Source organism: Nocardioides sp. Z21_20 (genome assembly GCF_059766585.1).
Genome location: NZ_JCBAJX010000001.1, coordinates 218,778 through 671,756 on the forward strand (window position 1 = coordinate 218,778; position 452,979 = coordinate 671,756).

Consider the following 452,979-nt stretch of genomic DNA (forward strand, 5'->3'; position numbering starts at 1 on the left):
GGGTCCGCTACCGGGTGGTCACCTGGCCGACCGAGGACGGGCAGGCGCTGGTGCTGGCCCAGTCCCTGGAGCCGCAGGACAGCACGCTGCGCAAGATGGGCACGGTGATGCTGGTGATCGGCGGCATCGGCGTCGTCGTCGCCGCCCTCGCCGGCTGGGCGGTGGCCCGCAACGGCCTGCGCCCGGTGCGTCGGCTGACCGCCGAGGTGGAGGAGATCGCGCGCACCGAGGACCTGACGCCGCTGACCGTGGAGGGCGACGACGAGATCGCCCGGCTGGCCACCTCCTTCAACACCATGCTGACCGCGCTGGCCGCCTCCCGCGACCGGCAGCGCCAGCTGATCGCCGACGCCGGCCACGAGCTGCGGACCCCGCTCACCTCGCTGCGCACCAACCTCGACCTGCTCGCCCAGGCCGACGGACGCGGCGGCCTGCCGCCCGAGGCGCGCGCCGAGCTGCTGGCCGACGTGCGCGCCCAGATCCAGGAGTTCACCACGCTGATCGGCGACCTGGTCGAGCTGGCCCGCGACGAGCCGATGGAGCACGTCGTCGAGGGCGTCGACCTCGCCGAGACCGTCGAGCGCGCGGTCGCGCGGGTCCGCCGCCGCGCGCCCGACCTGGCCTTCGAGGTCTCGCTGACGCCGTGGTGGGTCACCGGTGAGCCGCCCGCCCTGGAGCGCAGCGTGCTCAACCTGCTCGACAACGCCGCCAAGTGGAGCCCCGAGGGCGGCACCGTCCGGGTGCACCTCGAGGACGGCTGGCTGAGCATCGACGACGAGGGCCCCGGCATCGCCGAGGAGGACCTGCCCCACGTCTTCGACCGGTTCTGGCGCTCCTCGGAGTCGCGCTCGCTGCCCGGGTCGGGGCTGGGGCTCTCGATCGTGCGGCAGGTCGCGCTGCGCCACTCCGGCACCGTGGAGGCCACCCGCTCGCCGTACGGCGGTGCGCGGATGCGGCTGTGGCTGCCGGGACGCGCGGATGCTGAGTGATATCGGGTTCACGGCGGGGTCCGGTGGGGCAGGCTGGTGCCCATGAGCCAGCCGCCCACCCCACCCCAGCAGCCCTACCAGGGCCCGCAGCAGCCGCAGCAGGGTCCCCAGCAGCCCTATCGGGGTCCCCAGCAGCCACAGCAGCAGCCACAGCCCGGCCAGTACCCGCCGGGCCAGCAGTGGGGTGCCTACCCGCCACCGCCCGACCAGCGCGGCGGACGCGGGCGTGAGCGCGTCGACCGCCGCCGCGGCGGCGGCGGCGGCGGCAAGGGCCTGTTGGCCGGTGTCCTCGCCGGGAGCCTGGTGCTCGGCCTGCTGGCCGGCCTGGGCGGCGCCTGGGCCTTCGACGCCTTCGACGACGAGGACTCCAGCGTCGAGGTCGGCTCCGGCGACGTCGACACCAGCGAGCTCGACCCCCTCGACCTGGTCTCGGTCAACGTGGTGGCCCGCGAGGTGCTGCCGGTCGTGGTGAAGATCGACGCGCGCGACGCCAGCGGAGGGGGCGGCAGCGGGTCGGGGATCGTGGTCAGCGAGGACGGCGAGATCGTCACCAACAACCACGTGGTGGAGTCCGCCCTCGACGGCGGCAGCGTCACCATCTCCTTCGACGACGGCTCCGTCGCCGAGGCCGAGATCGTCGGGACCGACCCGGCCACCGACACCGCGCTGCTCCAGGCCCAGGACGTCTCGGACCTCGAGGTCGCCGTGCTCGGCTCCTCCGACGCCGCCGAGGTCGGGCAGGCGGTCGTCGCGGTCGGCTCCCCCTACGGGCTGCAGGCCACGGTCACCGCCGGCATCATCAGCGCCCTGCGCCGCCCGATCGTGATGCCCCAGGCCGGCGACCAGGCCAAGCGCGTCGTCTACGGCGCGATCCAGACCGACGCCGCGATCAACCCGGGCAACTCCGGTGGCGCCCTGGTGAACATGGCCGGCGAGGTGATCGGGATCAACGCCTCCATCGAGCTGGCCCGCAACTCCGCGGGCACGGGCGGCGACCTGGGCTCCATCGGCATCGGCTACGCCATCCCGATCAGCGACGTGCTGCCGATCATCGAGCAGATGCGCGCCGGCGACACGCCCACCCACCCGCGGCTCGGGGTGGCCACCGAGGACGCCGAGATCACCGAGGGCGTCCCCAGCGGCGCGCTGATCACCGAGGTGGAGCCCGGCGGGCCCGCCGACGAGGCCGGCATCGAGGTGGGCGACGTGATCACCGACATCGGGGACCTGCACACCGCCAGCTCCGATGCGCTGATCGCTAATCTGTACGCGCACCGGCCCGGGGACCAGGCCGAGATCAAGCTGACGCGCGACGGCAAGGAGCAGACGGTGGACGTCACCTTCGGGAGTGATGAGGAGTGACCCCAGCCCTTCGGGGGCGGCTTGCGGTGGCGGTGGCGATCCTGGCCACCGCGCTCACCGCGTGTGGTGACGATCAGGAGGGGGGCGCCGACCCGGCCGCGGTGGAGAACCCGCACGCGGCCGGGTCGCCGTCGGGGCCGAGCGTGGCCAGCCCGTGCGAGGCGCTGCCCGCCGCCGAGGCCGGGCGACTGCTGGGGACGGCCGTCACCGCGGCCCCCGACGAGCGCGACGTGGGGGTGCAGAAGTCGTGCAGCTACGCCCCCGAGGACAAGGACGCCGGGGTCTCCCTGGACGTGACGTCGCTGTACTTCGACGGCGACTTCGAGGAGGCCTGGGCGAAGATGGCCGACCGGGTGCAGGGCAAGGCCGTCCGCGTCGACGTGCCCGGCGCCGACGCCGCGCGCCTCGTCGTACAGCCGCAGCGCAAGGCGCTGCTGGTCACCGGGTTCGTCCAGCACGGCGACCAGGTGGACACCGCCAACCTCGTCGACCTGTCCCCCGAGAGCCCGGCCGCGGTGCGGGCGACGATGCGCGCCGTGCTGACCCGGCTGGTCGAGGCCTCCGGCTGAGCCGTCAGGGGCCCGCGGTGAGCCGGCGGCAGCCGGGCGAGACGGCCTCGTCGCGCGTCGCGGAGGCGCAGGCGTCGAAGCGCTCGAGGCGGCGGGTCAGGGCCGCGATCGTGGCGCGGTGCTCGGGGGCGCCGTAGCTGTTGGTCTGCTCCCAGCCGACGTCGGTGTAGTCGTAGAACTCCCAGGCGTAGGAGGTCTCCTCCCAGTCCGGGTCGAGGTCGAGGCGGACCAGCAGCGCCTCGCGCGAGCGCACCGCGACGTAGGAGGGGATCAGGTCCAGGGTGCCGCCGGCGTAGGACCGGTCCGGGTCGTCGCCGAGCGAGGGCGCCCAGGTGTGCTCGAAGAAGACGAAGTCGCGCGCGTCCCGGCCGGTGGGCGCCGTCAGCTGCTCGCCACCGCGCAGCGTCGCGGCCAGGGAGCGTCCGGCGCGGTAGCGCTCGGGCCTGAGCCCGGCCAGCTCCTCGAACGTCGGCGCCAGGTCCAGCGAGCTCACCACCGCGTCGCGCTCGCCCTGCTCGACGCCGGGGCCGGTGACCAGCAGCGGCACCTGCGCGTCGGAGACGTACGGCGTGCCCTTGCCGCGCCCGAGCCCGTGCTGGCCGATGTGGAAGCCGTTGTCGGAGGTCAGCACGACGTAGGTGTTCTCCGGGACCGCCTCGAGGATCCTGCCCAGCATCCGGTCGACGGACTGCGCCATCCGGGCCCGGTCGCGCAGCGTCCGGACGGCCACCTGCGGGGTGATCTCGGGCGCGACGCCCTTCCAGGACTCCGCCACGGTGCCGTCGGTGAGCCGGGGCGCGTTGTCCTGCTGGTCGTCGCCGTAGCCCGGCAGGTCGGCCAGCGTCAGGTCGCGGCAGCGGACGGCGCCGCAGTCGCCCTGCGGCCGACCCGGCCGGGCCCGGTCACGGAAGGCGGGCGGGAAGAGCGGGTCGCCGGGGTAGGCCCCGGTCGGCTGGACCCGGGAGTGGGTCGCGTACGGCGAGACCTGCAGGAAGTACGGCGCGTCGTCGTCGCGGCGCGCCCGGATGAAGTCCAGGGCGCCGCGCCCGATCACCGAGCCGGCGTACTCCCGGTCCTTCTCGGCCGCCGACGCGTCCGCGGGCGGCGCCGGGTGCTCGCGCAGGTGCACCCGGCCGTCCTCGACGTAGGTGCTCTCGAAGCCCCAGCCGTCGTAGGCCGAGCCGAACACCACCCGCCAGTCGTCCCAGCCCGGCGGCGGTGGGGGGATCTCGCCGCCGGGTCTCCACTCGTACTGGTTGAGGTACTTGCCGACGAATCCGGTCGTGTAGCCGGCCTGCTGCAGGCGCACGTTGAAGGCCCGCTCGTCGTTGCCGTAGGTCTCGAACGCCTCCCAGCCTCCGACCGGTCCGTAGTCGTTGGGCGTGTTCGCGGTGTTGGTCAGGACGCCGGTCTGGTGGGGGTACTGCCCGGTGGCGATGCTGGCGCGCGAGACGCAGCACAGCGAGTCGACGACGTAGGCGTGCGGGTAGGACGCGCCGGCCGCGCGCATCGCGGCGGCGTTCGGCATGGTCCGCAGCAGGTCCATGGAGAAGTCGTCCATCAGCACCAGCACGATGTTGGGGTCGCCGGCGTCGGCGGAGGCCACCGGCGTCGCCGGCGCGACCCTCTTCGGCAGGGGCGTGGACTCGGGCTCGTCGCCGGGTCCCCCGCTGCACGCGGCGAGCGCGAGCATCATCGAGACCAGTACGGCGACCCACCGCAGCATCCGAGTCATCAGTCCCCCGACTCTCGCGTGACCAGTCTCCAGGGTGACAGACGCAACAATCGGACGGGCGGTTTGTCGGCGGCCGCGACGCCGACCGGCGGGCGTTGGGCCGGCGCTGGGCCGGTTTTGGGCGGGCGCTAGGCCGGTGCGTCGCGCAGCAGCGCGCCCACCGTCTCGTGGATCAGCTCGAAGCCGCGCTGGGTCAGGATGGACTCGGCGTGGAACTGGATGCCGCGGTAGTGCGGGCCGCGCACCAGGTGGATGTCGCCGGTGGCCTCGTCGGCCTCGACCTCGACCCCGGCGGGCAGCGGACCGTCCGCGCGGGCGACGAAGGTGTTGTAGAACCCGACCCGCTCGGTGCGACCGCCGATGGTGACCGAGGACTGCGTGCCCTGGAAGACGATGTCCTTGTAGGCCAGCGACAGCCCGAGCTGGTGGCACAGCGCCTGGTGGCCCAGGCAGACCGCCAGGAACGGACGCCGCTGCTCGAGCAGCTCGGCGACGGCAGCGCGCAGCCGGCCCATCTTCGGGTCGTCGCCGTCGCGGGGGTCGCCGGGGCCGGGGCCGACGATGACCAGGTCGTAGCCGTCCAGCGCGCCCGCGGCGTACTCCTCGTGGCGCAGCACCTCGCTGGTCATGCCGAGCACGCTCAGCGCGTGGCGCAGCATGTTCACGAAGTCGTCCTCGCCGTCCAGGATCACCACGGACTTGCCGGCCAGCGCCGGGTCCGGCTCGGAGCCACCCTGGTCGGTGAGCCAGAAGCCGGAGAGCCGGCGGTTGCGCGCGTTGAGGGCGATCAGCACGTCCTCGTCGCGGGTCAGCTCGGCGATGCCCTCGGCCGCGGTGCCGGCGGCGGGGACAAGACCGAAGGCGCTCAGGATGCCGCCGGCCTTGGCGTGGGTCTCGGCGACCTCGTAGGCCGGGTCGGAGTCGCGGACCAGGGTGGCGCCGGCGGTCACCGTGAGGTTGCCGGCCGGGTCGACGTCGGCGGTGCGGATCACGATCGGGCTGTCCGCGGTGGGCTGACCCTGGGCGTCGCGCCCGATCAGCGCCAGCGCCGCGCCGTAGTAGCCGCGCCCCTCGGCCTCGTAGGCCTTGATCAGCCGGCACGCGTTCTCCACCGGGCTGCCGGTGACGGTGGCGGCGTACATGGTGTCGCGCAGCACCTCGCGCACGTCGCGGCTGGTGCGCCCGGCCAGCAGGTACTCGGTGTGCACCAGGTGGGTCATCGGCTTGAGGAACGGGCCGAGCACCTGACCGCCCTCGTTGCAGATCTCGCACATCATCTTGAGCTCTTCGTCGACGACCATGAAGAGCTCGTAGATCTCCTTCTCGTCGTCGAGGAAGTCGAGCAGGCGCGCCTTGACGTCGTCGGGTGCCGAGGAGCCGGAGTCGACCCGGAAGGTGCCGCTGATCGGGTTCATCCGGACGTCGCCGCCGTGCACGCTGACGTGCCGCTCGGGGCTGGCACCGACCAGGAAGCGGTCGCCGGTGAAGAAGCAGAACGTCCAGTAGGCGCCGCGCTCGCGGGCCAGCAGGCGCCGGAAGACGGTGAGCGCCTTGTCGGGGCCCCAGTCGGCCACCACCGCGCGGTAGTGGCGCCCCACGACCAGGTTGGCGCCCTCGCCCTGACCGATCTCGTCGCGGATGATCGTCTCGACGACCTTCGCGTAGTCCTCGTCGGAGGTCTCGAAGCCGCCGCGGTCGGTGAAGTCGACCTCGGCGTCGGGCAGCGCGGCCAGCACGTCGGCGACCCGGAGCTCGCGCTCGGTCTCGATGTCGACGACCACCAGCGGGGTGCCGTCGTCATGGGCCTCGAAGCCGCGCTCGGCGACCTGGCGGAACGGGATCGCGAGCAGCCGGTCGAAGTGGCGCCCCGGCGGCGGCGGGCCCTGCTCGAGCGGTACGTCGAGGAGGCTGTCGACCTCCGTGCGGGTGCCGCCCACCAGCGTCACCGTCGCCCCGTCCACCCCCGGCGTCGGGCTGCGCCGGATGATCGCCCAGGCCTCGTGCCCCTGAAGCTCGTCGAGCGCGGCTCGTGCTTCCTCGGCGGCGGCGGTCTCAAGCATGGCCAAACCCTACGTGGCCCCCACCCGACCCCACCCCCGGTCTCACCCCGCCCCACCCTCCCCACCGGCCCCGCCCCCGCCGCGGCTCCGCCCCGACTCACGGGTAACTGGAGATTCCCACGCACCTGGTGCACGGGATCCTCCAGTTACCTGGCGGTAGGGGGGCCGTCAGGTGGTGCGGACCATGCCGACGGTGTGCGGCGAGGGGTCGGCGAAGCCGTACGACGCGTACAGGCGCCGCCCGGGCTCGTCGCCCATCAGCGTGACGTAGGGGTCGCCGGGCGCGTCCGCGTCGATCCGGGCGAGCAGCGCCTCGAGCACCTGGGCGCCGAGGCCGCGGCGCTGGTGGGCGGGGAGCACGGCCATGTCGACGATGTGGAAGTACCACCCGCCGTCGCCGAGCACGCGTCCCATCGCCACCGGCTCCCCCGTCGACTCGACGAGGACCGTGACCGCCGCCCAGTGCCCCGCCAGGGCGCGCTCGGCCTGCTCGCGCGTCTTGGGCGACAGCCCCGACTCGGCGCGCAGACGGAGGTAGTCGTCGACGCTGGGCGCCTCCTCGACCAGGCGGTAGCCCGGCGGCAGGGCGGCGCTCACGAGATCGTGGTGAGCAGCTGCGTGGCGCGGGTGAGCACGACGTACAGCGTGGCGCGTCCGGTGGCGGACTCGTCCTCGATCTCCTGGGGGCGCACCACCACGATGCCGTCGAACTCCAGGCCCTTGGTGTCCAGACCGGTCAGCACGACGACGCGGTCCTCCCCCGAGGGCGTCGCGGCGGAGTCGACCGCGGCGGCGGCGCTGGGTGCGTCCGCGGCGAGCTCGGGCCAGGAGGCCAGCCAGGCGTTGACCTGCGAGCGCCGGGCCGCGGGTACGACGATGCCGACGGTGCCGGCGACCTCGCCGGCGATCTCGAGGACCGCCGCGCGGGTGGCCTCCTCCAGGTCGGGCACGCCCTCGAGCACCTTCGGGTCGACGCCGGTCGAGCGCACGGCCGTCGGCAGGTCGGCGTCCAGGCCGACCCGGCGGGCGTAGGCCTCGGCGTGGGCGTAGATCTCCGAGGAGTTGCGGTAGTTCGTGGAGAGGTGGAAGGCGTGGATCACCTTGCCCTCGAGGGCGGCGGCCCGCGCGGCGGCGGACTCCTCGGGCACCGGCCACGACGACTGCGCCGGGTCGCCGACGATCGTCCAGGAGGCGGTGCGACCGCGGCGCGCGACCATCCGCCACTGCATCGGGGTGAGGTCCTGGGCCTCGTCGATCAGCACGTGGGCGAACGGGTCGTCCTCGATGCGGTGGGTCGGCGGAGACCAGGGCCGGCTGTTGGGGGCGTACTCGCGGTCGGAGGCGGTGGTCAGCTCCTTGAGGTCGACCCCGCCCTCCTCGGCGGTCAGCACGTCGTCGAGCTGCTGGTCGGCGTCGGTCTGCTGGGGGACGTCGCCGAGGGCGTAGCGCAGCTCGTCGACCAGCGCGATGTCCTCGATGGTCAGGCCAGCGGCGGGGGTGTCGCCGGCGTGGTCGGCCCACGCCTTGACGAGCAGGATCTGCTCCTCGGGGCTGAGGATGCCGTCGGACACCCGGGCGAGCAGGTCCGGCTCGCGCAGCCAGCCCAGCACCGTCACCGCGTCGAGCGGCGGCCACCAGGCCACCGCGAACTCCACGAACGAGCGCGTGGTGAGCATGTCCTCGTTGAACTCCTCGCGGCCACGCTCCCGGCCGCGCTCGCTGCGCACCTGGCGCCACATCGCGTCCAGCAGCGTGTGCGCCACCCGCGGCAGCTGCCGGTTGCGGCGGCCCTGGCTCATCAGCTGCTTGCGCAGCCTGCTCAGCGTCTGCCGGTCGAGCACGAGGGAGTTGTCGCGCCAGAAGATCCGGTACTCCTGCGGGCTGCCCGGGGCCTGCTGGCGCGCCGTACGCCGCAGCACCTCGGCCATCCGCGCCGAGCCCTTGACGTCGGCGACCGCCGGCTCGTCGTGGCGGGTCGCGCGCATCCCGTCCACGACCTCGCCGAGCGAGCGCAGCGCCACCGCGGTCTCGCCGAGGCTCGGCAGCACCCGCTCGATGTAGCGCATGAACACGCCGCTGGGGCCGACGATGAGCACGCCGCCGCCCTCGAAGCGGCGCCGGTCGTTGTAGAGCAGGTACGCCGCGCGGTGCAGCGCGACGACGGTCTTGCCGGTGCCGGGGCCGCCGGAGATGGTCACGACGCCCTTCGAGGGGGCGCGGATCGCCTTGTCCTGCTCGGCCTGGATGGTGGCGACGATCGAGTGCATGGACCGGTCGCGGGCGCGGGAGAGCTGCGCCATCAGCGCCCCCTCGCCGACGATCGGCAGGTCGGTGTCCATCCGCTCCAGCGCCTCGGCGTCGAGCAGCTCGTCCTCGACGCCGACGACCTTCGGGCCGTCGTTGCGCAGCACCCGCCGGCGGACCACGCCGCTCGGCTCGGCGGCGGTGGCCTGGTAGAACACGGCGGCCGCGGGGGCGCGCCAGTCGACGAGCAGCGAGTCGCGCTGGTCGTCGCGCAGGCCGATCCGGCCGATGTAGCGCGGCTCCGGGTCCAGCTCGGGCTGCAGGTCCAGGCGCCCGAAGACCAGGCCCTCGTGGGCGGCGTCGAGCTGGGCGATGCGGCGCGCGGCCTGGAAGACCATCGCGTCGCGCTCGACCAGGCCACCCTCGTGGCCCAGCTTCCCGCGCTCGTGCCCCTCACGGGCCAGCTCGCGCGCCGCCTTCGCGGACCTCTCCATCTGGAGGTAGACGCGATCGACGAACTGCTGCTCGCGCGCGACCTCGCGCGCTGCGACGTCCTCGGTCAAGGGATCCCCACCACACCAGTCGAACACGTCGCCTGCGGCGACTCGGAAGGAAACAAGATTACTCGCCCGTGCTCCGCAGCGACGGATCGGCACCTGTCTAGCCCTGTCGCGCTCCCTGAGCCCGTCCCGAAGGGCGCGCAGAGCGTGTTGGGCCGATCTCCTCCGGCGTGAGTTCTTGCAGACGATGATTGGCCTCGCCACAATTCCTTCCGCCCCTCGGGGCCGCGTCCGATCGGACCTGCTCATGTCACACCGCCTGGCGGCGAGTCTCCTGGCCGTCGCCCTCACCGCCACCGTCGCCCTCGGGGTGCCGTCGGCCGCCCACGCCGACCGGGTGGAGACCCGCGACGCCGCCGGGGACGTCATGATGGCCGAGAACTTCGACACCGAAGACCTCTTGCCCGCACCGGACTTCACCTCGGTCGACATCGTCCGCACCGTCGTCGACCACCGCCGGAACCGGTTGAACCTGACGGTGCGCTTCCGCGACCTGCGCAGCACGCCCATGCACTTCACCGAGTTCCGGGTGCGCACGCCGAAGCGTGCGTTCGGGGTCTCGGTCACCCGGGGGATGGGCGGCGGCGCCAAGGGTCTGGCCGAGGTGAGCCGCCCGAACGGACGCACGGTGAAGTGCACGGGCCTGCGCTGGTCGATCGACCGCGACGCCGACCGGGTGACGGCCTCGGTGCCGACCACGTGCCTCGGTTCGCCGCGCTGGGTGAAGGTCGGCGTCGGCGCCTTCAGTTCGGAGTCGGGCGTGCTGGAGGACCCCGACGACCGCTACCGCATGTATCTCGACGACGGCCACCGCGCCGGCCGCGTCGGCGAGTACCTCACGATGGGCCCGAAGGTGACCCGTGGCTGAGCGCGCGCGCCTGGCCGGAGCCCTGGCGTCGCTGGCGCTGCTCGCCCCCCTCACCGTGCTGGCCACCTCCGCCCCGGCCTCGGCCGAGCGGGTGACCTTGCAGGATCCGGCCGGCGACGTGGTGCGGACCACCGCCACCGAGGACGGGGACGACGACTCGGTCTACGACACCACCGACACCGGCACCGACGTACGGCGCCTGGTCGTGCGGCACGCTGCGCGCAAGCTCACCCTGACGCTGCACGTGCGCGACCTGGTCCGCGGCGAGCGGGGGCGCAGCGCGCACTTCGGGATCGACACCTCCGGGCCGAGCATGCTGATGGCGCTGGTCGACGTGGGGCGCACCCCGAAGCGCGACCGCGCGAGGACCATCGACCTGACCGAGGGCGGCAACATGCGCAAGTGCCGCGGGGTCAAGCACGCGGTCTCCGCGCAGGACGACACCATCGCCGTCACCATCCCGCGGCGCTGCCTGGGCAACCCGCGGTGGGTCCAGGTCTCGGCGGGCGTCTCCAGGTCCACCGGGACTGGGTTTGTCGTGACGAACCCCCGCCGCAGCGACCCAGGGTTCAGCTACAGCGAGGACGAAGCGGGCACCGACGGCCGCCGGGCCTTCGCGATGCCCCGGACCACCCGCCGGGTCCACGTCGGCTGACGCCCGCACCGGTACGCCGCCGCGCGCGGCGGCGTACCGGTTGACGCGCTATCGCTTGCGCGACAGGAACGCCATCATGGCCTCGTGAGCGCCCTCCGAGCCGAAGAGCCGGGCGCTCAGCGCCGCCACGTCGTCGCGCTGGGCGTCGATGCGGGCGAGCAGGTCACGCGCCAGCAGGGCCTTGGTCTCGCGCAGTCCCTGCGGGTGACCGGTGGCCAGCGAGGCGCAGACGGCCGCGACCGTCTCGTCGACGTCCGCCGCCGGCACCGCCTTGGTCGCCAGGCCCATCTCGACGGCCTCGCGACCGGAGAACACCTCGCCGCCCAGGCAGGCCAGCGCCGCGGCGCGGCTGGTCATCCGCGGCAGCACGGTCAGCGAGATGACCGCAGGCGTCAGCCCGAGCTTGACCTCGGTGAGCGCGAACGTCGCCTCCTCGGCGGCGACCACGATGTCGCTGGCGGCGATGATGCCGATGCCCCCGGCGCGCACCGGGCCGTGCAGCGCGGCCACCACCGGCTTCTCGAGCGCCACGATCAGCCGCTGCAGGTCGACCAGGGCGCGGGTGCCCTCCTCCATGCTGCCGTCCGCGGCCTCCGACAGGTCCGCGCCCGAGCAGAACACGCGGCCCGAGGAGCGGAGCACCACCACCTTCGCCTGCGGGTCCGCCTCGGCGGCGCGCAGCTGCGCGAAGAGCTCGGTGACGAGCTGGCGCGAGAGCGCGTTGCGGTTGGCGGGCGAGTCGAGGGTCACGGTGGCGACGGAGTCGGCCACGTCGAGGTGCACGAGTTCGGTCATGCGCGCCATCCTGCCGGAAACCACGCCCGGCCATCCGCTGCGACGCCCGGCTCCGAACACCTCGCATGAAACGCCCCTCGCCAGCGGCCCTGGCCCATGCCGGCGCAGGTGTACTGGCCACGCTCACCGCGATGGCGGCCGGCCACCTCGTCGCTGCCCTGGTCGCGCCCGAGGCCTCGCCGGTCCTCGCGGTCGGCTCCACCGTCATCGACGCCACACCGACCCCGGTCAAGGAGTGGGCGGTACGCGAGATGGGCAACGCCGACAAGCCGGTGCTCATCGGCAGCGTGATCGTGGTGACCCTGCTGCTCGCCGCCCTGGCCGGGGTGCTCGCCCGGCGGCGGCTGCTCCTGGGCGTCGGGCTGCTGCTGGTCCTGGTCCTCGCCGCCGGCACCGCCGCCCTGCTTCGGCCCGCGGCGGGCGCCGGCGCCGTACTGCCCTCGCTGACAGCAGCCGTGGTCGGCGTCGGCGCCCTGGTCTGGCTGGTCCGCGCGCTCGCCGGCTCCCGTCCGGCGGCTCCCGCGGCGTCAGCCGACGGGGAGGCGGGCGGGGAGGTCGCCGGGGAGGCGTCCGCCGGGGAGGTCGCCGGAAGCGGGGCGTCGCGGCGCGGGGTGCTGGTGGCCGGTGGCGTGCTGGCCAGCGCCGCGGTGCTGGTGGGCGGCGCCGGGCAGTGGCTGATCGACCTCAGCCGGCGGATCGGCGACATCACGCTGCCCCGGCCCCGGCGCCCGATCGCCGCGCTGCCGAGCGGGCTGGAGGAGTCCTACCCCGAGATCACCGCGTTCAGGACACCGAGCTCCGACTTCTACCGCGTCGACACCAACCTGATCGTCCCGGTGGTCGACCACGACGGGTGGAGCCTGCGCATCGACGGCGACGTCGCGCGCGAGGTCACCATCGACTACCAGGACCTGCTCGCGATGCCGATGATCGAGCGCGACATCACGATGACCTGCGTCTCCAACGAGGTCGGCGGCGAATACGTCGGCGCGGCGCGCTGGCTGGGCGTGCCGCTCGTCGACGTGCTCGCCCTGGCGGGGGTGGGATCGGCGGCCGACCAGATCCTGTCCACCGCCGTCGACGGCTTCACGATCAGCACCCCGCTGGCCGTCGCCACCGACGGGCGCGACGCGATGGTCGCGGTCGGCATGAACGGCGAGCCGCTGCCCCGCGAGCACGGCTTCCCGGCCCGGCTGATCACCCCCGGCCTCTACGGCTACGTCGGCGCCACCAAGTGGCTCGAGCGGCTCACCCTCACCACCTACGACGACGAGCAGGCCTACTGGACCGAGCGGGGCTGGGCGATCGACGGCCCGATCAAGGTCGCCAGCCGGATCGACACACCCCGCCCGCTGGCCACCCTCGACGCCGGCCGGCAGGTCATCGGAGGCGTCGCCTGGGCGCAGGGTCGCGGGATCGGCACGGTCGAGGTCCGCATCGACGGCGGCGACTGGCAGCCGGCCCGGCTCGGCCCGGACGCGGGCGTCGACTACTGGCGCCAGTGGTTCCTGCCCTGGGAGGCGACCAGTGGACGCCACGACCTCTCGGTGCGCGCCACCACGACCGACGGCGAGGTGCAGACCGCCGCGCGCGCGGCGCCGTACCCGAACGGGTCCAGCGGGATCCAGGAGGTGGTGGTCACCGTCTCCTGAGCCGGGCTTCGTCTGGGCCCGGCTCCCTGTCGGTTTCCCCGGCCGACCGGGGAACCCTGAACTGGACGGCCGAAATTTCGCCGGACAACATCAGCGATACCCGGCCGACGGGGTAAACCGACACCCCCCGGGACCCGCGCCGCGCCGTACCGCTCCCGGCTCACTCGTCCCCGGTGAGGTTGAAGCCGCGCAGCCGGTGGCCGGTGAGCCACGCGCCGCCGACGATCACGACCACCGACGCCACCACCGCGTAGCCGAGGCCGACCTCCACCACCCCGGGCTCGCCGGCGATCGCCGCCGCCCAGCGTCGGATGCTCAGCCAGCGCACCCCGTCGAGCAGCCCGCCGAGCAGGCCCTCCCAGATCAGCAGGTAGAGCAGGCCGACCACCACCGCGTGCCGCGTCATCGCCGAGGCCCAGGCGAACAGCGAGGAGTAGGCCAGGCCGCCCACCAGCGAGCCGAGCGCGAACTTCACGGCCAGGTCCGGCTCCCCCAGCACCAGGCCCGCGAGCAGCATCGGCACCGCGCCGAACACCAGCACGCAGGCACCGGCGACCAGCAGCTTGCTGGCCACGATCGTGTGCCGCGAGAGCGGCTTGGCCAGCAGGTAGGTGATCGAGCCGTCGTCGATCTCCGGCGCCAGCACGCCGGTCGCGGCGATCAGCGCGACCAGCGGCACGATCACCGCGAGGCCCAGGGCGTTCAGGGTGTTCCCGGCGACCTCGGCGTCCTCGCCGACGAGCGCCCGGATCAGCACCGCGATCGCGACGAGCACCACCGGCAGCACGAACATCAGCACCCCGCGACGGCGCCCGAAGAGGCTGCGCAGCCCGAGGCGCACGATCGTCGGCGAGATCGGGCCGCGCGGGCCCGCGCCGGTGCGCGGGGAGGAGCCGGCCGCGCTCATGCCGACACCAGGTAGGCGAAGACGCTCTCCAGCGATTCGTCGGTGGGCGTCACCTCCAGCAGGCGCAGGCCGTGCTCGCGGGCCAGCTGCGGCAGCACCTCGCTGAACCGGCCGAAGTCCGAGGCCTCCACCTCCAGCCCGCCCTCCGCCCGCACCCGGACCCCGCGCACCGAGGTGTCGGCGAGCAGCACCGAGGCCATCAGCCGGTCGGAGGAGGTGCGCAGCACGAAGCGGTTGGGTCGGTCGGTCATCAGCCGGCGGATCGCGCCGAAGTCGCCCGATGCGGCGTGCCGGCCCGCCACCACGACCTCGACCTGACGTGCCACCTGCTCGACCTCCTCGAGGATGTGGGAGCTGAACAGCACCGTGCGCCCCTCGGCGCCCATCGAGCGCAGCAGCTCCATCAGGTGCATCCGCTGGCGCGGGTCCATGCCGTTGAAGGGCTCGTCGAGCAGCAGCACGCCGGGGTCGTGGACCAGCGCCGAGGCCATCTTGACGCGCTGGCGCATGCCCTTGGAGTACGTCGCGATGGTGCGGTCCTGCGCATCGCTCATCTCCACCAGCGCCAGGGCCCGCTGGGCGGCGGCGCCCGGGTCCGCCAGCCCGTGCAGCTCGGCGTTGGCGACCACGAACTGCCGGCCGGTGAGGTAGTCGAAGAGCGCCTCGCTCTCCGGCACCAGCCCGAGCTTGCGGTAGGCCTCCTTGTTGCGCCACAGCGGGTCGCCGTCGAGCGTGACGGAGCCCGTCGAGGGCGCCAGGAACCCCGCCATCAGCGCGATCAGCGTCGACTTCCCGGCGCCGTTGGGCCCCAGCAGCCCGGTCACCCCGGGGCCGATGGTCATCGACACGTCGTTGACGGCGACCACGTTGCGGTACCACCGCGAGACGTGCTCGAGGCGCAGCGTGCTCATCCGCTCACCTTCCGATAGCGCCACAGCAGGGCGGCGACCGAGCCCAGCACGGTCACCAGCGCCGCGGCGAGGTAGAGGGCGCCCATCGCGCCACCCTCGGGCGGGGTCGGCGTGGCGCTGGCCGAGTCGAAGAGGAAGACCTGCACCCCGTCCACGAGCGTGTACGGCGAGAGGATGCCGGCCACCTGCCCGACCCGCTCGTCGCCGGTCTCCCAGGCGATCGCCTGGATCGTGGTCACCACGGTGTAGCTGACCAGCAGCACCACGATCACCGAGGCCACTGCCAGCCCGCGCCGCAGGGTCAGCGCCGAGACCAGAGCGGCGAGCCCGGACAGGCACGCGGCGAGCAGCAGCGCGCCCACCAGCGAGGCCCCGAACAGCTCGGTCTCGCGGCCCAGCGGCAGGTCGGCGAGCAGCCCCCCGACGTACATCAGCAGCAGCGGCGCCGCGATCAACGCGAAGGTGGCGGCGATCAGCGAGGCCAGCCGGACCAGGACGTAGGTGGAGCGCCGGCCGGGCCGGGCCAGGTACAGGGTGATCGTGCGGAAGCGCAGGTCGCGGGAGAACAGCGTCGGCGCCTGCGCGGCGACGAAGACCGAGATCAGCAGCTGGGTGGTGGTCGGGTAGATCGAGTAGGCCACCAGGTGCTCGTCGAGCTGGAGGACGTCGCCGACCTGGACCAGCACCCCCACCAGGATCAGCGCCGGCAGCAGCATCAGGGCGAACAGGCCCAGCGGCAGGATCTTGGAGCGCCCGGACCGGCCCAGGCCGAAGCAGTTGCGCAGCCCGGTGACGAAGAACCCCCACGCGATCGCGCCCTCACCGAGCCGCGGCCCGCCGTACGGGCGGTAGCCGATGTCGTGGATGACCGCCCCGGAGCGGGCGCCGGGGCGGTCCAGGGTCGGCTGCGCCTCGGCGGACTTCGATTCGGCCGGGTGTGACTCAGACGGGCTGGACACTGCCGGCACCTCCTTCGCGGAAGACGTCCTCGATGCGGTGGTGGCGCTCCTGCATCCGGACCAGGCCGAGCCCGAGGTCGACGGTGAGGTCGCGGACCACGTCGCGGGTGGTCTCGTCGCGCACCTCGACCTCGATCATCCGGCCCTCGGCGGGCCAGGCCCGCAGGCCCGCCTCCACCAGCGCCTCGCCGAGCAGCCGGTCGGCGTCGGGGCGGCCCTGCACCTCGACGAGCAGGTTGCCGGTGGCGTCGAGGAAGTCGGTGGTGGCCGAGGAGCGCAGCAGCCGGCCCGCGTCGAGCACCACCACGTGGTCACTGATCCGCTCGAGCTCGCCGAGCAGGTGCGAGGTGACCAGCACCGCGATGCCGAACTCGGTGCCGATCCGGCGCACCAGGGCGAGCATGTCGTCGCGCGAGGAGGGGTCCAGCCCGTTGGTGGGCTCGTCGAGCAGCACCAGGCGCGGGTCGTGGACCAGGGCCTGCGCCAGCTTCACCCGCTGCTTCATGCCGGTGGAGTAGCCGCCGATGGCGCGGTAGCGCTCCTCGGCCAGCCCCACGTGGCGCAGCACGTCCGAGGCCCGCTCGCGAGCCGCGGGGTAGGGCAGCCCGGACATCTGGCCCATGTGCACCACCAGGTCGCTGGCCGAGACGTCGGCGGGCAGGCAGTCGTGCTCGGGCATGTAGCCGACCAGGGAGCGGATCTGGGCGCCCTGCGTGGCCACGTCGTGGCCGAGGACCCGCGCACTCCCCTCGCTGGCGTCGACCAGCCCCAGCAGGATCTTGATCAGCGTCGACTTGCCGGCGCCGTTGGCCCCGACCAGCCCGGTCACGCCCACCCCGACCCGTACGTCGAGGTGGTCGAGCGCGACCACGCCCGGATAGCGCTTGGTCAGCCCCACGGCATCGATGACGGCCTCGTCCACACCCACGGCGACCAACCTAGCGGCAGTCCGGGCCTGGGCCGGGTGGCGCTCGGACCAATCCGCCTTCCGACCTGCGGCGAACTCCTCCCATCAGGCAAGCCCGGCAGGGGCCCCACCGATGGAAGGCACTGACATGAAGCTGACGACGATCACCCGAACCGGCGGACTCGCCACCCTCGCGCTCACCGTCTCGCTGGGCCTCGCGGCCTGCGGCGGGGACGACTCCGACGACAGCGCCTCGAGCGAGGAGTCCTCGCAGAGCGAGTCGCCCTCGGAGTCCATGGAGTCGGAGAGCGCGATGACCGGCGACGCCGCGTCGCAGACCTTCGGCGAGGCCTGCAGCGCGGTCCCGACGAGCGGGCCCGGCTCCCTCGAGGTGATGGCCACCGAGCCGGTGGCCACCGCGGCCTCGGGCAACCCGCTGCTGGAGACCCTGGTCACCGCGGTGGACAAGGCCGGCCTGGTCGACACCCTGAACTCGGCCGAGGCGATCACCGTCTTCGCGCCCACCAACGAGGCGTTCGCCAAGATCCCGGCCAAGGACCTCGAGGCCGTGCTCAACGACAAGAAGACGCTGACCCAGATCCTCACCCACCACGTGGTGGAGGGCGAGCTCGCCCCGGAGGACATCGCCGGCGAGCACACGACCCTGAACGGCGACATGGTCACCGTCGAGGGCTCGGGCGAGAGCTTCACCGTCGGCGACGAGATGGCGGCCGTGCTGTGCGGCAACGTGCCGACGGCCAACGCGACCGTCTACGTCGTCGACACCGTGCTGATGCCGTGACCTCGACGCACCCTTGTTGATCCCCGGACCACACGGAAAGATCCCCTCGTGGACCCCTCCCGCCCTGCCACCCCCGGATCCGGTCCCCTCGGACCGGTTCCGGGGGGCACCGCTCCCCCCGACCTCACCGCCCTGCTCAAGCTGGCCGGGCGAGGCGACGAGGGAGCCTTCGCCGAGCTGTACGACGCGACGGCTCCGCGCGCCTTCGGCCTCGCGGTCCGCGTCGTACGCGACCCCGCCCAGGCCGAGGAGGTGACCCAGGAGGCGTTCCTGGAGGCCTGGCGTCACGCCGGCCGCTTCGACCCGGAGAAGGGCAGCGCCTCGGCGTGGCTGATGACGCTGGTGCACCGCAAGGCGGTGGACCGGGTCCGCTCGGCCGAGGCGTCCACCCGCCGCGACACGACGTACCACCAGCACAACCGGCCGGTCCCCCACGACACCACGGCGGAGGCCGCCCAGGCCTCCCTGGAGGCGAAGCGGGTCCGCCACGCGCTGGCCGCCCTGACGGCGGTCCAGCGGCAGGCGGTGGAGCTGGCCTATCTGGGGGGGTATACACACACCGAGGTGGCCTCGATGCTCGACCTGCCGGTCGGGACGGCCAAGACCCGCATCCGGGACGGACTGATCCGGCTGCGCGACACGATGGGAGTGGGGCAGTGACCGAGTCCATCCACTTCCTGGCCGGGGCCTACGTGGTCGACGCCCTGGACGGTGCCGAGCGCGCCGACTTCGAGCAGCACCTGGCCGGCTGCGCGGACTGCCGCGCCGAGGTCGCCAGCCTCTCCGAGGGCGCGGCGGTGCTCGCCGACGCGGTCTCCGTCGCACCGCCTCCCGCGCTGCGCGAGCGGGTGCTCGCCGACATCGCCACGGTGCGCCCGCTGCCGCCGCACCAGGAGGCAGGCGTGACCACGCTCGCCTCGCGGCGCCGCCGCGGCGTTGCGCTGCTGGCCGCCGCGGCCGCGGTGGTGGCGACGGTGGGCGTCGGCGGCGTCTGGCAGCCCTGGGAGGACGACTCCTCGACCACCCTGACCGCCGCCGAGAAGGTGATGACGGCCCCCGACGCGGAGAAGGTCTCGCTGGAGTTCGACGGCGGCGCCCGGGCGACGGTGGTGTACTCCGACGAACTCGGCAAGTCGGTGCTGCTGACCGAGAAGATGCCGCCGCCGCCGGAGGGGAAGGTCTACCAGGTCTGGTACGACGTGCCCGACGAGGGCATGGTGTCCGCGGCCGTGATGCCGGTCAAGGAGGACCAGACGGTGATGCTCGAGGGCGACGCCAGCGAGGCCACCGGAGCCGGGATCACCGTCGAGCCGGAGGGCGGCTCGCCGGAGCCCACCTCGGAGCCGATCGCGCTGTTCGCCTTCGACGAGGCCTGAGCGGGTTGACGCCCGGCGCGGCGCCGGTCTTCAGTGGAGCGATGAGCTCCGCGCCCCACCGTGGGGGGACCGACGCCGTGCGGGCCGCGTTCCAGGCCACGCCGCGGGCCGGCTTCCTGCCCCGCCGCGAGCGCCGGCGCGCGTCGTACGACGGGCCGCTGGAGATCGGGCACGGTCAGACCAACTCCCAGCCGCGCACCGTCGAGCAGATGCTGAAGCTGCTGGACGTGCGCCCGGGCCAGCGGGTGCTCGACGTCGGCGCCGGCTCGGGCTGGACCACCGTCCTGCTGGCGCACCTGGTCGGGCCCGGCGGCGAGGTGCTCGGCGTGGAGCTCGTCGACGAGCTGGTGGCCTTCGGCGCCGAGAACGTGCGGCGGGCCGCGGTCCCCTGGGCCAGCGTCCGCCGCGCCCGGCCCGGCGTGCTCGGCCTGCCCGACCACGCGCCGTACGAACGGATCCTGGTCTCCGCCGAACCGCCCACGCTGCCCACCGCCCTCGTCGACCAGCTGGGCGAGCAGGGCCGGATGGTGATCCCGGTGGCGGGCACGATGCTGCGCGTGCAGCGTCACCACGACGAGGTGAGCGTCACCGAGCACGGCTCCTACCGCTTCGTCCCCCTCCGCTGACCCCTCCCGCGCCGCGGCCGCGCCGCGCCCGCACCACCCCCGCGGGCTTGTAACGCGGGGTTATGCCCACTAGGACAGCGTTATTTCGCTGTGGCAGTGGGCATAACCCCGCGTTACAGCTGGGGGGTACGGCGGGGCGCGGAGCGGGGGCGCGGCGCGTGCGCGGGGCGGGGGCGGGGGCGGGGCGGGTTAGTAGGACTTGGGGAGGCCCAGGGAGTGCATGGCGACGAAGTTCAGCACCATCTCGCGGGACACCGGGGCGATCCTTGTGACGCGGGAGGCCACCAGCAGGCCGGCGACGCCGTACTCCTGGGTGATGCCGTTGCCGCCGTGGGCCTGTACGGCGCGGTCGGTCGCGTTGCAGGCGGCCTCGCCGGCGGCGTACTTGGCCATGTTCGCGGCCTCGCCGGCGGCCAGGTCCTCCCCGGCGTCGAGCAGCGCGGCCGCCTTCTGCGTCATCAGCCGAGCCAGCTCGATCTCGATGTGGGACTCCGCCAGCGGGTGCGCGATCGCCTGGTGGGCGCCGATCGGGGTCTTGAAGACCGTGCGCTCCTTGACGTACGACGTGGCGGCGTCGAGCGCGAACCGCGCCATCCCGGTCGCGAACGCCGCCGCCATGATCCGCTCGGGGTTCAGCCCCGCGAAGAGCTGGATCAGGCCCGCGTCCTCGTCGCCGACCAGCGCGTCGCCCGGCAGCCGGACGTCGTCGATGTAGACGGTGAACTGCTGCTCGGGAGAGACGATCTCCATCGCGATCGGCTGGTACTCGAAGCCCGCGGCGTCGGTCGGCACCACGAACAGGCAGGGCTTGAGCTTGCCGGTCTTGGCGTCCTCGGTACGGGCCACGACGAGCACGTTCTTGGCCTCGTCGACACCGGAGATGTAGATCTTGCGGCCCTTGAGCACCCAGCCGTCGCCGTCGCGGCGGGCGACGGTGGTGATGTTGTGGGAGTTGGAGCCGGCGTCGGGCTCGGTGATCGCGAACGCCATCGTGGAGGTGCCGTCGGCGATGCCCGGCAGCCAGCGGCGCTTCTGGTCCTCGGTGCCGAACCGGGAGATGACCGAGCCGCAGATCGCCGGCGAGACCACCATCATCAGCAGCGGGCAGCCGGCCGCTGCGAGCTCCTCGCAGACCGCGGCGATGTCGCCGATGCCGCCGCCACCGCCGCCGTACTCCTCGGGGATGTTGATGCCGAGGTAGCCGGTCTTGCCGATCTCCAGCCACAGCTCGGTGGTCTTGCCGCCGCTGCGCGCCTTCGCCGCGAAGTAGTCGCGGCCGTAGTTCTTGGCCAGCCGCGCCACCTCCTTGCGCAGGGTCTGGCGCTCCTCGGTCTCGTTGAAGGCGGTCGTGGTCATGCCTGCTCCTCGTTGGTCGTCTCGGCGATCGGGTCGCCCTCGTCGACGACGGCGAGCACGTCGCCCGCCGCCACCTGCTGCCCCGCCCCGACCGGGACGTCGGTGACGGTGCCGTCGTGCGGCGCCGCCACGGTGTGCTGCATCTTCATCGCCTCGAGCACCAGCACCGGCTGCCCGGCGGTGACGGCCTGACCGACCTGCGCCAGCACCGAGATCACGGTGCCGGGCATCGGCGCCAGCAGCGAACCGCTGGCGACCTGGTCGGCCGGGTCGGTGAAGCGGGGCACGGCGCGCAGCGTGGTGTGCCCGCGCGGGGAGTCCACGTGCACGACCCCGGCCCCGCTGGGCGCCACCTCGACCAGCACGTCGTACGACGTGACCACGCCGGCCACCTCCAGGCGGACCCCGGTGGGGCTCGCCGCCAGGACCCGGACGTCGTCGCGCTCGGCGTGGGCGTAACCGTCGCGCCCGCCGTACCAGCGGACCTCGACCTGCTCGCCGTCCTGCCCCCCGACCGTCTCGAAGACGTTCAGCTGGGGCTGGCTGACCACGTTGCGCCACGCCACCGGGATCCCACGGTGCAGGGTGCGCCCGGCGTTGCGGGTCTCGGCCAGCGCCAGCGCCGCGGCGTACGGCGCGAGCTCGTCGGCCGCGCCCGCGGTGCGCACCTCGGGGCGCTCGTCGAAGAAGGCGGTGCTGACGTCGCCGGACAGGAACGTCGGGTGGCGCAGCGCCGCGACCAGCAGGTCGCGGTTGGTGGTGAGCCCGTGGATCCGGGCCCGCGACAGCGCACCGGCCAGGCGGCGTACCGCCTGCTCGCGGGTGGGCGCCCAGGAGATGACCTTGGCCAGCATCGCGTCGTAGTGGGTGCCGACCTCGTCGCCGCTGCCGAAGCCGGTGTCGAGGCGCAGCCCGCTGGTGGAGCCGGTGGACGGGTTCGCGAAGTGGGTCTCCACCTCGGGGATCTCGAAGCTGCTCAGCAGCCCCGACTGCGGCTGCCAGTCGTGGGTCGGGTCCTCGGCGTAGAGGCGCACCTCGACCGCGTGCCCGTGTGGCCGCAGCGCACCCCCAGCCTCGGGTCGTGTGCCCGACGGCGCGCCCTCGCGCGTCCCCAGGCACACGACCGGGGAGCGGCCCTCGGCGACCGCGAGCTGCATCTCGACCAGGTCGACGCCGAAGACGGCCTCGGTGACCGGGTGCTCGACCTGCAGGCGGGTGTTCATCTCCAGGAACCAGAACCGCGAGGTGTCGGTAGCGTCGACGAGGAACTCCACGGTGCCGGCGCCGGTGTAGTCGATCGCGGCGGCGGCCCGACGCGCGGCCTCGTGCAGCTCGGCGCGGGTGGCCTCGGACAGACCGGGCGCGGGCGACTCCTCGATCACCTTCTGGTGGCGGCGCTGCAGCGAGCAGTCGCGCTCGCCGAGCACCAGCACGCCGTCGGCGTGGCCGACGACCTGGACCTCGACGTGGCGGCCCTGCTCGACGTACGGCTCCACGAAGACCGTCGGGTCCCCGAAGGCCGAGGCCGCCTCGTTGGAGGCCAGCTCGACCTGGGCCGGCAGCTCGGCCAGCGTGCGGACCACGCGCATCCCCCGCCCGCCGCCGCCGGCGGAGGCCTTGACCAGCAGCGGCAGGTCCGCCTCGGTGGCCGCGGCCGGGTCGAGCGAGCCCAGGATCGGCACGCCGGCGTCGGCCATCAGCTTCTTGGCCGCCACCTTGGAGCCCATCGAGTCGATCGCCTCCGGCGCGGGGCCGACCCAGACCAGGCCGGCGTCGAGCACCGCCCGGGCGAACTCGGCGTTCTCGGAGAGGAAGCCGTAGCCGGGGTGGACGGCGTCGGCACCGGTACGCCGCGCCGCCTCGAGGATCAGGTCGGTGCGCAGGTAGGTCTCGGCCGGGGTGTTGCCCGGGAGCCGGACCGCGGCGTCGGCCTCGCCCACGAAGGGCAGACCGGCGTCGGCGTCGGAGTGGACCGCGACGGTCTCGATCCCGAGCCGGCGGCAGCTGGCGAAGACGCGGCGGGCGATCTCGCCGCGGTTGGCGACGAGCAGGCGGGTGATCATGCGGTGCTCCTTGGCCGGAGTGGTCTCCGGGACGGTCTGGGGAGTGCTCTCGACGATGTCCACGCCACTCACATCCGGAAGACGCCGAAGCGGTCGGTGCCCGCGAAGTCGGCGTTGTCGATCACGGACAGGCACAGGCCCAGGACGGTGCGGGTGTCGCGGGGGTCGATGACGCCGTCGTCGTAGAGCATCCCGGACAGGAAGTAGGGCAGGGACTGCTCCTCGACGGAGGCCTCGATGAACTCGCGCATCGCGGCGTCGCCGGCCTCGTCGTACTCCTTGCCCTTGGCCTCGGTCGCGGCGCGCGCCACGATCGACAGCACGCCGGCCAGCTGCGCCGGACCCATCACCGCGGACTTCGCGCTGGGCCAGGTGAACAGGAAGCGCGGGTCGTAGGCGCGCCCGTTCATGCCGTAGTTGCCGGCGCCGTAGGAGGCGCCCATGATCACCGACAGGTGCGGCACCGTGGAGTTGGAGACGGCGTTGATCATCATCGCGCCGTGCTTGATGATGCCGCCCTGCTCGTACTCCTTGCCGACCATGTAGCCGGTGGTGTTGTGCAGGAACAGCAGCGGCACGTCGATCTGGTTGGCGAGCTGGATGAACTGGGTCGCCTTCTGCGCCTCCTCCGAGAACAGCACGCCCTGGGCGTTGGCGAGGATGCCGACCTGGCGGCCGTGGATCCGCGCCCAGCCGGTGACCAGCGAGGGCCCGTAGAGCGGCTTGAACTCGTCGAAGGGCTGCGCGTTGCCGGGCCCGGTGCCGTCGACCATCCGGACGATCACCTCGCGCGGGTCGAACGGCTCCTTGAGGTCGGTGGGGATCAGGTCGAGCAGACCGTCGGCGTCCTCGTCGGGCTCGGCGAAGTCGAACGCGGTGCGGGCGCTCTCGGGGCGCGCCTTGCGCCAGTTGAGCCGGGCCACGATGCGGCGTCCGATCCGGATCGCGTCACGCTCGTCCTCGGCGAGGTAGTCGGCCAGGCCGGAGACCCGGGCGTGCATCTCGGCGCCGCCCAGCGACTCGTCGTCGGACTCCTCACCGGTGGCCATCTTCACCAGCGGCGGGCCGCCGAGGAAGACCTTGGCCTGCTCCTTGACCATCACCGTGTAGTCGCTCATCCCCGGCACGTAGGCGCCGCCGGCGGTCGAGTTGCCGAAGACCAGCGCGACCGTGGGCTGCTTGCGGGCGCTGGCCCGGGTCAGGTCCCGGAAGAGCTTGCCGCCCGGGATGAAGATCTCCTTCTGGGTCGGCAGGTCGGCGCCGCCGGACTCCACCAGCGAGATCGTCGGGAGGTTGTTCTCCTCGGCGATCTGCGAGGCCCGGAAGACCTTCTTGACCGTCCACGGGTTCGAGGCGCCGCCCTTCACCGAGGGGTCGTTGGCGGTGATCATGCACTCCACCCCCTCGATCACGCCGATGCCGGTGACCACCGACGCGCCGACGTGGAAGTCCGAGCCCCAGCCGGCCAGCGGCGAGAGCTCCAGGAACGCGGTGCCCTCGTCGAGCAGCAGCTCGATCCGCTCGCGCGGGAGCAGCTTGCCGCGGGCGTGATGACGGGTGACGCTCTTCTCCCCGCCGCCGGCGACCGCCTTGGCCTGCTCGGCCTCGAGGTCGGCGACCTTGGCCAGCATCGCCTCGCGGCGGCTCGTCGTACCCGCGCTCATGAGGCGTACCCCAGCAGCTTGGCGGCCAGATCTGTGAGCACTTCGCTCGCTCCTCCTCCGATGGGCAGGATCCGGGCGTCGCGGTAGTGCCGCTCCACCTCGGTCCCGTGCATGTATCCGGTGCCGCCGTGCAGCTGCACCGCCTGATCACAGACGTACGTCGAGGCGTCCACCGCGGTCTGCTTGGCCAGGCACGCCTCGGCGATCACGCCCTCCCCGGCCACGTGGCGCGCGGCCACGTCGCGGGTGAAGGCGCGCGCCGTCTCGACCTGGCGGTGCATCTCGACGAGCTTGTGGCGTACCACCTGGCGGCTGATCAGCGGCTTGCCGAACGTCTCGCGCTGGCGGCAGTACGCCGCGGTCAGGGCCAGCGAGCGGGCCGCGATGCCGTAGGCCTGCACGGCCAGCCCGATCCGCTCGACCACGAACTGGTCGGCGATCTGGTAGAAGCCGGTGTTCTCGGCGCCGACCAGGTGGGCGGCCGGGACCCGCACGTCGACGAAGGAGAGCTCCGCGGTGTCCGAGCAGTGCCAGCCCATCTTGGCCAGCTGCCGGTCGACGGTGAAGCCGGGGGTGTCCTTGTCGATGACCAGCAGCGAGACACCGGCGTGGCCGGGGCCGCCGGTGCGCACCGCGGTGGTCACGAAGTCGGCGCGCACGCCGCTGGTGATGAACGTCTTCTGCCCGTTCACCACGTACTCGTCGCCGTCGCGGCGCGCGGTGGTGCGGATGTTGGCGACGTCGGAGCCACCGTCGGGCTCGGTGATCGCCAGCGCGCCGATCGCGTCGCCGGCCAGCGCCGGGCGCACGTAGCGCTCGATCAGGTCCGGCGAGCCGTTCTCGGCCAGGTGCGGCAGCGCGATCCCGCCGGTGAACAAGCTGGCGATCAGGCCGCCGGACCCGCCGGCCTCCAGGATCGCCTCGGCGACCGCGACGGAGTCGAGCAGGTCGCCGCCCTCGCCGCCGACGGACTCGGCGAAGGAGACGCCGAGCAGGCCCTGCGCGGCGGCCGCCTTGTGCAGCGCCCGCGGCAGCTCCCCGGCGTCCTCCCACTCCTGCAGGTGGGGGACCACCTCGCGGCGGGTGAACTCCGCCGCGCTCTGCTTGAGCGCCAGGCGCTCGGGGGTGTCGAAACCGATCACAGCAATGACTCCTGGATGTTGACGACGCGTGAGCGGACCCACTCGCCGAGGCCCTTGGCCTGCGGGTCGAACCGGGTCGACGAGGCGACCCCCTCGCCGAGCAGACCGTGGATGAGCACGTTGACGCCGCCGAGGTTGGGCAGCACGAAGACCTCGATGTCGAGGCCCTCCGCCTCGCCGACCAGCTCGCGGATCCGGCGCGGCGTGATGAGCTTGGTGAGCCAGCGGACCCGGTCGGCGTACTTCTCCGAGCCGTCGTGGGCAACCCACAGGCCGAGGTTGGCGTCGCCGCCCTTGTCGCCCGAGCGGGCGTGGACGAAGGTCCCCAGCGGCGCCCGGCGGGTCACCGAGTCGACCGGGGCGGGGAACGGCGAGGGGCGCAGCCCGAAGTGCTCGGGCGAGAGCGTCTCCTCGCCGACCGGCCCACCGGCCACCGGCGGGTCCGCGACGACCTCGCGACGCCCGTCCGCGTGCACCACCGTGTGGGTGAGCACCGCGCGGTCGACGTAGGCCGCCTTGTACACGCCGTACGGCGTGGGGGCCGAGGGCGGCGCGGTCATCGTGAAGCCGGGGTAGGAGGCCAGGGCCAGCTCCACCACGGCGGAGGTGAACGGCTTGCCGACGGGCTTGGCGTCGGCGTCCTTGACCACGCAGCGCAGCAGCACCGAGGCGGACTCCTCGGTCGGCGCGTCGGCCAGCGCCGGGCCCACCTCGCCCCAGTGCACGGACGCGGGCGGCCCTCCCGGCGCGGCGGCGAGGGCGCAATCGACCTGGGCGCGGACCCACTCGGCCTTGGCCTCGAGGTCGAGCCCGGTCAGCACGAACTCGGCGGTGTTGCGGAAGCCCCCGAGCTCGTTGACGCAGACCTTGAGCTGGGCGGGCGGGGCGCCGCCGGTGACGCCGCTGACCCGGACCCGGTCCTCGCCGACCTGGGCCAGCGAGATCGAGTCGAGGTGGGTGGTCACGTCGGGGCCGAGGTAGCGCGTGGACTGGATCTCGTACATCAGCTGCGCGGTGACGGTGTCGACGGTGACCATGCCGCCGGTGTCGTCGTGCTTGGTCACCACGAACGAGCCGTCGGCCTCGATCTCGGCGAGCGGGAAGCCGAGCGGGCGCCCGTCGCGCGGCAGCTGCAGGAACCCGGAGAAGTTGCCCCCGCATGCCTGCGTGCCGCACTCCAGCACGTGCCCGGCCACGACCGCCCCGGCCAGCTCGTCGTACGACGTGGGGTCCCAGCCGAAGTGGGCGACGGCAGGGCCGACGACCAGGGAGGCGTCGGTGACCCGGCCGGTGACGACGATGTCGGCGCCCGCGCGCAGCGCCGAGGCGATGCCGAGCCCGCCCAGGTAGGCGTTGGCGGTGAGCGCGTGCGGCAGGCCGAGCTCGGCCAGCGCCTGCGAGCCGCGCACGTCGTCGCCCTCGACGTGGGCGACCGCGACGTCGAGGCCCAGCCCGGCGGCAACCTCGCGCACCTTGTCGGCCAGCCCGGCGGGGTTGAGCCCGCCGGCGTTGGCCACGATCTTGGTCCCGCGCTCCAGGGCCAGGCCGAGGGCGTCCTCGAGCTGGCGCACGAAGGTGCGGGCATAGCCCAGCGAGGCGTCCCGCATGGTGTCCTTGCCGAGGATCAGCATGGTCAGCTCGGCGAGGTAGTCGCCGGTCAGGACGTCGAGGCCGTGCCCGTCCACCGAGCCCTCGAGCATCTCGCGCATCGCCGAGAGCCGGTCGCCGTAGAAGCCCGAGCAGTTGCCCACCCGCAGGACGCTCATGCCTGGACCCCCGCGGCCGCGCGGCCGGCGCCGGGCGGCCCGGCGAAGCACTGCGCGATCTCCAGCCAGCGCTCGGCGTCCGCGCCGGTGGCGACCAGGTCGGTGTCGTCGCGGTGACGGCGCTGGGTGACCAGCAGGCAGAAGTCCTGCGCCGACCCGGTGACCCGCTGCGCGGCGTCCTCGGGTCCCCAGGTCCAGGCCTCGCCGGAGGGAGCGGTCAGATCGATGCGGAACTCCTCGGCCGGCGCGGCGAGCTCGTGCACCGAGAACGAGTAGTTGCGGGTCCGCACGCCCAGGTGCGCGACGTGCCGGATCCGGTCGCTGACCTCGGCGGTGGCGCCCAGCGCCTCGTGCACGTCGAGGGAGTGCGCCCAGGTCTCCATGAACCGCGCGGTGGCCATCGAGGTGGCCGACATCGGCGGGCCGAACCACGGCATCTTCTGTCCCTCGGGGAGGTCGCGCAGCGCCTCGACCAGCGCCGGTCGGGCCGCCCGCCAGCGCGCCAGCAGCGCCTCGGGGGCGACCCGGCCCCCGTCGAGGGCGGCGTTGTCGACGACGCCGGTGGGGTCGGCGATCGCGGCGAGGACCAGCTCGTCCCAGGCCTGCTTGTCAGTGGCCGCGGCCAGCGCGGCCTCGTCGGTCCAGGCCAGGTGCGCGACCTGGGTGGCGACGTCCCAGCCCTCGGCCGGGGTCGGGGTGCGCCAGCCGGCCTCGTCGAGATCGACGACCAGCCGCTCGAGCCGGTCGCCTTCCGCGGCGAGGTCGGCGAGCACTGCGTGGAGCACGTCGTTCATCTAGTTCTCCTTCAGGACGGCATCGAGGGTCGTCGCCCACTGGTCGAGGATCCGGCGGCGGCGGCCGGCGTCGTCGGAGATGGTGTTGGCCAGGCCCAGGCCGCGGACCAGGTCGAGGGTCGCCTGGACCAGCTCGCGGGTGCCCGGCCGCGACTCGTCGACGCCCAGCAGCTCGACGGTCAGCCGGTGGATCTCGCGGCCGACCCGCTGCTCGAGGGGGCCGACGGCGGCGAGCAGCTGCGCGTCGGTGCGGGCCGCGACCCACAGCTCGAGGGCCGCGGTGAAGACCGGGCTGGTGAAGTGCTCGGCGAGCATCTCCAGGACCGCGCGGGTACGCCGCGGTCCGGTCGGCAGCCCCTCGGCCGCGGCCTCGATCTCGGCGGCCCGGACCTGGCTGAGGTGCTCGACCGCGGCGATGACGAGGTCGGTCTTGCTCGGGAAGTGGTGCAGCTGGGCGCCCCGGCTGACGCCGGCCCGCTTGGAGACGAGCGTGGTGGACGTGCCGCTCCACCCGTACTCGACGATGCACTCCACCGTCGCCTCGAGCAGGCGGGCCCGCATGGCGCGGGTGCGCTCCTCCTGGCTGACCCGGGGGCCGGGTCCTGTGGTCTGGCTCACGCCCACATCCTGAGCCCTCCACCAACAAACAGTCAAGCCTGACTTTTTCTACCCCCGAGTCGGCGTGAACTCACGACGTACGACCCGCGAGTCGGCGTGAACTCACGTCATATGACCCGCGAGTCGGCGTGAACTCACCACGTACGACGCCCGAGTCGGCGCAAGTTCGCACTGAGTCACAGCCAGGTGGCCCGAGTTCACGACGACTCGGTGCCCGTGGGCTGCGAGGTCACGCCGAGTCAGCACCCTGGGGAGGCGAGTTCACGCCGACTCGGCGGCCTGAGCGCGCGACTTCACGCCGACTCGGCGGCCTGAGCGCGCGAGGTCACGCCGACTCGGGGGGCTGAGCGTGCGAGTTCACGCCGAGTCGGCGCAAGAGGACGTCGCGGGGTGAGCGCAGCCACTAACCTGTGCCACGTCGGCCGACCGGGCCGATGCAGGCCGCATACGCAGGAGACACCCTTGTCGCAGTACGGAAACCCGCCCCAGGACCCCTACGGCCAGAACCCGTCACCGTACGGCCAGCCGCCGCAGCAGGCTCAGTCGCCGTACGGCCAGCCGCCGCAGCAGGCTCAGTCGCCGTACGGCCAGCAGTCGCCGTACGGCCAGGCGCCCGGCTACGGCCAGCAGCCCGGTCAGCCCTACGGCCAGGCCCCCGCCTACGGCTCGCCCTACGGCCAGCAGCCGTACGGCGCCGGCCAGGGCGCCTACGCCACGTGGGGGCAGCGGGCCATCGCGACGCTGTGGGACCTGCTGATCATGTGGCCCGCGTGGGTCCTGACGAGCATCGGCTATGTGCTGTTCATCGCCGCGATGACCACCGCGGAGACGAACTCGTACGGCGAGGTCACCGAGCCCAACCTCCCGCTGCTGATCGTCGGCCTCCTGCTGCTGGCGGCCGGGATGATCGTGGGAGTCGTGATCTGGGTCCGCAACTACATGATGCGCCAGGGCCGCACCGGCGCCAGCTACGGCAAGGCCAAGGTCGGGATCAAGCTGATCCGCGAGCAGGACGGCCAGCCGGTCGGCGCCGGCATGGCGTTCGCGCGCTACCTGCTGCACGGGGTCATCAACCAGGCCTGCTACATCGACTACCTGTGGCCGCTGTGGGACGCGAAGAAGCAGACCCTCACCGACAAGATCCTCAACACCGTGGTGGTCCAGGCGCCCGAGCAGCGCTGACCCCACCGAGAGCAGCACCGACACACCACCACGCCGGGCGGCGGCGTCGAGCCGGAACAGGCCGACGCCGCCGCCCGCCGCGTCCGAGAGCACTGGGAGACCCCGCCACATGGCCCGCAGCATCCTGATCACCGGCGCCAGCTCCGGACTCGGCGCCGAGATGGCCCGCCAGTTCGCCGACCTGGGCTACGACCTGGCGCTCTGTGCGCGCCGTACCGATCGGCTCGAGGAGCTCCGCGCGGAGATCCTCGCCGCGCATCCGCAGCGCCGGGTCCTGATCCGCGCCGTCGACGTCACCGACGACGAGTCGGTGTTCGCGGGCTTCCGTGACTTCCACGCCGAGCTCGGCCGGATCGACCGCATCGTGATCAACGCCGGCCTCGGCAAGGGCGCGCCCCTGGGCACCGGTCGCCAGGGCGCGAACCGGGAGACCGCGATGACGAACTTCGTCGGCGCCCTGACCCAGGCCGAGGCGGCGATGGAGGTCTTCCGCGCTCAGCAGGCCGGGCACCTGGTGATGGTGTCCTCGCTCTCGGCGGTGCGCGGGATGCCCAAGTCGATGACGACGTACGCCGCGACGAAGGCCGGGGTGGCGCACCTCGCCGAGGGCCTGCGCACCGAGCTGCACGGCACCGCCATCAAGGTCTCGGTGATCTACCCGGGTTACATCGCCTCGGAGATGAACGAGCACGTCGCCCAGCGCCAGCCGCTGATGGTGTCGACCGAGAAGGGCGTGCGGGCGATGGTCGCCGCGATCGAGAAGGAGAGGCCCTCCGCCCACGTGCCGCCGTGGCCGTGGGCGCCGCTCTCGGTGGTGATGCGGCATGCGCCGCTCACCGTGTTCAAGAGACTGATCTGAGCCTCCGGACTCCGGTGCGTCGACATTGGGGCCGACAGTGCCCTGAAAGTGCCACACTCTCCAGATGAGGACCAGCGGCGTCTCCGGCACATGGACCAGGTGTCCAGTAGTCGGACGACGCCCGGCGAGGGTGACGTGAGCGCCGCGGACGACGCGACCGGACCGTTCGCAGGCGACGGCGCACTGGAGGCCGCCCGTGCCCACTATGCGCGGCGCCTCTCCCGGCCCGAGGGCCTGGAATCGCTGAACCGGCTCACCGAGCGGGCGGCGCGGCTGCTGCGGGCCGGCTCCGCGCAGGTGTCGCTGATCTCCGACGTGCAGAGCGTGATGGCCGGCGTCGGCGCCGGCGTGGACGCCGTCGGCGAGCAGTCTGCGACCATCGACTCGCTGTGCCGGCTGATCGTCACCGACTCCGCGGCCCTGCAGGTGAGCGACGCAGGCACCGACGAGCGGGTGCGTCACCTGCCGCCGGTGGTCTCCGGCCTGGTTGGCTCCTACCTGGGCGTCCCGCTGGTCGCGGACGGTCACCCGGTCGGCGCGCTCTGCGTCTACGACGCCTCGCCCCGCGACTGGAGCGACGCGGACGTGGCGCTGCTGGAGCTGCTCGCCGGACCGGTGGTGGCCGAGCTCGAGCTCGCGGCCCTGGTCGCGACGTACGACGAGGAGCGGCTGGTCTGGCAGCTCGCCGTCGACGCGGCCGGCGTGGGCGCCTTCGACTGGGACCTGGGCTCCGGCGAGCTGCGCTGGGACGAGCGCCTGATCGAGCTCTTCGGCGTGCAGCGCTCGGCCTTCGCGGGCACCATGGAGGCCTTCGACGAGCTGGTGCACCCCGAGGATCGGCCGCGCCTGCACCGGGCGCTGCTGGAGGCGATCTCGAGCTGCGGCGTCTTCAGCGTCGACTACCGCGTCGTGCTCCCCGACGCAGGCGTGCGCTGGATCAGCGCCCGCGGACGCGCCCTGGCCGGCCCCGAGGGGACCGCGGTCCGCGTGCTGGGCGCGGGGATCGACACCACCGCCGCCCAGGAGGGCGAGGCGCTGGTCACCCGCGTGCTGGACGCCATGCCCACGGCCTTCTTCCACCTCGACCGTGCCTGGCGCTTCACCTACCTCAACGCCGAGGCCCAGCGCCTGCTCGGCGTCAGCCGGGCCGAGGCCATCGGCAGCGTGCTGTGGGAGCTCTTCCCCCGGATCGAGGGCAGCGACTTCGAAGAGCACTACCGCAAGGCGATGGAGACCCGGGAGGCGGTGTCGTTCGAGGTCTACTACGCACAGCCGCTGGAGAGCTGGTTCGAGGCGCGTGCCTGGCCGACCTCCGACGGGCTCTCGGTCTACCTCCTGGAGACCACCGACCGGCGGCTCGCCCAGGACACGGTCGCCCGCGGCACCCGGCGCGCCGAGCTGCTCGGAGACGTGACGGCCGCCCTGACCGGGACCTTCGACCCGGTGGAGGCCGTCGGGCGCCTGGCCCAGCTGATCGTCCCGCCGGTGGCCGATTGGTGCCTGGTCACCCTGGTCGAGGACTCCGCGGCCGGGCACGGGGACTGGCGCCGCGGGCTGCGCGACGTCGGCTGGTGGCACGCCGCCCCGGAGCTCCGCGACCTGGTCGAGCGCTACACCCAGGTGCGCATCCCCGCCCTCACCGACGCCTCCTTCGTCGCCCGCGCGCTGGACCAGCAGGGCACGGTGCTGGTCGCCGAGCACGCGGCCGCCCAGATCGCGCAGGTGCTCACCGCGGGAGAGGCGCGCGACCTGTGCCTGCGCCTGGACCCGAGCTCGGCCGTGGTGATCCCGCTGCGCGCACGCGGGCGGACCCTCGGTCTGCTCTCCGCGTTCCGCGGCCACGCCCGCGCGCAGTTCGCACCCGACGATCTGGCCACCCTCGAGGAGGTGGCCGGCCGGGCCGGCCTGGCCCTGGACAACGCCCGCCTCTACGTCCAGCAGCGCGAGCTCGCCGAGACGCTCCAGCGCAGCATGATGACCGCGCCGCCGCAGTCGGAGGACCTCCAGGTCGTGGTGCGCTACGTGCCCGCGGCGGAGGCGGCCCAGGTGGGCGGCGACTGGTACGACGCGTTCCTGCAGGACGACGGCTCGATGGCGATCGTGATCGGCGACGTCGTCGGTCACGACACCGCGGCCGCGGCGGCGATGGGTCAGCTGCGCAGCCTGCTGCGCGGCATCGCGGTCACCACCGGCGCCCAGCCCGCCGAGGTCCTGCGCCGGGTCGACGAGGCGATGTCGTCCCTGCAGATCGACACCACCGCGACGGTGCTCCTCGCGCGCCTCGAGCAGACCCCCGCCGAGCGCGCGGCCGGGACCGCCCGGCTGCGCTGGGCCAACGCGGGCCACCCGCCGCCGCTGGTGGTCCAGCCGGGGAGCGGGCCGGCCGCGGTGCTGTGGACCGACTCCCCCGACCTGCTGCTCGGGCTCAACCCGCACGTCGCGCGCGCGGAGGCGGTCCGCACCCTGGCGCGCGGAGCCACCGTGCTGCTCTACACCGACGGGCTCGTCGAGCGGCGCGGTCAGAACCTCGACGACGGCATCGACCAGCTCGCCAGCGTGCTCACCGAGCTGATCGACGAGGACCTGCCCCTGGACCAGATCTGCGACGAGCTGCTGCGCAGGCTGCTGCCCGAGCGCCCCGAGGACGACGTCGCCCTGGTCGCCGTACGGCTCCCCCTCGACGACTGACCGCCCACGCGGCCGCGCCGCTCAGGAGCGGCGACGCCGCCACGCGGCGAGCGCGCCGGTGCACCACAGCGCCCACAGCACCAGCACCGGCTGGAAGACCAGCCGCACCGCGCGCTTGGCGTCGGTGTCGAGCCCGAAGGCGTCCTCGCCGGTGAGGTACTGGCTGATGTTGCCGGGGAAGATCACCACGAAGAACGCCGCAAGCAGGAACCCCAGCTGCACCCGGCGCCGGCCGCGGGCCGCCACCAGGGCCGCCCCGATGGCGAGCTCCACCACCCCGGAGGCGTAGACGATCGCGTCGCGGGCGGGGAAGAACGGCGGCACCTGCGCCCGGAACTCCTCGGTGCGGGCCAGGTGGCCCACCCCGGCGATCAGCATCACCGCCGCCAGCGCGAATCGGCCGACGGTGCGCGGCGCACCATCGGCCGACGACGGGGCCAGGTCGGCACGCGAAGAGGTCATGGCGCCGACGCTAGCCGGTCAGCGGTAGGTGAGCGTGCCGCCCTCGAGGTGGCTGTGCTCGTTGAAGGTCACCAGCGTGGTGCCGCGGCGCCCGACCACCACCTTGCTGACCCCGGAGTTCACCGCCACCGTGTTCAGCCGCGCCCAGGCCGCCGCGTAGGGGGCCGGCCCCTCCCCACTCTCCCAGTCGTTGACCAGCGCGATCGTGCTCCACGCGATCGGCCCACCCGAGGTCACCACCAGCACGGTGCCGCTCGCGGAGACCCGCTCGACCACCCGCTCCAGGGCGCGCACCACCCGGTCGGTGAAGGCGGCGAACGGCTCGTGGTACTCCGCGTCGTGGTCCCCGGAGGACCAGCGCCGCATGGCGGCCTCGAACCACGCCTGGAACTGCCGGCGGTCGAGCTCGTCCTCGAGCGTCTCGTCGTGGCGGGCGAGCACCGCCAGGTGGTCGTACTCGTCCCACGCGCCGTCGACCTCGACCGGGACGTCCCAGCCTGCACCCTGCGCGATCGCCTCGACCGTCTCCCGGTGGCGGCGCATGTCGCCGCGGACCACCAGATCGGGGCGGACCCCGCGCGCCGCGAGCGACTTCCCCAGCAGCCTGCCCTGCTCCCAGCCCAGCGGCGAGAGCACGTCGTAGTCGTCGGTGCCCCACGAGGCCTGGCCGTGGCGCACCAGCAGCAGCGAGCCCATCAGAGCCCCAGCAGGGCGCGGCAGCGGGTCTCGAGGTAGCCCACCGCGGGGCCGAACGTCGCGAAGGCCTCGTTGGTGGTCTGGCCGTGGAAGTAGCGGTAGTGGATCTGCTGGGCGATCACCGCGACCCGGAACAGCCCGAAGACCTCGTAGAAGAGCCACTGCTCGGGCGTCACCGTGCGCCCGGTGCGCTCGCCGTACGCCGCGACGACCTCGGCGCGCGTCCACATCCCTGGCGCCGTGGTCGGCTGGCGCCGGAAGGCCTGGAAGAAGTCGTCGTCCCCGGGCTCCACCCAGTAGGCCAGCGCGCCACCGAGGTCCATCAGCGGGTCGCCCACGGTGGCCAGCTCCCAGTCCAGCACCGCGACCACCTGCAGCGGGTCGTCGGCGTCGAGCACCAGGTTGTCGAAGCGGAAGTCGTTGTGGATCAGGCAGCTGGCGACGTCGTCGGGCCGGTGGCCCTCCAGCCAGGCGATCACGTCCTCGAAGTCGCCGACATCCTCGGTGCGCGCCCGCCGGAAGCGGCCCGACCAGCCGCCGACCTGACGCTCGACGTACCCCGGGCCGCGGCCCAGCGACTCCAGTCCGGCGGCCTGCACGTCGACGGCGTGCAGCTCGACCAGCACGTCCAGGGCGTTCGAGCACAGCGTGGAGGCGTCCGCGGGTGACAGCGCGGCGGGCGGGTCCTTGCGCAGGATCGTGCCGGCCACCCGGTCCATCACGTAGAACGGCGCGCCGAGCACGCTCTCGTCCTCGCACAGCGCCACCATCCGCGGCACCCGGGGGAAGACCGGGTGCAGCGCGGCCTGGAGCCGGAACTCGCGGGCCATGTCGTGCGCCCCGGCGGCCTTGGTGCCGACCGGCGGGCGGCGCAGCACCAGGTCGCGCTCGGGGTAGCGCAGCAGGTAGGTGAGGTTGGAGGCTCCGCCGCCGTACTGGCGCACCTCGGGGGTGCCGGCCAGCTCGGTGCGGTCCCCCGCTGCGTGCTCGCGCAGCCAGCCGGCGGCGGCGGCCACGTCGAAGGCGTCCTCCTCGCGGAGGCCGCGGGTGGGGTTTCCCTCGTCATGGCGCACGGTCACGCGCTCATTGTGCGGCACCTCACCCGGCTGCGGAGCGGATGGTCCACAAATCGCACGACGCGGCGCCGGACCCCCACAGGGATCCGGCGCCGCGTCGGGTGAGAGGCGATCAGGCGGGGAAGGACTCGCCCTTCGCCACCAGGTCGCGCAGGTACGCCGTGGGGCGGAACCGCTCGCCGTAGGCGTCGGCGAGCTCGTCGGCACGCTTGACGAACGCGGCCAGCCCGATCTCGCCGTCGGCGGCCACGTAGCCGGTCATGAACTGCGCGGCGCCACCGGTGTTGGCCGGGAAGCCGATGCCCATGATCGAGCCGATGTTGGCGGCCGCCGCGGAGGTGATGACCCCCTCCTCGAAGCACTTGGCGGTCTCGATCGCCTCGACGAACAGCAGCCGGTCCTTCATGTCCTGGAAGGGGATCTGCTGCTCGGCGACGGGGAACCGCTCGGCCAGCCCGGGCCACAGGCCCAGCCGCTTGCCGGACTCGTCGTACTCGTAGAAGCCGGCGCCCTCGAGGCGGCTGGAGCGGCCCAGCTCGATCATCGTGGCGACCACGTCACCGGCCGGGTCCTCCGGCAGCGTGATGCCGTCGCGCTCGGCGGCGTCGGCGGTGGCCTTGCGGATCTTGGCCATCAGCTCCATGTTGAGCTCGTCGGAGAGCTGCAGGGTGCCGACCGGGTAGCCGTCCTGCGTCGCGGCCCGCTCGATGCTGACCGGGTGCATGCCCTCGTTGAGCATCGCCAGGCCCTCGTTGACCATCGTCCCGATCACCCGCGAGGTGTAGAACCCCCGGCTGTCGTTGACCACGATCGGCGTCTTGCGGATCTGCTGGACCACGTCGTAGGCCTTGGCCAGCGCCACGTCGGAGGTCTCCTTGCCGCGGATGATCTCCACCAGCGGCATCTTGTCGACGGGCGAGAAGAAGTGCAGCCCGATGAAGTCCGCGGGACGCTCGACGCCCTCGGCCAGCTCGGTGATCGGCAGCGTCGAGGTGTTGGAGCACAGCAGCGCGTCCGCGTTGACGTACGGCATCACCTCGGCGAACACCTTGCTCTTCAGCGCCGGGTCCTCGAAGACCGCCTCGATCACCAAGTCGCAGCCGGCCAGGTCGGCGGGGTCGGCGGTGGCGGTGATCCGGCCCAGCAGCTCGGCCTTCTTCTCCTCGGTGCTCTTGCCGCGCGAGACGGCCTTGGTGAGCAGCTTCTCCGAGTAGGCCTTGCCCTTCTCGGCGTTCTCGGCCGAGACATCCTTGAGCACGACCTCCATCCCGGCGCGGGCGCAGGAGTAGGCGATGCCGGCTCCCATCATCCCGGCGCCGAGGACGCCGACCTTGGTGGCCTGGAACGGCTCGATGCCGTCGGGGCGCAGCGAGCCGGAGTTGATCGCCTGCAGGTCGAAGAAGAACGCCTGGATCATGTTCTTCGCCTGCTGGTTGACGATCAGGCTGGTCAGGTAGCGCGACTCGATGCGCGAGGCGGTGTCGAAGTCGACCTGCGCGCCCTCGACCGCGGCGCTCATGATCGCGCGCGGGGCGGGGTAGAGCGCGCCCTTGGTCTGCTGGCGCAGCAGGGCCGGGAACGCCGGCAGGAAGCCGGCGAGCTTGGGGCTGGCCGGCGTGCCGCCGGGCATCTTGTAGCCGGCGCGGTCCCACGGGTTCTGGGCGGCCTCGGGCTCGTCCTTGTGGGCGAGGACCCACGCCTTGGCGGCCGGGAGCAGCTCGTCCTGGCTGGCGACGAGCTCGTCGATCAGCCCCTTCTCCTTGGCCTGGGCGGGCTTGAACTGGGTGCCGGGCAGCAGCACGTCCATCAGCGCGCTCTGGATGCCGAGCATCCGCACCACGCGGGTCACCCCGCCGCCGCCGGGCAGCAGGCCCAGCGTCGACTCGGGCAGGCCGATCGGCGTCTTGTTGTCGTCGACGGCGATGCGGTGGTTGGTGGCCAGGCAGATCTCCAGGCCACCGCCGAGCGCGGCGCCGTTGATGGCGGCGACGACCGGACGCGGGTAGAGCTCGAGGCGGCGCAGGCCGGCCTTGATGGTCTCCGCGGACTCGAGCACCGACTGGGCGTCGTCGGGGCCGGCCTGGACCATGTTCTTGAGGTTGCCGCCGGCGAAGAAGGTCTTCTTGGCGCTGGCGATCACGACGCCGACGACGTCGTCGACCTCGGCGTAGAGCCGATCGACCGCCTCGTCCATCGACCTCTGGTAGAGCTCGTTCATCGTGTTGGCGCGCGCGGTGGGGTCGTCGAGGGTCAGCGTGACGATGCCGTCGGCGTCCCGGTCGTAGCGGACCGCGGTCTGGGTCTCAGTGCTCATGGATGCGTGTTCCTTCTCAGTCCGGGCCGGGTCAGACAAGTTCGACGATGGTGGCGATGCCCATGCCGCCGCCGACACAGAGCGTGGCGAGGCCGCGCTTCTGCTCGCGACGCTCGAGCTCGTCGATGAGGGTGCCGAGGATCATCGCGCCGGTGGCGCCCAGCGGGTGGCCCATCGCGATGGCGCCGCCGTTGACGTTGGTGATGTCGGCGGTGATCCCCATGTCGCGCATGAAGCGCATGGCGACCGCGGCGAACGCCTCGTTGATCTCGAACAGATCGATGTCGGAGACCTTCAGCCCCGCCTTGGCCAGCGCCTTGCGCGCGGCCGGTGCCGGACCGGTGAGCATGATCGTCGGGTCGGCGCCGGAGACCGCCGTGGCGATGATCCGGGCGCGCGGGGTGAGGCCGAGGTCGGTGCCGACCTGCTCGCTGCCGATCGCCATCAGCGCGGAGCCGTCGACGATGCCCGAGGAGTTGCCGGCGTGGTGGACGTGGTCGATCCGCTCGACCCAGTGGTACTTCTCCAGCGCGACGTCGTCGAAGCCGGCCTGCTGGCCGATGTCGGCGAACGACGCCTTGAGCCCGGCCAGGCTCTCCACCGAGGTGCCGGGGCGGATGAACTCGTCGTGACCGAGGACGGTGAGGCCGTTGAGGTCCTTGACCGGGACCACCGAGCGGGCGAAGTAGCCGTTGGCCCACGCCTTGGCGGCGCGCGCGTTGGACTCCGCGGCGAACGCGTCGACGTCCTCGCGCGACCAGCCCTCGATGGTGGCGATCAGGTCCGCGCCGATGCCCTGCGGCACGAACGAGGTCTTGAAGGCGGTGGCCGGGTCGGCGGCCCAGGCGCCGCCGTCGGAGCCCATCGGGACCCGGCTCATCGACTCGACGCCGCCGGCGAGGATCAGGTCCTCGAAGCCGCCACGCACGCGCGAGGCGGCCTGGTTGACCGCCTCCAGCCCCGAGGCGCAGAAGCGGTTCAGCTGGACGCCGGCGACGGTGTCGGGCAGGCCGGCGGCCAGCGCCGCGGTCTTGGCGATGTCGCCACCCTGGTCACCGATCGGGGAGACCACGCCGAGCACGACGTCGTCGATGCGGTGCGGGTCGAGGCTGGGGTTGCGGGTCTGGAGCTCGTCGAGGAGGCCGACGACGAGGTCGACCGGCTTCACCTCGTGCAGCGAGCCGTTCTTCTTGCCCTTGCCGCGCGGCGTACGAATGTGGTCGTACACGAATGCTTCTGCCATGAGGGGTCCCTTGCGTGCTGGAAGACTGTGCCTGCCGATTGTGACACTATTACTGTCACCGTCAAGGCGCCGTCCGTCCAGTGTGGCGTGCGCCACAACCGCGCCACTGCCCTAGCGAAGAGCTTCAGGAGACCCATGGGCGACTCTGTCCCCACCAGCCCCGCCCCTACCGACCTGTACAGCCTCGACGAGCTGACCCAGCGCGTGGGGATGAGCGTGCGCAACGTCCGCTTCTACACCACCCGCGGCCTGGTGCCCCCGCCGATCCGCCGCGGCCGCTCGGGCTACTACACCGCCGACCACGTCTCCCGCCTGGAGCTGGTCCAGGAGCTGCAGAGCCACGGCTTCACGCTGGCCGCGATCGAGCGCTACCTCGCCGCGATCCCCGACTCCGCCGGTCCCGACGACATCGCGCTGCACCGCACGATGCTCGCCCCCTGGCAGAGCGAGCCGCCCCTGGAGATGCCCCGCGCGGAGCTGGACCGGCGCGCCGGGCGCACCCTGTCCGAGGAGGACCTCTCCACCCTGGAGGCGCTGCAAATCGTGACTCCCGGGGAGCCGGGGTGCTTCCGGGTCGCGGTCTCGCAGCTCTCGGTCGGGCTGGGCCTGCTCGACCTCGGCTTCCCCACCGCGGCGGCCCTGGCCGCGGCCGAGGTGTACGCCGCGCACGGGCGCGCGGTCGCCGAGGAGCTCGACGACCTGTTCCGCACGATGGTGTGGCCGCTCTACAAGGAGTCCGGCGTCAGTCCCGAGCGGCTGCGCGAGATCGTCGAGCGGCTCAAGCCGCTGTCGGTCTCCAGCCTGGTCGCGGCCTACGAGGCGGCGGTGGACGAGAAGAAGCGCCAGGCGATCGACCGCCGCGCGCGCTGAGGGCGGGCCTCGGTCAGCTCTTGGCTGAGCTCTTGGCTGAGCTCTTGGCTGCGCTCTCGGTTCCGCCCTGGGTCAGGGTGGCGAAGTAGTCGGGCACGTACGTCGCCTGCTCGCGCGGCGGCCGCTCGTAGCCGGTGGGCGCGGGGCGCTCGGGCAGCTCGAGCTGCGGCAGCGTGATCTCGGTGTAGGGGATCGTGGAGAGCAGGTGGGCCATCATGTTCAGCCGGGCGCGCTTCTTCACGTCGCCCTCCACGACGAACCACGGCGCCTCGGGGATGTCGGTGTGCACCATCATCTGGTCCTTGGCGCGCGAGTAGTCCTCCCAGCGGGTGATCGACTCCAGGTCCATCGTGGAGAGCTTCCAGCGCCGCAGCGGGTCGTCGAGGCGCGAGCGGAACCGGCGCTGTTGCTCCTGGTCGCTGACCGAGAACCAGTACTTGCGCAGCAGGATGCCGTCCTCGACCAGCATCCGCTCGAGGATCGGGCACTGGTGCAGGAAGCGGTGGTACTCGGTCGGTGTGCAGAAGCCCATCACCTTCTCGACGCCGGCGCGGTTGTACCAGGACCGGTCGAAGAAGACCATCTCCCCCGCGCGGGGCAGCTGGTTGAGGTAGCGCTGGAAGTACCACTGCCCGCGCTCGCGCTCGGTCGGCGCCGGCAGCGCGACGATCCGCGCGACCCGGGGGCTGAGGTACTGGGTGATCCGCTTGATCGCGCCGCCCTTGCCGGCGGCGTCGCGGCCCTCGAAGATCACCACGATCCGCTTGCCCTCGGCCCGGGTCCACTCCTGGACCTTGACGAACTCGGCCTGCAGCCGCGCCAGCTCGGCCTCGTAGACCGAGTTGGGGAGCTTCGCGCCGCTGTCGACATCCATGAACCGAGGCTAGCGACCCGAGCCGGATCGCGCGCCCCCTCGCGGGCCTAGGCTCGCCGTGTGGAGAGGCAACGACTGGTACTGATGGCCGACACCCACCTGCCCAAGCGGGCCCGCGACCTGCCGGGTGAGCTGTGGGAGGCGGTGGCGGCGGCCGACGTCGTGGTGCATGCCGGGGACTGGGTGGAGCCGGCGCTGCTCGACGAGCTCGAGGCCCGCTCGCGGCGGCTGGTGGGGGTCTACGGCAACAACGACGGCGCCGAGCTGCGCCGGCGACTCCCGGAGGTGGCGCGCGCGACGCTGGGCGGGGTGCGGTTCGCCGTGGTCCACGAGACCGGCGACGCCCAGGGCCGCGAGCGACGCTGCGCCGCGGCGTACGACGACGTGGACGTGCTGGTCTTCGGCCACAGCCACATCCCCTGGGACACCACGACCACCACGGCGTCGGGGACGCCGCTGCGTCTGCTGAATCCGGGATCGCCCACCGACCGGCGCCGCCAGCCGCACTGCACCTACCTCACCGCGACCGCGGTGGAGGCTCGCCTCGAGGACGTCGAGCTGCACCGGCTGCCGCCGCGCTGAGCCGGCGCCGGGCTCTGCGGGGGGTCCGCGGGTATCACCGCCGGTTCACATTTTCAACACAGCGGCTAGCGTCCAGTTATGACAGCGGACGGGGTCTTTCTCATCGGTGGGCTCTGCCTGCTACTCGCCGTGGTGCTGCCCTCGGTGCTCCAGCGCTTCGCGCTGTCTTCGCCGATCGTGTTGGCCGGCGTCGGGTTGCTGCTCGGGCTGACCCCGCTGCTCGAGGGCTTCACCTTCAACCCCGGTGACGAGGCCGACCGGGTGGTGATCGAGCACGTCTCCGAGGTGGCCGTGCTCGTCGCGCTGATGGGGGTGGGGCTCGCGCTCGACCGGCCGCTGAACCTGCGGTCCTGGCGGTCGTGGGGACGGTGGTCGGCCGCCTGGCGCCTGCTGGGGGTGACCATGCCGTTGACGATCCTCGCGGTGGCGGCCCTCGGCTGGTGGGCCGGCGGGCTGTCCCTGGCCGGCGCCGTGCTGCTCGGCGCCGTACTCGCCCCCACCGACCCGGTGCTCGCCTCCGACGTCCAGGTCGGCGGGCCGGCGGTGACCCAGGACGCCGACGAGATGGAGATCCTGCCCGACCACCAGGACGAGGAGGGCCACGAGCACGACGAGGTCCGGTTCGCCCTGACCGCCGAGGCCGGGCTGAACGACGGTCTGGCCTTCCCCTTCGTCTACCTCGCCATCCTGCTGGCCGCCGGCGGGTTCGCGTTCTCCGACGCGGTGCACTGGTTCGAGTGGTACCTGGTCGCCAAGGTGGTCCTCGGCGTCGCAGCCGGCCTGGTCGTCGGCTGGCTCCTGGGCAAGGCGACCTTCCGGCTGCCCAACAAGGACCTCCGCCTGGCCGAGCAGGGCGAGCCGCTGGTGGTGCTCGCCGCGCTGCTCACGGCGTACGGCGCCTCGGAGCTGCTCGGTGGCTACGGCTTCCTCGCGGTGTTCACCTGCGCGATGACGCTGCGCGCCCAGGAGCGTGGCCACGAGTACCACCGCGCCATGCACGAGGTGGTCGACCGCCTGGAGCGGCTGCTCACGCTGGTGATCCTGCTCTTCCTCGGCATCGAGATGACCAACGGCCTGCTCGCCTACCTCGACGTGTGGGGCGTGCTGGTCGGGGTGGTGACGATCTTCGTGATCCGGCCGCTGGCCGGGCTGATCGCCCTGAGCGCGACCTCGGGAGGCCGCGACCGGGTGGGCGAGCTGACCGTCCCGGAGCGCCGCGCGGTGGCGTTCTTCGGGGTGCGCGGGATCGGCTCGATCTACTACCTGGCCTACGCCACCGGCGAGGCGAACTTCCCCGAGGCCCCGTGGCTGTGGTCCACCGTGGCCTTCACGATCGTGCTCTCGGTGCTGGTCCACGGCGTCACCGCCAAGCCCTGGATGGCCCGCCTCGACCGCGCCCGCGAGCGCGCCACCCCCTGACCCCCCACCCCCTCCCAGCCCCACCCCAGCCCACCCCCACCCCCACCCCCGCCGACCCGTCACTCCCTCGACCAGACACGCCGGTTGTGACCGCGCCAGTGACGGCTCGGCGAGGGGAGCGAGCGGTCGGCGGGGCGGCGGTCCGGGAGTTCCTGGGCGGTTTGCCCGGGCGCGGACCGGGCACCTGAGGCCCAGACCTAGCGAGCGAAGGAGGACTCGTGCCCAGCAAGAAGGGTGAGGGCAAGCCCGGGTCCAGCGTCAAGGACGAAGGGCTCTACGGGAAGCTGCGCGACGAGGGCAACAGCAAGGAGAAGTCGGCGCGGATCGCCAACGCCGCCGCCAACAGCTCCCGCTCGAAGGTCGGGCAGAAGGGGGGCAGCTCAGGCTCCTATGAGGACTGGAGCGTGAAGGACCTGCGCAAGCGCGCCGGCGAGCTGGGCATCGAGGGCCGCTCCAGCATGAAGAAGAGCGATCTCGTCGACGCCCTGCGCCACCACTAACGGACCGCGACCCGTCACTCGCTCATCCAGAGACGGCGTGTCTGGTCGAGCAAGTGACGGGTCGCGGGGGGGTGCTGGTGGTGCTGGGGGCCTAGTGGTGCTGGGGGCCTAGTGGTGCTGGGGCCTGGTGGTGCTGGGCCTGGTGGTGCTGGGGCCTGGTGGTGCTGGTGCTGGTGGGCCCTTGGTGCTGGTGTGGGGCTGGGTCAGCGGACGCCGCGGCTGAACGACGCGGCGCTGTGGCCGCCGGTCTTGCCGGCCGGGCGGGACGTCGAGCGCTGTCCGCCGCCCGCGCGAGCGCCACCGGCGGGCTTCGCGCCCGACTTGGCGGCCGGCTTGCCGGCCGAGGCACCGCTGCGGGCACCCGAGGCGCCACGACCGCCGCCGGCAGCGGCGGTGCCGGAGCCACCGCGTCGGCTGCGGTTGCGGCCACCGCTGCTCTTCGCGCCGGTGTCCGAACCGCCACCGCGCCCGGCAGGCTGCACGGGAACGTCGAGGACGAGACCGCCGGGGACGACCTGACGCTCGCCCGGGGCCAGCTTCACCAGGATCGGGTGAGCCGGTCCGTCGAGCCGGGTCGTGGTCGGCTTGATGCCGGCCGCCCGGGTCAGGTCACGGACGTCGCGGACCTGGTCGCTGGTCATCAGCGTCACCACGGTGCCCGCGGCGCCGGCGCGCGCCGTACGACCGGAGCGGTGCAGGTAGGCCTTGTGCTCGACCGGCGGGTCGGCGTGGATGACCAGGGCGACGTCGTCGACGTGGATACCGCGCGCGGCGATGTCGGTCGCGACCAGCGTCGTGGCCTTGCCCTCGTGGAAGGCGGCCATGTTGCGGGTACGGGCGTTCTGGCTGAGGTTGCCGTGCAGCTCGACGGTGGGTACGCCGTTCTTGTTGAGCTGGCGGGTCAGGGCCTTGGCGCCGTGCTTGGTCCGGGTGAAGACGACCGTGCGACCGGGCGCGCTGGTCAGGTCGACCAGCACCGGGACGCGGTGGTCGCGCTCCACGTGCAGCACGTGGTGGTCCATCGTCGAGATCGGCGACTGGGCCGAGTCGGCCTCGTGGGTGACCGGGGAGTGCAGGTACTTCTTGACCAGCACGTTGATGGCACCGTCGAGCGTCGCGGAGAACAGCAGCCGCTGACCGTTGGTCGGCGTCTTGTCCATCAGCCGGCGCACGGCGGGCAGGAACCCCAGGTCGGCCATGTGGTCGGCCTCGTCGAGGATCGTCACCTCGATGTCGGCCAGCGAGCAGTGGCCCTGGTTGATCAGGTCCTCGAGGCGGCCGGGGCAGGCCAGCACGATGTCGATGCCGCGACGCAGGCCCTGGACCTGCGGGTTCTGACCCACCCCGCCGAAGACGGTCTGGGTGGACAGGCCGTTGGCCTTGGCCAGCGGCTCGAGGGACTCCTGGATCTGGCCGACCAGCTCACGGGTGGGGGCCAGGATCAGCGCACGCGGGGCGCCGGCGCGGGGCTTGCGGCCCGACGTCACCAGGCGCGCGACCAGCGGCAGCAGGAACGCGTAGGTCTTGCCGGAGCCGGTACGGCCGCGGCCCAGGACGTCGCGACCCGCGAGGGAGTCCGGCAGCGTCGCGGCCTGGATGGGAGTGGGGGAGGTGATGCCCAGATCCGCCAGGATCCGGGTCAGGTCCGCGGGGACGCCGAGCTCGGAGAATCCGGCAGCGTTCGCGGTGCGGGCAGAGGCGGGTGCAGCAGAAGACAAGAGAATGTCGCTATCCGTTGGTGTGTCTCACCAAGCCGTCCCGTCGGCGACGGGAACAACGAAAGCGTGCGCTCACGGGCCGGAGCCCGGAAGGCGGCGTCACATCACCTGGAAGGCGGTACGCCGACAGCCCGAGGCAAGACTGGACGGGCTGCTGGATCCAACCTAGCGCAGCCGACAGGGCCGAACCGCATCACCGGACCCTCCCGCGCGGCGGGAGTGGCGCGGATCACGACCGGCGCACCGGTGCGGAGGGGGCGGATCAGGCGTTGGGGCGCAGGTGCAGCCAGGGACGGTCGAGCTGGAAGGCGCGACCGGTGATCGTGGTGGGGGTGATCTCCACGACGTTGTACTTGTGGGTGCCGATCCACGGGCGCAGCGGCACGTTCTCCGCGCGGTGCTCCTCGTCCTCCTCCAGGCGCCGGGCGCGGCCGCGGACGACGACGCTGGTCGCCTCCTTCTCGCCGTACCGGTCGATCTCGAAGGCGACCTCCCCGTGCATGATCACGCTCAGCAGCTTCTCGCCGCCGGAGGTGCGGAACAGGATGGTCTTGCCGTCGACCGCGTAGTTGATCGGGACGATGTGCATCTCGTCGGTCAGCCGGAAGGCCAAGCGCCCGAACTCGTCACCGCGCAGCAGCTCCCAACAGCGCTCTTCGGTCAGGTGCGTGGTGACGTCCTCGTCGATGCCCATGGTGCCCTCCAGGAGGTTCGGGTCGAGCGATGTTCCGTGTACGACGGTAACCGGGTACGCAACCACTCACACGGGCCGATGGTCCCGTCGCCCGGCGGACGACCCGGCGGACGACCCGGCGGACGACCGGGCGGACGACCCGGCGGGCGGGTCAGAGCGTGAAGAGGACCAGCATCAGGATCGCGGTGATCACGAGCGAGACGAGGACCGAGCCGGCGCAGCCGAGCCGATTGCTGAAGAACAGGAACACCAGGGACCTCCGGGTACGGGCGGGGCGGCATCGGCCCCACCGAGGACACCCGTGGTGCCCCGTGCCGCACCTCGCAAACCGCGACGTCGCGCAGGACACATCCGCCGGCACCCCAGGGGCAGGGCGCTCAGCCGGTACGGCGCTCGGGCCGGGCTGGTCAGCGGGCGAAGAGCTCCACGAACCGGGCCAGCAGCCGCGGCGGCTCGGTGACCGTCGCGGCGCGGGCCCGGCGCTGCAGCTCGTCGGCCTCGGGCGGGTCGAAGTAGCCGTGGTGGCGGTAGACCTCGATGCGGGTGCACAGCCCCTCGTCGTCCAGCTCCGGGTGGAACTGGGTGGCGTAGACGTTGCGCCCCAGCCGGAAGGCCTGCACCGGGCAGCTCGGCGAGGTGGTCAGCAGCACCGCGCCGTCGGGCAGGCGGCGCACGGCCTCCTTGTGCCCGAGGAACGCGTCGAACGAGGCGGGCAGGATCCCGAAGAGCGCGTCGGCGCGGCCGGCCTCGGTCAACTCCATGCGCACCGCCCCGATCGGCTCGCCGTACGTCCGGTCGACCACGCCGCCGTGCAGGCTGCCGAGCGTGCCGATGCCGTAGCAGGCGCCGAGGAAGGGGAAGTCGTCGGCGACCGCGCGCAGGCTCAGCGCGCGCAGCTCGGCCTCCACCCGGACCTGTGCGGCCGACTTGGACTCGACGGGGTCGCTGACGTTGAACGGACCGCCGCCGAGGACGACCCCCGAGAAGCGGTCGAGGTCGACGTCGCCGAGCTCGTCGCGCTCCACGCGCACCCGGTGTACGTCGCGCTCGGCCAGGCCGGCGCAGCGCAGGATCGCGGCGTACTCGTCGTCGGCGGCGCTGTCCTCGGCACGGATGCCGAGGAAGAGGAACGGTTTCACGCCGCCATGCTGACAGTTCACGCCGACTCGGCCGCAGGCGGGCGCGAATTCACGCCGACTCGGCGCCGGACGGGCGCGAGTTCACGCCGACTCGGCGCTCAGGGCTGGACGGCGGCGCCGGACTCGATGAGGGCGTCGACGTCGGCCACGCCCCAGGCGCTGAGGGCCTCGCGGGTGTGCTCGCCGGGGCGGGCCGCGGGCGGGGCGCCCAGCGTGGCGCGGGTGCGCGAGAAGCGGGGCGCGGGCGCCGGCTGCAGCACGCCCTGGTGCTCGACGAAGACCTCGCGGGCGGCCATGTGCGGGTGCGTGGCGGCCTCACTGAGCGGGATGATCGGCGCCACGCAGGCGTCGGTGCCCTCGAACACCTCGGCCCACTCGGCCTGGGTGCGGGTGAGGAAGGCGTCGGTGATCATCTTGCGCAGGTCGTCGCCGCGCTCGGCGTCGAAGCGGTCCGGCGCGGACTCCTCGATGCCGAGCAGCCGCACGAACTCGGCGTAGAACTGCGGCTCCAGCGCACCCACCGACATGTGGCGGGCGTCGGAGGTCTCGTAGATGTCGTAGTAGGGCTGGCCGCCGTCGAGCAGGTTGGCGGCCCGCTCCTCCCGGAAGGACCCCGAGGCCAGCATCGCCGAGCCCATCGCGTTGAGGTGGGCGGTGCCGTCCACGATCGCGGCGTCGATGACCTGGCCCTGGCCACTGGTCCGGGCCTCCAGCAGCGCCGCGAGGATGCCGATCACCAGGTACGTCGAGCCGCCACCGAAGTCGCCGATGAGGTTGGCCGGGAAGTGCGGGCGGGCCTTGTCCTGACCCATCCCGTGCAGGGCGCCGGTGATCGAGATGTAGTTCATGTCGTGCCCGGCGGCCTTGGCCAGCGGGCCGTCCTGGCCCCACCCGGTCATCCGCCCGTAGACCAGTCGCGGGTTGCGCTCCAGGCACACGTCGGGACCCAGGCCGAGCCGCTCGGTGGTGCCGGGGCGCATCCCCTCGATCACCACGTCGGCGCCCTCGATCAGGTCGAGCACGACCGCGATCGCGGCGGGGTCCTTGAGGTTCAGCGCGACGCTGGGGCGCCCGCGGTTGAGCAGGTCGGTCGAGCCCCCGGTCAGCGCCTGGCCGCCGGGACGCTCGACGCGGATCACGTCCGCACCGAGGTCGGCGAGGATCATGCAGGCGTGCGGGCTGGGCCCGATGCCGGCGATCTCGACGACCTTGACGCCCTGCAGCGGGCCGGTTCCCTGACCGAGTTCATAGCTCATGGCGCGATCATGACAGGTGAACTGTCACGGTGGCAGGCCTCGGTCCGACGTGCGGGACGTCACAGCCCCGGCCGGCGACGGAGCGCTCAGCGCGACCGCGTCCCGGGGTCCGGCCCGCGTGTCATGCTGGCGCCTCACGGTCCACGGCGACACGATCAGCCCGGGAGCTCGCGATGGCATCCTGCACGCGTCGTACGGCGGCCGGCTGCGCACTGGTCCTCGCGGTGCTGGCCGGCGGCCTCGGCTGCAGCGGGCAGGACGCCCCTTCCCCGGTCGCCTCCGACTCCGCGTCGCGGCGCGCCGCTCCCCCGCCCGGCACCGCCTCGCCCACCGCTCCCGCCCCGGAGACCTCGCCCCGCCCCGCGGTCCGCTTCGGCGCGGGACGCGCCCTGGGCCACGTCCGCGTGCTGGCGGGCCGGATCGGGCCGCGCCTGGCCACCGGGCCGGCGTACCGCGAGGCCGCGGCGTACGTCGCCGCGCACTTCGCCGTCTACGGCTACGACGTGACCCGGCAACGCTTCGCCGTGCCCGCCGGCGACTCCTGGGGGGTGCCGGTGGCGGCCGGCCGCTCGTCCAACGTGGTGGCGACGCCGCCGGGCTTCGACCCGGGCGCGCCGTACCTGCTCATCGGCGCGCACCTGGACACCGTCGCGGTGGCCCCCGGCGCCGAGGACAACGCCTCGGGCGTCGCGGTGCTGCTGGAGCTGGCCCGGCTGGCCGCGGCCCAGGACCCCCGGCTGCCCACGGTGCTGGTCGCGTTCGGCGCCGAGGAGCCGCGCGGGCCCGGCGACGACGAGCACCACTTCGGCTCCCAGCACTACGTGCGCGAGATGAGCCCGGCCGCGCGCGCGAACCTGCGGGCGATGGTGTCGCTGGACCGGGTCGGGGTGGGCGCGCGGGTGCCGGTCGGGCTGGGCGGCCTCTCGCCGACCGGGGTCCGCGACCGGCTGCTCGCGCTGGCCGACGAGCTCGGCATCCCCAGCACCCGGACCGAGCTGCGGACCAGCGACCACTGGTCGTTCGAGAAGGCCGGCTTCACCGTGGCCCGGATCGGCAGCACGCCCTACCCGGGCTACCACTCCAGCGGCGACGTCGCGGCGGTCGTGGAGCGGGCCCAGCTGGACCGGGTCGGGCGGCTCACCTGGGCGTGGCTGGCAGGTCGCTGAACTCCCAGAAGAGCCCGAGGTTGGCGGCCGCGTCGGCCCAGGACACCAGCCGCGGGGCGTAGTCCGCGCCGATCCGGTAGGGCACCGGCTCGGCGGCCTTGAGTTCGTCGCCCCAGAACACCAGCTCGAGGACGAGGCCCTCCTGGGTGGGCTCCATGAAGTCCATGTCGAAGACGAAGTTGCCCAGCGAGTGCACGACCAGGGCGTCGCTGCCGCCGGGCCGGGCCAGCACGGAGGTGCCCTGGACCCAGTGCGGGTGCCCGCCGACCACGACGTCCGCGCCGGCGGCGACCAGGTCGCGGGCCACCCGGCGCTGGATCGGCTCGGGACGCTGGGTGTACTGGGTGCCCCAGTGCGGCAGCACCAGCGTCACGTCCACGGTCCGGTCCAGGCGGCGTACGGCGCGCAGGAACTGGGCCAGCTCCGCGCGGTCGAGCGGGCCGGTGCGCGGCGGCATGCTCACCGACACCGCGCCCGGGCTGTCGGGGCCCACCTCGGGGGTCTCGCCGATGGCGTTGAACCCGATCAGGCCGAAGCGCACGCCGTTGCGCTCGACCACCACCGGCTGCCAGGCCTGGGCCGCGTCCCGGCCGGCGCCGAAGGTCTTCAGCCCGGCGCCGCGCAGGCGCCGTACGGTCTCGGCGAGCGCGTCCGGCCCGAAGTCGCCGAGGTGGTTGTTGGCCAGCCCGAGCACGTCGAACCCGGCACTGCGCAGAGCACCGGCGACCGCCGGCGGCGCGGCGAAGGAGTCGCCGCCCTGGGTGGGGGCGCCGGCGCGGGACAGCGTGTTCTCCAGGTTGCCGACGGTGAGGTCGGCGGACGCGAGGCGGCGCGCCATCGGCCGCAGCGCGTGACCCGGGTCGCCCAGCTGCGCGCCCCGCTCGGCCACCGCCCGCCCGAGCATCACGTCACCGGTCACCGTCACCGTGGTGACGACGGGGGCCTCGCCGGTGGGCGTGGCGCGGCCGGGGGTCCTCAACCGGTAGCGCCCCGGGTGGCGCAGTGGGTGCACGCCGCCCACCCGGACCACCCGCCGCTCGGGCCCCACCTTGCTGGCCGGCGCCACCTCGACCGCCGGGAGACCGGCCACCTCGTCGCCGCGCACCAGCCGTCGCGCGGTGCGCAGAGGGAGGTCCAGCGGGCCCACCCGCGGGTCGACGCTCAGCACCAGCGGCTGGGTGGGCGATCCCTGCGGTGTCCGCCGCGATTCGGGGGACGCCGGATCGGCGCTGCGGGACGGGGCCTCGCCACGGCCCGCGGGGTCGGAGGCCGAGCTGCAGGCGACGCCGGCCAGCAGCACCAGGGCGAGGAGCCCCGGTGCGCGGGCGGCTCGGCGCACCTGCTGCATGGGCCGAGGCTACGCACCCGGTCCCTGTCGGGGGGCGCGGTTAGGTTCGATCCCGTGATCCGTGACCTGAGCGATGACGAGGCCCGCGCCGCCCTGCCGCTGAAGTGGGGGGTCTACGGCCCGGACGTGATCCCGGCCTGGGTGGCCGAGATGGACTACGCCCTCGCCCCGCCGGTGAGCGCGGCGCTGACCCGGGCCGTGCAGGCGCAGATGGCCGGCTACCCACCGCCGGGCGACGGCGGCGTCGGCGCCGCGCTGTCCGGCTTCGCGGGCCGCCACTGGGACTGGGACCTGCCCGCGAGCGCCTGCGTGCTGGCCGGCGACGTGATCGCCGGCATCCGGCTGGCCCTGGAGGTGCTCTGCCCGCCGGGCCCGGTGGCGGTGCCGCTGCCGTGCTACCCGCCGTTCCGCGAGCTGGTCGCGGTGACCGGGCGCGAGCTGGTCGGCGTGGAGACCGACCCGGACGCCCCGCTCGACCACGCCGGCGCGGCCCTCGACCTCGTCGCCGTGGAGCGGGCCTTCGCCGCCGGCGCCCGCACCCTGTTGCTGTGCAACCCGCACAACCCGCTGGGGGGCGTGGCGACGCGGACCGAGCTGGAGGCCCTGCGCGACCTCGCCGCCGGGTACGGCGCGCGGGTGATCGCCGACGAGATCCACGCGCCGCTCACCCTGCCCGGCGCCCGGTTCACGCCGTACCTGTCGGTGGACCCGCGCGGGATCCTGGTCACCAGCGCCTCGAAGTCCTTCAACACCGCCGGGCTGCACTGCGCGCAGGTCCTCACCCTGGACGCCGACGAGCAGCGCGCCCTGCGCAACGTCCCGCTCCCGCAGAACCACGGCTACTCACCGCTGGGCATGGTCGCCGCCCGGGCCGCCTACGGCGAGGGCGACGACTGGCTGGCCGCGCTGGTGGCCCGCCTCGACGCCCAGCGCGCGCTGCTCGCCGACCTGGTCGCCACCCACCTGCCCGCCGCCCGGATGCGGCCGCTCGATGCGACGTACCTGGCCTGGCTGGACCTGCGCGGGTACGGCGTGGCGGACCCGGCCGCCGCCGGCCGCGCGCACGGCGTCGCGCTGGCCCCCGGCTCGGACTACCAGCCCGGCCTGGAGGGCCACGTGCGGGTCAACATCGCCACCTCGCCCGAGCGGCTCACCGAGGCGGTGCGGCGCCTGGCCGCGGCGCTGGCGGCCGGTGGGCACGAGAACGGCGGCAATGGGGGGCGGGCGGTGTGAGTCACCGCCCCCGCATCAGGCAGCGGGCTCCTGAGCGGGAGGCCTGCGGACGAACAGGGCGAGTCCCACGGCCAGGGTCGAGATCACCGCGCCGACCAGGAACGCCGCCTGCACGCCGTCCGCGGTCGCGGCAGCCGGGCTCGCGGACGCACCGGCGTCGGCGACGCCGCGGGCCAGCAGCGTCACGAACAGCGCGGTGCCGGCGGCACCGGCCAGCTGCTGCATGGTGCTGACGATGGCGCTGCCGTGGGAGTACAGCTGCGGGTCGAGCGAGCCCAGGCCGGAGGTGAACAGCGGCGTGAACGTCAGCGCCAGGCCGATGCTCAGCACGACGTGGCAGCCCATCACGTAGGAGCCCTCGGTGCTGACGTCGACCTGGGCCAGGCCCCACAGCGCGACGGCGACGATCGAGGCGCCGGTGATGACCAGCGCCCGCGGGCCGCTGCGGTCGTAGAGGCGGCCGACGAAGGGCGCCATCAGGCCCATCACCAGCCCGCCGGGAAGCAGCAGCAGGCCGGTGTCGAGGGTGTCCAGGCCGAGCACGCCCTGGGTGTAGATCGGGATCAGGATGATCGTGCCGAACAGCGACATCATGCTGACCACGACCAGCAGCACCGCGATGGTGAAGTGGCTGCTGCGGAAGGTGCGCAGGTCGAGCAGGGCCCGGGCGGTGCGCTGGAGCACCAGCTGACGCCAGGCGAAGAGCGCGAGCGCGACGACGCCGATGCTGACGGTGATCCACGGGGAGACCGGGACCTCGCCCTCGGCGGCCTGGCCGATGCTGCTCAGTCCGTAGATCAGCCCACCGAAGGCCAGCGCGGAGAGGACCACGGAGAGAACGTCGATCGGGACCGCGCGCGGCACGGTCACGTTGCGCAGCTTGACCGCGCCCAGCGTCAGGGCGCCCAGGGCGATGGGGAGGACCAGCCAGAACATCCAGCGCCAGTCGAGCACGTCGAGGATCAGCCCGGAGATGGTCGGGCCGATGGCCGGGGCCACCGAGATCGCGATCGAGATGTTGCCCATGGTGCGGCCACGCCGCTCGGCGGGCACCAGGTTGAGCACCGTGGTGAACAGCAGCGGGACCATGATCGCGGTGCCGGAGGCCTGGATCACCCGCCCACCCAGCAGGGTCGCGAAGCCCGGCGCGCTGGCCGCGACCACGGTGCCCACGCTGAACAGCGTCATCGCGGCCAGGAACAGCGGGCGCACGTGGAAGCGCTGCAGCAGGAAGCCCGTCACCGGGATCACCACGGCCATGGTCAGCAGGAACCCGGTGGTCAGCCACTGCGCGGTCGAGGTGGAGACCGCCAGGTCCCGGGTGAGCTGCGGCAGCGCGACGCCCATGATCGTCTCGTTGAGGATCACCACGAAGGTCGAGGCGAGCAGCAGCCCGATGACCAGGGTGTTGCCGTCGCTCGGGCCACCGTCTCGGGGCTCCGGTGTCCCGGGGGCGCTGGGGACGGAGGGGGCCGTGTCGGCTCCTCCGGTGGCGGTGTGACTCACTGACTTCTCCTGCGGGTGCGACGTCTGTGTCAGGTTCCTGACATGAGCCCAACCGTGGCCGCTCCCGATCTGTTCCCGGGCACTACGGTGGCTCCATGACCGAGCGACGCTGGCGCGGGGAGAGCCCCGCCCTGACCCGGCTGCTCGCCCACCCCGACCCGCACGGGGTGCAGTGGCTGCCGCTGCGGCTGCGGCTGATCGTCCAGCTCTACGGCCGCACCGCCGACTCCGCGCTGCGCCGGGTCGGCCTCACCCTGTCGCAGTACCTGGTCCTCGACGCCGTGGAGCGCAACCCCGGCGCCTCCGGGGCCGAGCTCGCGGAGTTCACCACCCAGACCCCGCAGTCGCTGAGCGGCGCCACCGCCGGGCTGGTCCGCGACGGCCTGCTCGAGCGCTCCCCCGGGCGCGGCCGGCGGATCCAGCACGGCCTCACCCCCGCCGGTGAGACGCTGGTCGTGCGGAGCCGGAGCGCCCTGGAGCGCCTCGACCGGTCCTTCGCCGAGCTCGGCGAGGACCGGCTCGCCGAGGCGGTGAGCCTCACCGACGACCTGCTCGCCCGGCTGCTCAGCCTCGCTGACGACGCTGACGACGGGGACGGCGGCGCCGACGCCGACGGGGACGGCGGCGCCGCAGTCGCCGACGGGGAGCTGAGCGCCCGGTGAGCGTGCAGGTGCGGCGCGCCGGGACCCGGCAGCGCACGAGCGCCGAGGGGCGCGCCACCGACCACTCGTTCTCCTGGGGGCCCCACTACGACCCGGCCAACCTCGGCTTCGGCCCGATGGTGTGCCACAACGACGATCGGCTGGCGCCCGGCGCCGGGTACCCCGACCACCCGCACACCGACCTCGAGATCGTCACCTGGGTGCTCGAGGGCGCGCTGGTCCACACCGACTCCACCGGCGGGCGCGGCACGACCTCCCCGGGCCGCGTCCAGGTGACCTCGGCCGGCGCGGGCATCGTGCACAGCGAGGTCGGCGACCCGGCCTCCGGACCCACCCGGTTCGTCCAGGTATGGGTGCGGCCCGACGAGGCGGGGATGCCGCCGGTGCTGCGCGACGCCGAACTGGGCGATGCGCTCGCCGCCGGGGGCCTGGTGCCGGTCGTCTCGGGCCACGACCCGGCCGCGTTGCTGCCGATCGGCGCGCGCTCAGCGACCCTGCACGCGGCGCGGCTGGCCCCCGGCGCGGTCGTCGCGCTACCCGAGGACCCACTCGCTCACGTGTTCGTCGCCCGGGGCGGCGCGCTCCTCGAGGGGGGCGACGCCCCGGCGACGACGGTGCTGGGCGAGGCCGACGCCGTACGGCTGAGCGGCGAGCCGGGGCGGCGCGTGCGCGCCACCGCCGCGACCGAGCTGCTGGTGTGGTCGTTCCGCGACGCCGTCGGCTAGTGCGCGGAGCGGGCGACCGTTCAGAAGGAAAACGCGGGCCGATCGAGTCCGGCCCGAGCGTGGGCGCCGACGAGTTTTCCTTCCGAACGGTCGCTGCCGGCCGACGTCAACCGAGCGGAAGCCCCCAGCGGCGGGCCAGCGGCACCTCGAGCGCGAACTCCACGCAGGCCAGGACGGCCAGGCAGGCTCCGGCGGCACCGAGCACCGACACCGCCGACGCGGAGCCGTTGGCGACCCAGAACCCGACGATGATCGCCAGCGGAAGCAGGAAGCGGAACAGGATCCCGACCACGACGAACAGCGGCACCACGATCACCGCGAGCAGGAGGGACCCGAGGGTCCATCCGCCTTCCCCGTCGTCCTCCTCGTCCTGGATCTCGGCGGGATCCGGCTCCAGAGACGGCGGGTGGCGGCGGCGATGCACCAGCCAGGGCACGGCCGCCAGCAGCGCGGCCGCGAGTCCCCCGGAGACGGCCAGCGTGACGCCGGCGTCCGCGACGAGCAGGCAGCCGAAGAAGAACGCGGTCCCGCACGAGGCGCCCAGGCTCAACGACTCCAGGCCGGCCATACGGCGCTCCTGAACCCCACGGGCCACCGGATCCATCGCGAGCTCCCCCTCTCGACCCGAGCAGTGGACCACGGATCCCCGGGTCGTGTGCCCCACGACGCACCGGAGCGCGCGCTCAGGCACACGACCCCCAGGGGGCCGGGGGGGCGGCGGGGGGATCAGCGCACGGAGGCGAGCACGTCCAGGGCGTCGGCGCGGACCTCGATCACCGCGGGCGGGGCGCCGAGGCGGGGCAGGTCACCCAACGGCTCGCCGTCGCCGCCCATCGGCACCGCGACCGCGCTGTCGGCGGTGAGCTCGATCCGGGTGCCGCGCAGGACCGTCACCTGGGGCAGGTCGACGTGGGTGCCGTCGTAGAGGCGGGGCAGCGCCCGGATCAGCGCCCGCTTGTGCGCGGCCTCCACCACGATCAGGTCCAGCAGACCGTCGTCGATCGCGGCGGCGGGAGCGATGGCCATCCCCTTGCCGTAGAAGCGCGAGTTGGCCACCACCACGGTCGCCGCCTCGTACTCGGCCTCGTGGCGCCCGTCGGGTCCGTCCACGACGACGCGGAACGAGGCCGGCCGGTACGTCGCGAGTGCGGCGACCGCGCCCAGCGGGTACTGCATGCGGCTCGGCACGCGGCGCATCCGGGCCACGTACGCCGCGGCGCGGGCGTCGACGCCGGCGTAGACCGAGCCGGCGACCGCGCGCGGGGCGCTGCCTGGCAGCCGCAGCTCGAGCAGGTCGACGCGGCGCGGCACCGCCCCGAGCAGCACCTCGACCTGTCCGGCGGCGTCCTCGGGGACGCCCAGCATCCGCGCGAAGTCGTTGCCGCGTCCCACCGGGAGCAGACCGAGCAAGCCGCCGTTCGCGGCGACCCGGCCGGCCAGCGAGGACAGCATCCCGTCGCCGCCGACCGAGACCACCACGTCACCGCGGGCCACCGCGGCGTCGACCAGCTCCATGCAGGCCAGCGGGCCCGGCGAGTAGGTCACCTCCACCCGGGCGCCGGCGTCGCGCAGCAGCCGCGCGGCCGGGACGACCGCGCCCGGCGCGGCGCCGCCGCCGGAGGTCGGGTTGACCAGCAGCGTGAACGCCCTCACGGGATCAGCACACCGGGATTGAGGATGCCGGCCGGGTCGAGCTCGGCCTTGACCGCGCGCAGGATGCCGACGCCGACCGGGCCGATCTCGCGGGCCAGCCACGGCTTGTGATCGGTGCCGACGGCGTGGTGGTGGGTGATCGTCGCGCCGGCGGCGAGCATCGCGTCGCTGGCGGCCGCCTTCGCCGCCTCCCAGCGGGCGAGCGGGTCGGGCCCCTGCCGGGCGGCCACCGTGAAGTACAGCGAGGCGCCGGTCTCGTAGACGTGCGAGACGTGGCACAGCACCAGCACGCTCTCCCCGTCGCCGCCGAGCGACTCCTCCAGCGCGGTGCGCACCGCGGCGTAGACAGCCGGGATGCGCGACCAGAACGTCGCCGTCTCCAGCGTCTCGACCAGCACCCCGACGTCGAGCATCGCGTCGCGCAGGTACGGCGCGGCGAAGCGGCCGTGCGCCCAGGACTCGCCGGGCCCGGTCCCGAGCGGCGTGCCGCCCAGGTCCTCCAGGGCGATGGTCACCGCGGCCCGGCGGGCGGCGACGGTGGCGGCCTCCCCCTCGTGGCCCACCAGCATCAGGCAGCCGGTGGCGGACTCGGCGCCCACCGCCTCGGGGTCGGCGAGGTTGAGCGCGGTCTCCGCCTCGTCCGAGAGTCGCAGGACCGTCGGCTGCAGGCCGTCCTGGACGAGCCGGCGCACCGCGTTGGTGCCGGACTCGAAGTCGGGCCAGCGCCACCCCTCGTAGCGCGTCACCTGCGGCACCCGCCGTACCCGCACGGTGACGGCGGTGATCACGCCCAGGGTGCCCTCGGAGCCCAGGATCAGCTGGCGCAGGTCCGGGCCGGCGGCGCTGGCGGGCGCGGTGCCGAGATCGAGCCGACCGCTGGGGGTGGCCACGGCCAGGCCGACGACCATGGAGTCGAAGCGGCCGTACCCGGCGCTCGACTGCCCACTGGAGCGGGTCGCCGCGAAGCCGCCGATGCTGGCGTGCTCGAAGGACTGCGGGAAGTGACCGAGGGTGAGGCCGTGCTCGCCCAGCAGCGCCTCGGCCTCGGGGCCACGCAGGCCGGGCTCGAGGGTGGCGGTCATCGAGACCGGGTCGACGGCGAGCAGCCGGTTCATCCGGACCAGGTCGAGGCTGAGCACGCCGGCGAAGCCCTCGCGGCGCGCGACCAGCCCACCGGTGACGCAGGTGCCGCCCCCGAACGGGACGACCGCCAGCCGGTGCCGGACCGCGAGGTCGAGGATCGCCGCCACCTCGTCGTGGCTCGCGGGGCGGACCACGACGTCGGGGGCGTCGGCGAGGTCGCCGGCGCGGGCGCGCAGCAGGTCCGGGGTGGACTTGCCGCGGGTGCGCAGCCGCCGGGTCGCGTCGTCGACGAGCACGTGCTCCTCCCCGACGATGTCCGCCAGCGCGCTGCGCACCTCGCCGCCGAGGACGGACGCAGCCAGCTCGGGGTCCGTGACGGCTGGGCGCTCGTCGAGGCCGAAGGCCAGCTCGACGAGGCCGCGCGCGGAGTCGGGCAGCGCGGTGGCCCGGTCGGCGGCGCCCCAGCGGTTCGGATGCATCTCGCGTGTCATGGGTTACACTGTGACACATGACGTCACTTCGTCACAACGACTTGGAGACACCGGGTGAGCCGGCGGAGGACTCCTCCGGGGCGGGTCTCCCCGCCCCCGGCAGCGCGCAGGACGCCTACCTCGACGCGGCCCGGGCCTGCCTCCTCGACGTCGGGTGGCGGCGTACGACGCTGACCGAGGTGGCGCGTCGGGCCGGCGTCTCACGGATGACCATCTACCGCACCTGGGGCGAGATGCCCCGGCTGCTGGGCGACCTGATGACCCGCGAGTGGCGCGCCGTGGTGACCCGGGCGACCGCCGAGTCGGCCCCCGCGCCGCAGATCGGCCGCCGCACCGGCCTCGACAGCCTGGTCGACGACGCCGTCGCCACGATCGTCCAGCTGCGCCGCAACGAGCTCTTCGTCCGGATCGTCGAGCTGGACCCCGAGCTGCTGCTGCCCTACCTGCTGGTGCGCCGGGGCCGCTCGCAGGACTCGGTGCTCGCCCTCGCCGAGCGGGCGATCCGCGCGGGGCAGGCGGACGGGACCATCCGGGCCGGCGACCCGACCGCGATCGCCCGCGGCGTCGCGCTGGCCGCGCACGGCTTCGTGCTGTCGCTGCACACGATGGTCGACGCGGCGGTGAGCGAGGAGGCGCTCCTGGCCGAACTCCGCGAGGTCCTCGTCCGGGCGCTCCGGCCATGACCGGCCGGCGGATCGCCGCGGGGCTGGCGAGAGTCCCCGAGGCCGTCGACCTGGTGGTCGTCGGGCTGGGCATCACCGGCGCCGGCGTCGCCCTCGACGCCGCCACGCGCGGCCTGAGCGTGCTCGCGGTCGACGCCCACGACCTCGCCTTCGGCACCTCGCGGTGGTCCTCGAAGCTGGTCCACGGCGGGCTGCGCTACCTCGCCCGCGGCCAGGTGGGCGTGGCCCACGAGAGCGCCGTCGAGCGCGGGATCCTGATGGACGTCACCGCCCCGCACCTGACCCATCCGGTGCCGATGCTGATGCCGCTCACCACGAGCGTCTCCGGGTCGGCGGCCGCGCTCGCCCAGGCCGGCTTCCGGGCCGGCGACCTGCTGCGCCGCTCGGCGCACACCTCCAGCGACACGCTGCCCCGACCCCGCCGGATCACCACGACCGAGGCACTCCAGCTCGCGCCCGGGCTGCGCCAGCCCGGGCTGCGCGGCGCCCTGCTGTCCTGGGACGGCCAGCTCGAGGACGACGCCCGCCTGGTGATCACCGTGGCCCGCACCGCCGCGGCGTACGGCGCGCACGTGCGCACCCGGGCCCGCGTCACCGCGGCCAGCGGCACCGGCGTCGACCTGCGCGACGAGCGCACCGGCCTGACCCATCACGTCGCGGCGGGCGCCGTCGTCAACGCGACCGGGGTCTGGGCCGGCCAGCTCGCGGACGAGATCACGCTGCGCCCCAGCCGCGGCACCCACCTGGTGCTGCGCGAGGGCACCCTGCCCGGCCTGCGCTCGGTGGTCACCGTGCCGGTCCCCGGCACACTGAACCGGTTCGTGATGGTGCTGCCGCAGGCCGACGGCACGCTCTACGTCGGGCTGACCGACGAGCCCGCCGACGGGCCGGTCCCCGACGTGCCGGAGCCCACCGAGACCGAGATCGGCTTCCTGCTCGACGTGGTCGCCGCCGCCTTCACCCGGCCGCTGCGGCGCGCCGACGTGGTCGGAGCGTTCGCGGGGCTGCGCCCGCTGCTGCAGGCCGGGGACGGCACCGGCTCCACCGCGGACCTCTCCCGCCGGCACGCGGTGCTGACCTCGGCCACCGGCCTGGTCACCGTCGTCGGGGGCAAGCTGACCACGTACCGGCAGATGGCCGAGGAGGCCGTCGACGTGGCCCTGGCCTCGGCCCCCCGGCTCAGCGCCGGGCCCTGCCGGACCAGCACGCTCCCGCTGCTCGGGGCCGCCCCGCGCGCCGAGCTGGCGGCGCTCGAGGCGCCGCAGCGACTGGTGCGCCGCTACGGCACCGACGCCGCGCTCGTCCTGGAGCAGGCCCGCCTTGCCAGCGGGCTGGACGACGAGGAGCTGCTGGCCCCGATCGCGCCGGGAGTGGCGGTGACGCTGGCCGAGCTGCTCTTCGGGATCACCCACGAGGGGGCCTGCGACGTCGACGACCTGCTCGAACGGCGTACCCGGGTGGGGCTGGTGGCCGCCGACCGCGCGCTGGCCGAGCCGGCCGCGCGGTCTGCCCTTCAGCTGGCGTCGAGCCAGAGCACCTCCCAGATGTGACCGTCGGGGTCGCGGAACGACCAGCCGTGCATGGGGCCGTCGTCCTGGACCTCGCCGGCAGCGGTGGCCCCGGCCGCGAAGGCCCGCTCGCACAGCTGCTCGACCTCCTCGCGTGAGCGCGCCGAGATGCACAGGACCACCTGGTCGCCGGTGTGGTGGGCGGTGCTGTGGAAGCCGTGGAAGAACCCCTGCTCCAGGAGCATCACGCAGGTCTGGTCGTTGAGCAGCAGACAACAGGCCTTGCCGTCGCAGTAGTCCTCGTCGAAGTCGAAGTCGAGGCCCTCCCAGAAGGCGCGGCTCGCCGAGACGTCCCGCACCGGCAGGTTGACGAAGAGCATGCGGCTCATGGGGTCCTCCTCAGGGATCGGTTGGCTCTGCAGACCGGCGCCCCGGAGCCAACTCATCGCGGGCACCCCTCGCCGCGGCGATGAGTTATTCCCTCGCCACGGGTCCTAGTGGACGGCACACTGGAGAGATCGCACGCGAGGAGCCACCGATGACAGCGCACCCGACGGCGTCGGCTACCACGGCACCGCCCTCCACCGCCCCACCGGCGGCGGGGCCGGTCGCGCCCGGGCCGCAAGAGGACCTCACCGGCGACATCGACACCGACTTCCCCGAGCTGACCCGGCGCTACCAGCGCGAGCTGCTGGCCCACTGCTACCGGATGAGCGGCTCGGTCCACGAGGCCGAGGACCTGGTCCAGGAGACCTTCCTGCGCGCCTGGAAGGCCTACCACCGCTTCGAGGGCCGTTCCTCGGTGCGCACCTGGCTGTACCGGATCGCCACCAACGTCTGCCTGACCAGCCTGGAGGGCCGGCCCCGCCGTCCGCTGCCCACCGGGCTGGGCACCGCCGACTCGCTGGCCGGGGACGCCCTGGAGCGCGACACCGAGGTGCCCTGGCTCGAGCCGGTGCCGGACACGGCCGTGACGGTGGCCGAGCGCGACTCGATCCGGCTCGCGTTCGTGGCGGCGCTGCAGCACCTGCCCGCCCGCCAGCGCGCGGTGCTGATCCTGCGCGACGTACTGCGCTGGTCCGCCGCGGAGGTGGCTGCCGCGCTGGCGACCACGCCCGCCGCGGTCAACTCCGCACTGCAGCGGGCCCACGCCCAGATGGCCGAGCGCGGGCTCACCGCCGAGACGGTCGAGCCGGAGCTCAGCCCCGCGCAGGCCCAGCTGCTGGAACGGTACGTCGAGGCGTTCTGGCGCAAGGACATCGCCACCATCGTGAGCCTGCTGACCGCGGAGGCCGTCTGGGAGATGCCCCCTTTCACGGGTTGGTACCGCGGCGCCGAGAACATCGGCCGGCTCATCGACACCCAGTGCCCGGGCGGCGTGCACGACATGGTGATGGTGCGGACCTCGGCAAACGCGCAGCCGGCCTTCGGCCTCTACATGCGGGCGGCGGAGGGTGGGTTCGTGCCGTTCCACCTCCAGGTGCTGGACCTCGAGGATGACCGGGTGCGCCACGTCAGCGCGTTCTTCGACCCCGCGCTGTTCGCCCGGTTCGGGCTGCCCGACCGGCTTCCGGATCCCGCGGGCGTCGCCTCGCACTGATCCGGGACCAGGAGCGGGCTGGTCGTCATGGACCACCACCAGGGGCTCGAGCTCCTCGAACGATCCCTCGGCTGGACCCGGGTCCGGCTGGTGGAGATGACCGAGGCCGACCTCCACCGGCCCACTCCCTGCTCGCGCTGGGACCTCGCCGCGCTGCTGACCCACATGGCCGACTCCCTCGACGCCTTTTTGGAGGCGGCACACGGGCGCGTCGAGGTCACCGTGCCCTCGGCCGCGGCCGCCCCCGAGGCCCGCGCCCGGGAGGAGCTGACCACCAAGGCCTGCGCGCTGCTCGGGGCCTGGACGCGCCGCGGCCCGGGTGAGATCGAGATCGGACGCCGGCGGATGGGATCGGGGCTGCTCGCGGCCACCGCTGCGCTGGAGGTCGCGGTGCACGGCTGGGACGTCGCAGGCGCGACGGGCTCCGGGGCCCGCCTGCCGGGACAGCTGGCCCAGGCGCTGCTGCCGGTGGCCACGACGACGATCTCGTCCGCGGACCGCGGTCTCCGCTTCGGCTCCCCGCTCCCCACCGCCCCGGACGCGCCGTACGACGTGGTCCTGCTGGGGCTGTTGGGGCGAGAGGGCTCGCCGATGGTCCCCAACCCCCCACGAACCGGCACCAAATAGCTCAAAACGGCACGGCCGCGGCGTCGGGTTCCTAGCCTGTGCCCATGCTCCCGTCGCTTCTGCTGGAGCGGGACGCGGAGCTCGCCGCCCTCACCAAGGTGATGGGGCGGGCTATGGCCGGCCACGGATCGCTCCTGGCGGTCACCGGCCCCTCGGGGATCGGGAAGTCCCGCCTGCTCGCCCACGCCCGCAACCGCGCGGTCGTCAGCGGATGGCGCATCCTGGACTGCCGGCTGACGCCGCTGTCCGGGGACGTGGCGCACGGCGTCCTGTGGTCCTGGTTCGGCGACCTGGCCCGCCGCGGCGCCGCCGGGGTGCACCCCTTCGACGGCCCCGGCGCCGCGCTCACCGACTTCTGCGCGGGGCGGACCCGTACCGTCGCCGACCTCGTCTACGCGACGCGCTGGCTGCTCGAGGAGATCTCCAGCGACCAGGCGGTCCTGCTGCTCGTCGACGACCTGGAGCACGCGGACGCCGCCTCGCGCGAGGTGCTCGAACTGCTTGCGCCGGCGCTGGCGACCCTCCCCTGCGTGCTGGCCTATGCCGTCGAGGACGTCGACGGGGCCCCGCCGCGACTCCTCGACGCCTCGCAGCAGCTGGCGCTGCGCCCTCTGCGGGCCGGCGGCACCGCCTCCCTGGTGCGCTCGGCGCGCCCCGACCTCGGCGACGCGGACGCCGTCCGGCTGCACCACGACAGCGGTGGGGTGCCGCTCCTCCTGCACGAGCTGCTCGCCGAGGACGAACCGGGAGCCACGCGCGGCGACGGCGTCCTCGCACACCGGGTCCGCGCGCTGCCCCGGACCCTGCTCGAGACGGCGCGCGTCGTGGCGCTGCTCGGCGACGACGTGGCCGTGAGCCTGGTCGCCGCCGTGGTACGGCGCACGCCGGACGCGGTCGCCGACGAGTTCGAGGAGCTCGCCGACCGCCGGGTGCTGTGGGTCGACGGCGGCCTGGTCCGGGTGCGCCATCCGCGGGTGGCCGACGCGCTCACCCAGGAGCTCGAGCCGGGACAGCGGGCGGCCTGGCACTCGCGCATCGCCGCCGCACTCCAGGAGGCCGACGCCCCCGCCGACCTGGTCGCGGCGCACCTGCTGCGCTCCGCGGTGAGTCGCGACCCACGCGCCCGCGAACTGCTCGCCCAGCAGGGCCGACGCACCCTGCACGCGGGCAACCCGGCGCTGGCCGGGCGACTGCTCGACCGGGCCCTGGCCGAGGGCGCCGAGGGCGCGACCCGGGTCGAGCTGCTCGCGACCTCCGCCCGGGCCCGCGCCGAGGCGGGGCTCGTGGACGAGGCCGTCGCGGTGTGGGAGCAGGCGGCCGCGGCCAGCGACGGCGGCACCGCGGACACGCTGCGCATCGAAGCGGCCAGCGCCCTCACCTTCGCGGGCCGGGCCGAGGACGCCCGCGGGGTCTACGACGTGCTGCTCGGCGCGCGCCCGCACGATCGCGCCTGGCGCCGGCTCGCCGCTCGCGCCGCCCTGACCTGCCTGGTGCAGGGCACCGAGCCCCCCGCCGACGCGATCGGACTGCCGACCCCCGCTGACCTGTCGCAGGCCGCAGGCGATCCCGCGGACGGATTCGCGCTGACCACCGTCGCCGCCGTGCACGCCCTCCGGGGCGGCGACGCGGCCGAGTCCCGCTCGGCGGCGCTGCGGGGGCTGGCCACCGGCTTCGTGCTCTCCGAGGACGCCGGCCCGGGCCCGCTGTGGCTCGCGGCCGGGGTGCTGGCCTGGACCGGCGCCTTCCAGGAGGGCGAGACCATCTTCAGCGAGGCCATCGCGGTCGCGCAGGACCGCGGCTCCACGCTGTGGTTCGCCCAGCAGTCCTCGTGCCGGGGCTACCTGCGCACCCGGATGGGTCTGGTGAGCGAGGCGATGTTCGACCTCGAGGTGGCGGTACGGTCCTCGGCGCGGACGGCTCAGGGGGGCGCGGGGAGCCCGCGCGCCGACTACGCGGCCGCCCTGGCGAGCCTGGTGGAGTGCCACATCGCGCGCGGCGAGCTGGAGCAGGCCGCGGCGTGCTCCGGGCCGCTGGCCCTCCTGGCGCGCAGCCCGGGCCTGGTCGGAGCCGTGGCGCTGCACGCGTTGGGCGACCTGGCCGCGACCGCCGGGGACGACGAGGGCGCACTGCGCCACTACACCGAGGTCGGCGAGCGGATGCGCGCCGGCATCGACAACCCCGCCGTGCTCGCCTGGCGGATCGGAGCGGCGCTGTCGCTGGTGCGCCTGGGGCGCGTCCCCGAGGCCGTCGCGCTGGGCCGCGAGGACCTGCGCCTCGCCGAGGACTTCGGCGCCCCGTTCGCGATCGCCCAGGCACTGCGCACGGTCGCGGCCGTCGACCCCACCGTCGATCGGGTGCAGCTGCTGCGCCGGGCGCTCGCCGTACTGGCCGACACGCCCGCCCCCCGGCTGGCTGCCCAGATCGCCACGGACCTCGCCGGGATGCTCGTCCTCGCCGGCGCGGCCGACGAGGAGGAGGTGGTGGGCCTGCTCCGCTCGGCCGAGCAGTACGCCGGCGAGCAGGAGCTGAGCCCGTTGCAGGACCGGGCCCGGCGGCTGCTCGCCCGGCTCGGCCAGTCCGCGCGACGCAGCCGCGTCGAGGCGGTCGCCGCGCTCACCAGCTCCGAGCGCCGGGTGGCCCAGCTCGCCGCCGAGGGGCTGACCAACCGGCAGATCGCACAGCAGCTGTTCGTCACGATCAAGGCCGTCGAGTGGCACCTGTCGAACACCTACCGCAAGCTCGGCATCCGCACCCGCAACCGGCTGCCCGCCCTCTTCGGCGAGCTCTGACGGCGCCCCGCGCCGCCCCGCCGCCCCCTTGTAACGCGGGGTTATGCGCTCTACCTCAGCGAAATAACGCTGCGGTGGTGGGCATAACCCCGCGTTACAGCGGCCACCGGGGCCGGCGCGGGCGTACGGCGGGCGGGGGCGGGCGTCAGTCGCGCAGCGGGTGCGCGATCTCGTCGTGGGGCAGCCGCGCCCAGAGGATCGCCACCACCGCCGCGATCCCGGGCACGACTCCGGCGACGGTGAAGGTGGCGCGCAGCCCGATCGCGTCGGAGACCGGGCCGGCGAGGGCCATCGAGACCGGCATCAGGCTGACCGAGACGAAGAAGTCCAGCGATGACACCCGGCCGAGCAGCTCGGGCGGGACCCGGCGCTGGAGCAACGTCCCCCAGATCACCATCGGCGCCGAGAACAGCGCGCCCAGCACGAACGCCGCGAGGACCACGACCCAGATCCGGCTGGTCGCGCCCATCACCACGAGTGGCAGGCAGCCGAAACCCCACATCAGGTTCATCCAGGTCAGGTAGCGCCGCGGCATCCGCAACGCCGCCATCGTCATCGAGCCGACCGCACCCCCGACGCCGAAGCTGGCCAGCACCAGCGCGTGGTCGCCCGGCCCGCCGCCGAGACGGTCCTTGATCAGGAAGGGCACCAGCACCTCGAACGGACCCATCAACGCCAGGACCATCAGCGCCGCGAACAGCAGCGACGCCAGGAACCACGGCGTGCGGGCCATGTAGGCGAAGGCCTCGCGCATGTCGCTCAGCGCCGAGGCCACCGGATGCGCACCGGCACCGGCGGCCAGGTCGCGCCGTACCGGGGTGAGCGGCACGGCGGTGAGCGCGACCAGCCCACCGAACGACGCCAGCGCGGCCACCGCCAGCGCCGCACCCGGCGACAGCGATCCGACGACGACGCCCGCGACGCCCGGGCCGATCGCCTGCCCGATCGTGGGGCGGACCATGCCCTCGAACCCGTTGACCGCCATCAGCTCCGACTCCGGGACGAGCGCCGGCAGCCAGGCGGAGTACGCCGGGTAGTAGAACGCCATCGCCGCGCCGGTCACGAACGCCACCCCGGTCAGCAGGGCGATGCCGCTGACGTCGGCGAGGGAGGCCAGCGCGACCAGCCCCATCCCGGTCAGCTCGACGCCGGCCACGACGAGGAGGATCGACTTCTGCGGGACCCGGTCGGCGACGACCCCGCCCAGCAGCGCCGGCAGCAGCACGCCCACCGCGGCGGCGGTGGACACCACGGAGAGCTGGGAGGGGCCGCCCCCGAGCCGGATCACCTCCCAGACCAGCCCCACCATCCAGACCCCGGAGGCGAAGGTGCTGAACACCAGCGCCACCGCGAGCCGTCGGTAGGCGGGTGTGCGGAACGGCCGGAGCGGACGCGGCAGCGGACGCTCGTGGCGCGGGTCGCTCACCGCATCGGTGCTGCTCTCGGTCACCGGGTCGTCCACGTCGCACCTCCTCCCTGGCGGGGCGAGCATGCAGGTGCGGACCGATCCCGCCGACCGAACTCATCGCCGCCGCGACCGGCCGAGGGCGCGTCGGCTCAGCCGAGCCAGCGCATCGATCGCCCGTGCGGATGCGTCCAGGCGACCGCGCGCCCGTCCAGGCCGAGCACGAACGTGGGGACGTCCTCGGGGATCGCGGGGCCGGTGGCGCTCACCTGCGCCAGCACCGACTTGCCCTCGTTGCTGACCCAGCGACACGCGCCCTCGGCGACCAGCCGGGACATGGTGCGCTGGAAGTCCTCCCGGTCGTCGGGCTCGAGGTAGGGGGCTACCGCGCTGTGGAACACCACCACCTGCCCGTGCCGCGCGGCCACGTCGACCAGGGCCGGCAGCTCCAGCATCAGGTCGCCGCGCACCAGCGTCGGCGGCTCGTCGCGGGCGATCGCGATCGCCCGGGTGAGCCGCTCGCGGCGCTCCTCGGACTCGGGGTAGACCAGCGTGGTCAGCCAGGCCATCGCGTCGGCGTCGGCGACGTCGAGCGGGTTCAGGTCGATCCCGCCGCGCCAGGCGACCTCCGGGGGCGCCGTCGGCACGGGCAGGTCCCCGGTCGTCGAGCAGGTCAGCAGCGGGCCGTCGTGGCCCAGCAGCCGCGGCCCCTGCTCGGTGTCCCAGCGGTAGGAGTAGCGGTCGGGGTAGAGGCACAGCCCGGCGCTCGCCCCCACCTCGATCAGGGCGAGCGGGCGCGCGCTCTCCTCGGCGATCCGGGCCAGCGCCGGGAGCAGCGTCGCCAGCCGGCCGACCTCGTTGGTCTGGGTGGAGCGTCGCCGGATCGTCTCGCGGATCTCGCCGCCGTCGTCGAGCAGCGCCGAGCGCAGTGCGTCGTACTCGCCGGGCGCCGGAACGCCGTGCCAGCGGGCCGCGGCGAAGACCAGGTTCGGCTGGCGCTTGGCGCGGGGCAGCTCCTGGATCCACTCCAGCAGCCGCTCGTCCTCGGCGGTCCGCCGGGCCCAGTCGGCCAGGCAGGGCGAGTCGTCCACGGCGTACGCGGCGAACTCGCGGTACTGCGCGGCGACGTCGGCGAAGAGGTCCACGCGCGCATTGTGACCCATCGCCGGTATCTCGCGCGGGCTGTCGGCGAACCCCGCTAGCGTCGGAGCCGACAGCGACGACCGCGAGGAGCGACCATGGCCGAGTATCCGCAGCTGCTGCACACCGTCCTCGACACCACCCGTCCCCGCGAGCTCGCCGAGTTCTACCGCCGGCTGCTGGGCCTGCGCTACCGCGCCGGCGACGAGCCGCCCACCGGCGGCGAGCCCGACGACGCGGACTGGCTGGTGCTGGTCGAGGAGGACCAGACGCGTCGTCTCGCCTTCCAGCTGGTCGAGGAGCTGACCCCGACCACGTGGCCGGCCCCCGACGTCCCCATGCAGCTGCACCTGGACTTCACCGTCTCCGGCGTCGACGAGCTGCACCGGCAGAAGGAGCGGGCGCTGGCCCTGGGCGCGAAGGTGCTCCACGACCGCAGCGACGACCCCGAGGAGGAGCTCTACGTCTTCGCCGACCCCTCGGGCCACCCGTTCTGCATCTTCGTGGGCTGAGCCGACCCGTCACTGCCTCGACCCATCCGTCGGCGTGTCGCGGCGCGACTGACGGGTCGAGGCCGACCTGGCTCAGCCGGGCAGCGCGACGTAGGTCGTGTCGAGGTACTCCCCGATGCCCTCGAAGCCGCCCTCGCGCCCGAAGCCGCTGGCCTTGACGCCGCCGAACGGGGCCGCGGGGTTGGAGATCAGCCCGGTGTTGATGCCGATCATCCCGAACTGCAGCGCCTCACTGACGCGAATGGTCCGGGCCAGGTCGCGGGTGTACACGTAGGAGGCCAGTCCGTACTCGGAGTCGTTGGCGAGCCGGATCGCCTCCTCCTCGCTGGTGAAGGCGGTGACCGGGGCGACGGGGCCGAAGATCTCCTCGGCCGCGATCCGGGCCCCGGACGGTACGTCGACCAGCACGGTCGGCGTGTAGAAGAAGCCGGCGCCCTCCCCCGGCCCGCCACCGGTCAGCACCCGCGCCCCACGGTCGACGGCGTCGCGGACCAGCTCGTCGACCGAGTCCACCGCGCGCTCGTCGATGAGCGGGCCCACGTCGACGCCGTCGTCCTGGCCGCGTCCGACCTTCAGCGCGCCCATCCGCTCGGCGAGACGGCTCGCGAACTCCTCGGCGACCGAGGCATGCACCAGGAACCTGTTGGCCGCGGTGCAGGCCTCGCCCATGTTGCGCATCTTGGCGAGCATCGCGCCCTCGACCGCGGCGTCGAGGTCGGCGTCCTCGAAGACCACGAAGGGCGCGTTGCCGCCGAGCTCCATGCTCATCCGCTGCAGCTGGCCCGCCGACTGCTGGACGAGGGTGCGCCCCACCACGGTCGAGCCGGTGAAGCTGACCTTGCGCAGCCGCGGGTCGGCCATCAGCGTCTCGCTGAGCTCGCGGGCCCCGGTGGTGGGCACGATGTTGAGCACGCCGGCAGGCAGCCCGGCCTCCTCCATCACCGCGGCCAGCGCCAGCATCGACAGCGGCGTCTGCTGGGCCGGCTTGATCACCATCGTGCACCCGGCCGCCACCGCGGGCCCGATCTTGCGGGTGCCCATCGCGAGCGGGAAGTTCCAGGGGGTGATCATCAGGCACGGCCCGACCGGCTTCTTCATCGTCAGCAGCCGGCTGCCGCCGGCGGGGGCGCTCATCCATCGTCCGTGGATGCGCACCGCCTCCTCGGCGAACCAGCGCAGGAACTCGTTGCCGTAGCTGACCTCGCCCTTGGCCTCGGCGACGGGCTTGCCCATCTCCAGGCTCATCAGGTGCGCGAAGTCGTCCGCGCGCGCGGCGACCAGCTCGAAGGCGCGGCGCAGGATCTCGCCACGCTCGCGCGGCGCGGTCGCGGCCCAGTCGGCCTGCGCCCCCGCGGCCGCGTCGAGGGCGGCACGCGCATCGTCCAGCGTCGCGTCGGCCACCGTGGTGAGCACCGAGCCGTCAGCGGGATCGAGGACCTCGAACCTCGCGCCGCCCTGCGCCTCGCGCCAGGTGCCTGCGATGAACACGCCCCGATGCTGCGGGCCGAGCATGTCAAGACCAGTCATGGGCCAACCTTGTCATTACCCCAGGATCGAGGGAAATGGCTGACATGCCAGATCCGGCGTGTCATGGTCGTAGCGAAGGCCCAACCGCACCTCGAGCGCGTCCTTCTCCCTGGCGCCGGACCCCTTGTCGACCCCATGCGACAAGGGGTTCGGTCTGCCGGGTCTCAGCCGTCGCTGTTGCGCCAGCGCGGCTTCTTCTCGCCGCCGCCCTGACCGCGGTGCGGCTTGCGGTCGCCGCCCTGGTAGCCACCCGACGAGCGCCCCTGGTAGCCACCGCTGCTGCCACCGCGAGCGGGCCCGTTGTCGCGGGTCAGCTCGATGAGCTTGCCGGAGATCCGGGTGCTCTGCAGCTTCTCCAGGCTGCCCTCGGGCAGCTCGGCGGGGAGCTCGACGAGCGAGAAGTCGCCCTTGATCTCGATGTGGCCGAAGTCGTTGCGCCCGAGGTTGCCCTCGTTGGCGATCGCGCCGACGATCTGGCGCGGCTCGACCTTGTGCCGCTTGCCGACCGCGATCCGGTACGTCGCCATCGGCACGTCGGTGCGTCCGCGCGGCTTGCGCGGAGCCCGCTCGGGACGACCCCGGTCGCCGCCGCGGTCACCCCGGTCGTCGTTGTAGGAATCGGTGCGGACCGGGCGGACCTTGTCGGGGTCGAGCAGCAGCGGCTCGTCGCCCTGCGCCACAACGGCGAGCGCGGCGGCCACGTCGACCTCGGGCACGTCGTACTCACGCACGTAGTGGGCGATCACGTCGCGGAACTTGTCGATCTGGGCGGTGTCGGCCAGGGCCGCGGTGATGCCCTCGTCGAAGCGGGTCAGCCGGGTCTGGTTGACGTCCTCGACGCTCGGCAGCTGCATCTGGGTGAGCGGCTGGCGGGTCGCCTTCTCGATGTGCTTGAGCAGGTGGCGCTCACGCGGGGTGATGAACGAGATCGCGTCGCCCTTGCGCCCCGCGCGGCCGGTGCGGCCGATGCGGTGGACGTAGGACTCGGTGTCGGTGGGGATGTCGTAGTTGACGACGTGGCTGATCCGCTCGACGTCGAGGCCGCGGGCCGCGACGTCGGTGGCGACCAGGATGTCGAGCTTGCCGGCCTTGAGCTGGTTGACCGTGCGCTCGCGCACGGCCTGGGCTACGTCGCCGTTGATCGCGGTGGCTGAGAAGCCGCGCGCACGCAGCCGCTCGGCCAGCGACTCGGTCTCGTGCTTGGTGCGCACGAAGATGATCATCCCCTCGAAGTTCTCGACCTCGAGGATGCGGGTCAGCGCGTCGACCTTCTGGGGGTAGGACACCATCAGGTAGCGCTGGGTGATGTTCGCGGCGGTCGCGGTCTTGTTCTTGACCGTGATCTCGGCGGGGTCGTTGAGGTACTTCTTGGAGATGCGGCGGATCTGCGCCGGCATCGTCGCGGAGAAGAGCGCGACCTGCTTGGTGTCGGGGGTGTCGGCGAGGATCGTCTCGACGTCCTCGGCGAAGCCCATGTTGAGCATCTCGTCGGCCTCGTCGAGGACCAGGAAGCGCAGCTCGGTCAGGTCGAGCGTGCCCTTGTCGAGGTGGTCCATGATCCGACCGGGGGTGCCCACGACGATGTGCACGCCGCGGCGCAGCGCGCTGAGCTGCACGCCGTACCCCTGGCCGCCGTAGACGGGGAGCACGTGCACGCCCTTGGTGTGCGCGGCGTACTTCTCGAACGCCTCGCAGACCTGCAGCGCCAGCTCGCGCGTCGGCGCGAGCACCAGCGCCTGGACGGACTTCTGCTTGACGTCGAGCTGGGACAGGATCGGCAGGGCGAACGCCGCCGTCTTCCCGGTGCCGGTCTGGGCCAGGCCGACCACGTCGCGGCCCGCGAGCAGCGGCGGGATCGTCGCCGCCTGGATCGGCGAGGGCGTCTCGTAGCCGACGTCGGCCAGCACCTTGAGGATCTTCTCGCCCAGACCGAGGTCGGCGAAGGTGGGACCCTGGTCCGCCACCGGCTCTGCGGCCACCGGCTCTGCGGCCACCGGCTGTGCGGCCGCCTCCTCGGTGGTGGTCGGTCCGAGGTCGTTCTGGTCGGGGTTCGCCTGCTGCTCCGCGTCGCTCATAGGACCCCAGGGTATCGCGGCCCCGCCACGCCACCGATTCGTGGGGACGCGACGCCGGTCACGCCGGGTCCGACGCCCGCCCGACCGTGCGACGTGGCCAGGACAGCCTCTTCGTTACCGGGCGGGTGCCGCGTTCACGCTGCCGAATCACGGGCGACACCGAAGTGCCGACGGCGTAGCTCATCTTGCGTACACGTGTCAGTCAGAGCGGCGCACATCGGGCGCGTGCAGGGGACTGGCTGCCCACAAGAGGAGAGTCTGTGAAGAAAGCACCAAGCCCGTCGGGCAAGCCCGGACGGATCCACCACCGTCTCCTGGCAACCGGAGCGGTCCTCAGCCTGGGGCTCGCCGTCCTGGCCGGGGTTCCGGCGACCCAGGCCGCGACCGTTCCTGCCGCTGCAACCGCCGCCGTCGACGTCTTCGACGTCAACGAGGCGACGATCGCCGAGATCACCGCGGCCCTGGACTCGGGCACGCTCACCAGCGTCGAGCTCACCGCGATGTACCTCAACCGCATCGCGGCCTACGACCATGGCGGCATCACCTTGAACTCGGTGGTGGTGAAGAACGAGGAGGTGCTCGCCGAGGCGGCCCGGATGGACAAGCTCCGGGCCGAGGGCACCATCCTGGGCCCGCTCCACGGCATCCCCTTCACGGTGAAGGACAGCTACAAGGTCAAGGGCCTGACCGTGGCATCGGGCTCCCCGGCGTTCAAGAACCTGGTCGCCAACGAGGACGCGTTCTCGGTCCAGGCGATCCGCGAGTCCGGTGGCCTGCTGATCGGCAAGACGAACATGCCGCCGATCGCCAACGGCGGCATGCAGCGCGGCGTGTACGGCCGGGCCGAGAGCCCGTACAACCCCCGCTTCCTCACGGCCGCCTGGGGCTCGGGCTCCTCGAACGGCTCCGGGACGTCGACGGCTGCCAACCTCGCCACCTTCGGGATGGGCGAGGAGACGGTCTCCTCGGGTCGATCGCCGGCCTCGAACAACGGCCTGATCGCCTACACGCCTTCGCGCGGGATGATCTCCATCCGGGGCAACTCGCCGCTGTGGCCGACCCGCGACGTCGTCGTGCCGCACACGCGCACCGTCGAGGACACGCTGACGGTGCTGGACGTGCTGGCCCAGGAGGACACCACGCCCGAGGGCGACTTCTGGCTCACCCAGCCGTTCGTCGACCTTCCCGACGTCGAGGACGTCCGTCCCGAGTCGTTCCTCGACCTCAAGGACACCGACGCGCTCGCGGGCAAGCGGATCGGCGTCCCCCGGATGTACCTCAACAAGGACACCGAGACCAAGACCCCGATCGCGACCCGCCAGTCGGTGATCGACCTGTGGGAGCGCACCGCCGACGACCTCCGCGCCCAGGGTGCCGAGGTCGTCGAGGTGGACTTCCCCCTCGTCGAGAACTACTTCGAGGACCGCGCGGGCGCCGAGAGCATGTACACGCGGGGCTACGTGCCCACGGCCTGGAAGAGCCTGGAGACCGGTGACTACGCCTCCTTCTGGATGGAGAAGTTCCTGAAGTCCAACCAGGACAGCGCCTACCCGTCGTGGGCGAACGTCGACCCGGCCACCGTGTTCCCCTACCCGAGCCGCCTCCCGGCCGACCCGGACGCCACGACGCGGTCGTACGCCAACCGCATCGAGGCGATCAAGACCCGGATGCCCGACGACCTCTTCGCCGTCGAGGGGCTGGCCGAGGCGGTCGCGGGCTGGGACCGCACGCGCGAGGAGGACTTCGACGCCTGGCTCGAGGCGAACGACCTGGACCTCCTGGCGTTCCCCGCAGCGGCCGACATCGGAAAGGCGAACGCCGACGTGAACGTCGCCTCGAACGCCGCCGCCCATGCCTACGGCGTCGGGCGATCCGCGACCGACCACGTCATGCGGATCTTCGGTCTGCCGAGCGTGTCGGTGCCGATGGGGCAACTGGCCGACATCGACATGCCGATGAACGTCACCTTCGCGGGCATGCCGTACACCGACAACGACCTGCTCTCCATCGCCTACGACTACGAGCAGGCGACGCAGTACCGGGAGCCGGCACCGCGCACGCCCGCGCTGAGCCAGGACGTGGTCACCCTCGTCGCGGACGCCGCACAGCGACCCGAGAACCGGACCGACGTCACGGCGCCCGAGCTCGACGTGGACGTGGCGAAGCTCGGCTGGACCGGGCCGAGCCCCCGTCTGGCGATCACCCTCACCACCGACGGCGACATCGCGGCCGAGAACCTCTGGCTCACCGTGAACGGCGACGAGCTGACTCTCGCCGAGACCGACCAGCCCGGGACCTACCGGGCGGTCGTGACGATGGACCGCTACCAGTACCGCGGAGACACCGGGCCGATGGAGACCGTGACCGTGCTGGCGCTGGCCAAGGACGCCGCCCGCAACGCCGCTGTGTTCACCGACTCCGTCGCGGTGTCCGCACTGGCGGAGGCCGCGCCCCCCACCGCGCCGCCGACCTCGCCGCCCGCCACCCCCCAGCCCGGGAAGGCGGCCTCCTCGATCTCGGTGGTGAAGCCCCAGGGCAAGGTCAAGGTCGGCAAGCGGGCCAGGCTCCGCCTCGTCGTCCGCTCGGCGTCGGGTCGGCCCACGGGCGTGGTGCGGGTGACCCTGCCCGGCAAGCCCCGCATCACCGCCAAGCTGGTCAACGGCCGCGTGAGCATCCTGCTCCCGAGGTTCCACAAGGCCGGCCTCAAGAAGGTGAAGCTGACCTACCGCGGCGACACGTCGACCCGCAGCTCGAGCAAGGTGCTCACGTTGCGGATCGTCCGCTGAGGCCCGTCCTCACCTGACGCTGCACCACCCACGAGGGCTGACTCCGGCACCGTCCGGGGTCAGCCCTCGTGGCGCGTGCCGGGGGTGCTCAGCGGCGATCGTCGCGGCCGGTCGGCCACCTACTCGACCGTGACCGACTTGGCCAGGTTGCGCGGCTTGTCGATGTCGTGGCCCAGGTGCAGCGCCGCGTGGTAAGCGAGCAGCTGCAGCGGGATGGTGAGCAGGATCGGGTCGAGCTCCGGCTCGCTGCGCGGTACGTCGATGCGCGCGACGTCGAGGTCGCCGAGGTCGACGCCGGGGTGGGTCACCACGACCAGCGGGCCGCCGCGCGCGGCGATCTCGTGGAGCGCCGCCACGTTGCGCTCGACGAGCTCGTCGGCGGGCACCACCGCGACCGTCGGGAGGGTGGGGGCGATCAGCGCCAGCGGGCCGTGCTTGAGCTCGGAGGTCGGGTAGGCCTCGGCGTGGCGGTAGGAGATCTCCTTGAACTTCTGCGCGCCCTCCCGGGCCACCGGGAAGCCCCGGACCCGGCCCACGAAGAACAGGCTCTCGGCCTCGGCCAGCCGCTGGGCGATCGGCACCAGCGCCTCCTCGCCGGCGAGGATCTCCTCGATCTGGGCGGGGATCCGCTCCAGGCCGGCGATCAGCCGCTGACCGTCGGCGATCGAGAGGTCGCGGACCCGCCCCAGCTGCAGGGCGAGCAGCGCGAAGCCGAGGAACATGTTGGTGAGCGCCTTGGTCGAGGCGACCGCGACCTCGGGCCCGGCGTGCAGGTAGATGCCGCCGTCGCACTGGCGCGCGATCGCGCTGCCGACCACGTTGACCAGGCCGATCACCCGCCCGCCCTTGCGCTGGATCTCCTGCACGGCGAGGAGGGTGTCCACGGTCTCGCCGGACTGGCTCACCGCGACGTAGAGGGTGTCGGGCTCGATCACCGGGTTGCGGTAGCGGAACTCGCTGGCGGCCTCGGCGTCGGCGGGGATCCGGGCCAGCTCCTCGAGCAGCGAGGCGCCCATCTGTCCGACGTAGTAGGCCGATCCGCAGCCCAGGATCTTGACCCGGCTGATCGCCCGGGTCTCGCGCACGTCCATGTTCAGCCCGCCCAGGTGTGCGGTGCCGAAGCGCTCGACGAGTCGCCCGCGCAGCATCCGCTCGGCCGTGCTGACCTGCTCCTGGATCTCCTTGCGCATGTACGACGCGTGCTCGCCGGCCTCGTAGGCGGCCGGGTCGATGTCGAGCGTGGTGGCCGTCTTGCCGGTGGAGCTCAGGTCGCTGCGGAAGGTCGTGAACCCGCTGGCGGTGACCGTGGCCATCTCGCCGTCGTCGAGGTGGGCCACGGTGGTGGTGTAGCGCACCAGCGCGGCCAGGTCGGAGGCGACGTACATCTCCTTGTCGCCGACGCCGATGATCAGCGGGCTGCCGTAGCGGGCCACCACGATCCGGTCGGGGAAGTCCGCGTGGACCACGGCGATGCCGTAGGTGCCGTCCACCACGGCCAGCGCGTCGCGCACCCGGCCCTCGAGGGTCTCGGCGCTCGAGCGCGCCACCAGGTGGGCCAGCACCTCGGTGTCGGTGTCGGAGACCAGGTCGACCCCGTCCTCGGCCAGCTGGCGGCGCAGGGCCCCGGCGTTGTCGATGATGCCGTTGTGCACGACCGCGACGTCGCCCTTGGCGTCGGTGTGCGGGTGGGCGTTGGCGTCGGTGGCCGGGCCGTGGGTGGCCCAGCGGGTGTGACCGATCCCGATCCCGCCGCTGAAGCGCTTGGGGAGGGCGTCGGCCAGGTCGCGGACCCGTCCGGCGCGCTTGGCGACGCGCACCCCGGACGCGGCGAGGACCGCGACTCCGGCGGAGTCGTAGCCCCTGTGCTCAAGACGGGCCAGGCCCTCGATGACCAGGGGGGCGGCCTGCTGGGTCCCGATGTAGCCGACGATTCCGCACATGCAGTGTCTCCTTGAGAGGTAGGTCAGCCGTACACGATGCGCCGCAGCTGGCGCTGGGTCAGCGGTGGCGGTGCCACCACTCGCCGGGACAGCTCTTCGGCGATCTGGGCGAAGATCTCGTCGTTCCGCGCCCCGAAGGTCTTCAGGTGGGCGTGCCTGCGCCGGACGAGCTCCTCGACGGGCTCGGCGTAGAACGCGACGACGTCCTCGACCACCCGGGCAGCCTCGGCGGCCTCGAGCCCGGTGGTCGCGACGACGTGCGCCACCAGAGCCGACGGGGCACGCGAGGCAGGCACATCGCCGACGATGCGCCCTCACCCGGCAAAGATCAAATTCCTGCCCGAAATCGGGCAGGAAACGGCGCTCCAGAGTTTGTCCCCTAGCCAGGAATGTTCTGCACGCCACCTGCGTTCAGACCAACACGCCAGTAGTTCAAACTTCAATCATCAGGAGAGAACGTGAGCATCTTCAGCCGCAAGTCCGACCAGGTCACCACCGAGGCCGCCTTCGAGCCCGGCACCACGGCGATCAGCGACCTCACCGGCGACTACGCCATCGACCCCACCCACACCCGCCTGGGCTTCTCGGCGCGCCACGCGATGGTCACCACGGTGCGCGGGTCGTTCAAGCAGTTCGAGGGAGCCGCCCACCTCGACGCCGCCGACCCGTCGGCCTCGTCGGTCACCCTCACCATCGACGTCTCCTCGGTGGACACCGGGGTCGCGGACCGCGACGGCCACCTCGTCTCCGCGGACTTCTTCGACGCCGAGACCTACCCCTCGATCACCTTCACCTCGACCTCGGTCGAGCGCGACGGTGACGACTGGGCCGTCACCGGCGACCTGAGCATCAAGGACGTGACCAAGCCCGTCACGATCGTCTTCGAGCAGACCGGCTCGGCGAAGGACCCCTTCGGCAACATCCGGGTGGGCTTCGAGGGCGGCCTGGCGGTCAACCGCAAGGACTGGGGCCTGACCTGGAACGCCGCGCTCGAGACCGGCGGCGTCCTCGTCTCCGAGAAGGTCAAGCTCGAGTTCGACGTCTCGGCGATCAAGAGCGCCTGACCCTCCGCCCGGCGCCGGCCCCCGGATCTCGCAGATCCGGAGGCCGGCGCCGCCGCATGTGCGCCCCGGCTCAGAGCAGGTCGTCGACGGTGGTGACGACCGTGGTGACGCTGGGTCGGCGCGGGGTGGAGGAGAAGCCGAAGCGACACGGCGGGTCGACCGGCGCCAGCTCGCCCAGGGCCACCCCGTCCAGGCTGCCGCGCAGCGCGGTGAGCGCGCGAGCGTCGGTCGCGCCGTACCACTCGCGGCGCCCGGCCAGGGCGGTGCCGCGGGTGCGCACGCCGCTGAGCACCACCCGGGCCACCGGGTCGGTGAGCGTGCAGAACAGCGGGCTCGCCGCGAGTCCACGCGGTACGGCGCGCAGCAGCCGGCCCAGGGCGGTTCGCCGGCCCACCTCCAGGTCCAGGGTCAGCGAGGGTGAGCGCACCTGCCAGCGGGCGTCGCCGACGGCGACCTGCACCGGCTCCACCCGGGTCTCGTCGAACGCGTAGGTTCCGGCGACGAAGTCGCGCACCTCGGTGCTCGGCGCGAGCAGCAGCCGGTGCCCGTGCGCGGTCTCCACCATCACGTCCGAGAACGGCCCGAACGGGGTGCTCGGCCAGTGCCCGACGACCAGGCGCACGCCGCTGCTGCTGCCGGCGCCGGCGATGAAGCCGTCGAAGCGGCTCCGGCCGCGCGCCGGGCCGGCGCTCACCGGATCGGGGCCCCCGAGATCGCGCGCGCGATGACCAGGCGCTGGATCTCGGAGGTGCCCTCGAAGATCGTGTAGATCCGGGCGTCGCGCGCCATCCGCTCGACCGGGTACTCGCGGGTGTAGCCGTTGCCGCCGAGGATCTGCATCGCCTGGCCGGTCACCTTCACCGCCGTCTCGCCGGCGTGCAGCTTGGACATCGACCCTTCCGCGGCGGTGAACTGCTTGCCGGTGCGCGCCATCCACGCCGCCCGCCAGACGAGCAGCCGGGAGGCCTCGATCGAGGTGGCCATGTCGGCCAGGGCGAAGGCGATCGCCTGGTTCTCGATGATCGCCTTGCCGAACTGCTCCCGGGTCTTGGCATAGTCCAGCGCCACCTCGTAGGCGGCGCGGGCGATGCCGATCGCCTGCGCGCCGACCGCCGGCCGGGTCCGCTCGAACGTCGCCATCGAGGCGTTGGCGCGCCCGGAGCCAGACGTCCCGGAGCGGGCCTTGGTCAGCCGGGCGTCCAGCTTGTCCTTGCCGCCGAGCAGGCAGCGGCCGGGCACCCGCACATTGTCGAGCACCACCTCGGCGGTGTGCGAGGCGCGGATGCCGTGCTTGTGGAACTTCTGCCCCTGGCTGAGCCCCTTGGTGCCCGGGGGCACGACGAAGCTGGCCTGGCCGCGGGTGCGCAGCTCGGGGTCGACCACGCAGGTCACCACGTGCACGTCGGCGAGCCCGCCGTTCGTCGCCCAGGTCTTGGTGCCGTTGAGGACCCACTCGTCGCTGGCCTCGTCGTAGGTCGCGCGGGTGCGCATCGCGCCCACGTCGGAGCCGGCGTCGGGCTCGGAGGAGCAGAACGCCGCGAGCTTGAGGTCGCCCGGCTCGCCGAACATCTGCGGCACCCACTCCCCGACCTGCTCGGGGGTGCCGTTGGCGCTGACCGCGGCGGCCGCGAGCGTCGTACCGACGATGGACAGGCCGATGCCGGCGTCGCCCCAGAACAGCTCCTCCATCGTGACCGGGATGCCGAGGCCGGTCTCGTCGAAGCTCTGGGTGGCGAAGAAGTCCAGGGAGTAGAGCCCGATCTTGGCGGCCTCCTCCAGCACCGGCCAGGGGAACTCCTCGCGCTCGTCCCACTCCGCGGCGGCCGGGCGCACCACGTCGCGGGCGAAGGCGTGCACCCACGCCCGCAGGTCGAGGTGGTCCTGGTCGAGGTCGAACGAGGGGGTGGTCACCGCGCCGATGCTACGGCGCGGTCCGGGCCGCCGGGCTGGGTCTCGCGCCTCGGGGCTCAGCCCTCCTCGGGCTCGACATCGTCCTCGGCCAGGATGCCGTAGAGCCGGCGCCGGGTCTCGACGAGCAGCTCGGCGGCGGCGCGTCGCTGCGCCGAGGATCCGGTGGTCACCACCTGCCACACCGCGCTCATCAGCTGTCCGATCTCGGGCTTGAGATCCAGGTCGTCGGCCACGTCCTCGCCTGCGCTGCCGGTGAACGGCGCCCAGACCGCGGCCAGCTCCTCGGCGTGCTCCTCGACATGGGCGACGCCCGCCTCGGTCAGCCGCAGCGCGCGACGCCCGCGGCTGGAGTCCTCGACCACGAGTCCCTCGTCCTGCAACTGCTGGATGGTCGGGTAGACCGATCCGGGGCTCGGCCGCCAGGCGTCGTGGGTCCGCTCGGCGATCTGCTGGATGACCTGGTAGCCGTTGACCGGCTCACCCTCCTGCGCGCCGCGCAGGATGTCCAGGATCGCGGAGCGGACGTCACCGCGCCGCACCCGCGGTCCGCGGCGGCGCTCCCCGCGATCGAAGCCGAGCAGCCCCGCCACCCACGGCGGCGCCTGGCGACCCGGCCCCCACTCGGGCCGGCCTCGTCCGCCGCCGTGGCCGCCGCCGTGCCCGCCGCCATGGCCGCCGCCGTGCCCGCCGCCATGGCCGCCGCCGGGACCCCGAGCGCCTGCCCGTCGACGGTCGCCTGGCCGGTTCTCGCCGTACGGCGCCGCCTGCTCCTCGGGGCCCTGGGCCCCGTGTGCGTCGAATCCGTGCGTCATCGGTTCTCCTCCTGTCGGATACGAACGATATATCGCGACAATACGCCGGAGTATCGACCGAGACAAGGCTCCCGGGGCGGGCGGCTACCGGGCCAGCCAGGCGGCGTAGGGCTCGAACGTGTAGGGCCGGCCCAGGAAGTCCTCGACCAGGTCCGCGGCGTCGCGACTGCCGCCCGGCACCAGCACCCGGTCGCGGTACCGGGCCGCCACCTCCGGGGCGAACAGGTCGTCGGGATCGAACGCGGCGAACAGGTCCTTGGCGATCACCTGCGACCACGCGTAGGTGTAGTAGCCCGAGGAGTAGCCGCCGAGGTGGCCGAAGCTGGCGAACATGTGCGTGCCCTCGATCCAGCCGAGCAGCGAGTAGCGCTCCTGCAGCGCACGCATCGCGGCGGTCAGGTCGTCGGGCCGGTCCTGGTGGAACCAGTAGGACATCGCCGCATAAAATGTCTGGGTCCGAGCGTGGTAGCCCTTGCCGAAGTCGTCGGCGCGCCGCATCCGCTCGACCAGGTCGGCGGGGATGGGCGCCCCCTGGGCGTCGGTGGCGAAGCTGCGCAGGATCTCGGCGTCCCAGGCCCACTCCTCGAGCATCTGGCTGGGCGCCTCGACGAAGTCCCACTCGGTGGCGACACCCGAGAACCGGGTCCAGGCGGCGCGCCCGGCGAGCACGTGATGGAGGAGATGGCCGAACTCGTGGAACAGCGTGACCACCTGGTCGTGCTCCATCAGGTCGCGCGAGAAGTTGCAGACGAGCACGCCCTCGGGGAGCTGGCGACCGGCCAGGCCGTCGGTCAGCGAGAACTGCGCGGCGTGCTTGTACTTGCCCGCCCGCGGGTGGAGGTCGAGGTGGATGCGGCCCAGCCGAACCTGCGGCTGAGCCAGCGCCGGATCGGTCGCGAAGACGTCGTACGTCGCGACGTCGGCGTGCCAGGTGAGCGCTCCGGGGACCGGCTCGTAACGCAGGCCGAAGAGCCGACCGGTCACGTCGAGGAGACCTTGGCGGACCTTGTCAAAGGCGAAGTGGGTGCGTACCAGCCGGGCGTCCACATCGAGCTGCTCCCGGCGTACCGCCTCCTCGTAGAAGGCCAGGTCGGCGGCGTCGATGCCGGTGGCGTCGGGACGGTCGCGGCGCAGCCGATCGAGCAGGATCTCCAGATCGCGCTCGGCGGGGGCCAGTGCGGCATCCGCGATCCGGTCGACGAAGGCGGGGATCGCGGCCCCGGAGCCGATCATCTTCACCGCCGCGTCGAAGTCGGCCCAGTCGGGGTAGCCGACGAGCTCGGCGCGCTCCTGGCGCAGCGCGAACATCTCGCGCAGCAGCGGCTCGGTCACCGGCCAGCCGCGGTTGAGGAACTGCGTGGTCAGCTCGCGACGCACCCCGGCATCGGTGCAGAAGGTGCGCACCGGGATCGCGTCGGGGTAGTCGGTGGTGACCGCGACCAGGCCGTCGGCGTCCACCGGGTGAGCCTGGAGCCAGTCGTGCGGCATCGCGGCGAGCAGCTCGGCGCGGACCCGGACCGTGCGCACGTCGTCGCGGATCGCCTTGCCGAACTGCTGGCCCAGCTCGGTGAGCCGCTGGTTGACCTCGGTGATCCGGGCCCGGGTCGCCGCGTCGCGGTCGACGCCGGCGCGCCGGAAGTCGTCGAGGGTCTTGGCCAGCAGGCGGGAGGCCTGTCCCGACGGGTCCTCGCGCTCCAGCTCGGCCGGGTCCAGCGCGGCGAAGACGTCGTGCAGCCTCCGGTCGAGACCCAGCTCGGTGTGCAGCCGGTCGACCTCCTGCTCGGCCTGCTCGGCGCGGTCGCGGACCGGCTCGAGCGGGTGCACGTTGCTGAACAGGGAGCCCATCGCCGCGACATTGCTGAGGTGGCGGGTCGCCTCGTCCCAGGTCCGCAGCACCTCGAGGGCGCCGGCCGGCGACTCGGCGCGCAGCCGGTCGACCAGCGCGCGCGCCGCATCCAGTCCGGCGCGGGTGCGCGCCTCGAGCCAGTCGTGGGTGGCGTCGGGCTCGGGCAGCTGCAGCGGGACGGGAGAGGAGGTCACCCGGTCAGCCTAGGACCGGGCGCGGACACCCCCGGGGGCTCGCGAAGTTGCGCCGACTCGACCGCCGTACGACGCGAGCTCACGCCGACTCGACCGCCGTACGACGCGAAGTTGCGCCGACTCGGCCGCTTTCAGGCGAGGGAGAGGAAGAGCTTCTCCATCTTCTTCACGTCGACGCCGTCGATCCCGTCACCGGTGGTCAGGCACTGCTGCAGGCCCTGGGCGACGATCGCGAAGCCGGCCCGGTCGAGCGCCTTGGAGACCGCAGCCAGTTGGGTGACCACGTTCTCGCAGTCGCGGCCCTCCTCCAGCATCCGCAGCACGCCGGCGAGCTGGCCCTGCGCGCGCTTGATCCGGTTGATGACCGGGCCCATCTCGTCGGGGTCGAGCTCCATCACTTCTCCTCGTGGTCGGGGGTCGGGTCCGCGGCGGTGTCGCACACCGCAGGAGGAAAAGGATACCCCCTGGGGTGTTTTGCCTTGCCGCCACCATACCCCCTAGGGTATTGGCTACACCCGGATCCCCTCCCGGAAGGAACCCCCCGACATGACCGACACGACACCCGAGATCACCGTCGAGCAGCTCGCCGCCCGCCTCCCCGACGGCATGGTCGTCGACGTGCGCGAGCCCGCCGAGTACGCCGCGGGACACGTCCGGGGCGCGCTGCCGATCCCGATGGGCCAACTGGCCGACCGGATGGCGCAACTGCCTCGCGAGAGGCCGATCTTCGTGGTCTGCGCGTCGGGCAACCGCTCCCGGCCGATGACCGACCTGCTGCGCGCCGCCGGCTACGACGCCTGGTCGGTCAGCGGCGGCACCCAGGGCTGGGCACGCGCCGGCCACCCGATCGACGAAGGCACGGCATGAGTCACCCCACCTCGACGCCGGCGCACCGCGACCTGACGGTCCTGACGATCGACACCCCGACGCTCGGTGACCGCAGCTACCTCGTCCACGACGGCGAGGTCGCCTTCGTGGTCGACCCGCAGCGCGACATCGACCGCGTCCTCGCGCTGCTCGAGGAGCACGGGGTGCGGTTGAGCGACGTCTTCGAGACCCACATCCACAACGACTACGTGACCGGAGGACTCGCCCTGGCCCGGCGCACCGGCGCGCGCTACCACGTCAACGCCGAGGACCCGGTCACCTTCGAGCGGACCCCGATCCGCGACCATGACGTCGTGCGGGTGGGCACGAGGATGCGAGTGACGGCCCTGGCCACGCCGGGCCACACCTTCACGCACCTCTCCTACGCGCTCAGCGACGCCGACGGGTCGCTGGAGCAGGCGGTGGGAGTCTTCTCGGGCGGGTCGCTGCTCTACGGCGCCACCGGCCGGCCCGACCTGCTCGGCCCCGACCACACCGACACCCTGGTCCGCCACCAGCACGCCTCGGCGCACCGGCTGGTCGACCTGCTGCCCGATCGCGCGGACCTCTTCCCGACCCACGGCTTCGGCTCGTTCTGCTCGGCCACCCAGTCCGCGGCCACCGAGTCCACGATCGGCCGGGAGAAGAGCGCCAACCCGGCGCTCACCCAGGACGAGGAGACCTACGTCCGCGAGCTGCTCGCCGGGCTCGGCGCCTGGCCGGCGTACTACGCCCAGATGGCGCCGGCGAACTCCGCCGGACCCGCCGAGCCGGACCTCAGCCCCCCGTCGCTGGCCGACGCCGACGAGCTGCGCCGGCGGATCGAGGCCGGCGAGTGGGTCGTCGACCTGCGCAACCGGACGGCGTTCGCCGCCGGGCACGTGCCGGGCACCCTGAACTTCGGCCTCGACGGCGCCCTGGCGACGTACCTCGGCTGGCTGATCACCTGGGGCACCCCGGTGACGCTGCTCGGCGAGACGCCCGAGGCGGTCGCCCAGGCGCAGCGCGAGCTGGTCCGCATCGGCATCGACCGGCCCGCCGCGCACGCCACCGGCCGGCCCGAGGACTGGACCCGCGCGCCGCTGGCCAGCTTCCCCACCGCCACCTTCGCCGACCTGGCTCAGGTGCTGCACCACCGCGCGATCGTGGTCCTGGACGTGCGGCGCACCGACGAGCACGCCGCGGCGCACCTCACGGGCGCGGTCAGCATCGCCCTCCACGAGCTCCCGCACCGTCTCGGCGAGGTGCCGGGCGGCGAGGTGTGGGTGCACTGCGCCGGGGGCTACCGCGCCTCCATCGCCGCCTCGCTGCTCGACGCGGCGGGCCGCGACGTGGTCGCCGTCGACGACTCCTTCGACGAGGCACGCCAGGCGGGCCTGCACCTGACCGGCCCCGAGGCGGACGGGTGACCCTGCTCGTCGTCGCCCTGCTCGCCGGGGCCCTGATCGGTCTCAGCCTCGGGGCCCTCGGCGGCGGCGGCTCGATCCTCGCCGTCCCGGTCCTGGTCTACGCGCTCGACCAGAGCGCGGCCCAGGCCACCACCGGCTCGCTGGTCGTCGTCGGGGTGACCTCGCTGATCGGCGCCGCCACCGCCCACCGCGCCGGCAACGTCTTGCTCGGCCGGGGAGTCGCCTTCGGCGTGCTCGCGATCGGCGGCGCCGTGATCGGCGCCCGCGCCTCAGCACTGGTCGCCGATGACGTGCTGCTCGCGGCGTTCGCGGTGCTGATGCTCTTCGTCGGCGCGCTGATGGCGATCCGCCAGCTGCGCAACACGGACCCCTCGGGCGACGGCCAGCGGCCCGGTGCCGACGAGCCGATCATCGGCCTGCGCCCCACGTTCGTGTGCCACTGCCGGCGCGCCGCCGCGGTGCTGCTCACCGCCACGGCCGTCGGCGTGCTGACCGGGTTCCTCGGGGTGGGCGGCGGCTTCCTCGTCGTACCCGCCCTGGTCCTGGTGCTCGCGCTGCCGATGCGCTACGCCGCGGGCACCTCGCTCGTGGTGATCACCCTGACCACCGCCGCCGCGCTCGCGGTCCGCACCGGCTCCGGGGTCTCCCCGGACTGGGACCTGGTGCTGGCGCTGACCGCGGCCTCCGCCGTCGGCGGCTTCCTCGGGGCCCGCCTCGCCGCGCGCACCGACACCCGGCGCCTGGCCGGCGCCTTCACCGTGATGGTGCTTCTCGTCGCGCTCTACACCGCGGCCCGGGCGCTGCCCGCGCTCCTCTGACGCGCGTCCCCCGCCCTCTTCCCACGCTCCCCCCCGCCCAGCAGAAAGAGATCCGCCATGTCCACGACGGACATCCACCCCACCCCACCCCGCGATCCCGCCGTCGGCTCCCCGACACCTCGCCCCGGTCCCCTCGGCCGGGTCGGGCTGTGGGTCACCGAGCACCGCAGGCTCACCGCCGTCGCCTGGCTGATCGTGATCGTCGGCCTGGGGGTCTTCGCCCCCCAGGTGGAGCGCAACCTGTCCGGTGCCGGCTGGCAGGCGGACGGATCGGAGTCGGTCGCGGCCCGCGAGCTGGCCCAGGAGCGCTTCGGCGGCAACGCCAGCTCGGCCATCCAGGTCGTCGTGCACGACCCGGACGGCTCGGTCACCGAGGGCGCGGGCGCCGAGGTCCTCACCGAGGCCACCGAGATGCTCGACGCGGACTCCCGGATCGCGGAGATCGTCCAGCCGATGGCCGGAGCCACCCTCAGCCCGGACGGCAGCACCGCGATCCTGCTGGCCGGCGCGGGGGCGGACCCGAACGAGATGGTCCGGGTCGCCAACGATCTCAAGGGCCCGCTCGAGGAGCTCTCGCGCAGCGACATCCAGGTCAACCCGACGGGAGCCTCGCTGCTCTGGTCGGACTTCAACGAGGCCAACCTCGAGGCGATGCTCAAGTCCGAGATGGTGTCCTGGCCGGTGACCCTGGCCATCCTGGTGCTGGCGTTCGGCGCCCTGGTCGCGGCCGGCCTGCCCCTGATCCTGACGCTGGCCGGCCTGGTCGCCTCGGCCGGGTCGCTGGTGCTGATCAACGAACTCGTGCCGGTGTCGATCTGGGCGATGAACTTCGCGATGATGTTCGCCCTCGCCCTGGGCATCGACTACGCCCTGTTCCTCGTCGTCCGCTTCCGGGCGGCCCGCAAGGCCCATCACGCGAACGCCCGACAGGCGATCGCGGAGACGATGGACACCGCCGGCAAGGCCGTCCTGCTCTCCGGTGCGACGGTGCTGATCTCCCTGTCCGCGGTGATGATCGTGCCCTCGCCGTCGTTCCGCTCGATGGCCGGCGGCATCATGCTCTCGGTGGTCTTCGTGCTGGCCGCCACGCTGACCCTGCTCCCGCTGGTGCTCTTCAGCCTCGATCACCGGATCAACAAGGGCGCGCTGCGGTGGGCGCGGCCCGAGCAGCACCGCTCGCCGAGGTTCGCCGCCTGGGGTGAGCGGCTGTGGAAGCACCCGGTCGCCTGGGGCCTGGGCTCGCTGATCGTGCTGCTCGCGCTGGCCGCGCCGGTGATCGGCCTGAAGACCGCGATGCCCTCCATCAAGGTGCTGCCCGAGGACGCGAGCGCCCGCGTCGGCTACGACCAGGTCCAGAAGGCGTTCGGCGACGGCGCCCCCGGCACCCTGACGATCGTGGCCGACGCCGCCGACGCCGACGCCGCCGCCGGCGTGCTGGAGCGCGACCAGGGGATCGCCGCGGCGATGCCGGCCGCTCCTGCGGCGGACGGCAGCGACTGGGTCCTGATCCAGGCCGTGCCCACGGTCGACCCCTCGGACCCCGAGCTCGCCGACACCGTCGACCGGCTCCGCGCCGAGCTCCCCGGCTCCGCCCTGGTGGGCGGCGCCCCGGTGGAGAACCTCGACCTCAAGAGCCAGCTCGACGAGTCCACCCCGGTGGTCATCGGGGTGGTCCTGGCGCTGGGCTTCGCGCTGCTGCTCTTCGCGCTGCAGGCCCCGCTGATCTCCCTGCTCGGCACGCTCGTCAGCCTGCTCTCCACGGCCGCCGCCTTCGGCGTGGCCCGGCTGGTCTTCCAGGACGGGCACGGATCGGGGCTCCTCGGATTCGAGAGCCAGGGCTTCCTGGACGCCTGGGCACCGGTGTTCTTCTTCGCGATGATCTTCGCGATCGCGATGGACTACACCGTGTTCCTGCTGGCCTCGGCCAAGGAGCACTGGGAGAAGTCCGGTGACGCGAAGGAGGCCATGGTCGGCTCGCTGGCCCACTCCGGCCGGGTGATCTTCGCCGCGGGAGCGGTGATGGTCGCGGTGTTCTTCACCTTCGCCCTGTCCGGCCCGCTGCCGCCCAAGGAGATGGGCATCGTGCTCGGCGTCGCGGTGCTGCTCGACGCCTTCCTGGTCCGCCTGGTGCTGCTTCCGGTGATGCTGCGGCTGACCGGTGCCGCCGCCTGGTGGTCGCCCGCCTGGCTGACCCGCCTGCTGCCCGCCGTCCGCTTCTCGCACGACTGACCGACCCTCACCCACCCCTCATCGAAGGAGAACCACCATGTGCCGAGCGATCACCTGCCGTACCTGCGGAAAGACCGGCTGGGCCGGCTGCGGGATGCACGTCGACCAGGTCCTGGCCGGCGTACCGAAGTCGCAGCGCTGCCCGGGCCACTCCAAGGCCGAGGTCAAGGCCCAGCGCGGCTCCGGCGGCCTGCTGAGCCGCCTGTTCGGCAAGAGCTGAGCCGACCGTCCCCGTCCTGTGGCAGGCTCCTCGGGTGCGCAACTCGTGGAACCGTGTCCGCCTCTCGACGACGGCCGTGGTGGCCCTGGGCCTGCTCGCCTCGGGCTGCTCGGGATCCTCGTCAGCCGACGAGGCCGCGGACCTCGCCGACACACTCGCGGCGTCGCTGACCAAGCGCAGCCTCCCGAACGTGCTGATCGCGGCTGAGGACTCCGACGCCGACGACCAGCTGAGCGCGATCCTCGAGGGCATGGGCGACCTTCCCGTCACCGTGGAGGCGGGCGAGCCCGAGGTGGAGGACGACTCCGCGAGCGCGCCGCTGACCTGGACCTGGCAGGTCGGCGGCGAGACCTGGACCTACGAGACCACCGCCGAGCTGACCCGAGCGGGCGAGGAGTGGGCCCTGTCGTGGGACCCCGCGCTGGTCGAGCCGTCGCTGGCCGAGGGCGAGGTGCTCGACGCCCAGGTGCTGCCCGCGCGACGCGGCGACATCCTGGGGGCCGGCGATCGCCCGCTGGTCACCAGCCGGGGGGTGCTGCGCTTCGGCGTCGACAAGACGAAGGTCCCACCTGCCCGGGCGGTGGCCTCCGCCCGACAGCTGGGCGGGCTGCTCGACCTCGACGTCGCGGCGTACGTCGAGCGGGTGCGCACCGCCGGGGCCAAGGCGTACGTCGAGGCGGTCGTGCTGCGCGAGGAGGACGCCGCCCCCGCGCTGCTCCAGGCGGCCGAGGGGCTGCCCGGCGTGCTGGTCGTCGGCGACCAGCTCTCGCTGCCTCCCACCCGTGGCTTCGCCGCCCCCCTGCTCGGGACGGTCGGCGAGGCCACCGCCGAGATGATCGAGGAGTCCGACGGCGAGCTCGAGGCCGGCGACGTGGTCGGGATCTCCGGCCTGCAGGCGCGTTACGACGAGCAGCTGGCCGGCACCCCCGGGATCGCGGTCCGCGCCGTTCCGCAGTCGGCCGACGCGGCGGGCGAGGCGCGCTCCCTCTTCGACGTCGAGGAGACCAGCGGCGAGCCGCTGCGCACCACCCTCGACCTTCGGGCCCAGAGCGCGGCGGAGGCCTCGCTGGCCGGGGTCCGTCCCCCCAGCGCGCTGGTCGCGCTCCGGCCCAGCACCGGCGAGATCGTCGCCGCGGCCAGCGGGCCCGGCTCCCAGGGCTACAACACCGCGACGTTCGGCCAGTACGCACCGGGCTCCACCTTCAAGGTGGTCAGCTCGCTGGCGCTGCTGCGGGGGGGCCTCACCGCGGCCACCCCGGTGACCTGCGCGCCGACGGTCAGCGTGGACGGCAAGGCGTTCAAGAACTACGACGACTACCCCGCCTCCGCCCTGGGCCGGGTCCCGCTGCGCACCGCGATCGCCCACTCCTGCAACACCGCGATCATCTCCTCGCGCGCCCGGGTCGCCGACGGTGCGCTGTCCGACGCGGCCGCCGCCCTGGGGCTCGGCGTCGACCACGACCTCGGCTTCCCGGCCTTCTTCGGCGAGGTTCCTCCCCCCGCGAGCGAGACGACGGCCGCGGCCGACCTGATCGGCCAGGGCCAGGTGCTGGCCTCGCCGATGGCGATGGCGACCGTGATGGCCTCGGTGAGCGCCGGCGAGGCCGTGCTGCCGGTGCTGCTGCCGGACGTCGAGGTGACCCGGACGCCGCCGAAGCAGCCGCTCACCCCGGCGGAGGCACGGGAGCTGCGCGCGCTGCTGCGCGCGGTGGTCACCGAGGGCAGCGGCGCGTTCCTGGCCGACCTGCCCGGGCAGGTGATCGCCAAGACCGGCACGGCGGAGTTCGGCACCGCCACGCCGCTGGCCACCCACACCTGGATGGTCGCGGCCCAGGGGGACCTGGCGGTGGCGGTGTTCGTGGAGAGGGGCCAGTCGGGGTCGCGGACCTCCGGCCCGATCCTCGAGCAGTTCCTGCGGGCCGTCGGCTGAGTCGCGGGCCGCTCAGGACTCGAGCATGCCCTCCATCATCTCGATCTCGGCCTGCTGACTGGTCTCGATGTCCTCGGCGTGCTCGAGGGCAGGCCCGTACTGCCCGGCCTCCTGCTGCTCCTCGGCCATCGTGACGGCGCCCTCGTGGTGCTCGATCATCATCTCCAGCCACAGGTCCTCGAACCCGGCGTCCGAGGCCTTCTCCAGCGCCGTCATCTCGGCCGCGGACATCATCCCGGGCATGTCGCCGCCCTCGGCGTCACCGTGCCCCCCGCCGTGACCCCCGCCGTGGGAGTTGGCGTGGTCACGCACCGTCTCGGGCACCGGCTCGTCCCAGGTGACCAGCCAGTCGCTCATCGTCTCGATCTCCGGGCTCTGCGCGTCCCGGATGTCCTCGACCAGCTGGGAGGTCCCGGGACTCAGCGGCCGGCCCACGGTGAGGTCCACCATCGACAGGGCCTGGGCGTGGTGCTGGATCATCTCGGTGGCGAAGGCGATGTCGGCGTCGTTGAACTCGCTCGTCGACGCGTCGGCCCTCTCGCTGGACTCGTCCTCGCCCCCGCACCCGGAGAGCAGGGCTCCCACAGCGACGGCACACACGGACAGGGCGCGCGGCAGAGTCCTCATTCCCTGGACGGTACTAGCCTCGCCGCCGCAGCGAGGCCGGGGAGAGCAGCGCCCACCAGCGGCGGGGCCGGGTGACGCCGCCGCGCACCGCGGCGCGGGCGGCGTCGGAGGCGACCCAGACCAGCGCGACGTCCTCCTCGCTCGGCTCCGCGGGGCCGAACACCCAGGCGTCCACCTCGTCGGCCAGCGGCACGAGCACCGCGGCGGGGTGCCGCGCGGCCAGGCTCTGCGCGGCCTCGTGCCGGGTCCGTGTCGCCGGCAGCGGGCTGCCCACGTCGGTGGCCGTGTCGAGGACCTCCTCCCAGGCCCCGCCGAGTCGTTGCAGCACGCCGCCGCGGCTGCGGCGCCGACGACGCCGCAGCGCCTTCGCCGCCGCGACGCTCGCGCCGGGGAGCAACGTCGCCACCAGCGCCAGCACCCACCACAGCACCCATCCCAGCGGCCGCCCGGAGCCGCGCTCGGCATCGGACTCCGCGTCCGCGGCGTCGTCGGCAGCCGCGTCCTGCTCGCGGCCCTGGCGCTGTCGGCCCGGCCGCTTCCCGCCCTTGGCCGAGGCCTCGGCCGGCAGCGTCTTGTCGCGGGGCGGGGTGGCCTCGACGGGCACCCAGCCCTGCCCCTCGAAGGCGACCTCCGCCCACACGCGCAGGTCTGCCCCGGTCAGCTCGACCTGTCGCTCGCCGTCTCCGGCGCCCTGCGGACGGGCGTCGCGGTGGAAGCCCAGCACCACCCGCGCGGGGATGCCCAGCGTGCGCGCCATCAGCGCGGTCACCACCGCGAACTGCTCGTCGTCCCCGACCAGCACGGGATCGGTGAGCAGTCGCTGCATCCGCGGTGCGCCGTGCCCGGGCTGCGAGCGCCCGTCGGAGCCGTCGGAGAAGAACCCCCAGTAGCGCAGCGTCTCCACGATCCGGGCGACCCGCAGGGCCGGGTCGCTCTCCTCCCCGGCGAACTCCACGGCCCGCTCGCGGACGACGGCGGGCACCCGAAGCACCGGCGGCAGCCGCAGGTCGGCGGCGCCCACCCCGCCGAGGTCCGCCAGGGACACGCTCCGGCGGGGCAGCACGAGCTGCACCCGGTAGCCGTCGCCCTCCTCCAGCCCGGCCGTGGCCAGCACGTTGCCGGTGGTGGCGTCGTAGTGGGCGCTCTCGGCGAGCAGCCCGGCGCGCGGCCCGTCGAAGGTGATCCGGCGCAGGTCTCCGCCCCCGGGCACCCAGACCCCGTCGTACTTCCCGACGGTGACCTGGACGGTGGTGGGCTCGGCGCCCGACCCGCCGCCGGTGCGGTCGGCGCCGTCTCCCTCGTCGGCCGGCTCGATGTCCTCGCCGTCGAGCTCGGCGTAGTCCGCTCCGCCTGCCTGCTCGTAGACGAAACCGTCGTAGCTCTCCAGGGTTGCCACCCGGAGCCTGCCGGCGCGCGGCAGACCACGCACCGTGAGCAGGGTCTCCTCGCGCAGACCCTGCGCGAAGTGGCGGTAGCGGATCAGCGGGCTGGGGTAGGCCCCGACGTCGAGCTGCGGCACCGCCGCGTCGCGCAGCACCTGGCGCTCGGCGACGCCGGAGAGGCCGACCCCGCCGGCCCCCGCGGCACCGGCCGCCAGGGCGAGCACCGCCACCCCCGCCCAGAGCGGCCGGGCCCCGGACGAGCGGAGGGCGGCAGCACCCGGCTGGGTGCGGCCTCGGCCGCTGCGCCACGACGCCCAGCCGAGCCCGACCACACCGAGCACCAGCCCCTGCCCGACCGCCCAGCTCGCCTCGTCGGTGCCCCACATGATGCCGCTGGCGACGAAGGCCAGCACCGGCACCATCGCCAGCAGCGGCCGACGCCCGCGCAACGCCAGCATGCCCGCCGCCAGGGCGCAGATCGTCCCGGCCAGGTAGGGCAGCACGGTGGCGCCCGACTCCTCGGGAGCCGGCACGCTCAGGGTGGGCAGGTCGGCCCACACGGACCCGGAGAGCGAGAGCAGCCGGCGCCCCGTCCCCGGCCCGGTGAACACCCCGGCCACGGCGTCGTGCGGCAGCGCGAAGAGCCCTCCGAGCAGCAGGAACGCCCCGGCCCCCACCGACACCGTCACCCACCGTGACCAGCCGCGCCACGCGGAGACGAGCGCGACCACCAGGCCGATCTGGACGCCTCCACCGGCCGCGCGGTAGCCGGACAGGCCCTCGAAGGCGGGCCCGTAGGCCATCGCAGCGACGCCGAGCAGCACGCTGAGCGCCAGCACGTCGACGACCGCGCCGGCGGAGAGCTCGTGCGTGCCGCGCGCGGCGGTCCGCGAGGCCTGGGCGCTCCGGTGCACGCGCGCTCTCATGGCAGGGTCCGCAGTCCGCGCGGCAGGTCGCCCAGGGTGGCCACGTCCAGCACGTCGACCTGCTGGACGCGGTGCCGGGCCGCCTGCTCGCCCGGCTGGCAGCGCACGGCGAACGCGGCGAGGTCGCGGGGCACGGCGGCCGCGCACGAGGCGATCTCGTCGGGGTCGGCACCGCCGCCCAGCACCAGCGCGCAGACCGAGGTGTGCGGAGAGCGTGCGAGCCCGCGCGCGACGACCTCGTGCAGCGCGGCCGCGCCGGGTCGCACCTCGAGACCCGCGAGCCTGTCCAGCAGCACGGTGGGGGTCCGGAAGACCAGTGGGCCGGCCTGCGTGACGACGGCGACCTCACGGCCCTCGCGCATCGCGTGCACGCCCAGCGACGCGGCGACGGCCACGGCCAGCTCGAGCTCGGCGGGCGCGGCGTAGTCCTCGGACCGCACGGAGAGGGCGATGAGCAGCTGGGTACGCCGGCTCTCCTCGAACTGGCGGATCACCAGCCGGCCCACCCGCGCCGTGGTCCGCCAGTGGATGGCGCGGCGGTCGTCGCCGGGCACGTAGTCGCGCAGGGAGTGGAAGGCCAGGTCCGAGGACGAGAGGTCGAGGGTGGCCGCGCCGTCGACGTCGCGCAGGAAGGCGCCGCCGGCGCCCTCGAGGCGCAAGGTGCGGGGGTGGACGTACTGCTCCACCACCTCCGGCCAGACCCGGCTGCGGCGGATCAGCCCGAGCGGGTCGCCGCGCACCGCCGTGACCGGGCCGAGCGGGAGGACCGCGCGGCGCCCGGTCGGCACCGTGAACTCCTCGGCGCGCTCCTCGCCTCCCGCCAGCCGCGGCAGGGCCAGCGTCCCGAGCCCCAGCTCCACTCGGACCCCGCTCAGCGGGCGCCGCGACCGGTTGCGGACCACGACGCGCCCGGTGGCGGGCTCGCCCACCACGACCCGCGGCGTGGTCAGCTCCAACCGCACGGCGTAGTCGGCCCGGCCGCGGGTGCGCAGCACCGCCAGCAGCAGGGCGCCCGCGAGGACCAGCGCCAGCGTGAGGAACTCCAGCCACCCCTGCCAGGCGCCCAGCCCCGCGGCCAGCAGGCAGCACGCCAGGGTGGCACGGCCCAGCGGGGTGGTACCGCTCACCCGACGGTCCGCAGCGCGGGAGGCTGCACGGTCTCCAGCACGCGCCCCACGACGTCCTCGGGCCGGGTGCCGCTGAACTCGGCGTCGGGGGCGAGCACCAGCCGGTGGGCCCATACCGGCACCGCGAGCTGCTTCACGTCGTCGGGCAGCACGTAGGGGCGACCGGCGGAGGCGGCCCAGACCCGGGTGGCCCGCACCATCGCGATGGCGCCACGCGTGGAGACCCCCAGCGTGGTGTCGGGGTCCTCGCGGGTCGCCTCGACCAGGCGCTGGACGTAGTCGAGGACCGCGTGGTCGACGTGGTTGAGGCGCACCACGTCGGCCATCTCCGCGACGGTGGAGGTCGCGATGACCGGGGAGAGGCCGGCGGCGCGGTCGGGGCTGGCCGATCCGGCGAGCACCTCGATGGCCGCCGCCCGATCCGGGTAGCCCACCGACGTCTTCATCAGGAACCGGTCCAGCTGTGCCTCGGGGAGCCGGTAGGTGCCGGCCTGCTCGACCGGGTTCTGGGTCGCGATGACCATGAACGGCCGACCCGCGTCGTAGCGGGTGCCGTCCACGGTGACGTGGGACTCCTCCATCACCTCCAGCAGGGCGGACTGGGTCTTGGGCGAGGCCCGGTTGATCTCGTCGGCCAGCACGATCGAGGCGAAGACCGGGCCTCGGTGGAACGTCCAGGTCCCGGCGCTCTGGTCGAACATCGTGACGCCGGTGATGTCGGAGGGCAGCAGGTCGGGCGTGAACTGGATCCGGCTGTGCGAGCCCTCGACGCTCGCCGCGATCGCGCGGGCCAGGGCCGTCTTGCCGGTTCCGGGCGCGTCCTCGAGCAGCAGGTGGCCCTCGGCGAGCATGCAGGTCAGCGCCAGCCGGATCGCCGGGGTCTTGCCCAGCAGCGCCTGCCCGACGTTGGCGGTCAGCCGGTCGAAGGTCTCGGCGAACCGCGTGGCGTTCTCGGGCGTGAGGGTCATGGACGCACACCCTAGGGGCCGGGCGGCGGCTCCGGAGCCGAATCCGGCCGCCTCCGGGGCGCGCGGACGGCTGGCTCTGGTGACGGTCCGTATTCTCGAAGAGGTGACCAGCACCTCCGCACCGACCCTCGTCCTCCAGGACCGCTTCGCCCGCGAGCTGCCCGAGCTGGCGCTGTCCTGGCAGGCCGAACCGGCGCCCGACCCCCGGCTGCTCGTCCTCAACGAGCCGCTCGCCGCCGACCTCGGCCTCGACCCGGCCGCCCTGCGCGGTGCGGACGGGGTGGGGCTCCTGGTCGGCACCCGGCTGCCCGAGGGAGCCACCCCGGTGGCGCAGGCCTATGCGGGCCACCAGTTCGGCGGCTTCTCCCCCCGGCTGGGCGACGGGCGCGCGCTGCTGCTGGGCGAGCTCCTCGGCCCGGACGGGCGCCTGCGCGACCTCCACCTGAAGGGCTCGGGGCGGACGCCGTTCGCCCGCGGCGGCGACGGTCTGGCGGCCGTCGGGCCGATGCTGCGCGAGTACGTCGTGAGCGAGGCGATGCACGCGCTCGGCATCCCCACCACCCGCTCGCTGGCGGTCGTGGCCACCGGCCGGCCGGTGCGCCGCGAGAGCGTGCTGCCCGGCGCGGTGCTGGCTCGGGTGGCCAGCAGCCACCTGCGGGTGGGGACCTTCCAGTACGCGCGCGCCACGGGCGACGCCGCCCTGCTGCGTCGCCTCGCCGAGCACGCGATCGCGCGCCACCACCCGCAGGCCGCCGAGGCCGAGAACCCCGCCCTCGCGCTGTACGACGCCGTGGTCGCGGCCCAGGCGTCGCTGGTCGCGCGGTGGATGCTGGTCGGCTTCATCCACGGCGTGATGAACACCGACAACATGACGATCTCCGGGGAGAGCATCGACTACGGCCCGTGCGCCTTCATGGACGCCTACGACCCGGGATGCGTCTACAGCTCGATCGACGAGGGCGGGCGCTACGCCTACGGCAACCAGCCGGGCATCGCGCAGTGGAACCTGGCCCGGCTCGCCGAGGCGATGCTGCCGCTGTTCCACGACGACCAGGAGCAGGCGATCGCGCTCGCGAGCGAGTCGCTGGGAGCCTTCGCGGGGCAGTACGAGGCCGCCTGGACAGCCGGGGTCCGGGCCAAGCTGGGACTTCCCGACGGTCTCGACGAGGCGGTCGTCGGCGCGCTCGTCGACGACCTGTTCGTGCTGCTGCGCGACAACCACGTCGACCTGACGTCCTTCTTCCGCCGCCTCGGCGCCGCCGCCGGCGGGGACGCCGAGCCCGTGCGGGGGATGGTCCTCGACCTGGCGGGCATCGACGCCTGGCTCGAGCGCTGGCGCGCACTCGGTCCGGACGGGACCGCGATGGACCGGGTGAACCCGGTCTACGTCCCCCGCAACCACCTGGTCGAGGAGGCCCTGGCCGCCGGCACCGCCGGTGACCTCGCGCCCCTGGAGCGGCTGCTCGAGGCGGTCACCGCGCCGTACGACGAGCGGCCCGGACTGGAGCGCTACTCAGAGCCCGCCCCGGGCGACTTCGCTGCCGGCTACCGGACCTTCTGCGGCACCTGAGTCGACGATCGGGCCGGTCACGATCTCGCGCAGCGCGCGCACGTGGGCGGCGTAGGCGGCCGCGCCCGGGCCGGTCAGGGACAGCCACAAGCGATTGCGGGAGTCGCGCAGCGTCCGCTCCTGGCTGACGTACCCGGCCTCGACCAGCTGGGAGAGGTGCTTGCTCAGCGCCGACTTGGACAGCCCGAGCTGTTCCTGCAGCACCGCGAACTCCACCTTGCGGGCGGCGCTGAGCATCGCGCAGATCCGCAGCCGCTGGGGGGCGTGGATGACTTCGTTGAAGTCGCCCTCAGCGGGCATCGCCGTACTCCTTGCGGTAGGAGCGGCCGGTGCCGAGCACGACGGCGGCGGCCACCGCCGCTCCCAGGGCCCAGACCCACTGGGCGCCGGTGGTGTCCGCGACCAGCGCGCACACCGCGAAGGTGCCGACGACGGCCACCAGGAAGCCGACCATGTCCCGCCACCTCATCGAGGCCCAGCACACGCCGTCGCGGCGCAGCCAGTACCGCGACGCGATCAGGCCGGCCGCGGCGCTCAGCGCGACGCTCAGCACCGCCGCGGCCTCCGCAGGCAGCAGCCGGACCAGGTAGAGGGCGGCGACGATCGCGCTCATCGCCAGGAAGAACCAGCGCGGCAGCGGGGGGTAGCGCACGGCGCTCTCGTCGCGGCCCAGCTGCTCCAGCAGCGCGCGGGCCTGCTCGGGGGTCGGCGATCCAGATCCTGTTTCCATGCAGGAAACAGTAGACGCCTGTTTCCAGGATGGCAACAGGGTCAGCGGCCCATCAGCTCCAGCATCTCCGGCAGCTCGAAGAAGGTGGCGATGGCGACCGCCGACTTCGCGCCGAGATCGGGATCCGCGCCGGCGGCGAGCAGGTCGGTGACGATCTCCTTCTCGCGGCGGAAGACGGCCGAGGCGAGGGCGGTCTGTCCGCGGTCGTTGACCCGGGCGTGGTCGGCGCCGCGCTCGAGCAGCGCACGCACCAGGTCGGCGTGGCAGTAGTAGGCGGCGAGGATCAGCAGCGTGTCGCCCGAGCTGTTGGTCAGGTTCACCGGCAGGCCCTGGTCGACGTAGGCGGCCAGCGTCTCGGTCTCGCCGTTGCGGGCCAGCTCGAAGGCCGACGCCAGGAACTCGAGCTCCTCGGGGGTGAGTTCGTTGGTCATCCTCCCAACCTACCGAGCCGGCGGGGCCGCGCTGCGGGGCCGCCCCACTCTCCGTCATCTGGTGTTAGCGCAGGAACACCGCGCCGGAAACCTGTCCGCCCTACCGTGAGGATGGAGGTCGACCCCGGCCTCCCCGCACGAAGCTCCCAGCACCCTGGGACTCACCACCGGAGCACCCCCATGAGCCTTCGCGTCGTCACCGACAGCGAGCATCAGGTCCTCGAGGTCGACGGTGACCTCGACTGCGTCACCTCCTACGACCTGCACCACGCGGTCGACGCCGCCCTGGCCGCGGGCCGGCGCCGCCTCGCGCTGGACCTGACCCGGGTCCGGGCCCTCGACCTCGACGGGGCCCAGGCGCTGCGCCAGTGCACCGACCAGGTCCTGGCTGCCGGTGGCGAGCTGCGCATCAGCGGCATCAGCCAGGTCGCGCTGGTCGCGCTCGCCGACTTCGAGCGGGCCTGGACACCGAGACCGAGGCCGGGCACAGTCTCCCCATGACCCCCGCTGACCTGCTCGCCGACGCCTTCGGCCGCGTCCTGGAGGACGGCCTCGCGGTCGTCGAGGGGCTCTCGGCCAAGGAGCTGTCCCACCGCCCGGGCACCGGCAGCAACTCCATCGCCTGGTTGGTCTGGCATCTCACCCGCGTCCAGGACGATCATGTCGCGGAGGTCGCCGGGCTCGAGCAGGTGTGGACCGCCCAGGGCTTCGCCGACCGGTTCGCCCTTCCTCTGGAGGTGGGCGACACCGGCTACGGCCACAGCCCCGAGCAGGTGGCGGTGGTGCGCGCCGACGCCGACCTGCTCGCGTCGTACCTGCGCGCGGTGCACGCCCAGACCGTGGCCTGGCTGCCCGGCGTCACCGCCGAGGACCTCGACCGGGTGGTCGACGAGGGCTGGGACCCGCCGGTGACGCTGGGCGTGCGACTGGTGAGCGTCGTCAACGACGACACCCAGCACGTCGGCCAGGCGGCGTACCTGCGCGGGCTGCTCGCGACCTGAGCCCGGGCCCGGCGCCGGCTCAGCCCTTGGCCAGCACCGCCTTGACCGCGTCGCGGGTGCGGTCGAGGACCGACACGAGCGGCCCGGCCATCAGGTTGGTGGTCATCGAGCTGCCCACGCTGGGGTGCGGGTGGGTCGGCGCGATCGCCTCGGCCGCCAGCACCGCCTGCGCCATCAGCCGCAGCCGGTCCGCGGCGACGTCTCGGCGCAGCAGCGGGAACTCCTCGCGCTCCTCGGCCTCGGCGTGCGCGAGGACCGCCTTCTTGAGGCTCGCCAGCCGCTCGGTGAACCCCTCGTCGTCGACCGACATGCCGTCGAGGTCGGCGAGCATCCTCTTGGCCTCGGTCTCCTCCTCGAGGCGGACGTCGACCACCTCGTTGCCCCCCTCGCAGGTGCGGGCCCGCGGATGGGTGATCAGCTCCTCGGCCGTCTCGTGCACGGCGAGGAAGCGCCGCAGCTCCTCGAAGCGCTCCTGCTTGGTCTCCGAGCGGCGCGCGCGCCCGACCTCGGTGAAGAGCTCGCGGATGTGCTGGTGCTGACGCTCGAGCAGGGCGACGACGTCGTCGCTGGCTCCGGTCGTGCTGGTCGCGTTCGCGGTCATGGGGCTCCTTCGGTGGGAGGTCACGGACCCGGGCGAGGTACCCAGTCAGCCCCGGCGTACGCCGACCGCTCCGAGCTCGGGGACCGGCCACGACAGCGCCGCGTGCTCGGCCAGCAGCTCGTCGAAGGCGAGCGCGACCGGCTCCGGGAACTCGGCGATCCGACGCTGGCCGCGGTCGACGTTGCCCAGCAGGAACTCCAGCGTGCAGGAGACCTCGCGGGTGGAGTGGTTGACCAGCAGCGCGATCCCGTGCACCACCTTGTCGGTGCGCTCGACGAGGCGCAGGTGCGCGGAGAGCTGGTCGCCGACGTGGCACTCGCGGTGGTAGCGCAGGTGCTGCTCCATGGTGAACGGCCCCATCGCCCGGCCGTCGAAGTCGCCGAACCAGTCCACCCGCTCGAAGAGGCTGGCCACCGCGTCGGACTGCACGTCGAAGTAGTGGCGGATGTTCATGTGCCCGTTGCGGTCCTCGAACTCCGGCGGCACGCTCACCTTGAGCGCCACCGGCAGCTCGAGGACCTCGTCGTAGGACGGGAGCCCGGGCCCCATGCTCATGCGCCGGCTCCCCGCGTCGGGTCGTCCCCGATCCGGACCAGCTGCTTGCCGACGTTGCGTCCGGCCAGCAGGCCCCGGAACGCCTCGGGCACGGACTCCAGGCCGACGGCGACGTCCTCGAGGTAGCGCACCTTCCCCTCGCGCACCCAGCCGCTCATCTCGCGCTGGAAGTCGGTGTAGTGCGTCGGCACGAACTCGGTCTGGATGAAGCCGCGCACGGTCAGGCTCAGCGTCAGCACCTTGCTGAGGAAGCCGGGCAGCTTGTCGGGCCCCTCGGGCGCGGAGGTGGCGTTGTAGCCCGAGACCAGGCCGCACACCGGCATCCGCGCGTAGAGGTTGAGCCGGCGCAGCACCTGCTCGGTGACCGCGCCGCCGACGTTCTCGAAGTAGACGTCGATCCCGTCCGGGACGGCCGCCTTGAGCCGCTCGGCGAAGTCGGGCGCCTTGTAGTCGACGGCCGCGTCGAAGCCGTACTCCTCGAGGAGCAGCTCACACTTGCGCGGCCCCCCGGCGATGCCGACGGCGCGCGCGCCCTTGAGCTTCGCGATCTGACCGACCGCGGAGCCGACCGGCCCGGTGGCCGCCGCGGTGACCACCGTCTCGCCCTCCTGGGGGCGCCCGATCTCCAGCAGCCCGGCGTAGGCGGTGAAGCCGGGCATGCCGAGCACGCCCACGCCGGTCGAGATCGGCGCCTGCGCCGGGTCGAGCTTGCGGGTCCACTTCGCCGGGACCACCGCATGGGTCTGCCACCCGGCGTACGCCGTGACGAAGTCGCCCGGGGCGCGGTCGGGGGAGCGCGACTCGAGCACCTCGCACACCGCCTCGCCGACCATCACCTCACCGATCTGCACCGGCGCGGCGTAGGAGCGGGCGTCGCTCATCCGCCCGCGCATGTAGGGGTCCAGGGAGAGGTAGACGACCCGGACCAGCAGCTGGCCCTCCTCCAGGGCGGGCAGCTCGACCTCGGCGAACTCAAGGTCGCTGTCCTGGGGCTCGCCGACGGGCCGGGCAGCAAGCCGGATCTGGGTGGACAACATGTGCCGCTCCTTCGCGTGGGGGTGGGGGTCAGGCGGGCAGCGCGACGAGTCCGGACAGGTGGGCCCGGTGCGCGCCGGCGGTGCCGGCAGCGATCGAGTCTGCCTTCGCCCGCTTCAGGTAGAGGTGGGCAGGGTGCTCCCAGGTCATCCCGATGCCGCCGTGCAGCTGGATCATCTCCTCGGCCGCGCGGACCGCGACGTCGCTGCAGTAGGCCTGCGCGACGGCCGTGGCCACCGCGGTGTCCGGGTCGCCCTCGGCCAGGGTCGCCGCGGCGTAGCGCGCGGCGGCGCCGGCGGACTCGACGAGCACGTACAGGTCGGCGAGGCGGTGCTTGAGCGCCTGGAAGCCGCCGAGGACGCGGCCGAACTGACGGCGCTCCTTGAGGTAGGCGACGGTCGAGGCGAGGCACCACTGGGCCACGCCGAGCTGCTCGGAGGCCAGCAGCGCGGCCCCCGCGCCCAGCCCGCGCCGTACGGCGTCCTCGGCGCCGGGCCCGATCAGCGGCTCGCCGATCGCGACGCCGTCGAGGGTCACGTCGGCCAGCGGCCGGCTCATGTCCAGGGAGACCACCGCGGTGATCGTGGCCTGGGCCGCCTCGACGGCGACGAGCGCGAGCCCGTCGGCGCTCGCGACCGGGACCAGCAGCACGTCGGCGGTGAGCGCGCCGGCGACGCTGGTGACCGTGCCGCGGACGCGGCCGTCCTCGACGGCGAGACCGCTCAGCGGGTCGTGCGCGGCGGTGGGCAGCGGCACCAGCAGCGCCGCCGTCCGCTGTCCCGCCGCGAGCGCGGCGAGCAGGTCGCGCTGGGCCGGGGACCCCTCCCCCGCCAGCAGCACCGAGGTGGCCACCACGGCGCTCTCCCAGAACGGCACCGGCGCGACCGTGCGGCCCAGCTCCTCGAGGACCACCGCGGCCTCGCGGGCCGAGGCGCCGGCGCCCCCCAGCTCCTCGGGGACCAGCAGCGCGGCCAGCCCGAGCTCACCGGCGAGCGCCTTCCACAGCGGCCCGGTGAGCGAGGCGTCGCCGTCGTAGGCCGCCGTCACCGCCTCGGGCGAGCAGCGCGCGGCCAGCAACTGGCGCACCGAGGCGCGCAGGTCGTCCTCGACATCGGTGTAGAGCAGGGACAGCTCGGTTCGCGCGCTCATCGGGGGAGCTCCTTCCATGCCACGTCCTTGTCGACGCGGGCCTCGGCCGGCAGGCCCAGGACCCGCTCGGCGACGATGTTGCGCAGGATCTCCGAGGTGCCGCCCTCGATGGAGTTGCCCTTGGCGCGCAGGTAGCGGAAGCCCGCGTCGCGCGCGGTGAAGTCGGTGATCGTCGGGCGGACCATGGTCCACTCGGAGTAGCGCAGGCCGTCCTCGCCGCGCAGCTCCACCTCCAGGGCGCTGAGCTCCTGGGCGAGGCGGGCGAAGGTCAGCTTCATCGCCGAGCCCTCCGGTCCGGGCTGCCCGACGGCGAGCTTCTGGCCCAGCCGCCGGCCGGCGAGCCGGGCCACCTCGGACTCCACCCACAGCTGCATCAGCCGGGCGTGCAGCTCGGGGGTGCGCCGCTCGGGCAGCTCGCGCCACGCGTCGGCGACCTTGCCGAGCATCCCCGCCTCCCGCGGGGTCGCGCCGCCGCCGATCGCGACGCGCTCGTTGCTGAGCGTGGCGTTGGCGACCCGCCAGCCCTCGCCCACCGCGCCGAGGCGCTGGGAGTCGGGGATGCGCACGTCGGTGAGGAAGACCTCGTTGAACTCCGCCTCGCCGGTGATCTGGCGCAGCGGGCGGACCTCGACGCCCGGGTCGGACATGTCGCACAGGAAGTAGCTCAGCCCGGCGTGCTTGGGCACGTCCGGGTCGGTGCGCGCCAGCAGGATCGCGAACCGGGCGGTGTGGGCGCTGGAGGTCCACACCTTCTGGCCGTTGACCACCCACTCGTCACCGCTGCGTACGGCGCGGGTCGCCGCCGCGGCGAGGTCGGAGCCGGCCCCGGGCTCGCTGAAGAGCTGGCACCACACCTCCTCGCCGGTCCACAGCGGGCGCAGGAAGCGCTGCTTCTGCTCGTCGGTGCCGAAGGCCAGGATCGTCGGGGCGGCCATGCCCAGGCCGATGCCGATCCGGCGCGGGTCGTTGTCCGGGGCGCCCACCGCGGCGAGCAGCTCCTCGACGTACCCCTGGAAGGCCCGCGGCAGACCGAGCCCGCCGAGGCCCTCGGGGAAGCCGACCCAGGCCAGGCCGGCGTCGAAGCGGGCGCGCAGGTAGTCCAGCTTCTCCTGCGGGGTCCCGATCCCGGCCGGATCGCGCGCGGCGAGCAGCTCCTCGACGCGCCGGCGCAGGTCGGCGCGGACCTCGGCGTCGTTGCTCATCAGACCCCCCGTGCGGCCCGCTGGCGGCGCAGCTCGGCCTTGGCCAGCGCGCTCTTGTGGACCTCGTCGGGGCCGTCGGCGAAGCGCAGGGTGCGGTTGCCGGCGAAGGCCGCGGCGAGCGGGAAGTCCTGCGAGACCCCGCCACCGCCGTGCACCTGGATCGCCTTGTCGAGAATCCACTCCACGGTCTTGGGGGTGGCGATCTTGATCGCCTGGATCTCGGTGTGGGCGCCCTTGTTGCCGACGGTGTCCATCAGCCAGGCGGTCTTGAGCACCAGCAGCCGCAGCTGCTCCACGCGCACCCGCGACTCCGCGATCCAGTCCCGGACCACCCCCTGGTCGGCCAGCGGCTTGCCGAACGCGACCCGCTCGTCGGCGCGTGCGCACATCAGCTCGATGGCCCGCTCGGCGGAGCCGATGGCGCGCATGCAGTGGTGGATCCGGCCGGGGCCGAGGCGGGCCTGGGCGATCGCGAAGCCCGCGCCCTCCTCGCCGATCAGGTTCGAGACCGGGACCCGGACGTCCTCGAAGCGCACCTCGGCGTGCCCGCCGTGCTCGTGGTCGTCGTAGCCGAAGACGTCCAGCCCGCGCACCACGGTGACGCCGGGGGTGTCGCGGGGCACCAGGACCTGGCTCTGCTGGCGGTGCCGGTCCGCGCCGGGGTCGGTCTTGCCCATCACGATCATGATCTCGGCGTGCGGGTTCATCGCCCCGGTGGTCCACCACTTGCGACCGTTGATCACGTACTCGTCGCCGTCGCGCTCGATGCGCGTGGAGATGTTGGTGGCGTCGGAGGAGGCCACGTCGGGCTCGGTCATCGCGAAGGCGGAGCGGATCTGGGCGTCGAGCAGCGGCTTGAGCCAGCGCTCCTTCTGCTCGGGGGTGCCGAACATCGTCAGCACCTCCATGTTCCCGGTGTCGGGGGCGGCGCAGTTGAGCGCGGCCGGCGCGAGGTGCGGGCTGCGGCCGGTGATCTCGGCGAGCGGGGCGTACTGCAGGTTGGTCAACCCGCCCCCGTGCTCGCCGGGCAGGAACAGGTTCCACAGCCCACGTCGGCGTGCCTCGTCCTGCAGCTCGGCGAGGATCGCGACCTCCGACCAGGCCCAGCGGTTCTCCAGCGCCGCGAGCTGCTCGTGGAAGACCGGCTCGGCGGGGTGGACGTGGGTGTCCATGAAGTCGAGCAGATCGGCGCGCATCTGCTCGGTGTGGGCGTCGAAGGTGAAGTCCATCAGCTGTGCTCCTTCATCGATTCCAGGCCTGCGGCGACGATCGGCTCGACCAGCTCGCCGACCCCGTCGAAACCCTCGCCCACGGTCTGTCCATGGACGTAGCGGTAGTGGATGCCCTCGAGGATCACGGCGAGCTTGAACGACGCCAGCCCGAGGTAGAACCCGAGCGCCGAGAGGTCGCGGTCGCTGCCCTGGGCGTAGCGCTGAAGCATCTCCTCCTCACTGAGGAAGCCGGGGGCGGAGGCCGCGTCGGCGATGGCGTGGCCGCCGATGTCGCCCAGGCGCTTGTAGACGACCAGCAGACCGATGTCGGTGAGCGGGTCGCCGAGCGTGGCCATCTCCCAGTCGATCACCGCCGCCGGCCGGTCGCGCTCGTCGGTGAGGACGTTGTCGAGGCGGTAGTCGCCATGCACGACACCGGTCGGCGACTGGGTCGGCTGGTGAGCCGCCAGCCGCTCGTGCAGCTCCGCGATCCCGGCCAGCTCGCGGGTGTGGGAGGCGTCGAGCTGCTTCTTCCAGCGCCGCACCTGGCGCTCCAGGAACCCCTCGGGGCGACCGAAGTCGGCGAGCCCGACCTCGCCGGGATCGACCTCGTGCAGCACCGCCAGGGCGTCGACCATGCCTTGGGAGACGGCACGGGTGCGCTCGGGGCCGAGCGGCTCCAGCTCGGCGGCGGTGCGGTACGGCGTGCCGTGCACGCGCTGCATCACGTAGAACGGCGAGCCGATCACGCTGTCGTCGCGGCACAGCGCGAACGTCTCGGGCACCGGGACGTCGGTGTCGCGCAGCGCGGTCATCACCCGGTGCTCGCGGGCCATGTCGTGGGCGGTGGCGAGCACGTGGCCCAGCGGCGGGCGGCGCACCACCCACTCACCGATGCCGTCGCCGACGATGTAGGTCAGGTTGGACTTGCCGCCGGCGACCAGGCTGCCGCTCAGCGGTCCGCCGACGAGACCGGGCACCTCCTCGTCCAGCCAGCGCCGCAGCGCGTCCAGGTCCAGGCCGCGCAGTGGCTCGCTCATCGGCTCCCGCTCTGCTGCTCGTGGGGCTGCTGCTCGTGGGGCTGCTGCTCCAGCTGCTCGAGACCCTGCTGCAGCCGGTTCATCCCGCGCAGCCAGCGGTCGGTGTCGCCGGCCCGGTGGCGGTAGTAGTCGCCGACCTCGGGGTGCGGCAGCACCAGGAACCGGTCGTCGGCCAGCGCCTCGAAGGCCCGCTCGGCCACGTCGGCGGGCTCCAGCGCGGTGTCCGCGCTGAGCAGCTCCTGCAGCGGCCCCGACTCCTCGAGCATCCGGGTCCGCACCCCCTGGGGGCAGATCGCCTGCACCACGACGCCGCGGTGTCGGTAGGTGGCGGAGAGCCACTCGGCGAAGCCCACCGCGGCGTGCTTGGAGACCGAGTACGTCGGGGAGCCGAGCATGGTGAGCAGCCCGGCCGCCGAGGCGGTGACCACGAAGCGGCCCGCGCCGCGCTCGATCCAGCCGGGCACCAGCAGGCGAGCGGCCCGGACGTGGGCCATCACGTTCACCTCGAGCGAGGCGGCCCAGTCGTCCTCCGGCGCCTGGAGCCCTTTGCCGCGGTCGATCCCGGCGTTGGCGAACCAGACGTCGATCGCACCCAGGTGCTCGGTCGCGGCGCCGACCAGGGCCTCGACCCCCGCCTGGCTCGCGGCGTCGCCGGGCACGGCGTACCCGCCGAGCTCGTCGGCGACCGCCCGCGCGGCGTCGGCGTCGAGGTCGTTGACGACCACCCGGGCGCCGGCGGCTGCCATCCGGGCGGCGAGCGCCCGGCCGATGCCGTGACCGGCGCCGGTGACCACGACGCCGCTTCCGCTCAGCTCCTGGCCGCTCATCAGGCCCCGCCCGTCAGCGTGACGCCGCCGTCGAGGACCATCAGCTGGCCGGTCAGCCACCCGGCGTCGGCGGAGAGCAGGAACGCCACCGCCCCGGCGATGTCCTCGGGGACCCCGAGCCGCTTGAGCGGGTACGCCGCGGCGACCTCCTCCTCCCGGCCCTGGTAGAGAGCGGTGGCGAACCGGGTCTTGACCACCGCCGGCGCGACGGCGTTGACCCGCACGTTCGGGCCGAGCTCGACGGCGAGCTCCTCGGTGAGATGGATCAGCATCGCCTTGGACGCGCCGTAGAAGCCGATCCCCGGGGCCGGTCTGACGCCGGCCACCGAGGCGACGTTGACGATCGCCCCGCCGTTGGCCGCCATCCAGGCCCGGTGCACCTGCTGCACCCACGACAGCGCGGCCAGGCAGTTCACCTCGAAGATCTTGCGCGCGGCGTCGTGGTCGAGGTCCAGCAGAGCGCCGTAGACGGGGTTGATGCCGGTGTTGTTGACCAGCAGGTCGGCCGAGCCGAACGTCTCGATGGCCCGGGCCACGGTCTCGGCCTGGTGCTCGACGTCGTCGGCGCGCCCGGCGACCGCCAGCGCGTGCTCGGGTCCGCCCAGCACGGCCACCGCCTCGGCCAGCGCCTCGGGCTTGCGCGCGGTGATCACCACCTTGGCGCCCTCGGCGACGAGTCGCTCGGCGATGCCGAGGCCGATGCCCCGACTGGCACCGGTGATGATCGCGGTCCTGCCTTCGAACCTGCGCGCGGGGGTGCTGGGGGGCATCGACGTCCTCTCGAGACGGTTACTAAGCGCTTGCTTATTCGCTAGGCTCAGGGTGCCGCACCACCGAGTGCCCGTCAACCATCCCCGTCGCACCCCGAAGGGCCGCTCCCGATGACCGAGCCAGGCGCAGATCCGGCCCCCCGGCGGGCCGAGTCCACGCGCGCCCGACTGCTGGCGGCGGCCGTCGAGGCGTTCGCCGCGAAGGGATTCCACGCCACGACCACGCGCGACATCGCCGCGGCGGCGGGGATGAGCCCGGCCGCGCTCTACGTGCACCACAGCTCCAAGGAGGAGCTGCTCCACCTGATCTCGCGCCAGGGCCACGAGGCCACGCTGGCCCTGGTCCGCGAGGCGGTGGGCTCCTGCGAGGACCCCGTCGAGCAGCTGCAGCGGGTGGTGCGCTCGTTCGCCGTGCACCACGCGACGGGCCACACCGGTGCGCGGATCGTGAACTACGAGCTCGCGGCGCTCAGCCCCGAGCACCTCGCCGAGATCCGGGAGATCCGCCACCAGATCCAGGCGGAGATGCGCGCGCTGGTCGAGCGCGGGGTGCGCGCCGGGGTCTTCACGACCCCCTCGCCGCAGATGGCGGCGGTGGCCCTGCTCTCGCTGGGCATCGACATCGCGCGCTGGTACCGCGACGACGGGTCATGGTCGCCGCAGGACGTGGCCGACTTCTACGCCGACCTGGCGCTGCGCATCGTCGGCGTCAGCCGCTGAACCTGCGCCGGCAGACGCAGGGCACGGGCGGGGACGTCGTCGCCCTCCGCACTGCCCTCCGACGGCGTGCCTGCCGCACCGTCGTGCTCGACAGACTCCGGCTGCTGCCCGGTCGCCCGGCCGCGCTCGATCAGCGCGCGCAGACGTCGCGGGTCATCTCGGGGACCGCCGGGGATCATCCTGCATCCCCGACGGTCCTCGACCCTGTCGGCCCCCCGGCCTTGATGCGTAGACGCATCGGTCCCTCCATATGCGTTTATCTCGCGCTCTCGGGCCCCCACGACCCATAGCCCCCACGGCTGCGCGATGGACTGACTGTAGCCAAGACTTTGCCCAGCAGAAGTTAAATAACACCCCCGTCCAGTCCGCGCCTTCGCAACAAATACCGAGCTGGTCCCGGCGGGCGGCAGGGCGGTCCCCGACGGCATGGTTCGGCCCCCCGGCGGGCACCTGCCTGGCACACCCGAGCCGGAGGAGGGGGACGTGGCGACACCCGGGAGCCCGTCACTGGAGTTCGTCGGTACGGCGACCACGGTGCTGCGGCTGGGCCCGTTCACACTGCTGACCGACCCCAACTTCCTGCACCGCGGTCAGCGCGCCTACCTGGGCAAGGGGCTCTTCTCGAAGCGGGTGAGCGAGCCGTCGCTGCAGCCCGACGCGCTGCCCCACCTGGACGGCGTCGTCCTGTCCCACCTGCACGGGGACCACTTCGACCGCATCGCCCGCGAGCGGCTCGACCGCGACCTGCCGATCTGGACCACGCCGAAGGCCTCCGGGCGGCTGCGCGACTGGGGCTTCGTCTCCGCCGAGGCGATGGGCACCTGGGAGTCCACCACGCTGACCGCGGGGCAGGCCCGGCTCACGCTCACCGCCGTGCCCGGACAGCACGCGCCGGGCCCGCTGGACCGGATCTTCCCGCCGGTGATGGGGACGGTGCTCGAGCTCGAGGAGCGCGGGCGGACGTTCCGGCTCTACCTCAGCGGCGACACCCTGTACCGGCCGTGGCTGCGCGAGATCGTGGACCGCGCCGGGCCCCTGGACGCCGCCGTGGTGCACCTGGGCGGCACCCGGGCCCTCGGCGTGCTGGTGACCATGGACGGCGAGCAGGGCGCCGACCTGGTCCAGCTGCTCGCGCCCACGGTCACCGTGCCGGTCCACTTCGACGACTACACGGTCTTCCGCTCCCCGCTGGCCGACTTCCTGCGCGCCTGCACCGCGCGCGGCGTACCGTCCCAGGTCCGGCCGGTGGAGCGCGGACAGAGAATCTCGCTGACCTGACCCCCGGGTCGCGGGAGGCGGGCGCTGACCGGCTCAGCCGGCGATCAGCTGGGAGCGTCCCTGCTCGGCGAACTCGGCGCGCAGGGCCTCCACGCGCTCCCGGTCCAGGCGCACGTAGCCGTCCCGGGTCCGCTCGTAGACCGGCTCGTCGCCCTCCCAGAGCATCCGGCGCAGCCGGGGCTTGTCGACCTTGCGGGTCGCGGTGACCGGCAGGTCCTGGGTGATCCGGACCAGCTTGGGCGCCCACTTGGTGCCCAGGTCGGGCTGCTCGGCCAGGAAGGCCGCGAACCCGGCGGGGTCGAAGTCCTCGGCGGGCATCTGCAGGGTGGCCATCACCTGGTCGCCGGTGTGCGGGTCGGGCACCGGGTAGACCGCGGCGACCGCCACCCCCGGGTAGCGGCTCACGATGCGCTCGATCGGCGCGGCGGCGAAGTTCTCGGAGTCGACGCGCAGCCAGTCCGCCGTACGTCCGGCGAACCAGAAGAACCCGCGCTCGTCCTTGTAGGCCAGGTCGCCGGTGTAGAAGTCGCCGTCGCGAAGCTTCTCCGCGCTCGCCTGGGGGTTGTTGTAGTAGCCCTCGAACTTGGCGGCCGCGCCACGGGAGACGATCTCGCCGATCGCCTCCTCGGGGTTGACCATCACGCCGTTGTCGTCGAAGCGGGCCGGCGGGCAGATCTCGCCGGCGCCGTTGACGATCTCGGGGAAGTGCCCCTGCTGGGGAAGGCCGAGCGCCCCGTCGGGGGTCTCCGGGGTGGCGATGATGTAGCAGGTGCCCTCCGAGGAGCCGTAGGACTCGAACAGGTCGCAGCCGAAGCGGCGCTTGAACTCCGAGCGGTCGCGCGAGGAGGCCTCGGTGCCGAAGCCGAACCGGAGCCGGTTCTCGGACTCGCCGGGCACCTCGGGCTGGGCGAGCACGTAGGCCAGCGAGCGGCCGACGTAGTTGAAGAACGTCGCGCCGAAGCGCTGGAGGTCGGGCAGGAAGCCGGAGGCGGAGAACTTGCGGCGCATCGCGTACGCCGCGCCGGAGTTGAGGCAGGGGCCGAACGCGCCCATCAGCGCGTTGCCGTGGAACAGCGGCATCGCGTTGTAGGCGACGTCGTCGGGGCCGAACTCGATCGGGTTGACCTGGCAGATGAAGGCCCACCGGCCGGTGGAGCAGATCACCGCCTTCGGGGCGCCGGTGGAGCCGGAGGTGAACAGCAGCAGCAGCGTGGTGCGCGGGTCGAGACCCTGCGGGGTCGCCGCGACCGGGGCGTCGCCGTGCGCGGCGAGCAGGGCGGCGTACTCCTCGCCGTCGGCGGCGATCACCTGCTCGGCGCCGTGCTCGAGGCCCGCGATCAGGTCGCCGTACGCCGGGTCGGTGATGATCACCTGACAGTCCGTGGCGCGGATGTCGGCAGCCAGCTCCGCACCGCGGCGGGTCGGGTTGATGCCCACCAGCGTCGCGCCGCTGAGCGCGGCGCCGGCGATCAGGAACAGGTACTCGGGGGTGTTGTCGAGCAGCACCCCGACGTGCCAGGGGCCCTCGGCGGGACGCAGCTCCTGCAGGACCGCCGACCGGACGGCGCCCTCGGCGACGAACTCGCGCCACGTCCACCGCTGGTCCTCGAAGAGCAGGGCGGTGTTGTCGTCCTCGGCACGGTTGAGCAGGAGCTCGGCGATCGTGGCGTAGGGAACGGCGGGCGAGGGCGTGGTCATCGGGGCGGTCTTCTCCTCAGTCGCGAGCTTCTCTCACCCCGCAGGATCGCCGGTCCACGCGCTCGCGCGCGTGAGGTGTCTCACCCAGCGGGGCCTGGGGCGCCTGCGGGCGGGGCTCGGCGATCCGGGGTGCGCACCCGAGAGCCCCTACCATCGGGCGGTGCCCCCGCAAGACGTGCCTGCCTCGCCCGACTCCAGCCACCCCGAGCTGGACCGCCTCGACCCCGACGAGCTGGCCACGGCCGTGAAGGTGCTCGGCCAGCTGCACCGGCTGCCCGACGACCACCCGGACGTGACGACGGTCAAGCACGCCGCCTCGCACATGTACAAGGCGCTCAAGCGCACCCGGCGCGAGCGCAAGCGGGCCGCCGAGGCCGCCGCGGACCGCGCCGTCATCGAGGCCACCGCGACCGGCTCGCCGATGCGCATCGACGACGAGACCAAGGGCATCCCGCTGGTCTCCGGCACGACCGGCGCCTTCGCCGGCGAGCTGCTCAAGCCGCGTGGGTGCTACATCTGCAAGAGCGACTACACGCTGGTCGACGGCTTCTACCACTGGCTGTGCCCCTCCTGCGCGGCGATGTCGCACACCAAGCGCGACCAGCGCACCGACCTCACCGGGCGCCGTGCCCTGCTGACCGGTGGCCGCGCCAAGATCGGGATGTACATCGCGCTGCGGCTGCTGCGCGACGGGGCGCACCTGACCCTGACCACGCGCTTCCCCAAGGACGCCGTACGCCGCTTCTCCGAGCTCGAGGACAGCGCCGAGTGGCTGCACCGGCTCAAGATCGTCGGCATCGACCTGCGCGACCCCACCCAGGTGATCGCGCTGGCCGACGACGTCGCCGCCGCGGGACCGCTGGACATCCTGATCAACAACGCCGCCCAGACCGTGCGCCGCTCGCCGGGCGCCTACAGCCAGCTGGTGGAGATGGAGTCGGCGCCGCTGCCGACCGACCGGACGCTGCCCGAGATGGTCAGCTTCGACCGGATCAGCGAGGCGCACCCGGCCGCGATCGCCGGCACCCTGGCCCAGCACGCCGTCGCCCACCAGGCGCTCGAGGTCGCCGCCGACCAGGTCGGCGGGGTCGAGGCGGGAGGGGCCGAGGTGGTCGAGGCCGCCCAGGAGCTGACCCGCTCCGCGGCCGCGATGACCGCGCTGGCGCTCACCGCGGGCAACGCCAGCCTGGAGGCGCACCTGGCCGGTACGGCGGTCGACGCCGGTGGCCTGCTGCCGGACCTGCAGTCGGTGAACTCCTGGACCAAGGTCGTCGACGAGGTCGACCCGCTGGAGCTGCTCGAGGTCCAGCTGTGCAACTCGACCGCGCCGTTCCTGCTGATCTCCCGGCTGCGCGCGTCGATGCGGGCCGCGGTCCAGCAGGGCGCGCGTCGCGCCTACGTCGTGAACGTCTCGGCGATGGAGGGCCAGTTCTCGCGGCGCTACAAGGGCCCCGGTCACCCGCACACCAACATGGCCAAGGCCGCGCTCAACATGCTCACCCGGACCAGCGCCGGGGAGATGTTCGAGACCGACCGGATCCTGATGACCGCCGTCGACACCGGCTGGATCACCGACGAGCGGCCGCACCAGGACAAGCTGCGGATCGCCGCCGAGGGCTGGCACGCCCCCCTGGACCTGGTCGACGGCGCCGCCCGCGTCTACGACCCGATCGTGCGCGGGGAGGCCGGCGAGGACCTGCTCGGCTGCTTCCTGAAGGACTTCGAGCCCAGCCCCTGGTGAGCCACCCGGGCCCCTCTCCGACGGCTGTCCGCGGGGAGGGGACAATGGTGGAGTGGCCAACCAGACCGGACCGAGCAGCGCCGTACGGATGACCCCCGAAGGGCTTCTGGTAGCCGGAGCGGCCGGCCGTTTCTATGCCATCAGCGCCGCCGGGCTCGCCGCCGGACTCGCCGGCGCGGTGACCGGTGGCCTGGCGCTGCGGCGCGGCGAGCTCGTCGGCATCACCTCCCCGTGGCTCCCGGCGATCGTCACCCTGGTCTCCCTGCTGCTGGTCGGCGTGGTCGTCGGTCGCCTGATCCGGCTGCCCCGCGGACCGCACCTCCTGCTCACCCCGACCACGCTCGTCTACCGCGGCGGCTTCGCCCGCGGCGACCTGGCCTGGGACGACATCAGCGCCGTCCAGCTGGTCCCCGGCGGCCTCCCCCAGCTGCAGGTCCGCACCGCCGACACCGAGATCGACATCCCCCAACTGGAGATGCAGCTCCCGCTGGAGGTGCTCGCCAAGCGGCTCGCGCACTACGCCCAGAAGCCGTCGGCGCGCCAGGAGCTGGCCGGCGGCGCGGTCCCCGCGCGCTGGCGCTGACACCGCCGTACCCCCCGGCGCACGACGCCGTACTCTCCGGCGCACGACGCCGTACGCCGACGCCGAAAGGCCGCGAAAAGGCCGCCGTTTGGTCCCCAACGGACGAGAATCGGCCCACCCACCTGCCGTTTCTGACCAATCGGCACCGACCTCACGCCCCACGCCCGCCCAACGGCCAGATTCCAGCGCCCCAAGGCCACCGTTTGGTCCCCAACGGATCAGAAACGGCCCACCCACCCGCCGTCTCTGACCAATCGGCACCCCACCAGCCGTACGGCCGCCCCTCAGCCCGGCCGGCGCTTCTGCGGGTACGGCGTCTCGTGGCGGGCGAGCGCCTCGACGTACCGCGCGATCCGGCGCGACCGGGTCTCCGCGCGCTTGGCACCGGTGACGCCCCCGAGGATCGCGGCGCGGTTGGTCTTCGTCAGCGCGCCGAACATCTCCAGCGCGGCCGGTACCGCCGCCAGCGCCGCGGCGAGGTCGTCGGGGACCACCGGATGCTCGTCGAGCGCAGCCTCCCAGCGGCCGTCGGCCCGGGCGGCGCTCACCGCCTCCCGCCCCGCCGGGGTCATCCGGCCCTCGCGCTCGAGCCGCTCCACCCGCGCGACGTTGCTGGCCGACCAGACGCTGCCGCGCCGGCGCCGGGTCATCCGCTGCAGTCGCGACCCTGCGTCGCGGCGGCGGGCCTGCCCGTCGATCCAGCCGAAGCACAGCGCCTCCTGGACCGCCGCCTCGTAGGTGAGCGCGGTGACCTCGCCGCCGCTCTTGTGCAGCACCAGCCAGACCCCCGGGGACTCGGCATGGTGCTGGACCAGCCAGGAACGCCACGCGGCGGCGTCCGGCACCAGCAGTTCGGGGAACTCGGCGGCCACAGATCACTTCCCACGGAGGAGTACGGGCTCCCATCACAGCAGATCCGCACGACCACGTCACCGCACGACCACGTCACCGCCGAATGCCGCACCTCCTCACGCGTCACGGCTGGACGGTTGGCCCCTGGCGGATCCGGTAGCGCACGAACGCCGGTACGGCGAGCGCGGCGAGCACCGTGCCGACCACGACCAGCACGCCCCCACCGGCGGCAGCGGTCGCCGTACCCACCATCGCCGCGGCCCCGCCGTGGGCCACGTCGGCGAGCCGGGGCCCGCCGGCCACGACGACGATGAAAACGCCCTGCAGCCGGCCGCGCACCTCGTCGGCGGCTGCACTCTGCAACATGCTGGTGCGGAACGCGGCGGAGACCATGTCGGCGCCACCGCCGATGGCGAGCATCACCACCGCGACCACCAGCATCGGCCCAGCGGCGCCGTCGACCCCGCCCGCGATCCCGGTCGCCACGCCGAAGCCGACGATGGCGACGCCCCAGACCAGGATCGCGACGATCACCGCGAGTCCCTGGCGCTGCACCCGGGAGACCCAGCCGGAGAAGATGCCGCCGAGCACGGCCCCGGCCGGGATCGCGGCGAACAGCAGCGCGAACGCCAAACCGCCGCCCTCGGGGCCGCCGAAGCTGTCGTGCGCGATCTCGGGGAACAGCGCGCGCGGCATCCCGAACAGCATCGCGATGATGTCGACGACGAACGACATCATCAGCACCGGGTGCCCGCGCAGGTACAGCAGGCCGTCGAGCACCGAGCGGATCCCGGGCGTCCCGGCGACGCCCTCCACGGTGAGCCTCGGCAGCCGGACCACGGCGCTCAGCGTCGCGAAGAGCGTGACGGTGTCGATCAGGTAGAGCCACGAGAACCCGACGATCGGGATCAGCACACCGCCCACCAGCGGCCCCGCGATCGCCCCGGCCTGGAAGACCGTCATGTTCAGGGAGTTGGCCGCCGGCAGCAGGTCGGCGGGCAGCAGCTTGGGCAGTACGGCGCTGCGGGTGGGCTGGTTGACCGCGAAGAACGCCTGCTGGACCGAGAAGAGCCCGAGCAGGAACCAGACATTCGTGGAGCCGGCCGCAGCCTGGGCCCAGAACAGCGCGCTGGTCGCGATCAGGCCACCGGTCGTGACGATCAGCAGCGTGCGCCGGTCCATGGCGTCGGCCAGCGCCCCGCCCCACAGCCCGAACACGACGAGCGGCACCAGGCCGAAGACGCCGGTCAGCCCGACGTACGCCGAGGAGCCGGTCTCGGCATAGATCTGGGCCGGTACCGCGACGACGGTGAGCTGAGCCCCGATGACCGTGATGATGTTGGCCAGCCAGAGCCGGCGGAAGTGGTCGTTGCGCAGCGGCCGGGTGTCGGCGACGAGACCCGAGAGACGCACCGCCACCCTCCTTGTCCGGTCGGCCTCGACCTGAGTCAGCCCGGGTCAGCCCCGGGTCGGCATCGCCCTGGTCGCCACCGGGGAGGCGACCGGGCGGGGCGACGTTACTACCTCGCCCCGCCCGCGCTGCGTGATTCGTCCGAGGATTCCTCGCTGGATCGCACGGGTCAGCCCGCGGAGCCCTCCGGCGGCATCGGACGCTCACCCTTGGAGCCCTCCGGCGGCTCCGGACGCTCACCCTTGGAGCCCTCCGGCGGCTCGGGACGCTCACCCTCGGCCCCCTCCGGCGGCATCGGACGCTCACCCTCGGCCCCCTCCGGCGGCTCCGGACGCTCACCGTCGGAGCCCTCCGGCCGGGTGCCACCCGAGCCACCCGGTCCGCCTCGGCCGCCGGCGCCCTCACCGGCGGTCACGGTGGCGACCTCCTCGCCGCCGACCTGCACGGCGTACTCCTCGCCGTCCACGATCGCGTCGTCGCTGACGACCAGCGCCGCGGCCTCCTTGGCGAGGGTGTGGCTGGCGACCTGCTCGCCGTCCGCGTCGACGATGCTGACCTCCGCGCCGGCCGCGAGCGGGGTGTCGAGGCGCACGGAGACGAAGCCCTGCTCCGACTCCTCCACCGGCGCCACGGGCATGCCCGCACTGCCGGCCGCCACCAGCGTCCCGCCGTCGACGGTGAGTGTCCCGTCCACGTCGAGCGCGCCCTCCATCTCCACGGTGGGCCCGTCCACCAGCACGGTGCCCCCGGTCATCGTCCACGAGCCGTTGACGTCGATGCCGTCGCCGTCGGCGTTCACGCGGACGTCACCGCCGGTGATCGAGAGCCAGCGGTTCTCGGTGTCGCCGGAGACGTTGATGCCGTCGTCGCTGGCGCGGACGTCGACGGTGCCGCCGGCCAGGGTCATCTGCGCGGCCTCCAGCCCCTCCACGGAGGTGGTCACGGTGAGCGACCCGTCGCTGACGGTGAGGTCCTCCTCGGCGTGCACGGCGTCGTCGCCGGCCGCGAGCTGGGCCGTCCCGCCGGTCACCGAGACCACGCTGTCGCTGTGCAGAGCGTCCTCGGCGGCGTTCAGGGTCAGCGCACCACCCGAGACCACGGTGAGGACACCGGCCTTGATCGCCTTCGCCGAGGCGTCCTCGGCGACCTCGGCGCCGCTGCCCTGGCCGGCGGTGACCTGGAGGGTGCCCCCGGTGACGATGCTGTCGGTGGTCGCGGCGACGCCGTCGCCCCGCGCGTCGACGACGACGTTGCCGCCGGTGAGCGCGACGTAGCCGGCGTCCGGGTCCTCGTCGTTGTCCGACACGAGCCCGTCGCCGCCCGCGGTCACGGCGAGGGTGCCGTCCTCGACGCGCAGGTAGTCCTTGCCGCGGACCCCGTCGGCGGCGGCCTGCACGGTGATCTGGGCGCCGTCCACGACCAGGCCGTCCGTGCTGACGATCGCGTCGGTGGCCATGCCCTCGACGCTGAGCGAGCCCGCACCGGTGAGGGTCAGGTCGGCCCTCGAGAAGAGCGTGGCGGTGGGCGCGTCGCTCTGCTCGTCGTCGGCTGCGGAGGCGGTGGAGTCGCTGAGGTGGTTCTGGGTCCCTTCGGCGAGTACGACGACCGCCTCCTCGGCCTCCTCGACCACGAGCGGGGAGGTGGAGGTGGAGGTCAGGTCCACGCCGTCGAGGACCAGCACGACCTCCCCCTCGTCCGGGCTGTCGACGACCACCTGGCCGTCGCTCAGCGTCCCGCTGAGGCGGTACGTCCCCGCCGCCGAGATCGTGACCACGTCGCCGTCGACCTGGACGCCCGCGGCGGCGTCGGCCACGGAGCTCGCCCCGTCGGCCAGGGTGACGGCGACGGCGCCGCTCTCGTCGATCTCCGAGTCGTCCGCCGCGTGACTCTCGGCGTTGGCCTCGAGCGCCTCCTCACCGGTCGTGCCCGCGCCGGCGACCCGGCCGGCGCCGACGCCGCCACCGGCGTCGGGGTCGCGGCCCGTGTCGTCGTCGCCGCCGCAGCCGGCCAGCGCGGCCAGCGCAGCCGTGGCGGCGAGGGTGGAGGCCAGGGTGCGTCTGAACATGGGTGCTTCCTTCCGTGGATCAGGGGGTCGCCCGAGGCTGCGGCGCCGCTACGTCCCGGTCGCCGACGTTGACGCAGCGGAAGGCGACCACCAGGTCGGCGGCGACCATGGGCAGCTGGGCCATCGAGCCTCCGGTGAGCGGGTGCTGCCCCCATTACCGGCGACCGCGCTGGGGCGACGCTTTGCTGGGCCTGTGCGTCACCTGTGAGGCCGGTCGCGGCGCGAGAAGTCGTGCGGCGCGCCTCTTGCTAACTTGAATAAAGACCCTTTACGCTAGTAAGCGTGAACCTCACTGAGCGCGAGCGCGAGATCGTCGGCCTGCTGCGTCGTCAGCCGACGATCGACTCGGAGTCCATCGCGCAGGCGCTGGGCACCACCCGCACGGCCGTCAACGTCCACCTGTCCAACCTGGGCAAGAAGGGCGTGATCCTGGGGCGCGGCTACGTGCTCAGCGAGCAGCCCGGCGTGGTCGTCATCGGCGGCGCCAACGTCGACATCAAGGCGCGCAGCACGGTGACCGCGGCCCTGGGCACCTCCAACCCGGGGACCGGCTCGATGGCTCCCGGCGGTGTGGGCCGCAACATCGCCGAGAACCTGGCGCGCCTGGGCACCCGCACCCACCTGGTGGCCGCGATCGGCAGCGACGCCCTCGGCGACTCCCTGCTCAGCTCGACCTCGGCCGCCGGCGTCCACGTCGAGCACGTACGGCGCTGGCCCGGCGCCACCGGCACCTACACCGCCGTCCTCGACGCCGACGGCGAGCTGCTCGTCGCGGTCGCCGACATGGCCGCCACCGACCAGCTCAGCGTCGAGCAGGTCAACGCCGCCCGGGACCTGCTCGCCGCCGCCGGCCTCGTCGTACTGGACGGCAACCTGTCGCGTCCCACCCTGACCCACGCGCTCGACCTGGCCACCGCCGCCGGATGCCGGGTCGTCCTGGACCCGGTGAGCGCGCCGAAGGCACGCCTCGTCGCGCCGCTCCTGGGTCCCGACCGGCCCCTCTACGCCGCCACCCCCAACCGCGACGAGCTCGCGGCGCTCACCGGCCTGGCCACCGTCACCGACGACGACCTGCTGCGTGCGGCCCGGGCCCTGCACGAGCGTGGGGTCGAGATCGCCTGGGTCCGTCTGGGTGAGCGCGGCTCGCTGCTGAGCCGGGCCGACGGCCACGAGTTCCTCGACGCCGTGCCCGCCGAGCGGGTCGAGGACGTCACCGGCGCCGGCGACTCCGGCCTCGCCGCCTTCTGCCACGCCCTGCTCGAGGGCGACGACCCCACCCACGCGGCGCGCTTCGGCCACGCCGCGTCCGCGCTGACCATCGCCAGCAGCGACACCGTCCGTCCCGACCTCACCGCCCGCCTGGTGTCCCAGTGCCTGGCGAGCGCCCCCGAGTCCCCTACCTCCGCACCCCACACCTCCGTCACCACCCAGCCCAGGAGCCCCCGATGACCATCCCCACCCCCCACCCCGCGCTCACCCTCACCGCCGAGGTCGAGCAGGCCCTGCGCGACCGGGCCCCGGTGGTGGCGCTCGAGAGCACGATCATCAGCCACGGCATGCCCTACCCGCAGAACGTCGAGATGGCGCTCGAGGTGGAGCAGATCATCCGCGACCTCGGCGCCGTGCCCGCGACCATCGCGGTGCTCAACGGCCAGGCCCGCATCGGCCTGGACGCCGAGAGCCTCGAGCTGCTGGCCTCCGACGAGCACGTGCTCAAGGTGAGCGTGCGCGACCTCGGCTACGTGATGGCCCGTGGCCTGCACGGCGCCACCACCGTCGCCTCGACGATGCGGCTCGCGTCGCTGGCCGGGATCCGCACCTTCGTCACCGGCGGGCTCGGCGGAGTGCACCGCGGGGCGGCGCACTCCTTCGACATCAGCGCCGACGTCACCGAGCTCGGCCAGACCGACGTCGCGGTGATCTCCGCCGGCGTGAAGTCGATCCTCGACATCGGGCTCACCCTGGAGAAGCTGGAGACGCTGGGCGTCCCGGTCCTGGTCAACGGCACCGACGAGTTCCCGTCGTTCTACTCGCGTCGCAGCCCGTTCGCCGCGCCGCTGCGTGTCGACGGCGCCGCCGAGATCGCCGCGGTGATGGACGCCAAGTGGAGCCTCGGCCTGAACGGCGCCGTCGTGGTCGCCAACCCGATCCCCGAGGCCGACGAGATCCCGGCCGACGAGATCGGCGAGATCATCGAGCAGGCCCTGGCCGACATGGACTCCCTCGGCATCCGCGGCAAGGACGCCACGCCGTACCTTCTGGGCCGGATCGTGGAGATCACCGGCGGCGCCAGCCTGACCGCCAACATCGCACTGGTGCGCAGCAACGCCCGCCTCGGCGCCGAGGTGGCCCAGGAGTTCGCGAAGATCGGGGCCTGAGGCCCGCGCCCGGTGCCTCGGGGCACCGGGCACCACGCGCGACCCTTGTCGGGGCCAGCGCGGCGGAGCAGACTCGAAGGTGACGGTGCAGAGACGACTCCGCCTTCGGTAGACCCGCACAAGGACGTCATGAACCACTCGATCAGGGCCCGACAGCGCGACCGATACCTCCAGGCGCGTCAGCGGATGTGGGCGCTGGGCGACTTCCCCAGCGTGGCGACCCAGTTCCTCCCCGAGCTCGGCGAGGCGTTGGTGCGCTACTGCGACGTCCGCACCGGGCTGCGGGTGCTCAACATCGGCGCGGGCGCCGGTACCGCCACCATCCCCGCGGCTCGTCTCGGTGCCGAGGTGACGGCCTCCGACCAGACGCCGGAGATGCTCGACGCGGCGCGCGTGTTCGCTGAGCGGGCCGGCCTGCGGGTGCGCTTCAAGGCCGCGGACGCCGAGGCGCTGCCCTTCGACGACGGCGCGTTCGACGTGGTGCTGTCCTGCCTTGGCGTCACCTTCGTCGCCGATCACCAGGCGGCGGCCGACGAGATGGTCCGGGTCTGCCGGCCCGGCGGGGTGCTGGGCGTCGTCAGCTGGACCCCCGAGGGGTTCTTCGGCCAGGTGATCGACGCGCTGCGCCAGAGCGTCAACACGCCGCAGACGGGCCGGTTCTCGCCGACTCTGTGGGGGACCGCCGAGCACGTGCGCGCGCTCTTCGGCGACGGGATCGACCAGCTCGAGACCGAGCCGCGCTCCCTGCGCACCTCCCGGTTCGAGGCCGGTGAGGAGTTCCGCGACTACTTCAAGACGCACGTGGGGCCGGCGATGTCCACCTACGAGACCATCGCCCACGACCCGGCCAAGGTCGCCGAGCTCGACGAGCGCCTGGCGGAGCTGGCCCTGCTCTTCGGCGCCGGAACCCCCCACGGCATGGAGTGGGAGTACCGCCTCCTGCGCGCCCGCCGCGCCTAACCCGCGCCGAGTCGGCGCGAACTCACAGCCCTCAAGGGCCGAGTCGGCGTGAACTCGCAGCCCTCAAGGGCCGAGTCGGCGTGAACTCGCAGCCCTCAAGGGCCGAGTCGGCGTGAAGTCGCATCCTCCGAGGGCCGAGTCGGCGTGAAGTCGCATCCTCCGAGGGCCGAGTCGGCGGGAGGTTGCGCCGACTCGACCGCCCTGCGTCGGGAGGTTGCGCCGACTCGACCGCCGTACGGCGTGAACTCACGCCGACTCGACCGCCGTACGACGCGAGCTCACGCCGACTCGACCGCCGTACGGCGTGAGGTTGCGCCGACTCGCGGGTCAGCGGCGGATCAGGCGCAGCGGGCGGGTCAGGTCGCGGGCGCGCTTGGGGATCTGGCTGGCGCGGCCGTGCAGGGCGGTGATCAGGGTGACGAAGGTCTGGTCGACCTTCGCGGAGCGGTCGAAGGTGGTCAGGTTCATCACCGGTTTCATCCGCTGGCGGGCGACCGCCTTGGCGTAGGTGAACTCCTTGAGCCCCTCGGGGCCGTGGATGCGCCCGAAGCCGGAGTCGCCGACGCCGCCGAAGGGCAGGCCCGGGACGCCGGCGAAGGAGATCACCGAGTTCACCGACGTCATCCCCGAGCGCAGCTTGCGGGCCAGCTCGGGGCCGCGCTTGGCCGAGAACACCGTCGACCCGAGGCCGTAGCGCCCAGCGTTGGCGAGCCGGACCGCCTCGTCCATGCTGGCGACCTTGTTCACCGTCACCGTCGGCCCGAACGTCTCCTCGGTGATGGCCAGCGAGTCCTCCGGCACGTCGACGAGCACCGTCGGCTGGACGTAGCGCTCGCCGACCGCGCCGACCCCGCCGACCAGCGCCCGCGCACCCTTGGCCAGCGCGTCCTCGACGTGGCTGCGGATCACCTCGACCTGGCTGCGCATCGTCATCGGGCCGAACTTGGCCTCGGTGTCGGAGCCGGCATGGATCTCGCCGGCGCGCCGGGTGAGCTCGGCGAGGAAGTCGTCGTAGACCCGCTCGTGCACGTAGATCCGCTCCACCCCGATGCAGGTCTGCCCGGCGTTGGAGAAGGCACCCCAGGCGGCGGCGTCCGCAGCGGCAGCGACGTCCGCGTCCTCATCGACCAGCAGCGCGTCTTTGCCGCCGGCCTCGATCAGCACCGGGGTGAGCCGCTCCGCGCAGGTCGCCATCACCTTCTTGCCCGTCGCGGTCGAGCCGGTGAAGGCCAGCTTGTCGATGTCGGAGCGACACAGCGCCGCGCCCGTCGCGCCGTACCCGATCACGGTCTGCAGCAGCGCCCGGTCTCCCACCACCTCGGCCAGGCTCTCGGCCAGCCAGACCCCGACGCCGGGGGTGAGCTCGCTGGGCTTGAAGACCACGGTGTTGCCGGCAGCCAGCGCGTAGGCGATCGAGCCGATCGGCGTGAAGACGGGGTAGTTCCACGGACCGATCACGCCGACCACGCCCAGCGGCAGGTTCTCCACCGTCGCCGCCTGGTTGGCCATCAGCAGCCCCGGCGAGACCCGCCGGCGACCGAGCACCTTCTCGGCGTGCGACCCGACCCAGGCGAGATGGTCGATGGCGAGGCCGATCTCGAGCGCGGCGTCGCCGTGCGGCTTGCCGGTCTCCTGGTGTACGACGTCCGCGAGCTGCCCCATCCGCCGGGTGATCACCCCGCGCCACTGGGCCAGCACCTCCTTGCGACCGTCGAAGCCGATGCCGCGCCACCAGCGGGCGGCCTCCCGGGCCCGGGCGACGGCCGCGTCCACCGCGGCCGCGTCGTCGACGGCGTAGACCCCGACCACGTCACCGGTGGCCGGGTTGAGCGACTCGAGCTTGTCGGCCGACGGGGCGGTGGGGGCGTTGGTGACTGCTTCGGGCATCAGGTGGCCTTCCCGGCGCTGCGACCGCGGAGCAGGTCCGCCGCCTTCTCGCCGATCATGATGGTGGGGGCGTTGGTGTTGCCGCGCGGGACGGTCGGCATGACGCTGGCGTCGGCGACCCGCAGTCCCTCGACGCCGTGCACCCGCAGCTCGGGGTCGACGACCGCGTCCTCGCCGGTGCCCATCGCGCAGGTCCCGACCGGGTGGTAGAGCGTCTGGGTCTCGCGTCGCACCAGCTCGAGGATCTCGGCGTCGTCGGGCTCGCGCGAGGCGGGCATGAACGGCCGGTCGATCAGCCGCGCGAACGGGCCGGTGCGGGTGGTCTCCAGCAGCCGGCGCACCCCGCTGAGCATCGCGTCGAGGTCGACCGGGTCGTCGTAGTAGGCAGGGTCGATGTCGGGGTGCCAGCGCGGGTCGGTGGAGCGCAGCCGGAGCCGGCCGCGGCTGAACACGTCGACGACCGTGGCGGCCACCGTCACCTTGCGGGTCGTCGGCTCGTGCATCCCGTTGTCCCAGTAGCCGCTGGGCACGATGTGGGCCTGCAGGTCCGGCGCGGACAGGTCGTCGCGGCTGCGCCAGAACGCGCCGCCCTCCCCCACGTTGGAGACCAGCGGCCCGCTGCCGGTGAGCTTGGCGCGGGCGAGGTTGAGAAGGTTGTTGTGCTCGGCCAGGTCAGTGCTCTCCCGGGTGTGGAAGACCAGCGGCACGGCCGGGTGGTCGTGCAGGTTCTGGCCGACCCCGGGCAGGTCAGCGAGCACCTCGACGCCGACCTCGCGCAGGTGCGCGCCGGGTCCGATCCCGGACAGCATCAGCAGCTGCGGCGAGTTGACCGCGCCCCCGGCGAGCACCACCTCCGCCGCGGCGTACGCCGTGCGCGTCTCGGCGCCGGCCAGGTAGCTCACGCCGACCGCTCGGCCGCCCTCGAGCAGCACCCGCTCGGCCAGCGCACCGGTGCGCACCGTCAGGTTGGCCCGCTCCATGGCCGGCTCCAGGTAGGCCTTCGCGGTCGACCAGCGCCGGCCCTTGCGGCAGGTGACCTGGTAGAGCCCGGCCCCCTCCTGCTCGGCGCCGTTGAAGTCGTCGGTGGGCTTGAAGCCGCTCGCCACCGCCGACTCGACCCAGGCGAGGGTGAGCGGGTGGGTGTAGCGGCGGTCCTCGACGTGCAGCGGTCCGTCCTGGCCGTGGAAGGGCGCGCCGAGGCGCTGGTTGCCCTCGGCGCGGACGAAGTACGGCAGCACGTCCTCGTAGCCCCAGCCGCTCGCGCCGTGCTGGTCGCGCCAGGTGTCGTAGTCGGCGCGGTTGCCGCGGATGTAGATCATCGCGTTCATCGACGAGCAGCCGCCCAGCGCCTTCATCCGCGGCCAGTAGGCGCGCCGGCTGCCGAGCTGCTTCTGCTCGGAGGTCTGGTAGTTCCAGTCCCAGCGCGTCTTGAACAGGTTGGCGAAGGCGGCCGGCACCGAGATCTCGTCGGCGTCGGCGGGGCCGCCCGCCTCCAGCAGCAGCACCGAGGTCTGCGGATCCTCGCTGAGCCGCGCCGCGATCACCGCGCCCGCGCTGCCCGCCCCCACGATCACGTAGTCAAAGGTCTCGCGCACGCCCGCCTCCTTCGTCGGCAGGCCCGGCCGGGACCGCAGGAGTCGAACCTAGGTCGAAGTGGTCCGGCTCACAAGGCTCTGCTCACCAGGTGCGGCGCCCTCAGCCGATCAGCTTCTCCAGCCGCGCCTGCAGCAGCGGCACCCGGTGGGAGTTGCCGTGCAGGTGCACGTAGCGCTCGCCGTACGCCGCGAGCAGGGCGTCGTCGAGGCGGCGTACGGCGCCGGGTGGGTAGCGGTAGCCCATCCGCTCGTTGATCGAGGCGCTGTCCACACCCGCCAGCAGCTGGGCCAGCTCGTCGAGGGAGGTGATCCCCAGCTCCAGCAGCAGCCCGGAGACCCAGGCGTAGTGGTCGGTGCGCGACCAGCCGGCGTCGGCGTACTTGCCGGCCAGGAACGCGGCCAGGTCCTGGGCGCTGATCCGCGGGTCGTCGACGTCCTCGGGCTCGCCGCGCTGGTCGGTCATCGACTCCTGCAGCCGGTCGCGGATCATCGAGAACTCGCGGTCGGCCAGCTCGAGCAGGCCGGCGGCCAGCGTGAAGCGCCGGTCCAGGTCGGGCGCGTGCTCGGCCGGGACCGAGCCCTTGTAGCGGATGTCGTGCTCGAACTCGGCCCACGCGTGCTGCAGCACCGTGCGCACCTGGACCGACGCGGCCCGGCCCACCAGCGGCTCGTAGGCCGGCGGCGTGGGACGCGCCGGATCGAGCGCGACCAGCAGGTGTCGGCTGGCATAGCCGAAGCGACCCTCGCTGGCCGTCTCCTGGCCCATGTCACGGTCGTCGAGCACGCTGAGCTGGTCGGAGAGCAGATCGGCCACCGCGGCCACGTCGCTGTGCAGGTAGGCGATCACCCGCACCCCGATCAGGTCGGTGATCTGCGTCAGCGGGTCGGTGTAGAGCCGCCGGCCGTCCACGGTGCGCTCCGCCTTCGCCGCGAACGAGGCCAGGCTCTTGGTGCGCCCGGCCACGCTGAGGTAGTTGATGCCGGCGTCGTCGAGCAGCGTGGTGATCAGCGCGACGTAGCGCTCGGTCGCCGCCTCCAACTGCGGGCGCATCGCGGCGTAGGCCTTCACCGCCCGCCGGGCGACCTCCTCGGGCGGTGGCGTCACCACCCGGGGCTCGCGCTTGGTGGGTCGGTGCCCCTCGGGCAGCGTGGGGGTGACGATGTAGCCGGTGGCGTAGTCGCCGTACGTCGTGACGCCGGCCGGGCGGCGCTCGGCGTACAGGGCGACGTAGGCGCACACGACCGCGTCGACCTGGTCCTCGGCACGGCGCAGGTCGGCCTTGCGCTCGGCGGCCACGACGCCCGCACGCAGCGAGCCCCACGCCTGGTCGGGCCCGTCGAGGAGGAGCGGGACCTCGGCGTCGGCCAGGTCCTCGAGACAGTCCATCAGCCGCAGCAGCTCGTCGCGCAGCAGCGCGAAGGGGCGACCGGGCTTGTTCTTGTACTTCAGCGTCCGCCCGAGACGGAACAGCGCCACTGTCGCCGGGTGCGGGTAGACCTCGATCGCGCGCCGCGACGAGGTGGACTCGGGGTCCATGTCGAGGTCCAGCAGCTGCGCCAGGCGGGCTCCGCGCGGCTGCGGGCTCAGCTCCGCCTTGGCGGTGTTGACCGGGTGGGCACCGGCGTCGAAGCGGGCGAAGTCGCGGTTCAGCGCGGCCTCCGCGGGCCGGTTGCCCGTCGCGTTGGTGACCACCAGCGGCGCGTCGATCGCCACCAGGCAGCCGTCGGCGACGTACGGCGCGAGCGCGGCCGCGATCGCCTCGTCGGGCCCCTGCGCCGACAGGTGGACCAGCCGACCCTCGGCGTCCAGCGCGGCCACTCCGGTGGGCCGCTTCTCCCCCCATGCGAGATCCACGCCCACGAAGTACATGGGATCAGCCTGCCCTATCGCGCCGGCGCATGACGCGCACACCCGTCGAAGGGGCTGACCCGGCCACGGCACAGGAGCACACTGGGCTCATGCGGTCAGCGACGCCGTCCGGCACCGACCAGCAGGGCGCCCCTGCCCCTGCCTGGCACACGCTCGACGCGGCGTCGGTGGCGAGCGAGCTGGAGGTCGACCCGGCCACCGGGCTCAGCAGCGAGGAGGCGCAGCGCCGACTCGCCCGGGACGGGCCCAACCAGCTCGACGAGGCGCCCCGCGAGCCGCGCTGGCGTGCGTTCCTGCGCCAGTTCCAGGACCTGCTGATCCTCATCCTGCTGGCCGCCGCCGGGGTCAGCCTGGTGGTCACCCGGGAGATCGAGACGCCGATCGCGATCGCCGTGGTCGTGCTGCTCAACGCCACCATCGGCTTCGTGCAGGAGTCGCGCGCCGAGGCGTCGCTGGCCGCGCTGCGCGAGATGGTGGTGACCACCGCGCGGGTACGACGCGACGGCCGGCAGGTGAGCGTGGCCTCCACCGACCTCGTCGTCGGCGACGTGATCGCGGTCGAGGCCGGCGACCGGGTGCCCGCCGACGCCCGGCTGCTGGAGGCGGTCTCGCTGGAGGTGCAGGAGTCCGGCCTGACCGGTGAGGTCCAGCCGGTGGCCAAGGACGCACGCGCCGCCGTCGGTCCCGACGCGCCGCTGGCCGACCGGGTCACCTGCCTGTACCTGAACACCGCGGTGACCCGCGGCCGGGGCGAGGCCGTGGTCACCGCCACCGGGATGGCCACCGAGACCGGCCGGATCGCCGACCTGCTGCACGGCGCCGAGCCCGGGGCGACCCCGCTGCAGAAGCAGATCGACGCGCTGAGCCGCAGCCTCGCGGTGCTCTCCGCGGTGGTGATCGTGGTGGTGCTGGCCCTGGGCCTGGCCCGCGGCCAGGACTTCGGCGACCTGTTCGTCACGGCCGTCTCGCTGGCCGTCGCCGCCATCCCCGAGGGCCTGCCGGCGGTGGTCGCCTTCACCCTGGCGATGGGCACCGGCCGGCTCGCCCGGCGCGGCGCGATCGTGAAGCGCCTGGCCTCGGTGGAGACGCTGGGCAGCACCTCGCAGATCTGCACCGACAAGACCGGGACCCTGACCCTCAACCAGATGACCGCGCGGGTGGTGCTGCATGCGGGGCGCCGGTTCACGGTCTCCGGGGAGGGCTACTCCACCGACGGGCGGGTCCGCTCGACCGACGGCGACGCGCTGCCCGCGTCCCTCGACGACGCCGTACTGGCGCTGGCGCTGTGCACCGACGCCGCCCTGCAGGGCGACGCCGTGGTCGGCGACCCCACCGAGGGCGCGCTGGTGGTGCTCGCGGAGAAGGCCGGCTACGACGTCGCGGCGATCCGGCAGGCGCGGCCGCGAGTGCTGGAGGTGCCGTTCGACTCCGCGCACAAGTTCATGGCCACCTTCCACGCCTGGGTGGACGCCGAGGGGGCGCCGATCGTGCGGTGCTTCGTCAAGGGCGCGCCCGACGTGCTGCTGCGGCGCTCCGACTCGGTCCTCGGCCCGAGTGGCGCGGTGCCCCTCACCGACGCCGACCGAGCCGCGATCGCGGAGCAGAACGACGACCTCGCCGCCCAGGGGCTGCGGGTGATCGCCGTCGGCATCGAGGACTTCCCCGCCGCGGGCTTCCCCACCGCCGACACCTCCGAGGCGGGCTTCGACCCCAAGACGATGCTCGACCGGCTCCAGCTGGTCGCGCTGGTCGGCATCGTCGACCCGCCACGTCCCGAGGTGCGCGCCGCGATCGCCGAGTGCCACGACGCCGGGATCCGGGTCCGGATGATCACCGGCGACCACGCGGTGACCGCCGGCGCCATCGCCGGCGAGCTGGGCATCGGGGGCCGCGCGGTGACCGGCGCCGACCTGGACGCGGTGCCCGAGCCGGACCTGGGCACCTGGCTCGAGGACGTCGGAGTGGTGGCCCGGGTCTCCCCCGAGCACAAGATCAGGATGGTGCGGGCGCTGCAGGAGCGCGGCGACGTGGTCGCGATGACCGGCGACGGGGTCAACGACGCCCCGGCGCTGCGCCGCGCCGACATCGGGGTCGCGATGGGGATCACCGGCACGGAGGTCACCAAGGAGGCCGCCACGATGGTGCTCACCGACGACAACTTCTCCACCATCGTCCGGGCCGTGCGCGAGGGCCGCGGGATCTACGACAACATCGTCAAGTTCACGATGTTCCAGATCTCCACCGCACTCGGGTTCGTGCTCACCTTCCTGGTCGCCTCGCTGACCGGGCTCGCCGGGGGTGCGCCGTTCACCGCCCTGCAGATCCTCTTCGTGAACCTGGTGATGGACGGCCCGCCCGCGATGTCGCTGGGCGTCGACCCGGTCAGCGAGGACGCGATGACCCGGCCGCCGCGACCCGCCCGCGAGCGGATCCTGAGCACGGCCAGGCTGCTGCCGATCCTGGTGGCCAGCGTGGTGATGGCGCTCGGCACGCTGGCGGTGCTGGAGTGGGGACCGGGTCCCGAGCCGGAGCTGGGCGAGGCGAGCACCGCCGCGACGATGGCGTTCGCGACGTTCGTGTTCTTCCAGGTCTTCAACCTGCTCAACGTGCGCCACCTCCAGCGCAGCGTCTTCCGCCGCGAGACCCTGGAGAACACCTCGGCGTTCGTGGCCACCGCGGTCGTCGTGGTGCTGCTGGTGCTGCTGGTGGAGATGGATGTGCTGCACGGGCTGCTGACCACCACCGACCTCACCTCGGGGCAGTGGCTGGCGGCGCTGGGCATCGGCTCGACCGTGCTGTGGATCGCCGAGATCGGCAAGCTGCTACGCCGGCTGCCCGTCCTCAACCGGTCCGCAGGCTCGGGCGCCGGCTCCGCTCGCCCCCCGGCGTGATCCCCACCGAGGCCGTTCTCCGGGCCGAGAGGTGTTCGCCTTGCCGCGGTGGGGAAGACTAGTGGGGATGGAGGCCCGCTCGCCCCGACCCCGACGGGTACCGAGCCGGCCCGCGCCACCGTCACGAGGAGCCACATGACCGCCCTGCAGAAGAAGCCCGACAACCAGGTCGCGCACCTGAGCGCCGAGGACGTCGAGGAGCTCGGCCGGCAGCTCGACGCGATCCGCCAGGACGTCCTGGACAGCCGCGGCGAGCGCGACGCGGCGTACATCCGTCGCGTCATCGACGTGCAGCGCAAGCTCGAGCTCGGTGGCCGGGCGCTGCTGCTGGCCGGCGCGTTCCGCCCCGCGTGGGTGCTCGGCACGGGCGCCCTGGCGCTGGCCAAGATCCTGGACAACATGGAGATCGGGCACAACGTCCTGCACGGGCAGTGGGACTGGATGCGCGACCCCAAGATCCACTCGACCACCTGGGACTGGGACCACGCCTCGTCGCCCGAGCAGTGGAAGCGCGCGCACAACGAGGTGCACCACACCTACACGAACATCCTCGGCAAGGACAACGACCTCGGCTACGGGATCATGCGCGTCGACGAGGACCAGCCCTGGCAGCCCCGCTACCTCGTGCAGCCGGTGTGGAACCTCGTCAACGCCTGCATCTTCGAGTACGGCATCGCGATGTACGACATCGAGTTCGGCGACCACCTGCGCCAGGGCAAGGGGATCACTCCCGAGCTGAAGGGGCGCATCAAGCAGGCGCTGCGCAAGGCCGGCAAGCAGGTCGCCAAGGACTACCTGATCCACCCGCTGCTGTCCGGGCCGGGCTGGCGGCGGACCCTGGCCGCGAACGCCACCGCCAACCTGATCCGCAACGTCTGGTCGCATTCGGTGATCATGTGCGGGCACTTCCCCGAGGGCGTCGAGACCTTCGAGCAGGCCGAACTCGACGAGCGCGAGACGCGCGGCGAGTGGTACCTGCGTCAGATGCTCGGCTCCGCCAACGTCTCCGGACCGCCGCTGCTGCACCTGCTCACCGGCAACCTGTCCCACCAGATCGAGCACCACCTCTTCCCCGACCTGCCCAGCAACCGCTACGGCGAGATCGCCCCCCGGGTGCAGGCGCTCTTCGAGCGCTACGGGCTGCGCTACCACTCCGCGCCGCTGCCTCAGCAGGTCGCCTCCGCCTGGCACAAGGTGCTGCGGCTCTCGCTTCCCAACGGCTGGCTCGCCGACCTCACGCCCGCCACGGCGCCGGCGCAGCTGGCGAAGCTCGCCCGGATGACGCTGGGTCAGCAGGGGGTGGTGGGGGCGGCGTGACGCGTGGGGCTGTGGCTTTCACGAGTTAACTCGTGAAACCCGCACTTCCCACACGTTGCAACGCGTGGGAAGTGCGGGTTTCGTGTGGCCAGTACGACGCAGGCACGCCCGCCGCCCCGTACGACGCAGGCACGCCCGCCGCCCGTACGACGCAAGCACCCCCGCCGCCCCGTACGACGCGGGCACGCCGGGCGACGGGCCTACGCGGGGGCGCCCATGCCGATGTTCACCATCCAGGCGACGCCGAACTTGTCGGTGCACATCCCGAACTCGTCGCCCCAGACCTGCTTCTCCAGCGGGGCGGTGATCTCGCTGCCCTGGCTGAGCCCGGCCCACCACCGACGCAGGTCGTCGCCGTCCTCGCCGTCGAAGCCGGCGAGGCTGACCGTGAGGTTGTTCCCGGGTCGGAACTCCTCCCCGGGGGGCATGTCGGAGCCCATCAGCGTCAGGCCGGCCGGCGTCTCCAGCGAGCCGTGCATGATCTGCTCGGCGAAGGCCTGATCGCTCGTGCCGTACTCCGCGAACGTGTGCAGCTCGAGGGTGCCGCCGAGGACCTGCTGGTAGTGGGTCATCGCCTCCCGGGCCGTGCCGGGGAAGTTGAGGTAGGGGGTCAGCTTCGTGCTCATCGGATTCCGTCCTCTCGCAGGTGGGCGCCGCCGGGGCGTGGTCATCACCGGTGTCGACCGCGCCGATCACCCGAACTCATCGCCGCGGCTGCCCCTGGGCGGTGCGCACCACCGGTTCGGGCCGCGTACCCCTTGGCCCGGCGCCTGCGCCCCACGACACTGTCGCCATGCCCAGCGCCGAGTCCGCCACCCCCGCCGCCGCCCGTCCCCCCGCCCAACCCTCCACCCATCCCCCCGCCCAACCCGCCGTCGACGCCGACGACTTCGCCGAGATCCTCGCCCAGACCCGCTCGTTCGTGCGCGAGCGTGTGGTGCCGCGCGAGCTGGAGATCATGGAGACCGACGCGATCCCCGACGACCTGCGCGAGCAGGCCGCGCGGATGGGGCTGTTCGGCTACGCCCTCGGTCAGGAGTGGGGCGGCCTGGGGCTCGACCTGACCCAGGACGTCGACCTCGCGATGGAGCTCGGCTACACGTCCCTGGCGCTGCGCTCGATGTTCGGCACCAACAACGGCATCGCCGGACAGGTGCTCGTCGGCTTCGGCACCCGCGCCCAGCAGGAGGAGTGGCTCGAGCGGATCGCCGCGGGCGAGGTGGTGGCGTCGTTCGCGCTGACCGAGCCCGGCGCCGGGTCCAACCCGGCCGGCCTGCGCACCCGCGCCGTACGCGAGGGCGACGAGTGGGTGCTCGACGGCGACAAGCGGTTCATCACCAACGCCCCGATCGCGGACCTGTTCCTGGTCTTCGCCCGCACCCGCCCCGCCGACGAGCACGGCACCGGCATCGCGGTCTTCCTGGTCCCGGCGGACACGCCCGGCCTCTCCATCGGTCCCAAGGACCGCAAGATGGGCCAGGAGGGCGCCTGGACCGCCGACGTGCACCTCGACGGGGTGCGGCTGCCGGCAAGCGCGCTGGTCGGGGGCGACGAGGACGCGGGCTACCGCGCGGCGATGACGTCGCTGGCCCGGGGCCGCATCCACATCGCCGCGCTGGCGGTGGGCGCCGCCCAGCGGGCCCTCGACGAGTCGGTCGCCTACGCCGCGCACGCCACCCAGGGCGGTACGCCGATCGGCGACTTCCAGCTGGTGCAGGCGATGATCGCCGACATGCAGACCGGCGTGATGTCGGGCCGCGCCCTGGTGCGCGAGGCGGCCCGGCTCTACGTGAGCGGGGAGGACCGGCGCATCGCCCCGTCGGTGGCCAAGCTGCACTGCACCGAGATGGTCGGCCGGGTCGCCGACCTGGCGGTGCAGGTGCACGGCGGCACGGGCTACATGCGCGAGGTGGCGGTCGAGCGGATCTACCGCGACGTGCGGCTGCTGCGCCTCTACGAGGGCACCAGCGAGATCCAACGGCTGATCATCGGCGGCGGGCTGGTCCGCGCCGCCCAGCGCGCCACTCGCTGACGCCGCCCGCTGAACGCGCGTGAGGCGCCGGCCCCCGAGGGGACCGACGCCTCACGACCGAGCGAATCGACGGGTGCCGATCAGCCCTTCTTCGGGGCGACGATGTTGATCAGCGCCGCCTCGTTGCCCATCAGGGCCATCTTCACGGTGACCCGGGTGCCGTAGGAGACCCCGTCGTCGACCGGGTTGCCGGTCCCCAGCGGCGTCGCCAGGCCGATGTTCTGGCCGTAGTAGTCCGGCAACGGGTTGCCCTGGGCGTCCACGACCCGCGTCGAGTAAGGCGCGTTGCCGAAGGACGGCACCACCACCGACGCGTCGGCGTCGCGGTAGAACAGCTGCCCACCCTCACGGACCTCCAGGCCCGGGTACCAGCCCAGGTCGTCGGTGAACGAGCGCACCGCCTGCAGCGGCTTGAAGAAGGTGCACTCCTCGACGCTCAGGTCCGCCGAGGTCACGCACTCGCGGAACGAGTAGGTCCGCTGCAGGCCGAACGCCGCGTTGGACGACTGCACCCGCGACGGCACGTTCTTCAGCGTCGTGGGGTCCAGCGCGGCCGCGGCACCGGTACGGCGCAGCGGGTCGTAGTGGCTGTCCACGATCAGCAGACCACCCTTGGCGCCCTCACTGGGCAGCGTGGTCAGGTTGTTCAGCACGTGGTTCGCGTCGCCGTACGCCGTGTCGCGGTACCAGACCAGGGCACCGGGAGCGTTGTACTTGATCTTCTCGACCTTCCACGACCCGTCCGCGCTCTGGTAGGTCGTGTCGTAGGCGTACTTCAGGCCCTCGTCGAACCCGTCGAAGTTGCGCCACTCGACCAGGTAGTACTGCGCCTGCGAGCTGGTGCCGGTGTCGATGACCCAGCCCTCGCCCAGCGCCTCCCCGTCGACGAAGGTGCCCCGCTGAGCGGTCCAGCCGTTCTCGCCGGACTCCACGTCGTCGGACCAGACGGTCTCGCCGCCGGCCGTCAGCGAGAAGTCGTCGGCGAACCAGCCGCGCTCGGTGAACGCCGCGTCGGTGGCCTGCATCAGCCGCAGCTGCACCGTGCTGCCCGCGTACGCCGAGAGGTCGACGTAGTCGTGGCGCCAGCCGCCGGAGGAGCCGGTGAGGCCGTACTTGCGCCCACCCATCGAGGCCAGGTTGCCGTTCGGGTCGGGGTAGCCGTCGGGGGTGCTGACCTCGGCGCCCGCCTCGTCGTACACCTTGAGCTGGCTCCAGGTCGTCCCGCCGTCGGTGGAGACCTCGACGAAGCCGTAGTCCCAGTCCTGCTCGATCACGTAGTTGTTCCACATCCAGAACCTCGCGTCAGCGGCGTCCGGGACGTCGACCGAGCGGGTGATGGTGTTCATCGCCCAGCTCTGGTCGTTGTTGCTCCACCACATGTTCTCGCCGCTGTGCGGCTCGGCCAGGGTGAGGGTCTTGTCGGGCAGGTTGATCTTGACGCCGTCCTGGGTGCCCTTGAGCGGCCGCGAGTTCTGGCCGACCAGGACCGTCCGGGAGCGGTCCCCGGGGTTGACCTCGAGCGGGTCCACCCAGCCGAGCATGTACTTGTCCCACAGGCCCATGTGCGTGGGCATCGACTGGAAGATCGGGCCGGCGTGCGAGCCGGACGACATCAGGTCCCAGAAGTCGACGTCGGAGTCGCCACCGCTGGCGGTGTCGTAGAGGTCCGGCAGACCGAGGTCGTGACCGTACTCGTGGGCGAAGACGCCGACGCCGGAGTCCTCGGGCTGCACGATGTAGTTGGACAGCCGCAGGTCGGTGCCGGGGATGCTGGCACCGCCGGGGACGGCCGAGGAGTGCGCCCACAGCGCGTAGGTGCCCTCGGTGCCGCCGCCGCCGGACTTGTCGGCACCGGCGTGCACCAGCACGACGTGGTCGATGACGCCGTCGGGCTCGTAGTAGTTGCCGTCGCCGTCGCGGTCGCCCTGGTCCTCGATGTCGTAGTCGGCCCACGGGAAGTCGGGGTCGGACTCGGCCAGCGCGGCCACGGCGTCGATCGGGAGCTGGCCCGCGCCGAGCTCGTTGTCGGGGTGGCCCTGCATGTCCTGCACGGCGCCGGCCTCGTAGACGCCCTCCGCGTTGGGGTGGCACACCGACGCGCCGTACCAGCCCTCGGAGTGGTCGACCTTGACCCACGGGGTGGCCTCACCGTCGACGGTGTAGGCGCCCTGCGACATCTCCTCGTACATGTTCTTCATCGTGTAGCCGGAGATGTCGATGCCCTTGCGCCCGTCGGGGCCGCGCAGGTCGGGGCGGATCCGCTTGGTGATCCCCCGCTCGGTGTAGAGCATCTTGTTGTAGTGCTCGGAGGAGAAGTCCTCCACCCACATCGAGTTGTTGTCGGGCATGCTGCCCTCGGCCGGGTTCTCGATGTTGTTGTGCAGCGGCCCGTTCTGGACCGATCCGGGCTGGCACTCGGTGGCGCCGTACTCGGTCGGGACCATGACGTCGGTGAAGTCGTCGTTGGCCTGCTCGTTGAACTCGACCAGGATCGTCAGGAGCTTGGCCTCCTGGGTCTTCTTGGCCTTCTTGAAGCGGGACTTGAAGTAGTGCGGCGACTTGCCGGTGCGGATCGACTTCGCCTCCAGCCGCGCGAGCTCGCGGGCGGCGACCGGGTTGCCCTGCGCATGCTTGGCGTCGAACTTCATCGCCTCGGCGATGGCCTCCTCGCGCTGGGCGGCGGCCTTGGCGCCCTTGCGGACGCGCGAGTCGGACCCGAATGCCTTCTCGACCTGGGGTGCGACGTAGTTGATGTAGCTCTCCGACACCGCTGGGGCGTCGGTGGGGCTCGTCGTGTCGTCCTGCGATGGAGCGGCACTGGTGCTCACGCCGGTCGATGCGAGACCGGTCACGACGAGGGCCAGGGCTGGGGCAGCCACGGCCAGACGGAAACGAGAGGCACCGCTACGACGGTGAGCCATCTCTTCCCCCTTTCGGCCCGGATCAGCGGGCGGGGACGGGCGGAAGAGCGCAAGGAGGACCGATGCGCCCGAGAACACGCCGGAGATGATCCGGCGGTTGTTCCGGGTCGTGCTGCCTCCGAGTCGTGCCGCGTCAGTCTGCACCAGGAATTCGCGCTTGGGGAGAGCGGAAGCCGGACAACTTGGCGAAGATCCACCGAATGCGGGAAAACGTCATGCGTTCGTCACACAGCGGGCAGTGCGGGGGCCCCGGGCGCCGGACTTGATTCCGGGTCGACAATGGAGGTGCAAGCCCACGCCATTCGACGAAGGGGAGAGAACGCATTGTCGCTTGCCGCCCAGCACACCCAGGTCGACCTGAGGGACGCGGTGCTCCGCGCGATCCACGAAGGCTCCTGGTCGCAGATGGAGATCCTCACCGATCTCGCTGAGCTCCACTTCGAGCGCGCCCACGTCCTGGCCACTCTTTGGGAGATGGTGGACGACGGCACGCTCATCTACCACGCCGAGGACGTCTTCCCGACGTTCCGCCCCGCCTGCTGCGGCTGATCCGCCCCCAGGGGTACGCCGCAGCACACCGTCGCCGGCTCAGCGGCCGTCGACGAGTTTGCGCCGCAGGAGCCGTCGCTCAGGCTCGCTGACGCACAGGCGCACGGCGCTCTCGAGCTCGGTCCGCGCCTCCTGGACCCGGCCCAGCCGGGTGAGCAGCTCGGCCCGCACGCTCGGGAGCAGGTGCGACCCGGGCAGAGCGCCTGCGGCGGCCAGCTCGTCGACGATCCGCAGGCCGGCGGCCGGACCCTGTGCCATCGACACGGCCACCGCACGGTTGAGGTCCACGACCGGCGACTGTGCCAGGTGCCCGAGGATCTCGTAGAGCAGCACGATCCGCGCCCAGTCGGTGGCCGCCACCGACCCGGCGACCGCGTGGCACTCGGCGATCGCGGCCTGCACGCCGTACGCCCCCAGGCCGCGACCGGTCTGCCCGGCCTGGGTCAGGGCCGCGCGGCCGCGGCCGATCGCGCTGCGGTCCCAGCGCCGCCGGTCCTGGTCCTCGAGGAGCACCGGCTCGCCGTCCTCGTCCAGCCGGGCGGGGAAGCGAGCCGCGGTGAGCTCCAGCAGCGCCAACAGCCCGTGCGTCTCGGCGACGTCGGGCACCAGCCGAGCGAGGATCCGCGTCAGCCGGATCGCCTCGCGGGCCAGGTCGTGGCGGATCCACTCGCTGCCGCCGGTCGCCGAGGCGCCCTCGGTGAAGAGCAGGTAGAGCACGCTCAGCACCGAGCCGAGCCGCTCGCGCCGCTCCTCGGTCGTGGGGACGGCGAACGGGATCCGGGCGGCCGCGAGCGTCTTCTTCGCGCGGGTGATCCGGGCCTGCACCGTGGCGGTGGGGACCAGGAAGGCCCGAGCGATCTCGTCGCTGGTCAGGCCGCCGAGCACGCGCAAGGTCAGCGCGACCTGAGCCTCCCGGGGGAGCACCGGGTGGCAGGCGACGAACATCAGCGCCAGCACGTCGTCGTCGATCCGGTCGGGATCCCACGGCACGTCGTCCGGGCCCGGACCGTCGCCCTCACCGGCCCGGGCGAGGGCGGCGTAGCGCTCGTCGAGGGCCGCGCGGCGCCGGAAGGCGTCGATGGCGCGGCGCCGGCTGACGGTGAGCAGCCAGCCGGTCGGGTTGCCCGGGACGCCGTCGCGCGGCCAGCTGACCAGCGCCTCGGCGAGCGCCTCCTGCGCCAGGTCCTCGGCCAGCGCGAAGTCGCCGGTGTAACGGGCCAGGGTGCCGACGATGCGGGCGGAGTCGATGCGCCACACCGCCTCGACGGCGTCCCGGCCGCGGCGCGGGGTGTCTACAGTTGGCCGGTCGCCTCGCGCCATGCCCGCTCCTTCTGGACCCAGACGTTGTCCTGCGGGAACTCGTCGATGCTGGCGACGCGCCGGATCTCGGTCTTCATGCCGGGGCCGGCCATCGGCGCGCGCTTGGCCCACTCGACCGCCTCCTCCTGCGAGGCCACGTCGAGGACCCAGAACCCGCCGAAGAGCTCCTTGGTCTCGCCGTACGGGCCGTCGGTGACCACCGGCGGCTGGCTGGCGTAGTCGACGACCACTCCCTTGGCGGCGTCGTCGAGGCCCTCGGCCGCGACCAGCACGCCTGCCGAGACCATCTCGTCGTTGAACCGCCCCATGGTGTTCAGGATCTCGTCGAAGTCGACGTTCTCGAAGGCCGCCATGGACTCGTCGTCGGCGCGCATGATCAGCATGTACTTCATGGTCTGCTCCTGTGTCCGGGGCCCGGGGTGGACCCTCTCCACCCAAGGTCGAACGGGGGACGCGAGAATCGACACCGACAGTCCACCTCGCGCATCACCTCAGGGACAAGGCAGAGGAGCCCAGATGTACTTCGACAACAAGCCGTGCGTGGTCTGCGGGAGCGAGGTCCGGCTGCGCAGCCACCGCACCCCCGGCCCCGGCGACCCGGACGGGACCGTGGACGACCGGGTGTGCACCAACACCGAGTGCGAGACCAACCAGGCGGGCAGGTCCGCGGACGCGCCCACGCCCTAGCCTCAGCCGGTCGCCCAGGCGGGCGATCAGCAGCGGGGGATGGACGACCTGCTGATCGAGCCGCCGAGGCCGCCGACGGTGACCTCGGAGATGCCGGTCCCGACCACGTCCCCACGCTTCAGCCGCAGTGCCTTCACCCCCGACCACGCGCCGCGCGGGGCGCGGACCTTGACCTGGGTCTGGGTCTGCTGGTTGCCGCGGTAGCGGTAGACCATGGCGATGTGGGCGTGCTTGGCCGCCCGGTTGTCCAGACGGACCTTGACCCGCAGGTCGCCGCCGGCCAGCGGCACCTTGCAGACCTGGACCTTCGCGCCGTGCACCGTCAGGGAGGTGCCCCAGGCGGCCTGGGCGGACGGAGCGACGAGCACCCCGGCGGCGAGGACGGACGTCAGCGCCGAGGTCACCAGCGTCAGTCGCAGGCGCGAGCGGGCCGGGGCAGCGTGGACGGCGGCAGAAGGGACGGCGGCCGAGGGGACAGCGACAGAGTGGGATCGAGGCATGTTCGGCGACACTACCGGTCCGGCACGTGCCTTCTGCCCGCGCCGCGTGGCACGATGCGTGAGGTGAACGCGAGGCCCGCCGAGACCCCGGCCCAGGCCCAGCGCCTGCGGGACCTGGTGACGCTGCGCCGGGTCCGGGACCGGATCGACCGCGACTACGCGCAGCCGCTCGACGTGGAGGCGCTCGCGCGCGGCGCCCACATGTCCGCGGGCCACCTGAGCCGCGAGTTCCGTCGCGCGTTCGGGGAGTCGCCGTACTCCTACCTGATGACGCGGCGCATCGAGCGCGCGATGGCGCTGCTGCGCCGTGGCGACCTGTCGGTCACCGAGGTCTGCTTCGCGGTCGGCTGCTCCTCGCTCGGCACGTTCAGCACCCGGTTCAGCGAGCTGGTCGGGATGCCGCCGAGCACCTATCGCCGAGAGGCGGGGCGCACGACCGAGGGGATGCCCTCCTGCGTCGCGCAGCGGGCCACCCGCCCGATCCGGACCAGACCGGTCAGGAATCGAGAAGCGCACGGCCCGGGAGGTCCCTAGCGTGGCCGGCATGGACCTCACCATCCACTCCGCCTTCCTCCCCCACGACGACCCGGACGCCGCGCTGGCGTTCTACCGCGACCTGCTCGGCTTCGAGCTGCGCAACGACGTCGGCTACCAGGGCCTGCGCTGGCTCACCGTCGGCCCGGTCGGCCAGCCGGACACGAACCTGGTGCTGCACCCTCCGGTCGCCGACCCCGGCGTCACCGAGGAGGAGCGGCGGGTGATCAGCGAGATGATGGCCAAGGGCACCTACGCCATGCTGACCCTGGCCACCCCCGATCTCGACGCCACCTTCGCCCGCCTGCAAGCCAGCGAGCACGCCGAGATCGTCCAGGAGCCCATCGACCAGCCCTACGGCATCCGCGACTGCGCCGTGCGCGACCCCTCCGGCAACCTGATCCGCATCAACCACGTGAGATAGGGGCTCCATGAGCACGACGACGGGGCAGCACCCGGCGGACAGCCACGACCTGATCCGGGTGCAGGGCGCGCGCGAGAACAACCTCAAGGACGTGCACGTCGAGATCCCCAAGCGCCGGCTCACGGTGTTCACCGGGGTCTCCGGCTCCGGCAAGAGCTCCCTGGTCTTCGCCACCATCGCCGCGGAGTCACAGCGGATGATCAACGAGACCTACAGCGCCTTCGTGCAGGGGTTCATGCCGACGTTGGCCCGCCCCGAGGTGGACCGGCTGGAGGGGCTGACCACCGCGATCATCGTCGACCAGGAGCGGATGGGCGCGAACCCGCGCTCGACGGTCGGCACCGCCACCGACGCCAACGCGATGCTGCGCATCCTGTTCAGCCGGCTCGGGTCGCCGCACGTGGGCCCGCCCACGGCGTACTCCTTCAACGTCCCGACGCGGCGGGCCAGCGGCGTGATGTCGACCGACAAGGGCACCCACGTCGAGCGCAGCGTGGTCCGCGAGCAGGTCTACCTGGGCGGCATGTGTCCACGCTGCGAGGGCATGGGCAACGTCAGCGACATCGACCGCACCGCGCTCTACGACGCGAGCCGGTCGCTCAACGACGGCGCCCTGACCATCCCCGGCTACTCCATGGACGGCTGGTACGGGCGGCTGTTCGAGGGCGCCGGGCTGCCGATGGACAAGCCCATCGAGAAGTTCACCAAGAAGCAGCTCGACACGATGCTCTACGCCGAGCCGACCAAGCTCAAGGTCGACGGCATCAACCTGACCTTCGAGGGGATCATCCCGAAGATCCAGAAGTCGATGCTGTCCAAGGACCCCGAGGCGATGCAGCCGCACGTGCGCCGCTTCGTCGAGCGGGCAGTGACCTTCCAGCGGTGTCCCGAGTGCGAGGGCACCCGGCTCACGCCCGAGGCCCTGTCCTCGCGGATCGAGGGCAGGAACATCGCCGAGCTCTGCCAGCTGCAGATCAGCGACCTCGCCGAGTGGGTCCGGGCCCTCGACGAGCCGTCGGTCGCGCCGCTGCTCACGGGCCTGCAGCACCTGCTGGACTCGTTCACCGCGATCGGGCTGGGCTACCTCTCCCTCGACCGGTCGGCCGGGACGCTGTCGGGCGGCGAGGCCCAGCGCACCAAGATGATCCGCCACCTGGGGTCGTCGCTGACCGACGTCACCTACGTCTTCGACGAGCCGACGATCGGGCTGCACCCCCACGACATCGAGCGGATGAACCAGCTGCTGCTGCAGCTGCGCGACAAGGGCAACACGGTGCTGGTGGTCGAGCACAAGCCCGAGACGATCGCCATCGCCGACCACGTGGTCGACCTGGGTCCGGGCGCGGGCAGCGGCGGCGGCGAGGTCTGCTTCGAGGGCAGCGTGGCGGGGCTGCGCGGCAGCGACACCGTCACCGGGCGCCACTTCGACGACCGGGCCACGCTGCGCGAGGAGCTGCGCTCCCCGTCCGGCCGGCTCTCGGTGAAGGGGGCCTCCACCCACAACCTCCAGGACGTGAGCGTGGACATCCCGCTGGGGGTGCTGTGCGTGATCACCGGGGTCGCCGGCTCCGGCAAGAGCTCGTTGATCCATGGCTCGGTGGCCGGGCGCGACGGCGTGGTCGTGGTCGACCAGGGCGCGATCCGCGGCTCGCGGCGCAGCAACCCCGCGACGTACACCGGTCTGCTCGAGCCGATCCGCAAGGCCTTCGCCAAGGCGAACGGCGTGAAGCCCGCCCTGTTCAGCTCGAACTCCGAGGGCGCCTGCCCGACCTGCAACGGGGCGGGGGTGATCTTCACCGAGCTCGGGGTGATGGCGACCGTGGAGTCGCCGTGCGAGGAGTGCGAGGGCCGGCGCTTCCAGGCCGCGGTGCTGGAGTACACCCTCGGCGGCAAGAACATCGCCGACGTGCTGGACCTGTCGGTCACCGACGCCGCGGCCTTCTTCGCCGAGGGCGAGGCGCGCACGCCGGCGGCCCACAAGATCCTCGCGCGGCTCGAGGACGTCGGGCTGGGCTACCTCAGCCTCGGGCAGCCGCTGACCACCCTGTCCGGCGGCGAGCGACAGCGGCTCAAGCTCGCCAGCCAGATGGCGGAGAAGGGCGAGGTCTACATCCTCGACGAGCCCACCACCGGCCTGCACCTGGCCGACGTGGCGAACCTGCTCGCGCTGCTGGACCGCCTCGTCGACTCCGGGAGATCGGTGATCGTGATCGAGCACCACCAGGCCGTGATGGCGCACGCCGACTGGATCATCGACCTCGGCCCCGGGGCCGGCCACGAGGGTGGTCGGATCGTCTTCGAGGGCACCCCCGCGGACCTGGTCGCCGGCCGATCGACCCTGACCGGCGAGCACCTGGCGACCTACGTGGGGGAGCCGGCGCACCGCTGACGGCCTCGCCCCGCCCGTGTCATCATCCGAGGATGACGTCCTCAGCGTCGGGTTCCGCGGATCTGCGCGGCGTCCGGGCCGCCTACGACACGGTGGCGCGCGACTATGCCCGCCACCTGCCCGACACCCGCGCCGAGGCGGCGCTCGACCTGGCCATGGTCGACGCGTTCGTCGCCGCGGTGACGGCGGAGGCTGAGCCGCGCGTCCTCGACGCCGGGTGCGGTGCCGGCCGGATGAGCCGGTACCTCAGCGACCGCGGCTGCCGGGTCGACGGGGTGGACCTGTCGCCCGGGATGGTGGGGATGGCCCGCCGCGCGCATCCCGACCTGGCGTGCGCGGTGGGCTCGGTGACCCGGCTGCCCTACCGAGACGCCCAGTTCGCCGGCGTCCTGCTCTGGTACTCGATCATCCACACCCTGCCGGGCGACGTGGCGGGCATCTTCACCGAGGCGGCGCGGGTGCTGCGCCCCGGCGGCCACCTGCTGGTCGGCTTCCAGACCGGCGAGGGCAGCCGCGACGTGTCGGAGGCCTATCGGCGCCTCGGTCACGAGATCCGGCTGGAGCGCCACTGCTACCCGCCGGACCAGATCGCGGCGCACGTGCGGGCGGCCGGGCTGCGCGAGGTCAGCCGGCTGGTGCGCGCGGCCCAGGGCACGGAGAGGGACGGCCAGGCGTTCGTACTGGCCCGCGCGGACACGGCCTGACCTCGACCGGCGACCGTTCGGAAGGAAAACTCCCGACGGATCCGGCGGTTCCACGCGCGAAGCGCCGCCGGGCGGGCGGCGTTTTCCTTCTGAACGGTCGCATCCCACCCCCGGCGACGCCCCGTCAGTCGGCCACCCACTGCACCAGCTGCCAGACCAGCCCGTTGCCGTCGGCGAACTGGCAGTAGCGCTCGCCCCACGGCTCGGTCTCGGGCGCGGTGACGACCCGCGCCCCGCTGGCCGCGATCCGGGCGAACTCGGCCTCGACATCCTCGACGACGAAGACCAGCAGGGTGCCCTGGCCGGCCGGGCCGGCGATCTCCGGCGGCCGGAAGCTCTCCAGCCCGGTGCGCAGGAAGATCACGTTCACCCCAGCGGTCGGGTGGGACAGCGACACGAAGCCCTCGGCGGACATCGCCTCGGTGAAGCCGAGCTGGTCGCGGGCGAACCCGGCGGACGCCTCGACGTCGGCGACGTTGAGGGAGATGGCGGTGGAGGTGATCTTCACGGCGGGCTCCTCGGCGGCGGTCCGTCCAGTCCGACCGGCGGTGACCGGACCGAACCAGCAGCGTGCCCCACAGGCGCGCCCGCGTCACCCCTCCACCGGAGTGAGATCGGCGCACAGCGGAGCAGAAAGTTTGGTTAGGCTAACCTTCCTTCGCGCGCCTCGGATGGGCGCGCCGGCCGCATCACCCCTCAACCCATCCCCTCAGAGAGTCATGCCCTGATGTCCCTTGGACGCCCTCGTTCCTCACCGCTCCTGCTCACCCTCGCCCTCGCCGTCGCCCTGGCCGGCCTGCTCACGCCGGCACCGGCCTCCGCCCGGCCGGACAACGGCGTACGCATCCGCACCGTCGACCGCACGGTCGGCGACGACCGCCAGGTGAGCGTGGCCCTGCGCTGCGCCGGCAAGCGGGTCTGCGCCGGCACCGCCCGCCTCACCTCGAAGAGCACCACCGGCCAGCGCTCGACCGCGACGCGGCGCTTCACCGTGCGCGCGGGCCGCACCGCGTCGGTCACCCTGCGCCTGCGCCCCGGCCAGCTCGCCCGGCTGACCAAGAGCGGCAGCCTGCGCGCCACGCTCAAGGTGCGCCAGCAGCGGCCAGCGGCGCGCACCCTGACCCGGGTGGTGACGCTGACCCGCGCCAGCACGCCCCAGCCGACGCCCCAGCCCGAGCCCCAGCGCGAGTACTCCATCGCCTACCGCGAGCGGAACTGGACGCCCACCGCGTACGACACCTGCACCGCCGAGCTGCACGCCAGCTACCAGGCCGTCGGCCCGGACCAGAAGATCTACCCGACCTGGCACCCGGCCCAGGTCGTGGACCCGGCCACCGGTGAGCTCTGCACGTTCGGCCACGAGCACGGTACGGACCCGGCCACCTCCGACATCTATGACTGGGTCACGGACTTCTACGCCCCCGAGGGCGGCACCACGGCCAAGGGCCTGCCCTTCGGCTACGTGAGCGAGGCGCTCGCCGACTACGGCCACCACCACGCGGGCATGGCCATGCGCCACGAGGACAACGGCGGCCACAAGGTCTTCGTCGCCAACGACGTCAAGCTGCTCACCGCCGAGCGGGACTGGCTGCTCGACCCCGCCGGCAAGCCGGTGGTCTGCGACTACCTGATCAAGCAACACCAGGGCAGCTGGAGCCCGGACGCGACCAGCAACAACGCCCACGAGTCGTTCTTCGCCACCCGCTGCACCGACGGCACCGAGCTGATCTCGACCGGGCTGACCCGCTTCGGTGACCCCAACGAGTTCCACCGCTCGTGCGCGCCGGCCACCGCGGTGACCACCGTCGGGTCCAAGCTGCCGGACGGCACCGGCGGACGCCGGATCATCCCCGACGCCGGCTGCGTCACCGCCCACGCCACCGGCGAGACGGCCACCCAGTGGGGCATCTACGAGCTGTGGGAGTCGAGCACCCAGATCACCGCGGCCGACGGCACCGTGCTCGCCTTCCACGACCCGTGGTTCGGCGTGCGCAACCCCAGCCGCTACTACGACCCGGCGCTCAGCACGGCGACCTCCAACGGCGTCGCGCGGACCCTCGACCTGGCCTGGGGCGCCAACCCGGCGACCGCCCACCCCTGGAGCCTGGTCGGCGACCAGGAGCCGTTCGACTGGCGCGACCCGCGCTCGCCGTTCTCCGGCTCCCAGCGCGACTTCTACCTCAACCAGGCCTACGTCTCGGCCTCGGTGAGCACGCCCCGGCTCTACACCGACCCGTACGGCGCCAACGCGACCACCACGCCGGGTCATGGCCTGATCGCCCAGCACCTGGTCCCCGGCACCGCCACCGGAACCGGCACGACGCTGGCGTCGCAGAAGCTCGACGCGAACGCCGACCACGCCAAGGCTGCCGACGGCACCTCCAACGGCGTCCACGCCCCCAACTGACCCCGAACGGAACACCTGTGAGCACCACTCCCCCCTCCGTGCGCCGCGCCAGCCTGCTGGCGGTCGGTGCCCTGACCGCGGCCACGCTCGTGTCGTGGCCCGCCCAGGCGGCCCCCTCCGCCGCCGGGACTCCCCTGCCCGTCACCGAGGTCACCTGGGCCGGCGAGACCGGCGGCACCTTCGGCACCGCGCTCAGCCGTACCGCCTGCGACGTCAACGGCGACAACCGCGACGACGTCATCGTCGGCGACTGGGGCTGGGACCGCCCCGGCTACGTCGACACCGGCGCCGGCTACGTCCTGCTCGGCGGCGACGAGCTGACCGGCGGCGACGTGGCCGACTACGACGCCGCCCGCACCCGCCGCATCGACGGGCCGTCGCTCGAGGTCACCGGCGGCGCCTGGGTCGGCTGGTCGGCCTCCTGCCTCGGCGACGTCAACGGCGACGGGATCGAGGACTTCGCGCTCGGCTCCGGCAGCCGCAACTACCAGTCGGTGCACGTGATCCTGGGCGACCGGGACCTGCAGAGCATCGACCTCGACCACCTCGGCGCCCGCGGCTTCGTGATCAAGGACCCCGGCGCCGCGCTCAAGACCGACGCGCAGGGCCAGCCGGTGCTGGACGGAGCCAGCGACAACTTCGGGTTCGCCGTCGGCGCGGTCGGCGACCTCGACGACGACGGGCTGGACGACATCGGCATCGTCGACCTGCTCGCCGACCGCGATGGCCGCGCCAACTCCGGGCGGGTCTGGGTCGTGGCCGGCAGCAAGAGCGTGCGCAACGTGGACGTCTCCACCGACGCCGCGCGGGTGCTGTTCACCGTCGACGGCGCGGCCGCCAACAACCGGCTGGGCTCGGTCGCCGCGGGCGGCGACGTGAACGGCGACGGGGTCGACGACTTCGTGATGTCGAGCTACACCGCCACGCCCTGGGGCGCGAGTGCCCCCGTGGCCGGCGCGGCGTACGTCGTCTTCGGCGGCGCCGAGGCGGCGCGGCAGGTCGACCTGGCCGACCTCGGCGAGGGCGGCTTCGAGATCCGCGGCCCGGCGCGCGGACGTGACCGGCTGGGCGTCTCGGTCGCGCCGGCCGGCGACGTCGACGGCGACGGCCTGGCCGACGTGGTCGTGGGCGCCGACGGCGTCTCCACCGCGGGCGCCCCGCGCTCGGGAGGAGCCGCGGTGGTGCTCGGCGCGCGGTCGACGGCCACCGTGCTGGTCGACCCGGCCGCGGCCGGCGCCACGGTCTTCACCTGCGCCGACGGCGCGAGCGAGCCGACCTGCGCGGGCTCCAGCGCGAGCCGGCGCGGCTACTGGATCGACGGCGCGAGCGACGGCGACAAGGCCGGCTTCACGGTCGGCTCGATCGCCGACGTCACCGGCGACGACGCTCCCGAGATCCTGATCGGCGCCCAGAGCGGCAGCCAGGGCACCTGGCTGGTGCACGGCTCGGCCACCACCGACCGGGTCAGCCTGGCGTCCTTGCCGGCTGAGGCCGGCCAGCTCCTCGGCGAGGGCCGGCCCTCCGCCCTCGGCGCGGCCGGAGACCTCGACGGCAACGGCACCGACGACGTCGTCGCCGGGGGCGGCAACGCCGTCTCGGCCTACCTGCTGGGCGCTGCGAAGACCGCCCCCGAGCCGGCGGCCCCCACGGTGGCCCCCACGGTGGCGCTGAGCCGCACCGAGGTCGGCTACGGCGGCGCCGCGGTCACGGCCACGGTGCGCGTGGACCACACCCTCACCGGTGACGTCGAGGTCCTCGTCGACGGGCGCAGCGTGGCGCGCGCGACGGTGCAGCACGGCAGCGCCACCGTGGCGCTGCCCCGGCGCCTGGCGGTGGGCCGGCACCGGGTGAGCGCCCGCTACCTGGGCGACGCGGAGCGCGAGCCGAGCGCCCCGTCGGCCGCGATCGTGCTGCGGGTGCGCAAGGCCGCGCTGGCCGGCACCCCGCGGGTCACCGTGCGCCGCGGCACGCCCGCCGTCGTGCGGGTCGTCCTGGGCCGGCTGGACAACGGCGGGCAGGCCGCCGGCCGGGTCCGGATCAAGGTCGGCGCGGTGAAGCGGGTCGTCCGGGTGACCACCGCCGCCCGAGGCCGGGTGCGGGTGACCTGGCCGCGCCGGGTGCGCACCGGCGCCGTGGTGCGGGTCCGCTACCTCGGCTCGCCCACCACCGCCCCCTCCCCGACCGTCACCCTGCGCGCCCGCTAACCCGGCCGCCCCCCTTACCGGCGGGTAACTGGAGGATCGCACTCACCTGGTGCGTGGGAACCTCCAGTTACCCGCTGGTTCGTTTCCGGGTGAGGGCGGTGAGGCGGTTGTTGAGGTAGCGCTGCTCGGGCCGACTGCGGGTGAGGCCGGCCGCCCGGCGGTAGGCAGCCGGCGCCGCCGGGTCGCCGGCGAGCTCCAGCAGGTGCGCGTGCACGGCGTGCAGCCGGTGGTGGCCCTTCAGGGCCGGGTCGGCGAGCAGCGGGCCGACCATCTCCAGGCCGGCCTCGGGCCCGCGCACCATCGCCACCGCCACGGCCCGGTTCAGAGTCACCACCGGCCCGGGCGCCAGGTCGTGCAGCCGGGCGTAGAGCAGCGCGATCTGCGGCCAGTCCGTCACGTCGTACGTCGGGGCCTCGGCGTGCACGGCCGCGATGGCTGCCTGCAGCTGGTAGGGCCCGAGGTGGCCGCGCGGGAGGGTGGCCTCGAGCAGGGCCACCCCCTCGGCGATCAGGTCGCGGTCCCAGCGGCCGCGGTCCTGCTCCGCCAGCGGCACCAGGTCACCGCGCGCGTCGACCCGCGCGGACGCCCGCGCCTGGGTGAGCAGCATCAGCGCGAGGGCTCCGGCGGCCTCGGCGTGGCCGGGGATCGCGCGCAGCACCAGCCGGGTGAGCCGGATCGCCTCGCCCGAGAGGTCGACGTCGACGAGCGCGCCGCCGGAGGTGCGCGTGTAGCCCTCGTTGAAGGTCAGGTAGCAGGCGTCCAGCGCCGCCGCGACCCGGGCCGGGAGCTCGGCGTCGTCGGGCAGCTCGAACCGGGCGCCGTGCGCACGCAGCGTGGCTCGGGCCCGGGTGAGCCGCTGGGTCATCGTGCGCGCCGGGACGAGGTAGGCCGCGGCGATCTCCTCGACGCCGAGTCCGGCCACCGAGCGCAGCGTCAGCGCGACCTGCGACGCACGGCTCAGCGCCGGGTGGCAGCACAGCAGGATCAGCCGCAGCGAGTCGTCCGCCTCGCTGGCAGGCGCCCGTGGAGCAGGCACGGCCAGGGCGGCGGCGCGCTGCTCGCGGCGCGTGCGCGCGGTCTCGGCGCGGACCCGGTCGACCAGGCGGCGGGAGGCGACGCGGATCAGCCATCCCCGGGGGTCTCGCGGCACGCCGGTGGCCGGCCACTGGACGAGGGCGGCCTCGACCGCCTCGCCGACGGCGTCCTCGCAGTCAGCGAGGTCGCCGTGGCGGCGCAGCAGCGCGGCGAGGACGTGCGGCGACTCGGCTCGCCACACGCCCTCGACGCGAGTGCGGCTCACCCCTCGTCGCCCCCGGGCCACATCGTCGGGCGCAGCTCGACGGTCTCACCGGGTCCGGAGAAGGCGGCCGCGACCTCCTCGGCGCGCGCCTGGCTCTCGACGTCGATGAGGAAGAAGCCGGCCAGGTGCTCCTTGGTCTCGGAGTAGGGCCCGTCGGTGGCCAGTGGGCCGTCGTCGCCCCAGCGGTAGAGCCGGGCCGCGGCGGCGTCGCCGAGCGCCTCGCCGCCGACGAGCTCGCCGTTCTCCTGCAGGCGGGTGAGCTCGGCCTCGAAGGCGTCGTCGAGGCGCTTGCGCTCCTCGGCGGGCAGTGCCTGGAGCTCGGCGACGTAGTCCCCGGTGGGGTGTCCCCAGGGCTGGGGGTGGGAGTGGATCAGCAGGACGTACTTCATGGCCTCGTGCTCCTCACGGTCCGCGACGGGTCCGTCCCGCCGTCACCGGTACGTCGGAACCGGAACCGCCGATGTCGACATCACCCGGCCACCCTCGCAGGCTCAGCCGGTACGGCGGGCGAGAAGCGTGGAGTCCGCGATGTCGACGTGGACGCCGTCGCGCACCGTCGAGCGGGGCCGCTGCTCGACCACCAGCACCTCGAAGTCGTCGGGCAGGGCCCCGAGCAGGTCCTCGGCGAGGAACATCGCGCGATGCTGGCTGGCGCTGAGGTGGGTGAACTCCTCGGAGGGGGCGTGGCCCACCACCAGCAGGTGCCCGCCGGGCGCCACCGCCTCGGTCAGCCGCCGCGTCACCTCGACCATGCCGCCGTCCGGCGGGTGCAGGAAGTGGGTGGTGACCAGGTCGAAGGTGCGCCCGCCCGCCTCGAACGTGCGGGCGTCGACCTGCCACCAGTCGGTGCGGTCGGCGACGCCGGCCTCCTCGGCGTGCCGGGCGGCGCGGGCCAGGCCGTTGGCGGAGAAGTCGGCGCCGGTGACCTGCCAGCCGTGCTGGGCCAGCCAGATCACGTCGCCGCCCTCACCGCAGCCGACGTCGAGCGCGGTGCCCGGGGACAGCGCGGAGACCTCGGCGACCAGCTGCGGGTTGGGGTTGCCGCTCCAGATCTTCTCCTCGCCGGTGTAGCGCTCCTCCCAGCCCTCGGGCTCGAAGAAGGCGGCGGCCTGGTCCTCGTGCTGGTGCTCGTGCTGGTCCTGGTTCTGGTGCTCGTGCTGGTGCTCGCTCATCGGGGGTACCTCTCGTTCGTCCTCGACATCATCGATGCCGCTGCCTCCAGCCTGAGGGGACGGCGCCGGATCGGGAAGTTCGGGTCTGCCGGTTCGGCAAACCGGGCCGGCTCAGGTGCGGCTGACCAACAGGTAGCGCTCGTCCTGGATGTCCCTGCCCCAGTAGACCCGCTCGGGCAGGTGGCGCAACGTCACCTCCCCGCGCACGCTGCGCACGACGTCCTCCGCCTGGGCGGCGCTCAGTCCGGCGCCGGTGCCCCAGCGTCCCTCGACGAGCAGCAGCATCCCGTCCGGGCGGAGCAGGCCGACCCAGCGGGCCACGGCGTCCGCCGGGTCGGGCATCGCCCACAGCACGTGCCGGCTCAGCACCACGTCGTACGCCTCGGGCTCGAGGGGCGGCGCCGCGGCGTCGCCGAGGGTGAACGCCGCCTCCGGCACCTTGGCCCGGGCCCGGCTGAGCATCGCGGGCGAGAAGTCGACGCCGTCCACGTCGTACCCCGCGTCGGCGAGCAGCCGGGTCAGCGTCCCGGTGCCGCAACCGAGGTCGGCGACGCGCGCCGGGGCGGCCGGCAGCACCCCGAGCAGCAGCTCACGCCAGGCCCGGCGGGTGCGCGGGTCCGCCAAGCCGTGGTCCGCCTCGTCGTCGAAGCAGGCGGCCTCTCGGTCCCAGAGCTCGCGCGTCATGGCGACACCGTAGGAGGCGGCGCCGACGCCGCGCGCGGGCACACGCTGCTGGGGCTGCTGGGGCCTGCGGTTTCACGAGTTAACTCGTGAAACCCGCGCTTCCCACATGAAGGAACGCGTGGGAAGTGCGGGTTTCGCGTGGCCAGTCCCCTGCGACGCCACCTCGTACGGCGGGAGCCGAGCGGCGCGGGAATTACCCCTGGGGGGTATCCGTTGGACGGTCATGAAGCCGACGGACCACCGGCACCACCACAGCCCGCACGGCGCCCACGACCACGCGGCGATGAGCTCGCGCGCGATGGCGCTGAGCGCGACGCTGCACTGCCTGACGGGCTGTGCGATCGGGGAGATCGCGGGCCTGATGATCGGCACCGCGATCGGGCTGAGCGCCGGGTGGACGATCGTGCTCGCCGTCGGCCTGGCGTTCCTCTTCGGCTACGGGTTGTCCACCCTGCCGCTGCTCAAGGCCGGCCTCGGCCTCACCAGCGCGCTCACCCTCGTGCTGGCCGCCGACACCCTCTCCATCGCCACCATGGAGGTCGTCGACAACGCGGTGATGGCGCTGATCCCCGGGGCGATGGACGCCGGCCTGGTCAACGTCGTGTTCTGGGTCGCGATGATGATCGCCCTCGCCGTGGCGTTCCTCGCGGCCTATCCGGTCAACCGCTACCTGCTGGCACGCGGCAAGGGGCACGCGCTCACGCACGGACTCCAGGCCACGAGCACCGAGCCCACCGGCGCCCGCCGGTTGATCCCGACCCTGCCCACCTCCACCCTGGTCGCGCTCATCGTCGCCTTCATGGTGGGCGGCCTGGTCGTCGCCACCGCCGCAGAGCTCGGCGCCGACGGGGATCGCGACACCGGGGACGACGGCGGGCACGCGCAGTCGTCACTCGTCGCCTGAGCGCGACGCCCTCACCACGCGGGCGGTCCTGCGCACGTTCGTCGCCCGGTCAGCTCCACGGGTCGAAGGCACCACCCGGCTTGCCGATCCCCCGCTCGCGCACCTTGTTCGAGTGCTTCTCCAGGGCGTCGCTGACACCGGTGTCGGCCTCGCCGATGTCCTTGATGCCGAGGTCGAGGGACTTGGCGGCGTACTTGGTCTCGGTCCCCAGGTTGCCCAGCAGCTCCTGGAGCAGCCAGCGCAGCTCGTGGAACTGGGCGCTCGGTCCGGACGTCCCGCCGTAACCCAGGGAGTCGTCGCGCTGCAGAGCACTCAGCTGCGAGACGTCCCAGAGGTCGTTCTTGGCGGCGAGCAGCTCCTCGGCCACGTTGGGCAGGTAGGTGCCGGTGATCTCCAGGGCCAGGACCTTGTCGACCCGGATCTCACCGAGGTCGCTGCCGTCGTCGATGTCCATGATCGGCGGCCGGCTCAGGTCGTAGGAGGCCTTCTGGGCCTCGATCTGCTGCTGGTTGGTGGTCAGGTTGGTCGAGAGGCTGCGCTCCTCGGTGGTGATCTCGGTGTTGAGCTGGCTCAGCGCCTTCTCGTAGGCACCGAGGACCGAGTCGTAGTCGTCGGCGGGCGACTTCGTCGTGCTCTTCGGGCTGGGGACCCCCTCGTCGAGGATCTTCAGCCCGAGGCCGGCCACCTCCATGGCGGCCTTGGCGCCGCCCGAGGCGAAGATCGTCGCCCCGGCCACGGCGTACCCCCCGACCTTGAGGACCACGTCCCAGTCGACTCCGCCGCCCTCGGCGATGCTGCGGCAGCTGTCGCGCGCGGCAGCCACGATGCTCGCCACCGACTCCTCGGCGCCACGCCAGATCTTCTCCTCGGCGGCCAGGAAGCCGCCGAGGATCACCGTGACGGCGTGCAGACCGCCGGTCGCGCGCCCGAGCTGCGACATGAAGTTGGCCTTGAAGGCCGTGATCATGCCCCCGGCCATCGCATCGGAGTTCTCGAGGGCGAGGTTGAGGTTGCCCGCGATCGTCCCGCCGCCCGTGACGGTCCCGTTGGCGCCCACGCCCCCGACGGACAGACGCCCGTTGACCAACCGCATGCTCTCCACGAGGCTCGCGATGCCGTCGGGGTCGGCGAGGTCGCGCCAGGGCTCGATGGCGTCGTCGATGCGCGAGCGGATCGTGTCGAAGGCCCCCTGCCACTTGGCATCCTGACCCTCGTCGCCGATGTCGAAGAAGCCGTTCCAGTCCCAGTCCCCGCCCCCGCTGCCGTCGGCTCCCGGGCGGGTGACGTCGTAGGAGTTGCTGGACGAGCTCATGTTGTACTTGCCGTCGCGCAGGTCCCAGCCCTGCCCGACCATGTAGGCGTCGATGGCGGCGCGTTTGAGCTCTCCGACGAGGGTGTCGAGGTTGGCGTAGCTGGCAGCGGTCATGTGAGGTCCATCCGTGAGGTTGGCGGTCTCCTGCCCCACCGGGGCGTCTCCAAACGCCACGTTTCCTCCTGCGGCCGCAGGGTAGACACAGGCAGTGAACCTCTGGTGGAGCTGGGCTCTCGTTGTCGGGCTGCTGATCAGTGCGGCGTTCGGCACGTGGGCGGCCCGCCGCGGCCCCCGGTCCCGGCTCCTGCTGGTCCCCTGGCTCCTGACGGGGCTCGCCGTGGTAGCGCTCGCCTTCCTCACCTGGGACGAGCTCACCACCTCCGAGGGCGAGCTGGCGGACGCCGTCGAGCGGGTCGCCGACCGGCTCGACGGAGAGACCTTCGTGCTGCCGGCGCTGGAGCTGCGCCGTCAGGTGGGGGCCGAGCTCGGCCACCCGGTCGACCTGGCCGCACGCGTCGACACCGGCCCCAACACCGCCGAGCGGCAGGAGACGGCGTACGACGTCACGCTGCGCGCCCGGGACGGCGGCCCCACCATGTGCCTCGCCGTGGTGGTCACGCGTGAGGAGGACGGTGCCCAGAGGATGGCCGTGCGGGCCACCGACGGGCGGTGCACGGCGAGCTGAGCGCCACGGTGGCCGCCCGCGGGCCTCAGCCGAGGAGCACTACCCGCAGCCGCGCCGCACCGCCCGGATCATCCGCCGTACGGCGAGCACGTGGCCGCCGGTCCCCACCACGAGGCTGCGGTACAGGCGGCCGCGCCGGCCCGGGAAGGCCGCGTAGGACCGCACGCTCAGCGTCGTGGCGCCGCCCACCTCGTCGTCGACCGCGAAGAGCAGGCGGTAGCGGGCGAAGCGGTGCTCACCGACAAGCGCGACCTGCCGACCCTCCACCTCGCCGTCCAGGGCGAACCCCGAACGCGGGACCGTGCCCAGCACCCGGCCCAGAACGGCATGCTCGGACGCCGCCAGGGAGACGGCGAACGCGCGGACCGACGCCCACACGAGCGGTCGCGGGGCCCGGATCGTCGCCCGGTGCTCATCGAGGAGCGTCAGCACGACCACAGTCAAACAGGAGTTGTGGATCGTGGTGCACGACGACCTCAGTCTCCGAGTCCGGTGATCCGACGCAGCTCGGCGAGGTGGGCGTCCAGTGCCGTCCGACCGGTGTCGGTGAGGCTCAGCCACGTCCGCGCCCGGCCTTGCCGCTTCTCCTTGTGGGGGCGCACGTAGTCGGCGTCCACGAGGACCTTGACGTGCTTGCTGACGACGTAGTCGCTGACGCCGAGCGTCTCCTGCACGGTGACGAAGTCGACGGAATCCACCTCGGCCAGCAGCGCACAGATGTGCAGCCTGTTGCGGGCATGGATCACCTCGTCGAACTTGGGAGCGTTGCTCACGCCTGAGCACTCCCGACGGGGAACTCCCCACGAACAAGACGCCGGTCGGTCCACTGCTCGTAGAGGTAGGTGAAGACGGCCCCTACCCCGGCACCAGCCAGTGGCGCCAGGTCGATGTTGGCGAAGGCCTGGAGGGATACGCAGGCCACCAGCAAGGCGATCAACGCCATCGAAGGAAGCGTCCACCCGTTGCTGTAGCGGTCGAGGGAGGCGCCCGTGCTGCGCTTGAGGAGCTCTCGCAAGAGCACCGGCCCCACCGCGACGGCGAGCACCACCAGAAAGACACCGGTGCCGAAGGAGCCGAAGGACCCGCTCGCGTACGGCATGCCCGCGCCGGCGAAGAGGGCAGCCACGATCAGGGCCGCCACGACCTTGTACCACCACGGCGTGGCCAGCCGCCGGCCGAAACGAGCCCGGACGTCGTCCAGGTCCCGGAGGTCTCGTCGAGCCCCCTCCACATCACCTCTCGCACGGGCAGAGTCGGGGTCGCCCGGTCCGAAATCGTTGGTTGCCATATAGGCAAGTTAGCCTCCACTTGCCCACATGGCAAGCATCACGGCGGGCCCCCGCGGCTCGACGGCAGCGCGGCAGGCGCCGCCCCCGCTCAGTGCGCCATGTCCACGAACCGGCTGTAGTGACCCTGGAAGGCCACCACGATGTCGCGGGTCGGGCCGTTACGGTGCTTGGCCACGATCAGGTCGGCCTCGCCCGGGCGGGTCGACTCCTTCTCGTAGACGTCGTCGCGGTGCAGCAGGATCACCATGTCGGCGTCCTGCTCGATCGAGCCGGACTCACGCAGGTCGGCGACCATCGGGCGCTTGTCGGCGCGCTGCTCGGCACCACGGTTGAGCTGGGACAGCGCGATGACCGGGATCTCGAGCTCCTTGGCGAGCAGCTTGATCTGCCGGGAGAACTCCGAGACCTCGAGCTGGCGCGACTCGACCTTCTTGCCCGAGCTCATCAGCTGCAGGTAGTCGATCACCATCAGCTTCAGGTCGTGCTTCTGCTTGAGCCGGCGCGCCTTGGCCCGGATCTCCATCATCGTCATGTTGGGGCTGTCGTCGATGAACATCGGCGCCGAGGAGACCTCGCCCATCTTGCGCGCGAGCTTGGCCCAGTCGTCGTCGTTCATGTTGCCGTTGCGGATGTGGTTCAGCGGGACCTTGGCCTCCGCCGAGAGCAGCCGCATGGTGATCTCCGAGCGTGTCATCTCCAGGCTGAAGAAGGCGCTGGTCATGTTGTTGTGGATCGACGCCGCCCGGCACAGGTCCAGAGCGAGCGTCGACTTCCCCATCGCGGGACGAGCCGCGACGATGATCATCTGCCCCGAGTGCAGGCCGTTGGTCAGCTCGTCGAGGTCGGCGAAGCCGGTCGGCACGCCGTAGACGCCGCCGTCACGGTTGGAGATCGCCTCGATCTCGTCGAGGACGCCTTCCATGATGTCCGAGAGCGGCGCGTAGTCCTCCGAGGAGCGCTTCTCGGTGATCCGGAAGACCTCGGCCTGGGCCTGGTCGACGACGTCGTCGACCTGCCCCTCCCCGGCGTAGCCGATCTGCACGATCTTGGTGCCCGCGTCGACCAGGCGGCGCAGGATCGCCTTCTCGCGGACGATCTCGGCGTAGTAGCCGGCGTTGGCCGCGATCGGGACGTTGGCCGAGAGCGTGTGCAGGTACGGCGCGCCGCCGATGCGCTGCAGCTCCCCGCGACGCTGGAGCTCGGCCGCGACGGTGACCGGGTCGGCCGGCTCGCTGCGGCCGTAGAGGTCGACGATCGCGTCGTGGATGATCTCGTGCGCCGGGCGGTAGAAGTCGGTGCCGCGCAGCACCTCGCTGACGTCGGCGATCGCGTCCTTGCTGAGCAGCATCGAGCCCAGCACGCTCTGCTCGGCGGCGTTGTCCTGCGGCGGGGTGCGATCCATGCCGCCGCGGCGCGGGGAGTCGCCCGGCTCGAAGGCCGCCGGGCCGTCTCCCCAGTCCTCCATGGGAGGCTCCTGCAGACCGCGCGTGTCGTGCTCGGTCGTGCTCATGCGAAGCCTCCTGCTGGGGGGTGAAGCGTATGGCGAGGCGCCCGGATCGGGTCGTCACCGGACGCTAGCCGGGGCCGCCGACACACCTCGGCTCCGCCTGACGGCACCCACTGGATGCTCGGACGCTACGGGGTCGCGGACCCCCAGCAAAAGGGGCTTATCCACAGGTCCTGTGGATAAGTACCGGTTGCCCGTGGACGACACGCGGCGAAGTGTGCACAGCCTGGGGAGCTTCCTGTGGACAACTTCGCGGCAACCATCGCAGACACCGCTCTGACCTGCGGAAACACCGGGTTTGGGCTGTGGAGCAAAAGAATTTGCTGCCGAGTGGGATTCCTCTCCCCAACACGCCCGCGACACGCCGAACGCGGGTGGTCGACGGCTGGTGCGCGTCGGAAATTCCACAGGAAGGGGTCAGTTACACACAGGCTCCGGTTTTGTCCAGAGGACAGAGGCAACTCGGATACTTGCCCCTTACAGTGTCTAGACTGCTGACCATGACTTCGGCGTCCCCTCCGGTCGACCGGGAGATCCTCAGGCTTGCGGTGCCGGCCTTCCTGGCCCTGGTCGCCGAGCCGCTCTTCCTGCTCGCCGACGCCGCGATCGTCGGCCACCTCGGCACCGCCGAGCTGGCCGGGCTCGGGGTCGCCGGGGTCGTGCTGCAGACCGTGGTCGGGCTGTGCGTGTTCCTGGCCTACGGCACCACGGCCTCAGTGGCCCGCCACCTGGGCGCCGGCGACCGGCGGCGCGCGCTGGCCCAGGGGATCGACGGAGTCTGGCTGGCCATCGCGATCGGCGTCGTCGCCACCGTCCTCGGGGTCCTGCTGACCGGCCCCCTGGTCGGACTCTTCGGCACCGGAGCCGTCGTCGAGGACCACGCCACCACCTACCTGCGCATCGCCTTCCTCGGCACCACGCCCCTGCTGGTGATGCTCGCCTCCACCGGCGTGCTGCGCGGCCTGCAAGACACCCGCACCCCGCTGGTCGTCGCCGTGGTCGGCAACGTCCTCAACGTCCTGCTCAACCTCCTGCTGGTGTACGGCGCGGGACCGGTCCCCGCCCTGGGCCTGGCGGGCTCCGCCTGGGGCTCGGTGATCGCCCAGCTGGTCAGCGCCGCCCTCCTGGTCGGCGTCGTGGTGGCCGGCGCGCGCCGCGAGGGGGCCTCGCTGCGCCCGGACCTGCCCGGCATCCGCGCCGCCGCGCACGCCGCCGTCGCCCTGGTGGTGCGCACCCTCACCCTGCGCGCCGCCCTGCTCGTGACGACGTACGCCGTGACGCTGCTGGCCGTCGGGGACGCCGCGGGCGAGCAGGACGCCGTCGACCTGGCCACCCACCAGCTGGCGATGACCCTGTGGACCTTCCTGGCGTTCGTGCTGGACGCCATCGCGATCGCCGCCCAGGCACTCACCGGGCGAGCCCTCGGCGCCGGGGACACCGCGGGGACCCGGGCCCTCACCCGGCGGATGGTGCAGTGGGGAGTGGCCGGCGGCGTGCTGACCGGGCTCCTGCTCGCCGCCCTGAGCCCCGTGCTGGGCCAGCTGTTCACCTCCGACCCGGCCGTGCGCGACCTGCTGGTACCGGTCCTGGTGGTCGCCGCCCTGGCCCAGCCGATCGCCGGCGTCGTGTTCGTCCTCGACGGCGTGCTGATCGGCGCCGGGGACGGTGCCTACCTCGCCTGGGGCGGCCTGCTGGTACTGCTCGTCTACGCGCCGGTCGCGCTGCTGACCGCCGGCGCGCTCGGGCACCTCGTCTGGCTCTGGGCGGCCTTCGGCCTGGTCTTCATGGGGATGCGCTGCGTGGTGCTGGTGCATCGGGCCCGCGGCGACGTCTGGATGGTCACCGGCGCGTGAGCCCCGGGCCAGCCGGGCCGGTGGTCCCTCTAGGGTGACGGCGTGAAGCCCCTGCAGAGCCTCGGGATGGGGCTGCTCATCGTCCTGCTCGTCGCCCGCCAGGGCGGCTACGACCTGCTCTACGACCCGGCCGGCTGGCTCCTGGTGCTGCTCGGTGTCCGTGACCTGCCGGCGCGCACCGAGCGCCGCCGTACGCTGCTGGCGGCCGGCGCCCTCGCCGGCGTGGTCGCCGCGGTGGTCTGGTTCCCCGGCGTGCAGGACTCGATCGCGGCCGCCGACGCCTCGCTCAACTGGGCGCTCAACCTGCCGCAACTGGTCTTCGTGCTCCTGCTGTGCCGCGAGCTGAGGCACCTCGCGGGCGAGGAGGACCCCTCCGCCCGCACCTGGGCGGCGCTGCTGGCCGGCACCCAGGTGGTGCTGATCGTCCTCCCCGTCCTCGTCGAGGTGACCGGGTCGGGCGACCTCGAGACCGCCGCCTACGCGGGCAGTGGGCTCGCGCTGCTGGTCCTCGTGGTGCTCACCCTGGTCTGGGCGGAGCGCCCCTGGGCGAGCAGGTGTGAGGTCGCCGCAGACGGGACAGGCTGAGCGAATGACGTCTCTCGGGCAACGTGCGCACGGCGCCGCGCCCGAGGGTGAGCGGACGCGCCTCCATCAGCTCCTCAGCCTGCTCGACGCGGTGCTCGAGCGTCGTGGGGCCGAGTGGGCGCCGGGCGCCACCGAGGCTGCCGCGGACCCGCACTGGTGCGCCGGCCTGTCGCGCCTGGCGCAGGTCTTCGCGCTGGACTGGTACGCCGCGGCGCAGCGCCCCGAGCAGCTGCCCCCGCCCGGCGACCTCGTCGCGCACTGGCTGGTCCGCGGGGCCTGGGCGCACGGACGTGCCGGGGTACTGGACGACGCGACCTCGCCCGCGGATCCGCTGGCCGGCCTCGGCGAGGCCCTGCCGGCCCTGGCCGGCTCCGGCGACGCGCTGGCCCGGTTCGTCTGCTACCAGCTGCTCGAGGCCGCCCTCACCGCCAACGACCTGGTGCTGGCCCAGCGGATCGCGGGCTCCCTGGACCTCACCCGCTGGCGGGGTCCTCACCTGCTGACCCGTGAGGACGGCAGCGCCCACCCGTACTGGACCGTGATGGTGTGCTCCCTGGTGCGACTGCTGGCCTCCCTGGGCCGCATCGACGAGGCGATGGGACACCTCGCCGCGCTCACCGACCTCCCGGGTCCCGCCTCGGCGCGCCTGCACCTGCAGGGCACCCGCTGCTTCGTGTGGGGCAACCGGGCGGAGAGGGCGCCGCTGAGCGAGCTGGCGGCGCGCATCGAGCGCGAGCTGCCCGTCCCCCGCGACCTGGTCACCATCCGGGCCTACCTGCTGAGCGCCTACGGGATGGCCTGGTCCTCCGACGTGGAGCGCGCCGCCCGCCTGGTCCTGCTGGCCGGGCGGGGAGGCGATCTGCGCGCACTGCCCGTCCTGGACCGCGCCCTGGCGCTGGAGGTCCTCAGCACCGCTGCCCAGGCCGCCGGGGACCTCGACGCGGCCGAGGCCTGGATCGACCAGCTGGCCCCGCTGCACGCCTCTCCGATCTCCGACTCCATCGCCGCGCGGGCGGTCTGCCGCCTCGCGATCGCCCGAGGTCAGGTCGAGGAGGCCGACGCGTGGGCCGAGCTCGCCCTGGCCCAGGCCCAGGAGGCGGGCCGCGAGCTGGAGGTCACCGGGGCACGGCTGCTGCTCTCCCGCGTGCGGATCGCCCAGGCGAGGCCCGGCGAGGCGACCCGGGACCTGCAGCGCACGGTCGAGCTGGCGCAGACCCGCGGGCACCTCGCGGTCCAGCGTCGTGCCGCCCGTGAGCTCAAGCAGATCGGCCGGCGACTCGCGCCGCTGGCGGGCAGCGGGTGGCACGGCCTGTCCCCACGCGAGCAGCAGGTCGCCACGCTGATAGCCCAGGGGCTGACCAACCGCGCCATCGCGCAGCGGCTGTTCCTCTCCGAGCACACGGTGCGCATCCACGTCTCCCGGGTCCTCACCGCGTTCGGGGTGGCCTCGCGCACCAAGGTCGCGGCCCTGGCCGCGCCACCCGAACAGCCACCTCCCGCGCTCACCGAGCGTCAGCGGGCCGTGGCCGTGCTGGTCGCGCGCGGTCGGACCAACGCCGAGATCGCCGCCGAGCTGGGCGTCAGCATCGGCACGGTCGAGAAGCACGTGGGCGACGTGCTGCGCCGCTGGGCGCTCTCCTCGCGGGCCGGGATCGCCGCACTCATCGAGTCGGCGACGGCGACGGCGACGGCGACGGCGACGGCGACGGAATAAGCCGGATCCCTACTCCCCGCCAGAGCCGAGATCACAGAAACTCTGCTCTGGGCGCGTTTGCCCGGCTGTGATGCGCCCGCACATCAGGGGCTTGGCCGGGAAATGGTGAAGGGCCACACCTCCACGGGGGAGGTGTGGCCCTTCATCTGTCCTACTGAGCTGACAGACGCTGGATCAGGCGGCGACGACGGAGAGGTTCACCGTGGCGGCGACCTCGTCGTGCAGCTTGACCGTCACGGTGTGAGCACCGAGGGTCTTGATCGGGTTCTTCACCGCGATCGTGCGCTTGTCGACGGTCTCGCCCGACGCCTCGCTGAGGGCCGAGGCGATCTCCGCGACGGTGACGGCGCCGAAGAGGCGCCCGCCCTCGCCGGCCCGGACCTTCACGGCAACCGTGGAGGCCTCGAGCTTCGACTTGATCTGGGCGGCGTGCTCGGTGTCGCGGACCGCACGCGTGGCGCGCGCAGCCTTGATGGACTCGATGGTCTTCTCGCCACCACGGGTCCATCGGATCGCCACGCCACGCGGGACGAGGTAGTTACGGCCGTAGCCGTCCTTGACCTCGACCACGTCGCCGGCGGCGCCGAGGCCGGACACTTCCTGGGTCAGGATGAGCTTCATGTTCTCGCTCCTTCTCAGCGACCGGTGGAGGTGTACGGAAGCAGGGCGACCTCGCGGGCGTTCTTGACCGCGATGGCCACGTCGCGCTGGTGCTGGACGCAGTTGCCGGTCACCCGACGGGCGCGGATCTTGCCGCGGTCCGAGATGAACTTGCGGAGCAGGGTGGTGTCCTTGTAGTCGACACCGGTCGCCTTCTCCTTGCAGAACTGGCAAACCTTCTTCTTAGGCTTGCGAATCACTGCCTTGGCCATTGTGGTGCTCCTTTACATGAGCCCGGCTCGCGCCGGAATGGTTGAGGGATTCGGATGGGAGGTGCTGGTGGATCAGAAGGGAGGCTCGTCGGAGCCGCCACCGGGGGCGCCCCACGGGTCCGCAGCGGGCGAGCCGCCACCGGATCCGCCGTACCCGCCACCCTGCTGGGGGGCCGGTGCGGGCGTGGCCCACGGGTCGTCGCCGCCGGACTGAGCCGGGGCTCCGCCCTGGGCGCCGCCGGAGTAGCCGCCGCCACCCCCGCCGCCGCCGGAGTAGCCCCCGCCGCCACCGCCGGAGCGCTGGGCACGGGTCACCTTGGCGGTGGCGTACTTCAGGGACGGACCGACCTCTTCGACCTCGATCTCGAAGACGGTGCGCTTCTCGCCCTCGCGGGTCTCGTAGGTGCGAGCCTTCAGGCGACCCTGGACCACGACACGCATGCCGCGCTGCAGGGACTCGGCGACGTTCTCCGCGGCCTGACGCCAGACCGAGCAGGAGAGGAACAGCGCGTCCCCGTCCTTCCACTCGTTGGTCTGCTTGTCGAACGTCCGCGGCGTCGAGGCGATCCGGAAGTTCGCCACGGCCGCACCCGAGGGGGTGAAGCGCAGCTCCGGGTCGTCCACGAGGTTGCCGACCACCGTGATGACGGTCTCGCCTGCCATGAGGTCTCCCTAGCTTGTAACTGTGAGGTGTGCGTGAGGTGTCGGCACCATCGTTGCCGCTGGCGCCGACACTGCACAGGGGTCATCCACAGGTGGTCTCGACCGCTCGACGAGCTGCCGGACCGCCCGACGCTCAGTGAGCGTCGGGGCGCATGACCTTGGTGCGGAGAACGGACTCGTTCAGGGTGAGCTGGCGGTCGAACTCCTTGACCGTGGCCGGCTCGGCCTGCAGCGAGATGACGACGTAGATGCCCTCGGCGTTCTTCTTGACCTCGTAGGCCAGGCGGCGACGTCCCCAGACGTCGACCTTCTCCACGTTGCCGCCATCCTTGCGGATGACGTTGAGGTACTTGTCGAGCGACGGCTCGATGGTGCGCTCTTCAAGGCTGGGGTCGAGGATGACCATTACTTCGTAGGCACGCAAAGCGGTCTCCACCTCCTTCGGACTCGGCGGCCACGGCATCTCCGTGGCAGGAGGGCGCTGCGTTCTCCCGCTCCCGACGCCCTCGCAGGAGGCACGCCGTGGGTGGTGCGGGAGTCCTTCGCGGCCGGGATCCCGTCGGTGGGACCGGACGCAAAGACGCTCAAGGCTAGCAACTGCCCGACCCGGCGGCGAATCCCGGCGCCACGGGCCCCGGGCGCCACCGGCGATCCACAGGCATGAACCCGGGCAACCGGGGGTAGGGTCCGGCGCGATGACCGGAACCGACTCACCTCCACTCGCCGGCCGCTACGTGCTGATCGACCAGATCGGCGCGGGGGGCATGGGCTCCGTCTGGCGCGCCTGGGACCTGCGCACCCGGGCTTTCGTGGCCGCCAAGGTGCTCGGCCAGCACGACGGCGGCATGCTGCTGCGCTTCGTGCGCGAGCAGTCCGTGCGCATCCAGCACCCGCACGTGGTGGCCCCCGGCGGCTGGGCGGCCGAGGACAACCTCGTCATCTTCACCATGGACCTGGTCCGCGGTGGCTCCGTGCAGACGCTGCTGGGCGACCACGGTCCCCTGCCGGAGAGCTACGTGGCGGTGCTCATCGACCAGACGCTGCAGGCACTCGAGGCCGTGCACGGCGCCGGGGTGGTGCACCGCGACGTGAAGCCGGCCAACCTGCTCCTGGAGGCCACCGGCACCCGCCGCCCGCACGTGCGGCTCAGCGACTTCGGGGTCGCGGCGCTGATCGACGAGGTGCGCCTGACCCGCTTCCCCGGCGCGATCGGCACCGACGGCTACATGGCGCCCGAGCAGGCGCTGGGCGCCCACCCCGACCCCCGCCAGGACCTCTACGCCGTCGGCATCGTCGCGATCCAGCTGCTCACCGGCCTGGCGCCCCGCCAGCAGTCCGGGGTGCCCGACTGCCGGCTGCGTCCGCTGCTCGAGGCGCTGATCGATCCCGACCCCGAGCGCCGGCCGGCCTCCGCCACCGCGGCTCTGGGCCAGCTGCGCCAGCTCGGCGTCCCGCCCGGCGCCCCGTGGCAGAGCGACCCCGAGCCGCCCGAGGTCTTCGACCAGCTCGGGGAGGTCGACGTCCCCGACGGCCCGTCGTACGGCGGCGGCGACTCCGGTGCCGGCCCGTCCCTGGTCAAGTCCCCCGCCCGGGCCTCGACGCCCTCCCGGCCCGGTGGGTCCCGGCCCGGCGCCTCCGGACCCGGCGCGTCCGGGCCCGGTCGGGGCGGCCCCTCCGGCGCTGCCGGCCCCGCGTCCGGCCCGTCCGGCGCCTCGCCCTCCCCCTGGGCGCCACCGCGGGCCGGTGGACCGGCGCAGGGCCCGCCGAGCCGCGGCGGCAGCCGCCCGGTCCCGGGCGCGGCCCTCGCCCACAGCTCCGGCCCGGGCGCACGGATCGGGCACCAGCCCCAGCCGTCCACCTCGAACGCCGCGCTGATCGTCGCGATCGCCTGCTTCGTGGCCGCCCTCGGGCTGTGCGTGCTGGCGCTCTACCTGATGTTCGACTGACCGCCCGCTCGCGCGGCCCGCTAGGCTGCCGAGGTCGCGAGCCGAGGGGGTGGACGTGGACGACGTGAGCGAACGGCGCCGCCGGCAGTCCGAGCTGTACGGCGAGTCCGTCGACGTCCTGGCACGCCGCCTGCACCAGGTCCTCGGTCTGCCCGCCGCCGAGGTGGCGCGCACCATCGGGGTCTCGGTGCCGATGTTCATCCAGGTGCTGGAGGGTCGGCGCTCGCGCTTCGGGAACCCGCTGGCGATCCTGCGGCTGCGGATGCTGCACGACTTCCTGGGCCACCTCGAGGCAGGCGTGGCCGACCGCGCCGACATCGCGCTCACCCTCGCCCAGATCAAGGTCGCCACGACGCCGGTGCCCGGGGTGCCACCCTCGATGCCGATCCAGCCCGGGCGGCACGGGTCCGGGGTGCCGACCGGTGGCGCTGCCGCGGCCCTGGGGATCACCGCGGCCTCCCTGGCGCTGGCCCGGGAGCGGGTCGGCCGCCACGTCGAGCCCAGCCCCACCCGGCGCTGGCCGCTGCTCGAGCGCTTCACCGGCACCCAGACCTGGGTCAAGCACGAGAACCACCTGCCGACCGGCGCCTTCAAGGTGCGCGGCGGACTCAACTTCCTCGCCCGGCTGCTCACCGAGCGGGACCCCGGCGCCGGGCCGGTGCCCGGCCTGGTCGCGGCGACCCGCGGCAACCACGGGCAGAGCCTCGCCTTCGCCGGGGCCACACACGGGGTGCCCGTGGTGATCGTGGTCCCCGAGCACAACAGCCCGGACAAGAACGCCGCGATCGAGGGCTACGGCGCCGAGCTCGTCGTGCACGGCGCCGACTTCCAGGAGGCGCGCGAGCACGCCGGCCGGCTCGCCGCCGAGCGGGGGCTGATCCCGGTCCCGGCCTTCCACCCGTGGCTGGTCGAGGGCGTCGCGTCGTACCCCGCCGAGCTGCACACCTCGGTGCCGGACCTGGACGTGGTCTACGTCCCGGTCGGGATGGGCAGCGGGATCTGCGCCCACCTCGTGGTGCGCGACCTGCTGGCCCGTCAGACCGAGGTGGTCGGCGTGGTCAGCGCCGAGGCCGACGCCTACGCGCGCTCCTTCGAGGCCGGGCGCCCCGTCGCCACCGAGCGGGCGGGCACCTTCGTCGACGGCGTCGCCTGCCGCGAGCCCGACCCCACCGCGGTCTCACTGATCAACGCCGGCGCCGCCCGGATCGTCCGGGTCTCCGAGGAGCAGGCGGCCGAGGCGATGGCGCTCACCTACCGCACCACCCACAACCTGGCCGAGCCCGCGGGCTCGCTCGCGCTGGCCGGGCTGCTCACCGAGCGCGAGCGGGTCGCCGGACGCCGGGTCGCGGTCGTGCACACCGGGGGGAACGCCGACTTCGCCATGCTGGCCCAGGTGATGAAGGGGCGTTCCTGAGCCTCGGGCGGGCTTCCTAGACTGGCGGCCATGACCCTCCTCCTCGGTGCCCACGTCGACCAGACCGACCCGATCGCCGAGGCGAAGGCCCGCGGCGCGTCCCTGGTCCAGTTCTTCCTCGGCGACCCGCAGGGCTGGAAGGGCCCGGAGATCGCCTACGCCGGCGGCGCCGAGGCGCTGCGCGCGGACGCCGAGCAGGCCGGGATCGACCTGTACGTGCACGCCCCCTACGTGCTCAACGTGGCCACCACCAACAACCGGATCCGGATCCCCTCGCGCAAGATCCTGCAGCAGCAGGTGGACGCCGCGGCGTCGATCGGCGCGAAGGGCCTGATCGTGCACGGCGGGCACGTCAACAAGACCGACAGCCCCGAGAAGGGCTTCGACAACTGGCGCAAGGCCGTCGAGGCCACCGACCTCAAGGTCCCGCTGCTGATCGAGAACACCGCCGGGGGCGAGAACGCGATGGCCCGCCACCTGGACCGGATCGGCCGGGTCTGGGACGCGATCTCGGCCGCCGAGCAGTTCGACCGGGTCGGCTTCTGCCTCGACACCTGCCACGCCCACGCCGGGGGCAACGCGCTGGAGACGGTGGTCGCCGACGTCACCGCGATCACCGGGCGCATCGACCTGGTGCACTGCAACGACAGCCGCGACGCGTTCGGCTCGGGGGCCGACCGGCACGCAAACCTCGGCTCGGGCACGATCGGCGCCGACCTGATCGCCGCCGTGGTCCGCGAGGCCGGCGCCCCCGTGGTCTTCGAGACCCCGGGCGACGCCGCCCAGCACCGCGCCGACTTCGAGGCGGTCACCAGCCGCCTGTGAGCGCGTCGTACCCGCCGGGTCGTGTGCCTGGGGACGCGGCGCAGCGCGGCGTGGGGCACACGACCCTCCGGGGGTGGGCGGGCGCACGGCGCGCGCAGGGCGCGGCGCAGGTAGCCTCGGGGCCGTGTCCGCTCCCCTGATCGTCCGCACCGTCACCGACGCCGAGCATCTCGCCTTCGTGGCGAGCCGGCCCTCGGCGAGCTTCCTGCAGACCCCCGCCTGGGGGAAGGTGAAGCAGGAATGGCGCCGCGAGTCGCTGGGCTGGTTCCGGCCCGGGCCGGACGGTGCGGAGGAGATGGTGGGCGCGGCCCTGGTGCTCTACCGCCAGCTGCCCAAGCTCAAGCGCTACCTGGCCTACCTGCCCGAGGGCCCGGTCATCGACTGGGGCTGCGACGAGCTGGAGCCCTGGCTGGCCCCGCTCACCGCGCACCTGCGCAGGAAGGGCGCCTTCGGGGTCCGGATGGGCCCGCCGGTGATCACCCGGCGCTGGAGCGCGGCCCAGGTCAAGGAGGGCATCGCCGACGAGTCGGTCCGCCTCCTGGGGGAGCTGCCGCCCACCGAGCGCAGCCAGGTCGGCGCCTGCGTGGTCTCCCAGCTCGACGAGCTCGGGTGGCGACCGCAGGCGGTCGAGGGCGGGTTCGCGGCCGGCCAGCCGCAGTACGTCTTCCAGGTCCCGCTCACCCACCCCGACGGCACGCCACGCACCGAGGACGAGGTCCTCAAGGGGATGAACCAGCTGTGGCGGCGCAACATCAAGAAGGCCGACAAGTCCGGCGTCGTGCTCAGCACCGGCTCGGGCCCTGACGAGCTCGCCGCCTTCCACGCCCTCTACCTGCACACCGCCGAGCGCGACCACTTCACCCCGCGTCCGCTCTCCTACTTCCGCACGATGCGCGACGCGCTGAGCGCCGAGGCACCGGAGCGGTTCACCCTGCACCTGGCCCACCACGAGGGCGACCTGGTCGCCGCCACGATCGCGATCCGGGTCGGCACCCACGCCTGGTACTCCTACGGCGCCTCGTCGACCGAGAAGCGCGAGGTGCGCGGCTCCAACGCGATCCAGTGGGCGATGATCCGCGACGCGCTGGCCGCCGGCGCCGAGGTCTACGACCTGCGCGGCATCACCGACACCCTGGCCGCCGACGACCCGCACCTGGGGCTGATCCAGTTCAAGGTCGGCACCGGCGGCGAGGCTGTCGAGTACGCCGGGGAGTGGGACCTGCCGTTGAACCGGCCGCTGTACAAGGCCTTCGACCTCTACATGAAGCGGCGGTGACGCGATGAGCCTCACCCTCACCGTCGACGGCCCCCGCTGGCGCGCGCACCTCAAGCGGGTCGCCGAGGAGGCCCCGGGCCTGGTCCCGGTCGCCAAGGGCAACGGCTACGGCCTGGGCCTGGCCCGGCTGTCCCGCAAGACGCAGTGGCTGCACGACAACGGCCTCGGCGGCGACACGCTGGCCGTGGGCACCTACAGCGAGCTGCCCGAGGTGGCCCAGCGCTTCCACGGCGACCTGCTGGTGCTCACCCCCTGGCGACCCTTCGGCGCCGCGCTCGAGGTGAGCCCCGAGATCGACCCCGCGCTGGCCCGCCGGGTCATCCACACGGTCAGCCGGGCCGAGGACCTGCCGGCGCTGCTCGCGCTCGACCCGCACGCCCGCTTCGTCCTCGAGCACGTCACCACGATGCTGCGCCACGGGATGGGCGCGCGCGAGCTGCGCACGGTCGCGCCGCTGCTGCAGGCCCACCCGCACGCCCGCCTGGAGGGCGTGGCCTTCCACCTGCCGCTGGCCCAGGGCTCCCACCTCTCCCAGGTGCACCGGCTGATGACCGACGTGGTGGCCGCCGGGCTGGACACCTCGACGGTCTGGGTCAGCCACCTGACCGGCGCCGAGCTGACCCAGCTGCGCGCGTCGTACGCCGACTTCACGATCCGGCCCCGGATCGGCACCGCCCTGTGGCTCGGTGACCGCGGGGCCCTGCAGGTCAGCTCGACGGTGCTCGACGTGCACCCCGTGGAGCGGGGCGACCTCTTCGGCTACCGCGGCCGTACGGCGCCGCGCTCGGGCACCATCCTCGTGGTCAGCGGAGGCACCGCCCACGGGATCGGGCTGGAGGCGCCGACCGGGGACACCTCGATGAAGGCCCGCGCGGCCTCGCTGGCCCGCGGCGGGCTGGACGCGATGGGCTTCGTGCGCTCGCCGTTCAGCATCGACGGCAAGCAGCGGCTCTTCGCCGAGCCGCCGCACATGCAGGCCTCGATGCTGTTCCTCCCCCAGGACGCCCGAGTGCCCGCGCCGGGCGAGCAGCTCGACGTACGGGTCCGCTACACCGCCACCTGGTTCGACCGGGTCGAGGTCCGCTGAGCCTTCAGCTGAGCCGTCAGCTGCGCGCGAGCGGCGGTGGCTCGGCGGTGGCGGGCACCGGGGCCCGGACCGGGTCACGCTCCACCGGGTCGTGGCGCGGCACGAGCACGTCGCGCGCGACGACGACCACCAGGTAGATCTCGGCGGCCACCCGCAGCCCGATGCCCAGCCAGTAGAACCCGGCGTCGCCGCCGCCGGCCGGGGCCAGGTAGCCCCCGAGGTACCACCACACCATCGCGAAGTAGAGGATCTCGCCGGCCTGCCAGATCAGCAGGTCGCGCCAGCGCGGCCGGGCCAGCACCGCCAGCGGCAGCAGCCACAGCACGTACTGCGGCGAGTAGACCTTGTTCACCAGCAGGAACCCGGCCACGATCAGGAAGCCCAGCTGGGCCAGGCGGGGGGTCTGCGGCGCGCGCAGCCCGAGGATCAGCACGCCCACGCACCAAAGCAGGAAGAACCCCCAGGAGCCCTTGTTGACTACGTCGGCCGAGATGGTGAGGTCCCCCGCCTGCGCCACCACCAGCCACAGCGAGCCCAGGTCGGGGCCGCGCTCGGAGTTGAAGCTCCAGAAGACCTTCCACTGCTCGGGCCCGCTCAGGTAGGCGGGCAGGTTGGCCAGCACCCAGGCCACCGCGGCCGCGACGCTGGCCAGCGCCAGGTCGCGCCAGCGCCGCTGGCGCAGGCAGATCACCAGGATCCCGCCGAGCAGGAACAGCGGGTAGAGCTTGGCGGCCGTGCCGAGCCCGATCAGCACGCCGGTGAGCAGCGGCCGGTCGCGCGCCCAGGCCCACAGCGCGGCGGCGACCAGCGCCACCGGGAGCAGGTCCCAGTTGATCATCGCGGTGAGCACCAGCGCCGGCGAGAGCGCCCAGCCCGCGGCGTCCCAGGGCCGGCGCGGGTTCACCCGGCTCAGGAAGTACGTCGTGAGCAGCGCGACCAGGGCGAAGCCGATGGCGTTGACCGCCACGTAGAGCTTGCGCTCCTGCTCCACGCCGGGCGCCGCCCAGAGCTGGTCCTCGGGGGTCCGGTAGCGCTCCTCGAGGTCGGGGGAGCCGCTGATCCAGTGCGTCACCCACGCCGTGGCCCAGGCGTAGTAGGAGATCCCGACCGGGTACTCCATCACCTCGTGGCGCTCACGCACGTCCACGTCGTCGTCGTAGGGCCAGGCCAGCTCCACGAAGCCCCGGCCCGTGTAGAGGTAGGGCAGGTCGGAGTAGCACATCGCGCTGTAGCGGGTGTGGTCGTCGTGCCAGCCCCCGGTCCAGCACGGCGCCTTCTGCACCAGCCCGAGGGAGAAGCTGATCGCGGTCAGCGCCAGCAGCACCCGCAGCGGCGTCCACCACGGGTGCCTGGTGGCCCGGTGGCCCAGCGGTCCTCCGACCGACTCGCTGAGCGCTCGCACGACCCCGTCGTCACGGGTGGGTGCGATCCGGGCCACGGGCCGGGTCACCTGTCGGTGTCGGTGTCGCCGCCGCGACCCCCGAGGCCGCCCGGAGTGGGCGTCGTGGGCGGCGTGACGGGAGGAGACGGCACGGTCGGCTGCGACGGCGTGTCGCTCGGCGTCGGGGTGGGGGTCGGCGTCGGCGTCGGCGTCGGGGTGGGCGTCGGCTCCTTGCTCGGCTTCTTGCTGGGCTTCTTGGTGGGCTTCGGGCTCGACTCCTGCGTCGGCGGCGGGACGTAGGGGGCGTGGCCGCTGGCCGGGGCCTCACCGTCGACGTACGCCGGCTCGGGGAAGTCCTGCACCTCGAGGCCGTCCATCGCCCGCAGCATCACCGAGGTCCAGGTCCGGGCCGGGTAGGAGCCGCCGTAGAACTCCGGCAGGAAGCCCTCCAGGTCCTCGTTGCCCTTGCCGCGCAGGTACACCACCGAGGTGGCCATCTGCGGGGTGTAGCCGGTGAACCAGGCCGACGAGACGCCGCCGTCGCCGTTGGTGGCGGTGCCGGTCTTGCCCGCGGCCGGGCGGCCCAGCGACAGCGCCGCCGTGCCCGAGCCGGAGGAGACCACCTGCTGCAGCGCGTAGGAGACGTCGGCGGCGACGTCCGGCTCCAGGGCCTGGCGGTTCTTGACCCGGTGGTTGTACTTGACGTCGCCGTAGCGGTCGACGACCTTCTCGATCAGGTAGGGCTCGGACCAGACGCCCTCGTTGGCGATGGTGGCGTAGGCGTTGGCCATGTTGATCGGGCTGACCACCGCGCTGCCCAGCGCGACGCCGGTGACCGGCTCCAGCCCGGGGCTGCGACGGGGGAAGCCGTAGTTGCTGCCGTCCTCGGCCGGGATGCCCATCTGGTTGGCGGTCCGGATGATCTTGCGCGGCCCGTCCTCGAGCGCCAGCGTGAGGTCGATGAACGCGGTGTTGATGGAGTTCTCGGTCGCGGTCAGCAGGCTCACCGTGCCGTAGTCCTCGTCGCCCTGGTTCTCCACCTCGCCGCCGTCGGGCAGCTCGTAGGGCGAGTTGCCGTCGAAGGTGTCCTTGAGCGCGAAGCCCTCCTTGAGGGCGGTCGCGACGGCGAACGGCTTCAGCGTCGAGCCGGCCATGCCGCCGGCCCGGGCCCAGTTGATCTGCGAGCGCAGGTAGTCCTGGCCGCCGTAGAAGCCGCGCAGCGCGCCGGTGCCGGGCTCGACGCTGGCCACGCCGATGTGCATCTCCTTGTCGCTGAGGTCGGGACGCTCCTCGAGCACCCCCTCCTTGGCGGCGTTCATCGCCTTCTCGCTCAAGGTGGTGGTGACCTTCAGGCCGCCGCCGTTGACCTCCTCCTCGCTGAAGCCCAGGCGCAGCAGCTCGTCCTTGACCAGCGTCAGGGCGTGGCCGCGCTGGCCGCCGTACTGGCTGTTCTCCTTGATCCGGGGGAACTTCGGCAGGCGCCGGGCGGCCTTCTCGGCCTCCTCGGCGGTGGCGGTCTCCATCTCGACCATGCTGTTGAGGGTGTACTCGTAGCGGTCGAGCAGCCGGGCCTTGGCCTCCGGGCCGTTCGCCGGGTCCATCCCCGAGGGGTTGTTCAGCACCGAGGCGAGCACCGCGCTCTCGCGCAGGTTGAGCTTCTTGGCCGGCTTGTTGAAGTACGCCTCGGCGGCGGTCTCCACGCCGTAGGCGCCGCGCCCGAAGTAGATCGTGTTGAGGTAGCCCTCGAGGATCTCGGACTTGCTCATCTGGCGCTGGATCTTCAGCGCCAGGAACGCCTCCTTGACCTTGCGCGTGACGGTCTGCTCCTGGCTGAGGTAGGCGACCTTCACGTACTGCTGGGTGATCGTCGAGGCGCCCTGGCGGGCGTTGCCCTTGGCGTTGCTGAACGCCGCGCGCAGGATGCCCTTGGGGTCGATGCCGCGGTCGGTCCAGAAGCTCCGGTTCTCCGCGGCCACGACCGCGTCCTTGAGCTGGTCGGGCATCTTGTCGAGGGTGATCGACTCACGCTTCTGGGTGGCGAACTCGCCGACCTCGGCCTTGCCGTCCTCGTAGTAGATGTTCGTCGTCTGCGTCTGGAAGTCCTTGTTGGGATCCGGCAGGTCGGTGCTCTGGTAGAGGTAGACCACGATCGCCGTCGTCAGCAGGGCGGCCGCCAGCAGAAGCCACAGGAACCAGTGGAAGATGCGGCGTACCAGGCCCTTCTTGGGCTTGGTCTGCTTGCCGCCGGGGGTCTGCTCGGTTGCCTTGCGCTTTCCGCTCAACTGGGGTCTCCGCTGGTCGACGACGTGGCCGCACCCGGGCAGGCGGACAGGCCGCCACCCGAGCGCACCCCCCAGCGTACGCAACTCGTGGGGTGGCCCGGGTATTCGCCGTGCACGGATATATCGCTACGATAGGTCGCGTGGCACGTCGTGGAGAGACCATCGAGCTAGCAGTCCTCGGACTGCTGCACGAGGCACCCATGCACGGCTACGAGCTCCGCAAGCGGCTCAACCTGATGCTCGGGTGGGGTCGCGTGCTGTCCTACGGCTCGCTCTACCCGGCGTTGAAGAAGATGCTGCGCAGCAACCTGATCGCCGAGACCACGGTGGCCCCGGCCACCGTGACCCGGCGCCCGCGCATCGTCTACCAGCTGACCGAGTCCGGGCAGCAGGAGTTCAAGCGACTGATGTCGGAGGTCGGTCCCACCGCGTGGGAGGACGACAACTTCGACATCCGCTTCGCCTTCTTCGGTCGCACCGACATGGAGATCCGGCTGCGTGTCCTGGAAGGACGCCGCACCCGCCTCCAGGAGCGGCTCGAGCGGGTCCAGAGCCAGCTGTCGCGGGCCCAGAAGGAAGTGGACCGGTACGCCGTGGAGCTCCAGCGCCACGGTGTCGAGTCCGTCGAGCGCGAGGTCCGATGGCTCTCGGACCTGATCAACGCCGAGCACGAGGCCCGTCGCAGCAGCATCGCGAAGAGCCCGGAGCCGGCACCGGAGTCGCCCCCGGGCGTCGCGAAACCCCACCTACCCGAGGCACAGCCACAGGGCTGACCACCACCAACGAACCGAGAAGACAGGAGATCCCGATGGGCTCGGTACGAGTAGCAATCGTGGGGGTCGGCAACTGTGCCACCTCCCTGATCCAGGGCGTCGAGTACTACAAGGACGCCGACCCGAACGCCAGCGTGCCTGGCCTGATGCACGTCGCCTTCGGCGACTACCACGTCAAGGACGTCGAGTTCGTCGCCGCCTTCGACGTCGACGACAAGAAGGTCGGCAAGGACCTCTCCGAGGCCATCAACGCCTCGGAGAACAACACCATCAAGATCAGCGACGTCCCCACCCTGGGCGTCGAGGTCCTGCGTGGCCCGACGCTCGACGGTCTGGGCAAGTACTACCGCCAGACCATCGAGGAGTCGAGCGCCGAGGCCGTCGACGTGGTCCAGGTGCTGCGCGAGCGCCAGGTCGACGTGATGGTCTCCTACCTGCCGGTCGGCTCGGAGCAGGCCGACAAGTTCTACGCGCAGTGCGCGATCGACGCCGGGGTGGCGTTCGTCAACGCCCTGCCCGTCTTCATCGCCTCCGACCCGGTCTGGGCGAAGAAGTTCGAGGACGCCGGCGTCCCGATCGTCGGTGACGACATCAAGTCGCAGGTCGGCGCCACCATCACCCACCGCGTGATGGCGAAGCTGTTCGAGGACCGCGGCGTAACGCTGGACCGCACCTACCAGCTCAACGTCGGCGGCAACATGGACTTCAAGAACATGCTCGAGCGTGAGCGTCTGGAGTCCAAGAAGGTCTCCAAGACCCAGGCCGTGACGTCGAACCTCACCGGCTCGCTGGCCGACAAGATCAACGACCGCAACGTCCACATCGGCCCGTCCGACTACGTGGCGTGGCTCGACGACCGCAAGTGGGCCTACGTGCGCCTCGAGGGTCGCGCGTTCGGTGACGTCCCGCTCAACCTCGAGTACAAGCTCGAGGTCTGGGACTCGCCCAACTCGGCCGGCATCATCATCGACGCCATCCGTGCGGCGAAGATCGCCAAGGACCGCGGCATCGGTGGCCCGATCATCTCCGCGTCGTCCTACCTGATGAAGTCCCCGCCGGTGCAGCTGCCCGACGACGAGGGTCGCGCTCGCGTGGAGGCGTTCATCCGCGGCGAGGAGTGACCTCCTCTCCGCCCTGCTGAGCCAGCAGAGACGACGGCCCGCCCGGATCATCCGGGCGGGCCGTCTCTCGTAGGGGGCTCGTGCCTCAGCTGCTGGTGACCGGCTTCCACTCGTAGGCCTGGACGACCACGAAGCCGGGTCCGTGGAAGACGTACTGGAACGCCTCGCCGGTGCCGCCGCGCAGCACCGAGGAGACGTTCATCGAGTTGTGGATGCCCGGGACCAGGTTGGCCGACCAGCACACGGCGGCCTGCGGGTCGACGTACGTCGGGCGCTGGGAGCAGTCGAGCACGACGGGCTTGCCGACGACGGTGACGGCCAGGGTGCCGGTGCCGCCGATCGTGGTGTTGAAGAACCCGCCCGAGGCGATGCCGGCGCCCTTGGTGCGGTTGATGTCCCACTGCAGGCTGGCGTCGAAGGCGAGGATGTTGCGGCTGTTGACCGAGACGCCCTCGTTCTCCAGGTGCAGCAGGTGCACGAAGCCGGCCTCGTCGGCGAACCACACGTCGCCCTGGCCGCTGACGCGCATCAGGCTGAGGTTCTCGCTGGTCAGCACCTTCATCGCGAGCTTGCCGAGGCTGCCGGCCTTCTCGTGGTGGAACTGGACGTGGCCCTGGTGGGCGACCATCGTGCCCTTGGTGGCCAGCAGGTCGGGGCCGACCCGGACCCGCAGCATCTGGCTGTTCTGCAGGGCGAAGCGCTCGTCCCCGGCCGCCTGCAGGTTGCTCTGCTCGAAGAGCTCGCTCCTCATCGGGTCCCCGCCATCGCCGACTCGGCCTCGGCCTTGATCCGCTCCAGCGTCTGGCGCATCCCGGCCCGCAGCTCGGCGGTGAACGCCTGCTGGCCGCCGAGCACCTTCTCGGTCAGCTTCATCGAGATGCCCGAGAGGCCGTCGGGAGCCGCGCGACGCTGGGTGATCCGGGTGCCGCCGCTGGTGGTGGCCTCCAGGCTGAAGGACCAGATCGTGTAGTTGTCCTTGACCCGGAAGGCGATCTCGTCGTGCGGCTCGAAGCGGACCACCTTGGTGCGGGTGGGCCACACCTTGAGGCCCTGGCGGTTGATGTTCACCATCGAGGTGCCCAGCTGGATCGGGCCGCCGCGCACGATCGTGCGCACCACCTGCGGGCTCCACTCGGCCAGGCGGGGCAGGTCGGAGACCAGCGCCCAGACCTTCACCTGGGGGGCGTCGACCTCGATCGACTCCTCGATCAACGGCTCGAACTCAGACATTCACACACTCCGGGGTCTCGGGACACGGAAACGCGGCTCGCGCGCACCGACGGCTCGGACCCGGGTGGGCCCGGACCTAGTCGGCCGCGCGCGACTGCCACCATGCCAGCAGGGCCGCGCGCGCCTGGTCATACCCCAGCGGTCCGTGGTCCATGCGCAGCTCCAACAGCTGCTTGTATGCCTCACCGACCTCGCGACCCGGGCCGATGCCCAGGATCTCCATGATCTGGTTGCCGTCGAGGTCGGGCCGGATCGAGGCCAGCTCCTCCTGCTGCGAGAGCCGCTCGATGCGCGCCTCGAGGTCGTCGTAGGTGCGCCGCAGCCGATCGGCCTTGCGCTTGTTGCGCGTCGTGCAGTCCGCGCGGGTCAGGATGTGCAGCCGCTCGAGCTGGTCGCCGGCGTCGCGGACGTAGCGGCGTACCGCGGAGTCGGTCCACTCGCCGGTGCCGTAGCCGTGGAAGCGCAGGTGCAGCTCCACCAGCGTGCAGACGGCGTCGATCTCGTCGTTGGAGAAGCGCAGCGCCTTCATCCGCTTGCGGGTGATCTTGGCGCCCACCACGTCGTGGTGGTGGAAGGTCACGGTCCCGTCCCCCACGAACCTGCGGGTCCGCGGCTTGCCCACGTCGTGCATCAGCGCCGCGAAGCGCGAGACGAAGTCGGGGCGCGCCGGCTGGCCGGGCTCGACGAGCCGGTGCTCGAGCTCCATCGACTGCTCCAGCACGGTCAGCGTGTGCTCGTAGACGTCCTTGTGGCGGTGGTGCTCGTCGCGCTCGAGGGCCAGGGCCGGCAGCTCGGGCAGCACGTGATCGGCCAGCCCGGTCTCGACGAGCAGGCTCAGCCCGCGGCGCGGGTACGGCGCGCAGACCAGCTTGACCAGCTCGTCGCGGACCCGCTCGGCGGAGATGATCTCGATGCGCGCGGCCATCGCCCGCATCGCCTCGACCACCTCGGGCGCGACCGTGAACCCGAGCTGGGCGGCGAACCGCGCGGCGCGCATCATCCGCAGCGGGTCGTCGGAGAAGGAGTCCTCCGGGCGCCCGGGGGTGCGCAGCACGCGGTGGGCGAGGTCGACCACACCGCCGTAGGGGTCCTCGAACGTGCGTCCCGGCACGGCGACCGCCATCGCGTTGACGGTGAAGTCGCGCCGGCCCAGGTCGCCGACCAGGGAGTCGCCGAAGTCGACCTCCGGCTTGCGGGAGTCCGGGTCGTAGGTCTCGGAGCGGTAGGTGGTGATCTCGATCTGCCACTCGCCCTTGCGGCACCCGATCGTGCCGAAGTCGCGCCCCATGTCCCACAGCGCCTCGGCCCAGCCCTTGAGCAGCCGCTCGGTGACCTCGGGACGAGCCGAGGTGGTGAAGTCCAGGTCGTTCTGGAGCCGGCCGAGCATCGCGTCGCGCACCGGCCCGCCGACCAGGGCCAGGCTCTCGCCGGCGTCGGCGAAACGGGCGCCGAGCTCGTCGATGACCGGACCGATCCGATCGAGCTGGGCGGTCACGGTGCGCTGGACCTCGGCGATGTTGAGCGGGGGCGGCGCGGCGTCGGACACGAGAGGTCACTCTAGTCGCCCCTGCCGGGTGGCGACGGGTCGGCCGCTAGAGTCGACGGGTGCTCCGCCCCCCGTCGATGCTGCCTGCCCTGGTCCTGGCTCTCGCGACGTGGCTCGGCGCAACCGGGGTCGCGCCGGCGCTCGCGTCGGCCCCCCTGTCGGCCCCCTCCTCGGCGCCGCGGTCGGCCCCGGTGTCGGTCGAGGCGCCCGCGGTCGAGGAGGACGCCGAGTCCCTCGATCCGCTGGAGATCACCCTCGACGGCGTCTCCCCGGCGATGATCCCCCGCCGAGGACCGCTCACCCTGCGCGGGCACGTCACCAACACCACGGACGAGGACTGGTCGGACGTCAACCTGCACCCGGTCGTCTCGTCCGTGCCGATGACCACCGCCGCGGAGCTCTCCGCCGCGGCGCAGACACCGGCCGACGAGTACATCGGCGACCGGATCACCCGCGAGGGCAGCTTCGCCACCGTCGCGGACCTCCCGGCCGGGTCCACCGCGTCGTTCGTGATCACCGTGCCGCGCGCCGAGCTCGACGCGGAGATCAGCGGCGCCCCGGGCGTGTACTGGCTGGGCGTGCACGCCCTGGGCCAGAGCCCGACCGGTCGCACCGACTCGGCGAACGGCCGGGTCCGCACGTTCATCCCGCTGGTGGGCCGGACCAGTCGCAGGGTGGCGACCTCGCTGGTGCTGCCGGTGCGCCGCAACGTCACCCACACCGCCGACGGCAAGATCACCGGCGTCGCCCGGTGGAACCGCGACCTGGGCCCCGGCGGTCGCCTGAACAGCATCGTCGCCCTCGGTGAGGCGGCCGAGGACCGCCCGCTCACCTGGGCGCTGGACCCGGCGGTGCCGGCCGCGGTGACCTCGCTGGTCGCCGGCAACCCCACCCGCTTCCTGGGGCCGACCGGCGACCGTCGGCCCGAGAAGGAGGCCGAGTCCGGCCCCTCGCCCGAGACTCCCCAGCTCACCGAGGTGCCGCCCGACGACTCGCCCCTCGACCCGGACGTCACACCGACGGCGGCCGAGCTGACCGCGATGGCGCTCGGCGGGCCGTGGCTGGAACGGCTGCGCGAGGTGCTGCGCGAGGGCCAGGTGCTCGCCCTCCCGTACGGCGACCTCGACGTCGCCGCCGCCGGTGAGCTCGAACCGGAGCTCTACGCCCTGGCGCGCCGGCGCACGGACGCCGCCTTGAAGCAGCTCTCCCTGGACGGCACCCCGGCGGTGGTGCCGCCCGAGGGGTACCTCGACGCGGCCGGCCTCGGGGTCACCGACGAGGACACCACGGTGCTGCTCTCCGAGGACGCCGTCGCGACCACCGGCGAGGGAGGCTCCGAGCCGGCACCGGCGGTGGCGGCCGTGGACGGCCGCCGGGTGGTCCTCGCCCGCTCCGGCGCGAGCTCGGGGGGCTCCGAGCCGTCGTCCGAGGCGACGCCGCTGTCGGTGCGCCAGCGGATCCTGGCCGAGACCGCGCTGCGCGTCCTGGCCGGCGACGACAGTCCGCTGGTCGCCTCCCTGCCGGTGAGCTGGAACCCCACGAGCGCGCGCGAGTTCTTCGAGGGGCTCGACCAGGCCGGCTGGCTGGAGCTGGCCACCCTCGAGGAGGCGACCGGCTCCGTGCCGGCCCGCGCGGTCCCCTCCGAGAGCCTGGTCTACCCCGAGAAGCAGGCCGAGCTGGAGCTCCCGGCCGAGAACCTGGTGGCGTCCACCGCGCTGGTCGCCGCGGGGGAGACGCTGCAGAACGTGCTCATCCGCAACGACTCCGTGGCCGGCCAGATCACCGACGAGGCGCTCGGCGACGCCTCCTACTTCGCGCGCAACCGGCCCCACCTCTTCCTGGAGCGCACCGAGCAGGCCCGCGAGTGGGTCGAGGACCAGCTCGCGATGGTCCGCATCGAGGCGCCCCGCTCGGTGACGCTGTCCAGCGAGAGCGGTCGCTTCGCCGCTACCCTCGTGAACGGGCTGGACCAGCCCGTGGGCGTCCGGATCGAGGCGGTGACGGACTCGCCGCTGAGCATCCGGGCACCGCGCGAGATCCGGCTCGAGGCGGAGTCGAGCACGACCGTGCTGCTGCAGGCGAGCTCCGACCAGATCGGGGTGCACACCGTGACCCTCGAGGTGACCGACCTGTCCGGCCAGCGCCTCGGCTCCTCCGACACCCTCCCGCTGCGCACCGCCCAGGTGAGCGAGATCATCTGGGTGATCATGGCGATCGGAGCGGGGCTGCTCTTCACGGCGATCGCCCTGCGCCTGGTCCGCCGCGTGCGGCGCAGCCGGTCCGACACCCCGCCGACCCCGGACGAGTGATGACGAACACCGACGAGCAGAAGAAGATCCTCTCCTCCACGGCCGTGATGGCGGCCGGCACGATCGTGTCGCGCCTCAGCGGCTTCGTGCGGGCGTTCCTGCTCGCCGCCGCCCTGGGCAACATGCTGCACGCGGACCTGTTCTCGATCGCCAACACGATCCCGAACATGCTCTACATCCTGCTCGCCGGTGGCGTGTTCAACGCCGTCCTGGTGCCGCAGCTGGTGCGCTCGATGAAGAACGACCCCGACGGCGGCGACGGCTACGCCAACCGGGTGATCACTCTGGCCGGGCTCTTCCTGGGCGCGGTGACGATCCTGCTGGTCCTCGCCGCCCCCTGGGTGATGTCGATCTACCTCGACGGCCGCTTCGACTCCCCCGACCTCGCCGCGCAGCGCGAGTCGGTGATCGACTTCGCGCGCTACTGCCTGCCGCAGGTGTTCTTCTACGGCATGTTCGTGCTGGTCGGTCAGATCCTCAACGCCCGCGGCCGGTTCGGCCCGATGATGTGGGCCCCGATCGCCAACAACGTGATCTCGGTGCTGGTGCTCGCGCTGTACCTGCTGAGCTACGGCCCCGCCGAGGGTGACGAGAGGTGCGGCGGGTTCACCTCGGGCCAGGAGCTGATGCTGGGCGTCGGCTCCACGCTCGGCATCGCCGCCCAGCTGCTGATCCTGGTCCCCTACCTGCGGGCGGCCGGCTTCCGGTACTCCCCGCGCTTCGACTTCCGCAACACCGGGCTCGGACACACCCTGCGGCTGGGGACGTGGACGGTGCTCTTCGTGATCGTCAACCAGATCGCCTACACCGTGGTGGTCCGGCTCGCCTCCAGCGGCACCGCCCAGGCGGCCACGGACGTCTGCGGGGCGACCACGACCAGCTCGGGCACCGGCTACGCGGTCTACGCCACCGCGTTCCTGATCGTGATGGTGCCGCACTCGGTGATCACGGTGTCGCTGGCCACCGCGATCCTGCCGCGGCTCTCGGCCCTCGCCGCAGAGGGCGACCTGGCCGGGCTGGGCGCCAGCCTCGGCGCCACCCTGCGCAGCGCGCTCGCGGTCATCGTGCCGTTCGCCGCGCTGCTGCCGCTGGTCGCGCCGGACGTGGCCAACGTGATCTCCTACGGCGCGGCGCGCGACACCTACCAGCTCTACACGCTGTCGCTGGCCTTCTTCGGGCCCGGCATCCTCTTCTTCACCGTCCACTACCTGATGCTGCGCGGCTTCTACGCCCTCGAGCGGACCCGCACCGTCTTCTGGGTGCAGTGCGTGATCGCCGCGGTCAACATCGCCGCCGCCGTGGTGCTGGTGGCGCGCACCGACCCCGAGCACACCTCCCCCGCCCTCGCCGCCGCCTACGGCATCTCCTACGCGGTCGGGTCGCTGCTGTCCTACCTGGTGCTCGGGCGGCTGCTGGGCGGCCTCGACACCCGCCGGACGATCCGGTTCCTGGTCCGCATCGTGATCGCCGCCGGCATCGCCACGGCGGTCGCCGCGGCGCTGGCCCACGTGCTGCACGAGCGCGCGGAGGACCCCAGCCAGCTGGTCGCCCTGGTGGTGGGCGCGGCCATCACCCTGGTCGACGCCGCGATCTTCCTCGCTCTGGCGCGTGCGCTGCGCATCGGCGAGGTGACCGCCATACTCGACACCGTGACCCGACGAGCACCCTCCCACCGGCGATGACGAGCGGCCCTAGGATGGATGCGCATGCCAGGACCCGGCGTCAGGCCCAGTTGAGGTGAGGAGGTCCGTGCCCGACACGATCCGCCACGGCGACGTACTCGCCGGCCGCTACCGGCTCGAGGACCTGCTGAGCGAGAGTGGGGAGGGCCGCTTCTGGCGCGCCCACGACCGCGTGCTCGCACGCCACGTGGCGGTCCACGTGATCAAAGCGGACGACCCCCGCGCGCCCGGCCTGCTCGAGGCCGCACGCCGCTCGGCGACCGTGAGCGATCCCCACCTGCTGCGCGTGCTCGACGCCGAGCAGGGCGACGGCTTCTGCTACGTGGTCAACGAGTGGGGCAACGGCACCTCGTTGGACGCCCTGCTCGCCACCGAGGGGCCGCTGACGCCCCGGCGCGCGGCGTGGATCGTCTCCGAGGTCGCCGACGCGGTCGCCGCCGGTCACGCGGTCGGGGTGGCGCACGGCCGGCTCGTCCCCGAGAACGTGCTGATCGACACCACCGGCTCCATCCGGGTGATCGGGTACGCCGTTGAGGCGGCGCTGTACGGGCTGTCCCCGGCCCGCCGCGGCACCGATCTGGTCGACCTGGTCGCCCTGCTCTACGCCGGCCTGACCGGCCGCTGGGCGGGAGCGTCGCGCTCGGAGGTTCCCGCCGCACCGGAGGAGGCCGGCCGGGTGCTGCGGCCGCGGCAGGTGCGCGCCGGAGTTCCTCGCTCCCTGGACCAGCTGTGCGACGAGGTGCTCAACTCCCACGGGGCGCCCACCGCCTGCGTGGTCGAGCACGAGGCGCGCGCGATCGCCGAGCTGCTGCGCTCGTTCGTCGGCGACCCGTCGGCCCTGATCGCCGTCGAGGCGGCCCGTGAGCACGGTCTGCACCGGTTGCCGTCGCGCTCGGTCCTCCCGGTCAACGGTCCCCTCGGTCCGGTCACCGGGCCGCTCTCCCCGGCACCGCTCTCGGATCCCGACGTCTCCCCCACGATGCAGGTCCCGCTGGTGGAGAAGGACTCCGTCCCGCAGGCGACCCACGACGACGAGCCCACCCGCCGCTTCGCGCCCACGCCGGCGAGCCCGCCCCCGACCGAGCGCGCCACCGAGCCGCCGCCGCCGGCGGCGCCGGTCCCCGAGCCGTCTCCCCCGGCCGTTCCGGTCACCGAGCTGCCCACCCAGGCCGGCATGCCGATCTTCGACGACGAGGCGGACGACGTCTCCTGGCTGACCGCGCGCACCGAGGCTCCGCCGCCGCCTCCGCCGTTCGAGGACCCGCCGGTCCGCCCGCTCTTCGCGCCCGACCCGCCCGACGGCCAGCCCGTGCGACGGCCCCGCCCGGGGGCCGCGCCGACCTCCGGCAGCGGCGAGTTCTGGCCGTGGGGCGCCGAGGTCAGCACCGGCACCGGCCACTCCATCGCCCCCTTCGAGGAGGAGGCCGACCCCGAGCCGCTGCCCGGTCGACGCTCCCTGCTGGCCGCCGCGCTGGTGGGGCTGGGCACGCTGCTCCTGGTCGCCGTGGTGATCGGGCTCTCCCTGGGCAAGGACACCCCGTTCAACGCCTCCGACGACGACGCGTCCCCGCGCGCCACACCGAGCCGGGCGGCCCCGACCCCGATCTCGGGGATCACCGCGACGGACTTCGACCCCGAGGGCGACCCCGCGGAGGAGTATCCCGAGCGGGTCCCGCTGATCCTGGACGGCGACCCGGCCACCACCTGGATCACGATGACCTACAAGGACCAGTTCGCCGAGGGCGGCTACAAGGGCGGCGTCGGCGTGGTGCTGGACCTCCAGAAGACCGAGGAGGTGCGCAGCGTCGAGGTGCGCCTGGTGGGTGCGCCCACCACGCTCGAGGCGTACCTGAGCGACGAGGTGCCCACCGACGTCACCACGATGAAGCCGGTCGCCGAGGGCACCTCCGAGGGCGAGACCCTCACCCTGAAGCCCGACCAGGGTGCCTCCGGGCGCTACCTGACGCTCTGGCTGACCCGGATCCCCTCGGTGGGCGCGGAGTTCCGCGGCGAGATCGCCGACGTGGTGGTCCGGGGGTGAACGCGCCCGCAGCAGCCAGCGACGCAGAGCTGCTGCAGGCGCACGTCGGCGGGGACCCCGAGGCCTTCGGCCAGCTCTTCGCCCGCCATCGCGACCGGCTCTGGGCGGTGGCCCTGCGCACGATGGGGAACCCCGAGGACGCCGCTGACGGCCTCCAGGACGCCATGGTCGCGGCGTACCGTCGCGCGGCCTCCTTCCGGGGCGACGCGGCGGTGACCACCTGGCTGCACCGGGTGGTCGTCAACGCCTGCCTCGACCGGATCCGGGCCGCGAAGGTCCGCTCGACCGACCCGCTCCCCGACGACCTGGACGAGCACGACTCCCACCGCTCGCTCGCCTCGGCCACCGAGGCCAGCGAGGACCCGGCCGAGCACGCGGTGCGCGCGGAGCGACGCCGTGCCGTGCTGGCCGCGCTGGCCACACTGCCGGCCGAGCAGCGGGCCGCGCTGGTGCTCGTGGACATGGAGGGGTACTCCGTGGCGGAGGCCGCGGCGATCCTGGACTGCCCCGAGGGGACGGTGAAGTCGCGCTGCTCGCGGGGGCGCGCCCGGCTCGCCGCGCAGCTGGACCTCTTCGCTCCGCCGGGTCGACGTGACCCGGGCCACCGGAACCGCAGCGCCTCCTCGAGCGTCCCATCCGCGGCGTCCCCACGCGGGCCCCCGGCGGCCCGTGCACCCGGCGCTCCCCTCGACAGCGAGGACGCAGCCCAGCCCTGAGCAGACGCAGTTCCGATAAAGCGAGCCCGACAGAGGCAGTCGCGACCACACCGGCGGAGGAGGTGACAGCACCGTGCAGGACGACGAGGACGGCAGCGCCGAGCAGGAGCTCTCACCGCGCCAGGAGCGCGAGGTCGCCCGTCTACTGGCGCACGCGCGTCACACCGAGCCGATGCCCGAGCCGGTCGTGGCGCGGATCGAGGCCGCGCTGGCCGACCTGGCCGATCGGGCCGCGGACGGCGGCGCTCCCAGCGCGGCGCCGGTCGTCGACCTGGGCGCGCGGCGGCGTACCCGTCGGCTGAGGCTGCTGGTGGCGGCGGCGGCCGTGGTCGCGGCCGGAGCGACGCTGCCCGCGGTCCTGCCCGTCGGCACCGGCTCCGGGGACCAGTCCACCAGCGCGGACAGCGACACGGCCGGGTCGGCGGCCGACAGCGACGTCCGACAGGAGGACGGCCCCGCCTCCCCCAGCCGTGCTCCCAACCCTGCCCCCGCCGATCCCCGACCCCAATCCGACCTGTCGCAGGACGCCTACCAGCAACTGCTCGAGGGCTACACCGCTTCGAAGGCGGTCCCGATCCGCCCGGAGCGCTTCGCCGCCGACGTCCAGGCTGCGGCCCGGGCCGTGGAGGACGGCGCCCTGCGCAGGAGCCGCGGGCGCGGGCACCTCCCCGCGGACCTGACCCAGTGCGTGCCCGAGAACGTCGCCGGTGACGTCTACCGCTCGTCGTACGGCGGTCGCCCCGGCGTGTTGATCGTGGGTCCGCGCGTGGACGGAGAGCGCCGCTACCAGGTGATCGTGTGCGGTCAGCCCGAGCTCACCCGGACCACGGTGCTTCCGGCGCCGTGAGGGCCGGGAATGCGACTCCCCTACGATCGGTTCTGCTTGATGTCCCCACCATCTACGTCTCAACGTCGAGGAGCGCCCGCGCATGTCCGAGCAGCGCCAGTCTGACCCCCGCAACGTGATCATCATCGGATCGGGGCCCTCGGGATACACCGCGGCGGTCTACGCCGCCCGCGCCAACCTCGCTCCCCTGGTCTTCGAGGGCTCCGTCACCGCCGGTGGCGCCCTGATGAACACCACCGAGGTCGAGAACTTCCCCGGCTTCCGCGACGGCATCATGGGTCCGGCGCTGATGGACGAGATGCGCGCCCAGGCCGAGCGCTTCGGTGCCGAGCTCGTCGCCGACGACGTCGTCGAGGTCGACCTCACCGGCGAGGAGAAGGTGGTCCGCACCGCCACCGACACTTACACCGCCCGCGCGGTGATCCTGGCCACCGGCTCGGGCTACCGCAAGCTCGGCCTGCCCCGCGAGGAGGAGCTCTCCGGGCGCGGCGTGTCCTGGTGCGCGACGTGCGACGGCTTCTTCTTCCGCGAGCAGGCGATCGCCGTCGTCGGGGGCGGCGACTCCGCGATCGAGGAGGCCACGTTCCTGACCCGGTTCGCCTCGAAGGTCTACCTGATCCACCGCCGCGACGAGCTGCGCGCCTCGAAGATCATGCAGGAGCGGGCCTTCGCCGACCCCAAGCTCGAGATCCTGTGGAACAGCGAGGTCGCCGAGATCCACGGTGACGACAAGCTGGCCGGCGTCACCCTGCGCGACACGGTGAGCGGTCAGACCCGCCCGCTGGACGTCACCGGCCTGTTCATCGCCGTGGGCCACGACCCGCGCTCGGAGCTGCTGACCGGCCAGGTGGACCTCGACGACAACGGCTACGTGCTCGTCGAGCAGCCCTCCACGGCCACCAACCTGCCCGGTGTGTTCGCCGCCGGCGACCTGGTCGACCACCAGTACCGTCAGGCGATCACCGCCGCGGGGACCGGCTGCTCGGCTGCGCTGGACGCCGAGCGCTACCTCGCCGCCCTCGACCACGCGGCCTCCACCGCGGGCTCGGCGGAGGAGACGGCGGCCATCGTCACCGAGACCGTGCAGATCGCCGGCGCCTGAGCCTGCGGTCCTGCCGTGCCGTGCCGTGGGTGGGAACATCTACGGCGCACCCGCTGTTCTTGACTCAGCCGAGAAGACCAACGCTCCAGAAAGAGGGATGACCGTGGCGAACATCGCTGCCGTGACCGACGCCGAGTTCGAGGCGCAGGTCCTCAAGTCCGACAAGCCCGTCCTCGTCGACTTCTGGGCCGAGTGGTGCGGCCCGTGCCGTCAGGTCTCGCCGATCCTCGACGAGATCGCCTCCACCCACGGCGACAAGCTGACCTTCGTGAAGATGAACGTCGACGAGAACCCCGTCACGCCGGCGTCGTACCGGGTGACCGGCATCCCGACGCTGAACGTCTACCAGGGCGGCGAGGTCGTCAAGTCGATCGTCGGCGCCAAGCCGAAGGCGGCGCTGCTCAAGGAGCTCGCCCCCTTCATCGGCTGAGTCCCACCGCTGTCCCGACCGCCGGTGTCCCGCTCTGGGACGCCGGCGGTCGGCGTTGTGGCGCCACCGGTTCCTGGGTCTCACGCGGGACCGGCCCGGCCACCGGCCGCCGGACCGGACGCACCACCCCGCGGAGCCGGTCGAGGGCCAGCTCCATCTCGTCGCGCCAGGTGAGCGCCATCCGCAGGTCCATCCGCATCCGCGGCACGGTGGGGTGGCTGCGCTGGGTCTTGAAGCCGACGCTGGCGAGGAAGTCCCTGGCCAGGACGCAGCCGGGACTCGAGCCGAGGACGCCGCTGCGGCTGCGTGCGTTCGCCGGGCGCGCGTCTCCGAACGCCTCGACGGCCCGGACCCCACCGCGCTCCAGCAGGTCGCGGGCCATCGCCTGGACCAGCGTGCGCTCCAGTCCCCCGCCCGCCGCGTCGGGTGCGACGTACGCGGTGGTGAGCAGGACCGCGTCGGGCGACACCGGCGCGGTGGGGAAGACCGCCGCGCCGGGGAAGTACGCGGCCGGGGCGTACAGGACGTAGCCGACCGGGACCTCGTCCACCAGCGCCACCCGTCCGCACGAGCCCCACTCGTCCAGCACCTCGGCCAGGTGGCGTTCCTTCTCGGCGACGACGTCGGATCGTGGGACGCGGCGGCGCAGCACGGGGTCGAGCTCCCAGAACAGGCAGTCGCGACACGGCGGGTCGAGGAGGGCGAGATGCTCGAGGTTGAACCGCACGATCTTGCGGGACAAGAGGCACCTCCGACGTCGCCGGGCAGGGTCGACACGCGAGGCCACCTTACCGCCGGCCGCCCGGCAGGGCAGGGACCCACCGGCAGTAGAGTGCGGCCCACCCACCCAGCGAGGAGACCCATGCGCGACGTCACCTATCCGCCCATCATCGCTACGGCGAAGACCTGCTTCCGACTCCTCGGGCAGCGCTTCCAGATGACCGGGACGGAGAACGTCCCGCGCCAGGGCGGCGTGCTGCTGGCCTTCAACCACATCGGCTACCCGGACTTCGTCTACGGCGGCTTCGCCGCGCACCCCTCGCGGCGGCTGGTCCGCTTCATGGCCAAGAAGGAGATCTTCGACCACCCGATCGGCGGCCCGGTGATGCGCTCCATGCATCACATCGAGGTGGACCGGGGCGAGGGCCTGGGCTCCTACCACCGGGCGGTCGAGCTGCTCGGCCAGGGCGAGGCGGTGGGGATCTTCCCCGAGGCGACGATCTCACGGGCCATGGAGCTCAAGGAGTTCAAGACCGGCACCGTCCGGATCGCTGCGGCAGCCGGAGTGCCGCTGATCCCGGTCGCCCTGTTCGGCACCCAGCGGATGATGACCAAGGACCACCCCAAGGACTTCTCGCGGGGCAAGACCATCGCGATCACCGTGGGGGAGCCGCTCTACCCCTCGGGCGCCGATCCCGTGGCCGAGACCGCGGAGCTGAAGGCGGCCCTGGGGGCCCTGCTCGACCGAACCATCGCCGCCTACCCCGCCGAGGAGAAGCCCCCGGGCGCCTGGTGGGTCCCGGCCCGGTTCGGTGGCGGCGCCCCGACCCTGGAGGAGGCCGCCCGCCTCGACGCCGAGGAGAAGGTGGCCCGGGCCCGCCGTCGCGCCGAGAAGCGCGCCGCCAAGCGCTCCTGACCCGGCCCCGCCCGACCCGTCCCACCCCCGCCGTCCAGCTCCCCCGCCGCCCCGGACGCCGCTCCGCTTGGTGGGTCGTGTGCCGCATGACGCGCTCCAGCGCGTTCTCAGGCACACGACCCAGGCCATGCCTCGCCTAACGAGGCCCACGCGTCGCTCGTGTGCCCCACAACGCGTCCCAGCGCGCCCTCGGGCACACAACCCAGCCACGCCCCGCCCAAACGAGGCTCCTCAGGCCGGTCGTGTACCCCACAGCGCCTTCCAGCGCGCTCTCAGGCACACAACCCAACCCACGCCCGGCCCAAGCGGCCCCCGCAGCCCGTTCGTGTACCCCACGTCGCGTCCCAACGCGCTCTCAGGCACACGACATGGCGCCAACATGTGCACGGCAAAGCCATTAACCGCTTAAGTGCTAGATCGCCTTAGTGATACGTAGCCATATCGCTATGTCGATAAAGCGATATATCGATGCTCAGATGGGCCGGTCGGTGCGATTGCGGGGGTCCATGATGTCCACGATCCGCTGAAGGTCGTCGAGAGTGGCGAACTCCACCGTGATCCGGCCCTTGGACTTGCCGACGTCCACCTTCACCCGGGTCTCGAAGCGGTCAGAGAGGCGATCTGAGAGGTCGGAGAGCCCCGGGGCGGCCGTACGGCGCTGAGGTGCGCGGGCCGGCTTGCCAGGATCCCCCACGGCGACGATCTCTTCGAGGCCGCGCACGCTGATGCCCTCGGCAACCACCCGCTGGGCGAGGCGGTCCTGGAACTCGCCGTCCTCGACCGAGAGCAGGGCCCGCGCGTGACCGGCCGACAGTACGCCGGCAGCCACGCGCCGCTGCACCGCGGGGGAGAGCTTCAGCAATCTCAGAGTGTTGCTGATCTGGGGCCGGGATCGTCCGATCCGCTGCGCCAGCTCGTCATGCGTGCAGTGGAAGTCCTCGAGAAGCTGCGCATAGGCCGAGGCCTCTTCGAGAGGGTTGAGCTGGGAGCGGTGCAGGTTCTCCAGGAGCGCGTCACGGAGCATCACGTTGTCGCCGGTCTCGCGCACGATGGCCGGGATCGTCTCCGCGCCGGCCTCCTGGGAGGCACGCCAGCGCCGTTCGCCCATGACGAGCTCGTAGCTGTCCGGGCCGGTCGGCCGCACCACCACCGGCTGGAGGAGACCGACCTCGCGGATCGAGTGGACGAGCTCCGCCATCGCCTCCTCGTCGAAGACCTCACGCGGCTGCCGAGCGTTCGGACGCACCTGATCGATGGGCAACTCGACGAAATAGGCGCTGGAAACCGGCGTCCCACCCCGTTCAGCGTGCTGAGAGCGGGATTCTGAGCCGATTTCTGAGCCAGCGGCATCGCCTTCAACGCCAGAATCGCTCAATTTGGCTGCCACAGAAGGCTCAGCGGCCCGATCTGGGGCCGCTGTGGGGGAGGAAGCGCCCTCCTGGGCCCTTCCTGGGACTGCGGAGTCACTCGACCCAGCCGTGTCAGAGACGGGCTGGCTCGGTCCGGTGGGGATGAGGGACCCGAGGCCACGACCCAGACCGCGCCGCTGCGGTGCCTTGTTGCTCATACCGGTGCTCCCTTGGTGGCGATCTCGCGAGCAGCCTCCAGGTAGCTCAACGCGCCCGGAGAACCGGGGTCGTAGGTCATCACCGTCTGGCTGTACGACGGAGCCTCGGAGACCCGGACCGAGCGGGGGATCATCGTGCGCAGCACCTGCCCACCGAAGTGCTCGCGGACCTCGCTGGCCACACCGGCGGCCAAGCGGGTGCGCGCGTCGTACATGGTGACCAGGATGGTGGAGACGCGCAGATCCGGGTTCAGGTGCTGCCGGACCATCTCGACGGTCTCCAGCAGCTGACCGAGCCCTTCGAGGGCGTAGTACTCGGCCTGGATCGGGATCATCATCTCCTGGCCGGCCACCAACGCGTTCAGCGTCAGCAGGCCCAGCGACGGGGGACAGTCGATGAGGATGAAGTCGAAGCACTCCTCGCCCACTTCCTCGTGCACACCGACCAGCGGGTGCGCCTGGATCGCCTTGTGGAGACGGCTCTCCCGGGCGACCACGCTCACCAGCTCGATCTCAGCGCCGGCGAGGTCGATGGTCGCGGGGCTCACGAAGAGGTTGGGCACGTCGGGGCAGGGCTGCACGACCTCAGTCAACGGCACGCCCTCCACCAGAAGGTCGTAGGTCGACGGCGTGCCGCGGTGATGGTCGATGTTCAGCGCCGTAGACGCGTTTCCCTGCGGATCCAGGTCGATGACCAGCACACGCTGACCCAGCTGGGCCAGGGAGGCGGCCAGATTCACCGTGGACGTCGTCTTGCCCACGCCGCCCTTCTGGTTGGCCACCACGAGCACCCGGGTGCGATCGGGGCGGCCCATCGCCGGTCGCATCCGAGCACCGCTGCGCGCCAGCACCGAGTGTTCCGCCGCGCGAGCCAGGGGAGTGGTCTCGTCGTGCAGCGGAGACTCGCCGGTGTCCAGGTCTGCCGCCGTGCGGACCCGATAGGGAGAAGGGCGTCGTGTTTCACGTGAAACGTCGGCCCCGGCCGTGGACCCTGTTTCACGTGAAACATCGCTGGTGGCAGCGGATCCGGTTTCACGTGAAACATCCGTCGCCTGGGCGGGGACCTGTGGAGAACTTGACCCATTCTGTGGATGGTTACGCTCAGAGGCACCCCCCGGACCGGTGGATAACTCTGTGGGCAACGACTCCACGGATGCGGTACCGCGGTGTCCGGTGGGGTCAGAATCGTTCTCTGTCATCCCGATCTCCTCTGTTTCCGCGCACGCTTGCTTGACCGCGCTCCACCGGCCGGTGCCGTGCGTGGCGGACGCCAACCTACCCGGCCATCGGGGCCCCAGGCGATTCGTAGGGCCGTGGTCGGCTGCTCCAGGATTCCGTCACCGAGAAGGTGGACTGTGGGCGGAGCGACGCGCAGCTCTTCGAGCAATCCGCGCGCCTGCTGCAACTCCTCCTGCACCGAGGAGCCCTTCATCGCGACGAGCGCGCCGTCGGGGGCCACCAGCGGCATCGACCAGCCCAGCAGGCGCTCCAGTGGCGCGACGGCACGGGAGGTGACGATGCCGAACGTACGCTCACCATGCAGGGCCTCGGCCTTGGCCCGCACCACCTCGACGTTCTCCAGCACAAGGTCCTCGACCACGAGATCAAGGAAGACCGTGCGCCGCAGCAGCGGCTCGACCAGCGTCACCTGTACGTCGGGGCGCGCGATCGCCAGCACCAGGCCGGGCAGGCCGGCCCCGGTGCCGATGTCGCACAGCGACGCGGAGTCGGGCACCAGCTCCGAGAGCACCCCGCAGTTCAGCAGGTGTCGCGACCACAGCCGAGGCGCCTCGCGCGGACCGATCAGTCCGCGCACGACCCCCTCGCTGGCCAGCAGCTCGGCGTAGCGCTCCACGAGGGGGAGCCTGCCGGCAGCGAAAACCCTCCGGGCCACCTCGGGCGCGGAGGGTGTTTCACGTGAAACGTCACTCATGAAGCGATCTCACCACTGACACGTCACGCGGGGAGCACCACGACGAACCGGCGCGGCTCGGTCCCGGAGCTCTCGGAACCCAGCCCGGCAGCGGCCACCGCGTCGTGCACCACCTTGCGCTCGAACGGCGACATCGGGTCCAGGGGGAGCCGCTCCCCGGACGCACGGACCTCGGCGATGGCCTCCTGGGCAAGCTGCACCAGGGCAGCGCGCCGCGCCTCCCGGTAGCCGGAGATGTCGAGCATCAGCCGGGAGCGCTCGCCCGTCTCTCGGTACACCGCCAGCCGCGTCAGCTCCTGGATGGCGTCCAGCACCTCACCCTGGGCACCCACGAGCTGCGAGAGGTCGGCACCGACGATGGAGACAGCGGCCCGGTCCCCGTCCACGTCGATGTCCAGGTCGCCGTCCAGATCGGCGATGTCGAGCAGTTCCTCGAGGTAGTCGGCGGCGATGTCGCCCTCCTGCTCCAGGCGCTGGACGCGGGAGAGGCGCCCGGCCCCGGTCGACTCGGCCTCACCCTGCTCGGCGTCGCCCTGCTCGTCGTCACCTAGCTCGTCGTCACCCTGCTGGGCACCGGAGACGTCAGCGGTCTCGCCACCCTGCTCCGTGTCGACGGACTCGACAGCACCAGGCGCCTCGTCGCTCGCCAGCGGTTCGGAGGGAGCTGCGTCGGGGGCGGGCGCTTCTGGGGTAGGGGCGTCACTCACGGGAACTCCTGAGAAGGCTGGCGGGCGGGCGGGTCGAAAGGGTCAGCGCGGGCGTCCCGGGCCCTTGCCCGGCGACTTCTTCTTGCGCTGGCTGCGGGGCTGCTTCTTGGGCTGCTGACGCGGAGCCGGGCGCACCGGCTCGGCCGGCGCCTCGACAACGGCGGTGCCGCCCTTGGTGAGCGAGACGTCGCCCGTGGAGCCATGACCCTTGCGGGCGGCCTTGGCCGCGTCCCGCTCGGCCTTCGCCTTGGCCGCCTCGGTGTTCGGGGCCGGGTTGCGACGGATCACGTAGAACTGCTGACCCATCGTCCACAGGTTGGAGGTGGTCCAGTAGACCAGGACGCCGATCGGGAAGGCCACACCGCCGACCGCGAAGACCAACGGCAGCACGTAGAGAAGCATCTTCTGCTGCTGCGCGTAGGGGCCCGTGAGAGCGTCGGCAGGCATGTTCTTGCTCATCAGCTGACGCTGGGTGAGGAAGGTGGTCAGCGTCATCGCGATCACCAGGATCGCGGCGAGGACCATCACGCCGACGTCGCCGTCGGCCTTCATGAACGTCTTCGAGATCTGCACGCCGAAGAGCTCGGCGTCGGCGAACATGTCCGCCTTCTCGTCCGTCAGGACGCCGTGCGCCTTGCCGTTCGCGGCCGAGTCGATCAGCCGGAACAGGGCGAAGAAGATTGGCATCTGCAACAAGATCGGCAGACACGAGGCGAACGGGTTGGTCCCCGTGTCCTTGTAGAGCTTCATCGTCTCCTGGGCGAGACGCTCCCGGTCGTGGCCGTACTTCTTCTGCAGCTCCTTGACCTTGGGCTGGATGAGCTGCATGTTGCGGCTGGACTTGATCTGCTTGACGAACAGCGGGATCAGCGCCGAGCGGATCACCAGCGTCAGCCCGACGATGGACAGCACCCAGGCAGCGCCCGAGGAGGGGTCGAAGATCTTGCTCAGGGCGCTGTGGAACCCGACCAGCACGACGGAGATGACGTAATACAGCGGCGTCATGATGAAGCTGCCGATCGCGCCGAAGAAGTCGAACACTCAGGCTCCTTGAATCCGGGAGGAACGCGCGTGACCGCGCGGGGGAACGGGGTCGTACCCGCCGGCCGCCCACGGGTGGCAGCGAACGAGACGGCGTACGGACAACCATGATCCTCGCACCGACCCGTGGACCCGCACCGCGTCGAGCGCATAGGCCGAGCACGAGGGGTGATAGCGGCAGACCTGGCCGTACAGAGGGCTGATCAGCGCGCGGTAGGCGCGCAGCAGACCGATCAGCAGGAACTTCACGCCGGGGTCCCCCCGACGCGCTCAATCACGGCGTACCAGCCGGGGCGGGGTCAGGAAGCACACGTTGGAGACAACGTGCGAGATCGGCCCCGAGTTCCGCGTAGGTGGCCGTCGCCGACGCGGGGAGCGCCCGGACCACGAGCACGCCAGAGCCCGGGAGCACCGTGAGGTGCTCCCGGGCCAGGTGTCGAAGGCGGCGCTTCACGCGATTGCGTGTGACGGCGTTTCCCACCGCTTTGCTCACCACGAAGCCGATGCGAGGAGGTGTCGTGCCGTCGGCGACCCAGAGATGGGCCACCACGGTCCGCGACCCCGATCGACGCCCTCGCCGCACCGCTTGGCGAAAAGACTCACCACTGGTGAGCCGGTTCGCCGGTGGCAGCACGAGAAGGCTGGCGTGCGGAGGGAGGGGACGTCAGACGGCCAGGTCCTTGCGGCCCTTGCGGCGCCGCGCGGACAGGATGGCGCGCCCAGCGCGGGTGCGCATGCGCAGGCGGAAACCGTGGACCTTGTGGCGGCGGCGGTTGTTCGGCTGGTACGTACGCTTGCTCACGAAACTTCTCCGATGTCGGGGATTACAGGAATGTCCACACCGACGCGGCGGGCAGTCCAACTGAACTTGTCGGCAGGCACCGCCCACCCACGGCCGGGCGTGGGCCCGTCCGTGGACATGCGGCACCAGTCGACGCCGGTGACCGGCCCACGGTACGCGCCGCGCTTTCACAGGGTCAAACCGACACCGCCGCGACCTGTGGATGACGTCTTGCTCGGGGAGCGCGCCAGTTGTTACGTTCAGACCTGTCGAGGTTCCCCGCCGCCCCCGACTCCGGGCCTCACCGCAACTGTCGCACCGCCCAGCAAGGACCGCCATCATGGGTCTGACCTGCGCAGACAGCCAGCACGGCCGGTAGTCAGGAGCGTCTCGGCGCCCGGTCCCCACACCGTGGGACCCACGGTCCACAACCTGTGGAGAAACTTGTGGACCAAGGTCACGACCGACGGCCGTGACGACCCCTTAGGACGAACATGAAGGCGGGAAAAGCGTGAACGACGCTGCCGATCTCGAGACCGTCTGGCGCCGCGTGCTCAGCGACCTGCAGCCCAACCAGCGCGCGTGGCTGCGGGCCAGCGAGCCGGTCACGCTGCACGAGAGCACCGCGATCATCGCCGTGCCCAACGACTTCACCCGCGGCCAGCTCGAGGGCCGGCTCCGTCCCCAGCTCGAGGACGCCCTCAGCGAGGCCTTCGGTCGCGAGACCCGGATCGCGGTGACGGTGAACCCCCGCCTCGAGGACCAGCCGCTCAACGACCACGGTGTCGAGGAACACGCTCCGCGCGACCACGGCGTGGACGCCCAGCCGGTCGATCAGCACGGGATCGACCCGCACCGCCGCGACCAGACCGAGTCCGTCGACTCCGACGGGGCGGACGACCGCCCGGGCTACATGTCGACAAATGGACCCCGGCTCACCAGCGTGCCGTCGCTGCCCGACCGGTCGGCTCCCGAGCACGACCGCTCGCGCCCGACCGCCCTCGAGACGCGGCTGAACCCGAAGTACACCTTCGAGACCTTCGTCATCGGCTCCTCCAACCGGTTCCCGCACGCGGCCGCGGTCGCGGTGGCGGAGGCTCCCGGCAAGGCGTACAACCCGCTCCTGGTCTACGGCGAGTCCGGGCTGGGCAAGACCCACCTGCTGCACGCCATCGGTCACTACGTGCGCTCGCTCTACTCTGGGGCGAAGGTGCGCTACGTGTCCAGCGAGGAGTTCACCAACGAGTTCATCAACGCGATCCGCGACGACCGGCAGGACCGGTTCAAGCGGCGCTACCGCGACGTGGACGTGCTGCTGATCGACGACATCCAGTTCATCGAGGGCAAGACGCAGACGCAGGAGGAGTTCTTCCACACCTTCAACACGCTGCACAACGCCAACAAGCAGATCGTGCTCACCTCCGACCGTCCGCCCAAGCGGCTCGAGGCACTCGAGGACCGGCTGCGCAACCGGTTCGAGTGGGGCCTGATCACCGACGTCCAGCCCCCCGACCTCGAGACCCGGATCGCCATCCTGCGCAAGAAGGCGGCGATGGACCGGCTGACGGCTCCGCCGGAGGTGCTGGAGTTCATCGCCTCGAAGATCCAGACCAACATCCGCGAGCTCGAGGGTGCGCTGATCCGGGTGACCGCCTTCGCGAACCTCAACCGCCAGGAGGTCGACCTCACCCTGGCCGAGATCGTGCTCAAGGACCTGATCCCCGAGGGCGGCGAGCCCGAGATCACCGCGGCCACGATCATCGCGCAGACCGCGGCCTACTTCGGGGTCTCCATCGAGGACCTCACCGGCCCCAGCCGCGGCCGGCACCTGGTCCAGGGTCGTCAGATCGCGATGTACCTGTGCCGCGAGCTCACCCCGCTGTCGCTGCCGAAGATCGGCGCCCAGTTCGGCAACCGCGACCACACCACGGTGATGTACGCCGACCGCAAGATCAACCAGCTCCTCGCCGAGCGTCGCTCGGTGTTCAACCAGGTCTCCGAGCTGACCAACCGGATCAAGATGCAGGCCCGTCAGACCTGACCCCGCGCCCGGTCCATCCCGGCGATCAGCTGCTCCAGCAGCCCCCGCAGCTCGGCCCCCTCGGCCGCCGTCAGCCCCGTGGCGACGGCGACCTGCTCCGGCACGCCCGCGACACGCTCGCGCAGCTCCCAGCCCGCCTGCGTCACCTCGACCACGACCCGACGCTCGTCGGCCGCGTCGCGACGGCGTACGACGTGAGTCATCGCCTCGAGTCGCTTGAGCAGCGGCGTCAGCGTGCCCGAGTCCAGGCGCAGCCTGCGTCCGAGCTCGCCCACGCTCGCCGAGCCGCCCTCGCCCCACAGCACCAGCAGGGTGAGGTACTGCGGATACGTCAGACCCACCTCCTCGAGCAGGCTCGCGTAGTGCCGGGTGACCGCCCGCGTCGCGGCGTACAGCGGGAAGCACAGCTGCGCGTCGAGGGCGAGCTGCGGATGCTCGGGGTGGACCGCGGCGGGCAGCTCGGGGCCGGCGGGCGGTGCGGGGTCGACGGGCATCACACGATCGTAGGACGGTCGGAGGACAGCGGCGATGACAAGAAAATTGTGGTTCGCCCGCCTGTGGAGAACGTGTGCACCAGCCGACCGCTTCTCCACATCGCCTGTGGAGAAGCGGTAGCAACCACAACGAGGCGAACGGTCGTGCACACCGGGCCGCAGTTCCTCCCCTTGTAGTTCCACAGCCCCTGTGCACCGGGATCGAGCGCGGTGACCTGCGGTTATGCACTTCCTCCACAGTTTCCACCGTTGCTATGACGACTAACACCAGACAATGAACACACCTCCCCATCAACGTCTCTCGGCGGCTCAACCTGGGGACAACCCTCTCGACGAGCCCCGCTTCGGAGCTCGAACTACAAGTTCCAGTCACGGCTTCGGAGTCGCCCAGGTCACCCGAATCACCACCGAGGCCCCCGCACCGGCCGGACGCATGGCAGGATTCAGCTTCCAGACTTGTCGTGGCAGCCCCACCCGCGATCCCCCGACGACCGCGGCCCACTGCTCCTGACCAGACGACACGACCACGGAGGACCTCACGTGAAGTTCCGCGTCGAACGCGACGTGCTCGCCGATGCCGTTGCCTGGGCTGCCCGCAGCCTGCCGGTCCGTCCGAGCGTCCCGGTGCTCGCCGGTCTCCTGATCGACGCCAGCGACGCCGGACTCGTGCTGTCCACCTTCGACTACGAGACCTCGGCTCGCGCGACGCTCAACGCCGAGGTCGCCGACGAGGGTCGTGCGCTGGTCAGCGGCCGTCTGCTCGCCGACATCTGCCGCAGCCTGCCCGCCAAGCCGGTCGAGATGGTCCTGGACGGCTCGCGGGTCTCGCTCACCTGCGGGTCGGCGCGCTTCAGCCTCCAGACCATGCCCGTCGAGGACTACCCGAGCCTGCCCGACATGCCGGCCGCGACCGGGACCGTGCGCAGCGAGGCGTTCGCCCACGCGGTGGCCCAGGCCGTCACCGCCGCCGGACGCGACGACATGCTGCCGGTGCTGACCGGTGTGCGCATCGAGATCGACGGGTCCACGATCTCGCTGCTCGCCACCGACCGTTTCCGGCTCTCCCACCGTGAGCTGACCTGGAGTCCGCGCACCCCCGACGAGTCGGTCGCCGCCCTGGTCCCGGCCAAGGTGCTGGGCGACACCGCCAAGTCGCTCACCGCCGGCGGCGAGGTCACCATCGCGCTGTCCGCCAGCGGGTCGGGCGAGGGCATCATCGGCTTCGAGGGCGCTGCCCCCGGCGGCGTACGACGCACCACGACGCGGCTGCTCGACGGTGAGTTCCCGAAGGTCCGCAGCCTGTTCCCCAGCGACCACCTGACCGTGGCCCGCGTCGACAAGGCCTCGCTGATCGAGTCGGTCAAGCGCGTCGCGCTGGTCGCCGAGCGCAACACCGCCGTGCAGCTGGCCTTCAGCGAGGGCGTGCTGACCCTGGACGCCGGCTCGGGCGACGAGGCGCAGGCCTCGGAGTCGATCGAGGCGACCATCGAGGGCGAGGACATCACCACCGGGTTCAACCCGCAGTTCCTGCTCGACGGCCTCGGCGCCATCGACGAGACCGTGGTCGAGCTGGCCTTCACCCAGGCCTCCAAGCCCGTGGTGATGAGCGGCTCCCCCGCCGAGCCCGACCAGGACCCCGGTTTCCGCTACCTGCTGATGCCGCGTCGCCTGCTCTCCTGAGCCTGAAGGAGCGCACGCGAGCGGCGAACCACCACGGAGGAACGCATGGAGATCGGACTCGTCGGCCTGGGCAAGATGGGCGGCAACATGCGCGAGCGGCTGCGTCGCGCCGGCCACACGGTGGTGGGCTTCGACCGCAACCCCGAGGTCAGCGACGTCGGGTCGCTGGCGGACCTGGTCGCCGCGCTCCCCTCCCCCGCCGTGGTCTGGGTGATGGTGCCCTCCGGCGACGCCACCCGCGCCACGGTCGCCGAGCTCGCCGAGCTGCTCTCCGAGGGTGACGTGCTGGTGGACGGTGGCAACTCCCGCTGGACCGACGACCTGGCCCACGCCGAGCTGCTCGCCGAGCGCGGGATCGGCTTCGTGGACTGCGGGGTCTCCGGCGGAGTGTGGGGCCTGGAGAACGGCTACGCCCTGATGTACGGCGGCTCCGAGGAGGACATCGCCAAGGTGCAGCCGGCCTTCGACGCCCTGAGGCCGGCCGGCGAGTTCGGCGCGGTCCGGGCGGGCACCGTCGGTGCCGGCCACTTCTCGAAGATGGTCCACAACGGCATCGAGTACGCCGTGATGCAGTCCTACGCCGAGGGCTGGGAGCTGCTGGAGAAGGTCGACATGGTCGAGAACGTGACCGAGGTCTTCCGCTCCTGGCGCGAGGGCACCGTGATCCGCTCGTGGCTGCTCGACCTGATGGTGGCCGCGCTGGACGCCGACCCCGGCCTGGCGTCGATCCGCGGCTACGCCGACGACTCCGGCGAGGGCCGGTGGACCGTGGAGGCGGGCATCGAGCACGCCGTCGCGACCCCGGCCATCACCGCGGCCCTCTACGCCCGCTTCGTCTCCCGCCAGGACGACTCCCCCGCGATGAAGGCAGTGGCCGCGATGCGCAACCAGTTCGGTGGGCACGCCGTACAGGCGGCCGCGGCCAGCGGCGACACCCCCGGCCCCGACCGTCCCGACGCCTCGGGTCCGGCCAACGACGACCCGGGCCCCGATCCCGACCCCGCCTGATCGCGTGCACGTCTCCCACCTCTTCCTGCACGACTTCCGCTCCTACGGCGACGTGGACGTGGCCCTCGAGCCGGGCGTCACCGCGTTCATCGGCCGCAACGGCCAGGGCAAGACCAACCTCGTGGAGGCGATCGACTACCTCTCACGGCTGTCCTCACACCGGGTGTCCTCGGACGCCCCGCTGATCCGGGCCGGCGCCGAGCAGGCGCTGATCCGCGCGGCCGTGGTGCGCGACGGCCGCACCGCGACCCTCGAGGTCGAGCTCAACCCGGGGCGCAGCAACCGGGCCCGGATCAACCGGTCGGTGCTCCCCCGGGCCCGCGAGCTGCTCGGCCTGGTCCGCACCGTGGTCTTCTCCCCCGAGGACCTGACCCTGGTCAAGGGCGACCCGTCGGACCGGCGCCGCTTCCTCGACGACCTGCTGGTGCTGCGCGCCCCGCGCCTGGCCGGGGTGCGCGCGGACTACGAGCGGGTCCTGCGCCAGCGCAACACCCTGCTCAAGACGATGGGATCGGCCCGGCGCGGGCGCGGCGAGGGCCACGAGTCGGCGCTGTCCACCCTCGGCGTGTGGGACGACCACCTGGCGCGGACCGGGGCCGAGCTGATGGCCGAGCGGCGCGCGCTCGTCGAGTCGCTGCTCCCCTACGTGGGCCGGGCCTACGCCACGGTCGCGAAGGGGGCCGGCCGCGACGACGCCGAGATCTCCTACAAGCCGTCCTTCGAGCCCACCCAGGGCTCCCTCACCGAGTCGTTCCTGGCCGAGCTGGAGCGCCGGCGCAAGGACGAGCTCGACCGCGGCGTCTCGCTGGTCGGCCCGCACCGCGACGAGCTGGTGCTCACCCTGGGCAACGGCGAGCTGCGGCTCCCGGTCAAGGGCTACGCCTCGCACGGGGAGTCGTGGTCGTTCGCGCTCGCGCTGCGACTCGCCTCCTACGACCTGTTGCGCGCGGACGGCGACGATCCCATCCTGATCCTGGACGACGTGTTCGCGGAGCTCGACACCGGTCGCCGGCGCCAGCTCGCCGACCTGGTGGCCGGCGCGGAGCAGGTGCTGGTCACGGCGGCGGTCCCCGAGGACGTCCCGGAGGTCTTGGCCGGGGTGCGGTACGCCGTCGCCGACGGCGAGGTACGGAGGCTGAGCGATGACTGAGGAGCGGCCCATCCCCGATCCGGGCGACGCCGATCAGGCCGCCGAGAGCGCCGACGACGCCGCAGCCGAGAGCGTCGCGGAGAGTGCGGATGCCGAGGCCGAGCACCACGACGACGGTTTGGAGCTGGCCCGCTCCCTGGCCCGGGCGACCGCGCGGGCGCTGCCCACCGGCGTGCGCCCGCGGCGTCGTACGACGGGCGGCAGCCTGCGGCGCCGGGGCACCGGGCGGGTCTCGGGCGCGCACCCCGACGAGCGCGACCCGCAGACGCTCGACAGCACGCTGGGCCGACTGGTCTCCGACCACGGCTGGGCGCTGGACCTGCGCGTGCACGGGGTCTTCGGGCGGTGGGCCGAGCTGGTCGGGGACGAGGTGGCCAGCCACTGCACCCCGGAGGCGTTCGCCGACGGCAAGCTCACCGTGCGCACCGACTCGACCGCCTGGGCCACCCAGCTGCGGCTGCTGGCGCCGACCATCGTGCGGCGTCTCAACGAGGAGCTCGGGCACGGGAGCGTGGTGCTGATCGAGGTGCTCGGCCCGCACCTGCCGACCTGGAAGAAGGGTCCCCGCTCGGTGCGCGACGGTCGCGGGCCGCGCGACACCTACGGCTGAGCAGTCCCGGCCCGAATCGGCCGGTGCCGTGCCTGCGCCAGACGAACTGGGGCCCCCGTCGACGTACCGGGACCCGTCCGGACCCCCCTGCGTGCGCTGCCGAGGCCTTCCTGGGCCGCACAGAGGGCAATTCGTGCAGACTCTCCCCCGTTTCCTGGGGAGGATCACGTGGGTTAGGGGCCTGGGGCCAGGTAGGATGGCTCCTGGGTCGCTGGCTCCTTTCACGCAGCGGCCCTCTGCATGAGTTCCACTCGTGCAGACAGTCAGGCTGGGCAGTGCCGCGCGATCCTCGGACCTCGGTCCTAGTGCGCGCCCCGCCGTGGTCGTCCCGCATCAGGAAGAGGTCTGCGTGTCCGACGAGAGCGCCGCCACCCCCACCGAGTCCCCCGCCTCCGGCTCCGAGTTCGAGCACGACGCCGAGCTCGGCGACCTGCACGACAAGCTGCGCCAGACCGGACCCGTGGGGGACGCCTACGACGCCTCCGCGATCCAGGTGCTCGAGGGCCTCGAGGCCGTCCGCAAGCGCCCGGGCATGTACATCGGCTCCACCGGCGAGCGCGGACTGCACCACCTGGTGTGGGAGATCGTCGACAACTCCGTCGACGAGTCGCTGGCCGGGCACTGCGACCGGATCATCGTCACCCTGCTCGCCGACGGCGGCGTCAAGGTCGAGGACAACGGCCGTGGCATCCCCACCGACATCCACCCCACCGAGGGCATCCCCGCGGTCACCATGGCGCTGACCATGCTGCACGCCGGCGGCAAGTTCGGCGGCGGCGGCTACAAGGTCTCCGGCGGTCTGCACGGCGTCGGTGTCTCGGTGGTCAACGCCCTGTCGACCACCCTCCAGGTGGACGTGAAGAACCGCGGCCACCTGTGGCGCCAGGTGTTCTCCCTCGGCGTGCCCAACGCCCCGCTCGAGCAGGTGCGCGAGATGGAGCCCGGCGAGCACACCGGCACCACGATCACGTTCTGGCCCTCGGCCGACATCTTCGAGACCACGACGTTCAACTTCGAGACGATCACCAACCGCATCCGCGAGATGGCCTTCCTCAACAAGGGCCTCGAGATCGTGCTGCGCGACGAGCGGCCCGCCGCCGAGGAGGTCCTCGAGGCGGTCGAGGACAACACCGTCGACGACGACGTCGACCAGGCCGGCGTCGACGCCATCCAGCCCGGCGAGGCCGGTGGCATGGAGCGGATCTTCAAGTACGACCGCGGTCTCATCGACTACGTCGGGTACCTGAACCGCCGCAAGGTCCCGGCCAACCCCACGATCATCGCCTTCGAGGCCGAGACGCCCGAGCGCGTCGAGAACCACATGAGCCTCGAGGTCGCGATGCAGTGGAACACGACGTTCAGCGAGTCGGTGCACACCTTCGCCAACACCATCAACACCCACGAGGGCGGCACGCACGAAGAGGGCTTCCGCGCCGCGCTCACCTCCCTGGTCAACCACTGGGGCGAGGAGTGGGGCCTGATCAAGAAGTCCGAGGACCGGGTCAAGGGCGACGACATCCGCGAGGGCCTGACCGCGATCATCTCGGTCAAGCTCGGCGAGCCGCAGTTCGAGGGCCAGACGAAGACCAAGCTCGGCAACACCGAGGCCAAGGGCTTCGTCCAGCGCCTGATGAACGACCGGTTCGGCGCCTGGCTGGAGCAGAACCCGGCCGAGGGCAAGGAGATCGTCCGCAAGGCCCAGGCGGCCGCCCAGGCTCGCGTCGCGGCCCGCAAGGCCCGCGACCTGGCCCGCAACCGCAAGGGCATCCTCGGTGGCGGCGGACTCCCCGGCAAGCTGTCGGACTGCCAGTCGACCAACCCCGCCGAGTGCGAGGTGTTCATCGTCGAGGGTGACTCCGCAGGCGGCTCCGCCCGACAGGGACGCGACCCGCGGATCCAGGCGATCCTGCCGATCCGCGGCAAGATCCTCAACGTCGAGAAGGCGCGCCTGGACCGGATCCTGGGCAACCTGGAGGTCCAGTCGATCATCTCGGCGCTGGGCACCGGCATCACCGAGGACTTCGACATCGCGAAGCTGCGCTACCACAAGGTGGTGCTGATGGCCGACGCCGACGTCGACGGCCACCACATCAACACGCTCTTGCTGACGCTGCTGTTCCGCTTCATGAAGCCGCTGATCGACCACGGCCACGTCTACATGGCCCAGCCGCCGCTGTACCGGCTGCGGTGGAACAAGCCGCACGAGCACGAGTTCGTCTACTCCGACTCCGAGCGCGACGCGCTGATGGCCGCCGGGATCGAGGCGGGCAAGAAGCTGCCCAAGGAGAACCCGGTCCAGCGCTACAAGGGTCTGGGCGAGATGAACGCCAAGGAGCTGTGGGAGACCACCATGGATCCCGACCAGCGCCTGATGCTGCAGGTGACGTTGGACGACGCCGCCCAGGCCGACGAGATCTTCTCGATCCTGATGGGCGAGGACGTCGAGCAGCGCCGTTCGTTCATCCAGCGCAACGCCAAGGACGTCCGCTTCCTCGACATCTAGGTATTCCGCTTTCTAGCGCTTTCCCTAGATTCGAGTAGAGCCGAGCAGAGAGAACAATCGTGACTGACAACACCACTGAGCCCCCCCTCGGCGGGCGGATCGAGCCCGTCGAGCTGCAGACGTCGATGCAGCGCGCCTACATCGACTACGCGATGGCGGTCATCGTCGGCCGCGCGCTGCCCGACGTACGCGACGGGCTCAAGCCGGTGCACCGCCGGGTGATCTACGCGATGTACGACGGCGGCTACCGGCCCGACCGCGGCTTCTCCAAGTGCAGCCGCGTCGTCGGCGACGTGATGGGTCAGTACCACCCGCACGGCGACACCGCGATCTACGACACCCTGGTGCGCCTGGCGCAGCCGTGGGTGATGCGCGCGCCGCTGGTGCAGGGCCAGGGCAACTTCGGCTCCCCGGGCAACGACGCGGCCGCCGCGATGCGGTACACCGAGTGCCGGATGGCTCCGCTGGCCCTCGAGATGGTGCGCGACATCCACGAGGACACCGTCGACTTCCAGCCCAACTACGACGGCCGCTCCCAGGAGCCGGTGGTCCTGCCGGCGCGCTACCCGAACCTGCTGGTCAACGGCTCGGCCGGCATCGCGGTGGGGATGGCGACCAACATCCCGCCGCACAACCTGCGCGAGGTGGCCGAGGGTGCGAAGTGGGCGCTCGAGCACCCCGACGCCACCCGCGAGGAGCTGCAGGACGCGCTGATCGAGCGGATCAAGGGCCCTGACTTCCCCAACGGCGCGCTGATCGTGGGTCGCCAGGGCATCGAGCAGGCCTACCGCACCGGTCGCGGCTCGGTCACCCAGCGTGCGGTGATCGAGATCGACGAGGACAAGCGCGGTCGCACCTGCCTGGTGATCACCGAGCTGCCCTACATGGTCAACCCCGACAACCTCGCGCTGAAGATCGCCGAGCTCGCCGACTCCGGGCGGGTCCAGGGCATCTCCGACGTGCGTGACGACACCTCCGACCGCACCGGCCAGCGCCTGGTCGTGGTGCTGCGCCGCGACGCGGTGGCGCGGGTGGTGCTGAACAACCTGCTCAAGCACACCGAGCTGCAGACCAACTTCAGCGCCAACATGCTGGCGCTGGTGGACGGCGTGCCCCGCACGCTGAGCATCGACCAGTTCATCAGCAACTGGGTCGAGCACCAGGTCGAGGTCATCCAGCGCCGGACCCGCTACCGGCTCGCCGAGGCCGAGCGTCGCGCCCACGTGCTGCGTGGTCTGGCCAAGGCCCTGGACGCCCTCGACGAGGTCATCGCCCTGATCCGGCGCTCCCCGGACGTCGACGAGGCCAGGCAGGGCCTGATCGAGCTGCTGGAGATCGACGACATCCAGGCCGACGCGATCCTCAACATGCAGCTGCGCAAGCTGGCTGCCCTGGAGCGCCAGCGGATCATCAACGAGCTCGCCGAGATCGAGCTCGAGATCGCCGACCTCGAGGACATCCTGGCGAACCTCACCCGCCAGCGCCAGATCGTCGCCGACGAGCTCGAGGCGATCGTGGAGAAGTACGGCGACGACCGCCGTACCCAGATCATCGCGGCCGACGGCGACCTCTCGATGGAGGACCTGATCCCCGACGAGGAGCTCGTCGTCTCCATCACCCGCGGCGGCTACGCCAAGCGGACCCGCGCCGACCAATACCGCACCCAGAAGCGCGGCGGCAAGGGCGTGCGCGGTGCGACGCTGCGCGGCGACGACGTCGTCGAGCACTTCATCGCCACCACCAACCACCACTGGCTGCTGTTCTTCACCACCGCCGGGCGGGTCTACCGGACCAAGGCGTACAACCTGCCGGAGGCCTCGCGCGACGCCAAGGGCGGCCACGTGGCCGGGCTGCTGAGCTTCCAGCCCGACGAGAAGATCGCGCAGGTGCTGGCGATCCGCGACTACGAGCAGGCGCCGTACCTGGTGCTCGCCACCCGGACCGGGCTGATCAAGAAGACCCGGCTGGGCGACTACAACAGCCCGCGTCAGGCCGGCGTCATCGCGATCAACTTCCGCGAGGACGACGACGAGCTGATCGGCGCCGAGCTGGTCAACGCCGAGGACGACATCCTGCTGGTCTCGCGCAAGGGCCAGGCGATCCGGTTCCGCGCCGACGACAGCCAGCTGCGGCCGATGGGACGCGCCACCTCGGGCGTCTCGGGGATGAAGTTCCGCGACGGCGACGCGCTGCTGTCGATGTCGGTCATCCGCGCCGAGCAGGTGGCGGCCGAGGAGGCCGCCGAGGCCAAGGCAGCCGAGGCCGGCGAGTCCACCGCGCCCGGTGACCTGCCGGACGTCAAGGAGCAGTACGTCTTCACGATCACCGACGGCGGCTTCGCCAAGCGGACCCGGATCTCGGAGTACCGCCTGCAGTCGCGCGGCGGCATCGGCATCAAGGCGATGTCGCTGGCCAACGAGGAGCGCGGCAGCCTGGTCGGCGCGTTCATCGTGGAGGAGGGCGACGAGGTGCTGCTGATCACCCAGGCCGGTCAGGTGGTGCGCAGCCCGATCAACGCCGAGTTCCGGCCCACCGGCCGATCCACGATGGGCGTGAAGTTCGCCAAGCCCAAGAAGGGCGACGCGGTCGCGGTCGTGGCCCGCTCGGTGGAGGCCAAGGAGGACGCCGAGGAGGAGGTCGGGCCGGACGGCGAGCCGGTCGACGAGTCCGGCGCCGAGTCCGGCGCCGAGGGCTCCGCGCAGGCCTCGGCCGTGGAGGCGGATGCAACAATCGCTGACGAGTCGTCCGAGGAAGACACGATGAGCGCTGCCGACAACGACGTGGACGGCGACTCCGGTGCCGACGAGACCAGGGAGTGACGCCGATGACCGATACCCCGGCCAATAGGGGCACACCACCGACCAAGGCAGGCGGGGACGCGCGCAGCTCGGACACCGCGGTGCGACCCGCGATGACCAGCCGGCTGCAGGCGGCGTTCTCCGGCGTCGCCGACCAGCACGCCGCCAACGCCGACCCGCACTCGCCGAGCAAGGCGGCGAAGGCCGCGAGCACGTCCGGCACGCGCCGCCCGCCGCGCCGGGCACGACTGCGGCTGACGCGGATCGAGCCCTGGTCGGTGATGAAGACCGCGTTCCTGCTCTCGATCGCCTTCGCGATCGTCACCATCGTCTCGGTGTTCATCGTGTGGTCGGTGCTCGGGATCGCCGGCGTGTGGGAGTCGATCAACGGCACCGTGCAGGACGTGATCGGCGGCGAGGAGGCGGCCGACTTCGACGTCGAGAACTACGTCGGACTCTCCCGCGTGATGGGCTTCACGATGCTGGTCTCGGTCATCGACGTGGTGCTGATCACCGCGATGGCGACCCTGGGCGCGTTCCTGTACAACATGGCCGCCGCCCTGCTCGGCGGCATCGACGTCACCCTGGCCGAGGACGAGCACTGAGCCTGGTGTGATGCCCGCGGGGGCCGTTTTGTCGGCCTCCGCGGGCGTGGGGTAATGTTCCCCCTCGGTCGTTGCCGATGATCGGCGATACCCACGCGGGCCTATAGCTCAGACGGTTAGAGCGCTTCCCTGATAAGGAAGAGGTCACAGGTTCAAGTCCTGTTAGGCCCACCACCCGCGTCTGCTTCTCCGCCACGCCTCGCCCCTTCGACGTGGCACGACCCACCTGGGAGATCCCGTGAAGAAGCTCACCCTCGTCCTGCTGGCCGCCCTCGGCGCCGTGATGGTGAAGAAGAAGGTCGACGACAGCAAGCGCGAGCAGGCTCTCTGGGCCGAGGCGACCGACCCGGTCGCGAAGGCCTGATCAGATCCACCGCCGGCCCGCTGGGCCGGCATCAGGGGCCTTGGCGCAATTGGTAGCGCACCTGCTTTGCAAGCAGGGGGTTAGGGGTTCGAGTCCCCTAGGCTCCACCCACTGAACGCGAAGGTCGGCCTGCGGTCTCCTCTCCTTGCTGACCCAGCCGCCTGCTCGCGCCCACCACCCGCACAGCCGCGCCCGCCCCGCCGCCCTGGCTGGGCGCGCCTCAGGTGACTGACGGGTAACTGGAGATTCCCGTGCACCTGGTGCGTGCGATCCTCCAGTTACCTGCGGGTAAGCGGGCGAGAGATGCGGCGACGCGAGGCCGGACGGCAGCTACATCACCGTCGCCCCCGCGCCGAGTCGGCGTGAACTCGCGTCGTACGACGGTCGAGTCGGCGTGCGATGAGCCGCCGATCGCGAAGTAACGCCGTCTCGGCGCCTCTCGGCGGTGAGTTCACGCCGACTCGGGGTGCGTACGCCGCTAGTTCACGCCGAGTCGGGGGGCGGTGGGGGGCGGCGTACCCTGGGAGCGTGCCTGCTGTCCTTGCCCGTCGTTTCTGGTTGGCGCACCTGGTGGGGGGTCTGTGCACGGTCGTGGCGGTGAGCCTCGGGCTGTGGCAGATGGAGTCCTGGCAGGCCCAGCGCGACGCCGAGGCGCGTGACCTGACCCTTCAGGCGCCGGTGCCGTTGGCGGAGCTGATGGGCCCCGACGACCCGTTCCCCGCCGACCGGGTGGGCCAGCCGGTGCTGGTCGAGGGCACCTGGGTGCCCGAGGGCACGGTCTACGTCACCGATCGCACCCAGGACGGCGTCGAGGGCTCGTGGGTGGTCACGCCGATGGCCGTCGGGGGTGGCGCCGACGCGCCGGCGCTGCTCGTGGTGCGCGGCTTCCTCGACGACCCCGAGCCCGACCCGGCGAGCGCGCCCGAGCCGCCCACCGGCGAGGCCGAGATCCTCGCCTGGCTGCAGCCGGCCGAGGGCACCGGGGCCACCGACCCCGACCCGAGCGACGACCTGCTGCCGCAGCTGCGGCTGGCCGACGCGATCCAGCACGTCGAGCAGGACCTCTACAGCGGCTACGCCGTGGCCATCGGCCCGGACGCGGTGCGCGAGGCGGTCGACGCCGGCGCCACCGGCTGGCCCGAGGCGGACGGCGCCGTCGAGGCCGTGGACGGGCTCAGCCAGGCCACCCTCGACGCCCTGCCGAAGTCGGACGGGTCCACCGGCCTGCGCAACCTGCTCTACGCGGTGGAGTGGTGGATGTTCGCGGCCTTCGCCGTCTACATCTGGTGGCGCTACGTCCGCGACGAGCTCGCGAAGTCCAGCGGCGACGAGCCCGACGACGGCCCGGACGACGAGGACCGGGGGGATCAGGATCAGCCCAGCCCCGACTCAGCCACCCCTCAGGTTGACCCGGTACCGTCCAGGTCGTGAAAGCCGCGCTCCTCCGTTATCGGGTGATGGCCAGCATCGTCGGTGTCCTGCTCATCGTGCTGTGCCTGGTCGGCGTACCGCTCGCCAACTTCGACGGCACCGGCATGTGGGGCCTCTTCGACAGCACCCCCAACTGGTTCCCCACCGGCGGCGACGCCCAGCACGTCGGCGAGGCGATCACCGAGTACCTCGGCGTCGCCCACGGCTGGCTCTACATGATCTTCGTGCTGATGGCGTTCATGCTCTCGCGCAAGGACGACTGGGACATCGGCTTCACGCTCGTGACGCTGATCTGCGGCACCGTGCCGATCCTCTCCTTCTGGGCCGAGCACCGGGCGACCCAGCGCGTGAAGGCGCACCACCCCGAGCTCGCCTGATACGTTCCCGAGGGTGACGACCACCGCATTCGTGCTCGGTGGCGGCGGGGTCCTCGGCGCCGCCGAGGTCGGCATGCTGCAGGCCCTCTTCGAGCGTGGCGTCGTCCCCGACCTGGTGCTCGGCACCAGCGTCGGCGCGATCAACGGGGCGATGGTGGCCCGCCAGCCGGACGGCTCGGTGATCGCCCGCCTCACGCAGCTGTGGCAGTCGGCGGCCGACAGCGGCGACGTGTACGGCGACCGCCCGCTGCGCACGGTACGGCGCGCGATGGTGACCGGCACCCACATCTACTCGGCGAAGCCGCTCATCCAGCGGCTGCGCGACGAGCTCGGCGAGATCACCTTCGCCGACCTCGCTGTCGAGTTCCAGGTGTGCGCGGCCAGCATCGAGCGCGCCGCGGAGCACTGGTTCAGCGAGGGCCCGGTCGTCGACGCGGTCGTGGCGAGCGCCGCCGCACCGGGTCTGCTGCCGCCGGCCCGGGTGGGCGGGGAGCACTTCCTCGACGGTGGCATCGTCAACACGATCCCGGTGGGCCGCGCGGCCCAGCTGGGAGCCGATCGCATCTTCGTGCTCCAGGTCGGCCGGATCGACCGGCCCCTCACCGTGCCCCGCAAGCCGTGGGAGGTGGCGCGGGTCTCCTTCGAGATCGCCCGCCGGCACCGCTTCGTGCGCGAGATGGCCGAGCTGCCCGCGCACATCGAGGCGCACGTGCTCCCGGCGGCAGGCACCTCTGCCTTCGACGACTCCCTGCGCGCCCACCGTGACTTCTCCTCCGTGCACCAGCGCATCACGGCGACCTACCAGGAGTCGCTGTCCTACCTGCGCGAGCACGGAGTGGGCGCGTGACCTGGCGCTCGCTCCTGGTCCGTCTGCTGCGCCGGCTCGTGCTCGCTCCGGCCGTGATCGCGCTGACGGCGCTGATCTGGGTGACGCTGCCGCTGTGGCTGATCCTCGCGGCGGCCATCTCCCCGCTGGCCCCGGGCCGGTGGCGGGCGCTGCGCCTGCTGTGGGTCGTGGTCCTCTACCTGACCTGCGAGAGCCTGCTGCTGATCGTGATGTTCGGCTGGTGGCTCTCCTCGGGGTTCGGCCGCCGGATCCGCACCCCCTACTTCGAGGGCATCCACTACGACCTGGCCCAGGGCCTGCTCTGGGTCTTCTTCCGCGAGGCGCGCCGGGTGGTCCGGCTGCGGATCGTCACCGAGGGTCCCGCCCCGGACGCCCACCCCGGTCGACCACTGCTGGTGTGCTGTCGCCACGCGGGACCGGGGGACTCGTTCACGCTGATGTACGCGCTGCTGCACTGGTACCACCGCGAGCCGCGGGTGGTCCTCAAGGACACCCTGGCCTGGGACCCGATGATCGACGTCCTGCTGGGCCGGCTCCCGGCCCGGTTCATCTCCCCCAACCCGGGTGCCGGCGAGGACCTCGAGTCGCACATCGGCGAGCTGGTCAGCGGCCTGGACGAGAACGACGCGTTCGTGATCTTCCCCGAGGGAGGCAACTTCACCCCGAAGCGCCGGGAGCGGGCGATCAGCCGGCTTCGCCGACTCGGCCTGGAGCGGATGGCGGTACGCGCCGAGTCGATGACCCACGTGCTGGCGCCCCGGCCCGGGGGCTTCATCGCAGCGCTGGACGCGGCACCCGACGCCGACGTGGTCCTGGTCGCCCACACCGGGCTCGACCACCTGCTGACCGTGGCCGACGTCTGGCGCGAGCTGCCGATGGACAAGCAGATCATCATGCGCTGGTGGCAGGTGCCGCGCGCCGAGATCCCCGCCGGACGCGAGGAGCGCATCGAGTGGCTCTACGACTGGTGGGAGCGCATCGACGCCTGGATAGCACAGAACCGGCCGGAGGATCTTCCCTCCGGCCGGTCCCGCTGACGACGCGGCGCCGGTACGGCGCCCCGGGATCAGGCCCGGTTGTCGGGGTCGATGTCGATGACCTCGGCGGGTGCGTCGGGCGTCGTCGGCTCGTGCGGCTGGTCGGTGGCGTCCGAGAGCGCCTCGTCGGGCGACGCGGCGGCCCGGTCGTCCTCCTCCACGGCCGCGGCCGCGGTGGCGACGGGGCTGGCCGGGGTGCTCGGAGCAGCCGTCTGCGACGGCGGCGTCGGCGTGTACGACGACTGCCAGTTGTCCGAGGACTTGTCGGCCGTCAGCTTCTTCACCGCGAACGCAGCCAGCCCCGTGAGGGCGCTGAACAGCACGATCTTGCGGAGCTTGCCGCCCTTCTTGGGCTCCGGCTCCGGCTCGGCCTTGAGCTCGGCCAGCTTGGCGGCGGCCAGCTCCTTGCCGTGCGCGGCCTTCTCCGCGGCGTACGCCGCGCCGACGGCGGCACCGGCCGCGGCCTTGGTGCGACCCTCCGCGATCAGCGGGGTGGCCTTCTCGCGCGCCTCGGCCGAGAGCTCGACAGCCCGATCACGAGCGTCTGCCAGGAGGGGTGCTGCCTTCTCCCGGGCCTCGGTGGACAGCTCGACGGCGCGCTCGCGGGCGTCGGCGAGCGCAGGGCCGGCCTTCTCCCTCGCGGTCACGAGCGCGGACTCGAGCTGGGGGCGGACGGACTCGGCGAACTCGGTCGCCTGGTCAATGGCCTGGTCGATGACGGACTTCTTCTTGCGGATGCCCATGGTGGCCTTCCTCTTGTCGTGTCCCACACATTCGATCATGCCCCGGCAAACGGCTCCCGACACACGCCGAGCCGGGGGCGGTGCCGGTGCAGTACCCACAATGGCCGGGTTGGTCGATCGTGGGAGGATCAGAGCCGCACCAATCGTCCATCGAGAGGCAGACATATGGCTGACCTGCAGGCCATCATCAAGACCAACCACGGTGACATCGTCATCAACCTCCTTCCGAACCACGCTCCGGAGACGGTCGACAACTTCGTCGGCCTCGCCGAGGGCACCAAGGACTACAAGGCCGACGGCGGCAAGACCGGCCCGTTCTACGACGGACTCGGCTTCCACCGCATCATCGCGGGCTTCATGCTCCAGGGCGGCTGCCCGCTGGGCACCGGCACCGGCGGCCCGGGCTACACGTTCAAGGACGAGCCGCACCCCGAGCTCGTCTTCGACAAGCCCTACCTGCTGGCGATGGCCAACGCGGGGCCGGGCACCAACGGCTCGCAGTTCTTCATCACCACCGGGACCGCTCCGTGGCTGAACTTCAAGCACACGATCTTCGGTGAGGTCGCCGACCAGGCGTCGCGCGACGTCGTCGACGCCATCGACAAGGTCAAGACCGACGGCCGTGACCGCCCGGTCGAGCCCGTCGTCATCGAGACGGTCCAGATCGTCCGCTCCTGAGCACGCCCCCGATGCCCGGCGAGCCGGCCCCCGCGGCCGGGGTTCCGACCTGCTATCGGCACCCCGACCGCGAGACCTACATCCGCTGCCAGCGGTGTGACCGTCCGATCTGTCCCGACTGCATGCGCGACGCGGCCGTGGGCTTCCAGTGCGTCGAGTGCGTGGCCGAGGGTGCGCGTACGACGCGCGCCGGGCGCGCGCCGTACGGCGGAAAGCGCTCGAGCAACCCCGCACTGACGTCGATCGTGCTGATCGTGACGAACGTGGGGATCTGGCTGGCGCTGCTGGGCACCGGGGGACAGGCCAGCTCGTGGTTCTACCGACTGGCGCTCTCGCCGGTCGGCACCTGCGAGTCCCGGCAGTCCCCCGAGGGCACCTACGCGCTGTTCTCGGAGTCCTCCTGCCTGACCCGCACGAACCCGCCGGGGGACGGGTTGTGGCTGCCGGGAGTGGCCGACGGGGCGCTGTGGCAGATGTTGACCAGCGCCTTCACCCACGTGGAGCCCATGCACCTGGGCTTCAACATGTTGGCGCTGTGGTTCCTCGGGCCGCAGCTGGAGCTGGCGATCGGGCGGGCGCGGTTCCTGGCGCTCTACCTGCTCTCGGCGCTCAGCGGGTCGGTGGCGGTGCTCTGGCTCGCTCCCGAGACCAGCACCACGCTGGGAGCCTCGGGAGCCATCTTCGGGCTGATGGGCGGGCTGCTGGTCGTGGCCCTGCGGGTCGGGGCCAACACGTCCTCCCTGCTGGGCTGGATCGGCATCAACGTCGTCATCACCGTGCTGGGCAGCCAGTTCATCTCCTGGCAGGGCCACCTCGGTGGCCTGGTCGGCGGGCTCCTCGTCGCCGCGATCATCGTCTACGCCCCGCGCAAGCACCGAACGCTGTGGCAGGGACTCGGGCTGGCAGCGCTGCTGCTGGCCCTGCTCGCGGCCACGGCGGTGCGGGTGGCCGGCCTCGGTTGAGCGGTCCGAAAGTTCTGCACAGCCTGTGGATAACCGGTGAATAACATCGCTGTAAGTTCTCCACAGGAGTTATCCCCAATGTGGAGAACCTCGCCGCACCGGGGAACGACGAAGGCCCGGACCACTCGGTCCGGGCCTTCGTCGCGTGCGGGTGCCGGGGGCACCGGATGCGGGGGAGGGGTCACTCCCAGCGGGTGGCGAAGGCGAAGCCCACCGCCATGAACCCGATGCCGACGACCAGGTTCCACTGGTCGAGGTCGTTGAGCACCCACACCTCGTCGAGCTTGGTGCCGCTGAACACGTAGAACGTGCAGATCCACAGCAGGCCGATCAGGAAGCAGCCGAGCATGCCGACCACCACGCCGCGGCCACGGCCCAGCGGGGTCGACGGATGGGCGGCGATCACCAGGCCGAGCATGATCAGCCCGAAGCCGATCAGGTAGTTCCACATCTCCAGGTCCGCCATGAACGCCGGCCCGCCGGGCTCGGCGTCGGAGAGCGGCGCCACCCGCACGGTCGAGTAGTAGACGGCGATCCAGGCGATGCCGAGCACCACCAGCAGCAGGGTGATCAGGAACCGGATCGAGAACACCTTCCCGGTCAGGGTCGGCTCGGTCGGTTGGTGGGCCTTCGGCTTGGACACCAGATCTCCTTGGCTACACGGGCGGGCTGACGGTGATACCTCACGCGCCGCGGGCTAGCGTAGTCGTCATGACCCCCGGTTCTCACGCAGACCACCCGGGCGTGCCCGACCCGGAGCAGACCGACCCGGGTACGCCGGAGGGTCGCGTCTCGCGGATCAAGCGGCTCTCGGCGCACGCGGTCTCCTCGCTGTCCCCGCGCGGGCGCGGTGGTCGAGGTGCGTGGGCGGTGGCCACCCCGCTGATCTTCGCGCTGAGCGGGGCGCTGTTCGTGGCCAGCGCCGAGAACAGCGGAGGCACCGACCTGCGCCCCGGGCGCTACGCCGACCTCGCCTCGCTGGTGAGCGCGGAGAGCCGGCAGGTGGAGAAGAAGCGCGACCGCGTGGCCCGGCTCAACAAGGAGATCGCGAAGCTGAGCCGGAGCATCGACGACACCACCGTGCGCCGCTACCGGGGCAGGATGGAGCGGCTCGAGGACCCCGCCGGCCTCGTCCCGCGTCGGGGCACCGGGGTCACCGTCACGCTCTCGGACGCGCCGGACACCGCCGCCGACGAGACCCCGGCCAACCTGCTGGTGGTGCATCAGCAGGACATCCAGGCGGTCGTCAACGCGATGTGGAAGGGCGGGGCTCGCGCCGTCACCATCGCCGGCCAGCGGGTCGTGTCCACCACCGGCATCAAGTGCGAGGGCAACTCGGTGCGCCTGCAGAGCGTGCCCTACCCCCAGCCGTTCGTGATCTCCGCGATCGGGGATCAGGGCGAAATCCTGGACTCACTGGCCGCGGACGAGGCCGTCAGCGTCTACCGCGAGCAGTCGCAGAACCCCGACATCGCGATCGGTTGGGACCTCGAGCTCGAGGACGATCTCGTCGCCCCGGCCTACGAAGGACTCGTCGACCTGCAGTACGCCGAGGCCCTGCCGGCCACCGACACCGGCGCGTAGCCGCACCCGGCCCGACACCCCGCCCGGCACCTGGCTGGTGCGCGGGGTGGTCCGGGCCGCGGATCAGGGCGTCGTCGGCTCGGTGGTCGGGGGTGTCGTCGGCGGGATCTCGGTGGGCGACTCGCTGGGCGTGGGCGGCGTCGTCGGCTCCAGCTCGGGCTCGTAGGAGGAGACCACCAGCACCACGGTCGTCTCGGTGGTCGCGGACTCCCCACCCAGCGGCGTCTGCTCCAGGACGGTGCCCTTCTTCTTCTTGGTGTCGTCGCTCTTGAACACCTTGACCTTGGTGAAGCCGGCCTCCTCGATCAGCTGGGTGGCCTTGGCCACGCTCAGGCCGACGACGTCGGGGACCTCCTCGGGGCCATCGGAGTAGTAGACCGTGACGATGGTGTCCACGGCGACCGGGGTGCCGGGGGCGGGCTGGGTCTCGATCACCCGGCCGCGCTCGGCGTCGTCGTCGCGCTCGACCATCTTCACCTTGAGATCGGCGGCTTCCAGGGTCTCGGTGGCGGCGAGGCGCCCCTGGCCCAGGACGTAGGGCACCTCGACCTGCGGCTTGCCCAGGGAGACCGTGAACGACACCGAGGAGTCGGGGACGACGAACGAGCCGGCGCTGGGGTCCTGGTCGCTGACCTGGCCCTGCGGCACGTCGTCACTGGTCGCCTCCTCGATCTGGCCCACCCCGAGGCCCCGCTCACCGAGGGCTGCCCGGGCCTCGTCCTCGGTCATCGTGCTGAGGTCGGGGACCTGGACCGGCTCGGGTTCGGAGTCCATCAGGAAGAGCGCCGCGAAGCCGCCGAGGATCACCAGCAGCAGCGCCACCAGCGCGATCAGCCAGCCGCGGTTGCCGTTGCGGCGGTCGTCACCCGAGCCCTGCACGGTGCCGTTGACCGACGGGTCCGAGGAGGGGCCCTCGAGCTGGTGGCTGGGCTCGGCGTCGACCGGCGGCGCCTGCACGGGCCGTCCGGCCAGGTAGCGCTCGATGTCGCTGCGCATCGCGGCAGCGCTCTGGTAGCGGTCCTCGACCCGCTTGGCCAGGGCCTTCATCACGATGGCGTCGATCTCGGGCGTCAGGTCGGCCTCGTAGTGGGACGGAGGCGTCGCCGGCTCGCGCACGTGCTGGTAGGCGACCGCGACCGGGCTGTCGCCGATGAACGGCGGGCGCCCGGTGAGCAGCTCGTAGAGCAGGCAGCCGGTGGAGTAGACGTCGGATCGCGAGTCGACGGTCTCGCCGCGGGCCTGCTCGGGGGAGAGGTACTGCGCGGTCCCGACGACGGCGGCCGTCTGGGTCATCGCCGAGGAGGCATCGGAGATAGCACGGGCGATACCGAAGTCCATCACCTTGATGTCGCCCGACGGGGTGAGCATGACGTTGCCGGGCTTGATGTCGCGGTGGATGATCCCGGCGCGGTGGGAGTAGTCCAGCGCGGACAGGACGCCGCTGGTGATCTCCAGGGCGCGCTCGGGCAGGATCTTGCGGCCCTCGCGCAGGATCTCGCGCAGGGTGTGTCCCGCGACGAACTCCATCACGATGTACGGCTGCGCGACGCCCTCGTGGCCGTTGGCGTCGGCCTGCGACCACTCCTCGCCGGTGTCGTAGACCGAGACGATGGCGGGGTGGTTCAGCGACGCCGAGGACTGCGCCTCGCGCCGGAACCGCGCCTGGAAGGTGGAGTCACTGGCCAGGTCGGTGCGCAACCGCTTGACGGCCACCGTGCGGCCCAGCCGCCGATCGGTGCCCTTGCGGACCTCCGCCATCCCGCCGCGTCCGAGGAGCTCGCCGAGCTCGTAGCGTCCGCCGACCAGCGTCGGTCCCGGGGTGGACCCGTGGTTCGTCATCGGTGCTGCCCTCTCACCCTGCGCTCGGGCTCTGCGTCTGGGGGGTGGTCTGGTTCTCGGGACTCTGCGGCCTGGGGTCCGCAGACGTGGTGTCGTCCTCGCCGGGCTCGGTGCTGGCCGGGCGGCTCGGCTCCGTCGAGGAGGGCTCCGGCGACGGCTCCCGGGTCGGCTCCGTGGGCGTCGGCTCCTGCGTCGGCTCCGGGGTGGTCGGCTCCGGCTCCGGCTCGGGCTCCTCGCGGACCGGGCCCCAGAAGGTCACCGTGACGCGGTCGCCATCCTCGAGCATGCCGCTGGGGTTGACCCCCGCGACGAGGTCCTCACCCTGGTTGCCGGGGTTCACGAGCTCCTCGGCGCGGACCGAGAGCCCGAGCCCTTCGAGCTCGGCGGTGACCGCGTCGACGTCGCGACCGATGTAGTCGTCCTCGTCGACCTCGATGCCGGCCTGCTGGCTCGGGGTCCGAGGCTCCGACGTCCTGGGGGTCCTGGTCGGCTCGTCCGAGGGGGTGTCCCCGTCGTCGCCGCGCAGGGCCAGGAAGGCGACCACCGCGAGCACCAGGACGGCGGTGCCCAGCAGGACCCACAGCCACGGGGACCTCTTGGCTCGGTCGTCCTGGGCCGCCGGCTCGGTGGCCGGGTCCGTGTCCTGGGCCGGCAGGGCGCCGGTGGCCGGCATCACCCGGGTGGCGTCGGCCGGAGCGGCCGCCGGCGCGGCGAGCACCGTGGTGCGCTCGCCCGCGTCGGTCGCGGCCGCGGCGGCCGGGTCCCGGAAGGCGGCGGCGAGGCTGGCCCCGTCGGGGAAGCGGTCGGCCGGGTCCTTGGCCAGCGCCTTGCGTACGACGTAGGCGAGGTCGGCCGGGACGAACTCGGGCAGCTCCGGCACCGGCTCGCGCAGGTGGGCCAGCGCCGTGGTGACCGGGGTGTCCCCGGTGAACGGACGACGCCCGGTGAGGCACTCGTAGGCCACCACGCCCAGGGAGTACACGTCGGAGGCCGGCGTCGCGGTCAAGCCGCGCGCCTGCTCCGGGGAGAGGTACTGCGGGGTGCCCATCACCTGGCCGGTCTGGGTGAGCGCCATCCCCTCGGTGGCCCGCGCGATCCCGAAGTCGGTGATCTTGAGGGTCCGGTCGGGGGTGACCAGCATGTTCGCCGGCTTCACGTCGCGGTGCACGATCCCGGCCGCGTGCGCGGCGCCGATCGCGTCGGCGGCCATCGCCATCAGGTCCTGGGTGGCGCGCGGGTCGAGCGGCGTACCCGGACGCAGCAGTGCGGAGAGCGGCTGCCCGTCGACCAGCTCCATCACCAGGTAGGGCCGCGGGACGCCCGAGCCGTCGAGGGAGCCGGCCTCGCCGAAGTCGTAGACCGCGGCGACGCCGGGGTGGTGCAGCGCGGCCGCGTGCCGGGCCTCGGTCTCGAAGCGCGAGCGGAACGTCGCGTCGTCGGCGTACTCGGCCTTGAGCAGCTTCACCGCGACCGCCCGGTCCAGCACGGTGTCGCGGGCCCGCCAGACCTCGCCCATGCCGCCGGTGGCGATGCGCGAGTCCAGCTGATAGCGGTGCGCGTCGTCGACGAAGCGTCCGCTGGTCCCGGTCTCCGGTCCGCTCACTGGTCGATCACCGCCTCCATCACGGCCTTGGCGATCGGGCCGCCCAGCTGGCCGCCGGCGATCTCGGTCACCGAGGAGTCGAGGTCCTCGAGCATCACCGCCACCGCCACCTGGGGGTCGTCGGCCGGTGCGAACGAGACGAACCACGCGTAGGGGCGACACTCGTCGCAGCTCTCCGCGGTGCCGGTCTTGCCGCCCACGTCGACGTTGGAGATCGCGGCGGGGGAGGCGGTGCCGCCCGAGACGGTGGCGACCATCATCTTCTTCAGCTCGGTCGCGGTGGAGGGCTCCACCGCCTTGGAGAGCTGTTTGGGGTTCTTCTTGTTCAGGACCTCGAGGTCGGGGGAGAGGATCTCGTCGACCACGTAGGGCTTCATCACCACTCCGCCGTTGGCGATCCCGGCGGCCACCATCGCCATCTGCAGCGGCGTGGCCCGCACGTCCCACTGGCCGATCCCGGTGAGCGCGGTCTGGGCCGCGTCGCCGTTGTCGGGGTAGACGCTCTCCGACATCGGCAGGTCGTCGAGGTAGGTGCTGTTGAAGCCGAAGTCCTCGGCCTGCGCGCGCATCTTGTCCTTGCCGAGCTCGTCGGCGAGGGCGAGGAAGGTGGTGTTGCACGACTGCTGGAGTGCCTGGGTCATCGTGATCTTGTCGGTGCCGCAGGCACGGCCGCCGTTGCCGATCGTGGTCGAGGAGAGCGGAAGCCGGTAGCTGCTGCCCCCGGGCACGAGCGAGTCGGCGTCGTAGTTGCCGGTCTCCAGGGCGGCCGCGGCGGTGACCAGCTTGAACGTCGACCCGGGCGGCAGCGTGGTCTGGTTCGCCCGGTTGAGCAGCGGCTGGGACTCGGCCCCGTTGAGCCGGTCGTAGGTCTTGCTGACCGCGCTCAGGTCGTGGTTGGCGAGCTCGTTGGGGTCGTAGGTCGGCAGCGAGACCGAGGCGAGGATCTTGCCCGTGGAGGGCTCGAGCGCGACGACGGCGCCGCGGGTGTTGTCGCCGAGGGCGCTGAGCCCCTCGTAGGCGGCGTCCTGGGCCTGCCGGTCGAGGGTCAGCTGGACGCTGCCCCCCTCCGGCTCGGTGTTGCTGAGCAGGTCGACCAGGCGGGTCACGAACAGCCGCGAGTCGTCACCGGACAGCACGGCGTTCTCGCTGCGCTCGATGCCGGCCTGGCTGTAGAAGGAGAAGTAGCCGGTGGTGTGGGCGTACTTCGCCGGCTGGGGGTACTTGCGCTGGAACTGGTAGCTGTCCCGGGAGGGGACGCTCTCGGCGACCGGGTCGCGCCCGACGATGATCGCGCCGCGCTCGCGGGAGAACGCGGCCTCGACGACGCGGCGGTTGCGCGGGTCGTCGCCGAGCTCGCCGGCGCGGACGTACTGCAGCCAGGTCGCGTTGATGAGCAGGGCCCCGAAGAGCAGCAGGCAGAAGACGGCGATCGTGCGGATCGGCTTGTTCACCCGAGCTTCACCACCTGGGTGGCCTCGTCGTCGTGCTTGGTGAGGTCGACCGAGAGGTCGGGCACCGGGCGCCGGGCCTGGTCGGAGATGCGCAGCAGCAAAGCGATGATCACCCAGTTCGCGACCAGTGAGGAGCCGCCGTAGGAGAGGAAGGGGGTCGTCAGGCCGGTCAGCGGGATGAGCTTGGTGACGCCGCCGATGACCACGAAGACCTGCAGCGCGAAGACGCCGCCCAGGCCGGTGGCCAGCAGCTTGCCGAAGCCGTCGCGGCACACCAGCGCCGCGCGCAGGGCGCGCTCCACGATCAGGCCGTACATCAGGATCACGGCCATCACCCCGGTGAGCCCGAGCTCCTCGCCGATCGCGCCGATGATGAAGTCCGACTCCGCGTAGGGCACCCGGTCGGGGCTGCCCTCGCCGAAGCCGCGTCCGATCAGCCCGCCCCAGGCCATCCCGAACATCGACTCCACGATCTGGCCGCTGCCCGGCGACTGGTCGAAGTACTCCATCGGGTGCAGCCAGATGTTCACCCGGTTCTGCACGTGCCCGAACAGCGTGTACGCCGCGAACGCGCCGCTGGAGAACAGCAGCCCGCCGACGACCAGCCAGCCGGGGCGCTCGGTGGCGACGTAGAGCAGGATCAGGAAGAGGCCGAAGAACAGCAGGCTCGAGCCGAGGTCGCGCTGGAAGACCAGGATGGCGAGGCTGATCGCCCACATCGCCAGGATCGGCCCCAGGTCGCGACCGCGCGGCAGGTCGATGAAGACCAGTCGGCGCCCGGCCAGGGCCAGCGCGTCACGGTGCAGGACGAGGTAGCCGGCGAAGGCGATCACCAGCAGCACCTTGGCCACCTCGCCGGGCTGGAAGCTGAACGGGCCCAGGTGGATCCAGATCCGCGCGCCGTTCACGCTCTTGCCGATCAGCGGCAGCATCGGCAGCAGCAGCAGCACGATCGCGGAGAGCCCACAGGTGTAGGTGAAGCGCTGCAGGATCCGGTGGTCGCGCAGGAACACCAGGGTGAGCACGAACAGCATCACGCCCAGGGTCATCCAGATCAGCTGCTGGGGGGCGTTGCTCTTGTCCTCGGCCAGGTCGAGGCGGTGGATCACCGCGAGGCCGAGCCCGTTCAGGGCGGCGACCACCGGCAGCAGCACCGGGTCGGCGTACGGCGCGGTCAGGCGCACCACCACGTGGGCGGCGACGACCAGCGCGGCCAGCCACCCGCCGTACCCGATCAGGTCGGTGGGCACCGTGCCGTCCACCCCGAGACCGACCGCGGCGTAGCCGCCGATGCCGACCAGGAGCGCGAGCACCAGCAGGAAGAGCTCCGCGCCCCGGCGACGCCGGTGCGTGAAGCCCATCAGGGAGCCGGTCTGGGACATCTGCTGCACACTCACCCGAGCTCCGTGCCGGTCAGCGGCCTGCTCGTCTCGCTCGGCTCCGGGGTGGCGGAGTCGCTGGGGGTCGCGCTCGGCTCGGTGGTCTCGTCCTCGCTGGCGGGGTCACCCTGCTTCTCGGCGAAGTTGTCGACGATGCGCCGCGCGTCCTCGAGGTCGTCGGCGGAGATGCCCTCGCGGATCTGGTTGGCGTGGTAGCTGGAGAGCCGGTCGAGCTGGACGTCGGTGTCCTCGTAGGCGTGCGACAGCTCCAGGCCGGGGATGTCCGCGTCCAGGCCGCGGTAGATCGCGACCACGCCGTCGTTCTCGGCGACGTAGTACTGCTGCTGGCTCCAGGTCCACGCCGCGGCGAGCACGATCCACAGCCCGCCGACGATGACCAGGCCCAGCAGGAGCCGCTTGAGCCACACGAAGCGCTGCGGCGGGCGCGGGGCGTAGCGCAGCTGCTCGGGGTCGAGCGGGTCGGAGGGGATCGCGTACTCGACGTCGGGGGGCAGGTCGGCCTCGACGGCCTCCAGCTCGCCGGTGTCGCCGGAGCGGTGACCGCGGAAGAGCCCGTGCCCGCGGCGCCGGGGCAGGTCCGCAGCGGCGCCGACCAGCAGCGGCTGCTGCTCCTCGGCCTCCTCGCCCTCGGCCGTGCCCACCGCGTCGGCCGGCACGACGTCGGCGACCACGCAGGTGACGTTGTCGGAGCTGCCGGCCTCCAGACTGGCGCGGACCAGCTCGACGGCGGCGTAGTCGGGGGTGCCGGTGCTGAGGATGTCGGTCAGCCGGGCGTCGTCGAGCACGCCGCTCGCACCGTCGCTGCACAGCAGCAGCCGGTCGCCGGCGGCCAGGTCGACGTGGAAGAGGTCGGGATCGGTCTCGTGCACCCCGTCGAGGGCCTTGAGGATCAGGTTGCGGTGCGGGTGCACCCGCGACTCGGCCTCGGTGATCCGGCCCTCGTCGATCAGGCTCTGGACGAAGGTGTGGTCCTTGGTGAGCTGGGACAGGGTGCCCTGGCGCAGCAGGTAGGCGCGGCTGTCGCCGACGTGGGCGATGCCGATCTGGTGACCGTCGAAGAGGGCGACGGTGGCGGTGGTGCTGGTGCCGTTGAGCGCCGGGTCCTCGTCGACGAGCTCGGCGATCCGGTCGTGCGCGCGGTGCAGCGCGCCGGCGACCAGGCCGAGCAGCGCCTCGCCGGTGGCGCCCGGCGCCGGCGGCTCGTCGAGGCGGCGCAGCTGCTGGACGGCGGTGCTGGAGGCGACGTCGCCGCGGGCGGCACCGCCGACCCCGTCGCACACGGTGAGCAGCCACGGGCCGGCGTAGCCGGAGTCCTGGTTGTCCTTGCGGACCCGCCCGACGTCGGAGAGCGCGGCGTACCTCAGCCGCAGCGTCGTCGCTGTGTCCGGCGTGGAATCGGTCGAGGTCATCGTCGCCTTACTTGCGCAGCTCGAGGATCGTCTTGCCGATCCGGACCTGGGTCCCGAGATTCAGCGTCGTGGGCTGGGTGATGCGGGCGCTGCCGATGTAGGTCCCGTTGGTCGACCCGAGGTCCTCCACGAACCACTGGTCGCCCGAGGCGGCGATCCGGGCGTGGCGGGTGGAGACGTAGTCGTCGTCGAGACGGATGGCGGCGTCGCTGCCGCGTCCGATCAGCACCGGAGCCTGGTCGAGGTCGGCGCGCTCACCGGCGTTGGCGCCCTCGACCACGAGGACGTGGGTCGGCGCGCCGCGCTTGCGGCTCGGCGGCTTGGCGGCCTTCTGGGACTTGCGCGCCGCGCGGTCCGCGGCCCGGTCGGCCTGCGGGACCCGGGCGCCGAACATGTCGGAGCGGATCACCGAGACCGCGGAGATCACGAAGATCCACAGGATCGCGAGGTAGGCGATGCGGACCAGGAAAAGGGTGACCTCAGACACCGCCGGCCTCCCCGGGCTCGCTCACGAAGCGGACGGTCATGGTGGTGTTGCCGATCTTCACGCGCGACCCGTCGTCGAGGGGGGATTGGGCGACCTTGGTGCCGTCGACGAGCATGCCGTTGGTCGAGCCGAGGTCGCGCACGGCGACCTGCGGCACGCCGCCGCGGCTCTCGCCGACGCGGAACTCGATGTGGCGCCGGCTGACCCCGGGGTCGTTGATCCGGATGTCGGCGTCGGTGCCGCGGCCCACCACGGCCCCCGGCGAGGGGATCGGGTGTCGGGTCCCGTTGATCTCCAGCACCGCCCGGGCGCGTCGTACGGCGCCGCCGCGGGCCGGGGCGGCCGGGTTGCTCGTCACCTTGGCCTGGGCGCGGCTGCGGATGCGGAACCGGCCGGTGGTGAGGTCCTCGGCCGCCTCGAACCCGATCGAGACCGGCCCGGGGAAGACATAGCCCTGCTGCTCGGCGTGCTCACGCAGGCTGCTGGTGAGCTCCTCGGCCATCGTGGTGTCGTACGGCGCGAGCCGCTCGAGGTCGGTCGCGGAGAGCTCGACGTGGAAGTCGTTGGGCGCCAGGCGCCGGTCGCGACTGAGGATCTGGGCGTTGTTGTCCACCTCGCGCTGCAGGGCCGCCGAGATCTCCACCGGCTGCACCGCGCTGCGGAAGGCCCGGGCGAAGACGCCGGAGATCATCTGCTCCAGCTTGTTCTCGAAGTCCTGGAGCTTGCTCACCGTCCGCCTCCTCTCGTCGTCTGCGTCCGGCGGGTGCCGGGTGGTGCTGCCCCGTCATACCCACTTTGGCGGTGCGTCAGACGCAGGACGAAGCGCCCCGGGTCGCCGGGACTCCGACGATGGTAGCGAGGTCGGCGGCGCGCGCGGGCTACCCGGCCCGCCGGACGCCTTCACCGCGGCCCCGCTCGCTCCCGGAGCCGAGCCGGTTCGGAGCCGATGGGGGGCGGGTTTGGCCATGTCGGTGAGGCTGGGATAACCTTCGGATGCTTCAAGCGCGAGTGGCGGAATAGGCAGACGCGCACGGTTCAGGTCCGTGTGTCCGAAAGGACGTGGGGGTTCAACTCCCCCCTCGCGCACCACCACCGGGGTACATCCCCGAAACCCGAGGCCGGGACACCCAGAGATGGGGGTCCCGGCCTCGTGTCGTCGCATCACACAACGCGCCACCCGCCCTCCGGGCAGCCCTCGACGTTATTGCACTGCGAGTGCAATGAGTAGGGACTTTCGTCGTAGCGAGGACGCCACCCCGGCGAGACGATGAGCAGGACGGTCCGTGGTGGACCGGTCGGCGGCGGAGGGGGTGGAGATGGCGAAGGTGGCCGATCCGCACCCGGCAGAGGGCGCGGCCCAGGCGGTGGACGGGCGCGCCGAGCGAAGCCGGCGCACGCGCGCCGCGATCGTGGCTGCGCATCTCGCGATGCTCGACGAGGGGCAGTTGCGGCCGACGGCCCAGCAGATCGCGGAGCGCTGCGGGGTGTCGGTGCGCACCCTGTGGATCCACTTCGCCGACATGGACAGCCTGTTCCAGGCCACCGCGCAGACCGTGCTCGAGGCCCAGCGGGCCGCGCACCACCCGATTCCCCCCGAGCTGGCCCTGGACCAGCGCATCGACAAGTTCTGCAAGCAGCGGGCACGCCTGCTCGAGCAGCTCTCGCCGTACGCCGGCGCCTCACAGCTGCGCGAGCCCGTCTCGCCCATGCTCCAGCGTTACCGCGCCCAGCACGTCCGGGGCGTGGCCCACGAGATCGAGACGCTCTTCGCGGGCGAGCTCGAACAGGCCGCCGCGGGCGGCCGCGATCACCAGGAGCTCGTCCACGCGCTGGCCGTCTCCACCACCTGGGGCAGCTGGAACGTGCTGCGCCAGCACCTCGGCCTGGGCGTCGTGCGCGCCCGCAAGGTCATGCACCTGAGTGTCAGCGCCCTGCTCACTGACGCTCTCCACCCCTCGGATGCCGCTTAGGGCGTCCAGTCCTCTCAGGAGCAGTCATGACACTCAACCTCGCCACCATCCTGCGCGAGTCCGCGAAGACCTATCCCGACAAGGCCGTGCTCGTCTTCGACGGCGGCCGGATCACCTACGCCGAGCTCGACGACCTCTCCGACCAGATGGCGCGCGGGCTGCGTGAGGCCGGATTCGGCCGCGGCGACAAGATCGGGATGCAGCTGCCCAACCTTCCCCAGTTCGTCATCTCCTACTTCGCGATCCTCAAGGCGGGCTGCGTCGCGGTGCCGATGAACGTGCTGCTCAAGGCGCCGGAGGTCGCCTACCAGCTCGGGAACAGCGACGCCGTCGGCTTCATCGTCTGGTCCGGGGTGGCGGCCGAGGGGGCGAAGGCCAGCGACGCCGTGGGCCTGCAGAGGATGTACGTCGTCGAGACGCCGGGCCTGCCCGCCGGCGGGGTGGGAATGCCCTACGAGGCGCTGTTCGCCGCCGACCCCTCGACGCCCGCGCCGTACGTGCAGTGCGACCCCGACGAGACCGCGGTCATCGTCTACACCTCCGGCACGACGGGCACCCCCAAGGGCGCCGAGCTCACCCACTTCCAGCTGCTGATGAACGCCGACACCCCCGGGCGCATCTTCGGCCTGCGCTCCGACGACGTCAGCCTGGTCGTGCTGCCGCTGTTCCACGTGTTCGGACTGTCCAGCCAGCTCAACGTCTCGGTGCGCTTCGGTGCGTCGATGACGCTGGTGACGCGGTTCGAGCCGGACAAGGTGGTCGAGGCGATCAAGCGGGACCAGGCCACCGTGTTCGTCGGCGTGCCGACCATGTACCTGGCGCTGCTGCACCAGCCGGGCGTGCGCGACGAGGACCTGGCCAGCCTGCGGGTGGGCATCTCCGGTGGCGCCTCGCTGCCGGCGGAGGTGCTCGACGCGTTCGAGTCGCGGTTCGGGATCTACATCCTGGAGGGCTACGGCCTCACCGAGACCGCGTCCACCACGACGTTCAACATCGGCGTCGACGACCGGCGGATCTACAGCGTCGGCAAGCCGATCTGGGGGGTCGACGTGGAGATCCGGGACGCCGAGGACCAGCCGCTGCCCCCGGGGGCGGAGAACGCCGGCGAGATCGTGGCCCGCGGCGTCAACGCCATGAAGGGCTACTACAACGACCCGGAGGCGACCGCCGAGGCGTTCACCGAGGGCTGGTTCCGCACCGGGGACATCGGCTACCTCGACAAGGACGGCTACGTGTTCATCGTCGACCGCAAGAAGGACCTGATCATCCGCGGCGGCTACAACGTCTATCCGCGGGAGATCGAGGAGGTGCTCTACACCCACCCCGGCGTCCTGGAGGCCGCCGTCATCGGCGTACCCGACGCGCGGCTCGGCGAGGAGGTCAAGGCGTTCATCACCCCGCACCCGGGCGTCCAGCTCACCGAGCAGGAGATCATCGACCACGTGCGCGAGCGGATGGCCGCCTACAAGTACCCCCGCTCGGTCGAGTTCCGCGCCGAGATGGAACACGGGCCGACCGGCAAGATCCTCAAGACCGCACTGCGCGGCTCGTCATGAGCGACACCCTGGCCACCCAGGTCCCCCGCCACCCCAGCGACGACCACACCGCCGAGCAGGCGGCCGTGCGGCGGGCCTTCGTCGAGGAGGCCACCGGCGCCCGGCTCGACCACGTCGGGAGGTTCTCCCTGGACCCGGCGACGCTGCCGGGCAACGTCGAGAACTTCACCGGCGTCGCGCAGGTGCCGATCGGGGTGGCCGGTCCGCTGCGGGTCCACGGCGAGCATGCCGAGGGCGACTTCTACGTGCCGCTGGCCACCACCGAGGGCACGCTGGTGGCCAGCTACAACCGCGGGATGCGGCTGCTGAGCGCGGCCGGGGGCGTGCGCGCGACCGTGGTCGACGACCGGATGCAGCGGGCCCCGGTGTTCGTGCTCGACGACGCGCTCCAGGCCCGCGAGCTGGGGGAGTGGATCGTCGAGCACCACCCCCAGATCGTGGCCGCCGCCGAGGCGACCACGCGCACGGGCCGGCTGCTGGACATCGAGCAGTACTCGGTCGGGCCGCTGCGCTACCTGCGCTTCAACTACTCCACCGGCGACGCCGCCGGGCAGAACCTCACCGGCAAGGCCACCCTGGCGGCCTGCGAGTGGATCCGCGACCAGCACCCCGGCCACCCGGAGTTCATCCTCTCGGGACAGATCGACACCGACAAGAAGCACTCGCAGATGAACCTGATGCGCACCCGCGGCAAGCGGGTGGTGGCCGAGGCGCGGATCCCCGGCCACCTGCTGCGCGAGCAGATGGGCGTCGACCCGCGGACCCTGTTCCGGGCCCGCCAGATCAGCCAGACCGGCGCGCTCCTGTCCGGGGCCGCGAACAACGGCGCCCACGCCGCCAACGGGCTGACCGCGCTGTTCATCGCCACCGGCCAGGACGTCGCCAACGTGGCGGAGTCCCACGCCGGCATCGTCTACACCCAGCTCCTCGACGACGACACCTACTACTGGTCGATCACGCTCCCGGCGCTGATCGTGGCGACGTACGGCGGGGGCACCGGGCTGGCCACCCAGCGCGAGGGGCTGGAGATGCTCGGCTGCTACGGCGCCGGCAAGGTGCGCAAGCTGGCCGAGATCTGCGCCGCGGTGGTGCTGGCCGGCGACGTCTCGCTGTCCTGCGCGGTGCTCGCCGGGGACTGGGTCAGCAGCCATGACCGGATGGGGCGCAACCGCTGAGCCGCCACCGCTGACCCGCCACAGGGGAGCGGGTCAGCGGCTGCCGTGGCACCGCTTCCACTTGCGGGTGCTGCCGCAGGGGCACGGGTCGTTGCGGCCGCGGCGGGCATCCGCGGCGGCCGCCTCGGCCATCAGCGCGGTGACCGGCTGCTGCTCGCCGAGGAGCCGACCCATCCGGCGCACCGGGTCGGCGACGTGGCCGAAGAAGCGGAGGTAGCCGGCGCACAGGTGGTTCTGCGGCGCCCCGGTCGGGGCCGGCACGAACCGGTCCTTGGGGCATCCGCCGTTGCAGGCGTCGAGGAACGGGCAGGTCCGGCACGCGTCGGGCAGGGTGGCGGACTTGGCGGCGCCGAAGGCGATCTGCTGCTCCGAGAACACCGACCCGGCGAGCGGAGTGCGGGCGATGTTGCCCAGCAGGTGGTCGGGCTCGACGAAGTGGTCGCAGGAGTACACGTCGCCGTTGGGCTCCAGCGCCACCTGCCGCCCGCAGTCCTCGGCGTGGATGCACATCCCCAGCTGGCCCTGGCCCACCTGCCGGGCGAGCGCGCTGTCGAAGTCCTGCACGAACACCGTCGCGATGTCGTGGCGCACCCACTCCTCGAAGACCTCGACCAGGAACTGGCCGTACGCCTCGCCGGACACCGAGCGGCTGCTGGTCAGGCTTCCGCTCTGCGTGTACAGCGGCCGGTCGCGCAACGGCAGCTCGCGTCCCAGCTCCAGCAGGGGCAGGGTGTCGGCGCCGGCCCGCTCCACGATCGGGATGAACTGCAGGTGCCGTGCGCCGCACACGTCGCGCAGGAACCGGTACACGGCCAGGCCGTGCGCGGCGTTCGCGGCGTGCACCGTGGTCAGCGCGTTCCACTCCACCCCGTGCCGGCGCAGCACCTCCAGGCCGGCCATCACCCGGTCGAAGGTCGGCTTGCCGCCCTTGTCCACCCGGTAGGCGTCGTGCAGCTCGCGCGGTCCGTCGATGGAGACGCCCACCAGGAAGTCGTGCGCGGCGAGGAAGGCCCCCCACTCGTCGTCGAGCAGGGTCGCGTTGGTCTGGATCGCGAACACCACCCGCTGCCCGGGTGCGGCGTACGTCGCGGCGAGCTCGACGCCGCGCCGGTAGAAGTCCAGCCCCGCCATCGTGGGCTCGCCGCCCTGGAACGCGATCGTCACCTCGGCCAGCTCGCGCTGCGACTCGAGCAGCTGGCGGACGTAGGTCTCCTGGACCGCGGGCGTCATCACCGGCGCGGCGCCGGGGTAGAGCTGCTCCTTGGTCAGGAAGAAGCAGTAGCTGCAGTCGAGGTTGCACAGCGCGCCGGTCGGCTTCGCCATCACATGGAAGCCGGGCGTCGCCGCGTGCGGGGCGCTCACCGCCGGGCCGCGAAGGTCTCCGGACCCGGGCAGGAGGCGCCCGAGCAGTCGCGGTAGCGGCTGTCCCACTCGCGCATCTGCGTCAGTACGCTCGCGTAGCTCTCGTCGCCGGCGACGTTGTACAGCTCCCCGGGGTCGCTGGCCCGGTCGAAGAGGACCTCCCCGGCCGCCGGGGTGGACACGTAGGTGTACTGCCCGCGGCGGATGCCGGTGTAGAGGCGATGGTCGGCGTCGCGGACCGGGTAGGCCTCGATCGGGACGATCCGGTCGTAGGTCGTGCCCGAGCGCCAGAACGACAGCATGTCGACGCCGTCGACGCTGCGCGGGGGCGTGGCACCGGCGATCGCCGCGATGGTGACCGCGAGGTCGGGGACCGTGGTCGGGGTGGCGAGCTCGCGCCCGGCCGGGATCCCCGGACCGCGCACCACCAGGGGGATGCGCAGGGACCGGTCGAAGGGGAGCAGCTTGCCGACCCGGTTGTGGTGCCCGACCAGGTAGCCGTTGTCGGAGGTGAACACGACGTAGGTGCGGGCGAGCTGGCCGGTGCGGCGCAGTCGGGCCACGGCCTTGCCGACCGCCTCGTCCACCGACTGCAGCGCCTCGAGGCGGCGCTGATAGACCGTCCGCACCCCGGCGGGGTTCCTCAGCACCGACGCGGTCCCGCTCCAGGGCGACTGGCCGGCGACCAGCATCTCCGGGTGCGTCGGCAGCGAGTGGTCGCGGAAGCTGTGCAGGTGTCGGGTGGCGGGGGTGGTGGTCCGCATCCCCTCTGATGCACCGGAGGTGTCGCCGCCGCCGTTGTGGGGGGCCACGAAGTTGATCCAGGCGAACCAGGGCTTGGCCATCTTGGCGCGCCGGGTGATCGTCTCGGTGGTGAAGGTGGCCAGGACGTCGGAGTTGTGGGTACGGCGCGTCGCCAGCCGGCCGTTGCGGTTGTAGCGGGTGTTGAACAACCGGTACGTGCTCGGGTCGAGGGCGCCGTACCAGTCGTGCCAGCCCGGCGGGACGTAGCGCGGGTTCTTCGGCCCGTAGCCGTTGAGGTACTTCCCGGCGAAGATCGAGTCGTAGCCGGCGCGGCGCAGCCAGACCGGCAGCGTGTTGGTGTCGCGCATCGCGGTGAGCCCGCCGTGGCGCCCCACGATGCCCCGCGCGCCGTGGTTGTGCGCGTACTGACCGGTGAGCATCGAGGCTCGCGAGGGCACGCAGATCGGCGTGGGTGCGATCGCCTCGGTCATCGTGGTGCCCTGGGCCATCAGCAGCCGGCGTACCCGGGGCATGTGCTCCAGGTCGGAGACGGTGGCGTCGTCGGCGGTGAGGACCAGCACGTTGGGACGCTTCGCCCGGCCGACGCGCGCGGACGGGGACCCCGACGTGGGCGCCGACAGCGACATGGACATCGACGTCGCCGCCCCGGGGGCCCGGAGGGCCGCGGAGTCGGCCGCCTGCGACTCGGGCGGCTGCAGCCCCGCGAGGGTCAGCGCGCCGATCGTGGCGAGCGTCGCGAGGGCGAGCTGTCGGGAGGGGAGGGGCGTCACGGAACTGCCTCGGGTCGTGGTCGGACGGCGTCGATGCGCGGCCCACTCAACGTGTTCGGGCTCCCGCGCGTGGGCTTTCGGGCGTACGACGGATCGCCCTGGATGTGATCTGTCTCACATGCGGGTGGGAGAGTGCCCGGACAGGGTGGGGTAGATCTGCCGTCAACTGGGCACGGTGGGGCTCATGACCACTCGCTCCTCGACTTTCCGCTACGCGGCTCTGGCCCGGCTGCTGATGCGCCACGGCCGCTCGGATCTGCTCTCGGGGTCGGGACTCGACCAGTACCGCGTCGACGACGACGTGGCGGAGGGGGACAGCGACCAGGCGGAGCGGTTCGTCGCCGACCTGGAGGCGATGGGGCCGACGTACGTGAAGCTCGGTCAGTTGCTCTCCACGCGCTTCGACCTGTTGCCGCCGGCGTACACCCAGGCGCTGACCCGGCTGCAGGACACCGTCGAGCCGTTCGCCTTCGAGCGGGTGCGCGAGATCATCGAGGCGGAGTTCGGGGTCGCGTTGCGCCATCTCTTCGCCGACTTCGAGGAGACTCCGCTGGCGGCCGCGTCGCTGGGGCAGGTGCATCGGGCCACGCTGCCCTCGGGTCGCGAGGTGGTGGTGAAGGTGCAGCGGCCGGGGGTACGCGAGCTGATCAGCGAGGACATGGGAGTGCTCACCAAGCTCGCCGCGCTGGCCGACGCCCGCACCCAGATCGGGCGGCGCTACGGGTTCTCCCAGCTGCTGCGCCAGTTCCAGCGGGCGCTGGCCGACGAGCTGGACTACCGGCGCGAGGCGCGCAACCTGATCCGGATCGGGGAGCTGACCAGCGGCTACGACCTGCTCGTCGTACCCGAGCCGGTGCTGGACCACTCGACCTCGCGGGTGCTGACGATGTCGCGCATCGACGGCTCCAAGATCACCGACGTCGGCCCGCTCGGGCTGCTCGACTACGACACCACCCAGATCGCCGACCAGCTGTTCGGCGCCTACCTGCGGATGATCCTCGACGAGGGGTTCCTGCACGCCGATCCGCACCCGGGCAACCTGATGCTCACCGACGACGGCCGGCTGGCGCTGCTCGACCTCGGCATGGTCGCCACGGTGCCGCCGCGGCTGCAGGAGCGGGTGGTGAAGATGCTGCTGGCGATCAGCGACGGCAACGGCGAGGAGGTCGCGCTGATCCTGGCCGAGCTGGGCCACCCCCTGGAGGGCTGGGACGCGGCCGCGTTCCGCGACGACGTGGCGCACCTGGTGTCCCGGGCGATGTCCGCGGGCGCCGACCTCCAGCTGGGCACCGTGGTGATGGAGCTGACCCGGCTCTCGGGCACGCACGGGCTGCGCCCGCCCGCGGAGATGTCGATGATCGGCAAGACCCTGCTCAACCTCGACCAGTCCACGATGCACCTCGACCCGTCGTTCGACCCGACCGAGGTGGTCCGCACCCACGTCAGCGGTGTGCTCACCAGCGGCCTGAAGTCCTCCGCCGGGGGGATCCTGACGGCGGCGCTGGAGGCCAAGGAGTTCACCACCCAGCTGCCGCGCCGCGCCAACCGGATCCTGGACACCCTCGCCGACGGCGAGTTCCTGGTCCGCGTCGACGCCCTCGACGAGGAGCGGCTGCTCACCGTGCTGCAGAAGATCGCCAACCGGCTGGTGCTCGGCATCGTCATCGCCGCCACCGTGCTGGGGGCGGCCCTGCTGATGCGGGTGCCCAGCGACACCCAGATCTTCGGCTACCCGGCGATCGCGATGGTCTGCTTCCTGCTGGCCGTCCTGGGCGGCGTGTCGCTCTCGGCGTGGATCGTGGTCAGCGACCGCCGCATCGCCCGTACCGCCCGCCAGGCCCGAACCGGCGCCCGCAACCCCTGACCCCGCCCCCCCGCCGCGCCCCGCCCCGCGTTACAGGGGTCCATGGGGGCCCGGCGAGCGGTCGGCGGGGGTGGGGCGGGAGTGCGATTCCGGATCCGGGGGCCGGCGACAGTAGAGTCGGGGGTGATGTCAGCTCACACGGATGATCGTCCGCGCCGCACGTTCGCCGTGATCAGCCACCCCGACGCGGGCAAGTCGACCCTCACCGAGGCCCTTGCCCTGCACGCCGAGGTCATCTCGCAGGCGGGCGCGGTGCACGGCAAGGCCGGCCGACGCGCGACCGTGTCGGACTGGATGGAGATGGAGAAGGCCCGCGGCATCTCGATCAGCTCCGCGGCGCTGCAGTTCAACTACGGCGACCACGTCGTCAACCTCGTCGACACTCCCGGTCACGCGGACTTCTCCGAGGACACCTACCGGGTGCTGTCCGCGGTCGACTGCGCGGTGATGCTGGTCGACGCCGCCAAGGGCCTGGAGCCGCAGACGCTCAAGCTCTTCCAGGTGTGCGCGCACCGCGGCATCCCGGTGATCACCATCATCAACAAGTGGGACCGCCCCGGACTGGACCCGCTCGAGCTGATGGACAGCATCGAGCAGCAGATCAAGATCCGCCCGACCCCGCTGACCTGGCCGGTGGGCATCGCCGGCGACTTCCGCGGCGTCCTGGATCGCCGTACCGGCGGGTTCATCCACTACACCCGTACGGCGGGCGGGGCGACCCGCGCGCCCGAGCAGCACCTCAGCGCCGAGGAGGCCGCGCGGACCCAGGGCGAGGCCTGGTCCGCGGCCGTCGAGGAGCACGAGCTGCTCGCCGCGGACGGCGCCGACCACGACCAGGAGCGGTTCCTGGCCGGGGAGACCACGCCGGTGCTGTTCGCCTCCGCGCTCTCCAACTTCGGTGTCGCCCAGCTGCTCGAGGTGCTCATCGAGCTGGCGCCGCCGCCCTCGCCCACTCCCGCGGTCACCGGCGAGCAGCGCGCGGTCGAGGACGACTTCAGCGCCTACGTCTTCAAGGTGCAGTCCGGGATGGACGCCTCGCACCGCGACCGGCTCGCCTACGCCCGGGTCTGCTCGGGCACCTTCGAGCGCGGCATGGTCGTCACCCACGCGCAGTCCGGGCGCCCGTTCGCCACGAAGTACGCCCAGGCGGTCTTCGGCCGCGAGCGCCAGTCGGTCGACGTGGCCCGGCCCGGTGACATCATCGGCCTGGTCAACGCCTCCACCCTGCGGGTCGGCGACACGATCTTCGAGGGCCAGCCGGTGCAGTACCCGCCGATCGCGAGCTTCGCCCCGGAGCACTTCGCCTCGGCCCGCGCCGTGGACACCGGCCGCTACAAGCAGTTCCGCCGCGGCATCGAGCAGCTCGACCAGGAGGGCGTCGTCCAGGTCCTCCGCTCGGACCTGCGCGGTGACCAGACCCCGGTCCTGGCGGCGGTCGGCCCGATGCAGTTCGAGGTCGTCGAGGCCCGGATGGAGGCCGAGTTCAAGGCGCCCATCCGCCTCGAGCGGCTCGGCTACCAGGTGGCTCGCGTCACCGACGCCGAGGGCGCGGAGATCCTCTCCTCGGTGCGCGGCATCGAGATCATGACCCGTTCGGACGGAGCCCTGCTGGTGCTCTTCCCCGACAAGTGGCGCGCCCGCACCATCGCGCGCGAGAACCCCGACGTACGGCTCGACCAGCTGCCCGCAAGCAGCACCTGACACTTCGCCGGCCACGCGGCGTACCTCTCGTGGCACCACCACAACACCCGACACTGACAAGAAGGCGGTACGCCTGTGAGCCACCCCCACCCCGAGCTGCAGAGCCCACCCCAGCTGCCGAAGAAGGGGCTGCGCATCGTCGGCCTCGGCGGCCTCGGCGAGATCGGTCGCAACATGACCGTCTTCGAGCACGACGGCAAGCTGCTCATCGTCGACTGCGGCGTGCTCTTCCCCGAGGAGGAGCACCCCGGCGTCGACGTGATCCTGCCCGACTTCACCTGGATCCGTGACCGCCTCGACGACATCGTCGGGCTGGTGCTCACCCACGGCCACGAGGACCACATCGGCGGCGTCCCCTACCTGCTGCGCGAGCGCGCCGACATCCCGGTGATCGGCTCGCGGCTGACCCTGGCGCTGATCAAGGAGAAGCTCAAGGAGCACCGGATCCGCCCGGAGCTGCGCGAGGTCAAGGAGGGCGACCGGCTCGACCTGGGCGCCTTCGACTGCGAGTTCCTCGCGGTCAACCACTCCATCCCCGATGGCCTGGCCGTCGCGATCCGGACCGCGGCCGGCACCGTGCTGCACACCGGCGACTTCAAGATGGACCAGTTCCCCCTCGACAAGCGGATCACCGACCTGCGCGGCTTCGCGCGGCTCGGCGACGAGGGAGTCGACCTGTTCATGACCGACTCGACGAACGCCGAGGTCCCCGGCTTCACGATGGCCGAGAAGGACCTCGCGCCGGCCATCGAGCACGTGTTCCGCACCGCCCCGAAGCGGATCATCGTCTCCAGCTTCGCCAGCCACGTGCACCGCATCCAGCAGGTGCTGGACGCCGCGCACGCGCACGGCCGCAAGGTCGCCTTCGTCGGCCGCTCGATGGTGCGCAACATGGGCGTCGCCCAGGACCTCGGCTACCTCAAGGTGCCGCAGGGCCTGGTCGTCCCCTTCGAGCAGCTCGAGCGGATGTCGCCGACCAAGACCGCGCTGATCTGCACCGGCTCGCAGGGTGAGCCGATGGCCGCGCTGGCCCGGATGGCCAACCGCGAGCACAAGATCCGCATCGCCGAGGGCGACACCATCCTGATGGCGAGCTCGGCGGTCCCGGGCAACGAGAACGCCATCTCCGGGCTGATCAACGGCCTCGGCCGCTGGGGCGCCAACGTCGTGCACAAGGGCAACGCCAAGGTGCACGTCTCCGGCCACGCCAGCGCCGGCGAGCTCGTCTACTGCTACAACCTGGTCCAGCCGCGCAACGTGATGCCGATCCACGGCGAGTGGCGCCACCTGACCGCCAACGCCGCGCTCGCGGTCGCCACCGGGGTCCCCAAGGACCGGGTGGTCATCGCCGAGGACGGCGTCGTGGTCGACCTGATCGACGGCAAGGCCAAGATCACCGGCAAGGTCCCGGCCGGCTACATCTACGTCGACGCGCAGACCGTCGGCGGGGTCACCGACGTGCACCTGCGCGACCGCCGGACGCTGGCCGAGGAGGGTGTCGTCACCGTGCTCGCGATCGTCGACGCCGACACCGGCAAGCTCGCCGACGAGGTCGACTTCCTGATCCGCGGCTTCATCCCGGACAAGTCCGCGTTCAAGGACGCCACCCAGGTGGTGGAGAAGACCCTGGAGCGCGCCGCTGCCGAGGGCATCGGGGACGCGCACCGTCTCGAGCAGATGATCGCCCGCGACGTCGGGCGCTGGGCGCAGAAGAAGTTCCGCCGCAGCCCGCTGATCATCCCGATCGTCATCGACGCCTGACCCTCGAGGTCACACGTCAGGTACGGCGAGCGCCGGGCGGACACCGCCCGGCGCTCGTCGGCGTCTGCGGGCGCTGCTGACGCTGTGGGGCGCTCAGCGCCAGGACCAGAGCCGGACCTGGGTGCCGGCGGCGCCGGAGCGGATCTGGACGAAGTCGCACAGCTGATTGGCCATCCACACGCCGCGGCCCTGCTGCTGGTAGGGATCGACCAAGCTGCGCCCGACCAGCGGGTCGTCGATGCGTCCGCTGTCGCGCACCTCCACGACCAGGGCGTCCGGCTCCTCCCACCACAGCAGGCGGCCCCGGCCCTCCCCGTGCAGGGTGCTGTTGGTGGCCATCTCGTGCGCGGCCAGCACCAGGTCCTCGACCCGGTCGCGATGCAGCCGCGCCCGCTCACCCGCGGCGCGGACCCGCTGCCGCAGTGCGGTGAGGTCGTCGGCGGTGATGGGCACCTCTGCGCTCTCCGCGGGAGCCGGGGGCAGCGGCTGCGCGAACATCCTGCGGGCGTGCTCCGGGCCGGCGTACGGCGCCGGGGAGCCGTCCGGCTGCGCGTCGGTGTCCGCGTGCACCCCCGGGTGACTGCGCCGGGCCTCCTCGATCACCTCCGGGGGCAGGGCGAGCACGTCGTAGGGGCACAGCAGGCGGCCGCCCTGGCTGCCTTCTTCGAAGGCGAGGTTGATCAGGCTCTCGTGCAAGGCGGTCTCGGCCAGCTCCACGTCGCGGCGCCCGGGCCAGGCGGGCTCGCCGACGCCGCGGCAGAGTCGGCCGGGGTGGTCCTCGACGAACTCGCGCCAGCGGGGGATGATCCGGGCCGGATTGGCGCCCAGGTCGGTCATGTCGGTGAACTCCACGCCGGGGGTGTCGTGGCCGAGCATCTCGCGCAGCACCTCGCAGCGGTCGGGCGGCAACGCCACGAGCACCGGCTCGCCGAGGGCGATCCCCTCGCGGATGAACGGCAGGACAGCCGCCGACTGTGCTTCGGCGCCGGCGTAGAAGACCGCCTCGTGCACGAAGCGCGGGGCCGCTGGGGGGTGTGCCGCCCGAGGGCCACCGACCATTGCATGCTCCCAACCGTGCTTTGAGTGTGCGACGTATACGGACTGTGCTGGAGTCCTGCACCACGCCGTACCCAGATCCGGCGCTCACTATCTGTCCGCCCACAGATAGTGAGCAGACCCGGCCCCGGCCGGCGGGGCCCTCGCCGCCGCGCTGGGCGGGCGTGCGAGCCTTGTTGTTGAGAACGCAACGACCGGAAGGAACGCCATGGCCTACGAGCAGCTGGGCACGCCCGAGGAGCCCACGCTCGGGCTCGACACCTTCGGCGACGTCGGGGTCGATGCCGACGGGAGCCCGCTCAGCGCAGCCCAGACGATCCGCGAGGTCGTCGCCGAGGGGGTGCTGGCCGACCAGGTCGGCGTGGACTACCTCGGCCTGGGCGAGCACCATCGCGAGGACTACGCGATCTCCGCACCCGACGTGGTGCTGGCGGCCGTCGCTGCCCAGACGTCGCGGATCCGGCTCGGCAGCGGCGTGACCGTGCTCAGCTCCGACGACCCGATCCGCGTCTACCAGCGCTTCGCCACCCTCGACGCGATCTCGCGCGGGCGCGCCGAGGTGCAGCTGGGGCGCGGCTCCTTCACCGAGTCGTTCCCGCTCTTCGGCTACTCGCTGGAGGACTACGAGGTGCTCTTCCACGAGAAGCTCGACCTGTTCGCCGCGCTGCGCGCCGAGCAGCCGGTGACCTGGCAGGGCAGCGTCCGCGCGCCGCTGGAGGGCAAGCAGGTGCATCCGCGTACGGAAGGTGGCTCGCTACCCGCCTGGATCGCCGTCGGCGGCACCCCGAAGTCGGTGGTGCGCGCCGCGGCGTACGGGATGCCGCTGGTGCTGGCCGTGATCGGCGGGTCGCCGGCGGGGTTCGTGCAGTTCGCGGACCTCTACCGCCGGGCGCTGGCCGAGTACGGCCACGAGGAGCTGCCGATCGGCATGCACAGCCCCGGCCACGTCGCAGCCACCGACGAGGAGGCCCGCGAGCAGATGTTCCCGCACCAGGCGGCGGCGTTCACCCGGATCGGCGGCGAGCGCGGCTGGGGCCCCTACACCCGCGAGCAGTTCGAGGCCGGCGCGTCGCCGCAGGGCGCGTTGTTCGTCGGCTCGCCGGAGACCGTCGCCACGAAGATCGCCTGGGCGGTGCGCACCCTGGGACTCTCGCGCTTCCAGCTCAAGTACGCCGTCGGCGCGCTGCCGCACGAGCAGCGTCTGGAGTCGATCCGGCTCTACGGCGAGGAGGTCATCCCGCGGGTCCGCGAGCTGCTCGCCGCCCGCTGACGCCCCCGCCCCCCGCCCCCCGCCCGCCGCGCCCCCGCCGGCTGTAACGCGGGGTTATGTCCACTGCCTCAGCGTTATTTCGCTGTGGTGGATGGTCTAACCCCGCGTTACAAGCGGCGCGGGGGCGCGGGGCGCGGGGGCGCGGGGGCGGTCAGCGGTGGCGGAGGAGCCAGGCGAGGCCGAGGGCGGGGAGCAGGAGCGGGACGAAGCCGTAGCCCGCGCCGAAGTGCGACCACACCGTCTGGTCGGGGAACCAGTCCGGGACGAGCAGGCTGATCGTGCCGATCACGAGGACGCCGGCGAGCTCGACGCTGCAGGCCGCCACCGCGACCGACCAGGCCCGGGTGCCCCGGTAGCGCAGCGCGATCGTGGCGACCAGGTAGACGACGGCGGCCAGCGCCGAGAGCAGGTAGGCGACCGGGGCGTCGTCGAAGCGGGTCGCGATCTGTACGGCGGAGCGGGCGCCAGCCGCGACCGCGAAGACCGCGTACACCGCCACCAGCAGCTGACCGGCCGGCGCGCTCACCCGGTCGCGCCGCCCCCGGCTCGCCGAGCCCCCCGACCCGCCGTCCGCGCCGCCCGACCCGCCCGCGCCGGTCACCATGTCTGCATCAGCCGGACGACCAGCACGATGGTCGCGACACAGGCCACCACCACGACGGCGAGATGGGCCGGCTCGGGCTCGACCGGGTCGCCGTCCTCGTCGGTCTCCGGCTCCTCGCCGGGCGCCACCGGCCGGTGCAGCAGCAGCACGGGCACGCCGATGGACGCGACGGCGTAGCCGATGTGGGTCCACCGGTCGTCGGGCTGGTGACCCTGCAGCAGCGTGATCACGTCGTACAGCACGAGCCCGGCCACGGCCACCAGGGCGCCGGTCATCGCCAGGCGCGCCACCCGCTCCAGCGCGGGGCGGTACAGGGCGACGCCGGCGAGGATCGCCACCACGGCGAGGTAGACGGCGACGGCGATGGTGGGAGCGGGGTGCACGGATGGAGAGATTACCGACCCGCGCCTGACTCAGCGGCGCCAGGCCGCCGGACCCGGCGCCGTGCTCACTGGAAGCCGCGCCGGGGCATCCTCGGGGTGGGCGGGTAGTCCTTGAGCGCCTCCGCGGCGGACTCGGCGCGGGCGCCGGCCGCGAGCAGGGTCGGGGACTCGGTGCGTCCGTCCAGGATCCGGTTGGTGCGTACCTCGACGCGCCAGCCCTGGTCGGTGCGGACCAGCTCCCAGTGGTTCGCGGTGACCCGGCGGATCTCGAAGCGACCCTCGGTGCGCACCACCATCAGCGAGTGGCACACCGCGACCGCGCGGTCGCCGGTGACGGTGACGTGCGGCGGGCTGACCACGTGGGCGCAGCCGCCGGTGATCCAGCCCTGGTGGCCGCTGGAACGCACCATCGCGGCCAGCTGCTCGTGGCCGGCGAGGTAGACCTCGTCGACGTCGTACACGCCGTCCTCGGTCCACAGGCCGGCGATCTCCTCGGCGCAGCCGGCGTCGACCAGCGGCCCGTAGGCGGAGATCAGGTGGGCGATCTCCCGCTCGTCCTCGACCTCGCGCAGCCGGCCCTCGAGGGCGGCCAGCCGCTCCTCGACGCTGGGGGCGGCGGTGTCCTGGCTCGTGTCGCTCATGCTGCACCTGCCGGGGTCAGGCCGGCGAGCTTCGCCAGCGCCTCGAGCTGCTCGAGGTAGTGGGCGTGCGACTCGGCCTGCACCGAGGTGCTGATCAGCGTCGCGCCGGCGTCGGCGACCCGCTGCAGGCGGGCCAGCGTGCCGTCCGGGTCGCCGATCGGGTCCGCGGCCCGGCCGCCGGGCAGCACCACCTCGAAGCCCTCGGGCAGGTCGGCCCCGTCGATCATCTCGCGCAGCCGCTCCAGGGAGAGGCCGAAGGGCACCCACCCGTCGCCGTGCGTGGTGGCCCGGCGCAGCGAGCGCGGCGTACGCCCGCCGACCCACATCGGCACCCGGTCCTGGACCGCGTGCGGCTCGACGACGAGGTCGCCGAAGTCGTAGTGGCTGCCGTGGTACTCGGGGCGGCCCTGCGACAGCGAGGCGCGCAGCGCGGCCATCGCGTCGTCGGCCCGGGCGCCGCGGCCCTCGAACTCGACCCCGAGCAGCTCGAACTCCTCGGCCAGCGAGCCGACGCCGAGACCGAGCACGAGCCGGCCGCCGGAGATCCGGTCCAGCGTGCCGTAGCGCTTCGCGATCTCCAACGGGTGGTGGTAGCCGAGCACCAGCACCTGGGTGGCCAGCCGGATCCGGGTGGTGCGGGCGGCGAGGTAGCCGAAGGTGGCCAGCGGGTCCCAGTACGTCGCGCCGCGCTGCTCGGCGATGTCGGTGGGTACGGCGACGTGCTCGCTGCAGGTGAGGTGGTGGAACCCCAGGCGGTCGGCGCGCTCGGCGACGACCGCGACCTCCTCGATGCCGGCGCTGCGCTCCCAGGCCGAATGGGCGCCGGGGACGGCGGTGAGGACGGGACTGACGATGCCCAGGCGCATGGCTCTCCTGTGGGTGGGGGATTGCGGGCATCCAAGCCGATCCCCGGCGAACCCCCCGACAGCCTCCCGGTCACCGGGAAAAATCAGCCGCAATGGCTTCCGTCACACCCCGGTCGGTGTTACCTTCAACCGAGAGAGAATTCATTTCAGTTTTCGGGGGAACGCTGGAACAGGTTTGGGGAGGAATCACATGGTCGCCGCAGTCGTGGAGCCGGCCGGGGAGCGTCAGCTGCCCCCGTCGATGGTGGAGCGGATGACGCTCATCCTGGACACGTTCGAGGGCCGCTCCTCGCGCCTCACCCTCGAGGAGGTGGCGCGTCGTACGCACCTGCCCCGCTCGACCGCCCACCGGATCCTCGATCAGCTCGTGCGGCTGCAGTGGCTGGAGCACTCGAGCTTCGGCTACGCCCTCGGCCGGCGCTCCCTCGAGCTCGGCGGCGGCGACCACGGGCACGCCGACATCCGGGCCGCCGCGGCCCCGCTGCTGCACGAGCTGCTGATGAAGACCGGCGCTGTGGTCCACCTCGCCGTGCTGGACAGCGCGCAGGTGTTCTACCTCGACAAGGTCGGTGGCCGCTTCGCCGCCGCCGTGCCCTCCCGGGTCGGGGGGCGCGCGCCCCTGCACTGCACCGCCCTCGGCAAGGCGATGCTCGCCTGGCACGACGCCGAGGACGTCGACGTGCTGGTCGGCCCGCGGCTGAGCACGCACACCGCGCAGAGCATCGGCGACCTCAACCGCCTGCACCAGGAGCTCAACCGGGTCCGCTCACGCAGCGGGCTCGCCTTCGAGCGCGGCGAGTGCTTCCCCGACATCGCCTGCGCCGCCGCCGCCGTGCGCGGTCCGGACGGTCCGCTGGCCGCGATCTCGCTGGTGGGCGATATCGACACCCAGCTCGAGCGGGTCGCCCCGCTCGTCCTCGACGCGGCCCGCCAGATCTCCATGGAGCTGTTCCCCGGGATCACCCGGACGCCGGGCAACCGGCGCCGTCCCACCGGGCGCCCGCCGGCAGAGCGTCGCGTGGACGACCGGGCCGACTGGTCGCCGGAGAAGCTCAGCCACCTGATGACCGTGCAGGCCGGCGACCTCTTCTGAGATAGACCTGGTGACCTCCGGCACTGGTCGGTGGTCCCCGATGGCGAGAGCCTGAAGGGGACCACCGATTCGTCGAGGCCCTCGACCGAGGGCAGGGAGCGCACCATGAGGATCGAGTACCTGCACGCCTCCAAGTTCGGCAACGGCGCGAAGGTCGCCGAGGAGTTCAGCTCGCAGATGGCCGCGAAGGGCGTCGAGGTCGACGTCCACCACATCAACGACATGGACCCCCGTGATCTGCCGGACGCCGATCTCTACCTGTTCAGCTCTCCCGGGCGGATGGGCAAGCCCAAGGGCAACATGCGTCGCTTCCTCAAGAAGCTCGACCTGCCCGCGGGCACGAAGTACGCGCTGCTCATCACCGAGGGGATGGCCACGCCGGACAAGAAGACCGGCCGCGTCCCCACCGACCAGGAGATGGCCCGCTGGCGCCAGGTCATCCCGATGATGAACGAGACCCTCCAGGGCGAGGGGCTCGTCGAGGTCGCCGAGGGCAAAGTCCAGGTCACCGACCTCAAGGGCCCGCTCGAGGAGGGCTGGGAGAAGCGGGTCGAGGAGTTCGTCGCGCGGATCCCGGTGGGGCCGCTGAGGTAGGGCGCGCGCGCTGTCAACTACTGATGTTGTCGGGCGAAGTTTCGGCCGACAGGTTCAGGGTTCCCCGGTCGGCCGGGGAAGCCGACAGCCCCGGACCCCGACGCGCCCCACGCCCACACTCCCGGTCATCGGGATGTCGCGACGACGCCGAGGGGTCGGGGTTCCTACGGTTGCGCGGTGAACGAGCAGACGACCCTGGACCTGAGCCACGACGGCACGCTGCGCGAGCTGAAGACCGAGCAGGGCATCCTGCGCTACCACGACGCGGGGTCGCCGGACGCCCCCGTGCTGCTGCTGCTGCACGGGTCGGGGCCCGGGGTCACCGGGTGGCGCAACTTCTCGGCGAACTTGCCGGCGCTGACCCGGCACTTCCGCTGCCTGATCCTGGAGTTCCCCGGCTTCGGGGTCAGCGACGCCACCGACCAGCACCCGATGATGGCCGCGCTGCCCGCAGTGGGCACCTTCCTCGACGCCCTGGGCCTGGACCGGGTCGACGTGATCGGCAACTCGATGGGCGGCATCGTCGCGACCCGCTTCGCGATCGCCCAGCCCGAGCGGGTGCGCAGCCTGGTCACCGTCGGCGGGATGGGGCGCAACATCTTCAGCCCGTCGCCCGGCGAGGGGATCAAGCTGCTGATGGAGTTCACCGAGGCGCCCTCGCGCGAGCGGCTGGTGGAGTGGCTGCACTCGATGGTCTTCGACAAGCGGATCGTCACCGAGCAGATGATCGAGGAGCGCTGGGCCCAGGCGACCGACCCGGAGACGCTGGCCAGCGCACGCAAGATGTACGGCCGCAAGATCGTCGAGATGATGAGCCGGGCCGACCGCTCGCCGGAGCCGCCGTACTGGGCGATGCTGCACCAGATCAAGGCCCGCACGCTGATCACCTGGGGCCGCGACGACCGGGTCAGCCCGGTGGACATGATGCTGGTCCCGATGCGCACCATCCGCGACGTCGAGGTGCACATCTTCCCCAACTGCGGGCACTGGGCGATGATCGAGCAGAAGGACGCCTGGGAGGCGACGGTGGTCGCGTTCCTGACCCGTCCCGACGGCACGGTCGAGGGCTGAGCCGTGCCCACCGTCCGCGTGGTCGAGGTGGTCCGGGAGACCCCCGACGCCCACTCCCTGGTTCTCGAGCCGACCTCCGGCACGCCCTTCGACTACCGCCCGGGGCAGTTCCTCACCCTGCGCATCCCCAGCGAGCGCCCCGGCGGCGCGGCCCGCTGCTACTCGCTGAGCTCGGCGCCCGGGCTCGACGAGCGCCTCAAGGTGACCGTCAAGCGCACCCGCGAGGGGTACGCGTCGAACTGGATCTGCGACCACGTCGCCGAGGGCCACGAGATCGAGGTGCTGCGCCCCAGCGGCACCTTCGTGCCCACCAGCCTCGACGAGGACCTGCTGCTCGTCGCCGGCGGCAGCGGCATCACCCCGGTGCTGTCGATCCTCAAGTCGGTGCTGCACGCCGGCACCGGCAGCGTGCACCTGGTCTACGGCAACCGCGACGAGGCCTCGGTGATCTTCGCCGCCGAGCTGCGCGAGCTGGCCGCCCGCTACCCCGAGCGGTTCACCGCCGTGCACTGGCTGGAGTCGGTGCAGGGCATCCCCACCCCCGAGGCGCTGGCGGCGATCTTCGCCGGGTACGCGTCGCGGCGCGCCTTCATCTGCGGCCCGGAGGCGTTCATGGACCTCTCCGAGCGGGTGCTGAGCGGCCTAGGCGTCGCGCGCGACCGCATCCACACCGAGCGGTTCACCTCCCTGGAGGGCGACCCGTTCGCCGAGGTCGAGGTCCCCGTGGCGGCGGGCGGGGCGGCCACCAGCGAGGTCGAGGTGACCCTCGACGGGTCCACGAGCAGCTACGCCTGGCCCGAGCAGGCCAAGCTCCTCGACGTGCTGCTCGCGGCCGGCCTCGAGGCGCCGTACTCGTGCCGCGAGGGGGCCTGCAGCGCCTGCGCCTGCGTGCTGCTCGACGGCGAGGTCGACCTGGAGCACAACGAGGTCCTCGACGCCGCCGACCTGGCCGACGGGCTGATCCTGGCCTGCCAGGCCCGACCGCGCAGCGAGCGGCTCCGGGTCAGCTTCGACGGCTGAATCTCACTCCCGTTCAGCGGGAGACCCCGGCCGCCTGAGCTGTCTGCGGTGACACCGTGAAGGCGCGGACAACCGCGACGCGCAGGAAGTGAGCACACCATGACCAACCCCGTGATCGACGTCATCGAGGAGAGGGCCGAGGAGATCGCCTCGCTCGCCCCCGCCAACGAGAAGCTCGGCCGCCTCGACGACCGCGCCGCGGAGATCCTGCGCGAGTCGGGCGTGATGAAGATGTTCCAGCCCGCCAAGTACGGCGGCGCCGAGGCGCACCCGCGCGAGTTCGCGGAGGCGGTCATGAAGATCGCCTCCTACGACGGCTCGACCGGCTGGGTGGCCGGCATCGTCGGCGTGCACCCCTGGGAGATGGCGATGTGCGACGCCCGGGTGCAGGAGGAGATCTGGGGCGAGAACCAGGAGACCTGGATCGCCTCGCCGTACGCGCCGATGGGCATCATCCGCCCCGTCGACGGCGGCTACGTCTTCAACGGCCGCTGGCAGTTCTCCTCGGGCACCGATCACTGCGACTGGATCTTCCTGGGCGCGATGCTCGGCGACGCCGAGGGCAAGATGGCGATGCCGCCGCAGGCCTACCACGTGATCCTGCCGCGCTCGGACTACGAGATCGTCGAGGACTCCTGGGACGTCGTCGGCCTGCGCGGCACCGGCTCCAAGGACATCATCGTCAAGGACGCCTTCATCCCCGACTACCGGGCGGTGCCGTTCTCGAAGTTCCTCGACGGCTCCCAGCCGCGCGAGGCCGGGCTGACCAACCCCACCTACCACGTGCCGTTCACCACCGCCTTCCCGATGGGGATCAGCTCCGCGGTGATCGGCATCGCCGAGGGCGCGCTCGCCGCGCACCTGGCCTACCAGCGCACCCGGGTGCAGATCACCGGCACCAAGCCGAAGGACGACCCCTACGTGCTGAGCGCGATCAGCGCCGCCGCGGAGGAGATCAAGACCGCGCGCACGATGATGCTCTCGAACCTGGACTACTTCTACGACAAGGCCGAGCGCGGCGAGGCCGTCACGATGGCCGAGCGCGCTGCGTCGCGTCGTACGCAGGTCTCGTGCGCCTGGCGTGCGGTGAACGCAATGGACGAGGTGGTGAACCGCTCCGGCGGCAACGGCCTGCGGATGGACAACCCCATCCAGCGCTTCTGGCGCGACGGGCACATGGGCCTGGCACACGCGATCCACGTGCCCGGCTCGGTGTTCCACGCCGCGGCCCTCTTCGAGCTCGACGCGCCGCCGGCGCCCGGGCCGATGCTGTCGATGATCTGATCACCTCGAACGGGAGAACGACGAAGATGACGCTGATCCGTGGCCTCGGCTACGTCAAGGTGCAGTCCCAGGACCTCGCCCGCTGGCGCGAGCTGACCGTCGACTGCCTGGGCTTCCAGGCCGTCGACGGCCCGGAGGCCGACGGGCTCTACCTGCGCATGGACGAGCGCACGGCCCGGCTGATCGTGCTCCCCGGGGAGGTCGACCGGGTGCTGGCCATCGGCTGGGAGGTGCGCGACCAGTTCGCGCTCGCCGCCGTCGGCCGGGCCGTCGAGGCGGCCGGGTTCGCGGTCAAGGTCCTGGGGCGCGAGGAGTGCGACGAACGGCGCGTGGAGGCGGCGATCCGCTTCGACGACCCCGCCGGCACGCCCACCGAGGTCTTCTTCGGCCCGGTCCTGGACCACAGCCCGCTGCTCACCGGGCTGGCGCAGAAGTTCGTCACCGGCGGGCAGGGGATGGGCCACGTGGTGCTGCCCACCCCGCGCTGCGAGGAGACGGTCTCGTTCTACGCCGAGGTGCTCGGCTTCCTGCCGCGCGGCGCGATCAAGGTCGGCCCGCCCGGCGCCAACGCGCGGGTGCGGTTCCTGGGCATCAACCAGCGCCACCACAGTCTCGCGGTCTGCCCCGCCCCGCACGGCGAGGCACCCGGCATGGTGCACCTGATGGTCGAGGTGGACACCCTCGACGCCGTCGGCCGGGCGCTGGACCGGGTCAACAAGCGCGGGTTCTCGATCTCCTCGACGCTGGGTCGCCACACCAACGACAAGATGATCTCGTTCTACGTGCGCGCCCCCGGCGGCTGGGACATCGAGTACGGCTGCGAGGGCATGCTGGTCGACGAGGCCCACTACACGGCCGAGGAGATCACCGCCGACAGCTACTGGGGCCACGACCAGTCCGGGGCCGAGCCGCTGGCCGCGTTCACCCCTCCGCAGGGCTGAGACGATGGTCCGCCCGGTCCCGCTCGGCGAGGTCGAGGTCTTCGACGTCGAGGTCGACGTGCTGGTGGTCGGCTTCGGCTGCGCCGGCGCCGCCGCGTCGATGGAGGCGGCCCGCGCCGGCGCCTCGGTCGTCGTGCTCGAGCGGGCCAGCGGCCCGGGCGGCTCCTCGGCCCAGTCCGGCGGGGAGCTCTACCTGGGCGGCGGCACCTCCGTGCAGAAGGCGTGCGGCTTCGACGACGACGCCGACAACATGTACGCCTACCTCGCCGCGGCGCTGGGCCCGCACGTCGACGAGGCCAAGCTGCGCCTCTACTGCGACGGCTCGGTGGAGCACTTCGAGTGGTTCCGCGCCTGCGGCGTGGACTTCCACGAGTCGCTCTACGACGCGCCCACCTGGATGCCGCCCACCAAGGACGGGCTGATGTGGCTGGGCGAGAACGCCTGGCCCTACGACGAGCTGGCCCGCCCCGTCCCGCGCGGGCACCGCCCGGCCACCGAGGGCTGGGCCGGGCACACGCTGATGGGCGCGCTCACCGCCACCTGCGAGTCGCTGGGCGTCCTCACCCACGCCGACACCCGCGCCCGCGCGCTGGTCGTCGACGAGGCCGGACGCGTGGTCGGGGTCCGCGCCACCCGCTTCGGCGAGACCGTGCACTACCGGGCCCGGCGCGGCGTCGTGCTCACCACCGGCGGGTTCGTCGACAACGAGGAGATGCTCGCCGACCACGCCCCCGAGCTGCTCGGCCACGGCAAGGTCAGCGACGGCACCGACGACGGCTCCGGGATCGCGATGGCCGCCGCGCTGGGCGCGGCGACCCGGCGGATGGGGTTCGTCGAGGCCGCCTACACCGCGCTGCCGGCGATGGCGGTGCGCGGCATGCTCGTCAACGGCCTGGGGGCGCGCTTCATCAACGAGGACGTCTACCCCGGCCTCTACAGCCACGCCGCGCTGCACCAGCCGGGCCCGTGCTGGGTGATCCTCGACGAGGAGGGCCTGGAGTCGGTGCCGGCGCAGGACACCTGGGGCGTGCGCCCGTCGTACGCGGCGGAGACGCTGGAGGAGCTGGAGTCCGAGATCGGGCTGCCGCCCGGCTCGCTGGTCGCCACCATGGCGCAGTACAACGCGCACGCCGAGGCCGGCGCGGACCTGCTCTTCCACAAGGCGTCGCGCTGGGTGCGCCGCCTGGAGGGCCCGTGGGCCGCGGTCGACCCGCGGCTGGGCTTCTTCGGCGACGGCAACGCCGCCGCGCACGGCACCGGCTTCTCCGGCTTCACCCTCGGCGGGCTGCGCACCGGCGTGGACGGCGAGGTGATCGCGGTCTCCGGCGAGCCGATCCCCGGGCTGTACGCCGCCGGTCGGGCCACCTCCGGCATCCACGGCGAGGGCTACATCTCCGGCACCTCCCTGGGCGACGGCACGTTCTTCGGCCGCCGGGCCGGGCGAGCCGCCGCCGCTGGCACAGCCGCGCCCTAGGCACCATCCACCTGCCGAACCGGCGCCACCTCACGAGGAGAACGCGATGAACCGCTTCGAGGGACGCCGGGTCGTGCTCACCGGGGCCGGGTCCGGCATCGGCCGCGCCACCGCGGTGCGCCTGGTCGCCGAGGGCGCGGACGTCTTCGCGATCGACCGGGACGAGGAGGGCCTGGCCGGCACCGCCGGCCTGGTCGCCGACCCGGCGCGCTTCCGCCCGCACGTGGCCGACCTGGCCGAGGAGCCGGCCGTCGTCGCCGCGGCCGCGGCCGCGCTGAGCAGCCTGGACGGGCTCGACGCGCTGATCAACGTCGCCGGGATGCTGCGCACCACCCCCATCGCCGGGCTCGACCTCGACGTCTGCCGCCAGATCATGGCCGTGAACCTGTGGGCGCCGGTGACGCTGTGCCGCGAGCTCGTCGCGCACCTGCCCGAGGGCACCGGCGTGGTCGTCAACACCACCTCGACGGCCGCCACCAAGGCGCACCCCGGGATGACCGGGTACGCCGCCTCGAAGGGCGCGCTGCTGTCGTTCTCCTACACCCTCGCCGCCGAGCTCGCGCCGCGCCGGATCCGCGTCGTGCCCGTCTCACCGGGCGGGGTCGCCACGCCGCTGACCGCGAACAAGCAGACCTACGCCGACATCGACACCGCCTGGTACGCGCGCACCTATCCGCTGTGGGGCCGCCCCGGCAGCCCCGAGGACATCGCCGGCGCGATCGCGTTCGCCGCCTCGCCCGACGGCGCCTACCTCAACGGCGTCGAGCTGCGCGTCGACGGCGGCTCGCACTCCTGACCGTCCACCCCCCACCGAGAGGGACCCCATGTCCGACCCCACGCTCGACGAGCGGATCGCCGCCCTCGAGGCCGTCGAACAGATCCGCACGCTCAAGCACCGCTACCTGCGCGCCTGCGACGCCAAGCGACCCGAGGAGTTCCGCGACTGCTTCGTCGCCGAGGGCGCCTCGATCGACTACGGCCCGCGGCTCGGTCGCTTCGAGGACGCCGACGCGATCGCGGCGGTGTTCGCCGCGATCGCGCTGAAGAAGGTCGACGGGCGCCACGTCGTCCTCGACATGCACCACGCCGGCCACCCGGTCATCGAGCTGACCGGCCCGGGCACCGCGCGGGGCGCGTGGAGCCTGCGGATGCGCCAGGTGGACCTGGAGCGGAAGCTGGAGCGGGTCAGCGCCATCGAGTACGACGACCGCTACCGCGTCGAGGACGGGCAGTGGCGCATCGCGGCCAGCGCCGTACGGGTGCTCTGGTCGCTCAGCCAGCCGCTGGCCGAGGGGTTCACCCTCGAGGAGAGCTTCTCGTGAGCGCCTCGGGGCAGGGCCGGGTCGCACTCGTCACCGGGGGAAGCAAGGGCGTCGGGCAGGGCATCGCGGTCGGGCTCGCCGAGTCCGGCTGGACGGTGGTGGTCAGTGGCCGCGACCAGGCCCGCCTCGCCGAGACCGTCGCCCGGGTGGACGCCGCCGGCGGGCGCGGCAGCGCCGTCGCCTGCGAGCACACCGACGACGCGCAGGTGCAGGCGCTGGTGGCCGGGGCCGAGCGCGCGCACGGGCGGATCGACCTGCTGGTCAACAACGTCTGGGCCGGGCCCGGGATCGACCCCGGCGTCCCTCGCGGTTCTGGGAGCGCCCGCTGGAGGACTGGGACCAGCTGGTCGGGATCGGGCTGCGCGCCCACTTCGTCGCGATGCGCGCCGCCGTACCGGCCATGGTCGCGCGCGGCGAGGGCCTGGTGGTCAACGTGTCCTCGATCGGCACCCGCGCCTACCTGCACTCCACGCTGTACGGCGTGGCCAAGGCCGGCCTGGACAAGCTCACCCACGACGCCGCGCTCGAGCTGCGCGAGCACCAGGTGAGCGTGGTCTCGCTGTGGCCGGGGCTGGTGCGCACCGCCCAGCTGCTGGCCAGCGGGGTGCGCGACATCGCCGGCGTCCCGGTCAGCGACGCCGAGACCCCCGAGCTCCAGGGGCGGGTGCTGGCCGCGGTGGCCGCCGATCCCGACCGGCACCGGCGTACCGGCGGGGTGGTGATCACCGCCGAGGCCGCCGAGGAGTACGGCGTGGCGGAGCCCGACGGCGGGCGGCCGGTGTCGCCGCGGGTGATGTTCGGCGGTGGGCCGGTCTTCCCGCCGCTGGGCTAGCCGGATGCAGCGAGCCCCCGGTGGCACGAGACGGTCGCCGGGGCGACCACCTCGACCACCGGGGGCCGGTTGCTCAGTGGGAGGGGACGAGCTTCTTCATGAACTCGTGCGTGGCCAGGACCAGCTCGGAGCGGTTGCCGCGCATCCGCATCTCGACCGTGCGCTCGTTGCCGGAGACCACGTGCACGGGGCCGTCCGCGAGGTGGGCGAGGCCCTCGCGGGCGACGTCGTCGGGCTCGGAGACGTTCATCCCGGGCAGGTCGAAGTTCAGCCCGACCCGCTCCATCGCCGGCGTGCGGGTGACGCCGAGGACCAGCTCGAGCACGTCCACGTCGTACTGGCGCAGCTCCAGCCACAGGCCCTCGGCGAAGATCCGCCCGAAGGCCTTGGCCGCGCCGTAGATCGACTCGCGCTCGGAGCCGAGGTAGCCGGCCAGCGAGCCGACCAGCATGATCGCGCCGCGGCGACGCTGCTTCATCAGCCGGCCGAAGTGGTGCACGAGCGCCAGCTGCGCGGTGACGTTGAGGTCGATCACGCCCTGGAACCCGGCCAGCTCGCCCTCCAGGAACGGCGAGCCGTAGGAGTTGGCGCCGGCGTTGTAGACCAGCAGCCCGACCTCGACGTCGTCGGTCGCCTCCACGATGGCCGGCACGGAGCCGGGGTCGGTCAGGTCCACCGCGAGGGTGCGCACCTCGACGCCCAGGGCGCGCACCGAGGCGGCGGTCTCCTCGAGCGGGCCGGGCTTGCGGGCGATCAGCACGAGGTTGAAGCCGTCAGCGGCCAGCTGCTGGGCGAACGACGCGCCGACCCCCTCGGAGCCGCCGGCGATGACCGCCCACGGTCCGTACTTCGCGACGTCGGTCATCAGTGGGCTCCTTCGTGAGCGGCTTCGTGGGCGGCGTTGGCCGCATCGGGGTTGGTGAGCAGCGGCTCGTCGGTGACGACGTGGATGCTGCCGGTCACCGCGGCGTCGCGCACCGAGTCCTGCAGGGCGCCGCAGCCGCGGAAGGCGGCGCCGTTCGGGCCCGGGCGCGGGGAGGCCGCACGACGCTCGAGGCAGGCCTCGACCGCGTCGGCGTGCCACTGGATGCTGGTCTGCTCCCAGCTGCTCTTGCGCACCTCCACCCGGGCCGCGCAGGTGTGGCACGAGACCGGCTCCATCGGAGCCGTCTCGAGCCGGACGTCGGGACGGACCGCCATCAGACCGACATGCCCTGGACGCTGGTGGCGTCGGCGGCGGCAGCCTTCCGCTTGGCCATGTTCTCCTCGACCTCGCGCTTCCAGGCCTCGTTGGGCCGGGTGGTGTCGATCTCGAACTCGAAGCGCTCGGTCATCTCCGGGGTCACGTCGGCGACGTCGACGTAGAACTGCTCGTACCAGCGACGCAGCTGGTAGACCGGCCCGTCCTCCTCGCACAGCAGCGGGTTGTCGATGCGGGCCTTGCTCTTCCAGATGGCGACGTCCTGCTCGAAGCCGATCCGGATGAAGTCGCCCATCTTCTTCGCCATCTTGGTGGCGGCCTCGTCGTCGAGCCCGGGGAACTTCTTGGCCATCACGCCGTACTGCAGCACGAAGGAGTTGGCGTCGATCGGGTAGTGGCAGTTGATCAGCACGCTCGGGACGTCGAAGTCCTCGTAGTGGTAGACGAGGTCGTCGATCATGAACGACGGGCCGTGGTAGGCCGCCACCGACGAGTTGCCCTTCGAGACCGGACCCTTGCCCTTGGCCTGGGACATGATGTCCTCGCGGCCCTCGCCGTTCATGAACTGCGTGGCGGTGTGGCCCTCGAAGATGTTCTTGAAGTACGTCGGGAACGAGTAGTGCACGTAGAAGAAGTGCGCCATGTCCACGACGTTGTCGACGATCTCGCGGCAGTTCGCGCCCTCGATCGTGGTGGTGTACCAGACCCAGTCGGTGTAGCTGTCGTCCTCGTAGGCCGGGATCCGCGGGATCGTCACGTCGGCCGGCGGCGGGTTGCCCTCGGGGTCGTTCCAGACGAAGAGCATGCCGTCCTGGACCATCGTCGGCCAGGCCGCGGTGCGCGCGCGCAGCGGCACCCGGCGGGAGTAGGGGATCGACTTGCAGCGGCCGTCGCCGCCCCAGCGCCAGTCGTGGAAGGGGCAGGCGATCTCGTTGCCCTTGACCTCGCCCTGGGACAGGTCGCCGCCCATGTGGCGGCAGTAGCCGTCGAGCACGTTGACCTTGCCGTCCTCGCCCGCGAACACGACCAGCTTCTCGCCGAAGGCCATGATCTGGTGGGGCTTGCCGTCCACGAAGTCCTTCTCGAGGCCGATGCAGTGCCAGCCACGGGCGAAGCGCGTGGGTGCGGCGTCCGCCTCGATCTTGCGGACCTCGTCGTTGACAGCGGTCATGGTGCGTCTCCATCCGGGGGGCGGTTGTCTTCCTTTGCAGTGTGGAACCGCTCCGAAGGGGTCGCGCGGAGTGTCCCACTCAACGGAAGAAGGCCACTATCCCCCGCGGCGCGAGGCCGGCGCGGGGTTATCGCGGGTGACGTGCGCCCCAGCGGCGGGAAACGTGCGCCGGGTCAGTCGAGCATGTCGTCAGTCGGGCATGGCGTCAGTCGAGCATGGCGTCCACGGCGCGGGAGGCGAAGACCATCGCGGTGCCGATGGGGATGCCGGGGCCGGGGTAGAACTCGCCGGTCATCGACGCGCTGGCGTTGCCCGCGGCGTACAGGCCCTCGATGGCGGAGCCGTCGGCGCGCAGCACCCGGCCGTCGACGTCGGTGACCGCGCCGCCCTTGGTGCCGAGGTCGGCGAGGACCAGCCGGGCGGCGTAGAACGGGCCCTGGTCGATCGGCACCAGCACCGGGCGGGCGAAGTAGTTGTCGAACTCGTCGGCGCCCCGGCCGAAGTCCTCGTCGACGCCCGCGGCCACGAAGCCGTTGAACCGCGCCACGCTCGCCTCGAGCGCGTCGGCGGGGACCCCGATCAGCGCGGCCAGCTCGCCCAGGGTCTCGGCGCGCTGCCAGGTGCCGGCGGCCAGGTGCTCCTCGGGGGTGCCGCCGGGCAGCGAGATCGCCGGCAGCCGGCCCCCCTCGCGGTGGTCGAAGACCAGGTGCGCCGGGCAGCGTGCGGGGTCGGCGGCCATGGCACGGCCCATCTGGTCGTAGGGCAGCGACTCGTTGGCGAAGCGCTGCCCGTGCGCGTCGACGACGATCCCGCCGCGGAAGCCCAGCGTGAACGACGCGGTGCCGTCGGGCATCGCCAGCCCGGGGCTCCACCAGCCCTGGTCCATCAGGGCGAGGGCCGCGCCGCTCTGCGCGGCCGCGCGGATCGGCTCGCCGGTGTTGGTGCCGGCCGGCGCCATCGCCCAGTCCGAGGCCCCGGGCACGCCGTGCTCGGCGCGCATCGCGTCGTCGTGCTCGAAGCCCCCGGAGGCGAGCAGCACGCCGCGGGTGGCACCGAAGACGACCCGGCCCTGCGCGGTGGCCGCCTCCACGCCGGTGACGCGGTCGCCCTCGACGACCAGGCGGTCGACGGCGGCCCCGGTGCGCACGGTCGCGTTCCCGGTGGCGTCGAGGGCGAGCAGCAGCCGCCCGATCAGCGCGCGGCCCTGGGTCATCGGCTGGCCGAGGTGGTGGCCCTTGCCGGCCCGGTCGCGGTCGACGGGCGGACGGACCAGCGCGGCGCGCTCGCCGATCTCGTCGAGGGGCAGGGGGAGCGGGATGAACGAGCGGCCGCCGGGCACCCGCCCCGCACGGTCGAAGTAGTCGGGGAAGGCCTGGAACTCGAAGGCCAGCAGCGGGTCCTCCTCCAGGCGTGCGACCAGCCCCGGCGCGGTGCTCACGAACGCCTCCTGGTGCTCGGCGCTCTCCTCGCCCAGCAGCGCCCGCAGGTAGGTGCGCGCGGACTCGGTGGAGTCGCCGATGCCGGCGCGCTGCTGGACCTGGGTGCCGGGCAGCCAGGCGGCCGCGCCGGAGTACGCCGAGGTGCCGCCGAGCTTGTCGGTCTTCTCCAGCACCAGCGTCCGCAGGCCGGCGCGCGCCGCCAGGTAGGCGCCGGTGAGGGCCCCGGCGCCGGAGCCGACGACGACCACGTCGTAGGCGTCGGCAGCAGAGCGGGAGGTGGGCGTGGAGGTCTGGTCCGGCACGGTGGCTCCTTGAGGGGGGATCGGGCGGCAGCCAAACCCAGGCCCGCGGCACCGCGTGATCTGGATCCCACTGACCGGTAAGGTCGTCGGTGACCTCACGGGGCGGGACGGATCATCTGGCGACGTACGTCAGAGGGGGACCTAGTGCCGAGAGTGGCCGAGGCGCGGACGCCGGCCGAGCCGTCGTCGCCGGAGCAGAAGCTGCGCTACCAGCGGATGCTGCGCGCGGCGGCGCGCCTGGGCGCCGAGCACGGGCTCGAGCGTGTCCAGATGCACGACGTGGCCAAGGAGGCCGGCGTCGCCATCGCGACGCTCTACCGCTACTTCCCCTCCAAGACCCACCTGTTCGCCTCGCTCCTGCACGCCCAGGTCGAGCAGCTCGACTCGATCACCGCGCCGCCGCAGCCCGGCCAGGACCCCGCCGAGGCCGTGCTCGAATTGCTCATCGTGTCCAGCCGCCGGCTGCTTCAGCGCCCGCGCCTGGCGCTGGCGATGATGCAGTCCAACAACGCCGCGCAGGCGGTGACCAACTCCACCTTCGCCCAGACCAGCGCCCGCTTCCTGGAGGTGGTGCTGCGCACCGCGGGCATCGAGGAGCCGACCGAGCGCGACGTGCGCCTGGCCCGGCTGATCGAGCAGAGCTGGTACGGCGTGCTGATCTCCACGCTCAACGGGCACACCACCGAGGAGGAGGCCCTCGCCGACATCGCCATCGCCTGCCGGCTGCTGCTCGCCCCGATCTCGGTGGAGCGCGGCTTTCCGTTCACCGGGATCGAGTGAGCCGGGTCACTCGGGCGCTGCCCTAGCGTGCGCGCCATGCCACGCTTCCGCGACGCCCGCGTCCTGCTCACCGGGGCGGGCTCGGGCATCGGCCGCGCCACCGCCCTGCGCCTCGCGGCGGAGGGGGCGCGGGTCTTCGCCGTGGACCGCGACGCCGAGGGGCTCGATGAGACCGTCGCCGCGCTGGGCGCCCAGGGCGAGGCGGCCGGGGAGATCGTCACCGCGGTCGTGGACGTGACCGACGAGGCCGGGGTGGTGGCCGTGGTGGCCGCGGCCGCGGCGAAGCTCGGCGGGATCGACGTGCTGGTCAACGTCGCCGGCATGCACCGCACCACGCCGATCGCCGAGCTCGCCGTCGAGGACCTGCGCGCGCTCTTCGAGGTGAACCTGGTCGGCACCGCGCTCTTCTGTCGCGAGGCCGTGCCGCACCTCGCCGACCCCACCGAGCCCGGGCGGCAGGGCGTGATCGTGAACGTCGCCTCGGTCGCGGCCACCCACGGCAACCCCTACATGACCGCGTACGCCGCCTCCAAGGGCGCCGTGGTCGCGTTCTCGCTGAGCCTGGCCGCAGAGCTGGTCGGCCGCGGCGTCCGGGTGGTGAGCATCTCGCCGGGCTCCATCGACACCCCGCTCACCCGCAACGTGCAGTTCGGCGAGCTCGACTTCGCCTACTTCATGCGGATCCTGCCGCAGCTCGACACCGGTCAGCCGGAGAAGGTCGCCGGCACCATCGCGTTCGCGGCCTCGCCCGACGCGGCGTACCTGACCGGCGTCGACCTGCGTGTCGACGGCGGCGCGCACATCTGAGCCCGCTTCGCCCCCCAGCCCCCCACATCCGCGAACCACACCCAGGAGTCCCCATGTCCCGCACCATCGCCGTCACCGGAGCCGCCTCCGGCATCGGGGCCGCACTGACCGCCCAGCTGCAGCAGCGGGGGGACCGGGTGATCACCGTCGACCGCCACGACGCCGACGTGGTCGCCGACCTCTCCACCGCCCAGGGCTGCGCCGACGCCCTCGCCGCGGTCAAGGCCGCCTGCGCCGGCCGGCTCGACGCGCTGGTCACCTGCGCCGGGCTCTCCGCGCCGGTGCTCGAGACCGCGAGCGTGAACTTCTTCGGCACCACCGAGCTGGTCGAGGGGCTGCGCGAGGAGCTGGCCGCGTCCTCCGCGCCCCGGGTCGGGCTGGTCGGCTCCATCGCGGGCACCCAGCCCAACGACCCGGACCTGGTCCGGCTGCTGCTCGAGGGCGACCGCGACAAGGCGATGGCGCGCGCCGACGAGCTGATGGCCAGCAGGGCATACTTCCTCTACAGCTCGTCCAAGGCCGCGGTGGCCCAGTGGATGCGCCGCACCTGCGTGTCGCCCGGATGGGCGGACGCCGGGATCGCGATGAACGCGGTCGCGCCCGGCGTGGTGCTCACCCCGATGACCGACGAGCTCTTCGCCGACCCGGAGATGAAGAACGTGATGGACGCGGCGGTGCCGATGCCGCTCAACGGCTACGCGAAGGCCGACGACGTGGCCCGGGTGCTGGCCTGGCTGGTCAGCGAGGAGCCCACGCACGTCACCGGCCAGGTGATCTACGTCGACGGTGGCGCCGAGGCGAGCCTGCGCTCCCACGACCACTACTGAGCGCGCGGAGAAAGAAAAAGCAGAAGTTGAGGTTTTGATCTGTCTAGACCAGGGGAGACCTTGGTGCATGGCGCACCGAGACTTCAACGACGAAACGCTTGCGCGCGATGCACGGCAGCGCAGGATCGCAGAGCTGTTCGACACCGCCTCCACGGCGAGCACCCCTGAGGACCGCAAGGAGGCGCTCGACGAGATCGTGGTGCTGAGCCTGCCCGTTGCCCGCTCGATCGCCGGGCGCTACCGCAACCGTGGCGTGCCCAGCGAGGACCTCGAGCAGGTCGCCTGCATGGCCCTGGTCAAGGCCGCCCAGCGCTTCGAGCCGGCCCGCGGGCTGGACTTCCTGGCCTACGCGGTGCCCACCATCCGCGGCGAGGTGCGCAAGTACTTCCGCGACCTGGCCTGGTCGATCCGCCCGCCGCGCCGCCTCCAGGAGCTCCAGGGTCGCCTGCTCGAGGTCGAGTCCGGCTCCGAGGGGGAGGGTCAGCCCCGCAGCACGGCCGAGATCGCGGAGGTGCTGGGCGAGAGCGAGGACCTGGTCCGCCAGGCCCAGCAGGCGCACGGCTGCTTCTCCACGATGTCCCTGGACGCCCCGATGGGCGACCAGAGCACCTCCTTCGGCGACCTGGTCCCCACCGACGACGAGGGGGACCGCGACGCGATCGAGGCGCGCGTGCTGCTGCGCCCGGTGGTGCGCCGGCTGCGGGCACGGGATCGCCGGATCCTGCAGATGCGCTTCGTCGACGGTGCCACCCAGGCCGAGATCGGCGCGGCGCTCGGCGTCACCCAGATGCAGGTCTCGCGGCTGCTGCGCCGGATCCTCACCGACCTGCGCGAGGAGATCGGCGAGCTCGACGACGTGCGCGAGCTGATCCGCGCGGACTGAGCCGGCGCCGGACTACTTCTGGGTGCCGGTGGTGTCGAGCTTGGCGACGGAGTACGCCGCGTAGGTCTCGTGGGCTCCTCGCCCGGCGAAGTACGGCGTGACCTGCGCGTCCAGCTCGTCGAGGGAGAAGGTGCCCTCCGGCGCGGTGAACTTCTGCTCGACCTCGGGGGCGTGCATCAGCGCGACCATGTCGCCGTACACCACGAAGACCTGGCCGTTGATCTGCTCGGCCGCCGGGGAGGCGAGGTAGGACACGAACGTCGCCACCCGCTCGGGCGCCAGGATGTCGAGGCCGCCGGCCTCGCCCTCGGCGAACACGGCCGCGGTCATCTCGGTGCGCGCCCGGGGACAGATCGCGTTGGCCCGCACGCCGTAGCGCGAGAGCCCGTTGGCCGTGGACAGCGTGAGCGCGGTGATGCCGGCCTTGGCGGCGCCGTAGTTGGGCTGACCGGCGGGGCCGAACAGGAACGCCTCGGAGGAGGTGTTGACCACGCGGCCGTAGACTGGGCCGCCGGCCGCCTTGCTGGCGTTGCGCCAGTGCACGGCGGCGGCGCGCGAGAGCGAGGCGTGGCCCTTGAGGTGCACGTGGATGACGGCGTCCCAGTCGGCCTCGGTCAGGTTGAACAGCATCGTGTCGCGGGTGATGCCGGCGTTGTTGACGACGATGTCGAGGCTGCCGAAGGTGTCGACCGCGGCGTCGACCATCTCCTGGCCGAGCTTCCACTCGCCCACGTCGCCCTTCACGGCGACGGCGCGGCCGCCGGAGGCCTCGATCTCGGCGACGACGTCGTCGGCCGCGGGCCCCATGTCGTTGACGACCACGCTGGCGCCCTGCGCGGCGAGGGCGAGTGCCTCGGCGCGTCCCAGGCCCGCTCCGGCGCCGGTGACGATGGCGGCGCGGCCGGCGAGGTTCGTGCTGCTCATGGGGGTGCTCCTGAGAGGTGGGAGGTGGCGGGCCTCCAGCAAGGTAGGAGAGCCGGCTCCCCGGGCCGCGGGGTCGCCCCACTCAGTGGGACCCTCGACGCCCTGCGCGCGGCGGTTGCGGGCAATGTCACACCCGTGACCCTCCACCTTGCCAGCCTCTACGAGGCGGTCGCCGCCACCGTCCCCGACCGCGCCGCCCTCGCCTGTGGCGAGGAGCGCCGCACGTTCGCCGAGCTGGACCGCCGGGCCAACGCCTTCGCGGCGCACCTGGTCTCGGTCGGCGTCGGCGAAGGCGCCCACGTCGGGCTCTACCTGCTCAACGGCGTGGAGTACGTGGAGGCGATGCTCGGCTGCTTCAAGGTCAACGCGGTGCCGATCAACATCAACTACCGCTACACCGAGCACGAGCTGCTCTACCTCTTCAACGACGCCCGACTGGCGGCGGTCGTGGTGGGCCGCGAGTTCACCTCCCGGGTGGCCCCGCTGGTCGACCAGTGCTCGGATCTGGCCCACGTGCTGGTGGTGGCCGACGACAGCGACGTCGACCACGCCGGCCTGGCGTGGTCGGACCGGGTGAGCGTCGCGGACTACGAGCCCGCCCTCGCCGCCCAGCCCGACGACGTACCGCCGGCGGCCGAGCGCAGCCCCGACGCCCGGTTCGTGCTCTACACCGGCGGCACCACCGGGATGCCCAAGGGCGTCGTGTGGCGCCACGAGGACTTCTTCATCGCCTGCCTGGCCGGCGGCAACCCCTACGGCCCGCCGCACACCGACCTCGAGACGGTGGCTTCGGCGGCGGCCGACAGCGGCGTGCTGAACTACCTGATCACGGTCCCGCTGATGCACGGGGCGGCGAGCTACAGCCTGTTCATGGCGCTGTTCAGCGGCGGCCACGTGGTGCTGATGCGCACCTACGACCCGCTCGAGATGCTGCGCCTCACCGAGGCGGAGCGGATCCAGATCGTCACCGTGGTGGGCGACGCCATCGTGCGCCCGCTGGTCGACACGCTGCGCACCCACCGCGACGAGTACGACCTGTCGTCGCTGTTCGTGATCGGCTCGGGCGGGGCGATCCTGTCCCCGGCCGTGCAGGCCGAGCTGCACGAGCAGCTGCCCTCGGTGATGATCCGCAACAGCTTCGGCGCCTCGGAGTCCGGGCTGGACGGCGAGGTCGCGCTGGGCGAGGACGGACTGATGCGGCTCAGCCCGAAGCCCTCGGTGCGGGTCATCGAGCTCGGCCTGTCGGGAGCCTCCCCGGCGCCCGGCGAGATCGGCCAGCTCGCCCGCAGCGGCCACGTCCCGCTCGCCTACTTCAACGACCCCGAGAAGAGCGCGCGCACCTTCCCCGTCATCGACGGCGTGCGCTACGTCCTGCCCGGCGACCTCGCGCGCGTCGAGGAGGACGGCACGATCGTCGTCCTGGGCCGCGGCTCGGGCTGCATCAACTCGGGCGGGGAGAAGATCTTCCCCGAGGAGGTCGAGCAGGCGCTCAAGGCGCACCCGGCGGTGATGGACGCGCTGGTCGCCGGCGTCCCCGACGAGCGCTTCGGCGAGCGGGTCGGTGCGGTGGTCGAGCTGCGCCCCGGCCACGAGGCCACCGTCGAGGAGGTGCGCGCGCACTGCCGCACGATGCTCGCCGGCTACAAGGTGCCCGCCACGCTGACCTTCGTCGAGCAGGTCCTCCGCTCGCCCACCGGCAAGGCGGACTACCGCTGGGCCAAGGGCACGCTGGCCGCCCGCCCCTCCTGACCCCCGCACGCAGCTGGAAGGCCTGAACCCCGATGCCGATCGATCTCGACGTGGCGCTGAGCGCCGAGCCCACCACCCGCCCGATCAGCTGGACGCGTCGCGACGTGCAGCTCTACCACCTCTCGCTGGGCGCGGGTCGCGACGCGGCCCTGGATCCCGAGCTGCGCTGGACCTTCGAGCGCGACCTGCAGGTGCTGCCCACCTTCGCGATGGTCGCCGGCCAGGGCGTCTCGGCCGGTGACGTCGGCGCACCCGGGCTCAGCCTGCCGGGCATCGACATCGACCTGCGCCGCATCCTGCACGCCGGCCAGGCGCTGAGCGTGCACCGCCCGCTGCCGGTGGCCGGGACCGCCACGATCACCTCGCGGGTCAAGCACGTCTGGGACAAGACCAAGGCCGCCGTCGTGGTGCTGGAGAACGCCGCCACCGACGAGGCCGGCGAGCCGCTGTGGACCACCGAGATGCAGATCTGGGCCCGCGGCGAGGGCGGCTTCGGCGGCGAGCCCGGTCCGGACACCACCTGGACCGCGCCCGAGCGGGAGCCCGACGCGGTGCTGGAGTCGAGCACCACGCCCGGTCAGGCCCTGCTCTACCGCCTCAACGGCGACCTGAACCCGTTGCACGCTGACCCCGAGTTCGCGAAGGCGGCCGGCTTCGACCGGCCGATCCTGCACGGGCTCGCGTCGTACGGCATCGTCGCGAAGGCGATCGTCGACGGCCTGCTCGACGGCGACGCCGCGCGGCTGCGCAGCCTGGCGGTGCGCTTCTCCGGCTCGATCTGCCCGGGGGAGTCGATCACCACGTCGGTGTGGCGCGACGGTACGACGCTGGCGCTGTCGGCGACCTGCCCCGAGCGCGACGGCGCCCCGGTGCTCAGCCACGCCACCGCCGAGATCTCCTGATGAGCCGTCCCGACCTGGTGCTGGGGGCCGGTCGGCGCCGGCCCACCCCCGAGCTCAGCGCTCAGCCGCAGAACGAGGGCGTCGACGCCGCGGTGCAGGCGGCCCGACGGGTGGTGGCCTCGCTGCTGGGCGCGGGCGAGGGCACCGAGGCGGAGATGACCCGGATCGCCGAGCAGCTCCATGCCGTGGCCGACCACCTCGACGCCTGTGCGCCGGCCCGCGACGTACGCCTGGTGGACATGTGGGCCGGCGAGGGCGTCACCCGCCACGACCCGGTCACCGGCCCCGAGAACGCGATCGCCCCGCCGCTCGCGCTGGTCGGCCAGGCCGACGGCTCGATCCGCGGCGTGGTCACCCTGGGCCTGCCCTACCAGGGCCCGCCCGGGCACGTGCACGGCGGCGTCTCCGCGCTGCTGCTCGACCACACCCTCGGTGTCGCGAACGACTGGGCCGGCGAGTCCGGCATGACCGGCACGCTCACCGTGCGCTACCACCGCCCCACCCCGCTCTTCGAGGAGCTGGTGATCACCGGGCGCCAGGAGTCGATCGAGGGCCGCAAGATCCGCACCGTCGGCTCCATCACCACCGCCGACGGCACCCTCTGCGTCTCCGCCGAGGGCCTTTTCATCAACAAGATGGTGGCCCGCCCCCGCTGACCCCGGGGGCGACGTGCGGGCCCCGCGCCGCGCCCGCGCCGCACGCCCGCCGCGCTTGTAACGCGGGGTTATGCCCTCTGGCACAGCGAAATAACGCTGTGGTGGAGCGCATAACCCCGCGTTACAGCCGGGTCCGAAGCCAGCGCCGCCCCCAGCGCGGCCCCGAGCGCCCCCGGAGCGCGGCGGCGGGCCTGGGGCGCTTGTAACGCGGGGTTATGCCCGCTACCACAGCGAAATAGCGCTGCGGTGGTGTACATAACCCCGCGTTACAAGCGGGTTTGGGCCCAGCGCTGGCCGCGACGGGGCCGCGACGGGGCTGGCGGCCGGGGACCGGCGGCAGGGCCGGCCCCCGGGCCCGGGTCAGGCCTGGACGGCGGTGCGGATGACCTTGCCGGTGGCGTTGCGGGGGAGGGGCTCAGCGCTGATCCGCCAGTGGGCGGGCACCTTGAAGTAGGCGAGCTGCTCGGCGGCGAAGGCGCGCAGGGCGTCGGTGTCGAGCGTGTGGCCCTCCTTGGGTACGACGACCGCGGCGACCTCCTGGCCCAGGTCGGGGTGGGGCACGCCCATCACCAGGCACTCCTCGACGTCGGGGTGCTCGAGCAGGACCGCCTCGATCTCGGCGGGGTAGACGTTCTCGCCGCCGCGGATGATGAGGTCGGAGCGGCGGCTGCTGAGCCGGACCCGGCCCTGGTCGAGCATGCCGATGTCACCGGTGTGCAGCCAACGGCCCTCGCGGACCGTCTGCGCGGTGGCCTCGGGGTTCTCCCAGTAGCCGAGCATGTTGAAGGCGCTGCGCACGCAGATCTCGCCCTCCTCGCCCTCGGGGAGCGCGTTGCCGAGGTGGTCGCGCACCTCGAGCTGGACGCCGACGATCGGGCGGCCCAGCGTGCCGGGCGCCTCGACCAGGTCCATCGGGTTGGCCACGGCGATGGCGGTGCACGACTCGGTGAGGCCGTAGCTGTCCACCAGCGAGCTGGCGAAGGGCAGGCCCTCCTTGAGCCGGTCCTTGAACGCCGGCGAGGAGGGGGCCGAGGCGAGCGCGAACGCGCGCAGCGAGGAGAGGTCGTAGGCGGAGAGGTCACCGTGCTCGAGCAGCCGGTTGGCCATCGTCGGCACCGCTCCCCAGTTGGTGATCCGCTCGGACTCGATGAGCCGGCAGACCTTGTCCACGTCGAACGCGCCCAGGTGCAGCGCCACCTTGCTGCCGGTGGCGAGCCGGGGGATCGCCAGGTTGTGCAGGCTGGCGATGTGGAACAGCGGGAGGACCAGCAGGTAGGTGCGGTCCCGGGGGTCGGTCGGGTCGCCGAACGCCGCCTGCAGGGCGTCCATCATCCGGTGGTACTCGATCACCGAGCAGACGTTGCGGTGGGTGTGCACCGCCCCCTTGGGCTTCCCGGAGGTGCCCGAGGTGTAGAGGATGACGGCCGGGTCGTCCTCGGCCACGTCCGCGCTGGGCAGCTCCGCGTCCGGGTACGCCGCGACCAGGCGCGGCACGTCGGTCTCCAGGCTGATCACCTCGACGCCGGTCTCGGTGAGCGCGGCGGCGCGCTTGGCGTCGGCCACGACCAGCACCGGGCGGGAGTTCGTGACGCCGTGCACCAGCTCGCGCGGCGACCACCACGCGTTGAAGCCGACGCTGACCGCGCCGATGGAGACCGTGGCCCAGAACGTCACGATCCAGTCGGCGCTGTTCGCGGCGGCGATGGCCACCCGGTCGCCGGGGCGCACGCCGTACTCCTCGCGCAGCGCAGCGGCCAGGGAGGAGACGCGCGCGGCGTGCTCGGCGAACGTCAGCCGGCCCTCGCGGGTCGCGATGTAGACCCGCTCGCCGTGCACGACGGACTCGGCGAGTACCTCGTGCAGCGCGCGGGCGCGGTTGCGGAAGACCGGCAGCGACGTGCCCAGTACGTCCTCGGTGACCAGCTCGAACGGGCCGCCGGGACCGGTCAGCCCGCCCATGATGGCGGCGGCCGCGGCAGCAGGGTCGACGCTGGTGGTCATCTCGGACTCCTCAGGAACGGGGGGTGGTTACACGGAAGTGTGATCGGCAGCACGCTCGGCGGCGCCAGGGGTTCCGGTGACCGGGACGCGACATCGACAGATGCCGCGCGCCGAGGCGCACCGGGCGTTAGAGTCACCGAGCATGACAGCGACTGGGGTCCGGGGCGGCTCCGCCTCCATCGAGCAGTCCGACTACTGGTGGTACCGCGTGCGCTCGGCGTTGCTGCGCACCATCCTCGAGCCGTACCTGGGCGGCCGGGAGCGGGTCCTCGACGTGGGCAGCGCGGACGGCCCGAGCGTGGGCTGGCTGCGGGGACAGGTCCAGCACGTCTCCCTCGACCTCGACCCGCGCGGCCTCGAGGCCGGCTCCGGGGTCTGCGGCTCGGCGCTCGCGCTGCCGTTCCGCAGCGGCTCCTTCGACGTGGTCGGCGCCTTCGACGTGATCGAGCACTGCGACCCGGAGGGCCACGCGGTCGCCGAGCTGGCCCGGGTGCTGCGACCCGGAGGCCACCTCTTCGTGTCGGTGCCCGCCTACGAGTGGGCGTGGTCGGACTTCGACGAGGAGAACGGCCACCACCGCCGCTACACCCGCAAGCGGGCCGTGGCGGCCCTGGAGGCGGGTGGCCTGGAGGTACGGCGTGCGACGTACGCGTTCGCCTCGACCTTCCCGCTGTTCGCCGCCGAGCGCCTCGCCCGCAAGGTCAAGCGGGCGGCCGGGCGCAGCGGGCCCGGCGAGGCGGCGGACGTGGTCTCCCTGCCGCGCACCCCGGCCGCACTCGACCGGCTGCTCAGCGCTCTGGGGAGGATCGACGACCGGCTGCTGGGTCGAGGCGACCTCCCGTTCGGCTCCTCGGTGGTGGTGGTGGCACGGCGCCCGCCGGTTCCCGGCCCGGCCGGCGGAACGAGATGAGCTTGTGCCCGAAGTACGACACCACCACCACGATGCCCAGCGCGAGCACCTGACCGGGCAGCACCGGTAGCCCGGCGCCCTCCACCAGCACCGGCAGCAGCAGCGAGTTGAGCGTGAACGCCGCCACCTGGACCCCGACGTAGCGGGCGAAGTCCACCATCAGCTGACCGCGCACGTCGAAGACCAGGCGCCGATGCAGCACGAAGCCGACGACGGTCCCGATCGCGTAGGCCAGGAGCAGGGCGCCGAGGTAGTGCAGCACCCCGCCGGCCAGCTCGTAGAGGACGGCGAAGCTGCCCAGGCCGACCGCGGTGTTCACCGCGCCGACGGCCAGGAAGCGCACCTGCTCGCGGCGCAGCACAGCGGCCAGCCCGGCGCGGCGTGGAGCGCTCACGCGGGCCTCCGCAGCTCGGCGGCGATGTGCTGGTAGGTGGCGTGGATGCCGGCCGGCAGGGGGGTGCGGGCCAGTCGGTCGACCTCCGGCAGGACCACCGAGCGGAAGCGCAGCTGCGAGGCCTGGAGCCGGGACTGCGGGGTGGCGCCGAGGACGATCGGCGCACGGCGGTTCGTCAGCCGGCGCAGCTCGCCGATGATCGCCGCCAGCGCGGTGGCCCGCCCGGAGGCGAGGATCTTCACGACCACCTCGTCGCCCGCCTCCACCAGCGGCATCGCGGCCAGCACCATCTGGGCGGCGTCGTCGACGTAGAGGTAGTCGCGCGCCGTGTCGAGGGGGACGTAGACCATCAGCGGATGACGCTGGAGCTGGGAGCGGCACAGCTGCGAGATCAGCCCTTGGGCCTTGCGGAGGTCCTGGCCGGGGCCGTAGAGGTTGGCGATCCGGCCGATCAGCAGCGACGAGCCGGTCTGCTCGGCGAATCGGGTCAGGACCTGTTCGGCGGCCAGCTTCGCCTCGCCGTACGGCGCGAGGGGGCGGGGGCGGGTGCTCTCGGTGAACGGGCCGTCCGCCGACCCGGCGTAGACGCCGCCGGCCGAGGAGGCGAGGAAGAAGGACACCGACGCCTCGGGCCGGCACGCCAGCGCCGCCGCGAGCCGGTCGACGAACGCGGTCAGCAGCTCGAGCTCGCCGGCGAGCTCCTCGGGCGAGGTGCCGACGACCCCCGCGCCGGCACACCACAGCAGGCGCACGTGCGGGTGGGTGTCGAGCAGCTGACACGCCTCGCCCTCGAGGGTGTCGAGCGCGGTCCTCGGGTCGCCCCACGGGACGGCGGTGGTGTGCAGGGCCAGCTCGGAGCGCGCGGCCTGGCGGGCCACGGCGCCGCCCAGCAGGCCACCGCTGCCGACGACCCAGTGGGTGGGGCTAGTCGGGGACGTCATGGCGAGCCCGTCGCCCCAGCGGGCCGGTCGCAGGGTCGCTGCCGATCAGGTACGGCGGGCGGCCCATCGCCATGCTCACCGCGACGCCGACGTACTCCGCGATCACCCCGAGCGCGAAGAGCACGCACCCCGAGCACAGCAGGGTGATCACCATCAGCGACGTCCAGCCCTGCACGTCGGAGCCGCCGTCGAGGTAGTCGACGACCAGGAAGAGGGCGAGCAGCGCCCCCAGGACGGCCACCGCGAGGCCGAGCACGCTGACGATCCGCAGCGCCCGGGTGCCGCTGGTGAGCACCATCCGCCAGAAGTGCGAGAGCAGCGCGCGGGGGTGGTAGCCGGACTGGCGCTCACCCTCGTCGCGCAGGCTCACCGGGGCGGTGGCGGGCGCGCCGGCGACCCAGCCCAGCGCCACGTCGAGGTAGACGCCCTGACCGGCGTACGCCGCCACGCTGCGCCCCACCTCGCCGAGCACCAGCCGGTAGCTGTGGAAGACCGAGGCGTCCGCGCCGCCGCTCAGCACGTTGACCAGGCGCTTGGACGCCCGGGAGGTGGCCCGGCGGAAGAGCGAGTGCGGGGCGGCGTTGACCGGGGCGGCGTACACCAACGGGGCGCCGTGCTGCAGCGCGGAGTCCAGCAGCCGGCCGATGTCGGCGGGGTCGTGCTGGCCGTCCTCGTCGAGGGTGACGATCCACTCGCCGCGGCTGGAGGCGATGCCGGCCAGCGTTGCGGCGTGCTGGCCGAAGTTGCGGCTCAGCCACACCGGCTGCACCCAGTCGTGCGCGCCGGCGAGGCGGCGGATCACGGTGGCGGAGTCGTCCGGGCCGCAGTCGTGGACCAACAGCAGCTCGACGATCCGGTAGGGGTTCCCGTCCGGCGAGCACTGCGGAGCGGTCAGCGCCTCGATCTCCGCGCAGAGCTGCTCCAGGTGCTGCTCCCCGCGGTAGACCGGGACGACGATCGAGACGGAGTGCGCCGGTGAGGGCTCGGTGTCGGTCACGAGGGGGCTCACGCGCCTGACTATAGACAGGCTGTGGGGCAGGTCACCGCTCTTTGGCCCAGCCCGCTCCGCGCTGCGCGGACACATCCGCCGACCCGAGGGGCGTAACAGGTCGCCGAGAGGGCTGTACCGGAGATCCCACTGAGCGGGAGCCGCCGGCGGCGTGGCGTGCATCACACCCAATGATGTGCCCGCCGCCGGCCGGCGGTCCGCGAGAAGGAGAGCTGCCTCATGAGACACCCCAGGAGCGCCAGGCTTGCCGTGGTCGCGATCACCCTCGCGCTGGCCGCCAGCGCGTGCGGATCCGACCGCTCGGAGACCGACGCGGGCGGTGAGCAGGGCAACCAGAGGGCCGAGGTCAAGGAGGGCTTCTTCGGTGAGCTCGAGTCGCCCTGCGGCGACGGCGACGCCTCCGGCGCGACCGACCAGGGGATCACCGACGACGCGATCACCATCGGCTACGGCGACGACCGCGGCTTCAGCGCGCGGCCGGGGCTGCTGCAGGAGATGGGCGACGCGATGACGGCGATGATCGCCTGGTGCAACTCCCAGGGCGGCATCAACGGGCGCGAGATCAAGGGCAACCAGTACGACGCGGCGTACATGAACGCCGCCAGCGTGATGCAGCAGTCGTGCAAGTCCGACTTCATGATGGTCGGCCAGGGCTTCGCCATGGACATCGCCGCGGAGCCCCACCGGGTCAAGTGCAAGATGCCCACGGTGCCCGGCTTCGCGATCGGCCCGGCCGTCTCGATGGGGCCGATGAAGTACGAGCCCGTCCCCTTCCCCGTCGACCGGTTCAATGGCGCGATGCTGACCACCATCGGCGAGGAGTACCCCGAGTTCCTCGAGAACATGGACTTCGTGCGCAGCACCTCCGCGGCCGTCACCCAGGGGCTGGTCAAGGTCGAGGCCGTGCTGGGCGACATGGGCGCCACGCCCAAGGACTGCGGCGTGACCATCGCCTCCGAGGGCGAGGCCAGCTACGTGCCGTTCGCCGAGAAGTTCAAGGAGTGCGGCGTGGAGGCGCTCTGGGTCACCGACAACCCCGACGCCCGGCTGTTCAGCTTCATGGAGGCGATGGACCGCGTCGGCGCGGACCCGCTGGTGGTCGGTGAGTCGACCTGGTACGACGAGGACGTCTCGAGCTGGAACGCCAAGTCCGGCGCCGGCGACAACGTGGTGGTGGGGCTGCAGTTCCAGCCGTTCGAGAACGCCGACGTCGTCCCCGCCGTCGCGCAGTACCTGGAGCTGATCGAGGAGTCCGGCGGCAAGCGCTCGCAGCTGGGCATGCAGGCCACCTCGGCCTTCCTGCTGTGGGCGACCGCAGCCAAGGAGTGCGGCTCGGACCTGACCCGCCAGTGCATGGTCGACACCCTCTCGCAGATCCACGAGTGGGACGGCGGCGGACTGCACGCTCCCTCGGACCCGGGTGCCAACGAGTCGATGAGCTGCGCGGTCGTGATGGAGCTCGACGGCGGTGACTGGAAGCAGATCTCGCCGGCCGAGCGCGGCGAGTTCACCTGCGACGAGGCGTTCATCAAGGAGACCGACAAGTCCACGTGGGGCATCGAGCTCAACGAGGACCGCATCGCCACCGACTTCCTCACCGACGACATCCTCGTGCCGTCCGCCTGAGCCGGCCGGCATGACCACCTTCCTGACGTTCACGGTCCTGGGGCTGGTGCTGGGCTCGGTCTACGCCATCGCGGCCTCCGGGCTGGTGCTGACCTACAACACCTCCGGGATCTTCAACTTCGCGCACGGCGCGCAGGCCATGATCGGGGCGTTCCTGTTCTGGCAGCTGCACTACGGCTGGCAGCTGCCCACCCTGGTCTCGGTGCTGATCGTGCTGGGGCTGGTCGGGCCGCTGATGGGCTTCGCCCTGCACTGGGTGATCATGCGGGGGCTGCGCGACACCGCCGAGGTCACCAAGATCGTGGTCACGGTGGCCGTGCTGCTCGGGTTCGTCTCGCTGTCGCACTGGTTCTGGTCGCCCGACGAGGCCCGGGTGGTGGAGATGTTCTTCGGGCCCACCGCCGAGATCCGGTTGGGCGAGGTGGTGGTCAGCTACCACGAGATCCTGTGCCTGGTGGCCGCCGTGGTGATCGCGTTCGGTCTGCGGCTGCTCTTCACCCGCTCGCGGGTCGGCGTGGTGATGCGGGGGGTGGTCGACGACCCCGACCTGTTGCGGCTCAACGGCCATGATCCCGAGCGGGTCGCCGCCCTCTCCTGGGCGCTGGGGTCCACCCTCGCCGTGCTGGCCGGGATCCTGATCACCCCGGTCGGGGGCGGCGCGCTCTCGGCCGACGCCCTGACCCTGCTGGTCATCGACGCCTTCGCGGCCGCGATGTTCGGCCGGCTGCGCAGCATCCCGCGCACGTTCGCCGGCGCGATGGTGCTCGGGCTGAGCGCGACGTACCTGGTCGCCTACGCCCCGACCGACCCGTGGGTGAACAACCTGCGTGTGGCGCTGCCGATGATCGTGCTGTTCGTGGTGCTGGTCGTGCTGCCCCAGGACCGGCTGCGCACCGCCGCGGTCCGCACCCGGGAGCGCTACCGCGCGCCGTCGGTGCGCCAGGCCGCCCGCTGGGGGCTGGTGCTGGTGCTCGCCGTGCTCGCCCTGCGCCAGCTGATCGACTCCTCCTCGGTCGGCGGCCTGCTCACAGGTCTGGCCTTCGCGGTGATCGCGCTGTCCCTGACCCTGCTCACCGGCTATGCCGGCGAGATCAACCTGGCGCCGGTCTCGCTGGGCGCCGTGGCCACCATCGTCGCCTTCCACCTCGGCCACTCCGGTGAGGGGCTCGAGACCCGGATGTCGATCGGTGGCCTGGTCCTCGGCGTCCTCGCGGCCACCGTGGTCGGCGCCCTGGTGGCGCTGCCCGCCCTGCGGCTGCGCGGCCTCTACCTGGCCCTCGCCACGATGGCCTTCGGCGTCTTCGTCTCCACGATGGTGCTGCGCGACACCACCGAGCACGAGCTGTTCGGGCAGACGTTCACGGTGTTCCCCGGCGGGGTGCTGGTGGTGCCGGCGCTCGAGGTGGGCCCGCTCGACCTGGCCGACCAGGACGTGGCGCTGGTCGTCTACGCGGTGGTGTTCTCGGCGCTCGCGGTGGGCGTGGTGGCGCTGCGCAACAGCGGGTACGGGCGCCGGCTGGCCGCGATGAAGGACAGCCCGGTCGCGGCGGCGATGCTCGGCCAGCGACTGGTGTGGCTCAAGCTCAGCGTCTTCAGCCTCTCCTCGGCGATCGCCGGTCTCGGCGGGCTGATGATGGCGATGGCGCTGAGCACCGTCTCGGCCGACACGTTCCTGATCACGATCAGCCTGTCGGTGGTGATGCTCACCGTGGTGGGTGGGATCGGCTACGTCAGCGGCGCCCTCTTCGGTGGCCTGATGGCGGGGATCGGGTTCACCCTCACCGGCGGCGCGTTCAACGACCTCTCGATCAGCCACCCCGACTACGCCGAGACGTTCTCCCTGCTCTCGCACCTGGTCACGGTCGGCATCGCCCTGGTCGGGATCGGGGTGGCGAGGAACCCCTCCGGCCTCGTCCACGACATCTTCGCCGGCTACCGGCGCGTCCGGGCGGCCCGCCCGGTGCTGTACGGCGCGCTGGGCGTCCAGGTGGTCCTCTACGCGCTGGCCTATGCGGGCGCGCTCAACACCTGGCTGTTCTCGACGCTGAGCCTGGCGCTCTGGCTGGGCTACCCGGCGCTGGCGGAGCGGATCATGCCCGGCGCGGTGCTCACGCCCGCCGAGCTGGGGGCCCGGCACCCGACCCCGCCGGAGCTGGTGGGCCTCGACGCCCCCTACCCCGACGACCTGGCCGAGTCGCTGGACCGCGCCCTCGGGCTGCCGACGCACTCCCTCGTCGGCGCCCGGGCCGGCCTCGACCCGCACCAGGCGCCACCCGGGCGGCACGCCGCCGACCCCACCCGCGAGGAGACCCGCCATGCCCCCGTCTGAGCCCCCCGCCCTGCTCAGCACGGAGGGGATCAGCGTCCACTTCGGCGGCAACACCGCCGTCGACGACGTGAGCCTCACCCTCGCTGCCGGCACCGTCACCGGGCTGATCGGCCCCAACGGGGCCGGTAAGACCACGCTGTTCAACACGATGACCGGGATGCAGCGCCCGGCCGCGGGACGGGTCCTGCTCGAGGGCCGCGACGTCACCGGGCTCTCCCCGGGCCGGCGGGCCCGGATGGGGGTGGCGCGCACCTTCCAGCGCCTGGAGCTGTTCCTGTCCCTCTCGGTGCGCGACAACGTCCGGGTCGCCGGCGACATCGTCCGCTCCAGCCACCGCCGGCGCATCGACGTCGACGCCGAGACCGAGCGGGTGCTGGAGCTCACCGGGCTCAGCGACATCGCCGACCTCGACGTCTCCGACATCGCGACCGGGCGGGCGCGCGTCGTGGAGGTCGCCCGAGCGCTGATGACCGGCCCGCGGCTGCTGCTGCTCGACGAGCCGGCCTCGGGCCAGACCGAGCAGGAGACCGCGGCGTTCGAGGCGATGCTGCGCGGGCTCGCCGCCGACGGACTGGCGATCTGCCTGGTCGAGCACGACCTCCCGCTGGTGATGAGCCTGTGCACGAGCATCCACGTCCTCGACCAGGGACGTCTCATCGCCTCCGGCACGCCCGCCGAGGTGCAGGCCTCACCCGCCGTCATCGAGGCCTACATCGGAGCGGAGGCGGTGGCATGAGCGTGTCCGCGCCGAGCCCGGTGGGCGCCGCCGAGCCGGAGGCTGAGCCGGTGCTCGAGCTGGTCGGCGTCCGCGCGTCGTACGGCGCGATCGAGGTGCTGCACGGGGTGGACCTGAGCGTCGGCGCCGGCCGCGTGGTGGCGCTCCTGGGCCCCAACGGCGGCGGCAAGACCACCACGATGAGGGTCTGCGCCGGGTTGATCGCCCCCACCGGCGGGGAGCTGCGGGTGGCCGGTCGGCGGCTCAACGGGATCAGCGCCGACCAGGCCGCGCGGGTCGGGATCTGCGCGATCCCCGAGGGCCGCGGCGTCTTCCCCAACCTGACCGTGCGCGAGAACCTCTGGCTGGCCACCGGCACCGGAGCCGGCCGCCGGCAGATCGAGGAGGCCGCGTTCGCCCGCTTCCCGCGTCTGGGCGACCGGAGCAACCAGCTGGCCGGCTCGATGTCGGGCGGCGAGCAGCAGATGCTCGCGCTGTCGCGGGCGCTGGGCACCGACCCGGTGGTGCTGCTGCTCGACGAGCTGTCCATGGGCCTGGCGCCGATGGTGGTCTCGCAGATGTACGAGACGGTGGCCGCGCTGGCCGAGGAGGGAATCTCGATCCTCGTCGCCGAGCAGTTCGCGCGTGTCGTCCTCCCTCTCGCCGACACCGCGGCGCTGATGATCGGCGGCCGGGTCGTGAAGGTCGGCGCACCCGCCGAGATCGAGCACGAACTCTCCACCACCTACCTGGGAGGCTGACCATGCTCACCGACGAGCGCCGCACCGAGTTCCACGACGACGTGTCCCGGCTCAAGCTGAGGTCCGACGGCTCCAGGTCGGACCGGCCGCTGCGGGTGCTGGGCGTCCTGCTGATGGTCGGCGGGGTGGTCGGCGCGTTCGTCGCCTACCAGGCCTCCCTGTCCCAGGACGACACCCGCGACATCAGCTCCGGCATCATCCTGGCGCTCTGCTGCGTGGCGCTCAGCGTCACGGGCGCGGCGCTGTACGTCGGTGCGGCCGTCGCGGCGGTGCTGCGGCTGTGGCTGCTGCGCCAGCTGGTGGAGGGCGAGGACCGCACCGAGCGGCTGATCACCGCGCTGCGCGAGCGCGGCTGACCCAGCTCACTCGGGGGCCTCGTGGTGGGGGTGGTGGCGTCGTCGCCACCGACGGACCACGAACCACCCGACGGCGAGGGCGAGCAGCACGTAGACGACGTTGGAGATGTCGCCCAGGTACCCCTCGACCAGGTGCCAGCGCGCGCCCAGCTCGTAGCCGGCCGAGATCAGCACCGCGTTCCACAGCAGGCTGCCGGCCGTGGTGTAGCCGACGAACTGCGGCCAGGGCATCCGGTTCACGCCGGCGGGGATCGAGATCAGGCTGCGCACCCCGGGGACCAGCCGGCCGAGGAAGACCGCGGAGCGCCCGTGCCGGTCGAACCAGTCGATCGAGCGGTGGATGTCGCGGGCGTGCAGCAGGGGGATCCGCTCGGCGATCGCGCCGAGCCGCTGTGCGCCCAGCATCGCGCCGGCGTAGTAGAGCACGAGCGCCCCGATCAGCGAGCCCGCGGTCGCCCACAGGATCGCGGCGAGCAGGCTGTAGTGCCCCAGGCTCGCGGTGTACCCGGCCAGCGGCAGCACCGCCTCGGAGGGGACCGGCGGGAAGACCGTCTCCACGGCGGTCGCGAGGCCCACGCCCGGGGCTCCGATCGTGCGCATCACCCAGACCAGCCAGTCCAGGATCCCGTTCACCAGCGCCTCCCGGGCCGGCAGAGCTCACCCGGTGCGGGTGGCTGGCGACGTGTGCTCCCTGCGGCGGGTGGTCGGGGGCGCATGCTCTCCTCAGTGTGCGGTCGAGTCAGTGTGTGCGGTCGAGACGATCTCGGGCGATGGTGACATTGCCGCCCAACCGCGGTACCCCGGCGCCGGCCTGCGGTGGCGTGATCCCCGGCACGGCAGGCGAATGTCCCCTAGGGTCGGGCGCGTGACCTCGACGCCCGACGCATCCGCGCTGCCCGACGTACTGGCTCCGGCCCGGCTCGGCCCGCTCACCCTGCGCAACCGGGTGATCAAGGCGGCGACGTACGAGGGGCTGAGCCACCAGGGCCTGGTCACCCAGGACCTCGTGGACTTCCACGTCGGGTACGCCGCGGGCGGGGTCGCGATGACCACCGTGGCCTACTGCGCGGTGGCCCCCGAGGGGCGCACGGATCGCCACCAGCTGCTCTGGAACGACGAGTCCGCGCCTGGGATGCGCCGGCTGACCGACGCCGTGCACGCGCACGGCGCCGCCGTCTCGGCGCAGATCGGCCACGCCGGGCCGGTCGCCGGGGCGAAGGCGAACCGGCTGCCGGCGATCGCGCCCAGCCGGCAGATGTCGCTGGTCACCCAGAGCATCACCCGCGCGGCCACCGTCGCCGACATCGAGCGGGTGGTCGAGGCGCACGCGGAGGCGGCGCGCCGGGCCATCGAGGTGGGCTTCGACGCGGTCGAGGTGCACCTGGGCCACAACTATCTCCCGAGCTCGTTCCTGAGCCCGGCGCTCAACAAGCGCACCGACGCCTACGGGGGATCGCTGGAGAACCGGGCGAGGTTCCCGCGCGCGATCCTGCGCGCCGTGCGCGACGCGGTCGGGGACCGGGTCGCGATCATCGCCAAGATGAACATGGACGACGGGTACCCCGGCGGCTTCTGGCTCGACGAGGCGATCCCGGTGGCGCAGTGGATCGAGGCCGACGGCAGCGTCGACGCCCTGGAGATGACCGCCGGGTCGTCGCTGAAGAACCCGATGTACCTGTTCAAGGGCGAGGCGCCGCTGGAGGAGTTCGCGGCGGTGATGCCGCAGCCGGTGCGCTTCGGCGTCAAGCTGATCGGCAAGTCGCTGATCAAGGCCTACCCCTACCGCGCCGCCTACCTGCTCGAGGACGCCCGCCAGATCCGCGACGCCGTGGACCTGCCGATGATCCTGCTCGGCGGGATCACCGACAAGGCGGCGATGGACCTGGCGATGGCCGAGGGCTTCCAGTTCGTCGCGATGGCCCGCGCGCTGCTGCGCGAGCCCGACCTGGTCAACAAGATCCAGCGCGACCCGGCGACCCCGTCGCTGTGCATCCACTGCAACAAGTGCATGCCGACGAACTTCACCGGCACCCGCTGCGTGCTCGTCGACCGCGACACCACCCGCAGCGCCACCTGGGGCAAGCCGGAAGGGTACGTCTCCTAGATGTCCGTCCTCGACCGCTCCACCCGGGTCTTCCTGTCCTTCCCCGAGGTGACCGACCCGGATCGCCACCGCGACTACAACGCCTGGCACCAGCTCGACCACCGCCCCGAGAACCTCGCGCTGCCCGGCGTCCTGCACGGCGAACGCTGGGTCCGCACGCCGCAGTGCCGCGAGGCGTCGGGGGCCGACCTCGCGCCGACCCTCTCGGCCGCGCAGTACCTCGCGATGTACTGGTTCCGCGAGCCCGCCGCGGCGAGCATCGCGCAGTGGTCCGACCTCGGTGACACCACCCTGCAGCAGGGGCGCCGCCCCGAGCTCGCCTGGACGCAGCGCCGGCTGACCGGGATGTTCCGTCCGGTGCAGGGCTGGGTCGACCCGGCGATCGGCATCTCGGTGTCCGCGCTGCCGTTCCGCCCGGTGCGCGGCGTGCTGGCCGAGGTGCACCGCGTCGAGGAGCCCGGCTCGGCCGACGCCGAGCGGGCCTTCGCCCACCTGCACACGGTGCGGGTGCCGTCGGTCGTCGCGCTGCCCGGCGTCGTCGGCGCCTGGACCTTCGCCAGCCGTCAGGTCTCGGTGGCCCCGCGGGACGGCGACGACGCCGCGGCGCTCGCCGGCGTCCGGGACCCCGGCCGGCTCCGGGTCACGCTGTACTACTGCGAGGCCGACCCGGTGGACGTCGCCGGCCAGCTGGACCGGCTGGTCGAGGCCGACCCCGACCGGCCCGGGCTCACGGCGCTGCTGCGCTCGCCGTACCGCACGATCACGCCGTGGGAGTGGGACTGGTTCGAGGCGCCGGGCTCCTGAGTGGTTGACAGCACGCACTGCCTCAGGGGCCCCAGGAGCGATCGTGGGTCCCGGTGGCCTCTCCGCTCTGGGCCCCCGTTCGACCGCCGGGCCGCTCAGCGGTAGGTCAGCGTGCTGCCGACGCGCTCGAAGACCGCTTCACCGCTCGCGGTGCCCTGCAGCGCGCGCTTGAGGAGCTTGTTGGAGGCGGTGCGCGGCATCTCCTCGACCACCCGCACGTAACGCGGGGGCCACTTGGTGCCGAGGTCGGGCTGGGCCTGCAGGAACGCTCCGAACGCGTCGGGGTCGAAGACGGCGCCCGGGGTCATCTCGACGACGGCGAGGACCTGGTCGCCGACCGTCTCGTCGGGTACGGCGAGCACCGCCACGGCCGCGAACCCGGGGAAGCGGCCCAGCAGCCGCTCGATGGGCGCGGCGGCGAGGTTCTCGCCGTCCACGCGCAGCCAGTCGCCGTTGCGCCCGGCGAAGTAGAACCAGCCCTCGTCGTCGCGGTAGGCCTGGTCGCCCGACCAGATCCAGCCACCGCGGGTGCGGCTGGCCTCGGCCTCGGGGTTCCGCCAGTAGCCCTCGAACAGCGCTACGCCGACGGTGTTGACGATCTCCCCGGTCGCCTCCTCGCCGTTGAGCAGGCGCCCCGACCCGTCGAAGCGCGCCCGCGGGCACTCCACCCCGGTCGCGGGGTCGACCACGATCGTGCCCTCCGGCGCCCGGCCCAGCGAGCCCGGCGGCGTCCCGGGCGCCCGCTGGATGGCGATCTCGCCCTCGCTGGAGCCGAACGAGTCGATCACCCGGCAGCCGAAGCGCCGGGAGAACTCCGCGATGTCACGCTCGCTGGCCTCGTTGCCGAAGCAGATCCGCAGGGTGTTGTCGGCGTCGTCGGGGCGCTCGGGCTGGGCGAGCACGTAGTTGAGCGGCTTGCCGACGTAGTTGAAGAACGTCACCCCGTGCCGGCGCACGTCGGGCAGGAACCCGGAGGCGGAGAACCGGCGCCGCAGCACCAGCGTGCCGCCGGTGCACACCGCCGGCGCGACGCCGGCCATGATCGCGTTGGAGTGGAACATCGGCATCACCACGTAGAACACGTCGTCGCCGGTGAGCTCGCGGCGCTCGACCTGCTGGCGCGCGATCCGGCCCATCCGCGCCTGCGTGCAGATCACCGCCTTGGGGGCCGAGGTGGTGCCCGAGGTGAAGATCAGCGACAGGATCGTCTCCGGCGCCACCTCCTGGGTGGCCAGCGGGGTGGCCCCCGCCAGCGCCTGGTCGTACGACGCGGCGCCGACGCGCAGCACCCGCGGGCCGTCCAGCCTCGGCCCCAGGTCGACGCCGTCGAGCAGCGGAGCCCGCGCGTCGTCGACGACCAGCAGCTGGCACTCGGTGAAGGTCACGTCGCGCGCCAGCTCGGCGCCACGGCGGGTCGGGTTCAGCCCGACCACGCTCATCCCCGACAGCGCGGCGCCCAGCCACCAGAAGAGGTGCTCGGGGGTGTTCTCCAGGAACAGCCCGACGTGCCACGGCTCGCCCTCGCGGCGTAGCGACGCGGCCAGGCCGGCGCGCAGCCGGGCCTCGGCGACGACCTCGCGCCAGGTCCAGCTGCGGTCCTCGAAGTGCAGCGCGACGGAGTCGTCCTCGCCGCGCGCCTCGACCAGCGCACCGAAGGTGGTGGCGGGGGAGGTGGTCTGGGTCATCGGGTGCCTCCGGGCAGCAGTCGGTGTACGGCGTCGTCGAGCAGCGCGGTGACCTCGTCGACGGGGCGGCCCGCGGCCACGCCGATCATCGCGCCGAGGAACAGGGTGCTGAGGATCCGGGCGGCCGCCTCGAGGTCCGCGTCGGAGTGGCCGGCGGTGTCGCCGGCGCGCAGGGTGTCGCCGATCCAGGTGGCCCGCTCGGGGCCGAAGCCGACCTGGGCGTCGGACTCCAGCAGGGCCGGGGCGCTGGCGACGTAGGCGCGGTAGAGCGCCTGGTAGAGCAGCGGCTTGTCGGCGGCCTCGCGCATGATCCGGGCGAAGACCGCGCTCAGCCGGTCCGCCGGCGAGTCGCCGCGCGGGCGGCGCTGGCGCACCCCCTCGGCGGAGCGCTGGCCGAGCGCCATCAGCGCCTCGGTGAGGATCTGGTCCTTGGAGCTGACGTGCTGGTAGGCGGTCGGCACCGAGACCCCCGCGCGGGCCGCCACCGGCCGGATCGCCACCGCGTCGTACCCGCCCTCGCTGGCCAGCTCGATGGCGGCGGCGATGAGCTTGTCGCGGGTGGCCGCCCGGGCGGGGGAGAGCACGTGGCGCACGACGCGGGGACCTTCCATGCCGACCAGCCTACCCGCGCCATAGACGGACGGATAGACGCGTGGTTAACATGTGTCTACTGCGCCGTCGGTCGAGCCCCGTCTCCGTCGCGCGCCCCGCCGTACCTCGGAACAGGAGCCACCCGTGGACCTTCGTGAGACACCGGAGCAGCAGGCGCTGCGCAAGGAGCTGCGCGCCTACTTCGCCGCCCTGCTGCCCGACGACGAGCGGCGCGAGGTCGGCGAGCAGGGCGCCGGCGGCCCGCGCTTCCGCGAGGTCGTCAAGATGCTCGGCCGCGACGGCTGGCTGGGCGTCGGCTGGCCGACCGAGTACGGCGGGCGCGGGCTGACCGCCGAGGAGCAGTTCATCTTCTACGACGAGGTGCAGCGCGCCGGCGTGCCGTTCCCGCTGGTCACCATCAACACCGTCGGTCCGACGCTGATGGCGTTCGGCACCGAGGAGCAGAAGGCCAAGTACCTGCCCGGCATGCTCACCGGCGACATCGTCTTCGCGATCGGCTACACCGAGCCCGACGCCGGCACCGACCTGGCGTCGCTGTCGACCCGCGCGGTGCGCGACGAGTCGACCGGCGAGTTCGTGGTCGACGGCAACAAGATCTTCACCACCGGCGGCAACACCGCCGACTACGTCTGGCTCGCCTGCCGCACCGACCCCGAGGCCCCCAAGCACAAGGGCATCTCGATCCTGATCGTGCCGTGCGAGGACCCCGGCTACACCTGGAGCCCGATCAAGGCCGTCGGCGGGATGAGCGTCACCGCGACCTACTACTCCGGCATCCGGGTGCCCGCCGATGAGGTCGTCGGCGAGGTGAACGGCGGCTGGGGGCTGATCACCGCCCAGCTCAACCACGAGCGGGTCGCGCTGGCCGCGCTCGGCGGCCGGATGATCCAGCTCTGGGAGACCGTCCTGGCCTGGGCCAAGGACAACGGCACCATCGAGCAGCCCTGGGTGCAGGCGGAGATGGCGCGCACCTACGCCAAGCTCGAGGCGATGCGGCTGATGAACTGGAAGATGACCGCGGAGGTCAAGGAGGGCACGCTCACCGGCGCCACCGCCGGCGCCGCCAAGACCTATGGCACCGAGACCCACATCGACGTCCAGCGCACGCTCACCCAGGTGCTCGGCGCGGCCGGCCGGATCCGGCCGGGCTCCCCGGCGGCGGTGCTGCACGGCCAGGTCGAGCAGCTCTCCCGCCAGGGCATCGTCAACACCTTCGGTGGCGGCGTCAACGAGGTGCTGCGCGACATGATCGCCACCCAGGGGCTCAAGATGCCGCGGGGCAAGCGGTGAGCGCCGCCGAGACCGCCGCGACCGACACGTCGTACGACGAGCGGCTGATGGCCTTCGTCGGGCGCCGGCTCAGCGAGGCCAAGCCCGCCCAGGACCCGGTCAACGTGGCGATGATCCGGCACTGGGTGGAGGCGATGGAGCTCTCCAGCCCGGTCCACCTCGACGCGGACGCCGCCCGAGCCACCGGCCGTGACAGCGTCGTCGCACCCGCCTCGATGGCCCAGGCCTGGGTGATGCGCGGGTACGCCGCGACCGTGCGGCCCAACGCCGCCGCGGGCGCCTTCGGCGAGCTCGTGGACCTGCTCGCCGAGGGCGGCTACACCTCGGTGGTGGCCACCGACTCCGACTTCGAGTTCGTCCGCGAGCTCGTGCCCGGCGACCACGTCAGCTCCGACGAGATCGTCGAGGCGATCTCGCCGGAGAAGACCACCGGCCTGGGCACCGGCCGCTTCGTCACCACGCTGAAGACCTACCGCGACGCCGACGGCGAGGTGGTCGCCACCCAGCGCTGGCGCACGCTGCGCTTCAAGCCGAAGGCGGCCGCCGCGGCCCCCGCCCCGTCCGAGGAGGAGGCGCCGCGAGCGCTGCGCCCGCGGCCCGCGGTCAACCTCGACAACCAGTTCTGGTTCGACGCGGCCAAGGAGCACCGCCTGGTCATCCAGCGCTGCGCCTCGTGCCAGACGCTGCGCCACCCACCCGGCCCGGGCTGCCCGCACTGCGGCTCCTTCGAGTGGGACACCGTCGAGGCCTCCGGCGCGGCGACCCTCTACAGCTGGGTGGTGGCCCACCACCCCAAGCACCCGGCCTTCGACTACCCGCAGCTGATCGCGGTCGTCGAGCTCGCCGAGGGCACCCGGCTGATCACGAACCTCGTCGAGTGCACCGCCGACGACCTCGAGATCGGCATGGCGCTCGAGCTGCAGTGGCTCGACGCCGACCCCGAGCTGACCCTGCCGGTCTTCCGTCCCGCCACCGCGGGCGCGAGCGCCCCGGCCGACCCCCAGGAGCACTGATGGACTTCCACCTCGACGAGGATCTGCAGGCCGTCCAGGGACTGGCCCGCGAGGTCTTCACCGACAAGGCCACCACCGACCGGGTCCGCGCGGTCGAGACCACCGAGAGCCGCATCGACGAGACGCTGTGGGCCGACCTGGCCACCACCGGCCTGCTCGGGATCGCGCTGCCCGAGGAGCACGGCGGCGCCGGCCTCGGTCCGGCCGCGCTCGCGGTCGTGCTCGAGGAGCAGGGCCGCTGCGTGGCCCCGGTCCCGCTGTGGACCGCCGCGCTCGGTGCGCTGGCGATCGCCGAGCACGGCACCGACGCCCAGCGCGCCGCGCTGCTGCCCGGGGCCGCCGAGGGCTCGCTGCGGATCACGCTGGCGCTGGAGGAGTACGACGGCGCCTCCCCGGCCGCCCCGCGCGCCACCGCCACCCGCGCCGGCGACGGCTGGACGCTCACCGGCGTCAAGGCGGTCGTGCCCTCCCCGCAGGGCGCCAGCCACGTGCTGGTCTCCGCCGCCACCGCCGTCGGGCCCGGCCTCTTCCTGGTCGAGGCCGGCGCTGCCGGGCTGGGCTGGGAGCTGGCCGCGGTCACCAGCCACGACCTGGCCGGCGAGCTCACCCTGGACGCGGTCGCCGCCGAGTCGGTCGGCGAGCCCGGCGGGCCGGCGCTCACCGCGCTGCTGCGCCAGGCCCAGGTCGCGCTCGCCGCGATCCAGGTCGGCGTCGCCTCCGGCGCGCTCGCGCTGGCCGCGTCGTACCTGGCCGAGCGTGAGCAGTTCGGCCGCCCGCTGGGCACCTTCCAGGCGCTGCAGCACCAGCTCGCCGACTGCTGGATCGACATCGACGCGATGCGGGTCACCGTGTGGCAGGCGCTCAGCGACCTCGAGGACGACCCGTCCGGGGCCGCCGCCGCGCGCTCGGCGCTGGTCGCGGCGTGGTGGTGCGACCAGGGCGGTCTCGACGTGGTGCACCGCGTGCAGCACGTGCACGGCGGCATCGGCGTCGACGTCGACTACCCCGTGCACCGCTTCTTCCTGTGGGGCAAGCAGCTCTCCTCGACCCTCGGCGGGTCGGCCGCCACCCTCGCCGAGCTCGGCGGCGTCCTGGCCACCCAGGAGGTCCGCTCATGAGTGCGACCTCCCTGGCCCCCACCCGGACCCCCGCGCAGGTCGCCGTCGGCGACACCCTGCCCGAGCTGGCGATCCCGATCACCCGCACCCTGATCGTGGCCACCGCGATGGCCAGCCGCGACTACCAGGACGTCCACCACGACCCGGCCCTGGCCCGGGAGCGCGGCTCGAAGGACATCTTCATGAACATCCTGACCAGCAACGGCCTCACCGAGCGCTACGTCGCCGAGTGGGCCGGGCCGGCCGCGGTCGTGAAGCGGATCAAGATCCGCCTCGGCGCGCCCAACTACCCCGGCGACACGATGACCTTCACCGGCTCGGTCTCCGCGGTCGACGGCAACCGGGTCGAGGTCGCCGTGCGCGGCGACAACGCGCTCGGCACGCACGTCGGCGGCACCGTCGTCGTCGAGCTGCCCGTGGCCGACGCCCGGGTCGAGACCGCGGGAGGCGCCTCGTGAGCATGCCCATCTCCGGCGCCACCGCGATCGCGGGCATCGGCGCCACCGAGTTCTCCAAGGCCTCCGGGCGCAGCGAGCTGCAGCTGGGCTGCGAGGCCGTGCAGGCGGCGCTGGACGACGCCGGCATCGCGCCCTCGGAGGTGGACGGGATGATCACGTTCACCGCCGAGTCCAGCTCGGAGAACCACATCGCCCGCAACGTCGGCATCGGCGACCTGAGCTGGTTCTCCCGGGTCGGGCACGGCGGGGGAGCCGCCTGCGGCACGGTGGCCCAGGCCGCGGCCGCGATCCACAGCGGGCTGGCCGAGGTCGTCGTGTGCTGGCGCTCCTTCAACGAGCGCTCCGGTGAGCGCTACGGGCTGGGTCAGGCCAACCGGCCGATGGACACCAACGCCGATCGCGCGGCGTACTCCTGGATGACGCCGTTCGGGCTCTCCACCCCGGCGCAGTGGGTGGCGATGTTCGCGCGCCGCTACATGCACGAGTACGGCGCGACGTCGCAGGACTTCGGCCGGGTCGCGGTGGTCGACCGCAAGCACGCCGCGACCAACCCCAAGGCGTGGTTCCACGGCCGCCCGATCACGCTCGAGGAGCACCAGGCCTCGCGCTGGATCGCCGAGCCGCTGCACCTGCTCGACTGCTGCCAGGAGACCGACGGCGGACAGGCGATCGTGGTCGTCTCCGCCGAGCGGGCGCGCGACCTGGCGCACACGCCGGTGCTGGTTCACGCCGCGGCCCAGGGGCAGGCGAAGGACCAGCACATGATGACGTCCTACTACCGCCCGACGATCTCCGGGCTGCCCGAGCTCGGCGTGGTCGCCCAGCAGCTGTGGCGCCAGAGCGGGCTCACCGCGCAGGACATGGACGCCGGCATCATCTACGACCACTTCACCCCGTTCGTGCTGCCGCAGCTCGAGGAGCTCGGCTTCTGCGGACGCGGCGAGGCCCGCGACTTCATCGCCGACGGCCACCTCGAGCTGGACGGGTCGCTGCCGTTCAACACCCACGGCGGCCAGCTGGGCGAGGCCTACCTGCACGGCATGAACGGGATCGCCGAGGCGGTCCGGCTGGTACGCGGCGAGTCGGTGAACCAGCCCGGCAGCGTGGACAACGTGGTGGTCACCGCCGGCACCGGCGTCCCGACCAGCGGCCTCGTGCTCGGGAGCGACCGATGAGCAGCGCGCACAGCACCGATCCGACGACGAGCCTGGGAGGGCAGATGGAGAACGCCGGCGACTGGGTCGGGAAGGTCCTCGGCGAGCGGACCGTGGCCTACGACGAGCGCGACGCGATCCTCTACGCGCTGGCCGTCGGCGCGCCCGCCGACGACCTCGACCTGGTCTTCGAGGAGCGGCTGCGGGTGCTGCCCACGTTCGCGCTGACGCTGGCGCAGTGGGCGCCCGACGCGCTCGGCTCCGCGGGCGCCTTCGACACCTCCACCGCGGTGCACGGCTCCCAGCGCCTTGAGGTGCTGCGCGAGCTGCCGCGCTCGGGTGAGGTGACGATGCGCGCCTCGGTCGCCGCGGTCTGGGACAAGGGCTCGGCGGCGATCTTCGAGGTGGCCGTGGAGAGCGACTACTCGGTGGCGACCTGGGCGATCTTCGCGCCCGGCTGCGGCGGCTTCGGCGGCGACCGGGGCCCCTCGGCCCCGGCGGCTGCCGAGGGCGAGGCGACCTCGCGCCTGGAGGTGGCCACCGCGCCGAACCAGGCCGCGCTCTACCGGCTGCTCGGCGACCGGCACCACATGCACGTCGACCCGGCGGCCGCGCAGGCCGCCGGGCAGCCGCGGCCGTTCCTGCACGGGCTCGCCACGCTCGCCAGCGTCACGGTTCCGCTGGCCCGGGCCGCCGGCGCGCACCCGGCCGACCTGGTCGCCCTGGACGGGCGCTTCGGGGCGCCGGTCTTCCCCGGTGACACCCTCGCGGTGGACGCCTGGGTGAGCGGCTCCTCGGTCCGCTTCGAGGCGCTCGCCGACGGCCGCCCGGCGCTGCGCGGGGCCCGGGCGGAGTTCGGCTGAGCGACGCCGCCGCCCAGCGAGACCGGGTGCCCGCGCTGAACCCCGACAGCGTGCTGGCCAAGGTGCTCAAGGTGCTGCACGCGTTCACCGCCGAGGACACCGGCGTCACCCTCGCCGAGCTGGGCCGGCGCACCGGGCTGGCGAAGGGCACCCTGCACCGCGTCGCCACCGACCTGGTCGCCGGTGGCCTGCTCGACCGGGACGGGCAGCACTACCGGCTCTCCGGGCAGCTGTTCGCCCTCGGCATGCGCGCCTCGGTGGAGCGCGGGCTGCTCGAGGTGGCCACGCCGTTCCTCGAGGACCTCTACGAGCGCACCCACGAGACCGTGCACCTGGGGCTGCGCGAGGACACCGAGGTCGTGTACGTCGCCAAGGTCGGCGGTCACCAGCAGGTCAAGGCGCCCTCGCGGCTGGGCGGGCGGATGCCGCTGCACGCCACCGCGATCGGCAAGGCGCTGCTGGCCCACGCCCCCGGGGAGGTGCGCGCGCGGGTGCTCACCGGGCCGTTGACGCGCCACGCCCCGCGCACCATCGTCGCGCCCGGCATCCTGGCCCAGCAGCTGGCGGCGGTCCTGGAGACCGGGGTGGCCTTCGAGTTCGAGGAGTCCTCGGTGGGGCTGGCGTGCGTGGCCGCGCCGGTGCTCGACAGTGCCGACCGGGTGGTGGCCGCGGTCAGCGTGACCGGCCCGGTCACCCGGTTCTCCCCGCAGCGCCACGCCGCCTCGGTGCACGCGGCGGCCGCCGGCATCGCGGCCACCCTGGCGCGCCGCGACGCGCTGCGTCGTACCGACTGAGCGGCGCCGCGCACCGGGCGGGGCGTTCCACTCACCGGAACCTACGGCTGTCCGGGGGGCGGGTGATGGCACAGGCTGGGGAGCACCGACCCAGCGCGCCGCGTCGCGCCCCCGACCCGGAAAGACCCGATGACCACCACCCCCGCAGAACCGGCCGGCCCGCAGGCGCCCGCCGGGTCGCCCAGCCCCGAGGCGATCAAGACCGCCGCCGACCGGCTGATCGCCGCCCTGGAGAACCGCGCGCCCTGCGCCCCGGTCCGCGAGCTGATCGGCGCCGACGACGTGGCGGCCGCCTACCGTGTCCAGGAGCAGCTGACCGCGGCGCGCCTGGCCGGCGGCGCGCGCATCGTCGGGCGCAAGATCGGCGCCACCTCCGAGGCGGTGCAGACCCAGCTCGGCGTCGACCAGCCGGACTTCGGCGTGCTGTTCGACGACATGGACTGCACCGCCGACGGCGAGGTCCCGATGCACCGGCTGCTGCAGCCGAAGGTCGAGGCCGAGGTCGCGTTCGTGCTGTCGGCCGACCTCGCCGACGGCCCGCTCGACGTGGCCCAGGTCCGCGGCGCGGTCGAGTACGCCGTGGCGGCGCTCGAGATCGTCGACTCCCGGATCGGGGACTGGAACATCTCCTTCGGCGACACCGTCGCCGACAACGCCTCCAGCGGCCTGTACGTCCTCGGCACCGAGCGCCGGACGCTGGCGGAGGTCGATCCGGTCGAGGTCGAGATGTCGATGAGCATCGACGGCGAGGTGGTCTCCACCGGCAACGGCGCCGCCTGCCTCGGCGACCCCCTCAACGCGCTGTCCTGGCTGGCCCGGATGGCGCGCGAGCACGGCGAGCCGCTGCGCGCCGGCCAGGTCATCCTCTCCGGCGCGCTCGGCCCGATGCGTCTGGTCGAGCCCGGCTCCGTCGTCACCGCCGAGATCAGCGGCCTGGGCAGCGTCACCGCCCGCTTCAGCGCCGACGAGCCCACCGAGTCCACGTCCAGCACCCCGCACCCCACCCAGGAGCACCCGTCATGAGCGAGCCCACCCAGCAGCCGTCCGGGAAGACGAAGGTCGCCATCATCGGCTCCGGCAACATCGGCACCGACCTGATGATCAAGGTCATGCGGCTCTCGAAGAACCTCGAGATGGGCGCGATGGTCGGCATCGACCCCGACTCCGACGGCCTGGCCCGCGCGGCCCGGTTCAAGGTGCCGACCACCCACGAGGGCGTGGACGGGCTGATGGCGATGGAGGGCTTCGACGACATCGAGATCGTCTTCGACGCCACCTCCGCCAAGGCCCACGTGGCCAACGCCGCCAAGCTCCAGCCGCTCGGCAAGCGGATGATCGACCTGACCCCGGCGGCCATCGGCCCGTTCGTGGTGCCGGCGGTCAACATCGAGGAGCACCTCGACGCCCCCAACGCCAACATGGTCACCTGCGGCGGCCAGGCCACGATCCCGATCGTCGCGGCCGTCTCGCGCGTCGTACCCGTCGCCTACGCCGAGATCGTCGCCTCGATCGCCTCGAAGTCCGCCGGCCCCGGCACCCGCGCCAACATCGACGAGTTCACCGAGACCACCTCGCACGCGATCGAGAAGGTCGGCGGCGCCGAGCGCGGCAAGGCGGTGATCATCCTCAACCCGGCCGAGCCGCCGCTGATCATGCGCGACACGGTGTTCTGCCTGGTCGCGGCGCCCGAGGAGTCGGTGCACGAGGAGATCCGCGCCTCGGTGGAGAAGATGGTCGCCGACGTCGCGGCCTACGTGCCCGGCTACCGGCTCAAGCAGCAGGTGCAGATCACCGAGATCCCCGAGGACCAGCCGGTGCACACGCTGTTCAAGGACGGCACCAGCACCCGCCCGACCCACCAGGTGTCGGTCTTCCTCGAGGTGGAGGGCGCCGCCCACTACCTCCCGGCCTACGCCGGCAACCTCGACATCATGACCTCCGCGGCGCTCCAGATGGCCGAGCGGATCGCCCAGAAGGGGGCCACCCGATGACCACGAAGCTCTTCATCCAGGACGTCACCCTGCGCGACGGCATGCACGCCGTGCGGCACCGGATCACCCCCGAGAACGTCGGCAGGATCGTCGCCGCGCTCGACGCGGCCGGGGTGGACGCGATCGAGGTCGCCCACGGCGACGGCCTCGCCGGCGGCTCGGTCAACTACGGTCCCGGCTCGCACACCGACTGGGAGTGGATCGAGGCGGCCGCGGCCCACATCGACAAGGCGCGGCTGACCACGCTGCTGCTGCCCGGCGTGGGCACCATCGAGGAGCTCAAGCACGCCTACAGCCTGGGCGTGCGCTCGGTGCGGGTGGCCACCCACTGCACGGAGGCCGACGTCTCCGCCCAGCACATCGCCACCGCCCGCGAGATCGGCATGGACGTCGCCGGCTTCCTGATGATGAGCCACATGGCCCCCGCCGACGAGCTCGCCAAGCAGGCCAAGCTGATGGAGTCCTACGGCGCGCACTGCGTCTACGTCACCGACTCCGGCGGCCGGCTCACCATGAACGGCGTCGCCGATCGGGTGCGCGCCTACCGCGACGTCCTCGACGCCGGCACCGAGATCGGCATCCACGCCCACGAGAACCTCTCGCTGTCGGTGGCCAACTCCGTGGTCGCGGTGGAGAACGGCGTGACCCGCGTCGACGCCTCCCTGGCCGGTCACGGCGCGGGCGCCGGCAACTGCCCGATCGAGGCGTTCATCGCGGTCGCCGACATCTACGAGTGGGACCACCGCTGCGACGTGTTCGCGCTGCAGGACGCCGCCGACGACATCGTGCGCCCCCTGCAGGACCGTCCGGTCCGGGTGGACCGGGAGACCCTCACGCTGGGCTACGCCGGGGTGTACTCGAGCTTCCTGCGCCACGCCGAGGCGGCCTCGCAGCGCTACGGCATCGACGTCCGCTCGATCCTGATGGAGGCCGGCCGGCGCCGGCTCGTCGGCGGCCAGGAGGACATGATCGTCGACATCGCCCTCAACATGGTCGCCGAGCGCGACGGCAAGGCCAGCTGAGCGTCGTACCCGGCCCCTGGGCCTGCGCACGGGCGCTCACCGGATCTCGGTGAGCGCCCGTTCGCGACGCGCGGCAGCGGCAGCGGCGGCGGCTCGGCTACGGTCGGCGTGGACCAGCCTCGACGGAAGGGACAGCGAGCCGATGTGCGCTCCCAGGACGCGACCGGGCACCGGAGCGCGACGATGAACCGCTTCCGCACCTCGACGGAGTCCCAGGCGGTCGTCCCGGCCTCGCGCGAGCGGATCTGGGAGGTGCTGGTCGATCCGGTGCTGCTCACCCGGTTCACGCCGTTCCTGGCCCGCATCGAGGTCGACGGTGACCACTGGCGCTGGGAGATGAGCAAGCTGCCGGTGCTCGGGATCAGCGTCGCGCCGGCGTTCACCGAGCGGATGACCTTCGACGAGCTGCGCCGCATCGACTACGTCCACGAGCCGCCGCCCGGCGCGACCGAGCACGCGGGGGTCAACGGCTGGTACGACATGAGGGACGTGGACGGGGGCACGCACCTCGCGATCAGCGTCGGCATCGAGGTCGAGCTCCCGCTCGCCCGGGTGGCGGCCCCGGCGGTGCAGGTCGCGATGAAGGGCGTGGTGCTGACGATGGGGCACCAGTTCTCCGCCAACCTGCGCCGGCACCTGGGCCTGGAGGCCTGAGGCCGGGGCCCGTCGGAGCCCGTCGAGGCCCGTCGAGGCTCACAGGGGATCCACAGGTCGCTCCCATCTGGGTGCGAGGTTGCGGCGGTCTCCTAGAGGCATGAACAGAGAACCCGCCCCGAGGCCGCAGGCGGCTCCCGGTTCTACGGAGAGCCGACCCGCGGCGAACCAGCCCCAGTCCCCCTACCCCTACCCCTACCCGCAGCAGTCCGCGACCGGCCAGCCTCCGGCCGGTCAGCCTCCGATGAGCCAGGCCCCCGGCAGCCAGCCGCCGGGCAGCCAGCCGCCGGGCGGCCAGCCGCCGGCCGGTCAGTTCCCGTTGGGCCAGCCGGCTCAGCCCTACCCTGCCGGGTCGCCGGCGCGGTCGAACCGCAAGCCGATGATCCTCAGCGGCCTGGCCGGTGCCGTGGCCGGCGCCGTCCTCGCCGCCGGCATCGCCGTACCGGTGACGATGGCGGCCGCCGACAGCGACGCCCCGTCCGGCCCGATGCAGGGCGACACGATGCCCGGCTCCGGCTCGGACTCCCAGCCCGGCTTCGGCTTCGGCGCGCCCGACGGGGGCTCCGACGGTGGCTCCGACGGCGACTCCGACGGCGGGTCCGGTTTCGGATTCGGATCCCCGGACGGCGGCTCCGGCTTCGGTGACCACTCCCACGGATCCGCCAGGCCCTCCGGCGTCGAGCCCACCGACGAGCAGTCGCGCGGCGTCGTACTGGTCGAGTCGGTGATGCAGGGCGGCTCCGGTGCCGGCACCGGCATGGTCCTCGAATCCGACGGGCTGGTGCTGACCAACTACCACGTGGTCGAGGACTCCACCCAGGTCCGGGTGACGGTCGCCGACGACGGCAAGACCTACGACGCCGACGTGGTCGGCGCCGACGAGGAGGCCGACGTCGCCGTCCTGCAGCTCGAGGACGCCTCGGACCTGGACACCGTCACCCTCGACGACGACGGTGACGCCGAGGTGGGCGCCAGCGTGACGGCGGTGGGCAACGCGCAGGGCCAGGGCTACCTCTCCGCGATGCCCGGCTCGGTGACCGCGCTGAACCAGGACATCACCACCTCCCAGGGCCTCGAGTTCGGCGCGTCCGGCGCCGACCTGACCGGCCTGGTGCAGACCGATGCCGCGGTCGTGTCGGGCTACTCCGGTGGCCCGATGCTCGACGAGGAGGGCGAGGTCGTCGCCGTCACCACGGCGGCCGCGAGCGATGCGTCGCAGAGCTTCGCGGTGCCGATCGACAAGGCCCTCGAGATCGTCGAGCAGGTCGAGGACGGCGACCAGAGCGGAACGGTGCGGATCGGTCCCGGGGCGTTCCTCGGGATCGGGGCCCAGTCCGCGCGCAACGGGGTCGTCGTCGCCGAGGTCGAGCAGGACGGTCCCGCCGCCGAGGCCGGGCTGGTCGCCGGTGACACGATCACGGCGCTGGACCAGACCTCCGTGCGCTCGATGAGCGACCTGACCCGCGCGCTGTCGACCTTCGAGCCCGGCGACGAGGTCGAGCTGAGCTGGACGACCGCGGCCGGCGCGACCCGCTCCGCCACCGTGACGCTCGGCGAGAGCCCCGTCAACTGATCCTGTCCCCTCCACTACCGACAACCTGCACTGAGCCCGGTCCCCGTGACCGGGCTCAGTGCATTCCGCTCGCCCTCCTCGATGCCGGGACCCTGCGCGCCGTGATCGGGCTGTACTGCCGGATCGTCACCGTCACCACACGCTCGAGGACCGGACGAACTGTTCCGCACCTGCGCCGCGCCGAGCCGGCGGTGGAGCCGGTGCTGGAGCGGCTCGAGTCCGAGCACGTGGTGATCCACGCGCTGCATGGACCGGTGGACCGGGCCCCGGTGGCCCTGGCCGGCGACGTACGGGGGACCCGGCCGCGCTGGAGGGCCTGCCGCTGGCAGGTCGACGTGCCCACCGACGCCCTGTTCAGCCACCTCGCCTACAAGGAGCGCGAGCCGCTGCATCCCCTGGCCCGGCCCGCCATCACCCGACGGCCCGCCCGCGCCCGGCATCAGGGGCTAGGAGGTGCGCCGATTGGTCAGAGACGGCAGGTCTTCAGCGGTTTTCGTCGCCGTTTGGTCCCCAACGGCGGCTCCGGCGGCGGCTCCGGCGGCTCCGGCGGCGGCGGCTCCGCCCCGCCCCGCCCGCATCGCCCGCAGCGCACCCACGACGATCGCACAGCCCACGACGGCGTCGAGCCAGTAGTGGTTGGCGGTGACCACGACGACGGCCAGGGTGAGCGTGGGGTGCAGGGCCCACAGCCAGCGCCACCGGGTGCGGCCGGCGCTGATCAGCACGACCGCGACCAGCAGCGCCCAGCCGACGTGGAAGCTCGGCATCGCGGCGTACTCGTTGGACAGGCTGGACAGGATCGGGGCGGCGTAGACGGAGTCGCCGCCCTGCAGCGCGGTGTCGACCATGCCGAGCTCGGTGAGCAGGCGAGGCGGCGTCACCGGCATCACCATGTGGATGACCATCCCGACCCCGGTCGCGGCGATCAGCGAGCGCTTGGCCCAGTGGTAGGTGTCGCGGCGGCACAGGAACAGCCACAGCAGCACCCCGAAGGCGACCGGGAAGTGCGCGGCCGCGTAGTAGCGGTTGGCGGCCTCGATGAGGGACTCGTGGTCGATGACCTGAGCCTGGATCCACGCCTCGGAGGGCAGCGGGAGCCGCTCCTGGACGCGCAGGATCCAGCGTGCGTTCTCGTCGGCGCGAGCCACGTCCTGGGCGGCCAGGATGCGCCCGAGGTTGTAGACGGCGAAGGCCAGCAGCAGCTGGCCGAGCTCGGTGACCAGCGAGCGGACCGAGGCCCCGGCGACCCGCAGGTCACCGAGGCGCGACATGACCCCGAGCGACGGGGAGCTCGCATCGTTCGGGGTCATGTCGCGGGTGGGGCCTTCCGCCTCAGGCGTCGACGAGCGAGTCGTCGCTGGAGTGCAGGTCCTTCATGTGCGGGCGCTCGAGCTTCTCGCCCTCGACGTCCACCTCGGGCAGGATCCGGTCCAGCCACTTCGGCAGCCACCAGGCCTTCTCGCCGAGCAGGTACATCAGCGCCGGGATCAGCGCCATCCGCACCACGAAGGCGTCGAAGAACACCGCGATCGCGAGGGCGAAGCCCATCGACTTGATGATCGGCTCGTCGATCAGGATGAACGCCGCGAACACGGCCATCATGATGACCGCGGCGGCCGAGACCACCCGGGCGCTGTTGCGGAAGCCGTCGACCACGGCGTGGTCGGTGGTGGCGCCGTGCACGTGCGCCTCCCGCATCCGGGTCACCAGGAAGACCTGGTAGTCCATGGCGAGACCGAAGACGAGCCCGATCAGGAAGATCGGCATGAAGCTGACGATCGGCTGACCCTCGAACCACCCGAACGCGCCCTCCTGGAAGACCGCGACGGTGGCGCCCAGCGTGGCGAGCACGGAGAGCAGGAACCCGAACGTCGCGGTGAGCGGCACCAGGATCGAGCGGAACACCAGGATCAGCAGGATGAAGGCCAGCCCGATGACCACGGCGAGGTAGATCGGCAGCGCGTCGGAGAGCCGGTCGGAGACGTCGGTGGTGATCGCGGTCAGCCCGGTCACACCCATGGTGGTGCCGGTCTCCTCCTCGATCTGCTCCTGGCCGTCGCGCAGGTCCACGAGCAGGTCGTGCGTCTCGGGGTCGTCGCCGCCGAACTCGGGGGTGATCATGATCTGCGCGCCGGTCGCGGGGCCGGCGGGCCGGCCCTGGGCGTCGGTCTCCGCGTTGGTCATCACCATCTGGGCGTTCGCGACGCCCTCCTGGCCCGAGGCCCACTCGGTGACGGCGCCGAAGGCGGCCATCCGCTCCTGGTCGTCGTCGATGTCGCGCCCGTCCACGACGAGCAGCATGGGGGCGTCACGGCCCGGGCCGAACGACTCCGCGATCAGGTCGGAGGCCTGGCGCTGGGTCTTCTCCGGCGACGCGGTGCTGTCGGTCGGGAAGGCCAGGTGCAGGTCCTTGAGCGGGATCGCGAGGGCGCCCAGGGCGACGATGGCCAGCACGGCCACCACGAGCGGAGCGCGGCGCACCAGGCGCGCCCAGCGCACGCCGTTGTTCAGCAGGCGGCCGTCGGCCTCGCGCTTGGGGTGCATCGTGTGCACGCGGGCGCCGAACGCCTTGGTCTTGAGCATGCCCAGGATGGCCGGCAGCAGGGTCAGCGCGACGAGGACCGCGACCAGCACGGTGGCAGCGGCGGCGAAGCCCATCGAGGTGAGGAAGGGGATCCGGACGACGGCGAGCGCCGCCAGCGCGATCAGCACCGTCAGGCCGGCGAAGACGACGGCCGATCCGGCCGTGCCGACGGCGACGCCGGTGGCCTCCTCCCGGTCGTCGGTGTGGTCGAGCTCGTTGCGGTAGCGGGCCAGGATGAACAGGGCGTAGTCGATGCCGACCGCGAGGCCGATCATCGTGGCGAGCATCGGGGTGGTCGAGCCGATGTCGGTGAACGCCGTCATGCCGGTGATGCCGGCGATGCCGATGCCGACGCCGATCAGTGCGGTGACCACGGGGAGTCCGGCGGCGACCAGCGACCCGAAGGTCAGGATCAGGATCAGCACGGCGACCGCGATGCCGATGAGCTCGGACTTGGCGCTGACCTCGAGCATGGCGGTGCTGCCCGAGCCGTTGGCCTCGACGGTCAGGCCGTCGGTGCTGGCCTCGTCAATGGTCTCCATCAGCGCCTCGATGGTCTCCGGCTTGACGTCGGTGACGGTCTCCACGTCGAAGTCCCAGGTGATGGTGCCGACCCGGCCGTCCTTCGACAGCGGGGAGAGCGCCTCGGCGTTCGCCTTCGCCACGTCCTCGGGAGTGCCGGCCGCCATCGAGGCCTCGACCAGCTGCTTCTGCTGCGCCGCGGCGGCGTCGACCGGGTTGGCCAACGGGGTCTCGGGCATCTGCGGCAGCTCGGCGAGGTCGGCGATCAGGGCGTCGACGGCCTCGCGGTTCTCCGGGTCGGCCAGCTTCTCGCCCTCGGGGGCCGCGACCACCACCTTCACGCTGGCCTGGTCGAAGGCGTCCTGCGCGCCCGGGAAGAGCTCAGCCTGGAGGTCGGCGGCCTTCTCCGAGGGGATCCCGGGGATCGAGAACGCGTCGGACATGGGCTTGGACATGGTGGCCGCGAAGGTGCCGACCGCGATCAGAGCGATCAGCCAGGCGGCGAGGAAGATCGGCCACCGCCGGTAGGCGGTCTTGCCGAGTCGGTAGAGCAGGGTTGCCATTGGGGAGGTCTCCTGGTGGGCGTGGTCGGTGCCCGGGTGGGGCTTGGGAGGAAGATCAGGCGAGCAGTTGTCGGGCGGTGTTGAGGACGTGGTCGTAGGCCTCGCCGAGATCGTGCTGATCGGGGTCGGTCAGGAAGATCTCCAGGGCCGAGTCGAACAGGCAGGCGATCAGGCGGACGGCGATCTGGGCGCGCCGGGCGTCGAAGGCGGCACCCTCGCGCCGGCGGATCTCCTCGACGACCTGGCCGCTGAGCGCCAAGAACCGGTCATGGGCGGCGGCCAGCAGTCGGGGCGAGGCGAGCAGGATGCTCCGAGCCCGGGCGACGTCCTCGCGGCTGAGCTCCTGGTCACTGAGCAGGTCCACGCACAGGTCGCGCAGATCGCCGACCAGGTCGCTGCCCGCGCCCCGCGCCCGGAAGCGCTCGGCGGCCTCGGCGGAGAACACCGGGGCGAGGCCGAGCACCGCGTCGAGCTTGCTGGGGTAGTAGTTGAACAGCGTCCGCCGCGACACCCCGGCGGCCTCACTGAGGTTCTCCATCGTGAAGCCGTCGAGGCCGTGCTGCTCGGTGAGCTTCTGGGCGCAGACCGCGATGCGGTGCCTGGTCGCCTCGCGGCGATCGGCCCGGGAGGTTGCACTTTCGGTCACGCAGTGCAGTTTTGCACTCTCTGTCAAAAGTGCAGCGCCGGCGTCGTGTGATCCTGCTCCCAACCGCCCCGCCCAGCCTCTGGTCTTGGCCCGTCGGCCCGCCCGGACTGCGGATACTGAGCCCATGTCCGAACCCGCACTGACCCCCCTGCTCGGCGAGCGCTGGAGCCCGAGCATCTTCGACCCGGGCCACGTGCTGGCCGACGAGGACCTGGAGACCCTGCTCACCGCCGCGCGCTGGGCGCCGAGCGCCGGCAACTCCCAGCCCTGGGCGTTCGTGGTGGCCCGGCGCGGCACCAAGGCCCACGACGTCGTCGTGGAGGCGCTCAGCCGTGGCAACCTGGGCTGGGTACCGCGGGCCTCGGCGGTGCTGGTCAACCTCGCCCAGACCGCGGCCGACCCGGACGGCAACGGTCCCGCCTTCGCCGGCTTCGCGGCGTACGACCTGGGTCAGGCGGTCGCCCACCTGAGCCTGCAGGCCGCCGCGATGGGGCTGCACACCCACCAGTTCGCGGGCTTCGACCACGATCTCGTGGCGCAGCGCCTCGAGGTGCCCGCGCACTTCACGGTGACCACGTGCATCGCGATCGGCCGGCACGGCGACCCGGCGACGGCGGACGAGGCGCTGCGCGAGCGCGAGGCCAAGGTCCGCGGTCGCAAGCCGCTCGAGGAGTTCGTGTACGGCGGGACCTGGGGCTCCGCCTGGCGCGGCTGACCCCGGCGCGCGCTCAGCCGGCGGCTACGCCGAGTCCGAACTCCTCGCGCCGCGCCACCGGCACCAGGTCGACGTACTCGCCGTTGCGCTGGAGGAACTTGGCGAAGAAGGCGCAGGTGGGGATCACCGCGAGGTCGTGCTCGCGGGCGTGGTCGAGCGCCCCGACGGTGAGCTCCTTGGCGAGCCCACGCCCCTCGAAGGCCGAGTCGACCTCGGTGTGGGTGAAGTCCACCACGTCGTCGGAGAGCCGGTAGTCCACGAAGCCGGCGAGCCGGCCGTCGTCGTAGATCTCGAAACGGGCCTGGTCGGGGTTGTGCCTCACCTCGGTCATGGCGACGACGGTACCCACCGCGCACACGCCCCTCGCAAGCCGAGAGGATCGGTGCCCCTGCCCAGGTGTGATCTACGTTGCAACGGGGAATGGGGGTCTGTTGTGCGGTCATCCCGACCGCCGGGCACCTCGGGAGCAGCCGATGTCGACCACGACCACCCACCCCTCCTCCCCGCCGCCGACGTCACGGGGCCGACTCGACCCGAGACAGCTGGCGATCTGGGGGGCCGTCGCCGCCGTCGGGGCGGTGTGCTGGGCGGTGCTCGCCCTGTCGCGGGGCGAGGAGGTCTCCGCGCTGTGGATCCTGTTCGCGGCGCTGTGCTCCTACGCGATCGCCTACCGGTTCTACTCGCGCTTCATCGCCTACAAGGTGCTCGGCGTCGACGACACCCGAGCCACCCCGGCCGAGCGGCTCGAGAACGGCGTCGACTTCGAGCCGACCGACAAGCGGGTCCTGTTCGGACACCACTTCGCCGCCATCGCCGGCGCCGGTCCGCTCGTCGGGCCGGTCCTCGCCGCCCAGATGGGCTACCTGCCCGGCACCATCTGGATCATCGTCGGCGTGATCCTGGCCGGCGCGGTCCAGGACATGGTGGTGCTGTTCTTCTCGATGCGCCGCGACGGCAAGTCGCTGGGCCAGATGGTGCGCGAGGAGATCGGCGTCGTCGGCGGCATCGCCGCGCTGATCGCGGTCTTCGCGATCATGATCATCATCCTCGCCGTGCTGGCCCTGGTCGTGGTCAACGCGCTCGCCGAGTCGCCGTGGGGCGTGTTCTCCATCGGTCTGACGATCCCGATCGCGCTGTTCATGGGCTGGTACCTGCGCTCGGTGCGTCCCGGCAAGGTCCTCGAGGTCACCGCCATCGGCGTGGCGCTGCTGCTGCTGGCCATCATCGGCGGCTCCTACGTCGAGGAGTTGGGGCTCGACAGCGCGCTCACCCTCGACAAGGAGACGCTGACGCTGCTGCTGGTGGCCTACGGCTTCGTCGCCTCGATCCTGCCGGTGTGGATGCTGCTCACCCCGCGCGACTACCTCTCGACGTTCATGAAGATCGGCGTGATCCTGCTCCTCGCCGTCGGGCTGATCCTGGCCAACCCGGTGCTGGCCGCGCCCGACGTCTCCTCGTTCGCCACCAACGGCGACGGGCCCGTCTTCGCCGGCAAGCTCTTCCCGTTCGTGTTCATCACCATCGCCTGCGGCGCGCTCTCCGGCTTCCACGCGCTGATCGCCTCGGGCACCACCCCGAAGATGGTGCAGAAGGAGAGCCACGTCCGGATGATCGGGTACGGCGGCATGCTGATGGAGTCCTTCGTGGCGATCTCGGCGCTGATCGCCGCGTGCGTCATCGACCAGGGCCTGTACTTCTCGATCAACTCGCCCGTCGGCGCGACCGGGGGCACCCCCGAGACCGCCGCCGAGTTCGTGCGCACGCTCGGGTTCACGATCACCCCCGCCGAACTGAGCGCGGCGGCGGCCTCGATCGAGGAGGACTCGCTGATCTCGCGCACCGGCGGCGCGCCCACGCTCGCGTTCGGCATCTCCCAGATCTTCACCGAGGCGTTCGGGGGCGGCCTGGCGGCGTTCTGGTACCACTTCGCGATCATGTTCGAGGCGCTGTTCATCCTCACCGCCGTCGACGCCGGCACCCGGGTCGGTCGGTTCATGCTGCAGGACACGATCGGCAACTTCTGGCCGCGCTACGGCGACGTCTCCTGGAAGCCGGCCTCCTGGTCGGCCAGCGCCGTGGTGGTCGGGCTGTGGGGCTACATGCTCTACGTCGGGGTCACCGACCCGCTGGGCGGGATCAACCAGCTGTTCCCGCTGTTCGGCATCGCCAACCAGCTCCTCGCCGCCATCGCGCTGACCCTGTGCGTGACGCTGCTGGTCAAGCACGGCAAGGCGAAGTGGGCGTGGGTGCCGGGGATCGGGCTGGCCTGGGACCTGATCGTCACGATGACCGCCAGCTGGCAGAAGATCTTCAGCGACGACCCGAAGATCGGCTACTTCAAGCAGGCCTCGGTCTATCGCGACGCCCAGGACGCCGGCGAGGTGCTGGCGCCCGCCGCGGACGCCGACCAGATGCAGCAGATCATCAACAACTCCATCCTGAACGGGACCCTGCAGGCCACCTTCGCGGTGCTGGTGATCGTGATCGTCGCCAACGCCGCCTGGGTCGTGGTCCGCACGCTGCGCGCCGGCGGTCAGGCGCCGACCACCGAGGTGCCGCGGGTGGAGTCGGAGCTGGTGGCCACGTGAGCGACGTCGTGGGCCGCCCGGCCCACTCCCGTGCGGCGGCTCTGTGGGGCCGGGTCCGCTGGTACCTCGCGGAGATCTCCGGGGACGCCCGCTACCAGCGCTACGTCGAGCGGTGCGCGCAGGCGGGGGAGCCGGCCCGCGACCGCGACGCCTACGAGCGGCACCGCTCGGCGCATCGCGACGCCCATCCGGAGGGGCGCTGCTGCTGATGAAACACGCGTTGCGGGATGCGTCGGGTGCGTTAACCGCTGCTTTACGTCCGCGCAACGAGACCACCGCACAGTGATCGCGGCGGGCAGGGAGCCCGCCCAGCGCGATCATCCAGTGGGGTTTCACATGCGTCCTCTCGCCTCCTCGTCCCGGTTCGGCCGCGTCCTGGCCCTCACCTCCGCCGTGCTCCTGGCCTCGAGCCTGGCCGCCGGCTGCAGCTCCGAGGAGGACGCCTCGGCCGACGACGTCGTCAAGATCGGCACGCTGCGCGGGCAGCCGCACTTCTATGCGCCCTACCTCTACGAGGACCACGCCTCGGGCGACGTCAGCTACGAGGTGGTCGCGCTGGACACCGCTCCCGCGCTGAGCGACGCGCTGGTCAGCGGCCAGATCGACTTCGCGCTGGGCAGCATCACCGCCACCATCGGCTCGGCCGCGCAGGGCAGGGACCTCCGGATCGTCGCCGGTGCGGCCGACGGGGGCAGCGGCTTCGTCGGCAACGAGTCGATCGGCGAGGTCGGTGACCTGGTCGGCAAGAAGCTCGGCTACCTGGCCTCCAGCTCGCAGGAGGTCGCGCTGCGGCTGACCCTGGAGCAGGCCGGGGTGGACATCGAGAAGATCGACCTGGTCTCGCTCAAGCCCACCGAGTTCTTCAACGCCTTCGACTCCGGGCAGATCGACGCCTTCTTCGCCCCTGAGATCGCGGTCTCGCTGGCGCTGGGGGCCGGCGGGCACGAGATCGTGTCGCCGTACGAGACCCCGATCGCGAAGGTGAACCTCGGCCTGATCACCACCGGCGAGATGATCGAGAAGGACGCCGAGCTGGTCCAGGAGGTCGTCGACACCCACGCCGCCGCGACCGACTACATGGTCGACCACCGCGACGAGTGGCTGCCCGAGCTGGTCGAGACCTACGGTGGCGACGAGGACACCTTCGACTTCGCGCTGGACAACTTCTGGCTGCGCGCGGACCTGTCGGCGCAGTACCAGACCCAGATCCAGGCGCTGATCGACCAGCTCGAGCGCCTCGGCCTGGTGAAGGGCGCCCCCGAGCTGGGCGACGTCGTCGACGACTCGTTCGCCCCGGAGGCGTCGTGACCGGCACCCTGGCCGGGGTGGCCCGGCGTACCGCGCTGGCGCTGGTGGTCCCGGTGCTGCTGGTGATCGGCTGGCACCAGGGCGTCGAGCAGCGCTGGGTGCTGCCCTTCGACATCAAGATGGGCTTCCTGCCCCCGCCGTGGGAGGTCGCGCGCGGCATGTGGGACTTCGCCTTCGGCGGCCTGCTCGACGACGCCTACAGCGGCAAGCTCTGGGAGCACCTGTGGGCCAGTACGACGCGGGTGCTGGCGGGCTTCGGCCTGGCCGCGCTGTTCGCCATCCCGCTCGGGGTGCTGATGGGGCGCTTCCCTCTCGTCAACGCCGCGCTCGATCCGACCGTGAACCTGTTCCGCCCGATCCCGGCCACGGCCTGGGTGCCGCTGGTGCTGCTGGTGATCGGCTTCGGCTCGCAGGCGACGATCTTCCTGATCCTGATCTCCAGCTTCTTCCCGATCCTGATCAACACCGTCGCCGCCGTGCGCCAGGTGCCGGAGCGGATGGTGGAGGCCGCCCAGATGCTCGGCACCAGCCGGCTCGGGATCCTCACCAAGGTGGTCGTCCCGGCCGCCACCCCCGGGATCGTCAGCGGCCTGCGGATCGGGCTCGGCCTGGCCTGGGTGATCCTGGTGCTCGGCGAGAGCAACGGCATCGAGCTCGGCCTCGGCGGCGTGATCAACCTGGCCCGCGAGCTCGCCCGCACCGACCTGATCGTGGTCGGCATGGTCTACATCGGGCTGGCGGGTCTGCTCTCGGACCGGCTTCTGCTCCTGATCCTGCGGGGCGCCTTCGGGCGCCGCCCGCTCGTGCGCTGAGGAGGCGACGATGACCATCGAGACGACCAGGGCCCTGGCCCAGCTGAAGGCGGGCACCGGCACCGTCCGGGTCCAGGGGCTCTCCAAGCGCTACGGGCCGGCGGGCACGGGGGTGGACGCCCTCGCCGGGCTGGACCTGGACATCGCGGCGGGCGAGTTCGTCGCCCTGGTCGGGGCGAGCGGGTGCGGCAAGAGCACGCTGCTGCGGATCCTCGCCGGCTTCGAGACCGCGACCGGTGGCCACGTGGAGGTCGGCGGCGAGCCGGTGCGCGGGCCCGGTCCCGAGCGGGGTGTGGTGTTCCAGGACTACGGGCTGTTCCCCTGGCTGAGCGTCGCCGAGAACGTCCGGTTCGGGCTGCGTCAGCGCGGGATCCCGCGTGCCGCCGCCCGGCGCCAGGCGGAGACGTTCATCGAGCTGGTCGGGCTGACCCGGTTCGCCGACCGGTTCCCCGGCGAGCTGTCCGGCGGGATGCAGCAGCGGGTGGCGATCGCCCGGGTGCTGGCCAACGACCCGGCCGTGCTGCTGATGGACGAGCCGTTCGGGGCCCTGGACGCGCTCACCCGGACCTCGCTGCAGCGCGAGCTGAGCCGGCTGCACGTCGAGACCGGCACCACCGTCGTGTTCGTGACCCACTCGATCGAGGAGGCGGTCTTCCTCGCCGACCGGGTGGTGGTGATGACCGGCGGCGCCTCGCACGGCGTACCCGGCTCGATCGCCCAGGTCGTCCCCGTCCAGCTGGGGGCGGTCCGCGACGTCAACTCGCCCGACTTCAACGAGATCGAGCGGACGATCTCCGCTCTGGTGCACGCCGGACCGCAATGACCCCGACTTGGCGGTAACCCGGCTCGGATAGCAGAGTTCGGGCCATGTCCGCCACCGCTTCGTCGTACTCCATCACCATGCGCCTGCACGCCGATCCCGACCACGGGGTGGCGGGGGCGGTGGCCACCACCATCGCGCAGGCGGGCGGCGTGGTCACCGCCATCGACGTCACCGAGTCCAGCCACGAGCTGCTGGTCGTCGACGTCACCTGCTCGGCGATCGACGAGACGCACTCGCGGGCGCTGGCCGCGGCGGTGGGGCTGATCGAGGGCGTCAAGGTCCACAAGGTCAGCGACCGGACCTTCCTGCTCCACATCGGCGGCAAGATCGAGGTCAGCTCGAAGGTCCCGCTGCGCACCCGCGACGACCTGTCGATGGCGTACACGCCCGGCGTCGGCCGGGTCAGCGCCGCGCTCGCGCGGCACCCCGAGGACGTGCGCAAGCTGACCAGCAAGGGCAACACGGTGGCCGTGGTCACCGACGGCTCGGCCGTCCTCGGGCTCGGCAACATCGGGCCGGGGGCGGCGCTGCCGGTGATGGAGGGCAAGGCCGCGCTGTTCAAGCGGTTCGCCGACATCGACGCCTGGCCGATCTGCCTGGCCTCGCAGGACACCGACGAGATCGTGCGCGCGGTCGAGATGATCGCGCCCGGGTTCGGCGGCATCAACCTCGAGGACATCGCCGCCCCGCGCTGCTTCGAGATCGAGCGGCGGCTGCGCGAGAGCCTCGACATCCCGGTCTTCCACGACGACCAGCACGGTACGGCGATCGTGGTGCTGGCCGCGCTCACCAACGCGCTGCGGGTGGTCGACAAGAAGCTGCCCGACGTGCGGGTGGCCGTCTCCGGCGGAGGGGCGGCGGGCACCGCCATCGTCACCCTGCTGCTGGCCGCGGGCGCCTGCGACGTCGTGGTCTGGGACCGGGAGGGCTGCCTGTCCGGCGACGACGACACGCTGTCGCCGAGCAAGGCGCGGCTGGCCGCGATGACCAACCCGCGCCTGGTGCGCGGCGACCTGCGTGCCGCGCTGGCCGACGCCGACGTGTTCATCGGGGTGAGCGGGCCGGGCCTGCTGCCCGCCGAGTGGATCAAGGACATGGCCCCCGACCCGGTGGTCTTCGCGCTGGCCAACCCCGATCCCGAGGTGGACCCCGCCGAGGCGGACAAGTACGCCGCGGTCGTCGCCAGCGGACGCTCGGACTACCCCAACCAGATCAACAACGTGCTGGCCTTCCCCGGTGTCTTCCGCGGTCTCCTCGACGCCCAGGCCTCCGACGTCGACACCGACATGCTGCTGCGCGCCGCCTACGCCATCGCCGGGGTCGTCACCGACGCGGAGCTCAACGCGAACTTCATCATCCCCTCGGTCTTCCACCCCGACGTGACCCGGACGGTCGCCGCCGCCATCGCCGACCGCTGACCGCCCCCCGCGCCCGCGCCGCGCGCCGCCGCGCGCCCGCGCCGCGCCGTACCCGCCTCATGTAACGCGGGGTTATGCCCACCACCACAGCGAAATAACGCTCCGGTGGTGGGCATAACCCCGCGTTACAGCGGGCTGCGGCGGGGCGGGAGGCCGGGGCGGGGGCGGGTCAGCGGTGGCCGGCGGGGGCGGGGCTGGGGGCGTCGAGGGCCGGGCTGGTGGGGCGGCCGTCGACCTTGCGGGGCCACCAGAAGCGGTCGCCGAGGGCCAGGGCCAGCGCGGGGACCAGCACGGTACGCACCAGCAGGGTGTCCAGCAGGACGCCGATGCAGATGACGACGCCGAGCTGGGCGAGTACGACGAGCGGCAGTACGCCGAGCACCGCGAACACCGCCGCGAGCAGGATCCCGGCGCTGGTGATGACGCCGCCGGTGGCCGTCAGCGCGCGCAGCATGCCCTGACGGGTGCCGTGGCCGGCGGCCTCCTCCCGGGCCCGGGTGACCAGGAAGATGTTGTAGTCGACGCCCAGCGCCACCAGGAACAGGAACGCGAACAGCGGCGTCGAGACGTCGAGCGCCTCGAACCCGAACACCCCGGTGAACAGCCACCAGGACACCCCGAGGCTGGCGGCGTAGGTGCCCAGGACGGTCGCGACGAGCAGCAGCGGCGCCACGAACGAGCGCAGCAGCACGAACAGCGCCAGCAGCACCAGGCCCAGGATCAGCGGCAGGATCACCATCCGGTCCTGCTCCGCGGCCTTGCGCTCGTCCAGCGACTCGGCCTCGGGCCCGCCGACGTAGGTCTCGTCGTACGACGCGAGCGCCTCGCGCAGGGACTCGATGGCGGCGCGGGCCTCGCCCGAGCTGGGGTCGGCGTCGAGGACCACGTCGATCTGGGCGATGCCCTCACCCTGGGCGGAGGGCCGCGCCGAGTCGACGCCCTCGGCCGCCGAGGCCGCCTGGACGACCTCGCGGGGGTCCGCCCGGGTGAGCACCTGGGTCGGCTGCGACGTGCCGGCCGGGAACGACTCCGCCAGCCGCTCGCTCGCCGAGATCGCCTCCGGCTCGTCGAGGAACTGGTCGGCGGTGCCCAGCCCGATCTGGATGCGGAACAGCCCCGTGGCCATCACCGCGAGCAGGAGGAGTGTCGCGCCGATGAAGACCAGCGGACGTCGTGCCACCTGGTTGCCGACGCGGCGCCACAGCGACGTGCCGGACTCCACCAGGGCGTCCTGGCCCAGGTGCGGCACCCGCGGCCAGAAGATCCACCGCCCGAAGATCACCAGCGCCGCCGGCAGCACGATCAGCACGAAGCTGGCAGCGACCACGATCCCGATCGCGCAGGCCAACCCCAGGCCGCGGGTGGTGGGCGTCACCGAGAGCAGCAGCGTGAGCACGCCGATGACGACGGTGGTGGCCGAGGTCAGCACGGCCTCCGCGGTACGACGCAGCGCGTGCGCCATCGCCTGGTTGCGCGACTCGGTGGTGCGCAACTCGTCGCGGTAGCGCGAGATCAGCAGCAGCGCGTAGTTGGTGCCCGCGCCGAAGACCAGCACCGAGAGGATGCCGATCGTCGACTCGTCCCACTTCACGTCCAGCACCGCCATCACCTGGGTGGCCAGGATCGCGGCGAGCCGATCCGCGATGCCGACCACGGTCAGCGGGACGATCCAGAGCACCGGGCTGCGGTAGGTGATCACCAGCAGCAGCGCGACCACGCCCGCGGTGACCGTCAGCAGCCGGAAGTTCGCGCCCTCGAAGACCGCCGCGAGGTCGGCCTGCACGGCCGCCGGGCCGGTGACCTGTCCCTCGACGCCCTCGGGGAGGCTCTCGTCCACCTGCTCACGCAGGTCGGCCACCACGTCGGCGTTCTCCGAGGAGGTGGCGGACTCGACGGGTACGACGAGCAGCGCGGCGGTGCCGTCCTCCGACGGGGTCAGCGGTGGCCCGGACACGGCGCCGAGCAGCTCGCCGGCGCTGGAGCGGATCTCGTCGATGGCCTCGGGGGAGAGCTCGCCCTCCTCGGCGGTCCACAGCACGATCGCGACCGAGGCGTCGTCCTCGGGCAGCTGGTCGCGCAGCTCGGTGGCCAGCGTGGAGTCGGCGTCGCGCGGCAGGCCGTCCGTGGGGCCGGCGTCGCGCTCACCCTCGCCGAGCAGGCCGAGCATGGCCAACGCGACGAGGATCGGGACCAGCGCCACCACGGCGGCGGTGCGGCGGCCGGTGATGAAGCCGGTGACGGCGGCGGCCAGGGAGCGCCCGCGGGTGGAACGGGTCTCGGTCATCGGGTCTCCCAGAGGTCAGGACGGGGGCGGAGCTGACAAGGTAGTCTGTAAATAGATTAGTCGCTAAGTTGGTGAATCAAATGCCGGAGTCCTCCACGCCGCCGGATGCGGTGCCCGCTGAGTCGCGTCCGGCTACGTCCTTCGCCGCTTCCTGGCAGCCGAATCCGGCCCTGCTGGCGCTGCGGACGCTGATCGACAAGGGCGGCGAGCTGCGCCACGTGGTGGCGCGCCGCGCCGGGATGAACGACCGGGAGTTCGCCGCCGTCGAGCATCTCACCCGCGAGGCACTGGGGCCGGCCGAGCTGGCCCGCCGCCTCGAGGTCTCCTCGGCGGCCTCGACCGGGATCGTGGACCGACTGGCCCAGCGCGGACACGTCGAGCGCCAGCCTCACATCGCCGACCGGCGCCGCACCGAGGTGCACCTGACCGACTCCGCGCGCGAGGAGGTGCTCGGCCACCTGGTGCCGATGTTCCGCGCCCTGGCCGAGTCCGACGCCGCCTTCTCCGCCGAGGAGCGGGCCATCGTCGAGCGCTACCTCAAGGGCGCGATCGCGGCGATGGACGCGGTCATCGCCGAGCATCGCGGGCCGGACTCGGTGTCCTGACCGGGGCTCAGCCCTGCGACACCCCGCTCGCGAAGAGCGCCGCACCCACCACGCCCGCCTTGTTCAACAGCGCGGCCGGCACGATCCGGGTGTCGATGTCGAGCAGCGGCAGGAACTCCGCGCTGCGCTTGCTGATGCCGCCGCCGACCACGAAGAGCTCGGGGGAGAACAGCCGCTCCAGCGTGCGGTAGAAGACGCTCAATCGCTCGGCCCACTCGGCCATCGTGAGCCCCTCGCGGACCCGGGCGCTGTTGGCGGCGCGGCTCTCGGCGGCGACCCCGTCGATCTCGAGGTGGCCGAGCTCGGAGTTCGGCACCAGGGCGCCGTCGTTGACCAGCGCGGAGCCGATGCCGGTGCCCAGCGTGGTGACGATGACCAGTCCGTCCTGGCCGCGCGCCGCGCCGTACCGCACCTCGGCGAGGCCGGCGGCGTCGGCGTCGTTGACCACGTGCACCTCGCGCTGGAGGGCGTCGGTGAAGATCCGGTCGGCGTCGGCGCCGACCCACGAGTCGTCGATGTTGGCGGCCGAGTGCACCCGGCCGTGGCGCACGATCCCCGGCACGGTGACCCCGATCGGGGCGTTCGAGGCGGGCAGGGCGGCGACGAGTTGCCGCATCACCGCGCTGACCGCCTCCGGGGTCGCCGGCTGCGGGGTGGCCATCCGTACCCGCTCGCTGGCGAAGTCGCCCGTGTCGAGGTCGACGGGCGCCGCCTTCATGCCGGTGCCTCCGAAGTCGATGCCCAGAGGAAGTCCGCTCATTGTGCTCATGGCCCCATACGATCACGCGCCGAGCCGACCTGCCCTCCCTTGCCTCGGATCGGGCGCGAACTCCGGGCCCGCCGAACCGCGGAACCCGGTCCGCCGCCGCCGCGTCCCACCCCCCATGGACAGGCGAACGAAGAGCCCGCAGAGACTGGCCGCGGCGATCGGTGCCACCGCGCTCACCGCCGGCCTGGTGCTGGCCGGCTGCGACGGTCAGGAGAGCGACCCCGGTGGCCCCGGGGGCCCGGGGCGGGGGATCGACGCACGCGCCTACTTCGAGGACTATTCCTCCGCTCAGACCGACGGCACCGTCTACTCCCAGGGGCAGCCCGGCCCAGCGCAGCCGAGTGCGCCGGGCCCGGCCCAGGACGGAGCCGACGCCCAGGGTCAGGACGACTCCATGAGGTCGACCCTGCCGCCCGGCGCCGCGACGCCCGGTGCCCGGCCCGGGACGCCGCCGGCGCCGGGGGAGGACAACGTCTTCGTCGAGGCGGGCACCAGCGGCTTCGTCGAGACTGCCCGCGACGCGCGCTCGACGTTCGCCCTCGACGTCGACACCGGCTCGTGGGGCGTCGCGCAGGCGCTGCTGGAGGCGGGTCAGCAACCGCCCCCGGCGGCCATCCGGGTGGAGGAGTGGATCAACGCCCAGCCGCACTCCGACGCCGCCCCCACCGGATCCGACCTCGCGGTAAGCGCCGAGACCGGGATCGCGCCGGGCGCCGAGGACGCCACCCAGCTGGTCCGGATCGGAGTCGGCGCCCGGGAGGTCGACCCCGCGCGACGGCGACCGGTCAACGTCACCCTGGTGGTCGACCGCTCGGGCAGCATGGACATCCGCGAGCGCCTCGGCCTGGTGCGGGCCTCCCTCGCCCTCCTCGCCGACCAACTGCGCGACGACGACATCGTCTCGGTGGTGTCCTTCGACGACCGGGCGACGCCGATCCTGGAGCCCACCAGGGTCGAGGACACCGACGCGATCCTGGCCGCGATCGACAAGCTGCGACCCGGCGGCAGCACCAACCTCGCCGCCGGCCTCGAGCTCGGCTATGCCCAGGCCCGGGAGTCGTACCGCGCGGAGGCCTCCAACATCGTGCTGCTCGCCTCGGACGGCGTCGCCAACGTCGGCGCCACCGGTCCGGGCGTGATCGCGGAGCGGATCGCGCGGGAGAGCCGGGACGGCATCCACCTGGTGACCGTGGGCTTCGGGATGGGCAACTACAACGACCACCTGATGGAGCAGCTCGCCGACCGCGGGGACGGGTTCTACGGCTACGTCGACGACTTCGCCGAGGCCAGGCGGCTGTTCGTCGAGGAGCTGAGCACCGCCCTGGTCCCGGTGGCGATGGACGCCAAGGCGCAGGTCTCCTTCGACCCGGGGGTCGTCTCGTCGTACCGGCTGGTCGGCTACGACAACCGCGCTGTGGCCGACGAGGAGTTCACCGACCCGGGCGTCGACGCCGGCGAGCTGGGATCGGCCCACCACGCCACCGCCCTGTACGAGGTGCGGTTGGCCCCGGGCGTGGCCCCCGGGGCGGTGATCGGCTCCGCGCAGATCCGCTGGCGCAGCCCGGACACCGAGGGCGGCACCCAGCAGCAGGCGGCGGTGGACCTCGTCGCGGCCGACCCGCAGCGCCCGCCCTCCCCGGTCTGGGAGCTGGTGGCCGCGACCGCCGACCTGGCCCAGCTGATGAAGGGCTCCGCGCTGGTCACCGAGCGCGGGGTCACGCTGGCCGGGCTGCACGAGCGGGTGGGCGCGCTGGTCGCCGACGACGTGCCCGGCGCCGATGGCCTGCTGGGGACGGTGCGGCTCGCGCAGAGCACCGTCGGCCTCGAGGTCGACCCCGAGCAACCCGAGCCCGGCCTGCAGTAGCCGCTTTACATTCGGCAAGCCCTTGTCAACGTGGTTTACAAATACTAGGTTCATGTAAACCACTCGCACGCGCCGGTTCCGACCGGAGCGCACGTAGACCAAGGGAGGCCGTGATGGCCACAGACCGACGAGCGACCGCGGGTCCCCTCGCCGGCCGTCGTACCGCCGACGGCACCGGGAGCATCCCCGAGGGCTCCACCGAGCAGTGGAAGGACCGCAAGCGCTACCTCTGGCTGATCGGGCTGGTGGTGCCGTCGCTGGCCTTCCTGGCCCTGGGCATGCATGCGCTGACCGGCTGGGGGGTGTGGTTCTGGATCGGCCCGGTCGTGGTGCTCGGCGTGGTCCCGGCGATCGACCTGCTGACCGGGCTGGACCGCTCCAACCCGCCCGACGACGTGATCGAGGAGCTCGAGAACGACCGCTACTACCGCTGGATCACCTATCTGTTCCTGCCCGTGCAGTACGCCGGCTTCCTCACCGCGTTCTGGATGATCGGCACCGGGGACCTCTCCTGGGTCGACGCGCTGGGCCTGGCCACGACGATCGGCGTGATCGGCGGGATCGGCATCAACACCGCCCACGAGCTGGGGCACAAGAAGGAGAGCCACGAGCGCTGGCTGTCGAAGGTGGCGTTGGCGCAGAGCTTCTACGGCCACTTCTACATCGAGCACAACCGCGGCCACCACGTCCGGGTGGCGACCCCCGAGGACCCGGCCAGCAGCCGGCTCGGCGAGAGCTTCTACCGGTTCTGGCCGCGCACCGTGCTGGGGTCGCTGAGGAGCGCGTGGCGCCTGGAGCGCAGGCGCTACGCGCGCAAGGACCAGCACCCGTTCCGCCTCGGCAACGACGTGCTGAACGCCTGGCTGATGTCGGCGGTGCTCTGGGGCGCGATGATCACCTGGCTCGGCGTGGGCATCGTGCCGTTCCTGCTGGTGCAGGCGGTGGTCGGGTTCTCGCTGCTCGAGGTCGTCAACTACATGGAGCACTACGGCATGTGCCGTCAGAAGGTGGGGCGCCCGGGCAAGGAGCGCTACGAGCGCGTCGAGCCCCGGCACAGCTGGAACTCCAACAACATCGCCACCAACGTGCTGCTCTACCACCTGCAGCGTCACAGCGACCACCACGCCAACCCGACCCGGCGCTACCAGACGCTGCGCGACTTCGAGGAGTCGCCGGTGCTGCCGACCGGGTACGCCGGGATGATCGTCCTCGCGCTGGTGCCGCCGGTCTGGCGCCGGGTGATGGACAAGCGGGTGCTGGCCCACTTCGACGGCGACGTCACGCTGGCCAACATCGCCCCGCACCGACGCGAGCGGATCCTCGCGAGGCACGCCGCGCCGGGTGCCGAGGCGGGGCAGGAGGCAGGCGTGGGCGTCTCGACGGTGGTGGGCCAGGTGGGCCAGGGAGGCGCCAGTGCCACGGGACCCGGTCCCGACGAGGTGATGGCCGCGCGCTGCCCCGGCTGCGGCTACACCTACGAGGTGGACGCGGGCGACGAGCACGAGGGCTTCGCGGCCGGTACGGCGTGGGCCGACATCCCGCAGACCTGGTGCTGCCCCGACTGCGGCGTGCGCGAGAAGGTCGACTTCGTGGCGCTGACCTCGGTGGCGTCGCGATGATCATCGAGGTGGACCGCGACCTGTGCGAGGGCCTCGGCATGTGCGAGGCGATGGCCCACGAGTTCTTCGCGCTCGACGACGACGACGTGATGCACGTCCTGGACGAGAGTCCCGCTGAGGAGCACCGCACCCAGCTCACCGCCGCGGTCAACAGCTGTCCCGTGCTGGCCCTCTCCCTGAAGGGCTGAACAGGTACGCCGGGTGCGGGAGGGGTCGCGGTACCTAGACTGACGGCCGTGCCCACCTCTCCCGCGCCCGAGCCGTCGGCTCGCCCGCGCGCCCTGCGCGAGCGCATCGTCGCGGCGGCCGGGCTCACCACCACCGAGCAGGGCTGGGCCGCGGTGACGATGGCGAAGCTCGCCGATCAGGTGGGCGTCAGCCGGCAGACCGTCTACAACGAGATCGGCTCCAAGCCCGCGCTGGCCGAGGCGATGGTCTTCGCCGAGCTCGAGCGGTTCCTGGGCGTGGTGAGCGAGGCGTTCGACAGCCACCGCGACGACCTGGTCGCCGCCATCCGCGCCGCCTCGCGCGGCGTACTCGAGCTGGCCGAGGACAACCAGCTGCTGCGCGCCGTCGTCTCCGCCACGCACGGGGCCGACACCGAGCTGCTGCCGCTGCTGACCACCAACGCCGAGTCGCTGCTCGCCACCGCCAAGGGCGTGATCGCCGAGCGCCTCGCGACCTACCCCCTCACGCTGCCGGCGCGCGAGCTCGACGCGCTGATCGACATGATCGTCCGCGTCGTGCTGAGCCACGTGATGCAGCCCTCCGACACCCCCGCGCGCACCGCCGCCGGCATCGCCGCCGTCGTAGCCCGCACCCTCCCCCCGCCCCCGCCGAGCCCCCGCCGCTTGTAACGCGGGGTTATGCCCACTGCCTCAGCGTTATTTCGCTGTGGTGGAGGGCATAACCCCGCGTTACAAGCGGTGCGCGGCCCGCCGGGGGCGCGGCGTGCGGCGCGGCGGGGCGCGGCGGGCGGTGTGGGCGGGTGAGCGGGGGAGGGCGGCTGAGCCGTCGTGTGACGGGGGTTACCCTCGTCCCCGGGAGGACGTCATGAGGGCAGTGCGATCGTCGCGCCGTGGGAGCAGTGCTGCCGCGGCGCTGGCCTTGGGGGCCGTGCTGCTCGCCGCCTGCGCGGACACGAGCGCCGGACCCGGCGCCGGCCCGGGCACCGCCGCCCCGAGCCCGGGCACAACCACGTCCGGCGCGCCGGCGGCGAGCGGCTCGCCCGCCGCCTCGGCGCCGTCGGCGACCACCCCGGAGCCGCAGGCGGGCGCCTCCTCGGGCAGCCCCGAGTCGCCGGCCGACTACGCGGTGAAACCGCCCGGCCCGCTCGAGGAGACGCTGCTGCCCGCCGACATGCTCGTGTACAGCCAGGAGCCGCTCAGCGACGACATGGTCAGCGAGATCGGCGACCTCGAGGGCGTCTCGGAGGTCGAACAGCTCTCGCTGTCCCAGGTCGCGGTCGAGGACCGGGTGCTGATGCTCGCCGCCGTCGACCCCGGGTCGTACCGCCGGTTCACCCGGCGCGAGAGCGCGGGTCTGCAGGAGATCTGGGACCGCGTCGCGGGCGGGGAGATGGCGATCACGCCGGGACTGGGCAAGCGGCTGCAGGACGAGGCGGGCTACGTCCAGCTCGGCAACGACGTCGACGCGCCGCAGCTGCACATCGGGGCGTTCGCGCCGCAGGTCCCGCAGGTCGACGCGGTGGTCAACCAGCGCTGGGCCGAGGAGTTCGGGATGAAGCCCGGCAACGCCCTGCTGATCTCCACCGGACGGCTCACCTCGCCGCAGTCGGTGCGCGAGCCGATCGAGAGGATCGCCGGCGACAAGGCGTCGGTGCAGATCCTCGGGCCGGACCTCGACATCAGCGTGCAACAGACCGCGTTCCTGACCGGCGGCTCGGTCGCCGCGGCGGTCGGCACCTTCGGCTACGGCGTCCTGGGCGGCGGCCGGATCGCCCCCGACCCCGCCTGGGTGCGCGCCAACATCCGCACCGAGGCGGTGCCGATCCTCGGCAACGTCACCTGCCACAAGGTGATGTTGCCGCAGTTCCGGGCGGCGCTGACCGAGATCGCGGCCACCCCCGGCCTGGCCGCCAAGATCAACCCCGACGAGTACGCCGGCTGCTACTACCCGCGCTTCATCGCCGGCAGCACCTCGCTCTCGCTGCACTCCTTCGGGATCGCCGTCGACCTCAACGTGCCCGGCAACCAGCGCGGCACCGTGGGCGAGATGGACCGCACCGTGGTGTCGATCTTCAAGAAGTGGGGCTTCGCCTGGGGCGGCGACTGGAAGTGGACCGACCCCATGCACTTCGAGATGGACCGCATCGTCCAGGCACGATGAGCCCATGACCGTGACCCGATCGCTGCTGCTCTTCGCGGTGGCCGCCCTGTTCGAGATCGGCGGGGCCTGGCTGGTCTGGCAGGGGGTGCGCGAGCACCGCGGCTGGCTGTGGGCCGGGCTCGGCGTGCTCGCGCTCGGCGCCTACGGCTTCGTGGCGACGCTGCAGCCCGACGCGAACTTCGGGCGCATCCTCGCGGCGTACGGCGGGGTCTTCGTGGCCGGCTCGCTGGCCTGGGGGATGGTCGTCGACGGGTTCCGGCCCGACCGGTACGACGTGCTGGGCGCCCTGGTGTGCCTGGGCGGGGTCGCGGTGATCATGTACGCCCCGCGCAGCGGCTGAGGCGCAGCGCCCGACCGCGCGACCCGTGGCTGGTGCGCTGAGCCCAAGGTCGGTGCCGGAGGACGCGGACGTGGCTAGGCTCCCTGCATGCGAGCAGCCCAGGTCCTCACCACCACCGGTCCCGCCGACGTCGTCGTGCGTGACGTCCCCGACCCGACGCCCGGCCCCGACGACGTGCTGATCGAGGTGCACCGGGTCGGCGTCTCCTTCCCCGACCTGCTGCTGAGCAAGGGCCAGTACCAGATGAAGCCCGAGCCGCCGTTCACCCTCGGCGTGGACGTCGCCGGCACCGTGCTCAGCGGCCCCGAGGGGTTCACCCCCGGCCAGCGCGTGGTCGGCGTGGTGCCGCACGGCGGCGCCGCCGAGCGCGCGGTGGTCCCGGCGATGTTCACCTTCGCGCTTCCCGACGAGCTCTCCTTCGATGAGGGTGCGGCGCTGCCGATGAACTACCTCACCGCCCACTTCACCCTCGCCGAGCGCGGCGGCCTGCGCGAGGGCGAGACCGTGCTCGTGCACGGCGCGGCCGGCGGCGTCGGCACGGCCAGCATCCAGGTCGCCAAGGGGTACGGCGCGCGGGTGATCGCGGTCGTGTCCACCGAGGAGAAGGCCCAGCTGGCGAAGGCCGCGGGCGCCGACGAGACCGTGCTGCTCGAGGGCTTCCGCGACGCCGTCAAGGGGCTGACCGGTGGCATCGGGGTGGACCTCGTCGTCGACGTCGTCGGTGGCGACGCGTTCACCGACAGCCTCCGGGTGCTGGCGCCGCAGGGCCGGCTGATGGTGGTCGGCTTCGCGGCCGGCGCGGGCATCCCCGAGATCAAGGTGAACCGGCTGCTGCTCAACAACGTCGACGTCCGCGGTGTCGGCTGGGGCGCCTACGCGATGGTCCGGCCGGGCTACATGCAGGAGCAGTGGGCCGCGCTGGTGCCGATGATGGAGTCCGGTGCGATCAAGCCGCCGATCGGCGCGTCGTACCCGCTCGAGGAGCTGGGCAAGGCGCTGCAGGACATGGACGACCGGCTGACGCTGGGCAAGTCCGTGGTGCGGCTGCGCGACTGAGCCACGGGCCCGCCCCTCAGGTGTGGGTGAACCGCGGCTGGGTCAGGTGCGCCACCGGCTCGTAGCCGCCCAGCGCGATCGAGCGGAACTGCAGCAGCATCGCGCCGGTCGGCGCGTGCACCCGGTCGTGGTGGCTCAGCCGCAGCTGCAGGACGCGGCCGCCGTCCTCGGTGGCGACCCAGTGGACCACGTCGTCGGCGAGCAGCCGCGCCACCGCGAACGTGTGCACCGAGCGCACCTCGACGGCGTCGGCCACCGGTCGCCAGCCGGGTGGCGCGACGACGACGTACGGCGTGATCGCGAAGCCCGAGACCGTCGGCAGGTCGTCGAGCGCGCCCAGAACCTCGGCGGCCGCCGGGTCCAGGCCGACCTCCTCCGAGGCCTCACGCAGCGCGGCCTCGCGCGGTGACTCGCCCGCCTCGACCTTGCCGCCCGGCAGCGCCCACTGCCCGGCGTTGCGCCCGCGCCGGGCCCGGCGGATCAGCACGAACGACGCCTCGTCGCCCCGGCCGGGATCGTGGCCGGGGTCGGGCTCGGGGTCGGCGAACAGCACCACGCACACGGCCGCCGGGCGCAGCGCCTCCCCGGCCCAGGCAGGTACGTCGGGGCGCGGGCGCGCCGGGTCGTCGGCGAGCGCGCCCAGCCGGTCGCGTACCCGGTCGGCCACCGCTGCCAGCGTCGTGCCGGTCATCGCGCCTCCCGTCCAGCCGCTGCTGCTGCTGCTGAGGGCAGGCTAACCCCGGGAGCGTTAGGGTCGTCAGGTGACGACTCTCGATGACGCCCGCGAGGGCATGGACCCCGACACCCGGCCTCAGGACGACCTCTTCGGTCACGTCAACGGCCGGTGGCTCGCCGAGACGGAGATCCCCTCGGACCGCTCCAGCTGGGGCCCGTTCGTGCAGCTCGCCGACGCGGCCGAGGAGCACGTGCGCGAGATCATCCTGGAGATCTCCTCCCACGACCGCGCCGGGCTGGGCGACGACAGCCGCAAGATCGCCGACCTGTTCGCCTCGTTCATGGACACCGACGCGATCGACCGGCTGGGCGACGCGCCGGTGCGACCGCTGCTCGCCGCGGTCGGCGGGCTGCGCGACGTGCGCGACCTGGCGGCCTACCTCGGCGAGCTCGAGCGGGTCGGCGGGCACGGCGTGTTCGGCTCCTACGTCGACACCGACAGCCGCAACTCCGAGCGCTACCTGTTCCACCTCAGCCAGGGCGGCCTCGGCCTGCCCGACGAGTCGTACTACCGCGAGGACAAGTTCGCCCCGGTCCGCGAGCAGTACGTCGCCTACCTCACCCGGCTGCTCAGCCTCGCCGACGTCACCCCCGCCGGCATCTCCGACCCGGCCGCCGCGGCCGCGAAGGTGCTCGAGCTCGAGACCCGGCTGGCGCAGGGGCACTGGGAGCGCGCCGAGTGCCGCGACGTGCAGAAGACCTACAACCTGCTCACGGTCGCGGAGCTGCGCGAGCTGTGCCCGAGCTTCGACTGGGACGTCTACGTCACCAACCTCGGCGGCGCCGAGCGGACCATCGCCGAGACCTGCGTGCGTCAGCCCTCGTTCTTCGCCCACCTCTCCTCGACCCTGGAGCAGGTGCCGATCGACGACTGGCGGCCCTGGGTCGCGGTGCGGGTGCTGCGCTTCGCCGCGCCGTACCTGACCGACGCGTTCGTGGAGACCAACTTCGACTTCTACGGCCGCACCCTCAACGGCACGCCGGAGCTGCGCGCCCGCTGGAAGCGCGCGGTGTCCCTGGTCGAGGGCGCGCTGGGCGAGGCGGTCGGCAAGGAGTACGTCGCGCGGCACTTCCCGCCGCACTCCAAGGCGATGATGGACGAGCTCGTCGCGAACCTGCTGGAGGCCTACCGCCAGTCGATCGCGACGCTGGACTGGATGACCGAGGAGACCAAGCAGCAGGCCTTCGACAAGCTCGCCACCTTCCGACCCAAGATCGGCTACCCCGACCGGTTCCGCGACTACTCCGCGCTGCACATCCGCCCCGACGACCTGGTCGGCAACGTCGCCTCCGCCTCGTCGTTCGAGACCGACCGGCAGCTCGCCAAGATCGGCGCGCCGGTCGACCGCGACGAGTGGTTCATGCTGCCGCAGACGGTCAACGCCTACTACAACCCCGGCACCAACGAGATCTGCTTCCCCGCGGGCATCCTGCAGTCGCCGTTCTTCAGCCCCGAGGCCGACCCGGCCGAGAACTACGGCGGCATCGGCGCGGTGATCGGTCACGAGATCGGGCACGGCTTCGACGACCAGGGCGCCCAGTACGACGGCGCCGGCAACCTGCACGACTGGTGGACCCCCGACGACAAGGCCGCCTTCGAGGTGAAGGCCAAGGCCCTGGTCGCGCAGTACGACGGGTTCTCCCCGCGCGCCCTGCCCGGCGAGCACGTCAACGGCTCGCTCACCGTCGGCGAGAACATCGGCGACCTCGGCGGCCTGACGATCGCCCTGAAGGCCTACCGGATCTGGCTCGGTGACCGGCCGATGCCCGAGGCCGACGGGCTCACCGGCATCCAGCGGCTGTTCATGAACTGGGCCTTCGTGTGGCGCACCAAGCGCCGCCCCGAGCAGGAGCGCCAGTACCTCACCATCGACCCGCACTCCCCGCCGGAGTTCCGCGCCAACATCGTGCGCAACCTCGACGAGTTCCACGAGGCCTTCGCCACCCGCCCCGGGGACGGGCTGTGGCTGGAGCCGGCCGAGCGGGTGCGGATCTGGTGAGTGTGGCGGCGGGTTTTCTGGGTCGGTGTGGGCGTCGATTTCCCCGGTCGGCCGGGGAACGCTGAACTTGTCGGCCGAAACTTCGCCCGACAACATCAGGGATTGACAGTTCAACCACCACTCAGACCGATAGCCGGACCATCCGAGGAAGACAGACATGCATTTCGAACACCAGGTGGTCGAGGCCGTCCTGCGCCACATGAACGACGACCACGCCGAGGACAGCCTGAGCATCGTGCGCGCCTTCGGGGCGCCCGAAGCGACCGCGGCCACGATGACCGGGCTCGACCAGGAGGCCGGGGTGTGGCGGGCCACCACGGCGGACGGGGAGCACGAGGTGCGGGTGGCGTGGCCGAGCGGAGTGATCACCGAGCGGGGGGAGATCCGCCGCGAGGTGGTCGCCCTGCACGACGCGGCCCGGGCGCGGCTGGGGCAGGCGCCGCGCCCGCACTGACCGGGCCGACCCACCCCCGCGCAACGGGCCGACTCCACGCCACCCCAACCCCACCCAGCGCCGCCCCAACCCCACCCAGCGCCGCCCCCCGCCCGCCGTACGCGGTGCTGTGGAGGGCGTACGCCGGCTGTCGGCGGCCGCTGGTAGACAGGAGCACATGACCACCCCCGCCCCCGAGGCCCCCGCCGCCCCCAGCACCGACCGGGCAGCCGTGCGCCAGGAGGCCGAGCAGCGCCTGCGCGCTCTCGTCGGCCGCGACGACGCCGTGCTGCGCGAGGACCAGTGGACCGCCATCGAGGCGCTCGCGGTGGACCGGCGCCGGGCCCTGGTGGTGCAGCGCACCGGCTGGGGCAAGTCGGCGGTCTACTTCGTCGCCACCGCCCTGCTGCGGGCCCGCGGCGCCGGCCCGACGGTGATCGTCAGCCCGCTGCTGGCGCTGATGCGCAACCAGATCGCGGCCGCCGAGCGCGCGGGCATCCGTGCGGTGACCATCAACTCGACCAACATCGAGGACTGGCAGCGCATCCACGCCGACATCGAGTCCGGCGCGGTCGATGTGCTGCTGGTCAGCCCCGAGCGGCTCAACAACCCGGGCTTCCGTGACGAGGTGCTGCCCCAGCTTGCGGCGACGACCGGCCTGCTGGTGGTCGACGAGGCGCACTGCATCTCCGACTGGGGCCACGACTTCCGGCCCGACTACCGCCGGATCCGGACCCTGCTCACCGAGCTGCGCCCCGGCGTGCCCGTGCTGGCCACCACCGCCACCGCCAACGAGCGGGTCACCCACGACGTGGCCGAGCAGCTCGGTGGCGGGCTGCCGCAGGCCCAGGAGTCGGCCGACCAGCGCGCCGAGGACGCCGGCGTGCTGGTCCTGCGCGGCTCGCTGGACCGCGAGTCGCTGCGCCTGGGCGTGGTCCGGCTGCGCACCCCCGAGCAGCGCCTGGCCTGGCTGGCCGACCACCTCTCCGAGCAGCCGGGCAGCGGCATCATCTACTGCCTCACGGTGGCGGCCACCCAGGAGATCGCCGCCTACCTGCGCGACCGGGGCCACGAGGTGCACGCCTACTCCGGCCAGACCGACCCCACCGAGCGCAACGCCCTCGAGCAGGCGCTGGCCGAGGGACGGGTCAAGGCGCTGGTGGCCACCAGCGCGCTGGGGATGGGCTTCGACGCGACGCTCGGCTTCGTGATCAACGTCGGCGCCCCGGCCAGCCCGGTGTCCTACTACCAGCAGGTGGGCCGCGCCGGGCGCGGGACCGACGAGGCCACCGTGGTGCTGCTGCCGGCCACCGAGGACCGCGACATCTGGAAGTACTTCGCCTCGCTGGCCTTCCCGCGCGAGGAGCTGGTCCGCCAGACCATCGACGCCCTCGCCGAGGCCGGCCGCCCGATGAGCACCGCCGGTCTGGAGACCCGGGTCGAGCTGAACCGCACCCGGCTGGAGACGATGCTCAAGGTGCTCGACGTCGACGGCGCCGTACGCCGGGTGAAGGGCGGCTGGGAGGCGACCGGCCAGCCCTGGGAGTACGACGCGGAGCGCTACGCCCGCGTCGCCCAGGCCCGCGAGCGCGAGCAGCAGGCGATGCTCGACTACCTCGACACCTCCGAGTGCCGGATGTGGTTCCTGCGCCACCAGCTCGACGACCCCGAGGCGGCGCGCTGCGGGCGCTGTGACAACTGTGGGGGACTGGAGCTCACCACCAGCGTGTCCGAGCAGGCGATCGAGGACGCGCACGCCCGCCTGGCCCGCCCCGGGGTGGCGATCGCGCCGCGCAAGATGTGGCCCACGGCGCTCGGCAACCTCGGCATCGACCTCAAGGGCAAGATCAGCGAGGGCGCGTCCGAGGGTCGGGCCATCGCCCGGCTCACCGACCTCGGCCACGGCCAGGCGCTGCGCGACCTGTTCCGCCCCGACACCCCCGACGGCGCGGTCCCGGTGCCGCTGGTGCGCGCGGTGATCGAGGTCCTCGGCGACTGGCGCCCGCGCGCGGAGGCGATCGTCTACGTCGAGTCCGCCACCCGGCCCACGCTCACCCGTGACTTCGCCGACGGGCTCTCGCGCTACCTGAAGATCCCCGTCGTCGGCACCTGGGCGATCGTCGACCCCGAGGTCGCCCCCGGCCAGGGCGCGATGAACTCCGCCCAGCGGGTGGCGGCCGTGGGACGCCGCTTCGCGCTGCACGCCGAGGTGCCGGCCGGCCCGGTCCTGCTCCTCGACGACCTGGTCGTGACGGGCTGGACGCTGACCCTCGCGGCCCGGGCGCTGCGCCAGGCCGGCGCCAGCGAGGTGCTCCCGCTGACCCTCGCCGTGGAGTCCTGACCGCGACCCGTCACTCCCTCGACCATTTTGTCGGCGTGTCGCGGAGCCAGTGACGGATCGGCGCCCCGGCGGCGACCGAGTCAGCGGTCACCGCCGGGGTGCCCAGGGTGGAGCGCGGGCTCAGCTCAGGCCGCGCAGGTGTTGCGATAGTCCGAGACGGGACCGGTCGTCGACTCGGCCGGCCCGGGGCAGATGAACTGGCGGTAGCGCGTGTCGGCGTCCACGTAGACCTTGAGCCAGCTGATCGTCGAGGAGGCGATCGTGGTGTTGGACGTGTTGGGCGCGAAGTGGTCCTCGTTGTTGAGCTCCAGGTAGGCCTTCGGGGTGTTCGCCGGGATCGAGTTGTAGAACGGGATGGCGTGGGAGCTCGTCGCCGCGACCGTGTCGTTCTCCGCGCCGATCATGAGCGACGCGGTGCGGATCTCGGGCCAGGTCTTGTCGAGGTTCCACGGGGTCAGGCCGACGGCCGCCTTGAGGGAGGGCCGGTCCTTGGCCGCCTCGAGCGTGCCGCCGCCACCCATCGAGTGGCCGATCACCGCCAGCCGGGTGGGGTCGATGCGCGAGCGGATGGCGGTGCTGCTGCGCTGGGTGAGGTAGTCCAGAGCGGCGAGCAGCTGGTCGCCGCGGGCGCCCGGCTGGTCGAGCCGGCTCTGGGTGTTGAAGGTGATGACGACGAAGCCCTGCGAGGCCAGCCTCGGGCCGAGCCACGCGATGGTGGACTCGGAGGCGGTGAAGCCGGGGGAGACGGCGACCGCGCCGTACGTCCCCTCGGAGGTGCTGGTGGGGTAGGTGATCGTGGCCGAGCCGAAGCCCGGCGTGGACAGGTCGGAGACCGACGTCGAGGTGACCGCGAACGGGCCGCGCGCCGCCTCGATGCTGGTCCGGGTCGGGTCCGGTCCTCGCTCGTAGGGACTCTCGGCGTACGCCGGGGCGAGGCCGCCCGCGCCCGTGAGGAGGGAGGCCATCAGGGCTCCCGCCGTGGCCAGTGTGCTGATGATGCCGGTGCGTGTGCGCATGCTCGTCTCCAAGGCTGATGGAGGGCGTGATGCGGCGAGGACCTGTGTCGACGCCAGTGCCCGAGATGGTGTGACGCCGCTCACGTTAGGAAGCGGCGACCCGGCACACCATGGGCGCCGCGCACAGGTGGGTTCGGGCAGCGCGCTGGGTCAGGAGGCGAGCGTGCCGCCGCGCCGACCCGTCACCCCCGCCGCGACACGCCGACGAATACGTCGAGGCAGTGACGGGTCGCGGGGCGGGGGTGAGGGTGGGGGTGGGGAGGGGGGAGGGGGTCAGTGGCCCATCATGGCGGTGGGGTCCACCGGCTCGGCCGGGGGCTTGCGGGGCAGGAAGAACACCGGGATCAGGCAGCAGCCGACCAGGATCGTGCCCACCACGAAGACCGTGGCGAAGGAGTCGGCCAGCTCGGGCAGCGCGATCGGGGCGATCTCGGCGAGCTTGGCCTTGAGCCCCTCCGCCTCGGCGCCGCTCGCCTGGGACAGCATCGAGCGCACCCCCAGGTAGGTCCCGACGGACTCGCTCTCGCGCATCCCCTGGGTGAGCAGCACCGAGAACAGCGCGGTCCCGGCGGAGGCGGCGACCTGCTGGGTGATGTTCATCAGCGTGGACCCGCGGGCGATGGTGTGGTCGGTCAGCGTCTGCAGCGCCGAGGACATGATCGGCATCATCGTCGCGCCCATGCCCAGGCCCATCACGAACAGCGACCCGAGCAGGTAGGCGTAGGAGGTGTCCGCCTCGAGCTGGGTGAACATCGCCATCCCGAGGGTCACCGTGCTGATGCCCACCAGCACGACCTTGCCGGGGCCCTTGCGGTCGGCGAGCGCGCCGGCGATCGGCATCGTGAGCATCGCGCCGAGGCCCTGCGGCGCCAGCAGCAGGCCGGCGCCGAGCGCGTCCTCACCGCGGACCTGCTGGAAGTACAGCGGGAACAGCAGGCTGGCGCCGAAGAACGCGATCGCGAACAGCGCCATCGACAGCACCGCGGAGGTGAGCTGGCGGCTCTTGAACAGGCGCAGCTCGATCAGCGGGTGGGCGTTCCTGCGGTTCAGCGCCCACGGCACGAACGCCGCGATCAGCAGCACGCCGGCCACGATGGTGCCGACCACCTCGGTGGTCCACATGGTGCCCTCGGTCTGCTGCGCCTCGGGGATCGAGGAGATGCCGTACAGGAACAGCGCGAGACCCGGCGAGAGCAACACCATGCCCAGCCAGTCGAAGGTCTCCGACGGCTCGACGTGGTCCTTGGGCAGCACGATCCAGGCGTAGATCAGGGCCAGCAGGCCGATCGGCAGGTTGATCAGGAAGATCCAGTGCCACGACGCGGCCTCGATCAGCCAGCCGCCGAGGATCGGGCCGAAGATCGGGCCCAGCAGCATCGGGATACCGAGCACGGCCATCACCCGGCCGACCCGGTGCGGGCCGGCGGCGCGGGTCAGGATGGTCATGCCCAGCGGCATCAGCATGCCGCCACCGAGGCCCTGGAGCACCCGGAAGATGACCAGCGTCTGCAGGCTGTCGGCCACCGCGCAGAGCACCGAGCCGGCGGTGAACAGCAGCACCGCCAGCAGGTAGAGCCGCTTGGTGCCGAACCGGTCGGCGGCCCAGCCGGTCAGCGGGATCACGCTGGCCAGGGCCAGGGTGTAGCCGGTCATCGTCCAGGCGACCTCGGCCGCGGTGGCGGAGAACTCGTTCTGGAACGTCTCCAGGGCGACCGAGACGACCGTGATGTCGAGGATCGACATGATCGCCCCCAGCACGACCACGCCGGCGATGATCAGGACGTCCTTGTCCAGCTTGTCGCTCCCGGGGACGTCGGAGGGCTGCTGCTTGTCGAGGCTCGTAGACACCCGGCGACCCTAGGGAGACGGGTGCGTCCGCGTCACCCCCGTTTTACCCTTGCAGGGTATGCGGTGGGTCACATTTGCTCCGGTTCGACCAGAAGCGCAGCCGACTCGACCGCACGCAGGGCCAGGTCGTCGCCGGTCCATGCGTAGACGTCGAGCGCGGTGTCGGCCAGCTTGATGACGTGCTCGTCCCCGTGCTGGGCGGCGCGGGCGAACGCGTCCGCGCTCGTCGCCTGGGCGCTGGCCGGGGGCCGGGCGACCGCGGGTGCGTAGGCCGACTGGACGGCGGCCGACGCCGACCACGCGGCCGCCGCGCTGGCGGCCCACTGCTCGGTCGGGAGGGACGGGAGAGCCCGCAGGACCGCGTTGGGGGCGGTGGCGGCATGGACGAGCATCACCGGGTTCCCGTGGGCATGCGTGGCATATCGCCGTACGGCGGCGCTGACCACGTCGCGCAGGAACTGCGGCCAGTCGGCCGACGGCGCGATCGCCCGCTGCGCGTCGGCCCAGCCCTGGGTCCCGCTCAGCTGTGCGAGCCTGGCTCCGATGCCGCCGACCTGCTGCGGGACCGGGGGTACCGCAGCCAGGGCGGCTGCCGCGCTGAGCCGTCCGTCGGGCCCGGTGGCAGCGGGTACCGGCTGCCAGCGGGCCGCCCAGTACCCCAGCCCCTGCGCGAGCTCGGCGAGGCGCTCGGGGCTCTCACCCTCCTCGCGCAGGACCCGGACCGCGTGGCCGACCCGGATCACCCCGTGGGTGGCCCCTGCCGCGATGCCGGGCGTCAACCGGGGCCACCAGGTGTGGAGCACCTCGGCCCACGGGCGCTCGCGCAGCTCGTCCGCGAACCAGGCGAGCCAGTCGCCCAGTCGTCGGGGATCACCCAGCGCCGGGCGCCAGCTCTCGATCCGTCTGGAGCGGCCGGGTGCGGCTTCGAGGCGCCGGCAGTAGCCGTCCAGCCAGGTGGCGATCTGGTCTCCGTGTCCGTGCCGGGCCAGGGCCTCGGCCGCCATCGGGCCGTGGTTGCTCAGCCAGCCGTCGAACTCCGGGCCGGTGGAGCGGAGCCGGTGGTAGGCCTCATCGAGGGTGTCGAGCGGGTCGTGGGTCATGACACGATGCAACAACCTCAACCATGGTTCAGGTCAAGGAGTGAGCGTGACATCGCACCAGGAGATCCGCCGCCGCTACCTGACGCCGGCGGAGGTGGCGCGTCGCTCGGGCATGAACGTGTCCACCCTGCACTTCTACGAGCGGCAGGGGCTGATCGAGAGCATCCGCACGACCGGGAACCAGCGCCGCTACCACCGCGACGTGCTGAGGCGAGTCGCGTTCATCCGGGTCTCGCAGAAGATCGGCGCGTCGCTGAGCGACATCGCCGACGCGCTGGCCTCCCTGCCGTCGGGGCGGACGCCCACCAAGGCCGACTGGGCGCGCCTGTCGCGCCGTTGGCGGCGGAGCCTCGACGAGCGCCTCGCCTACCTCGAGCGGCTGCGCGACTCGCTGGACGGCTGCATCGGGTGCGGCTGCCTGTCGCTGCAGTCGTGCACCCTCTACAACCTGCACGACACGCTCGGTGAGCGCGGCACGGGTCCGGTGCGCTGGACCGCCCGGGCCGAGGGCCGGGACCCGGCTACCTGAGGGCCGACTCCACCGCGGCGACCAACTGCGGGTCGTCGGGGACCACGCCGGGGCTGAACCGGGCCACCACCGAGCCGTCGGGCGCGAGCAGGAACTTCTCGAAGTTCCACTCCACGTCGCCGGCCGCGCCCTTCTCGTTGGGCGTGCGCACGAGCTCGTCGTACGCCGGGTGACGGCCCTCGCCGTTGACCTCGATCTTCTCGGTCATCGGGAACGTCACGCCGTACGTCGCGGAGCAGAACTCCTGGATCTCCTCCGCGGAGCCCGGCTCCTGGCCCATGAACTGGTTGCACGGCACGCCGACCACGGTGAAGCCGCGCTCGGCGTACTTCTCGTGCAGCTGCTCGAGCGCGGAGTACTGCGGGGTGAGGCCGCACTTGCTGGCGACGTTGACGACGAGGGCGGCACGGCCCTCGAGGATCTCGCCGAGCGTGGCGGGGGTGCCGTCGAGACGGGCCAGGGGTGCGTCGAGGAGACTCATGGGCCGAGCGTAGCGATCCGCCGGGAACTCGGTGTCGGTCCCGGGCGTTAGCGTCGAGTCGCCGTCTTCGTCCTCGTCCGCCTCGAGAGGTCCCACTTGAGCTTCGTCCCCGTCACCGGGCCTGCCCGGTTGCGTGACGCCGTACCGCCTCGCGATGCGGTGGTGGAGTTCACCGCCGCCCCCGGTGCGGCGGCCCGCGAGGTCGCCCTGCCGATGCGCGCGGCCCTGCCGGTGCTGACCCGGGCGCACGCCCGCGACGATGCCCACCCCAGCGTGCGGCTGCTCGCGGGCGCGGCCCTGCTGGGGATGCGGCTGGTGGCCGCGGGCCGCTTCGAGCCGGCGCCGGCGCACTCGCCGATGGCGGTGCCGAGCTGGCGGCTCAGCGAGCTGAGCGAGGACGACGAGGACCGGATCGTGATGCTGGCCCGGGCCGGCGCCCACGACGGGCTCGACGTCGCCGCTGCCGAGGGAGTGGTACGCCGCGTGCTGGACGCCGTCGTCGACGCGATGCCGCGCAGCGCGCCGCGGGCCTCGACCGGCGCGACCGGCGCGACCGGCGCGAGCGGCGAACCGGACGGCGGGCGGGGAGGCCCGGGCGGCGGACGGGGCGGCTCGAGTGGGCAGAGGCGCCGCGGCGGAGGGTTCGCCGACCGGCTGCAGGCGCGCCTGGACCGTGTCCAGGCGGAGGGCCACCAGGAGCCGGCCCAGCTGGTGACGCTCTCGTTGCGGGTCGAGGCCGACGAGGAGGAGCTGGTGGCCGGCGCGGTCCGGCTGGTGCTGCAGGTGCACGACGAGCTCAACTTCCTGCACGTCTGCGACGCCGCGCTGCTGTGGACCGAGCCCGGCGCGCACGGGTTCGGCGAGCGGGCGCGCACCCACGCGATCATCGCGCTGCGCGCGGCCGCCGAGGCGTGGCCGGTGCTGGACCGGTTCCTGGAGATGCGGGTCCCCGACGAGATCACCCTCGACACCGACGAGCTGGTCAGCCTCCTCGACGACGGCGTCGCCGCGCTCAAGCAGCGCGGCGTCGACGTGCTCTGGCCCAAGTCGCTGGGCCGCGACCTGACCGCCGCCACGGTGCTGGACCGGGCCGCGCCCGCCACCCGGACCCCCGCCACGCGGGAGGGCCAGCTCGTCGAGGGCCTGTTCGGCGCCGAGCAGATGTTCAGCTTCCAGTGGCAGCTGGCCGTGCACGGCGACCCGCTGACGCCCGAGGAGATGGACCAGCTGGCCGGCTCGGCCAGCCCGCTGCTCAAGCTGCGCGGCAGCTGGACCGTGGTCGACCCGGCGATGGTCAAGAAGGCCAAGAAGCGCCTGGTCCGCACGGCCACGCCCGTCCAGGCGCTCGCCGCCACGCTGAGCGGTGTCGTCGAGGTCGGCGACGTCACCGAGAAGGTGATCGTCGGCGCGACGCTGGAGAAGGTCCGCGAGCGGCTGCGCACCGCTGCGACCGGCGACCCGGTGGCCCCGCCGGCCCTGCTGCGCGCGCAGCTGCGCGACTACCAGCTGCAGGGGCTGACCTGGTTGGCCGAGATGACCTCGCTCGGGCTCGGCGCCTGCCTGGCCGACGACATGGGCCTGGGCAAGACGGTCACGCTGATCGCGCTCCACCTGCATCGGCGCGAGGCCGGCGCGCGCGGACCGACGCTGGTGGTCTGCCCGGCCTCCCTGCTCGGCAACTGGGAGGCGGAGATCCACCGGTTCGCCCCCGAGATCGAGGTGCGCCGCTTCCACGGCGCGCAGCGCTCGCTGGAGGGGCTGCGCGGCAGCGACGACCGGGCCGGCGCCATCGTGCTCACCACCTACGGCACGATGCGCCGCGACTGCCTGCCCGCCACGACGAAGGCCGCCGCCGCGCAGGCCGGCGTGCAGGCCGCCGCCGCCCGGGCCCTCGGCGGCGTGGACTGGGACCTGGTCGTCGCTGACGAGGCGCAGCACATCAAGAACTCGCGCTCCTCCACCGCCCGTGCACTGCGCACGCTGGACAGCCGGGCCCGGGTCGCGCTGACCGGCACCCCGGTAGAGAACGACCTGACCGAGCTCTGGTCGATCCTGGACTGGGCGATCCCGGGTCTGCTGGGCAGCCGCAACGCCTTCCGGCGCGCCTGGGCCGCCCAGATCGAGGGGGGCGTCGACCCCGAGATGACGGCTCGCTTCGCGGACCTGATCAGCCCCTTCCTGCTGCGCCGGCGCAAGTCGGACCCCGGCGTGGCCCCCGAGCTGCCCGCCAAGACCGAGACCGACCACCTGCTCTCCCTGACCCGCGAGCAGGTGGTGCTCTACGAGGCCTTCGTGCGCGACACGATGGAGCGCATCGAGCGCTCCGATGAGGAGGCGCGCCGCGGACTGGTGCTGGCCCTGCTGACCGGCCTCAAGCAGATCTGCAACCACCCGGCGCAGTTCCTCAAGCAGGCCAGCCCCCGCCTGGCCGGGCGCTCGGAGAAGCTCGACCTGCTCGACGAGCTGCTCGGCACGGTCCTGGCCGAGGGGGGCGAGGTGCTGATCTTCACCCAGTACGTCGCGATGGCGCGGCTGCTGGAGACCCACCTCGCGCGCACCGGCGTACCGCACCAGTTCCTGCACGGCGGCACCCCGGTGCGCGAGCGGGAGGCGATGGTGGCGCGCTTCCAGGCCGGCGAGGTTCCGGTCTTCATCCTGTCGCTCAAGGCCGGCGGCACCGGCCTGAACCTGACCCGCGCCGACCACGTCATCCACCTCGACCGCTGGTGGAACCCCGCCGTCGAGGAGCAGGCCACCGACCGCGCCTATCGGATCGGGCAGACCCGCCCGGTGCAGGTGCACCGGCTGATCACCCAGGGCACCATCGAGGAGCGCATCGCCGAGCTGCTGAGCCGCAAGCGGGCCCTGGCCGACGCGGTGCTGGGCCGCGGCGAGAGCGCGCTCACCGAGCTCGACGACGCCGAGCTGCGCGACCTGGTGCAGCTGCGCCGCCCGGCCGCGGCGGCCGAGCCGGATGGGGACGGTGATGCGTGAGCGCGGTGACCCATCCCCGCTTCCCGGCGCGGCGTGCCCCGCGGGCGACCACCTGGTGGGCGCGGGCCTGGGTGCGAGCCGTGGAGGAGTCGGCCTACGCCGAGGAGGACCTGCGCAAGGCCCGGGCGCTGGCCCGCTCGGGCGGCGTGGGGGCGATCACGGTGGACGCGGGCACGTTCCTGGCCGCGGTCCGCGAGGGCGATGACGCCTGGACGGTGACCGGCGCCGTCCCGGTCATCGACGCGGCCGGCCTGCAGACCCTCGTCGAGCTGGTCGCGGCCGAGGCGGGGCGGGTGGCCGATCTGCTCGCCGGCGACCTGCCCCTGCAGCTGGTCGAGGACGCGGACGAGTCCGGCGTGGAGCTGCTGCCCTACGGCGGGGAGCTGGGCGCCGCCTGCACCTGCGATGCCTGGGTCGACCCGTGCCGGCACGCGCTGGCGGTGCTCTACCAGCTGGGCTGGCTGGCGGCGGCAGACCCGTTCGTGCTGCTCCAGCTGCGCGGGCTGGCCCGCGAGGAGCTGCTCGCCCGGCTGCACGCGCGCACGACGGCGGTCGAGCAGGACCCCGGCGCCGACGCGGAGGTGGACCCGCGGCTCGAGGACGACCTCGACACCGCGCTCGACGCCGCCGCCCGCGCCCGGCGACTGCTGGAACTGCTGGAGGAGCCGGGGCAGCCGGTGGACCACCTGTTCTGAGGTGGTGCGGTCCGTGGGGCGCCCTCAGGACAGACGCGACCGGAGCACGGCCACGCCCGGACCGTCGAGGTCGTCCAGATAGGCGGCGCGGGCGGCCATGCCCATCACCAGGGCGAGCGTCGACCCGGTGACCAGGGGGCCCGTCGCATCGGACCCTGTCGCGAACGGCCCGTCGTCGGCGCGCAGCTGCAGCCCGGCCACGTGTGTGCGGCTGTTCACGGCGAAGTCGCGGCGGGCGTAGAACTCGGCCACCGGTGTCAACGCCTCGATGCTCGGGGTGTGGGTCAGGCCCAGCGGGCGGCGGATGTCCTGGGCGTGGACGACGATCTCGCCGAGGTAGGCGGCGGTGTGGCCCGACGGCGCGGTGACACTGTCGACGACGGCGCGGAACCGCTCGAGGGTGTCCGCGGGCGTCGTCCCGCGGTGCTCGGCCAGCCGGCGCTCGTTGTGCACGTGCGGACGCAGGCGCGCGCCGAGCATGCTGCGCAGCCACAACCACTGGGTCAGGCTCGCGGCGGCCGTGAGGTGGGCGACGACCTGCTCGACGTCCCACTGTCCGCACAGCGTGCTGCGCCGCCAGTGCGCGGCGCTGAGACTCGAGAGGTCCTCGGCCAGGGCGGCACGCTCGCGGTGGGCCAGGGCCCAGAGCCGGTCGTTCTCGGACCTCTCCCGCTCTCCGGCTCTCATCTCACGAGGTCTCCGTCTCGTTGGTGTCGGGCTGCTCGGCCGGGCCGCGTCCCGAGACCAGCAGCAGCAGGTCGAGGGCCTCGGCCTCGACCGCCTCGCCCTCGCCCCAGGCGGCTCCGGTGCTCCGGTCGATCAGGCGGAGGCCGGCGGCTCGCTCGCGCCCTCCGCCGAAGGCGACGGGGGTGCGCAGCTGATGGGCGAGGGCCTGCACGATGGCGGGCTCCGGGTACCGGCCGGGGATGCCCAGCGGCCTGCGGATGTCCTCTCCGTGCACGATGGCCTCCACCAGGCGGGTGGCGAGGTTCGCCGGCGGCGTCCGGGTGAGGTCGGCCGCCTGCCGGAGCGCGGCGAGGGTGTCGCGCGGGTCGGCGTGCCTCGCTCGGGCGATCCCGTGCGCGTTCGCGCGGTCGAAGTCCATCCGGGCCGCCACCATGGAGCGGACGAAGCCCAGGCGGCCGGTTCGTGCCGTGTCGAGGAGGTGCGCCAGGACGTCGTGGACTTCCCATCCCGGGCAGAGGGAGGGACGTGTCCACTGGTCGGGGCTCAGGTCGGCGAGGTCCGCGACCAGCCGTCGCCGCTCGGCGTGGACGCTCTGCCAGGTCGCCGCAGCTGATGCGCGCATGTCCCGCTCCTCGCCTGATACTACGAATAGTGAAGTGGACACTACTGTAGTCGTAGTAATCTGTATCAATGGCAACTCGACGGTCCTACGGGTCGTTCAACGACGGCTGCGCCGCGGCCCACGCGCTCGATCTCATCGGCGAGCGGTGGACGCTGATCGTGGTGCGGGAGCTCCTGCTGGGGCCGAAGCGCTTCTCCGACCTCCAGCGGGACGTGATCGGCATCGGCCCCGCCGTGCTCACCCAGCGTCTGCACGACCTCGAGGCCCACGGCATCGCGCGCCGGCGGCGGCTGCCCGGGCCCGGACGCACCGACGTCTACGAGCTCACCGAGTGGGGCGGGCGCCTCGAGGCCGTCAACACCGCGCTGTCGCTGTGGGCGGTCGCGTCCCCGGCCCTGCCGCTCGGGGCGGACATGAGCCCCGACACGCTGGTCCTGGCGATGCGCGCCCACGCGCGCCCGGGCGCCGGGAGCGGGGAGCACGAGGTGGTGCTCAGCCTCACGGACTCGCGCCGTACGGATGCGGAGCCCGTCACCTACCTGGCCCGGGTCTCCGAGCGGGCCACGACCGTGGACAGGCAGCTCGCGCCGGAGGCGGCCGACGCCGTGGTGGAGGCCAGCACCGCGGACTGGAAGGCCTGCGTGATCGGCGGTGTCCCGCTGGAGCGGCTGCCGGGCGTCCGCGTCAGCGGCAGCGAGGACGCCGTCCGGCGGCTGGCCGGCGCGACGTCGCTGGTGCACGCGCTCTGAGGGTTCCACCTCTCAGGGTTCGACTGAGGAGGGACGACGACGCGACGGGAGGACTGTACGACCGCGCGCGAGCCCGCAGCCGACAAGAGCGCATCAAGGCGAGACAACTCCGCGACAAGAAGCCGAGCGGAGCGGCCGGGCGGGCCTAGCGTGCCGGTGTGACCAGTCGCGATCACGCGTCAGCTCCGCAGCCGACACCGTCGTGCCGGCAGCGGTAGGCGCTGAACCGGGGACGGCGTCGAGGTCACCGGTGACCGCCGCGCCCAGCAGGACCAGGCCATACGCTGTGCTCTGAGCCCTGCTGGCCGGCGGTCCGTGGCGTCAGGCGGTCCGCGCGTCAGGCGGCCCGCGTCGCGTGACGCGAGGCGTGCAGCAGCGTTGAGGCCAGCGCCGAGCAGAGCAACAGGATCGGCGAGCGGTCTCGGGAGCAGCGAGCGGCCAGCTCGCGCAGCGCGTTGCCGCAGCTCAGGTAGCCCGGTCCGAGCCCCGGTCCGCGCGGGCCTTCGGCGAGCTGGCCGAGCCGGCGGCCTCCCGCCTCGAGCAGCGCGGTGACCTCCCGGTGCTGCACCTGGCTCAGCGCCACGCTGCCACCGATGACCTGGTGCGCCAGCCGGTCGATGAGGTCACCGGCGTCGCGCAGGTCGCGGAGGAACTGCAGCTCGTCGACCAGCTGCGGCATCGCCACCGGAGCCCGGTGCCGCATCCGCCTGCTGACGGCCGCGCAGACGTCGTGCCGCTGCGCCGAGCCGGCCAGCACCGCGCGGGCCGCGGCGGCGTCGCCGTCGAGCGCGGCGCGCAGCGACCTGGTGAAGGCATCCGCGGTCGAGGAGAGCAGGAAGGGCAGGTCCGGGTCGGTCATGGAGCGATGCTGCGGCTCCCGGCTCGCCCGCCGGTAGGGGGTTGGCGCAACCATGACGAGATCTTGACGGCTCGGCAGCGGATCTTGACGGCATGACCCCTCCCCGGCCCGGCGGCCGGCGGACAGGGTGAGGGACGTGAATCACTCCCACGAACCCCGCACGGTCCTCGTCCCGGTCCGGGTGGGCACCTCCGGTGCGACCAGCCTCAGCCTGTGCCGCCGACCCGACGGCGTGCGCACCGGCCTGGCGTTCAGCTCGGCCGCGGCCCTCGAGCAGGCGATGGGGTCCGGACATCCCCGCCAGGCCCTCAGCCTGTCCGCGCTGCGCGCCCTGCTCGAGCAGGTCGGCGTCCACGCGATCCAGCTCGACGCCGAGGCCCTCGCACGACCCGTCACGGCGTTGCGGGCGGCCTCGTGAGTCAGCGGCTCAGTCCGCTGCCGACCACGCCGCCCAGAGCTCGCCGTACCTGCCCTGGCGGGCCAGCAGCTCCTCGTGGGTGCCGCGCTCGACGACCTCGCCGTCGTGCAGCACCAGGATCTCGTCGGCGGTGCGCGCCTGGGTGAGCCGGTGGGCCACCACCAGGGAGGCGCGGCCGCGGGTCACCGCGAGCGCCGCGGCCTCCAGCTCGCGGGCGCCGGCGGAGCCGGCCTCCGCGGTGGCCTCGTCGAGGACCACGACCCACGGGTCGGCCAGGACGACGCGGGCCAGCGCCAGCTGCTGCGCCTGGGCGGCGGTGACGCGGTGGGCGCCGTCGCCGATGAGCGTGTCCAGCCCCTCGGGCAGCGCCGCGACCCATTCGCCCGCGTGCGCCACCTCGAGCGCGGCCAGCACCTCGGCGTCGCTCGCCGACTCCCCGGCCAGGGTGACCGCCTCGCGGACGGTGCCGGAGAAGACGTGGACGTCCTGGCTGACCAGCACCACCCGGCGTCGTACGGCGTGGGCCGGCAGTTCCTCGTAGTCGACGCCGGCGAGGGTCACCTCGCCGTGGGTGGGACGCAGCACTCCCGCGGCCACGGCGCCCAGCGTGGTCTTCCCGGCCCCGGTCGCGCCGACGAGGGCGACACGTCGTCCGGGCTCCAGGCGCAGGTCCGCACCGCGCAGCACCGGCCGGCCGGCGACGTACTCGTGGCCCACCCCGCGCAGCACCAGGGCGCCCGGGGTCTCGGGCAGCTCGGCGTTCGGCTGCGGCGGCTCGGGCAGCGCGGCGACGCCGGCCAGCCTGGCCAGCGACGCGCCGGTGGACTGCAGCTCGTCGAAGAGCAGCAGCAGCGCCCCGATCGGGTTGAACAGCCGGTGGAAGTAGAGCGCGGCCGCGGTCACCGCGCCGACCGTGCTCAGGTCCTCGCGCACCAGCCAGAAGCCCGCGCCGATGACCAGGACCAGACCGAGCAGCTCGGTGGAGTTGATCCGGGTGAAGAAGCGGGTCAGCAGCGTGAACACGTCGAGGGCGATGTCGAGCGCACGCTGCGAGGTGGTCTCGACGCGCGCGTTGTGCTCGTGTTCGAGGGCATAGGCGCGCACGGTCGGCGAGCCCTCGATCGAGCTGACCAGCACCTCGGCGCGCTCGCCCTGGGCGACCCGCTCGTCGCGGTAGCGGGGACCCGAGCGCGGCAGGTACCAGCGCAGCGCGGTGACGTAGGCCGGCACCGTGAGCAGGCCGACCAGCCCCAGGCGCCAGTCGAGGGCGAGCAGCCCGAGCGCGGTGAAGGAGATGGTGACGACGGCGGTGACCAGGGTCGGGATCACCCGGACCAGGGCGTCGGCGATCATCCGCACGTCGTCGCCGACGCGGGAGAGCAGGTCGCCGACACCGGCGCTCTCCACCCGGGCGGCGTCCAGGTGCAGGGCCCGGTCGAGGACCTCCTCGCGCAGGTCGGCCAGCGCCGGCTCTCCGGCCCGGGCGAGGGCCGCGACCGCCAGGCCGCTGCTGAGCGCCGCGACCAGGGCCGAGCCGGCGATCAGCAGCGCCACCCGGGTGACGTCGGCGGAGTCGGCGCCGGCGCGGATGTCGTCGACCAGCCCGCCCAGCACCCAGGGCGCGACCAGTCCGCTGAGCCCGGCCACGGCGAACGAGACCACGGCCGCCAGGAGCGGCCAGGGCCGCGCCGCGATCAGTCGCCAGGCGGTCCGGACGGTCTCCTGGCGGCTCGCGATGGGCAGCAGGTCGCGGGTCATCGCAGCACCAGCTCGCGGTAGTCGGGGTCGTCGCTGAGCTCGGCGTGGGTCCCGCTCGCGGTGACCCGCCCCTGGGTCAGCACGACGACGCGGTCGGCCTGGGCGAGCAGGGCCGGGCTGGTGGTGAGCAGCCAGGTGGTGTGCCGCGACCCGGGAGCGTGGCGCAGGGCGCGGATGCCCGCCGCGATCCGGTGCTCGGTGACCGCGTCGACCGCCGTGGTGGGGTCGTGCAGCACCAGCACCGGGACGTCGCAGGCCAGCGCCCGGGCCAGCGCGACGCGCTGGCGCTGGCCCCCGGAGAGCGTCGAGCCCTGCGCGGTGACCGGCTGGTCCACGCCCTCCTCGCGCAGCGCGGCGACGTCGGTGGCCGCCGACGCGGCCAGGGCCCGGTCCACGGTCGCCTCGTCGCAGCCGCCGGGGGGCTCGACGTTGCTGCGCAGCGTGCCCTCGAACAGGTCGGGGTGGTGCGGGGCGACGACCAGCCGGCTGCGGCGGGCCTCGACGCTGAGCTCCCCGAGCGGTACGCCGTCGAGGTGGGCGCAGTCGTGCTCGTCCTCGCGCAGCTCCCCGGAGAGGATGCGCATCGTGCGCGCCGCGTCGGCCGGGTCGGTCACCACCGCGAGCAGCTCGCCGGGCTCCGAGGCGATGTCGCCCAGCCGCAGGCCCGGCGGCGCCCCGGGCGGGGGCGTGGCCTCGCCGGCGCTCAGCAGCGGGGGGCTGTTCAGGTAGGCCACGATCCGGCGCGCCGAGGCGTGGGCCCGGCCGGCGTGCGCGCCGACCTCGCCGAGAGCGCTGATCGGCTCGGCGAGGAACTGGGTGAGACCGACGATGGCGACCAGTTCGCCGATGGAGATCTCGCCCTCCACCGCGAGCCGCCCGGCGAGCAGCGCGACCAGGGCGAGGAAGAGCGTGCTCAACCCGGTGGCGAGGCCGGTCATCACACCGTAGGCGTCGGCGGTGCGGATACTCGCGTCGCGGGCCGCCGCGCTGTGGCTGCGGTAGCGGCGCCCGGCCACGTCCTCGGCGCCGATCCCCTTGAGCACGCGCAGGCCGCGGACCAGGTCGGTCGCGACGCCGGTGGCCCGGGCGACGGTCTCCTGCTGGTGGTGGCTGCGACGCGAGATCGTCGGCGTCACCAGCTGGATGATCGCCAGCACCACCGGCACCCCGATCAGCACGACCAGGCCGAGTCGCAGGTCGATGCCGATCAGCACCCAGGCGCTGACCAGGATCGCCATCAGGCTGGCCAGCGTGTAGCCGAGCGAGTTGATCAGCTGGCCGACCGCCTCCGCGTCGGAGGTGGCCAGCGACAGTGTCTCCCCGGGGAGCAGGGGGCTGCTGGTGCCGCGGGGGTCGAGGGCCCGTCCGGCCGTCTCGACGCGCATCCGGTGGGTCTCGCGCTCCATCACGCCGACGCCCAGCCGCGCGCCGTACCGCCAGGAGAGGCTGAGCACCACGAACAACCCGACCAGCACCGAGCCCCACAGGGCGAGGGCCCCGGCGTCGGAGGTGGCGACGGCACGATCGATCAGCAGCCCCACCACGACCGGCACCAGCGCCTCGCACAGCTGCCAGGCCGCAAGCAGCGCCATGAACACGCTCAGCGGTCGCCAGTTGCGGCGCAGCATCCGCCAGACCAACGAGGAGGGGGTCGTCACCACGAAGTGAGGCTAGCCATCCCCCAACCCGCCCCCGCACCACACCCCCTCCGCGCCACCCGCGTTACATGGGGCGTGGCCGGGGCGGTACGGCGAGCGCGGCGCGGGCCATCGTGGTGAGGAGGTCGCGCATCGTCGGCTCGGGGAGCAGGGCGCTGCGGGGCGTGGAGTTGATCAGACCGAACGCCGCGTGCGCCATCGCGCGGGCCGGGTCGAGGCCGAGCCCGGGGTGCAGGCGGCGCAGCTGGGCGGCCCACAGGTCGACGTAGTCGCGCTGCAGCGTGCGGACCCGCTCGCGGGCGTCCTCGGGCAACGACTGCCAGTCGCGGTCCTGGACGACGATCAGCGGCTTGTGGCGCAGCGCGAAGTCCACGTGCCATTCGATCAGCGCGCTCAGCGCCGCGTCGGCGTCGGCCATCCCGGCGACGCGGTCCCGGCCCACGGCGAGCAGCTCCTCGCTGATCGAGACCAGCATCTCGGCGAGCACCGCGTCCTTGGACGCGAAGTGCTTGTACAGCGCAGGTCCGGAGATCCCGCAGGCCGCGCCGAGGTCGACCACCGAGACACCGTGGAAGCCGCGGGCAGCGAACAGCTCTGCGGCGGTGTCGAGGATCTGCTCGCGCCGGCTCACCGGCGCCGATGCGTCGCTAGCGGGGGGCATCGGGACCCTCGCGCGCCTCGGACGCTCCCGGCGCGGCCGGAGCGGCCTGAGCTCCCGGAGCCCCCGGCGCCCCCGGAGCCCCCGGCGCTGCCGGCGCGGCCGGCGCGGCCTGAGCCCCAGGACCGATCGGAGCGGCGCCATCGGCCCCATCGTCCCCCTCGAGAGCAGCCGGGTCGTCCTCCTCGTCCGCCTTCTCCAGCGGCGAGGCGGCGAAGGTGACGCTGACCGTCTCGAAGCCCTTCAACCGCTGCGCCTGGGCGAGCCCGGCGTAGGCGCGTCGGTCACCCTCGGTGAGCCGCACCCGGTCGGTGAACGGCGTGAGCAGCGCCCGCGGGTAGAGCCGCTTGGCCAGCACCACGTTGATCTCGATGCCGATCACCGAGACCACCGAGCTGAGATAGATCAGCCCCACCAGGCCGAGCACCAGGCCGAACGTCTGGGTCATCGAGGAGGTCCCGACCAGGACCGAGGAGACGTAGTACGCGCCGATGATCTGCAGGCCCTGCCACATGATCGCGACGGCGAAGGCGCCCGGGGCGGCGCGCAGAAGCTGCTGGCCGCGCGCCGCGGCGAGCCGGAAGAGCACGGTGAAGGCGCCGCCGACGAGCAGGACGTTGATGAGCCGCAGCGCCCAGCCCGCCCACCAGTCGGGGTCGGAGCCGAAGACGTCGGTGGCGTTCGCGACCTCGCTCGCCACGCTCACCGCGAGCAGCCCGGCGCCGACGACCAGCAGGATCCCCAGGCTGCGTACCCGCGCCAGGATCGGGTTGGGCCGGCTGTTGCGCGGGATCGCCCAGGCGGCGTTCTGGGTGTTCTGGATCGCCTGGCCCAGGCCGACCGCGCCGTACAGCGCGACGCTCGCGCCGATCACGATGCTCTCGGTCGAGCCCTGCAGCCCGCCGGGGCGGCCGAGCTCATCGCCGATGATCGGGAACTGGCTGAGCGCGGTGTCGAGCAGGCTCTCCTGGAGGCTGGGCCGGCCCTCGAGCACCAGGCCCAGGATCGAGGTGCCCAGCAGCATCAGCGGGAAGATCGCGATGAACGCGTAGTAGGTCAGCGCGGCGGCGAGGTAGTTGCCCTGGTCGTCGAGGAACTTGTAGAGCACCGCCAACGGGATCGACGTGCGCGGGTGACGGCGGTGCCACCGGTCGACGGCGGCGACGAACCCGGGCTCCACGTGAGGCAGGCTACTCGCGCACGGCGGCTTTCGTCGCCAGCCATGGCCTGGCGAGCCACCAGGCGGTAGCATCCCGACGTTGGTTAGCGAACATTAACCCGGAGGTGGGCGGATGGCTGCCGAGATGAAGGAGCTCGTCGCCGAGCTGCACGAGCGGCTCGCGGTGGCGCGCCAGGGCGGCTCGGAGTCCGCCCGCGCCAAGCACACCGGCCGCGGGAAGCTGCTGGTGCGCGACCGGGTCGACCGGCTGCTGGACCCCGGCAGCCCGTTCCTGGAGCTGAGCCCGCTGGCCGCCACCGGGATGTACGGCGCGGCCCCCGGCGCCGCGGGCGAGACCGTGCCCAGCGCCGGCATCGTCACCGGCATCGGCCGGGTCAGCGGCCGCGAGTGCGTGGTGATCGCCAACGACGCCACCGTCAAGGGCGGCACCTACTACCCGGTCACGGTCAAGAAGCACCTGCGCGCCCAGGAGGTCGCCGCGCAGAACCACCTCCCGTGCATCGCGCTGGTCGACTCCGGCGGCGCCTTCCTGCCGATGCAGGACGAGGTGTTCCCCGACAAGGAGCACTTCGGCCGGATCTTCTTCAACCAGGCCAACCTCTCCGCGCGCGGCATCCCGCAGGTCGCGGCGGTGATGGGCTCGTGCACCGCCGGCGGTGCCTACGTCCCGGCGATGTCGGATGAGACCGTGATCGTCAAGGAGCAGGGCACGATCTTCCTCGGCGGCCCGCCGCTGGTGAAGGCCGCCACCGGCGAGGTCGTCACCGCCGAGGAGCTGGGCGGCGGCGACGTCCACGCCCGCACCTCCGGCGTCGTGGACCACCTGGCCGAGGACGACGCGCACGCGCTGGCCATCGTGCGCAGCATCGTGGACACCTTCGAGCGGCGGCGCCCGGCCACCCTCGAGCGGCACGCCTCGGAGGAGCCGCTGGAGGACCCGGCCACGCTGTACGACGTGGTGCCCACCGACCCGCGCACGCCGTACGACGTGCGCGAGGTGATCCGGCGCCTGGTCGACGGCAGCCGGATGCACGAGTTCAAGCGGCTCTACGGCGAGACCCTGGTCTGCGGGTTCGCCCGGATCCACGGCTACCCGGTCGGCATCGTGGCCAACAACGGCATCCTGTTCAGCGAGTCGTCGCTCAAGGGCGCCCACTTCATCGAGCTGTGCAACCAGCGCGGCATCCCGCTGGTCTTCCTGCAGAACATCACCGGCTTCATGGTCGGGCGCGAGTACGAGAACCGCGGCATCGCCCGCGACGGCGCCAAGCTGGTCACCGCGGTGGCCTGCTCGGTGGTGCCGAAGTTCACCGTCGTCATCGGCGGCTCCTACGGCGCCGGCAACTACGGCATGTGCGGGCGCGCCTACGACCCCCGCTTCCTGTGGATGTGGCCCAACGCGCGGATCTCGGTGATGGGCGGCGAGCAGGCCGCCTCGGTGCTGGCCACCGTGCGCCGCGACGGCCTCGAGGCCCGCGGCGCCGAGTGGTCGGCCGAGGAGGAGGAGGCGTTCAAGGCCCCGATCCGCGAGCAGTACGAGCACCAGGGCTCGCCCTACTACTCCACCGCCCGGCTCTGGGACGACGGCGTCATCGACCCCGCCGACACCCGCCGGGTGCTCGGCATGGGCCTGGCCGCGGCCGCGCACGCGCCGCTGCCCGACCCCTCCTACGGCGTCTTCCGGATGTGATGAGCATGCTGGCCCTCGATCTGCACACCGTCCTGGTCGCCAACCGCGGCGAGATCGCCCGACGGGTGATCCGCACCTGCCGGCGCCTCGGCATCCGCAGCGTGGCGATCTTCACCGACCTCGACGCGCACGCCCTGCACGTGCGCGAGGCCGACGAGGCGCTGCGCGTGTCGAGCTATCTGGACATCGACGCCGTGCTCGCCGCCGCGCAGGCGTCGGGGGCCGACGCGGTCCACCCCGGCTACGGCTTCCTCTCCGAGCGCGCCGAGTTCGCCCGCGCCCTCGAGGGGGCCGGGATCAAGCTGGTCGGGCCCTCCTCGGTGGTGATGGAGCAGATGGGCCGCAAGGACGCCGCCCGCGAGATCGCCGTGGCGGCGGGGGTGCCGGTGGTGCCCCGCGGCGAGGACGCCGGGTTCCCCGTCCTCGTCAAGGCCGCGGCCGGCGGCGGCGGCAAGGGCATGCGCATCGTCCGCGACGCGAGCGAGTACGACGCGGCGCTGGCCGCCGCGAAGCGCGAGGCGCTGTCGTCGTTCGGCGACGACACCATGCTCGTCGAGAAGTACGTCGAGCACGGCCGCCACGTCGAGGTGCAGGTGCTGGGTGACGCGCACGGCAACGTCGTGCACCTCTTCGAGCGCGACTGCTCGACCCAGCGACGCCACCAGAAGGTGATCGAGGAGGCCCCTGCTCCCGGCCTGGACCCGGCCCTGCGCGAGCGGCTCACCGACGCCGCGGTCGCGCTGGCCCGCCACGTCGGCTACGAGGGGGCCGGCACCGTGGAGTTCCTCGTCGACGCCGACACCGGTGAGGCCTACTTCCTGGAGATGAACACCCGCCTGCAGGTCGAGCACCCGGTCACCGAGGCGATCTGCGGCGACCTCGACCTGGTCGAGCACCAGCTGCGCGTCGCGGCCGGGGAGCGGCTCTCGCTGCGCCAGGAGGACCTCGCCATCACCGGGCACGCGATCGAGGTGCGCGTCTACGCCGAGGACTCCTTCGGCGGCTTCCTGCCGCAGGCCGGCACCGCGACGCTGGTGCGCTGGCCGCAGGGGGCGCGCGTCGACCACGCCCTGGAGAGCGGCCAGGTGGTCAGCACGTCGTACGACCCGATGCTCGGCAAGGTCGTCGTGCACGGGGCCGACCGGGAGAGCGCGCGGCGTGCGCTGCTGGCCGCCCTCGACGACACCGCGATCCTCGGCCTCACCACCAATGTCGGGTTCCTGCGCGCGCTGGTGGCCGGCGAGGAGTTCCGCGCCGGTGCCGTCGAGACCGCCTGGCTGGACACCGCGCGGCTCGAGCCCCCCGCCGCGGACCTGGCCCGGGTCTTCGCCGCCTGGACCCAGGCGATGCTGGTCGCCGAGGGCCTCCTGCCCGGCGGGCTGGGGGCCGGGGACCCGTTCCGTGCCGACGGGTTCCGGCTCGGGGCGCCACCCGCCGCCCAGTGCATCGAGCTGGACCGCCCGGTCACCGTCGACCGCGCCGCCGGGATCGTCCGGGACCAGACGGAGCAGGCCGTGCGCGAGCTCAGCGCGCAGCGCCACGTCGTGGTGCTCGCGATCGACGGCCGACGCGAGCAGGCGGTGGTCGACGTGACCGCGCACGCGGTGGAGGTGGTGCACCGCGGCCAGCGCCACGTGTTCACCCGGCCTGACCCGTTCCTGGACCACGCGGCGGACCTCGGCGACGGGACCGTGCTCGCGCCGATGCCGGGCACGGTGCTCACGCTCCCGGTCGCCGCGGGCGACCCGGTCGCGCACGGCGACGTGCTGGCCACCATGGAGGCGATGAAGATGGAGCTCACCCTGCGGGCGCCGTTCGCCGGCACGGTCACCGTCGTGGACGCCGTGGCCGGCGCCCAGGTCGCGCTGGGCGCCCGGCTGCTCGTGGTCGAGCCCACCGCCGCTGAGCCCACCGTCTCCGCCGAGTCCGAGTAGCGTCGGGCCCAGTCGTCCGAGCAGGAGAGGAGCGCGCCGTGCGCAGTCCCCAGCAGGTCCCCACTCCCGGCCTGCCCGAGCAGGTGACGATCTACGAGGTCGGCGCCCGCGACGGCTTGCAGAACGAGGCGACCCGAGTCCCGCTCGAGGTGAAGGCGGAGCTCGTCGGCCGCCTGCTCACCGCCGGGCTGCCGGTGGTGGAGGTGACCAGCTTCGTGCACCCGAAGTGGGTGCCGCAGCTGGCCGACGCCGCCGAGCTGATGACGCTGCTGGTCGACCAGCACGGCGACTACGCGCGCGACCTGCCGGTGCTGGTGCCCAACGAGCGCGGGCTCGACCGCGCCCTCGACCTCGGGCTGCGCCACATCGCGATCTTCGGCTCGGCGACCGAGACCTTCGCCCAGCGCAACCTCAACCGCAGCCTCGACGAGCAGTTCACGATGTTCGAGCCGACGGTGCGCCGCGCCCGCGATGCCGGGGTCCGGGTCCGGGCCTACGTCTCGATGTGCTTCGGGGACCCGTGGGAGGGTCACGTCCCGATCGAGCAGGTCGTCTCCGTGGGCAGGCGCCTCTTCGACCTCGGCGCCGACCAGCTCAGCCTCGGCGACACCACCGGCGTCGGCACCCCCGGCCACGTCACCGCGCTGGTGGACGCCTTCACCGCTGCCGGGATGCGCCCCGACCAGCTGGCCATGCACTTCCACGACACCTACGGCCAGGCCCTCGCCAACGCGTACGCCGCGCTGGGCGTCGGCATCACCACCTTCGACAGCTCCGCCGGCGGACTCGGGGGCTGCCCCTACGCCAAGAGCGCCACCGGGAACCTCGCCACCGAGGACCTGGTGTGGATGCTGCGCGGGCTCGGCATCGACACCGGCGTCGACCTCGAGGCGCTGGCCGCGACCAGCACCTGGATGGCCGGGCGGCTGCGTCGCCCCAGCCCGTCGGCGGTGGTCCGTGCGCTGGGTGAGGGCTGAACGGCGTACGGCAGAATCGACCACATGAGCCGTCGCGTCTACCTCCACATCGGGGCGCCCAAGACCGGCACCACCTACCTGCAGGACCGGCTGATGCGCAACGCGGTCACCCTGGCCGAGCACGGCGTGGTGCTGCCGTCGAAGTCGCGGCTGCTGGACGCCGACCTCTTCCACTTCCGCGCCGCCCTCGACCTGCTCGAGCAGGACTGGGGCGGAGCCCCCGGGCACGCGGCCGGCAGCTGGGAGACGATGGTGCGCCGGGTCCGCCGCGCCCACGGCACCGTGATCATCAGCCACGAGATCCTGGCGCCGGCCCCGGCCGAGAAGGTCGCCCGGGTGATGAACGACCTGGCCGGCAGCGAGATCCACATCGTGTACAGCGCCCGCGACCTCGGCCGCCAGCTCCCGGCGGCCTGGCAGGAGAGCATCAAGCAGGGCCGCAAGTGGAGCTTCAGCCGCTTCCTCGACGGCGTCGAGCGTGGTGGCCCCTGGTTCCGTGCCGCCTTCGACCTGCCCAGCGTGCTGACCACCTGGGGGGCGAACCTGTCGCCCGATCAGATCCACGTGGTCACCGTGCCCCAGGCGAGCGCGTCCGGGCCGGGCGACGAGCTGTGGCTGCGTTTCTGTCGGGTGTTCGGCATCGACCCCGCCTGGGCGCCGCTGGACAGCGAGCGCACCAACCGCTCCCTGGGCATCGCCGAGACCCAGCTGATCCGTCGGCTCAACCGCCGGATGGGGCGGGAGGTACGTCGCGAGGAGCGCTACGACGTCCTGGTCCGCGACCTGCTGGCCCACGAGCGCCTCGCCCATCGCCGCTCCACCCCGGTCCGGCTCTCCCCGCGACGCTTCGACTGGGCCGAGGCGCAGGCGGAGCGCTGGATCGAATGGATCGAGGGCAGCGGCGTCGACGTCGTCGGCGACGTGGAGGACCTGCGGCCGGTGCGGCCGGCCGAGGACGAGGTCTGGCACAACCCCGACCGGGTGGGCGCCCGGCCCCAGCTCGAGGCGGCGCTCGACGCCCTGGAGGCGATGACCCGCGAGGCCGCCAGCCGGCCCGATCCCGAGCGAGCCCTCGGGCAGCGGATCCGCTCCCACGTCAACAGGCTGCGGAACACGTGAGCGGCGCGGTCCCCGGCGACGCCCGCGCCCGCGCCTGGGCGTGGGTCGACCACCTGCGCACCGGCGGGACCACCCCCTGGCTCGCGTGGCACCCGGAGGCCGCCGCGGGCAGCGCGCGCGCAGCGGGATCCGCGGGGCCCGGCGCGCCGAGCGACGGGCCGCTGCCCGGCGCCCAGCAGCTGGAGCTGCTGCGCCGGATCAACCTCGCCGCGGGTGCGGCCGTCGAGCCGGCGCTGGTCGAGCGGGTGCTGGCGGCCAGCCCGCCCGGCCGGGGGGCGCTCGACCTGCCGCTGGCCGGCACCCTGGCCGGAGAGCCGTTCGGCGCGCCGGCGGTCGACCCCGCGGCACTGGCTCCCCGCGAGCTGCTGCGCCCGGCGGTCGGGCTGCTGGCCGACGACGCGGTCGCCGCCCCCGACGAGCCGGGCCGCGCGCGGTGGCGGCCCCGCGCCTCCGCGCGGCCCCGGCCGCTGCCCTGGCGACGCCACCCCCGCCTGGTCGGCGACCCGGTGCTGGCGCGTGCGCTGCGCGCCGGCTTCGCGGCCGAGCGCTGTACGCCCGGTCGCGGCGACGTGCTGGTGCTGGGCGGGAACCTCGAGCACCTGATGGGCGCGGTGTGGACCGTCCGGATCCTCGACGGCGGCACCGCCTCCTGGCGGGACTTCTGCGCGAGCTGGCACGCCCGCGACCAGCTGCCGCCGCGCGCCGACCTCGCCGCCCAGGCCGCGGTGTGGGCGCAGCGCCGACGCGAGGTGCAGGTGGTGATGGACCCGGGCGCCCTCGCCCACCTGGTGCCGGCGCGCCGCCCGCCGGTCGCTCCGGCACCGGCTCCGGGCGTCGCCCTCGAGGTGACCCGCCGGGTCTCGCGCGTGCTCGGGCTGATGGTGCCCGCGCCACGGCGTACGACGTTGATCCGCGCGGTGCTCGACGACGCGGTCGCCGCCGTCGCCCGCTCGGCCGTCGCGCCGGGCGGGCACGGCTCCGACGTATCGGTGCGCGGCTGGTCGCTGCCGCCGGTGGTCCCCGCCGAGCAGCGCGCGTGGCTGCGGCTCCAGGCCGCCGACCAGTGCCGGGCGCTCGCCGCGGCTCAGTACCCTGTGCACGGCCGGCTCGAGGCGCTGCTGCCCGCCGAGTCCTCCGCCGACGCGCCCGCGAGCCCCGCGTCGCTCGACGCGGCGGCCCTCGCCCTGGCGGTGCGGATGCTGCTCGACGGCGCCAGGGGACCCATCCAGCAACGGGGACGACGAGAGACGAGGAACAAGGCGTGACGAGCAAGCGGGTGCTGGTGCATGTCGGCACGCCCAAGACCGGTACGTCGTACTTCCAGGACGTCCTGTTCCGCAACCGCGAGGTGCTGCGCGAGCAGGGGATCCTCTATCCCGCCGAGCGCTTCGACGCCCAGTTCCTGGCCGCGCTCGACCTGATGCGGCTGCCGTGGGGCGGGCTGGAGACCGACGCGGTCGGCGCCTGGGACAAGCTAGCCGGCGAGGTGGCCGACTTCGACGGCACCGCGATCATCAGCCACGAGATCCTGGCCACCGCCTCCCGCCAGGAGGCGGACCGGGCGCTGGAGTCGCTGGGCCACGGAGCGGGGGCCGAGGTGCACCTGGTGCTCTCGGTGCGTGACCTGGTCCGCCAGATCCCGGCCGAGTGGCAGGAGAACGTCAAGCACCGCAGCACCGTCACCTATGCGCGGTTCCTGGAGATGATCCGCGACCCCGAGCGCCCGGGCCGGATCGCGAGCTGGTTCTGGGCGGCCCAGGAGATCCCCGACATCCTGCACCGCTGGGGCCACGCGCTGCCCCCCGAGCGGGTCCACCTCGTCACGGTGCCGGCCCCCGGTGCCCCGCGCGACCTGCTGTGGCAACGATTCAGCAGGGTCTTCGGTCTCGACGGCCTCGACCTCGACCTGGAGGCCGAGCGGGTCAACCCGTCCCTGGGGGTGCCCGAGACGACGTTCATCCGCCGGCTCAACCTGGCCGTCAACAACGTGCTGGAGCCCGCTGACTACCGGCCGCTGGTGCGCGAGCTGTTGGCCCACCAGACGCTGTCGCGGCGCACCGAGTCACCGCGCCTGGCGCTCCCTCCGCAGGTGCATCCCTGGGCCCAGGAGGTGGCCGGGCGGTGGATCGAGGCGATCGCCGAGCGTGGGTACGACGTGGTCGGCGACCTCGAGGACCTGCGCGGCGGCCCGCCCGCAGTCGAGTACGCCGACCCGGACCGGCCGCGTGAGCGCCTGGTCGCCGCGGCCGCGGTCGACGCCACCCGCGCGCTGCTGATGGAGAACACCCGGCTGCGGCACAGCGAGGCGCACCTCGCCGCGGAGCTGGCCGACGCGCGGCAGGCGCTGGAGCGCGCCTACCTGCGCCCGACGTACCGGCTGCGCGAGAAGATCGTGCGCCGGCTGGACTCCTCCAGCGCCGGCGCCCGGGTGATGCGGGTCTACCGCCGCGCGCGGGGCAGGAGCTCCTTGTCGACGTAGCGGCCGATCCGCCAGGTGGACCAGCCGTCGCTGCCGGCGCCCACCAGGCCGCCGACGACCGGCACCCGCCGGCCCACGGTGGTCACCATCTGCTTGCCGGCCACCTTGGCCAGCATCGCCGCGGCCACCTCGGCGGAGACGATCCGGTCCAGCGCCGGGTCGTGGGCCGGCGCGGTGGCCAGCGCCATCGGCGGGGCGGGGATCTTGCGCTTCTTGAGCAGCTTCTCGATCTCCTCCTCGCCGAGCAGGGACACCAGCAGCGCGTTGCGCACCCGCGGGTCCTCCAGCTCGTAGCCGCGCAGGTGGGCGATGCCCGCGATCATCCGGCTCTGCACCAGCGCCAGGCCGGTGACGTTGACCGGGATGGTCACCGCCGCGGTGACCAGGCCGCCCAGGTTGGTCACGAACCCCTGCGCGCCGGCGTAGCGGACGTGGTTGTCGATCAGCTCGCGGATCGCGCGCTTGTGGTCGCCGTCGTGGTCGGCGAGGTGCTTGTCGGCGGCCTCGGCGGCCGGAGGCAGGGGACCGACGCCTCGGATCGCGCGGTGCAGCGCCTCACGCACGAAGCTGCTGCTGAGGCCGGGGGCCAGCTGGGCGGCCTTCGGCAGCAGGACCCGGCTCACGTTCTGCTTGACGCTCATGCAGCGATCCTACGGAGCCGACGATGGTGCCGGGGCTCGGACGCTCCCGGGGCGGTGTGTCGCTACCGTGAGCACCGTGCCCGTCGAGCCGCCGCCCACCGTCTGGGACTTCGGCGACCCCGCCCGCTTCGACGAGCGCGGGGAGCTGGCCGAGGACGACCTGGTGGCGATCGGGGCGGACCTGGCCCCCGGCACGATCCTGGCCGCCTACCGGCGCGGCCTCTTCCCGATGCCCTCGGGGATGGCGAACGAGCCGCCGCACTGGTTCTGCCCGGTATACCGAGGCGTGCTGCCGCTGGACGGGCTGGTCGTCTCGCGCTCCCTGCGCCGCGCCGTGCGCGACTACGAGATCCGGGTGGACACCGCGTTCGCCGAGGTGGTCGACGCCTGTGGCGACCCGCGCCGACCGGGCGGGTGGATCGACGCCGACGTTCGCGCGGCGTACGTAGGCCTGCACGAGCTGGGGTGGGCGCACTCGGTCGAGGCCTGGCGCGGCGGAGAGCTCCTCGGCGGGCTCTACGGGCTGGCGATCGGGGGCCTGTTCGCCGGAGAGTCGATGTTCCACCGGGCTCGCGACGCCTCGAAGGTCGCCCTGGTCGGGCTGGTCGACCTGCTCACCGACGAGTACGCCGAGCGGCGCCTGCTCGACGTGCAGTGGAGCACGCCGCACCTGGCCTCCCTCGGCGTCGTCGAGGTGGATCGGGCCGATTACCTGCGGCGGCTGGGTCAGGCCCTGGCCGTACCGTTGCCACGGGCGCTGGACCACTGAACCGCCGATCAGGCCCGCAGGCATGAACAGCGGGTGGATTGGGCAGGGTCCCGCCCCGAGACATCACCCACGACAGGAGAGCACATGAAGCACGTATCCCTGGCCGCAGGCCTGATCCTGATGGGCGGCGCGCTCGCCGGCTGCGGCAGCGACGGCGCCCCGACAGACGCCTCGGAGGGGGACTTCTGCAACGCCTACATCGAGGCCTCGACGATGGGCGGCGAGGACACCACCGGCGGCGACCTGAAGGACTGGGCCGAGGACCTCGAGGAGACGGGCACCCCGAAGAGCATCTCCGACGAGGAGCGCGAGGGCTTCGAGCTGCTCGTCAAGTGGGCCAAGGACGTCGACGAGGACGCGAAGGCCGCCGACATCGAGGACCCCGACATGAGCGAGTCGGAGGAGAAGAAGTTCGACGCGTTCGGCGAGTACGTCAGCACCACCTGCAAGGACGAGATCGAGAAGTCCATGGAGGAGCTCATGCCCGACGGTGCACCGAGCGCCCCCGAGTCGGAGTGACCCCGCAGCGCTGAGCGGGCCTCACGCGATGCGCGGCGGCTGACCGGTCTCGCTCACCATGGGGCGACCGGCGGCGGCCCACTCGACCATCCCGCCGTCCAGGTTCACCACGTCACGGCCCTGCTGGCTGAGCCAGGCCACCGCCTGGGCGGAGCGGCCGCCGATCTTGCAGACCACCAGCGTCTGCTCGACCGGCACCTCGTCGAGGCGCTGCACGAGCTGCGAGAGCGGAACGTGCAGCGCCCCCTCGATGTGGGCGTGGTCCCACTCGACCTGCTCGCGCACGTCGAGCACGTGCAGGCCCTCGGGCAGCGGGTCGGGCACGCCGTCGATGGTCACCGTGGGGATCTGGGTCATGCCCCCACGCTAGTCCCCGTGCCGGACGCCGAGGCGGCCGCGGGGTCGCGTCGCCACCACGCCACCACCGGCACCAGCAGCAGGGCCAGGAAGCCGCCGGCCAACGAGAGCGTGGCGAAGCTGGAGGCGTCCACGACGAGCCCCGAGAGCGCGCCGCCGGAGGCGCCGGCCAGGGCGACCAGGACGTCGAGGGCGCCCTGGGTGCGGGCCCGGGTCTCCAGCGGTGCCGCGTCGACGACCAGTGCCGTGCCGCTGATCAGGCCGAAGTTCCAGCCCAGCCCGAGCAGGCACAGGGCGAGGGTCAGGGTCAGCAGGGAGTCCCCGGGGGCGAGCGCGGCGACGAGTCCGGCCGCGAGCAGGGTGGCGCCTCCCGCGATCGCCATCGGCACCCGCCCGACCTTGTCCACCAGGCGGCCGGTGACCAGGGACGGCAGGAACATCGCCCCGACGTGCATGCCGATCACGAACCCCACCGCGTCCAGGCTGTGGCCGTGGTGGCGCATGTGCACCGGCGTCATCGTCATGATCGCCACCATCGCGACCTGGGTGAGCACCATCACCGTCGCGCCGACGGCCACGCCTCGGCGGGCGCTCGTGGTGGGTGCGCCGGTGGGTGGGGCGGTGGGTGGGCTGGTGGGTGGGCTGGTGGGGGCGGGTGCTGCAGGGGAGGACGGGTCGTGGGCTGCGTCTGCGTCTGCGTCTGCGTCGGCGTCGGCGTCGGTGAGGGCGGCGGCGGCGCGGGCGACCAGGTACGGGTCGGGGCGCAGCGCGACGAACAGCACCAGCCCCGCCACGCCGTACGCCACCGCGCCGAGCAGGAACGGGCCGGCCAGCCGGGGGATGCCGAGCGCGGCGGCGAGGTCGCCGAGCAGGCCGACCGAGGCGGGTCCGGCGACCGCGCCGAAGGTGGTCGCGACCAGCGCGATGGAGACGGCGCTGGCCCGGCTCTGCGCCGGGGCCAGGTCGGTGCCGGCGTAGCGCGCCTGCAGGTTGGTGGCCGTGCCGGCGCCGTAGACGAACATCGCGGAGAAGAGCAGCAGCGGGCTGTCGATCACGGCGGCGACGACGATCGCGACGGCGCCGGCGGCGCCGGTCAGGAAGCCCGCGGCCAGGCCCAGCCGGCGACCCGAGCGCTGGGAGACGATGCCGACCAGGTACGCCGCGAGGGCGGAGCCCAGCGTGAACAACGCGGCCGGCAGCCCCGCGATCCCGGCGCCGCCGACCATCTCCTGGGCCAGCAGCGCGCCGACCGTGACGCCGGCGGCCAGGCCGGCGCCGCCGAAGACCTGGGAGACGACGACCACGCGCAGGGTGCGGCGATGCAGCGCGCGGCGGGCCTCGGGCGAGGCGGCCACGCGCGCGACGTGGGACTGGGCCGGGCTCATCCGAGCCGGCTCACTTGAGCAGTCGGGACATGCGCCGGTCGGCGAGCGGCTTGCCCCCGGTCTGGCAGGTGGGGCAGTACTGCAGGCTCGAGTCGGCGAACGACACCTCGCGGACCACGTCACCGCAGACCGGGCACTTCTCGCCGGTGCGCCCGTGCACCGCGAGGTGTGACTTCTTCTCGCCCTTGAGCTGGCTGGGTGCCAGCCCGCGCGAACGCTCGACCGCATCGCCGAGCACCGTGCGGATCGCGGCGTAGAGGATCTCCAGCTCGTCGTCGCTGAGGCTGTTGGCGGGCTTGAACGGCGAGAGCCGCGCGGCGTGGAGGAGCTCGTCGGAGTAGGCGTTGCCGATGCCGGCGATCGTGCCCTGGTTGCGCAGGATCCCCTTGATCTGGGCGCGGCCCGCGTCGGCGAGGATCTGGCCGAGCAGGTCGCGGGTGAACCCCTCGCCGAGCGGGTCGGGTCCGAGCCGGGCGATCCCGGGCACCTCCTGGGGGTCTCGCACGACGTACATCGCCAGGCTCTTCTTGGTGCCCGCCTCGGTGATGTCGAGGCCGGCGACGTCGTCGATCACCACCCGCGCGGCCATCGGCGACTTGTTGCTGGGCTTGGGCGGCAGGGTCGGTACCTCGTCGCGCCAGCGCACCCAGCCGGCCCGCGCGAGGTGTAGCACCAGGTGCAGGCCCGAGGCCTCGACGTCGAGGAACTTGCCGTGCCGGGTGACGTCGTCGACCAGCGTCCCCTCCAGCGCGGACAGCGGCGGGTCGAAGGTCTTCAGGGCGCTGAACGCAGCCAGGTGGACCTTGGTGATCGCGTGGTCCTTGAGCCGGCCCTTCAGATCGAGGGCCAGGGCTTCCACCTCGGGCAGCTCGGGCACGCCGCTCAGTCTAGGGCGCCGGGGCCCCGCGCAGGGGGCGCCGACCGCTGCCCGGCGCCGTCCCTTGTCGCCGTTTGGTCCCCAACGGGGCATATTTCGCGCAGGAGCATGCCGTTAGTGACCAATCGGCGACCCCCGACCCATCCCTACGGCCCCTGGCCCGGCCTCGACCGAAATCCCTCCGCGGTGACCTCTTCGCCGGCCTCGACGCAACGGCGTACGCCGTCAGCTCGCCCTCGAACGGGCCAGGCATGTCGAGGCACCGTGATTGGGCGGAAACGGACCCTCGCGGCCGCACATCACCCCCGTTGGGGACCAAACGAGGTGCACCCGGGCGCTTCGGTCGAAGGTCGGCGCCACAGCGGCGTACGTCGGAAGTTGGCCCGCGGAACCGGGCGTGGCCCGTGAGCCGTGCCGGGGCCGTCGATTGGGCAGAAACGGACCCTCGGCGCCTGGAATCGCCTCCGTTGGGGACCAAACGGCGACCGGGAGGGCGCCCAACACAGGACACGCTACCCAAATCTAGCCCCCACCCTAGATGCGCAGATATCGTCCGCACATGGATCCGATCCGCAACCCGTATGCCCCAGGGGCCGGCCAGCGTCCCCCCGAGCTGGCGGGGCGCGACCGGGAGCTGCGCCAGTTCGAGGTGACGCTCGAGCGGGTGGCCGCGGGACGCCCGGAGCGGAGCATGGTGCTCTCGGGGCTGCGGGGGGTCGGCAAGACGGTGCTGCTCAACGCCCTGCGCTCGCAGGCCGTGAAGCGGGCGTGGGGGACGGGCAAGATCGAGGCCCGCCCGGACCAGAGCATCCGGATCCCGATGGCCCAGGCGGTGCACGCCGGCATCCGCGAGGTGTCGCACCGCCACCGCGACCCCGACCGGGTGGACGCGGTGGCGGGGGTGCTGAAGAGCTTCGCTCTGCGCACGTCGGTCGAGGATCGCAAGGGGATGCGCTGGACGCCGCCGATCGACGTGCCGGCCACCCGCGGCCGCGCGGACTCCGGTGACCTCGAGCTCGATCTGGTCGAGCTGTTCTCCGACGTGGCCGAGCTGGCTGGCGACCTCGGCGTCGGGATTGCGGTGTTCATCGACGAGATGCAGGACATCCCCGCGCCCGAGCTGGCCGCGCTGTGCGGGGCCTGCCACGAGATCAGCCAGCAGGGCTCCCCGTTGATCGTGGTGGGCGCCGGCCTGCCGCACCTGCCGGTGGCGCTCGCCGCCTCCAAGTCGTACGCCGAGCGGCTGTTCCGCTACGTGTCCGTGGATCGCCTGCCCCGGGAGATGGCCGACCGGGCCTGGCGGGTCCCGGCCTCGACCGAGGAGGTCGACTTCGAGGCGGACGCGCTCGACGAGCTCTACCGACTCACCGACGGCTATCCCTACTTCGTGCAGGCGTACGGAAAGGTGACCTGGGACGCGGCCGTCGGGTCGCCGGTGCGGGTGGAGGACGTGCGGGTGGCGGCGCCCGAGGCGGAGGCCGAGCTCGCGGTGGGGTTCTTCGGCGCCCGCTACGACCGGGCGACGCCGGCCGAGCGCGACTACATGGTGGCGATGGCCGACCTCGGAGCCGACAACGCCGACGGGCCGGTGTCGACCGCCGACGTGGCGCGGCACCTGGAGCGCAAGCCGCAGTCGCTCTCCCCGGCGCGCGACGGCCTGATCAAGAAGGGGCTGGTCTTCTCCGCCGAGCGCGGCAGCGTCGCCTTCACGGTGCCGCACTTCGGGGCCTTCCTCCGCTCCCGCTGAGCGCGCCCCCTGCTGAGCCGCTGAGGCGCCCCGGGCGGGCCCATTTGTGACCGCACACTGAGATGTCACGCTCGGTGTGACTCGGTGTGACATCTCGTGGGTACGTTGTGGGCAAGCGGGCGCGGGAGCCGCCCGGAGCACTTGATGAGGGAGAGAACCGTGCAGATGACGCGCGTAGCAAGACTGTTGACCTCGGCCGTCCTGTCCGGCGCGGTGGTCGTCTCGGGGGCCCAGCTCACCGGCGCCTCGGCGGCGCCGGCCCAGCTGGTCGCCCGGTCCGCCGAGCCGACCGCGAAGACGGCTGCGGCTGCCGCCGAGGCGTCGGCTGCGCGACCTGCGGCCACCCGGGCCAAGCGCCTGGCGCGCAAGAAGCGGGTGGGCGCCAACGTCGCCGACCGCAAGCGCGCGGCGTACCGCGAGATCCTCGCCGACCCGAAGATGACGGACCTGGAGGGGCTCGGCCCCCAGCTCGAGCGGGCGGCCAAGCAGGGCCTGGCCCGGATCAACCAGCTGGAGCGCAGCCTGCGTCAGGCGAAGCGGCCGCAGCGCGCCACCCAGATCATCAAGCGCCTGCGCGCCCTCGACCCCGGTGAGCTGCACGAGATGGGTCGGGTGGCCGTCACGGCGCTCTACGCCCAGGAGAACCCCAGCGCGATCCGCGACGTGCTCGAGCTGCTCGAGGGCTCTCCGCTCGGCAAGCCCCTGGCCGGGGTGATCTCGCTGATCCGCGACATCGTCGAGAAGATCAACGAGACGCCGCTGGGCACCGTCGTGCGGATCGTGGACACCCTGCTCGGCGGGCTGACCGGGCTGCTGAAGAACCTGATCGGCCAGCTGCCGCTGCCGGCCCTGGGCGGTCGCTGATCCCCTCTCGCCCCGGCTGACCGCGCCCACCGGGCGTAGTGCCGGGGCCCCGGCGTGGACACCGCGGCGGGCCGGGTGCACCATTTCGGGGCGGCGCGATGCCGATCCGAGCTGGGTACCCGGCCCGCCGTTCGCCGTTCACGAGGAGACGCATGAGGCCGAAGGTCGTCGCTCACCGCGGCGCCAGCCACGAGCTCGCCGAGCACACACTCGGCGCCTATCTCGCCGCCCTCGACGCCGGTGCCGAGGGCCTCGAGTGCGACGTACGGCTGACGGCCGACGGCCACCTGGTCTGCGTCCACGACCGGGACCTGCGTCGTACGGCGCGCACCCGCGGGGTGGTCTCCACGATGGAGCTCGCCGAGCTCAGCGACCTGGACTTCGCCTCGTGGAAGAACCCCTGGGCCGAGCTGGACGACGAGCACACCGAGCGCGACGAGGAGCTGGGCAGGGTCCTGACGCTGCGCAGGCTGCTGGAGACCGTCGCCGACTACGAGCGGCCCATCGAGATCGCGATCGAGACCAAGCACCCGACGCGCTTCGCCGGCCTGGTCGAGCGGCGGGTGGTGGAGCTGCTGCGGGAGTTCGGATGGGACCGCGCGGACTCACCGGCCAAGGTGATGAGCTTCTCGGCGACGGCACTGCGCCGGGTCGAGCGGCTCGCGCCCGACCTGCGGCTGGTGATGCTCATCGACAAGGCCCACCACTGGCCGATGCTGCGACGCCTGATCGGGCCGCACTGGGCGCTGGGCCCCGGAGTCGCCGAGCTGCGCGACCACCCCGGCTTCGCCCGGCGGCTGGTGGAGAGCGGCCGGGAGGTCAACGTGTGGGTGGTCAACACCCCCGAGGACCTCGAGGTGTGCCAGCGCTACGCAGTGGCCTCGGTCATCACCGACAGGCCGGCCTACCTGCGCCAACTGCTCGGCGTATAGGTTCGACTGTCATGGGAAAGAGCTCTCGCACCAAGGCCCGTGACCAAGCCCCCGGCACTCCCGGGGAGGTGGCGCCGCGCCAGCCCTGCCCGTGCGGGTCGGGCCGCCGCTACAAGGCCTGCCACGGCTCGTCCGACCCGGGGGCCGCGACGTTCGTGGTGCGTCCCTTCGAGGGGATGCCCTCGGAGTGCGACGTCATCGCGCTGCGCGAGCTGGTGCCGGCCGCGACCGCGCCGCTGAGGCTCAAGGACTCCGAGCGTCCTGTCCTGCTCTGCTCGCTCCTGCCGGGGGCAGCCCCGGCGCTGGTGCGCGAGGACGGCACGATCTGGCTGGGCCTGCAGGTCCAGCACCAGTACGGCGACCCGGCCCGCGACGCCGGCGCGGTGCTCCAGCGGGCGCTGGAGGCCGCCCCCGGTGACGTGGTCGGGCTGATCGAGGCGCCGGGGGAGGGCCCGCGACTGCAGGACCTCGTCGTCGACGAGCCGCTGGAGATCACCGTGCACGAGGGCTTCGGCTACTGGCTCGCCGACGTCGAGGACCAGTCCCCGGCGATGCTGGCGGCCCTGGAGCAGGCCAACGGCGCGGCTTCCCCGACCGTGCGGCTGCGCAGCGTCGAGGCGGCGTACTGGACCGACGTGGGCACCAAGGAGCACCTGCGCTGGGTGATGCCCGAGCCCGAGGACCGGCTCCTCGACGCCCTGGCCCGGCTGCACGCCGCGGGCCGCGACCGCCTGGTCGAGGGGTCGCGCCTGGTGGGCATGTTCCGCGCCCACGGACTGCTGGCTCCGGTGTGGGACCTCCCCTTGGGGACCGGTGCGCAGGTGCTCGAGGAACCGGCCGCTCGCTTCGCCGCGGACCTCGCCGAGGTGCTGGCCGACCCCACGCCGCTGACGTCCGCGGAGCGTGCGACACGGGCGGGTCTGACCAACCGCCAGGTCACCATCCGGTGAGGTGCATCACGTCGCAAGAAATCGGGGATTTTGGCTGTTCCACGGCCTGAGCGTCCCGTACATTCTCCTGTGCCCGGCCGTTGTTGTATCCCCCGTCAGCAACGGCCGGGTCTTCAGACTCTTTCGCCCGGCTGAGCCGGAAGCCGCTCAGTCGGCTCGGTAGACCCGCACCCAGTCGACCTCCAGCGCGACCGACGACCGGCCCCCCGCGAGCGTGGGCCAGGCTCCGTCGATGCGGTGGGTGTGGGTCTGCAGTCCGACCCACATCCTGGTGTCGGGGATCCGGGCCGGGTCGGTCTCGACCTTGAGCACGCGGTCGTCGAGCAGGTAGGTGATCGCCTCGGCGGACCAGCGCACCGACACGGTGTGCCACTGGGTGAAGTCGCTGGTGGTGACGTGCTGGGAGAGCTGGCGCCCCGACGCGGTGGGCCAGTGGGTGGTCACCATCATCCGGGAGCGATCGCCCCAGGTCTCGGCGATCTCGTAGAAGTCGATCTCCGGAGGCCAGGAGTTGTCCGCGGGCCACAGCAGCGCCGCGGCCGAGACCCCGGCTCCGGCGTCGAACCGGATCCGGGCATCGAAGCGACCGTAGGTGCGCGCGGCCCCCGCCCAGTTCCAGCCGCCGACCCCACCGGAGCGCCATACCCCGCCCTCCGGTCGGGAGTGCAGCTTCAAGGTGCCCCCGGACACCTCGACCTGTGACGGGTGCCAGCGCGTGTCCGAGCAGCAGCCCGGGACGCCGGTGTAGGGCACCCACTTGGTGGTGTCGAGCGTGCCGCCGCCGAACTCGTCGGCGGTCACCAGCGTCCAGCCGTCCGGCGCCGCCGGTGCGGGAGCCGCCGGCGCCGGAGTCGCCGGCGCCGGAGTCGCCGGTGCGGGAGCCGGTCGTGCCGGAGCTGCCGGTGCCGGAGCCGCCGGTGCCGGAGCCCGGGTCGGCGCCACGGCGGGCTTCGCCCGCGGGCAGTGCCGGTGCTTGTGCAGGCGAGGTGGCCGGCGGCTGGGGTGGTTGGCCGGCCGGCACCTGCGGGCGGGGCGCAGGCTCGGGGTCGCGGCGGGAGCCTGCTGGACCTGGTGGGCCCGGTCGAGCGCGGTGACCGCAGCGCTCTCGTCGCCGGTGCCGACTGACAGCGCGGTCAGGGTGGCCATGGTCAGCAGTGCGGTGACGAAGAAGGCTCGGTGCTTGGTGCGCGACATGTTGTCCCCCGTGGTGACGGGGCGCTGTCCGGGCATTCGGCGGACGCGCCGTAGTCCTCCTGATCGGTACCTGGATCCGGGACTTGAGGTGCGGGGGCGCTTTCTTTACTCGGCGCGAGATGCAAGAAATCGAGCGGCTCGCTGTGACGTGGCTAACATTCGGCAGCCCTCGGCCTAGGGCAGGCCACCGCATTCCGGGAGGAAACCGTGCATCCACGCAAGCTCATCGGGCTCTTGATCGCCCTGTTCGTCGCCGTCGCCGCCTCGGTAGCGCTGACCGGCCCGGCCCGTGCCACAGCGACAGCCGCGGCAGCCGACGCTCCCGCCGGGAGCGCCCGAGCAGCGGACTGCAGCGCGGAGCGCACCGCGCTGGCCACGTCGACCAAGCGCGTCCAGACCAAGAAGGCGCAGCTCAAGAAGGCCACCCGTGCGCTGACCAAGGCGACCAAGAAGGCCAAGAAGGCCAAGGGTGCCAAGAAGGCCAAGGCCGCCAAGGCCGTGAAGAAGGCCCGGGCCAAGAAGGCACGCGCCAAGAAGGCTCTCCAGCGCGCCCGCTCGGCCCAGTCCGGCGCGCGTCAGCGGCTCGCCGCCTGCCAGCAGGGGCCGGCCGACCCGCCGTCCTCCCCGCTGAGCCCCGAGCAGCTGTGTGCGGTGCTCCCGATCCCGGGGATCTGTGGCGGCGAGGGCGCGCCGGTGCCCAGCCCGGAGGAGTTCGCCGAGCAGCTGTGCGCCCTGCCCGGTGCGGCCCAGCTGTGCGAGGCCATCGGCGGGGGTGCGGCCCCGAGCTTCGACGAGATCGTCACCCAGCTGTGCGCGATGGAGGGCATCAGCGAGCTCTGCGCGCTGGCCGAGGGCGGTGGCGGCGTACCGACGCCCACACCGGAGGATCTGTGCGAGCTGCCGGTCCTCGGCTCGATCCTGTGCGCGCTGGTCCCGCTCGCGGAGCCGGCGCGAGCCTGATCAGCGACCGCGTCATCAGCACTGCCTGATCGCCCACCAGACGTCCCGGCCTCCGTGGAGGCCGGGACGTCTCGCGTTTTACGGGCGGCCGACCCGGGCGTGCCGCTAGCAGGCGTCGAGCAGGGCCTCACGGGCGCTGGCATAGCGCTCGGACCTGGCACCGGTCACGACCTCCCGGAGCTCGCGCCCGGCTCGACCGAGCGCGTCGAGGTCGTCGTCGTCGTCGCCGGTCGAGCCGGCGGCCTTGGCGAGCATCGCCACCCCATCGACCTTGTCGGCCTCGGCGAGGCTCCACCGATCTCCGAGCTCCTCCGGCAGCGAGCGGGCGCCGGCGCAGGCGAGCTCGCGGTCGTCGGGGTCTCGGCCGAGGACCAACCAGGCCGCGCCGAAGCCGATCAGCAGGGCCAGGAGCAGCGACCCCACGGCCGTCACAGTTCGCGTCATGCGGCCTACGTCCCCGCGGGGCGAGGCGGCGAAACCTCGCCGGGAGGGCTCAGCGGGTCAGCAGCCCCTGGGCTCGGGCACGGCTCAGCCAGCCGGGGTACTCGGTCATCAACCGCTCGAAGAGGGCGTCGTCGCTGATCGGGTTCGTCCCGAGCAGCTCGTCCTCGGTGACCGAGAAGAAGTCGGCGTTGTCGGTGTAGCGCCCCTCCAGATCGTCGAGCTTCTCCAGGTAGGGGAAGCCGCGCGAGCCGATGCCCATGAACTGCCAGAAGATCGGCTCGTACGACGCGGCGCTGACCTGCTTGGTGGCCAGCGGCTTGTCCGAGGGCTCCCCGTCGGTCACGAACATCACGTAGACCGGCACGTCGGCCGCATGCGGCTGGGTCCGCTCGTCGCTGCTCCCGAAGTAGTGCCTGCGCACCGCCGTGACGGCCGCCCCGTAGCGGGTGTCGAACTCGAGGGGGTGCTGCTTGAGCATCGCCTTGACGTACTCGGGATAGCCCTCCAGGCGCAGCCCGCCGGGCTGGTGCACGGACTTGCCGAAGAGGAAGACGTCGACCTCGCCGTCGTCGTCGAAGCGCAGCCCGAGGGCCAGCACCCGCTCGGCCAAGCGCTGGACGGCGCCGCGGGAGTAGAGGCGGTTCATCGACCCCGAGATGTCGAGGACCAGGGCGACCCGGGCGGTGTGCTCGCCGAGCCCCCGCTTCTCCAGGCTCACGCCGGCCTTCTTCACCAGGCTGAGCATCTGGGTGTCACCGGTGGAGGTGAGCTTCTTCTCCAGGTCGATCACCCGGCGCTTCTCGAGGCTGACCGCCTCCGCCGGGGCGGGGGCCGCCGCGGGCGCGGGCGCCGAGGCAGGAGCCGGCTCGTCGTCGACCGAGACGCCCACGTCGGTGGCCATCGCGGCCAGGCCATCGGTCCAGCCGCGCCCGACCGCGCGGACCTTCCACTCGGCTCCGCGGCGGTAGACCTCCGCGAAGACCATCGCGGTCTCCGCGCCCGCCTCGAGCTCGGTGCGCACCGCGGGCGGCGCCGAGTCCGGGGACTGCTCGTCGGCGACCTCCACGCCCAGCCCGGCCAGGTCGCCGAAGCGGCCTCCGTCCAGCGAGGCGCCGATCACGATCTTGTCCACGTCGGCGGGCACGCCGGCGAGATCGATCGCCACCCGGTCGAGCGTGGTGGCGCCGCGCGCCGACTTGCCGAGGTGGCGCACCGCGCCGTCCGCGCCCGAGGGCTGGTTGTAGAAGACGAAGTCGGCGTCCGAGCGGACCCGTCCGCCCCCGTCGCACAGGAAGGCGGACAGGTCGGCGTCGACACCGCTGCGCGCCACCCAGGTCAGGGTGACCACGACGCGTGCGCCGAGACCGGCTCCAGCGAGGCCGACGTTGCCGCCCCGCTGGAGCTGGTGGGTCACTTGCGCCCCTTCGCCCACTGCATGCCCCAGCCGTAGGAGCGGTCCAGCTCGGCCTGGGAGCCGTTGATGTAGCGCACCTCGCGGTCGACGCGCAGCGCGCCGCCGTCGTTGGTGAGCATCGCGATCGCGCAGGTGATCGCCGAGTTCGAGGTCTCGTCGAGGCGGATCTCGATCGGGGCCGCCCCGACCGGGTGCAGGGTCACGACGCCGTCGGCCGCCGCCCAGTTGGGCGTGCCCTCGTAGATGAACGCGAAGACCAGCACCCGCTTGATCTCCGAGAGCCGGTCGAGGTTGACCGTGAGCGTCTCGCCCGCGGCGTTCTGGCCGGAGCGGTCGTCACCGTCGAGCATCACGTACGGCGCGGCATCGAGGGACCCGAAGGAGTTGCCGAGGGCCTGGACGACGCCCTTGCGGCCGTCCTGCAGCTCCCACAGCGCGGCCAGGTCGAGGTCGACGCCGGAGGAGCGGGCCTTGCGGAAGAGGCCCTTGGCGGGAGCCTGCTGCGTCTGGGCCCAGTTGAGGTTGATCCGCATGCGCCCCGAGGCTCCCTGGCCCTTGGCCAGCGAGATCGACGGGGCGGACTTGGTCAGCGTGACCTTGCTCAGGGACACGCCCGCCCCGCTCCCTCCGTCGCCGGAGGGAGCGGGGCGCTTGGTGTAGTCGACCATGGGAGACAGGTCCTAGACGTTCACGCCGAAGTCGGCGGCGATGCCGCGCAGGCCCGAGGCGTAGCCCTGGCCGACGGCCTTGAACTTCCACTCGGCGCCGCTGCGGTAGACCTCGCCGAAGACCATCGCGGTCTCCACCGAGGCGTCCTCGGTCAGGTCGTAGCGAGCGATCTCGGTGCCGCCGGTCTGGTTGACCACGCGGATGAACGCGTTGCGCACGGCGCCGAAGTTCTGCTTGCGGGTGTCGGCGTCGTAGATCGAGACCGCGAAGACGATCTTCTCGGCCTCGGCGGGCACCGCGGCGAGGTTGATCTTGACGACCTCGTCGTCGCCCTCGCCCTCACCGGTGAGGTTGTCGCCGAGGTGCTCGACCGAGCCGTCGGCGGACTTGAGGTTGTTGAAGAAGACGAAGTGCTGGTCGGAGAGCACCTTCCCGTTGGCGCCGGTGATGATGGCCGAGGCGTCGAGGTCGAACTCACCTCCCGAGAACGTGTTGGTGTCCCAGCCGAGACCGACGTTGACGGCGGTCAGACCCGGCGCCTCCTTGGAGAGCGAGACGTTGCCGCCCTTGCTGAGCGAGACTCCCATTGAATTCCCTTTCGCTTGGTGGTGCTGTCGTGGTGTCAGTTCTATCGGGTGGGTGGCTATCGCGGCGGCGAGAGTGCCGCTGAGAGCTCCCCGGGCCTACTGCTGCTGGCCCCGGGCGACCAGCCGGCGCCCGAGCTCGACGGCGCTGGCGGCGTCGAGCAGGTTGGTGTGGGACTCCACGATCCGCATCATCGCCGGGTCCTCGCGCAGCCTCTCCGAGGACTGCATCAGCACCGTGCCCGCGCCGGTGAAGTCGTACTGTCGCTCCTCACCCGACTGGCGGCCGAACATCCCCTGGACGCCGGCCATGAACGAGGCGGCCATCCAGTTGAGGTCGTAGTGCTGCGAGGGCGACGGGCAGTCGGCCCAGCCCAGCAGCGCGTCCGGGTCGGCGCGGAACGGCGGCTCCACGAAGATCACCGGCCCGTTGGAGGAGGCCAGGAACTTGCCGGTCCCGATCAGCGTGACGAAGCCGGGCACGATCGACTGCTTGAGCTCCAGGGCCGGCTCGAAGCCCAGCAGGTTCACCTGCTTGATCGTCAGGTTGCCGGCCTCGAGGTCGTAGGAGTTGATGTCGTTGCCGTGGTCGCCGATCACGAGCTTGCCCTGGCCGGCCGCGACGATCCAGTCCTGCACGTACAGCGGTGAGGAGAACCGGGCGGCCACCCAGGAGGCCCGCGAGGCGAACGCCGCGACCCCGGAGAAGTCGATGTTGCCGTAGTAGGCGATCATCGCGCCCTTGTTGAGGAACCACTCGCCGGCCAGGTCGATCGAGAACGCGTAGGCGTTGACGTTGTCGTTGCTGGGCAGCGTCTGGGCGTTGAAGACGGACATGTTCAACCCACCGATCATCAGAACTTCTCCTCCGAGGCCTGCACGTAGACGGTGCCGTGGCCCGTCACGTGGAGCTGGAAGGCCTCGCCGGAGCCGCGACCGATGAGGTCGCGCATCCCGACGCTGGCCTTGAGGTCGACGTTGAGCGCGCCGACGTGTCCGACGTACGCCTGCGGGTCCACGCCCACGGTGTCGCCGTTGAGCTGGAGGTCGAAGGTGCCGCCGTGCGAGAGCACCGCCACCGAGCCGTGCCCCGAGACCCGGGTGGTGAAGAGGCCCTGGCCCGTCATCGCACCGCGTACGGCGGCGCGCACGCCGCCCTGGCCGATGAACTCGACGCTGGTCTGGAGGTTGGCGTCGTGCGCGAGCAGCCGGTCGGCCTCCACGATGAGGGAGTCGCCGGTCAGCTCGATCACCGTGATGTAGAGACCTTCGTAGCCGTAGAGCACCGATCCGGTGCCCTCGGTCGCCATCATCCGGCTGGACTCTCCGGACATCGCGGCGCCGATCATCCCGCCGACGCCCTGACCTTGGCCCGCGATCGGGCGGAAGCTGACCGCGCCGTCGTAGCCGAGCATCGCGCCGCGCCGGGCGAGGACCGGGCGCTGCGGGTCGACCTGGACCCGGACCACCTTGCTGTTGACCTTCTCGAACGTCATCGCAGCCTCCTCAGCGCTCTGCCGGCTGGATGTAGACCAGTCCCTGGCCCTCGAAGCGCAGCGAGAAGGGCTCGCCGCCGTCCTCGCCGATCAGCGAGCGCCACGACACCCCGGAGACCAGCGACATCTGCAGCTGGCCGGTCCCCGCGACGTAGGCGTCCGGGTCGACGACCAGGGGCTGGCCGGGGACCACCTCGAGGCCGATCAGCGGACCGTCGGACATGATGGCGCACTGGCCGGTGCCGGTGACCTTCGTGGTGGCCAGGCCCTGGCCTGAGGTCATCCCACGCAGGCCGGCGAACTGGACGTCGAGCTTCAGGCCGGCGGTCACCGCGAGGATGTGCTCGGACTCCACGGTCAGCGTGTCGTTGTCGAGGTGCACGACCGTGACGTCGAGGGCGTCCTGGGCGAGGTAGGCGCGGCCGGTGCCGGTGCACTCCATCAGCATGAGGGACTCGCCGGCGACCTTCTGCTTGAGCGCGGCCCGGAAGCCTCCGCCGCCGCCCATGCCGGCGTGCTTGAAGTCGATGCTGCCGGAGTAGGCCACCATCGACCCAGCCGCGGCGCGGATGGTGTCCCCCGTCAGATCAGCGTGCAGAACCCGTTTGTCCGCGGTCAGCGTCGCCACTGCCACCCCCTCGTGCGTGCCTGTGCAGGCGTGTCGTCGTGCCGCCCCGGCCGGGGCGCCGGGGGCAGCCTAGCGGCGCCGCAGCACCCATGGTTCGAGTCGCGAGTAACCCTTGACCGCCGCAGCCGCTGGAGCGGAACGGCGATCCCTCGTCGCGCCCCGTCGGATGGTCGAGGTCGTGCTCGAGGCAGAGCTCGTCGTGGGCGCCGGGTCGGCGGGTACGTCTCAGGCCTGCAGGTTGTCGGGGTGCGGCGACATCCGGTCGTGTGCGGCCTTCTCCAGCGCCTGCTGGAAGGCCGGGACCTGGACGCAGAGCTGCTCGAGCTTCTCGCGCGAGAGGTGCAGCAGCCGCAGCTCGGAGAGGCTGACGATGGTCGCCGTGCGCAGGGTGTGGTTGATGATCGAGGTCTCGCCGACGATGTCGCCGGGGCCGAGGGTGGCGATCTCGTGGCCGTGGCGCCGTACCGAGACCTCGCCCGCCTCGATGATGTAGGCCTTGTCGGCCGGGGTGCCCTCCCAGATCGGCGACCAGCCCGCCGGCACGCTCACCGGCGTCGCCGCGGCCTTGATCCGGGCGACGTCCTGGGGAGCGAGCCCGTCGAAGATTCCCGTCATCGGGGTCCTGCCTCTCTGCTGTGGTCCGTCCACGGCCGTCTCAACGGCCGGGGCGCCTGGATGTCACGCCGCGCGCCGGCACGAGGCTTGTAACGCGGTGTTACACCCACTATGGCAGCGAAATAGCGCTGCGTCAGTGTGAGTAACCCCGCGTTACAGCTGGCCGGGCGGGGGAGGCGGGGTCAGGGGGTGGGGAGCGGGTCCCGGGTGACGGGGCAGCTCATGCAGCGGGGGCCGCCGCGTCCGGAGCCCAGCTCGGAGCCGGCGATCCGGACCACCTCGATGCCCGCCTCCTCGAGCCGGTCGTTGGTCTCCACGTTCCGCTCGTAGGCCACCGCCAGCCGCGGCGCCAGGGCGAGGGTGTTGTTGCCGTCGTCCCACTGCTCGCGCTCGGCGGTGACCGGGTCCAGGCCGGTGTCGATCTGGTGCAGCGTGTCGATGTGCATCGCCTTCGCCGCGGCGACGAGGAACGGCTCCGGCCCGCTGACCAGCAGCCGGAGGTCGCGGTCGTCGGCGACGGTCCCCTCCGGCGCGGTCACCGCGTAGGCCTGCAGCGAGTCGGCGATGTTGGGGTACATCACGATCTTGTCGACGTCGACCATCGTGCACACCGTGTCGAGGTGCATCGTGGCGCGCTCCTGGGCGATGGGTACGGCGAGCACGGTGTGCGCCAGCGCGTCGTTGAGGAGCTGTCGGGCGAGCCGCTCGACCCCGGCCGGCGTGGTCCGCTCGCCGACCCCCACCGCGATCACGCCGGGGGCGAGCAGCAGCACGTCGCCGCCCTCGACGTGCTCGTACTGCCAGCCGTGCAGCTTCGCGGTCCCCGCGAACCGGGGGTGGTCGGTGTAGATCAGCTCGGTCAGCTGGGTCTCGCGGGCCCGGGCCGGCATCGCCAGCGACGTCACCGTCACCCGGTCGCGCACCCACACGCTCGAGTCGCGGGTGAACAGCAGGTTCGGCAGCGGGTCGATCAGGAAGTCGTCGCTGGCCAGCAGCGAGGTGACCAGCCCATGTCCGCCGCGGACCTCGTCGTTGCGGATGCCGGCGGTGAGGTGGGTGGTCAGCTCCTCGGGGGAGGCGTCGTGCAGGGCGCCGACCAGGTAGTCGCGCAGCGTGTCGCCCAGGTGCAGGCCGGACAGGGCGGTGGTGATGGCGTGCTCGCGCGCCGCCTCGCTCTGCAGGGTCTCGGCGAGCAGGTCGGTCAGGTAGAGCACCTCCACCTCCCGCTCGCGCAGCGCCGCGGCGAAGGCGTCGTGCTCGTCCTGGGCCCGGGCGACCCACGGGATGCCGTCGAAGAGCAGCCGGTCGTTGTTGCGGGGGGTGAGTCGCTTGAGCTCGGGGCCGGGCCGGTGCAGCAGGACCGTGCGGAGCCTGCCGACCTCGCTGTCGGCCCCTGTGGTCGTGGCGACGCGGCGGTCGGCCTCCGGCGCGGCGGCGGTGTCGGCACTCATGGACGAGACTCTAGACCGGGCGACCCGGCCCGCGGGTCCGGTCCGAGGCGCCCGTCCGAGGCGCCCGGTCCGAGGCGTCCGCTCAGCGCAGCAGGTCGTAGGTGGTGAGCGCGGCCAGCGCCAGACACACGGTCGCCCCGACGTAGTGCAGGACGCTGAGCCTGACGTGGCCCAGCAGCCAGCGACCCGCCAGCACCGCGAGGCCGCTCACCGCGAGCAGCGCCCCCAGCGAGCCGACGAAGACGCTGACCGGGTCGTCGTACTTGGCCACCAGCGACAGCGTCAGCAGCTGCGAGAGGTCGCCCCACTCGGCGGCGAACAGCACCAGGAAGCTCGCCCCGATGGCCTTCCACCCCTGCGCCTCGGGGGCCTTCTCGGCGAACTCCGCGCCGTCGTCGGCCGCGTCGTGGGCGCGCGCCTCACGCAGCAGCAGCACGGCCCCGGCGAGGAACAGCACGGCGGCGGCGCCGTGCACCAGGTCCTCGGGCAGCAGCGCGGCGGCCTTGCCGAGGGCCACCGCGATGCCCACCTGCACCGCGAAGGCGAGACCGACGCCGATCCAGACATAGAGCGGCCGGAACTTCGTCGAGAGCACCAGCGTGGCCAGGAAGGTCTTGTCCGGCAGCTCCACCACGAAGATGGCGGCGAAGGTGAGCGCGACGACGACGAGATCCACGCGCCGAGGATCCCATCGGGGCGCGCGCGGGCGCACACTAGGGTGAGCGGGTGCCCTCCCCAGCCTCCGCGCGCTTCTCCTACCTCGGTCCCGAGGGGACCTTCACCGAGCAGGCCCTGGGCTCGCTGCCGCAGGCCGCCGACGCCGAGCGGCGCCCCGCCGCGACGGTGACCGTCGCCCTCGACGCGGTGCGCAGTGGCGAGTGCGACGGCGCGGTGGTGCCGATCGAGAACTCGGTCGAGGGGTCGGTCCCGGTCACCCTGGACGAGCTGGCCACCGGCGCGCCGCTGATGATCACCGCCGAGATGACCGTGCCGATCCGCTTCTCGCTCTCCGTGCGTCCCGGTACGACGCGCGCCGACGTCCGCGTGGTGGCGACCCACCCGCACGCCGCCGCGCAGACCCGGCGCTGGGTCGCCGAGAACCTGCCGGGCGCGAGCGTGGTGCACACCACCTCGACCGCCGCCGCCTCCGCCGGCCTCGCCGACGGCAGCGCCACCTGGGACGCCGCGATCTCCGCCCCGCTGGCCGCCGCGCGCTACGGCCTGACCACGCTGGCCGAGGGCATCGGCGACAACCCCGACGCGGTGACCCGCTTCGTGCTGGTCACCCGACCGGGGCCGGTGGCGCCGCCGAGTGGCGCGGACAAGACCTCGCTGGTCGTCTTCATCCGCAACGACCATCCCGGCGCGCTGCTCGAGCTGCTCGAGGAGTTCACGCTGCGCGGCGTCAACCTCTCGCGCATCGAGTCGCGCCCCACCGGCGTCGGGCTCGGCCGCTACTGCTTCTCGATCGACTGCGAGGGCCACCTCGCCGACGCCCGGGTCGGCGAGGCGCTCACGGGCCTGCGCCGTACCTCCGCCGACGTACGCTTCCTCGGCAGCTACCCCCGGGTGGACAAGGTGGCGCCGGAGATCCGCCCCGGCACCTCCGACCGCGACTTCCGCGACGCCGCCGCCTGGCTCGAGGCGCTGCGACGCGGCCACTGAGGCACACGCCGCGACCTGCTCGCGGCGGCGGGCCTACCAAGGGCGCGCCTGACGACGACTAGGCTCTGGCGCCATGCCCGTGGCCCTCGCTTCCCTCGCCCTGATCGTCGCCCTGGGAGGTCTCGCGCTCGCCGTCCTCGCGCTGCGTCGCGCCCGGCCCGAGGAGCGGCCGGCCACCTCCGACGCCCTGCCCGAGGACGTGCACGGCCTGCGTCAGGAGGTCGCCGCGCTGCGCGCCGAGGCGGCCGACGCGCTGCGCCACCTCGCCGTGGTGCGCTACGACGCGTTCGGGGACATGGGCGGGCACCTGTCCTGGTCCCTGGCGCTGCTCGACGACGCCGGGCACGGCGTCGTGCTGACCTCGATCCACGGCCGCAGCGAGGCCCGCACGTACGCCAAGTCGATCACCTCGTGGTCCAGCGAGCAGCAGCTCTCGCCGGAGGAGGACGAGGCGATCGCGCACGCGCGCCCGCGCTGAAGCCGCTGACAGCGCGGTCTGCCGCGCCTAGGGTCGCGGCCATGAACCCGTTGCGCCCGGCCGCGATCGCACTGGGCCGCCAGCCGTGGCTGCCCAGGTACCTGCCGGTGATCGTCCGCGTCGACCAGACGCTGCGGCGGGTCTCCCGTGGCCGGGTCACGCTGCTCACCTTCGCCGGCCTGCCCGAGCTCTTCCTGACCGTGCCCGGGCGCAAGTCCGGGGTCGCGCGCACCACGCCGCTGCTGTGCGTGCCCCACCAGGGGGCCTGGCTGGTCGCCGGCTCCAACTGGGGTGCCGCCAAGACGCCGCTGTGGGTGGCCAACCTGTGCGCGGTCATCGAGGCGGAGGGCACGGCGCGCGTGGAGTTCAAGGGACGCGCCCTCGCCGCCCGTGCCCAGGAGCTGAGCGGCCCCGAGCGCAGTGAGGCTTGGGCCGCGATGGTCGAGACCTGGCCCAACTACCGCGCGTACGCCGCGCGCACCGAGCGCCTGATCCCCGTCTTCGCGCTCACCCCGACCGGTGACTGACCGGTAACTGGAGATTCCCAGGCACCAGGTGAGGGGGATCCTCCAGTTACCCGTGGGTCGCGGGGCGGGGCTGGGCGGCGTGTGGCGGGATTGCGACGAGGCGACGTTCCTCGTCCACGGCTGCCACCACGCGCCCATCCCGCTTCCACTCCGCTGGACCCGGCATACCCAGAGGTAACTGGAGATTCCCAGGCACCAGGTGAAGAGGATCCTCCAGTTACCCGTGAGTCACCACTCGACGCGGGGCTGCGGGGCTGCGGCGGCGGTCAGCGGGGGACGCGCACCAGCAGCCGGCCGTGGATGCACTCCATCCGCAGCTCGCGCCCGGAGCCGATCGAGTCGCCGTCCAGCTGACGGGGGGTGTCGATCGCGGCGCGCACCACCACGGTGGCACCGGTCATCCGGTTGACGAGCTCGTCGGTGTGCTTGCCCTTGAGCATCACCCGCCAGGCCAGCGGGACCCAGGCGAAGAAGTTCTTCGGGTGCAGGATCACCACGTCCAGCTCGCCGTCGTCGATCGTCGCGTCGGGCAGCAGCGGCATCCCGGCCTGCAGGAAGCCGACGTTGCCGACCACGACGGTGCGGGCGCGGTGCTTGGTGAAGGGGCCGTCGTCGACGGAGACCTCGACCCGGACCGCCGGGAACATCAGCGACTTGAGCCCGGAGACGACGTAGGCCATCCAGCCGACGCGCTTCTTGAGACCCTCGTTGACGCCCTCCATGATCGCGGCGTCGAAGCCCATCCCGGCCATCACCATGAAGTGGGTGTCCTCGAGCCCGTCGCCGGAGACCTTCACCAGGTCGATCGCCCGGTCCTGGCCGTTGAGCGCGACGTCGATCGCGGAGCGGATGTAGAGGGGGATGTCGAGGTTGCGGGCCAGCAGGTTGCCGGTGCCGGCGGGCACGATCCCGACCGGGATGCCGGTGCCGGCGAGCACGGCGCACACCTCGCGCACCGTCCCGTCGCCGCCGCACACGATCACCAGGTCCGAGCCCTCCAGGGCGGCCGCCTCGGCCATCCCGCGCCCGGGATCCTCGATCGAGGTGTAGTGCCAGCGCGGCTCGGACCAGCCGGCCTCGGCGGCCATCGTGGACACGATCGAGCGGAACTGGCCGGGGTCCTCGACCTTGATCGGGTTGAGCACCACCGAGAGCCGTCGCTGGGAGGTGTAGACCTCCTGCAGCGGCTCGGTGCTCTCCGCGATGCTGCGCGGGCGGGGGTTGATCAGGGCCAGCGAGAGCAGCACGAAGGTCAGGGCCAGCAGCGCGCCGCCGACCACGTCGGAGGGGTAGTGGCGCCCCAGCAGGACCCGGTCCAGGCAGACCAGCACCAGGACCGCCACCGACAGCACGGTCGCCGCCCGGCGCACGTTGGCGCGGCGTACCAGCATCGTCACCAGGACGATGACGACCCCGGCCATGGCCGCGACCGAGGAGGCGTGCCCGGAGGGGAACGCGTTGTTGAGGTGGATGTCGACACCGTCCTGCCAGGCGGGCCGGTCGCGGCCGAACAGGAGCTTGGAGCCGGTCGTGGCCAGAGCCGTCGAGGCCATCACCGCGACGGTGAAGTACGCCGCCCGCCGGTAGGCCTTGACGAAGAGTGCGATCGCCAGGACCGCGGTGTAGATCGTCATCGCGATCGAGCTGAAGACGTCCTCGACGATGCCCAGGGCCGTGCGCAGCACGGAGTGGTCCACAGTCCACGCGGTCGCGGACTCGCCCCGGCCGTCCAGCTCGCGCAGCGGCGCCCAGTCGGTGACGACGAGCCCGGCCAGCGCCAGGTAGGCCGCCAGGGCCGTCGCGGCCCAGACCAGGGTGACCAGGCGGGAACGGTCGAGCACTCGTGGGGCTCCTCTCACAGGCACGAGCGAATGCTCGGCGATCATGCGGTGGACAGACGCTCAAGTATGGCGTGCGGCCCGTCCCCGCCCTCATCGCGGCCGACGGCTAGCCTTGCCGCATGATCGACCCGCGACTCCTCCGTGAAGCCCCCGACCGCGTGCGCGCCGCCCAGGCCAAGCGCGGTCTGTCCGACGACGTCGTGGACCGCGCCCTGGCCGCCGACGAGGCGCGCCGTACCGCGATCACGCAGTTCGAGGCCAAGCGGGGCGAGCAGAAGCAGCTCGGCAAGCTGATCCCCCGGGCCACCGGGGACGAGAAGGCCGACCTGCTCGCCCGCACGAAGCTCCTGGCCGCCGAGGTGAAGGCCGCCGAGGCCGCCCAGGGCGCGGCCGAGGAGGAGTGGCAGGCTGCCCTCGCCAGCATCCCGAACCCGGCGGCCGACGAGGCGCCGGCCGGGGGCGAGGAGGACTTCGTCGTCCTGGAGACCGTCGGCACGCCGCGCGACTTCGCCGCCGAGGGCTTCGAGCCGCGCGACCACATCGAGCTGGGCAAGATCCTCGGTGCGATCGACATCGAGCGCGGCGCCAAGGTCTCCGGCAGCCGCTTCTACTTCCTCACCGGCGTCGGCGCCCAACTGGAGCGCGCGCTGGTCAACATGGCGATGGACCAGGCCCGCGAGTCCGGCTTCATCGAGGTGATCCCACCGTCGCTGGTCAAGCCGCGGGCGATGGAGGGCACCGGCTTCCTGGGCCAGGCCGCCGACGACGTCTACCGCATCGAGGGCCAGGACATGTACCTGGTGGGGACCTCCGAGGTGCCGATGGCCGCCTACCACAGCGACGAGATCCTGGACGGCGAGTCGCTGCCCAAGCGCTACGCCGCCTTCAGCCCGTGCTTCCGCAAGGAGGCCGGCTCGCACGGCAAGGACACCAAGGGCATCATCCGGGTGCACTGGTTCGACAAGGTCGAGATGTTCGTCTACACCACCGTCGAGGAGTCCTACGCCGAGCACCAGCGGCTGCTGGGCTGGGAGAAGGAGTTCCTCGGCAAGCTCGAGCTGGCCTACCGGGTGATCGACGTGGCGGCCGGCGACCTCGGGCTCTCGGCGCAGCGCAAGTTCGACTGCGAGGCCTGGATCCCCACCCAGGGCAAGTACCGCGAGCTGACCTCGACCTCGAACTGCACCGAGTTCCAGAGCCGGCGCCTCGACATCCGGGCCCGCTTCGGTGACGACGGGATCAAGCACGTGGCGACCCTGAACGGCACGCTGTGCGCGATGACCCGCACGATCGTGGCGATCCTGGAGACCCATCAGCAGGCCGACGGGTCGGTGCGGGTGCCGGCCGCCCTGCGGCCCTACCTCGGCGGACGCGAGCTGCTGGAGCCGGTCCGTGGCTGATTCGCTGCGCGACGGCGTGCTGCCCGGTGAGACCCCGCTCGGTGAGACCCCGTCCGGCGAGGCCGCGTCCGGTCCGGGCCAGGACCCCACCACGACGGCCGGCGCCCCCGGCTCCCCGGGCTGGCGACCGAAGGTGGTGGCCCTCGACATCGACGGGACGCTGATCCGCTGGAGCGACGCCGGCAGCAGCCCGCGCGAGGAGATCACCCCGGCGGTGCACGCCGCGGTGCAGCGCGCCCAGGACGCCGGCGCCCACATCGTGCTGGCCAGCGGCCGCTCACCGCACGGGATGACGTTCGTGGCCGACCTGCTCGACCTGCACACCGAGGGCGACGAGCCGCTGTGGATCGTCGCCTCCAACGGTGCGGTGATCTTCCGCTACCCGCCGATGGAGGTGGTCCACGAGGAGACCTTCGACGCGGCGCCGGCGGTGGCTGCGGTGCTGGAGCACCACCCCGAGGCGCTGGTCGGGGTCGAGGAGCGTGGGGTGGGCTACCGGGTCAACCGGCACTTCCCCGACGGCGAGCTCTCCGGGGAGATGATCATCACCGCGGTCGAGGACATCGTCGCCGAGCCGGTCAGCCGGGTGATCATCCGCGACCCCGAGGCCACCGCGGAGGACTTCATGGAGCTGGCCGCGCGCCTCGGCCTGCACGGCACCGACTACGTCGTGGGCTGGACGGCGTGGCTCGACCTCGCCCCGGTCGGCGTCTCCAAGGCCTCCGGCCTGCAGCGTGTGGTCGATGCCCTCGGCGTGCGGGCCAGCGACGTGCTGGCGATCGGCGACGGCCGCAACGACCTCGAGATGCTCGCCTGGGCGGGCCGGGGGGTCGCGATGGGCCAGGCCGTGCAGATCGTCCACGACACCGCCGACGCGTCCACCCTGGGGGTCGACGAGGACGGGGCGGCCGTCGAGATCGACCGCTGGTTCAGCTGACCTCGTGAGCGCGCCGACTCCCGTGCCCCGGCTGGTGGCGACCGACCTGGACGGCACCTTGCTGCACAGCGACGGCACCGTCACCGCACGCACCCGCGAGGTCCTTGAGGAGCTCGACCGGCGCGGCGTGCCGGTGGTCTTCGTGACCGGTCGTCCGCTGCGCTGGATGGAGGCGCTGTGGAGCGATGTCGGCGGGCACGGGCTGGCCATCTGCTCCAACGGCGGCATCGTCTACGACGTGTCGCGCCACGAGGTCCGCTCGGCGCGCACGATCGCCCCGGCGACGACCGTGCAGGTCGGCGAGCTGGTGCGCGGACTGGTGCCGGGCACCGCGTTCGCGCTGGAGAAGACCGACGGGTTCGCGCGGGAGGAGTCGTTCCTGCCCCGGGTGGCGCCCCCGCACGCCGTACCGGTGGGGGCGCTGGAGGACATCGCCGACGACTCGGTGGTCAAGGTGCTGGCTCGCCACGACACCAGGGACCCCGAGTCGTTTTGGGCGGACGTCGAGAAGGCGGTCGGCCACCTGGTCACGACCACCTGGTCCTCCTCCGGCGCGCTGGTCGAGATGAGCGCGCACGGCGTCACCAAGGCCTCCACCCTCGAGCTGCTGTGCCAGGAGATGGGCGTGGCGTCCGCCGAGGTGGTCGCGTTCGGCGACATGCCCAACGACATCGCGCTGCTCGAGTGGGCCGGGACGTCGTACGCGATGGGCAACGCTCACCCCTCGGTGCACGCGAGCGCGACGCGGCGCGCTCCGGGCAACGACGCCGACGGGGTGGCGAGCGTGCTGGCCGAGATCTTCGAGATCTGAGCGCCGCTGCCCCCGGGGCGGGGGGCACCGGCCTCGGCCCCGGCCTGATTGACTGGGGCCGCGAAGCAGGGGAGGGAGCCACGCGGCGCCGGCGTCCCACCCATGCACAGACGCTCGAGCAGCACCTGGGAAGGGCGGCATGACCACCACGCACGACACTCACCACGTACGACGTCCCTCCCGGTCGTCCGCACGCCACCTCACCGCACGCCGCCTGACCGCACGCCGCCTGAGCGCGCTCCTGCTGGCGGTGGTGGCCGGCCTGGCGCCGCTCGGCCTCACGCCCATGGCCGCCGCCGAGCCGTCGGCCCCGCGCTGCGCCGTCCAGTCCGTCGCCGAGCACGCCGCGAACGCGGACGTCGTCCTGCTCGGTACCGCACGCAACCGGGCCGGCGCGACGAGCAGCAGCCCGGGCCAGAAGACCCCGCCGGCCACCGAGGCCGAGGTCTGGCTGGTCACCGTGCAGCGGGTCTTCGCCGGCACCCCCGACGCGAGCACCCTCGAGGTCACGCTGCCGCCGCTGCTCGACGTGGTCCGGCTGCAGGAGGGGGGCTCCTACGTGCTCTTCCTGGTGCGTGAGCGCGGGGGCTGGGCGGTGCGCCCGTGCAGCGGCTCGGCGCCGGCCACGACGTCGCTGACCGACCGGGTGGCCCGGGCGCTGGGCGAGGGGGCGGCGCCGACGCCGCCGCCGACCACGGCCGAGCGCAGCATCGTCGAGGAGGACGAGCCGACGCCGCTGGTGCGGCTGGCCGCACCCGGCGCTGCGCTGGTCCTGGTCGGCCTGCTCGGACTGATCCTGGTCCGGATCGGCGAGCGTCCCGAACGCTAGAGGTACATGCCCCCGGAGGTGCCGGGACCCGTCGGGCCCTGCCGTTCCGCGGGGGCGGGGTGCGGGGCACCGGCCGCGGCCGACATCCCCGGCGGCAGCGAGCGGCGGATCTGCTCCAGCTGGGCCCGGGCGGCCATCTGCTGGGCGTAGATGGCGGTCTGGATGCCGTGGAAGAGGCCCTCGAGCCAGCCCACCAGCTGAGCCTGGGCGATGCGGAGCTCGCCTTCGCTGGGGGTGCCCTCCGCGAACGGGAGCGAGAGCCGCTGCAGCTCCTCGACCAGCTCGGGGGCGAGGCCGGCCTCGAGCTCCCGGATCGAGGAGTGGTGGATCTCCTTGAGCCGGGCGCGACTCGCCTCGTCCAGGGGCGCCGCCTTCACCTCCTCGAGCAGCTGGCGGATCATGCTGCCGATCCGCATGACCTTGGCCGGCTGCTCGACGAGGTCGGTGAGGCTGCGCTCCTCGTCCTGTTCGTCTGGCTGCTCGGCGGGCATGGCGTTCACCGCGCTGGCCGGCACGGTGCCCATCGGCTGGCCGTCCGGCCCGACGATCACGATGTGCTCACCGGGCTCCGAGGAGGCGCCAGCGGAGCGTGCGGGAGGCTGCGTGTGGTCGCTCATGGGCCCAATCTAGTCCGGGCCTCCAGACGGGGGCCGCTGCTCAGAGGGTGAGCAGGATCTTGCCGCTGTGCCCGCCCTCGCCCATCAGTGCGTGCGCTCGGGCCACCTCGTCGAGCGGCATCCGCTCGTGGACGACGGGCCGGACCTGCCCGTCGGCGACCAGCGGCCAGACGTGCTCGGCCACCGCGGCGCAGATGGCTGCCTTCTCCTCGACGGGCCGGGCCCGCAGGGAGGTGGCGGTGACGGTGCCGCGCTTGGCCAGCAGCTTGCCGAGGTCGAGCTCACCCTTGGTGCCGCCCTGCATGCCGATCACCACCAGCCGGCCCTCGACGGCGAGCGCGGAGACGTTGCGGGGCAGGTACTTCGCGCCCATGTTGTCGAGGATGACGTCGGCGCCGTGGCCGTCCCCGGTCGAGCGCAGCACCTCGACGAAGTCCTCCTCGCGGTAGTCGATGGTGACGTCGGCACCGAGCTCGGCGCACAACGCCCGCTTCTCGGGGGAGCCGGCGGTGGCGAAGACCTTCGCGCCGTACGCCGAGGCGAGCTGGATCGCCATCGTGCCGATGCCGCCGGCGCCGCCGTGCACGAGGAAGTGCTCGCCGGGCTGGAGGCCGGCGACCATGAACACGTTGGACCACACGGTGCAGGCCACCTCGGGCAGCGCGGCTGCCGTGACCAGGTCGACGCCCGCGGGGACCGCCATCACCTGGCCGGCCGGCACCACCACCCGTGAGGCGTAGCCGCCGCCGGAGAGCAGCGCGCAGACCTCGTCGCCCACCGACCAGCCGGTCACGTCCGGGCCCACGGCGGCGATGGTGCCGCTGCACTCCAGGCCGAGGACGTCGGTGACCCCGGGCGGCGGCGGGTAGAAGCCCTGGCGCTGCAGGATGTCGGCGCGGTTCACGGCTGTGGCCACGACCGCGATGGCGACCTCTCCCGGGCCGGGATCGGCGTCCGGCAGCTCGATGATGGTCAGGGCCTCGGGGCCCCCGGGCTCAGGGGCGATGACGGCACGCATGACGTCCACCCTAGGAGCCCCGTCCAGGGCGCCGTCCAGGAGACCCCGGGGTCGGCGCCGGACACCGGCCGCTCAGGCCTCGAAGACGTCCGCGGAGTGGTCGACGCCCGAGTCGTCGGGGACGGGCTCGGAGACGTCCAACGGGTCCGGTGCGCCGGCGGGACGCTCCCAGCCCTCGGCCAGGGCCTGGGCCCGCCCCGCGAGCTGCTCGGTGCGCTCCGGGTCGGCCGCGGTCATCCCGACGGCCAGGCCCAACAGGTAGGTGGTGATCGGTGCGGCAGGGCGCTCGACCTGGTGCGCGGCGATCCGGGCCAGGTCGAGGACGAGTCCCTCGTCCACCTCGACGTCGGCGTCGAGATCCAGGACGTCGCACAGCTCGTCGATCCAGTCGTGCAGGTTCACGAGTCCCACCCTCGCCCAACCCGGCAGGGTCCGCAACTTGCGGCGTGTCGCGTCAGCCGCGGAGGTCGCGCAGGTCGCTCCAGGTGTCGACGTCGGCGCCCTCGTCGCCGCTGGCCGGCACCTCGGCGAGGTCGAGGTCGGCCAGCAGCCGGTGCAGCGCCATCCCGTGCTGCTCCTCCCGGCCGGGCCGGACCTCCTCGAGGCGGCGCACGTCGAGCACCCCGGCCAGCTGGCGGCGCCGCTCGCCGCCGGACTCGACGAGGAACGCGCCGTCGTGGCCTGCCGCGGCCTCGCGGAGCCGGCGGAACGTGTGCGCGGTGACCCGGGGCATGTCGACGGCGAGGACGCCGAGCAGCCTCGGGGTGGCGTAGAGGGCGTCGCGGCCGGTGAGCAGCCCGGCGACGGGGCCGCCGCGGGGCGGGTCCTCGCGGGTGAACGTGACGGGACGCTCGGTCGGCACCTGCTCGCCCACCACCACGATCTCGTCGGCATCGACGAGCGCATCGAGCGCGTAGGCCAGCAGGGTGCGCCCGGCGTGCTCGATCGCGGCCTTGTCCACGCCGTCCATCCGGGCGGCGGTGCCGCCGGCGAGGACGACGGCTGAGAAACCCTGGGCGCTGAGGTCGAAGTCCACCGGCGCAGTCTGTCACCCTGAGGGGATGAGCGACTCGCTGCGCATCGCGCTGGTCCAGGAGGCCTCCGGGCTCGACCCCGCCGAGAATCGCCACAGGCTCGCCGCACTGGTGCCCGAGGACGCCGACCTGGTCGTGCTGCCCGAGGCGTGGGCGCGCGACTTCGGGCCGTCGGGCTCCGACGTGAGCCCGTTCGCCGAGCCGATGGACGGGCCGTTCGTGCGTGAGGTGGAGCGGGTGGCCGAGGAGCACGGCACGACGATCGTGGCCGGCATGTTCGAGACCTCCGCCGACCCGGCGCGGCCCTGGAACACGCTGGTCGCGCGCGGGCCCGGCGTCGCCGCGTCGTACCGCAAGATCCACCTCTACGACTCGTTCGGCTACCGGGAGTCCGACCGGCTGAGCGCCGGGACGACCGAGCCGGTGGTCGTCGACGTCGCGGGCTTCCGCGTCGGGCTGATGACCTGCTACGACCTGCGCTTCCCCGAGCTGGCCCGGGCGCTGGTGGACCGGGGCGCCGAGGTGCTGGTGGTGCCGGCGGCGTGGCTGGCCGGCCCCCTCAAGGTCGACCACTGGCGCACGCTCGCGCGCGCCAGGGCGATCGAGAACACCACCTGGGTGCTGGCGGTGGGCCAGCCGGCGCCTCGCTACACGGGCTGCTCCCTGGTCGTGGACCCGATGGGGGAGACGCTTGCCCAGGCCGGGCCCGAGCCCGGGGTGCTGCGGGCCACCCTGGAGCGTGAGGTGCTGGACCGGGCCCGGCGCACCAACCCGTCGCTGTCCAACCGGCGTCTGTAACCTTCCTCGTCGTGTCGTCCACCTCCAAGGGCCGTCGCGCGGCTCCGCGTCGTGCCGCCGCGCGACCCCCCTCGCGCCTGGCGCGTCTGCGCGCCCGCGGCGCCGGGATCGCGGCCGCGCCTCCGCACGCGGCGCAGCCGGCTCCGTCGAGCGAGGCGCCGACCGCCGAGCAGCCCGCGGTCACCGCGGTCGTGGCACCGTTCCCCTCCGAGCCGATCACGATGGAGCAGCCCGCCGTCCGCCCCGCGGACCGGCACGCCCACCGGAGCGAGGCGGCGCCGTCGCGCGGCACCGGGCGACTCGGCGCCGGCCGGTGGAGGAAGCCACCCGCGCCTCGTACCCGGCAGCTGCTGTGGGCCCTGGTCGTGCTGGTCGGCGTGGCCGGGATGATCGCCCCGATCGTGCCGGTCGGCCCGGCATGGCTGGGCGGGGCCGGCACCGTCACCCTCACGGCGGCGTACGTGTGGGGTCTGGCCGTGCGCACCGGCGGGCGGGCATTCGTCTTCACCCTGCTCGCCGTGGTCCTGGGGACCGGGGTCCTGGTGGTCGGCAACGAGCTGCTGCGCAGTGGTGCGGCGGTGCTGGTGTGCGTGGTGGCGGGCGTCTTCGCGGTGATGGCCACCGTGCCCGCCGTCACCTTCGCCCAGGCCGTGCGGGAGCTGCTGGTGGCGCTGGTCGTCGCGACCGGTGGCGGGCTGGCGGCGGTGGGCTACGAGCCCGTCGTGGTGCTGGACCGCTTCGAGTACGTCACGCTGGCGCTCGCCCTGGTGGCCTCGTTCGCCACGGTCTACCGCCTCGGTGCGGGTCTGCACGGGTTGGGCCGGCGCGGCTTCTTCGCGGTGCTCGTGGGCAGCCTGCTGCTGGCCGTCACGCTGGCGTACGCCGAGATGCTGCGCCGCTACGGCATGCCGGACGTGGTGGAGTCGGTGATGGAGGCGACGCGCTGGGCACGTGAGCACCTCGGCGGCGTGCCGCGCCCGATGATGGTGCTGCTCGGCGTGCCGGCCCTGGTCTGGGGATGTCACATGCGTGCGCGCCGCCGCCAGGGCTGGTGGTTCTGCGCCTTCGGCATCACCGCGACCGTGCCGCTGGTCCACATGATCGTCAACCCCGCGGCCTCGCTGGCCGAGGCGGGGCTCTCGGTCCTCTACAGCCTGCTGCTCGGCCTCTTGGTCGGCTACCTGGTGATCCGCCTCGACCTGGTCCTCACCGGGCCCAGGGGCGCCCGGGCCCGGCGCCTGGAGGAGGCCGCCGCGGTGCGCCCCGAGCCGGCCCGCAGCCAGCCGCTGCTCTAGCCATTCGGGGTACCTGCAAGTAACGACTACCGTCACGATCATGGCTCGCACCCAGCAGATCGAGATCGTGGCGGAGATGGTCGCGAACGTGATGGAGGTCCCGGTCGCGGCAGGCGACACGGTCGCACCGGGGGACACGGTCGTGCTGCTGGAGTCCATGAAGATGGAGATCCCGGTGCTGGTCGAGGTCGCCGGGCGGGTGGTCTCGGTCCGGGTCACCCCCGGGGACGTCGTCCAGGAGGGCGACGTGCTGGTCGTGCTCGACTGAGCTGCTGGCAGAGGGGGCGGGATTCGAACCCGCGGCTGACATCACTGCCAGCGACCGCTTTCAAGGCGGTTCCGATCGGCCACTCCGGCACCCCTCCTCGCTCGGCGCGAGCCACCTCGGCGGCGTCGTGACCGTGCGCGGAGCAGTCTAGGTGCCGTCCTCGGTGGCGAGCTCGCGCGGGCGCTGCAGGTGCTCGGAGATGTCGCCGAGCAGCCCCCGCAGCTCCTCACGCAGCGCGCTCACGTCGCTGTTCTCGAGGACCTGCGGCATCATCCGGCTCAGGCGCAGCAGCAGCTCGTTGCGCTCGCGCAGGACGCTGCCCCCGTGTGCCGTCACCCAGCTCTCGCCCTCGTAGGCGCTCTCGTCGACGAGCATGTCGCGGACCGCCCGGATGCGCTGGCGCACCGTCCAACGCCAGTTTCCCAGCGCCACGTCGGCGGTCTGCGAGGTGCGGCCGCTCGGACGTGGGGCCGCGTCCAGGGCCTGCAGGACCCCCTGCAGGGCCGCGCTCGGCGTCGTACTCATCTGCGCCCTCCCGGCGTCCGGTGGGCGCGAAGATGGCGCGCCTCGGGCACAGAGTGTGGCGTGCCGCACCCGGCGATCACAACTGCGCCCCCGATGAGCAGGATGCGGGCCGGTCTTGCTTCAATCGTGTCGTGTCCGACTACCGACTCTCCGCCTCGCTGACCGCTCGCCTGCTGGGCTCGACGCTGGTCGTCGCGGGGGTGGCCGTGCTCCTCGCCCTGCTGCTCGTCGCGGTCGGGCTGCCCGGCTGGCTGCTGCCGGTGGTGGGTGTGGTGTGCCTGGTGGCGCTGGGTGCGCTCGGCGTCGTCGTGCTCACCCGCGGGTACGCCGTACGGCTGGGGGAGGAGGGCTACCAGGTCCGCCACGTGCGCGGCGCGGGCGTGACCCAGGCGCGGTGGAAGGACGTCGAGGACGCCGTCACCGCCAACGTCGGCGGAAGCCCCTGCGTGGTGATCCGGCTGAAGGACGGCCGGACGACGACGATCCCGGTCACCGTCCTGGCGGTCCAGCGTGAGGCCTTCGTGCGTGACCTCCAGGACCACCTCCAGCGCGGACAGGGCCTGCGTCGGCTCTGAGCCGGCGTCGCTGCGAGCCCCGAGGACGCGCCGGTCCCACCCCTGATTCGGCAAGAGCGCACGGTGCCTTGTAGCCTGTGACGGCTGTCGAGGAGGCGTCGCCTAGTCCGGTCTATGGCGCCCGCCTGCTAAGCGGGTTGAGGGTTGTGCCCTCTCGCGGGTTCAAATCCCGCCGCCTCCGCAGTGGGCTCACGACGAGAGTCGTGAGTCGGACCGACGTGAGTCGGTGCAGGAGCCGCCCCAGGCCCGGGAGACCGGGAACCGGGGCGGCTCTCGTCATTTCGGTCCCTTTCGGGTGCTTGCGGGTGATTCGGTGGCTTTCGGGTGGAGGTTTCCCCGGTCGGCCGGGGGAACCGACGCTCCTGGCTGCGGGCGTTCCGGGTGGGGCGGTGGCCCGGCAGCTCTCGAGACGTCGAAACCGTGGAGGGTGCGCGGGGCGTGGGCTGGGTTGGGCTTGGCCGTGGGGCCGGTGCTGCGGGGAGCGGCGTACGGCGTACGGCGTACGGCGTACGGCGTACGGCGGGGGTGCGTCGTCAGTGGCTGGCAGGCGGGGTGCGCGGGGCCTGTCGGCGGTGGTGGTGGTGTGACTCACGCGTCCGCTGAGGTGAGCCGCGCTGTCAACTACTGAACTTGTCGGGCGAAGTTTCGGCCGACAAGTTCAGGGTTCCCCGGCTGACCGGGGAAGCCGACGCCCCTGCCCGCCCCCTGCCCGCCCCGGTTCGAGCCGTGCCGGACGGGACCGGGACCGGGACCGGTCGAGCTAAAACCCGAGGCAGCGACCCCCAACCAGACCCCGCCCGTCCCCACCTGGATGGCTGTCACCAGGCGACCGGCGGGTAACTGGAGGTTCCCGTGCACCTGGTGCGTGCGATCCACCAGTTACCTGCGGGTAGGCGGCGCGGAGGGTGCGGAGCGGGGCAGTTCCTGGACGTGTCGGGCGAAGTTTCGGCCGACAAGTTCAGGGTTCCCCGGCCGACCGGGGAAGCCGACGCCCCGCCGCAAAAGCAGGCCCCGGGTTTGCAATTTGATGCAATGCAAGTTTGTGAGGCAGCGTTTCCGTGTAACTGCCTTCGAGTCCCAGCAGAATGCTTCCCAGGGAGGGTCGCCGGTGACCCTCGCAAGAAGGTGAGGTCACTATGAAGAACGTGCGTCGTTTCGGTGTTGCACTGGCGGCTGCGGTCATCAGCCTTACTGTTCTCGGGACCACGGTGCCTGCGCAGGCAGCTCCTGGTGGCAAGACGGACTCCTCGAAGGTAGTCCAGCTGCGTGACACCAGCTGGGGCTGGTAGCCCCCCACATTCCCTGAGACGCGGACCAACCAACCCCCACATGTTCGGTCCCTGAGCCATCCCCCCCGGCCCGTCTCAAGGCACAAGGGCAGTGACGGTAACGTCACTGCCCTTGTGATATTTCTGAGCGCCCACCTGCTCGGGTGCTCGTCACTGGGGATCACTCAGGATCGGACAGGTGCTCCTGACCCGAGACGCCCTGGCTTCCCATCGCGTAGCCGAGCTGGAACCGGGTCTGCGCCTCGTACTCCTCCTTGAGGTCGGAGATGTAGCCGGCGTAGGTGCGAGGGCTGACACCGAGCCGCTTCGCGCTGGTCGGGTCGGCGTGACCCTCGATGAGCATCCGGATCGTCATCGCCCGCTGCTCCGCGGCGATGTCCTTCATCATCGAGGTCTCGCGGTTCGTGAACGGCCGGGCACGCTCCCAGTGCCTCTCGAACATGTCGACGAGGTAGGCCACCAGCGAGGGGTCGCGGATCGCCAGGGCCACGTAGAGCCCCTCGTGGCCGGGGATGACCGCGATCCTGCGGTCGACGACGATGAGTCGGTTGAAGAACTCGTCGAGCGTGCGTACCTCCGCCCCGCGTGCGGTCACGGCTGCGACGTACCGGTGCGTCTGCGAGTTTCGCCGGGCGGCGTGCTGGTAGAGGGTCCGCATCTCCACGCCGCGGTCGAGGGCGGCGATGTCGCGTTGCAGGGCCGTCTCCAGCGCTGCGGCGCGGCCGGCCTGCGGTTGTGCGGTCAGCAGCTCCGACTCCGCATCTCGGACGAGCGAGGTGAGGAAGGGGTTGATGGCCTCGGCCCGAAGCTCGGTGATGGAGCCGAGCGCAGGGTGCGGGGCCCGCCGCCAGGTCTGGGACAGCGACTTGAATGCCTCCGCCCACTGGGAGGACTCCTGGAGCAGCTCGGCGCCCTGGAGTCCCAACGGCGTCACGACACGCGCCTGTGCCGCCGACGGGTCGGCCGCCACGTAGCACCCCGTCGCGGCCTCATAGACCAGGAGGCCGAGCTCGCTCAGCAGAAGGAACGCCGCGTTGTCGGGACCCCCTGCGATGATGCGCGGATGCTGCTCGGGCAGCGGGCCCGTCGTCAGGACGTGCTCGTACAAGGCGCGCGCTTGAGTCTCGAAGAGCTCGCGTTCCTCTGGCCCGTACTGATCCACGCTGTCCCTCCCCTAGCCCCGTGCGCATTATCCATTCGATCGCGGTACGGCGCAGGGCCCCACCCGAAGTCATCGGATGGGGCCCTGGGACGGACTCGCTCCGCAGCGTGGGCCGCGGGGTCGAGGATCAGCCGTTGAGACGCTGCTTGAGGCCGTCCAGCTCACTCCACAGCACGGTCGGCAGGTCGTCGCCGAACTTCTCGAACCACTCCTGGATCTGCGGGATCTCGGCCTTCCACTCCTCCGGGTCGACCTTGAGGGCGGCCTCGAGGTCCTCGGCGGACATGTCCAGGCCGTCGACGTCGAGGGAGCCGGGAGCCGGGACGTGACCGATGGGGGTCTCGACCGCGGCCGCCTGGCCGTCGATGCGCTCGACGATCCACTTCAGCACGCGGCTGTTCTCACCGAACCCCGGCCACAGGAAGCCGCCGTCCTGGTCGCGACGGAACCAGTTGACGTAGAAGATCCGCGGCAGCTTGGCGGCGTCGTTGTCCTTGCCGACGTTGATCCAGTGGCTGAAGTAGTCACCGGCGTTGTACCCGATGAAGGGCAGCATCGCCATCGGGTCGCGGCGCACCACGCCGACCGCGCCCACCGCGGCGGCGGTGGTCTCCGAGGAGAGAGTGGCGCCCATGAAGGTGCCGTGGACCCAGTCGCGGGCCTCGGTCACCAGCGGGATGGTCGTCTTGCGGCGACCGCCGAAGAGGATCGCGTCGATCGGCACGCCGCGCGGGTCGTCGTACTCGGCCGCGAGGATGTCGCACTGCTTGATCGGCGTGCAGTAGCGCGAGTTCGGGTGGCTGGACAGCTCGGTGGACTCCGGGGTCCACGGCTCGCCCTTCCAGGAGGTCGCCTTGGCCGGCGGGTTCTCCAGGCCCTCCCACCAGACGTCGCCATTCTCGGTGAGCGCGACGTTGGTGAAGACCGAGTTGCCCTTGTCGATGGTCTTCATCGCGTTGGGGTTGGTGTCCTGGTTGGTGCCGGGGGCGACACCGAAGAAGCCGTACTCGGGGTTGACCGCCCACAGGCGACCGTCCTCGCCGATCCGCATCCAGGCGATGTCGTCGCCGAGCGTCTCGACCTTCCAGCCCGGGACGGTCGGCGCGAGCATCGCGAGGTTGGTCTTGCCGCACGCCGAGGGGAACGCCGCGGCGATGTACTTGCGCACGCCCTCGGGGGAGGTGAGCTTGAGGATGAGCATGTGCTCGGCCAGCCAGCCCTCGTCGCGCGCCATCACGCTGGCGATGCGCAGCGCGTAGCACTTCTTGCCCAGCAGCGCGTTGCCGCCGTAGCCCGAGCCGAACGACCAGATCATCCGCTCCTCGGGGAACTGGACGATGTACTTGGTCTCGTTGCACGGCCAGGCGACGTCCGCCTCGCCCTCGGCCAGCGGGTGACCCACCGAGTGCAGCGCCGGCACCCAGTGCACGTCCTGACCGGAGGCCTGGAGCTCCTCCATGCGGAGCAGCACCGAGCTGCCCATGCGCGCCATCACCCGCATCGAGACGGTGACGTAGGCGGAGTCGGTGATCTCGACACCGAACATCGGCTTCTCGGCGTCGAGGTGGCCCATCACGAACGGGATGACGTACATCGTCCGGCCCTTCATGCAGCCGGCGTACAGCCCGCGCATGAGGTCCTTCATCTTGTTCGGGTCCATCCAGTTGTTGGTGGGCCCGCAGTCCTTCTCGTCCACCGAGCAGATGTAGGTGCGGTCCTCGACGCGCGCCACGTCGGTGGGGTCGGAGGCCGCGTGGAAGGAGTTCGGCTTGATCGCCGGGTTCAGCTGCGTGAAGGTGCCCGAGGCGACGAGGGCCTCGGTGAGCTGGGTCCACTCCTCGTCGGAGCCGGTGCACCAGTGGATGTTGTCGGGCTGGGTGAGCTCAGCGATCTCGTTGACCCAGGCGAGGATGCCCTCGTGGGTGGTGGGCACCTGGAGTTCGGCGGTCATGTCTTCGTTTCCCTCTCGCGCATCGCGAGGCCGCCCAGTAGGGTGCCGACCTCGCCCATCGAGCGTATCGATGGAGGTGTCGTGGAGTGTCTGTGTGATCGCGCGGCGTCGTTGTCGCGGCTGGTTAGCCATGAGGTGCGACAGGCTTGCCGCCGCGTCCTCTGGTGGGGTGAGGGTAACGTCCGGCCTGCGGGGTCACATATTGGATCGATCCACTAAAGAAACGGCGCGGGCCGGCGGGTCGTGCGCGGGGTGGGTTCAGTCGGCCTCGGCCTCGAGCGCGGCGGCCACCCGCCGGTGCGCCTCCCAGATCGCCTCGGGAAGCCGCGGGAACTGCTCCAGGTGGGCTTCGCGGAACCCGATCTCCTGGCGCCAGCGCGGCACGTCGATCGACAGCACCCGGTCCAGGTCGTGCGGGTCGATCTCGAGGCCGGTGAGGTCGAGCTCCTCCTTGGTCGGCAGGATCCCCACAGGGGTCTGGCGGCCCTGCGCCTCGCCGTTCTTGAGCTGCAGCAGCCACAGCAGCGGACGCAGGTTCTCGCGGTAGCCCGGCCACAGGAAGTGCCCGTCCTCGGGGTCGCGCTGGAACCAGTTGACGTGGGCGAAGATCGGCTGGTCCGTCGCGGCCCCCACGATGCGCAGGTAGTGGGCGGCGTAGTCGCCCTCGGCGTAGGCCATGAACGGGCGGTTGGACATCGGGTCGTAGCGCAGCTTGCCCTCCACGCCCTCCGCGGCGAAGGTCGCCTCCGCGCCCAGGGTCAGGCCGTCGTAGACGCCTTCGGCGAGGTCGTGGATCGCCCGGATCAACGGCTCGCGGTCGCGCGTGCGCCCACCGAAGATGATCGCGTCGATGGGCACCCCCGGCGCCGCGTTGTAGTCGGGCGCGATGTTGGGCACGTGGTCCAGCTGGGTGGTGAATCGGCTGTTGGGGTGCGCCCACGGGCTGGTGTCGCCCGGCTCGCGCTCGGCGATCGGGGCGCCCAACCAGTCCAGCCAGCCGGTGGGGTCGGCGGGCGGCTGCGGGGTGCGGCCCTCCCACCAGACCTCCTGGGTCGTGGGGTTGTAGGCGACGTTGGTGAAGATGACCTGGGTGTCGTCGCCCACCGAGGCCAGCGCGGTGGGGTTCGTGCGCTCGTTGGTGTCCTTGGCGACGCCGAAGACCCCGTACTCGGGGTTCATGCCGTAGAGCTTGCCGCTCGCCTCGTCCACCCACAGCCACGCGATGTCGTCGCCGTAGAACCACACGTCGTAGCGGTCGCCCAGGGTGTCCGGCGGAAGCATCATCGCCAGGTTGGTCTTGCCCGACGCGCTCGGGAAGCCGCCGCAGACGTGGTAGGTCCGCCCGGTCTGCTTGTCGCGGATCCCGATCAGCATGTACTGCTCGGCGAGGAACAGCTTCGAGGTCCAGCCGTCGTACGCCGCCTGGCGCAGCGCGTGGGCGATCTTGCCCAGCAGCGCGTTGCCGCCGTAGGAGGAGCCGAAGTGCAGGATCGTGCGTCGGTCGGCGACGGTGACGAACCAGCGCTGGTCGTGCTCGGTGCCCTGGCCGAGGTGCTCCAGGTCGCCGGTGACATGGACCGCGCGGACGAACTGGCCGGGGTCGGCGAGGTCCTCGACGAACTCCACGCCGACCCGCGACATCCGAATCATGTGCAGCACGACGGTGCGGGCGTCGGTGAGCTCCACGCCCGTCGCGTACGGCGCGAGCGTGTTGCCGGGCGGCGCCATCAGGTAGGGGATGACGTACATCGTCTTGCCGGCCGAGGCGCCGCGCATCCGCTCCTCGAGCAGGGGCGTCATCTCCTCGGCGGGGTGCCAGTTGTTGTAGACGCCGCGATCCTCGGGGTTGCTCGTCGCGACCACGGTGCGCTCCTCGGAGCGGGCGGTGTCCTTGTGGTAGCTGCGCGAGTAGTAGCGCCCGGGCCCCGCCGGATGCAGCTCGCCGGCCTCGAGGGCCTCCTGGATCAGGCGTGCGTCGTCCGCGGCGCTGACCACCTCCACCCGGGCGGCACCGGTGAGGTCCGCCCAGTAGTGGACGTAGTCGCGAACCTCGGGATTCCTCAGCCCAGCCGCGTCCAGTGCTGCGTCAACGTCTGCCATCGTCAGCCAGCTCCTTCGATTCAGAACCGTGTCCGTGGCTGATGCTGCCCCAAAAGTCGGTCGCTGTCAGGGGATGGGCGGTCCGGAGGGGGGACTGATTTCGGGTTCTGCGACCGGGTCCGCTATTCTCATCCAGTCTTCGCGCCACGGTGCGGGACGGGCGCCTGTAGCTCAACGGATAGAGCATCTGACTACGGATCAGAAGGTTTGGGGTTCGAATCCCTACAGGCGCACAACACAAGAAGGCCCCTGACCTGGCGGTATGCCGGGGCGGGGGCTTTTCTGTTTCTGGCGTGGGCCGCGCGAACCGCTGGGCGAAGCGCCTAGGGGAGCCCTGCTTCGTACGCGGCGATCACGAGATGGACCCGGTCACGAGCGCCCATCTTCGCGAGGATGCGGCCCACGTGAGTCTTGGCGGTCAGCGGGCTGACGACCAGCTCGTCCGCGATCTCCTGGTTGCTTCGGCCCGCGGCGACCAGCCGAAGCACCTCGCGTTCGCGCGCCGTGAGGCTGGCCAGCCGCTCGGGCGCCGGCGCGTCCGGGCGACTCAGCGCACGGGTGATGACCGCCCTGGTCGCGCCGGGCGACAGCAGCGCCTCGCCCGCCGCGACGGTGCGGATGGCGTCCAGCAGCGCGTCCGGACGGGTGTCCTTGGGCAGGAATCCACACGCCCCCGCGCGAAGGCCGCGCAGTACGTTTGTGTCTGTCTCGAACGTGGTCAGGATCAGCACCTTGGGGCCGCTCGATCCATCGGCAGCGAAGATCTGTTGAGTCGCCTCGATGCCGTCGGTGCTCGGCATCCGGATGTCCATCAAGACGACGTCGGGGCGCAGGTCCAGGGTCAGCGTCACCGCCTCGTCGCCGGTGCCGGCCTCCCCGACAACCTCCATGTCCGCAGCGGACTCGACCAGCAGCGCGAACGCGCCGCGCACCAGAGTCTGGTCGTCGGCGAGCAGGACCCGGATCACGACGGCACCCGCCAGATCTCCGGTAGCGGCAGGCTGGCCCGTACCTCGAATCCTCCGGACTCGCCAGGCCCGGCGGACAGCTCGCCGCCGACGGCCTGCGCCCGGCCTGTCATTCCGACGATCCCGAAGCCGGCCGATGTCACGGTCGAGTCCGGTCGCGCAGGCCCGTGATCGACGACCGCGATCCGCAGCCGGTGGCCGTCCTGGTCGAGCCGGACGATCGCGTGCTTGGCCATCGAGTGTCGAATGACATTGGTCAACGATTCCTGGATGATCCGATAGGCCACGACGGACACCGTCGACGGTAACTCGTCCGGCAGCCCGGCAGCCTCCACGTCGACCCGGACATCAGCCGCCTCGGCCATGTCCACCAGACGTTGCAGCTCGCCGAGTTGGGGCACTGGCTCGGTTGGCTCGGCCTCGCCACCGTGCAGGATGTCCAGAATGGCACGCAGCTCATGGAGCGTGGCTCGGCTCGTGTCCGACAGGTTGTGCAGTGTGCTGGACAGCTCCCGCAGCGGTGCATCGGCCCGACTCGGCAGCTGGTCGATCAGATGCGCAGCGACTGACGCCTGGACGTTCGCGACCGCGAGGCCGTGTGCCAGGACGTCGTGCAGTTCGGCGGCGATCAGTACCCGCTCTTCGGCGACCCGCCGCTCGACCTCGCCGGCACGCTCCTGTTCGAGCCGCGCGGTGACGGAGGCCTTCCAGGCTTGGTGGAAGCGGACCGCGAGCCCGGCGAAGAAGGCCATGAGCAGCCAGCCGACGCCGAGGAGAGCATCGCCAGGTGCCCCTGACGCCTCGTCGGCGACGACAGGCACGGTCACCGCACCCACCGCCACCAGGGCGGCGAGGGCCCGCCGCTGTGGCTCGCTGTAGCGCGCCGCCGTGAACGCCGCCACCAGCGAGGCCGGCATCGTGGCCTCATGGGGATAGTCGAGGAGGTGGTACGGCGTCGACACGGCGAGGACCGCGAGTACGACGAGGATCGGCCACCGCCGGCGGACCAGCAACGGCGCCGACATCGCGCCCAGGAGCGCGATCGCCCCCAGATCCACGCTTCGCTCGCCGTCGAAATCGACCGCCTCGAGCGTGATCGCGACAACGACGCCGAGCACGAACGCCGCCGCCGCCAGCAGCCAATCGACTACTGGCGGACGGAGCGGCCTCATGCTTCACACAGTGTCATCGACAGGGTCATCGACACAGTCCTATCCCGTGCGCCAGAGCTTGCTGGGCCACCAGATCCGCGAACCCAGCGACATCGTCAGTGCGGGAACCACGATGGACCGCACCAGCAAGGTGTCGATGAGCACGCCGACGGCGACCAGGATCCCAATCTCGACGAGCATGACGAGCGGCAGCGAGGCGAGCACCGCGAACGTCGCCGCCAGCACGATGCCGGCCGAGGTGATCACGCCACCTGTCACTGCGAGGCCACGCTTCGTGCCATCGACCGTGCCGTGCCGGACGGCTTCCTCACGCACCCGGGTCATCAAGAAGATGTTGTAGTCGACACCGAGCGCGACCAGGAAGAGGAACCCGATCAGGGGCACCGACGACTCCAACCCGGCGAATCCGAGCACATGGTCAAACAACAGGTTGCACAGTCCGAGGGCTCCGAAGTACGACACCACGACGGTGGCGACCAGCACCAGCGGAGCCACGATCGCCCGCAGCAGTAGCCCGAGGATGGCGAGCACCACCAGCAGGATCAGCGGCATCACCAGATTGCGGTCGGTCGTGTTGGTCTCGGCCTCGTCGAGCTTCTCGGCACTCGGACCGCCGACCAGCGCGGCCTCACCGGCGACCTTGCCCACGTTCTCCCGCAGTTGCTTGATCGTTGCCGTCTCACCCGCGCTTTCTGGAGAGTCGACCGGGAGCACGGAGATCTCCACCCAGTCGTCGCTGGCCCGGCCGATCTCGGCTTGGGCGACCCCCGGCGTACTCTCGACGGCGGCCAGCACCTCGCGGCTCTGGTCCGGCCGGCTCATCACGGTGAGCGGCTGACCGCTCTCGTCGGGGTAGCGCGCCTCGATCAGCTTCGCCCCGGTCACCGAGTCCGGTGTCGACCGGGCGAACTGGTCCAGTTGCGGAAGCGAGCCGCTGGCACCCACCGTGCCCAGCGCGAGACCGCCGAGGATCACCAGCGGCACCGCCCAGCTGACGACGCGGTGGCGCGCGACCAGCTCGCCGAGTTGAGCCCACCCAGAACGGGGCTTGTGTGCCTCACCCCCGAGTTGCGGAACGAACGGCCAGAAGACCCGGCGCCCGAGCACCACCAACAGGGCCGGGAAAAGCGTCAGCATGACCAGCAATGCGGCCCCGATGCCCGCCGCACCCACCGGGCCGAGACTGCTGATGCTGTTGAGATCCGCGGCCAACAGGCACAGCAGGCCGGCGACCACCGTCGCCGCCGAAGCGAGGATGGCCGGGCCAGCCCCACGCAGCGCCGGCAGCATCGCGTCGATCGGCCGTTCGTGGCGGTGCAACTCCTCGCGGTAGCGAGACACGAGAAGCAAGGCATAGTCGGTGCCCGCGCCGAAGACCAGCACGATCAGCAGCGCTGAGCTCATGCTCGTGATGGTGAATCCGAAGATCTGGGTCAGCGCGTAAACGGCGCCCATCGACGTGAGCGCCGCGACCCCGACCGAGGCGAGCGGGACCAGCCACAGCAGCGGACTGCGGTACGTCAGGATCAGCAGGAGCGCCACCACCACCGCAGTAGCGAGCATCAACCTCGCGTCGACGGCATCGAAGACCTCGTCCATGTCGGCCCCCAGCGCGGTCGGACCGGTGACATAGGCGTTCAGGCCACTCGGCCGGTCGTCGAGCAGGGCACGCGCATCCGCGATGGCGCCGGCCTCCTCGGCGACCGCCTCACGGTCGAGCGGAAGCGCGTACAACAGGGCCGTGCCGTCGTCGGAGTCGACGATGTCGGGCAGTGCGTCGGTGTCGTTGCCGAATCGCTGCGCCAGCTCGGCCTGGCCGCGTTCGACCGCCTCCCGATCGCCCGGTTGGAGGCCGCCCGGCCGTTCGTACACGACCATGAGCAGGCCGCTCTCGCCGCCGGGCAGGCCGGCCTCGGCCTGGAGCACCTTGGTCGACTGGGCGCTGGCCGGCAAGTAGTCGGCCTGCCCATCGCGGGTCACCGAGTCGAGCTTGCCGGCGAGTGAGTAGCCGCCCACCACCAGCGCGACCCACACGGCCACCATGAGCCAGGGCAGCAGGGTCTTGGTCCGTGATCTCTTCGGTCTCTTGTGGGCGCCGGTGTGGTCGGGCGCCGCTAGTTCAGTGGTCATGGCGATCACGCTGCCAAGCAGGCGGGGCTGACGCGTCTGGCCACGGCAGACACTTCGCCGTACTCCGCACGGAGTACGGCGGGCGGCCGGCGCAGGCGGCGGGGCTAGGTGGTCGGTCTCAGGTGGAGGTCGCTCCCGAGGATGCCGGCCAGCCGGGCGGCCTCCTGCGCCAAGGCCTTCCCGGGGGCTCTCCGCTCGCCGAGCCAGGTCACCGTGAGCTCCTCACCCTTGCGCGCCCATGTCCCGCAGACGACACCGCCGACGATCACCAGGTTGGCCTTGCGGGTGACCGGGCCCCGGTGCGACGGGGCAGTGACGTGGACGTCCTTGGTGCCGGGGCCCATCACCCATTGGTCGTGCCCGGGGAGCAGCCGGACCGCGTCCGAGGGCAGCGCGCCGGCAAGGGAGTCGACGTCCTCGCGTACGACGTAGGCGGTGGTGCCCGCCACGTCCACCGCGACGAGCCGGTCGCCGAGCTGGGCCAGCCAGCCGTCCAGCCGCTTGCGGCCGGCGCTCAGGCCGTCGCCGAGCCAGTAGTGGAGGTGCGCGGACGTCGCCGGCCCGTAGGTGCGCAGGTACGTCGTGATCGCCTGCGGGCCCGCGTCGTCGAGGTCCGGGAGGCCGCGCCATCGCGGGTTGGCGTCGAGGCGCTGGAAGGTGGGCCGGCCCTCGCGTGGTGGTCCGAGGCTGATGTCTCCCTGCCAGGTCAGCGGCTTGATCAGGGTGCCCGCGCCTTCGTCGAAGACCGGTGCCAAGTGCCGGTAGGCGCGGTGCTCGCTCAGCGCCTCACCGAGCTCGGCGACGGTCAACGGGCCGCCGCTCAGCGCCTCGCGCACGGCCGCCCGGAAGTCCGGCCAGGCCGCCGCGGTGAGCCCGTAGTACTCCACCCAGCTGGGCAGCTCCCATTGTCGCGAGGCGCAGCGGAGCGCGAGGTAGATGCCGCCGTCCTCGGGGGAGAGGTAGTGCATCGACCCGCGGAACGCGAAGGCCTTGATCACCGTCCCCTCCGCCAGCGCCTGCGCGAGCTCGCCGGGACCCGAACGTTGCCGGCGCGTCCGCACCGCGAGCTCGGCGAGCGACTCGTCCATCGACGGCACGGCGCCGAGCCGGGCCACCACGTCGGCCACCGAACCGGACCCGACGGGGTCGAGCAGGTGCCGCTCCAGTCGCCAGGCCAGTGCCTGGTCCCACGTCACCGAGACCTCGGTCGCCGTGCTCATGACGGCAGCATCGCACCGTAGGCGCGGGTCCGCGACCTACGCCGCAGCGATGACCGCCGGGTCCTCGCAGGCCCGGGCGAACGCAGCGATCCGGGCCCGGATCTCGCGGTCCAGCAGCCACCGGCCGATCGGGTCGGCGAGCGGGCCCAGCCAGGCCGGGCGAGCGGACCAGGTGTACTTCCACACCGCCAGGGTCCCGGCCACCCCGTCCCGCTCCTGGGGGGTGAAGCGCCAGCCGCCGCCGAAGGTCGCGAAGAACCACGGCCCCTTCTCCATCGTCATACCGACCGAGGTGGGTGGGCGGTAGGAGACGTAGCGGCTGATCATCGTCGGCCCGACGCGGGCCTTGGTCAGCGTGCGGACACCCTTGCCGGGCCGGTCGGCGGAGTCCATCAGGTGTTGGTGGCGGATGAACGGGTCCCAGCCCAGCCTCACCTCGCCGGTCGTCTGTGACACCGCGAACGCCGTGTCCGGCTGAACCGCGACCCACGCCTGCGCTGTCACCTGGGGCATCGCCGCAGCATGCCACGGATCGCTCAGGTCCGGCGTGGCCGAGCGACCCTCCGAGCTCCGGGCCTCTGCTCAGGACACGTGGAGCAGCTCGTTGGTGAACCAGCCTCCGCGGCGCCCGCCCCGATCCCGGCTGCTGACCACGATCCCGACCTCCAGGTCGAGGGCGAGGTCGACGCCGTCGGGCAGCTCGCCGGGCTGCGCGGTCCATTCCTCGCCGTGCTCGAGTCGCTCGGAGACCTCGGAGAAGACCAGCGGGCAGCAGGCGCAGACCGGGTCGTAGCCGGGCACGGCGTGGGCGACGAACGCCAGCGCCGGCCGGCCGAAGAGTTCCTCGCGGCGTACCTCGGTGATCGTGACTGCCTCGGTCAGCTCGAAGGGGTCGAGCATCGCCGACCACTCGTAGTTGGTGGCGTAGGGCTCCAGCGGCCTCACCGCCCACGACGACGGCGGCGCACCGCGCTCCCGGATCCGCTGGCCGTCCGAGAGTCGTACGCCGTCGAGCTCGCCGTGCCGCAGCGTGGCCTGCACGTGGTCGAACCAGGCCGAGCGGTGCACGAGCTCCAGCTCGGTCCACCGCTCGGGCGCCGATCGCGCCAGCCGGCGCACGTCGTGGGGGGTCACCCGAGCCAGGCTAGCGACCGGGGCATGCGCCCAGCGTCTTCGGTGAACGCCTCCTGAGCCCGGTTTGGTCGAGTTTCGTGCTGTTGTCCTGTGCTGCCGCGCGACGTCCGTCGAGAGCCCGTGGGTGCGACGTGGGCACCCTTGAAGTCCCTGGGACAGAGGCGCATCGTGAGTGATCCACGTCACGTCTCGACGGATCGGTTCGTACCCATGAAAAGACCAATCGTCAGTGCGCTTACGTCTCTCGCCCTGTTGGCTGCGACCTTCGGGGCCACCGTCGGCATCCAGCAGCCGGCGGGCGCCCAGGAAGAGCTGCCCTGGATGGACACCAGCCTCCCGGCGCCACAGCGGACCGAGCTCCTGCTGGACGCGATGACGCTCGACCAGAAGCTGGAGCAGATCTTCAACCGCCCCGTCTGGAACGAGGACCTCGACGACGGGGACCCCGACAACGGCGTCGGCTGCGACTTCACCCTCATCGGACGCCACATCGAGGGGATCCCGGCGCTGGCCATCCCCGACTTCCGGATGGCCAACGGAGGCACCGGGATCCGGGGCGGCGACTGCCTCCCCGAGCCCACCGCGACGGCGCTGCCGGCGCAGATCTCGTCCGCCGCCACGTTCGACCGCACCACGAACCTCGACTGGGGCCGGGTGCTCGACGTGGAGCTGCGGGCCTGGGCGCACCAGGTGCTGTGGGGGCCGGTGCTGAACCTGATCCGCACGCCGTACGGCGGACGCAACAACGAGTTCTTCAGTGAGGACCCGTACCTGACCGGCGCCCTGGGCTCGCAGATCATCCGCGGCATCCAGGAGCGCAGCGTGAGCCAGTCGACGGCCAAGCACTTCGTCGCCAACGACTCCGAGTTCCAGTTCGAGCGGTGGACCGCGGCCATCCGGGTCCCCGCACGGGCGATGCACGAGCTCTACCTGCTGCCCTTCGAGATGGCCGTCAAGGACGGCGACGTCTCCTCGGTGATGTGCGCCTACGGCTACGTGAACTTCAGCTACAACTGCGAGAGCCGGCCGCTGCTGCGCCAGACCCTGCGCCGGGACTGGGGCTTCGACGGCTACGTCTTCTCCGACCGTCGCGCCCAGCAGAGCACGGTGCCCTCGATCCTCGCCGGCACCGACGTCGAGGTCGACGAGGAGCCGGAGTGGTACCAGCCGGACCTGGTGAAGGCCGCGATCCGCGACGGCGAGGTCACCGAGGCCGACATCGACGACATGCTGCGTGAGCGCTACATCAAGATGTTCCAGTTCGGCGACTTCGACGACCCGCACACCGAGTTCACCTGGGACGAGCTCGAGGACGAGATGGTCCCGGGCGGCACCCACGCCCAGGTCGCCAAGGACGCGGCCTCGGAGAGCCTCGTGCTGCTGCGCAACGCGCGCCGCCAGCTGCCGATCAACGCGGGCGCCGTCGACTCGATCGCCCTGATCGGCGCGGAGTGGTTCGCCGGCGAGGCGACCCTGCCGCCGCGCAGCGGTGACCGGAGCAACAACGTCTCGGTCAACGCGCCGTACTCCGTCAGCCCGGAGGAGGGCCTGGAGAACGTCCTCGAGCAGCTCGGGTCCGACGCCACGGTCACCTACAACGACGGCACCGACATCGACAGCGCCGTCGAGCTGGCCGAGGGCTCCGACGTGACCATCCTGATGGCCGGCGACGTCGCCCGCGAGACGTGGGACAAGAACAGCAACTGGCAGGACGAGAACCCCGGCGGCAACCCCGCGGGCGCCGCGAACGAGGTCCCCGACCTCGACCTGCCGACCGTGGAGGGCACCAACCAGCAGGAGTTGATCCCGCAGGTGCTGGACGCCGTCCCGAACACGATCATGGTGCTGAAGACCCAGGGTCAGGTGAACATGCCGTGGATCGACAAGGTGAACACCCTGGTCGAGGCGTGGTACCCGGGCCAGGAGGACGGCAACGTCGTGGCCGAGGCGCTGTTCGGAGTCAACAACTTCTCCGGCAAGCTGCCGGTGACCTTCGGCAAGACCGACCGGGAGGCCGCCTACCAGACCCAGGAGCAGTACCCGGGCTACAAGGAGGACACCGGGGTGCCCGGTGGCATCGGCCGCGACCCCATCCCCGGCGAGCCGCAGCGGGTCGTCCGGTACACCGAGGGCCTGAAGATGGGCTACCGCTGGTACCAGGCGACCGGCACCGAGCCGCTCTTCCCGTTCGGCTACGGCCTGTCCTACACGACCTTCGACTACAGCGGCCTGCAGGTGACCAAGATCCGCCGGGGCCAGCGGCAGGCCGGTCTGCGGGTCAGCTACACCGTCACCAACACCGGCAACGTCGCCGGCAAGGAGGCCTCGCAGGTCTACCTGAGGCTGCCCCGAGCGGCCCGGGAGAACTTCAACCGCCTGGTGGGCTTCGAGAAGGTCAGCCTGGCTCCCGGTGAGAGCAAGCGCGTCACGGTGGTGCTCGACGCCAACGCCGCCAACCACCCGTTCTCCTACTTCGTCCCCGAGGACCCCGACGACCTCAGGGCCTGGGCGGACGGCGAGTGGACCACGGCGCCCGGCGACTACACCGTCAACGTGGGCGGGTCCTCTGCCGACATCGCGCTGCGGCAGACGGTGCCGTTGAGCATCGGTGCGGGCAAGACCGCCTCGCAGATCCTGAAGCCGACCGTGCGCCCGAAGCGGATCACTCCGTCGCGCCGGGCCCGCGTCACCTTCCGGGTGCTCTCGGGCGGGGAGCCCGCCGCGGGCTCGGTCGTGATCCGCGAGGGCAACAGGGTGCGCGGTCGCGACACCCTGAACGCGCGCGGCGTCGCGACCGTCCGGCTGCCCCGGCTGCGGGCCGGCACCCACCGGCTCCGGCTGATCTACACCGGCTCGGAGGACGCGCAGCGTGCCACCCGGACGCTGGTGATCCGGGTGCGGAGGAGGTAGCAGGGGCGCCGGCGGCCGAGTCGTCCACGGACGTGTCGGCCCCTCGGCGGTGCGGGATCGTCATCGTGCTGTTCGCGCTCTCCCTGAGCGCCTGCACCGGAGACGATCCCGCACCGCCGCGTGCCACGCCCGAGCCGAGCGTCGACGCGCGCGGTGCGTCGGCGGCCGGACTGGTGGCTCCCGACGGCTCGCGCGTCGAGGTCCGGGTGCCGCCCCCGCCGACCGGGGCCTCCCGCGACGTCACCGACGCGGGAGCGGACCCGGAGCCCGGCACCGGGGACGACGCCCCGGCCATCCGCGAGGCGCTGGCCGCGGCGCAGGAGGGCGACGAGGTCGTCCTGCCGGCGGGGGTCTACGACCTGCGCTCGGCCCATCCCGACGACGACGAGGCGAACCTGCTGCTCCCCGACGGGGTGCGGCTGCGCGGGGCCGGGAGCGGCGAGACCCTGCTGCGCACGTCGTTCGACGGGGAGGACGACAGCGCGGTGGTGCGCGCAGTGGGCGTCGAGGATGCTGCCGTCGTGGGGCTCACCATCACCTCCGAGCACGACGGAGACCTCGGCAGCGACCCGGACGAGGAGGGGCCCGGGGGCGGGCCGATGTACGGCGTGCAGATCGGCGAGGACGACGGCGAGGGCAGCCGGCGGGTGCTCGTCAAGGACGTCGCGGTGGAGCTGTTCCAGCGTCACGGGATCACGGTGAAGGCCAGCCGTGAGGTGACCGTGACACGCTGTCAGGTCGCCGACGCTACCAGCGTCGGCCCGGGCGGGTCGGGCTACGGGATCGTGGTCGAGGGCAAGGCGGACCAGCGCGATCCCGACGCCGACGACGACTCGCGCTACAACGTGGTGCTCGACAACCGCCTGGACGGCACGCACCTGCGCCACGGGATCCTGCTGCAGTTCCCCACCCACAACAACCTGATCGCCGACAACGTCATCGACTCCACCGTCCTGGACGCCATCGACCTGCACGGCGAGGGGGAGTACCTCAACGAGATCCGCGGCAACGCGGTCACCGGGGTGGGCGCCGCCGCCGTCGCGCTGGGCAACTCCGGCGGCGAGGAGAACCGGCACGACGCGAGCGGCAAGGGGAACTGGGTCCACGACAACCGGCTGGTCGCCAACGAGCAGGGCGTGCTCGTCATCCTCGGCACCCGCGACACCCTCATCGAGGCCAACGAGATCGTCGGGGGCGACGGCTCCACGGCCGGCGTCGAGCTGCGCAACGCGCCCGGGACGGTCGTGCGCGACAACACCGTCACCGGCACCGAAAGCGGCATCGGCGCCGGCGAGGGCTTCTGGGCCATCCTGGTGGCCGAGGACGCCGGTGCGGACGGGCGAGGCGCGGGCGCCGCCACCGACGTGCTCATCGCCGACAACCGGCTCGCCGGCGCGGCCAACGGCATCGCGGTCGAGGCCGGCCGGGGCATCGAGCTCACCGGCAACGAGGTCGACGTCGAGGGCACGCCGGTGCAGGTCGCGCAGGGAGCCGAGGTCGAGGGCGACGCCTCGCCGTGACCTGGCTCAGCGGATCCGCGCCGCCAGCGGGCCGCTGGCGAACGCCTCGTCCGCTGCCACGTGCACGGCCCCGGCCAGCGTCGCCTCGCTGCCGTTGTCGACGCGACTGATGGTGAGCGAGGCGGTGGTGGCCGGCAGGCACGAGGCGTAGACCATGGAGCGCAGCGCGGCCATGAACGTCGGCAGCGAGCTCACCGGTCCGGCCAGCACCAGCTCGGTCGGGTTGAAGAAGCTGATCACCGGGCTCAGCACACCGCCGATCCGCTCGCCGGCCTCGCGGACGAGCCCGGTGGCCAGCGGGTGGCCGTCGTCGACCATCCGGATCAGGTCCTCCACCGTGGTGGCGTCCGCTCCGGCCGCGGCCAGCGCCTCCAGCAGCGCGGAGCCGCTGGCGACGACGTCGAGGCAGGCGGTGTGCCCGCACGAGCAGGGCACCTCCGGGGCGCCCGGCACGGCGGTGTGGCTGATGTCGCCCGCCATCCCGGTGGCGCCGCGGAAGAGTCGCCCGTCCACCAGCACCCCGCAGCCGATGCCGGTGTCGACGCTCACCACCATCTTGGGGCCCGGTCCGGAGTCGCGCAGGTGGTCGCCGACCGCGACCAGGTTGGCGTCGTTCTCCAGCAGCGTCACCACGCCGAAGAGCTGCTTGCCCAGCGCGGCCACGTCGACGCCGTGCCAGCCGGGCATCCGGGCGGGGGCGACCACCTGGTCGCGGGTCGGCCCGACCGGTCCGGGAACGGCGACGCACGCCGCCATCAGGTCGGAGGCGCCGTCGAGGTCGCGCAGGGCCTCGGCCACCGCGCCGAGCACCGCGGTCGCGCCCCGGTCCAGGGAGATCGCGATCTCGGCGGTCGACAGCGGCTCGCCGGTGAGGTCGGCCACCCGGATCCGCGCGGCGTCGTGGCGCAGGTCGATGCCGGCGATGGTGCCCAGCCCGGGCCGCAGGGCCAGCAGCCGGGGGCGCCGGCCGGCGCGCGCCTCGGTGTGGGCGTGCTCCACCAGCAGCCCGCGGCGTACCAGGGCGTCCACCCGGGTCGAGGCGGTGGAGGCCGAGATCGACAGGACTCGGGCGACGTCGGCGCGAGACGTCGCCGTACCCAGGCGGACCAACTCGAGCACCTGCGCATGCGGGTCAGCCATGGGTTACTCCAAAGTTGTAGATTCATAGTCTGTATTCCTAGAAACAATCTTGCGTTAAGTTCGGCTTCACGCAACCCCCAGCACATCCCAGAACGTCAGGAGGCCGCAGGTGTCCGAGCAGAGCACGGTCCCGATGCTCGAGCTGTCGCACGTCGACAAGCACTTCGGCGAGCTGCACGTGCTGCGCGACGTCAGCCTGCAGGTGGCGCGCCAGGAGGTCGTGGTCGTCGTCGGCCCGTCCGGGTCGGGGAAGTCCACCCTGTGCCGCACCCTGAACGGGCTGGAGAGCATCGACTCGGGAAGCATCGCCATCGACGGCGTGCCGCTGCCCGTCGAGGGTCGCCCCCTGGCCCGGGTGCGTGCCGACGTCGGCATGGTCTTCCAGTCGTTCAACCTCTTCTCGCACCTCTCGGTGCTGGACAACGTGATGCTCGCCCCGACCCTGGTCCGCGGCCTGCGCAAGGCCGAGGCACGCCAGCGCGCGATGACCCTGCTCGAGCGGGTGGGTCTCGCGGAGAAGGCGGACCGTCGCCCGGCGCAGCTCTCCGGCGGCCAGCAGCAGCGCGTCGCGATCGCGCGGGCGCTGGCGATGCAGCCCAAGGCGATGCTCTTCGACGAGCCCACCTCGGCGCTGGACCCGGAGATGATCAACGAGGTGCTCGAGGTGATGACCGACCTCGCCCGCGACGGGATGACGATGGTCGTGGTCACCCACGAGATGGGCTTCGCCCGCCGGGCCGCCGACCGGATCGTCTTCATGGACGAGGGCCGGCTCGTAGAGGAAGCCACGCCCGAGACCTTCTTCACCAACGCCCGCACCGCCCGTGCGCGCGCGTTCCTCGACTCGGTCATGTCCCACTGAACCTGAAGCTCCGCACCGTGGAGCAACGCGAAAGGAACACCATGTCTGACATCCGACGCTGGAGGCGCCTGGGCACGGCCCTCGGTGCCGTGTCCGCGCTCTCCCTGGTACTCGCAGGCTGCGGCTCGGACAGCGAGGGCGACTCGGCCGGCAAACCCACCGGCATCTTCGCCGACGCGCCCGTCGCCGATGACAAGGTCATCGGCGAGGACACCACGATGGCCGAGATCAAGGAGCGCGGCGAGCTCGTCGTGGCTGCCGCGCTCGACGCGCCGCTGCTCTCCCAGCAGGACCCCACCAACCCCGACGACGTCGAGGGCTTCGACATCACGCTCGCCAAGCTGCTGGCCACCTACATCATCGGCGAGCCCAACGTGAAGATCGTGCCGCCCGCCTCGGAGACCCGCGAGGCGCTGCTGCAGAACGGCACCGTCGACGTCGTCTTCAACACCTACACCATCACCGAGGAGCGCGCCGAGCAGATCTCCTTCGCCGGCCCGTACTTCATGTCCGGTCTCGCGATCTCGGTGCAGGCCGACGAGGACGGCATCGAGAGCATCGAGGACCTCGACGGACGCAAGGTCATCGTCGGGGCCAACACCCCCGCCGTCGAGGCGGTGCCCGAGCACGCGCCCGACGCCGAGCTGGTCACCTTCGGCACCGACCCGCAGGCCGTCCAGGCGCTGATGCAGGGTCGCGGTGACGCCTACGTGCAGGACTTCCTGCTGCTGGCCACCAACGCCGCGTCCAACCCGGACCTGAAGGTCGTCGGCGACCCGTTCACCGAGGAGCCCTACGGCGTCGGCCTCCCGCCCGACGACGCCGACTTCAAGGCGTTCGTCAACGACTGGCTGCTCGAGATCCAGGAGGGCGGCCAGTGGGCCCAGGCCTTCGAGGACTCGATCGGCGAGGCCATCGGCAGCGACGCCCCGACCCCGCCGGCCATCGGCTCGGTCCCGGGTTCCTGATCCACCCCGTCGGCAGAGGGACGAGCTGAGGAAGCAGGATGGACGCACTCACGCAGAACGGCGACCTGGTCGTCGAGGCACTCGGCACCACGCTGATGATCGCCGGGCTCTCCTCGGTGGGCGCCCTGGTGATCGGGGTGCTGGTGACCGTGGCCAGGATCAGCCCCGTGCGGGTGCTGCGCGCGACCGCATTCTGCTACGTGCAGTACTTCCTCAACGTCCCTCTGCTGGCGCTGCTGCTGCTGGCCGTCTTCGCGCTGCCCGACGCCGGGCTGATGATGCCGCTGACGACCACCGTGATCGTGGTGCTGGCCCTCTACGAGGGGGCCTACGTCGCGGAGGCGGTGCGCAGCGGCGTCAACACCGTCGCACCCGGTGAGGTCGAGGCGGCGCGCGCCCTGGGCATGCGCTTCGACCAGGTGATGCGCAAGATCGTGGTCCCGCAGTCGCTGCGGGCGGTCGTCCAGCCCCTCGGCGGCGTGATGATCGCGCTGCTGATGAACACCGCCCTGGCCGCCACCGTCGGCGTCGTCGAGCTGACCAGCGCGGCCAACCGGATCAACAACGTGGTCGCCCAGCCGATCACCATCTACGTCGCGGTGGGCGCCGTCTACATGGCGATGGCCCTGTGTCTCGGGCTGCTGGCCGGTCGTGTCGAGAAGAAGGTGGCGGTCCAGCGATGAGTGCTCGAACCCACCAACTGGCCTACCTCTACGACAACCCCGGCCCGGCCGCCCGGCGGCGCAACCGGATCGCCTCGGTGCTCAGCCTGCTGGTGATCGCCGGTGTCGTCGGTGTCGGGCTCTTCAAGCTCCAGGAGTCCGGGCAGCTCGCCGCCGATCGATGGACGCCGCTGTTCTCCCCCGAGATCGCGGAGTACCTGCTGATCGGCCTGCGCGGCACCCTCCAGGCGGCCGCCGTGGTCGGGTTGCTGAGCCTGCCGTGCGGCGTACTGCTGGCCGTGGCCCGCACCAGCCGCAGTGCCGCGATCCGAGTGCCGGCGGTGGTCTTCGTCGAGCTGTTCCGCACCGTCCCGGTGCTGCTGCTGATCTACGTGATGCTCTTCGCGCTCCCGGCCTACGGCATCAACCCCCCGGTGCTGTGGAAGCTCGTCATCCCGCTGGCACTGGCCAACTCCGCCGCCATCGCCGAGATCGTCCGCGCCGGCATCCTCAGCCTCCCGCGCGGCCAGAGCGAGGCCGGGCTCAGCCTCGGCCTGCGCCGCGCGCAGGTGGTGCGCAAGGTCGTGCTGCCCCAGGCGCTGCGCCACGTCACGCCCTCCCTGGTCAGCCAGCTCGTCAGCCTGCTCAAGGACACCTCCCTGGGCTACGTGGTGGCGTTCACCGAGCTGCTCTACCGCGCCCAGGTGCTGACCTCCTACAACCGACTCCTCATCCAGACCTACGTCGTGGTGACCCTCATGTACCTGATCGTCAACGGCAGCCTGTCGTTCGTCGCCGCGCGGCTGCGTGCCCGCGCCGACGCACCCGTGCCGCCACCCGCCCTGGCCACCACCGGCCCGGTCGCCGCTACCGCCCTCGCCTCGGAAGGGGTCCGTCATGACTGAGCTTGCCGTCGTACGCCGCGGAGGCTTCGTGGAGAGCCGCCACGCCGGCCACCTGGTGGCCCTCGACCGCGACGGCGCCGTCGCCGTGGAGATCGGGTCGGCCGACGAGGTGATCCTGCCTCGCTCCACGGTGAAGCCGCTGCAGGCGCTGGCCTGCGTGCGCGCCGGCGCCCCGCTGGTCGACGAGGAGGTGGCGATCGCGGCCGGCAGCCACACCGGTGAGGACCGGCACGTGGAGGTGGTGCGCCGCCTGCTCGAGCGGGCCGGGGTCGACGAGGACGCCCTGGGCTGCCCGGTCGACCTGCCGGAGGACGAGCCCACCCGCCGGGCCCTGCTGGCCGCCGGCGCCGGGCCCGACCGGCTGCGGATGAACTGCTCGGGCAAGCACGCCGCGATGCTGCTCGCGTGCGCCACCCAGGGGTGGGATGTCGCGGGCTACCTCGACCCCGCCCACCCGCTGCAGCTGCTGGTGCGCGACGTCGTCGAGGAGCTGACCGGCGAGCCGGTGCGCCACGTGACCGTCGACGGCTGCGGTGCGCCGCTCTTCGGTGTCACCGTGCGCGGGCTCGCCACCTCGTTCCGCCGGCTCGTGCTCGCCGAGGACGGGTCCGCGCCCGCCACTGTCGCCGCGGCGATGCGGGCCCACCCCTTCTTCGTGGGCGGCCACCCGCACCAGAACTCCGACGCCATGACGCTGGTGCCCGGACTGCTGGCCAAGGGCGGCGCCGAGGGCGTGATCGCGATGGCTGCCCCGACCGGCGAGGCGGTGGCGATGAAGGTCACCGACGGCAACCCCCGCGCCACGACCCTGGTGGGACTGGCGGCCCTGCGCTCGCTCGGCGTGGACGTCTCGGCCGCCGCGCCGCTGATGGACCTGCCGCTGCTCGGCGGCGGCGTCCGGGTCGGCGAGATCGACCTGGGGGCCGACATGCTGGCCCTGGACGGCGCGCGATGACCGCGGTGGAGATCTGCGTCGACGACGTCGGGGGCGCTGCGGCGGCCTGCCGCGCCGGCGCCGACCGGGTCGAGCTGTGCGCCTCGTTGTCGGAGGGGGGCACCACCCCCACCATCGGCTTCTGCCTGCAGGCCGCCACCGTCGCCGGTGCCGCGGGAATCCAGGTGCTGATCCGGCCTCGCGGTGGCGACTTCGTGTACACCCGGGCCGAGCTGGACGTGATGCTCGTGGACATCGCCGCGATCCGCGCCGCCCTGGACGACGACGCGCGTCTGGGCTTCACAGTGGGTGCGCTCACCCCTGACGGCGGCCTCGACGAGTCGGCGCTGGCCGAGCTGATCGCGGCCTGCGACTCGTGCCCGGTGACCTTCCACAAGGCCTTCGACACCGCCCTCCTCGCCGGCGGTGACGCCGCGACGCTGCTGGACCGACTGGCGAGACTCGGCGTGTCCGCGGTGCTCACCTCCGGCGGCGACGGCGCCGCGATGGACCACCTCGACTCCCTCACCGAGCTGGTCGGCGCGGCCGGAGACCGGATCCGCGTCGTGGTGGCCGGCGGCGTCCGCCCCGGCAACGTCACCGCACTGCTCGAGGCCACCGGCTGCCGGGAGGTCCACCTGCGGGCCCCGGGCGTCGTGGAGTCGGCGAGCGCCGTCTCCTCGCGGCAGTACGACGCGGGCTCGCGCACCGTGACCAGCGAGCAGGTCGTCGCCGACGTGCTGGCGGCCGTACGCGCCTTCGAGGACGGGCGGTGAGCGCCCCGTCGGTCCTCGCCATCGACGTCGGCGGCACCACGGTGAAGGCCGCGCTGGTCGATGAGGGCGGCCACATCCGGGCGAGGCACTCGGTGACGACCGGGCGTGGACTGGCCGCGCAGGACGCCGTCCGCGACGTCGCCGCGCAGCTGGCCGCCCGGGCCGGTGGCCTGGACCTGCTGATCGTGGGCGCGGGGGTGGTCTCTCCCGGGGTGATCGACCCGGTGCTGGGCATCGTCCACTACGCCTCGAACCTCGGCTGGACCGACGTGGCACTGCGCTCGGTGGTCGAGTCCGTCGTCGACGTACCGGTGGCGGTGGGTCACGACGCGCGCGCCGCCGGCGAGGCCGAGTGGTCGCTGGGCGCCGCGCGCGGGTGCCGCAACTTCGTGCACGTCTCGGTGGGCACCGGCATTGCGGCCAGCCTGGTCGTCGCGGGGACGCCGGTCAGCGGGAGCGCCGGCGGCGCCGGGGAGCTGGGCCACACCCCGGTGCGTCCCGGCGGCGAGCAGTGCCCCTGCGGTCAGCGCGGCTGCCTGGAGGTCTACGCCTCCGGCGGCGGCGTGGCGCGGCGCTACCTGGCGCTGTCCGGGCGCGCGGCGAGCGCCAGCGAGGTGGTGGAGCGTCTCGACACCGACCCGGTGGCGCGTCAGGTCTGGGACGAGGCGGTCTCGGCCTGGGTGACCAGCCTGGCCACCTGCACGCTGGTGCTGGAGCCCGAGCTCATCGTGATGGGCGGGGGCATGGCCCAGGCCGGCGAGGCGCTGCTCGGCCCGGTCCGCGCCGGCCTCGCCGAGGCGCTGACCTGGCGCCGGCCGCCGCAGGTGCGCGCCTCGGTGATCGGCACCGACGCCGCCACCCTCGGCGCCGCGCTGATGGCCGCGGAGATGGCCGGGGACCGGATGCCGGGCCGCCTCGGTCGAGAGGCCCTCGCGGGGACGCCTCCGCTGTGACCTCGCCGCAGCCAGACCCCTCGCGCTCCCGTCCCGACCAGGGCGACGGGACCCCTGCGGCGCCGCGCGTGAGCGCGGTCCGGGGGTCGGTCGTGGGCGAGGACTCGATCCTCGCCGACGGCGTCGTGGTGATCGTCGGGTCGCGCATCGACTGGGTCGGCCCGGCCGCGCAGTGCCCCGCCGACGTCCTCGCAGACGCCACCGAGGCCGCCTGGGTGGTCCCGGGCCTGGTGGACCTGCACAACCACGGCGGGGGCGGCTTCGGGTTCCCCGAGTCCGACGCGGCCGGCTGCCGCACCGCGGTCCGCCACCATCGCGCGCACGGCACCACCACGATGCTGGCGAGCCTGGTCTCGGCGCCGATCGAGGTCCTGGAGCAGCGGCTCGCGGTCCTCGCCGACCTCGCCGAGGCCGGGGAGATCGCCGGCGTGCACCTGGAGGGCCCGTTCCTCTCCACCGACCAGTGCGGCGCACAGGACCCGGCGACGCTGATCGCCGGGGACCGCCACCTCGTGCAGCGGTTGGTGGAGGCGGGGCGCGGGTCGCTGCGCTCGATGACCGTCGCGCCCGAGGTGCCGGGCTTCGCCGAGGTCGTCCAGACCCTGCGCCAGCACCGGGTGCTGCCCAGCCTGGGCCACACCGCGGCGACCGCGGCCGTCACCCGCGGCGCCATCCGCGTCGCCGGCGCCGGCCCCCTCAGCGCCACCCACCTGTTCAACGCCATGTCGCCCTGGCAGCACCGCGACCCCGGCGCCGTCCCCGCCTGCCTGGCGGCCGCGGCCCGCGGCGACCTCGTCGTCGAGCTGATCGGCGACGGCGTCCACCTGTCCGACGAGACCGTCCGGATGGTCTTCGAGCTGGTCGGCCCCGAGCGGATCGCGCTGGTCTCCGATGCGATGGCCGCCGCGGGGATGCCGGACGGGCGCTACCGCCTGGGGTCGATGGACGTCCAGGTCACCGGCGGCGTCGCCCGGATCGCCGACGGCGGGGCCGGCGGCTCGATCGCCGGCGGCACCTCGAGCCTGGCGTCGATCCTGCGCCGGGCCGTGCGCGCCGGCGTACCGATGCGCGACGCGGTCCGGTCCGCCACCGCGGTGCCGGCCGGCCTGCTCGGACTGGGCGACAGCGTCGGCCGGCTCGTCGCGGGGCTGGACGCCGACCTGCTGGCCCTCGACGACGACCTGGCGCCGGTCGGCGTGATGCGACACGGCGCCTGGCTCCCACGGCCCCCACACCCATCACTGAGCACGCACCCGGAAGGACCCTGACCATGGAGATCGTCATCGCCGCGGACGCCGACCAGGCGGCAGTGCAGGTCGCCGACCTGATCACCGCAGCCATCGGCGACGGCGCCCGGGTGCTCGGCCTGGCCACCGGCTCCTCGCCGCTGGCCGTGTACGCCGAGCTGATCCGGCGCCACCGGGAGGGCCTCAGCTTCGCCGGCCTCGCCGCCTTCCTGCTCGACGAGTACGTCGGCCTCGAGCCGCAGCACCCGGCCTCCTACCACCGCGTGATCCGCGACGTGTTCACCGACCACGTCGACCTCGACCCGAGTCGGGTGCACAGCCCCGACTCGATGGCGCCCGACCCGGCCGCGGCCGCGACGGCGTACGACGAGCTGATCGGCGCCGAGGGCCCGGTCGACGTCCAGCTCCTCGGCATCGGCGCCAACGGGCACATCGGCTTCAACGAGCCCACCTCCTCGCTCACCTCGCGGGCCCGGGTCAAGACGCTGACCGCGCAGACCCGCCGCGACAACGCCCGCTTCTTCGCCACCCCCGACGACGTCCCGCTGCACGTGATCACCCAGGGACTGGGCACCATCACCGGCGCGCGGCAGCTGGTGCTGATCGCCACCGGGGAGCACAAGGCCGCCGCCGTCGCCGCGGCGGTCGAGGGCCCGCTCTCCGCGCGCTGCCCCGCGTCGGTGCTCCAGCTGCACCCCCGCGCCACCGTCGTCGTGGACGAGGCGGCCGCCTCCCGCCTCGAGCTCGTCGACTACTACCGGCAGGTGATGACGCACAAGGGGAGGGTCGCGGGCCCCTCGGCTTTCACGAGTTAACTCGTGAAACCCGTACTTCCCACGTGAAGGAACACGTGGGAAGTACGGGTTTCGTGTGGCCAGTGGCCGCCGGGGTGACGCTCAGGGTCCGGGGAAGAAGCCGGCCCGGCCGAGCTGCGCCGGGGCCTGCGGGAGGCCGAGCAGGTCGCTCACCCAGGTGCCGGTGTCCGCCAGCGACGCGGCGTCCAGCCCGGTCCTCATGCCGGAGCGGTGCAGCAGGTAGAGCAGGTCCTCGGTCGCGATGTTGCCGGTGGCGCCGGGCGCGAAGGGACACCCGCCGATGCCGCCCGCGGAGGCGTCCAGGACGCTGACACCCGCCTCGACCGCGGCCAGTGCGTTGGCGTAGCCGGTGTTGCGGGTGTTGTGGAAGTGCGCGCGCAACGGGATGTCCGCGTCGAGGGCGCGCAGGCCCGCGACCAGCGAGCGGACCTGGGCCGGTACGCCGACGCCGATGGTGTCCGCGATCGCCAGCTCGTCGGGGCCGCCGTCGAGTACGCCGCGGGCCACCTCCAGCACCCGCGCGGTCGACACCTCGCCGTCGAAGGGGCAGCCGAACGCCGCCGCCAGGATCACCGTGGTGGCCAGCCCCGCGGACCGGGCGTCGGCGGCCATCGCCTGCCAGGCGGCCACCTGGGCGGCCGCGTCGACGCCCTGGTTGCGCACCGCCAGCCCGTCGGAGACCACCACCACCACGGTCACCTCGTCGCAGCCGGCGGCGATGGCGCGATCGAGTCCACGGCGGTTGAGGACCAGGCCGATCGAGCGCAGCCGCGGGTCGTCGCGGACCTCGGCCATCACCGCCTCCGCGTCCGCCATCTGCGGCACCCGCTCGGGGTGGGCGAAGGCGGTGACCTCGATCCGCCGGGCGCCGGCGTCGAGACACCGTCGTACCAGCGCGGCCTTGTCCGCGGTGGAGATCAGGCGCGACTCGTTCTGCAACCCGTCGCGCGGGGACACCTCGACGATCTGGACCTGACTCACTCTCAAAGACTATCGGATATATGATCCGATCATGACGATCGCATCGAGCGGCCCCCTCGCGGGCGTCCGCGTCATCGAGGCCGGCCAGCTGCTGGCCGGTCCGTTCGCCGGGCAGCTCATGGGGGACATGGGCGCCGACGTGATCAAGGTCGAGCCCCCGGGCGTGGGGGACCCGATGCGTCAGTGGGGCCGCGAGAAGGCCGACGGCAGCTCGCTGTGGTGGCCGGTGGTCGGGCGCAACAAGCGCTCGGTCACCCTCAACCTGCGCGAGGCCCCCGGCCAGCGCCTCTTCGAGCAACTGGTCGCCGAGGCCGACATCGTGGTGGAGAACTTCCGTCCCGGCACCCTGGAGAAGTGGAACCTCGGCTACGACCGGCTCCGCGAGATCAATCCGCGCCTGGTCCTGGTCCGGGTCAGCGGCTACGGCCAGACCGGGCCGTACTCCTCGCGCGCCGGCTACGGCTCGATCGGCGAGGCGATGGGCGGCCTGCGCTACATCACCGGCGAGCCGGACCGCCAGCCCTCGCGCACCGGCATCTCGATCGGCGACGCGCTGGCCGCGATGCACGCCACGATCGGCGCCCTCTCCGCGCTGCGCCACCGCGACCTCACTGGCCAGGGGCAGGTCGTCGACAGCGCGATCTACGAGTCGGTGCTCGCCATGATGGAGAGCACCGTCACCGAGTGGGACGTCCAGGGCTACCAGCGTGAGCGCACCGGCGCGGTCCTGCCGAACGTCGCCCCCAGCAACGTCTACCCGACCTCCGACGGGCAGCTGATCCTGATCGCCGCCAACCAGGACTCGGTGTTCCGCCGGCTGGCCGCGCTGATGGACGAGGCCGAGCTCGCCGAGCCCGGCAGCCGGTACGCCGACCACTCCGGGCGCGGCGAGCGCCAGCAGGAGCTCGACGACCACATCGCGGTCTGGACCGCCAAGCACGACTCCGAGGAGCTGCTCGCCAAGCTCCACGAGGGCGGGGTGCCGGCCGGCCGGATCTTCAAGGCCGCCGACATGATCAGCGACCCGCACTTCCAGGCGCGCGACGCCATCGTCCGGGTGCCCGACGCGCGGTTCGGCGAGCTGGCCATGCAGAACGTCGTCCCCAAGCTCTCCGCCACGCCCGGCAGCATCCGGTGGACCGGGCCCGACCTCGGCCAGCACAACGACGAGGTCTACGGCGACCTGCTCGGCCTCGGCGCCGAGGAGCGGGTGGCGCTCGCCGCGGACGGCGTGATCTGAGGATGGACCGCGCGGCCGACTACGAGGCGGTGGGCTTCCGCGGCCGGATCGGGTTCGGCACCCGGCCGGCCGTCCTGGTCGTCGATGTCGTCCGCGCCTACCTGGACGGCCCGCTGACCGACGCCGGCGGGCGCTTCGAGGCCGCCCGCGCGAGCGCCGCGCGGGTGGTCGACGCGGCCCGCGCCGCCGGCCACCCGGTGCTGTTCACCCAGGTGGTGCTGGCCGCGGGCGGCGCCGACGCCGGCTGGTTCGCGGTCAAGGTCCCGGGCCTGTCGGTCTTCGAGCCGGACTCGCCGTACGGCGCCTTCCCGGCCGCCCCGGCGCCGCACCCCGGCGAGCTGGTGGTGAGCAAGCAGTACGCGTCGTCGTTCTTCGGCACCAGCCTCGCCGCCACCCTGACCGCGGCCCGCGTGGACACCGTCGTCGTCACCGGCTTCTCCACCAGCGGCTGTGTGCGGGCCTCGGCGCTCGACGCGCTGCAGCACGGCTTCCGCCCGGTCGTGGTCGCCGACGCGTGCGGTGACCGCGACGCCGCGACGCACGAGCAGAACCTCTTCGACCTCGACTCCAAGTACGCCGACGTGCTGTCCGAGGCCGAGGTCGTCGCCCACCTTGTCGCCCACCCGGCACCCCAATCCCAGACCCGACCCTAGGAGCACCACGATGACCGTTCTCGACCTCGACGCCCCCGACCTCGACTGGCACGACCACCAGATCGCGGGTGCGCAGAAGCCGGCCCGGATGGTGCTCCTGCACGCCGACGCGGAGCGGGGCACCCGCACCGTGATGGTGCAGTTCCCCGACGGCTGGCGCCGTGACGCGGTCGGCCACCAGCCGGCGGGCGAGGAGATGGTGATCCTCTCCGGGGCGCTCAGCATCAGCGGTCTCACCGCCGCACTGGGCGACCTCCTGGTCGTCGAGCCGCGCGCGACCCGCTCGGCGACCTCGGTGGCCGACGGCACCCGCGCCCTGGTCTGGTTCTCCGGGCCGGGCGGCGGCTGGACCGACGGTCCCGCCGCCGACGCCGGCACCGCGCAGGTGGCGCCCCTGGCGGTGGGGGAGCAGCGGGGCGCGCACGACGAGCTCGTCGGCACCCTCAGCGTCCACGACGACCTGGCCGAGCAGGCCTTCGCCACCGACGTGGACGTGCTGTGGCTCGACGAGCCGAGCTGGGTGCACGCCCCGGCCGGCACCACGGTGCCCGCCCGCCCCGGCCGTGCGGTCGTGCGCCACTACGGCTGACCGCGCCGGCGCGCCGCTACGGCTGACCGCGCCGGCGCGCCGCTACGGCTGACCGCGCCGGCGCGCCGCCCTCAGGTCGCGGCGAGTGCCTTGGCGGCGTCCTCGTCGTAGGTGTGGCGGATCCGCGCGGCCATGCCGATGCAGACGAACAGCGGGGGCAGCAGGGTCAGCATCGCGTACTGCAGCGAGTCGGCCTTGCTGAGCTCGAAGCTGTCGCGCAGCATGGTCGAGACGAAGCCGATCAGCAGTGGGCCGGCGGAGCCGCCCAGGGTGACCAGGAACGTGAGCACCGCGAAGCCCATGCCGCGGCCGTTGGCCGGCAGCACGTCGGCGTTGGCGGCCGTCATGTTCGGGATCGCCGCGGCGAAGCCGATGCAGGCGAGCGCGATCATCGCGCTGCGCACCTCCACGCCGGGCAGCAGGACGGTCCCGGTGAGCCCCAGCGCGCCGACGAGGAGGAAGGCGGCGGAGACGTTGATCCGCCAGCCCTTGCGGATGCCGTGGTACCGGTCGCCGAAGCGCGAGCCCAGCACGATGCCGATCACGATGCCGGTGCCGCCGACCGCGCCGGAGAGCGCGGACCCGGTCGACTCGCTGACGCCCTCGACGCGGACCAGGAAGGTGGGGACCCAGTAGAAGAGGCCGGCGACGCCCAGCGACAGCATGGCCAGGGAGACCGTCACCCCGCGCAGGGTGGGGATGCGCAGCAGGTCGGCGGTCTGCGCCCAGATCGTCCGGTCGTCGACCACGTGCAGCGCGTGCGCGGCGTCCTTGTCGCCGGCCCTGGTCTGGGCGAGGCGGTCGCCGAGGCCGCGCAGCGGGTCCTTGACGGTGAGGACCAGGAGGGCGACGAGCAGGCCGGGCACGGCGGCGACGAAGAAGACCGTGCGCCAGTCGTAGGCGTCGGCCACCGCGCCGCCCAGGATCACCCCGCAGGGCAGGCCCATGTAGTAGCCCGCGCGCTCGAAGCCGTAGGCCTTCGCCCGGCTGCGCGCCGGGTAGTAGTCGGCCAGCAGCGAGGAGGCCGGCGGGTTGTAGAGCTGGCCGGCGCCGCCGATCGCGATCCGGACGATGAAGAACATCAGGAAGCTGGTCGCCAGGCCGCTCGCCACCGAGCACAGGGACCAGATCAACACGACCAGCGAGATCGTCACCACCCGCGGTGCCCGGTCTGCCAGCCGGCCGGCCGGCAGCACCAGCAGGGCTCCGGCGACCGAGGCGGCCGTGGGGATGGCGCCGGCCCAGGCGTCGCTGAAGCCGAAGTGGTCCTGGATCTGGGGCAGCGCGCCCGCGATCAGGTTGACCTCGACCCGGTCGATGAAGGCCACCAGGGCGATCACCACGGCCGGCCACCACCCGAAGGGGGCGGCCTTGGCCAGGTCGACGCTGACCGGTGGCCTGCCGGCGAAGGCCTGGACCTGCACCGTGTCCGACCCAGCGACTGTCTCGTTGGCGGTCTTCGACATGCCTCATGCTCCTGTCACCGGGATACTCTGAGCAGGCTATCGGTAATCGTAGAAGATATATAGGAGCCTCATGTGACCGTCGTCCGCGTCGCCGCCGTCCAGTTCGCCGTGTCCGAGGACATCGAGGAGAACCTCGCCACCGCGCTGCGGATGACCGACGAGGCCGCCGCCCGGGGTGCGCGGATCGTGGTGCTCCCGGAGTTCACCCACCACGTCTCCTGGTACGCCGACCGCGCGCACGCGCGTCGGATGGCGGTGACGCTGGAGAGCCGATTCGTCACCGAGCTGGCGCAGCGCGCGGGCCGCCACGGCATCTACCTGATGGCCAACTGCGTCGTGGCCCGTGAGGACGGCCGCGCCACCGGGACCAACATCCTCTTCGGCCCCGACGCCACGATCGTCGCCACCGCGGACAAGCAGGTGCTGATGGGCAGCGAGCGCGACCACCTCGACCCCGCCACCGAGGCCTCGGCGGTCGTCGACACGCCGTACGGGCGGATCGGGCTGTACTCCTGCATGGACGGCGTCATCAACGAGACGCCGCGGCTGCTGGCGCTGGGCGGCGCTCAGATCCTGCTCAACAGCCTGAACTCGTTCGCGCTCGACGAGGCTTCGCTGCACGTCCCGGTCCGGGCCGTCGAGAACCGGGTCTGGGTGGTGGCCGCCAACAAGGTCGGTCCCCTCGTGCCCGCGCACAGCATCGCGACCGTCTCCGAGCGCACCGGTGTGCCCGAGTCGCTGCTGCACGGGGCGGGGGAGAGCCAGATCGTCGCCCCGGACGGGACGGTGCTGGCGATCGCTCCGCGCGCCGGCGAGGCGGTCGTGGTCGCCGACATCGAGGTCGAGCGCGCCGACGACAAGCGCCGCGCGGACGGCACCGACGTGTTCGCCTCGCGTCGCCCGGAGCTCTACGGGCCGATCGTGGCGCCGCCGGTGGGTCGCCTCGCGCCCGCCGGCGCCGAGGCGGTGGTCGCGGCGGTGGTGACCCAGCCGCCCGGCGCCGACGTGGTGGCGCTGGTCGGCGAGGCGCTGGCACAGGGTGCCGAGCTGGTCGTGCTGCCCGAGCTGGCCGGCCCCTCGGTCGAGGAGCTGGTCGCGCTGCTCGAGAACACCGACGCCCTCGTCGTGACCAGCCTCGCCGAGGGCCCGGCGCACGTCGGGCTCCTCGTCGGCGCCGACGGCGTCCGGCTGCGCCAGCCGCAGCTGCACCGCTGCGAGCGGCACGCCGGCTGGGCGACGGCGCTCGGCGACCGCGTCGAGGTGTACGACGCGCCCTGGGGCCGCCTGGCGGTGGTGGTCGGCGACGACGCGCTCTACCCGGAGACGTTCCGGCTGGCGGCCCTGCAGGACGTGGACGTGGTCGCCGTGCCGTTCACCGTGGGGGCGGCCCGCGACCTGGACCTGCTGCTGCTCGAGCGCGCGGCGGAGAACCGGCTCAACCTGGCGGTGGCCAGCCGTCCCGGCGAGCTCGGGGCCGGCGCGCTGGTGCCGCTCTCGCCCGACTTCACGCTCTGGACGCCGTGGCAGACGCCGTTCGCGGGCGTCATCAGCCGGCCGGACCCGGTGCCGGCCGGCGGGCCGGTGACCCTCGCGACGCTGCGCCCGGCCTGCGCGGTCAACCGGTTCGTCACCCGCGGCACCGACCTGGTCGACGGCCGGCCGTGGGCGCTGGCCGGTGCGCTGGTGGCCGACGCGCTGGTGAGCAGAGCCTGAGGCTCAGGCCTCGAGCGGGACCGCGCGCCCCTCGAGGGCCGCGCGCAGCGCCTGCTCGCTCGCGTCGAGGTGGGCGACCCAGGCGTCACGGGTCTCGTCGGCCTTGCGGGCGCGGGCCAGGTCGAGGATCCTGCGGTGCTCCTCGATCCGGTGTTCCTGGGTCTCGGGTGCGACGTCGAGGTCGTTCATCAGCAGGTGCAGGTAGCGGTCGGCGGTGTGCCAGAGCAGCTCGAGGACTCGCAGGTCGGTCGCGCCCATCACGTCCTCGAGCAGGACGGCGTGGAAGTGGTGGTGCGCCACGGCGAGCGAGGCGGGCTCGCGCTCGATGGTGATGTAGTCCTCGAGCGCCTCCTCGGCCTCGGCGATCCGCTCGTCGGTCATCTTCGCCACCGCCCGCTCCACGAGGTCGCCCTCGATGATGCGCCGCAGCCGGTAGATGTCGGTGAGGTCCTGCACGCTGAGGGACGCCACGAGCGCGGACCGGCCGGGGCGCAGGCTGACGATGCCCTCGCTCTCCAGGCGCCGCAGGGCCTCGCGGACCGGGATGTGGCTGACGTCGAACTGCTCGCACAGCTCGACGATGGAGATCGCGGACCCGGGCAGGATGTCGCCGACCAGGATCGCGCGACGCAGCTCGTCGGTCACCCGGTCCACCAGGGACAGGTGCTCGATCGGTCGGACGGTCGACGTCGACCGGACTCGTCGGGCCATGGCACGGGCTCCTCAGTTGGTGTGGCGGGGGTGACGCTGAGTAGATCCTAGATCTTCGCCACCTCCGGTGAGGGATCGGACTTCCTCGCCGCGCTTGCCTTCCGCTATCGAAGATATTGTATATTATCTACACACAACGGAGGGGAGGCCCACATGGTCGAAGCGGCTGCGTTCCGCGACATGTTGTCGCAGTGGCCCAGCGGGGTCACGATCGTGACCACGCTGGTCGACGGAGTCCGGCACGGGATGACCGCGAGCTCGTTCTCCAGCGTCAGCCTGTCGCCGCCCCTGGTGTCCATCTGCCTGGACCGCTCGCTCTACACCCATGCCCTGATCTCGGGCAGCGGGGTGTTCGGGGTCAGCGTGCTGGCCAAGGACCAGGCCGAGGTCGCCCGCCGCTTCGCCGGCATGGTGCCCGGCGTCACCGACCGCTTCGCCGGTGAGAGCTGGTCGACCGCGACCACCGGCGTCCCGCTCCTCGACTCCGGGCTCGGCTGGGTGGACTGCCGCGTCGTCCACGAGCACCCGGGCGGGGATCACACCATCTTCGTGGGCGAGGTGACCGCGGCGCACCGGGCGCGCCGCACCGCGCCGCTGCTGTTCCACTCGCGCGGCTGGGGCCAGTTCGCCGACGTCCTGCCCGACGTCGCGGCGCTCTCCGACAGCGGCCTGGTCGCCGCGCTCGTGGCGCGCGGCGAGGACGCCGCCTGGAGCGCGGAGACCGCGGCCCGGGTCGGCGCGGCCGGCATCCGGGTCCGGGTGCTCGACCTCACCGGCGGGGCGACCCCGCCCGTCGCGCTCCCCGGCGTGGCCACCGGCTCGGCCCTCGTCGCGAGCGCCGAGCAGGCGCGCATCGCCGTGGACCTCGGGGTCGAGACCCTCGAGCTGGCCCTGACCGCGGCCGACCCGCGCCAGGTGGCGCAGGCGGTCCAGAAGCTGGGGCCGCTGGCCGCGCGCACCTCGGTGATCCTGCGCGGGGCGTTCGCCGCCGAGCGCGCCGACGACGTCCTCGCCGCCGTGCACGTGCTCGCCGAGAGCGGTGTCCTCGAGATCTGTCTCGACGACACCGCCGGCGCGGCCACCCCGCTGCAGATCCGGGCCGTGCTGCAGGAGGCGGTGGGGGTGGCCCGGCCGGTGCCGCTGCGGGTGCGCCTGGAGGACCGCGACCGCCTCGGCCTGGTCAAGGCGCTCACGGCGCTCAAGAGCGGCGTCACCAACTTCGACGCCACCCTGGCCGGACTCGACGGTGCTCTCGCCACCGAGGACCTGATCCGCCTGCTCGGCACGATCGACGTGCACACCCCCGTCGACGGTGCCGCCCTGACCCAGCTGGCCGCGCTCGCGCGCCAGCGCCTCGCCGACCGGGTGGACCTGCCCGCGAGGCGCCACGACGCCACTCCACTCACCGCCGACCACGTAGGAGCCGCAGGATGACGGCACAACTGACCGCTGAGCTGCTTCTTCCCGACCTCACCGAGGCCGAGAGGGAGCGCGCCGCCCGTGTCGAGTCGGTGCTGCCGACGATCCGCGCCGCCGCCGCCGAGGCGGACGCCCGCGGTGAGTTCCCCAAGAGCCACGTCGCGCTGCTGGCCGATGCCGGGCTGCTCGGCCTCGTCGTCCCCACCGAGTACGGCGGCCTGGGCGGCGGTCTGCGCGACCTCGCGGCCACGACGTACGCCCTGGGCACCGCGTGCGGCTCGACGGCGCTGGCGTTCTTCTTCCACTGCTCGGCCTCCTCGCGGGGCCTGCTGCCGCTCGCCGCGATCGAGGCCGGGCTGTACGCCGAGGAGGAGCGCGAGGAGGTGCGCGCATTCGCCGAGCAGGTGCTGCACCTGATGGGCCGCGACCAGCGGTGCCTGGCGAACTTCGCGAGCGAGGCGGTCAAGGCCAGCAACGCCAACGTGCTGATCAGCACCCTGGCCACCGCCACCGAGGGCGGCTGGCTGCTCAACGGCGAGAAGTCGTTCGGCTGCCTCTCGGGCACCGCGGACTACTACCTGGTGACGGCGCGCCGCGAGGACGTCGACGGCCTCGACGCGCTCAGCCTCTTCCTGGTCGCCCGCGACTCCGTGGGCGTGCGCCCGCGCCAGCAGTGGAACGGGCTGGGGATGCGGGCCTCCGACAACCACGGCCTGGTGATGGAGGACTGCTTCGTCCCCGCCGACAAGGCGCTGACCGTGCCCGGCGGGTTCGGCCGGGCCACCGAGATGTCGCGCGGGTCGTGGGTGGGCAACCAGATCGCCATCGCCGCCATCTACGCCGGGATCGCGCGCGGCGCCTGGGAGTACGCCTTCGACCGCACCATGAAGGCCACCTTCGCCGACACCGGCAAGCCGATCGCCTCGAGCCCCATGCACCAGGTGCTCGTCGGCGACGGCGAGCAGCAGCTCACCGAGGCGCACCTGTGGCTGCGCCGCCAGATCGAGCTCGAGGCCAGCGACCCGCCGATCCTGCCCAAGGCCGAGGTCGTGCAGAGCTGGAAGCTCGCCAAGGGCACCATCTGCGAGCGCGCGTTCGGCGTGGCCATCGACGCGCTCAAGATGTGCGGCACCTCCGGCGCCCTGCTCGACAACGTGGTGGGCCGGGCCGTGCGCGACACCGCGATGGGCCTGGTCCAGGCCTTTCCTGCCGAACGTGGACGCCTGGACCTGGCGCGGATGCTGGTCGAGAAGGAATCATGGGCCGGGCTGACCACCAGCGACTCCTTCGACAAGCCGCCGGCCCCCCAGCCGGCCCTGGCAGGACAGGCTGACGGGTGACGACGACGTCGTACGGCGCGGGCCGGCTGCGCATCGAGCTGCCCGAGGTCGCCCAGCTCGTCGCCGGGCGCTGGTCGGTGCCGACCGAGCGCCTCGACCTGGTCCTGGAGGACCCGTTCCTGGCGACCCCGCTCGGCGCCGCCGTGGCCACCTCCGCCGCCGACTGCGAGGCCGCGGCCGCCGCGGCCGCCACGGCGTACGAGTCCGGCGCCTGGGCGCGGATGTCGCCCGACGCGCGCGCCGACGTGCTGGACGCGATCGCCGGCGAGCTCGAGGCGGACCTGCCCCGGCTGGCCGCGCTCGAGGCGTTCGCCACCGGGGTGCCGGTGCGCCAGACCGCGATCGCCGCGGTGATCGTGCCCGGCGCCTTCCGGCTCGCGGCGCAGATGCTGCGCGACGGCGCCCTCCTCGAGCGGCTCGAGGGTCCGACCGGTCACCCTGTCGAGGTGCACCGGCTGCCGCTGGGCCCGGCCCTGTGCCTGGTGCCGTGGAACGCCCCGGCGCCGATGGCCGCCCACAAGGTCGCCAGCTCGCTGGCCGCCGGCTGCCCGACGATCCTCAAGCCCAGCGAGTACGCGCCCTACGCCACCACCGAGCTGGCGCGCGTGGTCTCCCGGGTGCTCGCCGAGGCCGGCCTCGACGCCGGGCCCGACGGCGGCACCTTCCAGCTCGTCCAGGGCGGACCCGCCGTCGGCGGCGCGCTGGTGCGCGACCCGCGGGTGCGGGCGGTCTCGTTCACCGGCGGTCTGGAGGGCGGTCGCGCGATCGCGCTGGCCTGCGCCCCCGACTTCACCGCCACCCAGCTCGAGCTCGGCGGCAACAACGCCCTGGTGGTGCTGCCCGACGCCGACCACGGCGACGCCGCGCGCGCGGTCGTCGACCTGCTCACCACCCTGAACGGGCAGTGGTGCCGGGCCCTGGGCCGGCTGGTGCTGCCCGCCGAGTCGGCGGAGGCCATCGTGGCGCTCGCCCTGGAGCGGCTCGCCGAGCTGCGCGCCGGGGACCCGCTCGACGAGGCGACCGACCTCGGGCCGGTCGTGCACTCGCTCCACCTGGCCCGGCTGCGCGCGGCCGTCGAGGAGAAGGTGACCCGCGGTGGCGTGGCCGCGGCGAGCACGCCGCTGCCCGAGCGGGGCCACTTCCTCACCCCGACGCTGCTCACCGCGGTGGCCTCCGAGGACGCGCTGCACGAGGTGTTCGGCCCGGTCGCGACCGTGCACCCCTACCGCGACCTCGCCCACGCCCTCGAGCTGGCCAACGCCACGCCGTACGGGCTGGAGGGCTACGTGCTCGGCGCCGACACCGAGCAGGCGCTGGACTTCGCCCGCGGGGTGCGCGCCGGCGAGGTCAAGGTCAACGGCTCGAGCATGATGAGCCTGCACCTGATGACGCCGCGGCCCGCCTGGGGGCTGTCCGGACTCGGCGAGGAGGGCACCCTGGAGACGATCCGGGTGTTCACCGGCGCCCGGGTCGTCGGCGTCGAGAGTGGCTTCGCGCTGCACTCGCGGTGAGCGCGGTGACTCCCCACGACCGCGCGCCGGCACGCCTGCGCGCGCTGCTGGCCGGGCCCGACCTGGTCCACCTCCCCGGCGTGTACGACGCGGTCACCGCGCTGCTGGCCGCCCGGGCCGGCGCGCGCGCCGTGTGCCTGTCCGGCGCCGCGACCTCGGCGGTGGCGCTGGGCCTGCCCGACCTGGGACACGTGCACGCCACCGACATCGCGGCCCGCGCGGCGCAGCTCGCCGCCGTCCTGGACGGGCTGCCGCTCCTGGCCGACGCCGACACCGGCTACGGCAACGCCCTCCAGGCGCGCCGCACCACCCGGCTCTACGCCGCCGCCGGGGTGGCCGGGCTGCACCTGGAGGACCAGGCCTCGCCCAAGCGGTGCGGCCACCTGGCCGGCAAGGCGGTGGTCGACGTCGCCGAGGCCGCCGGGCGGGTCCGCGCCGCGGCCGAGGCCGGGACCGACCTGGTCATCGTCGCGCGCACCGACGCGCTGTCGGTCGAGGGCCTCGACTCGGTGGTCGAGCGCGCGGTCGCCTACGCCCGGGCCGGCGCCGACGCGATCTTCGTCGAGGGCGCCGACCTGGCCGCCCTCACCGCGGTCAGTGGCGCCCTGGAGCGCGCCGTCGGCCGGGTCCCGCTGGTGCACAACCGCTCGGAGGCGGGCGGACCGGTCGAGGCCGGGCCCCACGACGCCCAGCTGAGCGGGCTCGGGGTGCGCCTGGTGATCCACCCGGTCTCCGCGCTGCTCGCCGCCGCCGACGCCGCCGCCGCGGTGTATGCCGCGATCGTCCGCGACGGCCACGCGGGCACCACCCGACGCCTGGAGTGGGCCGAACTCACGCAGCTGCTCGGGCTGGACGACCAGCTCGAGCTCGACCGACGCTACGCCGCTTCCCTGGAGGACTCATGAGCAACGTGGTCATCGTCGTGGGGGCCGGGCCGGTCGGCCTGACCACCGCGCTCACCCTGGTCCGCCGCGGGCTGGAGGTGGTCGTCCTGGAGGCGGGCCCCGGGCTCGCGGCCGAGTCGCGCGCCTCGACGTACCACCCGCCGAGCCTGGAGATGCTGGCCGAGCTGGGGGTCCTGGAGCCGTTGATGCAGCGGGGCATCGTCTCCACCACCTTCCAGTACCGCGACCGGGTCACCGGCCCGATCGCCGAGCTCGACCTGGGCATCCTCGCCGCGGACACCGCCTACCCGTTCCGGGTGCAGTGCGAGCAGAGCAAGCTCACCCCGATCCTGCTCGAGGCACTGCGCCAGAGCGGGGCCTGCGCCGTGCACTTCGACCAGGAGGTCACCGCGGTCGAGGCGAACGAGCGGGGCGCGGTGGTGCGCACCGGCGCCGGCCGGGAGTGGCGCGCCGACTGGGTGGTCGGTGCGGACGGGGCGAGCTCCGCGGTCCGCAAGAGAATCGGCGCGGCGTTCGAGGGCATCACCTACCCCGAGCGGTTCCTGGTGGTCTCCACCACCGAGGACCTCACCGTGGCGCTGCCGGGGATCGCGGCCGTGAACTACGTCTTCGACCCCGAGGAGTGGCTGGTCCTCCTGCAGACCCCCGAGCACTGGCGGATCCTGTTCCCGACCGACCCCGACACCCCGGACGCGACCGAGACCGACGCCGCGCGGGTCCAGCAGCGGCTGCGGGGGGTGGCCGACCTCGGGCGCGAGTGGGGGCTGCTGCACGCCTCGCTCTACCGCGTGCACCAGCGGGTCGCCGACCGGTTCCGCGTCGGGCGGGTGCTGCTGGTGGGCGACGCCGCCCACGTCAACAACCCGCTCGGCGGGATGGGCATGAACAGCGGCCTGCACGACGCGTGCCTGGCCGGTGCCGCGCTGGCCGACGTGGTCGGCGGGGCCGACGTGGCGCTCCTCGACGAGGTGCTGGACCGGCGCCGCGACGTCGCGCTGTCCTACGTGCGCACCGTCACCCACGACAACTGGCAGGAGCTGCGCGAGCGCGACCCCGAGGTCCGCCGCGCGCACCACGACCGGCTCCGGGCGCTCGCGGCCGACCCCGCCGCGGCCCGCGCCCACCTGATGCGGACCTCGATGCTGGACTCGCTGCGCGAGCCCCGGACCGTGCTCGGGCAGGCCCGGTGAGCGCGTCGACGACCGCGCCGCGGCTGCGGGCCGACGAGATCGCCCGCGAGAACCCGGCGCGCCGCGACGAGCTGGTCGGGACCTTCCAGGTCGCCACGACCGCCCACGTCGACCGGGTCGTGGCACAGGCGCAGGACGCGCAGCGTGGCTGGTCGCGCCTGCCCGTGCCGGCGCGTGCCGGCGCCCTGCGTGCGGCGACGACGGCGCTCGAGCCGGTCCTCGACGAGCTGGCCGAGCTGATGGCCCGGGAGACGGGCAAGGTGCTTTCGGACAGCCGGGGCGAGGTCGGGTTCGCGCTCAGCGTGCTGTGCTGGGTCGCCGACCGTGCCGAGGCGCTGCTGGTCGACCGGGAGATCGACGACGCCCAGGGCAGGCTCCTGGTCCGACACCGCCCATTCGGGGTGGTCGGCGCGGTCACGCCCTGGAACGCGCCGGTGGTGCTGGCGGCGCTGAAGGTCGGCCCGGCGCTGGCCGCGGGGAACGCGGTGGTGGTGAAGCCGTCCCCGCTGGCGCCGTTCGCGGTGCAGCGCTTCCTCGAGGTCCTCGCCGCGAGCCTGCCGGACGGGCTGCTGCGGGTGGTGCAGGGAGACGCCGAGACCGCCGCCGCGCTGGTCGGCAGCCGGCAGGTCGACCGGGTGGCCTTCACCGGCGGCGAGGCCGCCGGGCGGGCGATCGGCGCCCTCGCGGGCCGCGCGCTCACCCCGGCGCTGCTCGAGCTCGGCGGCAACGACCCGGCCGTGCTCCTCGACGACGTGGTCCTCGACGACGCCGCCGCCGAGCGGCTGGTGATGGCGGCCTTCGCCACCAGCGGCCAGGTGTGCATGGCGGTGAAGCGGCTCTACGTCCACCGCTCGCGCTACGACGAGACCGTCGAGGCGCTGCGCGCCGCGGCCGCCCGGGTGCTCTGCATGGGCGACCCGCTGCACCCCGGCGTGTCGATGGGCCCGGTGGTCAGCGCCGCCTCGGCGGACCGGGTCGCCGGCCTGGTCGGCGACGCCGTGCACCGCGGCGCCCGGGCCCTGATGCTCGGCACCGTCGACCCGGGCACCGATCTGGGCCGTGGCTACTACGTGCGCCCGACGCTGGTGCTGGGCGCGGCCGACGCGGATCCCCTGGTCGCCGCCGAGCAGTTCGGCCCGACGCTGCCGGTGCTCGCCTTCGACGCCGAGGACGAGGCGCTGGCCCGCGCCAACGCCGGGGAGCTGGGACTCGGCGCGTCGGTGTGGTCGGCCGACGAGGACCGGGCGTTCGCCCTCGCGGCTCGCCTGGAGGCCGGCTTCACGTTCGTCAACACCCACAACCGCACCGGCCTGGCGCTGCGGGCGCCGTTCGGCGGGGTCAAGCGCTCCGGCTGGGGACGCGAGTACGGAGACGAGGGAGTCCTCGAGTACGTCCAGCCCTGCGTCGTGCACGCCCCGGCCGCCTTCCGGGCCGGCGGCGGGGGGCTCGGCGCGGCGGCCTATCCCACCGGCTGAGCCGGGTTGCCGGATTCGCCCCCGGGAGAGCGGCGGTCACCCCAAGATGGAGGCGCGACGGCGGGAAGAGCTCTTGTTCTACATCTAGATCATATATAGTCTCATATCTAGACCTCACTACAGGGAGCGCGCGCGCATGAGTCAGAACCTGAAGTCCGTGCAGGAGCACTTCGACGAGGCGGCCCCCACCGACGTCTCGGAGACCTTCGGCGCGTGGCTCGCGCTCGTCGACCGGCTGCAGGCCCGCCTGGCGCAGCGCTTCGACCTGACCCGCGACCCGTCCTCCGAGAAGCTCGAGGCGTTCGGCGCGGACGGCGGTCCCACCGGTCGGGTGCGCACCTACGCCGGCCCGGAGATCGACTGGATGGTGCACTCCCACATGGAGAACGCCGCCCTCGGGTTCTGCAACGTCCACCTCACCGTCTGGCTCGGCCCGCAGGTCCGGGTGCCGCACTTCGGGATGGCGCTCGGCGCCTTCCCGCAGGGTTGGGTCTACCTCGACTCCGTGCCGCGCTCCTACCTGATGACCGACACCGACGCCTACGACCGCTACTACGGCCCGGTCAACGCCCGGTGGGAGCAGATCCGCACCGAGAACCCCTTCCTGGAGCCGTTCGTCAGCCGCAGCGCCTTCGTCCGCGCCGGCCTCTCGCCCACGGCGCACTGCTACATGGCGCCGCCGGACCGGCGCACCACCGACCTGGTCGCCGAGATCACCGAGGAGCACCTCGAGCGGTGGATCGGCTGGGTCGACGAGGCCGAGCGGGTGCCGGCCGACGAGCAGGCCGCGCTGGCCGCGAGCGACGAGCTGATCCGCCGCAACATCGCCGAGCGCGACCCGGCCAACGAGATGGGCGACCGCTTCTTCGGCCCCGACATGACCTCCACCCTGGTCCGCGCCCTGTGGGGCGGCGACCGGGTCCTGCCACGCGCGCACGAGCAGGACTGACCCATGTCGGTCCTGGTCCGCGCGCTGCGCACGGCCTGCCGGGTGCCTGGCGCCCAGGCGCCGTACGACACCGTGCACCTGGCCGTGCGCTACCCGGCGCTGCCGGCGCGCGACGACGCCGAGCGGATGAGCGGCAGGCTCGCTGCCGACACCGACGGTGCGCCGTACCCGGTGGTGGTCCTGCTGCCCGGCGTGAACTGTCCCGCCGAGGCCTACCGCTGGCTGGCGCTGCGGCTGGTCGAGGCCGGCCTCGTCGTCGTCGGCTACGACTGGGTCGGGGAGCTCTTCCCCGGCGAGCACGGGCTGACCCCCGGTGTCGACGTGGTCGCCGCCGGCCCGCAGCACTACGGCCAGCGGCCGACGACCCCCGCGCTGCGACCGGTGCTCGACGCGCTGGCCGGGCTGGCCGAGAGCGGACCCCTCGCGGGCCTGCTCGACCTGGACCGGGTCGGCGTGTTCGGGCACTCGGCCGGGGGCACCGTCGCCCTGCAGTCGGCGAGCCCGTCCTGGTTCCCCGAGATCCGCGCCGTGGTCACCTACGGCGCGCACACGATGGCCTCGCAGATGCTCGGCCACCCGCCCGAGACGCTGCTGCCGGCGCCGGTCGAGGCGCCCACGATGCTGATCGCGGGCACCGACGACGGGGTCGTCGCCGCGAGCGCGATCCGGTACGGCGCGGCGCCGGGGGCACCCGGTCACGACCCGGTCGCGCGCACCTGGCGCGAAGGGGTCGCGGCGACGACCGAGTGCTGGCTGGTCCACCTCGCCGGCGCCGGGCACATGCTCGCCGCGCACCCCGAGGACCCGTCCACCGCCCGGGGCTTCCTCGAGACCCCGACCGACGCCGACCACGACCGCCTCCGCGCGGTGCTCGCCGACGTCGTCACCGCCTTCATGAGCGCCCACCTGAGCAGCAGTCCGTCCGCGAAGTCCCAGCTCGAGCTGCTCGCCGAGCAGTCCCCGCCCGAGATCGCCGCCGTCCGGCGACGCTAGGAGAAGACCATGTTCAAGAACTTCTGGTACGCCGTCGAGTTCAGCACGGACGTCAAGCCCGGGGAGCCCAAGAAGATCAAGCTGCTGGGCCAGCAGCTGGTCCTCTACCGCAAGACCAGCGACAACTCGGTGGTCTGCATGTCCGACCTCTGCGTGCACCGCGGCGCGGCACTGTCCGGCGGCGAGATCAAGGGCGACTGCATCGTCTGCCCTTACCACGGCTGGGAGTACAAGCCCGACGGCCAGGTGCAGACGATCCCGGCGCACCCCGACAAGGGCATCCCGCGCAAGGCCCGCGTCGACTCCTACCCGGTCGTCGAGAAGTACATGTTCGTCTGGGTCTACATGGGCGACCTGCCCGAGGAGGAGCGCCCGCCGATCCCCGACTGGTCCGACATCGACGACACCGAGAAGTACCGCGCGGTCACCGGCGAGTTCCTGTGGAAGTCCAACTACGAGCGGATCCTCGAGAACGGCGTCGACGTCGCGCACACGCCGTTCGTGCACGGCGGCGTGTTCGGCAACCGCGAGAAGCCGGAGGTGCCGGACTTCGAGGTGGAGAGCTCGCCGTGGCACTGCAAGGTCTCGGTGGTCCTGAACCCGCCGCGCTCCAAGGGCCTGTGGGGCGCCATCAACCCGAACAAGCAGTCCCTGGCCGAGCGGCCCCCGGTCCCGGTCTCCACGACCTGGTGGCTGCCGAACATGATCCTGCTGCACATCCAGACGCCGATGGGCGACCTGAAGATCTTCGACGTCAACATCCCGATCGACGAGGAGACCACGATGGTCAAGTTCGTCGCGCTGCGGACGTTCTTCAAGGGCAAGTGGGCCGACCGCGACGCCCGGCGCCGCGTCTTCAAGGTGCTCTACGAGGACCAGACCATCGTCGACAACGTGCGTCCCGAGCTGCTGCCCTTCGACCTGTCCGACGAGCTGCACGTCAAGAGCGACCTCAACGCCGTGCTGTACCGCCGCCGGCGCCAGGAGCTCATCGAGATGGGCTGGTCCGTCGAGGGCAACACCATCGCCGGCGAGGGCCCGGCACGGGTCGAGGCGCGGGTGATCCCCTCGCCGGTGCGCCGCGAGGTGCCCGAGCTCGCCAGCGCGTGGAACTTCAAGGAGGTCCGCAGCAAGGAGATCCTCAGCGGCAACGCCGAACGCGCGGCGCGTGGCGATGTGCCGCGCACCGGCCCGCCCGCCCCCGAGGCCCCGACCAGCACCGAGGAGGTCCCCGCATGAGCGTCGACGTCAGCCTGCCCGCAGCCCTGTGCCACGGCGCCCTGGACGCGCTCGTCGAGCGCGCCGAGCTCACCGAGGTGGCCGGCCCGGACGGGGCGCCGTACCTGCCGCTGACCTCGGCCGCCTTCGGCCCGCCGATGTCGGTCGGCGAAGCACGGATCTTCACCGGTCCGCGCGTCGCCAAGGTCGTCTACGTCGGCATCGTGGTCCCGCAGATCCAGATGGACAGCCACATGGTGTTCGCCTTCACCCCTGAGACCAGCCCGGTCCCGCACTTCACGCTGGACTCGGTCCACGCGGGCGGACACCACGCCTTCCACCTCGACCTGATCCAGCGCGTCGACGCCGGCACCCACATGGCCTACAACGACTGGGCGCACTCGCCGCTGACCGAGACCTACCAGGGGGTGTGCGCCAACGAGGGCTTCACCGCAGCCGCGCTGGAGCCGCGTCAGCTGACGGTGATGTCCTCGTGGATGCTCGCCTTCCGCTCCACCGTGGAGGCCTTCGCCGGCCTCGACATCTCGGTGCGGTCCTACCTGGACCACTGGTTCACGCTGCTCGAGGGCGAGGTGCCCGCCGAGGTCGCCGCCGACATCGCCGACACCGACCTGGCCGCGCGCGACGCCCGCAACCGAGCCCTGCTGTTCAGCCCGCAGGTCGACAAGGTGTGGGCGCAGATCTCCCGGCTGCTGGGCGAGGAGCAGGCCGAGGCGGTCCGGGGGCTGCTGGTGGACAACGCGGTCCCCGCGGAGCAGCCCGCGTGAGCGCGGTGTCGCCGGCCGTCGAGGCCGACGAGCAGGGCGCCACCAGCGAGTGGCAGAAGCGCATCGAGGGGGAGTGGCACGGCCGCCCCGGCCTCTTCGACGCGACCGGCAACCACGTCGGCTTCGAGCGGGTCGACCGGGCCAGCGTGATCGAGGACGGCGTCGCCCGGTACTGGATGAACACCCGCCTCGAGGCGAGCGGCCCGCTGCGCAACCGCTTCGAGCTCGGTGCCCAGTTCGACTTCGGGATCGTCGACTCCGACGAGAACCGCGTCTACTGCGGGCCGGACTTCTACGGCACCGGGCAGCCCTACGGGCTGTTCGTGGACGCCCACTACTACTCGCCCGGCTGGCAGGCCGACCTGCGCACCTGGAACCAGGTCCTGCCCGACGGCGAGACCCAGGTCTACTCCTCGGTGCTGCACGACGGCTGGGCGGTCTGCGCGGTCTTCAACGGCATCTACCGGCGCACCTTCGACCACGAGACCAACCCCGAGACGCAGCGCTTCGTCGAGGACTGGATCGCGCTGGAGACCCGGCGCGGATCGGTCCCGCAGGTGCTGCCGACCAAGGAGCGCGGCCGCTGGAGCGGGAGCCTGTTCGTGAACGCGGCCGACCAGAGCTCGCTCGGCGAGGTGGAGGTCGTCATCGAGCACACGCCGCTCTCGCTGCGCCGGGCCCACCAGCAGGTCACCTGGTCAGGCGCGCTGGAGCGCAGCTACGGCTTCGAGCGGGTCCGCGACGGCGCCCGCACCCAGTACGAGGGGCCGGAGGTGTTCGGCAACGCCACGTCCTACGGCCGGGCCCTGTTCACCAGCCAGCACCTGGTCGGCCCCGAGGCCCGCGGGGTCGAGAAGATCCGGGGCCGCGAGGTGCTGATCGACACCGAGACCCGGGACCTGGCCGTGGTGTGGCAGCTGTTCCGCGGGGACACCACGACCCACTTCGTGCACGGCCTGCTCACCTGGCAGCCCACGTGAGCGCTGCCGAGGGACGCGTCGTGGTGGTCACCGGCGGCACCCGCGGGATCGGCCTCGGCCTGGCCCGCGAGCTGCTCGCCCGCGAGTGCCAGGTCGTGGTGTGCGGCCGCTCCGCGAGCAGCGTCGAGGCAGCCGTCGGCGAGCTGGCCCGAGGCGCCGGCGCGCACCGGGTCACCGGTCTGGCCACCGACGTCGCTTCCCGAACGCAGGTCCAGGCGCTGTGGGACCACGCCGTCGCGACCTTCGGGCGCGTCGACGTCTGGATCAACAACGCCGGGCTGTCCGCCCCGCGCCGTCCGCTGCCCGAGATCCCCGAGGAGACCGTCGCCGAGGTGCTCTCGGTGAACGTCGCGGGCGTCGTCAACGGCTGCGCGGTCGCCCTGGCCGGCCTCGAGGCGCAGCCCGGCGGCGGGTGGATCTGGAACATGGAGGGCTTCGGCTCCAACGGCCAGCACCAGCCCGGCCTGGCGACGTACGGCGCCTCCAAGCGTGCGGTGACCTACCTGACCGAGTCGCTGGTCAAGGAGACCAAGGGCGGCCGGGTCAAGGTCGGGTTCCTGTCGCCGGGCATCGTCGCCACCGACCTGCTCACCGACGACTACGACGGCCAGCCCGAGGCGTTCGAGAAGGCCCGCCGGATCTTCAACATCCTGGGCGACCGGGTCGAGACCGTCACCCCCTGGCTGGCCGAGCGGCTGCTGGCCGCCCATCGCAGCGGAGCCCGCGTCGCGTGGCTGACCACGCCCAAGGCGATGGGACGGTTCCTCACCGCCGGCCTGCGCAAGCGCGACATCTTCGCGTCCGAGACGCCCGACTCCGCCACGGTGGCGTGATGGCGATCGATCCGTGCACCGAGTACGGGCTCGCGCTCGCGGTGGAGGACTTCGTGCCCGTGCTGCTGGCCGGCGCCGGCACCGTGGTGATGGCGCTCGCCGCGGGCCGGGTGCTGCCCTCCGTGCGCGTGCCGGCCCTCCTCGCCGGAGCCCTGGTCACCCTGGGCGGCCTGGCGAAGGCGGTGTGGAAGCTGCTGGTCGCTGCCGAGCCGTGCCGCAACTACCCGATCCTGGAGAACCTGCTCTTCCCGTGCCTGGCGTTCGGCTTCGCCGGCATCGCCTGCGCCCTGGTCGGGGTGTGGCGCCGCGAGCCGGCACCGTGGTGGCCCTTCCTGGTCATCCCGGGCGTCGGCGCGCTGATGGCGCTGCAGACCTCGGACACCTGGCCCCTGCTGGTGGTCTCGGCCATCGGCGCGGTCTTCGTGGGGATCCTCGGGATCCGCCTCTCCCGCCGCGAGGGGCACTCCCTCGGAGTCGTGTTCTTCGTCGTCTACATCGTCGGCACCCTCGTGCTGCCGCCCCTGGCCGCCCGGCCCCACCAGTCAGCAGAGCTGCAGTGGGCCGAGCAGTTGACCAACTCCGTGGTGCAGCTGTGCTTCCTGCTCGGGGCCTTCGGGCTCCGCAGGCACGTGCCGGCCACCGAGACCTCCCCCCGAACCGTAGGAGTTCCCCAGTGACCGACCGCCTCGGCTGGCGCCGCAAGTTCGGCGTGATCGCCCCCAGCACCAACACGATCGTGCAGCCCGAGTTCGACGCGATGCGCGTGCCCGGCGTGACCTCGCACTACGGGCGGATCCTGATCCGCGACGGCCGGATCGCCGACGACGAGGGCATGCAGAACCTGCTGGTGCAGATCCGGGCCGCGATGGCCGACTGCGTCGAGGGCGTGATGACCATGGAGCCGGACTACATGGTGATGGGGATGAGCGCCGAGACCTTCTGGGACGGCGTCGAGGGCAACCGCCAGTTCGTGCAGCAGATCAAGGAGCTCTCCGGAGGTCTCGGGGTCGCCACCGGAGCCGAGGCCTGCGAGCGGGCCCTGAACCTCTACGGCGCGCGCAAGATCGGCATCGTGACGCCGTACACCCCGATCGGCGACGAGAACGTGCGCAAGTTCTTCACCGAGCTCGGCTTCGAGGTCGGTGAGATCCGGGGGCTGAGCTGCCCCACCGCCGTGTCCATCGCCCACGTCAGCGAGCAGACGCTGCGCGAGTCGCTGCTCGCGGTGAACGACGACGTCGACGCGATCGTGCAGTGCGGCACCAACCTGTGCATGTCCGAGCTCGCCGACGAGGCCGAGCGCTGGCTCGACAAGCCGGTGATCGCGATCAACGCCGCCACCTGGTGGATGGCGCTGCGCGAGAACGGCATCGAGGACCGGATCCAGGGCTACGGCTCGCTGCTGCGCGAGCACTAGGCTGCCCGTCGTGTACGCCGTCCTCTGGCGCCTGCTGCCCGGGCCGACACCGCTGAAGGCGCTTCAGGCGCTGGCGCTGCTCGCGCTGGTGGTCTGGGCGCTGCTCGGCTGGGTGTTCCCGGCCGTCGAGCCGCACCTGCCCTTCGACCAGATCACCGTCGGGGAGTAGCGCCGGCGGATCAGCCCAGCACCGCGGGCGGCCCGGCGTCGGCCTTGCGCCGCTCGACGAGCTGGGCGCCGACCACGAGCCGCTCGGTGGAGCTCCACCGCGGGTGGCAGGTCACCAGCGTCAGGGTCCGGTGGACGGCCTTCTCGCCGGGGTGCCCGGCCACGGGTGCGAGCACCTCGGTGGCGGTGGGGGTCAGGATCCGCACCCAGGTGACCTCGTAGACCAGCCACCCGTCGACGGTCTCCACGACGATCGGGTCGCCCTCGGTGAGCCGGTCCAGCTCGGCGAACGGCTCGCCGTGCGTGGCGCGGTGCCCGGCCACGGCGAAGTTGCCGACCTCGCCGGGCAGCGCGGTCTCGGGGAAGTGTCCGGGCCCGCGGGCGAGGTCGTCGTCGTCGACGCCCTCGACCACCACCCAGCTCCAGTCGCCCAGGGCCGGGATGTGCAGGATGCCGAAGCCCTCGCCCGACTCGGGCGCGGCCCTCTTCTGGGTCCTGTCGCGGCCCTCGCGCTGTTGGACCTGGAAGTCGCGGAGCAGGTCGTCCTGCTCCCCGGCGGTGCGGTGGTTGGTCCAGACGAGGACGTAGAAGACGAACACGGTGAGGACCAGCCCCGCGGTGATCGCGAGCTCCGCGAATGCCCGCACTATGAATCTGGTCACAGAAATCCGCCGCAGGTCCACCAAATGAATATATCATCGCCGAATCGTCGATCGACGTCCGTTCACGGGGGTGAGGCAATGAGATCAGGGGCTCGCGCGCTCGCCGCGCTGATGATCGCCGGCGCCACCTCCTCGTTCGGAGTCGTCGCCGCCCAGGCCGACGAGCTCGCGCCCCAGGCGCTGCTGCCGCCGTCCGGCGGGTGTTGGTCCTACGCGCCCAGCTCCGCCGCGCTGGACTCCCCGCCCGCGCTCGACCACTCCACCGAGCTCGGCCCGTGGCTGTCCTCGCTTATGGGCGAGGTCAAGCTGGAGAGCGCCGGCGCCACCGCCGCCGGGGGCACCCGCACCGCCACCGTGAGCATCACCGACGGCCCCGTCGTCTCGGAGACCGCCGACCTCGCAGGCACCGCGTCGTTCCTGTTCTCGCTGGGCGAGGTGCCGCTGGCCGAGCCGGTCGTCGTGCCGTTCGAGGTCGCGGCCGGGGAGCCGGTCTCGGACCTGGTGGCCCAGGCCGAGATCGCGATCCCCGCCGCCGGTGAGCAGGTGGTCCGGCTCGACGCCGTGTACTTCGACGCCCCGAGCGCCGGGCTCCGGGTCGCCTGCAACGGCCAGGAGTCGGGCGCGCCGGGCGGACCCAACCCGGCCACCGATCCCGTGCCCACCGACGTCACCACCGACTTCGCCGCGGTGGCGTCCTCCTCGGCCACCGTCACCTCGGTGACGAACCAGGACGTGCTCGACGCGGCCCGTCCCGGGGACGAGGTCACCCTCGCCCTCGCCGGCCTCGCCTCGGCGGCGCCGGTCGCCCTGCAGCTGTGCACCGCGGCCGGGGTCTGCACGGCCGTCGGCGGCGTGGTCACCGAGCCGGACGGCACGGCGACGGCGCGGTTCACGGTGCCGGGGTTCGCCGGCGTGGGGGCAGGCACGCTGCGCGTCGCGGATGGCGCCAGCCGGGTCGACGTCGGCTTCACCGTGCTCGAGGTGCAGCGCGTGGCTGCAGCCGAGAAGCTCACCCGCGACTCCACGCTCGTCACCCTGACCGGCACCGGGTGGGACCCGCTGCGCCAGGTCACCATCCGCGGCCACGCCGGCCCCGACAGCTCCGCGCCGGCGACCTCCGACCCCCGCGTGGTCGCCGAGGTCGACGCCGCCGGGCAGTTCACCGCGACGTTCGAGGTGGCCGATGCGGACACCGGGACCGTCGTGGTGGACCAGGCGCGCGCGAGCGGCCACATCGGCGCCGAGTACCTGATCTCCGGGGTGATCGGCGGCGCGGGCGAGCCGGGCGGCGAGGAGACCCCCGCCGAGCCGGAGGAGCCGGCCGGTGGCACCGGGGGAGACGAGGCCGAGCCGCCGAGCTCCGCCGGCGGCAGCACCACCCCCTCGGCCGGCACCCCGAGCTCGAGCACCCCGACCGCGAGCACCCCGACGGCGAGCGCGCCGTCGGCGGCCGCCCCGACGGCGGCCGACATCCCACTGCCGGGCAACCTCCCGGTGGTCGAGCCGGTCGCCCCGCCGGCGACGCCCGCGGACGCCGCGGTGGCCGAGGAGCTCGCGGTCTCCGAGGTGCGTCTCGACGGCCGGGCCACGCCTGCGGAGCTGTTCGGCGGCTCGCCGCGGCGCAACCTGATCTTCCTGGTGCGCAACGTCGGCGAGACGGCCGTCTCGGATCCGGTCGTGCGGGTGGCGGTCGGTCGCTCCGAGGACGTCGAGCCGCTGCTGGTCGATGCCGAGGTGGGTGACCTCGAGCCGGGTGAGCAGACCGTGGTGACCGTCCCGCTGCAGCTGCCGATCGCGGCGTTCGGGAAGTACCGGGTCGTCGGCCAGGTGGGCGACGCCGAGGCCGGCGGGTTCGAGGTCGACTGGACGACCTACCCCGCCGGGCTCTTCGTGCTCAACGCGGGTGCGCTGGGGCTGCTCGGCTGGGGCCTGTGGCACCGCCTCGCCCCGCACCGCCGGAGGGCGGTGGCGGCCCTCGCGCTGCCCGGGACCGAGGACGCGGTGGTCGACCTGGCCGCGGCCGACCGCTGGTGGGCAGCCGCCGGTGCGGCCGGCCGAGGAGCCCCGGGCGAGGCCCAGGGCGGCGAGGCGATCATCGACCTCGAGGCGGCCGAGAAATGGTGGGGCAGGTCTTCTCGTGCATCTTAATATCGTATATTCTCTATTCCGACGTGACGACACGGGCCGAGTCGCGTGAGCCGATCCCGAGCGAGCGGAGTGACGTCCAAAGTGCTGCCCCCCAGGAGATGGACCCGCGACCGGTCGACCCAGGTGCGCGTCGCCGGTGTCGGCGCGGCGCTCGCGCTCGCGCTGGCCGGCTGCGGCACGCTGATGCCGGGTGGCAACACCGGCGGCACGGACCTCGCCGCCGCGGCCGCGGCCGGACCGGGCCCGGGCGTGACGGACGACTCCGTGAAGGTGGTCTTCGTCGCCGTCGACCTCGACGCGGTCAAGAAGATGACCGGCTTCGAGACCGCCTCCGTCGGTGACCAGGAGGCGCAGGTCCAGGCGCTCGAGGACTGGGTCAACGACAACGGCGGGCTGGGCGGCAAGAAGCTGGACGCCGTCTTCCACGTCTACGACGCGCAGACCGACTCGCCGGCGGCCGAAGAGCAGCTGTGCAACAAGATCACCCAGGACGACAAGGCCTTCGCGGTGGTGATGACCGGGCAGTACCAGGTCAACGCCCGGCCCTGCTACGCCAAGCGCAGCACGCTGGTCCTCGACGCCTCGCTCTACGCCGCCAGCACGTCGTACCACGAGGAGCTCGCGCCGTACCTGTGGACGGCCAGCTTCCCGGAGTACGACTCCTTCGTGCGCACCTACCTGCGGGTGCTCGGCGAGCAGAAGTTCTTCGAGGGCGAGAAGGGCGTCGGCGTGGTCGTCGCCGACTCGCCGGTCAACCAGGACACGGTCAAGCGGCTCGCGGTGCCGCTGCTGGAGAAGCAGGGCCTCGACCCGGAGGTCGCCTGGGTGGACACCACCGACACCGGCACCCTCTTCCAGGGCCTCGAGCAGGCCGCGGTCGCGTTCCGGAGCAAGGACGTCCACCGGGTGATGTTCCTGGGCGGCTCCCGGCTCGCGTCGGTCTTCGCCACGGTCGCCGGCTCGCAGGACGGCTTCTCGGCCCGCTACGCGATCTCCAGCTTCGACAACCCGTCGTTCTTCGTGACCAACCCCGACACCATCCCCGCCGACACCCTCGAGGGCATGGTCGGGATCGGGTTCCACCCACCCCAGGACGTCCCCGACTCGGTGATGGAGTTCCCCACCGGCGAGGCGGAGACCGAGTGCATCGGCGTCTACGAGGACGCCGGCATCACGTTCGAGAGCCGCGAGGCCGCGCGCGTCGCGCTGCCCTACTGCGACGCCGTCCGGCTGCTGAAGATCGGGGCCGACGGCATCGACGGCGACCTCAACGCCGCGGCCTGGGCGGAGATCGTGCACCGCGACGGCTCGACCTTCCAGACCTCGTCCGGCTTCGGCAACGCGCTCGGCGGGGGAGGGCACGCGGCGGTCGGCAGCTACCGGGTGCTGCGCTACGACAAGGAAGTCGGCACGTTCGTCTACGAGGGCCCCGAGGTGCCCTTCGATGACGAGTGAGGCGCCGCGGCGGCCGAGCCCGAGCCCGGGCAGCGCGCCGGCGCTGGCCTGCCACGGCATCCGGGCCTCCTACGGCCCCGTGCAGGTGCTCTTCGACGCCGGCCTGGTGGTCGAGGAGGGCGAGATGGTCGCCCTGCTCGGACCGAACGGCGTCGGCAAGAGCACGCTGCTCAAGGTGATCGGCGGGCTGCTGCGCCCCGACGAGGGCACGGTCAGCCTCCGGGGCGTCGACGTCACCCTGGTCTCCACCCGCAAGCGCGTGGACCTGGGGCTGTGCCAGGTCGTCGGCCAGGCCACCTTCCCCTCGCTCAGCGTCGCCGAGAACCTGGCGATGCACACCTACCCGAGCGGCAGCCGGCGCCGGACCAAGGAGGCCGTCGAGGCCGCGCTCGCGGTCTTCCCGCGCCTGCACGCGCGCCGCGACCAGCCCGCCTCGCACCTGTCCGGCGGGGAGCGGCAGATGCTGGCGCTCGCCAAGGCCGTGGTGGCGGAGCCGAAGGTGCTGGTGATCGACGAGTTCTCCCTCGGCCTCGCCCCGGTCGTCGTCGGGGGACTGGTCCAGCTGGTGCGCCGCATCAACGAGCGCGGGACCTCGGTGCTGCTGGTCGAGCAGTCCGTCAACGTCGCGCTCTCGCTGGTGGACCGCGTCTACATGATGGAGAAGGGCGAGATCATCGCCGAGGAGGCCGCGGCCACCCTGGCGGCCGACCCCGAGCGGGTCCGCTCCCTGATGCTCGGCGGCCACGCGGCGGTGGCCGGATGAGCGGCTTCGACTTCGGCGTCGACCGGTTGGTCATCGGCCTCTTCACCGGCGTGACCTACGGCCTGCTCGCCGCCGGCCTGGTCCTGGTCTACCGCTCCAGCCGGTTCGTCAACTTCGCCTACGGCTCGGTGGGCGCGTTCGGGGCCTCGATCCTGGCCCTGCTCGTCGTCGACTGGGGCGCGCCGTACTGGCTGGCCTTCGTGGTCGCCATCGTCTTCGCGGGGCTGTTGTCCGGGCTGATCGAGATCGTGGTGATCCGGCGCCTCGAGGGCCGGCCCAACCTGGTCGGGATGATCGCGACGCTGGGGCTCTCCCAGCTCATCCTGGTGCTGTCGCTGCTGATCAACTCCGACGGCGTCAGCGGGTTCACCTACCCCCGGCCGACCCACCTGCCCACCTTCGACATCGGGTCGCTGCCGATCGGCACGCCGTACGTCGCGATGCTGGTGCTGGCGCCGGTGCTGCTGGTCGGGCTGGGCTGGTTCCTGCGCCACCACCGGATGGGGATGGCGATCCGGGCCGCCGCCGACGACGCCGACGTCGCCCTCCTCGAGGGCATCCCGGCCCGCTGGATGGCCACCCTGGCCTGGTCGATCGCGGGCTGCATCGCGGCCTTCTCGGCGATCCTGGTCACCCCCACCACCGCCGGCGCGGGGATGGAGGGCCTGGGGCCGGACCTGCTGCTCAAGGGTCTGGCCGGCGCCGTGATCGCGCGGATGTCCTCGATCCCGATCGCGATCGCCGCCTCGCTCGGCATCGGCGTGATCGAGCAGGTGCTGCTCTCCAACCCCGACACCCGTGGGCTGGTGACCGTCGTCATCGCCCTGGTCATCGTCACCGCTCTGCTGCGTCAGCCGCAGCTCGGGCGCTCCAGCCACGACAAGGGGCTGTGGCGCCGGGTGGTGCTGCCGCCGATGCCCGCGGCCTACCGCAACGTGCGCAGCATCGTCTGGCTGCCGCGGGTGCTGGCCGTCGCCGGCGTCGTCTTCTCGATCGGCCTCGCCTACGTCGTCAGCAACGACACCGCCTCGGTGCTCACCCTGGTCGCCGGCTACACGCTGGTCGGCCTGAGCGTCGGCCTGCTGACCGGGGTCTCCGGCCAGCTCTCGCTCGGCCAGTTCGCCTACGCCGGCATCGCCGCGGCCGCCTCGGTGCATGTGGCGCAGTCCACCGGCAACTTCCTCTTCGGCGTGCTGTGCGGTGTGGTCTCGGCGGCGCTCGCCTCCGCGCTGGTCGGCATCCCGGCGATGAAGCTGCGCGGGCTGGCGCTCGCCGTGTCGACGCTGGCGTTCGCGCTGGCCACCTCGACCTGGCTGCTGCGCCAGGGCCTCTTCCTCGGCGACGGCATCGCCCCGGCGAAGCCCACCTGGTGGAACTACCCGCTCTCCTTCGCCGTCGACTACTACCTCTTCGCGCTGCTGGTGCTGTGCGTCGGGGTGTGGGTCACCAACAACCTGCGGCACGGCGGCTTCGGCCGGATGGTGCAGGCGCTGCGCGACAACGAGTCCGCGGCACGCGCCTACACGGTGCCGCACCGGATGCGGATGATGCAGCTCTACGCCGTCTCCGGCGCCCTCGCGGGCCTCGGCGGCATCGTGATCGGCCACAGCCAGTCGCAGCTGACGGTGAACTCGTTCCCGGCCGACGCCAGCATCGACGTCGTCGCGGTGACCGTCATCGGCGGTCTCACCGTCACCCTCGGCCCGCTGATCGGCGCCCTGCTGATCGTCGGCCTCCCCGCGCTCACCGGGATGGGGATGGTCGGCCAGGCGGTGCTGGCCGTGGGCTGGCTGCTGGTGGTCATCTTCCTGCCCGACGGACTCGGCGGCGTGCTGGGCCGCGGCCGCGACCTGGTCTACGACGCCCTCGCCCGACGGCACGGGATCGACCCGCTGCGCGAGCGGCACGGGGTGGTCGACCCGAGCGGGCACACGTCGTCGCCGCTGCACGAGAAGCCGCGGCTGGAGGGGCTCGTGCCCCGGGTCGCAGCCCAGAGCGCCACCGCCGGCCCGGTCCTCACCGTCGACGGCGTCTCGCGCCGCTTCGGTGGGGTGGTCGCGGTGGACCACGTCTCCTTCGAGGTGGCGCCCGGCGAGATCCTCGGCGTGATCGGGCCGAACGGGGCGGGCAAGACGACCTGCTTCGAGATCGTCGCCGGCTTCACCCGCCCCGACCGGGGCCGGGTCCTCTTCGACGGCATCGACGTCACGACCGCGAGTCCCGAGGAGCGGGCCCGCGAGGGGCTGGTCCGCTCGTTCCAGGACGCCGCACTGTTCCCGACGCTGACCGTGCACGAGACGCTGATGGTGGCCCAGGAGCGCGCCGATCCCACCCGGCTGTGGACCTCCGCGCTCGGCATCCGGACCGCGGAGAAGGACAAGGCCCTGGCCGCCGACGAGGTGCTCGAGCGGATGCGGCTGACCCGCTACGCGCGCCTTCCCGTCGGCTCCCTGTCGACCGGCACCCGCCGCGTCGTCGAGCTGGCCTGCCTGCTCACCCTCGAGCCGCGCGTGCTGCTGCTCGACGAGCCGTCGGCCGGCATCGCGCAGAGCGAGAGCGAGGCGCTCGGCGACCTGCTGCTCGCCATCCGCCAGGAGGTCGGCACCACGATGATCGTGATCGAGCACGACCTCCCGCTGCTCTCGCGGCTCTCCGACCGGATGCTCGCGATGAGCCTCGGCCGGGTCATCGCGACCGGCACCCCTGACGAGGTGCGCAACGACCCGGCTGTCGTCACGTCGTACCTCGGCGCCGACCAGGCCGCCATCCACCGCTCGGGCCTGCGCCTGGCCAGCGGTCCCGACCAGCCCACGCCTGACCCGCTGGTGACGCGGGCACAACCCGTGCCCACCAGCTGACCAACCGAGGAGACCGACGTGAGAAGACGAGTGACCCTGCTGCTTCGAGGCCTGGGCGCCGCACTGGTGATGGTGCTGCTGACCGCCCCTCCTGGCTTCGCCGCCCCGACGCTCACCGTCAGCGCCTCCGAGGGGCTCGAGGACGGTCAGACCGTGACGATCTCGGGGACCGGCTTCGACGCCAACATGGCCGGCATCGCCATCGGTCAGTGCCTGGAGGGCTACGTCGGGCCGGCCGACTGCAACCTGCAGGGCGGTGCGGTGTTCCGCGACGCCGACGCGAGCGGCAACGTGGCCAGCTTCACGATCGTGGTCAAGGAGAAGTTCGGCAGCATCGACTGCACCACGCAGCAGTGCGTGATCGCGGCCGGTCCGCTGCCGACCGCGATCGACCAGGCCACGGTCGACGCGAACACCCACGTGATCCCGATCAGCTTCGCCAGCGCGGCTCCCGCCGCCGCCGCGGCGCCGCCGGCCGAGACGACCGCGGCACCGCCGGCGGCTGCCGCCCCCGACGCCCTGCCGAAGACCGGTGCCGGCGACTCCCTCCCGGTGCTCGGGCTGGGTGCCTCCGCCCTGCTCGCGGCGGGCGTCGGCGTGATGCTGCTGGTGCCCGGTCGCCGTCGTGAGGTGAGCGCACGATGAGGGCGGCTCGCGGCGGTCTCGCCCGACTGCGCCATCAGGCCGCGGCGGCGCTGGGGGTCGCCGGGATCGTGATCGGGGCGGTCGCGGCGGTCAGCTCCCCGGCGACGGCGGCCGATGCCGGGCTGGTCGGCACCACCAAGTTCACCTGCGCGCTGGGCGAGTTCCCCGCCTACGACTGGTCCGGCGAGATCAGCCTGACCGCGGTGCGACCGGCGGGCTCGACGACCGTCACGGTCACCGCGAGCCTCTCGCAGATGGACGGCGTGGCCCCGGTCAAGATGAACAACTACGACTTCACCAACAGCCTCGACCTCACCCTCGGGGGTACGGCCGTCACGCTGAAGGGCAGCGGGAAGGTGACGAACTCCGGCGGCAACCAGCCCTTCGAGATGCCGGACCTGCAGGGCACCTTCACCTCGAGCGCCGCCGACGTGGCGGTGGTGGTGACCGGCTACAAGTTCACGGTGACGGCGTTCGCCATGAGCGGAGTCTGCACGCCCACGGCGGGCGAGAAGCTCGGCACGCTGCCGCTGACCGAGGGCACCGTGCCCACCGCGAGCCCCACCCCGACCACCACCACGAGCGCCACGAGCACGCCGACGGCGAGCCCCACCGTGCCCCCCTCGACCACGCCGCCGGCCTCCGCGGCGGGCAAGCCCGCGAAGGGCAAGGCCAGCTTCGCCTGCACGCTGTCGATCGGCAGCAAGTTCGACTACGACGCGAACATCACGGTCAGCGGCTACCGCGTCAATGAGGGCGACGACGTCTCCCTGGTGGCCACGATGAGCGACCTGCCGGGCATCGCCCCGGTGCCCATCGACGGCTCGATGGAGTACACCCTCGAGGCGGAGGTGGGCGGCAAGGCCACCACGCTGACCAGCACCGCGAACGTGAAGGCGGCGCCGAACGAGGAGGTCGCCGTGAGCGACCTGTCGGGCAGCGTCGCCGCCGAGGGCGACGTGCACGAGGTCGCGGTCTCGACCTTCGCCTTCGACTTCCCCTCGGCCGGCATCAGCGCCGAGTGCGTGGCCCAGCGCACCGTGCTGGGGGAGATGACCGTCGGCTCGGAGAAGATCGAGCCCGTCTCCGACGCCAACCCCGGCGGCAGTGCAGGCGGGTCCGGCGGCGCCGCGTCCACCGGGGCCTCGACGGCCACGCTGCCCAAGACCGGCGGCGGCGACTCGCTGCCGGTGATCGGCCTGTGGGCGCTGGCGCTGACCCTGCTCGGCGCCGCCGGGCTGCTGTGCGTGCCGCAGCGTCGCCGCGCACGCTGACGTCGTACGACGAGGGGCCCCCGCCGGTTGCGGCGGGGGCCCCTCGTCGTCGGGGTGCCGCTCAGTCCTCGGCGGCTGCCGTCGTGGTGGCTGCCGTCGTGGTGGCGGCCGTCAGGGCGGCGCCGTCGTAGGAGCGGTGCGCCACGAAGCCGGACGCGGTGAGCCGGTCCACCGAGATCGGCCGGGTCGGGGACGCGATCTCGTTGCGGTAGGCCAGCGGCGGGAGCCCCTGGGCGGCGCAGATCGCGTCGAACAGGGCCGCGTTGGTCGGCGGCGTCTGCGGGTGGGTGAGGTTGTGGACCCCCAGCAGCCGGGACTCGAGGGCGTGCACGATGGCGTCGGCCGCGTCCTGCACCGCGAGCCGGTAGAACAGCGCGTCCGCGGAGAACGGCACCGACCCGCCGAGGTACTGGTGGGCCATCGCGATCTTGGCCTCGATGGGCGGGTCCTCGGCGCCGAAGATGTCGCCGCAACGGAAGACGCACGAGCGGTCGCCGGCCCGCTCGCGGTAGACCTTCTCCATGGCCAGGAACATGGTCGGGCTCGGATCGGTCGAGTCGGTCACCGGCGAGTCCTCGGCGACCTCCTCGAGATGATCGGCGGCGGTGCCGTAGACCGAGAGCGAGGAGAGCGCGACCAGGTACGGCGCGTCGTCGTCGGTGGTGGCGGCCACCACCGACTCGGCGGTCTCCACCAGGATCTCCCGGTAGGTGAGCGCCCGTTGCTCCGGCGTCATCGAGGTCTGGGCCGACGGGCCCGCCGCCACGACGACCGCGTCCCGGCCGGCCATCGCGGCCTCGACCGCCTCGGCGTCGCTGCCGCGCAGCACCAGCACCTCCTCGAAGCGCTCGCAGAGCCCCTCCACCTTGCCGGGGGTCGTGGTGGTGACCGCGACGTCGTGGCCGAGCTCGCGCAGCCGGGCGCCGGCGGCCGAGCCGACCAGCCCTGCTCCGATGATCAGGACCTTCATGCGTTGCCTCCGTGTTCGTGGGTCTGTCGTTGGTGGATCTGTCCGAGACCGGCGCGGATCGCCACCAGCTCCTCGACGCGCTCGGCGCCCAGGAACCTCTTGGACAGCTCGTTCATGGGGTCGAGTGTGTAGCCATAGGTGCGCACCAGGTGGTCGCGCTCGCGCAGCGCGTCGCGCTGGGCCGCCGGGACCGGTGCCGCGTCGCGGACCCAGCCGAGCCAGGTGTCGACCCGCTCGCGGACGACGGCGCGCAGGGTCTCCACGACGTCGTCGGTGCGCTCGGCGACGTAGGAGTGGCCGACGGGGGACAGGAAGGCGCGCATGTAGCTGCCGTGGCTCACCGACCAGGTGAACCGGTCGTCGCCGCGCAGGCTCAGGAACGCGTCGTTGAGCGGCTCGTAGTAGCGCCCCAGGTGGTCCGTGTCGACCATCAGGTCGCGGCGGGGGACCAGGTCGGTGAAGAAGAAGACCTGCGGGACGGTCCCGAACACGATGATCAGGTGCGGGACGTCGATGTGCGGGCCGAGCCAGACCTGCAGGTTCATGTCGAGGATGGAGGCCTTGCGGTTGCCGATCCAGGAGTGGACCAGCCACTCGACGCCCTCGTCGGGGTCCCCGACGAACGGGCTCAGCGAGCCCTCGTAGCTGCCGTCGTCGGTCGTCCAGTACTCCAGGCCCGTGCCGGACGGGTGCGCCTGCACCGGCAGCTCGGCGGTGATCCGGTCCTTGGCCTCGCTCAGGATCTCCCAGAACGCGGCCCACAGCTCGGAGCTGTCGACGTCGGGCGCCTCGGCGAGGAACTCGTGGATCGTCTTGGTCTGCGCACTGCTGCTCATGCCACCACGCTACAGATATATGATCTATGTTGTCATTGATTGTGTCCGTGCCCTGCCGAGCGACGAGGAGGTCGAGCGATGTTCGTCGTCGTCAGCCAGGCCTGGACCAAGCCCGGGGAGGAGCACGCCGCGGCGTACGTCGCGCTCTCCGGCGAGTTCGGTCGGTTCTTCACCGACCACCCCGGCTACCGCGGCCGGCGCCTGGTCCGCGGCGTCGAGGACCGCACGCACTTCACCCACCTGCGCTACTTCGAGACCGTCGCTGACTACGAGGAGTGCACGCGCCGACCGGGCTACACCGAGCACCTCGTCGCGATGTACGAGCACCTGCAGCCCTACGAGGCCTACCCGCGCGAGTACCTCGAGGTCGTCCTGGACGAGCCCGGCTACCGCGAGGGCGCGCCATGAGCACCTTCGTGCTGGTCCACGGAGCGTTCCGCGAGGGCTGGGCCTGGTCCCGGGTGGTGCCACGCCTGCTCGCCGCCGGCCACGCGGCGCACGCGCCCACGCTGGACGCCGCGGCCACCGCGCTGGCGACCTGGACCGACCAGATCGTCGGGCTCCTCGAGGGCCACGACCTCCGCGACGTCGTGCTGGTGGGCCACAGCCAGGGCGGTGTGGTGGTCCGTGAGGTCGCCGTGCGCGCCCCGCGCCGGCTGCGTCGCCTGGTCTACCTGGACGCCGCGGTGCCCGACCCGGGCGAGCGCGCGGTCGACGTCGCGCCGGCGCCCGCCGACGGCGCCCTGCTGCCGGCCCGTGACGCGCTGATCATGCCCCGGCCCGAGCCCGCGCGAGGCGACCTCGACGAGGCCACCGCGGCGTGGCTCGAGCAGCGGCTGGTGCCCACCCCGTTCGCCCCGTCGCTGGACCGCGCCTCGGGCGAGGAGTCGACGGTCCCGGCGACCTACGTCTTCTTCACCGACACACCCCCGGCCTACCCCTGCGGCACCACCCGGCGCCGCCTCGACGCGCGCGGCACGCCGTACCAGCTCCTCGACGCCGGGCACGACGCGCCGCTGACCCGGCCCGACCTGGTCGCGGACCTGCTGCTGCGCAGCGCAGCACCACACCTGGAGGTCGCCTCAGCCGACCTCCGTGACAGCCCGACGAGAGGATCACAGTGAGCGTGCAGCCCGGCTGGCGGGGACGGTTCTTCGAGGACTTCACCATCGGCGACATCTACCGCCATCCGCTCGGGCGGACCGTGACCGAGGCGGACAACATCCAGTTCTCGCTGCTGACGATGAACACCAACCAGATGCACTTCAACAGCGCGTACGCCGCGAAGTCGGAGTTCGGAAAGCCGCTGGTCGTCTCGACCCTGACCGTCGCCATCGCGGTCGGCCAGAGCGTCACCGACCTCACCCAGAACGCCTTCGCGAACCTGGGCTGGGACGACATCAAGATGACCCACCCGGTCTTCGCCGGCGACACCCTCTTCAGCGAGTCGGTGGTGCTGGAGAAGCGCGAGTCGGCCAAGCGCCCGCACGCCGGCATCGTCACGGTCAAGACCCGCACCCTGAACCAGGACGGCGACGAGGTCTGCTCGTTCCGCCGGATGTTCTACGTCTACAAGCAGGGGGCCGAGCAGCTCGAGGGCATCTTCCCCGAGGGCAAGCGGGACCTCCTCGACGGCACCGCGCTGGCCGAGGCCTGAGCGCGTTGACGATGCGGATCACCTTCGCGCCCTGGGGCGAGACGCTCGACGAGCTGGCCGACGCCGCCCGCCGGGCCGAGCTGGCCGGCGCCGAGGCGGTGTGGGTGCCCGAGCTGCACCGCAGTGCCACCGTCGCGGCGGCGGCCGTGGCACAGGCCACCACCACCGCCCAGGTCGGCACCGCGATCGCGCTGGCGTTCACCCGCAGCCCGATGGTGACCGCGCTGGAGGCCCTCGACCTCGACGAGCTGTCCGGCGGACGGTTCGTGCTGGGCCTGGGCACCGGCGTGCAGCGCCTCAACGAGGACTGGCACCACGCCCGCTGGGGCCGGCCGGTCGCCCACCTGAGCGAGACGGTGCGCAACATCCGGCACTTCGTCGCCGGCGCCACCACCGGGGAGGAGATCGACCTGGCCGGCGACTTCGAGCCGATGCGGATCCGGGGCTACCAGCGCCCCTACCCGGTGCAGCGCAGCGAGATCCCCCTCTACCTCGCCGCGATGGGCCCGGCGATGACCCGGCTGGCCGCCCGCATCGGCGACGGCTGGATCAGCCACGAGCTGTGCTCCCCGGCGTACCTGGAGAAGCGGATCCTGCCCGAGATCGAGGCCGGCCTGGCCCAGGTCGAGGGCCGCCGCCGCGAGGACGTCGAGCTGGTGGTCTCGGCCTGCTGCTCGGTCGACGCCGACCCCGCCAAGGCGCTGGAGCGGGTCCGCGGGCACGTCGGCTTCTACGCCAGCGTCCGCACCTACGCCGACTTCTTCGCCTTCCATGGCCTGGGCGAGGCCCAGCAGTCGGTGATCGACGCGTTCCGCGCAGGCCGGGGCGCCGAGCACCTCGCCGAGGCGGTGACCCCCGCCATGGTCGATGCGCTGACCCTCAACGGCGACCGGGACCGGGTCGCCGAGCAGCTCGCGGCCTACCACGGCCTCGCCGACGCGGTGAAGCTCTCCGCGCCCACCCACGGGCTGAGCCCGGCGCAGATCCGCGCCGGGCAGGACGAGGTCATCGGCCTCATCGAGACCCTCACAGGAGGTCGGCCGTGAAGCCGCTTCAGGACGTCCGCATCATCTCCCTCGAGCAGTACGGCGCCGGTCCGTTCGGCAGCGTGCACCTCGCCGACCTCGGAGCCGAGGTGATCAAGATCGAGGACCCGGGCGTCGGCGGCGACGTCGGGCGCTACGTGCCGCCGTACTTCAGCGGCGAGGACTCGCTGTTCTTCGAGACGTTCAACCGCAACAAGAAGTCGCTCTCGCTGGACATCAGGACCGCCGCCGGCCGGGAGGTCTTCGAGGACCTGGTCCGCAACGCGGACGCGGTCTACTCCAACCTGCGCGGAGACGTGCCGGAGAAGATCGGCATCACCTACGACCAGCTCAAGCACCTGAACCCGGCGATCGTGTGCTGCTCGCTGACCGGCTTCGGGATGACCGGTCCGCGCAAGCAGGAGCCCGGCTACGACTACGTGCTCCAGGGGCTGGCCGGCTGGATGGAGCTCACCGGCGAGCCGGACGGGCCGCCGACCAAGTCGGGGCTCTCGCTGGTCGACTTCTCCGGTGGCTACGTCGCCGCGCTCTCGCTGCTCGCCGGGCTGCACTCCGCGCGCCGCGACGGGGTCGGGATGGACTGCGACGTCAGCCTCTACGACACGGCCATGTCGATGCTGACCTACCCGGCCACCTGGCACATGAACGCCGGGTACACGCCGCGGCGGATCAGCCACTCCGCGCACCCCTCGCTGGTGCCGTTCCAGGCCTTCGAGGCCTCCGACGGCTGGTTCATCGTGGGCTGCGCCAAGGAGAAGTTCTGGGTGCGGCTGGCCGAGGTCATCGGCCACCCCGAGTGGGCCGCCCCCGACTCCAGGTTCGCGACCTTCTCGCTGCGCCAGCAGAACCAGGACGAGCTGACCGGCCTGCTCGAGGAGATCTTCCGCGCCGAGTCCGTCGACCACTGGCTGGCACGGCTCTATCCGGCCTCGATCCCGTGCGGGCCGATCAACGACGTGGAGGCGGCGCTCAAGGAGCCGCACACGATCGAGCGCAACCTGATCGTCGAGACCGAGCACCCGCACTACGGCACCGTGCGTCAGCTCGCCTCGCCGGTCCGGGTCGGCGACGCGCCGCCCGACTACGTGCGGGCCCCACAGCGCAACGAGCACTTCGACGAGGTGCTGCGCGAGGTCGCCGGCTACGACCCGGCCCGGATCGCCGAGCTGAAGGCGGCCGGGGCCTTCGGGGCCGAGACGTGACGATCGCCCCCGCCCTGGCCGGCTGGGCGGTCGGCCCGGTCGACATCCCGGCCGAGGTCGAGCAGGCCGCCCTGCGCCACCTGCTCGACGGGCTCGGCGCCGCGGTCGCCGGCCAGCGCGCCGGCGCCGCGGCCCCGGCCGTCACCGTCGCCACCGGCCTCGGCGGACCCCCGGAGGCGACCGTGCTCGGGGCGCGGACCCGGCTCTCGGCGCCCGCCGCCGCCCTGGCCAACGGCACCCTGGTGCACGCCCTCGACTTCGACGACACCCACGCCGCGGGGCTGGTGCACGCGACCGCGGTCGTGCTGCCGGCGGCCTTCGCGGTGGGGGAGCAGGCCCGCGCCGGTGGCCGGGAGATCCTCCAGGCGGCCGTCGTCGGCTACGAGGTCGCCTGCCGGGTCGCGGCGGCCGCGCCGAACGGCTTCCACGCCGGTGGCCTGCACGCCACCATGGTCGCCGGGGTCTTCTCCTCGGCCGCCGTCGCCGCCCGGCTGATGGGGCTCGACGCGGCGACGACCACCCACGCGCTCGGCATCGCCGGCAGCCAGGCCGGCGGCCTGCTCGCCTTCCTCGCCACCGGCGCCAGCACCAAGCAGCTGCACCCGGGCTTCGCCTCGCAGTCCGGCATCCTCGCCGCGCGCCTCGCGGCCGCCGGGGCGACCGGGCCGCACACCGTCTTCGACGGCCCGCACGGCCTCTACGACGCGCTCGCCCCCGCCGCGCTCGCCGCCGGCACGGTCGACACCGGGGTCATCCTGCGCGACCTGGGCGGCGACGCCCCGCAGGACTGGGAGACCACCCGGATCGGGATCAAGCCCTGGCCCACCTGCCAGCTCGCCCACGTCACCATGGCCGCCGCCCGGCTCGCCCTGGACCGGTCCGGCGCGGACGCCGGCGAGATCGTCGGCCTGCACGCCCGGGTGCACCCGGACTCCGCCTCCGTGGTCTGCGCGAGCGGGCGCGACCTGGCCCGTCCGGCGAGCCCGTACGCCGCCAAGTTCAGCCTGCCGTGGAGCGTCGCGGCACTGCTGCTCGACGGCCGCGTCAGCATCGAGACCTACACCGCGGCCAACCTCGAACGCCCCGAGATCGGCGTGCTGGCACAGCGGGTCACCTGGGACGTCAGCCCCACCGAGGACGTGGCCGGGGTCGCTGCCGCCGACGCCGCCGGCGACGTGGTGCTGAGCCTCGCCGACGGGCGCCGGGTCGCCGCCCACCTCGAGCGCAGCCCCGGCGGCGGCGCCCACCCCCTCTCCGAGGACGCCCTGCTCGCCAAGCTCGAGGGCAACGTCGGGGCACTCGCCGGTGAGCTCGCCGCGGCCGTGCGCGCGCTGGGCGATGCCCCCGACCTCACCGAGATCCTCACCCTGGCCGCGGCCGCCGCCGCCGAGCCGACCCCCACCCGCCAGGAGGCCCCCGCATGACCCTGTCCGCCATCAGGCCCGCCGAGTTCGCGTGGCTGCCCGAGGAGGGCTTCACCTTCTCCCTGGGGCTCAGCGAGGGAGACAGCGCCTGGACCTCGGGGCACACCTCGGCGCGCCTCGACGACGCGCTCGGCAAGATGACCGTCCAGGGCACGATGCAGCAGCAGGCGCGGATCGCCTATGCCAAGTGCCTGGAGATCCTGGCCACCGCCGGCCTCGGCCCCGAGGACGTCACCCGGGTCAGCGAGAACGTCACCGTCGCCGGCCTGCCCGCCTACGAGGACGCCGCCGGCGTACGCCGCGAGCTGCTCGGCGAGCGCCCCACCGTGCGCACCGTCGTCGTCGAGCGCCTGGTGCGTCGCGCCGCGCTGATCGAGGTCGAGCTGCACGCGGTCAAGGGCGGCGGGCGGCAGCTGCGGGTCGCCTCCGAGACGCGCGAGGCAGGCACCTGGCAGGCCTCCTCGATCACCGAGGGACAGGACGGCGTGGTCTACCTGCCGACCGTGACCCCGATCGACGCGCACGGCGACGTGGTCGCCCCCGGCGACTTCGTGGCGCAGTACCGCTACGTGCTCGAGCGGGCCGGCGCGATGCTGGAGGCCGTCGGCCTGAGCCTCGGCCACGCGGTCACCACCTACGACTACTCCACGCCGGAGACCCGGGCGGTCTACCGCGGCACCCACCGGGTCCGCAAGGAGCTGCTCGGCAACAACGAGGGCGGCGTCTACCCCGGCGCCGGTGGCATCCTGATGAGCCGGCTGCACGCGCCGGGTGCGCTGGTCGCCATCGACGTCACCGCGTCGCGGCACCCGCTCGAGATCGTCAACCCCGGCTGGAGCCGCTACGACACCCTGACCTACGCGCCCGGCGTCAAGGCCGGGCGGACCCTGTTCATGTCCGGCTTCGCGGCCCTCGACATGGAGACCCAGCAGGCCCTGCACGCCGACGACCTCGGCGCCCAGGCCGAGACGACGTACGGCGCGATCCTGCAGCTGCTCGAGCACGCCGGCCTCGGCGCCGCCGACCTGCTGGAGACCACCGAGTACTGCGTGGCCTCCGCCGTCGGCGACTACCGGGAGGTCGCCGAGGTCCGCCGGCGCCTCCTCGGCCCGCCGTGGCCGGCCTCGACCGGCGCGCTGTGCCACAGCCTGCTGCGCCCGGAGTTCCTGCTCGAGGTCTTCCCGACCGCGCTCTACCCCGAGGACCGCGCATGACGCTGCTCACCGACCAGGTCCGCGCCCTCGAGGGCCGCACCGCCGTCTACACCGCGCCCGAGCCGCTCGGCGCCGCCGCCGGGCGCTACTTCGGCCTCGCGATCGGCGACGACAACCCGCTCTACAGCGACCCGGCCTACGCCCGGTCCCAGGGGCTGAGCGGGGTGACCGCGCCGCTGACCCTGGTCTGCGAGACCAACCAGTACGCCGCGCTGCCGATGGACCACGAGGGCTACGCCGGGCACACCTGGGGCCTCGAGATCCCCGGCACCCGGCAGGTCCGCGGGGGCAACGCCTACACCTTCCACCGCCGGATCCGCCCCGACGACGTGATCACCGCGACCTGGCGGATCACCTCGGTGACCGAGAAGGTCACCGGCTCGGGCAACGAGATGCTCGTCGTCGCCTCGACCGCGGCGTACACCAACCAGGACGGCGAGCTGCTCGCCGAGAACGCCGAGACGATCATCTTCGTGGGTCTGGAGAAGCAACCATGAGCGACACCCTCCCGAGCCGGGCCGCCGACCACGCCGCGATCGCGGTGGGCGACGCCGTGCCGGTGCTCGAGCGCACCCTCGCCCTGACCGACATGGTCGCCTACGCCGGCGCCACCTGGGACTGGCACAAGCTGCACTACGACACGGCGTACGTCGCGGCGAAGGGCCTGCCCGGCCCGATCGTCGACGGCCAGGTCTACGGCGCGCTGCTGGTCGAGATGCTCCAGGACTGGCTCGGCCCGCAGTCCTTCGTGCACGAGCTCGGCTTCACGTTCCGCAACCTGGTCTTCGCCGGGGAGCGGCTGCGCTGCTCGGGCACCGTCACCGAGGTGGGCGAGGACCGGATCGTCGTGGAGATGCGGGTCGTCGTGGTGGCCGAGGACGGCACCGACGCCCGGGCGGCGGCGGCGCCGTGCCGCGCGGTGGTGCTGCTCGGCACCCCCGACGGGCCGGGGGCCCGGTGAGCACCGGTGTCGCGATCGTCGGCGCCGCGGAGTGCGACCTGGGTGTCACCGGCTCCTCGATCCTCACCCTGCAGACCCAGGCGGTCACCCGCGCGCTGGCCGACGCGGGGCTGAGCCTGGCCGACGTCGACGGCATCGCCACCAACGGCATCTCGCGGTTCTCCGCGACCCAGCTGGCCGACTACCTCGGCGTGGTGCCCACCTGGACCGACTCGACGTTCGCCGGCGGCAGCGCGTTCGAGATGTACCTCGCCCGCGCCACCCAGGCGATCGGGGCCGGGCAGGCCGACGTCGTGGTGATCTCCTTCGCCTCCAACCAGCGCTCGGCCCGCTCGCGCCGCCTCGGCGGCGTGCACGAGCCGTGGGTCCCCGAGGCGCAGTTCGAGGAGCCCTACGACATGCTCTACCCGCTGTCGTACTACGCGATGGCGGCCCAGGCCTACCTGCACCGCTATGGCGGCACCCGCGAGCAGCTCGCCGAGATCGCGATCGCGGCCCGGGAGTGGGCGCTGCTCAACCCCAAGGCGTTCCGTCACGGCAAAGGCTCGCTCAGCGTCTCCGACGTCGTGGACTCCACGATGATCTCTTCGCCGCTGACCGCTGCCGACTGCTGCCTGGTCACCGACGGCGGGGGAGCGGTGGTGGTGACCTCGCTGGAGCGGGCCCGCGACCTGGCCAGGCAGCCGGTCGAGGTGCTCGGCTACGGCGAGCGCACCACGAACTCCTCGTTCACCGCGGTGGCCGACCTGGCCGTGCCGGGTGCCCGCGGCGCCGTGCGGGACGCCTACGCGCGGGCCGGGATCGGCGCCGCCGACGTGGACGTGGCCGAGGTCTACGACTCCTTCACGATCACCGCGGCCCTGAGCGTCGAGGCGCTCGGGCTCTGCGGGGAGGGCGAGGCGCTGGACTTCATCCAGGGCGGCACGATCCGCCCCGGCGGCAGCCACCCGCTGAACACCAACGGCGGCGGGCTGTCGTACTGCCACCCGGGCCAGTACGGCGTGCTGCTGCTCGTCGAGGCGGTCCGCCAGCTGCGCGGCGAGTGCGGCGCGCGTCAGGTCCCCGGGGCCGAGATCGCGGTCGCCCACGGCACCGGCGGCATCCTCTCGACGCACGCCACCGTGGTCCTGGGGGTCGACCGATGAGCGCGGAGTGGGTGCCCGGCGAGGTGCCGCCCGCCGACGAGACCAGCGCGGACTACTGGGCCGCCACCGGCGAGCACCGGCTCACCGTGCAGTCGTGCACCGGCTGCGGCGGGGTCCAGCACCCGCCGCGCGCGCTGTGCACCGGCTGCGGCTCGATGGAGCACCTGAGGCAGGTCGACGCCGCCGGCACCGGGACCGTCGACACCTTCACCGTCGTGCACCGGGCGCCGCGCCCGGGGCTGGCGACGCCGTACACGCTCGCGCGGGTGCGGCTGAGCGAAGGGCCGGTCGTGCTGACCCGGCTCGAGCCGGCCGTCCCGGGTGAGGCCGGCTGGCGGATCGGCGACGCGGTCACCGTCGCCTGGGCCGACCTCCCCGACGGCCGGGCCCTGCCGTACTACACCCCCGACACCACCGAGGAGCACTGATGCACTTCACGCTCGACGAGGACCAGCGCGAGTTCAAGGCGCTGCTGCGCCAGTTCGTCGACAAGGAGATCGTCCCGGTCGCCCGCGAGTGGGAGCAGGCCGGGCGCTACCCGACCGAGATCGTCGAGGGCATGAAGGAGATGGGCCTGTTCGGCATCACCGTCCCCGAGGAGTACGGCGGCCTCGACCTCGACCCGGTCGCCTTCGCGCTGGTCTTCGAGGAGATCGCGCGCGGCTGGATGGGCATCGCCGGCATCCTCGGCAGCCACTCGCTGTCCTGCCGGCTGATCTCGATGCACGGCACCGAGGAGCAGAAGCAGAAGTACCTGCCCGACCTCGCCACCGGCAAGCGCCGTACCGGCATCGGCCTCACCGAGCCCGACGCCGGCACCGACCTGCAGGGCATCCGCACCACCGCGCGCCTGGAGGGCGACCACTACGTCGTCAACGGCACCAAGATGTGGATCACCAACGCCCGCTACGCCGACCCACTGCCGGTGCTGGTCAAGACCGACCCGAGCGCCTCGCCGGCCCACAAGGGCATGAGCGTGCTGCTGATCGAGGCCGGCACCCCCGGCTTCGCGGTCACCAAGGACATCCCCAAGCTCGGCTACAAGGGCACCGAGTCCTGCGAGATCCTGCTCGACAACGTCGAGGTGCCGGTCTCCCAGCTCGTCGGCGGCGTCGAGGGCCGCGGCATGCAGCAGGTGCTCTCCGCGCTGGAGTGGGGCCGGGTCAACATCGCGGCCCGCTCGGTCGGCATCGCCCAGCGCGCGCACGACGAGGCGCTCGCCTACGCCCAGGAGCGCAAGGCCTTCGGCAAGCCGATCTCGGACTTCCAGGCGATCCAGCTCAAGCTCGGCGAGCTCGGCACCCAGGTCCAGGCCGCCCGGCTGATGGCCTACTGGGCCGCGGACGCCGTGCGCACCGGTCGCGCCGACGGCGCCACCGCGATGGCGAAGATCTTCTGTTCCGAGGTGGCGCTCCAGGCCGCGATCGACTCGATGAAGGTGCACGGCGGCTACGGCTACTCCACCGAGTTCGAGGTCGAGCGGCTCTACCGGGACTCGATCCTGATGAGCATCGGCGAGGGCACCAACGACATCCTGCGCACCGTCGTGGCGAAGTCGCTGATCAAGGGGGAGACCCGTGTCGGCTGAGCACCGCGACTTCCTGGCCCGCTCGGCGCTCTACGTGCCCGGCCACGCCGAGGACAAGCTGGAGCGGATCCTCGAGCGTGGCGCCGACGAGGTCATCGTCGACCTCGAGGACGCCGTCGCGCCCAAGGACAAGGACCGGGCCCGCGACCTCACCCGGATCTGGCTGCACGACCTGCCGGTGCTGCAGAACGTCGGGGTCTGGGTGCGGGTCAACCCCGGTGCGCTGCGCGAGGCGGACGTGCGGGCGATGGCGGGCGCCCCGGCGCTGACCGGGTTCCTCCTCGCCAAGACCGAGAGCGTCGAGGAGCTGGTCGACCTCGACCGGCTGCTGGCCTCGCTCGGCTCGACCGCGGGGGTGGTGCCGCTGCTGGAGAGCGCCCGGGCGGTCCTGCGCGCCGGCGAGATCGGGCTGGCACCGCGGGTACAGCGTCTCCAGGTCGGCGAGGCCGACCTGCGTGCCGACGTCGGGATCACCCCCGGACCCGATGAGCGGGAGCTGCTCTACACCCGCTCGCACGTCGTCCTGGCCTCCGCCGCCGCGGGGATCAAGCCGCCGATCGCACCGGTCTCCACGAACTTCCGCGATCTCGACGCCTTCCGGGCCTCGACGGTCGAGCTGGCCCGCCTCGGCTTCGTCGGCCGGGCATGCATCCACCCCGGGCAGGTGGCCGTCGCCAACGAGGTCTTCACGCCGTCAGCCGAGGAGGTCGACGCGGCCTGCCGCCTGGTGGAGCGGTGGGAGCTCGCGGGCTCGGGTGGCGCGGTCGACGACGACGGCCGCTTCATCGACGAGGCCGTCGTCCGGCAGGCGCGCCTGATCCTGGCGCGGGTGCGGAGCTGACCGGCGGCGCGTTCGCGGCGTACGGCCTGCGGGCGGCTCGGGCGGTGTCGGTTTCCCCGGTCGGCCGGGGAAGCCTGATGTTGTCGGGCGAAGTTTCGCCCGACCACATCAGTAGTTGACGGCGGGCCCTACCTCAGGGGCACCACGAGGCCACTTTTGTCCCGGGAGTACGGCGCGCGCTGCGCTGGCGCCTGCCTACGGCCACCCACGGCCGTCACGTCCGCCCGCGCCGCCGGCGACGTACGCCTGCGGGGCCCGGCGTCGGTACCAACCCATCCGACGCGGCGAATTAACACAGACGTTCCCGGAAACGCTGGACAAGCCCTCGATATCGTATATCTTCCCATGAGACGTAGATCACGCCTTGTGGTGGTGTGGTCGCCCCGAGGAGGATTAATGCGTTTTCGCAAGCTTGCCGGCCTGTCTGCCGGAGCCCTGACCCTGGGCGTGCTCTCGGTACCGGCCCTCATGGCCCCCGCCAACGCTGTCGTCACGTCGACAACGACCGCCAACTTCAGCTGTGGCACCGGCGTGCAGACCTCGACCTACAACGCGAACATCACCCTCACGCTCGCGCACAGCAACGGCGGAGCGCAGCTGAGTGCCAAGCTCAGCGACATGCCCAACGGCGCGCCGGCGCAGTTCGTGAACTTCCCGGGGGCGACGATCTCGAACAAGCTCACCGTGGCGGCCAACGAGACCGACGTCGTTCTCACCGGCTCGCACAAGGCCGACTTCATCGGCGGCACGCCGACGAAGATGCCGGAGGCCAAGGGCTCTCTCGCTTCGCGCCCGAGCAGCATCAGCATCAAGAGCTACTCCTACCAGGTCGACAAGGCGGCGGGTGGCTCGGCAGCCGCTCAGGACTGCTCGCTGACCGCTCCGGTCGAGGTCTCCTTCGCCGACGAGCTGCAGCTCGCCGACATGAACGCGGTCTGCACCATCGACATGAGCGAGAGCGGCTTCGGCGGCAAGGGCTCCTACCCGGCCAAGCTGGAGACGACCGCGACGACACCCGCGACCGGCACGGTCGGTACCGCGCTGAGCATCCCGGTCAGCACCACGCTCACCATGGGCCGTGAGTTCTCCGACTACCTGCAGACCTCGCCGGTGAAGAAGGTCACCGGCAAGGTGACGCCGGCGATCACCGTGGGCTCGGCCGCTGCCACGGGCGACGTCCAGCTCAGCACGTGGGAGCGCACCCTGGCGCCCGGGAATGCCATCGGGCAGCCCGTGCCTGGGTTCGTCACCATCAACGGCACGGGCACCGCGGCCGTCACCCCGGCTGCCGCCGGCAACCACGCCGCCAGCATGTCGGGGGCCAAGGGTTCCGCGACCCTGACGGTCACCTTCGGCGACGCGGAGATGGCTGTTCCGATCGACTGCGCGCTCACCTCCGCCCAGGCCATGGGCACCGTCCAGGTCGGACCCTCGGCAGCCTGCACCACCGCCGAGGCCAACGTGAAGTCCGCCCTGGCCAAGGTCAAGGCTGCCGAGACCAAGGTCAAGAGCACCCAGGCCGTGGTCAAGAACGCCCAGGCCAAGGTCAAGAAGGCGAACCAGGCCGTCAAGAAGGCCAAGAAGAAGGCCGCCAAGGCCAAGGCCAAGAAGCAGCTCAAGGCCGCCAAGACCGCGCTGAAGAAGGCGCAGTCCGGCGCGAAGGCCGCTTCGAAGACGCTGGCGTCGGAGAAGGCGAAGCACGCGGCCGCGGTCAAGGCGGCCAAGGCGGCCTGCTGACCCGCTGAACCACTGATCCGCTGACGGTGCCCCGGTCCTTCCTCGAAGGGCCGGGGCACCGTCTCGTCCGAGTAGCCCAGGAGGACCGTATGACCACCTCGTCGACGAACGCCGTCGTCACCGGCAGCACCAAGGGGATCGGCTTCGCGCTGTCACGCGAGCTGCTCCGCCGAGGCCACCACGTCGCCGTCTCCGGTCGCAGTCAGCAGGCCGTGGACGAGGCGGTCGGCAAGCTGCAGCCCGAGGCCGCCGGCAACGCACGGGTCATCGGCGTCCCCACCGACGTGACCGACCCCGCCGCCGTACAGGCGCTGTGGGACGCGGCGACCGCCGCGTTCGGGGCCGTCGACCTGTGGGTCAACAACGCCGGCGTCGCCTACACGATGCGCACCATCGTGGAGACCACCCCCGACGAGGTCGCGACGATGGTCGGCACCAACATGATCGGCACCATCAACGGCGCCCAGGTCGCCGTCCGCGAGATGACGGCCGCCGGCGGCGGTCGGGTCTTCAACGTCCTCGGCGGCGGCAGCGACGGCTCGCTGCGGCCCGGGATGGGTGTCTACTCCGCGACCAAGCGCGGGCTGGACATGTTCACCAAGGCCCTGGTCAAGGAGGTGCGGGGTACGACGGTGCGTGTGGGGCAGGTGCGCCCCGGCATCCTGCTCACCGACGGCTGGCTGCGCGAGGCCGCCACCAGCCCCGAGTCGGTCTCCAGCCAGCGCAAGATGCTCAACATCCTCACCGACCACGTGGACGACGTCGCGCCGTACCTGGTCGACCGGATGCTGGCCAGCACCAAGAACGGGGACGAGATCTCCTGGCTGACCACCGCCCGGATGGCCCGCAAGTTCGCCCGCGGCGCCAAGGACGACAAGCTCGCCCGCTACGGGCTCTAGCTCACGTCGACGAGGACCTTGCCGACGTTGCGCCCGCTCATCAGTCGGGCGAACGCCTCGGGCGCTCGCCCGAGCCCGGCGTAACGGTCCTCGACGCTGACCAGCTCGCCGCTCGCGAGCAGGGCGCCGACCCGCGCGGCATGCTCGGGCGCGAGGTCGGCGTGGTCGTAGACGACCATGCCGCGCACCTCCGCCCGCGCCGCCATCACCGCCCCCGCGCGGAGCCGGGTCGGCGCGCTGCCGTTGGTCTGGTCCATCAGCCCGCACAGCGACACCCGGGACCCGACGACGAGCCGCTCCATCACCACGTCGAGGGTGGCCTGGTCACCGAGGTGCAGGTAGGCGTCGATCCCGTCCGGGCAGGCGCGCGTGAGCTCGTCGTCCAGGCCCGGCCCGCGCCGGACGGCGGCGGTGTAGCCCAGGCGTGAGGTGGCGAGCTCGGCCTTCTCCGCGGAGCCGACGATGCCGACCACGCGGGCGCCCGCGAGCCGCGCCAGCGCGCCGGCGACGGCGCCGACCCCGCCGGTCGCGGAGCCGATCACGACGGTCTCGCCGGCGCGCGGGCGCAGGTGCCGCACGTGCGCGGCGTACGCGGTGAGGCCCGGCATGCCCAGCGCGCCCAGCGCGTGCGACGGCGCCACGTCGGGGGGCAGCGCCACCGGTGTCGCGGCGGTGCCGGGCACCACCGCCTCGGCGCGCCAGCCGGTCTCGGCGAGCACCAGCGCACCCAGCGCGAGCCCCGGGTGCCGCGACTCGACGACCTCACCCAGCGCGCGGCCGCCCGGGACGTCGCCCGGTCCGACCGCGGCGTCACCGAGGTGCCGGCCGCCCAGCGTCGAGCGTTGGTAGGGGTCCAGGGACAGGCACCGGACCGCGATCCGCACCTCGCCGTCGCTCAGCGGCGAGCGGGGCAGGCGCACCAGCCGGAAGTCCTCCGGCACGGGCGCGCCGTCCGGGATCCGGGCGAGCGCGACGGCAGCCACGTCGGTCTGGGACACGAGTGCTCCCTCAGGCCGTCGGCCGGCGCAGGTAGCGCCCGACCGGGTCGCCGCCGACCACGCCCGCGGCCAT

The 452,979-nt window shown here is 72.7% G+C and carries 417 protein-coding genes, 6 tRNA genes and 3 pseudogenes (2 of these 426 running past the window's edge); 240 read left to right on the top strand and 186 right to left on the bottom strand.

The window, feature by feature from the left end; genetic code table 11:
* The 3 genes in view from AC6EH9_RS01180 to AC6EH9_RS01190 are tightly spaced (at most 42 nt apart) and all read left to right on the top strand, a layout consistent with a single transcriptional unit that may run on beyond the window.
* Positions 1-989: the 3' portion of a sensor histidine kinase gene (locus AC6EH9_RS01180; RefSeq protein WP_498419757.1), read on the top strand. The gene continues 418 nt to the left of window position 1, outside the view; 989 of the gene's 1,407 nt are visible here — the last part of the coding sequence; its start codon lies beyond the left edge, outside the window; the stop codon is at positions 987-989.
* Positions 990-1,031: 42 nt separating this feature from the next.
* Positions 1,032-2,351: a S1C family serine protease gene (locus AC6EH9_RS01185; RefSeq protein ID WP_498419758.1), complete on the top strand. Its 1,320-nt coding sequence runs from the start codon at positions 1,032-1,034 to the stop codon at positions 2,349-2,351.
* Positions 2,348-2,920: a hypothetical protein gene (locus AC6EH9_RS01190; protein WP_498419759.1), complete on the top strand. Its 573-nt coding sequence runs from the start codon at positions 2,348-2,350 to the stop codon at positions 2,918-2,920. Before AC6EH9_RS01185 ends, AC6EH9_RS01190 begins: the two co-directional genes overlap by 4 nt.
* Before the next feature lie 4 nt (positions 2,921-2,924).
* On the opposite strand, the gene AC6EH9_RS01195 is transcribed toward AC6EH9_RS01190, so the two are convergent.
* The 4 genes from AC6EH9_RS01195 to AC6EH9_RS01210 all read right to left on the bottom strand — a co-directional run bounded on the left by AC6EH9_RS01195 (position 2,925) and on the right by AC6EH9_RS01210 (position 9,453).
* Entirely contained in the window at positions 2,925-4,655 is a 1,731-nt protein-coding gene (locus AC6EH9_RS01195) for a sulfatase-like hydrolase/transferase (protein WP_498419760.1), read from the bottom strand.
* A gap of 128 nt (positions 4,656-4,783) precedes the next feature.
* A complete protein-coding gene (locus AC6EH9_RS01200) occupies positions 4,784-6,715 on the bottom strand; it encodes an anthranilate synthase family protein (protein WP_498419762.1) in 1,932 nt (643 codons plus the stop codon).
* 168 nt (positions 6,716-6,883) lie between these two features.
* Entirely contained in the window at positions 6,884-7,312 is a 429-nt protein-coding gene (locus AC6EH9_RS01205) for a GNAT family N-acetyltransferase (protein WP_498419763.1), read from the bottom strand.
* Positions 7,309-9,453 (bottom strand): HelD family protein, encoded by a 2,145-nt coding sequence (locus AC6EH9_RS01210; RefSeq protein ID WP_498420603.1) that lies wholly within the window; start codon positions 9,451-9,453, stop codon positions 7,309-7,311. Before AC6EH9_RS01210 ends, AC6EH9_RS01205 begins: the two co-directional genes overlap by 4 nt.
* A 313-nt stretch (positions 9,454-9,766) precedes the next feature.
* Here AC6EH9_RS01210 and AC6EH9_RS01215 point away from each other — a divergent pair, with 313 nt between their 5' ends.
* Together AC6EH9_RS01215 and AC6EH9_RS01220 are read left to right on the top strand one after the other, a co-directional pair.
* Positions 9,767-10,387: a hypothetical protein gene (locus tag AC6EH9_RS01215; RefSeq protein WP_498419765.1), complete on the top strand. Its 621-nt coding sequence runs from the start codon at positions 9,767-9,769 to the stop codon at positions 10,385-10,387.
* Complete coding sequence (locus AC6EH9_RS01220; RefSeq protein WP_498419766.1) at positions 10,380-11,042, top strand: hypothetical protein; 663 nt, start codon at positions 10,380-10,382, stop codon at positions 11,040-11,042. Before AC6EH9_RS01215 ends, AC6EH9_RS01220 begins: the two co-directional genes overlap by 8 nt.
* A 48-nt stretch (positions 11,043-11,090) precedes the next feature.
* On the opposite strand, the gene AC6EH9_RS01225 is transcribed toward AC6EH9_RS01220, so the two are convergent.
* The gene (locus AC6EH9_RS01225; protein WP_498419768.1) at positions 11,091-11,837 is read right to left on the bottom strand and encodes an enoyl-CoA hydratase-related protein; all 747 of its coding nucleotides are present in this window, start codon (positions 11,835-11,837) and stop codon (positions 11,091-11,093) included.
* Positions 11,838-11,968: 131 nt separating this feature from the next.
* Between AC6EH9_RS01225 and AC6EH9_RS01230 the strand changes: the two genes are divergently transcribed.
* The gene (locus AC6EH9_RS01230; RefSeq protein ID WP_498419770.1) at positions 11,969-13,489 is read left to right on the top strand and encodes a molybdopterin-dependent oxidoreductase; all 1,521 of its coding nucleotides are present in this window, start codon (positions 11,969-11,971) and stop codon (positions 13,487-13,489) included.
* A 160-nt stretch (positions 13,490-13,649) separates the two neighbouring features.
* Here AC6EH9_RS01230 and AC6EH9_RS01235 read toward each other — a convergent pair whose 3' ends face one another.
* The 4 genes from AC6EH9_RS01235 to AC6EH9_RS01250 are packed head-to-tail and all read right to left on the bottom strand — an operon-like array spanning position 13,650 to position 17,194.
* The gene (locus AC6EH9_RS01235; RefSeq protein ID WP_498419772.1) at positions 13,650-14,396 is read right to left on the bottom strand and encodes an ABC transporter permease; all 747 of its coding nucleotides are present in this window, start codon (positions 14,394-14,396) and stop codon (positions 13,650-13,652) included.
* Positions 14,393-15,307, bottom strand: a complete 915-nt coding sequence (locus AC6EH9_RS01240; RefSeq protein ID WP_498419774.1) for an ABC transporter ATP-binding protein — start codon at positions 15,305-15,307, stop codon at positions 14,393-14,395. The genes AC6EH9_RS01235 and AC6EH9_RS01240 overlap by 4 nt, the downstream gene beginning before the upstream one ends.
* Positions 15,304-16,266 (bottom strand): ABC transporter permease, encoded by a 963-nt coding sequence (locus tag AC6EH9_RS01245; RefSeq protein WP_498419776.1) that lies wholly within the window; start codon positions 16,264-16,266, stop codon positions 15,304-15,306. Before AC6EH9_RS01245 ends, AC6EH9_RS01240 begins: the two co-directional genes overlap by 4 nt.
* On the bottom strand, positions 16,250-17,194 hold the full coding sequence (locus tag AC6EH9_RS01250) for an ABC transporter ATP-binding protein (protein WP_498419777.1): 945 nt from the start codon (positions 17,192-17,194) through the stop codon (positions 16,250-16,252). The genes AC6EH9_RS01245 and AC6EH9_RS01250 overlap by 17 nt, the downstream gene beginning before the upstream one ends.
* A 112-nt stretch (positions 17,195-17,306) precedes the next feature.
* Between AC6EH9_RS01250 and AC6EH9_RS01255 the strand changes: the two genes are divergently transcribed.
* From AC6EH9_RS01255 to AC6EH9_RS01270, 4 genes are read left to right on the top strand one after another with little or no spacing between them, the layout of a single operon-like run.
* Entirely contained in the window at positions 17,307-17,975 is a 669-nt protein-coding gene (locus AC6EH9_RS01255) for a fasciclin domain-containing protein (RefSeq protein WP_498419779.1), read from the top strand.
* Positions 17,976-18,023: 48 nt separating this feature from the next.
* On the top strand, positions 18,024-18,635 hold the full coding sequence (gene sigK, locus AC6EH9_RS01260) for an ECF RNA polymerase sigma factor SigK (protein WP_498419781.1): 612 nt from the start codon (positions 18,024-18,026) through the stop codon (positions 18,633-18,635).
* On the top strand, positions 18,632-19,351 hold the full coding sequence (locus AC6EH9_RS01265) for an anti-sigma factor (RefSeq protein WP_498419782.1): 720 nt from the start codon (positions 18,632-18,634) through the stop codon (positions 19,349-19,351). Before sigK ends, AC6EH9_RS01265 begins: the two co-directional genes overlap by 4 nt.
* Positions 19,352-19,392: 41 nt before the next feature.
* On the top strand, positions 19,393-19,977 hold the full coding sequence (locus tag AC6EH9_RS01270; protein WP_498419784.1) for a protein-L-isoaspartate O-methyltransferase family protein: 585 nt from the start codon (positions 19,393-19,395) through the stop codon (positions 19,975-19,977).
* A 189-nt stretch (positions 19,978-20,166) separates the two neighbouring features.
* Here AC6EH9_RS01270 and AC6EH9_RS01275 read toward each other — a convergent pair whose 3' ends face one another.
* From AC6EH9_RS01275 to AC6EH9_RS01305, 7 genes are read right to left on the bottom strand one after another with little or no spacing between them, the layout of a single operon-like run.
* The gene (locus AC6EH9_RS01275; protein WP_498419786.1) at positions 20,167-21,333 is read right to left on the bottom strand and encodes an acyl-CoA dehydrogenase family protein; all 1,167 of its coding nucleotides are present in this window, start codon (positions 21,331-21,333) and stop codon (positions 20,167-20,169) included.
* Positions 21,330-23,459, bottom strand: coding sequence for an acetyl/propionyl/methylcrotonyl-CoA carboxylase subunit alpha (locus AC6EH9_RS01280; RefSeq protein WP_498419787.1), 2,130 nt, complete (start codon positions 23,457-23,459; stop codon positions 21,330-21,332). The genes AC6EH9_RS01275 and AC6EH9_RS01280 overlap by 4 nt, the downstream gene beginning before the upstream one ends.
* A gap of 5 nt (positions 23,460-23,464) precedes the next feature.
* Positions 23,465-25,060, bottom strand: a complete 1,596-nt coding sequence (locus AC6EH9_RS01285; RefSeq protein ID WP_498419789.1) for an acyl-CoA carboxylase subunit beta — start codon at positions 25,058-25,060, stop codon at positions 23,465-23,467.
* Positions 25,057-26,202 carry an acyl-CoA dehydrogenase family protein gene (locus AC6EH9_RS01290; RefSeq protein WP_498419791.1) on the bottom strand — a complete coding sequence of 382 codons (1,146 nt, stop codon included), beginning with the start codon at positions 26,200-26,202 and terminating at the stop codon, positions 25,057-25,059. The genes AC6EH9_RS01285 and AC6EH9_RS01290 overlap by 4 nt, the downstream gene beginning before the upstream one ends.
* Complete coding sequence (locus AC6EH9_RS01295) at positions 26,199-27,968, bottom strand: acyclic terpene utilization AtuA family protein (protein WP_498419792.1); 1,770 nt, start codon at positions 27,966-27,968, stop codon at positions 26,199-26,201. Before AC6EH9_RS01295 ends, AC6EH9_RS01290 begins: the two co-directional genes overlap by 4 nt.
* Positions 27,965-28,762, bottom strand: coding sequence for a TIGR03084 family metal-binding protein (locus AC6EH9_RS01300; RefSeq protein ID WP_498419794.1), 798 nt, complete (start codon positions 28,760-28,762; stop codon positions 27,965-27,967). The genes AC6EH9_RS01295 and AC6EH9_RS01300 overlap by 4 nt, the downstream gene beginning before the upstream one ends.
* Positions 28,763-29,380, bottom strand: coding sequence for a TetR/AcrR family transcriptional regulator (locus AC6EH9_RS01305; protein WP_498419795.1), 618 nt, complete (start codon positions 29,378-29,380; stop codon positions 28,763-28,765).
* A gap of 462 nt (positions 29,381-29,842) precedes the next feature.
* Here AC6EH9_RS01305 and AC6EH9_RS01310 point away from each other — a divergent pair, with 462 nt between their 5' ends.
* From AC6EH9_RS01310 to AC6EH9_RS01320, 3 genes are all read left to right on the top strand, one after another.
* The gene (locus AC6EH9_RS01310) at positions 29,843-30,562 is read left to right on the top strand and encodes an RDD family protein (protein WP_498419797.1); all 720 of its coding nucleotides are present in this window, start codon (positions 29,843-29,845) and stop codon (positions 30,560-30,562) included.
* A gap of 109 nt (positions 30,563-30,671) precedes the next feature.
* Positions 30,672-31,421, top strand: a complete 750-nt coding sequence (locus tag AC6EH9_RS01315; protein ID WP_498419799.1) for an SDR family oxidoreductase — start codon at positions 30,672-30,674, stop codon at positions 31,419-31,421.
* A 135-nt stretch (positions 31,422-31,556) separates the two neighbouring features.
* Positions 31,557-34,109, top strand: coding sequence for a SpoIIE family protein phosphatase (locus AC6EH9_RS01320; protein WP_498419801.1), 2,553 nt, complete (start codon positions 31,557-31,559; stop codon positions 34,107-34,109).
* 21 nt (positions 34,110-34,130) lie between these two features.
* Here AC6EH9_RS01320 and AC6EH9_RS01325 read toward each other — a convergent pair whose 3' ends face one another.
* The 5 genes from AC6EH9_RS01325 to AC6EH9_RS01345 form a co-directional block, all read right to left on the bottom strand.
* Positions 34,131-34,571, bottom strand: a complete 441-nt coding sequence (locus tag AC6EH9_RS01325) for a DoxX family protein (RefSeq protein ID WP_498419803.1) — start codon at positions 34,569-34,571, stop codon at positions 34,131-34,133.
* A gap of 18 nt (positions 34,572-34,589) precedes the next feature.
* Positions 34,590-35,267, bottom strand: coding sequence for a histidine phosphatase family protein (locus AC6EH9_RS01330; RefSeq protein ID WP_498419805.1), 678 nt, complete (start codon positions 35,265-35,267; stop codon positions 34,590-34,592).
* The gene (locus tag AC6EH9_RS01335) at positions 35,267-36,346 is read right to left on the bottom strand and encodes a phosphotransferase family protein (protein WP_498419806.1); all 1,080 of its coding nucleotides are present in this window, start codon (positions 36,344-36,346) and stop codon (positions 35,267-35,269) included. Before AC6EH9_RS01335 ends, AC6EH9_RS01330 begins: the two co-directional genes overlap by 1 nt.
* 109 nt (positions 36,347-36,455) lie before the next feature.
* Positions 36,456-38,657 (bottom strand): 3-hydroxyacyl-CoA dehydrogenase NAD-binding domain-containing protein, encoded by a 2,202-nt coding sequence (locus AC6EH9_RS01340; protein WP_498419807.1) that lies wholly within the window; start codon positions 38,655-38,657, stop codon positions 36,456-36,458.
* Between the two features lie 31 nt (positions 38,658-38,688).
* Positions 38,689-39,900 (bottom strand): acetyl-CoA C-acetyltransferase, encoded by a 1,212-nt coding sequence (locus AC6EH9_RS01345; RefSeq protein WP_498419808.1) that lies wholly within the window; start codon positions 39,898-39,900, stop codon positions 38,689-38,691.
* A gap of 135 nt (positions 39,901-40,035) precedes the next feature.
* Between AC6EH9_RS01345 and AC6EH9_RS01350 the strand changes: the two genes are divergently transcribed.
* Positions 40,036-40,770, top strand: coding sequence for a MerR family transcriptional regulator (locus AC6EH9_RS01350; protein ID WP_498419810.1), 735 nt, complete (start codon positions 40,036-40,038; stop codon positions 40,768-40,770).
* A 13-nt stretch (positions 40,771-40,783) separates the two neighbouring features.
* On the opposite strand, the gene ppk2 is transcribed toward AC6EH9_RS01350, so the two are convergent.
* Positions 40,784-41,644, bottom strand: coding sequence for a polyphosphate kinase 2 (ppk2, locus tag AC6EH9_RS01355; RefSeq protein ID WP_498419812.1), 861 nt, complete (start codon positions 41,642-41,644; stop codon positions 40,784-40,786).
* A gap of 60 nt (positions 41,645-41,704) precedes the next feature.
* On the opposite strand from ppk2, the gene AC6EH9_RS01360 reads away from it, so the two are divergent.
* From AC6EH9_RS01360 to AC6EH9_RS01370, 3 genes are all read left to right on the top strand, one after another.
* Positions 41,705-42,226 (top strand): metallophosphoesterase family protein, encoded by a 522-nt coding sequence (locus tag AC6EH9_RS01360; protein ID WP_498419814.1) that lies wholly within the window; start codon positions 41,705-41,707, stop codon positions 42,224-42,226.
* A gap of 78 nt (positions 42,227-42,304) precedes the next feature.
* Complete coding sequence (locus AC6EH9_RS01365) at positions 42,305-43,645, top strand: cation:proton antiporter (protein ID WP_498419815.1); 1,341 nt, start codon at positions 42,305-42,307, stop codon at positions 43,643-43,645.
* Between the two features lie 218 nt (positions 43,646-43,863).
* Positions 43,864-44,145 (top strand): DUF7218 family protein, encoded by a 282-nt coding sequence (locus tag AC6EH9_RS01370; protein WP_498419817.1) that lies wholly within the window; start codon positions 43,864-43,866, stop codon positions 44,143-44,145.
* Between the two features lie 203 nt (positions 44,146-44,348).
* Here the strand turns inward: AC6EH9_RS01370 and AC6EH9_RS01375 are convergent, their stop codons facing one another.
* The 4 genes from AC6EH9_RS01375 to AC6EH9_RS01390 form a co-directional block, all read right to left on the bottom strand.
* Positions 44,349-45,863, bottom strand: coding sequence for a DEAD/DEAH box helicase (locus AC6EH9_RS01375; RefSeq protein ID WP_498419819.1), 1,515 nt, complete (start codon positions 45,861-45,863; stop codon positions 44,349-44,351).
* A 262-nt stretch (positions 45,864-46,125) separates the two neighbouring features.
* Positions 46,126-46,557 carry a pyridoxamine 5'-phosphate oxidase family protein gene (locus tag AC6EH9_RS01380; RefSeq protein ID WP_498419821.1) on the bottom strand — a complete coding sequence of 144 codons (432 nt, stop codon included), beginning with the start codon at positions 46,555-46,557 and terminating at the stop codon, positions 46,126-46,128.
* 407 nt (positions 46,558-46,964) lie between these two features.
* The gene (locus AC6EH9_RS01385) at positions 46,965-47,696 is read right to left on the bottom strand and encodes a glutamine amidotransferase (protein ID WP_498419822.1); all 732 of its coding nucleotides are present in this window, start codon (positions 47,694-47,696) and stop codon (positions 46,965-46,967) included.
* Positions 47,697-47,794: 98 nt separating this feature from the next.
* A complete protein-coding gene (locus tag AC6EH9_RS01390) occupies positions 47,795-48,952 on the bottom strand; it encodes a CaiB/BaiF CoA transferase family protein (protein WP_498419824.1) in 1,158 nt (385 codons plus the stop codon).
* A 173-nt stretch (positions 48,953-49,125) separates the two neighbouring features.
* On the opposite strand from AC6EH9_RS01390, the gene AC6EH9_RS01395 reads away from it, so the two are divergent.
* Positions 49,126-50,118 carry a M28 family metallopeptidase gene (locus AC6EH9_RS01395; protein WP_498419826.1) on the top strand — a complete coding sequence of 331 codons (993 nt, stop codon included), beginning with the start codon at positions 49,126-49,128 and terminating at the stop codon, positions 50,116-50,118.
* Here AC6EH9_RS01395 and AC6EH9_RS01400 read toward each other — a convergent pair.
* The gene (locus AC6EH9_RS01400) at positions 50,090-51,466 is read right to left on the bottom strand and encodes a CapA family protein (protein WP_498419828.1); all 1,377 of its coding nucleotides are present in this window, start codon (positions 51,464-51,466) and stop codon (positions 50,090-50,092) included. The two genes, AC6EH9_RS01395 and AC6EH9_RS01400, sit on opposite strands and share 29 nt — an antisense overlap.
* Positions 51,467-51,520: 54 nt before the next feature.
* Here AC6EH9_RS01400 and AC6EH9_RS01405 point away from each other — a divergent pair, with 54 nt between their 5' ends.
* Positions 51,521-52,699, top strand: a complete 1,179-nt coding sequence (locus AC6EH9_RS01405) for a MalY/PatB family protein (protein ID WP_498419830.1) — start codon at positions 51,521-51,523, stop codon at positions 52,697-52,699.
* A gap of 15 nt (positions 52,700-52,714) precedes the next feature.
* On the opposite strand, the gene AC6EH9_RS01410 is transcribed toward AC6EH9_RS01405, so the two are convergent.
* Positions 52,715-54,205, bottom strand: a complete 1,491-nt coding sequence (locus AC6EH9_RS01410; protein ID WP_498419832.1) for a DHA2 family efflux MFS transporter permease subunit — start codon at positions 54,203-54,205, stop codon at positions 52,715-52,717.
* A gap of 95 nt (positions 54,206-54,300) precedes the next feature.
* On the opposite strand from AC6EH9_RS01410, the gene AC6EH9_RS01415 reads away from it, so the two are divergent.
* On the top strand, positions 54,301-54,867 hold the full coding sequence (locus AC6EH9_RS01415) for a MarR family winged helix-turn-helix transcriptional regulator (protein WP_498419834.1): 567 nt from the start codon (positions 54,301-54,303) through the stop codon (positions 54,865-54,867).
* Positions 54,864-55,592 (top strand): pirin family protein, encoded by a 729-nt coding sequence (locus AC6EH9_RS01420; RefSeq protein WP_498419836.1) that lies wholly within the window; start codon positions 54,864-54,866, stop codon positions 55,590-55,592. The genes AC6EH9_RS01415 and AC6EH9_RS01420 overlap by 4 nt, the downstream gene beginning before the upstream one ends.
* Before the next feature lie 106 nt (positions 55,593-55,698).
* Here the strand turns inward: AC6EH9_RS01420 and AC6EH9_RS01425 are convergent, their stop codons facing one another.
* The 3 genes from AC6EH9_RS01425 to AC6EH9_RS01435 form a co-directional block, all read right to left on the bottom strand.
* Positions 55,699-56,160, bottom strand: a complete 462-nt coding sequence (locus tag AC6EH9_RS01425; RefSeq protein ID WP_498419838.1) for a hypothetical protein — start codon at positions 56,158-56,160, stop codon at positions 55,699-55,701.
* A 158-nt stretch (positions 56,161-56,318) separates the two neighbouring features.
* Positions 56,319-57,245: a diacylglycerol/lipid kinase family protein gene (locus AC6EH9_RS01430; protein ID WP_498419840.1), complete on the bottom strand. Its 927-nt coding sequence runs from the start codon at positions 57,243-57,245 to the stop codon at positions 56,319-56,321.
* On the bottom strand, positions 57,242-58,819 hold the full coding sequence (locus tag AC6EH9_RS01435; protein ID WP_498419842.1) for an FAD-binding oxidoreductase: 1,578 nt from the start codon (positions 58,817-58,819) through the stop codon (positions 57,242-57,244). Before AC6EH9_RS01435 ends, AC6EH9_RS01430 begins: the two co-directional genes overlap by 4 nt.
* Before the next feature lie 17 nt (positions 58,820-58,836).
* Here AC6EH9_RS01435 and AC6EH9_RS01440 point away from each other — a divergent pair, with 17 nt between their 5' ends.
* Both AC6EH9_RS01440 and AC6EH9_RS01445 read left to right on the top strand, forming a co-directional pair.
* Positions 58,837-59,502, top strand: coding sequence for a TetR/AcrR family transcriptional regulator (locus AC6EH9_RS01440; protein WP_498419844.1), 666 nt, complete (start codon positions 58,837-58,839; stop codon positions 59,500-59,502).
* Positions 59,499-61,052 (top strand): glycerol-3-phosphate dehydrogenase/oxidase, encoded by a 1,554-nt coding sequence (locus AC6EH9_RS01445; RefSeq protein ID WP_498419846.1) that lies wholly within the window; start codon positions 59,499-59,501, stop codon positions 61,050-61,052. The genes AC6EH9_RS01440 and AC6EH9_RS01445 overlap by 4 nt, the downstream gene beginning before the upstream one ends.
* Here the strand turns inward: AC6EH9_RS01445 and AC6EH9_RS01450 are convergent.
* The gene (locus AC6EH9_RS01450) at positions 61,016-61,399 is read right to left on the bottom strand and encodes a VOC family protein (protein WP_498419848.1); all 384 of its coding nucleotides are present in this window, start codon (positions 61,397-61,399) and stop codon (positions 61,016-61,018) included. The genes AC6EH9_RS01445 and AC6EH9_RS01450 overlap by 37 nt on opposite strands.
* A gap of 149 nt (positions 61,400-61,548) precedes the next feature.
* Here AC6EH9_RS01450 and AC6EH9_RS01455 point away from each other — a divergent pair, with 149 nt between their 5' ends.
* From AC6EH9_RS01455 to AC6EH9_RS01465, 3 genes are read left to right on the top strand one after another with little or no spacing between them, the layout of a single operon-like run.
* Positions 61,549-62,610 (top strand): sigma-70 family RNA polymerase sigma factor, encoded by a 1,062-nt coding sequence (locus tag AC6EH9_RS01455; RefSeq protein WP_498419850.1) that lies wholly within the window; start codon positions 61,549-61,551, stop codon positions 62,608-62,610.
* Between the two features lie 27 nt (positions 62,611-62,637).
* On the top strand, positions 62,638-63,237 hold the full coding sequence (locus tag AC6EH9_RS01460; RefSeq protein WP_498419851.1) for a TIGR03086 family metal-binding protein: 600 nt from the start codon (positions 62,638-62,640) through the stop codon (positions 63,235-63,237).
* Between the two features lie 44 nt (positions 63,238-63,281).
* Positions 63,282-66,026 (top strand): ATP-binding protein, encoded by a 2,745-nt coding sequence (locus tag AC6EH9_RS01465; RefSeq protein WP_498419853.1) that lies wholly within the window; start codon positions 63,282-63,284, stop codon positions 66,024-66,026.
* A 145-nt stretch (positions 66,027-66,171) separates the two neighbouring features.
* On the opposite strand, the gene AC6EH9_RS01470 is transcribed toward AC6EH9_RS01465, so the two are convergent.
* Together AC6EH9_RS01470 and AC6EH9_RS01475 are read right to left on the bottom strand one after the other, a co-directional pair.
* Complete coding sequence (locus AC6EH9_RS01470) at positions 66,172-67,488, bottom strand: MFS transporter (protein ID WP_498419854.1); 1,317 nt, start codon at positions 67,486-67,488, stop codon at positions 66,172-66,174.
* 95 nt (positions 67,489-67,583) lie between these two features.
* Entirely contained in the window at positions 67,584-68,576 is a 993-nt protein-coding gene (locus AC6EH9_RS01475; protein WP_498419856.1) for a DUF2332 domain-containing protein, read from the bottom strand.
* Positions 68,577-68,669: 93 nt separating this feature from the next.
* Here AC6EH9_RS01475 and AC6EH9_RS01480 point away from each other — a divergent pair, with 93 nt between their 5' ends.
* Positions 68,670-69,083, top strand: coding sequence for a VOC family protein (locus AC6EH9_RS01480; RefSeq protein WP_498419858.1), 414 nt, complete (start codon positions 68,670-68,672; stop codon positions 69,081-69,083).
* A gap of 72 nt (positions 69,084-69,155) precedes the next feature.
* Here the strand turns inward: AC6EH9_RS01480 and AC6EH9_RS01485 are convergent, their stop codons facing one another.
* Both AC6EH9_RS01485 and AC6EH9_RS01490 read right to left on the bottom strand, forming a co-directional pair.
* On the bottom strand, positions 69,156-70,610 hold the full coding sequence (locus tag AC6EH9_RS01485) for an NAD-dependent succinate-semialdehyde dehydrogenase (protein WP_498419859.1): 1,455 nt from the start codon (positions 70,608-70,610) through the stop codon (positions 69,156-69,158).
* 164 nt (positions 70,611-70,774) lie between these two features.
* Positions 70,775-72,685 (bottom strand): DEAD/DEAH box helicase, encoded by a 1,911-nt coding sequence (locus AC6EH9_RS01490; RefSeq protein WP_498419861.1) that lies wholly within the window; start codon positions 72,683-72,685, stop codon positions 70,775-70,777.
* A 260-nt stretch (positions 72,686-72,945) separates the two neighbouring features.
* Between AC6EH9_RS01490 and AC6EH9_RS01495 the strand changes: the two genes are divergently transcribed.
* Positions 72,946-75,471: an amidase gene (locus tag AC6EH9_RS01495; protein WP_498419863.1), complete on the top strand. Its 2,526-nt coding sequence runs from the start codon at positions 72,946-72,948 to the stop codon at positions 75,469-75,471.
* A gap of 119 nt (positions 75,472-75,590) precedes the next feature.
* Here AC6EH9_RS01495 and glmS read toward each other — a convergent pair whose 3' ends face one another.
* Together glmS and AC6EH9_RS01505 are read right to left on the bottom strand one after the other, a co-directional pair.
* Entirely contained in the window at positions 75,591-77,411 is a 1,821-nt protein-coding gene (glmS, locus tag AC6EH9_RS01500) for a glutamine--fructose-6-phosphate transaminase (isomerizing) (RefSeq protein ID WP_498419864.1), read from the bottom strand.
* 23 nt (positions 77,412-77,434) lie between these two features.
* Entirely contained in the window at positions 77,435-77,707 is a 273-nt protein-coding gene (locus AC6EH9_RS01505) for a hypothetical protein (protein WP_498419866.1), read from the bottom strand.
* Positions 77,708-77,869: 162 nt separating this feature from the next.
* Here AC6EH9_RS01505 and AC6EH9_RS01510 point away from each other — a divergent pair, with 162 nt between their 5' ends.
* Complete coding sequence (locus AC6EH9_RS01510; protein WP_498419868.1) at positions 77,870-78,475, top strand: YceI family protein; 606 nt, start codon at positions 77,870-77,872, stop codon at positions 78,473-78,475.
* A gap of 70 nt (positions 78,476-78,545) precedes the next feature.
* Here AC6EH9_RS01510 and AC6EH9_RS01515 read toward each other — a convergent pair whose 3' ends face one another.
* The 5 genes from AC6EH9_RS01515 to AC6EH9_RS01535 all read right to left on the bottom strand — a co-directional run bounded on the left by AC6EH9_RS01515 (position 78,546) and on the right by AC6EH9_RS01535 (position 83,633).
* Positions 78,546-79,169 (bottom strand): hypothetical protein, encoded by a 624-nt coding sequence (locus AC6EH9_RS01515; RefSeq protein ID WP_498419870.1) that lies wholly within the window; start codon positions 79,167-79,169, stop codon positions 78,546-78,548.
* A complete protein-coding gene (locus AC6EH9_RS01520) occupies positions 79,166-80,386 on the bottom strand; it encodes an acyl-CoA dehydrogenase family protein (protein ID WP_498419871.1) in 1,221 nt (406 codons plus the stop codon). The genes AC6EH9_RS01515 and AC6EH9_RS01520 overlap by 4 nt, the downstream gene beginning before the upstream one ends.
* Positions 80,387-80,442: 56 nt before the next feature.
* Positions 80,443-81,198, bottom strand: coding sequence for a PadR family transcriptional regulator (locus AC6EH9_RS01525; protein WP_498419873.1), 756 nt, complete (start codon positions 81,196-81,198; stop codon positions 80,443-80,445).
* Positions 81,199-81,282: 84 nt separating this feature from the next.
* Positions 81,283-83,238 (bottom strand): M3 family metallopeptidase, encoded by a 1,956-nt coding sequence (locus tag AC6EH9_RS01530; protein ID WP_498419875.1) that lies wholly within the window; start codon positions 83,236-83,238, stop codon positions 81,283-81,285.
* Between the two features lie 131 nt (positions 83,239-83,369).
* Positions 83,370-83,633: a metal-sensitive transcriptional regulator gene (locus AC6EH9_RS01535; RefSeq protein ID WP_498419876.1), complete on the bottom strand. Its 264-nt coding sequence runs from the start codon at positions 83,631-83,633 to the stop codon at positions 83,370-83,372.
* 151 nt (positions 83,634-83,784) lie between these two features.
* On the opposite strand from AC6EH9_RS01535, the gene AC6EH9_RS01540 reads away from it, so the two are divergent.
* The 6 genes from AC6EH9_RS01540 to AC6EH9_RS01565 are packed head-to-tail and all read left to right on the top strand — an operon-like array spanning position 83,785 to position 90,711.
* A complete protein-coding gene (locus AC6EH9_RS01540; RefSeq protein WP_498419877.1) occupies positions 83,785-84,105 on the top strand; it encodes a rhodanese-like domain-containing protein in 321 nt (106 codons plus the stop codon).
* Positions 84,102-85,514, top strand: coding sequence for an MBL fold metallo-hydrolase (locus tag AC6EH9_RS01545; RefSeq protein ID WP_498419878.1), 1,413 nt, complete (start codon positions 84,102-84,104; stop codon positions 85,512-85,514). Before AC6EH9_RS01540 ends, AC6EH9_RS01545 begins: the two co-directional genes overlap by 4 nt.
* Positions 85,511-86,332: a sulfite exporter TauE/SafE family protein gene (locus tag AC6EH9_RS01550; protein WP_498419880.1), complete on the top strand. Its 822-nt coding sequence runs from the start codon at positions 85,511-85,513 to the stop codon at positions 86,330-86,332. Before AC6EH9_RS01545 ends, AC6EH9_RS01550 begins: the two co-directional genes overlap by 4 nt.
* Positions 86,333-86,389: 57 nt before the next feature.
* Positions 86,390-88,561 carry an MMPL family transporter gene (locus AC6EH9_RS01555; RefSeq protein WP_498419882.1) on the top strand — a complete coding sequence of 724 codons (2,172 nt, stop codon included), beginning with the start codon at positions 86,390-86,392 and terminating at the stop codon, positions 88,559-88,561.
* Positions 88,562-88,598: 37 nt separating this feature from the next.
* The gene (locus tag AC6EH9_RS01560; protein WP_498419884.1) at positions 88,599-88,781 is read left to right on the top strand and encodes a DUF8730 family Cys-rich protein; all 183 of its coding nucleotides are present in this window, start codon (positions 88,599-88,601) and stop codon (positions 88,779-88,781) included.
* A gap of 34 nt (positions 88,782-88,815) precedes the next feature.
* A complete protein-coding gene (locus AC6EH9_RS01565; protein ID WP_498419886.1) occupies positions 88,816-90,711 on the top strand; it encodes a penicillin-binding transpeptidase domain-containing protein in 1,896 nt (631 codons plus the stop codon).
* Positions 90,712-90,723: 12 nt separating this feature from the next.
* On the opposite strand, the gene AC6EH9_RS01570 is transcribed toward AC6EH9_RS01565, so the two are convergent.
* The 4 genes from AC6EH9_RS01570 to AC6EH9_RS01585 are packed head-to-tail and all read right to left on the bottom strand — an operon-like array spanning position 90,724 to position 95,741.
* Positions 90,724-91,338, bottom strand: a complete 615-nt coding sequence (locus tag AC6EH9_RS01570; protein ID WP_498419887.1) for a DUF305 domain-containing protein — start codon at positions 91,336-91,338, stop codon at positions 90,724-90,726.
* A gap of 13 nt (positions 91,339-91,351) precedes the next feature.
* Positions 91,352-93,634 (bottom strand): transglutaminaseTgpA domain-containing protein, encoded by a 2,283-nt coding sequence (locus AC6EH9_RS01575; RefSeq protein ID WP_498419889.1) that lies wholly within the window; start codon positions 93,632-93,634, stop codon positions 91,352-91,354.
* 8 nt (positions 93,635-93,642) lie between these two features.
* Positions 93,643-94,773, bottom strand: coding sequence for a DUF58 domain-containing protein (locus AC6EH9_RS01580; RefSeq protein WP_498419891.1), 1,131 nt, complete (start codon positions 94,771-94,773; stop codon positions 93,643-93,645).
* Complete coding sequence (locus AC6EH9_RS01585; RefSeq protein WP_498419893.1) at positions 94,770-95,741, bottom strand: AAA family ATPase; 972 nt, start codon at positions 95,739-95,741, stop codon at positions 94,770-94,772. The genes AC6EH9_RS01580 and AC6EH9_RS01585 overlap by 4 nt, the downstream gene beginning before the upstream one ends.
* Positions 95,742-95,844: 103 nt before the next feature.
* On the opposite strand from AC6EH9_RS01585, the gene AC6EH9_RS01590 reads away from it, so the two are divergent.
* Positions 95,845-97,311 carry a protein adenylyltransferase SelO gene (locus tag AC6EH9_RS01590; protein WP_498419895.1) on the top strand — a complete coding sequence of 489 codons (1,467 nt, stop codon included), beginning with the start codon at positions 95,845-95,847 and terminating at the stop codon, positions 97,309-97,311.
* Here the strand turns inward: AC6EH9_RS01590 and AC6EH9_RS01595 are convergent.
* From AC6EH9_RS01595 to AC6EH9_RS01605, 3 genes are read right to left on the bottom strand one after another with little or no spacing between them, the layout of a single operon-like run.
* Positions 97,255-97,611: a transcriptional regulator gene (locus AC6EH9_RS01595; protein ID WP_498419896.1), complete on the bottom strand. Its 357-nt coding sequence runs from the start codon at positions 97,609-97,611 to the stop codon at positions 97,255-97,257. The two genes, AC6EH9_RS01590 and AC6EH9_RS01595, sit on opposite strands and share 57 nt — an antisense overlap.
* A complete protein-coding gene (locus AC6EH9_RS01600) occupies positions 97,601-98,041 on the bottom strand; it encodes a hypothetical protein (RefSeq protein WP_498419898.1) in 441 nt (146 codons plus the stop codon). The genes AC6EH9_RS01595 and AC6EH9_RS01600 overlap by 11 nt, the downstream gene beginning before the upstream one ends.
* 41 nt (positions 98,042-98,082) lie before the next feature.
* Positions 98,083-98,472: an ankyrin repeat domain-containing protein gene (locus AC6EH9_RS01605; protein ID WP_498419900.1), complete on the bottom strand. Its 390-nt coding sequence runs from the start codon at positions 98,470-98,472 to the stop codon at positions 98,083-98,085.
* 180 nt (positions 98,473-98,652) lie between these two features.
* On the opposite strand from AC6EH9_RS01605, the gene AC6EH9_RS01610 reads away from it, so the two are divergent.
* Together AC6EH9_RS01610 and AC6EH9_RS01615 are read left to right on the top strand one after the other, a co-directional pair.
* The gene (locus AC6EH9_RS01610; protein ID WP_498419902.1) at positions 98,653-98,973 is read left to right on the top strand and encodes an STAS domain-containing protein; all 321 of its coding nucleotides are present in this window, start codon (positions 98,653-98,655) and stop codon (positions 98,971-98,973) included.
* On the top strand, positions 98,970-99,473 hold the full coding sequence (locus AC6EH9_RS01615; RefSeq protein WP_498419904.1) for a mycothiol transferase: 504 nt from the start codon (positions 98,970-98,972) through the stop codon (positions 99,471-99,473). The genes AC6EH9_RS01610 and AC6EH9_RS01615 overlap by 4 nt, the downstream gene beginning before the upstream one ends.
* Before the next feature lie 19 nt (positions 99,474-99,492).
* On the opposite strand, the gene AC6EH9_RS01620 is transcribed toward AC6EH9_RS01615, so the two are convergent.
* Genes AC6EH9_RS01620 through AC6EH9_RS01660 form a run of 9 tightly spaced genes read right to left on the bottom strand, consistent with a single transcriptional unit; the run spans position 99,493 to position 107,863 of the window.
* Positions 99,493-100,074 (bottom strand): hemerythrin domain-containing protein, encoded by a 582-nt coding sequence (locus AC6EH9_RS01620; RefSeq protein WP_498419906.1) that lies wholly within the window; start codon positions 100,072-100,074, stop codon positions 99,493-99,495.
* Between the two features lie 45 nt (positions 100,075-100,119).
* Complete coding sequence (locus AC6EH9_RS01625) at positions 100,120-100,629, bottom strand: thioesterase family protein (RefSeq protein WP_498419907.1); 510 nt, start codon at positions 100,627-100,629, stop codon at positions 100,120-100,122.
* Complete coding sequence (curA, locus tag AC6EH9_RS01630) at positions 100,626-101,666, bottom strand: NADPH-dependent curcumin/dihydrocurcumin reductase (RefSeq protein WP_498419909.1); 1,041 nt, start codon at positions 101,664-101,666, stop codon at positions 100,626-100,628. The genes AC6EH9_RS01625 and curA overlap by 4 nt, the downstream gene beginning before the upstream one ends.
* Positions 101,667-101,694: 28 nt before the next feature.
* Entirely contained in the window at positions 101,695-102,813 is a 1,119-nt protein-coding gene (locus AC6EH9_RS01635) for an acyl-CoA dehydrogenase family protein (protein ID WP_498419911.1), read from the bottom strand.
* Positions 102,810-104,015, bottom strand: a complete 1,206-nt coding sequence (locus tag AC6EH9_RS01640; protein WP_498419913.1) for an acyl-CoA dehydrogenase family protein — start codon at positions 104,013-104,015, stop codon at positions 102,810-102,812. Before AC6EH9_RS01640 ends, AC6EH9_RS01635 begins: the two co-directional genes overlap by 4 nt.
* The gene (locus AC6EH9_RS01645) at positions 104,015-105,244 is read right to left on the bottom strand and encodes an acyl-CoA dehydrogenase family protein (RefSeq protein WP_498419915.1); all 1,230 of its coding nucleotides are present in this window, start codon (positions 105,242-105,244) and stop codon (positions 104,015-104,017) included. Before AC6EH9_RS01645 ends, AC6EH9_RS01640 begins: the two co-directional genes overlap by 1 nt.
* Positions 105,244-106,266 (bottom strand): phosphotransferase family protein, encoded by a 1,023-nt coding sequence (locus tag AC6EH9_RS01650; protein WP_498419917.1) that lies wholly within the window; start codon positions 106,264-106,266, stop codon positions 105,244-105,246. The genes AC6EH9_RS01645 and AC6EH9_RS01650 overlap by 1 nt, the downstream gene beginning before the upstream one ends.
* Positions 106,263-107,093, bottom strand: a complete 831-nt coding sequence (locus tag AC6EH9_RS01655; RefSeq protein WP_498419919.1) for an SDR family oxidoreductase — start codon at positions 107,091-107,093, stop codon at positions 106,263-106,265. The genes AC6EH9_RS01650 and AC6EH9_RS01655 overlap by 4 nt, the downstream gene beginning before the upstream one ends.
* Complete coding sequence (locus AC6EH9_RS01660) at positions 107,093-107,863, bottom strand: SDR family oxidoreductase (RefSeq protein WP_498419921.1); 771 nt, start codon at positions 107,861-107,863, stop codon at positions 107,093-107,095. Before AC6EH9_RS01660 ends, AC6EH9_RS01655 begins: the two co-directional genes overlap by 1 nt.
* 111 nt (positions 107,864-107,974) lie before the next feature.
* On the opposite strand from AC6EH9_RS01660, the gene AC6EH9_RS01665 reads away from it, so the two are divergent.
* Together AC6EH9_RS01665 and AC6EH9_RS01670 are read left to right on the top strand one after the other, a co-directional pair.
* Positions 107,975-108,583, top strand: a complete 609-nt coding sequence (locus AC6EH9_RS01665) for a TetR-type transcription factor C-terminal domain-containing protein (RefSeq protein ID WP_498419923.1) — start codon at positions 107,975-107,977, stop codon at positions 108,581-108,583.
* A gap of 483 nt (positions 108,584-109,066) precedes the next feature.
* Positions 109,067-109,861 carry an MBL fold metallo-hydrolase gene (locus AC6EH9_RS01670; RefSeq protein ID WP_498419924.1) on the top strand — a complete coding sequence of 265 codons (795 nt, stop codon included), beginning with the start codon at positions 109,067-109,069 and terminating at the stop codon, positions 109,859-109,861.
* 33 nt (positions 109,862-109,894) lie between these two features.
* Here AC6EH9_RS01670 and AC6EH9_RS01675 read toward each other — a convergent pair whose 3' ends face one another.
* A complete protein-coding gene (locus AC6EH9_RS01675; RefSeq protein WP_498419926.1) occupies positions 109,895-111,559 on the bottom strand; it encodes an AMP-binding protein in 1,665 nt (554 codons plus the stop codon).
* Between the two features lie 160 nt (positions 111,560-111,719).
* Here AC6EH9_RS01675 and AC6EH9_RS01680 point away from each other — a divergent pair, with 160 nt between their 5' ends.
* Together AC6EH9_RS01680 and AC6EH9_RS01685 are read left to right on the top strand one after the other, a co-directional pair.
* Positions 111,720-113,300 (top strand): SDR family NAD(P)-dependent oxidoreductase, encoded by a 1,581-nt coding sequence (locus tag AC6EH9_RS01680; protein WP_498419928.1) that lies wholly within the window; start codon positions 111,720-111,722, stop codon positions 113,298-113,300.
* Between the two features lie 52 nt (positions 113,301-113,352).
* A complete protein-coding gene (locus tag AC6EH9_RS01685; protein WP_498419930.1) occupies positions 113,353-113,883 on the top strand; it encodes a hypothetical protein in 531 nt (176 codons plus the stop codon).
* 284 nt (positions 113,884-114,167) lie between these two features.
* On the opposite strand, the gene AC6EH9_RS01690 is transcribed toward AC6EH9_RS01685, so the two are convergent.
* From AC6EH9_RS01690 to AC6EH9_RS01700, 3 genes are all read right to left on the bottom strand, one after another.
* The gene (locus AC6EH9_RS01690) at positions 114,168-114,755 is read right to left on the bottom strand and encodes a YdeI/OmpD-associated family protein (RefSeq protein WP_498419931.1); all 588 of its coding nucleotides are present in this window, start codon (positions 114,753-114,755) and stop codon (positions 114,168-114,170) included.
* Positions 114,756-114,858: 103 nt separating this feature from the next.
* Positions 114,859-116,148, bottom strand: coding sequence for an MFS transporter (locus tag AC6EH9_RS01695; RefSeq protein ID WP_498419933.1), 1,290 nt, complete (start codon positions 116,146-116,148; stop codon positions 114,859-114,861).
* Between the two features lie 167 nt (positions 116,149-116,315).
* Positions 116,316-118,211: a carbohydrate-binding domain-containing protein gene (locus AC6EH9_RS01700; RefSeq protein ID WP_498419935.1), complete on the bottom strand. Its 1,896-nt coding sequence runs from the start codon at positions 118,209-118,211 to the stop codon at positions 116,316-116,318.
* A gap of 282 nt (positions 118,212-118,493) precedes the next feature.
* Here AC6EH9_RS01700 and AC6EH9_RS01705 point away from each other — a divergent pair, with 282 nt between their 5' ends.
* The 3 genes from AC6EH9_RS01705 to AC6EH9_RS01715 all read left to right on the top strand — a co-directional run bounded on the left by AC6EH9_RS01705 (position 118,494) and on the right by AC6EH9_RS01715 (position 121,549).
* Positions 118,494-119,660, top strand: coding sequence for a carbohydrate kinase (locus tag AC6EH9_RS01705; RefSeq protein WP_498419937.1), 1,167 nt, complete (start codon positions 118,494-118,496; stop codon positions 119,658-119,660).
* Entirely contained in the window at positions 119,657-120,589 is a 933-nt protein-coding gene (locus tag AC6EH9_RS01710) for a pseudouridine-5'-phosphate glycosidase (RefSeq protein ID WP_498419939.1), read from the top strand. Before AC6EH9_RS01705 ends, AC6EH9_RS01710 begins: the two co-directional genes overlap by 4 nt.
* A gap of 129 nt (positions 120,590-120,718) precedes the next feature.
* On the top strand, positions 120,719-121,549 hold the full coding sequence (locus tag AC6EH9_RS01715) for a class I SAM-dependent methyltransferase (RefSeq protein ID WP_498419941.1): 831 nt from the start codon (positions 120,719-120,721) through the stop codon (positions 121,547-121,549).
* Between the two features lie 327 nt (positions 121,550-121,876).
* On the opposite strand, the gene AC6EH9_RS01720 is transcribed toward AC6EH9_RS01715, so the two are convergent.
* The 3 genes from AC6EH9_RS01720 to AC6EH9_RS01730 all read right to left on the bottom strand — a co-directional run bounded on the left by AC6EH9_RS01720 (position 121,877) and on the right by AC6EH9_RS01730 (position 126,901).
* On the bottom strand, positions 121,877-123,436 hold the full coding sequence (locus AC6EH9_RS01720; protein WP_498419942.1) for an aldehyde dehydrogenase family protein: 1,560 nt from the start codon (positions 123,434-123,436) through the stop codon (positions 121,877-121,879).
* Complete coding sequence (locus tag AC6EH9_RS01725; RefSeq protein ID WP_498419944.1) at positions 123,436-125,031, bottom strand: GMC family oxidoreductase; 1,596 nt, start codon at positions 125,029-125,031, stop codon at positions 123,436-123,438. Before AC6EH9_RS01725 ends, AC6EH9_RS01720 begins: the two co-directional genes overlap by 1 nt.
* Positions 125,032-125,131: 100 nt before the next feature.
* Positions 125,132-126,901 carry a DUF429 domain-containing protein gene (locus AC6EH9_RS01730; RefSeq protein WP_498419945.1) on the bottom strand — a complete coding sequence of 590 codons (1,770 nt, stop codon included), beginning with the start codon at positions 126,899-126,901 and terminating at the stop codon, positions 125,132-125,134.
* A gap of 89 nt (positions 126,902-126,990) precedes the next feature.
* On the opposite strand from AC6EH9_RS01730, the gene AC6EH9_RS01735 reads away from it, so the two are divergent.
* Together AC6EH9_RS01735 and AC6EH9_RS01740 are read left to right on the top strand one after the other, a co-directional pair.
* Positions 126,991-129,792 (top strand): cation-translocating P-type ATPase, encoded by a 2,802-nt coding sequence (locus AC6EH9_RS01735; RefSeq protein WP_498419947.1) that lies wholly within the window; start codon positions 126,991-126,993, stop codon positions 129,790-129,792.
* Between the two features lie 135 nt (positions 129,793-129,927).
* Positions 129,928-131,109: a fatty acid desaturase family protein gene (locus AC6EH9_RS01740; RefSeq protein ID WP_498419948.1), complete on the top strand. Its 1,182-nt coding sequence runs from the start codon at positions 129,928-129,930 to the stop codon at positions 131,107-131,109.
* 200 nt (positions 131,110-131,309) lie between these two features.
* On the opposite strand, the gene AC6EH9_RS01745 is transcribed toward AC6EH9_RS01740, so the two are convergent.
* A complete protein-coding gene (locus tag AC6EH9_RS01745) occupies positions 131,310-131,735 on the bottom strand; it encodes a VOC family protein (protein WP_498419949.1) in 426 nt (141 codons plus the stop codon).
* Positions 131,736-131,902: 167 nt separating this feature from the next.
* Between AC6EH9_RS01745 and AC6EH9_RS01750 the strand changes: the two genes are divergently transcribed.
* On the top strand, positions 131,903-133,141 hold the full coding sequence (locus tag AC6EH9_RS01750) for an acyl-CoA dehydrogenase family protein (RefSeq protein WP_498419951.1): 1,239 nt from the start codon (positions 131,903-131,905) through the stop codon (positions 133,139-133,141).
* Between the two features lie 80 nt (positions 133,142-133,221).
* Here the strand turns inward: AC6EH9_RS01750 and AC6EH9_RS01755 are convergent, their stop codons facing one another.
* Entirely contained in the window at positions 133,222-135,969 is a 2,748-nt protein-coding gene (locus AC6EH9_RS01755; RefSeq protein WP_498419953.1) for an immune inhibitor A domain-containing protein, read from the bottom strand.
* 417 nt (positions 135,970-136,386) lie between these two features.
* Between AC6EH9_RS01755 and AC6EH9_RS01760 the strand changes: the two genes are divergently transcribed.
* Complete coding sequence (locus AC6EH9_RS01760) at positions 136,387-136,611, top strand: hypothetical protein (protein ID WP_498419954.1); 225 nt, start codon at positions 136,387-136,389, stop codon at positions 136,609-136,611.
* A 39-nt stretch (positions 136,612-136,650) separates the two neighbouring features.
* On the opposite strand, the gene AC6EH9_RS01765 is transcribed toward AC6EH9_RS01760, so the two are convergent.
* Both AC6EH9_RS01765 and AC6EH9_RS01770 read right to left on the bottom strand, forming a co-directional pair.
* Entirely contained in the window at positions 136,651-137,931 is a 1,281-nt protein-coding gene (locus AC6EH9_RS01765; RefSeq protein ID WP_498419956.1) for an RNA polymerase sigma factor, read from the bottom strand.
* The gene (locus AC6EH9_RS01770; RefSeq protein ID WP_498419958.1) at positions 137,904-138,323 is read right to left on the bottom strand and encodes a YciI family protein; all 420 of its coding nucleotides are present in this window, start codon (positions 138,321-138,323) and stop codon (positions 137,904-137,906) included. Before AC6EH9_RS01770 ends, AC6EH9_RS01765 begins: the two co-directional genes overlap by 28 nt.
* Before the next feature lie 124 nt (positions 138,324-138,447).
* Between AC6EH9_RS01770 and AC6EH9_RS01775 the strand changes: the two genes are divergently transcribed.
* A complete protein-coding gene (locus AC6EH9_RS01775) occupies positions 138,448-138,618 on the top strand; it encodes a hypothetical protein (protein WP_498419959.1) in 171 nt (56 codons plus the stop codon).
* Positions 138,619-138,644: 26 nt separating this feature from the next.
* Here AC6EH9_RS01775 and AC6EH9_RS01780 read toward each other — a convergent pair whose 3' ends face one another.
* On the bottom strand, positions 138,645-139,022 hold the full coding sequence (locus AC6EH9_RS01780) for a hypothetical protein (protein WP_498419961.1): 378 nt from the start codon (positions 139,020-139,022) through the stop codon (positions 138,645-138,647).
* A 150-nt stretch (positions 139,023-139,172) separates the two neighbouring features.
* On the opposite strand from AC6EH9_RS01780, the gene AC6EH9_RS01785 reads away from it, so the two are divergent.
* Genes AC6EH9_RS01785 through AC6EH9_RS01800 form a run of 4 tightly spaced genes read left to right on the top strand, consistent with a single transcriptional unit; the run spans position 139,173 to position 143,169 of the window.
* A complete protein-coding gene (locus AC6EH9_RS01785) occupies positions 139,173-139,652 on the top strand; it encodes a helix-turn-helix transcriptional regulator (protein ID WP_498419962.1) in 480 nt (159 codons plus the stop codon).
* Positions 139,653-139,662: 10 nt separating this feature from the next.
* Entirely contained in the window at positions 139,663-140,076 is a 414-nt protein-coding gene (locus AC6EH9_RS01790) for a VOC family protein (RefSeq protein ID WP_498419964.1), read from the top strand.
* 7 nt (positions 140,077-140,083) lie between these two features.
* Positions 140,084-142,465 carry an ATP-binding cassette domain-containing protein gene (locus AC6EH9_RS01795; RefSeq protein WP_498419966.1) on the top strand — a complete coding sequence of 794 codons (2,382 nt, stop codon included), beginning with the start codon at positions 140,084-140,086 and terminating at the stop codon, positions 142,463-142,465.
* A gap of 32 nt (positions 142,466-142,497) precedes the next feature.
* Positions 142,498-143,169, top strand: a complete 672-nt coding sequence (locus AC6EH9_RS01800; protein WP_498419968.1) for a class I SAM-dependent DNA methyltransferase — start codon at positions 142,498-142,500, stop codon at positions 143,167-143,169.
* 124 nt (positions 143,170-143,293) lie between these two features.
* Here AC6EH9_RS01800 and AC6EH9_RS01805 read toward each other — a convergent pair whose 3' ends face one another.
* Positions 143,294-143,677, bottom strand: coding sequence for a VOC family protein (locus AC6EH9_RS01805; protein ID WP_498419970.1), 384 nt, complete (start codon positions 143,675-143,677; stop codon positions 143,294-143,296).
* Between the two features lie 219 nt (positions 143,678-143,896).
* Between AC6EH9_RS01805 and AC6EH9_RS01810 the strand changes: the two genes are divergently transcribed.
* Together AC6EH9_RS01810 and AC6EH9_RS01815 are read left to right on the top strand one after the other, a co-directional pair.
* Complete coding sequence (locus AC6EH9_RS01810; protein WP_498419972.1) at positions 143,897-145,576, top strand: hypothetical protein; 1,680 nt, start codon at positions 143,897-143,899, stop codon at positions 145,574-145,576.
* Positions 145,577-145,593: 17 nt separating this feature from the next.
* A complete protein-coding gene (locus AC6EH9_RS01815) occupies positions 145,594-147,780 on the top strand; it encodes an Ig-like domain repeat protein (RefSeq protein WP_498419974.1) in 2,187 nt (728 codons plus the stop codon).
* 67 nt (positions 147,781-147,847) lie between these two features.
* Here AC6EH9_RS01815 and AC6EH9_RS01820 read toward each other — a convergent pair whose 3' ends face one another.
* The 4 genes from AC6EH9_RS01820 to AC6EH9_RS01835 form a co-directional block, all read right to left on the bottom strand.
* Positions 147,848-149,080 (bottom strand): RNA polymerase sigma factor, encoded by a 1,233-nt coding sequence (locus AC6EH9_RS01820; RefSeq protein ID WP_498419976.1) that lies wholly within the window; start codon positions 149,078-149,080, stop codon positions 147,848-147,850.
* Complete coding sequence (locus tag AC6EH9_RS01825) at positions 149,077-149,469, bottom strand: YciI family protein (RefSeq protein ID WP_498419978.1); 393 nt, start codon at positions 149,467-149,469, stop codon at positions 149,077-149,079. The genes AC6EH9_RS01820 and AC6EH9_RS01825 overlap by 4 nt, the downstream gene beginning before the upstream one ends.
* A gap of 102 nt (positions 149,470-149,571) precedes the next feature.
* Positions 149,572-150,252: a class I SAM-dependent methyltransferase gene (locus AC6EH9_RS01830; protein WP_498419980.1), complete on the bottom strand. Its 681-nt coding sequence runs from the start codon at positions 150,250-150,252 to the stop codon at positions 149,572-149,574.
* Between the two features lie 111 nt (positions 150,253-150,363).
* Positions 150,364-150,936, bottom strand: coding sequence for a class I SAM-dependent methyltransferase (locus AC6EH9_RS01835; protein ID WP_498419981.1), 573 nt, complete (start codon positions 150,934-150,936; stop codon positions 150,364-150,366).
* A gap of 223 nt (positions 150,937-151,159) precedes the next feature.
* Here AC6EH9_RS01835 and AC6EH9_RS01840 point away from each other — a divergent pair, with 223 nt between their 5' ends.
* On the top strand, positions 151,160-151,840 hold the full coding sequence (locus tag AC6EH9_RS01840) for a DUF4396 domain-containing protein (RefSeq protein WP_498419983.1): 681 nt from the start codon (positions 151,160-151,162) through the stop codon (positions 151,838-151,840).
* 49 nt (positions 151,841-151,889) lie between these two features.
* Here the strand turns inward: AC6EH9_RS01840 and AC6EH9_RS01845 are convergent, their stop codons facing one another.
* Positions 151,890-153,266, bottom strand: a complete 1,377-nt coding sequence (locus tag AC6EH9_RS01845; protein WP_498419985.1) for a hypothetical protein — start codon at positions 153,264-153,266, stop codon at positions 151,890-151,892.
* Between the two features lie 94 nt (positions 153,267-153,360).
* Between AC6EH9_RS01845 and AC6EH9_RS01850 the strand changes: the two genes are divergently transcribed.
* Positions 153,361-153,837 (top strand): hypothetical protein, encoded by a 477-nt coding sequence (locus AC6EH9_RS01850; RefSeq protein WP_498419987.1) that lies wholly within the window; start codon positions 153,361-153,363, stop codon positions 153,835-153,837.
* A 39-nt stretch (positions 153,838-153,876) separates the two neighbouring features.
* On the opposite strand, the gene AC6EH9_RS01855 is transcribed toward AC6EH9_RS01850, so the two are convergent.
* The 4 genes from AC6EH9_RS01855 to dnaB form a co-directional block, all read right to left on the bottom strand.
* Positions 153,877-154,269 carry a hypothetical protein gene (locus AC6EH9_RS01855; protein ID WP_498419989.1) on the bottom strand — a complete coding sequence of 131 codons (393 nt, stop codon included), beginning with the start codon at positions 154,267-154,269 and terminating at the stop codon, positions 153,877-153,879.
* 44 nt (positions 154,270-154,313) lie between these two features.
* Positions 154,314-154,610, bottom strand: a complete 297-nt coding sequence (locus tag AC6EH9_RS01860; protein ID WP_498419991.1) for a transcriptional regulator — start codon at positions 154,608-154,610, stop codon at positions 154,314-154,316.
* Complete coding sequence (locus tag AC6EH9_RS01865) at positions 154,607-155,125, bottom strand: hypothetical protein (RefSeq protein WP_498419992.1); 519 nt, start codon at positions 155,123-155,125, stop codon at positions 154,607-154,609. The genes AC6EH9_RS01860 and AC6EH9_RS01865 overlap by 4 nt, the downstream gene beginning before the upstream one ends.
* Positions 155,126-155,214: 89 nt before the next feature.
* Entirely contained in the window at positions 155,215-156,591 is a 1,377-nt protein-coding gene (dnaB, locus tag AC6EH9_RS01870; RefSeq protein ID WP_498420605.1) for a replicative DNA helicase, read from the bottom strand.
* A gap of 542 nt (positions 156,592-157,133) precedes the next feature.
* On the opposite strand from dnaB, the gene AC6EH9_RS01875 reads away from it, so the two are divergent.
* Genes AC6EH9_RS01875 through AC6EH9_RS01885 form a run of 3 tightly spaced genes read left to right on the top strand, consistent with a single transcriptional unit; the run spans position 157,134 to position 160,785 of the window.
* Positions 157,134-158,486 (top strand): MATE family efflux transporter, encoded by a 1,353-nt coding sequence (locus AC6EH9_RS01875; RefSeq protein WP_498419994.1) that lies wholly within the window; start codon positions 157,134-157,136, stop codon positions 158,484-158,486.
* A 42-nt stretch (positions 158,487-158,528) separates the two neighbouring features.
* Positions 158,529-159,071, top strand: a complete 543-nt coding sequence (locus AC6EH9_RS01880; RefSeq protein ID WP_498419995.1) for a hypothetical protein — start codon at positions 158,529-158,531, stop codon at positions 159,069-159,071.
* Between the two features lie 4 nt (positions 159,072-159,075).
* The gene (locus AC6EH9_RS01885; RefSeq protein ID WP_498419997.1) at positions 159,076-160,785 is read left to right on the top strand and encodes a LuxR C-terminal-related transcriptional regulator; all 1,710 of its coding nucleotides are present in this window, start codon (positions 159,076-159,078) and stop codon (positions 160,783-160,785) included.
* A 174-nt stretch (positions 160,786-160,959) separates the two neighbouring features.
* Here AC6EH9_RS01885 and rplI read toward each other — a convergent pair whose 3' ends face one another.
* The 4 genes from rplI to rpsF form a co-directional block, all read right to left on the bottom strand.
* The gene (gene rplI, locus AC6EH9_RS01890; RefSeq protein WP_498419999.1) at positions 160,960-161,406 is read right to left on the bottom strand and encodes a 50S ribosomal protein L9; all 447 of its coding nucleotides are present in this window, start codon (positions 161,404-161,406) and stop codon (positions 160,960-160,962) included.
* Between the two features lie 14 nt (positions 161,407-161,420).
* On the bottom strand, positions 161,421-161,657 hold the full coding sequence (gene rpsR / locus AC6EH9_RS01895; RefSeq protein WP_017933521.1) for a 30S ribosomal protein S18: 237 nt from the start codon (positions 161,655-161,657) through the stop codon (positions 161,421-161,423).
* Positions 161,658-161,729: 72 nt separating this feature from the next.
* Positions 161,730-162,320, bottom strand: a complete 591-nt coding sequence (locus AC6EH9_RS01900) for a single-stranded DNA-binding protein (RefSeq protein ID WP_498420000.1) — start codon at positions 162,318-162,320, stop codon at positions 161,730-161,732.
* A gap of 133 nt (positions 162,321-162,453) precedes the next feature.
* Entirely contained in the window at positions 162,454-162,744 is a 291-nt protein-coding gene (gene rpsF / locus AC6EH9_RS01905) for a 30S ribosomal protein S6 (RefSeq protein WP_498420607.1), read from the bottom strand.
* Positions 162,745-163,015: 271 nt separating this feature from the next.
* Here rpsF and AC6EH9_RS01910 point away from each other — a divergent pair, with 271 nt between their 5' ends.
* The 5 genes from AC6EH9_RS01910 to AC6EH9_RS01930 all read left to right on the top strand — a co-directional run bounded on the left by AC6EH9_RS01910 (position 163,016) and on the right by AC6EH9_RS01930 (position 168,868).
* Positions 163,016-164,266, top strand: coding sequence for a serine/threonine-protein kinase (locus tag AC6EH9_RS01910; RefSeq protein WP_498420001.1), 1,251 nt, complete (start codon positions 163,016-163,018; stop codon positions 164,264-164,266).
* 55 nt (positions 164,267-164,321) lie between these two features.
* Positions 164,322-165,680 carry a threonine dehydratase gene (locus tag AC6EH9_RS01915; protein ID WP_498420002.1) on the top strand — a complete coding sequence of 453 codons (1,359 nt, stop codon included), beginning with the start codon at positions 164,322-164,324 and terminating at the stop codon, positions 165,678-165,680.
* A 30-nt stretch (positions 165,681-165,710) separates the two neighbouring features.
* The gene (locus AC6EH9_RS01920) at positions 165,711-166,505 is read left to right on the top strand and encodes a deoxyribonuclease IV (protein WP_498420004.1); all 795 of its coding nucleotides are present in this window, start codon (positions 165,711-165,713) and stop codon (positions 166,503-166,505) included.
* 124 nt (positions 166,506-166,629) lie between these two features.
* Complete coding sequence (locus tag AC6EH9_RS01925; RefSeq protein WP_498420005.1) at positions 166,630-167,781, top strand: lipid II:glycine glycyltransferase FemX; 1,152 nt, start codon at positions 166,630-166,632, stop codon at positions 167,779-167,781.
* Positions 167,782-167,785: 4 nt separating this feature from the next.
* Positions 167,786-168,868, top strand: coding sequence for an alanine racemase (locus AC6EH9_RS01930; protein WP_498420006.1), 1,083 nt, complete (start codon positions 167,786-167,788; stop codon positions 168,866-168,868).
* A 16-nt stretch (positions 168,869-168,884) separates the two neighbouring features.
* Here the strand turns inward: AC6EH9_RS01930 and AC6EH9_RS01935 are convergent, their stop codons facing one another.
* Together AC6EH9_RS01935 and AC6EH9_RS01940 are read right to left on the bottom strand one after the other, a co-directional pair.
* Entirely contained in the window at positions 168,885-170,306 is a 1,422-nt protein-coding gene (locus AC6EH9_RS01935; RefSeq protein WP_498420008.1) for a glycosyltransferase family 87 protein, read from the bottom strand.
* Positions 170,307-170,314: 8 nt separating this feature from the next.
* On the bottom strand, positions 170,315-172,531 hold the full coding sequence (locus tag AC6EH9_RS01940; protein ID WP_498420010.1) for a transglycosylase domain-containing protein: 2,217 nt from the start codon (positions 172,529-172,531) through the stop codon (positions 170,315-170,317).
* Between the two features lie 140 nt (positions 172,532-172,671).
* Between AC6EH9_RS01940 and AC6EH9_RS01945 the strand changes: the two genes are divergently transcribed.
* Both AC6EH9_RS01945 and AC6EH9_RS01950 read left to right on the top strand, forming a co-directional pair.
* Positions 172,672-173,304: a PadR family transcriptional regulator gene (locus tag AC6EH9_RS01945; RefSeq protein ID WP_498420012.1), complete on the top strand. Its 633-nt coding sequence runs from the start codon at positions 172,672-172,674 to the stop codon at positions 173,302-173,304.
* A gap of 35 nt (positions 173,305-173,339) precedes the next feature.
* The gene (locus AC6EH9_RS01950) at positions 173,340-174,425 is read left to right on the top strand and encodes an inositol-3-phosphate synthase (RefSeq protein ID WP_498420014.1); all 1,086 of its coding nucleotides are present in this window, start codon (positions 173,340-173,342) and stop codon (positions 174,423-174,425) included.
* Between the two features lie 85 nt (positions 174,426-174,510).
* Here AC6EH9_RS01950 and AC6EH9_RS01955 read toward each other — a convergent pair whose 3' ends face one another.
* The 3 genes from AC6EH9_RS01955 to AC6EH9_RS01965 form a co-directional block, all read right to left on the bottom strand.
* Positions 174,511-175,176 (bottom strand): AIM24 family protein, encoded by a 666-nt coding sequence (locus AC6EH9_RS01955; protein ID WP_498420015.1) that lies wholly within the window; start codon positions 175,174-175,176, stop codon positions 174,511-174,513.
* The gene (locus tag AC6EH9_RS01960) at positions 175,173-175,655 is read right to left on the bottom strand and encodes an SRPBCC family protein (protein WP_498420017.1); all 483 of its coding nucleotides are present in this window, start codon (positions 175,653-175,655) and stop codon (positions 175,173-175,175) included. Before AC6EH9_RS01960 ends, AC6EH9_RS01955 begins: the two co-directional genes overlap by 4 nt.
* 76 nt (positions 175,656-175,731) lie before the next feature.
* Positions 175,732-177,201, bottom strand: a complete 1,470-nt coding sequence (locus tag AC6EH9_RS01965; protein ID WP_498420019.1) for a CCA tRNA nucleotidyltransferase — start codon at positions 177,199-177,201, stop codon at positions 175,732-175,734.
* Positions 177,202-177,260: 59 nt separating this feature from the next.
* On the opposite strand from AC6EH9_RS01965, the gene AC6EH9_RS01970 reads away from it, so the two are divergent.
* The 7 genes from AC6EH9_RS01970 (at position 177,261) to trxA (ending at position 186,328) form a co-directional block, all read left to right on the top strand.
* Positions 177,261-179,510, top strand: coding sequence for a DUF6049 family protein (locus AC6EH9_RS01970; RefSeq protein ID WP_498420021.1), 2,250 nt, complete (start codon positions 177,261-177,263; stop codon positions 179,508-179,510).
* Positions 179,510-181,192: a murein biosynthesis integral membrane protein MurJ gene (gene murJ / locus AC6EH9_RS01975; protein ID WP_498420023.1), complete on the top strand. Its 1,683-nt coding sequence runs from the start codon at positions 179,510-179,512 to the stop codon at positions 181,190-181,192. The genes AC6EH9_RS01970 and murJ overlap by 1 nt, the downstream gene beginning before the upstream one ends.
* A 67-nt stretch (positions 181,193-181,259) precedes the next feature.
* Positions 181,260-183,233, top strand: a complete 1,974-nt coding sequence (locus tag AC6EH9_RS01980) for a protein kinase family protein (protein WP_498420025.1) — start codon at positions 181,260-181,262, stop codon at positions 183,231-183,233.
* The gene (sigM, locus tag AC6EH9_RS01985; protein ID WP_498420027.1) at positions 183,230-183,949 is read left to right on the top strand and encodes an RNA polymerase sigma factor SigM; all 720 of its coding nucleotides are present in this window, start codon (positions 183,230-183,232) and stop codon (positions 183,947-183,949) included. Before AC6EH9_RS01980 ends, sigM begins: the two co-directional genes overlap by 4 nt.
* Positions 183,950-184,022: 73 nt before the next feature.
* The gene (locus tag AC6EH9_RS01990) at positions 184,023-184,796 is read left to right on the top strand and encodes a hypothetical protein (RefSeq protein WP_498420029.1); all 774 of its coding nucleotides are present in this window, start codon (positions 184,023-184,025) and stop codon (positions 184,794-184,796) included.
* Between the two features lie 82 nt (positions 184,797-184,878).
* A complete protein-coding gene (trxB, locus tag AC6EH9_RS01995) occupies positions 184,879-185,898 on the top strand; it encodes a thioredoxin-disulfide reductase (protein ID WP_498420030.1) in 1,020 nt (339 codons plus the stop codon).
* Positions 185,899-185,995: 97 nt separating this feature from the next.
* Positions 185,996-186,328, top strand: a complete 333-nt coding sequence (trxA, locus tag AC6EH9_RS02000; RefSeq protein WP_498420031.1) for a thioredoxin — start codon at positions 185,996-185,998, stop codon at positions 186,326-186,328.
* Here trxA and AC6EH9_RS02005 read toward each other — a convergent pair.
* Positions 186,318-187,070, bottom strand: a complete 753-nt coding sequence (locus AC6EH9_RS02005) for a GNAT family N-acetyltransferase (RefSeq protein WP_498420033.1) — start codon at positions 187,068-187,070, stop codon at positions 186,318-186,320. The genes trxA and AC6EH9_RS02005 overlap by 11 nt on opposite strands.
* Positions 187,071-187,190: 120 nt before the next feature.
* Between AC6EH9_RS02005 and AC6EH9_RS02010 the strand changes: the two genes are divergently transcribed.
* Entirely contained in the window at positions 187,191-187,964 is a 774-nt protein-coding gene (locus AC6EH9_RS02010; protein ID WP_498420035.1) for a lysophospholipid acyltransferase family protein, read from the top strand.
* Positions 187,965-188,436: 472 nt separating this feature from the next.
* Here the strand turns inward: AC6EH9_RS02010 and AC6EH9_RS02015 are convergent, their stop codons facing one another.
* The 8 genes from AC6EH9_RS02015 to rpmH all read right to left on the bottom strand — a co-directional run bounded on the left by AC6EH9_RS02015 (position 188,437) and on the right by rpmH (position 194,014).
* Entirely contained in the window at positions 188,437-189,531 is a 1,095-nt protein-coding gene (locus tag AC6EH9_RS02015; protein ID WP_498420037.1) for a ParB/RepB/Spo0J family partition protein, read from the bottom strand.
* Entirely contained in the window at positions 189,528-190,346 is an 819-nt protein-coding gene (locus tag AC6EH9_RS02020) for a ParA family protein (protein WP_498420038.1), read from the bottom strand. Before AC6EH9_RS02020 ends, AC6EH9_RS02015 begins: the two co-directional genes overlap by 4 nt.
* 380 nt (positions 190,347-190,726) lie before the next feature.
* Positions 190,727-191,386: a 16S rRNA (guanine(527)-N(7))-methyltransferase RsmG gene (gene rsmG / locus AC6EH9_RS02025; protein WP_498420040.1), complete on the bottom strand. Its 660-nt coding sequence runs from the start codon at positions 191,384-191,386 to the stop codon at positions 190,727-190,729.
* A gap of 101 nt (positions 191,387-191,487) precedes the next feature.
* Positions 191,488-192,114: a Jag family protein gene (locus AC6EH9_RS02030; protein ID WP_498420609.1), complete on the bottom strand. Its 627-nt coding sequence runs from the start codon at positions 192,112-192,114 to the stop codon at positions 191,488-191,490.
* A gap of 99 nt (positions 192,115-192,213) precedes the next feature.
* Positions 192,214-193,212 carry a membrane protein insertase YidC gene (gene yidC / locus AC6EH9_RS02035; RefSeq protein WP_498420042.1) on the bottom strand — a complete coding sequence of 333 codons (999 nt, stop codon included), beginning with the start codon at positions 193,210-193,212 and terminating at the stop codon, positions 192,214-192,216.
* Complete coding sequence (gene yidD / locus AC6EH9_RS02040) at positions 193,213-193,461, bottom strand: membrane protein insertion efficiency factor YidD (RefSeq protein WP_498420044.1); 249 nt, start codon at positions 193,459-193,461, stop codon at positions 193,213-193,215.
* Positions 193,462-193,486: 25 nt separating this feature from the next.
* Complete coding sequence (gene rnpA / locus AC6EH9_RS02045; RefSeq protein WP_498420046.1) at positions 193,487-193,846, bottom strand: ribonuclease P protein component; 360 nt, start codon at positions 193,844-193,846, stop codon at positions 193,487-193,489.
* A 30-nt stretch (positions 193,847-193,876) separates the two neighbouring features.
* The gene (gene rpmH / locus AC6EH9_RS02050) at positions 193,877-194,014 is read right to left on the bottom strand and encodes a 50S ribosomal protein L34 (RefSeq protein ID WP_498420047.1); all 138 of its coding nucleotides are present in this window, start codon (positions 194,012-194,014) and stop codon (positions 193,877-193,879) included.
* Positions 194,015-194,504: 490 nt separating this feature from the next.
* On the opposite strand from rpmH, the gene dnaA reads away from it, so the two are divergent.
* A complete protein-coding gene (dnaA, locus tag AC6EH9_RS02055) occupies positions 194,505-196,034 on the top strand; it encodes a chromosomal replication initiator protein DnaA (RefSeq protein ID WP_498420049.1) in 1,530 nt (509 codons plus the stop codon).
* Here dnaA and AC6EH9_RS02060 read toward each other — a convergent pair.
* Positions 196,025-196,528, bottom strand: a complete 504-nt coding sequence (locus AC6EH9_RS02060) for a MarR family winged helix-turn-helix transcriptional regulator (protein WP_498420051.1) — start codon at positions 196,526-196,528, stop codon at positions 196,025-196,027. The two genes, dnaA and AC6EH9_RS02060, sit on opposite strands and share 10 nt — an antisense overlap.
* 540 nt (positions 196,529-197,068) lie before the next feature.
* Here AC6EH9_RS02060 and dnaN point away from each other — a divergent pair.
* The 14 genes and pseudogenes from dnaN to AC6EH9_RS02130 all read left to right on the top strand — a co-directional run bounded on the left by dnaN (position 197,069) and on the right by AC6EH9_RS02130 (position 210,938).
* Positions 197,069-198,208 carry a DNA polymerase III subunit beta gene (gene dnaN, locus AC6EH9_RS02065; RefSeq protein WP_498420053.1) on the top strand — a complete coding sequence of 380 codons (1,140 nt, stop codon included), beginning with the start codon at positions 197,069-197,071 and terminating at the stop codon, positions 198,206-198,208.
* Between the two features lie 36 nt (positions 198,209-198,244).
* Positions 198,245-199,216, top strand: a pseudogene (gene gnd / locus AC6EH9_RS02070) (phosphogluconate dehydrogenase (NAD(+)-dependent, decarboxylating)); the annotation flags it as partial.
* A 4-nt stretch (positions 199,217-199,220) separates the two neighbouring features.
* Positions 199,221-200,366: a DNA replication/repair protein RecF gene (gene recF, locus AC6EH9_RS02075; protein WP_498420055.1), complete on the top strand. Its 1,146-nt coding sequence runs from the start codon at positions 199,221-199,223 to the stop codon at positions 200,364-200,366.
* Positions 200,359-200,976, top strand: a complete 618-nt coding sequence (locus AC6EH9_RS02080) for a DciA family protein (RefSeq protein ID WP_498420057.1) — start codon at positions 200,359-200,361, stop codon at positions 200,974-200,976. The genes recF and AC6EH9_RS02080 overlap by 8 nt, the downstream gene beginning before the upstream one ends.
* A 460-nt stretch (positions 200,977-201,436) precedes the next feature.
* The gene (gyrB, locus tag AC6EH9_RS02085; protein ID WP_498420610.1) at positions 201,437-203,479 is read left to right on the top strand and encodes a DNA topoisomerase (ATP-hydrolyzing) subunit B; all 2,043 of its coding nucleotides are present in this window, start codon (positions 201,437-201,439) and stop codon (positions 203,477-203,479) included.
* A gap of 125 nt (positions 203,480-203,604) precedes the next feature.
* Positions 203,605-206,298: a DNA gyrase subunit A gene (gyrA, locus tag AC6EH9_RS02090; RefSeq protein WP_498420612.1), complete on the top strand. Its 2,694-nt coding sequence runs from the start codon at positions 203,605-203,607 to the stop codon at positions 206,296-206,298.
* Positions 206,299-206,303: 5 nt separating this feature from the next.
* Entirely contained in the window at positions 206,304-206,882 is a 579-nt protein-coding gene (locus AC6EH9_RS02095; protein ID WP_498420059.1) for a DUF3566 domain-containing protein, read from the top strand.
* A gap of 97 nt (positions 206,883-206,979) precedes the next feature.
* A tRNA-Ile gene (locus tag AC6EH9_RS02100) sits at positions 206,980-207,056 on the top strand.
* 64 nt (positions 207,057-207,120) lie between these two features.
* Positions 207,121-207,246 carry a DLW-39 family protein gene (locus tag AC6EH9_RS02105; RefSeq protein ID WP_498420060.1) on the top strand — a complete coding sequence of 42 codons (126 nt, stop codon included), beginning with the start codon at positions 207,121-207,123 and terminating at the stop codon, positions 207,244-207,246.
* A gap of 34 nt (positions 207,247-207,280) precedes the next feature.
* Positions 207,281-207,353 (top strand) — tRNA-Ala (locus AC6EH9_RS02110).
* A gap of 421 nt (positions 207,354-207,774) precedes the next feature.
* Positions 207,775-208,677 carry an SURF1 family protein gene (locus AC6EH9_RS02115; protein ID WP_498420061.1) on the top strand — a complete coding sequence of 301 codons (903 nt, stop codon included), beginning with the start codon at positions 207,775-207,777 and terminating at the stop codon, positions 208,675-208,677.
* On the top strand, positions 208,674-209,054 hold the full coding sequence (locus tag AC6EH9_RS02120; protein WP_498420062.1) for a DUF3817 domain-containing protein: 381 nt from the start codon (positions 208,674-208,676) through the stop codon (positions 209,052-209,054). Before AC6EH9_RS02115 ends, AC6EH9_RS02120 begins: the two co-directional genes overlap by 4 nt.
* A 13-nt stretch (positions 209,055-209,067) precedes the next feature.
* Positions 209,068-209,901 carry a patatin-like phospholipase family protein gene (locus AC6EH9_RS02125; RefSeq protein ID WP_498420064.1) on the top strand — a complete coding sequence of 278 codons (834 nt, stop codon included), beginning with the start codon at positions 209,068-209,070 and terminating at the stop codon, positions 209,899-209,901.
* Positions 209,898-210,938, top strand: coding sequence for a 1-acyl-sn-glycerol-3-phosphate acyltransferase (locus AC6EH9_RS02130; RefSeq protein WP_498420066.1), 1,041 nt, complete (start codon positions 209,898-209,900; stop codon positions 210,936-210,938). The genes AC6EH9_RS02125 and AC6EH9_RS02130 overlap by 4 nt, the downstream gene beginning before the upstream one ends.
* 29 nt (positions 210,939-210,967) lie before the next feature.
* Here the strand turns inward: AC6EH9_RS02130 and AC6EH9_RS02135 are convergent, their stop codons facing one another.
* A complete protein-coding gene (locus AC6EH9_RS02135; RefSeq protein ID WP_498420068.1) occupies positions 210,968-211,708 on the bottom strand; it encodes a hypothetical protein in 741 nt (246 codons plus the stop codon).
* 138 nt (positions 211,709-211,846) lie between these two features.
* On the opposite strand from AC6EH9_RS02135, the gene AC6EH9_RS02140 reads away from it, so the two are divergent.
* Both AC6EH9_RS02140 and AC6EH9_RS02145 read left to right on the top strand, forming a co-directional pair.
* The gene (locus AC6EH9_RS02140) at positions 211,847-212,359 is read left to right on the top strand and encodes a peptidylprolyl isomerase (protein ID WP_498420070.1); all 513 of its coding nucleotides are present in this window, start codon (positions 211,847-211,849) and stop codon (positions 212,357-212,359) included.
* 11 nt (positions 212,360-212,370) lie between these two features.
* Positions 212,371-213,321: a rhomboid family intramembrane serine protease gene (locus AC6EH9_RS02145; protein ID WP_498420072.1), complete on the top strand. Its 951-nt coding sequence runs from the start codon at positions 212,371-212,373 to the stop codon at positions 213,319-213,321.
* A gap of 181 nt (positions 213,322-213,502) precedes the next feature.
* Here the strand turns inward: AC6EH9_RS02145 and AC6EH9_RS02150 are convergent, their stop codons facing one another.
* On the bottom strand, positions 213,503-213,964 hold the full coding sequence (locus AC6EH9_RS02150; RefSeq protein WP_498420074.1) for a cell division protein CrgA: 462 nt from the start codon (positions 213,962-213,964) through the stop codon (positions 213,503-213,505).
* A gap of 68 nt (positions 213,965-214,032) precedes the next feature.
* Here AC6EH9_RS02150 and AC6EH9_RS02155 point away from each other — a divergent pair, with 68 nt between their 5' ends.
* Positions 214,033-214,905: a DUF881 domain-containing protein gene (locus tag AC6EH9_RS02155; protein WP_498420075.1), complete on the top strand. Its 873-nt coding sequence runs from the start codon at positions 214,033-214,035 to the stop codon at positions 214,903-214,905.
* A 63-nt stretch (positions 214,906-214,968) separates the two neighbouring features.
* Here the strand turns inward: AC6EH9_RS02155 and pknB are convergent, their stop codons facing one another.
* The 7 genes from pknB to AC6EH9_RS02190 are packed head-to-tail and all read right to left on the bottom strand — an operon-like array spanning position 214,969 to position 223,824.
* Positions 214,969-216,744 carry a Stk1 family PASTA domain-containing Ser/Thr kinase gene (pknB, locus tag AC6EH9_RS02160; RefSeq protein WP_498420076.1) on the bottom strand — a complete coding sequence of 592 codons (1,776 nt, stop codon included), beginning with the start codon at positions 216,742-216,744 and terminating at the stop codon, positions 214,969-214,971.
* Positions 216,745-216,757: 13 nt separating this feature from the next.
* Complete coding sequence (locus AC6EH9_RS02165) at positions 216,758-218,347, bottom strand: protein kinase domain-containing protein (RefSeq protein WP_498420077.1); 1,590 nt, start codon at positions 218,345-218,347, stop codon at positions 216,758-216,760.
* Positions 218,344-219,798: a peptidoglycan D,D-transpeptidase FtsI family protein gene (locus AC6EH9_RS02170; protein WP_498420080.1), complete on the bottom strand. Its 1,455-nt coding sequence runs from the start codon at positions 219,796-219,798 to the stop codon at positions 218,344-218,346. Before AC6EH9_RS02170 ends, AC6EH9_RS02165 begins: the two co-directional genes overlap by 4 nt.
* Entirely contained in the window at positions 219,795-221,180 is a 1,386-nt protein-coding gene (locus tag AC6EH9_RS02175) for an FtsW/RodA/SpoVE family cell cycle protein (protein WP_498420614.1), read from the bottom strand. The genes AC6EH9_RS02170 and AC6EH9_RS02175 overlap by 4 nt, the downstream gene beginning before the upstream one ends.
* A gap of 11 nt (positions 221,181-221,191) precedes the next feature.
* Positions 221,192-222,607, bottom strand: a complete 1,416-nt coding sequence (locus AC6EH9_RS02180; RefSeq protein WP_498420082.1) for a PP2C family protein-serine/threonine phosphatase — start codon at positions 222,605-222,607, stop codon at positions 221,192-221,194.
* Between the two features lie 7 nt (positions 222,608-222,614).
* Positions 222,615-223,094 (bottom strand): FHA domain-containing protein FhaB/FipA, encoded by a 480-nt coding sequence (locus tag AC6EH9_RS02185; RefSeq protein ID WP_498420084.1) that lies wholly within the window; start codon positions 223,092-223,094, stop codon positions 222,615-222,617.
* Positions 223,087-223,824 carry an FHA domain-containing protein gene (locus AC6EH9_RS02190; RefSeq protein ID WP_498420086.1) on the bottom strand — a complete coding sequence of 246 codons (738 nt, stop codon included), beginning with the start codon at positions 223,822-223,824 and terminating at the stop codon, positions 223,087-223,089. Before AC6EH9_RS02190 ends, AC6EH9_RS02185 begins: the two co-directional genes overlap by 8 nt.
* 272 nt (positions 223,825-224,096) lie before the next feature.
* On the opposite strand from AC6EH9_RS02190, the gene AC6EH9_RS02195 reads away from it, so the two are divergent.
* The 4 genes from AC6EH9_RS02195 (at position 224,097) to AC6EH9_RS02210 (ending at position 227,795) form a co-directional block, all read left to right on the top strand.
* Positions 224,097-224,183 (top strand) — tRNA-Leu (locus AC6EH9_RS02195).
* Between the two features lie 227 nt (positions 224,184-224,410).
* Entirely contained in the window at positions 224,411-225,064 is a 654-nt protein-coding gene (locus AC6EH9_RS02200; RefSeq protein WP_498420088.1) for a TetR/AcrR family transcriptional regulator, read from the top strand.
* A 26-nt stretch (positions 225,065-225,090) separates the two neighbouring features.
* The gene (locus AC6EH9_RS02205; protein WP_498420090.1) at positions 225,091-226,620 is read left to right on the top strand and encodes a long-chain-fatty-acid--CoA ligase; all 1,530 of its coding nucleotides are present in this window, start codon (positions 225,091-225,093) and stop codon (positions 226,618-226,620) included.
* Complete coding sequence (locus AC6EH9_RS02210; RefSeq protein ID WP_498420092.1) at positions 226,617-227,795, top strand: hydroxymethylglutaryl-CoA reductase; 1,179 nt, start codon at positions 226,617-226,619, stop codon at positions 227,793-227,795. Before AC6EH9_RS02205 ends, AC6EH9_RS02210 begins: the two co-directional genes overlap by 4 nt.
* A gap of 33 nt (positions 227,796-227,828) precedes the next feature.
* Here AC6EH9_RS02210 and AC6EH9_RS02215 read toward each other — a convergent pair whose 3' ends face one another.
* Both AC6EH9_RS02215 and AC6EH9_RS02220 read right to left on the bottom strand, forming a co-directional pair.
* A complete protein-coding gene (locus tag AC6EH9_RS02215) occupies positions 227,829-229,157 on the bottom strand; it encodes an anaerobic sulfatase maturase (RefSeq protein WP_498420094.1) in 1,329 nt (442 codons plus the stop codon).
* Entirely contained in the window at positions 229,154-230,692 is a 1,539-nt protein-coding gene (locus tag AC6EH9_RS02220) for a sulfatase family protein (protein WP_498420096.1), read from the bottom strand. The genes AC6EH9_RS02215 and AC6EH9_RS02220 overlap by 4 nt, the downstream gene beginning before the upstream one ends.
* Before the next feature lie 184 nt (positions 230,693-230,876).
* On the opposite strand from AC6EH9_RS02220, the gene AC6EH9_RS02225 reads away from it, so the two are divergent.
* From AC6EH9_RS02225 to AC6EH9_RS02235, 3 genes are all read left to right on the top strand, one after another.
* Entirely contained in the window at positions 230,877-232,556 is a 1,680-nt protein-coding gene (locus AC6EH9_RS02225; RefSeq protein ID WP_498420098.1) for an ABC1 kinase family protein, read from the top strand.
* 126 nt (positions 232,557-232,682) lie between these two features.
* The gene (locus AC6EH9_RS02230) at positions 232,683-234,257 is read left to right on the top strand and encodes a peptide chain release factor 3 (RefSeq protein ID WP_498420100.1); all 1,575 of its coding nucleotides are present in this window, start codon (positions 232,683-232,685) and stop codon (positions 234,255-234,257) included.
* Positions 234,258-234,332: 75 nt separating this feature from the next.
* The gene (locus AC6EH9_RS02235; RefSeq protein WP_498420102.1) at positions 234,333-236,018 is read left to right on the top strand and encodes a ribonuclease J; all 1,686 of its coding nucleotides are present in this window, start codon (positions 234,333-234,335) and stop codon (positions 236,016-236,018) included.
* 93 nt (positions 236,019-236,111) lie between these two features.
* Here the strand turns inward: AC6EH9_RS02235 and AC6EH9_RS02240 are convergent, their stop codons facing one another.
* Positions 236,112-237,077 carry an anti-sigma factor RsbA family regulatory protein gene (locus tag AC6EH9_RS02240; protein ID WP_498420104.1) on the bottom strand — a complete coding sequence of 322 codons (966 nt, stop codon included), beginning with the start codon at positions 237,075-237,077 and terminating at the stop codon, positions 236,112-236,114.
* Positions 237,078-237,282: 205 nt separating this feature from the next.
* Between AC6EH9_RS02240 and AC6EH9_RS02245 the strand changes: the two genes are divergently transcribed.
* Positions 237,283-238,344, top strand: coding sequence for an LLM class flavin-dependent oxidoreductase (locus tag AC6EH9_RS02245; protein WP_498420106.1), 1,062 nt, complete (start codon positions 237,283-237,285; stop codon positions 238,342-238,344).
* 151 nt (positions 238,345-238,495) lie between these two features.
* Here AC6EH9_RS02245 and AC6EH9_RS02250 read toward each other — a convergent pair whose 3' ends face one another.
* The 4 genes from AC6EH9_RS02250 to AC6EH9_RS02265 all read right to left on the bottom strand — a co-directional run bounded on the left by AC6EH9_RS02250 (position 238,496) and on the right by AC6EH9_RS02265 (position 240,838).
* Complete coding sequence (locus AC6EH9_RS02250) at positions 238,496-238,948, bottom strand: hypothetical protein (protein ID WP_498420108.1); 453 nt, start codon at positions 238,946-238,948, stop codon at positions 238,496-238,498.
* The gene (locus tag AC6EH9_RS02255; protein ID WP_498420110.1) at positions 238,942-239,331 is read right to left on the bottom strand and encodes a hypothetical protein; all 390 of its coding nucleotides are present in this window, start codon (positions 239,329-239,331) and stop codon (positions 238,942-238,944) included. The genes AC6EH9_RS02250 and AC6EH9_RS02255 overlap by 7 nt, the downstream gene beginning before the upstream one ends.
* A 65-nt stretch (positions 239,332-239,396) precedes the next feature.
* Positions 239,397-239,972 carry a nuclear transport factor 2 family protein gene (locus AC6EH9_RS02260; protein ID WP_498420112.1) on the bottom strand — a complete coding sequence of 192 codons (576 nt, stop codon included), beginning with the start codon at positions 239,970-239,972 and terminating at the stop codon, positions 239,397-239,399.
* Positions 239,969-240,838 (bottom strand): LLM class F420-dependent oxidoreductase, encoded by an 870-nt coding sequence (locus tag AC6EH9_RS02265; protein ID WP_498420113.1) that lies wholly within the window; start codon positions 240,836-240,838, stop codon positions 239,969-239,971. The genes AC6EH9_RS02260 and AC6EH9_RS02265 overlap by 4 nt, the downstream gene beginning before the upstream one ends.
* Positions 240,839-241,028: 190 nt before the next feature.
* Here AC6EH9_RS02265 and AC6EH9_RS02270 point away from each other — a divergent pair, with 190 nt between their 5' ends.
* The 11 genes and pseudogenes from AC6EH9_RS02270 (at position 241,029) to AC6EH9_RS02320 (ending at position 250,469) form a co-directional block, all read left to right on the top strand.
* The gene (locus AC6EH9_RS02270; protein WP_498420115.1) at positions 241,029-241,931 is read left to right on the top strand and encodes an IclR family transcriptional regulator; all 903 of its coding nucleotides are present in this window, start codon (positions 241,029-241,031) and stop codon (positions 241,929-241,931) included.
* Positions 241,932-242,036: 105 nt separating this feature from the next.
* Complete coding sequence (locus AC6EH9_RS02275) at positions 242,037-242,525, top strand: flavodoxin family protein (RefSeq protein ID WP_498420117.1); 489 nt, start codon at positions 242,037-242,039, stop codon at positions 242,523-242,525.
* Between the two features lie 177 nt (positions 242,526-242,702).
* On the top strand, positions 242,703-243,596 hold the full coding sequence (locus tag AC6EH9_RS02280) for an alpha/beta fold hydrolase (RefSeq protein WP_498420119.1): 894 nt from the start codon (positions 242,703-242,705) through the stop codon (positions 243,594-243,596).
* Between the two features lie 3 nt (positions 243,597-243,599).
* Positions 243,600-244,616: a 2Fe-2S iron-sulfur cluster-binding protein gene (locus AC6EH9_RS02285; RefSeq protein WP_498420121.1), complete on the top strand. Its 1,017-nt coding sequence runs from the start codon at positions 243,600-243,602 to the stop codon at positions 244,614-244,616.
* A gap of 99 nt (positions 244,617-244,715) precedes the next feature.
* Positions 244,716-245,900 (top strand): acyl-CoA dehydrogenase family protein, encoded by a 1,185-nt coding sequence (locus tag AC6EH9_RS02290; protein ID WP_498420123.1) that lies wholly within the window; start codon positions 244,716-244,718, stop codon positions 245,898-245,900.
* A 26-nt stretch (positions 245,901-245,926) separates the two neighbouring features.
* A complete protein-coding gene (gene bphC / locus AC6EH9_RS02295; protein WP_498420126.1) occupies positions 245,927-246,841 on the top strand; it encodes a biphenyl-2,3-diol 1,2-dioxygenase in 915 nt (304 codons plus the stop codon).
* Positions 246,842-246,845: 4 nt separating this feature from the next.
* Positions 246,846-248,315: an FAD-dependent oxidoreductase gene (locus tag AC6EH9_RS02300; RefSeq protein ID WP_498420129.1), complete on the top strand. Its 1,470-nt coding sequence runs from the start codon at positions 246,846-246,848 to the stop codon at positions 248,313-248,315.
* Between the two features lie 46 nt (positions 248,316-248,361).
* On the top strand, positions 248,362-249,111 hold the full coding sequence (locus tag AC6EH9_RS02305) for an SDR family NAD(P)-dependent oxidoreductase (protein ID WP_498420131.1): 750 nt from the start codon (positions 248,362-248,364) through the stop codon (positions 249,109-249,111).
* A 28-nt stretch (positions 249,112-249,139) separates the two neighbouring features.
* Positions 249,140-249,637 (top strand): nuclear transport factor 2 family protein, encoded by a 498-nt coding sequence (locus AC6EH9_RS02310; RefSeq protein ID WP_498420133.1) that lies wholly within the window; start codon positions 249,140-249,142, stop codon positions 249,635-249,637.
* Positions 249,634-249,897, top strand: a pseudogene (locus tag AC6EH9_RS02315) (SDR family NAD(P)-dependent oxidoreductase); the annotation flags it as partial. The gene AC6EH9_RS02310 and the pseudogene AC6EH9_RS02315, both read left to right, overlap by 4 nt.
* 11 nt (positions 249,898-249,908) lie before the next feature.
* Complete coding sequence (locus tag AC6EH9_RS02320) at positions 249,909-250,469, top strand: SDR family NAD(P)-dependent oxidoreductase (RefSeq protein WP_498420617.1); 561 nt, start codon at positions 249,909-249,911, stop codon at positions 250,467-250,469.
* Positions 250,470-250,542: 73 nt separating this feature from the next.
* On the opposite strand, the gene AC6EH9_RS02325 is transcribed toward AC6EH9_RS02320, so the two are convergent.
* The 4 genes from AC6EH9_RS02325 to AC6EH9_RS02340 form a co-directional block, all read right to left on the bottom strand.
* Entirely contained in the window at positions 250,543-251,334 is a 792-nt protein-coding gene (locus AC6EH9_RS02325; RefSeq protein WP_498420135.1) for an SDR family NAD(P)-dependent oxidoreductase, read from the bottom strand.
* Positions 251,334-251,669 carry a hypothetical protein gene (locus tag AC6EH9_RS02330; protein WP_498420137.1) on the bottom strand — a complete coding sequence of 112 codons (336 nt, stop codon included), beginning with the start codon at positions 251,667-251,669 and terminating at the stop codon, positions 251,334-251,336. Before AC6EH9_RS02330 ends, AC6EH9_RS02325 begins: the two co-directional genes overlap by 1 nt.
* Positions 251,669-252,841 carry a 3-ketosteroid-9-alpha-monooxygenase, oxygenase component gene (locus tag AC6EH9_RS02335; RefSeq protein ID WP_498420139.1) on the bottom strand — a complete coding sequence of 391 codons (1,173 nt, stop codon included), beginning with the start codon at positions 252,839-252,841 and terminating at the stop codon, positions 251,669-251,671. The genes AC6EH9_RS02330 and AC6EH9_RS02335 overlap by 1 nt, the downstream gene beginning before the upstream one ends.
* A gap of 205 nt (positions 252,842-253,046) precedes the next feature.
* Positions 253,047-254,582, bottom strand: a complete 1,536-nt coding sequence (locus tag AC6EH9_RS02340) for an FAD-dependent oxidoreductase (RefSeq protein ID WP_498420141.1) — start codon at positions 254,580-254,582, stop codon at positions 253,047-253,049.
* A gap of 144 nt (positions 254,583-254,726) precedes the next feature.
* Here AC6EH9_RS02340 and AC6EH9_RS02345 point away from each other — a divergent pair, with 144 nt between their 5' ends.
* From AC6EH9_RS02345 to AC6EH9_RS02360, 4 genes are all read left to right on the top strand, one after another.
* The gene (locus AC6EH9_RS02345) at positions 254,727-255,362 is read left to right on the top strand and encodes a TetR/AcrR family transcriptional regulator (protein WP_498420143.1); all 636 of its coding nucleotides are present in this window, start codon (positions 254,727-254,729) and stop codon (positions 255,360-255,362) included.
* 36 nt (positions 255,363-255,398) lie between these two features.
* Positions 255,399-256,169: an SDR family NAD(P)-dependent oxidoreductase gene (locus AC6EH9_RS02350; protein WP_498420145.1), complete on the top strand. Its 771-nt coding sequence runs from the start codon at positions 255,399-255,401 to the stop codon at positions 256,167-256,169.
* Positions 256,170-256,222: 53 nt separating this feature from the next.
* Positions 256,223-256,996 (top strand): SDR family oxidoreductase, encoded by a 774-nt coding sequence (locus AC6EH9_RS02355; protein ID WP_498420147.1) that lies wholly within the window; start codon positions 256,223-256,225, stop codon positions 256,994-256,996.
* 67 nt (positions 256,997-257,063) lie between these two features.
* Positions 257,064-257,879: a sigma-70 family RNA polymerase sigma factor gene (locus tag AC6EH9_RS02360; RefSeq protein ID WP_498420149.1), complete on the top strand. Its 816-nt coding sequence runs from the start codon at positions 257,064-257,066 to the stop codon at positions 257,877-257,879.
* A 12-nt stretch (positions 257,880-257,891) separates the two neighbouring features.
* Here AC6EH9_RS02360 and AC6EH9_RS02365 read toward each other — a convergent pair whose 3' ends face one another.
* Complete coding sequence (locus AC6EH9_RS02365; protein WP_498420151.1) at positions 257,892-258,803, bottom strand: 3-oxoacyl-ACP reductase; 912 nt, start codon at positions 258,801-258,803, stop codon at positions 257,892-257,894.
* Between the two features lie 135 nt (positions 258,804-258,938).
* Here AC6EH9_RS02365 and AC6EH9_RS02370 point away from each other — a divergent pair, with 135 nt between their 5' ends.
* From AC6EH9_RS02370 to AC6EH9_RS02380, 3 genes are read left to right on the top strand one after another with little or no spacing between them, the layout of a single operon-like run.
* Complete coding sequence (locus tag AC6EH9_RS02370) at positions 258,939-260,552, top strand: acyl-CoA synthetase (RefSeq protein ID WP_498420153.1); 1,614 nt, start codon at positions 258,939-258,941, stop codon at positions 260,550-260,552.
* Positions 260,553-260,584: 32 nt separating this feature from the next.
* Entirely contained in the window at positions 260,585-261,454 is an 870-nt protein-coding gene (locus AC6EH9_RS02375) for a MaoC/PaaZ C-terminal domain-containing protein (RefSeq protein ID WP_498420154.1), read from the top strand.
* Positions 261,454-262,110: a PaaI family thioesterase gene (locus AC6EH9_RS02380; protein WP_498420156.1), complete on the top strand. Its 657-nt coding sequence runs from the start codon at positions 261,454-261,456 to the stop codon at positions 262,108-262,110. Before AC6EH9_RS02375 ends, AC6EH9_RS02380 begins: the two co-directional genes overlap by 1 nt.
* A 360-nt stretch (positions 262,111-262,470) precedes the next feature.
* On the opposite strand, the gene casG is transcribed toward AC6EH9_RS02380, so the two are convergent.
* A complete protein-coding gene (gene casG, locus AC6EH9_RS02385; RefSeq protein ID WP_498420158.1) occupies positions 262,471-264,111 on the bottom strand; it encodes a steroid-24-oyl-CoA synthetase in 1,641 nt (546 codons plus the stop codon).
* Between the two features lie 142 nt (positions 264,112-264,253).
* On the opposite strand from casG, the gene AC6EH9_RS02390 reads away from it, so the two are divergent.
* Positions 264,254-265,021, top strand: a complete 768-nt coding sequence (locus AC6EH9_RS02390) for a class I SAM-dependent methyltransferase (RefSeq protein WP_498420160.1) — start codon at positions 264,254-264,256, stop codon at positions 265,019-265,021.
* Positions 265,022-265,070: 49 nt separating this feature from the next.
* Here AC6EH9_RS02390 and AC6EH9_RS02395 read toward each other — a convergent pair.
* The 3 genes and pseudogenes from AC6EH9_RS02395 to AC6EH9_RS02405 all read right to left on the bottom strand — a co-directional run.
* Positions 265,071-265,415, bottom strand: a pseudogene (locus AC6EH9_RS02395) (GtrA family protein); the annotation flags it as partial.
* Complete coding sequence (locus tag AC6EH9_RS02400; protein ID WP_498420161.1) at positions 265,412-266,356, bottom strand: NAD-dependent epimerase/dehydratase family protein; 945 nt, start codon at positions 266,354-266,356, stop codon at positions 265,412-265,414. The pseudogene AC6EH9_RS02395 and the gene AC6EH9_RS02400, both read right to left, overlap by 4 nt.
* Complete coding sequence (locus AC6EH9_RS02405; protein WP_498420163.1) at positions 266,340-267,365, bottom strand: glycosyltransferase; 1,026 nt, start codon at positions 267,363-267,365, stop codon at positions 266,340-266,342. Before AC6EH9_RS02405 ends, AC6EH9_RS02400 begins: the two co-directional genes overlap by 17 nt.
* Before the next feature lie 219 nt (positions 267,366-267,584).
* Between AC6EH9_RS02405 and AC6EH9_RS02410 the strand changes: the two genes are divergently transcribed.
* The 5 genes from AC6EH9_RS02410 to AC6EH9_RS02430 are packed head-to-tail and all read left to right on the top strand — an operon-like array spanning position 267,585 to position 273,152.
* On the top strand, positions 267,585-268,991 hold the full coding sequence (locus tag AC6EH9_RS02410; RefSeq protein ID WP_498420165.1) for an ABC transporter substrate-binding protein: 1,407 nt from the start codon (positions 267,585-267,587) through the stop codon (positions 268,989-268,991).
* Positions 268,992-269,001: 10 nt separating this feature from the next.
* Entirely contained in the window at positions 269,002-271,320 is a 2,319-nt protein-coding gene (locus tag AC6EH9_RS02415) for an ABC transporter permease subunit (protein ID WP_498420167.1), read from the top strand.
* Positions 271,307-272,056 carry an ABC transporter ATP-binding protein gene (locus tag AC6EH9_RS02420; protein WP_498420168.1) on the top strand — a complete coding sequence of 250 codons (750 nt, stop codon included), beginning with the start codon at positions 271,307-271,309 and terminating at the stop codon, positions 272,054-272,056. Before AC6EH9_RS02415 ends, AC6EH9_RS02420 begins: the two co-directional genes overlap by 14 nt.
* Complete coding sequence (locus tag AC6EH9_RS02425; protein ID WP_498420169.1) at positions 272,053-272,796, top strand: ABC transporter ATP-binding protein; 744 nt, start codon at positions 272,053-272,055, stop codon at positions 272,794-272,796. Before AC6EH9_RS02420 ends, AC6EH9_RS02425 begins: the two co-directional genes overlap by 4 nt.
* Before the next feature lie 2 nt (positions 272,797-272,798).
* On the top strand, positions 272,799-273,152 hold the full coding sequence (locus AC6EH9_RS02430; protein WP_498420170.1) for a hypothetical protein: 354 nt from the start codon (positions 272,799-272,801) through the stop codon (positions 273,150-273,152).
* A gap of 6 nt (positions 273,153-273,158) precedes the next feature.
* Here the strand turns inward: AC6EH9_RS02430 and AC6EH9_RS02435 are convergent, their stop codons facing one another.
* Positions 273,159-273,785, bottom strand: coding sequence for a DedA family protein (locus AC6EH9_RS02435; protein ID WP_498420172.1), 627 nt, complete (start codon positions 273,783-273,785; stop codon positions 273,159-273,161).
* Positions 273,786-274,017: 232 nt separating this feature from the next.
* On the opposite strand from AC6EH9_RS02435, the gene AC6EH9_RS02440 reads away from it, so the two are divergent.
* Together AC6EH9_RS02440 and AC6EH9_RS02445 are read left to right on the top strand one after the other, a co-directional pair.
* Positions 274,018-275,256 (top strand): NADH:flavin oxidoreductase, encoded by a 1,239-nt coding sequence (locus AC6EH9_RS02440; protein ID WP_498420173.1) that lies wholly within the window; start codon positions 274,018-274,020, stop codon positions 275,254-275,256.
* On the top strand, positions 275,257-276,060 hold the full coding sequence (locus tag AC6EH9_RS02445) for a hypothetical protein (RefSeq protein ID WP_498420176.1): 804 nt from the start codon (positions 275,257-275,259) through the stop codon (positions 276,058-276,060).
* A 95-nt stretch (positions 276,061-276,155) separates the two neighbouring features.
* On the opposite strand, the gene AC6EH9_RS02450 is transcribed toward AC6EH9_RS02445, so the two are convergent.
* Together AC6EH9_RS02450 and AC6EH9_RS02455 are read right to left on the bottom strand one after the other, a co-directional pair.
* Entirely contained in the window at positions 276,156-277,745 is a 1,590-nt protein-coding gene (locus AC6EH9_RS02450) for an AMP-binding protein (protein WP_498420177.1), read from the bottom strand.
* Positions 277,742-278,356, bottom strand: coding sequence for a TetR/AcrR family transcriptional regulator (locus tag AC6EH9_RS02455; protein ID WP_498420179.1), 615 nt, complete (start codon positions 278,354-278,356; stop codon positions 277,742-277,744). The genes AC6EH9_RS02450 and AC6EH9_RS02455 overlap by 4 nt, the downstream gene beginning before the upstream one ends.
* Before the next feature lie 124 nt (positions 278,357-278,480).
* Between AC6EH9_RS02455 and AC6EH9_RS02460 the strand changes: the two genes are divergently transcribed.
* The 12 genes from AC6EH9_RS02460 (at position 278,481) to AC6EH9_RS02515 (ending at position 290,287) form a co-directional block, all read left to right on the top strand.
* On the top strand, positions 278,481-279,647 hold the full coding sequence (locus AC6EH9_RS02460; RefSeq protein ID WP_498420180.1) for an acyl-CoA dehydrogenase family protein: 1,167 nt from the start codon (positions 278,481-278,483) through the stop codon (positions 279,645-279,647).
* Positions 279,644-280,660, top strand: a complete 1,017-nt coding sequence (locus tag AC6EH9_RS02465) for a bifunctional MaoC family dehydratase N-terminal/OB-fold nucleic acid binding domain-containing protein (RefSeq protein ID WP_498420181.1) — start codon at positions 279,644-279,646, stop codon at positions 280,658-280,660. The genes AC6EH9_RS02460 and AC6EH9_RS02465 overlap by 4 nt, the downstream gene beginning before the upstream one ends.
* On the top strand, positions 280,660-281,778 hold the full coding sequence (locus tag AC6EH9_RS02470) for an acyl-CoA dehydrogenase family protein (RefSeq protein WP_498420183.1): 1,119 nt from the start codon (positions 280,660-280,662) through the stop codon (positions 281,776-281,778). The genes AC6EH9_RS02465 and AC6EH9_RS02470 overlap by 1 nt, the downstream gene beginning before the upstream one ends.
* Positions 281,775-282,236, top strand: coding sequence for a MaoC family dehydratase (locus AC6EH9_RS02475; protein ID WP_498420184.1), 462 nt, complete (start codon positions 281,775-281,777; stop codon positions 282,234-282,236). Before AC6EH9_RS02470 ends, AC6EH9_RS02475 begins: the two co-directional genes overlap by 4 nt.
* 2 nt (positions 282,237-282,238) lie before the next feature.
* Positions 282,239-283,411 carry a lipid-transfer protein gene (locus AC6EH9_RS02480; RefSeq protein ID WP_498420619.1) on the top strand — a complete coding sequence of 391 codons (1,173 nt, stop codon included), beginning with the start codon at positions 282,239-282,241 and terminating at the stop codon, positions 283,409-283,411.
* The gene (locus AC6EH9_RS02485; RefSeq protein ID WP_498420186.1) at positions 283,408-284,253 is read left to right on the top strand and encodes a MaoC/PaaZ C-terminal domain-containing protein; all 846 of its coding nucleotides are present in this window, start codon (positions 283,408-283,410) and stop codon (positions 284,251-284,253) included. The genes AC6EH9_RS02480 and AC6EH9_RS02485 overlap by 4 nt, the downstream gene beginning before the upstream one ends.
* Positions 284,254-284,279: 26 nt before the next feature.
* A complete protein-coding gene (locus AC6EH9_RS02490) occupies positions 284,280-285,047 on the top strand; it encodes an IclR family transcriptional regulator (RefSeq protein WP_498420188.1) in 768 nt (255 codons plus the stop codon).
* Positions 285,048-285,176: 129 nt separating this feature from the next.
* On the top strand, positions 285,177-286,070 hold the full coding sequence (locus AC6EH9_RS02495; RefSeq protein ID WP_498420190.1) for a 2-keto-4-pentenoate hydratase: 894 nt from the start codon (positions 285,177-285,179) through the stop codon (positions 286,068-286,070).
* Positions 286,067-287,038, top strand: a complete 972-nt coding sequence (locus AC6EH9_RS02500; protein WP_498420191.1) for an acetaldehyde dehydrogenase (acetylating) — start codon at positions 286,067-286,069, stop codon at positions 287,036-287,038. Before AC6EH9_RS02495 ends, AC6EH9_RS02500 begins: the two co-directional genes overlap by 4 nt.
* A complete protein-coding gene (dmpG, locus tag AC6EH9_RS02505) occupies positions 287,035-288,060 on the top strand; it encodes a 4-hydroxy-2-oxovalerate aldolase (protein ID WP_498420193.1) in 1,026 nt (341 codons plus the stop codon). The genes AC6EH9_RS02500 and dmpG overlap by 4 nt, the downstream gene beginning before the upstream one ends.
* Positions 288,061-288,243: 183 nt before the next feature.
* Positions 288,244-288,714: an SRPBCC family protein gene (locus AC6EH9_RS02510; RefSeq protein WP_498420195.1), complete on the top strand. Its 471-nt coding sequence runs from the start codon at positions 288,244-288,246 to the stop codon at positions 288,712-288,714.
* Between the two features lie 244 nt (positions 288,715-288,958).
* Entirely contained in the window at positions 288,959-290,287 is a 1,329-nt protein-coding gene (locus AC6EH9_RS02515; RefSeq protein ID WP_498420197.1) for a S1C family serine protease, read from the top strand.
* A gap of 446 nt (positions 290,288-290,733) precedes the next feature.
* Here AC6EH9_RS02515 and AC6EH9_RS02520 read toward each other — a convergent pair whose 3' ends face one another.
* The 3 genes from AC6EH9_RS02520 to AC6EH9_RS02530 are packed head-to-tail and all read right to left on the bottom strand — an operon-like array spanning position 290,734 to position 294,602.
* A complete protein-coding gene (locus AC6EH9_RS02520) occupies positions 290,734-291,597 on the bottom strand; it encodes a phosphatase PAP2 family protein (protein ID WP_498420199.1) in 864 nt (287 codons plus the stop codon).
* A 22-nt stretch (positions 291,598-291,619) separates the two neighbouring features.
* Positions 291,620-293,956 (bottom strand): MMPL family transporter, encoded by a 2,337-nt coding sequence (locus tag AC6EH9_RS02525; protein WP_498420201.1) that lies wholly within the window; start codon positions 293,954-293,956, stop codon positions 291,620-291,622.
* A 55-nt stretch (positions 293,957-294,011) separates the two neighbouring features.
* Positions 294,012-294,602 carry a TetR/AcrR family transcriptional regulator gene (locus tag AC6EH9_RS02530; protein WP_498420202.1) on the bottom strand — a complete coding sequence of 197 codons (591 nt, stop codon included), beginning with the start codon at positions 294,600-294,602 and terminating at the stop codon, positions 294,012-294,014.
* Between the two features lie 124 nt (positions 294,603-294,726).
* On the opposite strand from AC6EH9_RS02530, the gene AC6EH9_RS02535 reads away from it, so the two are divergent.
* A complete protein-coding gene (locus AC6EH9_RS02535; RefSeq protein WP_498420204.1) occupies positions 294,727-295,317 on the top strand; it encodes a nitroreductase family protein in 591 nt (196 codons plus the stop codon).
* Between the two features lie 13 nt (positions 295,318-295,330).
* On the opposite strand, the gene AC6EH9_RS02540 is transcribed toward AC6EH9_RS02535, so the two are convergent.
* The gene (locus tag AC6EH9_RS02540) at positions 295,331-295,648 is read right to left on the bottom strand and encodes a GNAT family N-acetyltransferase (protein ID WP_498420206.1); all 318 of its coding nucleotides are present in this window, start codon (positions 295,646-295,648) and stop codon (positions 295,331-295,333) included.
* 142 nt (positions 295,649-295,790) lie between these two features.
* On the opposite strand from AC6EH9_RS02540, the gene AC6EH9_RS02545 reads away from it, so the two are divergent.
* The 6 genes from AC6EH9_RS02545 to AC6EH9_RS02570 all read left to right on the top strand — a co-directional run bounded on the left by AC6EH9_RS02545 (position 295,791) and on the right by AC6EH9_RS02570 (position 302,266).
* Positions 295,791-297,905: a carbon starvation CstA family protein gene (locus tag AC6EH9_RS02545; RefSeq protein WP_498420207.1), complete on the top strand. Its 2,115-nt coding sequence runs from the start codon at positions 295,791-295,793 to the stop codon at positions 297,903-297,905.
* The gene (locus AC6EH9_RS02550; RefSeq protein WP_498420209.1) at positions 297,902-298,114 is read left to right on the top strand and encodes a YbdD/YjiX family protein; all 213 of its coding nucleotides are present in this window, start codon (positions 297,902-297,904) and stop codon (positions 298,112-298,114) included. The genes AC6EH9_RS02545 and AC6EH9_RS02550 overlap by 4 nt, the downstream gene beginning before the upstream one ends.
* Positions 298,115-298,241: 127 nt before the next feature.
* A complete protein-coding gene (locus tag AC6EH9_RS02555; RefSeq protein ID WP_498420211.1) occupies positions 298,242-299,213 on the top strand; it encodes an ABC transporter substrate-binding protein in 972 nt (323 codons plus the stop codon).
* Positions 299,210-300,025 (top strand): ABC transporter permease, encoded by an 816-nt coding sequence (locus AC6EH9_RS02560; protein ID WP_498420213.1) that lies wholly within the window; start codon positions 299,210-299,212, stop codon positions 300,023-300,025. Before AC6EH9_RS02555 ends, AC6EH9_RS02560 begins: the two co-directional genes overlap by 4 nt.
* Positions 300,026-300,035: 10 nt before the next feature.
* Positions 300,036-300,848: an ABC transporter ATP-binding protein gene (locus AC6EH9_RS02565; RefSeq protein WP_498420214.1), complete on the top strand. Its 813-nt coding sequence runs from the start codon at positions 300,036-300,038 to the stop codon at positions 300,846-300,848.
* 44 nt (positions 300,849-300,892) lie between these two features.
* Positions 300,893-302,266 carry an NAD-dependent malic enzyme gene (locus AC6EH9_RS02570; RefSeq protein WP_498420216.1) on the top strand — a complete coding sequence of 458 codons (1,374 nt, stop codon included), beginning with the start codon at positions 300,893-300,895 and terminating at the stop codon, positions 302,264-302,266.
* A gap of 169 nt (positions 302,267-302,435) precedes the next feature.
* Here the strand turns inward: AC6EH9_RS02570 and AC6EH9_RS02575 are convergent, their stop codons facing one another.
* Positions 302,436-304,550 (bottom strand): MMPL family transporter, encoded by a 2,115-nt coding sequence (locus AC6EH9_RS02575; protein ID WP_498420218.1) that lies wholly within the window; start codon positions 304,548-304,550, stop codon positions 302,436-302,438.
* An 80-nt stretch (positions 304,551-304,630) separates the two neighbouring features.
* On the opposite strand from AC6EH9_RS02575, the gene AC6EH9_RS02580 reads away from it, so the two are divergent.
* Positions 304,631-305,155: a MarR family transcriptional regulator gene (locus tag AC6EH9_RS02580; protein WP_498420220.1), complete on the top strand. Its 525-nt coding sequence runs from the start codon at positions 304,631-304,633 to the stop codon at positions 305,153-305,155.
* 7 nt (positions 305,156-305,162) lie between these two features.
* On the opposite strand, the gene ppgK is transcribed toward AC6EH9_RS02580, so the two are convergent.
* Positions 305,163-305,924, bottom strand: coding sequence for a polyphosphate--glucose phosphotransferase (ppgK, locus tag AC6EH9_RS02585; protein ID WP_498420222.1), 762 nt, complete (start codon positions 305,922-305,924; stop codon positions 305,163-305,165).
* Between the two features lie 115 nt (positions 305,925-306,039).
* Here ppgK and AC6EH9_RS02590 point away from each other — a divergent pair, with 115 nt between their 5' ends.
* The 7 genes from AC6EH9_RS02590 to AC6EH9_RS02620 all read left to right on the top strand — a co-directional run bounded on the left by AC6EH9_RS02590 (position 306,040) and on the right by AC6EH9_RS02620 (position 313,152).
* Positions 306,040-307,788, top strand: coding sequence for a vWA domain-containing protein (locus AC6EH9_RS02590; protein WP_498420224.1), 1,749 nt, complete (start codon positions 306,040-306,042; stop codon positions 307,786-307,788).
* Positions 307,789-307,901: 113 nt separating this feature from the next.
* A complete protein-coding gene (locus AC6EH9_RS02595) occupies positions 307,902-309,407 on the top strand; it encodes a fatty acid desaturase (RefSeq protein ID WP_498420226.1) in 1,506 nt (501 codons plus the stop codon).
* A complete protein-coding gene (locus AC6EH9_RS02600) occupies positions 309,404-309,595 on the top strand; it encodes a ferredoxin (RefSeq protein ID WP_498420228.1) in 192 nt (63 codons plus the stop codon). Before AC6EH9_RS02595 ends, AC6EH9_RS02600 begins: the two co-directional genes overlap by 4 nt.
* 48 nt (positions 309,596-309,643) lie before the next feature.
* Complete coding sequence (locus AC6EH9_RS02605) at positions 309,644-310,264, top strand: TetR/AcrR family transcriptional regulator (protein ID WP_498420229.1); 621 nt, start codon at positions 309,644-309,646, stop codon at positions 310,262-310,264.
* A gap of 196 nt (positions 310,265-310,460) precedes the next feature.
* Positions 310,461-311,756, top strand: coding sequence for a M15 family metallopeptidase (locus AC6EH9_RS02610; RefSeq protein ID WP_498420230.1), 1,296 nt, complete (start codon positions 310,461-310,463; stop codon positions 311,754-311,756).
* 4 nt (positions 311,757-311,760) lie between these two features.
* Complete coding sequence (locus AC6EH9_RS02615) at positions 311,761-312,096, top strand: YnfA family protein (RefSeq protein WP_498420232.1); 336 nt, start codon at positions 311,761-311,763, stop codon at positions 312,094-312,096.
* An 87-nt stretch (positions 312,097-312,183) separates the two neighbouring features.
* The gene (locus tag AC6EH9_RS02620) at positions 312,184-313,152 is read left to right on the top strand and encodes an NADPH:quinone oxidoreductase family protein (protein WP_498420235.1); all 969 of its coding nucleotides are present in this window, start codon (positions 312,184-312,186) and stop codon (positions 313,150-313,152) included.
* Between the two features lie 16 nt (positions 313,153-313,168).
* On the opposite strand, the gene AC6EH9_RS02625 is transcribed toward AC6EH9_RS02620, so the two are convergent.
* Positions 313,169-313,843, bottom strand: a complete 675-nt coding sequence (locus tag AC6EH9_RS02625; RefSeq protein ID WP_498420238.1) for an NUDIX hydrolase — start codon at positions 313,841-313,843, stop codon at positions 313,169-313,171.
* 70 nt (positions 313,844-313,913) lie between these two features.
* On the opposite strand from AC6EH9_RS02625, the gene AC6EH9_RS02630 reads away from it, so the two are divergent.
* From AC6EH9_RS02630 to AC6EH9_RS02640, 3 genes are all read left to right on the top strand, one after another.
* Positions 313,914-315,887 (top strand): M13 family metallopeptidase, encoded by a 1,974-nt coding sequence (locus AC6EH9_RS02630; protein ID WP_498420240.1) that lies wholly within the window; start codon positions 313,914-313,916, stop codon positions 315,885-315,887.
* A gap of 157 nt (positions 315,888-316,044) precedes the next feature.
* A complete protein-coding gene (locus AC6EH9_RS02635; protein WP_498420242.1) occupies positions 316,045-316,341 on the top strand; it encodes a DUF2470 domain-containing protein in 297 nt (98 codons plus the stop codon).
* Between the two features lie 157 nt (positions 316,342-316,498).
* Positions 316,499-318,661, top strand: coding sequence for a RecQ family ATP-dependent DNA helicase (locus AC6EH9_RS02640; RefSeq protein ID WP_498420245.1), 2,163 nt, complete (start codon positions 316,499-316,501; stop codon positions 318,659-318,661).
* A gap of 125 nt (positions 318,662-318,786) precedes the next feature.
* Here AC6EH9_RS02640 and AC6EH9_RS02645 read toward each other — a convergent pair whose 3' ends face one another.
* The 3 genes from AC6EH9_RS02645 to AC6EH9_RS02655 form a co-directional block, all read right to left on the bottom strand.
* On the bottom strand, positions 318,787-319,677 hold the full coding sequence (locus AC6EH9_RS02645; RefSeq protein WP_498420246.1) for an alpha/beta hydrolase family protein: 891 nt from the start codon (positions 319,675-319,677) through the stop codon (positions 318,787-318,789).
* 273 nt (positions 319,678-319,950) lie between these two features.
* The gene (locus AC6EH9_RS02650) at positions 319,951-321,525 is read right to left on the bottom strand and encodes a DHA2 family efflux MFS transporter permease subunit (protein WP_498420248.1); all 1,575 of its coding nucleotides are present in this window, start codon (positions 321,523-321,525) and stop codon (positions 319,951-319,953) included.
* 68 nt (positions 321,526-321,593) lie between these two features.
* Positions 321,594-322,625 (bottom strand): questin oxidase family protein, encoded by a 1,032-nt coding sequence (locus AC6EH9_RS02655; RefSeq protein ID WP_498420250.1) that lies wholly within the window; start codon positions 322,623-322,625, stop codon positions 321,594-321,596.
* A gap of 46 nt (positions 322,626-322,671) precedes the next feature.
* On the opposite strand from AC6EH9_RS02655, the gene soxR reads away from it, so the two are divergent.
* Positions 322,672-323,154: a redox-sensitive transcriptional activator SoxR gene (gene soxR / locus AC6EH9_RS02660; RefSeq protein WP_498420253.1), complete on the top strand. Its 483-nt coding sequence runs from the start codon at positions 322,672-322,674 to the stop codon at positions 323,152-323,154.
* Here the strand turns inward: soxR and AC6EH9_RS02665 are convergent.
* Complete coding sequence (locus AC6EH9_RS02665) at positions 323,147-323,635, bottom strand: glutathione peroxidase (protein WP_498420255.1); 489 nt, start codon at positions 323,633-323,635, stop codon at positions 323,147-323,149. The genes soxR and AC6EH9_RS02665 overlap by 8 nt on opposite strands.
* A gap of 96 nt (positions 323,636-323,731) precedes the next feature.
* Here AC6EH9_RS02665 and AC6EH9_RS02670 point away from each other — a divergent pair, with 96 nt between their 5' ends.
* Both AC6EH9_RS02670 and AC6EH9_RS02675 read left to right on the top strand, forming a co-directional pair.
* Positions 323,732-326,629, top strand: coding sequence for a DEAD/DEAH box helicase (locus AC6EH9_RS02670; RefSeq protein ID WP_498420256.1), 2,898 nt, complete (start codon positions 323,732-323,734; stop codon positions 326,627-326,629).
* Positions 326,626-327,324, top strand: coding sequence for an SWIM zinc finger family protein (locus AC6EH9_RS02675; RefSeq protein ID WP_498420258.1), 699 nt, complete (start codon positions 326,626-326,628; stop codon positions 327,322-327,324). The genes AC6EH9_RS02670 and AC6EH9_RS02675 overlap by 4 nt, the downstream gene beginning before the upstream one ends.
* A 24-nt stretch (positions 327,325-327,348) precedes the next feature.
* Here the strand turns inward: AC6EH9_RS02675 and AC6EH9_RS02680 are convergent, their stop codons facing one another.
* Together AC6EH9_RS02680 and AC6EH9_RS02685 are read right to left on the bottom strand one after the other, a co-directional pair.
* Entirely contained in the window at positions 327,349-328,011 is a 663-nt protein-coding gene (locus AC6EH9_RS02680) for a maleylpyruvate isomerase family mycothiol-dependent enzyme (RefSeq protein WP_498420259.1), read from the bottom strand.
* Position 328,012: 1 nt separating this feature from the next.
* Positions 328,013-328,633, bottom strand: coding sequence for a maleylpyruvate isomerase family mycothiol-dependent enzyme (locus AC6EH9_RS02685; RefSeq protein WP_498420261.1), 621 nt, complete (start codon positions 328,631-328,633; stop codon positions 328,013-328,015).
* A gap of 68 nt (positions 328,634-328,701) precedes the next feature.
* Between AC6EH9_RS02685 and AC6EH9_RS02690 the strand changes: the two genes are divergently transcribed.
* Entirely contained in the window at positions 328,702-329,382 is a 681-nt protein-coding gene (locus AC6EH9_RS02690) for a winged helix-turn-helix transcriptional regulator (protein ID WP_498420263.1), read from the top strand.
* Between the two features lie 337 nt (positions 329,383-329,719).
* Here the strand turns inward: AC6EH9_RS02690 and AC6EH9_RS02695 are convergent, their stop codons facing one another.
* A complete protein-coding gene (locus AC6EH9_RS02695; RefSeq protein ID WP_498420264.1) occupies positions 329,720-330,241 on the bottom strand; it encodes a hypothetical protein in 522 nt (173 codons plus the stop codon).
* Between the two features lie 136 nt (positions 330,242-330,377).
* Here AC6EH9_RS02695 and AC6EH9_RS02700 point away from each other — a divergent pair, with 136 nt between their 5' ends.
* Positions 330,378-330,659: an SAV_915 family protein gene (locus AC6EH9_RS02700; RefSeq protein ID WP_498420266.1), complete on the top strand. Its 282-nt coding sequence runs from the start codon at positions 330,378-330,380 to the stop codon at positions 330,657-330,659.
* A gap of 9 nt (positions 330,660-330,668) precedes the next feature.
* On the opposite strand, the gene AC6EH9_RS02705 is transcribed toward AC6EH9_RS02700, so the two are convergent.
* The 4 genes from AC6EH9_RS02705 to AC6EH9_RS02720 all read right to left on the bottom strand — a co-directional run bounded on the left by AC6EH9_RS02705 (position 330,669) and on the right by AC6EH9_RS02720 (position 335,913).
* Positions 330,669-332,417 (bottom strand): ABC transporter ATP-binding protein, encoded by a 1,749-nt coding sequence (locus AC6EH9_RS02705; RefSeq protein ID WP_498420268.1) that lies wholly within the window; start codon positions 332,415-332,417, stop codon positions 330,669-330,671.
* Positions 332,414-334,078: an ABC transporter ATP-binding protein gene (locus AC6EH9_RS02710; protein ID WP_498420269.1), complete on the bottom strand. Its 1,665-nt coding sequence runs from the start codon at positions 334,076-334,078 to the stop codon at positions 332,414-332,416. The genes AC6EH9_RS02705 and AC6EH9_RS02710 overlap by 4 nt, the downstream gene beginning before the upstream one ends.
* Positions 334,079-334,139: 61 nt before the next feature.
* Complete coding sequence (locus AC6EH9_RS02715; protein ID WP_498420271.1) at positions 334,140-334,736, bottom strand: SACE_7040 family transcriptional regulator; 597 nt, start codon at positions 334,734-334,736, stop codon at positions 334,140-334,142.
* Positions 334,723-335,913 carry a YihY/virulence factor BrkB family protein gene (locus tag AC6EH9_RS02720; RefSeq protein WP_498420272.1) on the bottom strand — a complete coding sequence of 397 codons (1,191 nt, stop codon included), beginning with the start codon at positions 335,911-335,913 and terminating at the stop codon, positions 334,723-334,725. The genes AC6EH9_RS02715 and AC6EH9_RS02720 overlap by 14 nt, the downstream gene beginning before the upstream one ends.
* A 112-nt stretch (positions 335,914-336,025) precedes the next feature.
* On the opposite strand from AC6EH9_RS02720, the gene AC6EH9_RS02725 reads away from it, so the two are divergent.
* From AC6EH9_RS02725 to AC6EH9_RS02750, 6 genes are read left to right on the top strand one after another with little or no spacing between them, the layout of a single operon-like run.
* Entirely contained in the window at positions 336,026-337,603 is a 1,578-nt protein-coding gene (locus tag AC6EH9_RS02725) for a carboxyl transferase domain-containing protein (protein ID WP_498420274.1), read from the top strand.
* 5 nt (positions 337,604-337,608) lie between these two features.
* Positions 337,609-339,537 carry an acetyl/propionyl/methylcrotonyl-CoA carboxylase subunit alpha gene (locus tag AC6EH9_RS02730; protein WP_498420276.1) on the top strand — a complete coding sequence of 643 codons (1,929 nt, stop codon included), beginning with the start codon at positions 337,609-337,611 and terminating at the stop codon, positions 339,535-339,537.
* A 38-nt stretch (positions 339,538-339,575) separates the two neighbouring features.
* Positions 339,576-340,514, top strand: a complete 939-nt coding sequence (locus AC6EH9_RS02735; protein ID WP_498420278.1) for a hydroxymethylglutaryl-CoA lyase — start codon at positions 339,576-339,578, stop codon at positions 340,512-340,514.
* A 24-nt stretch (positions 340,515-340,538) separates the two neighbouring features.
* Positions 340,539-341,633 carry a hypothetical protein gene (locus tag AC6EH9_RS02740; protein ID WP_498420280.1) on the top strand — a complete coding sequence of 365 codons (1,095 nt, stop codon included), beginning with the start codon at positions 340,539-340,541 and terminating at the stop codon, positions 341,631-341,633.
* Complete coding sequence (locus AC6EH9_RS02745; RefSeq protein ID WP_498420282.1) at positions 341,630-342,898, top strand: hypothetical protein; 1,269 nt, start codon at positions 341,630-341,632, stop codon at positions 342,896-342,898. The genes AC6EH9_RS02740 and AC6EH9_RS02745 overlap by 4 nt, the downstream gene beginning before the upstream one ends.
* Positions 342,895-344,112: a hypothetical protein gene (locus tag AC6EH9_RS02750; protein ID WP_498420283.1), complete on the top strand. Its 1,218-nt coding sequence runs from the start codon at positions 342,895-342,897 to the stop codon at positions 344,110-344,112. The genes AC6EH9_RS02745 and AC6EH9_RS02750 overlap by 4 nt, the downstream gene beginning before the upstream one ends.
* Here the strand turns inward: AC6EH9_RS02750 and AC6EH9_RS02755 are convergent.
* Positions 344,073-344,753: a hypothetical protein gene (locus AC6EH9_RS02755; RefSeq protein ID WP_498420285.1), complete on the bottom strand. Its 681-nt coding sequence runs from the start codon at positions 344,751-344,753 to the stop codon at positions 344,073-344,075. The genes AC6EH9_RS02750 and AC6EH9_RS02755 overlap by 40 nt on opposite strands.
* 76 nt (positions 344,754-344,829) lie before the next feature.
* Between AC6EH9_RS02755 and aat the strand changes: the two genes are divergently transcribed.
* Entirely contained in the window at positions 344,830-345,522 is a 693-nt protein-coding gene (gene aat / locus AC6EH9_RS02760) for a leucyl/phenylalanyl-tRNA--protein transferase (protein ID WP_498420287.1), read from the top strand.
* Positions 345,523-345,606: 84 nt separating this feature from the next.
* The gene (locus AC6EH9_RS02765; protein WP_498420289.1) at positions 345,607-346,041 is read left to right on the top strand and encodes a hypothetical protein; all 435 of its coding nucleotides are present in this window, start codon (positions 345,607-345,609) and stop codon (positions 346,039-346,041) included.
* A 21-nt stretch (positions 346,042-346,062) separates the two neighbouring features.
* Here AC6EH9_RS02765 and AC6EH9_RS02770 read toward each other — a convergent pair whose 3' ends face one another.
* The 3 genes from AC6EH9_RS02770 to AC6EH9_RS02780 are packed head-to-tail and all read right to left on the bottom strand — an operon-like array spanning position 346,063 to position 348,660.
* Positions 346,063-346,398, bottom strand: a complete 336-nt coding sequence (locus AC6EH9_RS02770) for a rhodanese-like domain-containing protein (protein ID WP_498420291.1) — start codon at positions 346,396-346,398, stop codon at positions 346,063-346,065.
* Complete coding sequence (locus tag AC6EH9_RS02775; protein WP_498420293.1) at positions 346,395-347,783, bottom strand: MFS transporter; 1,389 nt, start codon at positions 347,781-347,783, stop codon at positions 346,395-346,397. Before AC6EH9_RS02775 ends, AC6EH9_RS02770 begins: the two co-directional genes overlap by 4 nt.
* A gap of 10 nt (positions 347,784-347,793) precedes the next feature.
* Entirely contained in the window at positions 347,794-348,660 is an 867-nt protein-coding gene (locus AC6EH9_RS02780) for an Fpg/Nei family DNA glycosylase (protein WP_498420294.1), read from the bottom strand.
* A 559-nt stretch (positions 348,661-349,219) separates the two neighbouring features.
* Here AC6EH9_RS02780 and AC6EH9_RS02785 point away from each other — a divergent pair.
* From AC6EH9_RS02785 to AC6EH9_RS02800, 4 genes are all read left to right on the top strand, one after another.
* Positions 349,220-350,407 carry a DUF8462 domain-containing protein gene (locus tag AC6EH9_RS02785; protein WP_498420296.1) on the top strand — a complete coding sequence of 396 codons (1,188 nt, stop codon included), beginning with the start codon at positions 349,220-349,222 and terminating at the stop codon, positions 350,405-350,407.
* Positions 350,408-350,593: 186 nt separating this feature from the next.
* Positions 350,594-351,271, top strand: coding sequence for a hypothetical protein (locus AC6EH9_RS02790; RefSeq protein ID WP_498420298.1), 678 nt, complete (start codon positions 350,594-350,596; stop codon positions 351,269-351,271).
* Between the two features lie 152 nt (positions 351,272-351,423).
* Entirely contained in the window at positions 351,424-352,203 is a 780-nt protein-coding gene (locus AC6EH9_RS02795) for a glycerophosphodiester phosphodiesterase family protein (protein ID WP_498420300.1), read from the top strand.
* An 11-nt stretch (positions 352,204-352,214) separates the two neighbouring features.
* A complete protein-coding gene (locus AC6EH9_RS02800; RefSeq protein ID WP_498420303.1) occupies positions 352,215-353,153 on the top strand; it encodes a DUF5926 family protein in 939 nt (312 codons plus the stop codon).
* A 147-nt stretch (positions 353,154-353,300) separates the two neighbouring features.
* Here AC6EH9_RS02800 and AC6EH9_RS02805 read toward each other — a convergent pair whose 3' ends face one another.
* Positions 353,301-354,347: a glycoside hydrolase family 16 protein gene (locus AC6EH9_RS02805; protein WP_498420304.1), complete on the bottom strand. Its 1,047-nt coding sequence runs from the start codon at positions 354,345-354,347 to the stop codon at positions 353,301-353,303.
* A 207-nt stretch (positions 354,348-354,554) separates the two neighbouring features.
* Here AC6EH9_RS02805 and AC6EH9_RS02810 point away from each other — a divergent pair, with 207 nt between their 5' ends.
* Positions 354,555-355,307, top strand: a complete 753-nt coding sequence (locus AC6EH9_RS02810) for a hypothetical protein (RefSeq protein ID WP_498420307.1) — start codon at positions 354,555-354,557, stop codon at positions 355,305-355,307.
* Positions 355,308-355,412: 105 nt separating this feature from the next.
* Here AC6EH9_RS02810 and AC6EH9_RS02815 read toward each other — a convergent pair whose 3' ends face one another.
* From AC6EH9_RS02815 to AC6EH9_RS02860, 10 genes are all read right to left on the bottom strand, one after another.
* Entirely contained in the window at positions 355,413-355,751 is a 339-nt protein-coding gene (locus tag AC6EH9_RS02815) for a hypothetical protein (RefSeq protein ID WP_498420308.1), read from the bottom strand.
* A 49-nt stretch (positions 355,752-355,800) separates the two neighbouring features.
* On the bottom strand, positions 355,801-357,165 hold the full coding sequence (locus AC6EH9_RS02820; protein ID WP_498420311.1) for a VWA domain-containing protein: 1,365 nt from the start codon (positions 357,163-357,165) through the stop codon (positions 355,801-355,803).
* Positions 357,162-357,833, bottom strand: coding sequence for a TerD family protein (locus AC6EH9_RS02825; protein WP_498420314.1), 672 nt, complete (start codon positions 357,831-357,833; stop codon positions 357,162-357,164). Before AC6EH9_RS02825 ends, AC6EH9_RS02820 begins: the two co-directional genes overlap by 4 nt.
* Positions 357,834-357,845: 12 nt before the next feature.
* Positions 357,846-358,421 carry a TerD family protein gene (locus AC6EH9_RS02830; RefSeq protein WP_498420316.1) on the bottom strand — a complete coding sequence of 192 codons (576 nt, stop codon included), beginning with the start codon at positions 358,419-358,421 and terminating at the stop codon, positions 357,846-357,848.
* Between the two features lie 96 nt (positions 358,422-358,517).
* Positions 358,518-359,273 carry an AIM24 family protein gene (locus AC6EH9_RS02835; RefSeq protein ID WP_498420318.1) on the bottom strand — a complete coding sequence of 252 codons (756 nt, stop codon included), beginning with the start codon at positions 359,271-359,273 and terminating at the stop codon, positions 358,518-358,520.
* Positions 359,273-359,914, bottom strand: a complete 642-nt coding sequence (locus AC6EH9_RS02840; RefSeq protein ID WP_498420320.1) for an AIM24 family protein — start codon at positions 359,912-359,914, stop codon at positions 359,273-359,275. Before AC6EH9_RS02840 ends, AC6EH9_RS02835 begins: the two co-directional genes overlap by 1 nt.
* A gap of 10 nt (positions 359,915-359,924) precedes the next feature.
* The gene (locus AC6EH9_RS02845) at positions 359,925-360,542 is read right to left on the bottom strand and encodes an AIM24 family protein (RefSeq protein WP_498420323.1); all 618 of its coding nucleotides are present in this window, start codon (positions 360,540-360,542) and stop codon (positions 359,925-359,927) included.
* A 225-nt stretch (positions 360,543-360,767) separates the two neighbouring features.
* Positions 360,768-361,157, bottom strand: a complete 390-nt coding sequence (locus AC6EH9_RS02850) for a cyclic nucleotide-binding domain-containing protein (protein ID WP_498420324.1) — start codon at positions 361,155-361,157, stop codon at positions 360,768-360,770.
* A 182-nt stretch (positions 361,158-361,339) separates the two neighbouring features.
* A complete protein-coding gene (locus tag AC6EH9_RS02855) occupies positions 361,340-362,608 on the bottom strand; it encodes an arginine deiminase (RefSeq protein WP_498420327.1) in 1,269 nt (422 codons plus the stop codon).
* 82 nt (positions 362,609-362,690) lie between these two features.
* Entirely contained in the window at positions 362,691-363,284 is a 594-nt protein-coding gene (locus tag AC6EH9_RS02860) for a TMEM165/GDT1 family protein (RefSeq protein ID WP_498420328.1), read from the bottom strand.
* Positions 363,285-363,334: 50 nt separating this feature from the next.
* Between AC6EH9_RS02860 and pheA the strand changes: the two genes are divergently transcribed.
* The 3 genes from pheA (at position 363,335) to AC6EH9_RS02875 (ending at position 365,278) form a co-directional block, all read left to right on the top strand.
* A complete protein-coding gene (gene pheA / locus AC6EH9_RS02865; RefSeq protein ID WP_498420331.1) occupies positions 363,335-364,273 on the top strand; it encodes a prephenate dehydratase in 939 nt (312 codons plus the stop codon).
* 73 nt (positions 364,274-364,346) lie between these two features.
* Positions 364,347-364,751 carry a DUF4446 family protein gene (locus AC6EH9_RS02870; RefSeq protein WP_498420334.1) on the top strand — a complete coding sequence of 135 codons (405 nt, stop codon included), beginning with the start codon at positions 364,347-364,349 and terminating at the stop codon, positions 364,749-364,751.
* Between the two features lie 41 nt (positions 364,752-364,792).
* On the top strand, positions 364,793-365,278 hold the full coding sequence (locus tag AC6EH9_RS02875) for a nitroreductase family deazaflavin-dependent oxidoreductase (protein WP_498420336.1): 486 nt from the start codon (positions 364,793-364,795) through the stop codon (positions 365,276-365,278).
* Between the two features lie 266 nt (positions 365,279-365,544).
* Here the strand turns inward: AC6EH9_RS02875 and AC6EH9_RS02880 are convergent, their stop codons facing one another.
* Positions 365,545-367,119, bottom strand: a complete 1,575-nt coding sequence (locus AC6EH9_RS02880; protein ID WP_498420338.1) for a bifunctional phosphatase PAP2/diacylglycerol kinase family protein — start codon at positions 367,117-367,119, stop codon at positions 365,545-365,547.
* A gap of 119 nt (positions 367,120-367,238) precedes the next feature.
* Here AC6EH9_RS02880 and serS point away from each other — a divergent pair, with 119 nt between their 5' ends.
* From serS to AC6EH9_RS02900, 4 genes are all read left to right on the top strand, one after another.
* Positions 367,239-368,519 (top strand): serine--tRNA ligase, encoded by a 1,281-nt coding sequence (gene serS / locus AC6EH9_RS02885; RefSeq protein WP_498420340.1) that lies wholly within the window; start codon positions 367,239-367,241, stop codon positions 368,517-368,519.
* Entirely contained in the window at positions 368,512-369,456 is a 945-nt protein-coding gene (locus AC6EH9_RS02890) for an HAD family hydrolase (RefSeq protein WP_498420342.1), read from the top strand. The genes serS and AC6EH9_RS02890 overlap by 8 nt, the downstream gene beginning before the upstream one ends.
* Positions 369,457-369,460: 4 nt before the next feature.
* Positions 369,461-370,267, top strand: coding sequence for an HAD family hydrolase (locus AC6EH9_RS02895; protein ID WP_498420344.1), 807 nt, complete (start codon positions 369,461-369,463; stop codon positions 370,265-370,267).
* Positions 370,268-370,406: 139 nt separating this feature from the next.
* Positions 370,407-371,096 (top strand): hypothetical protein, encoded by a 690-nt coding sequence (locus AC6EH9_RS02900; protein ID WP_498420346.1) that lies wholly within the window; start codon positions 370,407-370,409, stop codon positions 371,094-371,096.
* On the opposite strand, the gene AC6EH9_RS02905 is transcribed toward AC6EH9_RS02900, so the two are convergent.
* From AC6EH9_RS02905 to mobA, 4 genes are all read right to left on the bottom strand, one after another.
* The gene (locus AC6EH9_RS02905) at positions 371,093-371,713 is read right to left on the bottom strand and encodes a bacterial proteasome activator family protein (RefSeq protein ID WP_498420348.1); all 621 of its coding nucleotides are present in this window, start codon (positions 371,711-371,713) and stop codon (positions 371,093-371,095) included. The genes AC6EH9_RS02900 and AC6EH9_RS02905 overlap by 4 nt on opposite strands.
* A 40-nt stretch (positions 371,714-371,753) precedes the next feature.
* Positions 371,754-372,731, bottom strand: coding sequence for an NAD(P)H-quinone oxidoreductase (locus AC6EH9_RS02910; RefSeq protein ID WP_498420351.1), 978 nt, complete (start codon positions 372,729-372,731; stop codon positions 371,754-371,756).
* A gap of 72 nt (positions 372,732-372,803) precedes the next feature.
* Positions 372,804-373,133: a DUF6457 domain-containing protein gene (locus tag AC6EH9_RS02915; RefSeq protein WP_498420353.1), complete on the bottom strand. Its 330-nt coding sequence runs from the start codon at positions 373,131-373,133 to the stop codon at positions 372,804-372,806.
* Positions 373,134-373,185: 52 nt separating this feature from the next.
* Entirely contained in the window at positions 373,186-373,767 is a 582-nt protein-coding gene (gene mobA, locus AC6EH9_RS02920) for a molybdenum cofactor guanylyltransferase (RefSeq protein WP_498420354.1), read from the bottom strand.
* 25 nt (positions 373,768-373,792) lie between these two features.
* Here mobA and AC6EH9_RS02925 point away from each other — a divergent pair, with 25 nt between their 5' ends.
* From AC6EH9_RS02925 to AC6EH9_RS02935, 3 genes are read left to right on the top strand one after another with little or no spacing between them, the layout of a single operon-like run.
* Positions 373,793-374,563, top strand: coding sequence for a carbon-nitrogen hydrolase family protein (locus AC6EH9_RS02925; protein ID WP_498420356.1), 771 nt, complete (start codon positions 373,793-373,795; stop codon positions 374,561-374,563).
* An 11-nt stretch (positions 374,564-374,574) separates the two neighbouring features.
* Complete coding sequence (locus AC6EH9_RS02930; protein WP_498420358.1) at positions 374,575-375,858, top strand: hypothetical protein; 1,284 nt, start codon at positions 374,575-374,577, stop codon at positions 375,856-375,858.
* 40 nt (positions 375,859-375,898) lie between these two features.
* Entirely contained in the window at positions 375,899-376,126 is a 228-nt protein-coding gene (locus tag AC6EH9_RS02935) for a biotin/lipoyl-binding carrier protein (RefSeq protein WP_498420360.1), read from the top strand.
* A gap of 5 nt (positions 376,127-376,131) precedes the next feature.
* On the opposite strand, the gene AC6EH9_RS02940 is transcribed toward AC6EH9_RS02935, so the two are convergent.
* Together AC6EH9_RS02940 and AC6EH9_RS02945 are read right to left on the bottom strand one after the other, a co-directional pair.
* Positions 376,132-376,223 (bottom strand) — tRNA-Ser (locus AC6EH9_RS02940).
* A 50-nt stretch (positions 376,224-376,273) separates the two neighbouring features.
* Positions 376,274-376,651: a hypothetical protein gene (locus AC6EH9_RS02945; RefSeq protein ID WP_498420363.1), complete on the bottom strand. Its 378-nt coding sequence runs from the start codon at positions 376,649-376,651 to the stop codon at positions 376,274-376,276.
* 131 nt (positions 376,652-376,782) lie between these two features.
* Between AC6EH9_RS02945 and AC6EH9_RS02950 the strand changes: the two genes are divergently transcribed.
* Together AC6EH9_RS02950 and AC6EH9_RS02955 are read left to right on the top strand one after the other, a co-directional pair.
* Positions 376,783-377,226 carry a hypothetical protein gene (locus AC6EH9_RS02950; protein WP_498420365.1) on the top strand — a complete coding sequence of 148 codons (444 nt, stop codon included), beginning with the start codon at positions 376,783-376,785 and terminating at the stop codon, positions 377,224-377,226.
* Between the two features lie 91 nt (positions 377,227-377,317).
* A tRNA-Ser gene (locus AC6EH9_RS02955) sits at positions 377,318-377,407 on the top strand.
* 1,268 nt (positions 377,408-378,675) lie between these two features.
* Here the strand turns inward: AC6EH9_RS02955 and AC6EH9_RS02960 are convergent.
* The 3 genes from AC6EH9_RS02960 to AC6EH9_RS02970 all read right to left on the bottom strand — a co-directional run bounded on the left by AC6EH9_RS02960 (position 378,676) and on the right by AC6EH9_RS02970 (position 383,728).
* The gene (locus AC6EH9_RS02960) at positions 378,676-379,623 is read right to left on the bottom strand and encodes a LuxR family transcriptional regulator (RefSeq protein WP_498420367.1); all 948 of its coding nucleotides are present in this window, start codon (positions 379,621-379,623) and stop codon (positions 378,676-378,678) included.
* 181 nt (positions 379,624-379,804) lie between these two features.
* Positions 379,805-381,628: a phosphoenolpyruvate carboxykinase (GTP) gene (locus tag AC6EH9_RS02965; protein ID WP_498420369.1), complete on the bottom strand. Its 1,824-nt coding sequence runs from the start codon at positions 381,626-381,628 to the stop codon at positions 379,805-379,807.
* A gap of 258 nt (positions 381,629-381,886) precedes the next feature.
* Positions 381,887-383,728 carry a phosphoenolpyruvate carboxykinase (GTP) gene (locus AC6EH9_RS02970; RefSeq protein WP_498420371.1) on the bottom strand — a complete coding sequence of 614 codons (1,842 nt, stop codon included), beginning with the start codon at positions 383,726-383,728 and terminating at the stop codon, positions 381,887-381,889.
* A 160-nt stretch (positions 383,729-383,888) separates the two neighbouring features.
* Here AC6EH9_RS02970 and AC6EH9_RS02975 point away from each other — a divergent pair.
* Positions 383,889-383,961: transfer RNA gene (locus AC6EH9_RS02975), tRNA-Arg, on the top strand.
* Positions 383,962-384,051: 90 nt separating this feature from the next.
* On the opposite strand, the gene AC6EH9_RS02980 is transcribed toward AC6EH9_RS02975, so the two are convergent.
* The 6 genes from AC6EH9_RS02980 to AC6EH9_RS03005 all read right to left on the bottom strand — a co-directional run bounded on the left by AC6EH9_RS02980 (position 384,052) and on the right by AC6EH9_RS03005 (position 390,352).
* The gene (locus tag AC6EH9_RS02980; protein ID WP_498420372.1) at positions 384,052-384,696 is read right to left on the bottom strand and encodes a response regulator; all 645 of its coding nucleotides are present in this window, start codon (positions 384,694-384,696) and stop codon (positions 384,052-384,054) included.
* Positions 384,693-385,868 carry a sensor histidine kinase gene (locus AC6EH9_RS02985; protein ID WP_498420374.1) on the bottom strand — a complete coding sequence of 392 codons (1,176 nt, stop codon included), beginning with the start codon at positions 385,866-385,868 and terminating at the stop codon, positions 384,693-384,695. The genes AC6EH9_RS02980 and AC6EH9_RS02985 overlap by 4 nt, the downstream gene beginning before the upstream one ends.
* A 39-nt stretch (positions 385,869-385,907) precedes the next feature.
* Positions 385,908-387,998, bottom strand: coding sequence for an MMPL family transporter (locus tag AC6EH9_RS02990; RefSeq protein WP_498420376.1), 2,091 nt, complete (start codon positions 387,996-387,998; stop codon positions 385,908-385,910).
* A 104-nt stretch (positions 387,999-388,102) separates the two neighbouring features.
* A complete protein-coding gene (locus tag AC6EH9_RS02995; protein WP_498420377.1) occupies positions 388,103-389,218 on the bottom strand; it encodes a DNA glycosylase AlkZ-like family protein in 1,116 nt (371 codons plus the stop codon).
* Positions 389,219-389,254: 36 nt separating this feature from the next.
* Positions 389,255-389,731, bottom strand: coding sequence for an SRPBCC family protein (locus tag AC6EH9_RS03000; RefSeq protein ID WP_498420379.1), 477 nt, complete (start codon positions 389,729-389,731; stop codon positions 389,255-389,257).
* A 69-nt stretch (positions 389,732-389,800) separates the two neighbouring features.
* Positions 389,801-390,352: a hypothetical protein gene (locus tag AC6EH9_RS03005; RefSeq protein ID WP_498420381.1), complete on the bottom strand. Its 552-nt coding sequence runs from the start codon at positions 390,350-390,352 to the stop codon at positions 389,801-389,803.
* A gap of 252 nt (positions 390,353-390,604) precedes the next feature.
* Here AC6EH9_RS03005 and AC6EH9_RS03010 point away from each other — a divergent pair, with 252 nt between their 5' ends.
* Complete coding sequence (locus AC6EH9_RS03010; protein ID WP_498420382.1) at positions 390,605-393,262, top strand: glycoside hydrolase family 3 C-terminal domain-containing protein; 2,658 nt, start codon at positions 390,605-390,607, stop codon at positions 393,260-393,262.
* Between the two features lie 65 nt (positions 393,263-393,327).
* A complete protein-coding gene (locus tag AC6EH9_RS03015) occupies positions 393,328-394,782 on the top strand; it encodes a NosD domain-containing protein (RefSeq protein WP_498420383.1) in 1,455 nt (484 codons plus the stop codon).
* A gap of 6 nt (positions 394,783-394,788) precedes the next feature.
* On the opposite strand, the gene AC6EH9_RS03020 is transcribed toward AC6EH9_RS03015, so the two are convergent.
* On the bottom strand, positions 394,789-395,922 hold the full coding sequence (locus AC6EH9_RS03020) for an ROK family transcriptional regulator (protein ID WP_498420384.1): 1,134 nt from the start codon (positions 395,920-395,922) through the stop codon (positions 394,789-394,791).
* Positions 395,923-396,055: 133 nt separating this feature from the next.
* Here AC6EH9_RS03020 and AC6EH9_RS03025 point away from each other — a divergent pair, with 133 nt between their 5' ends.
* The 9 genes from AC6EH9_RS03025 (at position 396,056) to AC6EH9_RS03065 (ending at position 404,044) form a co-directional block, all read left to right on the top strand.
* On the top strand, positions 396,056-396,784 hold the full coding sequence (locus AC6EH9_RS03025) for an amino acid ABC transporter ATP-binding protein (RefSeq protein WP_498420620.1): 729 nt from the start codon (positions 396,056-396,058) through the stop codon (positions 396,782-396,784).
* 41 nt (positions 396,785-396,825) lie between these two features.
* Positions 396,826-397,752: a glutamate ABC transporter substrate-binding protein gene (locus AC6EH9_RS03030; RefSeq protein ID WP_498420385.1), complete on the top strand. Its 927-nt coding sequence runs from the start codon at positions 396,826-396,828 to the stop codon at positions 397,750-397,752.
* 38 nt (positions 397,753-397,790) lie between these two features.
* Positions 397,791-398,435 carry an amino acid ABC transporter permease gene (locus AC6EH9_RS03035; protein ID WP_498420388.1) on the top strand — a complete coding sequence of 215 codons (645 nt, stop codon included), beginning with the start codon at positions 397,791-397,793 and terminating at the stop codon, positions 398,433-398,435.
* The gene (locus tag AC6EH9_RS03040; RefSeq protein WP_498420391.1) at positions 398,432-399,319 is read left to right on the top strand and encodes an amino acid ABC transporter permease; all 888 of its coding nucleotides are present in this window, start codon (positions 398,432-398,434) and stop codon (positions 399,317-399,319) included. Before AC6EH9_RS03035 ends, AC6EH9_RS03040 begins: the two co-directional genes overlap by 4 nt.
* The gene (locus AC6EH9_RS03045) at positions 399,312-400,274 is read left to right on the top strand and encodes an asparaginase (protein ID WP_498420394.1); all 963 of its coding nucleotides are present in this window, start codon (positions 399,312-399,314) and stop codon (positions 400,272-400,274) included. Before AC6EH9_RS03040 ends, AC6EH9_RS03045 begins: the two co-directional genes overlap by 8 nt.
* Positions 400,271-401,029: a copper homeostasis protein CutC gene (locus AC6EH9_RS03050; protein WP_498420395.1), complete on the top strand. Its 759-nt coding sequence runs from the start codon at positions 400,271-400,273 to the stop codon at positions 401,027-401,029. Before AC6EH9_RS03045 ends, AC6EH9_RS03050 begins: the two co-directional genes overlap by 4 nt.
* On the top strand, positions 401,026-401,982 hold the full coding sequence (locus AC6EH9_RS03055; RefSeq protein WP_498420397.1) for an ROK family protein: 957 nt from the start codon (positions 401,026-401,028) through the stop codon (positions 401,980-401,982). Before AC6EH9_RS03050 ends, AC6EH9_RS03055 begins: the two co-directional genes overlap by 4 nt.
* 68 nt (positions 401,983-402,050) lie before the next feature.
* On the top strand, positions 402,051-403,250 hold the full coding sequence (locus AC6EH9_RS03060) for an N-acetylglucosamine-6-phosphate deacetylase (protein WP_498420398.1): 1,200 nt from the start codon (positions 402,051-402,053) through the stop codon (positions 403,248-403,250).
* 2 nt (positions 403,251-403,252) lie between these two features.
* Positions 403,253-404,044: a glucosamine-6-phosphate deaminase gene (locus AC6EH9_RS03065; RefSeq protein WP_498420401.1), complete on the top strand. Its 792-nt coding sequence runs from the start codon at positions 403,253-403,255 to the stop codon at positions 404,042-404,044.
* 81 nt (positions 404,045-404,125) lie between these two features.
* Here the strand turns inward: AC6EH9_RS03065 and AC6EH9_RS03070 are convergent, their stop codons facing one another.
* Positions 404,126-405,025: a hydroxymethylglutaryl-CoA lyase gene (locus AC6EH9_RS03070; protein WP_498420402.1), complete on the bottom strand. Its 900-nt coding sequence runs from the start codon at positions 405,023-405,025 to the stop codon at positions 404,126-404,128.
* 31 nt (positions 405,026-405,056) lie between these two features.
* On the opposite strand from AC6EH9_RS03070, the gene AC6EH9_RS03075 reads away from it, so the two are divergent.
* Genes AC6EH9_RS03075 through AC6EH9_RS03085 form a run of 3 tightly spaced genes read left to right on the top strand, consistent with a single transcriptional unit; the run spans position 405,057 to position 407,507 of the window.
* Complete coding sequence (locus AC6EH9_RS03075; RefSeq protein WP_498420404.1) at positions 405,057-406,265, top strand: CaiB/BaiF CoA transferase family protein; 1,209 nt, start codon at positions 405,057-405,059, stop codon at positions 406,263-406,265.
* Between the two features lie 2 nt (positions 406,266-406,267).
* A complete protein-coding gene (locus tag AC6EH9_RS03080) occupies positions 406,268-406,918 on the top strand; it encodes an isochorismatase family protein (RefSeq protein ID WP_498420406.1) in 651 nt (216 codons plus the stop codon).
* 10 nt (positions 406,919-406,928) lie between these two features.
* Positions 406,929-407,507, top strand: a complete 579-nt coding sequence (locus AC6EH9_RS03085) for a hypothetical protein (protein WP_498420408.1) — start codon at positions 406,929-406,931, stop codon at positions 407,505-407,507.
* A gap of 71 nt (positions 407,508-407,578) precedes the next feature.
* On the opposite strand, the gene AC6EH9_RS03090 is transcribed toward AC6EH9_RS03085, so the two are convergent.
* Positions 407,579-408,973 carry an MFS transporter gene (locus AC6EH9_RS03090; protein WP_498420409.1) on the bottom strand — a complete coding sequence of 465 codons (1,395 nt, stop codon included), beginning with the start codon at positions 408,971-408,973 and terminating at the stop codon, positions 407,579-407,581.
* A 72-nt stretch (positions 408,974-409,045) separates the two neighbouring features.
* Here AC6EH9_RS03090 and AC6EH9_RS03095 point away from each other — a divergent pair, with 72 nt between their 5' ends.
* The gene (locus tag AC6EH9_RS03095) at positions 409,046-410,686 is read left to right on the top strand and encodes a nitrilase-related carbon-nitrogen hydrolase (RefSeq protein ID WP_498420411.1); all 1,641 of its coding nucleotides are present in this window, start codon (positions 409,046-409,048) and stop codon (positions 410,684-410,686) included.
* A 3-nt stretch (positions 410,687-410,689) separates the two neighbouring features.
* Here the strand turns inward: AC6EH9_RS03095 and AC6EH9_RS03100 are convergent, their stop codons facing one another.
* A complete protein-coding gene (locus AC6EH9_RS03100) occupies positions 410,690-411,397 on the bottom strand; it encodes a GntR family transcriptional regulator (protein WP_498420413.1) in 708 nt (235 codons plus the stop codon).
* Positions 411,398-411,550: 153 nt separating this feature from the next.
* On the opposite strand from AC6EH9_RS03100, the gene AC6EH9_RS03105 reads away from it, so the two are divergent.
* The 15 genes from AC6EH9_RS03105 to AC6EH9_RS03175 all read left to right on the top strand — a co-directional run bounded on the left by AC6EH9_RS03105 (position 411,551) and on the right by AC6EH9_RS03175 (position 426,584).
* Positions 411,551-412,831 carry a flavin reductase gene (locus tag AC6EH9_RS03105; protein WP_498420414.1) on the top strand — a complete coding sequence of 427 codons (1,281 nt, stop codon included), beginning with the start codon at positions 411,551-411,553 and terminating at the stop codon, positions 412,829-412,831.
* Positions 412,828-414,156: an acyl-CoA dehydrogenase family protein gene (locus tag AC6EH9_RS03110; protein ID WP_498420416.1), complete on the top strand. Its 1,329-nt coding sequence runs from the start codon at positions 412,828-412,830 to the stop codon at positions 414,154-414,156. The genes AC6EH9_RS03105 and AC6EH9_RS03110 overlap by 4 nt, the downstream gene beginning before the upstream one ends.
* The gene (locus tag AC6EH9_RS03115) at positions 414,153-415,667 is read left to right on the top strand and encodes an aldehyde dehydrogenase family protein (protein WP_498420418.1); all 1,515 of its coding nucleotides are present in this window, start codon (positions 414,153-414,155) and stop codon (positions 415,665-415,667) included. The genes AC6EH9_RS03110 and AC6EH9_RS03115 overlap by 4 nt, the downstream gene beginning before the upstream one ends.
* A gap of 5 nt (positions 415,668-415,672) precedes the next feature.
* Complete coding sequence (locus AC6EH9_RS03120; RefSeq protein ID WP_498420420.1) at positions 415,673-416,572, top strand: isocitrate lyase/PEP mutase family protein; 900 nt, start codon at positions 415,673-415,675, stop codon at positions 416,570-416,572.
* Entirely contained in the window at positions 416,569-417,762 is a 1,194-nt protein-coding gene (locus AC6EH9_RS03125) for an FAD-dependent oxidoreductase (RefSeq protein ID WP_498420422.1), read from the top strand. Before AC6EH9_RS03120 ends, AC6EH9_RS03125 begins: the two co-directional genes overlap by 4 nt.
* On the top strand, positions 417,759-419,237 hold the full coding sequence (locus AC6EH9_RS03130) for an aldehyde dehydrogenase family protein (protein WP_498420424.1): 1,479 nt from the start codon (positions 417,759-417,761) through the stop codon (positions 419,235-419,237). Before AC6EH9_RS03125 ends, AC6EH9_RS03130 begins: the two co-directional genes overlap by 4 nt.
* Before the next feature lie 136 nt (positions 419,238-419,373).
* Positions 419,374-420,186 carry a hypothetical protein gene (locus AC6EH9_RS03135; RefSeq protein ID WP_498420427.1) on the top strand — a complete coding sequence of 271 codons (813 nt, stop codon included), beginning with the start codon at positions 419,374-419,376 and terminating at the stop codon, positions 420,184-420,186.
* A gap of 3 nt (positions 420,187-420,189) precedes the next feature.
* Complete coding sequence (locus AC6EH9_RS03140) at positions 420,190-421,179, top strand: alpha/beta hydrolase family protein (RefSeq protein WP_498420429.1); 990 nt, start codon at positions 420,190-420,192, stop codon at positions 421,177-421,179.
* A 9-nt stretch (positions 421,180-421,188) separates the two neighbouring features.
* Complete coding sequence (locus AC6EH9_RS03145) at positions 421,189-422,418, top strand: aromatic ring-hydroxylating dioxygenase subunit alpha (protein WP_498420431.1); 1,230 nt, start codon at positions 421,189-421,191, stop codon at positions 422,416-422,418.
* Positions 422,415-423,185 (top strand): hypothetical protein, encoded by a 771-nt coding sequence (locus AC6EH9_RS03150; RefSeq protein WP_498420434.1) that lies wholly within the window; start codon positions 422,415-422,417, stop codon positions 423,183-423,185. The genes AC6EH9_RS03145 and AC6EH9_RS03150 overlap by 4 nt, the downstream gene beginning before the upstream one ends.
* Positions 423,182-424,165, top strand: a complete 984-nt coding sequence (locus AC6EH9_RS03155; RefSeq protein WP_498420437.1) for a calponin homology domain-containing protein — start codon at positions 423,182-423,184, stop codon at positions 424,163-424,165. Before AC6EH9_RS03150 ends, AC6EH9_RS03155 begins: the two co-directional genes overlap by 4 nt.
* Positions 424,162-424,998: an SDR family oxidoreductase gene (locus tag AC6EH9_RS03160; RefSeq protein WP_498420439.1), complete on the top strand. Its 837-nt coding sequence runs from the start codon at positions 424,162-424,164 to the stop codon at positions 424,996-424,998. Before AC6EH9_RS03155 ends, AC6EH9_RS03160 begins: the two co-directional genes overlap by 4 nt.
* Entirely contained in the window at positions 424,998-425,675 is a 678-nt protein-coding gene (locus AC6EH9_RS03165; protein ID WP_498420442.1) for a hypothetical protein, read from the top strand. The genes AC6EH9_RS03160 and AC6EH9_RS03165 overlap by 1 nt, the downstream gene beginning before the upstream one ends.
* A complete protein-coding gene (locus AC6EH9_RS03170) occupies positions 425,672-426,415 on the top strand; it encodes a maleate cis-trans isomerase family protein (protein WP_498420444.1) in 744 nt (247 codons plus the stop codon). Before AC6EH9_RS03165 ends, AC6EH9_RS03170 begins: the two co-directional genes overlap by 4 nt.
* A gap of 10 nt (positions 426,416-426,425) precedes the next feature.
* Positions 426,426-426,584 carry a hypothetical protein gene (locus AC6EH9_RS03175; protein ID WP_498420446.1) on the top strand — a complete coding sequence of 53 codons (159 nt, stop codon included), beginning with the start codon at positions 426,426-426,428 and terminating at the stop codon, positions 426,582-426,584.
* A 10-nt stretch (positions 426,585-426,594) separates the two neighbouring features.
* Here AC6EH9_RS03175 and AC6EH9_RS03180 read toward each other — a convergent pair whose 3' ends face one another.
* Positions 426,595-427,245, bottom strand: coding sequence for a class E sortase (locus AC6EH9_RS03180; protein WP_498420448.1), 651 nt, complete (start codon positions 427,243-427,245; stop codon positions 426,595-426,597).
* Between the two features lie 78 nt (positions 427,246-427,323).
* On the opposite strand from AC6EH9_RS03180, the gene AC6EH9_RS03185 reads away from it, so the two are divergent.
* The 6 genes from AC6EH9_RS03185 to AC6EH9_RS03210 all read left to right on the top strand — a co-directional run bounded on the left by AC6EH9_RS03185 (position 427,324) and on the right by AC6EH9_RS03210 (position 436,388).
* Positions 427,324-429,393 carry a hypothetical protein gene (locus AC6EH9_RS03185; protein ID WP_498420451.1) on the top strand — a complete coding sequence of 690 codons (2,070 nt, stop codon included), beginning with the start codon at positions 427,324-427,326 and terminating at the stop codon, positions 429,391-429,393.
* An 81-nt stretch (positions 429,394-429,474) separates the two neighbouring features.
* On the top strand, positions 429,475-430,848 hold the full coding sequence (locus AC6EH9_RS03190; protein WP_498420453.1) for an ABC transporter substrate-binding protein: 1,374 nt from the start codon (positions 429,475-429,477) through the stop codon (positions 430,846-430,848).
* Positions 430,838-431,611, top strand: coding sequence for an ABC transporter ATP-binding protein (locus AC6EH9_RS03195; RefSeq protein WP_498420456.1), 774 nt, complete (start codon positions 430,838-430,840; stop codon positions 431,609-431,611). The genes AC6EH9_RS03190 and AC6EH9_RS03195 overlap by 11 nt, the downstream gene beginning before the upstream one ends.
* Entirely contained in the window at positions 431,608-434,469 is a 2,862-nt protein-coding gene (locus AC6EH9_RS03200) for an ABC transporter permease subunit (protein WP_498420459.1), read from the top strand. Before AC6EH9_RS03195 ends, AC6EH9_RS03200 begins: the two co-directional genes overlap by 4 nt.
* A gap of 18 nt (positions 434,470-434,487) precedes the next feature.
* On the top strand, positions 434,488-435,114 hold the full coding sequence (locus AC6EH9_RS03205; protein ID WP_498420461.1) for a neocarzinostatin apoprotein domain-containing protein: 627 nt from the start codon (positions 434,488-434,490) through the stop codon (positions 435,112-435,114).
* Positions 435,111-436,388, top strand: coding sequence for a hypothetical protein (locus AC6EH9_RS03210; RefSeq protein ID WP_498420464.1), 1,278 nt, complete (start codon positions 435,111-435,113; stop codon positions 436,386-436,388). Before AC6EH9_RS03205 ends, AC6EH9_RS03210 begins: the two co-directional genes overlap by 4 nt.
* Before the next feature lie 61 nt (positions 436,389-436,449).
* Here the strand turns inward: AC6EH9_RS03210 and AC6EH9_RS03215 are convergent, their stop codons facing one another.
* Both AC6EH9_RS03215 and AC6EH9_RS03220 read right to left on the bottom strand, forming a co-directional pair.
* Positions 436,450-437,358 carry an NAD-dependent epimerase/dehydratase family protein gene (locus AC6EH9_RS03215; RefSeq protein WP_498420467.1) on the bottom strand — a complete coding sequence of 303 codons (909 nt, stop codon included), beginning with the start codon at positions 437,356-437,358 and terminating at the stop codon, positions 436,450-436,452.
* Positions 437,355-438,194, bottom strand: a complete 840-nt coding sequence (locus AC6EH9_RS03220) for a hypothetical protein (protein ID WP_498420469.1) — start codon at positions 438,192-438,194, stop codon at positions 437,355-437,357. The genes AC6EH9_RS03215 and AC6EH9_RS03220 overlap by 4 nt, the downstream gene beginning before the upstream one ends.
* A gap of 78 nt (positions 438,195-438,272) precedes the next feature.
* Here AC6EH9_RS03220 and AC6EH9_RS03225 point away from each other — a divergent pair, with 78 nt between their 5' ends.
* The 15 genes from AC6EH9_RS03225 to AC6EH9_RS03295 all read left to right on the top strand — a co-directional run bounded on the left by AC6EH9_RS03225 (position 438,273) and on the right by AC6EH9_RS03295 (position 451,908).
* Positions 438,273-438,602: an antibiotic biosynthesis monooxygenase gene (locus AC6EH9_RS03225; RefSeq protein WP_498420472.1), complete on the top strand. Its 330-nt coding sequence runs from the start codon at positions 438,273-438,275 to the stop codon at positions 438,600-438,602.
* Complete coding sequence (locus AC6EH9_RS03230) at positions 438,599-439,318, top strand: alpha/beta fold hydrolase (protein ID WP_498420475.1); 720 nt, start codon at positions 438,599-438,601, stop codon at positions 439,316-439,318. The genes AC6EH9_RS03225 and AC6EH9_RS03230 overlap by 4 nt, the downstream gene beginning before the upstream one ends.
* Complete coding sequence (locus AC6EH9_RS03235) at positions 439,315-439,851, top strand: MaoC family dehydratase (RefSeq protein ID WP_498420477.1); 537 nt, start codon at positions 439,315-439,317, stop codon at positions 439,849-439,851. Before AC6EH9_RS03230 ends, AC6EH9_RS03235 begins: the two co-directional genes overlap by 4 nt.
* A gap of 11 nt (positions 439,852-439,862) precedes the next feature.
* Positions 439,863-440,897: an LLM class flavin-dependent oxidoreductase gene (locus tag AC6EH9_RS03240; RefSeq protein ID WP_498420480.1), complete on the top strand. Its 1,035-nt coding sequence runs from the start codon at positions 439,863-439,865 to the stop codon at positions 440,895-440,897.
* A complete protein-coding gene (locus AC6EH9_RS03245) occupies positions 440,894-442,099 on the top strand; it encodes a CaiB/BaiF CoA transferase family protein (protein ID WP_498420483.1) in 1,206 nt (401 codons plus the stop codon). The genes AC6EH9_RS03240 and AC6EH9_RS03245 overlap by 4 nt, the downstream gene beginning before the upstream one ends.
* Positions 442,096-443,523: an MmgE/PrpD family protein gene (locus tag AC6EH9_RS03250; RefSeq protein WP_498420486.1), complete on the top strand. Its 1,428-nt coding sequence runs from the start codon at positions 442,096-442,098 to the stop codon at positions 443,521-443,523. Before AC6EH9_RS03245 ends, AC6EH9_RS03250 begins: the two co-directional genes overlap by 4 nt.
* A complete protein-coding gene (locus AC6EH9_RS03255; protein ID WP_498420489.1) occupies positions 443,520-444,737 on the top strand; it encodes a Rid family hydrolase in 1,218 nt (405 codons plus the stop codon). Before AC6EH9_RS03250 ends, AC6EH9_RS03255 begins: the two co-directional genes overlap by 4 nt.
* On the top strand, positions 444,734-445,234 hold the full coding sequence (locus AC6EH9_RS03260) for an FAS1-like dehydratase domain-containing protein (protein WP_498420492.1): 501 nt from the start codon (positions 444,734-444,736) through the stop codon (positions 445,232-445,234). Before AC6EH9_RS03255 ends, AC6EH9_RS03260 begins: the two co-directional genes overlap by 4 nt.
* Positions 445,231-445,698 (top strand): MaoC/PaaZ C-terminal domain-containing protein, encoded by a 468-nt coding sequence (locus AC6EH9_RS03265; RefSeq protein ID WP_498420494.1) that lies wholly within the window; start codon positions 445,231-445,233, stop codon positions 445,696-445,698. Before AC6EH9_RS03260 ends, AC6EH9_RS03265 begins: the two co-directional genes overlap by 4 nt.
* A complete protein-coding gene (locus tag AC6EH9_RS03270; RefSeq protein ID WP_498420497.1) occupies positions 445,695-446,843 on the top strand; it encodes an acetyl-CoA acetyltransferase in 1,149 nt (382 codons plus the stop codon). Before AC6EH9_RS03265 ends, AC6EH9_RS03270 begins: the two co-directional genes overlap by 4 nt.
* On the top strand, positions 446,840-447,271 hold the full coding sequence (locus AC6EH9_RS03275) for a Zn-ribbon domain-containing OB-fold protein (RefSeq protein WP_498420499.1): 432 nt from the start codon (positions 446,840-446,842) through the stop codon (positions 447,269-447,271). The genes AC6EH9_RS03270 and AC6EH9_RS03275 overlap by 4 nt, the downstream gene beginning before the upstream one ends.
* Positions 447,271-448,431 carry an acyl-CoA dehydrogenase family protein gene (locus tag AC6EH9_RS03280; RefSeq protein WP_498420502.1) on the top strand — a complete coding sequence of 387 codons (1,161 nt, stop codon included), beginning with the start codon at positions 447,271-447,273 and terminating at the stop codon, positions 448,429-448,431. Before AC6EH9_RS03275 ends, AC6EH9_RS03280 begins: the two co-directional genes overlap by 1 nt.
* On the top strand, positions 448,421-449,272 hold the full coding sequence (locus tag AC6EH9_RS03285) for an HpcH/HpaI aldolase/citrate lyase family protein (protein WP_498420504.1): 852 nt from the start codon (positions 448,421-448,423) through the stop codon (positions 449,270-449,272). The genes AC6EH9_RS03280 and AC6EH9_RS03285 overlap by 11 nt, the downstream gene beginning before the upstream one ends.
* Positions 449,273-449,668: 396 nt before the next feature.
* Positions 449,669-451,009 (top strand): hypothetical protein, encoded by a 1,341-nt coding sequence (locus AC6EH9_RS03290; RefSeq protein WP_498420507.1) that lies wholly within the window; start codon positions 449,669-449,671, stop codon positions 451,007-451,009.
* A gap of 89 nt (positions 451,010-451,098) precedes the next feature.
* Positions 451,099-451,908 carry an SDR family oxidoreductase gene (locus AC6EH9_RS03295; protein WP_498420509.1) on the top strand — a complete coding sequence of 270 codons (810 nt, stop codon included), beginning with the start codon at positions 451,099-451,101 and terminating at the stop codon, positions 451,906-451,908.
* Here AC6EH9_RS03295 and AC6EH9_RS03300 read toward each other — a convergent pair.
* Both AC6EH9_RS03300 and AC6EH9_RS03305 read right to left on the bottom strand, forming a co-directional pair.
* The gene (locus AC6EH9_RS03300; RefSeq protein ID WP_498420511.1) at positions 451,905-452,906 is read right to left on the bottom strand and encodes a zinc-binding dehydrogenase; all 1,002 of its coding nucleotides are present in this window, start codon (positions 452,904-452,906) and stop codon (positions 451,905-451,907) included. The two genes, AC6EH9_RS03295 and AC6EH9_RS03300, sit on opposite strands and share 4 nt — an antisense overlap.
* Positions 452,907-452,916: 10 nt before the next feature.
* Positions 452,917-452,979, bottom strand: the 3' end of a protein-coding gene (locus tag AC6EH9_RS03305) for a dihydroorotase (protein ID WP_498420513.1). 1,413 nt of this gene lie beyond the right edge of the window; the window shows 63 of its 1,476 coding nt (coding positions 1,414-1,476); the start codon falls outside the window, past its right edge; the stop codon is at positions 452,917-452,919.

Bases quoted from the DNA above. Each gene is read 5' to 3' on its own strand.
- AC6EH9_RS02655 (WP_498420250.1), bottom strand. From the start codon at position 322,625: ATGACCCACGACCCGCTCGACACCCTCGATGAGGCCTACCACCGGCTC.
- AC6EH9_RS02645 (WP_498420246.1), bottom strand. From the start codon at position 319,677: ATGCGCACACGCACCGGCATCATCAGCACACTGGCCACGGCGGGAGCC.
- AC6EH9_RS02600 (WP_498420228.1), top strand. From the start codon at position 309,404: ATGATCATCGAGGTGGACCGCGACCTGTGCGAGGGCCTCGGCATGTGC.
- AC6EH9_RS01450 (WP_498419848.1), bottom strand. From the start codon at position 61,399: ATGAGCCGCATGCTCTTCGTCAACCTGCCGGTGCGGGACGTCTCGGCG.
- AC6EH9_RS01835 (WP_498419981.1), bottom strand. From the start codon at position 150,936: ATGACGCGCGAGCTCTGGGACCGAGAGGCCGCCTGCTTCGACGACGAG.
- AC6EH9_RS02060 (WP_498420051.1), bottom strand. From the start codon at position 196,528: ATGCCCGTCGACCCCGCACCGCCCGCCGGCCCCGAGCTGCCCGCCGCG.
- AC6EH9_RS02850 (WP_498420324.1), bottom strand. From the start codon at position 361,157: ATGACGGGAATCTTCGACGGGCTCGCTCCCCAGGACGTCGCCCGGATC.
- AC6EH9_RS01885 (WP_498419997.1), top strand. From the start codon at position 159,076: ATGACGTCTCTCGGGCAACGTGCGCACGGCGCCGCGCCCGAGGGTGAG.
- AC6EH9_RS01415 (WP_498419834.1), top strand. From the start codon at position 54,301: ATGACCGAGCGACGCTGGCGCGGGGAGAGCCCCGCCCTGACCCGGCTG.
- AC6EH9_RS01535 (WP_498419876.1), bottom strand. From the start codon at position 83,633: ATGGAGCTCGACCCCGACGAGATGGGCCCGGTCATCAACCGGATCAAG.
- AC6EH9_RS03210 (WP_498420464.1), top strand. From the start codon at position 435,111: ATGAGGGCGGCTCGCGGCGGTCTCGCCCGACTGCGCCATCAGGCCGCG.
- AC6EH9_RS02425 (WP_498420169.1), top strand. From the start codon at position 272,053: ATGAGCGTGTCCGCGCCGAGCCCGGTGGGCGCCGCCGAGCCGGAGGCT.
- AC6EH9_RS01770 (WP_498419958.1), bottom strand. From the start codon at position 138,323: ATGAAGTACATGCTGATCATGCGCGCCGACGACGAGTCCATGGCGGCC.
- AC6EH9_RS02575 (WP_498420218.1), bottom strand. From the start codon at position 304,550: ATGACCGAGACCCGTTCCACCCGCGGGCGCTCCCTGGCCGCCGCCGTC.
- AC6EH9_RS02795 (WP_498420300.1), top strand. From the start codon at position 351,424: ATGAGGCCGAAGGTCGTCGCTCACCGCGGCGCCAGCCACGAGCTCGCC.
- AC6EH9_RS02715 (WP_498420271.1), bottom strand. From the start codon at position 334,736: ATGCCCCCCGCTAGCGACGCATCGGCGCCGGTGAGCCGGCGCGAGCAG.
- AC6EH9_RS02500 (WP_498420191.1), top strand. From the start codon at position 286,067: ATGAGCGAGCCCACCCAGCAGCCGTCCGGGAAGACGAAGGTCGCCATC.
- AC6EH9_RS02265 (WP_498420113.1), bottom strand. From the start codon at position 240,838: ATGCGCCTGGGCATCGTCAGTCCCGTCCTCACCGCCGTCCCCGGCGCC.
- casG (WP_498420158.1), bottom strand. From the start codon at position 264,111: ATGACCACCAGCGTCGACCCTGCTGCCGCGGCCGCCGCCATCATGGGC.
- AC6EH9_RS03240 (WP_498420480.1), top strand. From the start codon at position 439,863: ATGCGGATCACCTTCGCGCCCTGGGGCGAGACGCTCGACGAGCTGGCC.
- AC6EH9_RS03165 (WP_498420442.1), top strand. From the start codon at position 424,998: ATGGCGATCGATCCGTGCACCGAGTACGGGCTCGCGCTCGCGGTGGAG.
- AC6EH9_RS01230 (WP_498419770.1), top strand. From the start codon at position 11,969: ATGGCGGCCGGCCACCTCGTCGCTGCCCTGGTCGCGCCCGAGGCCTCG.
- AC6EH9_RS02685 (WP_498420261.1), bottom strand. From the start codon at position 328,633: ATGCGCGCATCAGCTGCGGCGACCTGGCAGAGCGTCCACGCCGAGCGG.
- AC6EH9_RS02230 (WP_498420100.1), top strand. From the start codon at position 232,683: ATGTCAGCTCACACGGATGATCGTCCGCGCCGCACGTTCGCCGTGATC.
- AC6EH9_RS02390 (WP_498420160.1), top strand. From the start codon at position 264,254: ATGACAGCGACTGGGGTCCGGGGCGGCTCCGCCTCCATCGAGCAGTCC.
- AC6EH9_RS02610 (WP_498420230.1), top strand. From the start codon at position 310,461: ATGAGGGCAGTGCGATCGTCGCGCCGTGGGAGCAGTGCTGCCGCGGCG.
- AC6EH9_RS02210 (WP_498420092.1), top strand. From the start codon at position 226,617: ATGAGCGACACCCTGGCCACCCAGGTCCCCCGCCACCCCAGCGACGAC.
- AC6EH9_RS02245 (WP_498420106.1), top strand. From the start codon at position 237,283: ATGGCCTACGAGCAGCTGGGCACGCCCGAGGAGCCCACGCTCGGGCTC.
- AC6EH9_RS02335 (WP_498420139.1), bottom strand. From the start codon at position 252,841: ATGACCGCTGTCAACGACGAGGTCCGCAAGATCGAGGCGGACGCCGCA.
- AC6EH9_RS02570 (WP_498420216.1), top strand. From the start codon at position 300,893: ATGTCCGCCACCGCTTCGTCGTACTCCATCACCATGCGCCTGCACGCC.
- AC6EH9_RS02965 (WP_498420369.1), bottom strand. From the start codon at position 381,628: ATGACCGCCGAACTCCAGGTGCCCACCACCCACGAGGGCATCCTCGCC.
- AC6EH9_RS02690 (WP_498420263.1), top strand. From the start codon at position 328,702: ATGGCAACTCGACGGTCCTACGGGTCGTTCAACGACGGCTGCGCCGCG.
- AC6EH9_RS03100 (WP_498420413.1), bottom strand. From the start codon at position 411,397: ATGGCCCGACGAGTCCGGTCGACGTCGACCGTCCGACCGATCGAGCAC.
- AC6EH9_RS01210 (WP_498420603.1), bottom strand. From the start codon at position 9,453: ATGGAGAGGTCCGCGAAGGCGGCGCGCGAGCTGGCCCGTGAGGGGCAC.
- AC6EH9_RS02010 (WP_498420035.1), top strand. From the start codon at position 187,191: ATGCGCGACGTCACCTATCCGCCCATCATCGCTACGGCGAAGACCTGC.
- AC6EH9_RS01395 (WP_498419826.1), top strand. From the start codon at position 49,126: ATGGCATCCTGCACGCGTCGTACGGCGGCCGGCTGCGCACTGGTCCTC.
- trxA (WP_498420031.1), top strand. From the start codon at position 185,996: ATGACCGTGGCGAACATCGCTGCCGTGACCGACGCCGAGTTCGAGGCG.
- AC6EH9_RS02945 (WP_498420363.1), bottom strand. From the start codon at position 376,651: ATGAGTACGACGCCGAGCGCGGCCCTGCAGGGGGTCCTGCAGGCCCTG.
- AC6EH9_RS02840 (WP_498420320.1), bottom strand. From the start codon at position 359,914: ATGACGTTCGAGAAGGTCAACAGCAAGGTGGTCCGGGTCCAGGTCGAC.
- AC6EH9_RS01235 (WP_498419772.1), bottom strand. From the start codon at position 14,396: ATGAGCGCGGCCGGCTCCTCCCCGCGCACCGGCGCGGGCCCGCGCGGC.
- AC6EH9_RS02705 (WP_498420268.1), bottom strand. From the start codon at position 332,417: ATGACCCGCGACCTGCTGCCCATCGCGAGCCGCCAGGAGACCGTCCGG.
- AC6EH9_RS01570 (WP_498419887.1), bottom strand. From the start codon at position 91,338: ATGAGGACTCTGCCGCGCGCCCTGTCCGTGTGTGCCGTCGCTGTGGGA.
- AC6EH9_RS03000 (WP_498420379.1), bottom strand. From the start codon at position 389,731: ATGCCCCAGGTGACAGCGCAGGCGTGGGTCGCGGTTCAGCCGGACACG.
- AC6EH9_RS01875 (WP_498419994.1), top strand. From the start codon at position 157,134: ATGACTTCGGCGTCCCCTCCGGTCGACCGGGAGATCCTCAGGCTTGCG.
- AC6EH9_RS02815 (WP_498420308.1), bottom strand. From the start codon at position 355,751: ATGACGCGAACTGTGACGGCCGTGGGGTCGCTGCTCCTGGCCCTGCTG.
- AC6EH9_RS02180 (WP_498420082.1), bottom strand. From the start codon at position 222,607: ATGACCTCGACCGATTCCACGCCGGACACAGCGACGACGCTGCGGCTG.
- AC6EH9_RS03110 (WP_498420416.1), top strand. From the start codon at position 412,828: ATGACGGCACAACTGACCGCTGAGCTGCTTCTTCCCGACCTCACCGAG.
- AC6EH9_RS02080 (WP_498420057.1), top strand. From the start codon at position 200,359: ATGACTGAGGAGCGGCCCATCCCCGATCCGGGCGACGCCGATCAGGCC.
- AC6EH9_RS01380 (WP_498419821.1), bottom strand. From the start codon at position 46,557: ATGGGCATCGACGAGGACGTCACCACGCACCTGACCGAAGAGCGCTGT.
- AC6EH9_RS02225 (WP_498420098.1), top strand. From the start codon at position 230,877: ATGACCACTCGCTCCTCGACTTTCCGCTACGCGGCTCTGGCCCGGCTG.
- AC6EH9_RS03040 (WP_498420391.1), top strand. From the start codon at position 398,432: ATGAGTGCTCGAACCCACCAACTGGCCTACCTCTACGACAACCCCGGC.
- bphC (WP_498420126.1), top strand. From the start codon at position 245,927: ATGACGCTGATCCGTGGCCTCGGCTACGTCAAGGTGCAGTCCCAGGAC.
- AC6EH9_RS01655 (WP_498419919.1), bottom strand. From the start codon at position 107,093: ATGAGCGGCCAGGAGCTGAGCGGAAGCGGCGTCGTGGTCACCGGCGCC.
- AC6EH9_RS01950 (WP_498420014.1), top strand. From the start codon at position 173,340: ATGGGCTCGGTACGAGTAGCAATCGTGGGGGTCGGCAACTGTGCCACC.
- AC6EH9_RS02875 (WP_498420336.1), top strand. From the start codon at position 364,793: ATGAACCCGTTGCGCCCGGCCGCGATCGCACTGGGCCGCCAGCCGTGG.
- AC6EH9_RS01525 (WP_498419873.1), bottom strand. From the start codon at position 81,198: ATGACGCACGGATTCGACGCACACGGGGCCCAGGGCCCCGAGGAGCAG.
- AC6EH9_RS01840 (WP_498419983.1), top strand. From the start codon at position 151,160: ATGAAGCCGACGGACCACCGGCACCACCACAGCCCGCACGGCGCCCAC.
- AC6EH9_RS02925 (WP_498420356.1), top strand. From the start codon at position 373,793: ATGAGCGACTCGCTGCGCATCGCGCTGGTCCAGGAGGCCTCCGGGCTC.
- AC6EH9_RS02695 (WP_498420264.1), bottom strand. From the start codon at position 330,241: ATGACCGACCCGGACCTGCCCTTCCTGCTCTCCTCGACCGCGGATGCC.
- AC6EH9_RS02510 (WP_498420195.1), top strand. From the start codon at position 288,244: ATGAACCGCTTCCGCACCTCGACGGAGTCCCAGGCGGTCGTCCCGGCC.
- pknB (WP_498420076.1), bottom strand. From the start codon at position 216,744: ATGACGAACCACGGGTCCACCCCGGGACCGACGCTGGTCGGCGGACGC.
- AC6EH9_RS02470 (WP_498420183.1), top strand. From the start codon at position 280,660: ATGGACTTCCACCTCGACGAGGATCTGCAGGCCGTCCAGGGACTGGCC.
- AC6EH9_RS02380 (WP_498420156.1), top strand. From the start codon at position 261,454: ATGAGCCGTCCCGACCTGGTGCTGGGGGCCGGTCGGCGCCGGCCCACC.
- AC6EH9_RS02455 (WP_498420179.1), bottom strand. From the start codon at position 278,356: ATGGAAGGTCCCCGCGTCGTGCGCCACGTGCTCTCCCCCGCCCGGGCG.
- AC6EH9_RS02990 (WP_498420376.1), bottom strand. From the start codon at position 387,998: ATGACCACTGAACTAGCGGCGCCCGACCACACCGGCGCCCACAAGAGA.
- AC6EH9_RS02800 (WP_498420303.1), top strand. From the start codon at position 352,215: ATGGGAAAGAGCTCTCGCACCAAGGCCCGTGACCAAGCCCCCGGCACT.
- AC6EH9_RS02415 (WP_498420167.1), top strand. From the start codon at position 269,002: ATGACCACCTTCCTGACGTTCACGGTCCTGGGGCTGGTGCTGGGCTCG.
- AC6EH9_RS01745 (WP_498419949.1), bottom strand. From the start codon at position 131,735: ATGAGCACGAAGCTGACCCCCTACCTCAACTTCCCCGGCACGGCCCGG.
- AC6EH9_RS01445 (WP_498419846.1), top strand. From the start codon at position 59,499: ATGACCGGCCGGCGGATCGCCGCGGGGCTGGCGAGAGTCCCCGAGGCC.
- AC6EH9_RS02260 (WP_498420112.1), bottom strand. From the start codon at position 239,972: ATGAGCGACACGAGCCAGGACACCGCCGCCCCCAGCGTCGAGGAGCGG.
- AC6EH9_RS02375 (WP_498420154.1), top strand. From the start codon at position 260,585: ATGCCGATCGATCTCGACGTGGCGCTGAGCGCCGAGCCCACCACCCGC.
- AC6EH9_RS02475 (WP_498420184.1), top strand. From the start codon at position 281,775: ATGAGTGCGACCTCCCTGGCCCCCACCCGGACCCCCGCGCAGGTCGCC.
- AC6EH9_RS01635 (WP_498419911.1), bottom strand. From the start codon at position 102,813: ATGAGCGCGCGAACCGAGCTGTCCCTGCTCTACACCGATGTCGAGGAC.
- AC6EH9_RS02300 (WP_498420129.1), top strand. From the start codon at position 246,846: ATGGTCCGCCCGGTCCCGCTCGGCGAGGTCGAGGTCTTCGACGTCGAG.
- AC6EH9_RS02640 (WP_498420245.1), top strand. From the start codon at position 316,499: ATGACCACCCCCGCCCCCGAGGCCCCCGCCGCCCCCAGCACCGACCGG.
- AC6EH9_RS02855 (WP_498420327.1), bottom strand. From the start codon at position 362,608: ATGAGTGCCGACACCGCCGCCGCGCCGGAGGCCGACCGCCGCGTCGCC.
- AC6EH9_RS01615 (WP_498419904.1), top strand. From the start codon at position 98,970: ATGACCCCCGCTGACCTGCTCGCCGACGCCTTCGGCCGCGTCCTGGAG.
- AC6EH9_RS01255 (WP_498419779.1), top strand. From the start codon at position 17,307: ATGGAAGGCACTGACATGAAGCTGACGACGATCACCCGAACCGGCGGA.
- ppk2 (WP_498419812.1), bottom strand. From the start codon at position 41,644: ATGGATGTCGACAGCGGCGCGAAGCTCCCCAACTCGGTCTACGAGGCC.
- AC6EH9_RS02785 (WP_498420296.1), top strand. From the start codon at position 349,220: ATGGATCCGATCCGCAACCCGTATGCCCCAGGGGCCGGCCAGCGTCCC.
- AC6EH9_RS02825 (WP_498420314.1), bottom strand. From the start codon at position 357,833: ATGGTCGACTACACCAAGCGCCCCGCTCCCTCCGGCGACGGAGGGAGC.
- AC6EH9_RS01200 (WP_498419762.1), bottom strand. From the start codon at position 6,715: ATGCTTGAGACCGCCGCCGCCGAGGAAGCACGAGCCGCGCTCGACGAG.
- AC6EH9_RS02450 (WP_498420177.1), bottom strand. From the start codon at position 277,745: ATGACCCAGACCACCTCCCCCGCCACCACCTTCGGTGCGCTGGTCGAG.
- AC6EH9_RS01645 (WP_498419915.1), bottom strand. From the start codon at position 105,244: ATGGACTTCACCTTCGACGCCCACACCGAGCAGATGCGCGCCGATCTG.
- AC6EH9_RS01455 (WP_498419850.1), top strand. From the start codon at position 61,549: ATGACAGCGCACCCGACGGCGTCGGCTACCACGGCACCGCCCTCCACC.
- AC6EH9_RS02995 (WP_498420377.1), bottom strand. From the start codon at position 389,218: ATGAGCACGGCGACCGAGGTCTCGGTGACGTGGGACCAGGCACTGGCC.
- AC6EH9_RS01195 (WP_498419760.1), bottom strand. From the start codon at position 4,655: ATGACTCGGATGCTGCGGTGGGTCGCCGTACTGGTCTCGATGATGCTC.
- AC6EH9_RS01300 (WP_498419794.1), bottom strand. From the start codon at position 28,762: ATGAACGACGTGCTCCACGCAGTGCTCGCCGACCTCGCCGCGGAAGGC.
- AC6EH9_RS02635 (WP_498420242.1), top strand. From the start codon at position 316,045: ATGCATTTCGAACACCAGGTGGTCGAGGCCGTCCTGCGCCACATGAAC.
- AC6EH9_RS02020 (WP_498420038.1), bottom strand. From the start codon at position 190,346: ATGGGCCGCCCCGATCGCACCCGGGTGCTCGTGGTGGCCAACCAGAAG.
- AC6EH9_RS02545 (WP_498420207.1), top strand. From the start codon at position 295,791: ATGTCGACCACGACCACCCACCCCTCCTCCCCGCCGCCGACGTCACGG.
- AC6EH9_RS01830 (WP_498419980.1), bottom strand. From the start codon at position 150,252: ATGAGCGAGCACCAGCACGAGCACCAGAACCAGGACCAGCACGAGCAC.
- AC6EH9_RS02325 (WP_498420135.1), bottom strand. From the start codon at position 251,334: ATGACCGACGTCGCGAAGTACGGACCGTGGGCGGTCATCGCCGGCGGC.
- AC6EH9_RS01715 (WP_498419941.1), top strand. From the start codon at position 120,719: ATGAACCACTCGATCAGGGCCCGACAGCGCGACCGATACCTCCAGGCG.
- AC6EH9_RS02830 (WP_498420316.1), bottom strand. From the start codon at position 358,421: ATGGGAGTCTCGCTCAGCAAGGGCGGCAACGTCTCGCTCTCCAAGGAG.
- AC6EH9_RS01390 (WP_498419824.1), bottom strand. From the start codon at position 48,952: ATGAGCTATGAACTCGGTCAGGGAACCGGCCCGCTGCAGGGCGTCAAG.
- AC6EH9_RS01675 (WP_498419926.1), bottom strand. From the start codon at position 111,559: ATGACCACGCCCTCGCCCGCCGTTCCCTACGCCACGATCGCCGAGCTC.
- AC6EH9_RS03275 (WP_498420499.1), top strand. From the start codon at position 446,840: ATGAGCGCGGAGTGGGTGCCCGGCGAGGTGCCGCCCGCCGACGAGACC.
- AC6EH9_RS01625 (WP_498419907.1), bottom strand. From the start codon at position 100,629: ATGAGCATGGGGCCCGGGCTCCCGTCCTACGACGAGGTCCTCGAGCTG.
- AC6EH9_RS02015 (WP_498420037.1), bottom strand. From the start codon at position 189,531: ATGAGCAACAAGGCACCGCAGCGGCGCGGTCTGGGTCGTGGCCTCGGG.
- AC6EH9_RS02175 (WP_498420614.1), bottom strand. From the start codon at position 221,180: ATGTCCCAGACCGGCTCCCTGATGGGCTTCACGCACCGGCGTCGCCGG.
- trxB (WP_498420030.1), top strand. From the start codon at position 184,879: ATGTCCGAGCAGCGCCAGTCTGACCCCCGCAACGTGATCATCATCGGA.
- ppgK (WP_498420222.1), bottom strand. From the start codon at position 305,924: ATGAGCACAATGAGCGGACTTCCTCTGGGCATCGACTTCGGAGGCACC.
- AC6EH9_RS02360 (WP_498420149.1), top strand. From the start codon at position 257,064: ATGGCGCACCGAGACTTCAACGACGAAACGCTTGCGCGCGATGCACGG.
- AC6EH9_RS03050 (WP_498420395.1), top strand. From the start codon at position 400,271: ATGACCGCGGTGGAGATCTGCGTCGACGACGTCGGGGGCGCTGCGGCG.
- AC6EH9_RS02595 (WP_498420226.1), top strand. From the start codon at position 307,902: ATGGCCACAGACCGACGAGCGACCGCGGGTCCCCTCGCCGGCCGTCGT.
- AC6EH9_RS03025 (WP_498420620.1), top strand. From the start codon at position 396,056: ATGCTCGAGCTGTCGCACGTCGACAAGCACTTCGGCGAGCTGCACGTG.
- AC6EH9_RS02200 (WP_498420088.1), top strand. From the start codon at position 224,411: ATGGCGAAGGTGGCCGATCCGCACCCGGCAGAGGGCGCGGCCCAGGCG.
- AC6EH9_RS01365 (WP_498419815.1), top strand. From the start codon at position 42,305: ATGACAGCGGACGGGGTCTTTCTCATCGGTGGGCTCTGCCTGCTACTC.
- AC6EH9_RS03145 (WP_498420431.1), top strand. From the start codon at position 421,189: ATGTTCAAGAACTTCTGGTACGCCGTCGAGTTCAGCACGGACGTCAAG.
- AC6EH9_RS01490 (WP_498419861.1), bottom strand. From the start codon at position 72,685: ATGAGCGACGCGGAGCAGCAGGCGAACCCCGACCAGAACGACCTCGGA.
- AC6EH9_RS02140 (WP_498420070.1), top strand. From the start codon at position 211,847: ATGGCTGACCTGCAGGCCATCATCAAGACCAACCACGGTGACATCGTC.
- AC6EH9_RS03195 (WP_498420456.1), top strand. From the start codon at position 430,838: ATGACGAGTGAGGCGCCGCGGCGGCCGAGCCCGAGCCCGGGCAGCGCG.
- AC6EH9_RS03035 (WP_498420388.1), top strand. From the start codon at position 397,791: ATGGACGCACTCACGCAGAACGGCGACCTGGTCGTCGAGGCACTCGGC.
- AC6EH9_RS01285 (WP_498419789.1), bottom strand. From the start codon at position 25,060: ATGAGCGCGGGTACGACGAGCCGCCGCGAGGCGATGCTGGCCAAGGTC.
- AC6EH9_RS01740 (WP_498419948.1), top strand. From the start codon at position 129,928: ATGACCGCCCTGCAGAAGAAGCCCGACAACCAGGTCGCGCACCTGAGC.
- AC6EH9_RS01930 (WP_498420006.1), top strand. From the start codon at position 167,786: ATGAGCCTCACCCTCACCGTCGACGGCCCCCGCTGGCGCGCGCACCTC.
- AC6EH9_RS01955 (WP_498420015.1), bottom strand. From the start codon at position 175,176: ATGAGGAGCGAGCTCTTCGAGCAGAGCAACCTGCAGGCGGCCGGGGAC.
- AC6EH9_RS03255 (WP_498420489.1), top strand. From the start codon at position 443,520: ATGACCCTGTCCGCCATCAGGCCCGCCGAGTTCGCGTGGCTGCCCGAG.
- AC6EH9_RS01545 (WP_498419878.1), top strand. From the start codon at position 84,102: ATGAGTCACCCCACCTCGACGCCGGCGCACCGCGACCTGACGGTCCTG.
- serS (WP_498420340.1), top strand. From the start codon at position 367,239: ATGATCGACCCGCGACTCCTCCGTGAAGCCCCCGACCGCGTGCGCGCC.
- AC6EH9_RS02310 (WP_498420133.1), top strand. From the start codon at position 249,140: ATGTCCGACCCCACGCTCGACGAGCGGATCGCCGCCCTCGAGGCCGTC.
- AC6EH9_RS03260 (WP_498420492.1), top strand. From the start codon at position 444,734: ATGACGCTGCTCACCGACCAGGTCCGCGCCCTCGAGGGCCGCACCGCC.
- AC6EH9_RS01900 (WP_498420000.1), bottom strand. From the start codon at position 162,320: ATGGCAGGCGAGACCGTCATCACGGTGGTCGGCAACCTCGTGGACGAC.
- AC6EH9_RS03080 (WP_498420406.1), top strand. From the start codon at position 406,268: ATGGACCGCGCGGCCGACTACGAGGCGGTGGGCTTCCGCGGCCGGATC.
- AC6EH9_RS02305 (WP_498420131.1), top strand. From the start codon at position 248,362: ATGAACCGCTTCGAGGGACGCCGGGTCGTGCTCACCGGGGCCGGGTCC.
- AC6EH9_RS03225 (WP_498420472.1), top strand. From the start codon at position 438,273: ATGTTCGTCGTCGTCAGCCAGGCCTGGACCAAGCCCGGGGAGGAGCAC.
- AC6EH9_RS01910 (WP_498420001.1), top strand. From the start codon at position 163,016: ATGACCGGAACCGACTCACCTCCACTCGCCGGCCGCTACGTGCTGATC.
- AC6EH9_RS01315 (WP_498419799.1), top strand. From the start codon at position 30,672: ATGGCCCGCAGCATCCTGATCACCGGCGCCAGCTCCGGACTCGGCGCC.
- AC6EH9_RS01620 (WP_498419906.1), bottom strand. From the start codon at position 100,074: ATGACCGCGAACGCGACCAGCACGACCGGAGCCAGCGACGACGTCGTC.
- AC6EH9_RS01460 (WP_498419851.1), top strand. From the start codon at position 62,638: ATGGACCACCACCAGGGGCTCGAGCTCCTCGAACGATCCCTCGGCTGG.
- AC6EH9_RS03125 (WP_498420422.1), top strand. From the start codon at position 416,569: ATGAGCAACGTGGTCATCGTCGTGGGGGCCGGGCCGGTCGGCCTGACC.
- AC6EH9_RS03030 (WP_498420385.1), top strand. From the start codon at position 396,826: ATGTCTGACATCCGACGCTGGAGGCGCCTGGGCACGGCCCTCGGTGCC.
- AC6EH9_RS03200 (WP_498420459.1), top strand. From the start codon at position 431,608: ATGAGCGGCTTCGACTTCGGCGTCGACCGGTTGGTCATCGGCCTCTTC.
- AC6EH9_RS01240 (WP_498419774.1), bottom strand. From the start codon at position 15,307: ATGAGCACGCTGCGCCTCGAGCACGTCTCGCGGTGGTACCGCAACGTG.
- AC6EH9_RS02835 (WP_498420318.1), bottom strand. From the start codon at position 359,273: ATGATCGGTGGGTTGAACATGTCCGTCTTCAACGCCCAGACGCTGCCC.
- AC6EH9_RS01765 (WP_498419956.1), bottom strand. From the start codon at position 137,931: ATGGCGCGAGGCGACCGGCCAACTGTAGACACCCCGCGCCGCGGCCGG.
- AC6EH9_RS01775 (WP_498419959.1), top strand. From the start codon at position 138,448: ATGTACTTCGACAACAAGCCGTGCGTGGTCTGCGGGAGCGAGGTCCGG.
- AC6EH9_RS01785 (WP_498419962.1), top strand. From the start codon at position 139,173: ATGCGTGAGGTGAACGCGAGGCCCGCCGAGACCCCGGCCCAGGCCCAG.
- gyrA (WP_498420612.1), top strand. From the start codon at position 203,605: ATGCAGCGCGCCTACATCGACTACGCGATGGCGGTCATCGTCGGCCGC.
- AC6EH9_RS01480 (WP_498419858.1), top strand. From the start codon at position 68,670: ATGGCCGAGTATCCGCAGCTGCTGCACACCGTCCTCGACACCACCCGT.
- AC6EH9_RS01710 (WP_498419939.1), top strand. From the start codon at position 119,657: ATGACCATCCCCACCCCCCACCCCGCGCTCACCCTCACCGCCGAGGTC.
- AC6EH9_RS02740 (WP_498420280.1), top strand. From the start codon at position 340,539: ATGAGCCGTCGCGTCTACCTCCACATCGGGGCGCCCAAGACCGGCACC.
- AC6EH9_RS03140 (WP_498420429.1), top strand. From the start codon at position 420,190: ATGTCGGTCCTGGTCCGCGCGCTGCGCACGGCCTGCCGGGTGCCTGGC.
- AC6EH9_RS02205 (WP_498420090.1), top strand. From the start codon at position 225,091: ATGACACTCAACCTCGCCACCATCCTGCGCGAGTCCGCGAAGACCTAT.
- AC6EH9_RS02765 (WP_498420289.1), top strand. From the start codon at position 345,607: ATGAAGCACGTATCCCTGGCCGCAGGCCTGATCCTGATGGGCGGCGCG.
- AC6EH9_RS01185 (WP_498419758.1), top strand. From the start codon at position 1,032: ATGAGCCAGCCGCCCACCCCACCCCAGCAGCCCTACCAGGGCCCGCAG.
- AC6EH9_RS01610 (WP_498419902.1), top strand. From the start codon at position 98,653: ATGAGCCTTCGCGTCGTCACCGACAGCGAGCATCAGGTCCTCGAGGTC.
- AC6EH9_RS03085 (WP_498420408.1), top strand. From the start codon at position 406,929: ATGACCGTTCTCGACCTCGACGCCCCCGACCTCGACTGGCACGACCAC.
- AC6EH9_RS02095 (WP_498420059.1), top strand. From the start codon at position 206,304: ATGACCGATACCCCGGCCAATAGGGGCACACCACCGACCAAGGCAGGC.
- AC6EH9_RS01960 (WP_498420017.1), bottom strand. From the start codon at position 175,655: ATGTCTGAGTTCGAGCCGTTGATCGAGGAGTCGATCGAGGTCGACGCC.
- AC6EH9_RS01215 (WP_498419765.1), top strand. From the start codon at position 9,767: ATGTCACACCGCCTGGCGGCGAGTCTCCTGGCCGTCGCCCTCACCGCC.
- AC6EH9_RS02870 (WP_498420334.1), top strand. From the start codon at position 364,347: ATGCCCGTGGCCCTCGCTTCCCTCGCCCTGATCGTCGCCCTGGGAGGT.
- AC6EH9_RS02365 (WP_498420151.1), bottom strand. From the start codon at position 258,803: ATGAGCAGCACGAACCTCGCCGGCCGCGCCGCCATCGTCACCGGCGCC.
- AC6EH9_RS02330 (WP_498420137.1), bottom strand. From the start codon at position 251,669: ATGGCGGTCCGTCCCGACGTCCGGCTCGAGACGGCTCCGATGGAGCCG.
- AC6EH9_RS02240 (WP_498420104.1), bottom strand. From the start codon at position 237,077: ATGGTCGGTGGCCCTCGGGCGGCACACCCCCCAGCGGCCCCGCGCTTC.
- rplI (WP_498419999.1), bottom strand. From the start codon at position 161,406: ATGAAGCTCATCCTGACCCAGGAAGTGTCCGGCCTCGGCGCCGCCGGC.
- AC6EH9_RS02485 (WP_498420186.1), top strand. From the start codon at position 283,408: ATGAGCAGCGCGCACAGCACCGATCCGACGACGAGCCTGGGAGGGCAG.
- rpsR (WP_017933521.1), bottom strand. From the start codon at position 161,657: ATGGCCAAGGCAGTGATTCGCAAGCCTAAGAAGAAGGTTTGCCAGTTC.
- AC6EH9_RS01595 (WP_498419896.1), bottom strand. From the start codon at position 97,611: ATGCCCGCTGAGGGCGACTTCAACGAAGTCATCCACGCCCCCCAGCGG.
- AC6EH9_RS03230 (WP_498420475.1), top strand. From the start codon at position 438,599: ATGAGCACCTTCGTGCTGGTCCACGGAGCGTTCCGCGAGGGCTGGGCC.
- AC6EH9_RS02985 (WP_498420374.1), bottom strand. From the start codon at position 385,868: ATGAGGCCGCTCCGTCCGCCAGTAGTCGATTGGCTGCTGGCGGCGGCG.
- AC6EH9_RS01225 (WP_498419768.1), bottom strand. From the start codon at position 11,837: ATGACCGAACTCGTGCACCTCGACGTGGCCGACTCCGTCGCCACCGTG.
- AC6EH9_RS01440 (WP_498419844.1), top strand. From the start codon at position 58,837: ATGACGTCACTTCGTCACAACGACTTGGAGACACCGGGTGAGCCGGCG.
- AC6EH9_RS03265 (WP_498420494.1), top strand. From the start codon at position 445,231: ATGAGCGACACCCTCCCGAGCCGGGCCGCCGACCACGCCGCGATCGCG.
- AC6EH9_RS02145 (WP_498420072.1), top strand. From the start codon at position 212,371: ATGCCCGGCGAGCCGGCCCCCGCGGCCGGGGTTCCGACCTGCTATCGG.
- AC6EH9_RS01275 (WP_498419786.1), bottom strand. From the start codon at position 21,333: ATGACCACGACCGCCTTCAACGAGACCGAGGAGCGCCAGACCCTGCGC.
- AC6EH9_RS01485 (WP_498419859.1), bottom strand. From the start codon at position 70,610: ATGACTGGTCTTGACATGCTCGGCCCGCAGCATCGGGGCGTGTTCATC.
- AC6EH9_RS01800 (WP_498419968.1), top strand. From the start codon at position 142,498: ATGACGTCCTCAGCGTCGGGTTCCGCGGATCTGCGCGGCGTCCGGGCC.
- AC6EH9_RS02430 (WP_498420170.1), top strand. From the start codon at position 272,799: ATGCTCACCGACGAGCGCCGCACCGAGTTCCACGACGACGTGTCCCGG.
- AC6EH9_RS01270 (WP_498419784.1), top strand. From the start codon at position 19,393: ATGAGCTCCGCGCCCCACCGTGGGGGGACCGACGCCGTGCGGGCCGCG.
- AC6EH9_RS03280 (WP_498420502.1), top strand. From the start codon at position 447,271: ATGCACTTCACGCTCGACGAGGACCAGCGCGAGTTCAAGGCGCTGCTG.
- AC6EH9_RS02445 (WP_498420176.1), top strand. From the start codon at position 275,257: ATGTCCGTCCTCGACCGCTCCACCCGGGTCTTCCTGTCCTTCCCCGAG.
- AC6EH9_RS01825 (WP_498419978.1), bottom strand. From the start codon at position 149,469: ATGAAGTACGTCCTGCTGATCCACTCCCACCCCCAGCCCTGGGGACAC.
- AC6EH9_RS01435 (WP_498419842.1), bottom strand. From the start codon at position 58,819: ATGACACGCGAGATGCATCCGAACCGCTGGGGCGCCGCCGACCGGGCC.
- AC6EH9_RS02620 (WP_498420235.1), top strand. From the start codon at position 312,184: ATGCGAGCAGCCCAGGTCCTCACCACCACCGGTCCCGCCGACGTCGTC.
- AC6EH9_RS01735 (WP_498419947.1), top strand. From the start codon at position 126,991: ATGCGGTCAGCGACGCCGTCCGGCACCGACCAGCAGGGCGCCCCTGCC.
- AC6EH9_RS02270 (WP_498420115.1), top strand. From the start codon at position 241,029: ATGGTCGCCGCAGTCGTGGAGCCGGCCGGGGAGCGTCAGCTGCCCCCG.
- AC6EH9_RS02555 (WP_498420211.1), top strand. From the start codon at position 298,242: ATGCGTCCTCTCGCCTCCTCGTCCCGGTTCGGCCGCGTCCTGGCCCTC.
- glmS (WP_498419864.1), bottom strand. From the start codon at position 77,411: ATGTGCGGAATCGTCGGCTACATCGGGACCCAGCAGGCCGCCCCCCTG.
- AC6EH9_RS02770 (WP_498420291.1), bottom strand. From the start codon at position 346,398: ATGACCCAGATCCCCACGGTGACCATCGACGGCGTGCCCGACCCGCTG.
- AC6EH9_RS02535 (WP_498420204.1), top strand. From the start codon at position 294,727: ATGTCCGAACCCGCACTGACCCCCCTGCTCGGCGAGCGCTGGAGCCCG.
- AC6EH9_RS02290 (WP_498420123.1), top strand. From the start codon at position 244,716: ATGACCAACCCCGTGATCGACGTCATCGAGGAGAGGGCCGAGGAGATC.
- AC6EH9_RS01750 (WP_498419951.1), top strand. From the start codon at position 131,903: ATGCCCAGCGCCGAGTCCGCCACCCCCGCCGCCGCCCGTCCCCCCGCC.
- AC6EH9_RS03090 (WP_498420409.1), bottom strand. From the start codon at position 408,973: ATGTCGAAGACCGCCAACGAGACAGTCGCTGGGTCGGACACGGTGCAG.
- AC6EH9_RS01425 (WP_498419838.1), bottom strand. From the start codon at position 56,160: ATGGCCGGCCTGGAGTCGTTGAGCCTGGGCGCCTCGTGCGGGACCGCG.
- AC6EH9_RS02665 (WP_498420255.1), bottom strand. From the start codon at position 323,635: ATGAGTCTCCTCGACGCACCCCTGGCCCGTCTCGACGGCACCCCCGCC.
- AC6EH9_RS01325 (WP_498419803.1), bottom strand. From the start codon at position 34,571: ATGACCTCTTCGCGTGCCGACCTGGCCCCGTCGTCGGCCGATGGTGCG.
- AC6EH9_RS02580 (WP_498420220.1), top strand. From the start codon at position 304,631: ATGCCGGAGTCCTCCACGCCGCCGGATGCGGTGCCCGCTGAGTCGCGT.
- AC6EH9_RS01465 (WP_498419853.1), top strand. From the start codon at position 63,282: ATGCTCCCGTCGCTTCTGCTGGAGCGGGACGCGGAGCTCGCCGCCCTC.
- murJ (WP_498420023.1), top strand. From the start codon at position 179,510: ATGACGAACACCGACGAGCAGAAGAAGATCCTCTCCTCCACGGCCGTG.
- AC6EH9_RS01920 (WP_498420004.1), top strand. From the start codon at position 165,711: ATGACCCTCCTCCTCGGTGCCCACGTCGACCAGACCGACCCGATCGCC.
- AC6EH9_RS01350 (WP_498419810.1), top strand. From the start codon at position 40,036: ATGGGCGACTCTGTCCCCACCAGCCCCGCCCCTACCGACCTGTACAGC.
- AC6EH9_RS02420 (WP_498420168.1), top strand. From the start codon at position 271,307: ATGCCCCCGTCTGAGCCCCCCGCCCTGCTCAGCACGGAGGGGATCAGC.
- AC6EH9_RS02275 (WP_498420117.1), top strand. From the start codon at position 242,037: ATGAGGATCGAGTACCTGCACGCCTCCAAGTTCGGCAACGGCGCGAAG.
- AC6EH9_RS02565 (WP_498420214.1), top strand. From the start codon at position 300,036: ATGACCATCGAGACGACCAGGGCCCTGGCCCAGCTGAAGGCGGGCACC.
- AC6EH9_RS01605 (WP_498419900.1), bottom strand. From the start codon at position 98,472: ATGACCAACGAACTCACCCCCGAGGAGCTCGAGTTCCTGGCGTCGGCC.
- AC6EH9_RS01790 (WP_498419964.1), top strand. From the start codon at position 139,663: ATGGACCTCACCATCCACTCCGCCTTCCTCCCCCACGACGACCCGGAC.
- AC6EH9_RS02935 (WP_498420360.1), top strand. From the start codon at position 375,899: ATGGCTCGCACCCAGCAGATCGAGATCGTGGCGGAGATGGTCGCGAAC.
- AC6EH9_RS03185 (WP_498420451.1), top strand. From the start codon at position 427,324: ATGAGATCAGGGGCTCGCGCGCTCGCCGCGCTGATGATCGCCGGCGCC.
- dmpG (WP_498420193.1), top strand. From the start codon at position 287,035: ATGACCACGAAGCTCTTCATCCAGGACGTCACCCTGCGCGACGGCATG.
- AC6EH9_RS02410 (WP_498420165.1), top strand. From the start codon at position 267,585: ATGAGACACCCCAGGAGCGCCAGGCTTGCCGTGGTCGCGATCACCCTC.
- AC6EH9_RS01600 (WP_498419898.1), bottom strand. From the start codon at position 98,041: ATGGAAACAGGATCTGGATCGCCGACCCCCGAGCAGGCCCGCGCGCTG.
- AC6EH9_RS02480 (WP_498420619.1), top strand. From the start codon at position 282,239: ATGCCCATCTCCGGCGCCACCGCGATCGCGGGCATCGGCGCCACCGAG.
- AC6EH9_RS02970 (WP_498420371.1), bottom strand. From the start codon at position 383,728: ATGGCAGACGTTGACGCAGCACTGGACGCGGCTGGGCTGAGGAATCCC.
- curA (WP_498419909.1), bottom strand. From the start codon at position 101,666: ATGTTGTCCACCCAGATCCGGCTTGCTGCCCGGCCCGTCGGCGAGCCC.
- AC6EH9_RS01660 (WP_498419921.1), bottom strand. From the start codon at position 107,863: ATGCCCCCCAGCACCCCCGCGCGCAGGTTCGAAGGCAGGACCGCGATC.
- AC6EH9_RS03295 (WP_498420509.1), top strand. From the start codon at position 451,099: ATGACCACCTCGTCGACGAACGCCGTCGTCACCGGCAGCACCAAGGGG.
- AC6EH9_RS01795 (WP_498419966.1), top strand. From the start codon at position 140,084: ATGAGCACGACGACGGGGCAGCACCCGGCGGACAGCCACGACCTGATC.
- AC6EH9_RS01650 (WP_498419917.1), bottom strand. From the start codon at position 106,266: ATGAGCGAGCCACTGCGCGGCCTGGACCTGGACGCGCTGCGGCGCTGG.
- AC6EH9_RS01330 (WP_498419805.1), bottom strand. From the start codon at position 35,267: ATGGGCTCGCTGCTGCTGGTGCGCCACGGCCAGGCCTCGTGGGGCACC.
- AC6EH9_RS02525 (WP_498420201.1), bottom strand. From the start codon at position 293,956: ATGGCAACCCTGCTCTACCGACTCGGCAAGACCGCCTACCGGCGGTGG.
- AC6EH9_RS02520 (WP_498420199.1), bottom strand. From the start codon at position 291,597: ATGACCCCGAACGATGCGAGCTCCCCGTCGCTCGGGGTCATGTCGCGC.
- AC6EH9_RS02775 (WP_498420293.1), bottom strand. From the start codon at position 347,783: ATGAGCCCGGCCCAGTCCCACGTCGCGCGCGTGGCCGCCTCGCCCGAG.
- AC6EH9_RS03220 (WP_498420469.1), bottom strand. From the start codon at position 438,194: ATGAGCAGCAGTGCGCAGACCAAGACGATCCACGAGTTCCTCGCCGAG.
- AC6EH9_RS01665 (WP_498419923.1), top strand. From the start codon at position 107,975: ATGACCGAGCCAGGCGCAGATCCGGCCCCCCGGCGGGCCGAGTCCACG.
- AC6EH9_RS02805 (WP_498420304.1), bottom strand. From the start codon at position 354,347: ATGTCGCGCACCAAGCACCGAGCCTTCTTCGTCACCGCACTGCTGACC.
- AC6EH9_RS01345 (WP_498419808.1), bottom strand. From the start codon at position 39,900: ATGGCAGAAGCATTCGTGTACGACCACATTCGTACGCCGCGCGGCAAG.
- AC6EH9_RS02400 (WP_498420161.1), bottom strand. From the start codon at position 266,356: ATGACGTCCCCGACTAGCCCCACCCACTGGGTCGTCGGCAGCGGTGGC.
- AC6EH9_RS02755 (WP_498420285.1), bottom strand. From the start codon at position 344,753: ATGAGCGTCAAGCAGAACGTGAGCCGGGTCCTGCTGCCGAAGGCCGCC.
- AC6EH9_RS02900 (WP_498420346.1), top strand. From the start codon at position 370,407: ATGACCACCACGCACGACACTCACCACGTACGACGTCCCTCCCGGTCG.
- AC6EH9_RS02495 (WP_498420190.1), top strand. From the start codon at position 285,177: ATGACCACCACCCCCGCAGAACCGGCCGGCCCGCAGGCGCCCGCCGGG.
- AC6EH9_RS02155 (WP_498420075.1), top strand. From the start codon at position 214,033: ATGACCCCCGGTTCTCACGCAGACCACCCGGGCGTGCCCGACCCGGAG.
- AC6EH9_RS02515 (WP_498420197.1), top strand. From the start codon at position 288,959: ATGAGCCAGGCCCCCGGCAGCCAGCCGCCGGGCAGCCAGCCGCCGGGC.
- AC6EH9_RS02590 (WP_498420224.1), top strand. From the start codon at position 306,040: ATGGACAGGCGAACGAAGAGCCCGCAGAGACTGGCCGCGGCGATCGGT.
- AC6EH9_RS02615 (WP_498420232.1), top strand. From the start codon at position 311,761: ATGACCGTGACCCGATCGCTGCTGCTCTTCGCGGTGGCCGCCCTGTTC.
- AC6EH9_RS02250 (WP_498420108.1), bottom strand. From the start codon at position 238,948: ATGGTGACCGGCGCGGGCGGGTCGGGCGGCGCGGACGGCGGGTCGGGG.
- AC6EH9_RS03045 (WP_498420394.1), top strand. From the start codon at position 399,312: ATGACTGAGCTTGCCGTCGTACGCCGCGGAGGCTTCGTGGAGAGCCGC.
- AC6EH9_RS03075 (WP_498420404.1), top strand. From the start codon at position 405,057: ATGACGATCGCATCGAGCGGCCCCCTCGCGGGCGTCCGCGTCATCGAG.
- AC6EH9_RS01700 (WP_498419935.1), bottom strand. From the start codon at position 118,211: ATGTTCAGACGCACCCTGGCCTCCACCCTCGCCGCCACGGCTGCGCTG.
- AC6EH9_RS01845 (WP_498419985.1), bottom strand. From the start codon at position 153,266: ATGACCGCTGCCAGCTACGCCAACCTCGACACCCTCGTCGGAGAGCTC.
- AC6EH9_RS01810 (WP_498419972.1), top strand. From the start codon at position 143,897: ATGTCCCTTGGACGCCCTCGTTCCTCACCGCTCCTGCTCACCCTCGCC.
- AC6EH9_RS02910 (WP_498420351.1), bottom strand. From the start codon at position 372,731: ATGCGTGCCGTCATCGCCCCTGAGCCCGGGGGCCCCGAGGCCCTGACC.
- AC6EH9_RS03215 (WP_498420467.1), bottom strand. From the start codon at position 437,358: ATGAAGGTCCTGATCATCGGAGCAGGGCTGGTCGGCTCGGCCGCCGGC.
- AC6EH9_RS02725 (WP_498420274.1), top strand. From the start codon at position 336,026: ATGGCTGCCGAGATGAAGGAGCTCGTCGCCGAGCTGCACGAGCGGCTC.
- AC6EH9_RS01865 (WP_498419992.1), bottom strand. From the start codon at position 155,125: ATGGCAACCAACGATTTCGGACCGGGCGACCCCGACTCTGCCCGTGCG.
- dnaB (WP_498420605.1), bottom strand. From the start codon at position 156,591: ATGGAGGACTGGGGAGACGGCCCGGCGGCCTTCGAGCCGGGCGACTCC.
- AC6EH9_RS01540 (WP_498419877.1), top strand. From the start codon at position 83,785: ATGACCGACACGACACCCGAGATCACCGTCGAGCAGCTCGCCGCCCGC.
- AC6EH9_RS02355 (WP_498420147.1), top strand. From the start codon at position 256,223: ATGTCCCGCACCATCGCCGTCACCGGAGCCGCCTCCGGCATCGGGGCC.
- AC6EH9_RS01295 (WP_498419792.1), bottom strand. From the start codon at position 27,968: ATGAGCGTCCTGCGGGTGGGCAACTGCTCGGGCTTCTACGGCGACCGG.
- AC6EH9_RS01555 (WP_498419882.1), top strand. From the start codon at position 86,390: ATGTCCACGACGGACATCCACCCCACCCCACCCCGCGATCCCGCCGTC.
- AC6EH9_RS01400 (WP_498419828.1), bottom strand. From the start codon at position 51,466: ATGCAGCAGGTGCGCCGAGCCGCCCGCGCACCGGGGCTCCTCGCCCTG.
- AC6EH9_RS03135 (WP_498420427.1), top strand. From the start codon at position 419,374: ATGAGTCAGAACCTGAAGTCCGTGCAGGAGCACTTCGACGAGGCGGCC.
- AC6EH9_RS01730 (WP_498419945.1), bottom strand. From the start codon at position 126,901: ATGTACTTCGTGGGCGTGGATCTCGCATGGGGGGAGAAGCGGCCCACC.
- AC6EH9_RS03150 (WP_498420434.1), top strand. From the start codon at position 422,415: ATGAGCGTCGACGTCAGCCTGCCCGCAGCCCTGTGCCACGGCGCCCTG.
- AC6EH9_RS02905 (WP_498420348.1), bottom strand. From the start codon at position 371,713: ATGAGCGACCACACGCAGCCTCCCGCACGCTCCGCTGGCGCCTCCTCG.
- AC6EH9_RS02540 (WP_498420206.1), bottom strand. From the start codon at position 295,648: ATGACCGAGGTGAGGCACAACCCCGACCAGGCCCGTTTCGAGATCTAC.
- AC6EH9_RS02625 (WP_498420238.1), bottom strand. From the start codon at position 313,843: ATGACCGGCACGACGCTGGCAGCGGTGGCCGACCGGGTACGCGACCGG.
- AC6EH9_RS02680 (WP_498420259.1), bottom strand. From the start codon at position 328,011: ATGAGAGCCGGAGAGCGGGAGAGGTCCGAGAACGACCGGCTCTGGGCC.
- AC6EH9_RS01340 (WP_498419807.1), bottom strand. From the start codon at position 38,657: ATGAGCACTGAGACCCAGACCGCGGTCCGCTACGACCGGGACGCCGAC.
- AC6EH9_RS03290 (WP_498420507.1), top strand. From the start codon at position 449,669: ATGCGTTTTCGCAAGCTTGCCGGCCTGTCTGCCGGAGCCCTGACCCTG.
- AC6EH9_RS01640 (WP_498419913.1), bottom strand. From the start codon at position 104,015: ATGAGCAACGACGCCGAGGTCCGCGCCGACCTGCGCCGGCGCGTCGAG.
- AC6EH9_RS01720 (WP_498419942.1), bottom strand. From the start codon at position 123,436: ATGCCCGAAGCAGTCACCAACGCCCCCACCGCCCCGTCGGCCGACAAG.
- AC6EH9_RS01585 (WP_498419893.1), bottom strand. From the start codon at position 95,741: ATGACCCTCACGCCCGAGAACGCCACGCGGTTCGCCGAGACCTTCGAC.
- AC6EH9_RS03105 (WP_498420414.1), top strand. From the start codon at position 411,551: ATGGTCGAAGCGGCTGCGTTCCGCGACATGTTGTCGCAGTGGCCCAGC.
- AC6EH9_RS02730 (WP_498420276.1), top strand. From the start codon at position 337,609: ATGCTGGCCCTCGATCTGCACACCGTCCTGGTCGCCAACCGCGGCGAG.
- AC6EH9_RS02350 (WP_498420145.1), top strand. From the start codon at position 255,399: ATGCCACGCTTCCGCGACGCCCGCGTCCTGCTCACCGGGGCGGGCTCG.
- AC6EH9_RS01560 (WP_498419884.1), top strand. From the start codon at position 88,599: ATGTGCCGAGCGATCACCTGCCGTACCTGCGGAAAGACCGGCTGGGCC.
- AC6EH9_RS03020 (WP_498420384.1), bottom strand. From the start codon at position 395,922: ATGGCTGACCCGCATGCGCAGGTGCTCGAGTTGGTCCGCCTGGGTACG.
- AC6EH9_RS03065 (WP_498420401.1), top strand. From the start codon at position 403,253: ATGGAGATCGTCATCGCCGCGGACGCCGACCAGGCGGCAGTGCAGGTC.